Source organism: Streptomyces sp. JLSY215 (assembly GCF_059682825.1).
The window spans coordinates 6,299,177-6,760,549 of the sequence record NZ_CM185022.1 but is presented as its reverse complement, the minus strand read 5'-3'; the positions used below and the strand labels follow the sequence as shown (position 1 = coordinate 6,760,549).

Below are 461,373 nucleotides of genomic sequence, written 5' to 3'. Positions count from 1 at the left end.
GTTCAGACCGGTCGTCGAGAAGCCGTCGACGGAGGAGTAGCTCCGCTTGAGCTTGCCGCCGTACTTTGCGGCGAGGTCACTGCTGGCGGCCGTACGGACCGACTTCTTCAGCATGACGATGTAGCTGCCGTTCACGGCGCCCTTGGCCTGGGCGCCGTAGATCTTGCCCTCGGCGGGGGCGGAGGAGGCGCCGGCGGTGACTGCCGTGACGGCGGCGATACCAGTGGCAGCGACTGCGGCGGTTATCGCCGTGACGAGCCGCTTCTTGCTGGAACGCTTGTGATCCATTGCGAGGGTTCTCCTCGTTCGTGGTGTGGGGGGAAAGCGTTGCGCAACAGCCCGAAGAGACCGGAAGATCTCCGCTGGACTGGCTCGAAACCCTGTCGGATTGACGGGTTCAATTCAAGGCCCGCCCAGCCGCGTGAGATAGGCAACAAGCTTGAATAAAGGCGAAAATTCGCAGAAGCGGGCAAAAAGAGCTGCGTAGTTGACGGCGAGCGACTCAACTCCCTTTACGTTCACGCAATGGAGGCGTAATAGGGGCAGTCGGCCGACGGAACGGGCACCGGATCGGTTGCCGGGGTGTGGCAGGCTCGCGCCCGGCAAGATCTCCGGTCCGGCGCAGCGCTCACCTCTGATAGCGCGCCAGCACCAAGTTGCCGTCCTCGACGAGCCGTTGGCGCAAGGCGTCCAGATCGATCGCGCCGCTGTAGTAGTCCTGCAGACCGGGGGCCGCGATCTTGTCCTTCCACTCCGGGTAGCCGCGTACGGACTGGGCCGGTGCCGAGCGCAGGGCGCCGGCGAGTGCGGTGCCGGTGGCCCAGTCGTACTTGGCGACCCGCAGGGCCGGATCCTCGAGAGCCTGCCGGCCGGTCGGCAGCAGCCAGTCGCCCAGGGCCAGCCGGACCATGTTCCGTGGGCGCAGGAGGAAGTCGATGAAGGCCATCGCCTCCTCCTTGTACGGGCAGTCCTGCGCCACCGACAAGGTCTGCGGGCTCACGCCCTGGTCCAGGGCCGTGCCCTTGGGGGCCGGCAGCACCGTCCAGTCGAAGCCCTTGGGTGCCTGCTGGACGATCTGCTGACGGTAGGAGAACCCGAGCGGGACCATCGCGTAGCGCCCGGCGAAGAAGCCGGGCAGGGTGTCCGAGCCGCCCATGCCCAGGGTGGAACGGGAGGCCGTGCGGTCGACGTTGACCTGGTCGTGGATGGTGCGGGGCACCACCTGGTCGACGGCGTCGAAGCGGACCTCCACCTTGCCGTCGGGGCGGCGGTGGAAGATCCGGCCGCCGGTGGACAGGGAGAGGTTGAGCGTGGCGGAGACCGGTTCCTTCAGCGGCCAGGCGACGCCGTAGCTGCCGCCGCGGGTGAGCCGCTGCCCCGCCTCCGCGAACTCCTCCCAGGTCCAGGGGTGTTCGGGGGTGGGGATCCGGACGCCGGAGCGGTGCAGCTTGCTGCGGTTGGCGATCAGCACCCGGGGTTCCTGGAGGAACGGGACGCCGTAGACCCGGCCGTCGAAGGTGCCGGTCTCCCAGCTCTGCTGCGGGATGTCGGCCTTGAGGCGGGACGGCAGCAGGGAGGTGAGGTCGGCGAGATCGCCGCCGTAGGCGAAGTCGGCGAGATCGTCGGTGGCGTCATGGATGATGTCCGGCGCCTCGCCGCCCTCGAAGGAGGTGAGCAACTGGTCGTGGACGGTGTCCCAGGCGCCCTGGATGTAGCGCACCTGGACATCGGGGTGCCGGCGGTTCCATTCGGCGACGAGTTGCTTGTTGACCTTGAGGGAGTCCTGCTGCCAGGCCAGCGACTGGAAGCGCAGGGTGATCCTGCCGCCGGCCGCGCGCCGGGACCCGGCGGAGCAGCCGGGCAGCAGGGCCGCGGCGGGCAGCGCGGCGGCGGCCGCGAGCAGCCCTCGACGGGGGAAGTCGCGCATCGGCTCGGCACGCATCGGCTTTTCGCGCATCAGCTCTTCACCGCCCCGGCCAGCATCCCGCCCGTGATCCGCCGCTGGATGACGGCGAACAGGAGCAGGCTCGGAAGGGTGGCGAGCAGCGCGGCGGCGGCGAGCGGGCCGAGGTCGGCGACGCCCTCCGTCCCGATGAAGTGGGTCAGCACGACCGGCAGCGTCTGTTTCTCGGGAGACTTGAGCAGGACCAGGGCGAAGAAGAACTCGTTCCAGGCGGTGATGAAGGCGAACAGCGCGGTCGCGACGATGCCGGGCGCGAGGAGCGGTGCCGTGACCGAGACGAGGGTGCGTATCCGGCCCGCGCCGTCGACCGCGGCGGCCTCCTCCAACTCCGGTGGTACAGCACGGACATAGCCGGTCAGCATCCACAGGGCGAACGGCAGCGACCACACCACATAGACCATGATCAGGCCGATCCGGGAGTCGACCAGATGCAGGGTCTTGAGGATCAGGAACAGCGGGATGATCACCAGGACCAGCGGAAACGCCTGACTGATGACGACCCAGCCGGTGGCCGCCTTCGCGAGGCGGTTGCGGTAGCGGGCCAGGACGTACGCCATCGGGGTCGCCAGCACGATCGCGATCACCGCGGAGACCGCCGCGGCCAGCAGGCTGTTGCCGGCCGCCGCCAGCAGCGGCTGCTGCTCGAACGCCTGCCGGAAGTTGTCGAGGGTGGGGGCCTCGGGAATCCAGGTGGGGTGGATGCTGCCCAGTTCGCGCGGTGGCTTGAAGGCGGTGGAGACCAGCCAGAGGAAGGGGAACGCGAGGAACGCCAGGTAGCAGAGGAGCGCGGCGTACTGGCCGGTGCGGGTGGCGGTGCGCTTCGCGGTCGGGCGCCGGGTCGTACGGCGCAGCTGATTCGCTCGGCTCGTTCGGCTCACTTGTCGTCGGCCCCCTTCAGCCGGCCGGCCAGGTAGACGGCCAGCAGCACCGAGATCACCGCGACCATCGCCAGGCCCATGGCGGCGGCGTATCCGAACTGCCCGTAGCGGAAGGCCTCTTCGTAGGCGAAGAGCATCGGCAGCCGGGTCCGGCCACCGGGGCCGCCGTCGGTCAGGACGAAGACCAGGGCGAAGGAGTTGAAGTTCCAGATGAAGTTGAGGGCCGTGATGGCGAGGGCGACGGGCTTGATGGCGGGCCAGGTGACCGTGCGGAAGCGGCGCCAGGCGCCGGCGCCATCCATGGCCGCCGCCTCGTGCAGCTCCTGGGGAACGTTCTGCAGACCGGCCAGCAGCGAGACGGTCGTCTGGGGCATGCCCGCCCAGACGCCGACGACGATGACCGCGGGCAGTGCCGTGGCCAGGCCGCTCAGCCAGTCCCGGCCGTCGGATCCGGCCAGGCCGAGCCGGCTCAGCGTTTCGTTCAGGACACCGGCGTCCGGGTGGTAGACCAGCCGCCACATGATGCCGACGACGACCTCCGGCATCGCCCACGGGATGATCGCCAGCGCTCGGGCCAGCCAGCGCAGCCGCAGCTTCGCATTGAGCAACAGGGCGAGGCCCAGGGCGAGGAGGAACTGCGGGACGGTGACACCCAGGGCCCACACCAGACCGATCCGGAAGGAGTCCCAGAAGAGGGTGTCCTGGAACAGATCGGTGAAATTGAGCGTCCCGACGAATCCGGTGGCCTGGGTGCGGCCCGACTGGGCGTCGGTGAATGCCAGCCCGATGCCGTAGAGCAGGGGGCCGACGCTCAGCACCAGGATCGGGATCAGTGCGGGCAGTACGAGGAACCAGGCGCTGTGGTCGCGCCGGAGCCCGGCGGCGCGGGCCGGGGACGCTGCGGTGGACCGCTGCGGCGCGGTGGCGAGGGTCATGACACCGGCTCCTCGCGCCGGCCTTCCGCCGTCGGCACTGCTGCCATCGCACGCCACCTCTCCCCCGTTGCCGGCGCCGTCATCGTCGTGACGCCCGCCACCGCAGTCAAGCTTCCGGCCGGATTCCGTGGCGGATCTCCCCGTCCGGGACGTTTTCGGGACCTGCGACACTGGTCGCGATCACGCATCGCAGGAGGCACCACCATGACCGAACCGAGCCCCGGCGCCTTTACGGAGGCGCGCGCCCGGGACGTCCTGGCCGCGGCCGGGCACCCCGAAGCGGCGGCGGACGCCCCGCTGCTCTCGCTCGGCGAGAACGCCGTCTTCGCCCTCGGTGAACGCGGGCCCGTGGTACGGGTGGGCCGCAGCGCCGAGCTCCTGGAGCGCGCCGAGCGGGAACTGGGCGTGGCCCAGTGGCTGGAGGCGGCGGGCGTGCCGGCCGTACGGGCCGCCGAGCCGCTTGCCTCGCTGGTCGACGGGCATCCCGTGACGTACTGGCGGCGGCTCCCGGAGGCCGTCCGGCCCGCCGGGCCGGGCGATCTCGCCGAGCTGCTGAAAGTGGTCCACGCGCTTCCGGAACCGCCGTTCGCGCTTCCCCGCCGGGAACTCCTCGGCGGCGTCGAGCGCTGGCTGCGGCTCGCGGGCGACGCCGTATCGGCGCAGGACGCGGAGTATCTGCGCGGGCGGCGTGATGCCTTCGCGGCGGCCGCGTCGGCGCTGGAACCGCATCTGGGCCGTGGCCCCATCCATGGCGATGCGCTGCCACGTAACGTTCATGTCGGGCCCGACGGGCCGGTGCTGGTCGACCTGGAAACCTTCTCCTCCGATCTGCGCGAACACGATCTGGTCGTGATGGCGCTGAGCAGGGACCGCTACGGGCTGGCCGCGGAGGCCTACGACACCTTTGTGGCGGTCTACGGGTGGGACGTACGGGACTGGGCGGGCTGTGCCGTGCTGCGCGGGGCCCGCGAGACGGCGAGCTGCGCCTGGGTCTCCCAGCACGCGCCCGGCAACCCGGCGGCGCTCAAGGAATTCCGCCGCCGGATCGCGTCGCTGCGCGAGAAGGACGCGACCGTGCGGTGGTACCCCTTCTGAGGAGCCGCTGAGGCGCCGCGGACGAGCCGCCGAAGACCCCGGCCGGGGACCGCCGGCGAACCGTACCGAGGGTGCGCCGAAGAGCCGCTCCGAAGGTGAGGACCCGCCAAGGCCCTCCCGATGCCCGTCAGGCCTGGTACGGAATCAGCGGCCAGGCCGCCTCGACTATCGCCCGGGGGTCGCCGGAGCGCCGCAAGTACGCCTGGAACGAGGCGGCTTGTGCGGCGGCGGCCTCCTCCTGGAGGGCGTGCAGCGCACGCGGCGACGGGATGGCGACGGCCGGGTACTTCTCCCCGATGCGCCGGGCCACCCCGGCCGCGGCCGCCGCGTCGGCGCTCGCCTCATGGGCGCCGTCCAGCCGTACGCCGTAATGCCCGCAGAGCGCCTGCAGTGCGCGCTTGCCCTTGCGATAGCGGTCGACGTGTTTGTCCAGCACCAGTGGGTCGATGACCGGCGCGGGGGCGTGTCCGAGGCGGTCCGTCAGGGTCCGTACGCCGTGCCGCCGGCACTCGCGGTCCAGCAGCGAGAGGTCGTACCGCGCGTTCATCACCACCAGGGGGATGTCCGCGCGCAGGGCCTCGGCCAGCGCCTCGGTGATTTCCTCTATCGCGAGGGCCGGCGGGCGGCCGTGCTCCCGGACATATGAGGTCGAAATGCCATGGATCGCCGCGGCTTCGTCCGGAATCGGAATGCCCGGATCGAGCAGCCAGGACTGCTTCCCGGCCACCCTGCCGTCCCCCTCCAGGCGGATCAGTGCGGCGGTGACGATGCGGTCCCGCTCGACGTCCGTGCCGGTGGTCTCCAGATCGAAGCCGACCAGCAGCTCCTGATGCCATTTCTTGCCACGCTCACTCATGCGGCGGCCCCTCCTTCGGTGGTACATCCCCCGTTGCCGTTTCACTCTCCCACGCACCACTGACAATCCCCCCGGCCCCCGACGCGGCAGGCCCCCTCGCCCGCCCGCCGCCCCTACGCTGACCGCATGGACCTACGGCTGGCAGGACAGGGCGCGCTGGTGACGGGTAGCAGTGCGGGGATCGGGGCGGCGATCGCCGGGACGCTGGCGGGCGAGGGCTGCGACGTCCTCGTCCACGGGCGGGACGCGGCCGCCGCCGCGGCGGTCGCCGAGCAGGTCGCGGCGTGCGGGGTGCGTGCCGAAGTGGTGCTCGGCGATCTGACCGAGCCGGGCGTCGCCGAGCAGGTCGCGGTCACCGCACGCGACTTCGGGGCCCGCATCCTGGTGAACAATGCCGGTCCGTTCGCCGAGCACGACTGGGAGACCTCCGGACCGGCCGACTGGCGGGCCGCCTTCGAGGGGAACGTCCTGCCGACGGTACGGGTCACCCAGACCCTGCTGCCCTCGCTGCGCCAGCACGGCTGGGGGCGGGTGATCACCATCGGCAGCCGGGCCCCGCGGACACCGCCGCACGACACGGTCACCTACTCCGCGGCCAGGGCGGCGGTGGTGAACATGACCACGAGCCTGGCGCACCACCTGGCCGGCACCGGGGTCACCGCGAACTGCGTGAGCCCGGGGATCATCGTCACGGACGAGGAACGCATCGACGGGTCGGCGGACGAGCAGCCGGGGCGCCCGGGGCGGCCCGAGGACATCGCGGCCGCGGTCGCCTATCTGGCCAGCCCGCTCGCCGATTACGTCAACGGGATCGAGCTGCGGGTGGACGGCGGGATCACGGGAAGCCCGTAGGACGGCGCCTCACCGCACGTCCCGGACCACACGTCCTGACCCCACACCCGCCCCACCACACGGGCCTCACCACGCGGGCCCACCACACACGCCTCACGACACCGGCCGCGAATCCGCCCACACGCTCTCGAACTCCTCGCGGTAGGTCTCGAAGAGACCGTGCTCGCCGTCGCGCCCGTCCCGGCCGTCCGCCCGGACGATGTCGCGGCCGCCCCCGCGCAGCACCAGTACCGGCGACTCCATCCCGCGGCTCTTGCGGAGGTAGCTCTGCACCACCGCGAGGCCGTCCGGGCCGTCGCCGTCGACCAGATACGCCGTGAAGCGCGGCGTCTCGTCGAAGACCTGGATCTCGAAGGCGCCCGGGTCGCGCAGCCGGGCGCGTACCCGCCGCATATGGAGGATGTTCATTTCGATGGAGCGGCTCATCTCGCCCTTCTTCAGGCCGATTTCGCGCTCCCGGCGGCGCACCGCGCTGCTCGCGGGGTTCAGGAAGAGCAGGCGGATACGGCAGCCGGACTCGGCGAGGCGGACCAGGCGGCGGCCGGAGTAGTTCTGGACGAGGAGGTTCAGGCCTATGCCGACGGCGTCGAGGCGGCGGGCCTCGCCGAAGAGGTCCTCGGCGGGGAGCTGGCGCTGCAGCCGCACCCGGTCCGGGTGGACGCCGATGACGTCGGCGTAGCGGTCGCCGACGAGGTCCTCCACGGCGTCGATGGGCAGCCGGCCGGAGATCCGGGTGCCGACGCCGGATCCCAGTATGTCGAGCAGCCGGGCCGAGGCCCGCTCCGCCTGGGCGAGCACGGTCTGGGACAGCGCGCGGTTGCGGGAGACGATGTTGCGGGCGACCTCCAGCTCGTCGAGGGCCAGCTCGACCTCGCGGCGGTCGTCGAAGTACGGCTCGAAGCAGGGCCAGTGCTGCACCATCAGTTCGCGCAGCTGGGGCAGGGTCAGAAAGCTGACGATGTTGTCGTCGGCGGGATCCAGGAGATAGCCCTTGCGGCGGCTGACCTCGCGGACCGCGACCGCGCGCTGTACCCATTCCTGCCCGGCGGGCCCGGCCGCGGCGATCACCCATTCGTCGCCGTGCACCGGCTCGTAGATGGGGCGCAGTACGGCCGCCACGACGGCCCGCAGCCGCTGCTCGACCAGATTCAGCCAGATGTAGGCGCGTCCGGCCCGGCGGGCGCGGGTGCGCACCTCGCTCCAGGCCTCGGCGCCCCAGTCCAGCTCCGCCCCGATCTCCAGCGGTCGTGCCAGGGACACCGCACCGGGCGGTGCGTCGACGGAGCCGCCCTCATGGCCCTCGTGACTCTCGTCACCAGGGGGCAACTCCAGCCCGCCGCTCACCTGCCACCGCCTCCCGAACCCCCGTGCCAACGATCAAGGCAGACTACTGCGGCGCGGGAGGCGGTGCAGCAGGAAGGATCGAGTCGGCTGCCAACTCCCCTGGAACTCAGGGCCCGTTGCCCCCTGCATGGAGAAGCGGAGTGAGCGGATTCATAGCCGTGACGTCGCAGGGAGCCGGGTGCGGCGGGTGCGGGCCCACGCGATGGGGTGTTTCGGCGGTCGCCCGTTGACCCGGGTGCGACCGGCGGGCGATCGGTTCACCCGTGGTCCGGCGAGGCGGCGACGTCGTCGAGCGGCCGGGCTCTCCCGTGAGGCGCCGGCTCTCGTCGGACCCCCCGGCCCCCTCATCCGTACGGTACGACGATCCAACATCCCCGCGGTATGCCTCTTTGTCGTGGAGTCGTCGTGGAGTTGCCACGCCCCCCGCCAAGAAGGTGCGACAGTCTAGGCATGCAGGTCTGGCCGGGACAGATGTATCCGCTGGGTGCCACCTACGACGGGGCGGGCACCAACTTCGCGGTGTTCTCCGAAGCCGCGAGACGCATCGAGCTGTGTCTGCTGCACGACGACGGCTCGGAGACCGCCGTCGAGCTGCGCGAAAGCGATGCCTTCGTGCGGCACGCCTATCTTCCGGGGGTGATGCCGGGGCAGCGTTACGGCTTTCGGGTGCACGGCCCGTACGAGCCGGGGCGCGGGCACCGCTGCAATTCCGCGAAGCTCTTGATGGACCCGTATGCGCGCGCGATGAGCGGGCGGATCGACTGGGGCGAGGCGGTCTACGGCTACCACTTCGGCCGGCCCGAGGCGCGCAATGACATGGATTCCGCGCCGCACAGCATGGCGTCGGTGGTGGTCAATCCGTACTTCGACTGGGGCGACGACCGTCCGCCGCGCACCGCGTATCACGAGACGGTGCTCTACGAGGCCCATGTGAAGGGCCTGACGATGCTGCACCCGGAGCTGCCGGACGAGCTGCGCGGCACCTATGCGGCGCTGGCCCATCCGGCGATCATCGACCATCTGACGAAGCTGGGGGTCACGGCCCTGGAGCTGATGCCGGTGCATCAGTTCGTACAGGACCACCGGCTGGTGGACGCGGGGCTGGCGAACTACTGGGGCTACAACACCATCGGGTTCTTCGCGCCGCACAATGCGTATGCGTCCTGGGGCGACCGCGGGCAGCAGGTGCTGGAGTTCAAGACGGCGGTGCGGGCGCTGCACCGGGCCGGGATCGAGGTGATCCTGGATGTGGTCTACAACCACACGGCGGAGGGCAACCATCTGGGCCCCACCCTGTCGTTCCGGGGGCTGGACAACGCCTCGTACTACCGCCTGACGGACGACAAGCGCTACTACATGGACACCACCGGCACCGGGAACTCCCTGCTGATGCGCTCGCCGCAGGTGCTGCAGCTGGTGATGGACTCGCTGCGCTACTGGGTGCAGGAGATGCACGTCGACGGGTTCCGGTTCGATCTGGCGGCGACGCTGGCCCGGCAGTTCCACGAGGTGGACCGGCTGTCGTCGTTCTTCGATCTGGTGCATCAGGACCCGGTGGTCAGCCGGGTGAAGCTGATCGCCGAGCCGTGGGACCTGGGCGAGGGCGGCTACCAGGTGGGCAACTTCCCGCCGCTGTGGACCGAGTGGAACGGCAAGTACCGCGACACGGTCCGCGATCTGTGGCGGGGGGAGCCGCGCACGCTGGCGGAGTTCGCGTCCCGGCTGACGGGCTCCTCGGATCTCTATCAGGGCGACGGGCGGCGGCCGCTGGCCTCGGTGAACTTCGTGACCTGCCACGACGGCTTCACCCTGCACGACCTGGTCGCCTACAACGACAAGCACAACGACGACAACGGCGAGGACAACCAGGACGGCGAGACTTTCAACCGGTCCTGGAACTGCGGGGTGGAGGGACCGACCGACGATCCCTCGGTGCGTCGGCTGCGGGCCCGGCAGATGCGTAATTTCCTCGCGACGCTGATGCTGTCGCAGGGTGTGCCGATGCTCAGTCACGGCGATGAGTTCGGGCGCAGCCAGGGCGGCAACAACAACGCGTACTGCCAGGACAACGAGCTGTCGTGGGTGCGGTGGCCGGAGAGCGGCGGCAAGGCGGGGGACGCCGGTGAGCGGGACGAAGAAGCGGTCGAGGCGCCGGAGCCGGACGAGGAGCGGGAGCTGCTGGCCTTCGTCCGGCAGATGGTGTGGCTGCGGCGCGATCATCCCGTCTTCCGGCGGCGGCGGTTCTTCCAGGGGCAGCCGGTCGAGGGGACGCACGACGAGCTGTCCGACATCGCGTGGTTCACGGCCGAGGGCGAGGAGATGGGGACCCGCGACTGGCAGTCCGTCCACGCCAAGGCACTGACGGTCTTCCTGAACGGCAGCTCCATCTCCGAACCGGGCCCGCGGGGCGAGCCGGTCTCGGACGACTCCTTCCTGCTGATGTTCAATGCGCACGAACAGGAGAAGGAGTTCACCGTTCCGGTGCACCACGGGCGGCAGTGGCAGGTGGTGGTGGACACCGACCGGCCGCGGGCGGTGGCGGACGGCCGGGGCGCCAAGGTCAAGGCCGGTGATCGGCTGATGCTGACGGGGCGGAGTCTGCTGGTGCTGCAGCGGCCGACATGACCCGGCGGGCGCCGGTGGTCACCCGGGCCGTCATCGCCACGGTGAAGATCAGCACCGCGGCCCCGACGACCACGGCGAAGGCCGCGAACGAGCCGTGCGCATCGGCAAGCCGTCCGGACACGGCCAGCGCCAGGGCCTGTCCGCCGACCACGGCGCTGGTGAGGAAGGCCATCGACTCGGCCAGCCGGGCGGCGGGCACCGCGCGTTCGGTGAGGCCGAAGACGGTGATCAGGTGCGGGGCGAAGGCCACGCCGAGGACGACGACGACCAGATACAGCGCCCACAGCGTCTGGACGAACAGCAGCGGCACGGACAGCACGATCAGCGCGGCGCCGGCCGCCCGCCATCGGCTCAGCAGCCCGAACCGGGCCGGCAGCAGCGCCAGCGACAGGCCCGCCACCGCGCTCATCACGCCCATCGCGGCATAGACGAGACCGGCCTGCGCGGGCTGGTGGAGCCGTTCGGTGAGCGCGGTGATGCCGGACTGGCAGGCGCCGAACATCGCGCCCTGCAGCGCCATGGAGACCCGCATGCCGTACACGCCGCGGGGCAGCCGGGAGCGGGCCGGGCGGGCGGCCGCGGGGGTCTTGGCGGGCCGCAGCACGGTGGCCGTGCGGTGCAGCGCGAAGGCCGAACCGCAGACGGCGAGCAGCACGGCGGCCAGCGCGAGGGCGACGGCCGGATGGGCGACGGTGGCGGCCAGCCCGACCAGCGCCGGGCCGAGCACGAACGAGACCTCGTCCAGGGTCCCTTCGAAGGACAGCGCGGCGTTGACCATCCGCTCGTCGGCCCCCGCGCGATGGGCGAGGGCCACCAGGCGGGTACGGGCCAGCGGTCCGATCTGCGGCACGGTGGCGCCGGCCAGCAGCCCGATCGCGGCCAGCGGCGGCGTCGCGATCCGCGCGAGGGCGGCCACCACCAGGGCCGTCACGGCGAGCGCATTGAGCCAGCAGGCGGCCAGGACGACGAGGCGCTGCCCGTGCCGGTCGGCGAGGCGGCCGATCAGCGGTCCGGCGACGGTCTGCCCCGCGGCGAGCGCACCGCCCACCAGGCCCGCGGTGGTGAGCGAGCCGCTGGTCCTCGCCACCAGCAGCAGGCTGCCGAGCTGGCACATGGCGGTGGGAAGTCTGCCGAGGAAGGAGGCGACGGGCAGCAGCGGCCCGCCCAGGGCGATCACCTGGCGGTAGGTGGTTGTTACAGCGGTCATCGGGTGACGCTACCCGGGGCGGGGCCTCGCACCGTATACCCCGGACGCACGAAGGAATACCTCGCGGCGGCCCGCCGATTCGGAGGAAATACCAATGTGGTGAGCATGGGCGGATACCTCGGATAGCTGACACAACACGCCGTCAATGGGGTACGGGTGTTCCCATGACGCAGCCTTCGAGACCGTCGCCGACCGCCACCTACCGGCTGCAGCTCCAGCCGGACTTCCCGTTCGCGGCCGCCGAGCGGGCGGTGCCCCACCTGGCCGCGCTCGGCGTCTCCCATCTGCACCTCTCCCCCGTCCTGGAGGCGGTGCCGCGATCCACCCACGGGTACGACGTGGTCGACCACACGGCGGTCCGGGCCGAGCTGGGCGGCGAGGAGGGGCTGCGGGCGCTGGCGGCAACGGCCCGGTCGCACGGCCTGGGGCTGGTCGTCGACATCGTGCCGAACCATATGGCGCTGCCGGCCCCGGCCTCGTTGAACAGGCCGCTGTGGGAGGTGCTGCGGGACGGCCCGGCGTCCCCGTATGCCCGGTGGTTCGACATCGACTGGGACGGCGCGCACGGCGGCCGGGTGCTGCTGCCGGTGCTGGCCGGGCGGCTGGGCGACGAGCTGCCGCAGTTGCGGGTCGACGGCGAGGTACTGCGCTATCACGAGCACGCCTTCCCGCTGCGCCCCGGTACGCAGGACCTGCCGCTGGAGCGCCTCCTGGAGGCCCAGTGGTACCGCCTCGCCTGGTGGCGGCTGGCCCGCAGCGAGCTGAACTACCGGCGGTTCTTCACCATTTCGGAGCTGATCGGGGTGCGCGTCGAGGACCCCGAGGTCTTCGACGCGACGCATGGCACGCTGCTGCGGCTGATCCGCGAGGGCGTCATCGACGGACTGCGCATCGACCATCCCGACGGCCTGGTGGACCCCGGTGGCTATCTGGCCCGGCTGCATACCGCCACCGAGGGCCGCTGGACGGTCGTCGAGAAGATCCTCACCGGCGACGAGCGGCTGCCGGACGGCTGGGCGTGCGCGGGCACCACGGGCTATGACGCGCTGCGGCACATCGACGCGCTGTTCGTCTGCCCGCAGGGCGCCGGCCGCCTCTTCTCCCACTACCGGGACTTCGTCACGCCGCTGGCCGACGAGGGCGGCGACTGGGAGGAGACGGTGCGCCGGGCCGCGTACGAGGTGGTCACGCACGATCTGGCCGCGGAGGTGGAACGGCTGGTGCGGACGGCGGTACGGATCAGCGAGCGGGCGCCGCAGCCGGGCGACCATGCGCCGTGGGCGCTGCGGCAGGCGGTCACCGAGCTGCTGGTGCGGCTGCCGGTCTACCGTCCGTACGCCGCGGACCCCGGCCGCGCCGGGCAGGACGCGGCGATGCTGGGCGAGGCCGCGGCGGGGGCGCGGGGGGCGTTCCCGGTGCCCGAGGAGGCGCGGGCGGTGGATTTCGTCCACGATCTGGCGCTGGGACGGTACGCGGACCGGGCCCACCGGGACGGCCCCGCAGCCGCCGGCCCGGCCGACGTCACCGACCGCACCGACCGCACGGACCGCACGGACCCCTCCGACTACGCCGACTTCGCCGCCCGCTTCGCCCAGACCGCCTCCGCACTGCAGGCCAAGTCCGTCGAGGACACCGCCTTCTACCGCTATCCCGTGCTGCTGTCGGCCTGCGAGGTCGGCGGCGACCCCGGAACGCCCGCGCTCGGCCCGCAGACGTTCCACGACTTCTGTCTCCGGACGCAGCGCGACTGGCCCGCCACCGGGACGGTGCTCTCCACCCACGACACCAAGCGCAGCGCCGATGTCCGGGCGCGGATCGCGGTGCTGTCGGAGTGCCCGGACCGGTGGCGCGATGTGCTTGGCCAGGTGGCCGGCGGCGGGGGCGGGCCCGTCACGGCGAGCGGCCCGGTGGATCCGATGGTGTCCTGGCCGGCCTGGCAGACGGTGTTCGGGCTGGGCGGGCCGTCCGCCGGCGACGCGGTGACCGCCGACCGGGTGGCGCCCGCGGTCCTCAAGGCCGTACGGGAGGCCGGGCTGCGCACCTCCTGGACGGAGCAGAACCCCGCGTACGAGGAGGCGGTGGCGGAGTTCGTCCGCGGCGGGCCGTGCGGTCCGCCGGCCGGCCCGCTTGCCGCGCTGGGCGACGAGCTGGCCCCGTTCATCCGCGCGAATGTGCTCGGGGCGACGCTGCTGCACCTCACCATGCCGGGCGTGCCCGACCTCTACCAGGGCACCGAGCGGGAGTACTCGGCGCTGGTCGACCCGGACAACCGGCGGCCCGCCGCCTTCCGGCCCGACCTGCTCGCCGAGCTGGACGGCGGGGCCGCGCCGGGCGGTCTGTCGGCCGAGAAGCTCCGGTTGACGGCCGCCGCGCTGCGGCTGCGGCGCGCGCACCCCGAATGGTTCGACGCCACCGCCGGGTACGAGCCGCTGCGCGCGGAGGGACCGGCCGCCGAGCACTGTGTGGCCTTCGGCCGCGGCGGGCGGGTGGTGACGGCCGTGACCCGGCTGTCGATGCGCCTGGTGGAGACCGGCGGCTGGTGGGACACCGCGCTGCGGCTGCCGCCCGGCGGTCCCTGGCGCGAGCTGCTGAGCGGCCGGGTGGTGGCCGGGGGCGCGGCCGTGGGGCTGAGCGAGCTGCTGGAGGGGTCGCCGGTGGCGCTGTTCGCGGCGGAGTGACGTCCCCCTCAGGGCGCCAGGGCGGTGCGGAGCAGTTCGGTGAACCGCTCCGCGGCGCCGGTCGGTTCGACGCGCGAGAAGACCGTGATCTCCCGGCGCCAGGGCGGGTCGGTGGGGACCTGCGCGCAGTCGAGGCCGGTGAGCTCATGCGCCGCCGTCAGGAGCACCCCGACGCCGGCCGCGGCCATCCGGACGGCGGTCGAGGTGTGCTGCGTACGGACGGCGGTACGGGGGGTGAAGCCGGCCCGCTCGCATTCCAGGTCCAGCCACCGCCGCCCCTCGACCACCGGCTCCAGGCTGCAGCGCACCCACGGCCGGTCCGCCAGATCGACCAGGCGTACCGACTCCCGCGCGGCGAGCGGATCGCCGCGCGGCACGACCAGCACGATCTCCTCCTGCCCGACGACGGTGACCGGTCCCGGCCAGTCCCTGGGGCGCGGCCCGACCGCCACATCGGCGACGCCGCGCGCCATCCGGTCGTAGAGCTCCTCGGTGGTGGCGTATTCGTGGAGGACCAGGCGCACCCCGGGGTGCTCGCGGCCCCAGCGGGCGCACACCGGCGGCAGTATGCCGATGGCCTGTGCGTGCACCGTGGCCAGATGCAGTTCGCCGCTCTCCGCGCCGGCCGCCGCCAGCGCCGCGCGGCGGGCCTGCCGGGCGCTGCGGACGGCGAGTTCGGCGTGCGGGAAGTAGGCCCGCCCCATCGCGGTCAGCCGCACGCCGCGGGTCAGCCGCTCCAACAGGGCGCCGCCCGCCTCCCGTTCGAGCGCCTTGATCTGGTGCGAGAGCGCTGACTGGGTGACGTGCAGCACCTCGGCGGCCCGGGTGAAGGACTCCTCCTCCACGACCGCCACCAGGTATTCCATCTGCCGCAGGCTCATGCCCGTCCCCTCCCCGAGGCGCACCCCATGCCGTATGCACACGGCTCATCGCTCCCATAGAAACATTGCCTTGGACTCATCACCGCAGGTGGGCGGAGCCTTGCCCCATGAGCGAGCACATGAGTGACGGCAAGAGCGGACGCAGGGCGGAAACGGCCGGGGGCACGACCGACGTCATCGTCATCGGCGGCGGCACCGGCGGCTACAGCACCGCCCTGCGCGCCGCGTCCCTGGGCCTGCGGGTGGTGCTGGCCGAACGCGATCTGATCGGCGGCACCTGTCTGCACCGCGGCTGCATCCCCAGTAAGGCGATGCTGCATGCGGCGGAGCTGGTGGACGGCATCGCGGAGGCACGGGAGCGGTGGGGCGTGAAGGCCACCGTGGACTCGCTGGACTGGTCCGCCCTGGTGGCGACACGGGACGACATCGTCGGCCGTAACCACCAGGGGGTGGAGGGTCACTTGGCGCGCGCCGGGGTGCGGGTGCTGCGCGGCACGGCGCGGCTGACCGGGCCGCGTACGGTCCTGATCGAGGGCGCCGGGGAGTTCACGGCACGGCGCGGCATCGTCCTGGCGACCGGCTCCCGGCCGCGGCTGCTGCCGGGTCTCACCCCTGACGGCCGACGGGTCGTCACCAGCGACGACGCGCTGTTCGCCCCGGGGCTGCCGGCGTCCGTACTGGTCCTGGGAGGCGGCGCGATCGGCGTCGAGTACGCGTCGCTGCACCGCTCGATGGGCGCCGACGTCACCCTGGTGGAGGCCGCGGACCGGCTGCTGCCGCTGGAGGACGCGGACGTGAGCCGGCATCTCGTCCGCGGGCTGAAGAAGCGCGGGATCGCGGTCCGTACGGGCTCCATGCTGGCCGGCGCGCAGCTGCGGGAGGACGGGGTGCGGGCCACCGTCCGCACCTCCAAGGGGGAGGAAGTCGTCCTGGAGGCGGAGCGGTTGCTGGTCGCCGTGGGGCGGGCCCCCGTGACGGACGGGCTGGGTCTGGCGGCGGCCGGGCTGTCGACGGACGAGCGGGGTCATGTGGTGCCCGCCGACTGGTCGCGGCTGGAGACCGCGGTTCCGGGCATCCATGTGGTCGGCGATCTGCTGCCGCCGCCGTCACTGGGGCTCGCGCACGCCTCGTTCGCGGAGGGGCTGCTGGTCGCCGAGACGCTGGCGGGCATCCCGTCGCCGCCGGTGGACTACGCGGCCGTGCCCCGGGTGACGTACTCCTCGCCGCAGACCGCGTCGGTCGGCCTGACGGAGGAGCAGGCCCGCGCGCGGGGACTGGCGGTCAAGGTGAACACCATGCCGCTGACGGCGACCGCGAAGGGCATGGTGCACGGGCAGGGCGGCATGGTGAAGGTCATCGCGGCCGCGGACGGGGCGGGCGGTGAGGCCACGGGGGTGGTGCTCGGCGTCCATCTGGTCGGTCCGCACGTCTCGGAGATGATCGCGGAGAGCCAGCTGATCGTGGGCTGGGACGCCGAACCGTCGGATGTGGCCCGGCACATCCACGCCCACCCGACGCTGTCGGAGGCGGTCGGCGAGGCCTTCCTGACGCTGGCGGGGCGGGGGCTGCACCAGCACTGAGCGGCAGGGGCCCAGGGGTGCGGGCCCGGCCGATCAATTCGGTTGCGTCCGGGCGTACGGCTGGCAACATGGCGCCGTACGCCCGTTTTCTCTCAGCTTTCGCTCAGCAAGGAGCCCGGAATGCGCCGATTCCTCGGAACTACTCACCGCCCCATCCGGACGACAGTTCTCGAGGACTCCCCCTTCCATGGCACCTTCCCCCTCCCCTTCGCGCATCCTGAACATCGGGATTCTCGCCCACGTCGACGCGGGTAAGACCAGCCTCACCGAACGGCTGCTGTTCGACACCGGCGCCATCGGCCGGCTCGGCAGCGTCGACGCCGGTGACACCCGTACGGACACCGGCGAGCTGGAGCGGCAGCGCGGTATCACGATCCGCTCCGCCGTCGCCTCCTTCTCCGTCGGCGAGGTTCAGGTCAACCTCATCGACACCCCCGGCCACTCCGACTTCACCGCCGAGGTCGAACGCGCCCTGGGCGTGCTCGACGGCGCCGTTCTGCTGCTGTCCGCGGTGGAGGGCGTCCAGGCCAGGACCCGGGTCCTGATGAAGACCCTGCGGCGGCTGCGGCTGCCCACCCTCCTGTTCATCAACAAGATCGACCGGGCCGGTGCCCGCGGCGAGGCGCTGCTGGCGGACATCCGCCGCCTGCTGACTCCGCTCGCCGTACCGATGACGTCCGTTGCCGGGCTCGGCACGGCGCGGGCATCCGTCACGCCGTACGACCTGGCGGACGCGGACGCCCGCGGCCGGATCGCCGAGGCGGTGGCCGAGGCGGACGAGTCGCTCCTGGCCCGCGTGGTGGACGGGCCGCCGCCGACCGCCGCCCAGGTGCGCGCGGCGCTGGCCGCCCGTACGGCCGACGGTGCGCTGCACCCGGTGTACTTCGGTTCGGCGCTCGGCGGGCAGGGCGTCGGCGCGCTCGTCGAGGGGATGGCCGGGCTGATTCCGCCGGCCGTGGCGGCGGCGGACGGTACGCCGCGGGGCACGGTCTTCGCCGTACATCAGCCGTCCGGCGGCGAGCGGACGGCCCATCTCAGGCTCTACGGAGGCGAGCTGAGAGCACGTCAGCAGATCCGTCTGCACCGGCGCGCGGAGCACGGCGGCTGGGACGCGTACACCGGCCGGATCACCTCCCTGGAGGTGGTGGGCCGGGCGCCCGGCGACGACGGGCCGCTCACGCCGGGCCATATCGCCGTGCTCCGCGGGCTTCCCGGCGTCCGTACCGGCGATCGCCTCGGTCCGGTGCCGGAGGCCGACGACGCGCTGTTCCCCTCCCCCACCCTGGAGACGGTCGTCCGCGCCCAGGATCCGGCGGACGCCGCCGCGCTGCGCGCCGCGCTGCTGGCGCTGGCCGATCAGGACCCGCTGCTGCGGGCGCGCCCCGCGGCCGACGGCGCGACCTCGGTACTGCTGCACGGCGAGGTGCAGAAGGAGATCATCGCGGCCACGCTCCGCGACGAACGGGGCATCGAGGCGGCGTTCGCGCCGAGCCGGGTGGTGTGTCTGGAGCGGCCGCGCGGGGTCGGCGAGGCGTTGCACGAGATCGCCAAGCGGGGCCACAGCGGCCACTGGGCGACGGTGGGGCTGCGGGTCGAGCCGGGCGCCCGCGGCTCCGGCCCGGTCTTCGCCTACGAGACGGAACTGGGCGCGCTGCCGCACGGCTTCCACCAGGCCATCGAGGAAACCGTGCTGGCGACGCTGCGGCGGGGGCCGCGGGGGGCGGCGGTGACGGACTGCCGGGTGGTGCTGACCCGTTCCGGGTTCGTCGGCCCGGTGAGCACGGCCGGGGACTTCCGTGCGGTGACACCGGACGTGCTGCTGCGGGCGCTGCGCCGGGCCGGGACGCGGACCTACGAGCCGTACCACGCGTTCGAGGCGGAGCTGCCGCTCGATGCGCTGGCCGCGGTCACGGCCCGGCTCTCGGCGCTGGGCGCGGAGCTCGGCGAGACGGCCGGCGGACGGCACACCTGGCTGGTGCGCGGCGCGCTCCCGGCGCGGCAGGTGCTGCGGGCCGAGGGGCTGCTGCCCGGCCTGACGCGCGGCGAAGGGGTGTGGAGCTCGTATCCGTCGGGCGATCGTCCGGTGCGGGCGGCCGGGGCGGCGGCGCACGGGACGGGCGCGGAAGGCGGGCGGGCATGAAGCTGAGGCTGGAGAGCTTCCCGGTGCGCGAGGGGCGACGCGAGTTCCGCGTCGTCCGGCCCCGGCCCCCGCTGCGGCACACCGCGGTGGCCGATCCGCAGGGGAGTTACGGCTTTCTGTACGGCGACCACGACGGCCTGTCCCGGATCGCGGGGCTGTTCTCGTTCGCGGCGTACTCCAGGACCACCGTGGTGCACATCCCGTTGCGGGCGGGGGTACCGCTCGCGGAGGAGCGGTTCGTCACCTGGGACCGGCCCCGGGTGGACCTGGTCCTCGTCCATCACTCGCTGGGGCTCCGGGTCTCCCGCTGGCCGGGGATACGGCAACGCCTGGATCATGGGCGGCAGTTGACCGTGCGGACGGACGAGCGGCGGACCGCGGCCGACACCGCGGCCTGGCGGGCGCGGGCGCACCACACCGGCCGGCGGGACCGGCTGCGACCGGTCACCTGCGCCAGAACGCTGTTCCTGACGGGCAGCCGGGACGTCTTCGCGGCGGGCGCCGAGGCGGTGGCGTATGCGGCGGGCTGGGGGCCGCGGCAGAAGGGCGTCACCAAGGGCCACAGCGTCCTGGTCTCCACCCTCACCGATCTGCTGGTGCCGGATGCGCACCGGCGGCACCCGGAACTGGACGTCCTCTTCGCCGCCCACCCGCCTTACGCGCACTTCGCCCGGCCCGGGGAGCGCCCCGGCCGGGCCTCTCCCCCCCTGATGTGCCGACCGGTCAGCGCGGTGTCAGTACGTAGTCGACCCGGCCGAACGTGATGTGGTCGCCCGGCCCGACCGGTACCTCGCCCACCACTCGGCGCCCGTTGACGCAGGTGCCGTTGGTGGAGCCGAGGTCGCGCAGCACCCAGCCGCTGCCCGTGCTGCGCAGTTCGGCGTGCGCCCGGGAGACCGTCTCGTGGTTGAGCCGCAGGCCCACCCCGGGGGCCCGCCCTATGAGCAGCGGGAACGGGCCCGGCTCCGGCAGCAGAAGCTTCGGCAGCCGCTCCATGCGCCAGGCCCGGCGCACCCGGATGTGGAACGCCGACACCCGGCCGACCATCCGCAGCAGCACTCCCTGGAACTTGCCGCGGCTCTCCAAGTCGGCGGTGGCCAGGGCGAGGTCGTCGTGCTGCTGGGCGGTGAGGACGAGTTCCAGACGGCGCAGGAAGGTGTCCTGGGACAGCCGTCCCTGCGCCGCGCCCTCGCGCAGCAGGTCGAGGGCGCGTTCCCGGTCGGCGTCCGACGGGCGCGCCGGCCGTGCGGGGAACTCGAGCGATGTCATGCCGCGATTCTCCGGCCACCGTGAGCCGGTGTCCAGGCGATGTGTGCCTCATGGGCGGTCGGGGGCGATATGGGAGACGGAGGGCGGGGGACGCGGGGACAACGGGCCGGGCCGCGGGGCCGGTGAACGGGGCGGCGCGGTCGCCGGATCGCAACGGATCGCGCCCCACGGCGAAATGGCGCAATTAGCGGCGCGAAGTCGCGCCTGCCGCCACGTCGGGGTGTCGGGCGGGCGGACGGCGTGCTTTCTTCGTCTGGAGGCCGGAAGCGCACCACGTCCCCCGCGGGGAGCGAACAAAGGAGGCAGCGCCGTGCTGTTCGAGGTATGGGCGCCGAGCGCCGGACGGGTCACGCTCCAGTGGGCGGGCGAGCGGGCCGGGGAAGCGCCGCTCCCCCTGGAGCGCGATGCGGAGCGGGCCGGCTGGTGGCGGGTGACGGCGCCGGCCCGCGACGGCGACCGCTACGCCTACCGTCTCGACGACGGCCCGCCGCTGCCCGATCCGCGCGCCGCCCGGCTGCCGGAGGGCCCCGGCGGCCCCGGCGCGGTCGTCGACCACGACCGGTTCGCCTGGCGGCACCCTTGGCCCGGCCGCCCGCTGCCCGGCGCCGTCCTCTACGAGCTGCACATCGGCACGTACACCGCCGAGGGCACCTTCGACGCCGCCGCCGAGCGGCTGCCGCACCTCGTCGACCTGGGCATCACCCATATTTCCCTGATGCCGGTGTGCCCGTTCCCCGGCACGCACGGCTGGGGGTACGACGGGATCGCCCCGTGGGCGGTGCACGAGCCGTACGGCGGGCCGGACGGGCTCAAGCGCTTCGTGGACGCCGCGCACGGGCACGGGCTCGGGGTCGTCCTCGACGTCGTCCACAACCATCTCGGCCCCTCCGGCAACCATCTCCCCTCCTTCGGGCCGTACTTCACCGACACCCATCACACGCCCTGGGGGACGGCGGTCAACCTCGACGCCCCCGGTTCCGACGAGGTGCGCCGCTACCTCATCGCGAGCGCACTGTCCTGGCTGCGCGACTACCGGATCGACGGGCTGCGGCTGGACGCCGTCCATGCGCTGCACGACTCCCGCGCCCGGCACTTCCTGGCCGAACTGTCCGCGGCCGCGGACGCGCTGGCCGGGCATCTGCGGCGCCCGCTGTTCCTGATCGCCGAGTCGGACCGCAACGATCCGCACACCACCGCACCCCGCGCGAGCGGCGGCCACGGCCTGCACGCCCAGTGGAACGACGACTTCCACCACGCCCTGCACACCGCCCTCACCGGCGAATCCCACGGCTATTACGCCGACTTCGCACGCGCCCCGCTGGCCGCCCTCGCCAAGACACTGACCGGCGGCTTCTTCCACGACGGTACGTACTCCAGCTTCCGCGGCCGGAGCCACGGCGCCCCGCTCGACCCGCGCGTGACACCCCCGCACCGGCTGCTGTCCTACGCCCAGACCCACGACCAGATCGGCAACCGCGCCCTCGGCGACCGCCTCGCGGCCACCCTCTCCCCCGGCCTGCTCGGCTGCGCCGCCGCGCTGGTCCTGTGCTCCCCCTTCACCCCGATGCTCTTCATGGGCGAGGAGTGGGGCGCACGGACGCCCTGGCAGTACTTCACCGACCATACGGACCCGGGGCTGGCGGAGGCGGTACGGGCCGGACGCCGACGCGAATTCGCCGCCCATGACTGGGGAGCCGCGAGCGCCGACTGGCCCGACCCGCAGGATCCGGCCACCCGCGCCCGCTGCGTCCTGGACTGGACCGAACCGGACCGCGCCCCGCATGCCGATCTCCTGGCCTGGCACCGCACCCTGCTCGGCCTGCGCCGCGAGCTGCCCGCCCTGACCGATCCGGGCCCCTCCCGTACACACGTCACCTACGACGAGGCGGCCCGGTGGCTGCTGCTGCGCCGCGGGCCCGTCCGGGTGGCGGTCAATCTGTCGGGGGACGCCGCAGTGTCCGTCCCGGTACGTACGGACGCCACCCCCGCCCCGGCGCTGCGCGTCCTGGGCACGTGGGGGGCGGGGGGCGGGCCCGATGGGGCGGGGGCGCTGCGGGTGGGGGCGGAGTCGGTGGTTGTGGTGGGGGAAATCCCCTAGGGGATGGGCGGGCCCCCTTTGGGGCCATAACGCCGGGGACGGCGGGGAAATTCCGGACGGGGGATACATTTTTCCCGGTTTCACGGATTCACGGTTCGGCACGTCCTCGGCACGTCCCCGGCGCATCCCCGACCACCGGCGAATTCCGCTTGAAACCCACGGGTAAATCGACACCCGCCATATGCCCGACACAACCGGCACACCGCGCACACAGAAAATACATAAGGCGCAGAGACACGCCCCCACCCCGCGCCCAGATATCCCCATACGGGCCCCATACAGGGCCTGCGCACCCCTTTTCCCGAAGGGTTGCCCCGTGGCTGCCATGCGAGGGAATTCCTCACCCAGAGGCGAATAAAAGCGCCGGGCCGGACAATCGTGACCGTAAATTGCGGCCAGGTAAAAAACCGGAGGGTAAGTTGCCGGGCGCTCCACCGGCGTGATTGCATCCTGCGAGCACGAGTGGTCGCTATTAACGCCCGGCTCCGGGCGTACCGCGACCGCCCGACCGCCCGATGGGCTTTACCGGCATTCCGTCCGGTATGAGTTCAGGAACCCAGAGCATTGAAGGGAAAAGCACGCCATGCGTAACGGCTTCACCTTTGAGAACGACGCCTGCGAGATTTCCGACAGCGAGCTGGACGGCATTTCCGGTGGAATCGCCAGCGTCGGCGGCGAGGTGGCCGGCCACGGCGCCTCCCTGAGCATCGGCGATGTCGTCGGGACCGCCCAGTCCCTCGCCCCCACCCTGCCCGTCTCCCAGGTCGCCGGTCTGGCCACGGTGACGACCACCGGCGTCTGACCGCGGTCTTCGCGTTACGGCGCCACGGCGCCCGAACCGGCGCCATCCGGCCCCTCGGTGCGGCTGGGCACCGACGGGACCGGCCGGGACCCCGGGACTCTCCGTCCCGGGGTCGACGCATGTCAAGCGCCCCAAGTAGCCCCGCTAAGGGGAGAATTCCTCGACGACGGCCGCATTGAACGCCGGCAGGTCCCCCGGTTTGCGGCTGGTGATCAGGGTGTTCGGGCCCGCGGTGCAGATGCTGACCCGTTCGTCGACCCAGGTGCCGCCGGCGTTGCGGATGTCGGTCCGCAGGCTCGGCCAGGAGGTCAGCGTGCGGCCGCGTACGACATCGGCCTCGATCAGGGTCCACGGCGCGTGGCAGATGGCGGCCACCGGCTTGCCCGCGGCGAAGAACGACTCGACGAAGGCGACCGCCTTGGCGTCCAGGCGGAGCGCGTCCGGGTTGGCCACGCCGCCGGGCAGCACCAGGCCGTCGAACCGGGCCGCGGACGTATCGCCGACGGTCAGGTCGACGGGAAAGCTGTCGGCCCGGTCCAGGTGATGGAACGCCTGCACCTTCCCCGCCGAGGTGGAGACCAGCTGCGGAGTGCCGCCCGCTTCGGTCACCACCTGCCACGGGCTGGTCAGCTCGACCTGCTCGGTGCCCAAGGGGGCCACCAGGAACGCCACCCGCATAGTGCGCTCACGTCCGTTCGTGTCGGTGGGTGAGGAAGCGGTCACCGCCTCTCACCCACCGACCATAACGGGACGGATCGGATCGCTCATCCGCTGCGCGGCACGGCCGCCGACCCGGACGGGCCTTACCCGACGCTGCCCGCCGCGGCCGCCGTCCCGTCCGCGTCCGCGCCTTCCAGCTCCCGCTCGCTGGCGGCGACCGCGGCCTCCTCGGCCGCCCCGTCCAGGTTGCGGTTGAGCAGGTAGTACAGGCCGCCGCCGACCAGCAGGCCGGGGACGAAGGCGAGGTCCGCGCCGCCCAGCGCCTCGGTGACCGGGCCGGTGTAGAAGGAGGTGGAGAAGAACGGGATCATGGCGACGAAGCCCGCCGCGTAGGCGACGATGCCGCGCCAGGCCCAGCGGCCGTAGATGCCGGCCGGGTCGAAGATCGCGGTGACGGCGTAGTGGCCGCGCCGGACCCAGTAGAAGTCGACGAGGTTGACCGCGGTCCACGGGATCAGGAAGTAGAGCATCATCAGCACGAAGGTGTTGAAGCTCTCCAGGTAGTTCTCCGGGAGCAGCATCGCCACGGCGAAGATGATCAGTCCGATGACGACGATGCCGGCGATCCGGATGCGGACGGTCGGCTTGACGCTGCGGAAGGCGTCCACCGCGCTGGTGGTCGTGAGCATCGCCCCGTACGCGTTGACGGCCATGATGCCGATCAGGGCGACGGAGGAGACGACGACGGCGAAGGTGCCGAAGCCGGGGAAGATCGCGTTGCCGACCTGGCGGATGCCGGTGATCGCGTCCGGGTGGGGCAGCGCCGAGGCGAGTAGCGCGCCCAGCGACATCAGCCAGGCGGCCGAGCCCGCCGCGCCCGCGTACGTCCACCAGATGACCTTGCGGGCGGAGACGTCACGGGGCAGGTAGCGGGAGTAGTCCGAGACGTACACGGCGTAGCTGATCTGATAGCCGGCCGCGGCGGAGAAGACGACCAGGAACGACGTCCAGGAGCCGTGGGCGGCGTGCGCGGCGCCGGCCGCGGAGTGCGGGTCGAGCTGGATGAGGGCGCCAACGGTCAGCACGCCGAAGACGACGATCAGGACATAGGTCAGCCAGCGCTGCACCAGATGGAGCAGGTCGTGGCCGACGATGGCGAGCACGATGGCGACGCCGATGATCAGCACATACCAGAGGGTGGTGCCACCGGGGAAGACGGTGCGCAGGCCCTGGGCGGCCAGGACGACGTTGAAGACGTTGAAGCCGACATAGACGAAGACGACCGCCGCGAACGGGACGATGGCGCCGCGGATGCCGAACTGGGCGCGCGACTGGATCATCTGCGGCAGGCCCATGCGCGGACCCTGGTTGGCGTGGAAGGCCATGAAGAAGGTGCCGAAGCAGGCGCCGAGGACGACGGCGGCCACGGAGGCGAGCAGGCTCAGGCCGAGCGCGGGGCCGAGGAAGCCGGTGACCATGGTGGTCAGCACGAAGTTCCCGGTGAACCAGAAGGGCCCCTGGTGCCACACCTTGCCGTGCCGTTCGCGGACGGGGACGTAGTCGATGGAGCGGACCTCGATCACTCGGGATCCTCGCCCCTCACTCGTACTTTCCATGGCGGCCTTGGGGTCCATGGGCTTCTCCTAGGGGCGTGGCGACGGGTCTCTGCGGCGGGCGCCGCGATAGTTGCTGACTACAGCGATTCCGCGGTGGTGTGAACCTAGGGGCATTGCCGCGGGGACTCGATCGCCCGATCGTCCATCCCATAAATATGTGGTGGACACTATGTCCATGCCCCTGCATATCTCGGACCTGCTGGCCCGGCCGGACCTGAATCTGTCGGTCACCTACACGGTGCCGCCGCAGCTGCTGGCGCGCACCATCGAGGCGGCGACCGTCTCGGATCTGCTGGTCCCGGGCAAATGGCTGCAGGGCGGTGAGCTGCTGATGACCATCGGGCTGCTGCTGCCGATGGAGCCGGCCGCGTGCCGGGCGTACGTCCGGGACGTCGCCGAGGGCGGCGCCGCGTGTCTGGCGCTCGGGCTGGGGCAGGGGCTGCCGTACCAGGAGGCGCCCGAGCCGCTGGTGCGGGCCGCCGAGGAGGCCGGGCTGCCGCTGCTGACGGTGCCGGACGAGGTGCCGTTCATCGCCGTGACCAAGGCGGTTTTCGACGCACGGGCCGATGAGCAACGCGAGGTGCTGCACCGGGCGTTCGCCACCCAGCGGCGGCTGACGGCCGCGGCGGCCGGCGACGGGCTGCGGCCGATGCTGGAGGAGTGGACGGCCGCCACCGGGGTGGGCGCGGCGGTGCTCGATCCGCTGGGGCGGCTGCTCGCGGTGGGCGAGCGGGAGACGAGCCCGCCGCTGGCGGAGGCCCGGGACCTGATCGAGCGGGTCGCGGCGCGGGGCTTGCGCGGCAGCGCCGCCAGCACGGCGGCGGGGCGGCAGCTGGAGGTCCAGCCGCTCGGCGCCCGGCGGCTGCGCGGGCTGCTGCTGCTCACCGGCCGCCCGGACGACGCCGCCCGGTCGGTCGTACCGGGTCTGGTCTCGCTGCTCTCGCTGGAGCTGGAGCGCCGTCATCTGCGCGATGAACCGGAGCGCCGCCGCAGGTCGGCGCTGTTGTCGGAGCTGCTGGCCGAGGAGGAGCTGTCGGCCGGGCGGGCCCGCGACATGCTGGCCTCGGCCGGACTGACCGCCGAACGGGTGCGGGGCGTCGTGGTGGAGGCCGGGGGCCGCAGGAGCGGTCCGGGGCGGGCGGCGCCCTCCCCGGAGAGCGTCGCCCACGACATGGCCGCCGATCTCGCGCTGGCGATGCCCGGCGGGCTGGTCAGGGTGACGGAAGGGATCATCGAGGCGGTCGTCGGCGAGGACCTGGACATCCGCGATGTGCTCGCCCGGTTCGCCCCGCGCTGCGCGGCCGGGATCGGTCCGGCCACCGCCCCCGAAGCGGTACGGGTCTCGCTGCGCCAGGCGACCGGGCTGCTCGCCGTCAGCCGGTCGAGCGGTGCGCCCGCGGAGGCCCGGCAGAGCGCGGCCAGCAGGCTGCTGCTGGACCTGGGTGACCGCAGCACGCTGCACGGCTACGCCGATACGGTGCTCGGCCCGCTCGATCTGGCGGACAACGGCGAGGAATTGATCGCCACTCTGGCGGCCTGGCTGGAGACCGGCGGCGCCTGGGACGCCACCAGCCGGCGGCTCGGCGTGCACCGCCACACCGTACGCAACCGCCTCGACAAGGCCATGGACCTCACCGGCCGCCGCCTCGACGACCCGGACGACCGCTTCGACCTGTGGCTGGCCACCCGGATCCGGCGCGGCGGCACCGCCGGCGCCCCGGCCGCTCCCCCGCCCCCGCGCGACCGGTAGCCGCAACGCGCCCGGCACCAAACGCCTTTCACTCTCGCCCCGCCACCGTCTTTACTTCGACCATGGCTTACGAGATCCGTAGCATCCCCCCGGGTACCGTCGCGGCACCCAACGCCGGCCCGCCGCCGGGCCAAGACCGCGGGCAGCGGCGCGGACGCGGCAGGCTGGTGGCCGTCAGCGATCTGCACGTCCGCTACGACGAGAACCGCGACATCGTCGAGCGGCTGCACCCGGAGTCCGACGACGACTGGCTGCTGATCGCCGGTGACATCGGCGAATACACCGCCGACATCCGCTGGGCGCTCGCCCTCCTCAGCAGCCGCTTCGCCAAGGTCGTGTGGGTACCGGGCAATCACGAACTCTGGACGCCCGCCAACGACCCCGTACAGCTGCGCGGTGTCGCCCGTTACGACCATCTCGTCGAAATCTGCCGGGAGTTGGGGGTGCTCACGCCCGAGGACCCGTACCCGGTCTGGGAGGGCGACGGCGGCCCGGTCGTCATCGCGCCGCTCTTCCTCCTCTACGACTACTCGTTCCGGATGCCGGGGCTGGACTCCAAGGAGGCGGCGCTCGCCGTTGCCGAGGAGGCCGGGGTGGTCTGCACCGATGAGTACTTCCTCCACCCGGACCCGTATCCGACGCGCGAGGCGTGGTGCCGGGCGCGGGTGGCGGCCACCGAGGCCCGGCTCGCCGCCGTCCCCGACGAGCTGCCCACCGTGCTCATCAACCACTTCCCCCTGGTACGCGAACCCACCCGGCCACTGCGGTACCCGGAGTTCGCGCTGTGGTGCGGCACCGAGGCGACCGCCGACTGGCCCCGCCGGTTCCGGGCCACGACGGTGGTCTACGGCCATCTCCACATCCCGCGGCTGCTGATCAGCGACGGCGTGCCCCACCAGGAGGTTTCGCTCGGCTACCCACGCGAGTGGCACCGCCGCTCCACCGAGCCGGGCCGCCCGGTGCAGATCCTGCCCGCCACCACCGCCGTCCCCTCCGACGCCACCGGGACCCCCGCATGATCGAAAAGCTTCTGCCGCGGCCGCTGCGGACCGCCGAGGCCTTCGAGGACGACCCGCTGTCCGCGATGTTCCCCGAGGAACGGGCGCTGGTGGCGGGCGCGGTCCCGCAACGGCAGCGGGAATTCGGCACCGTACGCCGCTGCGCCCGCACGGCACTGTCGGAACTCGGCATCGACCCCGCACCCATACTCCCCGGCCCCGGGCGCGCCCCCCGGTGGCCGGACGGCATCGTCGGTGCGATGACCCACTGCTCCGGCTACCGCGCCGCGGCGGTCGCCCGCGCGCGGGACATCGTCACCGTCGGCCTGGACGCGGAACCCAACAAACCGATCGACGACCCCGGTGTCATCGACCTCGTCACCCTCCCCGAGGAACGCCCCCAGCTCACCCAACTGGCCGCACTCCAGCCCGACATCAGCTGGGACCGTCTGATCTTCAGCGCCAAGGAGTCCGTCTACAAGGCGTGGTACCCGCTCACCGGCCGCTGGCTCGGCTTCGAGGACGCCCACATCACCCTCGACCCCACCGACGCCACCTTCACCGCCCGCCTCCTCGTCCCCGGCCCGGTGGTCGCCGGAAAGGCCGTCGAGGAGTTCAGCGGACGGTGGATGGTGGGGGCGGGGCTGGTGATGACGGCGATCGTGATGACGGCATGACCGGGGCACCGCGCCCCGCCGGAAGGCCGTAGCCGCACCCGCGGCTGCGCGGTGACGAACCGAGGATCAGCGCCGCCGGCCACGGACCTTCTCCGGTGGCCGGCGGTGCTGTCGGGCCCTCAGACCGCCGTGGCCCTGGGGCTGCGTGACGTACCGCTGCCGGACACCGGCTCGGAGGCGTCGGCCCCCAGCGCCACGATCCTGTTGTCCGCGTCGACGTGTACGGCCTTCGGCCGCAGCGTACGGGCCTCCGCGTTGTCCACCTGCGCATAGCTGATCAGGATGACCAGGTCATCGGGGTGGACCAACGGATGTGCCGGCGGCCCGATCGCCGCTCTCCTCGGCGAGGCCATGGTCCGTGTCCGTGTCGGTGTCCATCGCCGTTCCCGTATCCACTGCCGTTGCCGTGTCCATTGCTGTTCCCGTGTCCGTGTTCCAGGTGCCGAGGTCGACGACCTTCTCGTCGGCGAACAAGGCGCAGAGGTGTCGTTCTGTGGTGAAGACGCCGAGCGGTCCGGTGTCCAGCACGGAGGCGGCCACGGATGCCCCGACGATGCGGGTGACGTCGCACACGGCGCCGATACGGAAGAGCGACCGGGTATCGGCGGTGATCTCGTCGCCGCCGGCCCGCAGCACAATGCGCTGATGCGGAGCGACCGCCCGGGTGGTGACGGCCACGGCGATGTTCTCCAAGCCGTCGGAAGTCACCGCTGCCAGCGCCCGTGCCCGCTGGACACTGAGCCGGTTCAGGCGGAAGCGGTCGCCACCGCGGCCGAGAACGACCGGGATGGCGAGGGAGCGCGCCAAGGGGAGACAGGCGGCCTGGGGATCGCGTTCCACGGCGACGACCTTGATCCCCAGATCCCGCAGCTGAGCGGCGAGGCGCAGTCCTACTTGCCCCAGGCCGACGACGATGACGTGGCCATGGCGGGGGATGGAGCGGGCGCCGAGGATGCCGGTCATCCGCCGCCCGGTGAGCCGGTCGACCAGGCCGGCGGTGAAGAGGGCGGCGAGGGCCAGGACCGCCAGCATGGAAAGGGCGCAGAGGATCTTGTACCACGCCGGGCCGTGCTCCGCGGCGGCCGACGATCCGATCGTGGTGAGGGTGCGCGCCGCGTTCCACAGAGCGTCGTCCCCCTGCTCGTGGAGGACGACAACGCCGAGAACCACGTCCAGGGCGAAGACCAGCAGCAGTCCGGTGAAGCCGGCGACGAGTGCCTTGGCGGAGGTGCCGAGGGAGCGGAACCACGCCGTGAGGGCGACCGGCGGCCGGGGGCCGGAGGGCGAGGCGAGCGCCCGCCGGGAGAGGTGCTCGACGGTGTGGGGGGTGCCCTGGCGCCTCACGCCGACGACGCCGGACCCGGTGGACCGGAGCATGGCGTACCGCGGGTCGAGGCAACTGGCCAAGAGGCTGGGCACCATCGTGTCGGTGATGCTGAGAACACTGCAGTTGGGGATCGTGCGGGCGACCTCGTCGGCGACCGTACGGTCGAAGAGGGTGACCACCAGACGGATACCGGGCCTGAGGTGCTCGGTCAGCAGGGCGTAGCGCAGGGCGACGATGTCGTCCCTGGAGACCACGGCGATGCCGTCGGCCGGTTGCCGCAGCGCACGCTGCAGGGTGTCGTGGTCCGGGCGGGTGAGCCGGTGCACCGTGCTGCCCCAGCGGCGGATGCACTCAGCGGCTTCCCGGCCCAGGGCCTCATCGTCTTCGACGATCACTATGTGTTCGCCCGTCCTGGGGACGTGGGGCGGTTCCTGACCCCGGGAGGTCCGCGTGCTCAACCCTTCGGCCTTTCGGATCGTGGGGAGTGTGGCGCCCTGGGGCAGGAAGTTCCGAGGGGAAGTTCGGGGAGGAAGTCCGGGGAGGAAGTTCCGATACGGGGTGGGGGTGCGTCCCCTGGGCGGTGCCCCGTCCGGTGCGGCGCGCGGTGCGGGTCGTTGGATCGCGCCGCGGCGGGGGTGGGACGGGAGGTCGCTGAAGGCTCATCGGACGCGGGGCGCAGAGGATCGCCCTGCGCTCGACGCCGTATGCGCGTGCCCACAGATTAGGAGCGGGCCTCCCTGGGGGCCATGGACAGATGCCTCATGACCCGAGCTGCGCATTCAGACACCTGCTCAAACGCCGTGGCGGGGCCGCGCCGATGCGCGGATGCGCCCGGGTTGACGGTTCAAACGGTCGGCTGGATAAGCTCGCCAACACGTGTAGCAAGCTGTAGCGAGTGCGAAAGACGCGTTCGGTGCGCGCGAAGGGCCCACTGGGCTCGATGGGGGTTCTCATGACCAACAGGCCGGGAAGCAGACCGGGGCCGGGCGAGCGGGAGATCGACGACTCCGAGCTGATGGACGTCGCGCGGGACCCGGAGCAGGCTCACAGCCTGCACAAGGCGCTGCGCACTCTGGCCAACAACCCCAATGCGGGCGGACCGCTCCAGGAGATGGCCCAGGGCATCCTGTCGGGACGTATGGGAATGACCGACGCCATCAAGAACGAGCGCTACATGGACGCGCTGGGCGACCGCATGACCGAGATCCGCCGCGCCGCCGAGTCGCAGACCATGGCGGACCGCGAGGCCGAGCGCGAGAAGCGCGAGCAGTGGGAGCGCAAGCGGGACGAGGAAGAGCAGAAGGAGCGCGCCGAGCACGACGGTCCTTCGATCAACCTGGTCACGGGGCCGAAGAAGCGCGGGCGGGGCGGACACCGGGGTTGAGCCCGGGGCCGGATACGGACCGAGGGCCCGTGCCCACGGAGGCTCGGGCCGTCTCGCCGGCGCACCGCCTACCGGCGAATGATGGGGGAGGCCCTCGAATGGCCCGCGCCTTCTTCGGTCCCACCGGGCCTGACGGCACCCGGACGCCGTTGCGGGTGCGCGATTTCGACATCGGCTACCCCGAACGTGGCGATCGCTTTGTCTCGGAAGGTGTATCGGAAGGTGTATCGGCCGGAGGCTCCCGGGACAGCACTGTGACACCCAGGGGTTGAGGGCTTGTCAGTGCCTCTGGGTACGCTGGCACAGAAATGAAAAGGACGTGAACCGGCAGCTCGATGACGCCGGTTTCTGAACGGGGGCGCAGTCATGGGGGACGGGTTCAAGAGCAATCCGGAGATGCTGAAGGCCGAGGGAAAGAACTTCTCCGAGATCGGCAGGGATTTCTACCAGGCGACCACCAGGCTGAAGAACGGCCTGGCCGCGCAGGGTGACGGTGGAGGCGGCGGAGGCGAAGCGCCGAAGGAGACGACGTTCTCGAGTGTCGCCCAGGATGCCTGGAAGGGCCTGACCACCTTCAGCGACAAGGCAGGCACCCCACCATGGGGTGACGACGAGCTCGGCGAGAAGTTCGGCGTGGTCTACGAAGGCCTGCGCGACGGCATGACGGACTCGATGGAGCACCTTGCCACCAAGCTCAACGAAATCGGCAAGGCGTTGGAGCGGATGGCGAAGAACCACGAGGAGAACGAGGACTTCAACAACGCTCTGATCAAGGAGCAGAAGCCGGAGAACCAGTTCGGCGGCGATGTACGGATTCTGAAGTCCACGAGCAACTGACACGGCCCGCACCACGGGGCGACGTTTCGACGTTTCGACGGCCAACTGCTCGCGCCAAGCCCGAGTTCCACCGCATGACCGCGCCTGACCCACAGCTGCCCCTTCACTGATAGGAGAGAGTCCGTGTCGCATCCCGACGCGCCGGAACCGGTACAGCCCGTCCCCGCCACTGCCGAAGAGGCATTGGCTGCCGCTCGCGCCCGATTCGAAGTACTGGATCTGCAAGGAAATCCGGCGCCGTTGTACGTGGCGGAGTTCGACATCGGCTTCCTCATCCACGCCGTCATGCCCCCACCGCCGCCCGGCACTCAGGCGCCGTTGGGTGGCAGTCACATGGTGATCTCCAAAAGCGACGGAGCCGTCACCTATGTCCCCAACTTTCCGCCGGACTCCGCGATCGAGCTGTACCGCAGCCTGCGCCGGCCCAATGGCTAGGGCTGCCGCCTGAGGACTGGACGGCTTTGGACCGGACGTCTGCTACAGCACTGGGTCACACCAGAGTTAAGGGATCGTCAGGGCCGTTGGGTAAGCTCTGGCCTGGGCATGGCTCTGCGCCGACGCAAACCGGTTGAGCACTCTCGAGGCTCCGAATGGCGCCTCCCGCAGCAGCGGAAAAGCAGGGCCCGTCCGCCGAGGGTGAGGCGGATGGAGTCGGTCGGCCCACAGGGCCGGGACGACACGAACTACATGGGCGACAACGGGGGTCTTCGTCATGGCTTTGATGCTGCCGAACGCACTTGAGTGGGTTCTCGAGATGTGTGGCTTCGAATGGCCCACAGGCGACGAAGACAAGATGATGGAGTGCGCCAACACCTGGCGCCAGTTCGCCGCTGATGTGGAGGGCCTCCAGGCCCGTGGTATGAGCGCCGCCGGCAACGTCCTCGCCGAGAGCGCCGGCGACTCCATCGACGGCTTCAACAAGACCTGGGAGAAGTTCTCCGGCGGCTCGGGCTACTTCGACGACGCCCGCCAGGGCGCCGAACTGATCGCCATATGCATGGACGCCGCGGCGATGCTCATCATCGGGCTGAAAGTGGCGGTGATCGCCCAGTTGGTCATCCTGGCGATCGAGATCGCCGCGGCCCAGGCCGCCGCTCCATTCACCCTGGGGCTTTCCGAGCTTGGCGCGATGGGCGCGGCCGCCGCCACGCGGATGATCCTGCGCAAACTCCTCAAGGAGATAGCCCAGCAGATCTTGCAGGCGGTGTTGGAGACCGCCAAGGAACCCTTTGTCTCCGCTCTGGAAGCCATGGTCTCCGACCTGGTCGCCCAGACCGTCGAGCAGAACTTCGGCAAGCAGTCGGGCTACGACCTGGGCCGCACCGCCAAGAAGGGTTACGAAGAGGGCAAGGACGCCCTGAAGAATTCCGGTTCCACCTTCGGCGAGTCCCTGCGCGACGGCGCCGGCTCCCGCGCAGGGCATGGCGCCCGCCACGGACTGACCAACAGCGGACACGACGGCGGCGACGGCTCGTCGGACTCCGGAAACGACAGCTCTTCGACCTCCAACGATTCGTCGTCGAACGACAGCAGTTCCCGTGACTCTTCGTCCAGCGATTCGCCGTCGAACAATTCCTCGTCGTCGAACGATTCCTCGTCGTCGAACGATTCCTCGTCGTCGAACAGCAACTCGTCGTCCAACGACAGCAGTTCGTCCAACAACTCCCCCAGCGACTCCCATTCGTCGAACTCGCCGAGCTCATCCAACTCGTCATCGAACGACAGCAGTTCGTCGAGCCACTCGCCGAGTTCCAGTGGTTCGCCGAGTTCGAGCAGCGCCGACTCCGGGCGCAGGGCACCGGATATCGGCGGTCCGTCGTCCTCGTCTTCGTCGAGCGGTTCGGACAGCTCTCCGTCGGACTCGTCCTCGTCGAGCGGTTCGGACAGCTCTTCGTCGACCCCGTCCTCGTCGTCCGACGGCCCGTCGGCTTCGAGTTCGCCCTCCTCTTCCTCGAGTACGCCGTCCCACAGCAGCACGGACAGCACCGGCAGCCCGGACTCGTCGCCCCCCTCGTCGTCCTCGCCCTCACCAAGCCGTGGCTCCGACTCGCCCAGCCCCTTCGACGTGGGCACCCAGGCCTACAACGAGAGCATGGGTCGTCCTCCGGGCGACGACTCGCCCACCCCCGACTCGGCTACGGACTCGTCCACGCCGTCCACCCCCGACTCCTCTCCGGACTCGTCCACGCCGTCCACCCCGACGAGGCCGGACGTCGAGGGCGGACCGGCCCCCGACACCACCCCTGACTCCGCCCGTCCGGACAGCACACCGGACGCCCCACGCACACCGGACGCCCCGCCGAGCACGGCACCGGGCAACGACCCGTCCATGCCCGCCAACTCCTCGCACGTCGAGGGCCCGGGCACCACGCCGGATGCCGATGGCTCCCCGGCGCCGGACACCACTCCGGACAGCGCTCGCCCGAGCCGCCCGGAAGGCGTCGACGTCCACACCCCGGAGCAGGGCTCGTCGATCCCGGACCCGCGCAACACCGAGCCCGCGCCCATGCCGTCCCCGCCGCCGGAGACCGACCGCCCCGAGCCCGCACCGGCCCCGGCTCCCGACAACTCCCGCCCCGAACCAGGCGTGCACCAGGCCGACCGCGACTCGGTCACCACCATGCCCGCACCGGCCCAGGGCCCCATGCCGGACGACTCCCACAACGGCAACAACAACGACGGCAACAACAACGACAACCAGAACCAGGGCAGCGGCCGCGGCTCCATGCCGAGCGGCGCCATACCCGGCCACACGCCCACCGCACACCCCAGCCCTGGTCAGGGCCACGCGCCGACACCGTCATCACGGACCCCGCACAACCCGGACGACGACAACATGGGCCTCATGGGCAGCGCCGCCACGGCGGCGCCCCCGGCCCCCGGTACGCAGCCCGGTGAGGCGGGCATCCCGCAGCAGGCAGCCCCGTCGTCCACGACGCCCTCAACGTCGACCCCGGGCGCCATGCCACCACCGGCGGCCGGCCCCATCCCGACGCAGGCGCCGGCGGCAGGCAACCGCACGACGAGACCGCGGGCCACCACGCCCAGCGCCACGACGCGGCCTACGGAACGGCCGAGCACCAGGCCCACGACGCCGTCGCGGGACAGCCGGCAGAACCGTCCCACATCGCCGCCGCGCACCGGGACGCCGCGCAGCGAGACACCGAGCCGCCCGACCACGCAGCCGCGCACCGACACACCGCGGACCGAAACGCCCGGCCGCCCCACCACACCACCACGCACTGACACGCCGCGTGCCGAGACTCCGCGCACCGAGACGCCTGGGCGCCCGACCACGCCGCCCCGCGGCGAACAGCCGACGAACCGTCCGACGGACCAGCAGTCGCCGGCCGAGTCCCCCGCTTCCACGCCGAACGACCAGGGGATGCCGGCACCGAACAACCAACAGCCGGACAGTCAGCATCCCGACGACACCAACCAGACGCCCGATCAGAACCAGCCCCCCGCTGACGACAGCGCGCCTGAGCAGCCCACGGCGCCTCCGCCTCCGCCCCAGGCAGACAACCTTTCGGACATCCGTAACGACCTGAACATCCCGTTCGAAGGCCTGACCACACCCGACCCCGCCCATCAGCAGGACCTCGAAAACGCCCACCCGAGGAACCCCGACGGCACCCCGCAGGTGTACGCGGACCCGCGGCAAGGAAACTGGGCCGCCCTGCAGAACGACGGCGGCGTGGGGGTGCCCGGCCGGTCCAACAACTGCGCCGACTGCACCCGCTCGTTCCTCGAGACATGGTTCGGCCGCCCGACGGTGTCCGCCCCGCGCACCTTGGACCTCAATGCGGACGGCAGCCTGAACACCTATTCCGCGGAGCGCGACTCGGTCGACAACCAAACGCGTTGGGCCGGCGCACCCAGCACGTACGCGGGCAACGACCATCCCAACCCGTACGCACGTATCGCCCACGAGCTGTCGCAGGCCGGGCACGGCTCGGCAGCCGTGATCGGCGTCAACTGGCCCGGCGGTGGCGGCCATGCCTTCGCCGCGGTCAACCACAACGGCCAGGTCCTGTTCGTCGACGCGCAAACAGGTGTCGTCAGCGAGAATCCGATTCACCTGGGCGCCCAAGAGGTCTTCTACACCCCGCTGGACGCCAATCGGAATCCGATCACTCCGTACTTCCTGACCCCGTCGACGCCTCAACCGTCCACCCAGGACACTCCGGACACCAACAACAGCTCGGACCCGGACCCCGACTCGTCGACGGATCAGTCAACTCCCGACGCTCAGTCGGACGGACCTTCCAACACCTCGCCGTCCACTGACCCGTCCACTGAGCCATCCACGGAGGAGGCGCCCTCCGACAACGACGACGCGACCGCCGGACAGAACGCGAACGACGGCAGCACCGACACAGCACCGCCGTCGACGACCCCGGAATCCTCCACGACGCCGGAGACGACGCCGACCCCGGAAGCGACGCCGACCCCCGAAGCGACGCCGACCCCGGAGACGACTTCACCGCAGAACGAGGACACCTCTCCGGACACGAACACCACCCAGGAGTCCCACCAGGACCAGATATCCGAGACCACCCCGGACACGGACTCCACCACGGACCGGGACTCGGAAGCGACCCAGGACTCGGACGCGACGGACCAGGACAGCCCGCAGCCCGACAACGCGCAGGACACGCAGGACAGCCAGGAATCCCAAGCCCCTGAGGATTCCCAGGACACCCAGGACACCGAGGACACCCAGGACACCGAGGACCCTCAAGACGCCGACGAGCAACCGGAGTCGGGGGATCCGGTCCCGTCCACGGCAACGCGCCCCTCCGGTCCGCCGGATGGCTACGACGACCCCACCGACGCCGACAACCGCGCACAGCAGGAACGATTCCCGCGCAACGAGGACGGCTCGTTCCAGCAGGCCCCTGACCCGCGCGAGGGCACTTGGGTCGACGACATCCGCGGCCAGAACCCCGACGACTCCGGCCGTGACGTCAACTGCCCCGACGGGGCGCTGGCGTTCGCCGATTCGTACGCGGGCAATCCCACGGTCGCCGCCCGCCGCAGCCCGAACGAGGACGGCACCCCCGCCGACACTCCCGAGCCGGGCGGCCGCGACCGCATCGAGAACACCCTGGGCGCCGAGTTCGACGATTTCGGCGACGGCCGCGACGCGTACAACAACCTGGAGACCACCCTCCTCGACGAGGGCCACGGCTCACAGGCCGTGATCATCACCCAGAACGCCGACGGCCGCGCCCACGCCTGGAACGTGGTCAACCACAACGGCCAGATCGTCTACGCCGACCCGCAGACGGGCCAGAGCAGCACCACCCCGCTCCACAGCGGCAACAACGGCGTCTTCGCGATCCCGTTGGACGCCAACCGCCGGCCCATCCAGACCACCAACCAGCCCACCACGCAAAACCAGAGCCAGACCACACCTGCCGATGCCGGCCACACAGCGCCCCAGCGCCCGGCCGGTTCGCCCCCTGGGTCCAACGACCCCAGCGCGGAAGCCACTCGCCAGCACCGCAACCAGAGCCTTCCCGACCCGGAAACACGGACCGATTCGCATGCGAACCTTCCTCCGGACAAGGCACAGGGCGACCTTCGGGACGCGCACAACGTCCACCGGATCGGTCTGGACCCGGTCCAGGCGCAGATGCGGCAGTGGGCGCAGCCGCAAGGCGACCCGTCCCGGGTGCCCTTGGCCGACGTGCTGCGGGAATCCATCGATCGCCGGCAGGCGCACGCGGAGTCGGCGCAGCAGGTACGTGAAGCCAGGCAGGACTATGACCGGGCGCTGAAGGAAGTCTCCGACGCCAAGGCAGAGCGGACCAGGGCGGCGACCGCGGAGCGGAAAGCCAAGACCGCCGAGGCGAAACAGGCGGCTCAGGCCAAGCGGGCGGTGGCGGATCAGCGGCTCGCCAAGGCCCAGCAGGCTCTCCCCCAGGCCGAGGCCGCCCACAAGGCGGCGATGACGGCGCACCGGAATGTTCCGATGCCGTCGACGAACTTCACCGACAGTGACCTCCGGCAGCATCTTGATCCTGCGTGGTCGCAGATGAACGACGGCCAGCGGTACGCCGCGATCGCCACTCTGGCCCGCATCAGCCAGTCCTTCCATGCCAACAACGCCGTCGGCGTGAACCCTGACCCGGCCGCGAACAACGACGCCTACAGCGACGGAAAGTTCCACGAATCAGCGGCTCCCTGGCGACGTGAACTCGCATCGCACCCGGACGGGACGAACCTTCGGGATGTGGACGACCTCAAGCAACTGCTTGAGGAGACGGAGAGCAATTCGCCCGACCTCTCCGGCAAGAATTACGCGGTCGTGGAAGTTGTCGACCCGGACACCAAGGAAAGCCACTACATCGTCGATTCGTCGGTTCCCCCTGCCGTGGACGGCGCCGACCCGATGCACTCCGAGTCCCACATTCTCAATTGGATCGACCAGCTCAACGAGAATCGGGCAGCTCAGGGGCAGGCCAAGGTCGAGGTCAAGGGCCTCTACACCGAACGTGAGCCCTGTGGCCTGCCCAACACTGCATCCGGTCATCCCACCGGTCACGCCAACTGCTCGAGGACGATCAACAATTCCCAGGCGATGGACGGTGTTCCCGTCCACTACAGCACGACCTATCGAGCGGACCCGGACCTCAAGGCTCTGAAGGCGGCCGAGCGGGACAGGCTGCGCGCGGAAGGCAAGAGCGAGTCTCAAATCAGGACGGCACTCAGCAAGTACCGCACGCCGAGCCAGCAGACCCAGGACGCGGAGATTCAGCAGCACCTGAACTTCGTCAACGATTTGGCACAGACGCTGGCGAATCCGGGCCAGAACACACCGCCGGCCCCAACGCCCGACCACAACACACCGCCCACCCAGGCGCCTCAGTCGGGCCCGTCCCATCCCACGGACCCCCACCGCACACCCCCATCGGACCCGGCAGGTACGGACCGGCGTTCTGTTGCTGATCCGGAAGGTGCGGACCGGCGTTCTGTTGCTGATCCGGAAGGTACAGACCGGCGTCCTGTTGCCGATCCGGAAGGTACAGACCGGCGTCCTATTACCGATCCGGAAGGTACAGACCGGCGTCCTGTTGCCGATCCGGAAGGTACAGACCGCCGTCCCCTTGCCGACCCCGCAGGCACAGACCGCAGGCCCCCGGCGGACTCCGTCGGCACGCCGACCACCGCCCCGACCGATAGCGAGCGCACACCTTCGCCAAACCCCGCGAGCGTCAACTCCCCTGTGAACAACGGGACGGTGAACAACGGGACTTCGGGCAACGGATCTGCGGACAACGGAACATCCGCGCCGGCGGACTCGCAGCGCTCACACCGCGACGTTTCGCAGAAGGAGACGGGACTCACGGGCGCGGGAGAGACCCCGCGCCCCACCACCGTCGCCACGGGGGCGGGCGAGCACGCCGGCGCCCCGAACCCATCCGCCGACGAGCCTCGCGAAGGCTCCCCCGCCTCGGACGACCAGCCGAAAAAGCCAGGCCGGTTCAAGCAGCTTTGGCAGTCGATCTCCCAGTCAGGCCCGGCCGAGACCACCGAGATCACCACTGAGGTGGACCAGCCGCGCTTCGGCAACTACAAGAAGCTGCCGGAGCACCAGCCCGACCGTTACGGCACTCCGCTGGACCGTCCCGACGGGACGCGCGTGCCGCTGTTCGACGGGCCTCCGTCGCGTGAGCAGACGCAGCAGGGTGAAATCGGTGACTGCGGCATCATCGCCACCATGGGAGCCGTCGCGAGCAGGTACCCGGATCTCCTCCAGGACATGATTCGAGAGACGGAGGACGGCAACTACGAGGTCCGCTTCCACGAGGTCGCGCGCAACAGGTACGGCAACCAGGCTCCGACCGGGCGCATCCTGACCATGCGGGTCACTCCCGACGTGCCCGTGTACAGCGACTTCCCCACCATCACGCCCTACGCCGACGCCAACGACGTGGGTGTGGCCTGGCCGGCGATCATGGAGAAGGCCATCGCGGGCCTGGACCAGTTCTGGGACGACAAAGAGCGCGAGCGCATGGCGCAGTACCCCCGCTACAGGGACTTCGACGGCAAGCTGCTGACGGGCTACTCCCGTATCACCCAGGGCTCCACATCGGGCGACCGTGCCGAGCTGCTCGCCCAGCTCACGGGACGTACGGCGGAGAACCACGATTTCCCGACGCAGTACGACATGCACGGCCGCAGCCCGGAAAAGCAAATCCTGGCCCACCTGCGGGAGCTCACGGAAAGCGGCAGGCCGGTCGTTATCGGCACCGTCCCCAGGGGCACGGGTGTGGAGAACAACATGGAGAAGGACCTCCTGAGTTCCCACGCCTACGAGATCGTCTCGGTCGACGACAAGGGCCTGATTCAGTTGCGCAATCCACATAACTTGAAACATCCCCAGCCGCTGACCATCAAGGAATTCATGAAATACTGCAGCAACCAGTACGCGTCTTTGGAGGATGAGAAGTGAGTAATGCCGACACGATTCATCTCTGGCACGGGATTCAGCGAAAATCCGAGAACGCGAGGTTCGTAGTGATGGACATCTACAGGGAGTCCGACGCCTCGGTCAGGGTTCGGCTCGCGACGTTCGCCACCGAGGAGCAGGATCACACCCTCCGCATTGGTGAGACCTTCCCCGTGGGCGACGAGACATGGCAGCTCGCCGAATTGACGGGTTGGCCGAGCGAGGACGACTGGACCGTGGTGCTGCGCCGCGTCGCGGCTGCCCCGGCCTGATTCCGCCACCGCCCACCATGCGTAGGGTCGAGGAGTCATCGCGCAACTGAGGAGGACCATGCCCGAGCCAACCACCGACCCCTCTGGGATCCCCGAGGAAGAGGTCGCCGGTCGCGTCGGCGCATGGTGGCGTGAGGGTGGGCACGCCGGCCAAGTGGCCTTTCTTGTCCCTACGGCCGGCCATGACGCCTCGGCTGTCGTGCGGGAGATTCACGAGCACGTACCCGACAGCGTCCTCGTCGACGCCACCGGTCTCACCGCCGAGCAGATCATGCAGCAGGCCCTCACGGCGCTCGGCGTCGATCTGTCCGCTGAGCAGCGCGATGACTGGCGTTTCGCGCTCGGCTCGTGGCCCGAGGAACGGTTGCTGCTCGTCGTCAACGCGCACCGCGCCGGGCCGACTCGGCGGTCGTACGAGCCCGAGCGGCTGGTGACCCAGACCCTTCCGTGGTTGGCGCGTGGCAAGTTGGCCGTGGTGGCCCATGTGGCTCCCGAGTTGCTGCCGTCCCGCGTTGACCCCAGGGCGGTGTTTCGGCTGTCCGCGCCGGCCGCCGAGTCTCTGCAGGCGGTAGCAGCGTCCGTTGCCGTGCGGGCGTTGGCGCTGGCCGAGCCTCGCCTCGTACCCCTTCCCGTCTGGGCCCAACTTGTCGCCGGGCTGAGCGGTGCAGCGGTATCCGAGGAGGAACTCGCGAATATCGCAGCGGAACAGTCCGACGTTCTCCGACTCGGGCCGCTCGGGGCTTCCTTCGTCGACGAGGCCGTGGCCGAAGCTGTGCGCCGCGAGATCGATTCCGCCGAACTCGCCCGTGTCAATGGGCATGTGGTCGCTTGGCTCATTCGCTCGACCCCGGATCTCCGCCACCCCGAAGGGTGGGCCAGGCGCGGTGCCGTCGGCCTGTACGGCGCCACTGGGCTCGCCATGCACGCCGTACAGGCGGGGACGTACGACGAAGTTCTTCGGGACGGTCGTGTCATCGCCAATCTTCCGCAATCGGCGCTCATGGACGCGGCACGAAGCATCACCTTCCTCATCCCCGGAAACACGGCCGCCGCCGACGCCATTCATCTGTGGGGCTGGGGAGTGACACCGCGGCATCAGACCGAGTGGGCTTCGTGGCTGCAGTTGATGGCGCTTTCACGCGACGATGTCGAGTTCGCGTCAGCGGTCGCCGCCTCCGGTGTGGCACTGCCCTGGCGGGCCAAGTGGGCACGGTGGCGGCCGCCGGGTGGCTATCACACGCGCTTTCTGGAGGCCGGGAGATTCGCTGCCCTGACGGAGGTGCGCTGGCAGGGTCGACCCGCCATCGCCGGTCTGCAGCAGCGGACGGTGCTCGAGGAACAGGAGCTGTACGTCTCGATCTGGGACGCGGAGACGGGAGACCGTGTCGCGGACCCTTGGGAACACGACGAGATTCCGCAGGAGCATCGCGCGGACCTCACCTGGCCCGCGTCACCCGGGAGCGACGCCGCCGCGCCCGCACGCGTGCGAGATCTGTTCGCTGCGTCGTCCCCCCGACGCGACCAGCGCGCTTTCATGCTTCCCTGTGTGCCGCTGACCGTGGGTGAAGTCGTCGTTTTCGCAGGCGACTTGGGGCTGATCGCCATCAGTCCCGCGGACGGCGTGGACATCTCCGGTTGGGGCGCCCGGCTGCGCCCCCTGAGCGGGGACTACACGGACGCGGGCCCGTGCAGTCCGATCGACGCGCCAGCACCGAGTCACGAGGACGTCATCCCCCTCTTCGGCGAGAACCTGCTCTGCCCCATCCCGGACGAGGACCTTCCGGATCGACTCACCCATGCGGCGACGCGCGAACTGCTCCTCGATTTCGGTCTGCCCTACGTGAACGAAGCGGCCATGGGGATCTTCCCGTACGGCGGCTGGGGCATGGGAACTCTGGACGAACTTCCCTCCTGGCCCGAGGGAATCGAGCCCGTCCCCGAAAGCGGTCCCTTCTTCCAGTTCGGCAAGTGGATGGGCGGCAAGCTCGTCGTCGACGGACCCACCGGACACGTCCTGCGCGTTCCCACGAAGCCGGGCCAGGATCACCTCGCCGGTCTTCCCGCCGCGCACAGCCTCGAAGATTTCCTCACCATGGTCGCGCTGTGGGTCACCGGGCTGCGTACGCGGAGTGTTCTGCCCCCGGCCAATTCCGAGCGGGGGCAGATCACCTATTGGGTCCTGGGAGCGCTGGCCGGAGTCGACGAGACGGGCAGTGAGCAGCCCGCCTGGGCGTACGTACTCCACAACGAGTGACGTCGATCAGTCGGAGGGGCGGGCGACCGCACGCCTCAGTCCCTCCTGGCAGTTGACTCCCGTCCGGAGCGCCTTCCAGACATGGGCGATACGGGCGACCTGCAACTCGGACAGGTCGGGCAAGGTCTCGTCGATTTCGTGTGCGCAAGCCCGGCATGGGCCTGGCGCCGATCGGGCCCTCGGGACGCATCGTGGCCATCAGCCCTTCGGTCGCTGGACGGTCGGCCTCGGCCGGAAGGGCAGCCGGGACCGGCGCGACCACGTCCACGGACGCGCACTGCCGTGCCGTCGCCTCGTTCTTGAGCAGCTCGTCGACAACCCCGCCGATGTGCACGAAGGGGGCGAGCACGTGTACAAGCCCGTTCAGGTCCGGGCCCGCGCGCAGGCGGTCGCATTGGCGGTGCCGGTCGAGGGCTTTGGGCTTGGTGCGCGGCGCGGGCTGCCTCAAGAGCGCGTACAGAATTCGTGCGTACGCGAAGAGGCGCGGCGCGTTGTCGGTAACGCGCCGCGCCCCAAGGCAATGGGGGTCGATCAGAACAACCCGTGCCACATCTGCTCGACGATCACCGACCACCAGTTCCTCGGGTCGTCCAGGGCCGATGCGTCGATGGCGACGAGCTGATCCTGGAAGTCGGCGACGGCCCTGCCCGCCATGATCGGGTCGAGCGCGATCATCCCTTCGCGCGTGGTGTGCAGGAGCGCGAGGGAGCGGGCGAAGGCGGACACCGAGGCGTTGACGCGGCGGCCCGCGCCGCTTTCCGGAGTGACGGCCCAGAGCTGGCCGACCGGCTCACCCTCCCGATCGGACCCCGTGCACTGGACGGTGATCAGAGCGACCCCGTCGGTGCCGATCCTGACGTGACCCTCCAGGAACGCGAGGGAGTCGGCGCTCGCCTGGGAGCCGACCTCGCGCAGATGCGCGGCGGCGTTGCCGAACAGGCCGGCCGGAAGCTCCGTCTCCGGGCTGTCGGCCGTGAAGAAGAACGGGATGTCGGTCGGCAGCCCGGCCCATGTCAGCGTGGCCTTGGTGGCCTCGGGGAGCGGGGTGCCCGCCACGTCGTCGGCGTCATAGCGACGTACGCCGTCAGCGCCGAAGGTCTCCGTCAGCTCGCGGCCCAGGGCAACATCGCGGAGCGGCTCGGCCGGCTCGATGTCGGCCGAAACGGGCACGCGGTGCGGCCGTGGCGGCGGCTGCTGTCCCGCGGTCTGGTGCATCATCTCGACGTGCTCGAGCAGACCGGCGATCGCCTCGGCGCGCTCCTCGCCCCGCAGGCCGTACTCCTGCACGCAGGTGAACTTGGCGTTGGGGAAGCGACGGCCGAGCAGCAGGCCCGGGTACCCGCCGGGGAGCGGGCTGGAGCTGAGGTCGGTGTGGATCGCGACCACGTTCTGAGCGGGGACGTCCAGGCTGTCGAGCTCCACCATCGCCTGGTACTCGGAGTGCGGCTCACCGGGGGCGGAGTTCTTGAAGAGGCTCGTCTCCTCGCCGGTGCGCGGGTCGACGTAGGTGATGACCGTGGTGTTGCCGGGGCCGGTGACCGGCGGCTGCGCGGGCGGCGCGGCCTCCTGGCCGCCGCCGTGCTTTTGCTGATACATCCGCACGACCTCCTCGACCGGCACGGACGGCCAGGTGCTCAGCTCGCCGGTGCGGCGGTCGACCACACCGCAGGAGTGGCCGATCGTGGCCGGCGGCCGGCGCTTGCCCGTGACCGGGTCACGCTCGATCGGCGGGGCCGCGGCCCACACCACCCAGCCCAGATCGAACTCCTGCATCCGCACCTCACGGTGCTCCTGTCCCTCGGGGTTGAGCCACCCCTCGGCGGTCGCGAGCGCCTGCTCCTGGCTGATCACGGGAACTCCCTTCGAGTCTTCGGACGGACGGGGCCGGGGCGGCCGGGGTCGGTGCCGGGCGCGCGCCGCGGCCCTCGTCCGAGTGGGCCTGAGTGCAGGCGGTCTGATGCGGGCGCCTTCGAGAGGCTTCGGGCCTTTGAGCCTGTGAGGCTTCGTGCCTCTGCGCCCTTGAGGCTAACGGTCTGCGGTAGGTGGGTGTCAGGCGGCCGGGTGGGCATCGGGCCCGGGGCCTTGTGGAGCCTGTGCGGCTTCCGGCTTCGGCTCGGGGGCCTGTGCGGGCTCGGGCTGGGCTGCCCGGGGGTCGGGTACGGAGCGCCGGGCGGTCGTGGCAGAGGGCTGCGCCGGGCGGATCTGCAGCGCCTTCACACCGCTTTCCGTGGCAACAAGGAGGATGCCGTCGGAGGAGAGGTCGGTTCCCGTGAAGGGCGTGGCGGAGATCAGGGCCGTGACGATCTTCTCGTCGCCCTTCTGCTCGCCGCGACGCCAGACGCGTACATAGTCGGCGCCGCGGCTGAACCCGAGCGGCGCCGTGGCGCGCTCGTCATCCGAGAGGCGCAGGATCTGGGTCGGGTCGGCATCGATGACGGAGCCGGTGGCGAGGTCCTGCACCAGCGCGGCGGGGGCCTTGGGATCGTCGGCCTTCAACGGGCTTGAACCCGGCGTGCCTTGAGGCACCGCACTTACGGCAACCGCGAGTGGAGCCTCCGCGGCGCTGTCCGACGCGGCCGCGGACGGGGGCAGTTTGCCGACGGTCACGGCGTCGACCCCGGCGACCGGTACGCTCCACAGGGTGTGCCACGGAAGCTCGGGCACCACGCGCCGCAGCATCGCCGCGTACTCCGGCAGTCCGTCCTCGACGAACGCGGTCTCCAGGAGCGCCGCTCGAAGGACGGCGGGTGCCTGGGAGCGGGTGAGCAGCGGGGCCGTACGCAGATAAGTGCGCGCCGGTGCGTCCAACTGCTCCGGGGGTACGGCCTCCACCGCGGCGCGCAACCGCACCGGCTCGGCGTGGGCGAACAGGCCGGGGTCGGCGAGGAGCCGGGGGAGCAAACCGGCCTCCAGGGCATGTCCCGCGATGTGATCGCGGACGTACGCCCCCGCCTTCGCCCAGTCCTGATCGGGTATGGCCTCCAGCAACTCCATGGCGATACGCGCCTGAGCGCCCGGAACATCCGGAATACCTGCCCGAACGGCCTCGCCGATGCCCGGGTGCTGCAATCCAATGAGCGTCCGCTCGTCCTCGGGGATGCCTTCGCCGGCCCTCTCGATGGGGCGGATGAAGGGGGCGGCGAGCAGCATGCCCCGCGCCATGTCCTCGCTGATGTCCCGCTCGGCGACTGCGGAGGCGAGCGGGGTCAGCAGGTGCACGGGCAGGCCGTCGCCCTCGGCAAGGGCGAGGGGCGCGAGGATCTGCCGCAGGGTGCGGGGGTGGGTGTCAAGTCGCTGGGCGTGCAGATCGAGCACTTCGCCGACGCTGCCGGGCAGTTGGCTCGCATCCGCCGGGTCGAACCCCTCCGGGTGCATCAGGATCGACTGCACGGCGAGATGCACGGTCAGGCGGCTGCCCACGCCGTCTCCCGCGTGCCCGGCGATCGCCTCGGCGAGCGCGCGTCGAGCGTCAGGCTCGGTCGTGAAGGGCAGCTCCGGGGCGCCGAATTGGGGATTGAGCAGCGCCTCGGCCTGCAGCACAAGCCCTTCGGGGTCGGCCCACTCGGGTGCGTCGAGGTCGATGATCCGGGCCACGCCGGGTGGCAGGCCCTCGGCGAGCTCGACGGCGAACTCCCGGGGCACGTCGGCGAGAAGGCGTATGGAATCGACGGCGGCGAGGGGCTTCAGCACGTCCCGCACCACGTGCGCGGGCTCACCCGTCCCCCGCACCGGACCGGCCCGATCCACATCCGGCACCACGATCGTCACCGGCCGCCCGGACAACGGGAGTTGACCGAGTTCGGGGAGGATGTCGGCGGTGCGGGTCGCGGACAACTCGTAGTGATCGGCGAGCAGCCACAGGGTCTGCGCTGCCGTCAGCCCGGCGACGCTCGGCACCGCGGGTGCGGGCAAGTCCGGAGGCACGGTCGCCGGATCGAGCGCGTCCAGCTCGAGCCCCTTGCGATACTCCGGATCGCAGAGCATCAGGAACCCCGTGAGCAGCCGCGAACACCCGGTGCCCGGACTCCCGGTCAGGATGACGACCCGAGGCGCGCCCGGCCGCTCCATCCGCCACGCGGTGAGCGCGCGCAGCGCGGCATTGCGCCCCCCGATGTAGGGGTGGGGCTCATGGGCCTTGGTCTGTTCTGGGGCCTTGGTCTGCTCTGGGGCCTGGGTCGGGCTGGTCATTGTCTCCCCGTTGTCCTGTCCGTCCGGCACCGTCAAGTCGTGTTGACCGTACGCCGTTCATCCTAGGGGCGTCGCCCGGGGTGAATCGCACCCCGACCGCCGCTCGTCACCCAGGTGTGGCGTGCACGTGTCACCCACGTGTGGCGCGGCGCCGGCGACACGGCTCGGTGATCGATTCCGGCGGGGCGAACTCGTACACCGGAGCGGCGCCAACGTGCCGTTCGGCAGGCGTGGTGGGAATGTGCGCGGGCGACCTCACGGGGTGCCTGCGATCACCCCGTGAACCTTTCGTACCCACATCATGCCGCACCCCACTGACAACGTCTCTGACCTGCCCTGATTCCCCCAAGCACCGATCTTGCTCTGCACGTCGGCCTCCTCCTTGGTGTGGAGTGCGCCTGGTTCCGGAGCGGTGCCGAAGTCGTGGCCAGTCGCTGCTGCCTCCAGCGCATAGGCAAAAGAGTCGTAACCCGCCAGGCCGTCTTGGCCTCTCCGTCTGGAGTCGAATCGTCCGGCCGTTCATCCCGGCGCTGTCGCCGTGTGTCGCGGTCGCCGGCGTGGTGCCCAGGTTCACTTGGAGTGCTTCAGCAGCTCACGTCGTTCCTTGTCGAGGGCAACCGACGGCTTGGTAGGGCTTCTGCTCCGGGAATGCCCGCACAAGGCTCCCTGTGCGGGCATCCTCCGGCCCGACAACAGCCGGCGGTTGCGCGTCAGCCCTCGTCAGCCGTCAGCCGTCAGCCGCAGTGAGATCGAGTTGATGCAGTACCGCTGGTCGGTGGGGGTGGGGTAGCCCTCCCCTTCGAAGACGTGCCCGAGATGCGAGCCACAGCGGGCGCAGCGGACCTCGGTGCGGACCATGCCGTGGGAGCGGTCCTCGATGAGTTCCACGGCGTCGGTGTCCTTGGGGTCGTAGAAGGACGGCCAGCCGCAGTGGCTCTCGAATTTGGTGTCGGAGCGGAAGAGTTCGGCGCCGCAGGCGCGGCAGGAGTAGCTGCCTACGGTTTTCGTGTCGGTGTATTCGCCGACGAAAGCGGGCTCGGTGCCGGCCTCACGGAGGACGTGGTACTCGGCGGGGGTCAGCTCGGCGCGCCACTGGTCGTCGGGCTTGTCGATCTCGTACGGCATCTGGGGCTCCTCGTCTCGGCTCGGCTCAGCCGGCCAGGCGGGTCAGGATGGCGGGGCCGAGGTCGGTCACATCGCCCGCGCCCATGGTGAGAACAAGGTCGCCGGGCTTGGCCATTCCGGCGATGACGTCCGGGACGGCTTCCTTGGCGCTCTCCGCGGTGACGTCGGCGCCCGCGGCGCGTGCGGCGTCGATGATCAGGGCGCTGGTGACGCCCGGGATCGGGTCCTCGCGGGCCGGGTAGATGTCCAGGACGACGGAGCCGTCGGCGAGGGCGAGCGCCTGGCCCATTTCCGCGCCGAGCTCCTGGGTGCGGGAGAAGAGGTGGGGCTGGAAGACCACCAGGACGCGGGAGTCCTCGCCGGCGGCGCCGCGGATGGCATCGAGGTCGGCGGTCATCTCCGACGGGTGGTGGGCGTAGGAGTCGATGACCTGGACGCCGCCCGCCTCGCCCTTGAGCTGGAGGCGGCGGTTGACGCCGGTGTACGTGCCGAGGGCGGAGGCGAGGTTGTGCGGCGGCAGGTCCAGGGCGACGCCGGCGGCCAGGGCGGCGACGGCGTTGTGGGCGTAGTGCCGGCCGGGGACCGAGACGGTGAAGGTGAGGATCTTGCCGCTGGTGAGGGTGACGGTGACGTCGCTGGTCAGGCCGCGGGGGTTGACCTTGAAGATGCGGACGTCGGCGTCCTTGGACTCGCCGTAGGTGACGATCTCGATGTCGAAGCGGCCGGAGATCTTCTCGGTGAGCTCGCGGGCGCCGGGGTGGTCGGCGGAGATGACCAGGGTGCCGCCGGGGCGGATGCGGCCGACGAAGGTCTCGAAGGACTCGTAGATCTCGTCCATCGAGGCGTAGTTGGCGTGGTGGTCCAGCTCGACGTTGAGGACGATGGCGACCTCGGGCGCGTACTTGTGGAAGCTGCGGTCGCTTTCGTCGGCCTCGGCGACGAAGATCTGGCCGGCGCCGTGCTCGGCGTTGGAGCCGGGGACGTTCAGATCGCCGCCGATGGCGTAGGACGGCTTGAGGCCGAGGGAGGTGAGGGAGACGGCCAGCATGGAGGTGGTGGTCGTCTTGCCGTGGGTGCCGGCCACGGCGATGGGGCGCAGGCCGTCCATGAGGGCGGCGAGGGCGTCGGAGCGGTGGACGACCGGGATGCCGCGCTCCTGGGCGGCGGCCAGCTCGGGGTTGTCCTGGCGGATGGCGGAGGAGACGACGACGCAGGTGGCGTCCGCGGCGAGATGTCCGGCGGCGTGGCCGATGTGGACGGTGGCGCCGAGGTCGCGCAGGGCCTGGGCGGTCGCGGAGTCCTTGGCGTCACTGCCCGCTACCCGCGCGCCGCGCTGCGTGAGGATCTTGGCAATGCCCGACATGCCGGCTCCGCCGATACCGATGAAGTGCGGCCGGTCCATCGAGGCTGGGATGGCGGGTGCCATGGGTGGTCTCCCTGAATCGTCATCGTCACGTGCGGTCGTGCGGGTCGTGCTGTGATGCGGTGGTGCTGTGGGTGATTCTCGCACCCGGCACCGACAGGGCGGGGCCGCACGGTCGCACGGCGGCGATTGCGGCGCTCAGCGGCGGATCAGGCCCTGGGCGGTGGCGGCGGCGACCGCGGAGGTACGGGAGTCGACGCCCAGCTTGGCGTAAATGTGGACGAGGTGTGACTTCACGGTCGCCTGGCTGAGGAAGAGCTGCTTGCTGATCTGCGCGTTGGACAGGCCGTCGGCGACGAGCTGCAGGACCTCGGTCTCACGGCGGGAGAGCGCGGTGGCGGGGGTGCGCATGCGGTCCATCAGGCGCAGCGCGATGGTGGGCGCGAGCGCGGATTTGCCGGCGGCGGCGGTGCGTACGGCGGCGGCCAGTTCTTCGGGCGGGGCGTCCTTGAGGAGGTAGCCGGTGGCGCCGGCCTCGATGGCGGCGAGGATGTCGGCGTCGCTGTCGTAGGTGGTCAGGACCAGGACGCGGGGGGCGCCGGCGCGGCCGGTGATGGCGGCGGTGGCCTGGGAGCCGAGCATCTTGCCGCCGAACTGGAGGTCCATCAGGACGACGTCGAGGTCGAGCTGTGCGGCGAGGCCGACGGCCCCCTCGGCGGTGGGGACGTCGGCGACGATCTCGAAGTCCGGTTCGGTCTCCAGGACGGCGCGCAGTCCGGCGCGTACGACGGGGTGGTCGTCGGCGAGCAGCAGCCGGATGGTGGGGGTGTCGCCCCGCTCCGGCCGGGCCGGGGGGCTGGCGGGGGAATGCGCGGCGGTCACGGGGCGGCCTCCGGGGTGGCGGGCGCTGCGGGGCAGGGCAGGGTGACGGCGACGGCGGTGCCCTCGCCGGGCGCGGATTCGACGGCGAGGGTGCCCTGCAGCGCGCGGGCGCGGGCGCGCATCGCGGCGAGGCCGAAGCCGGTGCCGGAGGCGGCCGCGGAGCCGGGGGCGGGGACCCGGGAGGGCACGAAGCCGGCGCCGTCGTCGACGACGTCCAGGGCGACCTCGGTGTCCATGTAGCTGAGGGTCAGCTCGACGCGGTCCGCGGCGGCGTGCTGGACGGTGTTGGCGAGCGCGGACTGGGCGATGCGCAGCAGAGCGACCTCGTGCGGGGTGGGGAGTTCGGTGGGGGCGCCGGAGATGTGGCAGTGCACGGCGAGGCCGGAGGTGCGGGCGGTGGTGGCGCAGAGCCGTTCCAGGGCGGCGGGCAGCGAGCCGGCCTCCAGGTCGGGCGGGCTGAGGGCGCGCACGAAGCGCCGGGCCTCGGCGAGGTTGTCGACGGCGGCGATCCGGGCCTGGCGGACATGGCCGAGGGCCGTGTCGGGGCGCTCGGGGATGGCGCGCTCGGCGGCCCGGAGCAGCAGCTGGATGCTGGAGAGGCCCTGGGCGAGGGTGTCGTGGATCTCGCGGGCCAGCCGCTCGCGTTCGGCGAGGACTCCGGCGGCGTGTTCGGCGGTGGCGAGGTCGTTGCGGGCGGCCGTGAGCTCCTCGATGAGGCGGCGGCGGGCCTCGCTCTCCCGGTAGAGGGCCTCGTAGCCGAGGACGACGGCGACCGCGACGGCCGCGCCGAGGACGGGGCCGACGACCGTGCCGACGCTGAGGGTGTGGGTGTGCCAGCCGAATCCGGCGACGGCGGCGGCGGTGGTGGCCGCGACGGCGGGCAGCGCCCCGCGCAGCGGCAGCAGATGCAGCTGGACGAAGAAGAGCGGGAAGGCCAGCCAGACGCCGTCCGGGGTGAGGGCGAGCAGCACCAGCCACAGGAGCACGACGGCCCCGAGCCAGAGGCCGGCGGCGGCGGTGGAGGTACGGATGCGGGGCAGCGAGGGGCCCGCGGCATACAGGGCGAAGAGCGCTACGGCGGTGACGATGACGGCCGGGGCGTCGGCGGTGTGGTCGGCGACCGCCCGGACACAGGCGAGCGCGAGCAGCGCGGCCACCATCAGGTGGAGGCAGGTGCGCAGCACCCGCAGCACGGGGGTGAGGGAGTGATCGCTCCCGGCTTTCTCGGTCACGGCCTCTTCAGGCTACGGGCCCCTCCGACCTGCGGCATCAATCGAAAGGTGGAGCGCGGGCCGCATCTTTCGATACGGGCGGACCCCTCCTGAGCGGGATGTGCGGGGCCGCGGCCCCGGGCGACGGTGGGGTCAGCCGCCGGGCAGTGGGTCCGGCAGCCCCGATCCGAGGATGGCAAAGCCTGTGTTCGTCGCCTGGAGAGACCTGAGGTTCGCCAAGGGGCGGTTCGCCCTGATGGGCACCGTCATCGTGCTGATCACGGTGCTGGTGGGCCTGCTGTCGGGCCTGACGGCGGGCCTGGGCCGGGAGAACACCTCGGCGGTCACGGCGCTGCCCGCCGACCATCTGGTGTTCTCGGCGCCCGCCGAGGGCGGTGCCGTCTCGTTCACGGATTCGCGGCTGGCGGAGCGCACCGTGGGCGACTGGGCGCGGGTGCCCGGCGTACGCAGCGCCGAGCCGCTGGGGATCGCCACGACGAAGGCGGAGGCGGGGAGCCGCACCGCGGCGGTGTCGGCGTTCGGGATACGTCCCGGGTCGCCGCTGGGGCCGGGCGGGACCGCCATCGGTGACGGCGAGGCGGTGCTCTCCGAGAAGGCCGCCCGGTCGCTGGGCGTACGGGCCGGTGGCTCGTTCACGCTGGGCGGGCGCACGGTCGAGGTGGCGGCGGTGTCGGGCGCGGCGATGTACAGCCACACCCCGGTCGTGTGGACGTCGCTGGGCGACTGGCGGCGGCTGCCCGGCGGCTCCGGTGGTGCGACCGTCGTGGCCCTGTCCACCGGCGGAGCGGCCGATCTGGCCGCCGCCGACAAGCGGCTCGGCACCCGTACCGTCACGGCCGACGACGCCCTGAAGGCGATCGGCTCCTACAGCGCCGAGAACGGCTCCCTCCAGCTGATGCGCGGGTTTCTGTTCGCCATCTCCGCACTGGTCATCGGCGCTTTCTTCACGGTGTGGACGATTCAGCGCAGCGGCGATGTCGCCGTCCTGAAGGCGCTGGGCGCCTCGACCCGTTCCCTGCTGAAGGACGCGCTCGGCCAGGCCGTCGTCCTCCTGCTGATCGGTACGGGCCTGGGGACCGCCGTGGCGGCCGGGGTGGGTGCCGCCGTCGGTGGCACCGTGCCGTTCGTGCTCGACCCCGCCACCGTGCTGATACCGGCCCTGATCATGATCGCGCTGGGTGCCGTGGGCGCCGCGCTGTCCATCCGCCGCATCACGTCCGTAGACCCGCTGACCGCCCTGGGAAGTGCCCGATGAGCCTCGAACTGACCGATGTCACCCTCACCTACCCCGACGGGGGCGGCCGGCTGACCGCGCTGGACGCGGTGTCGCTGGCGGTGCCGGCCGGCCGGATGACGGCGGTGATCGGCCCGTCCGGCTCCGGCAAGTCGAGCCTGCTGGCGGTGGCCGCGACGCTGATCACCCCGGACTCCGGGCGAGTGGTGATCAACGGCACGGACACCGCGGGCCTGAGCCGCGCCGAGCTGACGACGCTGCGCCGCACGACGATCGGCACGGTCTTCCAGCAGCCGAATCTGCTGCCGTCCCTGACGGCCGCCGAGCAGCTGCAGGTGATGGCCCACCTCGACGGCCGCTCCCCGCGTAAGGCCAGGTCGCGGGCGCTGGAGCTGCTGTCGGCGGTCGGCCTGGAGGAGCAGGCCGGCCGGCGGCCGCACCAGCTGTCGGGCGGCCAGCGGCAGCGGATCAACATCGCGCGGGCGCTGATGAACGAGCCCGCCGTCCTGCTGGTCGACGAGCCGACCAGCGCGCTGGACCACGAGCGGGGCGCCGCGGTGCTCGATCTGCTGACGACGCTCACCCATCAGCGCGCGACCGCGACGGTGCTGGTCACCCACGACCGTTCGCATCTGGACACGGTGGACGAGATCGTCGAGGTGCGGGACGGGCGGCTGAGCACCCCGCTGCCGGCGTGAGCGGGGCCAGGGGCCCGGCCGCGCTCCGCCGGCCGGGCCCCTGGCTCCCCCCGTTGCCTCCTAGCTCCCGTCGTTGACCGCTTCGTCGGGTGCGTGGGCGAAGAGTTTGAGCACCGGCACGCCGACCTTGTGGCGGGCCCGGGAGGCCCAGTCGCGGTGGAAGAACTCCTCGACGAAGTGCGGCGCGGTCAGCACGATCACCTCGTCGGCGTGGGTCTGCTCGACGACGGACTGCAGTAGGTCAAGCGGGTGCTCCTCGACCACCTGTCCGACGGCCTCGGCCCCGGTGGCGCGCAGTGCCGTGAGGGTGTGGGTCAGCGCGCGCTCGACGGGAAGCTCCGCGGTGGTCTCCGCACCCTCGCGCACGGCGTCGTCGAATTCGCCCAGTGCGACGTCGTCGATGGCCCGCAGCAGGACGTCCTGCTTGCCGCGTGGCTGCATCAGGACGACGAATGATCCCTGGTCATCGCCGTGCAGGGTGCTCACGAACTCCACGTCGGCGGGCGTCAGAGGCTTCTCGATCATCAATACGCTCGTGAACACGACGACGCCCTTCTCCTCTTGGGCCCGCTAGGCTCGGGCCCACAGAAACCATCCTGCCCCGTCGCCACACGGGACCTGTTGGCCTTTAGTGTGCCCAACCGAAGCTAAGCGGAACTGATAATTCCGCCCATTGTCAGGACCGACGGTATCGGGTGAACAGGAACCCGGCCTCCTCCAGAACGGATGCCAGGGCGAACCGCTCCGGAACCGGCACCGCCGGGCCGTTCATGATCCTCGGCGCATCGCCGACGGCGACCACCGGAGCCAGCGACAGACACATCTCGTCCAGCGCCCCGGCCGCCGCGAACTGCCCCAGAAGCCTCGGTCCGCCCTCGGTGAGCAGCCGCTCATGCCCCCGCTCGGCGAGCAGCCCCGCCACCCGCGCCGGATCCACGCCCAGCCCCTCGCCCGCGAAGAGCACCTCGACGCCCGCCGCACACGCCGCTGCCACCCGGTCCGCCGGGGCGCCCGCGCCGGTCAGGACGAGGGTGGGCACCAGGGGCTCGGTGAACAGCGGCAGCGTGAAGTCCAGGCCGAGCCCCGCGGTCACCACCGCGATGGCGGGGGCCGGGCCCTGGCCCGCGGCGGCCCGCCGGGCGGCGAACGCCTCGCGCGCGCGAGCCGGCCGGTAGCCCTCCTTCCGGACCGTTTCCGCGCCCGCCACCACCGCGTCCGCAAGGCCGCGCAGCACGCCGAAGATCCGCATGTCGGCCGCGCCGGACAGCGGCTGGGAGCGGCCCTCGTGATGGGCCGCGCCGTCCATGGACGACACCATGTTCGCGCGCAGCCAGCCGGTCCGGCCGGCCCGTACGGGATCGTCCGCCGCCGGGTAGGCGTAGGCGTCGGCCAGCTCCTCCAGCGTCCACTCGCGGTCCGTGGTGTCCGCGGGCACCGCCCCCGACGTGGGGTTCTCGTCGCCGCGGGCTGCCGCGGCCGGGGTGGTCTGCTGAACGAACGGTGGATACAGGCGTCGCATGGCGGCAGTGTGACATGCCTCGCTCACCGGACCGAGGGGTCCTGCGGAGCGACTAGGCTGGACGGCTGTGTCGTCGTCTTCTCACCCCTCGCCCTCCCAGCCCGCTCCTATAGCCGGAGCGCCGGCTGACGGGAGCGACGCGGCCCCCACCGCCCTCACCGCACGCGCGCCGCAGGTCCCGGCCGACCGTCTGGTCGCCGAGATGGTGCCGCCGCCGCGTTTCCAGGGCGCCCGCTTCGACACCTACATACCCGACGCCAACCAGCCCAGCCAGGCCGAGGCCGTCGAGGTGCTGAGCGCCTTCGCGGCAAGCATCCAGGGCGGAGCGGGCGCCGCCGGTACGGCGAAGCGGCGCTGGTTCGCCAAGACCCCCAAGAAAGCCGCCCCCAAGGGTCCGCGCGGTGTCTATCTGGACGGCGGCTACGGCGTCGGCAAGACCCATCTGCTCGCCTCCCTGTGGCACGCCACCCCCGCCCCGCCCGAGCGCAAGGCCTTCGGCACGTTCGTCGAGCTCACCAACCTCGTCGGCGCCCTCGGCTTCCAGCAGACCGTCCGCACCCTCGGCGAGCACAAGCTGCTGTGCATCGACGAGTTCGAGCTGGACGACCCGGGCGACACGGTCCTGGTCTCCACCCTCCTCGGCAAGCTGGTCGACTCCGGCGTGGCGCTGGCCGCCACCTCCAACACGCTGCCCGGGAAGCTCGGTGAGGGCCGGTTCGCCGCCGCCGACTTCCTGCGCGAGATACAAGGCCTCAGCGCGCACTTCCGCCCGCTGCGCATCGACGGCGAGGACTACCGCCACCGCGGTCTGCCCGAGGCACCCGCCCCGTACGACGACGAGACGGTCACCCGCGTCGCCTACCGCACCCACGGCTCCTCGCTCGACGACTTCCCCTCCCTGCTGGACCACCTCTCCAAGGTCCACCCCAGCCGCTACGGCGCGATGTGCGACGGCATACAGGCCGTCTGCCTCACCGACGTCCAGGCGGTGCCCGACCAGTCCACCGCGCTGCGCCTGGTGGTCCTCGCGGACCGGCTCTACGACCGCGAGATACCGGTGCTGACCTCCGGCAAGGCCTTCGACGAGCTGTTCAGCGAGGAGATGCTGCGCGGCGGCTACCGGAAGAAGTACTTCCGCGCCATCTCCCGGCTCACGGCCCTTTCGCGCGACGCGGGGGCGCTGGTCGCGCACTAGGCGCGCGGGCGCGGCGGCGGGGCGGTGGGGCGGCGAAGGCCTCCTTCGGCTCTCGTCCCATGGGCATCCGGGGGAACACTGGTTCGCCTGGTTCCCGGCGGCGTGGGCGCGTGGTACACACAACCGGGTCACGTCACCTGTCCGCCAACAGGGAGTTGCCCATGTCCGCGACACGACGTCAGATCCTGGCAAGAACCGGTGCGTTGGGGGCGTCCATCGCCTTCGCCGGGAGCCTCTCGGAGATTTTCGCGGGGACCGCGACCGCCCAGAGCATGGGCCGAAGCGGCTACGGACCGCTGGTCCCCGACCCCGACGGCCTGCTCGACCTCCCCAAGGGTTTCCGCTACCGGGTCCTCTCCCGGGAGGGCGACCCGCTCCGTTCGGGCGAGGGCAAGGTGCCCAGCAACTGTGACGGCATGTCGGCGTTCCCCGGGCGCCGCGGCGGCACGTATCTCGTCCGCAACCACGAGAACCGTACGCACTCCCGCTCCGCCGTCCCCCGGGTCCCCGATCTGACCTACGACCCCGGCGGCGAGGGCGGCTGTACGGCCCTGGAACTCGACCGGGACAACACCGTGCGCTCCGAGCGGGTCGCCATCGCCGGTACCTCCACCAACTGCGCGGGGGGCCATACGCCTTGGAACACCTGGCTCACCTGCGAGGAGACCGAGTTCCGGGCCGGTGAGGAGAACTACACCAAGGACCACGGGTTCATCTTCGAGGTCGATCCCTACGACCCGCGGCGCACCGGAGCCGTCCCGCTGACCGCCATGGGCCGCTTCCAGCACGAGGCCATCGCGGTGGACCCCGGCACGGGCACGGTCTATGAGACCGAGGACGCCTTCGAGAAGCCCTTCGGCCTCTTCTACCGCTTTCTGCCCGAGAAGCCGATGGGCGGCCGCGGCTCACTGCGCGCGGGCGGCCGCCTCCAGGCGCTGCGGGTCCCCGGTGTGCCCGACCTGTCCACCGTCCAGCAGCCCGGCGCCACCTTCGACCGCGTCACCTGGGTGGACGTCCCCGATCCGCTGGCACGCCGGACCCCGATCCGTTTCCAGGACTTCGGCCCTCAGGGCATCACCCACGCCCAGAAGCTGGAGGGCTGCTACTGGGGCGGCTCCTGCGTCTACTTCGTCTCCAGCTTCGCGCATCGCGACGCCGGTTCGGCGGCCGACCACTACGGCCAGGTCTGGAAGTACGACCCGAAGCGGCGCCGGCTCAGCCTGGTCGTGGTCTTCGGGCCGGACACCGATCTGCAGCTTCCCGGCGAGTCCCCCGACAACATCTGCCTCGCGCCCAGCGGCGGCCTGATGGTCTGCGAGGACGGCGAGGGCGCCCAGCACGTCTTCGGCCTCACCCGGGGCGGTGAGGTGTACGCCATGGCCCGTGGCCGGCAGAACATCGGCACCCCGGACAAGCCGGAGTGGGGCGAGTTCGCGGGGGTGACCTTCTCCCCCGACCACCGGACGATGTACGTCAACTGCTACACCCCGGGGACGACGTTCGCGGTGACGGGCCCCTGGCACCACTGACCGCCCGCCACCCAACACCCATCACCCATCACCGACCGGCCCGTCCCCGGCTAGCCGGAGCAGGCGGAGCGCTGGGCTTCCTGCCACTCGCACACCGGGCAGAGCACCATGCCGGGACGGTCGGCCGGATACTCGGTCGGCTCGGCGCACAGCACACAGTCCGCGTACGGCGGTCCCCCGGCGGGACCGCCGGAAACGGCAGCATCGGGAACGACGCCACCAGAAACGACGCCACCGGGAGCGGCGCAGTAACCGGTGTCGACGGGCTCGTCGTGGGCGTGCTCGGTGTCCGGCATGGCATCGAGCGTACGCCGGAGGCACCCCGGTCAGGCACCCGGTCAGGTACGCCGGGAACTCAGCGCGCAGGCGGCCGCGACGGCCGCCACGGCTATCGGGACGGCCCCGGCGAGCGGCAGCCACGGCATGCTGACCGTGCCGTGCGCCGAGCCCGTGACCAGGCCCGTCAGCGCGGCATTCGCCGGCGAGGCGCCCAGGACGAGCAGCAGCAGCGCGGCCAGCAGCCCCGCCGGTATGGCGGAACCGGAACTGCGCAGGACCGGCCAGTTGCACAGCGCGCCGATCGCCGCGCCGAGCAGCACACAGGCCAGGGCGGTCAGCAGTCCGGCGGCGGTCGCGGGCAGCAGGGGGACGGCGACCCGCCGATACGAGGAGTGGGCATCGGACACGAAGGCGACAAACGCCGTGCCCAGGAGGGCGAGCAGCAGGGCGGTCAACGTCGCGGTCAGCAGGCAGGCCAGATGGACGCGGCCTGGACCGGCGGCGGCCGCGGTGCAGTTGCGGGCGGCCGGGGGCTCGTTGGTGACACAGATCCGGGTCAGCCAGACGGCGACGGGCAGCAGCCCGGCGGCGGCGACGCCGTACCCGTCGAGAATCGGTCCGCCGGTCTGGATACCGATGGCCAGGTACGCGGCGTAGAGGATGACCGGCGGCAGCCAGCGGTGCGAGCCGACGAGCAGGGCCGCCTGATAGCGGAGCAGGGCGATCATGTGCGGGCCGTCCCGTCGGAGTCAGGGGCGGAGCCGGGCGCGGGCGCGGCGCCCTGGGCGGGGTCTGCGAACGGGGCCTCGGGCGGCGAGGCGGGCGGGACGGTGGTGACCGAGCGGATGTGCCAGGGCGGATGCGCGCCGAGCAGGGCCCGGAGCAGGGCGTCGGAGTGGGCGGCCGCGACGGTCAGCCGGGACGCGCCGTCGGAGCCGCCCGAGATCTGTGGTGCGCCGGGCAACTGCGCGGCGGTGGGGCCGGGTCCGTGACGCAGCAGGCCGCCCGGTGCGCCCTCGGCCTCGATGATCACCCGGGGGCCCGTGGCCACCGTCTCCGCCGCCGGTCCGCGCTCCTGCGGCATCAGCAGCCCGTCGACGACGCGGTGGCACACGGTGGCCGCGCCTGCCAGGCGGCGCGGGTCGTGGTCGACGAAGACGACGGTGCCGCCGTCGGCGGTCCGCTCGGCGACCGCCCGGTCGAGGACCTCGCGCGCCCCCCGGTCCAGGCCGGTCCAGGCCTCGTCCAGGACGAGGAGTTCGGGCTCGGCGAGCAGCGCCTGGGCCACCGCGACCTTCTGGCTGGTGCCCTTGGACAGCTTCGCCAGCGGAGTGCTGCCGTGCCCCGCAGCCCCGAAGCGGTCGAGCCAGGCGGCGGCGCGGCGGGCCGCCTCGGGCCCGCGCAGGCCCTGGATACGCCCCAGATGGGTGAGGTAGCCGACGGCGGTGAAGGGCAGCGCCGCGGGGAACCGCTCGGGCACGTACGCGGCACGCGGGCGGCCGGTGATGCGTCCGGCGCTGGGGCGGTCGATGCCCGCGAACAGGCGCAGCAGAGTGGACTTTCCGCTGCCGTTCGTCCCCTCGATACGCACCAGCGCCGCGGCGGGCACCTCCAGCTGAACGTCCCGCAGCACCCAGGGCCCCCGCACCCCGTAACGCCGCCCGACCCCGTCGAACCTCATGCCCCCCGGCACCTTCCCGCCCCGTCCCCCGGATCCGTCACTCCCCCAACTCCTCGCACCCCCCGCTTGGTTCCCGCGGGATTCCGGTCGCGGTGGATGCGGGTGCCACGCCGACGCAGGGGGCCGATGACCAGGAAGAAGCGACCGCTGACCCTACGGCCGCTCCTCGTCGGCGGGCGCCTGCTCGGCCGGGAAGAGGATCGGGCTGAGGAGGTACGGTGCGCGGCCCGGGGCCGGCTGGTTGGCGAGCCGGGGACCCAGCACCGCAAGCAACTCATGCCCCAGCTCGCCGAGTTCCTCCGGACTGAGCCGCACAGTTGCGAGGTGATCAGCACCCGGCCTCCGGAGAGCGCGTGCACCACGCGCAGGCGCACCTGATCAACGTCACCGGCATCACCGTCTGCGGCAGCGTCCATGTCGTTCACCGGCTCCCCCGGCCAAGGAACGCCGCCACCAAAGGCACGAGCGGAAAGGCATCGGCCGCCAGCCATCCGCGGCGCCCCGCGAAATGGCAGCACGCCGCCTCCGGGAGCGTCGGCGAAGGGCGGTGCCGTCGACCCGCCCGCTGCAGCGGCGCGGCCCGGCCACCCGGCACGAGAAGACCGTCACCGCCGCTCGCGCCGGACTCCGCTCCGCCGGTACCGCCATCCGGTCCGCCCGCCCGATCCGCACGTGAGGCCTCGGTCCGCCTCGGACAGGGCCCGGCTAGTTCCCCGCGGACTTCTCCGGACGCAGCTCACTCGGCCGTACGATCACGAACCCGTCACCGTCCAGACGCAGTTGGACGGCCTCGCCGGAACCGCCGCGGAGCATCGAGCCGATGCTCTGCGAGCGGTGCAGCGAGGTCTGCAGGGAGGTGCTCCAGCCGACCACCGCGTCGGTGTCGACGAACACCGGGGCCTGGGGGGAGACGGGTATGACGATGGGGTTGCCCTCACACATCACGCCGAGCTTGCCCTGGCCGCTGAAAACGGAGTTGAAGAGTCCGCCGCCGGTCATGCCGGCACCCTTCACGACCTTGATCTCGTAGGAGAGGGACGAGTCGAAGCACAGCACGTTGCGGCCGTTGATGGTGATGCCGTCGCCGGCGGTGAGATCCATGATGAAGCAGTTGGCGGCCTCGTGCGCAAACCACACCTCGCCCTGGCCCCGTACGGTCATCAACGCCAGGCCCTCGCCGGTGACGGCGCGCTTGAGGAAGTTGCCGACCCCCTGGCCCTGCCGCTCGAACTGCAGGTTTCCCCGATAGGCGATCATCGCGCCCTGCCGCGCGCAGCACTCACCGTTCACCGCGTACTTGATCGATTTCGCGTTCTGCTGCGTCATGCCGGGCGCGGTGGCCGGCTTGGCCATGTTCTCGGGAGCGAAGAGGTCACTGTTCATGGCGAGGATGCTAGGCCGATCGTGGGCGCGTTGTCGGTGAGTGCTGGCAAACTGGTGCAAGTGACAGGAACAGACACCACCAGCCCCAGCAGCCCCTTCCGCCACGAAGAGACCGAGAGGGACTCGGCGCCCCAGTTCGTACTGCCGCTGGTCGCGCGGATCGAGCGCGCCGAGCCGCCGGCGCGCACCGACGCGCTGGAGACGGCGGCGCGCGCGGTGCTGGTGCTGCTGTCGGACGAGCGGGCGGCCGGCGAGGGCGAATGGGCCCAGGCGGTACGGGACTGGCAGGACGCCCGGATCCGGAAGGTGGTGCGCCGGGCGCGCGGCGCGGAGTGGCGGCGGGCCGAAGCCCTGCCGGGCATCACGGTCACCGGGGACCGCGCCGAGGTCCGGGTCTTCCCGCCGGTTCCGCTGGACGGCTGGCCCAAGGACCTGGCGCGGCTCCAGGTGTCGGGCACCGAACTGAGCGACCCGGAACCGCCGGTCGCGCCCGGCGCGGACCGGCCGGTGCTGTGGCTCAACCCCGAGCTGGACATGTCCGCCGGCAAGGAGATGGCCCAGACCGGACACGGCGCGCAGCTCGCCTGGTGGGAGCTGACCGAGGAGGAGCGCACGGCCTGGCGCGCGGCCGGGTTCCCGCTGGCCGTACGGTCCGCGGAGCCGGCGGCCTGGGACGCGCTGACCCGCAGCGGGCTGCCCGTGGTGCGCGACGCCGGGTTCACGGAGATCGCCCCGGGCTCCTGCACGGTGGTCGCCGACCATCCGGCGCTGCGGCGGGCGTTGTCGCACGGCGGGTGAGGGCACCCGCGGCGGAAGCTCAAATCAACCTCTGAACACCGCGGATGCAGGGTTCGGCCCGCTGTCAGTGGCCATGAGTACCCTCACCACGGAGGGAGAGGGGGAACCATGGAGCGCCTTGGTACGGGTATCGGCTGGCGGCCGGAAATCGCCGCGGAGATCGCCCGGCTGCCGGGTATCGACTGGGTGGAGGTCGTGGCCGAGAACATCTGTCCCGGTCATCTTCCGCAGGCCGTCCAGGAGCTGCGCGAGCGCGGCACGACCGTCGTACCGCACGGGGTCTCGCTCGGTCTCGGCGGCGCCGACCGGCCGGACGCGGGGCGGCTGACGGCCCTGGCGGAGCGCGCCGAGGCGCTGGGGGCGCCGCTGGTCACCGAGCACATCGCGTTCGTCCGGGCCGGCGGGCCGCTCACCGCCTCTCCGCCGATGGAGGCCGGGCATCTGCTCCCGGTGCCGCGCACCCGTGACGCGCTGGACGTGCTCTGCGAGAACGTCCGGATCGCCCAGGACGCGCTGCCGGTGCCGCTGGCGCTGGAGAACATCGCCGCGCTGATCAACTGGCCGGGCGAGGAGCTGACGGAGGGGCAGTTCCTGACCGAGCTGGTCGAGCGGACGGGGGTGCGGCTGCTGATCGACGTCGCCAACCTCCACACGAATCACGTCAACCGGGGTGAGGACCCGGCGCGCGCGCTGGACGAGCTGCCGGTCGAGGCGATCGCCTACGTCCATGTCGCGGGCGGCGTGGAGCGGGACGGGGTGTGGCACGACAGCCATGCGCATCCGGTGACCCGGCCCGTGCTGGACGTCCTGGCCGAGCTGTGCGCCCGTACGACGCCGCCCGGTGTGCTCCTGGAGCGGGACGAGGACTTCCCCGAGGGCGGCGAGCTGGCGAGTGAGCTGGACGCGATACGCGCAGTGCTGAAGGAGGCCCGCCATGTCCGAGCGGCTTGAGGTGGTGCGCGGCGGCAGGGGCGCTCCCGGGTCCGGCACCGACGCGGCACGGCAACGGCTTGCGCTCGCCCAGACCGCGCTGCTGTCCGCGCTGGTGGCCGGCACACCGGCCCCTGAGGGCTTCGACCGGGCCCGGCTGGGCGTGCAGAGCCGGGCGCTGACCGCCAAGCGGGCGTCCGTCGTCGCCAAGATCGCGCCCGAGCTGCCGGAGATCCTCGGCGACGGCTACCGTGCCGCCTTCCTCGACTATGCGCGGCACCGCCCCATGACCGGCGGCTACCGCCACGACGCCCTGGACTTCGCGGGGTATCTGCTGGCCCTGGGCCGTCCCGAGGACCCGGACGCGCGGCGGCAGCTGACGCAGTGGTGGCGGGATCGCGCGGGTCCCAGGCCGCCGTCCTCCGGGCCCGCGTCCCGGCTCGTGCGCGCGGTCCGCCTCGCGCTCCACCGGGGTGAGTGACATGACGTACACAACGGGGGTGTACGTCGCGGTCGTCGTCTCGTCGCTGGTGCTCGTCATCGGCACGGTCACGACCCGGCGGGCCACGCCGCGGCCCCGGCTGGTGGACTCGCTGACCCACGACGTCTGGGAGATCGCGTTTCTCGCCGGTGGTCCGGGCCGGGTGGTGGACACCGCGCTCGCCAGGATGCACGAGGACGGCCGGCTGGCGGTCGGCGGCCCCGGGGTGGTGACGGTACGGCAGCCCACCGCGCAGGACGCGGTGGAGGCCGCCGTCCTCAACGCCGTCACCGGGACGCCCGGCGGGGCGCTGCCCGCGCTGCGCACCACCGCCATGCAGAGCCTGCCCGTCCAGGCGATCGGCGACCGGCTGGCCGCCCGAGGGCTGCTGCGGCACCCGCGGAACGGCAGCGGCTGGCGCCTGATGGCCCGGATCCAGATGGCGGCCTGTGCGGTGCTGTTCTTCGGCGGCTTTCTGCTGACCCTCGTGGGAGCCACCGGGGGCGACGACTACGAGGTGCCGGTCTTCATCGCGATCATCCCCGGCCTCCTCGTGGCCACGGTCGTCGCCGCGGTCTGCAAGGCGGCGCTCCGGCGACGGGTCACGATGGCGGGCACCTTCGCGCTGAAGTCCGCGCGGAGCGCCCACGGCACCGGCGCGGCCGGCGACGCCGTCCAGGCCGCGGGGATGGTGGTGGCGCTCGGCGGTGCCGCGGTGATCGCGGACGAGATGCTGCGGACGCAGCTGACGGAGGCTCAGCGCACCATGGCGGCCGCCTCCGCGTCGTCGTCGGCCACCGGTTCCACCGGCTCGTCCGGCAGCAGCTGCGGCTGGGCGACCCCCGGCGACGGGGGCGGCGGCTCCTGGTGCGGCTCCTCCGACGGCGGGTCGTCGTCCGGCTGCGGGAGTTCGTCCTGCGGGGGCGGCGGGAGTTCGAGCTGCGGGGGCGGGTCGAGCTGCGGAGGCGGCTCGTCGTGCGGAGGCGGCGGGGGCGGCGGCTGCGGGAGCAGCTGACAGGCCCTGGGAATCGGGAATCGGGGCACGGCGCCGGTGAGCCGCGGGCGCCGTGCCCGGATGCTGAGAAAAGGCATGGCGGTCCCGGCCGGCCGTCCCATAGAAATTCGGCCATGTGGCTCCTTTTCCTCGCCGTCGCCTGGGTGGCGGCGGGTCTGGCCTGCGCCGGTGTCTGCCGGGCCGCCGTCGCCGTCGCCCATGCCGCGCGTCCGGCATCCGGCGCGGACGACTTGCGGCCCCCGGAGCTCACCCTCTACGAGACCGCCTATCTGGCCGGCGGCCCGCAGCGGCTCACCGATGTCGCCCTGGTGTCGATGGCCCGGCAGCGCCGGCTGCTGCTCGCGCACACCGGCTGGGCCTCGGTCGTCGACCCGGTCGGCCACGACGTCGTCGAACGCGCGGTCCTGGCCGCCATAGGGCCCGACGGCCAGCGCCGGATACCCGCGATACGGGGCATCCTCGCCACCGACGACACGGTGCGGGCGCTGTCCGAGGGCCTCGTCGACGCGGGTCTGGCGCTGCCCGCCCCCGCCCGCAACAGGGTGGGTTCGGCCGTCCGGCGGCTGCGGGGCACCCTCCTCCTGGTGCTGCTGACCGCCGGGGCGGCCATCTGGACGACACCGGCCGGGACCGCGAGCGGGCCGGTGCTGATGTGGTTCGCGCCGCCGCTCGTACTGGCCTGCGGTACTTGGGCGATGGCCCGTATGGAGATCCATCCGTACCCGGACTGGGCGACCCCGGCGGGCGAGCGGCTGCTGCTGCGGCATCTGCCCGCCGACGCCCAAACCGCCCTCACCGCACTGGCCGTGCACGGCCGGACCACGCTCACCGATCCGGCCCTGCGGACCGCCCTCCACTCTTCCGGGGCATAGCGTCCGACACCGGTGCCCGGTGCTTTACATCGCGAACCCCCCGCTCAACTATCCCTTTTGTATGCACACCGTGCGGCCTAGTGCACCGAGCCTCTCGTCGTGCGCCACGCACCCGCACCCCACGAAGGGACGGCTCGTGAGAACACTTGCGTTGTACGGCGCCATCGGGTCGCTGGTCGTGACCGCCATGGCCACCGCCCCGGCCGGAGGTGCCACCGCGCCGCCCGCCGCGCCGCCCGCCCCGGTGCCGGAGCGCATCGTCTTCGGCCGCTGTGCGCCCGTGGAGCATCTGCCCGCCTCCGTGCAGTGCGGCACGCTCAAGGTGCCGCTCGACTACGCGCGCCCGGAGGGCAAGAAGATCACCCTCACCGTCAGCCGGATCCGCGCCACCGCCCCCCAGGAGCGGCAGGGCGCGCTGGTCTTCAACCCCGGCGGCCCCGGCGCCAGCAGCATGGAATTCCCGCTGTACGGCGCGCTGCCCAAATGGCGGCGGACCGCCCGCGCCTATGACTTCGTCGGGTACGCACCGCGCGGCGTGGGCCGCTCGGCGCCGCTGTCCTGCCAGGACCCGAAGGAGTTCACCAAGGCGCCCACCGACACCCAGCGCTATCCCACCGAGGCGTTCAAACGGGAGAAGATCGCCCAGGCGCGGGCGTATGCGCAGGGCTGTGCGCGCAACGCCGGGGCCGATCTGCCCTTCTACAACTCCATCAACAACGCCCGCGACCTCGACATGCTGCGGGCCGCGCTCGGGGAGCAGAAGCTGACGTTCATGGGTGCGTCCTACGGGACGTACTTCGGCGCCGTCTACGCGACGCTCTTCCCCGGGCACATCCGCCGGATGATCTTCGACAGCATCGTCAACCCCGACCCCCGGCAGATCTGGTACCGCAACAACCTCGACCAGAACGTCGCCTTCGAGCGCCGCTGGAACGACTGGCTGCGCTGGGTCGCCGCGCACGACGCCACCTACCACCTCGGTGCGAGCCCGAAGGCGGTGCAGCGTTCCTACGACACGGCCATTCAGCGGGTGCGCCGGGTGCCGGTCAACGGGAAGGTCGGGCCCGCCCAGCTGCAGGCGGCGTTCCTCAAGACGGGCTACAACGACGCCTACTGGCCGATCAGCGCCCAGTCGCTCGCGTCGTATCTGCACGGCGACACCAAGCCGCTGGCCACCCAGACCCTGCCCAAGACGAGCAACGACGTCGCCGAGGAGAACATGAACGCGGTCTACACCGCCGTCGAGTGCAACGATGCGTCCTGGCCGCGCGACTGGGCGACCTGGGACCGGGACAACACCCGCGTCGCCCGTACGGCGCCGTTCGAGACCTGGGACAACGCCTGGATGAATCTGCCGTGCGCCTTCTGGCCGGACCGGACGGAGTCGGCCTCGGCCGGGCTCGATGCCGCGGCCGACAGGGTGGTCAAGGGCGTCTCGCGGGACGCGGCCGGGCACGGGCTGGACGACGCCACCGGCAATGTGGCGGCGACGGCGGTCGACGAGGCGCTCGGGCGGCGCGGCCCGCTCGACATCCGCACGGCGCCCGGCGCGCTGCCCCCGGTGCTGCTGCTGGCGGCCGAACGCGACGCGGCGACCCCGTACCCGGGCGCGGTGGAGCTGCACCGGCGGCTGGCCGGGTCCTCGATGGTCACCGAGCGCGGTGCGGGCACCCATGGCATCGCGCTCGGCGCCAACGAATGCGTGAACCACTACACGGAGGCGTATCTGCTGCGCGGTGAGGTCCCGGGGCACTCGGCGAGCTGCCCGCCGCGTGCGGAGCCGATGCCGAACCAGCTGCCGCAGCGGATCGCGAAATAGCCGCGGCCGCACCCCGACGGAGAAAGCGCTGCGGGCCGTCCCCTGGAGGGGGCGGCCCGCAGCGCTTTACGGCACCGTGGGCCGGACCGGCGGCGACGGTCCGGCGGCCGGAGGCGTTACGCCAGGCCCGCGACCAGCTCCGAGACCGCCTTACGCCGCCCCGTGTAGAAGGGGATCTCCTCGCGGACGTGCATCCGCGCCTCGGAGCCGCGCAGATGACGCATCAGGTCGACGATGCGGTAGAGCTCATCGGCCTCGAAGGCCAGCACCCACTCGTAGTCGCCGAGCGAGAACGACGGCACGGTGTTGGCGCGGACGTCCGGGAAGCCGCGGGCCATCTTGCCGTGGTCGGCGAGCATCCGGCGGCGGTCCTCGTCGGGGAGGAGGTACCACTCGTAGGAGCGGACGAAGGGGTAGACGCTCACATAGGCGCGCGGCTGCTCGTCGGCCAGGAAGGCCGGGATGTGCGACTTGTTGAACTCCGCGGGGCGGTGCAGCGCCATGTTCGACCAGACCGGCTCCAGCGTGCGGCCGAGCCGGGTGCGGCGGAAGAGGTTGTACGCCTCCTGGAGGGCATCCGAGCTCTCCGAGTGCCACCAGATCATGATGTCGGCGTCCGCACGCAGACCGGACACGTCGTAGGTGCCGCGCACCACGACGTCCTTGGCGGCGAGCTGCGCGAACAGCTCCTCGACCTCGTCGGCGTAGCCCGCGCGGTCCTCCGGGAGGACGTCGCGCAGCTTGAACACCGACCAGAGGGTGTAGCGAATGACCTCGTTGAGGTCCTTCGCCTTCTTGCCGGCGTTCGGTGCCTTCTCGGAGGTCTTGTCGGAAGCGGTGGCGGGGGTCGAAGCGTCTGTCATGTCGTCCATTCTCACTCGCCCGGAGCGGTGACCCGCGGCAGGGTGCCGAGGATGTCGTCGGCGGCTCTGCGGGCGGAGGCGATGCAGGCCGGGATGCCGACGCCGTCGTAGAGCGCGCCGCACACCCGCAGCGGGCCCGGCAGCCCGGCGACGGCGGCGCGGATCCTGGCCACCCGGTCCAGATGGCCGACGGTGTACTGCGGCAGGCCGCCCTCCCAGCGGGTGACCGTGCTCGCGACGGGCCGCGCGGCCAGGCCAACCGCCGCGCCGAGGTCGGCGAGCGAGAGGTCGACCAGCTCGGAGTCCTCGCGCTTGAGATCGGCGTCGTCGTGGTAGCGGCCGAGGGAGGTGCGCAGGACGAACAGGTCCGGGTCGGCGCCGCCGATCCAGTCCCACTTGTGGCTGGCGAAGGTGGCGGCCTTGATGCGGCGGCCGTCGACGGGCGGTACGAGGAAGCCGCTGCCGGCCGGCGCCCGGTCCAGGTCTGAGCGGCGGAAGGCCATGGTGACCAGCGCCATCGAGGCGTAGTCGACGGTGTCCAGCTCGGTGGCGGCGACCGGGCAGCCGGTGCGGAGGATGCGCGCCGCGTCCCCCGCCGGGGTGGCCACGATCACCGCGTCGGCCGCGAGCGAGCCGTCGCCGACGGGGACCTGCCAGCCGTCGTCGCCGGCCCAGCGCAGACCGTGGACGAGGGAGTGGTGGCGGATCTCGCCGCCCGCCGCGCGCACGGCCTCGGCGACCGCGCCCGGCAGCGTGCCGATACCGCCGTCGAGGCCCATGAAGACGGGCCCGTCGGCCGGTGCGCCGACGGCGGCGCGCACCTGGAGGGCCCGTACGCCCGCGAGGAGTGAGCGCTCGCTGCGGGCGGCCTCGAAGAGCTGCGGGACCGCGGCGCGCATCGAGATGCGGTAGGCGTCGCCCGCGTAGACGCCGCCGAGCAGCGGCTCGACGAGCCGGTCGACGACCTCGCGGCCCAGGCGCCGGGCGACATACTCGCCGACGGCGACGTCCTCGCCGACCTCGGTGCGCGACAGCCGGGTGTCCTCCTCGATGCGGGCGAGCCCCGCCGCGGAGAGCACACCGGAGGCGGCGAGCGGCGCGAGATCCCCGGGGACGCCCATGACATGGCCCTTGGGCATCGGGCGCAGCGCGTCGCGGGTCCACAGGGAGGCGGTGGCGGTGCCGGGCGGCTGGAGGCGGTCGCCGATGCCGACGGCCCGCGCGAGGTCCACCGCCTCCGGCCTTCTGGCCAGCATCGATTCGGCACCGAGGTCGACCGGTACGCCCGCGATCTCGCCCGCGCGCAGCTTGCCGCCGAGCCGGCCGCCCGACTCCAGGACCGTCACCCGGGCGCCGCCTTCGAGCAGGCGGTGCGCGGCCGCCAGACCCGAGATGCCGCCGCCGATGACGATGACGTGACCGACGCCGGCGGGCGGTCGGCCCGTACTGCTGTGCACTGCGCTCATGCCTCCACTGTCTCAGAGCCCACTGACAGGACCGTGACCGGATCGCGATCTGCGGACGGCAACCCCGCTCCCCCGGTGACCGTCGAAGCGGCATCAGCATCAAGCCACTTGGAGGGCGAGCAGCCGATGCGGCACGTACGGGGAATGCGGGGAGCGGGGAACGGTGGCCGGCCATCGGGCCGTCGGGGGGCCGCGGCGGGCGTATTGCTCGCCGCGTCGCTGGCGGTGGCCGGATGCAGCGGGTCGGACGGCGTCAGCATGAGCGCCGATACGAGGGCGGGAGACGGCGCGGCGGTCGCCCCGTCGCGGGCACCGGGCGCGGAGCGGGACGGCGGCACCGGTGCGACGGACGCGACCAGGGGCCGGGACGGCAAGGCGGCGAAGGTCGTCCCCGAGCAGATCATCCGGACGGCCACCCTCACGGTGCAGACCAAGGATGTGCCGGCGGCGCTGGCCAAGGCGCGCAGCGCGGTGGACGGTGCGGGCGGCTACGCCTCCGAAGAGAACACCGACCGGGACTCCGGGGGCCACGACCGGTCGCGGATCGTGCTGCGGGTGCCGCCCAAGGAGTACGACGCGGTGCTGGGGCGGCTGGCCGGGCTCGGCAAGCTCGTCTCGCGCGAGGTCTCGGCGAAGGACGTCACCGATCAGGTGGTGGACGTCGACAGCCGCCTCAAGACGCAGCGGGAGAGCGTGAACCGGGTGCGTGCGCTGATGGACAAGGCGACGTCGATCGGCGACATCGTCTCGCTGGAGTCCGAGCTCAGCACCCGCCAGGCGAACCTCGAATCGCTGGAGGCCGAGCTGAAGTCGCTCAAGGAGCGCACCGGCATGGCCACCGTCACGCTGCTGTTGCGGCAGCCGGACGCCACGCCCGAGGAGCCGCAGGACGAGCCGGTGTCGTTCGGGGATGCGCTCTCCGGCGGCTGGCACGCCTTCATGGCGGCCGTGCGGTGGCTGCTGGTGGCGATCGGCGCGCTGCTGCCGTTCGCCGCGGCCGGGGCGGTGCTGTACGGGCTGTGGCGGCTGGTCCGCGGGCGGCTCCCGGCGCAGTGGCGTACCCGGCGGCGGGCGGCCGGGAGCGGCGGCCCCGGGGGGACCGGCCCTGCCGCGGACCGAACGGACGGCGGTCCGGCGGACGGCGACGGAACCGGGGAGGCCGACCGGTCCAGGGTCCCCGGGGACCCCGGGGAGTCCGAGGCCGCCGCGAAGCCCGAGGCGGCCGGAACCGCCGGGGAAGGTGACCGGGGAACCCGTTGACACCGGGCAACGGCGGGCAAAGACTCGGCGGTGGGCGACGACGATCTTCGGCCCGGCTCCGGCCGGCCGTCGCCCGCCCCCCACCGCCGAGCCGGGACAGCGAGGACAGCGCCTGATGAGCGACGCACGCCTGCGGGATGTCTACATCGTCGATGCCGTACGGACCCCCGTCGGCAAGTACGGCGGCGCCCTGGCCGGAGTCCGGCCCGACGATCTGGCCGCCCATGTGGTCAGGGCCCTGGTGGACCGCACGCCCGGCCTCGATCCGGCGCGTATCGACGACGTCTGCTTCGGGGATGCGAACGGCGCGGGCGAGGACAACCGCAACGTCGCGCGGATGGCGGTGCTGCTGGCCGGCCTGCCGGTCACCGTGCCCGGGGTGACCGTCAACCGCCTGTGCGGCTCCGGCCTGGAGGCGGTCATCCAGGCCGCCCGCGCCATCGCGCACGGCGATGCGCATATCGCGGTGGCCGGCGGCGTGGAGTCGATGAGCCGCGCCCCGTATGTGCTGCGCAAGCCCGAACGGGCCTTTCCCGCGGGCCATCAGGAGATGTTCTCCTCGACGCTGGGCTGGCGGATGGTCAACCCCCGGATGGCCCCGGAGTGGACGGTGGCGCTGGGCGAGGGCGCCGAGCTGATCGCCGACCGGCACGGCATCACCCGCGAGCAGCAGGACGTCTTCGCGCTGGCCAGCCATCAGAAGGCGGCACGGGCCTGGCAGGCAGGCGCCTACGACGCGGAGGTGGTGCCGCTGCCGGACGTGGACCTGGCACGCGACGAGACGATCCGGGAGGCCTCCTCCCTGGAGGCGCTGTCCAAGCTCAAGCCGGTGTTCCGTACGGCCGGCGGGACGGTCACCGCCGGGAACTCCTCGCCGCTGAACGACGGCGCCGCGGCGCTCCTCCTGGTCGACGAGGAGGGTCTGCGGGCCACCGGCCGCGAACCGCTGGCCCGTATCCGCGCCAGTGCGGTCACCGGCATCGAGCCGCAGCTGTTCGGCCTCGGCCCCGTGGAAGCGGTACGGCGCGCCCTGGAGCGCTCCGGGCGCACCTTCGCGGACGTCTCGGCCTTCGAGCTCAACGAGGCGTTCGCCGCGCAGGCGCTGGGCTGCATCGGCCAGTGGCCCGAACTGGACCCCTCGGTGGTGAATCCCCGGGGCGGCGCCATCGCCATCGGCCACCCCCTGGGCGCATCCGGCGCCCGCCTCGCGGGCTCGGTGGCCCACCAGCTCGCCGCCCAGGGCTCGGGCACGGGCCTGGCGGCGCTGTGCATCGGCGTGGGGCAGGGACTCGCGCTCGTACTGGAGCGTTAGGCTCGGCGCCGCCCGGCGGAGCGATCTCCGACAGGGCGGCATCCGGCCAAGCGGTATCCAACAGAGCGGCACCCGGCGAAGGGACCCGGCATGGCGGCGGAACGACTCGTGGTCGTCGGCGGCGACGCGGCGGGCATGGCCGCCGCCTCGCAGGCCCGTCGGCTGAAGGGGCCCGGCGAGCTGGCCATCACCGCGTTCGAGCGCAGCCATTTCACGTCGTACTCCGCGTGCGGCATCCCGTACTGGGTCGGCGGTGCGGTCGACGGGCCGGACGCGCTGATCGCCCGCACGGCGGAGGAACACCGCGCCCGGGACATCGATCTGCGGCTGCGCACCGAGGTCACGGAACTCGACCTGGACGGCGGCCGGGTGCGCACCAGGGATCTGGAGGACGGCGGCAAGGAGTCGTGGACCGGCTTCGACAAGCTGGTGCTGGCCACCGGCGCCCGGCCGATGAGGCCTCCGCTGCCCGGTTTCGACGCGCCGGGCGTCCACGGGGTGCAGACCCTCGACGACGGCCAGGCCCTGCTGGACACGCTGGCCGCGACCGAGGGCCGGCGGGCCGTGGTCATCGGCGCCGGCTACATCGGCGTCGAAATGGCCGAGGCGCTGATCAACCGTGGTTATCGGGTCACGGTCCTGGAGGCGCGGGAACAGCCGATGTCCACCCTGGACCCGGACATGGGCGCGCTGGTGCACGAGGCGATGTGCGGCCTGGGCATCGAGACGGTGCGCGGCGCGGCGGTCACCGAGGTGCTGACCGACGCGTCAGGGCGGGCCCGCGCGGTGGCCACGAAGGACGCCCGGTACGAGGCCGATGTGGTCGTCCTGGGCATGGGGGTACGGCCGGAGACCACCCTCGCCGCCGCGGCCGGGCTGCCGCTGGGCGAGTCCGGCGGGCTGCTCACCGACCTGGCGATGCGGGTCCGCGGCCACGACAACATCTGGGCGGGCGGCGACTGCGTCGAGGTCCTCGATCTGGTCTCCGGGCGCGAGCGCCATATCGCGCTGGGCACCCACGCCAACAAGCACGGCCAGGTCATCGGCGCCAATGTGGCCGGCGGCTATGCGACGTTCCCCGGGGTCGTCGGTACGGCCGTCAGCAAGGTCTGCGATCTGGAGATCGCCCGCACGGGGCTGCTGGAGCGCCATGCCCGCGCCGCCGGGCTGCGGTTCGTCACCGTCACCGTCGAGTCCACCAGCCGCGCCGGCTACTACCCGGGCGCGCGCCCGATGCACGTCAAGATGCTCGCCGAGCGCCGTACGGGGCGTTTGCTGGGCGCGCAGATCGTCGGCCGGGAGGGCGCGGGCAAGCGGGTGGACATCGCGGCGGTCGCGCTGACGGCCGGGATGACCGTGGAGCAGATGACGGCCCTCGACCTGGGCTACGCCCCGCCGTTCTCCCCGGTGTGGGACCCGGTGCTCGTGGCGGCGCGCAAGGCGACCGCGGCGGTGCGGGCGGCCGGGGTCTGACCGGGGCCGCGCCTATTCCTCCTCGTCCCCGTCCTCGGGCGCCTCGTCCCACTCGTCCAGCCACTCCAGCCACTCCGCCGCGACCGAGGCCAGGTTGCGGGGGCAGGCCCAGGCGTCGAAGGGGAAGGCGCCCTCGGGGGCGGGGAAGGTCTCCGGGTCGGCGAGGTGGGCGAGGTGGGCGCCGACCGCGTCGCCCAGCGCGTCCCCGGTCCCCGGGTGATCACTGCGGTGCGGGCAGCTCACGGGGAGCGGCCCCGCGAGGACGTCCTCCAGCAGCGGACGTACGTCCCGGCAGACGGACGGCGGCAGATCCGACGCACCGATGTCCAGGCAGCGGACCGCGGCCAGGAAGAGGAAGACCTGCTCGCGGTCGTCGCCGGTACCCCGTGCACGGCGACGCGCGGCCCACACCGCGAGGTCCTCGGCGCCCGGCTCGTTCCGCACCGCGTCCACCAGCCGCTCCGCGATCCCCGCCACCTCCAACTCCCCGTCCGCGCGCAGGTACGCGTCGTCCAGGTGATCCGTGGGCCGCTCGCCGAAGAACCGCTCGCGGGCCTCGGTGAGGTGGCCGAGGGTGTCCCGGGCGAGGTCACGCAGCAGTACGGGGCAGGTCCAGGCGGCCGGCGGGGCCTCCTTGATCCCGTCCGCGGTGTTCTTCCGCATCCGGGCACGGCCTCCCGGGGTGAGGAGGTGGTAGCCGATGGCCGCGTCGGAATCCGGGTCGCCCGAGAGCGCGGGGTGTTCGCCGTCGGTGTGCGCGCAGGACGCGTCGGCCAGGCCCGGCAGGACCTTCTCCAGCGTCCCGATCATGTCGTCGAGCACCCAGCGCTGCTTGATCTGCCCGGAAACGGCGTACCAGCAGCAGGCCCGGAGGAGCACGATGTGCCCGGCGAGGGCCCCTTTCGTGGGGTGCGCGGGGATGCCCGTCCCGGCGATGATCTCGTACTCGGGCTCGACCCCGCCGCGCGGATAGCCGTGCAGGACGGAGGCGAGATCCCGGATGCCCTCCTGGTGATGCCGCGGCACCCGGTCGGCAACGCCTGCCACGGTGCCGGGCGCGATGATGTCCGCGGCGATCCGCGCGAACATCCCGACGCTGTGCGGGCAGCGGGCTTCCTCCACGGCGCCGGGGAGTTCCGGACGGGGCGCGGACAGCAGCAGATCGAGCTCGTCGTCACCGTGCCCGATGCTCACCAGAGCGCTCTCGTAGGGATGCGTCTCATGGCCGCACGGCGGCGGGTCACCGAGGGCACGGTCCGCCGCCCGCAGCGCCTCGACCACGGGCCCGGCCACCGCGTCGCCCGCGCGGGTGGCGATGTAGCGGGTCATGGAGAGAAGCCCGTAGACCCATGTCGGTGCGTACGCACCCCCCGGATCGGCGGCGAGCCGACGCGCGCAGTCGAGGACGACCGGGTCGGCCGCGTCCGGCCGGGAGTCCGGCCCGACCTGCTGCCAGGCGGCGGACAGAGCGGCAAGGCCGGGGGTTCCGGGCGGCGTCGGGTGCATGATCCCTACGACGCCCGGAACCCGGCGGAGGTTCCGCGGACGGTCCGCTCAGCGCGCCGTCTGCTCGTGCACGTACTCCACCAGCCGGGTCAGCGACTCCGGGTCGGTGTTCGGGGGCACGCCGTGGCCGAGGTTGAAGACATGGCCCTCCAGACCGGCGGCCGCGTCCAGGACCTCGCGGGCCTTGGTCTCGACGGCCTCGCGGGGGGCGAAGAGCACGGCGGGGTCGATGTTGCCCTGGAGCGCCTTGCCGGGGCCGACGCGGCGGGCCGCCTCGTCCAGCGGGACCCGCCAGTCGACGCCGACGACGTCCGCGCCCGCCTCACCCATCAGGCCGAGGAGTTCGCCGGTGCCGACGCCGAAGTGGATGCGCGGGACGCCGTAGCCCTCGACTGCCTGGAAGACCTTGGTGGAGGCGGGCATCACGGAGCGGCGGTAGTCGGCGGGTGAGAGGGCGCCGACCCAGGAGTCGAAGACCTGGATCGCGCTCGCCCCGGCCTCGATCTGCACCTTGAGGAAGGCGGCGGTGATGTCGGCGAGGCGGTCCAGGAGGTCGGCCCACAGCTGCGGGTCGCCGTACATGAGGGCCTTGGTGTGCTCGTGGTTGCGCGACGGGCCGCCCTCGACGAGGTAGCTGGCCAGCGTGAACGGCGCGCCCGCGAAGCCGATGAGCGGCTTCGGGCCGAGCTCGGCGGTGAGCAGGCCGATGGCCTCGGTGACGTAGGAGACGTCGTCCGGGGTCAGGTCGCGCAGCTGCGCCAGGTCGGCGCGCGAGCGGATCGGGTTGGCGATCACCGGGCCGACCCCGGGCTTGATGTCGAGGTCGATGCCGATGGCCTTGAGGGGGACGACGATGTCGCTGAAGTAGATCGCGGCGTCGACGCCGTGGCGGCGCACGGGCTGGAGCGTGATCTCGGTGACGAGGTCGGGCCGCATGCACGAGTCGAGCATCGCGATGCCCTCGCGGACCTTGCGGTATTCCGGCAGCGAGCGCCCGGCCTGGCGCATGAACCACACCGGGGTGTGCGGCACCGGCTCGCGCCTGCAGGCCTTGAGAAATGCCGAATCGTACGTACCGGTCTGCTGCTGGCCCACAGGCCTCTCGTTGGCGCTCACGCCCCAAATCTTCGCATGAGAGGCCGCCTGCAGGTTCGGGTAGGTGGCCGGGCATCGCGGCGCGCGGGGGCACACCTCCGAATGGGCGACGCGCGCAGCGGGTGTCCTCCCGGGCTGAGGGCTTTCTTCCGCCTAATCTTCCGGGCATGGCTGCGGCTCAAGAACACCTCGCGGACAGCGCGGACGAGACCCCGATCCCCTTCCGTCAGGCGGTCGAGGCGCTTCGCGCGGCACGGCTGCGGCCGGAGATCGAGATCGACCCCACGCCCGCGCCCAAGCGGCTCGCCCCGTTCGCGTACGCCCTGGAGGCGGCGGTCGTCGAACCGGGTGCGGGGCCGGACGGCGAGGACGCGGATCTGGCGGACGGGCGGCTGGTGCTCCTGTACAACCCGGCCGGCGACGAGACCTGGCAGGGCGCCTTCCGGGTGGTGACGCTGGCGCGGGCGGAGCTGGAGCCGGAGATGGGCACCGATCCGCTGCTGCCGGAGGTGTCCTGGTCGTGGCTCACCGGTGCGCTGGAGGCGCGCGAGGTGCACTTCGGCGAGCCGAGCGGGACGGTGACCCGCGCCGGGTCGCACTACTTCGGCGGCCTGGCCTCGCGCGAGCCCGCGACACAGATCGAGATCCGGGCGTCGTGGACACCGGCCGAGGGGCCGGGCGGGGTGCCGGACATGGCGGCACATCTGGCCGCCTGGTGCGATCTCCTGTGCCAGGTGGCGGGGCTGCCGCCGGCCACGCTCGATCCGGCGCCGCACGGCGGAGTGGTGGCACTGCCGCAGCGCCGCGGGCCGCAGCCACGTTGATCCCGTCCGCCGGGGTGACCCGGGGCGGGAGCCGTTGACGGTTCCGCCCGGTGACGACGAAAGACCGGTCACCGCGTCGATCCCGCCCGCCGGGGCGACCCGGGGCAGGAGCCGTTGGTGGTTCCGCCCGGTGACGACGCAAGACCGGTCACCGCGTCGATCCCGCCCGCCGAGGTGACCCCGGGCAGGAGCCGTCGGTGGTTCCGCCCGGTGACGACGCAAGACCGGTCACCGCGTCGATCCCGCCCGCCGAGGTGACCCCGGGCAGGAGCCGTCGGTGGTTCCGCCCGGTGACGACGAAAGACCGGTCGCCGGGTTGAGGGCCCCCGCCGGGCCGGTATGCCTCACGCACCGCTCGCCGATTACGCCCGGTGACCGGTATGCCTTACGCACCGCGATCATGTTCGCGCATGATCGGCGCCTTGGCGTGCCCTGGTGAAGGCCGGTGCGCAATCACTGCTCACTCGATGTTCACCCTTGATCGCTCAGGCATCCGATTTGCCCGAATTGCCCCTAACTAAATCGTGATCAAAGTCTAAAGTCCCGCCGGATTGCTGCCGAAGAGGTCAGTGACCCTTCCAACACGGATCATTCCGGCTCTCCCCAGTCGGCTTCCGTCCCCCGCCACTCCCCCAGGAGGCCCGGTGTCTGTTCTCCTCGAGCAACCTTCGAGCCTGGTCGCCTACCGCCCGAACAAGCCGACGGCCATGGTCGTCGTGGCCGACCCTCGCGTCCGCTCCACCGTCACCCGCCACCTGTGGGCCCTCGGAGTGCGTGACGTGATCGAGGCGTCGTCCATCGCGGAGGCCCGTCCCCGCGTCGGCAACCCGCGCGACATCTGCGTTGCCGACGTCCACCTTCCCGACGGCTCCGGCCTCACGCTCCTGTCCGAGACACGGGCCGCCGGCTGGCCCAACGGTCTCGCGCTGTCCGCCGCCGACGACATCGGCGCGGTACGCAATGCGCTGGCGGGCGGCGTCAAGGGCTACGTCGTCACCGGCACCCGTACCAACCTCGGCCTGCCCGGCCGGCCGGGCGCCGCACCCATCGGCGCCAACGCGGCCCGTATGCAGCGCCGCCCCCCGGGCGCCCCCGGGCACCCCGGCGGCTACCGCGAGCTGTCGGGCCGGGAGGTCGAGGTACTGCGGCTGGTTGCGGAGGGCCAGTCCAACAAGGCCATCGGCGTCTCGATGGGGCTCTCGGCGCTGACCGTCAAGAGCCACCTCGCCCGTATCGCACGCAAGCTCGGCACTGGCGACCGGGCCGGAATGGTGGCGGTAGCGCTGCGCACCGGCATCATCCACTGACCCCATCACCCGGCCATCGCGCCCGTCGAGGGAACGTTCCCTCGACGGGCGACGTGCATACACAGATACCCTTGACCACGTGACCGACGCCCAAAAGACCGCAGCAGAGACAGCAGACACGACACTGCGAGCATCCGGAGACTCGCCTCCGGACCCCCGACCGGCGCCGGTCCCGCTCCTGGAACCCCGCGAGGGCATCCCCCCGGTGACCGCCACCGACGCGGCGCTCGCCGAGGTCGTCGCGGCCTTCGCTGCGGGCCGCGGCCCGGTCGCCGTGGACGCCGAGCGCGCCTCCGGCTACCGCTACGGCCAGCGTGCCTACCTCGTCCAGCTGCGCCGCGAGGGCGCCGGCAGCGTGCTGATCGACCCGGTCGGCTGCCCGGACCTCACGGCGCTCGGCGAGGCCATCGGCGACGCCGAGTGGGTCCTGCACGCCGCCACCCAGGACCTCCCGTGTCTGCGCGACATAGGGATGGTCCCCACCCGGCTCTTCGACACCGAGCTGGCCGGACGGCTGGCCGGCTTCGCACGGGTCGGACTGGGCGCGATGGTCGAGAACGTCCTCGGCTTCGCCCTGGAAAAGGGCCACTCCGCCGTCGACTGGTCCACCCGCCCGCTGCCCGAGCCCTGGCTGCGTTATGCCGCGCTCGACGTCGAGCTGCTGGTGGATCTGCGCGATGCGCTGGAGGAGGAGCTGGAGCGGCAGGGGAAGCTGGAGTGGGCCCGGCAGGAGTTCGCGGCCATCGCCGCCGCTCCCCCGCCGCCGCCCCGCAAGGACCCCTGGCGCCGCACGTCCGGCATGCACAAGGTCCGCCGGCGCCGCCAGATGGCCGTCGTACGGGAGCTGTGGACGGCCCGCGACCAGGTCGCCCAGCGGCGCGACATCTCGCCGGGCAAGGTGCTCGGTGACGGCGCGATCGTGGAGGCGGCGCTGAATCTGCCGCCCAACAGCCACGCGCTGGCCGCGCTGCCCGGCTTCGGGCACCGCATGGGCCGCCGTCAGCTGGAGCAGTGGCAGGCCGCCGTCGACCGCGCCCGTGCGCTGCCCGAGAACGAACTGCCGCAGCCCGGCCAGCCGCTCAACGGCCCGCCGCCGCCCCGCTCCTGGGCCGACAAGGACCCGGTCGCCGCGGCCCGGCTGTCGGCCGCCCGCGCCGCGGTCACCACGCTCGCCGAGAGCCTGAACCTCCCGCAGGAGAATCTGATCGCCCCGGACACGGTGCGCCGGCTGTGCTGGGAGCCGCCGGCCGAGCCCACCCGGGAGACGGTCGCCGAGGTGCTGGCCGGGTACGGCGCCCGCCCCTGGCAGGTCGAGCAGGCCGCGCCGGTGCTCGCCGAGGCACTGGCGGCGAACGGCGGCTGACCAGCGACAACCAGCAGTCCAAGGCCCCGGCCGCGTGTGAGGACACGCGGCCGGGGCCTTTTGCGCGGCCGGGCACACCGCGGGGTACGCGTCCATCGGGTGTGATGTTCGCCGCTCCCGGCGGTGGGGGTGTGCAGCTTGGTTACCCGTAAGTAGCATGTGGGTGGGAAGCGTTCCTTGGGGGCGCCCCGCAGCAGTGCCATCCCGCACCCTGGAGGAGAGCCAACGTGCCTCGTACCGCTAGGGACGTCGTCTTCGTCGACGGCGTCCGCACCCCGTTCGGCAAGGCGGGCCCGAAGGGCATCTACCACGAGACCCGCGCCGACGATCTCGTCGTGAAGGCCATCCGGGAGCTGCTGCGCCGCAACCCGGACCTGGACCCCGCGAAGATCGACGAGGTCGCCATCGCCGCGACCACGCAGATCGGTGACCAGGGCCTGACCCTGGGCCGTACCGCCGGCATCCTTGCGGGCCTCCCGCAGTCCGTGCCCGGCTACTCCATCGACCGCATGTGTGCCGGTGCGCTGACCGCCGTCACCGCGACCGCGGGCTCCATCGCCTTCGGCGCGTACGACGCCGTCATCGCGGGCGGTGTCGAGCACATGGGCCGCCACCCCATGGGTGAGGGCGTCGACCCCAACCCGCGGTTCGTGTCGGAGAAGCTCGTCGACGAGTCGGCCCTGTTCATGGGCATGACCGCGGAGAACCTCCACGACCGCTACCCGCACATCACCAAGCAGCGCGCCGACGAGTACGCCGTGCGCTCGCAGGAGAAGGCGGCGAAGGCGTACGCGAACGGGAAGATCCAGCAGGACCTGGTCCCGATCTCCGTGCGGAACACCAACGCCGAGGTCGGCGAGACCGGTTGGGGTCTGGTCACCGCGGACGAGCCGATGCGTCCGGGGACGACCCTGGAGAACCTGGCCGGGCTGAAGACGCCGTTCCGTACGCACGGCCGCGTCACGGCCGGTAACGCCGCGGGCCTCAACGACGGCGCCACCGCCTCGCTGATCGCCTCCGAGGACTTCGCCCGGGAGAACAACCTCCCGGTCAAGATGCGCCTGGTCTCCTACGCCTTCGCGGGCGTCGAGCCCGAGGTCATGGGCTACGGCCCGATCCCGGCGACGGAGAAGGCGCTCGCCAAGGCCGGGCTCTCCATCGAGGACATCAACCTCTTCGAGATCAACGAGGCGTTCGCCGTGCAGGTGCTCGCCTTCCTCGACCACTACGGCATCGCCGACGACGACGCGCGCGTCAACCAGTACGGCGGCGCCATCGCCTTCGGCCACCCGCTGGCCTCCTCCGGCGTCCGGCTGATGACCCAGCTGGCCCGCCAGTTCGAGGAGCAGCCGGAGGTCCGCTACGGCCTGACCACCATGTGCGTCGGCTTCGGCATGGGCGCCACGGTCATCTGGGAGAACCCGAACCACAAGGACGCCGGAGGCGACAAGTGAGCACCACCACCACTACCGCCGAGCTCCTCAAGGGCGCGGCCGAGCTGTTCCCGGACGAGGTCGTGACGTCGGCGCACGTACGCCACCTCGACCTGCCGTACGGCGCGGGCAAGTTCGCGCTGATCACGCTGGACAACGGCTTCGACCACACCAAGCCGACCACCTTCGGCCCCGGCTCGCTGGCGAACCTGAACGCCGCGATCGACCAGGTGGAGAAGGAGGCCGCGGACGGCGACATCGTCGGCGTCGGCCTCACCGGCAAGCCGTTCATCTTCGCCGTCGGCGCCGACCTCAAGGGTGTCGAGCTGCTGAAGCAGCACGACGACGCGCTGGCCATCGGCAAGGGCGGCCACGAGGTCTTCAAGCGGCTGTCCGCGCTCGCCGTGCCGACCTTCGCGTACTACAACGGTGCCGCCATGGGCGGTGGCGTCGAGGTCGGTCTGCACTGCTCGTACCGCACGGTCTCCAAGGCGCTGCCCGCCTTCTCGCTGCCCGAGGTCTTCCTGGGTCTCGTCCCGGGCTGGGGCGGCTGCGCGCTGCTGCCGAACCTCATCGGCGCGGACAAGGCCGTCTCGGTCATCATCGAGAACTCCCTCAACCAGAACAAGCAGCTCAAGGGCCAGCAGGTCTTCGACCTCGGTATCGCGGACGCGATCTTCGAGGGCGCGGACTTCCTGGAGCAGTCGCTGCTCTGGACGGCGAACGTCCTCAAGGGCGACGTGAGCGTCGAGCGTCCCGAGATCGACCGCGGTGAGGCCTGGGACCAGGCCGTCGCCAAGGGCCGGTTCATCGCCGACGGCAAGGTGCACGGCGCCGCCCCGGCCGCGTACCGCGCGCTCGACATCATCGCCGCCGCCAAGGACGGTGACCTCCAGGCCGGTTTCGACGCCGAGGACCAGGCGCTCGCCGACCTGATCATGGGCGGCGAACTGCGCGCCGGCATCTACTCGTTCAACCTGGTGCAGAAGCGCGCCAAGCGCCCCGCCGGTGCCCCGGACAAGAGCCTGGCGCGTCCGGTCACCAAGGTCGGCGTCGTCGGCGCCGGTCTGATGGCCTCGCAGCTCGCCCTGCTCTTCCTGCGCCGCCTCGAGGTGCCGGTCGTGCTGACCGACATCGACCAGGAGCGCGTCGACAAGGGTGTGGGCTACGTCCACGGCGAGATCGACAAGCTGCTCGGCAAGGGCCGGATCAACCAGGACAAGGCCAACCGCCTCAAGGCCCTGGTGAGCGGCGTCCTGGACAAGGCCGAGGGCTTCGCGGACGCGGACTTCATCATCGAGGCCGTCTTCGAGGAGATCGGCGTCAAGCAGCAGGTGTTCGCGGAGGTGGAGGCCGTCGCCCCGGCGCACGCGATCCTCGCCACCAACACCTCCTCGCTGTCCGTCTCCGAGATGGCCTCGAAGCTCCAGCACCCCGAGCGGGTCGTCGGCTTCCACTTCTTCAACCCGGTCGCGATCCTCCCGCTGCTGGAGATCGTGCGCGGCGAGAAGACCGACGACGCCTCGCTGGCCACCGCCTTCGGCGTCGCCAAGAAGCTGAAGAAGACCGCGGTGCTGACCAAGGACGCCCCGGCGTTCGTCGTGAACCGCATCCTGACCCGCTTCATGGGCGAGATCCAGAACGTCATCGACGAGGGCACCCCGGTCGAGACCGCGGAGAAGGCCATCGAGCCGCTCGGGCTGCCGATGTCGCCGCTGGTGCTGCTGGAGCTGGTCGGCCCGGCCATCGGCCTGCACGTGTCGGAGACCCTCAACGCCGCGTTCCCCGAGCGCTTCACGGTCTCCCCGAACCTCGCGGCCGTCGTCAAGGCGGGCAAGCGCGGCTTCTACGTCTATGACTCCGGCAAGCCGGAGCTGGACCCCGAGGTCGCCGCGCTGCTCGAGCAGGGCGACTCGGTGCTGACCGAGGAGCAGGTCCGCGACCGCGTCCTGGACGCCGTCGCGCAGGAGATCGGCCTGATGCTGGACGAGGGTGTCGTCGCCGAGGCGCAGGACATCGACCTGTGCCTGATCACCGGCGCCGGCTGGCCCTTCCACCTGGGCGGCATCACGCCGTACCTGGACCGCGAGGGCGTCTCCGAGCGCGTGAACGGCAAGAAGTTCCTGGCCCCTGGCCTGGCGAGCGTGCCCGCGTAAGGGTGCACAGCTGATTGCGGAATGCGCGGGCCGGCTCGGCGGAGCCGGCCCGCGCTTTCGCGTTCGTGGCAGGCTGGCCCCATGGATTGCTTGGTCATTGTCGATGCCGCGAATGTCGTCGGTTCGGTGCCGGACGGCTGGTGGCGGGACCGGCACGGGGCGGCGGAGCGGCTGCGGGACGCGCTGCCGCGGTACGTCGACGAGGGGCTGCCGGGGCTGGCGGCGGCACCGCTGGAGATGGTGCTGGTCGTGGAGGGCGCGGCGCGGGGCGTGGCGTCCGTCGAGGGCGTACGGGTGGAGTCCGCGGACGGCAGCGGGGATGACCGGATCGTGGCGCTGGTGGCGGCGGAGGGCGGTGACCCGGACTGTCTGGTGGTCACCGCGGACCGTGCACTGCGGGGGCGGGTTGAGGCGTTGGGGGCGCGGGTGACGGGACCGCGCGCCGTCTGGGGCGGCGGGCGGGGCGGACGTCGGGCATGACGGGGCCCGTACGGCCGGGTGACCGTACGGGCCGGGTGGAGAGTGCGGGGCGGGCTTACGCGCGGGTGCCGGACGTGCCCTCCTGGCCTCCGGCGCCCTTGGGGCCGTTCCGGCGCAGGCGCATCCCGAGGCGGCTGTGCCCGCGCCCGTACACGAAGTAGATGCCGAAGCCCACCAGCATCCAGATCCCGAAGCGGACCCAGGTCTCGGCGGGCAGATTGAGCATCAGCCACAGCGAGGCGAGCACGGACAGCAGCGGGACGAACGGGACCAGCGGGGTGCGGAAGGAGCGGGGCAGGTCGGGGCGCGAGCGGCGGAGGATGACGACGCCGACGGCGACCACGACGAACGCGAACAGGGTGCCGATGTTGACCAGTTCGGCCAGCACGTCGATGGAGGTGAAGCCGGAGGCGATGGCGACGATGACGCCCAGCAGGACGGTCGCCCGGTACGGAGTGCCGAACCGCGGGTGGGAGCGCGAGAAGATCCGCGGCATCAGCCCGTCCCGGCTCATCGCGAAGAACACCCGGCTCTGGCCGAGCAGCAGGATCATGCAGACCGAGGTCAGGCCGACGGCCGCGCCGAAGCTGATGATGTTCGCGAAGAACGGCTGCCCGAGGTCCTTGAAGGCGTCCGCGAGCGGGGCGTCGGTGGAGAGCTTGCTGTACTTCTCCATGCCGGTGACGACGACGGAGACGGCGACGTAGAGCAGCGTGCAGATGGCGAGCGAGCCGAGGATGCCGCGCGGCACGTCGCGCTGCGGATGGCGGGTCTCCTCGGCGGCGGTGGCCACGATGTCGAATCCGATGAAGGCGAAGAAGACCACGGCCGCCGCGGCGAAGATGCCCATGGTGCCGAAGTTCGACGGGGTGAAGCCGAACATCAGCTGGACCAGCGGCGCGGCCAGCCCGCCGCCGCCCGTGGTGGGCTCGCTGGGCGGCACGAACGGCCGGTAGTTGGCGCCGCTGATGAAGAACGCGCCGGCGATGATGACCAGCAGGACGACGGTGACCTTGATGCCGACGATCACGGCCGTCACCCGCGAGGACAGCTTCATCCCGAGCACCAGGATGCCGGTCAGGACCAGGACCAGGATGCAGGCGAGGAGGTCGAAGCCGAACACTCCCTCATGGGTCCCGGACAGGCCCACGGGCAGATGCCAGCCGGCGGAGTCCATCAGCGAACGGATGTAGCCGGACCAGCCGACGGCGACCACCGCGCAGCCCAGGGCGAGTTCGAGGATGAGGTCCCAGCCGATGATCCAGGCGGGGAGTTCACCGAGGGAGGCGTAGGAGAAGGTGTAGGCGGATCCGGCGACCGGGACGGTGGAGGCGAATTCGGCGTAGCACAGCGCCGCCAGCGCGCAGACCACACCCGCGACGACGAAGGAGAGTGCGACGGCGGGCCCCGCCTGTTCCTTGGCGATCTTGCCGGTGAGGACGAAAATGCCGGTGCCGATGACGACACCGACACCGAAAACGGTCAGATCGAGGGCTGAAAGGGACTTCTTGAGACTGTGCTCCGGCTCCTCGGTGTCCTGGATCGACTGCTCCACAGTCTTCGTCCGGAACATGCCGCGATCGCGGCGCGAAATCTTCCCTGTGCCGTGCTGTGTGCTCATGGGCGAACCTCCGCCTGGACGACCCTCGCAACTCTCCTGAACTGACCGAGTCTCCGCAATGGGGAGAAACAGTCAGTGTCGGCGGGCCTTCGCACGGCGGTGATTCACCCGATGGGGTGTGACGGCAGGTATGCCGATGGGCCGGTCGGAACACTCGTACGGGTGTTCCGACCGGCCCATCGTGCCGCTGCGGGGCGGATCAGTCGCGGGCGACCTCGGCGGTCCGGCCGTCCGCGGCCGCCACGGCGTCGCCGCCGCGGTTGTCGATCCGGGCGACGAGGCCCGTCACCTGGCGGGCGATGTCCGGTGCGGTGAGCCCGATCTCGGCCATGACCTCCTTGCGGGAGGCGTGGTCGAGGAACTTCTCGGGGATGCCGAAGTCGCGCAGCGGGAGGTCCACCCCGGCGTCCCGCAGCGCCTGCGCGACGGCCGAACCGACGCCGCCGGAGCGGATGTTGTCCTCGACGGTGACCACGACGCGGTGCTTGGCGGCGAGACCCGGCAGCGCCGCGTCGACCGGCTTGACCCAGCGGGGGTCGACGACCGTGGTGGAGATGCCCTGCTTGTCGAGCAGGTCGGCGATCTCCAGGCACATCGGGGCGAGGGCGCCCACGGAGACGACGAGGACATCGGGCCGGTCGGCCTTGCTCTCGCGCAGGATGTCCATGCCGCCGGCCTTCCCGACCGCGGGCACGGCCGGTCCGACGACGCCCTTGGAGTAGCGCAGCACCGTCGGCGCGTCCGTGACCTCGACGGCCTCGCGCAGCTGGGCGCGCAGCTGCTCGGCGTCGCGCGGCGCGGCGAGCCGCAGCGTCGGCACGACCTGGAGCATCGACATGTCCCACATGCCGTTGTGCGAGGCGCCGTCGTCGCCGGTGACACCGGCCCGGTCCAGGACGAAGGTCACGCCGCACTTGTGCAGCGCGACATCCATCAGGACCTGGTCGAAGGCGCGGTTGAGGAACGTCGCGTAGACGGCGAAGACCGGGTGCACGCCGCCGGTGGCCAGGCCCGCGGCCGAGGTGGCGGCGTGCTGCTCGGCGATGCCGACGTCGTAGATGCGCTCCGGGAAGGCCTCGGCGAACTTCTTCAGGCCGACCGGCTGGAGCATCGCGGCGGTGATCGCGACGATGTCGTCGCGCTCCTTGCCGAGCTTGACCATCTCGTCGCCGAAGACGGAGGTCCAGCTGGCGGCCGCGGTCTTGACCGGCAGGCCGGTGTCCGGGTGGATCGGGCCGATGCCGTGGAAGCGGTCGGCCTCGTCCTGCTCGGCGGGCCTGTAGCCGCGGCCCTTCTCGGTGAGGCAGTGCACGATGACCGGGCCGCGGAAGCGCTTGGCGCGGGCCAGCGCGGACTCCAGGGCCTCGATGTCATGGCCGTCGATCGGGCCGACGTACTTCAGGCCCAGGTCCTCGAACATGCCCTGCGGCGCGATGAAGTCCTTCAGGCCCTTCTTGGCGCCGTGCAGGGTCTCGTACAGCGGCTTGCCGACGACGGGCGTGCGCTCGAGGAGGTCCTTGCCGCGGGCGAGGAAGCGCTCGTAGCCGTCGGTGGTGCGCAGCGTGGCGAGGTGGTTGGCGAGGCCGCCGATGGTCGGGGCGTAGGAGCGCTCGTTGTCGTTCACGACGATGACGAGCGGGCGGTCCTTGGCGGCGGCGATGTTGTTGAGCGCCTCCCAGGCCATGCCGCCGGTGAGCGCGCCGTCGCCGATGACGGCGACGACATGGTCGTCCTTGCCGCGCACCTCATTGGCCTTGGCGAGGCCGTCGGCCCAGCCCAGCACCGTGGAGGCGTGACTGTTCTCGATGATGTCGTGCGGCGACTCGGCGCGGGAGGGATAGCCGGACAGCCCGCCCTTGGTGCGCAGTCCCGTGAAGTCCTGGCGGCCGGTGAGCAGCTTGTGGACGTAGGACTGGTGTCCCGTGTCGAAGAGGACCTTGTCCTTCGGGGAGTGGAAGACGCGGTGCAGGGCGATGGTCAGCTCGACCACGCCGAGGTTCGGGCCGAGGTGTCCGCCGGTCTTGGACACCGCGTCGACGAGGAAGGTACGGATCTCCCCTGCCAGCTGCTCGAGCTGCTCCGGCTCCAGCCGGTCCAGATCGCGCGGTCCCCTGATACGGGAAAGCAACGCCACCCCTGCCTCCTTGTTGCGTTCTGCTTTGCTGCGTTCTGCCTTGCTGCCTGTTGCCGTGCATCGAGCTTGCCGATCAGATGAGTCTAATGTTCCGCTCGCGGTGCCGACGGCCGGGCCTTGCGATGTATGTCACCCGGGTGCGGCACCCGAACGGAGCCGCCCGCGGACACGGACCGGCCCCCACCGGTGTATGCCTGGTGGGGGCCGATCTGCCGGAGATGCCCGGCAGTGATCAGGTGCGTCCGGCGCGCTGCCGCGGATGCACGACGACCGGTGGTTATGTGCGCCCGGCGCGCTGCCGCGGATGCACGACGACCGGTGGTTATGTGCGCCCGGCTGTCTTCTGGGTGCGGCGGGAGACCGAGTCGATCACCACGGCGGCGAGCAGCACCGCGCCGGTGATCATGTACTGGATCTCGCTGGCCATGCCCAGGAGATTCAGGCCCTGCTGGATCGACTGGATGACCAGCATGCCCAGCAGCGCGGACCAGATCTTGCCGCGGCCGCCGAAGAGGCTGGTGCCGCCGATGACGGCCGCCGCGATGACGTTCATCAGCGTGTTGCCGGAGCCGAGGTTCTTGGTGGCACCGCCGGAGAGGCTGGCGATGAACAGTCCGCCGAAGGCGGCCAGCATCCCGGAGATGGCGAAGACGCTGATCCGGATCTTGTTGACGTTGATGCCGGCGCGGCGGGCCGCCTCGGCGTTGCCGCCGACCGCGAAGATCTGCCGCCCGTAGGTCGTACGGCGCACCACGAAGTCCGCGATGACCAGCACGGCGAGGAACAGCACCAGGGCCAGCGGCAGGCCGCGGGCGCCGGCCGGCTCGTTGAGGACGTAGGCGACCGCGAAGGCGATCAGGGCGACCACGCCGGTGCGCAGCAGGATCTCGCCGAGCGGCCGCGAGGGCAGCGCGGCGGCCTTGCGGCGCCTGGCGTCCAGCAGGAGCGATCCCGCGTACGCGAGGACCGCGACCAGCGCCAGGCCGTAACCGGCGGCCTTGTCCTCGAAGTAGTAGCCGGTGAGGTTCTCCACCAGACTGCCGCTCGGCGTGTTGATGGAGCCTTCCTGGCCCATCATCCAGATCTGCAGACCGCTCCAGCCGAGGAAGCCGGCCAGCGTCACCACGAACGCGGGCACGCCGACCTTGGCGAAAAAGAACCCATGGAGGGCGCCGATGGCGATGCCTGCGCCGATGGCCACCAGGACCGCGAGGTAGTCGTTGACGCCGTGGGTGACGCTGAGCACGGCCCAGACGGCCGCGCCGACGCCCGCCACCGAGCCGACCGAGAGATCGATCTCGCCGAGCAGCAGGACGAAGACGATGCCGACGGCCATGATGCCCAGGCCCGACGTGTAGACGCCGATGTTGGCGAGGCTGTCGGCCGACAGGAAGCTGCTGTTCTTCAGTTGGAAGACGACCGCGATCACGATCAGGCCGATGACGACCGGCAGCGAGCCCAGCTCACCGCCGCGCACCCGGCGCTTGAAGTCGTTGAGGTAGCCGGCGAGGCCCTGCTCGCGGACCAGCAGCCGGGGGTCGACGGCGGCGGGTGCGGCCTCGGTCGGCCCGGCCGCCTCGGCGGCCGGCTCGGCGGTCGTCTCCGCCGCGGGCTTCTTCTTGAGATCGGTCACGCCCCGGCCTCCTTCTTCACCTGGTCCGTGCGCGCCTTGCGGCGGGTGACGGCGTTGTCCGAGGCGCCGGTGATGGCGGCGATGACCTCTTCGTGGGAGGTGCCCTCGACGTCGAAGACACCGTTGTTACGGCCCAGCCGCAGCACCGCCACGCGGTCCGCGACTGCCTGTACATCGGCCATGTTGTGGCTGATGAGGATGACGCCCAGGCCGCGTTCCCGCAGCCGCTCGACGAGGTCGAGGACCTGCGCGGTCTGCTCGACGCCGAGGGCGGCGGTGGGCTCGTCGAGGATGACGACCTTCGGGTCGCCGATCAGCGCGCGGGCGATGGCGACGACCTGCCGCTGGCCGCCGGAGAGCGCGGCGACGGGGATGCGGACGCTGGGGATGCGGATGGACAGGGTGTCCAGCAGCTCCTTGGCGCGCTTCTCCATGGCGATCTCGTCGAGGACACCGGCGGTGCGGCTCTCGTTGCCGAGGAAGAGGTTGGCGACGACGTCGAGGTTGTCGCAGAGCGCGAGGTCCTGGTAGACGGTGGCGACGCCGAGTTCCTGGGCGTCGTGCGGCTTGTCGATGCGTACCGCCGCGCCCTCCCACTCGATGGTGCCGTCGTCGACCGGGTGGACGCCCGAGATGGTCTTGACCAGGGTGGACTTGCCGGCTCCGTTGTCGCCCACGAGGGCGACCACCTCACCGGGGTGGATCTCCAGGGTGACGTCCGTGAGTGCCTGGACGGCACCGAACCGCTTGGAGATTCCGCGCAACGCCAGCACAGGCGTAGCGGACACGTGAATCATCTCCTTCGCCGCCGTCGCAAACGGCGGGGATGGTGGTGCGAAGAGCGGGGGGCTCTGCGAAGTGGGGAAAGGGGGGCCCGCGCCAGGGACGGGGCGGCGCGGGCCCGGGGTATGCGTGGGGTGACGCCGGCTTTCCGATGCCGGCTGCCTGATGCCGGTTACTTGATGCCGGCCGCTTCGCAGGCCTTCTTGACGTCGCCGGTGCAGATCTGGCTCGCCTTGTAGACCTTGTCCTTGATGATCGTGGAGGCGATGTTGTCCTTGGTCACGATCTGCGCGTCGTACAGCTTGGCGGGGATGCCCTTGACCTCGCCGCTGAGGCTGTCGACCTTCCGGTCGGTCAGGGAGTCGATCTTGTCGCCCTTGAGGAGCTTGACCGCGATCTCGGCCGTGGAGTCCGCCTGCGGCTTGATCTGCTTGTAGATGGTGAACGCCTGGTCGCCCTTGAGGATCCGCTGGAGACCGGCGAGTTCGGCGTCCTGGCCGCCGACCGGGACCTCGACGCCCTGCTTCTTGAGGGCGGTGATGATGCCGCCGGCCATGCCGTCGTTGCCGGAGTAGACGCCCTGGATGTTGTTCTTGCCGAGCGAGTCGATTGCCGCGGCCATCTTCTTGTTGGCCTCGTCCGACGACCAGTCCGGGATGTCCTGCTCGTAGGCGATCTTCTTGACCTGCTTGTCGAGGACGCTGTGGGCGCCCTTCTTGAAGAACGGCATGTTCGGGTCGGTGGGCGAGCCGTTGATCATGACGACATTGCTGTCCTTGGCCTTGTCGCCGAGCGCCTTGACCAGTGCCTGGCCCTGCAGGCGGCCGATCTTCTCGTTGTCGTAGGAGACGTAGGCGGAGAGGTTGCCCTCGGCCAGCCGGTCGTACGCGATGACCTTGACGCCCTGCTTGGCGGCCCGGTTGACCCAGGACTTGGTGGCCTTGAAGTCGACCGCGTCCAGAATGATCACCTTGACGCCCTGGGTGATGAGCGCGTCGAACTGCTTCTTCTGGTTCTGGGTGTCCTGGTCGGCGTTGTTGTACTTGACCTTGCAGTCGCTGCACAGCGCCTTGATCTTCGCCTCCATCAGCGGGCGGTCGAAGGTCTCGTAACGCGTGGTCTTGTTCTCCGGCAGCAGCAGACCGATGGTCTTGCCGTCACCGCCGCCCGCCTTGGCGCCGTCACCGGCCTTGCCGCAGGCGGCCACGGAGAGGGCCATCGAAACTGCGGCGGTGCCTATGACGACGCGACGCGTCCAAACGTTCATGGGGTTGCCTCCCTGACGAGGCCGCGTCCTTGCGGCCGAGGTGGCTGGAAGTCAACTCGGCCGCCAGCCGACCGTCAAGGAGTAAATCCTTAACGAGATGACAACGGTGCCATGCGTTAGCTGTGTGAACTCAACGCTTTCACGCTATGGCGGGTGCGTTCCCGCTCTGAACGCCGTCGAGCAGGGTCGAGTCACCCATCTCGCTCAGCACCAGCGCGAGCGCGCCCAGGACCTCGGCGCGGCCGCCGAGGGTTCCTGTGACGATCCCCAACTGCCGTGCCGCGCTGGGAATGGCGTACCGCGACACCGACTCCCGGATCGGCGCCAGCACCAGCTCTCCGGCATCGGCGAGGTCGCCGCCGAGCACCACCCGGCTCGGATTGAGCAGATTGCACAGATTGGCCACGCCGCTGCCGATATGACGGCCTACGTCCGCGATCACCCGCCGGCAGCCGGGGTCGCCCTCGCGGGCCAGCTGCACCACCCGCGTCATGGTCAGATCCGCGCCATGGCTCGGCTGGAGCAGCGGCAGCACGTACCGGGCCGCGGTGAAGGTCTCCAGGCAGCCGCGGTTGCCGCAGCGGCAGACCGGCCCGGACTCGTCCAGCGTGATGTGCCCGATCTCGCCCGCGGTGCCGCCCGGCCCGCGGTAGATCTGCCCGCTGATCACCAGGCCCGCGCCGACGCCGCTGGCCACCTTGATGTACGCGAGGTCGGCCGCCCCGCGCCCGCCGCCCCACACCAGCTCGCCCAGCGCGCCCAGGTTGGCGTCGTTGTCGACGTACACGGGGACCCCGAGGCGGCCGGAGAGCTCCTCGCCGGGGTTCGTACCGGACCAGCCCGGCAGGATCGCCGTCGAGCCGAGGGTCCCGGATTCGACGTCGATGGGGCCCGGCACGCCGAGGCCGACGCCGATGACCTTGCCCGCGTTGATGCCCGTCGCCTCGATCAGCCGGTTGACCAGCTGTTCCGCGCGGTCGAAGCCCTCGGCCGCGGAGGCGTCCACATCGATCGGCTCGGCCTCCTCGGCGAGCACCTGATGGGCCAGGTTTCCGACCGCCACCCGCAGATGGGAGTGGCCGAAATCGACGCCCACGACGATGCCCGCGTCGCCCGAGAGGGAGACGCTGCGCGCCCGCCGGCCGCCCGCGGAGGTGGGGGTCACCTCGACGGTCCCGCCGTCCTTCAACTCACGAACGATGTTGGACACGGTGGCCGCGGACAGCCCCGTGCTCCGGGCGATCTCCGCCTGCGTGAGTGAGCCCGCCATACGTACAGCCCGTACGACCCGCTCCAGATTGGCCCGGTGCAGCGAGGACTGCGACCCCGGAGTCTCCATTGACTCATCCACTCCCGTCTGGGGCTGGGCCACATCAGCGGGGCCCGGCTCTGTCTCCAACATGTGAATCTAAGCTGACGCGCCGAGGCCGCCTCCCGTCAAGTCCTTGAGCTGCCAAGAGATCATGCAGAAGTCCGGGGGAATCGGTGGGAAACCGTGCGCAACGCCGGGGGCCTCCCGCGGCGAACCGGCGGGAGGCCCCTGTATGACGTGCATCGATGACGTGTATCGCGCGTACGGCGGGTACGGCTTCTCCGACCGTTGCCGCACGTCAGGCGCGGTACGGAGCGTGCCGCGTGCTACTTGAGCGCGCCCGCCGTCAGACCGGCCACCACCTGCCGCTGGAAGATGATGTACGCGGCGAGTACCGGCAGCATCGCGATCGTCAGGCCGGCGAAGAGCCCCGACCAGTCGCCCTTGTACCCCTGGCTCACGGCCAGCGCCACCAGCCCCTGCGTCAGCATCTTCTTGTTCGGGTCGCCGACATTGAGCACGGTCGGCAGCAGGTACTGATTCCACTGCCCGAGGAAGTTGAAGATCCCGACGCTGATCAGGCCGGGCTTCGCCATCGGCAGCATCACCTGGAAGAAGGTGCGGGTGTGCGAGGCCCCGTCGATGAGCGCCGCCTCCGCCACCGAGGTGGGCAGCGTTTTGAAGAACCCGCTGAGGAAGAAGACCGTGAACGGCAGCGAGTAGGCGATGTAGACCAGGATCAGGCCGTGGTACGTGTCCAGCAGCGCCATGTTCTTCATGACGAAGAACAGCGGCACCAGCGCCAGGATGACCGGGAAGCCCATTCCCCCCACGAACAGAAAATAGAGGAAGCGGTTCCCGGGGAAGTCGAAGCGGGCCAGCACATACGCCGCCATCGACCCGAGCAGCATCGTGCCGATGAGCGAACCCCCCACCACGATGAGCGAGTTGAGGAAGTACTGGCCCATGTTGGCCTTGTCCCAGGCGCGCGCCCAGTTGTCGAAATGCAGGACCGACGGCAGTCCCCAGGGCGAGCCGAAGATCTCGGTGTCGTCCTTGAAGGAACTGACCACCGCCCACAGCAGCGGCATGGTGACCAGCAGGCCCCAGATCACCAGGACGCCGTGCGAAAAGACATTGAGGACCCGGCCCTCGCCGCCGTTGCCGCCGGCGCTCTCCTTGCGCGGCGGCGCGGACCGGCCGGCCGAGGGCTTCTCCTTGGTGATGCCCGGCAGCTCCGCGGGATCCGTCTGCGCACTCATCAGAACTCCAGTCGCTCGCGTCGTCCCAGCCGCATCACGATGGCCGAGAAGATGAGGGTCACGATCAGCAGGGAAACGCCGATGGAGGTCGCGTATCCGGCCTGACCGTCGCGGAAGGTCTTCTGGTACACGTACAGCGGAAGGACCTCGGTGGAATAGTCGGGGCCGCCCGGACCGACGCTCATGATCTGCACGAACGCGAAGGCGGAAACGTCCAGGGCGAGGATGCCCATATAGATCCAGCCGGTCTGCACGGTGTCCCAGAGCAGCGGCAGGGTGATCCGGAAGAACGTGTTGAAACGGTTCGCGCCGTCCAGCAGCGCGGCCTCGTAGAAGTCCTTCGGAATCGAGCTCATCCCGGCCGAGAAGAGCACGACGTAGAAGCCGACATTGGCCCACACCATCGCGCCCATCACGCACCACAGCGCGATCTGGGGGTCGCCCAGCCAGTCCGGCTGCACATTGTCCAGCCCGATCGCCTTGAAGAACGCGTTGAGCGCGCCGCTCTCGGGGTTGTAGGCGAACTGGAAAAGCAGGGCGACGATCGGGACGGACAGCACCTGCGGGAAGAAGTACAGGATCTTGTACGTGCCCGAGCCGCGTACGCCGCCGATCACTGCCTTCTTCCGCCGGCGGCCGCCGACATTGAGCATGAAGGCGAAGAAGAGCCCTAGCGAGAGCGTCACCACCGGCAGCAGAAGCAGCAGCGTGACGCTGTTGCCCACGGCGGCCCAGAAGACATCATCCTTGAAGAGCCGGACGTAATTGTCGAAGCCGACCATCTTCATGTCCGGACTCAGGCCGGTCCAGTCCGTGAAGGAGTAGTAGATGGCCTGCACGAACGGCGAGATCACGAAGATCGCATAAATCGCCAGCGGGACGGCCAAGAATCCCGCGATAAAACGGTATTTACCGTGCTGCATGACTCACGATCCCGTTCTCTCCATGGGGGTACCGCACGCGCATGGGGGTCCCCCGCGCATGGGGGAGAAGCCGAGTGTGGGGGCGGAGGCCGCCACTGGTGACGCACCCCGGGCCCGCTCCCCGGCCCACGCCGGAGGTACCCGAGGAGGTGCCCCCACGAACTCACCGGTCAGCGCTTGTACTTCTTGACGCTGGAGTCGTCACGGGTGTCGTCCGCGTACTTCTGGATCTTCTTTATGGCCTCGTCCGGCGTCATCCGGCCGGCCATCATCTCGCCCAGCGCGCCGACCCCGATCCGCTCCTTCTGCAGCGCCACATACCAGTCCTGCAGCCGCGGATTGACGATGTTCGAGCCGGCCTTCTGCAGCGCCGCCTGCGCCGAGGCCAGGCCCGGCGGAAGCGTCAGGCCCTCGGTGCCGCCGTTGAGCGAGGTGAGCGACGAGACCTGCTTGATGAAATTCTGCGAGGACTTCTTGCTGAGCATGATGCGCAGCAGTTCCATACCGCCCTCGGCGTTCTTCGCCGCCTTGGGGACGATGTACGGCTCGCCGCCGGAGGCCCAGATCGTGCCGTACGGCATCTTGTCCGAGCTGGAGAGGCTGGACGGCGCGCCGACCGCGAGGTCGAAGTGCGGATTCTTCGCGATCTGCTGGGCCGACTCGTTCTCCACCCACGAACCGTTCGGGATGAACAGCGCCTTGCCGTCGGCCCAGGCCTTCTGCGACTGGAGGTGGTCGAGCCCCGGCGAGCCCTTGAGGACGTACCCCTTCTTGTAGAGCTCGTAATAGGCCTCGAAGGCCGCCTTGACCGCCGGATCCTTCCAGGCGTTCGGCTCCAGGTTGTCGATCCGCCGCAGCACCTCCGCGCCGCCGATCTTGGCGATGAACGGGTAGAGGCTGAAGGGGAAGTAGTAGGGGTACTTACCCGGGTACGTCCAGCCCGCGATGCCCTTCTTCTTGGCCTTGGCGCACAGCGCGAGCATGTCGTCCCAGGTCTCGGGGTATTCCGCGTCCAGCTTCTGCAGATTCCCCTTGGAGTACCACACGCCGTACACGGTGTACGCGTAGTACAGGATCCACGTTTCCTTGCTGCCGAACTGGCCCATCTCGATGACGCCGGGGCGCAGCGTGTCGCGCACCTTCTTCTTCGGGTCGTCGACCGAGGGGGCGTCGAGCAGCGCGGTCAGATCGGTCAGCTGGTTCTTGGCGACCAGCGTGCCGAAATCCATCTGCTCGGCACCGGAGTTGTCCACGAGGTCGGGGGGATTTCCCCCGTTGAAACGCGGCTGCAGCGTGGACTGGATCTTCTGTGTCGAGGAGAGCTTGACCTTGCCGTCGGCCTTGGGGAACGCCTTGGTGTACTCGGCCTGGGCGTCCTTGGCGTACTTGTCGCCGAATCCACCGTCGAAGATGACGACGTCGAGCCCCGCGGACTCATTGACGGCCAGCGGATTCTTCGCCGTCTTCTTTCCCTTGGCGACCTTGTCACCGTCTTCGCTGGAGGCGCCGGCGCAGGCCGACAACATGCTCATGGCCGGTACGGCAACGATTCCCAGAGCCGCGGCCCGCTTGACCAGATCGCGGCGGTTGAATTCTGAGGTGGATCCCATGCTCAAGTCCTCGCCTTCTTCAGGACTCAGGCGGTGTACCGGAGCCACCCCGGCACCGCAGGTCAGATGAAGCTGAGTTGTACGGGATGTGCACCGGACGCGCGGGATACGCGCTAGGGAGACGCGGGGAAATCATCCATTCCCCCGCACTCCCCCGGATCCACGGCCCGGTCGCCCGGCCGCTCGGATGCCGACAGGTATAGTCCACTTCCGGCCGAAGGGGCAAGATCGAATGCAGGGTTGGGCGGCACCTTTCCCTAGTTGAGACCTCTCCGCCATGCGGGCTGATCCCCCTCTGGCCGACGCGCCGGTACGCGTGGCCGGTCGGCGACCCACCGACCGCAACAGCACCCTTGACACCAATCCCCCCACCCCGCTTACTTAGCTCTGCCCATCGTCACGCCCATCGCCACCCTTTCCTGCGTATCTCGGCGCCATCCAACTGACAACGATGTCAACCTCGTTGAGAGGCTCACCGTGCGGCACAGACACCGGCACCGTCCACCGCGGGGATTCACCCGCCCCGTCGCCCTCGCGGCGGCCGCTCTGCTCGTCCTCACCGCGCACGCCCCGGCCCAGGCCGCGCCGCCCCGCAAGGCCCCGGCGGCAACGGAGTTCCACTCCTCCTTCGAACCCGGCGACCCGTCGCCGACCTGGACCGACACCGCCGAGACCGCCCCCGACGGCACGCCCCGCGCCGCCGGCGTCACCCCGGAGAGCACCCGCGCGGCACCCGGCATGACCAGCCGGCCCGACACCGGCCCCGCCGACTCCCCCACCGCCAAGCCGCACACGGGATTCACCGGCACCCATGCCCTGCGCTACGCCGGCACCCACACCGCCCCCGGCCGCGGCTACGCGTACAACAAGCTCTTCGACGTCAACATCCGTGTGACGGCCGCGACTTCCCTCTCCTACAAGCTCTTCCCGGAGATGGCCACCACCGACCTGTCCTACCCCGCGACCCATGCCGCCGTGGACCTCGCCTTCACCGATGGCACCTACCTCAGCGATCTGCCCGCCGTCGACCAGTACGGCGCCCCGCTGACGCCGCAGGGCCAGGCCGCCGCCAAAACCCTCTACGCCAACCAGTGGAACCACCGCGTCTCCCGCCTCGGCACGGTCGCCGCCGGCAAAACCGTCGACCGCATCCTGATCGGCTACGACGCCCCCGGCGCACCGCGCACCGCACCCGCCTTCCGCGGCTGGCTCGACGACATCACCATCGCCCCGCAACTGCCGGAGAAACGCCTCCGGCACCTCTCCGACTACGCCCTCACCACCCGCGGCACCCTCTCCAGCGGCGGCTTCTCGCGCGGCAACACCTTCCCCGCCACCGCCGTCCCCAACGGCTTCAACTTCTGGACGCCGGTCACCAACGCGGGCTCCGCCGACTGGCTCTACGAGTACGCGCGCAAGAACAACGCCGACAACCTGCCCACCCTCCAGGCCTTCAGCGCCAGCCATGAGCCCAGCCCCTGGATGGGCGACCGCCAGACCTTCCAGGTCATGCCCTCCACCGCCGCCGGCACCCCGGACGGCTCCCGCACCGCCCGCGCCCTCCCGTTCCACCACGCCAACGAGACCGCGCGACCGCACTACTACGGCGTCACCTTCGACAACGGCCTCAAGACGGAGATCACCCCCACCGACCACGCCGCCCTGATGCGCTTCACCTTCCCCGGCGACAGCGCAAGCCTCATCTTCGACAACGTCAACAACAAGGGCGGCCTGACCCTCGATGCCAAACACGGCGTCGTCACCGGCTACTCCGACGTCAAGAGCGGCCTGTCCGTCGGCGCCACCCGGCTCTTCGTCTACGGGGTCTTCGACGCGCCCGTCACCGGCGGCGGGAAGATCGGAGGAGGCGGCGGCAAGGACGTCACCGGCTATCTCCGCTTCCGGCCCGGCGCCGACCACACCGTCACCATGCGCATCGCCACGTCCCTGATCGGCGTGGCGCAGGCGAAGGCGAACCTGACGCGGGAGATCCCGGCCGCCACGCCCTTCTCCACCGTCGAGCGGCGCGCCCGGTCGCAGTGGGACGGCCTCCTGGGCCGCATCGAGGTCGAGGGCGCGAGCCGGGACCAGCTCACCACCCTCTACTCCAACCTCTACCGCCTCTACCTCTACCCCAACTCCGGGGCGGAGCAGGTCGGTTCCCGCACCCGCTACGCCAGCCCGTTCTCCCCGAAGACCGGCCCCGACACCCCGACCCGCACCGGCGCGAAAATCGTCGACGGCGCCATCTACGTCAACAACGGTTTCTGGGACACCTACCGGACCACCTGGCCCGCCTATTCCCTGCTCACCCCGGAACGCGCCGGGAAAATGGTCGACGGATTCGTCCAGCAGTACAAGGACGGCGGCTGGATCTCCCGCTGGTCCTCCCCCGGTTACGCGGACCTCATGACCGGTACGAGTTCCGATGTCGCCTTCGCCGATGCCTACGCCAAGGGCGTGCGCTTCGATGCCGAGGCCGCCTATGAAGCGGCCGTGAAGAACGCCACCGTGGCGCCGCCCGGCCCCGGCGTCGGCCGAAAGGGCATGAATACCGCCCCCTTCCTCGGCTATACGAGCACCGACACCCGCGAAGGCATGTCCTGGGCCCTGGAGGGCTACCTCAACGACTTCGGCATCGCCCGTATGGGCAAGGCCCTCTACGAGAAAACCCACAAGCGGCGTTACCTGGAAGAATCCTCGTACTTCCGGCAGCGCGCCCAGAATTACGTCCGGCTCTTCGACGACCGGGTCGGCTTCTTCCAGGGCAAGGACGGGCAGGGCAACTGGCGCCTGACGCCGGACGCGTTCGACCCCCGCGTCTGGGGCAACGACTACACCGAGACCAACGCCTGGACCTACGCCTTCACCGCGCCCCAGGACACCCGCGGGCTGGCCAACCTCTACGGCGGCCGGTCCGCACTCGCCAGGAAACTCGACGCCTACTTCTCGACACCCGAGACCGCCGCCAAGGAATTCGCCGGATCCTACGGTGACGTCATCCACGAAATGACCGAGGCCCGCGACACCCGCATGGGCATGTACGGCCACAGCAATCAGCCGTCACACCACATCGCCTACCTCTACGACGCCACCGGCCGGCCCTACAAAACCCAGCAAAAGGTCCGCGAAGCGCTCTCCCGCCTCTACCTCGGCAGCGAAATCGGCCAGGGCTATCCGGGCGATGAGGACAACGGCGAAATGTCCGCCTGGTACGTCTTCAGCTCACTCGGCTTCTACCCGCTGGTGATGGGCCAGGGCGAATACGCGGTCGGCTCCCCGCTCTTCACCAAGGCGACCGTCCATCTGGAAAACGGCCGCGATCTGACCATCAACGCCCCCCGCAACAGCGCCCGCAACGTCTACGTACAGTCCCTCGAGGTCAACGGAAAACCCTGGAATTCCACCGCGCTGCCGCATGCGGCCCTCGCCCGGGGAGCCCGGCTGGACTTCACGATGGGGCCACGTCCCTCGTCCTGGGGCAGCGGCGCGAACGCCGGCCCGACGTCCCTCACCCGGGGCGACCGCGTCCCGTCCCCCGCCGGCGATCTGACCCGTCCGGGCGGCTCCCCCCTCCTGGACAACACCTCCGCCACGGACGCCGCCATCGGACCGTCAAAGGACCTCCCACTGTCCTCCGCCACCGGCCGCGCGGCCCAGTACACCCTCACCTCGTCGGACCACGACACGGCGCCCACCGGGTGGGTACTGCAGGGCTCGGCCAACGGCTCGGCATGGACGGACCTCGACACCCGCACCGGCGAGGCCTTCCGCTGGGACCACCAGACCAGGGTCTTCACGGTCGCCCACCCGGGCTCGTACGCGCACTACCGCCTGAAACCCCTCGGGGGCGGGGCGACGGCACGACTGGCGGAGGTGGAACTCCTGTCGGCCGGGAATCCCTCCGGCCCGGCCGCCAGGGAATGACGGCCGCACCCCTGCCGTTTCCGAGCGCCGCCGGGCCCCGCACCCGGCGGCGCTCGCCCCGCACCCGCTCAGCGGAAAGCGTCCGCGTTCTCCTCCGCCCACGAGCGGAACGTGCGCGCGGGCGCTCCGGTGATCTCTTCCACCGTGGACGTGATGACGTTCGATGCGGGCCGCGTTGCGGCGCTGCCCAACAGGGCCTCGACGAGCGCGGGCGGCCGGCCGTCGGCGAGCATCTGGGCCCGTGCGACCTCCAGGGGGACCTTCTCGAAGCGCGTCGGGCGGCCGATCGCCTCCCCGATCGTCCGTACCTGCTCGGCCCTGGTCAGCACCTGCGGGCCGGTCAGGACATGTTTCTTGCCCGCGTGTGCGTCATCGGTCAGCGCCCGGACCGCCACCGCCGCGACATCCCGCTCGTGGATCACCGCCGTGGCGGCGATGTCGGGGCCGCGGACGAGCTGCGTGGTGCGGATCTGTTCGGCCCAGCCGCGCGCGTTGGAGGCAATGGTGTCCGACCGCAGGACGGTCCACTCCAGGCCGGATTGTTCGATCAGGCGCTCCATGCCGGCGTGGAGCTGGTTGATCGGGTCGGTCTGCCGTTCGGCATCCTCGTCCACACCCGACGAGGAGAGGTAGACGACGCGGCGGGCATGCCGTGCCATCGCCTCCAGTACGGCGGGGGCGCCCTCGGTCGTGAGGAACGGCCAGATCAGAAAGACCGTGTCGCTCCCGGTCAGCGCCTTCTCCAGCGTGTCCGGGTCGGACAGGTCCCCGCCCACGACCTCGACTCCCTGCGGCAGCCCGGCCGATGCGGGATCACGCGCCAGGGCACGCACGGCAGTGCCCGTGGCCAGGAGCTGAACCACCACTTGTCGGCCGACGTTGCCGGTCGCGCCGGTCACCAGAATCTCGCTCATGATCAGATCAGCCTCGGCCGTCTCCGGGGTATTCCGTCCCGGGCCCCCGAATCCCCCCGGCAGCAAGCGGACGGGCCGCACCCCCACCCGATGAGTGGGAGTGCGGCCCGCCATGAACCTGCGTGCGCCGGCGCCGCGGCCGGCTTACGGCAGTGCTTACTTCCGGATCAGCGACCGCAGCACGTACTGAGACGTGGTCCCGCTGCACGGTAGTTCTGCAGGGTTTCGAGGACGATGGCGTTCTGAGCAGTGATCCTCGCATCAGATAGACAAAATGCGCATAGTTTCCGGGCGTGGAGAGCATATCTGGCTAAGTTTTCCTACCGCCAACGCAGCACCTCAACACGCGCGGCACTTGAGATCGCCACCTCCCCTGAAATCCGACGTTGCGATCGACCCGGGGTCCGAGCCGAGCTTCCGCGCTCGACACCGGCTTCGTCGGTCATGGGTGGGCATGGCAGCGCTGCTGCGGGCAGGCGAAGACCAGTCGTCCTGAGCGAAACCGACGCGTTCGGCTGACGAGTCGAGAGCGGCTCGTACTTGAGGAAGGAGGCTGTCGGTGTGAGGTCTCAGTAGATGCTTAACCGTTTGTGCTCTGGACATGGTTGACACGTTCGGCTGAACGTCCGCTATCCCCCAACTGCCGGTGCGGCAGCGGTGCTTCCGTCGGAGTCGTGGATATACAGCAGTTGGCCGAGTACCGCTACCGGGCTGTCCGCGAAGTGCTCGGCGGGTCTCCGATCGGTGAGGTCGCGGCCCGGTACGGCACCTCGCGCCAGACCCTGCACAGCTGGCGGCGGCGGTTCGAGCAGGAGGGCATGCCCGGTTCTGCTGGATCGCTCCCGTCGGCCGCGGAACAGTCCCACGCGCCTGTCCGCCGAGGCCCAGGCCGAGATCTGCAAGCTGCGCCGCCGGCATCCCCGGTGGGGTGCCCGCCGGATCTCCCACGAGCTGTCCGGCCGCGGGCTGGAGTCGGCGCCGTCGCGGGCCACGGTCCACCGTGTGCTGTCCCGCAATGGCCTGGTTCGCGCCCAGGAACAGCAGCATCCGCGCAAGTACCGCCGGTGGCAGCGCGAGGCGCCGATGCACCCGTGGCAGACGGACCTGGTCGGAAGGAGGCAACTGTTGGGTTCATCAGCTGCAGCAGGCGACACAGCCGAGAACAGCAGCGACGTACCGCGATCAATTCGACGCTCGGCACGCACGACCGTGAGCGCAGAGCACGCCGACAATCAGAGCGCCTCGCGAACACGATGGCCGCGCCACCCGGCCTCTCCGGTCGTACTCGAGGACCTCCAGAAGGCGGGAGCCGCCAAGGCCGAAGGCGCGCCTCCTCTGTCACAGGCGCAAGTCGACCGGATCGTCGCCATCCTGCGCCAAGCAGGCTCTCAGGCCAGTACACGTCGTGGTTGGCCACACCTCGCGCCTCGCTGCGGAGAGCGCATGAGTCGGCGCGAACTACCGGGACTGGAACCACCAGATCCCCCCAGTCACGACGGCGCTGCCAACTGCGTACGCAGCACCTCGGATCATGGCGAACCCCGCGGCCCTAAGCATGTGTCGAGACCCCTTGCGGAAACGGCTTGTCATTTGATCTTCCCCTCTGACCTGGTTGCCGTGCGCACAACGTGCGGCAGGCGTATGCCGTAGGGCTCAGTAGGCCAACACGTCCCACAGTGAGGCCCCCTGTGAATCGCGGGGTTCTAACTAGACTGACCCCGTGGTGTGGCAAGAGCCCAGTGCCGCCGAGCGGCGACTGCGTGAGCAGCTTGCGGCGCACGGGCTATCAGTGAGCTGGGCGAAGATCCGCCGATGGCGGGAGTTCGGTGCGCTCCCCTGGAAGAAACAGCACGGCCTGGGGCGTGGGTCTGGGTCCACCTCGGAGCTCCTCCCCGAGACGTTCGCGGTCGCTGAGGCTCTGGCTTTGGCCACCACCAAGAAGAGGCCCCTGGAGCAGGCGGTACTCCACGTGTTCACCACGCACCCTCGGTTCGATCAGGTCCTTGCGGCCCCGTCAGTACTGTTACCCGAACGTGCGGTTCGACGGGCTCTGGCCTGGTATATGGCCCGGGACGACTCCACTTGCCGCCATCGAGAAGGCGGCCCAGTCCGCAGGCAACTGCCCCGACAAGGCGATGGACGCCGCCCTGGAGTCGGCTCACCGCTATTTCCCCAAGCTGTACCGCCAGGCGAAGCAAAGAAGGCACTCGCCGGGCACGACAGCGCCCGACAACCTTGCCGACGCCGACGGTCTCGCGACTTTCGCCGTGGCCACGGTGCTCGGCTTCGAGAACTTCGGCGCCGACGCCATCGTGGAGGCAGTCAGCAAGTCGCTGCCGGAACTCGCTGACGAGTACGGCAAACAGGTCTTCGCCCATTTGAGTAAAGCCGTCCGAGAGGCAGAAGGCGACGGCGAGAGCCCATTTCTCCGCCGCCCTCGCTGGCCCTCACTCCAAGACCGGGTCCAGAGAATGGAACAGGTCGAGTATCGAGTGATCTGCGCGGTCCGCGACGTGCTGGCGCTTCTCGCAGAAGCCTCCCCTGCGCTGGCTTTGGCCCGGAGGGCAGGGCTCGAAGATCCGGACGCACTGCACGTTGAGGCAACTCGGGCCTTAAATCGGCGCACGGACGAATACCTGAGGCGGGCCGAGGCCATCAGCCGCCATTCCGGGGAGCTGGCCTGGAAAGACTTCACCGGCCTTCTCCTCAACGTGTGCACTACACCGCAAAGGCTGAGCACGTTCCAGGAGGATGTGACGGCGCTTGACCCTGCCTTGAACGACGTGCCGGGCCTTGGCCGTCGCATACTCGCGAGCCGTAACCTACCCACCATCAGCTCGGATGACGGCGAGACATGAGGCCCCCAAGCGCCACCAGAACACCGCAAACTGACTGCCAAGCAGCGGCGAAGCCGTTGTGACTGATTCTTCAAGGGGGCAGTTGGGCGATGGCCCGGCAGGATTGGCGCATGACACGCGATGGCCTCTGCGAGATGCTCGCCGTGCAGACCTCGGCATCTAGGGCTTGTCCGGTGGGTCACGGGCGGAGCTGTACGTGGATCGCTGGTGTGGTGACGGGGTCGTGGGAGTGACGCTTAATGCCCCACGACCTCACGGAAGTCGTGGTTCTGTTACTCCAAGCGCCTCCGTCCAGCACTGGGGCGGGCGGGGCGGAGGTCAGGGTCAGGCGTGGGGAGAGGCTAGAAGTGAACGAGGAGAGGTTCGGCGAGATGGCGGGCCAGCTCGCCCGGGCAAGCTTGGATTCGTGGCGCGCGGGAAACCGAGCCTTCGCGGTGCTGCATTGCGGCATCGGGTGCGAACACATTCTCAAGGCTCTCTTGTGCCGCCACGACCCGCTTCTCATCTCAGAGAAGGGCGACCGGGCCACCGCTTCCATAGCCTCGGATTCGGAAGCGCGCCAGGGGTCAAGCCGCTGGCCGAGGCTCGAACCATCGGCATCACGGAAGCGTTCAGGGACGCGACGGTCTTCATGGGCGGACGTATGCCCCTCGACGAGCGCGGCTTTCATCCGGTCGCCTTATCACGCAACGGTGTTGCTCATTACGCGCACCACAGCGAAGGGTCTGCAGCCGAGGTCGTCAAACTGGGTCTCCAGGTCATCGAAGCCGTATGTGCCGAACTGTGCCTCGACTCCTCCACCTTCTGGGGCGAGTACCAGTCCGTCTTCACGAACCTGGACAAGGTCGCCGATCTGCCGAGCCAGAAGGGCCAGAGCGACCGGCCAGCCATCGAAAGAGCGACCGAGCAGCTAGCGCTTCGCCAGGCCCAGATGGTCGTCCGCGAGCTCACCACAGCCGCCCGGAGGGCTCAGTCGGTCAGCTCATGGTGGGCTGAGGCGCGGCACGCCCGACGTCCAGGAAACTGTAGCCCGCCTTGATCGCCGCCCTGCTCACCGCCCTCGACTCCGCTGGGGACCGCATACGGGACGCTGCGAGAGAGCTTCTCGTCGCCTACGACATAGTCCCCTACACCTTCCCGCTCGAAGCTCCGCCCAGCCCTTCCGAGATCGAGCAGCGGGCGCGGACCGCAGTGATGGTCAAGGTTCTACTCGCATCGAGCGTGGGCTCCGCCATCCGTCGGGTTCACAACAACTTCCCTGCCTTGTCTATCGCGCCGATCCTGGCTGAAGTCAGCACTTCAGGACGTCTACTGGAAGACGTATTGGCGAAATCCGGCACACGCCGCTGGTGGCATAACTGCCCGGCTTGCGGCTACAGCGGCAACGTCTACGGTGACCTGGAGCCCAGGGGCTGTTCCTGCGAGCAAGAGTGGGACACCTGCCCCCACGACGACCGGAACGAGGGGGTGGGAAGTATCGAGTCGTTCTGCTGCCCGTTCTGCGGGCTACTCCTCAATCACAGCGCGGAGTTGGCGGAGGCTGGCGTCGCGCCCGAGACGGCAGAACCCTCGGACGCGTCCTCGGCGAGTGGATGACATAGAACCACCGCCTTGCGCCAGCACGGCCTGCAAAGATCCGCCGGACAGACCCTAGCGGCGCGAGCCCTCCAAGTTGACGAAGCCGCTTCACGCAGAGACTTCCCCTCCGCGGAGTGATCGGGGAGATCGAGTCGCCCTTTCCCAAGGCCGCGCCGCCCTCGAGTGAAGTCAAAGTCCCCGGTCGCGGCAGCCACACAGCGATCATCCCAATCGGATGCGCGCTCAACGACGATGTGCAACGCTGCGAAGCGCACCTACTTTGTCTCGTTCGGGTATGGCCTGGTCGGGCACTGCCTTGGCGGCGTGGCTCCAGTCGGGGAAGTCGGGTGATGGCGACCCGGGCGGCGCCGGGGTGTCGATGCGCGGGGTGGTGGTCCGGGACATGGGTCAGCTCCGGGTGCGGGTGGCAACCGCGTCGATGACGGCGGTGATGCGAGCGGTACGGATGTCGTCCGTGGCGGATTCGCTGATCAGGTGCAGCATCTGGGCTTGCTCGTGGGTCGGCAGCACCGGCCAATCCAGCGCGGCCCGTTCCAATGCGGCGGCCAGGTCGTCGGGGACGCTGCGGCCGAGCCGGTCGCGAATGGGCTGAAGGGTGAGCGGGATGCCCGGCCATTCGTCCTCGGCAGCCTCGGCGACCTCGGGGGTCTCGTAAGGGATGGCGGCCTGACCGTGCAGGGAAACGGCGACGGCGGTATGGGCCGTGCCATCCGGGAAGGTCACCCGTAGTCGCTTGGCACGCAGGCCGACCGGCCCGGTGCACGGCAGCAACAGCATGCCGCGTGCCCCGGCACCAACGGGGCGAGCCAGAACGTGCAGCGTCTCGACACCAGTTGGCAGCGGCAGAAGGACTCGTTGGTCCTCGGCCGGGGTCGCGTGGCCGGGCGGCGGGGGCTGGGTGACGGCGATGATGCCACCTTCGCCCCTGCCGGTACGGCGGGCGGTCTTGTGCGTGAACAGGCAGCGGTCGACGGCCGCCAGCAGGCGGTCGGTGAAGGCGTGCTTCCAGCTGCCGGGGCCGCGTCCGGCGGGGAGGTGTTCGGCGGAGGCGAGGGTCAGCGCGAGGGAGACGCGTACCGGCAGCTCGTGGGCGAGCTGGTCTCGCAGCTCGGCGATGGCCCGGTGGAAGGTGGACGCGTCGTCCAGGGCGGCCACGATGATGACTTCGTCGCCGCCGAAGGTGGCCACGCATCCGGCCCCCCAGGGCTGCTGGTGGAACCACGTACGGGTGACGGCGCCGAGGCGGGCCATCACCTTGTTCCCGGCCAGGTGCCCGTAGCAGCCCGGCTCGGTCGCGTTCGCCTTCTCGACGTGGCCCTTGAGACCGTCGGCGTCCCCAATCGCCAGTCCCACCATTCCCCCGCCGGTCAGCGCGGCGGCGAGGGCTCGGGGAATGTGACTGTGGAAGTCGGGGAAGGCGACCAGGCCGGTGACCGCGTCCTCGCGGCTGCCGGCGCACCAGTTGCGTAGCGGCAGCCATGCCGGATCGAACAACGGCACCGAGCTCACGAGCGGGTCGTCGGCGGGCGAAGCGTGGCAGTGCTTGGCGGTCGGGTCCATCAGCACGCCTCCGAGTTCATCGACGGGGCCGGTGCGGGCCCGGCGGGCAGCAGCAGGGGCAGGGTGGAGAGCGTGTGGAGGCGAAAGGTGCGAGCTGAGCTCATCAGCGGACCGCCGGCCATACGGCGGTCCAGCCAGGCGGTATGCCAGCCCGCCGCAGCGGCGCCGGCGACATCCGCCCGCAGTGAATCCCCTACGTGCAGCAACTGGCCGGGGGCCAGGCCGCTGACATGTTCGACGGCGGGGAAGGCTTCGCGCTCGGGTTTGACCGCGCCGGTCTCGGCCGAATAGATCACCCGGTCCAGCAGGTCCCGGAAGGCTGCCGGGGTCTCGGTCGGGACAGAGGAGCCGAGGCTGTTGGTCAGGGAGAACAGCGCGAAGCCCCACTGCCGCAGCGCGGTCAGGGCTGGCGCAGTGTCGGGGAACAGTTGCGGTTCGGCGGCCCGTTGCCTGGCTCGTTCCAGCACGTGTACGAGCGGGCCGACGAGCCCAGGGCGGCCGAAGGCCGCGGCCAGGTCCCGGGCGAGTTCCTCGGAGGTCATCCGGCGGCGCTTCGCCCCTTGTTCCATTACCGCGCGGGCCTGCTCCAGCGAGATGCCCAGCACTTGGGCGACCTGCCCGGTCGTCTTGCTCGGCTTCCGTACGCACCAAGGTGCCGCCCAGGTCGAAGCAGATACCGCGAACCTGCGGCCAGAGGGTGCTGCGTAAGCGGGGCTTGGCGATCACGGGCCCGTCACCTCCAGCACCGGTGTCTTCTCCAGCAGCCTGGGGTGGGCGATCCGACGCTCCAGGGCTGCAACGTTGGCGGAGTTGTCGATGGTGGCGACGCCGTTGACGGTCACCCTCAGCGGTTCGGCGACGAGCGCGTTGACCCGCGCGTGCAGGACTTCAAGGGCGACGGCTTTCGCGGCGTGCAGCCTCTTATACCGGGCAGCGAGGTCTTCGGCGTCGATGTCGGGGCCGAGCTGGGATTGAAGCCAGCGCAGTACGTCGATGTTCACGCAGTTCCTGGTCAAAGAGGCGGCAGGGAGGAGCGCGGACTCGGCTCCTCCCCGCCGCGCGGCAGCCTCTTCTCGCTCGGCGAGCGCCTGCTCACGCCGCTGCGTCTCCGTGAGACGCTCCTGCTCTGCCTGGCGGGCACCAGTGATGAACTGCTCCAGTGCCGAGGCGCTCGAGAAGCCCAAATTGTCGACCAGATTCCGGACCGCGGCCCGACCACCCTGGTCCTTCTCTCTGGCCATCAGCGTGTTTAGGCGCTTCTGGCTGAGGCTGACCGAGGCCTCATCATTCGTAGCGTCGCCCCGATCACGGGATAGATCGGGCGGCCATCTCGGCAATAGCCGAGCACAGTTGACGGTGCGGGCAGGCAGCGGTTCCTCAAGAGTGCTTGCTCCCAGACGGCCCCGCGCCAGGGTCGAGTCTACGGAAGGCAAGCTGACGCCGGGCCCATGAGCAGGTCGTAGCCGCAGGCGAGCAAGAGTCTGGCCCATCCTCCGTGCGATGCACGGAGGATGGGCCAGAGGGCCAAGCGGCTCGATCTCCCGGGGGCCTGTCGGCTATCCAGCGACGTAGGCGATGGCGTCGTGGCTGTGGATGCTCTCCAGGTTGCGGATGCTCACTGCGTGACGAAGGCCCCGATCCCGGCAGGAGGCACTGACTGTGCGGGCCATGTCCTCGACGAATACCGGGTGGTCGTACGCCTGCATAGTGAGGATACGTTCGTCGGCGCGCTTGACCAGCGGCACTACCGGCGCCGAAGCGGACGACGACAGCAATCGCACGGCGCTCTGGACCGGCAGAGGGTATGGGGTGTCACCCTGGCCGGTCACCGTGAGCGTGATCTGGCTTCGCTGATTGTGTGCACCATAGTCGGAGATGGCCTTCGAGCAAGGGCAGAGGCTTGTCACCTCCGCGGTGACGGCTGTCTTCACCGTCACGTCGCCGTTGTCCCAATGGCCTTCGAGGCGCACGTCGTGTACCTGCTTTGATTCACGGCCACTCGCCGGGGCGACCACGGTCGTACTGATGGGCATGGCCACCGCCAAGGTGATGGCGGGAGCATCCAGAAGGTCCGCTCCGGTCTTAAGGATCCTGGGAAACTGCCGAGGATCGAACCTCTGCAGGTGCTCGTGCACGAGGGCAACCATGCGGCTCATGTGTGTGCCACGCCGGTCGTGCTGGAGCCGCACAGTCACCTCGCAGTCCGCGATGCCTTCCTGACGGAGGTAGCCGTCCTCGAAGCTCACGGGGTAGCGGAGGCCGTCGATACCGACCCTGTCGAGTTCGATTCCGCGCGAGTCGATCTCGTTCTGGATGTCGTGCATGCTCACTCGCCCCGGTAAGTGCAGCCAGACGTGCATGTTTCCCGAACCGTCAGAGCAGTGAGCCCCGGCAAGTTGGGCTGGAGCCGCTCCCAGATCCAACGTGCCAGGACCTCGCTGGTCGGGTTCTCCAGGCCGTCAATCTCGTTGAGGTAGTAGTGGTCGAGTTGCTCTTCGAGTGGCCGGAAGGCGCGCTTGACGTCTCCGAAGTCCATGACCCAGCCCGCATCGGGATCAACCGGGCCCTCGACGTGAACGATGACCTTGTAGGAGTGCCCGTGAAGCCGGGAGCACTTGTGGCCTTCCGGGACGTTGGGCAGACGGTGTGCCGCTTCGAATGTGAACTCGCGAAAGATTTCCATTACTGAATTCCCAGATATTTGTGCGTCTGGAGAGAAAGGATCCAGCGCGGGTTCTTCATGCAGTAATCGACTACTGCATGGGTGTTGGCTTCTACGTCGGGGCCGTCCATCGGCTGGAGACGGAAGAAGCGGAAGTCCAGGTCCTCGAACTGGGCAGGGTCACCGCCGAGTTGTGGGTAGACCAGCTTCAACTCGTCTCCGTTGGTGACTACGAGTTCGGAGCCGATCTTGGGGCTGACGCACAGCCAGTCGATGCCCGACGGCGGCACACGCGTGCCGTTCGTCTCGACGGCGACTTCGAAGCCCCTGGCGTGCAGTGCTTCGATGGCCGCTTCGTCGAGTTGAAGGAGTGGCTCTCCTCCCGTGCACACGACGAAGCGGTGGTCGGGGGCCTCCGAGGGCCAAGCGTTTTCAACGGCTTGAGCCAGGTCTTCGGGAGTGGCGAACCGGCCACCACCTTCGCCATCGGTACCTACGAAGTCGGTGTCGCAGAACTGGCAGATCGCGCGGTGGCGATCCTTCTCAAGCCCCGTCCACAGATTGCACCGTGAGAAGCGGCAGAAGACCGCTGGGCGGCCTGCATGGCTCCCTTCACCTTGGAGGGTGTAGAAGATTTCCTTGACCAGATAGGTCATTCTCACGCGTCCTGGTATTGCACGGGATCGGTCGCGCCTGCCTCGGTGAAGCCCTTCAGGCGCAGCAGGCAGGTCTCGCAGCGCCCGCAGGCACGCCCCTGCTCGTCGGGGTCGTAGCAGCTAGAGGTGATGGAGTAATCCACGCCCAGGCGCAGGCCCTCGCGCACGATGTCCGCCTTCGACATGTCGATGAGCGGCGAGTGGAGCTTGAGCTTCTGCGTGCCCTCGACGCCGGCGCGGGTCGCCAGGTTGGCCATGCGCTCGTAGGCATCCATGTACTCGGGGCGGCAGTCCGGGTAACCGCTGTAGTCGACCGCAGTTACACCGGTGAAGATGTCACTGGCGTTGACAGTTTCGGCGTACGCCAGAGCGAACGAGAGGAAGATCGTGTTGCGCGCCGGAACGTAGGTGATCGGCACGCCGCCCTCATCGGTGTGGTCCAGGGAATCGTGCTTGGGCACCTCAATGTCAGAGGTCAGCGCGGAGCCGCCGAAAACCCGCAGGTCAATGTCAGCAATGACGTGCCGGGCGACGCCCTGGGCCTCGGCCACGCGCTTCGCAGCCTCAAGCTCCACACTGTGACGCTGGCCATACCGGAAGCTGAGGGCGTACGGCGTGTAGCCCTGATCCTTCGCGATGGCCAGAACCGTGGTCGAGTCCAGACCACCACTCAGCAAAACGATCGCAGGACGTCCCATGCCTTACTCCCTAGTTAGCTCGTTGTGTACGCATGCACCCTAGCGTGATAACTGGCAGGTAGAGTAACCACGATCAAGTACGAGTTATGGCGTCAGGAGTCGGGCTGCGTGAGGCAACTATCACTGGTGGTTACGTGCACTGACCGCAAGGCCGATACGCCGGACGCAGCTCTGTGCGCGCGGTCCCTGCCGAAGGGCAGCGTGAAGGAACGCTCCGCTAACTGGCAGAAGCGCATCCAGACCGCGACCGCACGTGGCGGAGCCAATCTCCCTGCACTCACGGACCTCTACCGCGGTGATCACTGGACTCAGGCTCGCCGGCTGGCGACAGCGGCCACTGCTGCGGGCTTCAAGACTCAGCTGTGGGTCGCTTCGGCTGGGTTGGGCCTGCAACCAGTGCACCCGAAGACGCAGACAGCGCCCGCCTATGCGGCAACGTTCAGTACCCGCCATGCCGACTCCGTGGGTGCCTCCGCAAACGAGAACGCCCAGTGGTGGAGTCACCTTCAAGGCGGCATCGGGCGCGCCACGCTCCAGGAGCTCGGCAAGCACGGGCCGGTACTCATGGTGCTCTCCGAGGTTTATGCGAGCGCCATGGAGGAGGAACTTCTGGCCCTCGGAGCCCTTGGGGGCGAGGCGCTACTGATCGGCGGAGTGCGCGAGATCACTGGCATCCACCGAGTCCCTGCTGACGCTGGGCTGCGTCACGCGCTGGGGGGCACGTTGACGAGCCTGAATGTGCGCATGGCTGCTTCGTGGCTCGAGCGCGCCCAGGACGGCACGCTCATGTCGCAGGCCACACGGAACTCGTGGAATCAGTGGGCAGCGGCCACCACGAAGCCTCAGCGGTACAACCGAGAGCCCATGTCGGATGAAGACGTCATCGTCTTTATCAAACGGGAGACAGCGAAAGTGCCGGGTATCTCACGCACCCGCCTCCTGCGGATCTTGCGCGATGGCGGTCGAGCCTGTGAACAGAGCAGGTTCGCGAATCTACACAAAAGGACCATGGGAGAGCCGTGACAGTGGACGTCATCAAACGCAGAGCACTGCGGATCGAGCAGAATCCGGCCATCCCGCTGTACGTGTTTGCACTCGAAGCCGGAGAGATCGACCGTGTGGCTGACGTGGCGCGGATCTCGCGGGACGAGGCGGGCAAGCTTTTCGGGTACCAGCGGCCGGAAAAGAAGCAGCATGTAAAGCAGATCTTGGAGTACCTCGACAGCGAGGATGTGCTGTTCCCCAACGGTCTGATCCTTGCCCTCCCGTCCTCTGTGCGGTTCAGGGGTAGCCGCGGGCCGAACAGCACCGATGGGCTCTCAACGATCGGGACGCTGGAGATTCCTCTGCCAGATCCGCCAACCGCCCCCAGGCCCGCTCTCATTGTGGACGGGCAGCAGCGCAGTCTCGCACTCGCGCGTACCCGGAGATCCAAGCTGCCCGTTACGGTAGCCGGCTTCGTGGCCGAGGACATCGAGGTGCAGCGAGATCAGTTCCTGCGCGTCAATACCGTGTCGCCCCTGCCTGGCAACTTGGTGACCGAACTCCTCCCCGAGGTGCACACCAAACTCCCGACGAAGCTGTCTGCGAAGAAACTCCCTTCCGTCTTGGTGAACGCTCTGAACCAGGACGCTGACTCGCCCTTCAAGGGGTTGATCAAACAGGCGTCAACCACCTCGGAGAAGCGTTCCAATGCCGTAGTTAAGGACAACAGCCTGATCTCGGCTGTTGAGGAGTCACTGAAGCCGTCAGGCGCCCTGTTCCCGTACAAAAACCTCTCTAACGGCACAATTGATACAGTCACGATCCGTAGCATTCTCGTCACCTACTGGAGTGCGGTGCGGGACACCTTCCCGGACGCTTGGGGTGTGTCGCCGACCAAGAGCCGCCTCATGCACGGCGTGGGCATCCGGTCGATGGGGCGCCTTATGGATCGGATCATGGATCGAGTGCTGGCCGTCGCGGAGCCAGGTTCACCAGAGGCATACGAGAGGGCCAAGGCTGAACTGGCGCTCATCGCTCCCCACTGCCGATGGACCAAGGGCCGCTGGCCTGAACTCAACACCCCGTGGGATGAACTCCAGAACACGCCGCGGCATATCAGCACCCTCTCGAACCTTTTGATTCGCATCTACTTTCAGTCGAGGACAAGCGCGTCGTGAAGTTCTATTTCCCGGATAGCCAGGACCAAGTCAGCCCGAGCTATGACTTCCTCAACGATGAATACCCCCCGTTCCGCGTCCGGCAGCGCGATGACCGCTACGCGCACCAAGTCGTCACCCCCATCCCCTACAAGGGGATACTGGTCAGCAAGGCCATCGTTGACGGCTCCGTAAAGGGTACTGGAAAGTACAACACCCCTCAAAGGGAACGCCTCTATCGCCTCGGTGTGCGAGAGTTCTTCAGGCTGCCCGAAGGGATGGACAGTCTCGGCGATTGCGGCGCGTTCAACTATATTGACGAGAAGATCCCTCCGTATTCGATTGAAGAAGTCCTCGACTTTTATGAGGGGTGCCAGTTCGACGAGGGTGTCAGCATCGACCACGTGATCTTCGGCTACCAGCCGGAAGCGACCGAGTCCGATGCTGACCCAGCCTGGGTGGAGCGCCGTCGCATCTCTCTCAAGCTTGCTGAGGACTTCCTCGCCGGCATCGAGGCCCGTAAGAGCAAGGTCAAGCCTCTCGGGGCCGCTCAGGGGTGGAGCCCGGACAGCTATGCCGACAGCGTGGCCCAGCTTCAGGACATGGGGTACAAGCGCATCGCGCTGGGCGGCATGGTTCCCCTCAAGTCGCACGAGATCATTGCCTGCCTTGACAAGATCGACGAAGTTCGGCACGACGGTACAGAGTTGCATCTTCTGGGGATCACGCGCATCGGCAGCATGGAGGAGTTCTCGAAGCGAGGAGTGTCGAGCTTCGACAGTACGTCCGCGTTTCGGCAAGCCTTCATGGACGAGCGCAACAACTACCACACCGCCGAGCGCCCCTACACGGCTGTCCGGGTTCCCCAAGTAGACGGGAACCCGACGCTCAAGAAGCAGATCCTGGCAGGTGCGGTCTCTCAGTCGGCCGCCATCAAGGCCGAGCGGGACTGCCTGCAGGCCCTTCGCGCATACGGCAAAGAGCAGTTGGACCTAGCCGAGGCCATGGCAGCATTGGGGACCTATCTGACCCTCGTCGACGAAAAGAAGTGGGACAAGTACCACAAGAACTACAAGGAGACCTTGACTGACCGGCCTTGGAAGCGCTGCTCCTGCCTCCTCTGTAAAGACCTGGGCATCGAGATCGTGATCTTCCGCGGTACGGAACGGAACAAGCGCCGCGGTTTTCACAACATGACCGTCCTCGAAGCGAAGATGAGTGAACTCGACCTCGCGTGAAGGCCTGAAACGCCTAATGTCTACGAACTGCCCACCTAGGAGATGATGTGGCCGACCAATACACGTTGCGACTCCCTGCCCTGCGAGTTATTCAAGGCGATAAGCAAATCTACTGCTTCGCGGTTGATGGCAAGAGGTTGCACGACTTCACCGCCGTCTCGCGTATCCGCCGTGACGATCAGAAGAAGTTGCAGGGTTACCAGCGGCCCGAGGTTCTCAGCCACATCCGGTCAATCCGCCGTTACCTTGAGTCTGAGGGGGCGATGCTTCCCAACGCTGTGGTCCTCGGATTCGATGAGCGAGTGACCTTCGAACCGGCAGTTCGCGGCAGCAGTAAGGTGGACTACTCCACCCCAGGCGAGTTGGTTATTCCGGTCGATGAGTCACTGGCCGACGACGAGAAGCCGGCCTGGCTCGTGGACGGCCAGCAGCGCAGTGCTGCGATCAGGGATGCTGATCTCGCGGAGTTCCCCGTCGCAGCTGTGGGATTCATCGCCTCCCAGGAAGAGCAGCGGTCGCAGTTCATTTTGGTCAACTCGACCAAGCCGCTGCCCAAGGGCCTCGTCTATGAACTCCTGCCTGAGACCTCCGGCCAGTTGCCGCGCTCGTACGCGCGTCGTCAACTCGCCGCAAAGCTCATGGTCCACCTGAACATGGGGGACGGTCCCTTCTCCGGAAGGATCAGCAGTCCCACATCGCCTGCCGGCAACATCAAGGACAACAGCGTATTGAGGATGCTGGAGCACAGCATCTATGAGGGCGCCTTGTACCAGTACCGGAACGCGGAGGACGGTACCGGTGACGAAGAGCGGATGCTGGCGCACCTACTGTCCTTCTGGACGCCAGTGGCGAACCTCTTCGAGGATGCGTGGAACAGGCCTCCCAAGGAGTCGAGGCTGACCCACGGTGTGGGCATCCAGGCCATGGGCTTCGTCATGGACCGCCTCACCGCAGACGTCCCCTACGACAAGGTCAACTGGGACAAGGTTCGTATCACCCTGCGCGGGCTGAAAGATGACGTGGCCTGGACCTCCGGTACGTGGACGTTCGCAGACGGCCAGGAGCGCCGTTGGAACAGCCTGCAGAACACGACCAACGACGTACGCCTGCTCAGCACTCACCTGCAAGCCCGTGTCAGCCGGTAGTTAAACCGCGGTGGCATCAAATGGTGGTCTCCCCGTAGGGATTGGGGAGACCACCAGCGTGCTATTGGCCTGCTGCGACGGCGCGAAGACCGCCCACGGCAGCCCGAAGCAGAGACGCTGAACCGCTTCCATCTGCATAGCAAATGTGCTTTGTTCCGGCATGCTGCGTGATGAATCCCGTCGCCGCATGCTTGGCGCAGCGAGTCGCGAGAACGATCAAGTCAGCACCGCGAGCCTTCTGCCTGAGTTGGGCGCTGCCGACTTGGTCGTTGGCCGTGACTGCCTTCACCGAGGGAGCAAGTTGCCCGATCTCCTCGACGCACCGCGCAAGCACCGCCTCGTCGAGGGAGTACAGGAGCACGTTCATGGGCCGGAGGCCCATGAGCGTCGTCTCCTGCTCGCTGTCGGCTCCGGTCCGGTCCTGCCACGTGAAGTCGACCCCGAGTTCTCGTGAGAGACGCTTCGCGAAGGCCAAGTCGGCCTCGTTGAGGCGCCCTTGATGCCGCCACAGAGGCTCCAGCAGGTCGTACGCAAGCTGGCCACGGGCTTCGAGGTCCGGGCAAGCAGCCAAGAACAGCCGATCGACGAAGTCCAGCGCAATTGCTGCCCGCTCCGGGGAAACCCAGCGACTGCGATAGGCGCCGATCTCGTCTAGAAGCTCGGCATAGGTCTGTGCTGAAGGGGCCGCACGAAGGGTGATCTCCGCGAGCGCCTGGAGCACGGCAAGATCACCAGGTCCAAACCGGTCGAAGGCGACCGCGTTCCGGATGAACGCATGGGCGGTCAGTCCCGCCGGAGCTTCGTAACCGACAGCATCAATGAACGCGCCAACAGCCCGCCAGACCTCTTCCGCAGCTTGGTTCTCCAGACTGTCCAGGAATCCGGCGAGGGCCGCGTCGTGATCCGCTGGCGAGAGCCACGAAGTCCACCTGCGCTCTTCTGCCGCCGAGCGGCCCTCGCTGCTGCCTGCAGCCACTGCAGCGAGGAAGGACGGCCAGGAATCGATGGTCGGAGATGCTTCCGTCGCGTCGTTCTCGCCTGGCTGTGCCGCGGGTTCTGTCGCGACGGGAGCCGCTGGCGCACCATCGCCTTCGGCCAGGACACGCTGAGCGTCCTCCCAGACGAGTGGCGGTAGTTCGCTTAGGCGGCCTTCGCTCTGCACAGTTTCCACGAGACGACGCAGAGCCGGCAGGTCCTCAAGGATGGTGGCCGCCATCAGAAGAACGGAAACGGCCTGTGTGCCCAACAAGCCCGCATCGGTATCCAACAAGGCAGGCAGGAACCGTCCCCGCGCTTCGAGCTTGGCTCGTGCTGCCGATAGATCGCCTTCTGCGAGAGGTTCTTCCAGCGCCGCGTACACGGCGTTCAGGATCGCCTCCTTCACCGGGACGGGAGGATCCTGCCGGATGGCGTCGGGCAGTTCAGGGAACTGGAGGATCTGTTCGCTGCGGCCGAGCCGGTCAAGCCGCTTGATCCTCAAGTTCGCGAGGTTGGCTGCGGTCATACCGCCCGCTGCGGCCAGATGGTCAAGCAGCACATTTGAGGCGGCCTCGGCCCCTGCGGAGAGGGAGGCGTCGAACTCAGCGAGGAGCCGGCCAATCGGCTTGGCCACCCGCCACAGTCTGGGAGGTCGGCGAGCCTGGGTCCTTTGCATCAACTCCAGTACCCCAGCCAGATTCCGGCGGTGGTCGAGAGTGCGTCCCGTCTCCAGTCGGAAGGTGGTGCGATCGCCGGCGAAGTCACGGATGGCCTGCTCGACGGGATCGTCTGGGTCCAGCCAGGCGGGCTGGATGCCAACCTGCTCGTCATACGCGATGTAGGTGGGGCCAGCGAAGGCGCGGATCAACTCAGCCGTCTTGGCTCGCTCACCAGGCTCACGGTCAATGACATAGACGACGAAGCGATCGCGGTCCGTATACACGCGTGGCAGGACTACGGGTGCGTCTTCGCCGCGTCGAAGGGACTCGACGAAGGGCAGTGTGCGGTCTTTGTAGCGGTGGTTCGGATCGAGGTTTGGCCAGACGCCGTTTCCTGGGCCGAAGAACCGGTGCAAGAACCTTTCGAGGGCTTCTCGCTTTTGCTCCTGGGTCTGCGTCATGAGCTGCTCCTCCACCGCTGTGCCAGGTCCAGCCGCGCCTGCCCGGCATCTGGCCCGCCCACCTTGTAGGTGACCAACTCATCGTTCTTCGCCATGCCGCGGACCGTGTAGTTCATCGACCCGGTGAGGATCCACTCCTGGCCACACAGAGTCTTCTCATGGACGTCGGGATCGCGCTGCACTTCCAGGCTGGCCAGTTCTGGGGCCTCGATCCGACGCAGAAACGCATCGTTGTTAGGGTGCGGGCGCGTGACCACGTGGACGCGAGCCCCGGCCCCGGCGATGCGCAGAAGCGTGTCAGACAGTCGCCATCCGCTGGGAGGGACGTCACCGAAGAAGGCGTCGTAGGTGCCGTGGCTGTTGTCGATGACTTGGACGTCTGTGATCCACGGTGAGACCAACCACAAGTCGCTGCTGGGGTTGAGCATCTCCGCCATCAGCGCAGCGGAGAGTATCGAGTTGATGCGCAGCCCTGTACGAGCACCTGTGCGCACGGTTCTGGTCAGATCTTTCACTGGGTTGCCTCCCGCAACTCCACCCGTACACGCAGTTTGTCTCGATGCCGGGCGTAGCCACGAACCTCGCCGTAGACACGCAGTACGTCCCGGTCTACGGGCAGCGCCGGCACTCGGATAAGAGCCTCTGCCAGGGCCTGTGACTCGCCGGCCGGACAGATGAGTTCTGCGGCACCGCTGTCGGCCATGGCCATCTGGTAGTCCAGGACCCAATCGCTCGCCGTGACGTAAACCTTGGGAAGGCGGTCGTTGTGAGCCTTGCGCACGAGCAGCCGGTCCAGCACCGGGGCATCCGTGTACGGCTGGTAGTGCTGGAGATCCTGTGTGCGAGCTTGTCGTCCCCGAGGCCAGAGCAAGCTGAAGGCCTGGTCGGCCGTCAACCGCTTGCTCCCGCCGACGTTCAGCCGGTTGTCGCCGACCGCGAAGGCAATGACGCTCGCGTCGACCTCAACGCCGAGCCTCTTCTCCAGGTCGGCCCACGCATCGACCATTGCTAGAGCCTGCGTGTCCGTGTCGGGTCCGGACCCCGGCCGGAGGAGTCGTGTCGACAACGCTGAAACCGCAGTGCGACGGGGACGGCCATCCAACTGTTCCCACGCGGCAAGGAGGCGGTTCAGGGCCTCCTGGGCCGCTTCGGCATCTTGGGCTCCTCGCAATGCACGCATGGCTTCTGCGGCATCTCCGCCAGGCTCATCGGCCAGGTGACGCAGCAGCCCGGTGAGTGTGGCGTCCACGTACTCGTAGTCGCTGGGGGCCAACGCGCTGGTGACAAGCGCCCAGAAACGACGAGGGTCTTCTCCGTAGAAGCGCACAAGGCTCTCGACAACCGCCAAGCCCCCAACAGAGGTCTCGCTGAGCCACACGACAGCTGGATCGCCACTGGCAGCACCGGGCAGTACGTCGACGATCAGGTCCCCGTCCTGCGAGTCGGGGCAGGCTCTCTGAGCGGCTGAGAGGATCGCCGCGGCCACTGTGTCGCGATAGGCGCGTTGGGCCAGGCCCTCAGTTCGGACGGCAATATCCGGATCGAAGAGGTGTTCCGCCGCACGGTCAATCGCAGCGAGCACTCGTCCGTCTCGCAGCAATTGCGTGAGGCCGTCAATCAGCCGCGCATTTTCGACCACGTGGTCAGGGTCGCTGTTGTCGCGGTAGAGGGCGCTCAGGATGCGTGACAGCTCCCCAGTCCACGCTCCGTTAGCGAGAGAAGCGCGAACCTCCTCAGACGTGCGAGATTGCTTGAGGCCTTCGAGCGCATAAGCGGTGAGATAGACCTGGCCAAGCCATGCACGCTGGAACTTGTTGGCGACATCCTCAAGGGCAGGGTCCTCTGCGAAAGTGGCCGAGAACGCCAGTGACCGCCATTGCGGAGACGACAGGTACTCCCTGACCAGAGGATCCGAGGTGTCCAAGGGCCGGAGCAAGATCCGCGCAGCATCGACGCCGAGTCTGAAACCAAGAGCAGCTGGCTTGCCGTGCAGTTCGTAGTAGACCTTGCGTGTCTCGACTTCTCCGCGCTCGAGTACCACCTGGCAATCGGCGCCGACGGTCATGCGACGCATCTCGATGGGGTTGCCGGCAGCGTGCGTGGCAAAGCTGACAGCCTTCACACGCTCGTGCCAGAGAGACGGGTCAGGGATATCCGCCGGGGTCGGTGGCGCCTCATCGGACACAACAATTTGCGTACCCCACAAGGGGAGGCCTTGCGAACGGTCGGAGATTTCCTGGCCTGGCTGCTCGAGCTTCAACTGTGTGGGTCGGAAGACCTGAAGCCCCTCTGGTGCGTAACCATCGGGCTGCCAGGTTCCTTCAGGATCGGCGTGCTGCACGATCTGTGTCAGCGGGAGAGTGCTGCTGCCGGCCGGTGGAACTGGGAGCCATGTGCGATGCTCATCACGGCGGTGACCGAATCGTCGGCTGACGCGTCCAGGTACAGCCTCACGTAGCGCCCTGGCGATCGGCAACTGCTCCAACGTGTCGTTCGTATTGAACGGCAGGAGCAGTTCAACCTCGGGCAGGTTCAGCGGTTCGAAGAGGGAGCGCGTGATGAACTCGGGTAGTAGGGCGCCTTCCTTCGCGCCCGGATCAAGGCGCTGGAATGACCAGTGGCTGGAAAGACGCCGCAGCGCAGTGGGAACGACAGACAGCAGCAGCGACCGGGGCTGTTCCCACAGCAGCGCCTGGACCTCGTCTGCACTGATCTGCAGAGCCTTCGCCAGGTGCTGGGCAAGATCGTCCTGCAGACCGGGTACGTCGAGGATCGCCTTCAGGAGAGATGTCAGCGCGTCGTGACCTTGCCGGTCCTCGTTGCGCACCTTGTGACCACTGGGGGCGCGGAGGATCTTTCGAGGGTCGGCCCACAGCTTCCGGGACCGGAGCTTGCGGCTCGCCCAGTCCAGGAGAGCCTGGGTGGCTTGGATCTTGAGTACGAAGCGGTTCCCGATCGGAAGACTTCGTGCGGGTACCTGCGGTGCGAACAGCGTCTCGTACGCCTGGTAGGCGAGTCGGTCTCGGCCGTAGTCCGATAGCGTGACTACCGTGATCGGCCGCGTGCCACGTTCTCGGCCTGCGCGGCCGCGGCGCTGGATGAACGCTGCCGCGTCGCGGGGTGCCTTGTGCTGAAGCACGAGGCCCACACGAGGATCGTTGAAACCGACTTCCAGGGAAGCTGTGGCTACGGTCAGGTTCGCATTGTGGTCGACCCCGACGTCCTGAGAGGACGTGCGACCGACATGCAGGTGGTGGAGCTGAAGGGTCGGGTCGAGGTCATGTCCGATCTTCTCGACGATGTCCCAAGACTGACCGTCCAGGTAGCGCGCAGGGTGTTCGTTGCGTTCTGACGAACGCAGGCCCGCAAGTACGGGCTTGCGACCGTTGCGGCGGCCTGCTCGGTTCTGTCCACCTTCCGCATCACGCAGGTCGTTGTAGAAGCGGTTGGTGACGTCCAGGTCATCGGTGAAGAGGAAGCCAGTGGAGCCGTACAGGTACTCCCTCTTGTCCAAGTCGAGCATGCGGCCATGGAGCATGGCCGTTTGGATCGACGTAGACAGCAAGCTCGTTCCGGAAACCGGGTCGCCGCGCAGCGCCAGTGCGTACTCACGGCCTTCGGACTCCATGGCCTCGTCAGCCGGCTCAATCGAGTCGACGTCGCCTGGGCGAAGGCCGACCAGTTGAGCGAAGAACCTGTCCGCGTCACGCAGGGTCGCAGACAGACCTACGAACGTCATCGGGCGACGTGCTGCCTCCCGCCAGCGGCGCAACAGCAGTGCCACCTGGGCGCCGTGAAGGCCGCTATAGGTGTGGACCTCATCGAGCAACACGAGGGAGGGAGCCGAGCCGCTGCCGCGCCACCCAAGCAGCCACTCCAGATAGCTGTCGCCGCTGCAGCGGTTCAGCATCTCCGTGGTGGTGAACAGCAAATCGGGCGGGTTCTTCTTGAGGGATTCCCGGGTGAGCGCGAGGCGCCCGTCGTTCAGCGTGTAGCCGCACCTCATGCAGGACAGCCGCTCACGGCCTTGCCTTCGGTCTTCGTCTCTCCACTGGAGTTCCCCAGTGCCGCAGTCCGGAGTGGGACAGGGCAGATACGGGCACACGACGCCCTGGGGAGTGCGCTTCCAGGAAGTGGCGAGTCGAGAGTCTGGTTCCAGCCTCCGGTCCCGAACGTTCCACGGGGTGTCGCCGTAGAGCGCACCGACTCGGATAGGTCGTCGCCTACTCGCATGCAGTGCCGGATCGACGGTGTCAACAGTCCTGATCGACTCCCGCAGCTGGTCGCGCAGAAGTTCCTTGCGTGGGTAGAGCGCCAGTGTGTGCACTCGCTTCGCCGCGCCACCGTGCGCCTCTTCTGCCATCGCTGCGAAGGCTGGCAAGTAGAACGAGAGTGTCTTGCCGCTACCCGTGCCAGCGCCAACGATGATCCCCTTGGACCTTTCGGCGCTGAGCGAAGCGAATACGGAACAGGTGGCGTCCAACTGGAACCGCGCCAGCTTGCGTCCCTGCAACTGAGCTGCCGCCACGCGTTCCTGCACCTCACCCCAGTGGGGAAGTTGCCCGAGATCGCGGAGAGCGTCGGAAGCTGGGATGTCTCGACGTGGGTAGCGCCGCGGTGCTACGTGCAGTCGATAGTCAGCGACAAGACGACGCTGATGCTGCCACCAGCCGGGCCGCTCCTCCTGCGCCCAGCCACCTCGGGCAAAGAGCTGCCGAAGGCCAGTCGTGAGCCTGAGTGACTCCGCCAAGCGGGTGCGATACCGCGGTGGCGAGGCCACAGGCACCGGCACCTCGAACAGCAAGGCACGGAGGAGGAACTCCTCCAGCACAGCGTCAGCGGACATGCTGGCCGGGGCCGCCTCGTGACTGTGCAAGAGACCGTCGATGGCCTCTATCACCTCGGCCTTGGAGAGGGCAGTCTCTGTAACGCCCCAGGACAGCAAGGGAAGTTCGTGGTCTTCCAGGCGATTCAGGAGTTCGTTCGCGAAGCGAACGTCAAGGTGCTCTGTCACGCTCCCGTCCTCTGCAGGGTGATGTGGATGTCCATCTCGAACTGGCGCAGCAGCGCAATGTCGCTGTCTCTGATGTCGCGGAGGGTGGGACTGGGCCGCTTCTCCAGCAGTTCCAGGAGTTCCAGCAGCTCGCTGGGGGGATCACTCTTGTCGTGCAAGGACTCCGCGAGGAGGGCGTACGTGCTGGTGAAGAGAGTTACGTCCGCCTTGGACAGGTTCTTGGTTGCCACCGCCTGCCGGAGTTCCTTCTCCCGGTTGCGTGCGGCCTCGCGTTCGTCGCGCGAGAGCATGGGGATCCGAGCCAGAGGAAGGCCGGCGACCTGTGATGTCGCCCAACTGGCCCATGCCGCACTGCTCTGAGCCCTGAGCTTGCCCGCGAACTCCTGGACTTTCTTCCGGGCGGTGTTGAAGACAGCGTCACTGGGAAGTCCGTTGAGGGCCTTCCGCTCGAAGGCGGAGCGCGCGGTGTCGATGCCTGAAAGATCGGGTTTGTGTGCCGCTCCCAATGTCGCAAGCGTATGGCTCAACTCCACCTGGGCCCTGAGTTCAGCCAGCCCCGCACGGAGTTCCTTGGTGCGGCTCAGAACCCTCGCCGCCTCCTTCTCCCCGACAGCGCCTGCAGAGATCTGGCGGGCACGGTTTTGCAGCTGTACAGCCTTGTCGTACACGGACAAGTTGGTCACCAGTCCTCCCCGTCGTCTTCGGCGGACGGGGCAGCGGTGAGCGCATGCCACTCCACACAGATTTGACCCACGTCTTCCGCAGCACTGTCACCTGCGGAGCCACTAGAGCGTGACTCGGCGCTGGCAAGAGCAGCGTCCAGCCAGTCGTTGCTGGCAATGAGTAGTTGTTGAATCAGCTTGAGCGAGTCACCGCGGTCCTTGACAGCCGCAACCATGCGGGCTTGGTGACGAGTTGAGGAATCACGGCTTTCGTCGCCTGCCTTGGCCAGGTCGTCTTCGAGTGCGGAGATGGCCTTCCAGTCCGCGTTCTGGGCATCTTGAAGGAGGGCGTTGAACTGACGCGTCTGCTCGGCTGTCAGGGGTAGCCCAACTTCTCGTGCGGCGCTGAGAGCATCGCGGATTGCAGCCAGGGTCTGGACGCCAGTGGTGCCCCGAGGGTGACGACTTCGGATCGAGTTGAGCAGATCTGCGTGGCGAGTGAGTTGATCCTCGACCATGGTCGTCCAGGACGCGAACCCAGTAACGGCCGACCTCACCCATTTCGGAATGTCCAGGGCCTCGACATCCCAGTTCCACGAGGACGCGGCTCTGTCGAGTAGCGGGAGGACACGCGCGGCATCAACCATGTTCACCGCGCCAATGCCTTGGGCGATGCCGACGGCGTAGCGGAGCTGTTTCACGAGTTCGGGGCGCACTTTGAGGTGCCCCTGGAGCATGTCTATCCACTTCCCTGCACGGATGCCATCGTCCTCGCGACGCCACTCTTGCCCGTCATCGAGCACGGCGGCAATGAGTTGAGAATGAGGCATCCCGGGCCAGGCCTTGCCAGCTAGTGCCGCACCAAGCAGCGATGCGCGGAGCCCCGCAACGAGGTGATCGTCGGTGACCTCCATGTGCCGCTGTAGCCGTGCAGTGAGATCTCGGCCGTGCTTCTCTGCCAGGAACGCCAGCCGTCGGATGTCCTCGGCTCGCGCAGGGAGTTCCCGCTCAGCTTTCAGTAGGCTGTCGAAGAACCAACTGTCCTTTGGGCGACGAGTGAAGGTGATAGGGGCATTCTCGACGCCGGCCAGGTTTTCCTTCGCGCCTTGGATGGAGACGACAGTTGCCTTGGTCGGCCATGCGGCCCTCCGCAACTCGGTGCTACCCACCTCCCGCATTAGAGGTGAGTTCCACTGGTACCTCTGCAATACCGCAGTGGAAACAACGACGCGGATCCGATTTGCGGTGGAAGTATCCAGACCACCTTCGCGGGTGAGCCACTCATCCACCGTCTCTAGCATTCGCTGGAGTTCCCTGGGAAGTTCGTCGCGTTTGCCACTCGTTCCTGCCTCGGGCTTTGACTCCCCGGCACCCGTCTGCCCCCGGATGGCGGTAGAAGCAGGCGGACACCTTTGCCCCTCTTCGCCCCCGAGCGGCTCCAGAGAGAAGGCATCCAGGATGGTTGGATGGAGGCTGTTGGCGTGCTCAGGGGCGTCTCCCCAGAACTCGAGCACGAGGTTCCGCCGCTCCGCAGAGGCACGGTCGTGATCGTTCTCTGCTACGAAGCCGAGCACGTCGCGGCTGACGCGCTTGTCGAGCTTGGTGGGCCGGAACCGTTGCCGGAACATCGGGTCCGGGAACTCGCCCTGCCGCATCGCCGTGGCGTGTTCAACCAAGACCGGTCGCACGATACTCCCGAGCACGACGCGGGGGTTGAAAGACCAAGGCTTGTTCTGATCTGCCGTTGAGTGGACGGCCCTTACAAGAGACGACTCGTTGAACGGGTACAGCCCGTAGCCCTCAGCGGTTGCTCCGAACGCCTCGTGGCACTCCGTCCGGAACGAACAGGACAGACATTTGTTGGGAGGGACCTCGCCGGTGTTCGCACGCTCAAGTTCATCGCGGCCCAAGCGCCCAGCATTCAGGTAGCGGCCGACGAACGAGGCAATCTCCGTGTGTCCGGTCTCCTCCGGACTGAAAGGAACATCCAGGTGGTAGACGTAGCCCGTGCCGGCCTGGATGCGGGTCAGGGCTGTCTCATCCAAGGACTGGAAGTAGCCCGTCGTTACCGCCATGAGTGTGCGGATGGGGGCGAGAGTCGTCTTGCCCTCCCGGTTTGCTGCTTCAACCACGGCATCTAGCAGATCTCGCTGGACACCTTGGATGAGAGCAAAGTCCTCGATGAGCAGGACGATCTCCTTGCCCTGCCGGTGGTACTCCTCTCGTACCTGCTTCATCGCATCGAGTAGCCGACCTGCCCCGAGGTTGGCGGCGCTCTTGATGGCGGCTTCGAGGTGTCTGTTGAGTAGGTCTACTGCAATGCCCTGAAGGTCACCGCGTGTACTGATGGTGCCGAGCAGCTTCTGCGCCAGGCCCGACGCGGATTGGATGTCTTGAATGTCGAGTGGAAGGTCGCTGACACTGAACCCTTCGGGGCGGTCAGACTGTCCGTCCCGGCGATTGTGAATCAGTTGATGAGCGAGCTCAGGGACAAACATTCGGGGCGCGAGCAACGCCGCACGAACATGGGGATCGAGAAGCACCGCAGCCAGTTTGCCGGGCCCCACAAGCATTCGGGCCAACGGGCGTGATTCTGAGTTCGGGGAAGTAGCTTCGAGAGCCTCGCTCAGTTCATTGAGGATGCGCCTCGCAAGCGACTCCTCGTCGATGTCTTCGGTAAACCGGTTGATGTCCTCTTTGAGCTGAGCCAGCTCGTTGCTCTCCGCCTTCGCGATGAGCGTGCTGACGACGGCTTTGAGGCTGGTCTTGGACTTCTCGAGGTAGATAACCTCTCTCTCGTCTGCGCCCTCCTCCATCAACGCCAGTTGCTCGCGAACCCAACGGACCAGATGCGACTTACCTGAGCCAGACTCACCGACAACCGGCATGAGCAGGGCTCCGCTGTCCGCGCGGAGCGCCATGAAGTCTTTAAGGACTGCATTCTCACCGATCGGTTCGCCTTCGATGGCGAGTTCTTTCCCATCCATGATCCGGGCGCGCTTAATCCGCAACGGCGCATGCGTGGCCAAGAAGACCGACCGCGAAGGGCTGACCGCCTCAGTGTTGATGGTGGAGGCTGCCACTGCTGGTTCCCAGCAGAGCATCCCGCGGAAGTCAGCCATCGGTGGGCTCCAGGATCGTGATGTCGCTAACGGGGCGCGGACTAGCGGGCCGTTCAGGGTCGTGCAAGAGAAGAATCTTCCGAGCATCGTCGTCGTGCTCCAGGCGCAGCCACTTCTCGTCGTGGCCACGCAGGAGAGCAAACGAGAGGGCGGTGCCGGCCACACTGTCGCCCGGACTGGGGATCCCCACGGCGAGCGAGTGTGCGCCGCCAGGCAGCACCGGTAGGTGCTCTCGCAGAACTTGCAGTGCCTCAACAGCATTGATGCGCTGGGTCGGCTGCCATAGGTCGAGCACTGTTTGCTTGACGGCCAGGGTGCAGTCCGGGACCAGTGGGCCGCGGCCTTCGGTGCGGAAGACAGGGGCAGCGGCGAAGCCAAGAGCAGTTGCCCAATACCCGAAACGGGGCCATCGCGTGTCGTTGGCGAAGAGCGGAAGCACCTCGGTCCTCAGCAGCTTGCGGTCTCTGCCGTCTTTCTCATCCAGGAGTCGCTGTGCGGCGACCCAATCAATGGGGCGTTCCATTGGGTCGTGCGAGAGGAACCAGGCAAGCGCACGGGTTAGGTCTCGGGGCCCTGTCGGTTCGTTGTCAGCCCCCAGGTCGTTGTTGTAGTCCGCCTTGAGGACTGCGCGACGAAGGATGCGGGTGTACGTCTCCAGATCGTCGCTGTTGGCGAGATCTTTGGTTGGGCCCGCCAGCGAGAGCTCTTGCTGGCCAGCATCGACCTGTGCCAACTCCAGGACCTGGAGGGAACTGATAGCACAGTCGAAAGGCGGCTTGGTTGATGTGTCCTCTGAACGCAAGGAGGGAGGACTGACCAGCGCCCGCGCCTCGTCCAAGGCGATGCTCTTCCCCAAATAGGTGAGAAGGCGCACGACCGCCCATGTCTGGGAGGGGATGGCTGCGTCTACGTTCAGGAGAGTCATCAGAGTTCCTCCAAGGCACGGCGGATCGACAAGTTCGCCGGGTGGACATCGACGAGTGGTGTACCTCGGCGTTCTGGGTGATGCATGGCGCGGGGATGGATCAGGTAGGTCGGTGCATCCCAGGTGAAGCGTCTAGCGATCTGTGGTCCCGGAGACGTTGTGTTCGGGTCAGCCATCCAGATAACAGGGCCGGACCAGTCCGACAGCAGAACATCGTCATCATCGACGATCACGGTGCGGGTGCGTGCTGTTGTCTGCAGTTGGCTTCTGAGACGGCTGTTCATGCCTGGCCCTCCGACCACGCAGATCCTTCGACGGACAAGGCTTTCCACCAGCCGTGCTGCCAAAGCCCGGTCGTCAGCGTCTTGCCACCACAGGCTCAGGCATTGATGGTCCCCGAAGTAAGGCGTCAACGGCAGACGCCCATGAGTCTCGGACGCCGGCAGCAGAGGGTGCGGTTCCCCAGCGAGCCGGTAGAAGCCTGCAGGGAGGAGCTTCGCAGTAGCCCTGCATCGAGGACACCCACGGCAGGTTATGCCGCTACGTCGAAAGCCCTCGCCGTGTGGGATTCGGTAGTACGCCCCCAGCACGTCGCCGATGCATCGGTCACCCCGCAGAGCGGATTTCAGCTCACGCAGTGCCGAAGCACGACCATGCAGCAACTTTTTACGCTCAGCGTCAAAGCGATCACGAAATTTCTCACGGTTCCTCGCGTCGGAGTCGAGGAGTTCTACGTCTGCGTAGCCGTCAGCCGTGGAATAGAACAGGGCAAGTCGCGCTTTCCAAAAGATATCTGACTCGCGCTCATTCTTGGTGGGAGCCTGTGGTGGATGGATGGCCACGATCCCCGATCGCATCATGAGGTTCAGGATCCGGATGTTCCATTGCCGGTTCCGTTGAAAGCCCTCGTTCATGTCAGGGGGGTAGGAATCCAGACTCACTCGGTGGCGGTCTTGGATGGTGTCCCGGCTGTGGAACATTGCCTCCCAGCGCTGCCATGCGCGCGGGGCGCCGATGACCACCTCGTCGCTCATCTTGTTGGCGATACTTTCGTCCTTGCGCGTAGTGGCCAGGTACGAGATTGAAGGGCTTCCGTTGCGCCCCGCTCGGCCGACTTCTTGGTAGTAGCGGTCCACCGTTTCCGGCAGACAGGCGTGCACAATCGTCTTGACGTCATCGAGATCCACGCCCAGGCCGAAGGCGGAGGTACCCACCACGATGTCGTATCGCGACTCCACGTCGCCCTCAGCGGTCGTGCCACTCCATCCTTCCAAGGCGGCGCGACGTTCGGGGTCGGTGGAGTCCCCGGTTACGCTAGTTACGCGGCGCAGCCCGTGGCTGCGAAGACGCCCCGCCCACTCCTGCGCATGGACGATTTTGGTCGTGTAGAGGATCATCGGCTTCGGCAAGTACGAGACGGCATCAAGGACTGCGGCCTCGCGGTCGGTCTCGCTCCGAAAGACGTCGATGTAGTAGCTCGGCTCGTGGCGGAGTTGGGAAGCCCAGATGACCCTTGCCTGCTGCGGCGAGGCGAATAGCGTGTCAAGCGTCTCCATCTGTTGCCCAGTCAGTGTTGCGCTCATCGCAATGGTGACTGGCTGCCTACCCTCTGGTGCCTTGCTGAGCCAGATACGGCGGTGACTCGACATCGTCTGGAACGCGGTGCGGAAGCTGTTGCCCCACTGCTCGACCAGGTGTGCTTCGTCGATCACGAAGTAGTTGAACAACCCGGCCTCAGCCGCGTCTTCCAAAGGCTTCTTCAAGCTCTGCACTAGAGCCTCAGGTGACGTGAACACAAGACGTTGGCGGCCCGCCGCGATGTCGTCTTGCATCTGTTGCCGGCCTTCGTCAGAAAGCCCGCTGGTGTAGGCGTACCGCTGCATGGGGCTGTGATGCCCGTACTGTTCAAGGATCTTGAAGGCGCGCCGTTCCAGGTCTGCTGCGAGAACACTCGTAGGCACAACAACCACCGATACGCCGCTGCTCACGCTCGATAGGAGCGCGGGGGCTATCGCAACTGCGGTCTTTCCATGCCCTGTTGGGAGACAAATGATCGTGGTGCTCCCCGGTGGGGCAAGCGCGATAGCCCTAGCGGCTTGTCGCTGACCGGCCGACACATAGTGGCTGTGATCGTCACCGAGGGCGGTCGTGAAGAACGGGTCGGCTGGGTATGACTCCAGCTTGCGACGGTGTGGTGAGTCTTCACCGAGATAGACCTGTCGTAGATCCTCTTGAGCCGCTTGGCGGGATCCTTCGTCTGGCACAGGCGGATGCCACGGCAGCGCACTTACCCACAAGTTGGCGCCGCCATCGCGCAGCGCAGTCTGGCAGCGCATTTGCTCCCACTGCTCGCGAGTGGGCAGCCGCGGGAGAAGGGGAACCGTGAATCCGGTTGTGTTCTCCCGTGCTTGAGCTTCGAGCAGGATCTGCCGAGTCAGCGAGGCAATGTCCCTCCACCCGCTGGACTCACTGGCCAGGGCATCACGGAGCCTGCGCAACGTCCCCTTCGCTTCGGGAAGCCTCGGAAGTTGCTGGAGATCGCGGTACTCCGACAGGTGGTTGAAGAGGGTCTTAGCCCCGGTCCAGTTGTCAGTCGCCACGAGGGATCCTCCTGAGCCCCGTCTTCACCAAGCAGGTGGCCGACACGAGCCGAACCTTCGGTTCGCTAAGTGCCTGCACCAGCGCATCTGTGATGGCAACATCCAGCAGGTAGCTCTCTCCGTCTCCCAGGAGCCGACCGGCTGCTTGGCGGGCTTCCGCCTGTGCTTTCGCGACGGTGAGGCGCTCCCGTCCCTGTTGCTGGGCCAGGGCACACCTGTCGGCCAGGTTGGTCACTCGCTTGAGTTCCGCTCGGGCGACTGTTTCAGCACCACGTGCAGACGCTTCGTATCCGGGGTGCCCATCGAGCAGGTCCATCAACTCGTACATGTTTCCGGCGTTGTAGTTGTGGTCCGTGGCCCGGTAGTGGGCATCTAGCCACTTCTGGGTGTCTCCGCTGGTCAGGGCCTCGGTAGCTCCAGCCGACACCCAAACCTTCAGCGTGAACGGTGGGAGAAGCTGTTCAGCTTGGCGCCTCAAAGCTGCTTCCGCGTCGCGGGACTCTTGCACGAGTCGCAGCGCCAGCGCGAGCGCCGAGGAGAAATCGGCTTCGACGAGGTAGTCGAATCCGAAGTAGGGCTCCGGCTCTCCCCGGTGATTGACATCAGCGCGCCAGAAGGCCGTGGCCTGGCCGCGGTCGTCGCACCAAACGACGTCCGCGAGTCTGTTGACGAGTGGGCTCCCGATACGGAACAGGCGTGTGCCGGGGGCTTTGAGTGCCTCAGACCGGCTGAACGTGCCCTTGGCCATCTCCTCTGTGAGGTTCTTGAGGCCATAGAGATGGGGGGAGATGAGGGTGCGCGACTTGAGGTCGAAGACCTCGCACATCACGTCATTGATCTTGCGCTCGGTGTGGCGGAGTTTGATCCCCTCCGAGCCGTCTCGTCCGGTGTATCCGAGCATGGCTTTGCGAGTGGCGTCCCAGCCAGCCTCGAACGTTGCGAGTCGCTCCGCGAAGTCGATGTCGTGGGGGGATGTGTCAAAGATCGACTCAAGGGTGTCCATGCTGTCGATCTCGCGGCGGGCTTGGGTGAGTTGCTCCTGAACAGTCTGGGTGAAACCGGGCAAGCCTTCCGGCCCATGCTCGAGTGCCTCCGCCCAGACAGCAGCGAGGCCTTCCGCGATGGCATCCTGGAGCGTGGAGGCCGACCCGTCGAAGATGCGGTAGCCATCAGTGAGCAGCGACAGCCATGCATCGGTGTGCGCTTCGGTGTCCGCGAGCACGAACTGGCGTGGTGCTTGGCGCTGCCGGTGGGACTCGACGTAGCGGTCTGTGCGGCCGAGGCGCTGCTCAAGTTGGTTGGGTGACCACGGCAACCGCACGTGGATTACGGTCTGGGCGGCCTGGAGATTCAGCCCGTCTTCCGCAGTGTCGTCCGTGATGAGAACGGCGGCCTTTGTGCTGGGCTTCCGCCATGCTGTGGTGGCAACTTCGGATGCGTCGGGGCCTGCGCTGCGGGTGTGCTCGAAGAAGCCGACCTCGGCGAAGCGTGCGCGCATGCGTGTGGTGAGTGTTGAAGCGAGTGAGCCTGGGCCACAGAAGACAATGATGTGTCCCCCCTTACGCAGTGCAGGGAGGAGGGTGTTGATGAGGTCGTCGATTTCAGAAGCGCGACCGTCGTCCGTGATCTCTGATTCGAGATTCTCCAGGCTCTTGGCCTCGTGGGGCGCCACGGGCACGTTGGAGAGGTGGTTCCGCTCGCGGGCACTCAGGCCGGCACGCTGAGCGGCGCCTTCGTCACGGCGGACCCGCCATCGAAGTGCGTCGAGATAGTCAGCAGACGCGCCACCGAGACGGGACGCGAGCACGGCCAGCGCAAGCGCGTAGTTGGTGCGTTTACCCTCAAGGCCCTCGTCGAGGAGGTGCCCCCACAGCTGGGTCTGCCACTCCAGAAGGTTGTCCGCGGCCGGGCTGTAAGACTCGGCCGGCAGCTTTGCTGGCTTGGCGCGGCCGCGCACCTCGTAGGGGACGGCTGCTGAGTCGTCGTTTTGGCGCAGTACGTTCGCCCTGCGGTTCCTGATCACACGGCGGTGCAGTCGGTACGTCTCGCTGATGTGCGCCCGAAGCGCAGTGACGCGCGCCTTGAGCTCTGGCATCCCCGTCTCATCGCGGAGGCTTCCCTCCGCGTCGAGAAGGTCGAGCACCTGGGCTGCCAGGCGCTCGAAGCGGGAGTCCTCCGGGGGCAGCAGTGCCTTGACCATGTCGATCGTGGACGGCAGCAATGGGTGGTACTCCGCGTCGAGGCTGAGGACGTGGTTCGCCAACTCCGCCCGGTGGTTGTACCGCTGTTCGAACGCCTCCCGCTCGCTCCACTTGTACACGTCGGGATCAAGCAGGTGCAGAAGTCCCAGGTGCGTGGTGTGGCTGGAAGTGACTGGTGTGGCAGACAGCAACAGGAGCTTTGACGCAGAGTGCGCGAGATCGCGCAGTGCGCGATAGGTGGGGTCCGTGTCATCGCGATCTTGGACCAGTTGGTGGGCTTCGTCGACCACGACAAGATCACTGCCGTGGTGCCGCTCCCATAGGTCGGGAGAGTCATGGGAGATGACCTTTACGCGCCTCGGGAAGTCATCGGTGAAGAATTTCGTGCGCAGCTCGGCTACCCACTGTCGGCGCAGAGACTCAGGGACGAGGAATGTCACGCGTGCCTGCGGGTTATCGATCAGGGTCTGCAGAGCCACGAGCGCGGCCTCGATGGTCTTACCGAGTCCGACTTCATCGGCGAGGAGATACCGCTGAACCGGGTCCGAGAGCACGGTCAGCGCGGCGCGGACCTGGTGCGGGTAGATTTCAGCGGCGGCCGCCAGGAGAGCCGGGGTGCTGGCACTGGCTGCGCGCTGAGCGACCAGGTTGTGCAGCATCGGGATGCGTGCGTTGTAAAGGTGTCCGGATTCGTTGCCTCCGGACACCAGGACCTGGAGAGGGTCACGTACCGGCTTGTTCCAGCGCACGCGGAGATCAGATTCGGGTACCGGCAGGTCGTAGTCAGCGTTGGGAAACCGAACGAAGTAGCCCCCAGGGGCCGGGCCTTGTACGCGGCCGGCCATCCACTCGCCGGTGTTCGGGTTGTGACGGAATACGCGCGTTGGAGGTCTTAGCCGCACGCGCTCACAGGCGACAGCGGGAACGGTCTGGCAATCGATCTTGGGCTCGGCCATGGACTCGAAGAAGTCCACGCGCAGTGAGCCATCGGCGATCGCGCCCACCCGTCCGATCCCAGGGCTCCCCTGGAACTCGACGAGGTACCCGACTGCGAAGCCTGAAGCCATCCTTCTTCTCGCCCCCACCTGCTTGTACGCCAACGCTGACGAGCCTAACGGGGGGCACTGACAACAACGTCGAAGATGCTTCAAACGAATTCGTATGTATATTCGAGGAGGGGCTTGAAAGCCTTCAGTTGCCCCTTGCTCATTTGCGGCTATAAGGTTTCAATTTCGCTTAAATCGATCACCGGGAGGGCGAGGTGACGGGGTGCTGCCCCGTGACGATGGCCGAAACCATTCGCTGAACTCGCAGTCGAGATCGGCTGCGGGGCAGCGTAACGACCCTGTCTGCCCTGCGTCATCGCCGCCGAGGAGCGGTGCCCCGGATCGATCTTGGAGGCCGGACACGGCGGTGTTGTCAGTGCCGTGAGCTGTACTGTCTGGGCGCTCGTCTGCCACCTGCTCCCCGCGGGAGGCAAGGCGGGCATGTTCCTGCCGCATCGAGACAGAAAGCAGATCGTGAAACTCCCCGCTCCAGCCGGTATTGCTACCCTCCTCGGCTACGTCGCCACCATCCCAGCCGCCAACTTGGCGGTCACGCACTTCGGGGCCGTCCCCGTCGGCTTCGGCTACGCCGCACCTGCCGGCGTCTACATGGTCGGCCTGGCCCTCGTGCTCCGTGACCTCGCCCGCGAGGCCGCTGGCCGAAAGGCGGTCCTCGGCGCGATAGCCGTCGGCACCGTTGTGTCCTACTTCCTCGCCAGCCCGGGGCTCGCCGTCGCCTCGGCCGCGGCCTTCGCGGTCGCTGAGACCATGGACTTTGCCGTCTACGAACCTCTCCGATCGCGCGGCCTGGTCATCGCCATGCTCGCGTCGAACGCCATCGGCCTCCTCGCTGACAGTCTGCTGTTCCTCAAGCTGGCCTTCGGCTCCTTCGAGTACCTGCCCGGGCAGATCCTCGGAAAGGCTTGGATGACCCTCGCTGCGGTCGCCGTTTTGACCATCCTGCGGCGCCGGAAGCGCGCCACCGCATGACGCCACCGCCGGGACGTGCCGCGAAAGCGAGCGCCACGCGCCGGGTGGTCTCCCTCACGGTTGACCGTGGGCGACTCTCGCGGCACGCCCCGGGCTGCCCTGCTGCACTTCCTGCCTCACGGCAAGATCATCAATGCGGGTTGGTCTGCACCATTTGACCAGGAAGGCATGCGGGGGTAGTCGAGATGCTCAGGTGCCCGGAAGGTAAGGAATTCATTGCGGAGATCGTCTCGGTGAAGACAATGAAGCACCACGCCATCTCCGGAAAGAAATAGCCACGGCGCGAATCACCCATCGCGCCCCTCGTTCTTTGACTCGTCCTGTTCCTCTTGTTCGGCCTCGGGCTTGTGCCGCACCCCCATTTGGGATGAGTCCTGCGATACTTCCTCATGAGCAAAGATGCGCCGAACTTCCTCCCGCACGTCCTCGATGGGGTAGCCGGCGTCTTGGAGCATCCGAACGCCCGTCTCAAGCGAGAGCACTCGCGAGGTCACACCCTTGACGACCTCGTTCAGGATGGCGGTTCGGTCGGTGGGGGTGTGCGGTCCGAACACGATGCGGGCAGGAATAGGTGCACCCGTCGGCCAGCCATCAGCGTGGCCGGCCTGGTGGATGCGCTGCACCATCTTCAGCAGCAGCGCGTACTTGTGGGCCCGGGCGAGCCGCAAGGAGTCCACGAGTGAATCCAGCGGGCCGAGCGACAACTGCAGGGCGTAGCCACTCGGCACATCACACGCTCGGCGGTCCCCAGACTCACGGCAGGAAGCCGGGCGTTGACCGCGGCCCGGCCGCGGATCTCCTCGACGCGGGAACGCAACTTGGCTAGGCCGTTTCGTTTGGATCATCGGGCTGACCAGATGAAGATGCCTGCGAGGTGGAGTCCGGCGAGGTAGATGGTTGCGGTCTTGTCGTACCGAGTGGCGAGGCCGCGCCATTGCTTGAGCTTGTTGATGCAGCGTTCGACGGTGTTGCGCTGTTTTTATGCGTCGCGGTCGAAGGCTGGTGGCCTGCCGCCGCGGCTTCCCCTGCGAAGTCGGTGACCACGTTGGTCGGCTGGGATCGGGATGACCGCCCGGATGCGGCGTTTGCGCAGGTGTTCGCGGATGGCGCGTGAGGAATACGCTTTGTCGGCCAGGACCACATCGGGCCGGGTGCGAGGCCGCCCCCGCGGGCGGGGAACGCGCAGGCGAGCCATCACATCGGGGAAGGCAGGTGCGTCGCCGGCCTGCCCGGCAGTGAGCACGAAGGCCAGCGGTCGTCGGCTGCGCGGTGGACCTTTGTCGTCAGACCTCCGCGGGACCGGCCGACGGCATGGTCGTGCGGCTCGCCGGCCGGGGCCCCTTTTGCGCGCCCCGGCCGCGTGCTGATGCGCGCGCACGATCGTGGAACCCACCGAGACCGCCCAGTTCAGGTCCTCATCGGCGTCGGCCTGAGCCATCAATGCGGTGAAGACACGCTCCCAAGTACCGTCAACGGCCCACATCCGCAATCGGTTGTAGACCCAGCGCCAGTTCCCGTACTTCTCCGGCAGGTGCACCCACTGCGAACCCGTCTGGAACTTCCAGGCGATCGCATCGATCACCTCACGGTGATCCCGCCACCGCCCACCCCGCCTGGGTGTCCGGTCCGGCAACAACGGCTCGATCCGCGCCCACTGCTCATCTGTTAACGGCACCTGAACCAACGATCAGATGATCCGAACGAAACGGCCTAGCTCAGTACGGACATGCTCACGCGACACTGCGACAACAGGTCTCCGGTAGCTCGACCTGACTCACATCGCCGAGCTACCAGGAGGTCCTGCCTTCACGCACCGCCCCCGTCGCGATCACCCGAACAGATACCCTGTTCGACCGGCAACTCCACTGACCGGAATGCGGATGGCTTCTGAGCAAAACCGTTTGGCGGCAAGCCTGCCAGCGTTCGCTCCTCGCACTTCTCCGTCGCCTGCTCCCATCGATCGAGCCAGTCCAGATCGACGCGCCAACCATGACCGCACGCCCCGCACAGCATGCGCCGGGCGCGCGAGAAGTCGATCCGCCGTTCCATCCCTCCATCCTCCCGTCGCGCTGGGCAAAGCCACAAAGGCAGGACGAGGAGGAGCATGGACTCTTCACGATCTCGCAGGCTTCCTGCGACGCCATCAAACGCTCCGTGGGAGTCAGTCAACTTCTAGCCCCTCGTGTGACGGTGAGCCCTGCCCCAGGCAGCTCAGGGCAAAGGGCGGATCAGCGTCGGCGGGACACGTACCGGCCACTACTCGATCAGCATGAAACAGCAAGCGCCCCGCCAGGCCGAAGCCTGACGGGGCGCTTGTGCGAGACTCTAGTGTGACCGCCGGTAGCAGCGAGTCAGCGACCAGATCCTCTGGTATCCGAGCCGATCAGCTCAAGAACCGACAAGTTCGCGCAGCACGTACTGCATGATGCCGCCGTTGCGGTAGTAGTCCGCCTCGCCGGGGGTGTCGATGCGGACGACCGCGTCGAACTCCACACCGGTGTCGGTGGTGACCTTGACCGTGCGCGGCGTGCTGCCGTTGTTCAGCTCGGTCACGCCGGAGACGGCGAAGGTCTCCTCGCCGGTCAGGCCCAGCGACTCCGCCGAGGCACCCTCGGGGAACTGGAGCGGCAGCACGCCCATGCCGATGAGGTTCGAGCGGTGGATGCGCTCGTAGGACTCGGCGATGACGGCCTTGACGCCCAGGAGCGCGGTGCCCTTGGCGGCCCAGTCGCGGGACGAGCCGGAGCCGTACTCCTTGCCGGCCAGGATGACCAGCGGGGTGCCGGCGGCCTGGTAGTTCTGCGACGCGTCGTAGATGAACGACACCGGGCCGCCCTCGACGGTGAAGTCGCGGGTGAAGCCGCCCTCGGTGCCCGGCGCGATCTGGTTGCGCAGACGGATGTTGGCGAAGGTGCCGCGGATCATGACCTCGTGGTTACCACGGCGCGAGCCGTAGGAGTTGAAGTCGCGACGCTCGACGCCGTGCTCGGTGAGGTACTTGCCGGCCGGGGTGTCGGCCTTGATCGCACCGGCCGGGGAGATGTGGTCGGTGGTGACCGAGTCGCCCAGCTTGGCCAGGACCCGCGCACCGGCGATGTCCGAGACCGGGGTGGTCTCCATCGTCATGCCCTCGAAGTACGGGGGCTTACGGACGTAGGTGGACTGCGGGTCCCACTCGAAGGTGTTGCCGGTCGGGACCGGCAGCGCCTGCCACTGGGCGTCGCCCGCGAAGACGTCGGAGTAGGACTTGTTGAACATGTCCTCGCCGATGGCGTTCGCCACGACGTCGTTGACCTCGGCCTCGGAGGGCCAGATGTCCTTGAGGAAGACCGGCTTGCCGTCCTGGTCGGTGCCGAGCGCCTCGGTCGTGATGTCCACCTTCATCGAACCGGCGAGGGCGTACGCGACGACCAGCGGCGGCGAGGCGAGGTAGTTCATCTTGACGTCGGGGTTGATCCGGCCCTCGAAGTTGCGGTTGCCGGAGAGCACCGAGGTGACGGCCAGGTCGTGCTCGTTGACGGCCTTGGAGACCTCCTCCGGCAGCGGGCCGGAGTTGCCGATGCAGGTGGTGCAGCCGTAGCCGACGAGGTTGAAGCCGACCTTGTCGAGGTACGGGGTCAGGCCCGCCTTGTCGAAGTAGTCGGTGACGACCTTCGAGCCCGGGGCGAGGGTGGTCTTGACCCACGGCTTGCGGGTCAGGCCCTTCTCGACCGCCTTCTTGGCCACCAGGGCGGCGGCGACCATGACGTACGGGTTCGAGGTGTTGGTGCAGGAGGTGATGGCCGCGACCGTCACCGCACCGTGGTCGATCTCGTACGTCGAGCCGTCGGGGGCGGTGACCGTGGTGGGACGGGTCGGCACGCCGTTGGCGGTGGCCGGGGAGTCGGAGGCCGGGAAGGACTCCTTGCCCGCCTCGTCGTCGTCCTCGACGTAGTTGCGGACGTCCTGCGCGAACTGCTGCGCGGCGTTGGCCAGGACGATGCGGTCCTGCGGGCGCTTCGGGCCGGCGATCGACGGGACGACCGTCGACAGGTCCAGCTCCAGCTTCTCGGAGAAGTCGGGCTCGGCGGCCGGGTCGAGCCAGAGGCCCTGCTCCTTGGCGTACGCCTCGACCAGCGCGACCTGCTGCTCGGAGCGGCCGGTGAGCTTGAGGTAGTTCAGGGTCTCGCCGTCGATCGGGAAGATCGCGGCGGTGGAGCCGAACTCCGGCGACATGTTGCCGATGGTGGCGCGGTTGGCGAGCGAGGTGGCGGCGACGCCCTCACCGTAGAACTCGACGAACTTGCCGACGACGCCGTGCTTGCGCAGCATCTCGGTGATGGTCAGCACGAGGTCGGTGGCGGTCGTACCCGGCGTGAGCTCACCGGTGAGCTTGAAGCCGACGACGCGCGGGATGAGCATCGAGACCGGCTGGCCGAGCATCGCGGCCTCGGCCTCGATGCCGCCGACGCCCCAGCCCAGCACGCCGAGGCCGTTGACCATGGTGGTGTGCGAGTCGGTGCCGACGAGGGTGTCGGGGTAGGCCTGGCCGCCTCGGACCATGACCGTGCGGGCCAGGTGCTCGATGTTCACCTGGTGGACGATGCCGGTGCCGGGCGGGACGACCTTGAACTCGTCGAACGCGGTCTGGCCCCAGCGCAGGAACTGGTAGCGCTCCTTGTTGCGGCCGTACTCCAGCTCGACGTTCTGGCCGAAGGCGTCCTTGGTACCGAACTTGTCGGCGATGACGGAGTGGTCGATGACCAGCTCGGCCGGGGCCAGCGGGTTGATCTTGTCCGCGTCGCCGCCGAGCTCCTTGACGGCCTCACGCATGGTGGCGAGGTCCACGACACACGGCACACCGGTGAAGTCCTGCATGATCACGCGGGCCGGCGTGAACTGGATCTCCTGGCTGGGCTGGGCCTGCGAGTCCCAGCTGCCCAGCGCCCGGATGTGGTCGGCGGTGATGTTCGCGCCGTCCTCGGTGCGGAGCAGGTTCTCCAGCAGGACCTTCAGGCTGTACGGCAGACGGGCGGAGCCCTCGACCTTGTCCAGCTTGAAGATCTCGTACGACTCGTCGCCCACCTGCAGCGTGCTGCGGGCGTCGAAGCTGTTCGCCGACACGACAGTCTCCTTCATGCATGAATTTCGCGCGTACCACCGCGCGGTGCACCCTATGCGGCTACCGCCGCATGGTGCCGCCCCAGGTGCTTGCCATTCCGCTAAGGTGTACCTAAGTTAGGTATGCCTTACTGGCGCGGCAGCGGTACGCCTCTCGGTAGATATCTCGATGTCGAGATAACTCTAATACATCGGTGCTCCGAGGTCATGCCCCGGCCGGGTTTGTCCTGCTCATCCCGTCGGGGCGGCTTTTCGCCGGATCCCGCCGTTCGGCGTTCCGGGCCGGTATCCGGCACCGCGTCCGGCTCCCGAGGCCGCCGTTCCGCTCCTGGCCGGTCGCCTGCCAGGCGCGCCGCCTCAATGGATCGCGGCGTTCGCGGCGTTCGCGGCAAGTCTGCGCCGGTTGGCGGGGTTCCGCCATGCGCGGGCGATGTGCGGGCAATGCGCGAGGACACCGCAGAGGCTCCGCGCGGCGCTTCCGCGCCCGGCACGAGACCGAAGGCGTCATAGGGCCTGTCGACACAGGAATCGTCGGGGTCCACCGCCCTCACCGAGTCGGTTCAGCAGCCTCTACTGCCTGACTCTTGTTATTGCAAGTAATATGCAACAAGCTGGTCCGGCCCTTACTGCCCGCCCTGGATACGGAGCCAGTCATGCCCCGACTGATGCCAACTGCCGGACCGCAGCGCGTCCTTGCGGTCTCGAACTTCGTCTACACCATCGGCAGCGGCCTCTACCTGACCGCCGGAGTGCTGTATTTCACCCAGGCGGTTCACCTCCCGGCAGACCAGGTGGGGCTCGGGCTCGGCATCGCCGGTCTTGTCGCGCTGGCCCTGGGCGTTGCGGTCGGCCACTTGGCGGACAGATACGGAGCACGCGGTGTCTATGCGGCCACCCTTGTGATCCAGGCGCTGGCCACGGCCGGCTTCGTCCTGGCGGAGAGCTTCTGGCCGTTCGTCCTCGCGGTCTGCGCGGCCGCCGGGGCGAAGGCCGCCGGAATCGCCGCCCGCTCCCCGCTCATCAGGCACTACGGAGGGGACCGGCCGCAGGAGTTCCGGGCCTATCTCCGCGCGGTGACCAACGTCGGCGTCTCCCTCGGTGCCTTGGGAGCGGGATGGGTCGTTCAAGTGGGCACCGCCACCGCCTACCAGCTCATGGTCATCGGCAACGCGATCGCCTTCGTGGTCTCCGCGGCGCTCCTGGTCTTCCTCCCGCCGGTCACGCCCGTCCCGACCAGCGGCGGCCCTCGCTGGATCGCCCTGCGAGACCGCCCCTACCTCATGCTCACCACGCTCGACGGCATCATGGCCATCCAGTTCAAAGTGCTCACGGTGGCCATCCCGCTCTGGCTGGTCGGTGCCACCACCGCCCCGCACTGGCTGATCTCGGGCACCATGCTCACCGGCACCGTCATCGTCATCGCATTCCAGGTACGGGCCAGCCGCAACGTCGTTTCCCCCGCAGCCGGCGGAAACGCCTACCGCCGGGCAGGCTTCGCCTTTCTCGTCTCCTGCTCGCTGATCTCACTGTCCGCAGGGATACCGGCGTGGGCTGCCGCGACGCTGCTCATCACCGCAGTGGTGATCCACACGGCCGGCGAGCTGTGGCACTCCGCCGCCGGCTTCGAGGTGTCCTTCGCGCTCGCTCCACGACACGCCACGGGCCAGTACCTGGGCGTGTTCGGCCTCGGCGCCGGACTGGCCGAGGCCGTTGGGCCGGGGTTGCTCATCGCGCTCTGCATCACCTGGGGCCGCCCCGGGTGGTATGTCGTGGGCGCCGTTTTCGCGCTGACGGGCCTGGCGGCACCACTCGCCGTCCGCTGGGCACAGAACCAACAGAGCACCCGGCAGCCACACCTCCGAGCAGCCGAAAACGCCTCCGCCGCCTGAAACGCATCCGATCCGCCGCCTGAATTGCCCACCCAGCACCCCCGGCCCCGCGGGCACCGTTCGGCCGTGCCGCCGCTCTGCTCGCCGCGATGATCGGGTGCCTGGCCGCACTGCCGGCGCCTCCGGGGAGGGCGTGCTCACCGGACGCCGGGGCGGACCGGGTGTCCGGACCCGACACGGCCGGTAGCGAAAGACGGCATGACGCTCCGTCACACCGGTCGCGCCCCGTGCCGGTGGGCGCCGAGCGTGGTGACGACGCTCCGCGGCCGGAGCACGCCTGAGGCCGGAAGCGCATCGGACCGGATCGCATGGGGCACGGACCGCAGAGGTGGCGTCAGCCTGCCGTCGGCCGGGTGCGCCGGGCGTAGGCGCGGGCGGCGCGGGCGCGGTCGCCGCAGCGAGTGGAGCACCAGTGACGGCGGCCGTGGCGCAGCAGGTAGCGGTTACAGGGGGTGGAACCGCAGTCGGTGAGGCGGTCGGCGTCGGGGCCGGTGAGGAGATCGGCCGCGTCGGCCGCGAGGGTCGCGAGAGCGCGGTCGAGGATCTCGTTGGTGGGGCACGGCGCCGCGCGGTAGGGGCCGTTCTTCTCGTCCCAGTACAGCAGGGCAGCCGCGGGGGCTCCGTTGAGCGCGTCGTTGACGGCGGACAGTGCCGCGGGCAGGGCGGGCAGACCGGCGACGCGGGCGGCGAACAACCCCCTGAGGTGTTCGCGCAGGGAGCGCAGCTGCGTCGCGCACATCTCCTGCACCCCGGCGTCGGACGGCGCGAGGCCGCGTTCGGTGAGCCACCGGTTCGCGGCCTCGGGGGTGCCGAGGAGATCGATGAAGTGCCCTCCGGGCAGCGCGACGGCGCTGTTGACGAAGTCGAGGGCGAGGTGGTCCGCCGCCCCCGGCGCGGGCGGTGGCACGGGTTCGGCGGTCGGGGTCTCGCTCATGGTTGTCATGGTACGGCTTGCTTTCATCCGTGAGACACCGCTAGCGTGCGCATCACGGATAAACCACTTCTCATCCGTGAGGTTTTGATGGCCGATACCAACATGACCACTGAGCAGATCCCGCTCCGCGTCCTCGGCGGCCCGACCGCCCTTTTCGCCTACGGTGGCCTGCGATTCCTGACCGACCCGACCTTCGACGCGCCCCGCGACTACGCCGTGCCGGGTGGCCGGCTGACCAAGACGGCGCCCGCCTCCGCCACGCCGGCCGACCTCGGCCGCATCGACGTGGTCCTGCTCTCCCACGACGAGCACCCCGACAACCTCGACGACTCCGGCCGGGCAATGCTCGCCGACGTCCCGCTGACGCTGACCACGACCGGGGGCGGACGGCGCCTGGGGGCGGGGGCCAGGGGGCTGGCCGACTGGGAGTCGGTCACGCTGGACCGCCCTGGCGGCGGCACGATCACCGTCACGGGCGTGCCCGCCCTCCACGGGCCCGGCGCGCGCGAGGAGGTCGAAGCGATCACCGGCCAGGTCATCGGATTCGTCCTGACCGGGGAGGGCCTGCCCACGGTCTACGTCAGCGGCGACAACGCCTCGCTCGACCTGGTCAAGGAGATCGCCGAACGGTTCGGCCCGGTGGACACCGCCATCCTGTTCGCCGGGGCTCCCCGCTTCCCCGTCCTCTTCGACGGCGCACTGATAGTCCTCGACAGCGCGCAGACCGCCGACGCCGCCCGGATCCTCGGTGCCCGCCGGGTGGTTCCCGTCCACTACGACAGCTGGGCGCACTTCACCGAAGGCCGTGACGAACTGATCGCCGCCTTCACCGAGGCCGGGCTGCTCGACCGCCTGGATCTGGGTGACCGGGGCTGACCGCGCAGAGGGCAGACCGGACGCCGGTGGCCGACGGCGTACGGGGTGAGCGCTGTCATACGGGGTGAGCGCCGTCGTACGGGGTGAGCGCGCCGGGGGCGCACGCGCCGTGCGCACCGTCCGGGCGGGGAATGGGCCGGAGCCTGCACGCCGTTGGAGCGGAAGCAGGTCTTGATCGCTGTATCGCCTTCATGGAGGAGCTCCATGACCATCCTGGTCACCACCCCGAACGGTGCGGTGGGCCGCCATCTGACCGAAGCGCTGCGCGACCGGCGTGATGCGCGCTTCTTCGTCCGCTCCGAGGCCGCCGCCAAGAGGCTCGGTGAGGTGTGCGGCGAAGTCTTCATCGGGGATGTCACCGATGCGGCGGACGTCCGGGATGCGGTCGTCGGCGTGGACCGGCTCTACCTCGCGCATCCCTTCGCCGACGACCAGGCCGCCGCCGAGACGCACCTCGGTGTCGCCGCCATCAAGGCGGGCGCGCGCCGGATCGTCAAACTCGGTGCCCGCAGATTCACCGGTGACGGGATCGTCCCGGACCCCGTCACCGGCACCCACGACACGATCACCGAGCAGCTGCGAACCGCCGGTGTCGCAGAACTGATCGTGCTCCAACCCGACCGTTTCCTGCAGAACTTCCTCCCGGCGGCGGCTTCGATCGCCGAGGGCACGCTGGCCGATCCCGCCGGACCCGGCGCCCGGGGTTATGTGGACGTGCGGGACATCGCGGCGGTCGCGACCGCCGAACTCCTGGCCGAGCGGCCGGTCGGAGGGGAGATCGAGATCAGCGGTCCGCAGGCACTGACGCTGTCGGAGCTCGCCGACCGCTTCGGCGCCGCGCTGGGCAGGCCGGTGCGGTACGTCGATACCCCACTCGACGACGCCTGGCGGGCCGCGCTCGCGGAGGGCGGGGTCCCGCCGCGGGTCATCGACGGGCTGTACGGCCTGTACACGAACTATCGCCGCGAGGGCGTGGCCGGTCTCGGTGACGGAGTGCAGCGCGTGCTCGGCCGCCCGCCGCGCTCGGCCGAGGACTTCGCGGCCGAGCTGCTGGCGCCCGCCGTGTCCGGTTCCTGAGGCTGCCGTTCCGCTTCCGGCCGGTCGCCTGTCAGGGGCCCGGAGTTGCTCCGATCAGGTCGGCGGGGGCGTGACCGGCCCCCGTAGCGGTCATTCCTCCGGTCATGAAGAAGACCGTCATCACCGCAGCGCTGGCCCTGGCCGCCGCCGTACCGTCGGCCGGTCCGGCGCAGGCCGACACGGGCCCGGGGAACATGCCGAATGTGAAGGGCAAGGGCCTGGTCGCGGCGTACCAGGACCTGCACTACAACACCAGCATCCATTTCACGGACGGGCTCGGCAGGCGCCGCCATGTGCTGTGGCCGGCGTCCTGGAAGGTCTGCGACCAGCGGCCGGCCCCCGGGGCCCGGATGGACGAGCTGAAGATCACGCTGACGGTGGTCAAGAAGAACGAGAAGTGCGCCGAGGTGAAGCGGTCGGCGGGGCGGCGGGTGGACGAGTGGGCAAGTAGGTGGGTCGGCCCGTAGCGGCCTCAGCCGGCGGCGGGCACTCTCATCTCCCCCTTCCCGGATCTCCCGGCCGGCCGCTCGCCGGGCCCGCCGCTCTCGCGTCCCGCCGCTCCCCGGGGCGCAGCCCGTCGGCCGTCGGCCGATACGGCCGGACGCCACGAACTCAACTGCGCCTGAGCCCACAGAGATTGACGGCCGCATCGCATGGACGGCGCGAGCCACCGGCCCCCGCCCGGCCCCCTGGCTCCGCCCGCCACTCACCGCGTCCCGCCGCCCCGGATTCGTACGCCGTCGGATTCGTACGCCATCGCTCGTCACATCCTCGCGCCGCGATCCGTCAGTGGGGTGACGACGAAACCAAGCGATGCGACGGCGCACGGCGCAGCAAAAGACGGCGCACGGCGCACGGCGCAGGAAAACAAGGAGAGCACCGATGCAGGCACGTATGCAGAACCCGGCCGTGGTCATCCCCGACGCCATGTCGGCCATCCTCGACGTGGTCAAGGCCGCGCGGACGGGCGGTGTGCCGGAGACGACGATGGAGCTGGTCCATCTGCGCGCCAGCCAGATCAATGGGTGCAGCTACTGCGTGGTCGGCGGCGCCCAGAGCGCCAAGAAGGCGGGCGAGACCGATGAGCGGCTGCACGCGGTGGCCGCCTGGCGGGAGGCGCCGTACTTCACCGACGCCGAGCGGGCCGCGCTGGCGCTCGCCGAGGCCGCCACCCGGCTGGCCGACCGGTCCGACCCGGTGCCGGACGCCGTCTGGGACGAGGCCGCCCGCCACTTCGACGAGACGCAGCTCGCCGCGCTGACCCTGATGATCGGCCTGACGAACTTCTTCAACCGCCTCAACGTCACCACCCAGCAGGTGGCGGGCGCGACCTGGTAGTCGCCGGCGGCCGGTTGCCGGCAATAGCAGGTGGCCGACGGCAAGCGGTGGCAGCCGGCCGTCAGCCGCATTCGGTGCTCTTCGGCGGATACCGGAAGTCGGCGCGCATCGGTGGCGGCGCACGATCTGTTCAGCCGGCGTGATCATCCGCGAGGATGGGGTGACCGCGCCGGCCTCGAACGTCTTCGTGTCACATCGGCCGGGGCTCGTCCGTCACTGCAGTGACGGAACGCAACGGAGGAATGTGAGCGATGGACGAGTTCGGGAAGCAGACCGAGGACGGGAACGAGAAGGGCGGTAGCGAAAGCGAGTGGCTGGCCGAGCGGTTCGAGGAGAACCGCAGCCATTTGCGGGCGGTCGCCTACCGGATGCTCGGCTCGCTGGCCGAAGCGGACGACGCCGTTCAGGAGAGCTGGCTGCGGCTCAGCCGGTCCGGGGCGGACGGCGTCAAGAACCTGGGCGGCTGGCTGACGACGGTCGTCGGGCGGGTGTGCCTGGACATGCTGCGCACCCGCAAGGCTCTGCGTGAGGACGCGCTGGACGTGCACGTCCCCGACCCGGTCATCAGCCGCGAGGAGGGCATCGACCCCGAGCAGGAGGTGCTGCTGGCCGACTCGGTCGGGCTGGCGCTGCTGGTCGTCCTCGAAACGCTGGCTCCCGCCGAGCGGCTGGCGTTCGTCCTGCACGACATGTTCGCCGTGCCCTTCGACGACATCGCCCCCATCGTGGAACGCTCCCCCGCCGCCACCCGCCAGCTCGCCAGCCGCGCCCGCCGCCGGGTGCAGGGCACGGCCGCGCCCGACGCCGACCTGCCCCGCCAGCGGGAGGTCGTCCACGCCTTCCTCGCCGCCTCCCGCAACGGCGACTTCGACGCGCTGCTCGCGGTCCTCGACCCGGACGTCCTGCTGCGCGCCGACAGCGGCGCGGTGGACCTGACACAGGTGGTGCGCGGTGCGCGGGCCGTGGTGAAGCAGGCACTGATGTTCTCCCGGCTGGCCCATCTCGCGCGTCCTGCGCTGGTGAACGGGGTGCCGGGGGTGGTCACGGTCCAGAACGGCCGGACGGTCGCCGTCATGGGATTCACCATCGCGGACGGCAAGGTCGTCGAGATCAACATCCTGGCGGATCCGGAGCGCCTGGGGCGGCTCGACGAGGTGACGGCCATCTGACCGCCGCCCGCCCCGGCGAGGGCAACGGGCCAGGAACGACGCAACGAGCTGCCCGGATTCCGGGACGGGCCGAGCGGCGGGCGGAGCGCTGCGCGGCCCCGTACGCCGCCGCCCGGCCAGGCCCCTTCACCGCCCCGCCAGCCCCAGCCGCACCACCGTCACGATCTCGTCGTCCGAGAGGCCCAGTTGGCGGGCCTGGCTGATCAGCTGTTCGGCGGCCTCGCCCAGCCGGGCACGGGCGGGGGACGCGGCGCTGGTGACCACCGCGCCGCGGCCGCGGCGGAGTTCGATCAGGCCCTCCTCCTTGAGGCGCTGATAGCCGCGCAGCACGGTATGGACGTTCACGCCCAGGGACGCGGCGAGCGCACGGGCGGCCGGCAGCCGCTCCCCCGCGTCCACCGAACCGTCGGCGATGGCTCCGCGCACCGATGCGGCGATCTGGTCCCCGAGCGGTACGGCGGAGCCGGGGTCGACCCGGAAGAGCATCTCAGTCTCCTTGCCGTGCCCGCGCACGGTCGAGATAGGTGTTGGTCAATGCGGCGGCGGTGGCCGCATCGTCCACCGTCACCACGAACTCCCGGCCGCTGGTCAGCCGCAACACCAGCCCGTCACCGGAACGGAGCACCAGGCCGCTGCGGCCGGGCCGGACGCGATAGCCCCAGCCGCCGAAGTCGACGAGAGGGACAATCTTCCGGCTGGTGGCCTCCTCTACCCGGTCCAGCGGGATGCGCCGGAAAGGGTACGGCACCAGCGTCGAGGCCAGCGCCAGTCCGCGCCGGTCCACGGTCACCCGTACGGAGGCCAGCGCCCCGACCGGAAGTACGGAGAGGACGAGGACGCCGGCGGCGAGCCGGCCGGGCGTGAAGGCCAGGGCCGCGGACGCGGCCAGCAGCACCACGCTCAGGACGACCAGCAGCGGCGAGCTGACGGAACGCGACCAGCCGGCCGTCTCACCGCGGGCCAGGGCGAGCCGCTGCGCACGGCCCACCGGCCGCTGGGACGCCGGCCGCCGGTCGGGACCGGCGAGGAGCCAGCCGAAGGCGCCGCACAGGACGGCCGCGGCGACCGCCACCGCCACCTGCCACAGCCCCAGCCGCACCGCCGCGGCGTCCGTGACACCGGCGTTGTCCAGCAGCGTCACGGATGCCAGCGAGCCCAGCAGGACGGCGGCCCCCCATCCGAGCGATATCGACCAGCGGATGCCCGGCGCGGTGCGGCGCAGCCGGACGAGGACGCCCAGGCCGATGCCGAGCACAAGGGTCGCGAGGAGCGTCCCGGTCAGGAAGCCCTGGGCGGAGGAGTAGCCGTCGGCCCGTCCGTCGAGGCCGTGGAAGTGCGTGGCGATGGGCTCGGGCAGCCGGTCGGAGACCCCCGCGTAGACGGCCGCGACGGACACGATGGCCGCGATGAAGGGGAACGCCGCAAGCCCGCTCCGCAGCGCCCCGGAAGCACCCTCCGGCGGCGCCGAGGCCGTCGCCCCCGCCTTCCCCTTCTCCCCCGTCTTCCCGGCCTTCATATCGGCCATGGCAACCTCCAGTTGCAGTTATTCGCATACTACTAGAACAGCTACGCCACGAAATAGAGCCGAGAACAAGACAATCCGACCATCGTCAATACACGCATCCATCTCATATCTGAGATACGGTCACCCCATGGCAGACGACTACCTCGTACGCATCGGCAGGCTCATCCGTGACGCCCGACAGCACCGGGGCTGGACACAGACGCAGCTCGCCGACGCGCTCGGCACCAGCCAGAGCGCAGTGAACCGGATCGAACGCGGCAACCAGAACATCAGCCTTGAGATGATCGCTCGCATCGGCGAGGCCCTGGACAGCGAAATCATCTCGCTCGGCTACGCCGGGCCCATGCATCTGCGGGTGGTCGGCGGCCGTCGACTGTCCGGCAGCATCGACGTCAAGACGAGCAAGAACGCCTGCGTCGCGCTGCTTTGCGCCACGCTGCTGAACGCCGGCCGCACAACTCTGCGCCGCGTGGCACGCATTGAGGAGGTCTACCGCATCCTCGAGGTGCTCGGCAGCATCGGCGTCCGCACCCGCTGGATCAACGACGGCAACGACCTGGAGATCCTCCCGTCGGCCGAGCTGAACCTCGAGGCCATGGACACCGAAGCGGCCCGCCGCACCCGCAGCGTCATCATGTTCCTCGGGCCGCTGCTGCACCGCATGGACCGCTTCAAGCTTCCGTACGCGGGCGGTTGCGACCTCGGCACCCGCACCGTGACGCCGCACATGACGGCGCTGCGCCACTTCGGCCTGGAGATCACCGCGACCGACGGCACGTACCTCGGCGAGGTCGACCGCACCGTCGCCCCCAAGCGCCCGATCGTCCTGACCGAGCGCGGCGACACCGTCACCGAGAACGCCCTGCTGGCCGCCGCCCGGCACGACGGCATCACGGTCATCCGCAACGCCTCCTCCAACTACATGGTCCAGGATCTGTGCTTCTTCCTGGAGGAGTTGGGCGTCAAGGTCGAGGGCATCGGCACGACCACGCTCACCGTCCACGGCGTCGCGCACATCGACCGGGACGTGGACTACGCCCCGTCCGAGGACCCGGTCGAGGCGATGAGCCTGCTGGCGGCGGCGGTCGTCACCGAGTCGGAGCTGACGATCCGCCGGGTGCCGGTGGAATTCCTGGAGATCGAGCTGGCCGTCCTGGAGGAGATGGGCCTCGACCACGAACGCAGCACGGAGTACCCCGCCGACAACGGCCGCACCCGCCTCATCGACCTGACCGTACGCCCCTCCAAGCTCCAGGCCCCGATCGACAAGATCCACCCGATGCCCTTCCCGGGCCTGAACATCGACAACGTCCCCTTCTTCGCGGCCATCGCGGCCAGCGCCCAGGGCCAGACCCTCATCCACGACTGGGTCTACGACAACCGCGCCATCTACCTGACGGACCTCAACCGCCTGGGCGCCCAGGTCAAACTGCTCGACCCGCACCGCGTACTGGTCGAAGGCACCACCCGCTGGCGCTCCGCGGAAATGATGTGCCCCCCGGCCCTGCGCCCGGCCGTCGTCGTCCTCCTCGCGATGATGGCCGCCGAGGGCACGTCCGTACTGCGCAACGTCTATGTCATCAACCGGGGTTACGAGGACCTGGCGGAGCGGCTCAACTCCATCGGCGCGCAGATCGAGATCTTCCGGGACATCTGAACGGCGGATGCCGCCGCACCCTTTCCAACCTGCACGAATACGGGCAAGGAGGGGGTGCGGCGGCACCTCTGGTACTTCTCTGGGACTTCTCTGGGACTTTGCGCCAGGACCGAGCTTCTGCCGGTCGGCTTGCGGCTACGCGAAGACCGCGTCGACGGCAGCGCCGCCGCGCGCACCGGCGCGGGGCAGGAAGTGCGCGTACTTCCGGAGCGTGAAGCCGGGGTCGGAGTGGCCGAGCCACCTGGCCAGGGAGACGACCGACTCGCCTGCCCGGCCGCATCGAGTTCGCCGAACAGACCGCAGGAGTCACCCGCTTCCACCAGTGCCCCTTCCACGCCTGGAAGGGGCACTTCCGCGAATGCGCGATGCTCGCCCGCGGCAGCGAGTACGGCATGGCCGACGACGACGCCCGCGAGCGACTGGACGCATGGACGATCAGCCGTGACGGGAAATTCGCCACCTACGCCGCCGCGGGAGCCCGCGAAGGCATCGCCTTCGCCCACGATGCCGCCCGCCCCGCCGATCGATTCGACGGGCTCAACGATCCGTCCTGGCTGCGGCAGCGGTTCACCGCCGCCCATGGAGATCGGGTGGTCTCCGGATGACTGGCCCTGTCGTGCTCATCGAGCCGTACGCCGACCGCCTGGGCGGACACCGTCAACGTACCGCGCTTACGCTTCCCGGACTCCGCCGTAAGTCAGCGTCGGCGGGCACGGACTCGATGATGTGGCGGATGACGCCCGGCTCACCACGCCCCGCGGCCTGATCGGCGCTGTCGCGGGCGGCCTGCGGGGTTCGGCGCAGCGCCTGCAGGCCGGCGATGCGCTGGTCGATCTCCGCCAGGTGCTCGTCAAGGAGGCCGGTGACCAGCCCGCACGGCTGTTCCCCCTGGCGTTGCAGGTCCGGGATGCGCTTGTTTTCCGGCGGCTGGCGGACTGGATATCGGCGATCTTCGTCCCCGTCTTCATCCTGACCGGCGACAACACCGCCGCCCGACGAGACCACCGCGCACCCCGGCCGCTTCGCGGTCCGTGACGCCGCGAGAGCCGGGCTCTGCGTCGCCCGGTCCCAGGTGGGCATGGGCGACGCAGGCCGTCGGGGAGATCGTCAAAGCGAGAGCCCCAACCTTCATGGCTCGTGTCGGTGGGCGTGCTGGGTTACAGCCCGCAGGAGCCGCGGTCGAGGTGGAAGTACCGGGCGTTGGCCCAGCGGCACAACCGGATACCGACGATGACGCCGACGATGGTGATCAGGGCAGGCAGGTATCCGCTGGCGACCTGGATGACCGGGATTGCAGGGCACCCACCTGAGATCGCCCAGCCCGTACCGAACAACACCGCGCCGGGGATCACGCCGGCGTGGATGCGCCCTGGGGTGCGGCGGACCCGCAGCAGAGCGAACGCGCACACGAGGATCACCACAGCACCCGCGAACGAGAGGAACATGCGCAGGTCCTGGAAGGTGAACATGCGGTTCAGCTCGGCGTAGTCGCCGAAACCGATGTTGGTGACGGTATAACCGAGGGCCAGTCCGGTGATGATGTTGGCCAGCAGAATCGCGCCCCGGGTGCGCATCAGATCACCTTCCACAGGAGGAACGACACCGCGACGGCGGTGCCGAAGAACACGGCGGTCGCGACGATGCTGACCGGGCGCAGCCGGCCGCAGCCGCTGAGTCCGTGGCCGGAGCTGCACCCACCGGCCAGCCGAGTGCCGAAGCCGACCAGCACACCTCCCACGAACAGCATGGCGATCATGGTGGTCGAATCGGCGGTGACCAGGTCCCGAAAACCCGGGCCCATGTCGTAGCGGAGGTGGAACCGCCCGGAGGCGACCGCGGCGATGAACCCACCGAGGAAGATCGACATCAGCAGGGCAGCCTGCGTGACCAGCGGGGCCGGGCGCAGGCTCGTGGCTGCCGGGCGCTCACTCGCTGCCGGTTCGGCGTCGGCTTCGAGCGGCTGCGACTTCTCGTACGGAACCTGCGGCACGGTAGGCGCGCCGGTGCCGGTGCCGAAGTGCTCCGCTGTGGCTGCGGCAAGCGCCTCAGCCAGAGCTTGGTCGTCGGCGAACTCCTCGTCCATCCGCTCGAGCCGGCGTTCGCGACGCCAGTGCAGCACGCGATCCCACGCGGCCGACACCCCGAGCGACCGATCAGTGATGAGGGTGTGGTTGATGGTGATCAGAGCGAGCCCGATAGCGCCCGCCCACCAGGGCCAGTAGGCACTCATGCGGGTCCCCTCATCCAATCGGCAAATCGAGCCCACCAGCCGCGCTTTGAGCCGGGCGCGGCGAGGCGGTCCGAAGGTCGGGCAACCTGTGGTGACGGTTGGTGATGCCGGACACCTGCTCGCGTAGGTGTTGCCCCGAACTGGGCCATGGCCTCAGGTGTCGCGGTTCCAGGTCCTGACTGCTCATGTGGCCGGGTCGTCCGGGTGGCGCTGGATTGGTCCACCTCGGCCGGGGTTTCGAGGTGCCGCGCCTGGGCTCCGTTGGGCAGCAGGCTGATCGGCACGCGCTCGCCGGTGAGTGACATCTGGTAGCGCGCACAGCCGAGCCAGCGATCAGCGCTGTCGCAGTAGTACTCGCGCCAACCTTGCAAGCTCGCCTTGAGTAGGGGGAAAAGGGGACATCCTGTAGCGTGCGAGCAACTCACGTTGCTCCCTCCTGACTGGCGTACCACCCGTTGGGGGAGAGCGGTTGCTGTTCTCGATTCCTGCCCTCGCCGGCCCGGTCGACGGCCTGAAAAGCAATGCGGTGGCGGGCAGTGAAAGAGGGCGCTGTGCCTCAATTCCTCGACCGGGCGCGATGCAATCATTGTTTCGGTGTGCCGAGCAACTCGGGGAATTTTTCCAAACAGGTCACTTGGCACTACTTAGTGAGATACTCCCGCGACGGATTTGCGGAGTCTGTCTCTCGTGTCCGGATATTTACGACCGCCGGTGAGGCCGCTTGGATCGTGATTCGACTTCGTGATCGAAGCCCGCACTGGCGCAAGTCAGCCGTTTACGGGGAGGGTGTAAATTCTGGAGTTCCTTGCGGCGATGGCGTGAATGTCGTATATGTCGAACGAAGGGCCAAGGGAGAGTAATCATGTGTCAGCGTGCTGTCTGTCGGTCGTGCCGGAAGTTGACCCATGAGGGCTGCGGAAGGCATGTGGAGCAAGTCCTCATGGGTGTGCCAACGGCTCAGCGGTGCATGTGTGAGCCCGCGGAACGCAAACGTGAAGGCACAGTCGGGGCGACGACTCGATCGGAATCTGTGCCGACCCGACAGAGCGGGGCGTCGCGACGCACACACGCTCCTGGGTACCCAGGGAGTCGGCCTGGCCGGTCGAGGGACGGCTTCTGGGCTCGGCTCATCGATTGGGCGAAAAGACCGGCATGAGACAGGGATCCGAGTGCGCTCGCTTTGGGTCCCTTGACTGCAAGGTGTTGGTTACTGGGCCATGAGAATGTGGATTTCAGAACTCCGGGGTGCCAAGTGGCACCGAGCGCCGAGCCGGCACCAACACCCGCGTCTCGCGACGAATGTCATCGGCGCTCTGCGCGACAGCATGCGCTTCGCCTGATGACCTCATCCACTTTCTGCGGGCCCGCTGCACCAAAGAATGCCTTAGCGCGATGATCCTCCGGATGGAGAACTGACAGTCGCTCGTCGCCGACGTGAATGCCGGGCAAGCCGTCGACTGATGACGGCAGCCCGCGGGGGATTGCCACGTGGGACGCCCGGGCTGCCGTATGCGCGCAGGAGCGGGCCGGCACGGGGGGAACCAGCCCGCTCCTGCGGTCGGCGCCCGCGTACCTCCGCAGGAGAGCGAGCGCCTCGACCCTCATCATCGGGTCACTCCTTCCAGCGCGCTGTGCCCCTGGAATGTCACTGGTGGCGAGAGACGGTCACCGATCCAGCGCTCTTGTGAACAGAGCAACGTAAAGCCGTCACGACTCAACCACTGACCATCCGCGCATCCTTGCCCTCCGCCAGGACTGCCCGTAGCCGCCGGGCTCAATGCCGCCCGGAGGTCGCCGGGCCGGTACGCTGAGGCCGCTGCGGCACCCCGCACCTTGATCCGCACCCCACGGTGAGTCATGGCTTACGGCGATCAAGACGTCTTTGGGCATGAGGATGAAGAACAAGTGCTGATAGCGGGCCGATACCGGCTGCGAGACACCATCGGGCGGGGCGCGATGGGGGAGGTCTGGCGGGCCTTCGACGAGACGCTCGACAGACCGGTTGCCGTGAAACTCCTGCTCCCCCACGACTCCGACCACACCGCGCCCTCCCGCTTCCGGCTGGAGGCGCAGACCGCCGGTCGCCTCAGCCACCCGCATGTGGTCGGCGTTCTCGACTTCGGCGAGCACGACGACCGTCTGTTCCTGGTGATGGAGCTCGTTGATGGGGACAGCCTCGCCGACCGGCTCACCGTCTCCGGACCACTGCCCGCCGAGCACGTGGCCCAGATCGCCGCACAGGCCGCCCTTGGGCTGGCCGCCGCGCACCAGCAGGGCATCGTGCACCGGGACATCAAGCCTGCCAACCTCCTGCTGGGCGCCGACGGCACCCTGAAGATAGGCGACTTCGGTATCGCCCGCTTCCTCGACGACCCCGGTGCCGCGCTCACCGCCACCGGTCAGATCGTCGGCACCAGCCTTTACCTCGCGCCCGAGCGGGCCCTGGGCCGCACCGCCGGCCCGGCATCCGACGTGTACTCCCTGGGCTGCCTGCTCTACCAACTCCTCACCGGCCGACCGCCGTTCCAGGCGGACAGTGCGCTCGCGGTGCTTCATCAGCACCTCGATGCCGCCCCCGTCTCACCCCGGCAACTCGGCGCCGATCTACCGCCCGCCTTCGAAAGCTATCTGCTCGGTCTGCTGGCCAAGGAGCCCGAGAGCCGACCCACGGCGCAGGAGGTGGCGGCCTGGTTCGGGCGCGGAGCGTGGCGAGGCGCGCCGGAGCCGCTGCCGAGCGAACACCAGCATCACGGCCGCCCGGACCGGCCGCACATCACCGGCTCAAGGGCTGCCGCCCCTGCAAGTTCCCTCCCCGCACCCACCGCCCACTCCGACCGTGCGTTCAGGCCGGTGCCGGACACCGAGTGGCAAACGAGCGTGCACCGGGCCACGACCCGCCACTCACACCTTCCGTTCCGCCGCCGTTCCCGGCTGGTGGCTGTACTGGGCGGCGCCGGCCTCTTCACCCTGGCGTTGCTGGTGGGCATGGTGTGGTTCTCGCCCGGCACCGGCTCGGCGCAGGAGCCGCAGACCAACCCCTCCACGAGCACGAGCCCCGTCACGCCGTCCCCTTCGGCGTCATACGAGACTGCTTCCTCACCCCCGGCACAGCCTGCCAAGCAGAAGCCGGAGAGGGCGCCCGACGCCAAACCAGGCCCCAAGAAGGCCAACAAGCCCGGCAAGCGCAAGCACTGACAGGGGCGCGGGGCCCGGGTCCTCACACGGTCCGCATCGCCGCATCGCCTGGCTCCTGTCGCCCCACCTGTGGGGAGGCAAATGCGCACCGGCCGGCAGGCTGAGCATGACCAGCAGGGCCAAACCTGCTGGTCGACCACGCTTCGTGCGTGAGCGATGCGTGAGCGGACGGTACGGCACGAGCCGTCACGGGCTGAACTACGCATCGCCACGGACGTCCTCTGACCAGGTGGATTCGGACAACGAAGCAGTACCCGGGACCATCCACCACACCCCCGCCAGGACTTGTCAAGCGAAGGTCGCCGGTTCGAATCCGGCAGGAGGCGAGGGTTGTCCACGTCCGCGTGCCACTCCAGCCGGGAGCAGCCGGCCTCCACGGCGATCTGCCGCACATGGTTCATCAGGGCCCGCCCCACTTTGGTCCCACGGGCGGCCTGGCGGATGTACATCTCCTTGACGTCGTACCCTCACCGCACGGCCTTGGCGACCGGCGCCTGCAGCATCAGGAGTGCCCGGCGACGTGTACGGGCGGCATCACCAGCCGATCCTCATCGTGCCTGCCCGCAGCCACGGCCGGATGCAGGGAACTCAGTCGCGCGTGGACCGGGATCGCCGACGAGTCGTCTTCCGACCTCTGGCTCCGGGAATTGGGGGTGTGGGCCCTCCGCCAGGTACATCTCCAGACCACGTGGGCCGAAGCCGACCTTGTCGATGCGCTTGCCTTGTGGTTCCAGGCCGTGCCGCTTCGAATCAACGACACGCCGTCATTCAGCGCCCTCGTCGTCATCAGGGTCGGCAAGACGGACATGCCCCTCGACGACCAAACGCTCGACCAACTCCCGCACCTTCGCCCGTCGAGCACGGGCGACAGACCGCTTGCTGTAATGCGTGACTGCGCGTTCGCCCCATGGCTTGGCGCCTCCTGCCACCGTCCGCCGACACCGGCGGACACCGTCTGGACTCCACCGTCTGCAAACGCCGGGTTCGTCAGGGTGATGACCATGCCGAAGGTAGAACCAGCCGGCCTGAGTGACCTCCGTAGACACGTCACCGCCACGGCGGCTGACAGTCACGAGTCCGCGGTCGCGCAGGGCATGAGCCGAGTGCCATTCACCCGGCGCCCACGCTCCCGGTTCTTCGCCGCCCGCGAGCCGTTCGAGAAGCGCGCTGCCGTTCATTCAGGGCAGACCACCGATGGACAAACACCAGCCCACACTGCCCCCACCCGCTGCACAAAGCTGAAAGAGTGGCTGCAGCCACTGGGAGTGCCCTGGGGCTTTTCTGGGACTTCCGGCTGCATCAATGGGCACGAGCGTGAAACAGCAGAGAGGCTGTTCACGCAGGTCAGCGGCTTGAAACCACGCTTCGCAGCAGGTCACGGCGCCCTCTGGTCTCTTCCGGGACATATGGGGAGCGGTCCCGCCGCACCCCAGTCCGCCCCGCACAGGCCCGGAATCAGCCGCACAAGGCGGCAATCTGCCGATTGTGCGGCAGGTCTTGGCCTGCGTGGCTCGATCACCACCTTGTGGGTGACGACGCGTGTGCATAGCGTCACGCTCGCTAGTGCGCGGTCTCAACACACCTACTGTGGGAGCGATTTCGCCATGCCTGGAGAGTTTGAGTACGCCGAGCCCATCGAGCCGTCGGCGGCGGTCGCCGCGGCGAACCGGAAAGCCGCCGAGGCGGCCAGGGCCGCTGACGAGAAGGACGGCAAGGACTTTGCCGACGCCAGCAGGTTCCAGATCGCCCCGCCCGACGCCCCGGTGATCATGTCCCGCAAGGACCCGCAGAAGGTGGTCTGGGACTTCACCGCGTACGACTTCCTCGACCCGGACCTGCGCGGGGAGATGCCGTCGGTCAACGGCAGTCTGCACCGGCAGGGCGAACTGACCGCGATCGCCGGCCTGTTCCAGGTCACTTCCTGCCGCCAGTACCGCATCTACCAGGTGCGTGGCTACGACCTGTCCAACATGACGATCGTCGAGTACGACGAGGGCCTGGTCATCATCGATCCGCTGGCCTGTTACGAGACCGCGCAGGCCGCGCTGAAGCTGTTCCGGGACAAGACGGAGCTCAGCAAGGAGCAGCGGCCGGTCAAGGGGCTGATCTACACCCACTGCCACGTCGACCACTTCGGCGGCGCCCGCGGCATCTTCAGCGAGCTGGGCGACCCGTTGGAGCCCGAGGTGCCGGTCATCGCGCCGGAGGGCTTCCTCGAGCACGCCATCAGCGAGAACGTCTACGCGGGCCCGGCGATGGCGCGGCGCGCGCAGTACATGTACGCGGCGCAGCTGGACAAGAGCCCCATGGGGCAGGTCGGTTCGGGTCTGGGCATGACCATCTCCACGGGTGAGGTGACACTCATTCCGCCGACCGTCCACATCGGCGGGCCGGAGCAGCGGCCGGTCCCCGAGGGTTCTTGGCAGGGCTCGTACGTCATCCCCTGGCGGCCGGGACTGTACGCGTTCGACGGGTTCGGCTTCCCGTTGGTCTTCCAGCTCACGCCGGGCACCGAGGCACCGGCGGAGATGAACATCTACCTACCCGACGCCAGGACGCTGTGCATCGCGGAGAACGCCACGCACACCATGCACAACATCCTCAGTCTGCGCGGCGCACAGGTGCGGGACGCCCACGCCTGGTCGAAGTACCTCACCGAAGCGATCCAGACCTTCGGGAAGGACACCGACGTCCTGTTCGCCTCGCACCACTGGCCGATGTGGGCCGAGGAGGAGGGCAACGGGCGCATCCTCGAATTCCTCAGCAAGCAGCGCGACATGTACGGCTACCTCAACGACCAGTCGCTGCGGATGATCAACAACGGCTACACGGGCAGCGAGATCGCCGAGCGGCTGCCGACCCTCCCGCCCGGCCTGCGCGACCACTGGTACGACCAGGGCTACTACGGCTCGATGAGCCACAACCTCAAGGCGGTCTACCAGCGCTACATGGGCTGGTACGACGGCAACCCGGCGCACCTGTGGCAGCTGCCGCCGATCCAGGCGGGCGCGGCCTATGTGGAGGCGATGGGGGGTGCCGAGGCGGTCGTCGACGCCGCCCGGCGCGCCTACGACAGCGACACCCCCGACGGCTTCCGCTGGGCCGCCGAACTGCTCGACCACGTCATCTTCGCGTCCGCCGCCGAGACGGGCAGCCCACTCGCCGAACCCCAGGTCACCCGGGCCAAGGAGCTCCAGTCCAAGGTCTTCACCCAACTCGGCTACGGCAGTGAGAACAGCACCTGGCGCAACGCCTACCTCACCGGTGCCCAGGAGGTCGTGAGCGGCCCCCAGCCGCTGATCACCAGCCAGACCTCCGTCGACCTGATCCGCAGCACCACCCTGGATCAGTACTTCTCCGCGCTCGCCCGCAGCGTGGACGGCCCGACGGCCGCCGAGCGGCACCGGACCCCGATCGCGCTCAACTGGGTCTTCACCGACGAGACCGGCGTCGAGACCGGCGAGAAGTGCACCACAACGCTCCGCAACGGTGTCCTGGTCTTCGTGGCGGGCGGCGACCGCCTCCTCGAAGCGCCGGACGCCACCATCAAGCTGAGCCGCCGGACACTCGACGAGCTGGCCGGGCCCCTGGGCTTCAAAGAGAACTTCGACCAGGCCGTACAGGACAAGACGATCACGCTGGACGGCGAGAACGCCCAGGAAGCGGCGGACGCCGTCTTCGCCACCCTGACCCGCCCCGACCCGAAGTTCCCGATCGTCACACCGCACACGCGAGACTGACGCCGCGCACCGGGTCGGCCTCACGGCACAGTCCGGAAGCCGGCCCGGTCCGCCTGCCGTTTTCCTGCGACGGCCCCGCCGGCAGATGACCTGCGCCGCGGGGCGGTCTCGGCCCGGTCGCTCAGGCCGCGGCCGGCTCGGGGGTCAGGACCACGAACTCCGCGCCCGCCGGGTCGGTGCACACCGCCAGCCGGCCGACGCCCTCGGCGGTTTCCGGGCCCATGGAGACGGTGCCGCCGTTGCCCGTCACCAGGGCGACGGTGGCATCGCAGTCCGCGGAGCCGAACACCGGGTGCCAGTAGGGCCTTCCGCCGTCCTTGAGGAGGTCCGCGGGGACGCCCATGATGCCGCCGTGCATGCGCTCCTCGCCGCCGCCCTTGGGGGCTATCAGCGTGTAGGTGCCGCCGCCACCGGGGAGGGATATGTCCTGGGTGGTCCAGCCGAATATCTCCTGGTAAAAGGCTTGCGCGGCGGGCGAGTCGGTGGTGTAGAGCTCGATCCAGCCGAGGCTGCCCGGTACGTCCGTCAGCTCGAGGCCCGGGTATCTGCCGGGCTGCCAGATGGCGAAGTACGCGCCCTGCGGGTCGGTGAGCTGGGCGAAACGGCCTTCGGTGTCGCCGACCTCGGCTGGCTCCGTACGGACCGCGCCGCCGGCCCGCTCGACGGAGGCGATCGTGGCGTCCGCGTCCGGGGTGTTGAAATAAACGGTCCATGCGGAGCGGGCGCCTTCCTCGGTGAGGGCACCGACCGCGCCGACGACCTTCCCGTCGAGGCGGAAGAGGGTGTATCCGCCCTCGTCCTCGCTGTAGGGCGCGGCCTGCCAGTCGAAAACGGCGCCGTAGAAGGCGGACGCGGCGGCGATGTCGGGGGCGCCCAGATCGAGCCAGCACGGGGAGCCGGGGACGAAGTCAGTGGTGATCATGGCGGGCCTTCCCTTCGCAATTCCCGTTTCCTCGGTGTGCCGTCCGCGCGCCTCGGTGTGCCGTCCGCGCCGCTCGTGCGCCGCGGCGTGCCAGGCTCCGGCGCCACGCGATGTCCAGCGTCGTCGCGTGACGCCCGGCCCGATATCTAGCCGCCTGATATCCGCCTGATGTCCAGCCTGACATCTGGCACTGACAATCGCCCGTCGGCCGATCACCCGTCGGCCGGTGCTCAGGCCCTGGTGCGGTACAGCTCCTTGGCGATGATGGAGCGTTGCACCTCGGTGGCGCCCTCGTAGATGCGCGGGGCACGGACCTCACGGTAGAGGTGCTCCAGGAGATGGCCGCGGCGCAGGGCGCGGGCGCCGTGGATCTGGACGGCCGCGTCGACGACGTACTGGGCGGTCTCGGTCGCCAGAAGTTTGGCCATGGCCGAGCGGCGGGCGATGTCGGGGGCCCCGGTGTCGTACGCCGCCGCGGCCGCGTAGACGAGGAGGCGCGCGGACTCGACGCGGGTGGCCATCTCGGCGAGCTGGTGGCCGACGGCCTGCAGGTCCCGCAGCGGGCCGCCGAACGCCGTCCGCGCGCCCGCGTGCGTCAGCGCCGCGTCCAGCGCGGCCTGTGCCATGCCGACCGCGAAGGCGCCCACGCTCGGCCGGAAGAGGTTCAGCGTGGCCATCGCGACTGCGAACCCGCCGCCGACCTCACCCAGCACATCCGCCCTGGTCACGGGCGTCCCGTCGAAGACCAGTGTGCCGATGGGGTGCGGGCTGAGCATGTCCAGGGGCTCGCCGGTCAGCCCCTCCCGGCCGGCCGGGACGAGGAAGGCGGTGATGCCGCGGGCGCCCGCCGCGCCGCCGGTGCGGGCGAAAACGGTGGCGAAGTCGGCCTCAGGGGCGTTGGAGATCCAGCACTTCTCGCCGGTCAGCCGCCAGCCGTCCGGCCCGTCCGGTGCGGCGGCCAGGGACAGCGCGGCGGCGTCCGAGCCGGCGCCCGGCTCGCTCAGCGCGAAGGCCGCGACCGCCCGGCCCGCGGTCACCTCGGGCAGCCACCGGGCGCGCTGGGCCGCGCTCCCGGACTGCACGACGGGGTAGGCGCCCAGCCCCTGCAGCGCCAGCGCCGTCTCGGCCTCCGTGCATTCCTGGGCGAGGGACTCCCGCAGCAGGCACAGGTCCAGGGCGCGCAGGGGTCGGTCGGCTGGGAACAGGCGCCGCAGCAGGCCGAGTTCACCGAGGGCGGCGACCAACGGGCGGTTGATCCGGCCCTGTTCGCCCTTCTCCGCCAGCGGGCGCAGTCGTTCGGCCGTCATCGCCCGTAGTTCGGCGCACCATTGCTGTTCGTCCGGTCCCAGCGCGAATGCGGTCACGCGGCGGCTCCCTGGTAGCGGTGGCGGTCTTCGGCGGTCGGCCGCTGCCGCGGGCGCCTGCCTCGCGCGCCGCGTATCGCGATCTGTTGACTGCCGTCACGAACACGTTACGCTGACGAAGGATCCGTACGGCAGTCCCCGAGCGCCGCTCGCCGCACCTCCTGAGCGCCGCTCGCGCACTTCCCGAGTACCGCGCCGCCTGCCGGGTACCGCCCGACGCCCGAGCACTCCCGAGTACGCACGAGCACTCCCTCAGCCGTCCACGACCGGTCCCGTCCGGTTCCCGTACCAGCCTCCACAGTCCCCCATTCCTCCCCGGCCGCTCGCCGGCCGCCACGTCGCCAGGGGGCGCATCTGCCATGGAGCTACGGCCCTCGGCCCACGCCGACACCTTCACGCGCGACCGGCTGCCGCCCCGCGAGCAGTGGCCGCATCTGATCGACCTGGGCTATCCCGACCGGCTGAACTGCGGCGCCGAGCTGCTGGACGCCACGGTCGCGCGGCTGGGCCCCGACCGGCCCGCGGTACGCGATGCGGGCGGGGTGGTGTGGACCTACGGTCAGCTGCAGGAGCAGGTCGATGCGATCGCCCATGTCCTGACCGGGCAGCTCGGTGTGGTGCCCGGCAATCGCGTACTGCTGCGCGGCCCGACCACGCCGTGGCTGGCCGCCTGCTGGCTGGCGGTGATGAAGGCGGGCGCGGTGGCGGTGACCGTCCTGGCCGCCCAGCGGCCCGACGAACTCGCCACGATCTGCCGGCTGGCGCAGGTGCGGTACGCCCTGTGCGATGTCCGCTCCGTGGCCGACCTGGTCAGGGCGGAGGTCCCGGAGCTGGCGATCACGACATTCGGCGGGGAGGGCCCCGGTGACCTGTGGCAGCGCGCCAAGCCCGGATCCGGACCGTACGAGGCCGTCGCGACCGCCGCCGACGATGTCGCGCTGATCGCCTTCACCTCGGGCACCACCGGCCGCCCCAAGGGCTGTCTGCACTTCCACCGGGATGTGCTGGCGATCGCCGACACCTTCTCCGCGAAGGTGCTGCGGCCGCGCCCGGAGGACATCTTCGCCGGCAGCCCGCCGCTCGGTTTCACCTTCGGCCTGGGCGGGCTGGTCGTCTTCCCGCTGCGGGCCGGCGCCTCGGCGTTCCTGTCCGACTGGGGCGGGCCGGAGCGGCTGCTCGGCGATATCGCGGCACACCGGATCTCGGTGCTGTTCACCGCGCCCACCGCCTATCGGGCGATGCTGCCCAAGCTCGCCGCGTACGACGTCTCGGCGCTGCGCCGCTGCGTGGCGGCCGGCGAGAACCTGCCCGCCGCGACCTGGCAGTCCTGGTACGAGGCGACCGGACTGCGGATCATCAACGGCATCGGGGCCACGGAGCTGCTGCACATCTTCATCTCCGCCGCCGATGACGCGATCCGGCCGGGTACCACCGGGCTGCCGGTGCCGGGCTTCGAGGCGCGGGTGGTGGGTGCGGACGGGGTGCCGGTGGCGGACGGCGAGCCGGGGCTGCTGGCGGTCCGTGGCCCGACCGGGTGCCGCTATCTTGCCGACGCCCGGCAGACCGAGTACGTGCACCACGGATGGAACCTGACCGGCGACACCTACATCCGGGAGCCGGACGGCTACTTCCGCTATGTCGCCCGCGCGGACGACATGATCATCTCGGCCGGGTACAACATCGCGGGGCCGGAGGTGGAGGAGGCGCTGCTGCGGCACCCGGACGTGACGGAGGCGGCGGTGGTCGGCCGGCCCGATGCGGAACGCGGGGCGGTGGTCGTCGCGCATGTGGTGCTGCGGGCCGGCGTCGCTCCGGACAAGGACACCGTCGCGGCACTGCGCGCCTTCACCAAGTCCCGTATAGCGCCGTACAAATGCCCCCGCGAGATCGTCTTCCACGGCGCGCTGCCGCGCACCCCCACGGGCAAGCTCCAGCGCTTTCGGCTGCGCGGAGCCGATCTAGAGTGATCCGGTGAGCGACCAGCAAGCGCAGCGCACCCCACGGTCCTTGATCGTCACCTTCTACGGCGCCTACGGGCGCGGCGGGCCCGACGACGTGACCGGCATCGCCGGCCCGGTGCCGGTCGCCGCCCTGATCCGGCTGCTGGGGGCGCTCGGCGTGGATCCGCCGTCCGTGCGCTCCGCCGTCTCCCGGCTCAAGCGCCGCGGTCTGCTCGTCGCGGACCGTACGGCCTCCGGGGCGGCGGCGTACGGCCTGTCGGCCGCCGCCCACCAGTTGCTGGAGGACGGCGACCGGCGGATCTACGGGCGGCCCGCGGCGCGGCTGTCCGACGGCTGGGTGCTGGCCGTGTTCTCGGTGCCCGAGGAGGAGCGGCACAAGCGACATCTGCTGCGTTCCCGGCTGGCCCGGCTCGGCTTCGGGACCGCGGCACCCGGCATCTGGATCGCGCCCGCGCACCTCTACGACGAGACCCGGCACACTCTGGAGCGGCTGCAACTCGCCTCGTACGTCGATCTGTTCACCGGCGCGCACGCGGGCTTCGAGCCGACCGCGCGGGCGGCGGCCCGGTGGTGGGACCTGGACGCCATCGCCGCGCAGCACCGCGCCTTCCTGGACGCGCATGAGCCGGTGCTACGGCGGTGGTCGCGGCGGCGTACGGTGCCTCCGGAGGAGGCGTACCGCGACTATCTGCTGGCGCTGGACGCCTGGCGCCGGCTGCCGTACGCGGATCCCGGGCTGCCCTCTCCTCTTCTGCCCGCGGACTGGCCGGGCGAGCGCGCGGCCGAGGTGTTCGGCCGGCTGCACACCAAGCTCCGGGCGGCGGGTGCCCGTTACGCGCGGGAGGCGACGGCCTGAGGCACGGGGCCCCGCAGGGTGTCAGCGGCGCCGCGGCGGTCCCGCCATCGCGGCGGCCGAGCGCGGCCGGGCGGCGGCGATCACGGAGACCACGTCCTTGAAGGAGCTGCACATCCGGGTGCCGGCGACGCCGGCCAGCTCGCCGAACGACCCGACGCCGTACGTCACCGCGACCGGCTCCATGCGCGCGGTGACCGCCATCCGCATGTCCCCGACGGTGTCCCCCACATACGCGCTCTCCCAGGCCGCGACCCCCAGCCGGCCGGCCGCCCGCAGCACCATCTCCGGGTGCGGCTTGCCGCGCCGGACCATGTCCTGGCCGATGACCGGGCCGACCAGGTCGCGGATGCCCATGACGTCGAGCAGCGCCTCGGCGCTGCGGGTGGTCTTGGAGGTGGCGACGGCGAGTTCGACGCCGTGGGCGCGCAGCGCGGACAGCCCCGCCGTGACACCGGGGAAGAGCAGCTGCGGGCCCTGACAGAGGACCTCGTAGGAGAACAGCTCGCGGTAGCGGTTGATGGCGGCCTGCACCCGGCCGTCGTCCTCGGGCTTGCCCAGCAGCCGGCCGAAGGCGGGGCCGGGAGGCTTGCCGATGGCGGTGGCCGCCTGCCGTGCGGTGACCGAACAGCCCTGTTCCCCGGCCACCTTGACCAGCAGCTTGCTGATCGCGGGAAGGGTGTTGGCGAGCGTCCCGTCGAGATCGAAGACGGCGGCCCTGATCGTCTCGCCGCCGGCGGTGCTCCGCATTCCTCTTACGGGACGCTCGCGGAGTTCCGTTGATACTCGCATGGCTGAGACCTTTCCGGGTTCCGGTGGATGCAGTGGCTCGGTGACGTGCTGGCGCGGTCGTTCGGACGGCCTGCGGTCGACGATGGACGGACTGATGCGGTCTCTCCATGACGCACCGCTGTCCCAGGGCGGTGCATGACAGTCGAGGCGGCTCAACGGAAGCGGATCGCCCGTTTATCGCCTCCAGGAATTTAAAAACCGTCCGCGCTGTTTGTCAATGTGCCCCTGTCACCGCTTTTGGGTCGACAGCGTCACCCCCGAAGGCCCAGACTGTCTGGCGTACGGCGGCGGCGGGCGGCCCCGGACCGGACGGGTGAGCCGGCGTCACCTTCACGCCGCGGCAAGTACTTCCGGCCAATTCCCTTCAAGGGATAGAACCGCATGGTCGGTTTTTTTGTAGACTACATCGAGCTTGCACAGCCGTACTAGAGACGGGACGGACACCGTGCCCACGCAGCATCGCGCCATCCAGAGCCGCCAGGCGCTCATCCGCTCGGCCGCAGAGACTTTCCTGGAGAAGGGAGTGCCCGCCGCGGGCATGGTCGAAGTCAGCCGGCGCGCCCGCCTGAGCAAGGGTGCGCTCTACTTCCACTTCACGTCCAAGGACGATCTGACGCTCGCGGTCCACGACAGCGCGCTGGCCGCCCTGCAAGAGGTCGAGAGCGCCCTCGCCCGCTCCCCACAGCCACTCGTCCCCGCCGTACGGGACTTCGCCGTCGGGCTGTTCGAGCGGGTGCAGTCCGACCCCGTGCTGCGCGCCGGGCTACGGCTGCGGACGGACACGGTCCCGGGGCTCGACATCCACGCCCTGGAGCACCGGTGGTACTCCCTCTTCCTCGACAAGGCGCTCGCCAACGGGGCGTACGGGGCGGCCTATCGGGGCGAGGGCGACGTCGCGGAGGAGGCCGACGGCGAACCGCAGCGCACGGCCCGGCTGCTGACGACCGTGGTGGCGGGCCTGCTGCATCTGGGCGCGGAGGATCCCGCGTGGTGGGACAGGGCGGCCATCATCGGCATGTGGGACCGGCTGTTGGCCGCGCCGGGCGGCGGCGGGGCGGCCGGTGGCCAGGCCCCCGCGGCCGCCCCGGTCCCGCCGCAGCCGTCCGAGGTCGCGCCGCGCTCAGGCGTCACGGCACGGCCCGGTCTCACAGCTCAATCAGCACGGATCCGGTGTGACGCCCCTGGGTGAGCTCACACAGCGCGCGCGGCGCCTGCTCGATGCCCTGTAGCAGGGAATGCGGGAAGACCAGCGAGCCGTCCCGCAGGCCCCGGCCGAATTCCCGGGTCCACTCCTGGGCGAGGTCCGGGTGGGCGTACCGCGAGAAGCCGCGCACGGTCACCCGGCGCGTGATGATCAGCCCCGCGTCCAGCTCTACCGGGGAGGCGACGGCGCCGTCCCCGGCAAGCTGGGTGGAGAGCGCGCCGACCAGCGCGAAGCGGGCGTCGGGGCGGGCCACCGCGAGCGCCGCGGTGAGCTGTTCGCCGGCCACGGTGTCCAGCAGCACGTCGATACCGTCCGGGGCCGCCCGGCGCAGCTGCGGTTCGATCGGCCCGGCGCCGCGCACGACCGTGTCGTCGTAGCCGAGTTCGGCCCGCAGCCGGAGCGCCTTGCGCTCGGAGCTGGTGCTGCCGACGACCCGGCCGGCCCCCAGCCGTCGCGCGATCTGGCCGGCGAGGCTGCCGACGCCGCCCGCCGCGCCGGTGACGAAGACCGTGTCCCCCGGCCGGATCTCGGCGGCTCGGTGCAGCGCGCCCCAGGCGGTGGCGCCCTGCGACAGATGCGCGGCGGGGGTGGGCAGCGCGTCCGGATCGATGCGCCGTACCACGGACTCTTCGGCGAGGGCGAACTCCCGCCATCCGTATGGGTGATGGACGAGTTCACCGGGGGTGAAGCCGCCGCCGGGCGCCGCCACGATCTCGCCGACCGCGGAGCCCCACAGCGCCTGGCCCGGCACGAACGAGCGCATCGGCAGCTCGGCACCGGTCATCTGGGTCCGCATCGCCGCGGTCACCGCCATCAGGCGGGTGCGCACCAGGACCTGTCCGGCCGCGGGCCGGGGCACCGGGGCCTCGGCAAGGGTGAAATGGTCCGGCGTCAGCTCGCCATGGACATGCGAGGCGAGCCGCACCTCCCGATGCGTTGCGGGTACGGAGGTCAGGGACATCGGCCAGCTCCTAGCACTCGTGGGGGGATTCGGCGCCGGATCACTCCGCCGGACGGCGTCGCGGTCCGATACCGCATGGTTGGCTTCCTTATCATGCGGAAAAGAGTCTGGGCGGCCCGGGGGCGACGGATCCTGCTCAGGCACCACAACTCCAAGAGAGCATACGGAGGATGATCAGTGGCCAAGCAGGAACGCGCGGTGCGCACCCGGCGCGCTGTCCTCGAAGCGGCGGCCCACGTCATCGGCGCACATGGGTACCAGGCCGCCACCATGGCCGAGATCATCCAGCGGGCCGGAGTCACCAAAGGGGCCCTCTACTTCCACTTCACCTCCAAGCACGCGCTGGCCCGCGCGGTCGTCACGGAGCAGAACCGTCCCTTCCTCCCGCAGGTGAGCGAGTCCCGGCTGCAGGACGCCATCGACTTCACCCACCAGGTGGCGCTGGCGCTGCGCAGCGATGCGTTGTTGCAGGCCGGGACGCGGATCGCGGTCGAGACGACCTTCAGCGAGGACCCGCTGATGCCCTACCGGGCGTGGACGGAGATCATCGCGACGATGTTCACCGAGGCGCGCGGCAACGGGGAGCTGCTGCACAGCGTGGTGCCGGACCGGGCGGCGGAGTTCTTCGTCGCCGCCTATATGGGGGTGCAGCTGTTCTCACGGGCCGCGACCGACCGCGCCGATCTGCCGGAGCGCGTCACGGCACTGTGGAAGCACACCCTGCCGGGGCTCGCCTCGCCGGGCGCGCTCAGTCATCTGGACCCGCACGGGCGCAGCGTGCAGACCGCCGTCCGCTCCTCCGGCAAATGCCCCGCCGCGCGGCCCTGAGGCCGCCCGTCAGCGCAGGGTGAGGCGGGGTTTGGGGGCGTCGGTGCGCCCGGTGGGCGGGGTGCGGCTGCCTGCCTGGTAGGGCAGCGGCCAGGGGGCGCCGGGGCCCGCGTAGCCCTGCTCCGCGGCGGCGTGCAGGGTCCAGTGCGGGTCGTACAGATGCGGCCTGGCCAGCGCGCACAGGTCCGTGCGGCCCGCCAGCACGAGGGAGTTGACGTCGTCCCAGGAGGAGATGGCGCCGACCGCGATGACCGGTGTGCCGAGGGTGTTGCGGATGCGGTCGGCGAACGGCGTCTGATACGAACGGCCGAAGTCGGGGCGCTCGTCGGACACGACCTGTCCCGTGGAGACATCGATCGCGTCGGCGCCGTGCGCAGTGAAGGCCGCCGCCATCGCCACCGCGTCCTCGGCGGTGGTGCCGCCGTCGGACCAGTCGGTGGCGGAGATCCGGACCGTCATGGGCCGGTCGTCCGGCCAGACCTCCCGGACCGCGTCGAAGACCTCCAGGGGGAAGCGGAGGCGGCCGGCCAGGGAACCTCCGTAGGCGTCGGTCCGTTCATTGGTCAGCGGGGACAGGAATCCGGACAGCAGATATCCGTGGGCGCAGTGGAGCTCCAGGAGGTCGAAGCCGCAGCGGGCGGCGCGCTGCGCGGCGGCGGTGAACTGCTCGCGTATGACGGTGAGTTCGCGTGCGGTCAGTTCGTGGGGGCGCTGGCTGCCGGGCTTGTACGGGAGGGGGGAGGCGGCGACGAGGGGCCAGTTGCCGTCGTCGAGGGGTTCGTCGATGCCGTCCCACATCAGCTTGGTGGAGCCCTTGCGGCCCGCGTGGCCGAGCTGGACGCCGATCGCGGTGCCGGGCGACCGCTCGTGCACGAAGTCGGTGATACGGCGCCAGGCGGTGGCCTGCTGCGAGGTGTAGAGGCCCGCGCAGCCCGGGGTGATGCGGCCCTGCTCGCTGACGCACACCATCTCGGTCATGACCAGCCCCGCGCCGCCGAGGGCCCGTGCGCCCAGGTGGACGAGGTGGAAGTCGCCGGGGACGCCGTCCTGCGCGGAGTACATGTCCATGGGCGAGACGACGACGCGGTTGCGCAGGGTGAGGCCGCGCAGCCGGAAGGGGGTGAACATCGGCGGGGTGCCGTCCGGGCAGCCGGCTTCGCGCTCGACGGCCCCGGTGAAACGGCGGTCGCGCAGCCGCAGGTTGTCGTGGGTGACGCGGCGGCTGCGGGTGAGGAGGTTGAAGGCGAACTGGTGCGGCGGCTGGTCGAGGTAGGTGGCCAGCTCCTCGAACCAGGCGAGGCTGGCGCGGGCGGCGCGCTGGGTGGAGGCGACGACGGGGCGGCGCTCCGCCTCGTACGCGGCCAGGGCGCTTGCGGTGTCCGGCTGCTCCCGGAGGCAGGCGGCCAGCGCGAGGGCGTCCTCGACGGCGAGCTTGGTGCCGGAGCCGATGGAGAAGTGCGCGGTGTGCGCGGCGTCACCGAGCAGGACCGTATTGCCGTGCGACCAGCGCTCGTTGACGACCGTACGGAAGGCGGTCCAGCTGGAGTTGTTGGAGCGCAGCGGTCGGCCGCGCAGGGCGTCGGCGAAGGTTTTGGCGCACCAGTCGGCGGACTCACGTTCATCGGCGCGGTCGAGTCCGGCGGCCCGCCAGACCTCTTCGCGCATCTCGACGATGACCGTGCTCGCACCGGACGGGCCCTGCGGTCCGACGGGCCTCGCATAGGGGTAGGCATGCAGCTGTACGACGCCGTGCTCGGTCTCGGCGATCTCGAAGCGGAAGGCGTCGAACGCGAAGTCGGCGGCGAGCCAGATGTAGCGGCAGCGGTGGGTGGTCAGCCGCGGGCGGAAGGTGTCGGCGGCCGCGGTGCGGGTGGCGCTGTGCACGCCGTCGGCGGCGATCACCAGGTCGTGGCGGCGGGCCAGCTCGGCGGCGGGCGGCGCCTCGGTGCGGAAGCGCAGGTCGATGCCGAGGTCGCGGCAGCGCCGGTGCAGTACGGCCAGCAGCCGGCGCCGGCCGAGCGCCGCGAAGCCGTGCCCGCCGGAGGTGAGGGTGCGGCCCCGGTGCACGATGTCGATGTCGTCCCAGCGGACGAATTCGGCCTGGAGCGCGCGGTAGACCTCCGGGTCGGCGTGCTCGATGCCGCCGAGGGTCTCGTCGGAGAGGACGACGCCGAAGCCGAAGGTGTCGTCGGGGGCGTTGCGCTCCCAGACGGTGATCTCGCGGGTGGGATCGAGCCGCTTGAGGAGGGCGGCGGCGTACAGCCCGCCGGGCCCGCCGCCGATGACGGCGACCCGCATGGCTATTTCCCCTGCCACTTGGGCGACCGCTTCTCGGTGAAGGCGGCGTGGAATTCGGCGTAGTCGGCGCCGTTCATCAGCAGCGCCTGGGTGGCGGCATCCATTTCGACGGCGGCTGCCAGCGGCATGTCGAGTTCGGCGGTCAGCAGCGCCTTGGTCTGGGCATGGGCGAGCGCCGGGCCCTGCGCGAGCCGCCGGGCGAGCGCGGCGGCGGCCGTATCGGCCTGACCCTCGTCGGCCAACTCGCTGATCAGGCCGAGGCGTTCGGCCTCCGGTGCCCGTACCGTGTCGCCGAGCATCAGCAGCCGGGTGGCATGGCCGAGTCCGATGACGCGGGGCAGCAGATAGGCCGCGCCCATGTCGCCGCCGGACAGGCCGACCTTGGTGAAGAGGAACGCGAAGCGGGCGGAGGGGTCGGCGATGCGGAAGTCGGCGGCCAGCGCGAGCACCGCGCCGGCGCCCGCCGCGACGCCGTGCACGGCCGCGATCACCGGGAACGGGGCTTCCCGCAGCGCCCGGACGACCTGGCCGGTCATCCGGTTGAAGTCCAGCAGCTGCCCGGTGTCCATCGACAGGGTGGCGCCGATGATCTCCTCGACGTCCCCGCCGGAACAGAACCCGCGCCCCTCCCCGCCGAGGACGAGGGCACGTACGGAACGCTCCCGGGACAGCTCCGCCAGCAGATCGCGCAGATCCGCGTAGGCCTCGAAGGTGAGGGCGTTGAGCTTCTCGGGGCGCGCGAGGGTGACGGTGGCGACCCCGTCGTTCCTGGTCACCCGGAGGTGTTCCCAGGCGCTGGTGCGGTGGGCGGATCCTGCGAACGGACTCATCGAGCTGCCTGCCCCCTTCGGCCGGACGGCTGGTGCGTGCGGTGAAGCGCGATGGAGTGCGGTGGAGTGCGGTCGGCCGGCCCGGGATGCGCCGGGGTGCTGCCTTTTGAAGTTATCACCGGTTGATTACTGCCGTCACGAGAACGCGATAACAGGACGTGCCCGACACGACGGGCGCCGGAGCGTGCGGCACGGACCGCGGGGACCGCGGCGCAGGGCCGAAAGTCCCGTCCGCCGTGTGACGCAGGTCCCGTCGGTCCCGGCCGCCCGGCCCTGCCCGCGCACCCGAGCGCTTTCTACGGTGAAGGCATCCCGTCGATCCCCTCGATGCCATCGACCCTTGCGAACGGAAGCGCCATGCTGGACATGCCGGAACCGCCCCACCCCCCTGTCTGGCGGATCGCGCTGCCGCACGCCCCGGCCGCCGTCTCCATGGCCCGTGCGCTGGTCCGTGCGGCGCTGCTGGACCTGCGGGCCGCCGCCGACGGCGGCACCGCCGAGCTGCTGACCGCCGAACTGGTCACCAACGCCCTCCGGCACACCCCGTGCACCGGCCCCCTTCAGCTGGTGGTGGAGCGGGTGCCCACCGGCTACCAGGTGGAGGTGCACGACGGCGACCCGGCGCCGTGCACCGGCCGGTGCGGCGAAGCCGTCCGCGAAGACGGCGGAACGGACCGCGACGCGGCGGGCGACGCGCACCGCGGCAACGACCTCGGCGACGCCCTCGGCGACGGCGGCCGCGGCCGCGGCCTGATGCTGGTCCAGGCGCTCAGCTCGGCCGCCGGGTGCCGCCCGACGGCGCACGGCAAGGCGGTCTGGTTCACCCTTCTCGCGTAGCCAGGGCGGGAGCCGGGGCCGCCGCGCCCTCCTCGGCCGCCACCGGCTGCGCCGCGGACGCCAGTCGCGACCGCCGCCGCCCGTAGCAGGCGTACACCAGCGCGCCGACGACCAGGAACGCGGCGAACTGCAGCCAGGTCGCCGGCCCGGTCCCGTAGATCAGATAGAGGCAGAAGCCGATCCCGAGCAGCGGGCTGACCGGGAAGAGCGGCACCCGGAAGCGGCGCGGCAGCGCGGGGCGGGTGCGGCGGAGCACCATCACGCTGAGGTTGACCACCGCCATGACGGCCAGCGTCCCGATGGTGGTCAGGTTCATCACGACGTCCAACGGGACCACCGCGGCCGGGACCGCGAAGACGAGCGCGACGATCCAGGTGTTGGCGACCGGGGTGGCGGTCCGGGGCGAGATCCGCTCGAAGATCCGCGGGATCAGGCCGTCCCGCGACATCGACATCAGGATGCGGGTCTGGCCGTACATCACGGCGAGGACGACGGAGGCGATGGCGACGACCGCGCCGAAGGCGATCACGCCGCCGCCGAGCGCGGAGTGGGTGACGCGGTTGACGATCAGCGACAGCGCGGCGGGCTGATCGGCCACCTGGTCCGCGGAGAGCGCGCCGATGGCGGCGACCGCGACCAGGCAGTACAGGACGGTGACCACGCCGATGCAGATGAGGATCGCGACGGGGATGTTGCGCCGCGGGTTCTTGACCTCTTCGCCGGCCGTGGTGATCGCGTCGAAGCCGATGTACGAGAAGAACGCGACGGAGGCACCGGAGGTGATCCCGGCGACGCTCTGCGGGGCGAAGGGCGAGAGGTGACCGGCCCGGAAGGCGCTGAAGCCGATGGCGCAGAACAGCACCAGGACCGCGAGCTTGAGGACGGCCATCGCGGCGGTCGCGCGGGCGCTCTCCCGGATGCCGCGGACGAGGAGGAGCGCGGCGAGCAGTATCACGACGACGGCCGGGATGTTGACGATGCCGCCGTCACCGGGCGGGCTGGAGAGCGCGGCCGGCAGCTGCCAGCCGGTCAGGCTGCCCAGCAGTTCGTTCAGATACTGCCCCCAGCCGACGGCGACGGCCGACACCGAGATGCCGTATTCGAGCAGCAGGCACCAGCCGACGAGGAAGGCGGTGCGCTCGCCGAGGGTGGCGTAGGCGTAGGAGTACGAACTGCCCGAAACCGGTATCGCGCCGCCCAGCTCCGCGAAGGAGAAGGCGGTGAAGACGCAGGTGATGGCGGCGAGCACGAAGGAGACGATGACGGCGGGCCCCGCCTCCGCGACCGTGTCGGAGAGTCCGACGAAGATGCCCGTACCGACGATCGCGCCGATGCCGAAACATACGAGCTGGAAGAGCCCCATGCTGCGCTTGAGGCCGTTGCCCGCGCGGTCCGTGCCGGATTCGGCGAGGAGGAGGTCGGGGGACTTGATGCGCAGCCCGGGGCGGGAGGCGGACGAGCTCATGGGGGGTGGATCTCATCTCTGGTGGTGCGGTGCGCGCGGCGGGGGTGGGCCGCACACAGTTCGGGGTCCGGACCGGTGGGTCCGAACCCCGTGAGCGGCTCGATGGTAGCCGTTCCGTCCGCATGATCGCCCGTTGTGACGTATGGCTATGCAGCGCGGACGGTGCGATATCCCCTGCGGTGTGCCGTGCCGCGGCGGCGCGCCGCGGGGCACCGGCACCGGGCGCCGGTTACCGCCCCAGCGTGGCGACCAGCACCGCCTTGATCGTGTGCATGCGGTTCTCCGCCTCGTCGAAGACCACGGAGTGCGCGGACTCGAAGACCTCGTCGGTGACCTCCAGCGACTCCAGCCCGTGCCGCTCGTGGATGTCCCGGCCGACCGCGGTGCCCAGGTCGTGGTAGGCGGGCAGACAGTGCAGGAACTTCACCTCCGGCTTCCCGGTGGCGCGCAGCACGTCCATGGTGACGGCGTACGGGGCGAGCAGCGCGATCCGCTCGTCCCAGACCTCCTTGGGCTCCCCCATCGAGACCCAGACGTCCGTGGCGACGAAGTCCGCGCCGCGCACGCCCTCCGCGACCTCCTCGGTGAGGGTGAGGCGGGCGCCGCTGATGTCGGCCAGCGCGCGGGCCCGGTCGATCACCGCCTCCTCGGGCCACAGCTGCTTCGGCGCCACGATCCGTACGTCCATGCCGAGCAGCGCGCCGGTGACCAGGTAGGAGTTGCCCATGTTGTTGCGGGCGTCGCCGAGGTAGGCGAAGGCGGTCTCCTCCAGGGGGCGGCCCCCGCCGTGCTCGACCATGGTGAGCACGTCGGCGAGCATCTGGGTGGGGTGCCAGTCGTCGGTCAGCCCGTTGAAGACGGGCACCCCGGCGTGCGCGGCGAGCTCCTCGACGTCCGCCTGCCGGCTGCCGCGGAACTCGATGCCGTCGAACATCCGGCCCAGCACGCGCGCGGTGTCCTTGACCGACTCCTTGTGCCCGATCTGCGAGCCGGACGGGTCCAGGTAGGTCGTCGAGGCGCCCTGGTCGGCGGCCGCGACCTCGAAGGAGCAGCGGGTCCGGGTCGAGGTCTTCTCGAAGATCAGGGCGATGTTGCGGCCCTTGAGGCGGGCGATCTCGGTCCCGGCGCGCTTGGCTGCCTTGAGTTCGGCCGCGAGGTCGATCAGTCGGCGGAATTCCTCGGCGCTGAAGTCCAGCTCCTTGAGGAAGTGGCGGCCCGTGAGGTCTATCGCCATGGTGGACTCCTGGTTCGCGGCAATCGAGGCGGACGAATGTGAACCCTGGAAGTGTATACGAGACTACGTATCTCTATACGTAGACCCCGTGACGCTCCCGGGCCGGTCACGGGCCCGCCGCACCGGCGCGGCCCGGCCCCGCCCCGACCGGGTACCCGCAGTCGGGCCACCTCCCGTCAGGCCCCTCGCCCCGGGCCGTCCGGGCAGGTCATCGGGTCAGGACACGGTTCGGATCCGTCGCGTCAGGCCGTTCCCGGTACAGCGTCCCGCGTCACCGGGCAGCTCATGCACCGCGGCCCGCCCCGTCCCCTGCCCAGCTCACTCCCGGGGATGGTGATCACCTCGATGCCGCGCTTGCGCAGAAAAGTATTCGTGGTGACGTTCCGCTCGTAGGCCACGACCACGCCCGGCTCCACCGCCAGCACATTGCAGCCGTCGTCCCACTGCTCCCGCTGCGCGGAGTGCACGTCCTGGGTCGGCGTCAGCACACGGATGTCGTCCAGTCCCAGGGCGGCCGCTATCGCCCGGTGCATATGCTCCGGCGGATGGTCGGTGACCTTGAGGTCCCGGTCGCCCGAACCGGCCTCGATGGTGTACGAGCGGAGCATCCCCAGCCCCGCGTACTGCGTGAAGGTGTCCCCGTCGATCATGGTCATGACGGTGTCCAGATGCATGAAGGCCCGGCGCTTGGGCATGTCCAGCGCCACGATCGTGCGCGCCGACCCCGCCGCGAACAGCCCGCGCGCCAGCAGCTCCACGGCCTGCGGGGTGGTCCGCTCGCTCATCCCGATCAGCACCGCCCCGCTGCCCAGCACCAGGACGTCGCCGCCCTCGATCGTCGAGGGGTAGTCGGCCTGGCCCTCGGACCAGACGTGGAAGTCCTCGCCGCGGAAGAGCGGGTGGTGCCGGTAGATCGCCTCGTAGTGCACGGTCTCGCGCTGCCGGGCGGGCCAGCGCATCGCGTTGATCGACACCCCGTCGTAGATCCAGGCGGAGGTGTCGCGGGTGAAGAGGTGGTTGGGCAGCGGGTCGAGCAGGAAGTCGTCCATCTCCATGACGTGGAAGCGGACGGAGGTCGGCTCGGCATGCCGTTCCAGGAACTCCCGCTTGGTCATGCCGCCCACCAGCGCCTCGACCAGCTCGGACACCGGCAGCTCCTCGAACGCCGCCCGGAGGTGGTCGGTGGCCAGCGGCCCGTATTCCTTCTCGTCGAAGACCCGGTCAAGGACCAGCGTCCGCGCCTCGGGGATCTGCAGGCTGTCGGCGAGCAGATCCCCGAAGAAGTGCACATCCACGCCCCGGTCGCGGAGCACATCCGCGAACCCGTCGTGCTCGGCCCGCGCCCGGCGCACCCAGAGCACGTCGTCGAAGAGCAAGGCGTCCTTGTTGGAGGGCGTCAGCCGCTTCAGCTCCAGATCGGGGCGATGCAGAATGACCCGGCGCAGCCGCCCGGCCTCGGAGTCGACATGGAATCCCATCTCCCCATCTTGGCCGCTCGGAGGCGAGTACGAACATCATCGGGACATCTCGGCCGATGTTGCGGGGTCGCGCCGGGCGGCGCGGCGGCCCGGGGGGCCCGATCGCGCCCGGAATTCCGCCGGCAATCCCCCGCCCGGGGGCGGGAGTTGCCCGCGGGGGCGGCCTCGCCGTGAGCCGACGTGGTGCCGGGTGGTTCCGGGCGGCGCGGGCGAGCCCGGTGGCCGCGGTGGCCCCCCGTTGCCCCGGCCGGTCCGGCCCGCCCGGCTGCCCCGGAGACGTACGGCGGACGGCCTCCGGGGCCCCCTTACAGCCGGGGCTCCCCGCTACAGCCGCGGGTCCACCGGCTCGGACTCCAGCGCGAGCACCGCGAAGACGGCCTCGTGGACGCGCCACAGCGGTTCGCCGTCCGCCATCCGGTCGAGCGCTTCCAGGCCGAGCGCGTACTCGCGCAGGGCGAGCGAGCGCTTGTGGCCCAGATGGCGGACCCGCAGGCGCCGCAGATTCTCCGGACGGGTGTACTCCGGCCCGTAGATGATCCGCAGGTACTCGCGGCCGCGGCACTTGATGCCCGGCTGGATGAGCCGGCCGTCCTCGCCGCGTATCAGCGCCGGCAGCGGCTTGACCACCATGCCCTCGCCGCCGTCCGCGGTGAGATCCAGCCACCAGGCGATACCGGCCGCAACCGATGCCTCGTCCTCGGTGTCGACGACGAGCCGGCGGGTCGGGGCGAGGAGTGCCGTCGGACCGCCGTCCCCTCCCCCAGGTGCGGCCCCCGGTTCCGCCCCCGCCGCCTCCGCCTCGATGAGCCGGTCGATCATCGCGAGCTGGTCGGTGTGCGCGAGCCCGGCCAGGTTGCGGCCCTGTACGGCGAGGATCTGGAACGGGGCGAGCCGGATGCCCGCCAGCTCGTCGGTCCCGGTGGGCCGTTCCGCGCCGACGCGCCAGCAGTAGCGCCGGTAGGCCTGCGTGAACGCGGCGGCGTCCGACGCCCGGTCCCGCTGCCGGTCGAGCAGCGGCGCGACGTCGACGCCCCGCGCGGCCGCCGCCTCCAGCGCCCCGAGCGCGCCCGGGAACACCGCCCCGGAGGCCGCGCCGACGGCCGCGTACTGCTTGCGCAGCAGACCGGTCGCCTTCAGGGACCACGGCATCAACTCGGCGTCCAGCAGCAGCCAGTCCGTCTCCAGCTCCGCCCACAGCCCGGCCCGCTCCGCGCACTCGCGGACCCGCCGCAGGATGCGTTCGGTCGTCTCCGGGTCGTCGAAGAACGGCCGTCCCGTACGGGTGTAGAGCGCGCCCGATACGCCCTCCGGTACGCCGAAGCGCTCGCGCGCCGCGGCCTCGTCGCGGCAGACCAGCACCACCGCGCGGGAGCCCATGTGCTTCTCCTCGCACACGACCTCGCGCACGCCGTCGGCGCGGTAGGCGGCGAACGCCTCGGCCGGGTGCTCCAAGTACCCCTCTTCCTTGGACGTGGCGCAGGGCGCCATCGTCGGCGGCAGGTACGGCAGCAGCCGGGGATCGATCGCGAAGCGGCTCATCACCTCCAGCGCGGCCGCGGCGTTCTCCTCCTTGACCGCGAGCCGGCCCATGTAGCGGGTCTCGACGATGCGCCGTCCGGCCACGTCGTCGAGGTCCAGCGGACGGCCGTCCAGGCCGCCGGGGGCTTCGGTGGCCAGCGGCTTGGCGGGCTCGTACCAGACCTTCTCCGCCGGTACGTCCACCAGCTCGCGCTCCGGCCAGCGCAGCGCGGTCATGGTGCCGCCGAAGACGCAGCCGGTGTCGAGGCAGATGGTGTTGTTGAGCCAATTGGCGCGCGGGGTGGGTGTGTGGCCGTAGACGACGGCGGCGCGGCCCCGGTAGTCCTCGGCCCAGGGGTAGCGCACGGGCAGGCCGAACTCGTCGGTCTCGCCGGTCGTGTCGCCGTACAGCGCGAACGAGCGCACCCGTCCCGACGTCCGGCCGTGGTACTTCTCCGGCAGCCCGGCGTGACACACCACCAGCCCGCCGCCGTCCAGGACGTAGTGGCTGACCAGGCCCTGGATGAAGTCCGCCACCTCGGCGCGGAAGGCGTCGTCCTCCTTCTCCAGCTGTGCGATCGTCTCGGCGAGTCCATGGGTGTGCTGGACCTTGCGTCCCTTGAGGTAACGGCCGAGCTTGTTCTCGTGGTTCCCGGGCACGCACAGGGCGTGACCGGCGGCGGTCATGCCCATCACCAGGCGCAGCACACCGGGGCTGTCCGGCCCGCGGTCGACGAGGTCACCGACGAAGACGGCCGTACGGCCCTGCGGGTGTGCGGCGTCCACGGCCCGGCCGAGTGCGTCGCGCTCCAGGGCGTAGCCCAGCCCACCGAGCAGGCTCTCCAGCTCGGAGCGGCAGCCATGGATGTCGCCGATGATGTCGAACGGTCCCGTGAGATGGCGCAGGTCGTTGAACCGCCGCTCGGTGACGATCTCCGCGGCCTCGACCTCCTCCTGGCCGCGCAGGATGTGCACCTTGCGGAAGCCTTCCCGCTCCAAGTGCCTTATCGAGCGCCGGAGTTCGCGCTGATGGCGCTGGATGACCCGGCGGGGCAGCCCGGCCCGGTCGGCGCGCTCCGCATTGCGGGCAGCGCAGACCTGCTCGGGTACGTCGAGCACGATCGCCACCGGCAGTACATCGTGCTCGCGCGCCAGCCGAACGAGCTGGGCGCGGGCCTCGGACTGCACATTGGTGGCGTCGACGACGGTCAGCCGGCCGGCCGCCAGCCGCTTGGCCGCGATGAAGTGCAGCACATCGAAGGCGTCGCGGCTGGCGCTCTGGTCGTTCTCGTCGTCGCTGACCAGCCCGCGGCAGAAGTCGGAGGAGATGACCTCGGTCGGCTTGAAGTGCCGGGCGGCGAAGGTCGACTTACCGGAGCCGGTGGCACCGATCAGCACGACGAGCGAGAGGTCGGGCACGGCGAGCGTGCGCCGCGCCCGCTCGGCCCGCGGCTGCGGCCGGCGCTCGCTCTCCTGCTCGCGCCCGCTCCCCTGGTGGTTCTCGTGCCGGTCCTCCTGCTGGTGCTGCTGCTCGTCCTCGTGCTCCATACGGTCGGCGTCCGTCATGCCGCGGCCTCCTTCCCTCTCATCGACCTGCTACCGCTCTCCCCGCCACCGCTGTTCGTGTCGGCACCGCCGCTCCCGGGACCGTCGCCGCTCTCGTGATCACCGCCGCTCCCGTGACCACCGCCGTCGTCCCCGGCAAGGCGGAAGCGGGCGAGCTGGGTGGGCGGCCCGACCTCGGGGTCCTCCGGGCCCACCGGGCCGAAGGTCACCGCATAGCCGTGCCGCGCGCCGACCTCCTGCGCCCACCGCCGGAACTCCTCCCGGGTCCATTCGAAGCGGTGGTCCGCATGGCGCACCTGCCCGGCCGGCAGCGACTCCCAGCGCACGTTGTACTCGACGTTCGGCGTCGTCACCACGACCGTCCGCGGCCTGGCCGACCCGAACACCGCGTACTCCAGCGCCGGCAGCCTCGCCGGATCCACATGCTCGACGACCTCGCTCAGCACCGCCGCGTCATATCCCTGGAGCCTGTTGTCGGTGTACGCCAGCGATCCCTGTACGAGGCGTACGCGTTCCGACTGCCGCTCGGACATCCGGTCCAGCCGCAGCCGGCGCCGCGCCTCGTGCAGCGCCCGCATCGACACGTCCAGGCCGACGATCTCGGTGAACTGCCGCTCCTTGAGCAGCGCACCGACCAACTGCCCCTGACCACAGCCCAGATCGAGCACCCGCGACGCCTTGGCGGCACGCAGCTCCGCCAGGATCGCCTCCCGCCGCTGCACGGCGAGCGGTACCGGTTTCTGCTCGGTGTCCACCTCCTCGTCCACGGCGTTGTCGATCTCCTCGCCGTCGGCGTCATCCGCCTCGGCGAGCCGCTCCAGCGCCAGCCGTTCGATGGCTCGGCGCGTCAGGGCCCAGCGCCGCGCGAGATAGCGGCCGACGATCAGCCGCTGCTCCGGGTGGTCCTCCAGCCAGCCCTCGCCGGCCCTCAGCAGCTTGTCGACCTCGTCGGGCGCGACCCAATAGTGCTTGGCGTCGTCCAGGACCGGAAGCAGCACATACAGATGCCGCAGCGCCTCGCCGAGCCGGCGCTCCCCTTCCAGGACGAGCCGCACATAGCGCGAGTCACCCCACTCCGGGAACGTCTCGTCCAACGGCAGCGGTTCCGCGGTCACCGACCAGCCCAGCGGCCGGAAGAGCTTGCGCACCAGCTCCGCCCCGCCCCGCGCCGGCAGCACCGGCACCTCGATCCGCAGCGGCATCGCCCGCTCGGGCAGCTCCGGCCGCGCCTTGCACTGCCCCTTCATCGCGCTGGCGAAGACGCTGCGGAGCGCCACCGCCAGCAGCGAGGACGCCGCGTACGGGCGGTCGTTGACGTACTGCCCGAGCGCCGAATCCGGCGCGCCGCCCCGGCCCTTCCCCTGGCCCCGGCGGACCAGGGCGACGGGATCGACCTCCAGCAGCAGGGCCGCCGTGCACCGATGCTCCTCGGCCTCGGGATAGAGGACATGCGCGACTCCGTACGCCGTCGAGAACTGCTGGGCGTTGTCGGGATGCTTGTGCAGCAGGAATCCGAGGTCGGTCGCGGGACGGTCGGCGCTGCCGGTGGTCGTTATCGTCAGGAACACATATCCGAGTATTGCTTCACCGGCGGCGATCTCCCACCGGATTTCCGGCAGTGCCCGCGCCTGGCCGCAGCCGGAGTCCGGTCTCAGCCCAGCTGCGACTGCACCTTTGCGGAGATCAGCTCCAGGTGATCCAGATCGTCGAGGTCCAGCATCTGCAGATAGATCCGGGACGCGCCGACGGCTTCGTACCGGCCGATCTTGTCGACGACCTCGGCGGGCGTGCCCGCGAGGCCGTTGGCCTTCAGTTCATCCACCTCCCGTCCGATGGCCGCGGCTCGCCGCGCCACCTCGGCGTCGTCCTTGCCGACGCAGGCCACCAGGGCATTGGAGTACACCAGGTCGTCGCCCCTGCGCCCGGCAGCCTCGGCGGCCGCCCGCACCCGTCCGAACTGGCGCTCTGTGTCGTCGAGCGAGGCGAAGGGAATGTTGAACTCGTCGGCGTACTGCGCCGCCAGCCGCGGCGTACGCGTCGCGCCGTGTCCGCCGACCAGCACCGGCACCTTGCCCTGGGCGGGCTTGGGCAGCGCGGGCGACTTCTCGAGCTGGAAGTGCTTGCCGTCGTAGGAGAACTCCTTTCCTTCCTCGGTGGCCCACAGGCCGGTGATGATCGCCAACTGCTCTTCCAGGCGCGCGAACTTCTCCTTGGGGAAGGGAATTCCGTACGCCTTGTGCTCCTCCTCGAACCACCCCGCACCGAGGCCGAGCTCGACCCGGCCGCCGGACATCTGGTCGACCTGCGCCACCTGAATGGCCAGCACGCCGGGGAGCCGGAAGGTGCCCGCCGTCATCAGCGTCCCGAGGCGGATGCGCCGGGTCTCGCGGGCCAGTCCGGCCAGCGTGATCCAGGCGTCCGTCGGACCGGGCAGCCCGTCGGCGTTACCCATCCGCAGATAGTGGTCGGACCGGAAGAACGCATCAAAACCGAGGTCCTCGGTGGCTTTGGCGACCGTAAGAAGAGTGTCGTAGGAAGCGCCCTGCTGGGGCTCCGCGAAGATTCGTAGATCCATACCTCCATCCTGCACGTTTGGCGGCGGACCAACCGTCAGAGCGGGTCGATGCACCAGGTCGGATCACCCTCGGCCGGCAGGGGCCCGCCGACCGCGGTGATGGCGGCGTCGCGCCTGGCAGCGCCGTGCCTGGTGGTAAGGGGGTGGGCGGGCCGAAGCCGTAGCGGCCGGGCGGCGGCGACGGAGGTGGCGGCGGCGGGGGGCCGCCTCGGGCATGGGCGTAGAAGTACGGCGCAGAAGCGTGGGCGCAGAAGTCCGATACGGGAGGGACGGGTCGGCAACGATCGGCATGCCGCTGCCGGCGGGCATACCGTGCCGTCGCGCTCCGGGGCGGGCCCGTCGCCCGTCAGGCGAGGTTGCGTTCGCGCGCCTCTAGCTTTTCCAGTATTCCGGCCACGTGGTCTCTCGACTCATCGGCCGTGTCCATGGCCTCGACGCAGGTCCAGTACATCCCTTCCTCGTCCGCCGAACACACCACACTCACCAGGGCCTCGCAGACCTCTTGCAGCAGCTGGCACAGGCCGGTCAAAGCGGCCTTGACATCGCGCACTTCGGACAGCTGGGCCGCCCGCAGCCCGTCGGTGGCCGGCGCCTGGCAGAGCAGTCCCCCGCTGAACTGCCCTCCCGCGTCGCCCAACCCCTGGGCTCTGGAGCGCACTTCATACGGCCCCACTATCGCGAGATGACTGCCTATCGCTTCCGCCAAGGCTTGCGACTGCCACGCCTCGACAACCACGTCCTGGACCGTGCTCGCCCGCGCCAGACCGCGCCGGCTGGCCGCGATGATCCGCACCGCGTCCATCCGCGCCCCCTCCCTTCCGTATCGCTCATCACTCACCTTCACCCCGCACTGTTTCCACTACCCAGAGTGAGGGTGAACACCCAAAAAAGCCAGAGGATTTCGCAAATCTGTGGACAAGCAAGGCGCTGTGGAAAGATCGATGACTCCATAGAGTGACGAAACGCGCGCCCGGGCCCGCTCCTCCCTCTCGGGCCACCCTGCCCTCGCCAACCACACTGCCATCACAAGGCACTTGAATCTTCGACGACACTCCTGCCACACGGATCCATGCGATTCTCGCCGATCGCGCCCGACGCACAGAGGGCGGCAAGGAGGGAGTGGGAGGGGTGTACGGAAGGGGAGGAAAGGGAGCGAGAGGGGCGAAGGGATGGCGCCATGACGCCTCTCCGCCCCCAACGCTCCCCGCCACTCCCCTCGCTCCCGCTTACTCCTCTCCCACCCGCCCCTCGCTCCCCCGCGGCCGGTCCGGACGGGCCCGGCGGACCGGCGGGAAGCGCGACTCATTGCGTTCGATCTTCGCGGCGAGCGCCGTCAGCGCATCGATCCCCAGCGCCTCACAGAACTGCAGCAGATACGCCAGCACATCCGCGACCTCGTCCTCGACCCGGCCCGCCGCCTTGGGGTCGGACATCACCGCCGACGACTGCTCCGGCGTCAACCACTGGAAGATCTCGACGAGTTCGGCGGCCTCGACGCTGAGCGCCGCCGCGAGGTTCTTGGGCGTGTGGTACTGCTGCCAGTCCCGCGCGGCCGCGAATTCGGCCAGCCGTCGCTGCAGGGCATGAAGATCGTCACTCATGCCCCTAGGTGTAGCACCCGCACACCGGGCAGCCCCTCGGCGACCGACGGGTCCCCCACCGTCCCCAGCAGCCGGACGTGCCCCCGCTCCGCCATCCGTACCGCCAGCGAGACCAGCTCGCGCGCCTGCCGGCGGTCCATGCAGCGGTCCAGCCCGTCCGCCATGACGGTCAGCTGCTGCTGGGCCGACGGAATCTCCCCCACCGGATCCATCGCCAGCACCCCGGGCCCGGTGAGCAGGACCAGCGCCAGCGCGAGAAACCGCAGCTCGCCATCGCCGAGCTGTTCGACCGGCATCATCCCCAGCGCGCCCCGGTCGACCAAGGCCCGCATCCCCGCACGCGCGGACGCCGGCCGCGCCCCGCCCGCCGCCCGCGCCGTCCGCGTCGCCACGGCGCCTTGCGCACCCCGCTCCGGCCGCCCCTCGCCCCACGTGGCCGATGCCGTCCCACCCACGGCCGGCCCCTCCACGGCGCTCCCGGACCCGGCCGTCGCCGTCGCCCCCACATCGCCGTCCGCCTCCCGCGGGACCGCATGCAGCCCGTCAACGGGACCCGCGCAGGCATCCCGCACCGCCGCCACCAGGAGCGCATGCCGCCGCCGGCACTCGCGACTGGTCCGCGCCAGCACCGCCGGAAGGTTCTCGCAGGACGACCGCAGGCGTCCCTCGTCCGATTCCCCGTCCCCGTCGCGACCCCAGCTGCCGGCCGCGACGCCGCGGCTACCCGCCCGCCCCCGGGCACGCGCACTCCCGCCCCCCGCACCCACCGCCGCCGTGGCCACATCGGCCACATCGGCCACAGGGGTCGCACCTTGCCCCGTCTCCCGCATGGCCTCGGGCCGGGGATCGCAGGCGAAGGCCGACCGCAGCGCGACCACGACCTGCTCCGCGGCGGCCAGGACGAGCTGCTGGCCCGCGGTCTTGCCGGCCACGCGCAGCGGGAGGAGAGAGGTGCCCAACCGGTCATCGGGCAGCGGCGCGCGGGTCACCGGTGTCGAGCCCGCCGTATGCCAGGCCGCCTGCACGGCGCGGCGGGCCGGGTCGATGAGTGCCGTGGTGAGCAGCGTCTCGCCGCCGCCGGTCAGCCGCTCGCCGACGATCCGCAGTTCGGGCTCCGCCTGTACGGCGAGATCGAGGGTGACGGGGCCGGCCGGGCCGTCGACCGTGCAGCCGATACGGAAGCCGCGCCGCCCCTGTTCGTCGGGGCGCGCGCCCGCCGGAACGCAGGCCGCCGCACCGCCCGCCACCGTCCCCACCGCACGCGCCAGCGGCTCTCCGCTGCCGAGCCGGGAGAGGATCTCGTACGCCTGCAGCGCACTGGACTTGCCGCTGCCGCTCTCGCCGCTCAGCAGGGTCACCGGGCCGATCGGGAGAGTGACGCCGCGGTGGTTCTTGAAGGCGGAGAGCCGTAATTCGGTGACCGTCGGCCGTGCACTGTCAGTATTCATGTGGGGACGCTATGCAGCGCCCCGCTCGGAGAACCGTTACGCCCAACAGCTCTTCCTACGAACGGGGGACGGCACCGGCGGCAGGTTCGGCGACCTCGGTACCGACCGGCGCGAGGAGGAAGACATTGGTGTCGACGCGGTGCATTCCACTGCCGAGGCCGAAGACGACACCGCTGGCGAAGTCCAGGATGCGCTTGGCGACGTCGGTGTCGGCGCTGCTGAGGTCCAGCAGGACCGGGATCTGCGCGATGAGGTACTCGGCCACCTCGCGTGCGTCCGCAAAGGTCTGGACGCGGATGACCATGAACCGCCGCTTCTCCTCCCCCGGTTCGTCCTCGGGGAGGGCGCGGTGATCGGGCCAGGACGGCCATTCACTGCCGCTGCGGAGCGGGACGACCTCGGCGAGACCCTCCCACTGCTCGTCGGTGGCATCGGGACCGTTCACCGAATCACCTCACTCACAGGCTCGCTGGCTTTCTGCGGTATCTGCATCGGAATCTGAATCGGTATCTGCATCGCGCGAATTCTACCGATAAACATACAAAGCTCGCCGGGTGCGACACACACGCCATCACATCCCTGCCCCATCCTGCACCATGGCTCCTTACTCGTGGCGACAGCCTTGGCAGATCGTGGGTCGAGTTTCTGTGTGCCTGTTCATCCGCTCTTGTGATGGAACGGGTTGCGGCGGGACGGGGAGACGGCCCGGTCCCGCCGGCTTCCTCCGACGTGCTACTGCGCGGCGTCCTCCGGGTACCAGCGGAGCTCAACCGTGTTGCCATCGGGATCCGCTAAGTAGATGGACTGCGCATCACCGCGCGCGCCGTACCGGCCGACCGGCCCCTCCAGCACGGTCAACGCGCCCGAGTCGATGACCTCCTGCCAGTCCAGCGGGTCAACGACCAGACAGATGCTGGCCTTGACGTCGAGGTCAAGGTCTACCGTCCATCGAGACGGTCAAGGACCGACGGATGCAGAAGGGGCTCACGGATGCGGATCGGCGATCTGGCGCAGCGTGCGGGGACCACGGCGCGCGCCTTGCGTTACTACGAGTCGCGGGGCCTGCTCACCGCCGGGCGTGACGGCAACGGCTACCGCGACTACGGCGAGGACGATCTGCGCGTGCTGCGGCAGATCAAGGTGCTGCAGGACCTCGGATTCGAGCTGGAGGACACCCGGCCGTTCGTGGAGTGCCTCCAGGCCGGGAATCCGACGGGAGATGCCTGTCCCGCCTCGATCGACGTCTATCGGCGCAAGCTCGCCGAACTCGACCGCTGTATCGCGGAACTTCAGAACGTACGGGACTCGGTGCGGCGGCAGCTGGGGCACGCGGAGGCAGAGGCAAGGGAACACCAGGGGCCCGGGCCCGGATCCGCTCCCGCATCCGTGCCCGGAGCCGCGCCGGTACCGCTGTGTGAGCTGTCGTCCTTCGACCGGCCGGCCACGCCCCCGTCCGCACCCGCACCCGCACCCGCACACCAGGAGAACTGATGCCGCAGACGTACGACGCCGCCGTGTTATCCGTTACGGACGAGACGTTCGAGGAGGAGGTGGTGCGCTCCGAACTGCCCGTGCTGGTCGAGTTCACGGCCGGTTGGTGCCCGCCGTGCCGGATGATCGCGCCGGTACTGGCGGAGATGGCCAGGGAGGAAGCGGGACGGCTGCGGATCGTCGAGCTCGACGTGGACAGCAATCCGGTGACGACACAGGCCTATGGCGTGCTGTCGATGCCGACGTTGATGGTCTTCCGCGCGGGCGAACCGGTGAAGTCGCTGGTGGGGGTGCGACCGAAGCGGCGGTTGCAGCAAGAACTTGCGGACGTGGTGTGACGTGCGCGGACGGACGGCGTGAGCAGGAGCCTTCGGCTTGCGCTCCCTTGACACCCCTCCGCGGGCGGAGAAGCCTGGTGGTCGGCTTGTCCCGGTGAACGCCGGGACAGGGGGGAATGCGGTATCCGGGGGAACGGGGAATCGCAGTGGGCATGGTCGGCGTGGTGGGGTCCGGGTCCGGTTCCGCGAATGCCGATGCGGCCGCGGCTGCGGGTGCACGTGGGGGAATCGGGCGCCGGGTGGCGCGCCGGGCCGTCGGGCTCGGCGTCGGGCTGGTGCTGGCACTGCCGTTGGCGGGGTGTTCGGCGGGCAAGGGAACACAGGGAACGGATGATGCGGCAGGCGGGTCCGCGAGCCCGTCGGTCCGCACGTCGCCCTCCGGGACTCCCACGCCGACCGTCGCGCCCGCCGACTACCGCCGTACGCTGGCCGGCGCGCTCGGGCCGCTCACCGACGCCCTGCGCGCGGTCGACCGGGCGCAGGAAGGCCGCGCGCTGAACAACGCGCTGGAGACGGCGGCCGACAAGGCGGACGCGTCCGCCGAGGCGTTGGAGGCCGCACGGACGCCGGACGACGCCACCGCGGGGAACGGCCAACTCGCGACCGCGCTGAGGGCCCTGGGACGGGACCTGCGGAGCGCGCACGGTGACGGCGGGCGGTGCGCCACCTCGCCACGCGTCGAGCTGGGAACGGCCACCGGACCCAAGGACGTCAAGGAGGCAGGCCGCGCGCTCACCGCTCTCGGCTACGACGCCACCGTGCGGCTGCCGCGTACCGAGAGGCCCCAGCACCGCAGGCTCGGCAACAACGTCTTCGTCCGGGACGGCAGCCGCGCCGGCCTGGGGCGGCTGACCATCAACAACGGCACCGGCACCGACGCCGTGGTGACGCTGACCCGGGGCGAGCGGACGGCGTTCTCCGTCTATGTCCGCGGTGGCGACCAAGCGACCGTACAGAGCGTCAGCAGCGGCTCGTACACGGTGTACTTCACCACCGGCGAGGACTGGGACGGCGGCAAGCGGTCCTTTACGCGCGAGTGCAGCTTCCAGAGGTTCGACGACGAGGCGGACTTCCGGACGGTCCGGGTCGCCGGCGGTACGCAGTACACGGTGCTGAGTTTCACGTTGAACAAGGTGCTCGGCGGCAATGCGACGACGAGCGAGGTGCCGGCGGACCGGTTCCCCTCGTAGCGGCACCTGCGCAATGCGGCGCGTCGGCGCCTGGGTATCGTGACGCCGCGTGGACGACAGCACGGTGTGGACTGTGGCGATCGCGGCGCTGACCGGCGGCACCGCGGTGCTCGCCAGTTGGGTCACCAGCCGCGGCAGCACCCAGGCCGCCCGGATACAGGCGGAGATCGCCGCAGGCGCCCAGCGCGCCGAACGGCTCCGCGAGAGCCGCCGCACGGCCTACCTGGATCTGATCGAACAGACCCACCTCATGGGCGAGTTGTACTGGGAGATATCCACCGCGCTCGGTCTCCCGGATTCCGCGGACCGGGCCGCCACCCTGGCGGCGCTGCACGATCGCGAGGTGGCCGAGTATGTGAAGATCCGCCGCTGCGCACGCGTCGTCGATCTGGAAGGCCCGCCCACGGCCGCCGCCGCGGCGCTCGCCCTGCAAAAATCTACAAACCCTTTCTTTGCGGCCGTCAAGGCCGGCCTTGACGGGGAACCCGACAGCCACCACGCCTTCGATGCCGCTTTCAGACCTTTCTGGAAGGCGTTGGAAGACTTTGTGGAAGCGGCCCGTGCCGCCCATCAGAGGGAGTGACGGCAGTGCGGGCGCATGACGTTCGGGATGCGCCGGCCGGCCGCGCGCCGCAAAAAGGCCGGTAAACAGGAAGTTTTGGCGCCGGGGCGAATCCTCAATACGATCCGGCGATGATCATAAGAAAACGGCTGGCGGCCGGGGTGTGCGGGCTGCTCGCCGCCTTGGCCGTCGGTCTCCTTCCCGGATCCGCCGTAGCAGACGAGCCCGATGCGAAGCCCTCCCCCAAGGTCGAGTTGGTACTCGACGTCAGCGGTTCCATGCGGGCCCGCGACATCGACGGACAGTCGCGGATGTCCGCGGCGAAGCAGGCGTTCAACGAGGTACTGGACGCGGTGCCGCACGAGGTGCAGCTCGGCATCCGGACCCTCGGCGCCAACTACCCCGGGGAGGACCGCAAACGCGGCTGCAGGGACACCAAGCTGCTCTACCCGGTCGGCCCGCTCGACCGGACCGAGGCCAAGACGGCGGTGGCGACGCTCGCCCCCACCGGCTGGACGCCGATCGGGCCGGCCCTGCAGGGTGCCGCCGATGACCTCAAGGGCGGCGATGCGACCCGCAGGATCGTCCTGATCACGGACGGCGAGGACACCTGCGCCCCGCTCGACCCCTGTGAAGTGGCGCGCGACATCGCCGCGCGGGGCATCCATCTCACCGTCGACACGCTCGGCCTGCTGCCGGACGCCAAGACCCGTAACCAGCTCAGCTGCATCGCCGAGGCCACCGGCGGGACCTACACCTCGGTGCAGCACACCAAGGAACTCCGCGACCGCGTCCACCAGTTGGTGGACCGGGCCGCCCGTCCGGTCGTCACTCCGGTGGCCACCAAAGGCGCGCAGCAGTGCGACGGCGCGCCCAAGCTCACCCCCGGTCTCTACACCGACCGGGAGAAGTTCGCCGAGCACCGCTGGTACCGGGTGGACGTCCTGCCGGGTCAGGAGCTGCGGGCGTCGGTGAGCATCGGCGCGGACCGCGCGGTCAACAACGACTACGGGGTCCTGCTGCGGGCCTCGACGGTCCATGGCCGGGAAATCGTCCGCGGATCGGAAGCCGGCAGCGGGCGGACCGATGTGATCTCATCCGGGCTGCGCTATCCGAAGTCGTCGGACGACGCCGACGGGGCGGACAAGCCCGCGGCGGAGACGGTGTGTTTGCAGGTCAGCAACTCCTTCTCGGCACCGGCCTCGGTCAAGACCGCGCCCGGCCTGCCCGTCGAGCTGACCGTCGATCTGGTGGACGCGCCGCATGACGCCGCGGACGCCGCCGCCTTCGGCCTGGGACGCGGGTGGTGGCTGCTGGGCGCACTGGTGCTGACCGGCCTGGTCGCCGGGCTGCTGTGGGGCTGGATCTCGCGCTGGCGCATTTCCGTCTGGAGGACCAACTGATGCGTGCCGAAGGAACAGATGTGCCGACCGGGCGTCCGCTGACCGACAGGACGTGGCGCCCTCGCGCGGTCGCCGGCCACGCGCTGGCCTCTTGTGTGGTGGCGGGTGCCGCGCTGTTCGGTGCGGCGGGCAGCGCGGCGGCGGACAGCCCGTCGCCCAGCTCCAGCGCGAGTGCCGGTGCCGAGGGGCCGACCGAGGCCGGTACGTCGTTCCGTACCGCGACCGCGATCAAGCCCGGCCAGCCGGCGACGGCGAGCGCGTCCACCGGCGACTACCTCTACTGGGTGGTCCCGGTGGACCAGGGGCAGCGCGCCACGGTCACGGCCAAGGTGACGCTGCCCAAGGCCACCCGGCACGGCGCCGCCACCTGGCAGCTCGATGTGTACGACGGGCTGCGGCGCCGCCAGGCGTGCCGGTACGGGGCGCAGACCAGGGCGGCGGCGCCGGACGCGGGCTCCGTCGAGCTGTCCTGCGCGCTGCGTACCGTCCGCGGCTGGGCGGAGCCGTGGGCGAACGACCCGCTGCCGGGGAGCTACTACGTGCGGCTGACGGTCGTGGATCTGCCGCAGTCGGACCTGGGGCTGCCGGTGCACGCCGAGGTCCGCACCGATACGGCCGAGGCCGGCGGCGGGGCGGCCGTCGACGGCTCCCTCGCCGCGCCGCTCGTACCGGGAGCGGGCGCCGCGACGCCGCGGGAGGACGCGACCGCGCAGGACGACGCGACGCCTCAGGACGAGGCGACGGCCCAGGACGAGGCGACCGCGTCGCCGGACGATCCGACGGCGGCGGCCGGGCCGGACGGCGGCTGGTCCGCCGGCTGGTGGTCCGACCGCTGGGTCTGGACGGCGGTCGGCGGGCTGCTCGCGGCCCTGGCCGGCATCGGGGGCTACGCCCTGACCCGCGGCTCCGGCCGCCCGTCGCGGGTGCCGCCGAGCGCCTGACCTGCCGTATATCCCCGTTCCCCTCGCGAAGTGACCGCGGCCCCGCGCCGCGGTCATTTTCGTCGGTGCCACTCGTCGCCTCGGCGCCCGCCGCCACCGGGGGGCGCAGAGGCGATGAGTGGCCCAGGTCCGGGGCGCGGAGGAAGGTAGAGGTGTGGAACGGAGCGAAGCCATGAAGGACGTCGTGACGGTCGGCCTGGACGGTACGCCCGAGTCGCTGTCCGCCGTACGGTGGGCGGCGCACGAGGCACGGGCGCGGAAGGCCCGGCTGCGGCTGATGCACGCGTGGGTGATGCTGGCGCCGGAGGAGTCCCCCCACCCCCTCGACGAGGGGGATCAGAACTACTGGCCGCACCGGATCATGAACGAGGCGCGGGAGACCGCACGGGCGCAGGAGCCGGATCTGGTGCCGGACGAGGACCTGGTGGCCAAGGACCCGCTGGAGGCGCTCAAGGACGCCGCCGGGGAGTCGGACGTGCTGGTGCTCGGCTCCCGCGATCTGGGGCCGGTCTCCCGCTTCGTGATGGGCGAGGTGGGGCTGCACCTGGTGGCGCACACCGAGACCCCGGTGGTGCTCGTACGGGCCCGGCAGGAGTCGGCGAGCGAGCGCGACGGGGATGTGGTGGTCGGGCTGAGCCTGCACGAGACCTGCGAGTCGCTGCTCGGGTTCGCCTTCCACAGCGCCGCGGCGCGGGGTGTGCCGCTGCGCGTCGTCCACGGTCAGCATCTGCCGGCGCAGGCCTACAACCGTGGCGGCGGCGTGGAGCCCTGTGCCGCGGAGGTGACGGCCGCAGATACCCGGCAGCAGCTGGCCGAGGCGCTGCGGCCCTGGCGGGAGAAGTTCCCTGAGGTGCGGGTGGACGCCCGGGTGGAGCTGGAGAGTCCGGCGCCGGCGCTCCTGCACGACGCCAAGGACGCCGGGCTGCTGGTCGTCGGGCGCCGGCACAAGCGGCGGATGCTGGCGCTGCGCATCGGCCATGTGGTGCAGGCGGTCGTGCATCACGCGCCGTGCGCGGTGGCGGTGGTGCCGCACGAGTGACGGGCCGACGGGCCTGACCGGGCCGGCCGGCGGGAGCGGAGGCGGAGCATGGCTACGACTGCGGAGTGGGACATTCATCTGTACCTCTCCGAGGAGGACGGGACGACGAAGGCGCGGGTGGAGCTGGACACCGGCACCATCGCGCTCTCCGGGTACGGCATGGCCCGGTGCAATCCCCACGACGCCGACGTACCGGTGATCGGGGACGAGCTGGCGGCCGGGCGTGCGATGCACGACCTGGGCGCGAAGCTGTTGCGGGTGGCCGACAACGACATGGCGAGCGTCGGCGTGGGGCGCCCCGAGCGCGGACCGCGGGAGGCGTACGGCTGGATGAACGAGATGGCGTGAGCGACCGGGAGATCCGAGGAACGCGAGGACGTGAGGAACGCAGGGGCGTCGTGACGCACGCGAGGGCGTGACGTACGCGAGGGCGTGACGTACGCGAGGGCGTGCGGCGGTGACGGTCGCGGGCCGGAGCGCGGTGACCGCGGTGCGACCGCCACCGGGGCGGGCGGCGCGGGCCGCGGGAAAGGTGCGGTGCGTGGGCGGCGACCACGGAGCGAAGGGCGGCAGCGGTCGACGACGGCTCGACGGGCTGTCGGAGGGGCTGCGGGAACGCCTGGACGCCGTACTCAGCGGGCCCGGGGCGTCGGCCAATCTGCTGCTCGAAGCCGTGCTGTCGGTGGCGCCCGGGCTGGATCTGCCGCAGGTGCTGCACCGTATCGTCGAGGCCGCCGTCGTCGTCGTGGACGCCGAATACGGGGCCCTGGGCGTGGTCGGCGAGGACACCCGGTTCGCGCAGTTCCTGCCCGTGGGGGTCACCGCGGAACAGGAGCGGGCCATCGGCGCGCTGCCCGCCGGGCACGGCATCCTGGGGGAGCTGATCCGGCATCCCAGGCCGCTGCGGCTCGCGGAGATTTCCGACCACCCGTCGTCGTACGGATTCCCGCCGCACCACCCGCCGATGCACTCGTTCCTCGGGGTTCCCATCCGGGTGGGCGACAAGGTGTTCGGCAACCTCTATCTGACCGAGAAGCGGGGCGGCGGCGGGTTCGACGTCGAGGACGAGACGATGCTCTCGACGTTCGCGGTGGCGGCGGGGGTGGCCGTCGAGAACGCCCGGCTGTACGGGGAGGCCCGCCTCCGGCAGCGGTGGCTGGAGGTCCACGGCGAGATCGTCGCGAGTCTGCTGTCCGGGGCGGACGAGAACGAGGTGCTGCGGCTGATCGTCGATCATGCGCGGGACATCCTCGCCGCGGATCTCGGTGTGCTCGCGCTGCCCGTCGAGGAGGGTTCGCTGCGGGTGGTGCTGGCGTCCGGCGTCGACGCCGAGGCGCATCAGGGGCTGGTGCTGCCCCGTGCGGGATCGTTCGTCGGCGCGGCCCTCGACGCCGGGAGACCTCTGCTCAGCCTCGATGTCGAGCACGACCCGAGGATCACGGCGGGTCCGCCGCGCTGGATGGGGCTGGGCCCGGCCGTAGCGGTCCCGATGATCGCAGGGGAGCGGGTGCGCGGGGTGCTGCTGCTGGCCAGGGTCCACGGGCGCGAGGCGTTCACCGAACCGGAGGCCGCTCCGCTGCTGACCTTCGCGGGGCAGGCGGCGCTGGCGATGGAGCTGGCCGAGCAACGCGCGGCCGCCGAGCAGCTCGCCCTCTTCGAGGACCGCGACCGCATCGCCAGCGATCTGCACGATCTGGCCATCCAGCGGCTGTTCGCCACCGGTATGACGCTGCAGAGCGCGGTGCGGTTCGTGGACAGCCCGGAGGCGACGGAGCGGCTGCTGCGCGCGGTGGACGACCTCGACGAGACCATCAAGATCATCCGGTCCACCATTTTCGGTCTGCGCGCCCATGATCTGGGGCGGGCCGGTCACGGGCTGCGGGTGCGCACCGTCACGGCCGTGGAGCAGGCGGCCCGCGCACTGGGCTTCACCCCCTCGCTCCACATGGCGGGGCTGATCGACACCGATGTGCCCCCGCCCATCGCGGAGCATGTGGTGGCGGTGCTGGCGGAGGCGCTGAGCAATGTGGCCCGGCATGCGCACGCCCACTCGGCGGATGTCTCGCTGATCGTCCGCGGCACCACGCTGACCCTGGCCGTTGCGGATGACGGGGTGGGCATCGCCCCGGATACCGGCCACCGCGGCGGGCTGGGCAATCTCGCCGGCCGGGCCGAGTGCCTGGGCGGGAAGCTGACGGTCGGGGCGGCGGAGCGGGGCGGCACGTCGCTGGTGTGGCGGGTGCCGCTGCCCTCGGGGTGAGCCCCGGGCCGGGTCGCCCGGTGCGGCGCCGGCCTCAGTCGTGCGGCGGCGCCGCCCGGGTGGCGAGCATGGCCGCCTGGATCCGGCGTTCGACGCCGAGCTTGGCCAGCAGCCGGGAGACATGGTTCTTGACCGTCTTCTCCGACAGATAGAGCCGCCGGCCGATCTGACGGTTCGTCAACCCTTCGCCGATCAGGCCGAGGATCTGCCGCTCGCGGGGCGAGAGCGCGGACAGGGCGTCACCCCCGGAGCCGGTATCGCCGTCCGTGCCGCGCAGGTTGTTCATCAGCCGCGCGGTGGTCGCCGGATCCAGCATCGAGCGGCCGGACGCGACGATGCGTACGGCCGCCACCAGGTCCGCGCCCTTGATCTCCTTCAGGACGTACCCCGAGGCCCCGGCCATGATCGCGTCCAGCAGGGCATCGTCGTCGTCGAACGAGGTGAGCATCAGACACGCCAGGTCCGGCATCCGCGAGCGCAGCTCCCGGCACACCGTGATCCCGTCCCCGTCCGGCAGCCGCACATCGAGCACCGCGACGTCCGGGCGGAGCGCCGGGCCCCGGGCCAGCGCATGACCGGCGGTACCGGCGTCACCGACCACCTCGATGTCGGGTTCCGCGTCGAGCAGGTCCCGCACCCCGCGCCGTACCACCTCGTGATCGTCGAGCAGAAAGGCGCGGATCGGCCGCTGCGGTGTGAATTCCGGTGCCTCGCTCATCGTTCCCTCCACCCCACGGACGGCGGCGCGCCGCGTACGGCATCACTCCCATGGTCGGCCGCACCCCGCGGACACACCAGGGGCCGAACGGGCAGACGCCCCCGCACGACGGACGCCCGGCCCGCTCCCACCAGGGCCGTTCGGCCCCTTAGCCCGGCCCGTGAGACGTGCGACGGTCGGTACACAGGCGGAAGGCGGTGGTGCGCGATGCCGCTGCGCACGATGCTGTCGCGGTTCAGGCGCGGGCCGCTGCGGCGCGGCTGCGATGTGGCGGAGGCCTGGCTGGTGGTCGCCACCGCGCTGCTGATGGCGGTCGCGGCCCCGGCCGCCGGGGTGACCGCGGCGCGCGCGGTGGCCGGTGCCGCGGACCGGCAGAGCCAGGACCGGCACGGCGTGGCGGCGGTGGTGACCGAGACCCCGCCGGCCGGCATCGGAGCGGATCCCACCGGCGGTATCGGCAGCCGGGTGCATACGACGGTGCGGTGGACCGCCGCCGATGGCACCACCCGCACGGGAGAGACCACGGTGCCGGCGGGCGTGCGGGCCGGTGACCCGACCACGGTCTGGATCGACGGGCGCGGTGCGCTGCTGCGGGACCCCGTGACCCATGGGGAGGCCCTGGTCGAGAGCATCGCGGTCGGCACGGTGGCGGCCGGCGGCACCTGTCTGGCGCTGTTCGCCGCCGAGCGGGCCGGCGGGGCGCTGCTCACCCGCCGCCGCTACGCGCTGTGGGACCGGGAGTGGGCGGCCGGCGACGCGCAGTGGGGGCGCCGGGAGACGGGCCTGTAGCGCCGTACCGGCAGGGCCCCGAGCGCCCCGCGCCCGCCCGTCCGGCCCCTCCCGGCGGGGCCGAAAGACCCCTGCCGCCCTGGCCCGACCGGCACTCCTTCCAGGACGCGGCCCGTGCTTTGGATGAGACAACGGCCTCGGGGCCCCGGACGTACGGACGGGCGAGGCGAGGCGCGGACGAGATGCAGCGGACGAGATCGAGGTGAGGGCCATGCTGCGGCGGCCGGTGGACGGGGCAGGGCGGCGCCGGACGGGCACCCCCGTCCTCGTACAGCTCCGCGGCGAACTGGACTTTCTGAGCGCCGCGCCGACGATCAAGTACCTCGATCCGCTGACCACGGGGCAGCGCCCGGACCTGGTGCTCGACCTGGCACAGCTGAGTTTCCTGGACTGCAGCGGCATCGCCGTCCTGTGCCGCGCCCGGCGCCGGGTCCACGAAGCCGGCGGCCGGCTCTCCCTGGTGATCACCGACCCCCGCTTCCTGCGGATCCTGGGGACGGTCGGCCTCGGCGACAGCTTCGACATCCACGACCGGGTGCCGGAGCCCACGCACCCGCCCAACGGCGCACCGCACCGTGCGCGCGTCGGCGGCCGTACCGGGTCGCGGGAGGAGATGTACGCGGTCTGAGCGCCGAGGCCGTCCCGCCCGTCCGCGACCGCCGTACCCGCCCGCGCGCGTGCTCCATACGGCCCCTCAGGGCGGCGGCCCCTCAAGGAGTTCCCGCGCGGCGCGGGTGTGCGGATGCCCGGGGCCGAAGGCGCCGTCACAGGCCCGTACCGCTTCCTCGGCCAGGGCCTGCGCCTCCTCCCGGGTCACCTTCTCCGGGCGGGGGTTGGTGCCCGCCGTACGCTCCAGGAAACGCACCACCGGCGCCGGGAAGACCCCCACGCGCCGGGACCGGCCCGCGCCGTCCTCGCGCAGCGAGCGGACGACCGCGGTCATCACCTGCGCATGCGCCAGGCGGAGCAGGGCGTCGTCCCGCGGTGGGGCCGGTGTGTAGTCCGCCCGGTCCTGATAGCTGCGGACGTCCTGGACCAGGCCGATCGCGTCGTGCCACAGCCGCTGCCGCCCCTGCGCGCGGGCCCGGTGCAGCTGGGCCAGCAGATACGCCGGATGCAGCGTCCCCAGGACCCGCCAGCGCAGCCCCCCGGCCGCCAGCAGCAGCCGCTCGCACTCCGCGTAACGGTGCAGTCGGTACAAGGCCTCGGCCAGGGCGTGCTGGACGTCGGCGACGTCCGCGAGCGCCTGGCAGTCCGCCGAGGAGAGCCCCGCGGTGAACGGGCCCGCGGGGTCGTCGCGGAGGAGCTGGGCGATTGACGGGCCGGTGCGCCCGGTCAGCGGCACCTTGCAGCCCTCCGCTTCCCGCTCCGCCCGTGCGAGCACCGGGCGCAGCATGGCCTCCGCCTCGCCGACGTCGCCGCAGCCGGTCCGGATCCGGCCCAGCGCCAGGCCGTCGGCGACCGTCGCCCCGGTGCCGTTCTCCGCGATCCGCACGGCGAACGGCAGGGCCTCGGCGTACCGCCCGCGGCCTTCGTACGCATCCCGTATCCGGCGCGCGGCGGCCCGCACCGGATCGCCGCCGGAGTGCCAGAGCAGCGCCATCACATGCGGGGCGAGGAGGTCCGGCGCCGGGTCGTCCGGCGTCCGCAGCAGGGCGTGGTCCAGCAGGGCCGCGGCGTACGCGGCCAGCCGGGTGCGCGCGCCGTCGGTCAGTTCCCGGGCGGCCGCGGCGAGCGCCGCCGGGTCGGCCCGTACGCACGGCACCTCCCCCGGGACGTGCGGCAGCGCGCGCAGCTCGGCGGTGACCCGTTCTCCCGGGAGTTCCGGCATCCGGACGGCGGCGACGGCCTCGGGGGACAGGACGGACACCGGGAGCGGGGCCTCGGCGCAGCAGGCCAGCAGATGGAGCAGGGTCAGCCGTGCGGCCGGGGGCGGCTCGTCGGCCTCCGGCCGGACGGTGAGGTGCAGATCGCGGCCGGCCTGATAGATCCGGGCGGTGTCCTGCGCATCGGCCCGGAAGGAGGCCCCGGGCGGCTCCTCGTCCGTCAACCCTGCACCCGCATGTCCCGCCCCGCCTGGTAGATCCGGGCGTTGCCCTCGGCGCGGGCCTGCAACTGCACGCCGCCCGCCGTGCTTTCCGGCGGCAGCGTGCCGCGCGCCGCCTCCAGAATCCGCTGGAGCTCCTCGGCCGCGGCCGGATCGTCGCGCAGCACCCGCAGCAGGCGCCGCTGCCACTCACCGGCCAGCTCCCGCTCCGTCTCCGCGCCGGCCTCGCCCTCTTCCCTGGCCTCGACGAGTTCGCCGCGGGCCTCGTCCAGGTCGCGCTCGACGGCGTCGGCGTCCGCGGGCCGCAGCCTGCGCCACAAGGCGACCACGCCGGTCCGGGCCTGCGTCCAGGCCTCGGTCACCATCAGCCCGACCAGCGCCGTTCCCGCACTGTCCAGCATCGGTTCCATCGCTCCACCGCCCCGTGTCGACAACTGAACTCGTAGTCTGCAACGCTGCGTTGGCTCGGCTCAAGCGGCCGGTGGCGGTGTCGGGGCACCCGGCGTGGCCCCCGGCGGGCGTCCGGCGCCCGGCCGGGCGGCACGGGGCCGTACGGGTGGCGCCGTGGATGTCGGCCGGCCGGGTCGGCCGATTACCTGGAATACGCGAATCCGTACGGGTTTCCCGCGCCGCATTCCCTGACTCCGCGACCGGATTCCCGTTGGATTGCTTTTCTTCCGGCCGATTTCCGGCCGATTTCTTTCGCTGCCTCCGCAACCGCCTTGACCTGGTGCGGGGGCGGCACGGCGGCTCCGCCGCACGGTCTCCCGAAACGTTTCACCAACCGTTGGCCAGTGCGCCCGCCTCGCGTTTATCCTGCTCGAACTCCCCTTTAGGTCCGCAGGGATCAGCGGCCGGCCTGCAGACCTGCGGGCGCACGGACCGATGGGCCGACGGACTGATTCCTGCTGTTCCAAACCGTCCTCCGAGAGGCGAAGCAATGGATGGGTGCCGCCATGGTGAACCGCGATGTGTCGGAGCGGACGGCGCCCGGCTCGCACTTCTCGAAGCGGCCGTGGCGACGGGCAACCTGGACGAGGTGGAACTGCTGCGGCTCGCGCTCCAGCAGGCGCTTTCGGCGGCGGGCGGACTGGCGGGCGTGGCACATCTGGGCGGGCCGGCGACCGGGGAGCTGAAACTGGCGGCGCTGGGCGGGCTGCCGCTGGACGTGGCGCGGCCCTGGGAATCCCTCAGGGTGGAGGGGCGGGCGGCGCCCGCGCGGGCGGTCCGGGAGAACGGTGCCGTATGGATCGCGGCGGAGCCGGCCGACGGCCCCGCCACCGGGGGCGTGCCCGAGGTGCTGCCGGGGATCGGGGCGGCGGGCGTGCTGGCGCTGCCGCTGCCCGGGGCGGACGGCCCGATAGGGGCGCTGTCGCTGTTCGGCGTCGAGGCCTTCGCGCAGGACCGGCTGCCACTGCTGTCGCACCTGGCGGAGACGACCGGGGAAGCGCTGCGCCGGACGGGCGCGCCCAGCACCCGGCTGCTCCCCTGGTGGTCGGGTTCCGGCTCGCGGCTGCGGGAGGCCATGGCGGGAGTGCGGGTCGCCACCTGGGAATGGGACCTGATCACGGGTGAACTCCTGCTGGACGAGGCCGCGTTGGAGACGGTCGCCGGTGTCGCCGGGCTGTACGAGTGGGACAACCGGATCGAGACCTGGATGCAGCGGGTGCACCCCGACGATCTGCCCGGGGTGCTGTCGGCGATCGAGCATGCGATCGCCGAGCACGAGGTGTACTCCGTGGAGTACCGGGTGCGCTCGCTCGACGGCCGGATCGGCTGGGTCGAGCTGCGCGGGCACACCACCTACGCCCCGGACGGCACCCCGCTGCGGATGACCGGCACGGGCTGGGACACCACCGCCACCCGGATGACCGAGCAGGTGGTCACCCGCGTCCTGGGCCACATGCCGGACGCCTTCCTGATCGTGGACCCCGCGGACTGGCGGGTGCTGTACGCCAACTCCCAGGCCGAGCTGCTGGGGTCGGCGCCGGTGGAGCTGGTCGGGCGGGCGCCGTGGGATGCGGTGCCCGCCCTGAAGGAGAGCGGGCTGGAGGAACGTTTCGAGGAAGCGGTACGCAGCGACCGCCCGCTGACGGCCGTCATCCAGGCCGGGGAGACCTGGCAGCGGCTGCGGCTGGTGGTCGTGGAGCCGCACCTCGTGGTCTATGTGGCGGACGTGACCGCGGAGGTGGACGCAGAGCGCGCCGCCACGGAACGGGCCCGCCGCATCGGCGCCCTGACCGAGGCGCTGGCCCAGGCGCTGACGACACAGGATGTGGTCGACGCGGTGGCGGCGCAGATCCTGGCGCCGTTCGGCGCCGGCGGCGTCCTGGTGCACGCCATGAACGGCGACCGGCTGCGCCTGGTGGGGGCGGTCGGCTACCCGGACGAGTTCCTGGACCGGCTGCACCGGCAGGACACCACCGAGCTGCTCGCCGAGCGCTCCCCCCGCTTCATCCACTCCGCGCAGGAGTTCGGCCGGCGCTACCCGGGACTGGCCGAGCTCGCCCGGTGCGGCGGCGCCGGCGCCTGGGCGGTGCTGCCGCTGACCGCCAGCGGCCATCAGGTCGGCAGCTGCCTCCTGGCCTTCGACCGTCCGCAGCCGTTCAGCGGCGACAACGGCGGCCTGCTGATCGCGCTGAGCGGTCTGGTGGCCCAGGCGCTGGAACGGGCGCGGCTGTACGACAGCGAGCACAACCGCGCCCGCCGGCTGCAACAGCATCTGCTGCCCTCCGTGCTCCCCGACCTCCCGGCGCTGAGTGCCGCGGCCCGCTACCGCCCGGCCGGTGCCCGCAGCGAGGTCGGCGGCGACTGGTACGACACCATCCCGCTGTCCGCGGAGCGGGTCGCCCTGGTGATCGGTGACGTGATGGGGCACGGGCTGCGCGAGGCCATCACCATGAGCCGGCTGCGCACCGCCGTATCGACGCTCTCCACGCTGGACCATCCGCCGGAGGAGATGCTCGCCCACCTCAACGACGTCGCGGGCGGACTCGGCGACGACCAGTACGTGACCTGCCTGTACGCGGTCTACGACCCCACCACGGGCGTGTGTACGCTCGCCAGCGCGGGGCACCCGCCGCCGGCCGTCGTCCACCCCGGTGGGCGGCCCTATTTCGCCGACGTCCCGGTGGGCCCGCCGCTGGGCACCGCCCAGATGCCGTACCGGAGCACCCAGATCACGCTGCCGGAGGACAGTCTGCTGGTGTTCTACACCGACGGCCTGGTCTCCGCGGCCGACCCGGACTCGGGACCGGACCGGCTCTCCGGGCTCCTCGGGGCGGCCGCCCGGGAGCGGGACGGCGCGCCCTCGGCGGGACCCGGTGACGACGTCGCGTGGCTGGAAGGCCTCTGTGACACCGTTACACAGTCGCTGCCCCGGCCCGGCGGGCACCCTTCGGACGACGCCGCCGTCCTGGCCGCGCGGGCGCGCCGCCTTCCGGCCCGCGATGTCGCCTCCTGGGACCTGCCCTTCGAGCCGTCCTCCGCGGGCACCGCCCGCAAACTGATCCGCGGTCAGCTGACGGAGTGGGGCCTGGCGGACCTGATCATGACCACCGAGCTCATCGTCAGCGAACTGATCGGCAACACCGTCCGTCACGCCACCGGCCCCGTCGGGCTCCGCCTGATCCGCGGCACCACCCTGACCTGCGAGGTCTACGACGGCAGCCAGTCCGCCCCGCGTGTGCGCCATGCGGCGCTGATGGACGAGAGCGGCCGCGGGCTGCAGCTGGTCGGCGCCATGACGCACCGCTGGGGTACCCGCTACACCAGCTCCGGGAGCAAGACGCTGTGGACGGAGCAGCTGATCCCGTAAGGCGGGGCCGCGCCGCCTCCTGACCCCTCTCCCCCGGGCCCGCCCGGCCCGCACTCCGGCCCGCCCCGCCTCGCGCGACGCCACGCGGCACGCCCTGCGCACGCTCACCGATTCGAGTAGGTCCCGTGCTCCGGTTGGCGCCGGTGCATATGCGGGCGGGGCATTTCCCTGTTCGGCTGGCAGCGCAGGCCGCACACCGGCTGCCTTCGGTGTGCCCTGCTTCTTTTCCCTCATCAGTCGGCGTGCGGTGACGCGGAATTCGCCTGCGCGCAGCCCCAGACAGGGAGACCAGTGACCACTACTTCCGTACGGCCCGCCGCCGTGCCGGACATCGGGCGGATCACCGTGCCGCTGCCCGGCTCCGTCCTGACCACCGGTGCGGTCCACGCCTGCACGCCCCCGCTCACCACTCCGCGGCGGCCCGCCGCGCACTCCTCGCGGCACAGGAAGGGCTGACGACGCCATGGACAACCACAGCGACCGCCCAGGAACCAACGGCGTCGAGCGCGCCCATGCCCGGACCTATCAACAACTCGCCCGCGAACTCCTGCTGATCGGCCCCGAGCCGGCCAATGAGGACCTCAAGCTGCGCTATCTCGACGTACTGATCGACAAGGGGCTGCCGCCGACCGTCGTACCCAAGCGCGTACTGATCGTCGGGGCGGGCATCGCCGGCCTGGTCGCCGGCTCGCTGCTGACCCGCGCCGGGCACGATGTGACGATCCTGGAGGCCAACGCCAACCGGGTCGGCGGCCGGATCAAGACCTTCCACACCAAGAAGGGGCAGCGGCCGCCGTTCACCGATCCCGCGCAGTACGCGGAGGCCGGGGCGATGCGGCTGCCCAGCTTCCATCCGCTGACGCTGGCGCTGATCGACCGACTCGGCCTGAAACGACGGCTGTTCTTCAATGTCGACATCGACCCGACGACGGGCAACCAGGAGGCGCGGGTACCGCCCGTGGTCTACCGCTCGTTCAAGGACGGCAAGGTGTGGACGAATGGCGAGCCGAGCCCCGAATTCCAGGAACCCGCCAAGCGCAACCAGACCTGGATCCGCACCAACCGGGAGCAGGTCCGGCGCGCCCAGTACGCCACGGACCCGTCCGGGATCAACGAAGGCTTCCATCTGACCGGCTGCGAATCGCGGCTGACCGTCTCGGAGATGGTCCACCAGGCGCTGGAACCGGTGCGCGACTACTACTCCGTACTGCAGAGCGACGGGAAACGGGTCCCCAAGCCCTTCAAGGAGTGGCTGGACGGCTGGGCCGACGTCATCCGCGACTTCGACGGCTACTCGATGGGCCGCTTCCTGCGGGAGTACGCCGGATTCAGCGATGAGGCCATCGAGGCCATCGGCACGATCGAGAACATGACCTCGCGGCTGCACCTCGCGTTCTTCCACAGCTTCCTGGGGCGCAGCGACATCGACCCGACGGCCACGTACTGGGAGATCGAGGGCGGCAGCCGCATGCTTCCGGAGGCGCTCGCCAAGGATCTGGGCGACCAGATCGTGATGGGCCGGCGGATGGTCCGGCTGGAGTACTACGACCCGGGCCGCGACGGCTCGCACGGCGGGCTCGCCGGACCGGGCGGGCCCGCGGTCGCGATCCAGACCGTGCCCGAGGACGCCCCGTACAGCGAGCCGGAGACCTGGACCGGTGACCTGGCGATCATCACCATCCCGTTCTCCAGCCTGCGCTTCACCGCCGTGACGCCGCCGTTCTCGTACAAGAAGCGCCGCGCCGTCATCGAGACGCACTACGACCAGGCCACCAAGGTGCTGCTGGAGTTCTCGCGCCGCTGGTGGGAATTCACCGAGGCGGACTGGAAGCGGGAGCTCGACGCCATCGATCCCGGTCTGTACGCGTACTACCAGCAGTGGGGAGAGGACCCGGCCGAAGCCGCGCTGGCCGTCCCGCAGGGCGTGCGGGACCTGCCCACCGGGCTGCTCGGCGCCCACCCCAGCGTCGACGAGAAACGGATCAGCGAGAAGCAGGTGGACTACCTGCGCAACTCCTCGCTGCACGGCGGCGTGCGCCCGGCCACCCACGCCTACGGCGGCGGCTCCACGACCGACAACGCCAACCGCTTCATGTACTACCCCTCGCACCCCGTCCCCGGCAGCAAGGGCGGCGTGGTGCTGGCCGGCTACTCCTGGTCGGACGACGCCGCGCGCTGGGACTCCTTCGAGGACCACGAGCGCTACGGCTATGCGCTGCTCAATCTCCAGTCCGTGCACGGCCGCCGGATCGAGGTCTTCTACACCGGCGCGGGCCAGACCCAGAGCTGGCTGCGCGACCCGTACGCCTGCGGTGAGGCGGCGGTCTACACCCCGCATCAGATGACCAGCTTCCACCTCGACGCGGTCCGTGCCGAGGGGCCGGTCCACTTCGCCGGTGAGCATGTGTCGCTGAAACACGCCTGGATCGAGGGCGCGGTGGAGACGGCCGTACGGGCCGCCCTCGCCGTCCACGAGTCTCCCACCACGGGCGAGAGCGCCGCCGAGGCGCCGCACCGGCGCAGGGATGCGGCCGCACCGTCCGAAGCGTCGCGAGAGGGAGCACTGACGTCATGAGCACCTCACAGACCTCACAGAACTGCACGGTGGCCGAGTACCTGGCCATCCGGCTGGAACAGCTCGGCATCACCCATCTGTTCGGCGTCCCGGGCAACCACCTCGGCCCGTTCCTGTCGACGCTGCACGAGAAGACCCACGTCCGCTGGGTGGGCACCCCGACCGAGGGCGGCGCCGGCCAGGCCGCGGACGGCTACGCCCGGGTGAAGGTCGCCGATGCCGAGACCGCGCTCGGCGAGCAGGGCATCGGCGCGGTCGCGGTCACCTACGGCGTGGGCGCGGCCAATCTGCTCAACGCGATCGGCGGCGCCTACGCCGAGTACGTCCCGCTGATCGCGGTCAACGCGGCCCCCACGTACGAGGAGTGGCTGAACCAGCGGGCGATCGGCCTGCTCACCTCGCACATGTCCCAGCGCCCGGAGAGCAATCTGGACATCTACCGCCAGGTGACGGTGGACGCCCAGGCCATCTCCCACCCGGGTCTGGCCCCCGGCCAGATCGACGGCGCCCTCACCGCCTGTCTGACCCACCGCCGGCCGGTCTATCTGGAGGTGATGGAGGACGTCTGGGAGGCCCGGTGCCCCGCGCCACGCGGGTTGCTGACCCGGCAGGAGAGGCCGCTCACCCCGCAGAACCGGCGGATGCTGGAGGCGGCGGTCGCGGCCTGCGTGGAGCTGGTGCGGGACCACGACAGCAACCCGATCCTGTGGGCCGGTGAGGAGATCGACCGGTTCAACCTGGCCGAGGAGTTCGAGAAGCTGGTCCGCGCGACCCTCATCCCGTTCTGCACCACCGTCGGGGCCAAGTCCGTCGTGTCCGAGGACACTCCGGGCTTCTGCGGCGTCTACAACGGCAAGGCCAGCGATCCGGACGTGGCCAAGGTCTTCCAGAACGCCGGCTGCCGCATCGGGCTGGGCTCGTGGGCGACGTCGAAGAACCTCGGCGGCCGGCGGTCGATCGGCACCGACTGGGCGGTCGCCGCCCATGAGGGGGTGCATGTCGGCGCCTCGTACTTCCCGGACGTCCGGCTGGCGGATTTCCTCCCCGCACTGCGCGAGGCGTTCGTCGCGGACTTCGGGGAAGGCGCCTTCGCCGCCGACTACTTCGCCGACGCGCACAAGGCGGGCCTCGAAGTCCCCGGCAGCACCGCCGCCTACCTCACGTCCCTGACCGGCGGCCCCTACCCGGAGAACGTGACGTACGACAGCTTCTTCCGGCACCTCAGCGCCTTCCTGGAGACGCAGGCCACCGACGAATCCGGAGCGCGCACCACACCGTTCACGGTGATCAGCGACGCCGCGTTCGCGCTGATCGGCTCGATGAATCTGCGGATGCCGGAGCGCGCCTCGTTCGTGGCGCAGAACAGCTGGCTGTCCATCGGCTACTCGGTCGGCGCGGCCACCGGGGTGGCGCTGGGCCGCGGCAGCACCGGCAAACGCCCCCTGGTGTTCGTCGGCGACGGCTCGTTCCAGGAGACCTGCCAGGAGATGTCCACGCACGTCCGGCACGGGCTGCGCCCGGTGGTGTTCGTCCTGGACAACGCGGGCTTCTACGGCATCGAGCAGATGCTCGTCCACCCCTGCTACTACAAGGACGGGGTACCCGACTCCGACGGCGCCGACTTCTACAACGAGCTGCAGCCCTGGCAGTACGACAAGCTCGCGGCGGTCTTCGGCTCCGAGAAGCACCCGATGCACGGGGCCGTCGTCCGCAAGCACGACGATCTCGCCACCCTGCTGAAGCGGATCGCCGAGCCCACCGACGCGATCAATCAGGGTCCCGTCCTCGTACGGGTGCAGCTGGATCGGCGCGACTATCCCAAGGCGCTCAAGTACAAGATCGACGAGAACTGCCCGCCGCGCGCCGGCGCCGCATCGAAAGGAGCGGCGCGATGACCCCTGACGCATAGCGGTCGCCGTCGGCGCGGCGGGGCCCGGCGGAACCCCGGGCGAGGGTTCAGGCCCCTGTTGTCCGTTGGGCCCGCCGGCCCCGCCGCGCCCCGCCAGAATCGATGACAGCGGTGTGACCGCCGCCGCCGGACGGGATCCGACCGGCATCAACATCCGGTGGCCGCCGACGCGTTGAGGCCGTCGGCACGGACACCGGCAGGGGAAGGACACCATGCTGTCGCAGGATTTTGACTACATCGTCGTCGGGGCCGGTTCGGCCGGCTGCGTGCTGGCCGCGCGGCTGTCCGAGGACGCGGAGACGACGGTACTGCTGCTGGAGGCGGGCCCGGAGGACACCCGGCCGGAGCTCGCCGTGCCACCCGCCTGGCCCGCGCTGCAGGGCACCGAGGCCGATCACGGCTACACGGCGGTGCCGCAGGCCGGTATCGACGCGCCGGCGCTTCCCTACCCGCGCGGCCGGACGCTGGGCGGGAGCAGCTCGATCAACGCGATGGTGTTCCTGCGCGGGCACCGCAACGACTACGACCGCTGGGCGGCGTCCGGGTGCGCCGGGTGGGGGTACGACGCGCTCCTGCCGTACTTCCGGCGGATGGAGACGGTCAGCGGCCGGGATCCGAAGTTCCGTGGCGACGGCGGCCCGATGCGGCCGGCGCCGGTGCGGGCCGAGGACGCCAACCCCCTGTCGGAGGTCTTCCTCGACGCGGCGGTGGCGGCGGGCCATCCGCTGACCGACGATTTCAACGGCGCCGTCCAGGAAGGCGCCGGATGGCACGACCTGAGCATCGCCGACGGCCGGCGGCAGAGCACCGCGACCGCGTATCTGCACCCCGTCCGCGCCGAACGGCCGAACCTCACCGTCTCGACCGACTCCCGCGCCCGCCGCCTGCTCTTCGACGGCAGCCGGTGCACGGGGGTGGAGTTCCAGCGGGCCGGGCAGACCCTCACCGCCCGGGCCCACGCCGAAGTGATCGTCAGCTCCGGCGCCGTGGATTCGCCACGGCTGCTGCTGCTCTCGGGCGTCGGCCCCGCGGACGAGCTGCGCCGGGCCGGTGTGGACGTCCATCACGACCTGCCCGGCGTCGGCCGCAATCTGCACGACCATCCGCTGTGTCCGGTCGTCTACGAGGCGAGCCGGCCGGTCCCCCCGGGGCGCACCAACCACGCCGAGACCTCGTTGCTCTGGCGCAGCGACGCCGCCCTCCCCGGGCCGGACATGCAGCTGATGTTCATTCACATCCCCTACCTCCCGCCGACGGTGCAGGCCCCGCCGCACGGCTTCGCCTTCGGCGTGGCGACCGTGCCGCAGAGCCGGGGCACGGTGCGCCTCGCGGACGCCGACCCCGACACACCGCCGCTGATCGACCCGAACTACCTCGGTGCGGAGTCGGACGTCCGGCGCATGCTCCACGGCATCGAGGTGGCGCGGGACATCGCGGCGGCCGCCCCCTTCGCACGGTGGCGCTCGCGCGAGGTGCTCCCCGGGGACGACGTCACCGACGAGGCGGGACTACGCCGCCGCCTGGCGGCCGCCACTGGAACGTACTTCCACCCCGTGGGCAGCTGCGCGATGGGCACCGGCCCCGACGCCGTGGTCGCCCCGGACCTGACCGTGCACGGCCTGGAGGGCCTGCGGGTGGCGGACGCGTCGGTCATGCCCACCATCGTCTCCGTCAACACGAACCCCGCGACGATGGTGATCGCGGAGAAGGCGGCCGACCTCATCCGCCGTACGGCATAGGCCCGGTGACGTGGCCGCTCGCCCGGCGGCGGGCGGCCACGGGGAACCGGCCCGCCGGACCGGGACGGCACAGGGAAGGACAAAGAAGCGTCAAAGGGCGTCCGGAGCCCCGCACCCTCGACGCCCCCGCCGCCCTCCGCCGCCCCTCAGGGAAAGAGAATGCCGTTGGTCAATTCCGTGACCTGGTTGTAGATGGAGCGGCGCTCGCTCATCATGGCCCGGATCTTCCGGTCCGCGTAGAGCACCGCGCCGGGATCCTTGCCACCGAGCAGCGCGGCGATGGTGGGCACGGAGTAGCCCGTCAGCTCCCGGCACAGGTACATGGCGATCTGTCGGGCGGTCACCAGCACCCGCGAACGATCGGTGCCCCGAAGATCCTCGACGGACAGCCCGAAGTAGTGTCCGGTCTTCCGTATGACGGCTTCCCCGGTGATGTCCGATCCCGCGCCCGGCTGCAGGTCGTCGAGGACGATTTTGGTGAGGCCGGTGTCGACCGGGCACCGGTTGAGGTTCGCGAAGGCCGTCACCCTGACGAGGGCGCCTTCGAGCTCCCGGATGGTCCGGCCCGCGCGAGCGGCGATCATCTCCAGTGCGTCCAGCGGGACGTCGTGCCGCTCCTTCTCCGCCTTCTTACGGAGAATCGCCAGGCGGGTCCGGGCGCTGGGTACTTCCACACCGATGTCCAGGCCGCCCGCCAAGCAGTCGCGCAGCCCCCTCTCCAGGTGCGGCATCTGTACGAGGGACGGGCCCGAGGCGAGGACGACCTGCTTGTCGGCGTTCAGCAGCGCGGTCAGTACGTCCGCGAAGAGTTCTTGGGAGGCGCCGCTCCGCGCCGACCACTGCACGTCGTCGACCAGCAGCATGTCGACCGACCCGAAGCGCTGCTGGAACGTGCCGTACGCCGCGCCCCGCCGCGCCGGACGCAGGACCCCGAGGAGCTCCCGGTAGTCCACGTAAGGGGACCTGGTCTTCGGATAGAGGGTGCAGGTGTAGTGGCCGATCGCCCGGAGCAGATGCGTTTTGCCGAGCCCCGGGCCGCCGTGGATGAGCAGCGGGTTGTAGTCCTGGGCGGGCGCTTCGGCGACGGCGACGGCGACATCGTGGGCGAAGCGGTTGGCCGCCTCCGCCGCGAAGTTCTCGAACCGGTAGGGGTGGTCGGGCGCGGAGGTCGCCACCGGACCGAGCCGGGGGCGAGGAATCCGGGAGGCTCGTTCCGTACGGTCGCGGGCGGCATCGGTGAACGGCTCGGCCGACCCCCACCCGTCGGCCGGCCCGGACCCGGCTCGTACGTCGCCGTCGTCCAGGCTCGCCACGCGCGACCGTAACCACTGCAGCTCATCCTCCAGCGCCGTCACCCGGACGGTCTGGGCGCGCGCTTCGTGTTGGGCCTCTTGTCGGGCCTCCTGCTGGTCCTGCGACCCGGCGTCGGCGCGAACTCCTTGCTCCGCCTGCACGAGTTGCCGTTCCAGTTCGTTGCACCGCTCCTCGGCGCGGATCCGTCGGGCGTGTGCGTCCTTCAGTTCCTCGCTCAGGTCCGCCACCTGGTCCCGCAGCTCGTCGCGCTCCTTGCGCAGCGCGACGAGGGGATCCAGGGCGTCCTCATGCATCCGCGGCACCAGATGCACACCGGACCGGTCCCGGAAATCCGCCGACTCCAGCTGCCGCAGCTGCAGTTCGAGGTCGGCAACCCGGTGTTGCGCGTCGAGCAACGCATCCTCGATGGCCCGCTCGCGGACCACGGAGCGCCGTGCACTGCGGTCGGCGTCCGCCAGTTGCGCCTCCAGCAGCTGCACGCGGTGCTGCGGGGAACCGCCGGCGGCCAGCGCGCGGCGGTGCAGTCCCCTCAGGTGTTCCACCATGTCGGGGGTTGCGGCGGTCCCCCGCTGCTCGGCCACATCGGTCAGCAGATCCGCGACGAACTCCCAGGCGGGGATGCGCGTTCCGTTCAGGAAGCGGGAGATGGAGCCCGCGTCCCGGTGCCGGCGCGCCCCGTACCGCCGCACGCTGACCTCCAGCGCGCCGAACAGGCTGCGGAGCGCCAGCGCCAGCTCACCGGCCTCGTACGGAAGATCGCTGCCGAGCGGCTCAAGGCTTCCCATGTCTCACACCCTTCGGGTGTTGCGGCGACTCGGCAACTGTGCCGACTCCCGCAACAGGCCCGCTCCGTCCGAATCTGTAGTCACCCTCATACAAGGCATGACAAGAGAGGCATCGTAGTGAACAGCGCTCCGCGGCGAATCGATCTCGTCGCATTCCTGGCCGTCCTGGCGACGGGCATCGTGCTCATCCGCACCGGCGTGCAGCCCGCCGCCCTCGCTCCCGTGGCCCTTGGCCTGTCGGGCCTGTACGCCGCCTGGCACCACACCGCTGCCGCGGCACGGGCCCGCGGGCAGGCCCGTGCCGTGGACCGCTGACGGCGGTCGCCCGATCCGGCGGTGGTGACGCCGGGCCGTTGCGGGCCTGCCGGCGACAGGCCCGCAACGGTGCGCACCGCTTCCGTACGCACCGAAGCGGTGCGCGGGAGAGGGGGGATCAGAGCCGGTCGAGGATCTTGTTCATCTTGTCGACCTCGGCGGTCTGGTTCTTGATGACGTTGCCGGCGAGCTTCTTCGCGGTCGCGTTGCGGCCGTTCTTCTGCTCGTCCTTGGCCATGGTGATCGCGCCGTTGTGGTGGCCGATCATCATCTGCGCGAACTTCTTGTCGAAGTCCTTGCCCTTGGCCGCCTTGAGATCCGTCATGTCCTTCTCGGACATCATCCCGGCCATGTCGCCCGTCTTGTCCATGCCGCCCGATCCGTGGTGCATACCGGGCATGCCGTGCGAGGGCGACTCCGGCTCGCCCCATGTCCTGAGCCACGACCGCATGGTCTTGATCTCCGGGTCCTGGGCCTTCTCGATCGCGGCCGCCAGCGTCTTGATCTGCGCGTCCGAGGCGCGCCCGTCGGCCAGCTCGGCCATCTCCACGGCCTGCTGGTGGTGCGGGATCATGCTCTGCGCGAAGGTGACGTCCGCGGTGTTGAACGCCCCCGGAGCGGGCCGCGCGCCGGTCTCCTTGGATGCGGTCGGCGCGGCCTGGCCCCCGTGGTGCTTCCCGCTCGTGTCGCCGTTGCCGCCGCACGCGGCAAGCAGCAGCGCTCCCGAAGCGATGATGCCCACGGCCGCCAGGCGGCGGTTGAGGGGACGTCGGACGGCACGCTCGATGGAACTCATGTCGATACACCTCATGTTGTCGGTGGTGCGGATGTGTTGCGCGTACGCGGCTTCGCGGGCCACGCGCAGTGCGCGGCCGCGAGGACGGGTCGGCCTAGATCCGCAGAACTGACAACTGGGTGAGATCGGGTCCGCGTGGCGGAGGGTTGGGCCGCAGCAGGACGACGGCCTTCGCGAGGAGGTTCGCCGACCATCCGATGTGCCGGGCCAGGGCCGCTCGCAGCAGCATCGCGAGCACCCAGGTGCCGAGCACGGCCATACACAGCGAGGCCATGTTCATGGCGCTGCCGGGCCCCGGTGCGTAATGCGCCGACGGATCGGCGGAATTCCCGGAATGGGCAGTGTGGGCGGTGTGAGCGGGACGCGTCCGGCCGCTCCCGGCTCCGGAGACGGACCCAGAGGCGGCCTCAGGGACAGTCTCGGGGGCGGCAGATGCCATGGACATCGCGCCCCGGCCGGCCGCATGGCCCGCCGCGGCGTGCTCCCCGGAGCCGGCGGTCCCATCGGGATGACCGACGGTGTGCATGACGAAGACGCCGAGCGCGAGCACGACGACCAGCAGGAGGTGCGCCAGGGCGCCGCCCGCTCGTACTTGCCGTCGTCTCGTCGTCACCGCCGCTGCCACCTCCTCGGGAAGACTGTACTCAAACCGAACTCGAACCGAGCGCAGCGGAACCCCGCCACCGGCCCCCGCCGTACGCCCGCAGCCCGTCGCATGCCACCGGGCCGCGGCCGCTCCCGCCGCATCACCCGCACCCACCGGATCAGCCGGTCGCCGGCGGTCCGGCGGTCCGGCGGCCGCACCGTTGCCCCAAAGGCTCGTCACTGCGTGGCCGTGGGCGCTTCCTGCCGGCCTTCCTGCTCTTCCTTGTGGCCGGGGCGCCGGGTGAGCACGAGGGGACCGTTCTCGGTGATGGCGATCGTGTGCTCGGAGTGGGCGGTGCGCGAGCCGTCGGCCGAGCGGATGGTCCAGCCGTCCGGGTCGAAGACGATCTTGTCGGTGCCGCGGGCGAACCAGGGCTCGATCGCGAGCGTCAGGCCGGGGCGCAGCTTCAGGCCGCGGCCGCTCCGGCCGTCGTTGGGGACGTGCGGGTCCTCGTGCATGGTGCGGCCGAGGCCGTGCCCGCCGAACTCCAGGTTGACCGGGTAGCCGTAGTCGGCGGCGACCGCACCGATGGCCGCGGAGATGTCCCCGAGCCGGTTGCCCGGCCGGGCGACCTCGATCGCGGCCTCCAGGGCGACCTCGGTGGACTCGATCAGCCGCTGGTCCTCCTCGTCCGGGGTGCCGACGATGACGGAGCAGGCCGAGCCCGCGACCCAGCCGTCGATGCCCACCGCCATGTCCATGCTCAGCAGGTCCCCGTCGCGCAGCTGGTAGCTGTGCGGCAGGCCGTGCAGCACGGCGTCGTTGACCGAGAGGCACACGACGTTACGGAACGGACCGTTGCCGAACGAGGGTGTGTAGTCCCAGTAGCAGGACTCCGCGCCGCGCTCCTTGATCCGGCGGCGGGCGTGGTGTTCGAGGTCCATCAGGTCGACCCCCACCGCGGCGAGGTCGCCGAGCTCCGCCAGCACCTGGCCGACGAACTGTCCGGTCACGCTCATGCGCTCGATTTCACGCTGAGACTTGAGCTCGATCACTACGATCCTCGATTCCCCAGGCACGGTAGGCAGGTAGGTGGACAGGCGATAGGTATATTTATACCAGGCGACCACGTGATTGCTGCCGGAAACCTGTGGCAATACCATGGCGCCATGGTCCGCCAGCCGCTCGCCCCCGAACAGATCGAGGCGGGCCGACGCCTCGGGATCGCGCTGCGCAACGCCCGAGCCGGACGCAACCCCGCAGAGGTGTCCCTGGCGGCGGGCATTTCACCGGAGACCCTCCGCAAGATCGAGACCGGCCGGCTGCCGACGCCCGCCTTCGGCACGATCGTCCGGCTCAGCGGAGTACTCGGCATCTCCCTCTCCGAACTCGCCGACGCCTGGAGCGCCGATCCGGCCCTGCGCGAGGCCTCCTGCCAGTAGCCGTCCGTCGGCCTCACCGGCTGCCGTCGGCGTTCACGGGGTCCGGCCATCCGACCGTCCGGGCCCATCCACCCGGGTCCATCCACCCGAGTCCGGCCGCCCGGTCCCCGCCGACATCCGCGAACGCCTGCCGGATCCCCGTCGAGCTAGAGTTCGGGAGCATGCGGCTCCTCGTCACCGGCGGCGCCGGGTTCATCGGCTCGGAATTCGTCAGATCTCTCCTGCTGTCCCGGCACCCGGTGCACCACGGCATACGGATCACCGTCCTGGACAACCTCACGTACGCCGGGGTCATGGCCAACCTCGCCCCGGTGTCCGAGCACCCCGGATTCACCTTCGTCCGCGGCGACATCTGCGACGCGGACCTGGTCGACGAGGTCATGCCCGGCCATGACGCCGTGGTGCATTTCGCCGCCGAGTCCCATGTCGACAGGTCCATCGCGGGAGCACGCCCGTTCGTCCTGACCAATGTGCTCGGCACACAGACGCTGCTGGACGCCGCGCACCGCCACGGCATCGGCCGCTTCGTCCACGTCTCGACCGACGAGGTCTACGGATCGATCCCCACCGGCTCCTGGACCGAGGAGAGCCCGCTCTCCCCCAACTCGCCCTACGCCGCCTCCAAAGCCGGCTCCGACCACCTCGCCCTGGCCTTTCACCGCACCCACGGCCTGGACGTCGTGGTGACCCGCTGTTCCAACAACTACGGCCGGTACCAGTTCCCGGAGAAGGTGATCCCGCTCTTCGTCACCAACCTGCTGGACGGCAGACCGATCCCCGTCTACGGGGACGGGCGCAACATACGCGATTGGCTGCACGTCTCCGACCACTGCCGCGGCCTCGATCTGGCACTGCGCAAGGGACGGCCCGGCCACGTCTACCACCTCGGCGGCGGCACCGAGCTGACCAACGAGGAGCTGACCGGCCTGCTGCTCGAGGCGACCGGCACGGGCTGGGACATGGTGCGGCGGGTACCCGACCGCAAGGGACACGACCTGCGCTACTCCCTCGACTGCCGCAAGGCCGCGGAGGAACTGGGCTACGCGGCCGAGGTGAGCCTGCCGGACGGACTGGCGGACACCGTGGCCTGGTACCGCGAACACCGCGACTGGTGGGAACCACTACGGCCGCCGCCGGACCTCCCCTCCTGACCGCCCGAGGCTCGCGCCACCCTTCCCGGCGGGCGGCCAGTGGCCGTCCGTCTCCGGCCGGGGGTTGTGGGTGGACATCAGCGCGTGCCACAGGGCTTTGGGCTCACCGCGATTGCGGGCGCTGAACTCCTCCCAGTGTCAGTCCTGGCCGAGGAGCTGCTTCACCTGTGGGATCGCCGCGGCGTCGGGGCCGCTGCAGTAGTGGACCTTACGCGTGATGCCATCGGTGACCATCCGGAACATCACCTCGGCGGTGATCGCCAGGTCGGAGCGGACCAGGTTCAGGGAGGCGAAGGTGTTCCAGGAGGCCGTGAAGTCCTCTGGGACGCCCTCGCGCGGTCGGCCTTGGTGAAAATCTTGGTTTCCGTGCTGCCGAGGTGCAGTACCTTGACCGCCACGCCGAACTCGGCGAGCTCGGCGTGCAGGCCCTCGCTGAGCGCCGCGACGGCGGCCTTGGATGCCTCGTAAACGGAGGTGTACGGAAATCCGGCGTCGGCGCTGATCGAGCTGGCTGGACGCTGGCCTTGGAAGAAAGCGAAAAGACGGACGCGGTGAACGCGGAAAAGCCCCGCACCATACGGTGCGGGGCTTCCCACAAAGATTGTTCGGCGGCGTCCTACTCTCCCACAGGGTCCCCCCTGCAGTACCATCGGCGCTGAAAGGCTTAGCTTCCGGGTTCGGAATGTAACCGGGCGTTTCCCTAACGCAATGACCACCGAAACACTATGAAGTTAACACCGGAGCATGACTCAACGGTCGTTACTTCAGAACCTACACAGTGGACGCGAGCAACTGAGGACAAGCCCTCGGCCTATTAGTACCAGTCAACTCCACACCTTACGGCGCTTCCATATCTGGCCTATCAACCCAGTCGTCTACTGGGAGCCTTAACCCCTCAAGGGGGTGGGAGCCCTCATCTCGAAGCAGGCTTCCCGCTTAGATGCTTTCAGCGGTTATCCTTTCCGAACGTAGCCAACCAGCCATGCCCTTGGCAGGACAACTGGCACACCAGAGGTTCGTCCGTCCCGGTCCTCTCGTACTAGGGACAGCCCTTCTCAAGACTCCTACGCGCACAGCGGATAGGGACCGAACTGTCTCACGACGTTCTAAACCCAGCTCGCGTACCGCTTTAATGGGCGAACAGCCCAACCCTTGGGACCGACTCCAGCCCCAGGATGCGACGAGCCGACATCGAGGTGCCAAACCATCCCGTCGATATGGACTCTTGGGGAAGATCAGCCTGTTATCCCCGGGGTACCTTTTATCCGTTGAGCGACGGCGCTTCCACAAGCCACCGCCGGATCACTAGTCCCTACTTTCGTACCTGCTCGACCCGTCAGTCTCACAGTCAAGCTCCCTTGTGCACTTACACTCAACACCTGATTGCCAACCAGGCTGAGGGAACCTTTGGGCGCCTCCGTTACTCTTTAGGAGGCAACCGCCCCAGTTAAACTACCCACCAGACACTGTCCCTGATCCGGATCACGGACCCAGGTTAGACATCCAGCACGACCAGAGTGGTATTTCAACAATGACTCCACAACCACTGGCGTGGCTGCTTCAAAGTCTCCCACCTATCCTACACAAGCCGAACCGAACACCAATATCAAGCTATAGTAAAGGTCCCGGGGTCTTTCCGTCCTGCTGCGCGAAACGAGCATCTTTACTCGTAATGCAATTTCACCGGGCCTATGGTTGAGACAGTCGAGAAGTCGTTACGCCATTCGTGCAGGTCGGAACTTACCCGACAAGGAATTTCGCTACCTTAGGATGGTTATAGTTACCACCGCCGTTTACTGGCGCTTAAGTTCTCAGCTTCGCCACACCGAAATGTGACTAACCGGTCCCCTTAACGTTCCAGCACCGGGCAGGCGTCAGTCCGTATACATCGCCTTACGGCTTCGCACGGACCTGTGTTTTTAGTAAACAGTCGCTTCTCGCTGGTCTCTGCGGCCACCACCAGCTCACCGAGTAAATCGGATCACCAGCAATGGCCCCCCTTCTCCCGAAGTTACGGGGGCATTTTGCCGAGTTCCTTAACCATAGTTCACCCGAACGCCTCGGTATTCTCTACCTGACCACCTGAGTCGGTTTAGGGTACGGGCCGCCATGAAACTCGCTAGAGGCTTTTCTCGACAGCATAGGATCATCCACTTCACCACAATCGGCTCGGCATCAGGTCTCAGCCTTAACGTGTGACGGATTTGCCTACCACACGGCCTACACCCTTACCCCGGGACAACCACCGCCCGGGCTGGACTACCTTCCTGCGTCACCCCATCGCTTACCTACTACCACCTTGGGTCAGCGGCTCCACCACGTCCCTTCGTCCGAAGACTCCAGGCCGGCTTCACGGCCTTAGCATTAATGGATTCGATATTGGGCGTTTCAAAGCGGGTACCGGAATATCAACCGGTTGTCCATCGACTACGCCTGTCGGCCTCGCCTTAGGTCCCGACTTACCCTGGGCAGATCAGCTTGACCCAGGAACCCTTAGTCAATCGGCGCACACGTTTCCCACGTGTGTATCGCTACTCATGCCTGCATTCTCACTCGTGAACCGTCCACAACTCGTTTCCACGGCTGCTTCACCCGGCACACGACGCTCCCCTACCCATCACAGCAGACGTTGGTCCTAATGCTGCAATGACACGACTTCGGCGGTGTGCTTGAGCCCCGCTACATTGTCGGCGCGGAATCACTTGACCAGTGAGCTATTACGCACTCTTTCAAGGGTGGCTGCTTCTAAGCCAACCTCCTGGTTGTCTCTGCGACTCCACATCCTTTCCCACTTAGCACACGCTTAGGGGCCTTAGTCGATGCTCTGGGCTGTTTCCCTCTCGACCATGGAGCTTATCCCCCACAGTCTCACTGCCGCGCTCTCACTTACCGGCATTCGGAGTTTGGCTAAGGTCAGTAACCCGGTAGGGCCCATCGCCTATCCAGTGCTCTACCTCCGGCAAGAAACACACGACGCTGCACCTAAATGCATTTCGGGGAGAACCAGCTATCACGGAGTTTGATTGGCCTTTCACCCCTAACCACAGGTCATCCCCCAGGTTTTCAACCCTGGTGGGTTCGGTCCTCCACGAAGTCTTACCTCCGCTTCAACCTGCCCATGGCTAGATCACTCCGCTTCGGGTCTTGGGCACGCTACTCAACGCCCTATTCGGACTCGCTTTCGCTACGGCTTCCCCACACGGGTTAACCTCGCAACATACCGCAAACTCGCAGGCTCATTCTTCAAAAGGCACGCAGTCACGACGTTGAATCCGAAGACTCAACGCGACGCTCCCACGGCTTGTAGGCACACGGTTTCAGGTACTATTTCACTCCGCTCCCGCGGTACTTTTCACCATTCCCTCACGGTACTATCCGCTATCGGTCACCAGGGAATATTTAGGCTTAACGGGTGGTCCCGCCAGATTCACACGGGATTTCTCGGGCCCCGTGCTACTTGGGTGTCTCTCAAACGAGCCGTCAATGTTTCAGCTACGGGGGTCTTACCCTCTACGCCGGACCTTTCGCATGTCCTTCGCCTACATCAACGGTTTCTGACTCGTCTCACAGCCGGCAGACTATGAAAGAGAGATCCCACAACCCCAACCACGCAACCCCTGCCGGGTATCACACGTGACTGGTTTGGCCTCATCCGGTTTCGCTCGCCACTACTCCCGGAATCACGGTTGTTTTCTCTTCCTGCGGGTACTGAGATGTTTCACTTCCCCGCGTTCCCTCCACACTGCCTATGTGTTCAGCAGCGGGTGACAGCCCATGACGACTGCCGGGTTTCCCCATTCGGACACCCCCGGATCAAAGCTCGGTTGACAGCTCCCCGGGGCCTATCGCGGCCTCCCACGTCCTTCATCGGTTCCTGGTGCCAAGGCATCCACCGTGCGCCCTTAAAAACTTGGCCACAGATGCTCGCGTCCACTGTGCAGTTCTCAAGCAACGACCAGCCACCCACCACCCCAACCCGAAGGCTGAGTTCACTGGGGCCGGCATCGCGAAGGTCCAGACCGTAGCCCGTACCCTCAGATACCCAACAACGTGCCCGACCCACCATCTCAATCCCCACGTTCCACGCCGAAGCAGTACTAGTGACAACCAATCAAGTGCGCCGAATAGTCAACGTTCCACCCATGAGCTAACCACCGTCGGACATTTGCCGACGTAGTGGCTCTGGATCCCTTACGGGATCTAGATGCTCCTTAGAAAGGAGGTGATCCAGCCGCACCTTCCGGTACGGCTACCTTGTTACGACTTCGTCCCAATCGCCAGTCCCACCTTCGACGATTCCCTCCCACAAGGGGTTGGGCCACCGGCTTCGGGTGTTACCGACTTTCGTGACGTGACGGGCGGTGTGTACAAGGCCCGGGAACGTATTCACCGCAGCAATGCTGATCTGCGATTACTAGCAACTCCGACTTCATGGGGTCGAGTTGCAGACCCCAATCCGAACTGAGACCGGCTTTTTGAGATTCGCTCCACCTCGCGGTATCGCAGCTCATTGTACCGGCCATTGTAGCACGTGTGCAGCCCAAGACATAAGGGGCATGATGACTTGACGTCGTCCCCACCTTCCTCCGAGTTGACCCCGGCAGTCTCCTGTGAGTCCCCATCACCCCGAAAGGCATGCTGGCAACACAGAACAAGGGTTGCGCTCGTTGCGGGACTTAACCCAACATCTCACGACACGAGCTGACGACAGCCATGCACCACCTGTACACCGACCACAAGGGGGACCCTGTCTCCAGGGTTTTCCGGTGTATGTCAAGCCTTGGTAAGGTTCTTCGCGTTGCGTCGAATTAAGCCACATGCTCCGCTGCTTGTGCGGGCCCCCGTCAATTCCTTTGAGTTTTAGCCTTGCGGCCGTACTCCCCAGGCGGGGAACTTAATGCGTTAGCTGCGGCACGGACGACGTGGAATGTCGCCCACACCTAGTTCCCAACGTTTACGGCGTGGACTACCAGGGTATCTAATCCTGTTCGCTCCCCACGCTTTCGCTCCTCAGCGTCAGTATCGGCCCAGAGATCCGCCTTCGCCACCGGTGTTCCTCCTGATATCTGCGCATTTCACCGCTACACCAGGAATTCCGATCTCCCCTACCGAACTCTAGCCTGCCCGTATCGAATGCAGACCCGGGGTTAAGCCCCGGGCTTTCACATCCGACGCGACAAGCCGCCTACGAGCTCTTTACGCCCAATAATTCCGGACAACGCTTGCGCCCTACGTATTACCGCGGCTGCTGGCACGTAGTTAGCCGGCGCTTCTTCTGCAGGTACCGTCACTCTCGCTTCTTCCCTGCTGAAAGAGGTTTACAACCCGAAGGCCGTCATCCCTCACGCGGCGTCGCTGCATCAGGCTTTCGCCCATTGTGCAATATTCCCCACTGCTGCCTCCCGTAGGAGTCTGGGCCGTGTCTCAGTCCCAGTGTGGCCGGTCGCCCTCTCAGGCCGGCTACCCGTCGTCGCCTTGGTAGGCCATCACCCCACCAACAAGCTGATAGGCCGCGGGCTCATCCTTCACCGCCGGAGCTTTCCACACGGAGGTCATGCGACCCCGTGTCGTATCCGGTATTAGACCCCGTTTCCAGGGCTTGTCCCAGAGTGAAGGGCAGATTGCCCACGTGTTACTCACCCGTTCGCCACTAATCCACCACCGAAGCGGCTTCATCGTTCGACTTGCATGTGTTAAGCACGCCGCCAGCGTTCGTCCTGAGCCAGGATCAAACTCTCCGTGAATGTTTACCCGTAATCGGGTGACACTCGCGTTGAGCGGAACGAGCGGGCGGAATAAGCCTGCTCGTTCACAGCGTCCTCGCTGTGTATTGCCTACCGTCACACAAGGTGTCGGCAGGACTTTCAAAGGAACCTCATCTCCCGGATGTTTCCGGTCGACGGGGTATCAACATATCTGGCGTTGACTTTTGGCACGCTGTTGAGTTCTCAAGGAACGGACGCTTCCTTTGTGCCTGTTTCACCAGGCTCTCCGGGCGCTTCCCTTCGGTCTTGCGTTTCCGACTCTATCAGATCCTTGCGGCTCCGATTTTCGCCGGTGCGATTCCGCCTTTCGGCTTCTTCGCGTTTCCAACCTTACCAGATCCGTTTCCGTCTCCGGCCCCCTGTTGGAGCGGGGTCGGCCGCTTCGCTTTCGCTTTTCGGCCTTTCCGACTGTATCAGATCCGATTTCGTTCCGCTTCCGGTTCGAATTCAGTTCCGATTTCCTGTCGGGGTCACTACTTTAGCGGAATTCCTCGGTGACTCATAATCGAGTCCCGGTCCGAATTTCGGCATGCCGAAATTGTTCCCGGTGAGGGGCCGTGCAGTAGTGGTGTGCCGCGAAGCGGCGGGATGGCTGCCGCAGAACCGTTACGGCCGTGTGGCAACTCGAAGAACTTACACGATCCGATGGGTGCAGCACGACTTGGGGGTACGTCCGCGGTGGTTCGAGCTGTCCCGGACCGCTGGGTCGCCGGAGCACCTGGTCACTGGGGCACCACCCACAAGGCAGGCGCATTCCGATGGTCTGTCCCGGTTCAGCACGCTCGCAGGGTTAGGTCTCCTGCGTGGGGGGACTGTGGTGGACGCATTGCGCGTCTGTGCTGTCGCTGTCCTCCCACTCCGCCGGGGGTTTCGCCGGTGTCCGGGAGGTGCGCCCAGCGCAGCTGCTGTGGCGGCAGCCAGCAGCGGCTCGACGATCTCGGCGGCCCGTCGGAAGGGCTGGAGCAGGCAGACCAGGGTAGGGCAGGGCAGGGCACCGCCTGAGACTCCATCAAGAGCCGTTCGTTCCTCATAGGGTCAGAGGTCGGCAGGGCGCGCGCTACACCTCAATGCCGGAGATGCCGACGCCTGGTGCCTGACACCTGAGTGCCAGTAATCCGGACGCCGAGGGTTGCTCCGTGCGCCCAACCGACCGTGGAACCAGGCCGAGCCGCGGCTTGCGGCGTGCTCGCCGCGGCGACGGCTGCTGACGGTGCTCTGCCTGGTTTCCAGGAAGCCAGACCCGGGGAGCGGACCTCCGCCCCGCCGCGCGTGACCTGCACCATCAGCGAGGGGACGAACCGTCGGACCATCGGAACGGGCGTCGCAAGCGTCACGATGCGGCCCGTAACACCCGCACCGCACGTCCTGCGCGCTCACAGAGCCCCAGCTCAGGAGCGCTTGGCCGCCCGCTCAAGGATCACGACGCACTCCACGTGATGCGTCATCGGAAACAGATCGAACGCCCGCATCCGCCGCGGCACATACCCCGTCTCGCCGAAGTACTTGAGGTCGCGGGCGAGGGCGGCCGGGTCGCAGGCGACGTAGGCGATGCGGCGGGGGGTGAGGGCGGCGAGGTGGTCGACGGTTTTCTTGCCGGCGCCGGCGCGCGGAGGGTCGAGGACGATCAGATCGACGTCGGTGATGCCGGTGCGGGGGAGGACGGCCTCGACCTTGCCGTGTTCGATGCGTACCCGGTCGAGGTCCTGGAGGTTGTGTCGGGCGTCCTCGACGGCGCGCTTGCCGGATTCGATGCCCAGGACGGCGCCCTTGTCGCCGACGCGTTCGGCGAGGGCGCCGGCGAAGAGGCCGACACCGCAGTAGAGGTCGAGGGCCATATCGCCCTTCTTCGGCATCAGGCCCTGCATGACGGCGTCGACGAGGAGGTCGGCGGCCTTCGGGTGGACCTGCCAGAAGCCGCCGTTGCCGACACGCCAGGTGCGGTCGGCGGCGCGTTCGCGGACGAAGGGGCGGCCGTGGACGCGGTGGACCTGTTCGTCCTTTTCGCCGATGCGCAGGACGGAGACGGGCTTGTCGAGTTCGACGATCGGCAGGCGGCCGCCGGGCTTGGGGGTGAGGATGACCTGGCGGTCGTTCGAGCCGGTGGCGGCGATCGCCTCGATGGTGGCGATGGTGGGCCACTCGCGCTTCTCGATGCCCAGCTCGGAGACGCCCGGGGCGGCGATCATGCAGTGGCTGACCGGCTCGATGTCGTGCGAGCGGTGCTTGCGCAGGCCCGCGTGGCCGTCGGCGTCCACCGCGTACTGGACGCGGGTGCGCCAGGCCGGTACCTCGCCCTTGGCGACCTTGTCGCCGGGGGCGGGCTCGACCGTGCCGTCCCAGCGGGCGTCCTCGGGCGAGAGGCCGGCCAGCCGCGCCAGCTGTTCGGCGATGACCGAGCCCTTCAGTCGGCGCTGGGCACCGGGGGCGGCGTGCTGCCAGTCGCAGCCGCCGCATTTGCCGGGGCCGGAGAACGGGCAGGGGGCCTCGACGCGGTCCTTCGCGGCGACGTGGATCGTCACGGCGTCGGCGCGCAGGAAGCGGTCGCCTTCTTCGCCGTGGGTGACGCGGGCGGTGACGCGCTCGCCGGGGAGGGTGTGGCGTACGAAGAGGACCTGGCCCTCTTCCGTACGGGCGACGCAGTGACCGCCATGGGCGACCGGGCCGACCTCGACCTCGTACTCCTCGCCGACCAGCGACTTCTTCGGTTCTGTCTGCATGGCGGGGAGGGCTCCTGGGGTGCGGGGCGAGAAAACGGTGACGGCCGGCCTCCGGGCGGGAGGCCAGCCGTCAAGTTTACGTCCCGTTGCGCGGTGCGCCCTACTTCTCGGCGACCCGCTCCTTCTTGACGGCCGCCTTCTCCTTCTTCGGCTGGGCGGCGACCGGGCCGCGCCGTACCGCACCGGGAGCGCTCCACTCGGCGCGCTTGCGGGCCCGCAGCTTGGCGGCCTCGGAGGAGTCCAGCTGCCAGGGCACGGAGGTGACCATGACGCCGGGGGTGAACAGGAGGCGGCCCTTGAGGCGCAGCGCGCTCTGGTTGTGGAGGAGGTGTTCGTACCAGTGGCCGACGACGTACTCGGGGATGAAGACGGAGACGGCGTCGCGCGGGCTCTCCCGGCGCAGCGACTTGACGTAGTCGATGAACGGGCGGGTGATCTCGCGGTAGGGGGAGGCCAGGACCTTGAGGGGGACCTCGATGCCGCGGCGCTCCCACTCCTCGCGCAGGGCCTTGGTGTCGGCCTGGTCCACGTCCACGCTGACGGCTTCGAGGGTGTCGGAGCGCATCAGCTTGGCGTAGTTCAGGGCGCGCAGGGTGGGCTTGTGGACCTTGGAGACCAGCACGATGGAGTGCACGCGGGAGGGGCGTACGACCTCGTCGTCCGCGGTGTCCTCGGCGGCGATCTCGTCGGCGACCCGGTCGTAGTGGCGGCGGATCGCGCTCATCGTGACGAAGAAGATGACCATGCCGAGCAGGGCCACCCAGGCGCCGTGGGTGAACTTGGTCAGCAGGACGACGAGGAGGACGAGGCCGGTGAGGCTGGCGCCGAAGGCGTTGATGGCGCGCGAGCGCTGCATGCGGCGGCGCTTGGCCGGGTCCTTCTCGGTCAGCAGGTGGCGGTTCCAGTGGCGGACCATGCCGATCTGGCTGAGCGTGAAGGAGACGAAGACGCCGACGATGTAGAGCTGGATGAGGCGGGTGGAGTCCGCGCCGTAGAGGTAGGTGAGGACGGCGGCGGCGCCGGCCAGCAGGACGATGCCGTTGGAGAAGGCCAGGCGGTCGCCGCGGGTGTGCAGCTGACGCGGCAGATAGCGGTCCTGGGCGAGGATCGAGCCGAGCAGCGGGAAGCCGTTGTATGCGGTGTTCGCGGCCAGGAAGAGGACCAGGGCGGTCGCGGCGGCGAGGACGATGAAGAGGAACGAGCCGTTGCCGAAGACCGCCTCGGCGACCTGGGAGATCACCGGGTTCTGGGTGTAGCCGGAGCCGACCGGCCTGCCGTGGTCCAGCAGGTCCTTGGCGGGGGTCTCCGCCATCTTGACGCCGGTCGTCATGGCCAGCGCGATGATGCCGCAGAACATGGTGACGGCGAGGCCGCCCATGAGGGCCAGCGTGGTGGCGGCGTTCTTGGACTTCGGCTTGCGGAAGGCCGGGACGCCGTTGGAGATCGCCTCGACGCCGGTCAGCGCGGCACAGCCGGAGGAGAAGGCGCGCAGGAGGAGGAAGATCAGCGCGAAGCCGGCCAGGCCGCCCTGTTCCGCGTGGATCGTGTAGTCGGCGGTGGGGGCCTTCATGCTGTCGCCCAGGACCAGGCCGCGGACGGCGCCCCAGGCGATCATGATGAAGACGCCGGCCACGAAGATGTAGGTGGGGATCGCGAAGAGCTTGCCCGACTCCTTGACCCCGCGCAGGTTCATCAGGGTGAGCAGGACGATGACGACGATCGCGCAGAGTGTCTTGTGCTCGACGACGAACGGGATCGCGGAGCCCAGGTTCTCGATTCCGGAGGAGATCGAGACCGCCACGGTCAGGACGTAGTCGACCAGCAGGGCGCTGGCGACGGTCAGACCGGCCTTGGGGCCGAGGTTGGTGGTGGCGACCTCGTAGTCGCCGCCGCCGCTCGGGTAGGCGTGCACGTTCTGCCGGTACGACGCCACGACGGTGAACATCAGCACCACGACCGCGACCGCGATCCAGGGGCTGAAGCTGTACGCACTGACACCCGCGACGGACAGGACGAGCAGCACCTCGCCCGGCGCGTACGCCACGGAGGAGAGCGGGTCGGAGGCGAAGACGGGGAGTGCGATGCGCTTGGGGAGCAGGGTCTCCCCGAGCTTGTCGCTGCGCAGTGCGCGCCCGATCAGGATCCGTTTGGGCACGTCGGTCAGTTTGGACACGGAGAGGATGCTAAGGGGTCGTCAAGGCCCATGCCCACCCACCACCCGCGCGGGTGGCCGCCACAAAGTGCGCTGCGCCACACCTGACCTGCGTGGCTGCCCTGGGGAACGCGGCGCCCGCACATAACCCGCACGTCACGGGCACATATCACCCACGAGACCCCTGATGTGGGTGATGTGCGTGGTTTTCGTCACGGCGGCTCCTGGGTGGCCTGTATCGGCCCTATCAGCCCTCTCGGCCGTGTGCCCGGATAGCCGGAATCGTCCCGTGTCCGGGGTGGGCGGTACCGGCCCCGGTCCCCGGTCCGGGGTGGGCGCTGTCGGCCCCGGTCCGGGACGGCCGCCGTGTTCAGCCGCGCCGGGCGGCGTCGGCGGGGCGCGGCCGCCGGGCCAGCAGATCGCCGAGCCCCTCCCGGGTGGCGGCCAGCAGCACCCGGTCCTGGGGCCGCAGGACGTATCCGTCGCCCAGTTCGTGGACCAGGTGCGCCGGCTCGCGCTCCGCGGCCGGCTTCGACGCGCCCGGGACGGCGTCCGGCTGCGCCTCGGCGGGCGCGGAGGTGTCCACGGCCAGCACCCGCAGCCGCCCCGGCCGCAGCACGTCTGCGACCGTACGGCCCTCCAGGGCGGCATGGCCGCGCACCTCGACGCGGGCCACCAGCACCACCCGGCGCTCGACCGGAATCGCGCCCAGGATCTGGCGGCCCATCATCGCGCCGGCGAAGGCGGGCGCCGCCAGAAAGGAGGTGCTGCGGCTGCGGGTCAGCGCATGCGGGTGGGCGGCGCGCAGGGTGCGGTAGACGACGGTGGCGAACCGGTCGTCGAACAGCCGCAGCGTCACCCGCAGCCGGGGCTTGACCGAGCGGGCGTAGAGGGCGGCCTCCAGGTTGGTGGTGTCCTCACTGGTCAGCGCGAGCAGGGTGTGCGCCCGGTCGACCTTCGCGGCCTCCAGGACGCCCTCGTCGGTGACGTCCCCCAGGACGGTGGGCACCCGCAGCCGACGGGCCAGCGCGATGCCCCGCGCCTCGGGGTCGGCCTCGATGCACACCACCGGGACGCCCAGTTCGTGCAGCCGGTTCAGCACCCGGGTGCCGACCTTGCCGAGCCCGAGCAGCACCACGTGCCCGGACAGCCCGCGCGGCGGACGGCGCAGTGCGGAGGCGCTGCGGAAGGTGCCCAGGCCCTCGAACGCCGCGGCGACCAGCACCGGCAGCAGCAGCATCCCGGTGAGCCCGGACAGCAGTTGGATGATCTTGCGGGGCGTCGACTCGCCGATCGCCGGGTCGTCGATGGCGAAGAGATCGAGGAGGGTGAGGTAAGCGGCGTGCAGCGGCTTTTCGCCGGTGGCGAGGGTGGAGGCGACGGCCAGCGCGAGTACGGCGCCGACGACACCGGCCAGCGACCAGCGCAGCCGCCGCGAGAAGAGGGAGGCGAGCGGGGCACCCCGGCCGCGCAGAAGGCGCGGGCGCACCGTCCGCCCTGTATAGGAGACGGTTTCCAGGACGATGGTCTGACGCCCGTCGGCCGCCGCGGCCGTCGCGTCGTCCGGCAGCAGCACCGGGCCCTCGTCGGCGGCCGCCGAACCGGGCGCCGGCACCGGGCCGTTGACGGCGGCCGGATCGGTGGCCGACGCGGAGAGCACCGCGAGGGCGCACAGCCCCGGGTCGGCCGGCCGCCCCGGAGAGGCCGGCGGGCGCTCCACGGCGCGCAGCAGCAGCCCGTCCGCCTCGATGACCTTGCTTGTCCCGGCGACCGCGGTGGCGGCCAGCGCCGGGGCGACCGTGTCGGCGTCGGACAGCACGGTCGTGGAGGCGTCGGTGCCGCCCACGTCCGCGCCGCCCGGGGAGGTGACCGTCGCCGCCTGGTCGAGCAGCGCCTCCAGGTGCTGGCCCAGTTTCCGGTTGTAGAGCCGGATCACCAGCCGCAGCCGGGGGTTGAGGCGGCGGGCGCGCAGCGCGGCGTGGATGTTGAGCTCGTCGTCGTCGTAGACCAGCGCCAGCGCGCCCGCCTCGGCGATGCCCGCCGCCGTCAGCACGGCGTCGTCGGCCTCGGCCGCCTCCAGGATCCGTACCGGCTCCTCCGCCGTCTCGTCGCCGTCGTCCGCCCCGGCGGCCGGCGCCGGGTCGTTCGCCGGCACCGGGGTACGCGCCACCACCGCCGACACCCTCCCGAGCAGCGCCGTGGCCCGGCCGAGCGCGCGGGCCGGCGGCGGAATCCGGGGCCGGTGCGGCTCCCGGGCGGAGGGGACCACGAGTGTCACCCGTTCGCGATAGACGTCCTTGAGTTCCGCGGCGAGCCGGTGCGCTAGCGCATCGTCACCACAGACCACCATGTGAGGGGCGTAGGAGCCCTGTTGGGGCTGCTGAGGCAGGTTGGGCACACCTCGTAGCGTGCCTTACGGGTACCGAGCGGCGCAGCCCGGCGCGCATTGCCGGCGCACCGCCCACCCGGCACCGCATCCGGCCGGGGCCTACCGCGCCCCTTACCGGGGACGGCATTACGGCTACGGTTGTACCGGACCGCGCTGCGCCCAACGCGCCCGTTGACGCGCACGAGGTCCCGGTCGCGAGCCGTAGCTTCGCGACCGCGAGCAGTGGCCGCGTGTCGCCGGCACTCGGAGAAGAAAGAGTTGAGCAGGGTGTTTGGGCAGGTCAGCGCGCTAATTCAGGGCACGGGGTAATCAGCATGCACATCGTCATCATGGGGTGCGGTCGCGTGGGCTCCGCGCTCGCGCAGACCCTGGAGAGCCAGGGGCACACGATCGCGGTGGTCGACCAGGACCCGACCGCCTTCCGTCGCCTGGGCTCCACCTTCGGCGGCCGCCGGGTGACCGGCGTCGGCTTCGACCAGGACACCCTGCGCGAGGCCGGCATCGAGGAGGCGGGCGCCTTCGCCGCCGTCTCCAGCGGCGACAACTCCAACATCATCGCCGCCCGGGTGGCCCGCGAGATGTTCGGCGTCGAGAATGTCGCGGCCCGCATCTACGACCCGCGCCGCGCCGAGGTCTACCAGCGCCTGGGCATCCCCACCGTCGCCACCGTCCGCTGGACGGCCGACCAGATGCTGCGCCGGCTGCTGCCCTCGGGCGCCGAGCCGATGTGGCGCGACCCCAGCGGCGGCGTCCAGCTCGCCGAGGTGCACACCTCCCCGGCCTGGGTCGGCCACAAGATCAGCAAGCTGCAGGAGGAGACCGGCGTCCGCGTCGCCTTCCTCACCCGGCTGGGTGAGGCGATGCTGCCGACCTCGCAGACGGTGCTGCAGGAAGGCGATCTGGTGCACGTCATGATGCGCACCGACGAGGTCGAGAAGGTCGAGGCGGCATTCGCCACGGGGCCCGAGGAGGCGCACGCATGAGGGTCGCGATCGCGGGGGCCGGCGCGGTGGGCCGTTCCATCGCCGGTGAGCTGCTGGAGAACGGCCACGAAATCCTGCTCATCGACAAGGCGCCGACCGCCATCTCGGTCGAGCGGGTGCCGCTTGCGGAGTGGCTGCTGGCCGACGCCTGCGAGATCACCTCGCTCGACGAGGCGGCGCTGCAGCGCTGCAACGTCGTCATCGCGGCGACCGGCGACGACAAGGTCAACCTCGTCGTCTCGCTGCTCGCCAAGACCGAGTACGGCGTGCCCCGGGTCGTCGCCCGGGTCAACAACCCCAAGAACGAGTGGCTCTTCAACGAGTCCTGGGGCGTCGATGTCGCGGTCTCCACGCCGCGCCTGATGTCGGCCCTGGTCGAGGAGGCGGTGAGCGTCGGCGATCTCGTGCGGCTGCTGCGCTTCAGCCACGGCGACGCCAACCTCGTCGAGCTCACCCTGCCCCCGGAGGCCGCACTGGCCGGGACCCGGGTCGGCGATGTGGAGTGGCCCGAGGACACCTCCCTGGTGACGATCATCCGCGGTACGCGGGTGCTCACCCCCAACAAGGAGGACGCCCTGGAGGCGGGCGACGAGCTGCTGTTCGTGGCCGCCCAGTCGCGCGAGGAGCAGCTGGAGGATCTGCTGTCGGTGCGGCGGACGGACGCCTAGCAGCGCCGGACACACGCCGGGGCCCGGGAACCAAGCGGTTCCCGGGCCCCGGCGTTTCGGTGGTGCCTCAGCGGCGGTGGCGCGGCCCCTGCGGGCGCTCGGCGGCCTCCGCGGCGGCCTCGTCCGCGAAGCCCTGGAAGACGTCGTCGGCGACCGCCCCCAGGATCTGGCGCTCCTTCGCGGCCTCGCGCTCCGCCTTCTCGGCCTTCTCGCGCTCCTCCTCCGCCTCCATCTCGGCGAAGACGTCGATCGGCGGCGGCGCCTTCGTCAGGAAGACCCAGGTGAGCCAGACCGCAGCCAGGAACGGCGGCAGCTTCAGCGCCACCAGCACCCAGCCGAGGTGCTCGGTGTCGCCCCACCAGTACAGCGGGAAGAGGATCGCGCACTTGGCGAGCAGGATCAGTCCCCAGGCCCAGCTGGCCTTGGCGTAGGCCTTCTTGCGGCCCGGGTTGCGGGTGCGCCAGGAGAGGTTCTCCTTGAACACCGGGCCCAGGATCAGCCCGATCAGGGGGACGCCCGCGAGCGTGGTGACGATATAGGCGAGGGCCAGCCCGAGGGTGTAGAGCATGCCCGGCAGATAGAAGTTCTTGGCGTTGCCGGTCATCATCGCGAAGACCACGCCGAAGGCCACCCCGAAGACGCCGCTGAAGGCGTGCTTGACTGTGTCCCGGCGGACCAGACGTACGGCGGTGAGCACCAGGGCGACGGCCAGCGCGGCGATCGCCGAGATGTGCAGGTCCTTGTTGACCGTGAAGATCGCGACGAACAGCAGGCCGGGGAGAACGGTCTCCACCGTGCCGCGGATGCCGCCGAAGGCCTCGAAGAGCGCCTTCTCGGTCACCGCCCTGGCGTCGGCGTCCGGGGCGGCGCCGGCAGCGGGGTCGGTGGTCGGTCGGTCGGTGGTCGGTCGGTCGTGAGACGTCACCGGCTACTCCTGTCCGAGCGGTCGGAGTTCGTACTTCGGGTTGAAGAGCACTCGGCGTCCGTGACTCATGGAGACCCGGCCCCAGGCGATGAGCTTACGGCCCGGCTCTATCCCGACGATGGAGCGGCGGCCGAGCCACACCACGTCGAGGGCCGCGGAGCCGTCGAACAGCTCCGCCTCCAGCGCGGGCACACCGGCGCGGGGCCGCAGCGTGACATGCCGCAGGGTGCCGGTGACCTTGACTATCTGGCGGTCGTCGCAGTCACAGATGCGCGTACACCCCGTCGCCTCCGTGTCCTGCTGCAGCTCGGCACTCTGCAGCTCCTCCTCGGAGGACGACAGCCTGTCGAGCATCCGGCGGAAGCGTCCGGCCGGCTTCTCGGATCGGGTCCCAGCACTCATAACCCCAGCGTACCGGTGGCCCCCACCGCGGATCACGAGCCGCTCGGCAACCTCGTGGCGCCGTGCTGCGGCGCCCGGCAACGGCGGACCCCCGGCCCGCCCCCGCTCCTCACTGCTCGAACCGGTACCCCATCCCCGGCTCCGTGATGCCGCATCCCCCGGGGACAACCCCCGGACCCCCGGCCCGCCCCCGCTCCTCACTGCTCGAACCGGTACCCCATCCCCGGCTCCGTGATGAAGTGCCGCGGGTGCGAGGGGTCCCTCTCCAGCTTGCGGCGGAGCTGGGCCATGTAGACCCGCAGATAGTTGGTCTCGGTGCCGTACGAGGGGCCCCACACCTCCTGGAGCAGCTGCTTCTGGCTGACCAGGCGGCCCTGGTTGCGGACCAGGACCTCCAGCAGGTGCCACTCGGTGGGGGTGAGGCGGATGTCGCGGCCGCCGCGGTTGACCTTCTTCGCGGCGAGGTCGACGGTGAAGCCGTCCGTCTCGACGATCACCTCGTCCTCGGCCGGCCCGGTGGGCTCAGCCCGGCGGACCGCGGCCCGCAGCCGGGCCAGCAGCTCGTCCATGCCGAACGGTTTGGTGACGTAGTCGTCCGCCCCCGCGTCCAGCGCCTCGACCTTCTCGTCCGAGGTCTGCCGGGCGGAGAGCACCAGGATCGGCACCCGCGTCCAGCCGCGCAGCCCCTTGATCACCTCGACGCCGTCCATATCGGGCAGCCCGAGGTCGAGGACGATGACGTCGGGGTGGCGGGCTGCGGCGAGCTTGAGGGCGGTGGCCCCGTCGGGGGCCGCGTCCACCTCGTACTTGCGCGCCTTCAGATTGATCACGAGGGCGCGGACGATCTGCGGCTCGTCATCGACCACAAGCACCCGGTTCACTGGCGTTCTCCCCTTTGGTTACGGTCTCTCGGTCCCCGTCGGGCCGTGCCCGCGGGGGAAGTGGTGGGGGTGGTCCGGACGGCCGTGCTCATGTGATGGCCTCGGCCGGAAGATCGGGGCGGACCGGGGGTCGGCCGGCCGCGGCCTGCAGGGTCAGCACCATGGTCATACCGCCTCCCGGGGTGTCCTCGGCGGCGAGCGTGCCGCCCATCGCCTCCGCGAAGCCGCGGGCCACGGCGAGGCCGAGCCCCACTCCTGCGCCGCGCGGGGCGTCCCCGTAACGCTGGAAGGGCTCGAAGATCCGGTCCTTGGCACTGTCGGGGACGCCCGGCCCGCGGTCGGCGATCCGCAGTTCCACCCGGTCGCCGAGCGCGCTGGCCGAGACCAGCACCGCCGCACCGTCCGGGCTGTATTTCACGGCGTTCTCGACGAGATTGGCGACGGATCGTTCCAGCAGCCCCGGGTCGACGGCGACGATCGGCAGCTCCTCGGGGATGTCGAGGGTGACGCTGCCCTCCGGTACGCCGCCGAGCGCCATCGGGACCACCTCGTCGAGGTCGATCTCGCGGATCAGCGGGGTGACCGTGCCGGTCTGCAGCCGTGACATGTCCAGCAGGTTGCCGACCAGGTGGTCGAGCCGGTCGGCGCCCGCCTCGATGCCCGCCAGCAGCTCCGCCTCATCCTCCGGGGACCAGGCGACGTCGTCGGAGCGCAGGGACGTCACGGATGCCTTGATGCTCGCGAGCGGGGTCCGCAGATCGTGGCTGACCGCGGCCAGCAGCGCCGTCCTGATCCGGTTGCCCTCGGCCAGCTCGCGGGCCCGCTCGGCCTCGCCCACCAGCCGCTGCCGGTCCAGTACGACGGCGGCCTGGGCGGCGAACGCGGCCAGTACCCGCCGGTCCTCCGCGGGCAGCACCCGGCCGGTCAGCGCCAGCGCCATGTGGTCGCCCACCGGCATGTCGACATCGGCGTCCTCGGGGCGCAGCAGCGGCTCGCCGTCCCGGGAGTCGCCGGCGCGGCCCGCACACGTCCACGGGTCGACGTCGCCGGCCCGCTCCAGCAGTACCACCGTGTCCATGCCGAAGGTCTCGCGTACCCGCTCCAGCAGGGCGTCCAGGGCCGTCTCGCCGCGCAGCACGCTGCCCGCCAGGAAGGAGAGGATCTCCGACTCGGCGCGCAGCCGGGCGGCCTGGTGGGTGCGGCGGGCGGCGAGGTCCACGACGGAGGCGACCGACACCGCCACCGCGAAGAAGATCACGATGGCGACGATGTTCTTCGGGTCACTGACCGTGAGGGTGTGGGTGGGCGGCGTGAAGTAGAAGTTCAGCAGCAGCGAGCCGACCGCGGCCGACGCCAGCGCCGGCAGCTGCCCGCCGAGCAGCGCCGCGACGACGGTCAGGAAGAGGAAGAGCAGGACGTCGTTGGCCAGCCCGGGGCCGTTCGTGAGGCCGGTGAGCAGCAGCGAGAGCAGTGCCGGACCGGCCACGCCGACCAGCCAGGCGGCCACGATCCGGGCCCGGCCCAGCCGCGCCCCGCGCGCCACCGGCAGCCCCCGGCCCTTGGCCACCTCGTCGTGCGTCACGATGTGCACGTCGAGGTCGGGTCCCGAGTCGCGGGCGACCGTGGCCCCCACACCCGGCCCGAAGACGTACTGCCAGGCCTTGCGGCGACTCGACCCGAGGACGATCTGCGTGGCGTTCACACCGCGCGCGAACTCCAGCAGGGCGAGCGGGATGTCGTCCCCGATGACGTGATGGAACGTACCGCCCAGGTCCTCCACCAGCGTGCGCTGGACGGCGAGTTCCTTGGGCGAGGCCGACGTCAGCCCGTCGCTGCGGGCGATGTAGACGGCGAGCACCTCGCTGCCCGAGCCCTTCGCCGCCATGCGGGCCGCGCGGCGGATCAGCGTACGGCCCTCGGGGCCGCCGGTCAGCCCGACGACAATGCGCTCGCGCGCCTGCCAGGTGGAGCGGATCGAGTGCTCCGCGCGGTACTCCTGCAGATATTCGTCCACCCGGTCGGCGACCCACAGCAGCGCCAGCTCGCGCAGCGCGGTGAGATTGCCCGGCCGGAAGTAGTTGGACAGGGCGGCGTCGACCTTGTCGGACTGGTAGATGTTGCCGTGCGCCATCCGGCGGCGGAGCGCCTGTGGCGACATGTCGACCAGTTCGATCTGGTCGGCGCGGCGGACGACTTCGTCGGGAACGGTCTCCTGCTGACGCACGCCCGTTATCGACTCGACGACGTCACCGAGCGATTCGAGATGCTGGATGTTGACGGTCGAGATCACATTGATCCCGGCTTCCAGCAGCTCCTCGATGTCCTGCCAGCGCTTGCCGTTGCGCGATCCGGGGATGTTGGTGTGCGCCAGCTCGTCGACCAGTGCCACGGCCGGCCGCCGTTCCAGTACCGCGTCCACGTCCATTTCGGTGAAGGACGTACCGCGGTACTCCAGCTCCCGGCGCGCGATGTGCTCGAGCCCGTGCAGCATCACCTCGGTACGCGGGCGGCCATGGTGCTCGACGAAGCCCACCACGACATCCGTACCGCGCTCCATGCGCCGGTGCGCCTCGGACAGCATCGCGTACGTCTTGCCGACGCCCGGTGCCGCGCCGAGATATATCCGTAGCTTGCCGCGTGCCATGGCCCCATTGTCTTACGTGAAGGCCGCCCCCACCGGGCTGGACCTGCTCCGACCCTACAGACCCCACAGGCGGACAAAAGCCGCAGGTGGCGGCTCCGGATGCGGTTTTGACGCGACTCTGATACGCGGGTCGCCGATACCCCGGTCACCGCGCCGCGGGGCACCGTAAAACTCCGTCGCCCGGGCGCGCACCGGCTGCGAGGATGCCCGTATGGCCGAGTTGCACACCGCTCATACCTCCACCCTGGACACCGCCACCCTCGGGGCGGCCCGCATCCTCCTGTACGACGTGTTCGACGACATGACCGCGGAGGACTGGGAACACTCGCTCGGCGGTATCCATGCACTGATCCATGAGGACGGCGAACTCATCGGCCATGCGGCCGTCGTCCAGCGCCGGTTGCTGCACGGCGGCCGGGCGCTGCGCTGCGGCTATGTGGAGGGCGTCGGCGTCCGCGCGGACCGCCGCGGCCGGGGCCACGGCGCCGCCATGATGGAGGCACTGGAGCGGGTGATACGCGGCGCCTACGACCTCGGCGCACTGGCCGCCTCCGAGGACGCCGCGGACTTCTATGCGGCGCGCGGCTGGCAGTTGTGGCGCGGCTGCTCCTGGGCCCTGACGCCGGACGGCATCCGGCGCACCCCCGACGAGGACGGCTGCCTCTACGTCCTGCCGACGGCGGCCGCCGTCGACCTCGACGCGGACCTTGGCTGCGACTGGCGGGAGGGCGACGTCTGGTAGCTCCGGCCCTCCCGGCCGGCGCCCCTACGGCCTGCGGGCCGGCGGGCCGTCGGCGCGGGCGTGCCCTTGAGCCGGGGGCCCGCCCTGGCGGCGGGCCGCCGGCTCAGCGTGCGGCGGGGGCGGCGCCTTCGGAGGCGGTGGGCGCCGGGCTCCCGGAGGGCGCGTCGCCGTCGCGGGAGGGGCCCGGCGCCGCGGGCCGGCGGCCGGCATCGGCTCCCCCGTTCGTGCCCGCCTCCGCGCCCGCGTCCGTCCCCGCGCGGGGCGCGCTCCGGCGCGTGCTGACGGCCGACAGCCCCAGCGCGACGAGCATCAGCGCGGCCGAGACGAGCGGGAACCAGCGCTCGCCGAGCACGGTGAGCGCGAGGCTGCCGGCGCCGCCCGCGGCGGCCATACCCAGGTAGAGAGCGCTGCTGTTGAGGGAGATCAGCAGCGGCGCGTTGGGCGGGTCGAGGGATGCCAGGCGGTGCGGCAGCGCGACGGCGACGGGCCAGGCGGCGAGCGGAGCGAGCGCGGCGTAGATCAGCGCGCCGGTCATCGTGGTCGCGGCCCAGGGCAGGGCGAGGTACATCGTCGCGGCCAGTGCGCCGCCGGTGAGCAGGACGATGCGTACCCCCAGGCGGTCCACGGCCCGGCCGCCCAGCCAGTTGCCGGCGACCGAGGCGATGCCGGAGACGAGCATGATCAGGCTGAGCCGGCCGGCGTCGCCGCCGGTGGCCGGGCGTACCGCCGTGCCGAGGAAGATGTAGACCAGGTTGATGGCCAGGAAGAACGTCAGGGTGGTGACGGCGGCTCCCTGGACGCGGCGATCGCGCAGCGGGGCGAGGCGGGCGCGCAGGCCGGGCGCGGCGCCGGGGGCCGGCAGGTCGCGCAGCAGGAGGGCGAGGCCGAGGAACGCGGCGGCCCCCAGGACCACCACCAGCCACATCGTCAGCCGCCAGTCGGTGCGGCCGAGGTAGGTGCCCAGGGGCACGCCGAGCGCGGTGGCCACCGTCATTCCGCCGAGGACGGTGGCCAGTGCGCGGCCGCGCCGCTCGGGCGGTACGAGGGTGGTGGCCACGGCGTTGGCGGTGGGGGTGTAGAGCGCGGCGCCGGCCGCCGCCAGCACCCGAGTGGCCAGCAGGACGGGGTAGTTGGGTGCCACGGCGCTGAGCGCATTGGCCACGGTGAAAACGGTGAGCGCGACCAGCAGCACACCGCGGCGCGGCCATCTGGCGACGGCGGTCGCGAGCACCGGGGCGAGCACCGCGTAGGACAGGGCGAAGACGGTGACCATCTGACCGGCCGCCGGGACGGAGACGCCCAGGTCGTGGGCCACGAGGCCGAGGATGCCGGCCATGACCATGGAATCGGTGCCCATGGCGAACGTACCGAGGGCGAGCAGTAACAGACGAAGACGCACGGAGGTCCTTCCCAGCGCGGAGGGGAGAGGCCGGATAAGTTTGACGTGCGTCAAACAATAGAGATTGTTGGATGATTGTCAAACAATTGGGGAGCGGGGGTCCGGAGGGAAATTAGGCTGAGCGGTTGCAGAGCGGCGACGGAAGGAGGCCCCGGTGAGCGGCGGCGCTGCGGGTGACGGCGAGGGTGTGCTGCTGGAGCAGCCGGAGACCGCGGACATCGAGCTGGTGAAGGTGCTGCATGCGCTCGGGGATCCGACGCGGCTGCATCTGCTGCGGATCTACGCGAGCGGCGACCAGTACGACTGCTCGTCGCAGCGGCTGGGACTCGCCCATCTGCACAAGTCAACGGTGTCGCACCATATGCGGATCATGCGCGAGGCCGGGATCACCTCCACGCGGGCCGTCGGGCGCAACCGCTATGTGCAGCTGCGCCGCGCCGACCTCGACGCACGGTTTCCCGGGCTGCTGGCGGCATTGCTGACGACCCTTCAGGACGAAGCCCTTTGAGGTCGAGGTCCTTTGAGAGGTCCTTCAGGAGGGCGCCCTCCCCGGCACCGTACGTAGGCACGCGCGCCCTCCTCGGCCGTAGGTAACGGCATACAGCGCGGCGGGCGGCCCCGGGGAGGATCTCCCCGGAGCCGCCCGCCGCGACGGCCACTCAGCCCTGGCTCCGCACCAGCCCCTTCAGGGCGATGTTGAGCTCGAGGACGTTCACCCGCGGTTCGCCCAGGAAACCCAGGGCGGGACCGTCGGTGTGCTCCTTGACCAGCTGCGCCACCTTGCCGGCGGGGAGGTGGTTCTCCTTGGCCACCCGGGCCGCCTGCAGCCGGGCGTACTCCGGTGAGATGTCGGGGTCGAGGCCGGAGCCGGAGGACGTCACCGCATCCGCCGGGACCTTCGACTCGGGCACCCCGTACGTCGTGGCGACCCACTTCTTGCGTTCCCGCACCGCCTTGATCAGGTCGGTGTTGGTGGCGCCCAGGTTGGAGGCGCCGGAGACCTGGAGGTCGTACTGCGTGTTGACGCCGTTGGTCTTGTTGCTGCCCAGTCCCGCCGACGGGCGCGGCTGGAAGAACCTCAGGTCCGGGACGGGGTTTCCGGCCTTGTCCTGGCCCTTGTCGTAGCGCTGGCCGATCAGCGAGGAGCCGACGACCTTGCCGTCGGACTTCACCTCGGAGCCGTTGGCCTTGCCGGGGAACGCCGCCTGCGCCACTCCGGTGACCACCAGCGGGTAGATGACCCCGCAGACCACGGTCAGTACGAGCAGGGCGCGCAGCCCCGCCCCGATCAACCGGGCGGTGTTGCTTACGGAGTTGTTCATGTCGGTCACCAGCTCCTTAAGTCAGTGCAGCCCGGGGATGAGAGAGATGAGCAGGTCGATGAGCTTGATGCCGATGAAGGGGGCGATCAGGCCGCCGAGCCCGTAGACGGCGAGGTTCCGCCGCAGCATCTTGTCGGCGCTGACCGGCCGGTACTGCACGCCCTTGAGGGCGAGCGGCACCAGCGCGATGATGATCAGCGCGTTGAAGATGATCGCGGAGAGGATCGCGGAGTTGGGGCTGGACAGCCGCATGATGTTGAGGGTGTCCAGGCCCGGGTAGGCCACCGCGAACATCGCCGGGATGATCGCGAAGTACTTCGCGACGTCATTGGCGATCGAGAAGGTCGTCAGCGCGCCACGGGTGATCAGGAGCTGCTTGCCGATCTCGACGATCTCGATGAGCTTGGTCGGGTTGGAGTCCAGGTCCACCATGTTCCCGGCCTCCTTGGCGGCCGAGGTCCCGGTGTTCATGGCCACGCCGACATCCGCCTGCGCCAGCGCCGGAGCGTCGTTCGTCCCGTCGCCGGTCATCGCGACCAGCTTGCCGCCCGCCTGCTCCCGCTTGATCAGCGCCATCTTGTCCTCGGGCGTGGCCTCCGCGAGGAAGTCGTCCACCCCCGCCTCGTCCGCGATCGCCTTCGCCGTCAACGGGTTGTCACCCGTGATCATCACGGTCTTGATGCCCATCCGGCGCAGCTCGTCGAACCGCTCGCGCATGCCGTCCTTGACGACGTCCTTGAGGTGGATGACGCCAAGGACGCGGGCGCCCTTGTCGTCCTCGACGGCCACCAGCAGCGGCGTGCCGCCGGCCTGCGAGATCGCGTTGCTCAGCGTGTCGGCGTCGTCGGCGACGCTGCCGCCGCGCTCGGTGACCCAGGCGATGACCGAACCCGAGGCGCCCTTGCGGACCTTGCGGCCGTCCACGTCCACACCCGACATACGGGTCTGGGCGGTGAACGGCACCCACTCGGCGCCCGTCAGCTCACCCTGGTGGCGCTCGCGCAGCCCGTACTTCTCCTTGGCCAGGACGACGATGGAGCGGCCCTCGGGCGTCTCGTCGGCCAGCGAGGAAAGCTGCGCGGCGTCCGCGACCTCCGCCTCGGTCGTCCCGCGGACGGGCACGAACTCGGCGGCCTGGCGGTTGCCCAGGGTGATGGTGCCCGTCTTGTCGAGCAGCAATGTCGATACATCGCCTGCCGCTTCGACGGCGCGCCCGGACATCGCGAGCACATTGCGCTGGACGAGCCGGTCCATACCGGCGATGCCGATGGCCGACAGCAGCGCACCGATCGTCGTCGGGATCAGGCAGACCAGCAGCGCGAGCAGCACGATCATGGGCTGTTCTGCGCCCGCGTAGATCGCGAACGGCTGGAGGGTGACGACCGCCAGCAGGAAGACGATGGTGAGCGACGCGAGCAGGATGTTCAGCGCGATCTCGTTGGGGGTCTTCTGCCGTGCGGCGCCCTCGACGAGGTTGATCATCCGGTCGATGAAGGTCTCGCCCGGCTTCGTCGTGATCTTGATGACGATGCGGTCGGAGAGCACCTTCGTCCCGCCGGTGACGGCCGAGCGGTCGCCGCCCGACTCCCGGATCACCGGGGCCGACTCGCCCGTGATCGCGGACTCGTCCACCGACGCCACACCTTCGACGACGTCGCCGTCACCCGGAATGATGTCGCCGGCCTCGCAGACGACCAGGTCACCGATGCGCAGCTCGGTACCGGGGACCTGCTCCTCCGTCGCACCGTTCAGCCGGCGCGCCACGGTGTCGGTCTTGGCCTTGCGCAGGGTGTCGGCCTGCGCCTTGCCCCGGCCCTCGGCGACCGCCTCCGCGAGGTTCGCGAAGACGACCGTCAGCCACAGCCAGGCGGCGATCGCCCAGCCGAACCAGTCCGAGGGGGACTTGACGGCGAAGATCGTGGTCAGCACGGAGCCGACCTCGACGACGAACATCACGGGGGACTTGACCATCACCCGCGGGTCGAGCTTGCGTATCGCGTCCGGGAAGGACTTGACCAGCTGCTTGGGGTCGAAGAGCCCGCCGCCCACGCGGCCGTCGCCGGGCTTGTGCCCGCTGGGAACGTCCTGGTGCGGAGCGCGAGTCGGAGTTGCTGTCGAACTGGAGGCCATGGAGCCGGGCCCTTCCGGTTTCACGGGGGCGGTCATGACAGGCCCTCCGCCAGCGGCCCGAGGGCCAGCGCCGGGAAGTACGTCAGACCGGTGATGATCAGGATCGTGCCGACGAGCAGCCCGGCGAAGAGCGGCTTTTCGGTACGCAGGGTGCCCGCGGTTTCCGGGATCGGCTTCTGCTCGGCGAGCGAGCCGGCCAGCGCGAGCACGAACACCATCGGCAGGAAGCGGCCGAGCAGCATCGCCAGACCGATCGTGGTGTTGTACCAGGGCGTGTTGGCGTTCAGTCCGCCGAAGGCGGAGCCGTTGTTGTTGGCACCGGAGGTGAAGGCGTAGAGCACCTCGGAGAAGCCGTGCGAACCGGCGCCCATGGCCTTGGTGTTGAGAATCGAGCCCAGCGCGTCCGGCAGCACCATGGACGCGGCGGTGAAGCCGAGCACCAGGGTGGGCGTGATGAGGATGTAGCAGGCGGCGAGCTTGATCTCGCGGGTGCCGATCTTCTTGCCGAGGTACTCGGGCGTACGGCCGACCATCAGGCCGGCGATGAACACCGCGATGATCGCCATGACGAGCATGCCGTAGAGGCCGGATCCCACACCGCCGGGCGCGATCTCACCCAGCATCATGCCCAGCAGCTGGATGCCGCCGCCGAACGCCGTGAACGAGGAGTGGAACGAGTCCACCGCTCCGGTGGAGGTCAGGGTGGTGGCCACGGAGAAGATCGCGGAGCCACCGACACCGAACCGGGTCTCCTTGCCTTCCATGGCGGCGCCCGCGGCCTGCAGGGCCGGGCCGCCGTGCGCGAACTCGGTCCACATCATCAGGGCGGTGAAGCCGAGCCAGATGATGCCCATCGTGGCGAGGATCGCGTAGCCCTGCTTCACGTTCCCGACGAGCTTGCCGAAGGTGCGGGTCAGCGCGAACGGGATGACCAGGATCAGGAAGATCTCGAAGAGGTTGGTGAAGGCGGTGGGGTTCTCGAAGGGGTGGGCGGAGTTGGCGTTGAAGTAGCCGCCTCCGTTGGTGCCCAGCTCCTTGATGACCTCCTGGGAAGCCACCGCGCCGCCATTGGTCTGCTGGGCACCGCCCATGAACTGTCCGACCTCGTGGATGCCGGAGAAGTTCTGGACGGCACCGCAGGCCACCAGGACGATGGCGCCGACGACGGAGATCGGGACGAGGATCCGTACGGTGCTGCGGACCAGGTCGGCCCAGAAGTTGCCGAGGTCGCCCGTGCGGGACCGGGCGAAGCCGCGGACGAGGGCGATCGCGACGGCCATACCGGTGGCCGCGGAGACGAAGTTCTGCACCGCGAGGCCGGCGGTCTGCACGACGTGGCCCATGGCCTGCTCGCCGCTGTAGGACTGCCAGTTGGTGTTGGCGACGAAGGACGCGGCGGTGTTGAACGCCTGGTCCGGGCTGATCGCGGCGAAGCCGAGGGACAGCGGCAGGCCACCCTGGAGGCGCTGCAGGAGGTAGAGGAAGAGCACACCCGCCGCGGAGAAGGCCAGGACGCCGCGCAGGTAGGCGGGCCAGCGCATCTGGGCGTCCGCGTTGGCGCCGATGCAGCGATAGATGATCTTCTCGACGCGAAGGTGCTTGGGGGAACTGTAGACGGCGGCCATGTAGTCGCCGAGCGGACGGTACGCCAGGGCCAGCGCCGCGACGAGCGCTATCAGCTGGAGCACACCTGCAAGAACGGGGCTCATCTAGTGCTCAGAACCTCTCCGGGAAGACGAGGGCGAGGACCAGATATCCGAGCAGGGCGACGGCAACGATCAGGCCGACGATGTTCTCGATGGTCACAGCTTCGTCACCCCCTTGGCGACGAGAGCCACCAGCGCGAAGACCGCGACCGTGACAACGACGAAGGCCACGTCGGCCATCGTGTGCTCCTAGATGGATGGGGAGATGAGGACCCCCAAAGCAAAGCGTCCTTCCGACGTCGCACGACCGCCGTTGACGTCTCCCTTACGGCCATTAGCGCTCTGTTGACGATTTTCATACGCGTTCCGACCTGACCTGCACAAACACCGAGGGCCCGCACCCCCTCAACGGGGATACGGGCCCTCATGACCCTCACTGTTCCGGCCGACCTCGGCGCACTCCGTGCGCCCGCCGGCCGGGGATGTGTCAGCGGATCTCGGTGATCTCCGGACCGCGCTCCAGGCGCTCCACGCCACCACCGAAGCGCGACCCTCCGGCCGCATCCTGCTGCACACCGTCCGGCACCATCTGGGCGTCGTCCGGCAGCTTCAGGACGATCGGGTCGCGCGGCGCCATCGGCGCCTCGCCACGGACGATCACGGTGTCCCGGAAGATGTGCTCCAGCACCCCGGCGGCCTGCGGCTGCACCGCGCCCTGCCCGGAGATCACACCGCGCAGGAACCACCTGGGGCCGTCGACGCCGACGAACCGCACGACCTGCACGCCGTTCGTCCCGTCCGGCAGCTGCACGGGGACCTGGGCGCGCAGCTCCCAGCCCAGCGGGCCCTCGACCTCGTCGATGGCACCGCCCTGCTGGGTGATGCCGGAGGCGATCTCCTCGCGGACCTCGCCCCAGATGCCCTCGTTCCTGGGGGCGGCGAAGGCCTGCAGCTGTACGGCGCTGTCCTGCAGCACCACGGTCGCGGCGACGATCGCGTCCCCGGCGACCTCCACCCGCAGCTCCATGCCCTCGACCCCGGGCACGAACAGCCCGCCGAGGTCCACCCGGCCCTCGCCGGGCTCCTTGACCTCCGACGAGTCCCAGGGGCCGTCGGGGCGCGGCGCGGGCGGGAGACCGATCCGCTGATCGCTCGCCTCGTCCTCGTCGGCGTCGCTCACCGCTGCCTCCTCGGCGAGCGCGGTGTCCTGCGCCGGCTCCTGGCGAGCCTCGTTCTTCTTGCGACGTCCGAACACGTCACTGTCCTTCCCGGTCGGCACCGACCGATGCGTATCCATTCCCGCCCGTGGACCCACCCACCGCCGCATGACCGCCGGTGGAACCGAATCCCCCCTCGGCCCGCGCCGAGCCGGGAAGTTCCGCCACCTCGTGGAAGCGCACCTTCTCGACCTGCTGGACGACCAGTTGGGCGATCCGGTCGAATCTCTCGAACCGCACGCTCTCGCGCGGGTCCAGATTGACCACGATCACCTTGATCTCCCCACGGTACCCGGCATCGACCGTCCCGGGGGCATTCACCAACGCCAGGCCGCACCGGGCGGCGAGACCCGAGCGGGGATGCACGAAGGCGGCGTACCCGTCGGGCAGCGCGATCGACACCCCGGTGGGGAGCACGGCGCGCTCCCCCGGCGCCAGCTCGGCGGCCTCGGTGGTCACCAGATCCACGCCCGCGTCGCCGGGATGCCCGTACGACGGAACGGGCACCTCCGGATCCAGCCGCCGCAGCAGCACATCCACCGGATTCCGTACCTGACTCACGGGTTCACCTCGAAGGCACGCGCTCGCTTGACCTGGTCCGGGTCGGCCATCGCCGCCTGGATCTCCTCGGTCCGTCCGTTGTCGATGAAGTGGTCGACCTTCACCTCGATGAAGACGGCCTCCGCGCGGACCGCGACCGGGCCGTCCGGCCCGCCTATCCGGCCCTCGGCCGACGAGTAGATCTTCCGCCCGGCCACCGCCGTGACCCGCGCGTCCAGGTGCAGCACCGTGCCCAGCGGCACCGGCCGCACGAAGTCCGTCTCCAGCCGGCCGGTCACCGCGATCACCCGCAGCAGCCAGTTCAGCGAGCCGAGCGTCTCGTCCAGCGCGGTGGCCAGCACGCCGCCGTGCGCCAGGCCCGGTGCGCCCTGGTGGGCCTCCTTGACCGTGAACTCCGCCCGTACGCTGACACCGTCACCGGCCCGCGCCTCCAGGTGCAGACCGTGCTGCTGGCCGTCGCCGCAGCCGAAGCAGCGGTCGTAGTGCGCGCCGAGGAGTTCGCCGGGCGCCGGCGCCTCCGGATGCCGCACCGGAGCGACGGCGTCCTTCGGTGGCGTCAGCCGCGGCGCCTCCGACCTCGTTCTGTCAGTTCCACTCACGAGTGCAGACCCTACCCGCGCGCGTAACGGGCCCGCGCCGCCGTGCCAAGCTGGAGCCATGCAGTCGTACGAAGAACGCCTCACCGCGCCCCGGTCCTGGTGGGTGATCGCCACGCTGATCGGCGTCGCCTGCGCCCTGATGCTGCTCCCGCTGGGGACGCTGCCGATGCTCGGCGGGCTGATCGGCGGCGCGGCGCTCGCCGCGGTGGCGGTGAGCTCGTACGGCTCGGCGCGGATCCGGGTGGTGGGCGACTCGCTGATCGCGGGTGACGCGAAGATCCCGGTGACGGCGCTGGGTGAGGCCCAGGCGCTGGACGCCGACGAGGCGATGGCCTGGCGTACGCACAAGGCCGATGCGCGGGCGTTCATGCTGCTGCGCGGCTACATCCGTACCGCGGTGCGGGTGGAGATCACCGACCCCCAGGACCCGACGCCGTACGCGTATCTCTCGACGCGCGAGCCGGAGCGTCTGGTGGCGGCGCTGGCGGCCGTACGCGCCTGACGGAGCGGCGTCCGGCCTTGCGGGGCCCCTCAGGGCCGTACGGAGTCCGGAAGGGCGTCCCACGGGACCTGGCTGCGGCGCAGGTCCTTGCGGATCTTGTCGGCCAGCCGTGCCGTGTCGCGGCGGTTCATGAACGCGCCCACGGCGGCGCCCACCAGGAACGGCATGAGGTTGGGAAGGTTGCGCAGCGTGCGCTTCATGACCTGCCGGCGCAGTTCGCGGCGCATCTGCACACCCAGCGCGACGTCCAGTGTCGCGGGGTTGGTGATCTCGATGCCCCGCTCCTCCGTCCAGGAGGTCAGTGTGGCCAGCGCGCGCTGCCGGCGATTCCCCCGGGGCCGCAGGCCGTAGACCTCGTGCAGCTCGGCGATCAGCTTGAGCTCCACGGAGGCGACGCCGACGATCTCGGCGGTCAGCTCGTACAGGATGGCGGGCGGTGCGGGCAGCATCGCCGCCGCGCCCACGCCCGCACCGACGGTGGCGGTGCCCTTGCAGGCACTCTCGATCAGCTTGTCCGCCAGCTCCTCGGGGGTCAGGCCGGGGAACTGCGCGCGCAAGGTCGCAAGGTCGCGGACCGGGATGCGCGGGGCGGTGTCGACGATCCGGTCGGCGATGGCGGCGAGCCGTGCCCGCGCGCCGACGCGGCCGGTCCGGGCACCGCGGACGGCCGTGGCCGCGAGCGAGGCCATGCGGCCTCTCCCCCGCTCTCGGCTTCGCTCGAGCGGGCGGTGCCCCCACTGCGGTGTGCCGGTCGTCCGCTCCGCGGGCAGGGCGGTCGGGTCGGCGGGCACGGGCGCGTTGTCTCCGCGTGATCGTGCGCCGGCCGCCGGACCTTTCTCGCCCCTTGGTCCCTTACGGAACGGGTTCACGCCTGGCACGGCGTCGGCCGTTCTCAGGCCGCGCAGTCGCGGCAGATCGGGTTGCCGTTCTTGTCCTCCGCGGCCAGCTGGCTGCGGTGGTGGACCAGGAAGCAGCTCATGCACGTGAACTCGTCCTGCTGCTTGGGCAGCACGCGCACAGCGAGCTCTTCGTTGGACAGGTCGGCGCCGGGCAGTTCCAGGCCTTCGGCCTGCTCGAACTCGTCGACGTCGACGGCCGAGGCGGACTTGTCGTTCCGCCGCGACTTCAGCTCCTCGATGCTGTCCTCGTTGAGGTCGTCATCGGTCTTGCGTGGGGTGTCGTAATCCGTAGCCATTTTCGCTCTCCCCCTCTGGGTGTCTGCGGTGTCTCAGCGCTCGTAACGCGTGAGAGGCCGGACTTGTGCCCGACCTGAGGCGGAGATTTTGCCTCACATCAAGGTCTGTTACTCAATCGACACCCAACCGCACCCCTGAAGAGGTGATCGGTTTGGATGGCGATCAGGACCGTACACGGTCCGAAAGTCGCACCTCGCGCAGCCCATCACGTGTACTTCCCGTGATCAGGCCCCCGGGAAACCCGGATTTTCCCGGCTTTCCACCGGGTGTTTTGATCACTCACCGTAGATGGCCGGAAATTCGCGCCTGTGAGGGATCACACACGCTCCGGGCGCCGGGAGGGCCGGCCGAATTCCGCGCAAAGCGAACTCGGGCGAAGGATCCTCGGTCACCGCCCTTTTCGTCAAACTCGGAGGCGAGGCGGTGTGCGGCCGCCCAGCGGGCGATCATGCGTACACATGTCCGAAACCGTCGGCGGACGCGCGTAACGCCTCCAGCGGCCGCACAGCCCCTCGCACGGCCCCGCAGGGCGGCGGGCGACGACCGCCCGGCGCCCGGCGGCCGCCTCAGAGCGGCAGCACGACCCGCACCACCAGCCCGCCGCCCTCGCGCGGCTCGGCCGTGATCGTGCCGTCATGGGCACGCACCACCGAGCGCACGATGGACAGGCCGAGGCCCACGCCCTTGTCGCTGCCGGTGCGCTCGGTGCGCAGCCGCCGGAACGGCTCGAAGAGGTTCTCGATCTCGTAGGCCGGGACGACCGGTCCGGTGTTGGACACCACCAGGACCGCGCAGCCGGGCTGCGGCTCCGTACAGACCTCGACCCAGCCCCCCTCGGGGACGTTGTAGCGCACGGCGTTCTGCACGAGGTTCAGCGCGATGCGCTCCAGCAGGACGCCGTTGCCCTGGACGAAGACCTGCTTGCGGACCCCGCGCAGCTCCACGCCCTTGGAGTGCGCCTCCTGGCGGCCCTGGTCGACGGCCTGGGCGGCGACCTCGGACAGATCGACGGGTTTCTTGTCGACGACCTTGTTCTCGCTGCGGGCGAGCAGCAGGAGGCCCTCCACCAGCTGCTCGCTGCGCTCGTTCGTCGCCAGCAGCGTCTTGCCGAGCTGCGCGAGCTCGGGCGACGCGTCCGGGTCGGCGAGCTGAACCTCCAGCAAGGTGCGGTTGATCGCCAGAGGGGTCCGTAGCTCGTGCGAGGCATTGGACACAAAGCGGCGCTGCGACTCGAAGGCCCGGTCCAGGCGGTCCAGCATCTCGTCGAAGGTGTCGGCGAGCTCCTTGAGCTCGTCGTCGGGCCCGCCCAGCTCGATCCGCCGGTGCAGATCGGAACCCGCCACCCGCTGGGCGGTGCGCGTGATGCGCCCCAGCGGGGACAGCACCCGGCCTGCCATGGCGTAGCCGAAGGCGAAGGCGACGAGGGTCAGGCCGAGGAGCGCGAGAAGGGAGCGGTTGAGGAGGGTGTTGAGGGCCACCGCACGCTGGTGCCGGAGGCACTCGCCGACCGCGCCGTTGAGCTGGTCCACGTTGATCACGGAGGGGGACAGCCCGCGGCAGGTGGCGCTCTCGATCGTCAGCTCCTTCGCGCCCACGATCTTGAAGGGGGGCTGGTTTCCCACGCTGAGCGCGTCCGCGGCCAGCATGTAGATGATCGTCAGCAGCACGATGCCGGCCATCAGGAACATCCCGCCGTACAGCAGCGTCAGCCGTATCCGGATCGTGGGCCGCAGCCAGGGGAACGGCCGGATGTTGGCCGGTGGCCGGGGGTCCCACGTGGGCTTGGGCGGGGTGGCGGGTGGCGGCGTGTGCGCCTTGGAGAACGAAGGCAAGGAAGGCATCGCCGGTCAGATCCGGTATCCCGAGCCGGGGACGGTGACGATGACGGCCGGCTCGCCCAGCTTGCGGCGCAGCGTCATGACCGTGACCCGGACGACGTTGGTGAACGGGTCGGTGTTCTCGTCCCAGGCCTTCTCCAGGAGCTGCTCGGCCGAGACGACCGTGCCCTCGCTGCGCATCAGCACCTCCAGCACCGCGAACTCCTTCGGTGCGAGCTGGACCTCCTTGCCGTCCCGGAAGACCTCGCGGCGGTTGGGGTCCAGCTTGATGCCGGCCCGTTCCAGGACGGGCGGCAGGGCGACGGTCGTACGGCGCCCCAGGGCGCGCACCCGGGCCGTCAGCTCGGTGAACGCGAAGGGCTTGGGGAGGTAGTCGTCCGCGCCGATCTCCAGGCCCTCGACGCGGTCGCTGACGTCACCGGAGGCGGTGAGCATCAGGACGCGGGTGGGCATGCCCAGCTCGACGATCTTGCGGCAGACGTCGTCGCCGTGCACCAGCGGCAGGTCGCGGTCGAGGACAACGACGTCGTAGTCGTTGACCGCGATCCGCTCCAGGGCGGCAGCGCCGTCGTAGACCACGTCGACAGCCATGGCCTCCCGGCGTAGTCCGGTGGCCACCGCATCGGCGAGCAGCTGCTCGTCCTCGACGACGAGTACACGCACGTCGCTTGTCCTTCCTCAGGGCCCTTTGGGGCAGGGCACAACATCTCTCAGAGCCCTTCCATCCTGCCCCGAAGAGCCATAAACCGGCGGTAAGAGGGGGTGCGGAGGGTTTCAGAGCGGGCGCCGGATGCCGGATGGCCAGATTCCTGGACGGGTTGAGGTTTCCGTGAGGTTTGGGGTGGGGAGGACGTCTGCACACCCGCGATCACACCCTGTTGGCGTCATTTGGCGGCCGATCCACCGCAGGGACCACGCCGTGATCGACCCACCCGTCGGCACACCCCCGTGCCACCGACCCACGACGAGGGGGCGCACCATGGACGCGTTCACCGCAGGCATTCTGCAGCGCATAAAGAACACCGAAGCCGATCTGGACCGGGCCCGTGCGTCGGGCGACGACTTCCTCGCCGAGGTCGAGCAGGCAGAGCTTGAGGACCTGCAGCGTCTGGCCACCGAGCATGGCGTGGAGGTCGGCGCGGTCAGCAACGCCTGACCTCCCGGCCGTCCACGACGGGAGCGCCCCGGCACCGCAGGGCTGGTGCCGGGGCGCTTTCGTGCGTCTGTGGGCCCCTGCGTCGGTGGCCCCGTGCGTCGGTGGGCCCGTCGGCCGGGGTCAGTCGTGCCAGGCGCCGAGCTCGTCCAGGAGCGGCTGCAGCTGCCCGAAGAGGGCCGGTGAGGCCGCCAGGGTCAGCTCGCCGGAGGCGGCCCGGCCCGGACGGCCCCCGGTGAGCAGGCCGGCCTCCTCGGCGATCAGCACACCGGCCGCCAGGTCCCAGGGGTTGAGGCCGCGCTCGTAGTAGGCATCCAGCCGGCCGCAGGCCGCATCGCACAGGTCGATCGCGGCCGATCCCCCGCGCCGAATGTCGCGGACCTGCGGCAGCAGGGTGCGCACCACCTCCGCCTGGGCCGCCCGGCGCTCGGCGAGATAGCCGAAGCCGGTGGCGACCAGCGCCTGGGAGAGCGGCGGCGCGGGCCGGTGGCGGATGCGGACACCGTTGTTGAACGCGCCGCGGCCCCGGACGGCCTGGTAGGTCTCGCCGCGCATCGGGGCGGCGACGACGCCGACGACGGTCTCGCCGTCCTTCTCGGCGGCGATGGACACCGCCCAGGAGGGCAGGTCGTAGAGGTAGTTGACGGTGCCGTCGACGGGGTCGATGACCCAGCGGACCCCACTGGTGCCGTCGACGCTTGCCCCCTCCTCCCCCAGGAAACCGTCGTAGGGGCGGCGTTCGGCGAGGAAGGTGGTGATCAGCTTCTCGGAGGCGAGGTCCATCTCGGTGACGACGTCGATGGGGCTGCTCTTCGTGGCGGCGACGCCCAGGTCGGCGGGCCGGCCGTCGCGCAGCAGCGCCCCGGCGCGCCGGGCGGCCTCCAGGGCCAGCTCCAGGAGTTCGTCGTACAGGGCGGCGGTCTCGTCGGCCTCGCCGGTCTCAGCGGTGTGCGTCGGGTCGGAGTGCAGTGGGTCGGGCACGTTGCTCCTTGCTCAGGCGGGCGGTGGTCGGGGACGTACGGGGCGGGCGCTGCGGCGGCGCGGGTACGGCTTCGGGGCTTACGCCGGGGCCTGTGTGAGGGGACCCTGCCAGTCCGCGCCGGCGGCGGCCGGGCGGGGCGCACGGGCGGGACAGCAGCCGACCGGGCACAGGTCGTGGGAGGCGCCGAGGGCGCCCAGGGCGCAGCGCTCCGGGGAGCGGCCGCGCTCGGTGGCCGCCCGCTCCAGGAGGAGGTCGCGGACCGCCGCGGCGAACCGCGGGTCGGCGCCGACGGTGGCCGACCTGGCGACCGGCAGCCCCAGTTCGGCGGCCTTGGCGGTGGCCTCCGTGTCGAGGTCGTACTTGACCTCCATGTGGTCCGAGACGAACCCGATGGGGGCCATGACGACGGCGGCGGCGCCCTCGGCGTGCACCGTCTCCAGGTGGTCGCAGATGTCCGGCTCCAGCCAGGGGATGTGCGGGGCGCCGCTGCGGGACTGGTAGACGAGCCGCCAGGGGTGCTGCACGCCGGTCTCCGCATGCACGGCGGCGGCGATCTCGCGGGCGACGTCCAGGTGCTGGGCGACATAGGCGCCGCCCTCGCCGTCCGAGGTGTGCTCCGCGGGCGTGCCGGAGGCGTCGGCGGCGGCCGTGGGGATGGAGTGCGTGGTGAAGGCGAGGTGCGCGCCCTGGCGTACGTCCTCGGGCAGTCCGGCGAGCGAGGCCAGTACGCCGTCGATCATCGGGCGGACGAAGCCGGGGTGGTTGAAGTAGTGCCGCAGCTTGTCGACCTGCGGTACGGGCAGGCCCTCGGCCTTGAGGACGGCGAGCGCGTCGGCGAGGTTCTCGCGGTACTGCCGGCAACCGGAGTACGAGGCATAGGCGCTGGTCGCCAGGACGGCGATACGGCGATGGCCGTCGGTGACCATCGTGCGCAGGGTGTCGGTCAGATAGGGCGCCCAGTTGCGGTTGCCCCAGTAGACCGGCAGGTCCAGGCCGTGTTCGGCGAAGTCCTTGCGGAGCGCGTCGAGCAGCTCGCGGTTCTGGGCGTTGATGGGGCTGACGCCGCCGAACAGGAAGTAGTGCTGCCCGACCTCTTTGAGGCGCTCACGGGGGATGCCGCGGCCGCGGGTGACGTTCTCCAGGAAAGGGACCACGTCGTCGGGGCCTTCGGGACCTCCGAAGGACAGCAACAGCAGGGCGTCGTAAGGGCGGGGGTCGCGCTGTTCGGGCATGTCGCTGATCCTGCCACCTCCGCCGTGCCGCGGCGGGCGGACCCCCTGCGCGCCCTGGGCGAACGAGGGGCGGAAAACCCGGAGGCGGCCGGCGCCTGGCCACCCGTAAGCTGTATCGGCCCTAGTCGTTCCTTACCGGCTGTATTCCTCAGCGAATCTCGGTCCTCACCTGGCGGAGCACCCCCGTTGTCCAGTCCCTACCGCGCCATATTCGGCCGTCCCGGCACCAAGTCCTTCTCCGCCGCCGGGCTGCTGGGCCGGATGACGCTGTCGATGATGGGCATCGGCATCGTCACGATGATCTCCCAGCTGACCGGGCGCTACGGCCTGGCCGGGATGCTGTCCGCGACGATCGCGCTGTCGGCCGCCGCCATCGGCCCGCAGATCTCCCGGCTGGTGGACCGGCACGGCCAGCGGCGGGTGCTGCGCCCGGTCACCCTCGTCTCCCTCGTCGCGGTCGCCGGTCTTTTGCTGAGTGCGCAGCAGCGCTGGGCGGACTGGACGCTGTTCGTCTTCGCGGCGTGCGTGGGCTGTGTGCCGAGCGTGGGCTCGATGGTCCGGGCGCGCTGGGCGGAGATCTACCGGGGCTCGCCGCGGCAGCTGCACACCGCGTACTCGTGGGAGTCCATCGTCGACGAGATGTGCTTCATCTTCGGCCCGATCCTGTCCATCGGGCTGTCGACGTCCTGGTTCCCGGAGGCCGGGCCGCTGCTGGCGGCGGTCTTTCTGGCGGCCGGTGTCTTCTGGCTGACCGCGCAGCGCCGTACGGAACCGATGCCGCACCCGCGCGAACACCACACCAAGGGCTCCGCGCTGCGTTCGCGGGGGCTGCAGGTGCTGGTGCTGACGTTCGTGGCAACGGGGGCGATCTTCGGGGCGACCGATGTGGTGACCGTCGCCTTCGCCGAGGAGGTGGGCCACAAGTCCGCCGCCAGCCTGGTGCTGGCCGTCTATGCGCTCGGCTCGTGTGCGGCGGGCGCGGTCTTCGGGCTGCTGCATCTCAAGGGGCACCCGTCCCGCCGCTGGGTGGTGGGGGTCTGCGCGATGGCCGTGAGCATGGTGCCGCTCCAGCTGGTGAGCTCGCTGCCACTGCTGGCGCTCGCGCTGTTCCTGGCGGGGCTGTCCGTCGCGCCGACGATGGTGACCACGATGGCACTGGTCGAGGAGCATGTGCCGCAGGCGAAGCTGACCGAGGGCATGACGTGGACGAGCACCGGGCTCGCGGTGGGCGTCGCGCTCGGCTCGGCGGCGGGTGGCTGGGTCGTGGACGCCCTCGGGGCGGCCCGCGGCTATCTGGTGCCGGGCACGGCGGGTGTCCTGGCCGCGCTGGTGGCGTTCGCCGGCTACCGCAGACTGCGCCCGCAGCCGACGCCGCCGGAGCCGGGCACCCCGGTCGCCGGTCCGGCCCCGGCCGGCGTGCGGCGGAACGACGAGCCGGTCGGTTAGGCGCTGCCGTACGGGACGTGCGCGCACCTGGCGCTGCGCACGCCTCCGGCCTCCTCGGGCGGGGGCCGCGGAACCGGCCCGCCCCTCTGGACCATCGGGGAAACCCACTCCCTCCTCTGGACCGTCAGCGAAAACCACTCCCCCTCTGGACCATCGGCACCCGGCACCACCGGCCCGCCCCTCTGGTCCGTCGGGAAGCCCGCCGCCTCCTCTGGACGCTCAGCGAAACCGGCTCTCCCCTCTGCTCCATCAGCGAGCCCGGCGCCCCCTGGGCCCGTCCGCGAGCGGCGGTCGTGTTACCGGCGGTACGACATGTCCGGGAGCCGGGCGATTCCGGCCGATTCCTTGATCATGTGATTCCCGTCACCACGCCTGGATGTCGCGTCGGTGACTGACATCATGCGCTGACACCAACGGCGGCCGAACCCGGCCTGCCCGCGCGGAGGGAGGGGACGTCACCATGGCAGCCAGTAACGCCGTCGGCGGCTCGGGAGGGCGCGGTCCCAGTGGACCGTGGCGTAACTGGGCTGGCAATGTCACCGCCCGCCCCGCCCGGAGCGTGGCCCCGGCAAGCACCGAGGAACTGGCGGCCGCCATACGCACCGCCGACGACGACGGCCTGACCGTGAAAGCGGTCGGCACCGGGCACTCCTTCACCTCTGCGGCCGCCACCGACGGGCTGCTCGTCCGCCCCGACCGGCTGACCGGCATACGCGCGGTGGACCGCGAGGCCGGGACGGTCACCGTGGCCGCCGGTACGCCCCTCAAGCGCCTCAACCAGACGCTTGCCGCGCACGGACTGTCGCTGACCAACATGGGCGACATCATGGAGCAGACGGTCTCCGGCGCCACCAGTACCGGCACCCACGGCACCGGCCGCGACTCGGCCTCCCTCGCCGCCCAGATCACCGCCCTCGAACTGGTCACCGCCGACGGCTCGGTCCTGACCTGCTCCGCCGAGGAGAACCCCGAGGTCTTCGACGTCGCGCGGCTGGGACTCGGCGCACTCGGTGTGATCACCGAGCTGACCTTCGCCGTGGAGCCGGAGTTCCTGCTGACCGCCCGCGAGGAGCCGATGCCCTTCGACGAAGTGACCGGCCGCTTCGACGAGTTCGTCGCGGAGAACGAGCACTTCGAGTTCTACTGGTTCCCGCACACCGGCAGCTGCAACACCAAGCGCAACAACCGCAGCCAGGGCCCCGCCGCGCCACCCGGAAAGATCAGCGGTTGGGTCGAGGACGAGCTGCTGTCCAACGGCGTCTTCCAGGTCGCCTGCACCGTCGGCCGGGCAATACCGGCCGCGATACCCGGCATCGCCAAGATCTCCAGCCGCGCGCTGTCGGCCCGTAGGTACACCGACATCCCCTACAAGGTGTTCACTTCGCCTCGGCGGGTGCGCTTCGTGGAGATGGAGTACGCGCTGCCCCGCGAGGCCGCCGTCGCGGCGCTGGGCGAGCTCAAGTCGCTGGTGGAACGCTCGGACTTCAAGGTGAGCTTCCCGGTGGAGGTGCGTGTCGCCCCCGCCGACGACATCCCGCTGTCCACCGCCTCCGGCCGGGACACCGTGTACATCGCCGTGCACATGTACCGCGGTACGCCCCACGAGGCGTACTTCGCCGCCGCCGAGCGGATCATGACCGCGCACGGCGGCCGCCCGCACTGGGGGAAGCTGCACACCCGCGACGCCGACTACCTTGCCGACGCCTATCCACGGTTCGGTGAGTTCACCGCGCTGCGCGACCGGCTGGATCCCGAGCGCCGCTTCACCAACGCGTATCTGCGGCGGGTCCTGGGCGACTGACGCCACGGGCGCGCGGCCGGCACCCTCAACGGGGCACCGGCCGCCGGCCGTTCGCGGCTCGCGCCGGGGCCGTCAGGAGGCGTTCGGCGCCGGAGTCTGCTGCTCGGCGCCGTTCGGGTCCGACCCGCCCTGGTCCTGGCCTCCGGTCGATCCGGCGCCGCTGTCGCCGCCGGTCCCGCTGCCACCGTCCGGGGAGTGGCTCGGTGACGGCTCGCCGGACGGGGACGTCTCGGGATCCGGCGAGCTCTTGCCGCCGTCGGACGGGGCCGGGGACGGGGACTGCGCTCCGCTGCCGGACTCGCTTCCGCTGCCGGTCCTGCCGGAGCCGCTGGGGTCCGGAGTCGGCTCGCCAGTGCTGCCGCCGTGCGTGCCATGGCCGGGGGAACGGCCCGGATCCGGCCTTCCGGGGCCACCGGGCCGCTGGTGCTGGACGCCTCCGACGCCGGTGAGACGGCCCAGCGTGGTGCCCGCCTGGCCGCTCGGCGTCGACCCGGTCATCAGCTCCGTGCCGGTGACGGCGCCCATGGCGAGCACGAAGACGGCGAGCGCACCGAGCGCGGGCCGCTTCCAGCCGCGCAGCCGGGTGCCATAGGTCGCGGCACTGATCTCCTCCGGCCGCCCGGCACGCCCGGCGCTGCCGGATGCGGGCGGTACGGCGGCGTCGCCCACACGGGAAGCCGCGTGGGCCGGCGCCGTGGTCCGGTCGTCCAGGCGCGGCACCAACTGCGTCTTGTCGGTGGGCCTGCCGCCGCCGGCCGCATCGGCCGGGCACAGCATCCGGGTCGCCTCGTCCGGCCGCGGCGCGGGGTGCGCGCCTGCGGGGTCACGGCGGTATGCCCGGGCGCCCTGCGGAAGCAGCTGGGTGCGGTCCATGTCGGGACCGGGACCGGGACTCTTGGCGGCGACGGCGGTGACGTCGTCCGGCGCGCCCTGTTTGTCGAAGGTCGGCAGCACCATCGTGCGCTGGGCACGGGCCGCCGCTCCGGTTGTGGATCGAGGGTGGGGAGAAGAGGCGCGGCGCGGCTTCGGCCTGGTCGTGACCGAGGCTTCCTTGATCTGTTCGCCGGTGCGCCGGAACAGATGCTGGAATATCGAGCCGCCGGTCGTGGCCACGACACTGACCAGACCCGCACCGATGATGGTTCCGTAGACGCCGAGCCGGCCCGCGAGATACGCGGCGATGGCCGCCGCGAGAGCGCTGCCGGCGACCTGGGCGACGCTCAGGTCGATCCGCTTCCTCTTCTGCTTCCTGTCGTTTTCGGTTTCTTCGTCCATCTCCTACCTTTGCTAGCCCCTTCGATCCAGCTTGCATGGAGAAGTGACCTTTTGGCGAAGTGGATAGTTCCAGTTCTGGAGATTTTGTGAATCTCACCACCCGTGACGGCGGTAGAGAGATCGACAAGGCGACCCAACTCCGTTTCCGCAACAGAACTTCAGCGGCGCGGCGGTCCACTTCAGTGGCCCAAATGGAGTACTGTGGCGAGCCCTGGCCCGGGATCCCGTCCGGCTGCCCGGATCCACGGGAAGGGCCCTGAAAGCGGCACTCGACCCGGGGCGCCGCCGCTCGGCACGGGTGATCGGTCACCGGGCACGCGACATGGTCACCGAGCGTTGCAAACTGGTAACCGTGTCATAACGGCGTTTCTGGGCCAAGCCTCGACTCGCCGGGCAACTCGGCAATGTTGTGGCAGGCTGCACCCGGGCAGGCCACACTCGACTAGCGGAAGCAGCGACGCACGTGACGTCGGCAGGCACCACCCGGGAGGTCCCCATGCCCGAACTGCGTGTCGTGGCCGTCTCCAACGACGGCACACGGCTGGTGCTCAAAGCTGCGGACAGCACCGAGTACACGCTTCCGATCGACGAGCGGCTGCGCGCCGCGGTCCGCAACGACCGCGCACGGCTGGGCCAGATCGAGATCGAGGTCGAAAGCCACCTGCGTCCGCGGGACATCCAGGCGCGGATACGAGCCGGCTCCTCCGCTGAGGAGGTCGCTCAGCTCGCCGGCATCCCCGTCGACCGGGTGCGCCGCTTCGAGGGGCCGGTCCTGGCCGAGCGCGCATTCATGGCCGAACGGGCCCGTAAGACACCCGTACGGCGCCCCGGCGAGAACACCGGCCCGCAGCTCGGCGAGGCGGTCGGTGAGCGGCTGCTGCTGCGCGGCGCCGACAAGGACAGCATCCAGTGGGACTCCTGGCGCCGGGACGACGGCACCTGGGAGGTGCTGCTGGTCTACCGCGTCGCGGCCGAGCCGCACTCCGCGAGCTGGACGTACGACCCGCCGCGGCGTCTCGTGCAGGCCGTGGACGACGAGGCGCGGGCCCTGATCGGCGAGAACGACGACACGCCCGAGCCGAGCTTCCCGTTCGTGCCGCGTATCGCGCGGCTGCCGCGCGACCGGCCGCTGGACCGCGCCCTGGACCGCCAGACCCCGGACCGCGGCGAGCGGGCCGAGCGCCCGGCGCAGCCGGTCGGCGAGGAGAGCGGCCCCCGGGTCGCGGAGGAGGCGACCGCCGAACGCGAGCGGGATTCGCTGACCAGCCTGCTGGAGGCGGTGCCGAGCTTCCGCGGCGACATGGTCGTACCGGAGACCGCCAAGGCGCCGCAGGACGAGGAAGCGGCGGACGAGGAGCTGGAGGAGCCGGCCGCGCCGGCGGCGAGTGCGGGCGCGGGTTCCGCGTACGCCGATGTGCTGATGCCGCGGGCGGTGGCCGGGCATCGCGACCGGCTGACCGGGACGACGGACCGCCAGGCCGAGGCGGACGGCGTACGGCCGGGCCGCCGGGCCGCGGTGCCGAGCTGGGACGAGATCGTCTTCGGCACCCGGCGCAAGAAGCCGGAGTAGGTCCCGAGACACACGCGCCGCCCGTCCCTGGGAAGCCAGGGGCGGGCGGCGCGCTGTCGGGGCACGCACGGCCCCGGGCGGGCCTCAGCCCGGCTGGGAGCCGGTGGCCACCGGCCGGGACGGATCGTTGGACCATTCGCTCCAGGAGCCGACGTACAGCGCGGCCGGGATGCCGGCCACCGCCAGGGCGAGCACCTCGTGGGCGGCCGAGACACCCGAGCCGCAGTAGACACCGACCTCGGCGTCCTCCGTGGCGCCCAGCGACGCGAACCGTTTCGCCAGCTCCGACGCCGCGCGGAAGGTGGTGCCGCCCTCGACGACGTTGTCGGTCGTGGGCGCGGACACGGCCCCGGGGATGTGGCCGGCAACCTTGTCGATGGGCTCCACCTCACCCCGGTAGCGCTCGGCGGCCCGCGCGTCCAGGAGGACGCCCCGGCGCGCCAGAGAGGCCGCGTCGTCCGCCGTCAGCAACGGCAGCGCACCAGGGGCGGGCGTGAAGTCACCGGCTCGCGGAGTCGTCTTGTCGACACTCATGGCTCCGCCGGCCTCCTTCCAGGCGGCGAGGCCGCCGTCGAGCACGCGGACATCAGGATGACCCGACCAGCGCAGCAGCCACCAGGCACGTGCCGCGGCCCAGCCCTGACCGCCGTCGTACACGACCACGGCACGGTCCGCGCCGACACCGGCCGCACGCATGGCCTCGCCGAAGGCGGCGAGATCGGGGAGCGGGTGGCGGCCGGCCGGACCGGGAGGCGAGGCCAGCTGACTGTCGAGGTCGACATAGACCGCACCGGGCAGATGCCCGGCCTCGTATTCCGGGCGGCCGGGCGGGCCGCCGAGCTGGTAGCGGACGTCGAGGAGCACCGGGGCGGCGGACCCCGCCAACTCGCTCGCGAGTTCGGTAGCGGTGATGATGGCATTCATGGGACTCATCCTTGCGTAGCGATGACTACGTAGAGAAGGCAGGATCCCACCCTCTGTATGGCGGAGTTGGGTAAGTTGACGCCGCCACCGAATCGGATGCAAACCAGCAAAACGGGCATTCTCCCTCGTGAACGCGCCAAGGACGGCGCGGCCGGGGCGCACAGCAGGTCACAGGGTGCGAGCATCTGCTCGGGACCCGCGCCCGTACCCCCATGGCCAGCACCCCGACGCTCCGAGGAGTAAGAGACGATGACGACCGAGGCAGCGACTCGGCGGATGCCCGGCGCGCCCTGCTGGGTGAGCCTCCTGGCACACAGCCTGTCCGCCACGCAGGAGTTCTACGGCGCGCTCTTCGGCTGGGAATTCCGCCCGGGGCCACAGCACTTGGGTCCGTACGCCCGCGCCTACCTGGATGGGCGGGAGGTTGCCGGAGTCGGCGAGCTGGCACCGGACCGCCATCTGCCCGTCGCGTGGACCACCTATCTGGCGAGCGAGGACGCCGATGTCACCGCCGACCAGATCCGTTCCTGCGGCGGGACGGTGGGCGTCGGGCCGCTGGACGCGGAAGACGCGGGCCGGATGGCGATCGGCTCCGACCCCCAGGGCGCGATCTTCGGCATCTGGCAGGGCAAGTCGATGATGGGCACCGCGATCAGCGGCGAGCCGGGCACCCCGGTGTGGAACGAACTGGTCACCCAAGAGACGGGCGTGGTCGAGCCGTTTTACGAACGGGTCTTCGGGTTCGAGCCGGAGGCCGTGGACGCAGCCGGCTTCGACTATGTGACGCTGCACATCAAAGGACACCCGGTGGCAGGGATCCATGGCGTGGGCGACGCCCTGCCGCGGGACCGGGGACCGTACTGGATGACGTACTTCGCCGTACCGGACACCGACGCCGCGGTGCGCCGGGTCACCGAACTGGGCGGACGGGTGCTGCGGCCACCTCAGGATTCCGCACACGGCAGGCTCGCGACGGTCGCCGACGGCGAAGGCGCCTCGTTCACGATCATCCAGAAGCGCTGACGGCCCGCGCAGGGGCGGCTCAGCGGGGCGCGTCGACCGGCAGGACGTCCGGGGAGAGCGCGCCGGCGCGGGCGGTGGCGGAGGTCTGCCGACGGCGGTGATGGCGCCGGCACAGCACCTCGTATCCGACCTCGGCCTGCGCACGTTCCGCATCGCGGCCCGCGACATCGCCGACGACGACCTGCGCGCCCTCCACGACCATCCGGCCGTCGACGGTACGCGCATTGTGCGTGGCGCGCGCTCCGCACCAGCACAGCGCCTCGACCTGCAACACCTCTATTCGGTCGGCGAGTTCGACCAGCCGCTGGGAGCCGGGGAAGAGCTTGCTGCGGAAGTCGGTGGTGATGCCGAACGCGAAGACGTCCAGGCCGAGGTCGTCCACGACGCGGGCGAGCTGGTCGACCTGTTCGGGGGCGAGGAACTGCGCCTCGTCGGCGATGACGTAGTCGACCCGGCCGCCGGAGGAGAGCCGGCCGACGATGTGGGCGTAGAAGTCCATGTCGTCCGCGGCCTCGACGGCCTCGGTGACCAGGCCCAGGCGGGAGGAGAGCTTGCCGCGGCCGGCCCGGTCGTTGCGGCTGAATATCAGCCCCTGCAGCCCGCGGGCCGAGCGGTTGTGCTCGATCTGCAGAGCGAGGGTGCTCTTTCCGCAGTCCATCGTTCCGGAGAAGAACACCAGCTCGGGCATGGGAGGCAGCGGGCCTTTCGGGCTCGTGGGGAAGGGGCGGTCGGGGACCGGGCGGGCAGGAACCGGACGGGTCAGCTACGGACTTCCAGGAGCGGTACGAGTTGTTCCGCCGGGGTCATCGAGCCGTGCAGCCCGACCATCGCCGACTCACCCCGCTCGCGTTCCGAGGCGATGATCGCCATATCGGCGTGCGCCACCGCCAGCACATCGCCGATCCGGCCGCGCACCCGGTCGTCGACGCGCGGGCCGAACCACCCGGCGGCGATGGCCTCTTCACGACTGGCGACCCACATCTGCTCGCCGACCACCTCGCGCCAGATGGCGAGCACATCGCCGGCCGCGCCGGGATGCGCGTACACATGGCGGGCCCGCCCCTCGCCGCCCAACAGGCGTACGCCGGCGCTCAGTTCCCAGTCCTCGTCGAAGTCGATCCGGTGCTCGGGGCCGAACGGGATGTCGATCATGCCGTGATCGGCGGTGATGTAGAGGGCGGAGCGCGGCGGGAGCTGCTCGGCCAGCCGCTGCGCGAGCCGGTCGACGTACATCAACTGGCCGCGCCAGGCATCGGAGTCGACGCCGTAGCGGTGTCCCTTGCCGTCGACCTCGGAGTAGTACGTGTAGACCAGCGAGCGGTCGCCGGCGGCGAGCTGTTCGGCGGCGAGGTCCATCCGCTCCTCGGCGGAGAGCCGGCCGTGGAACGTGCCGCCGCTGAGCGCCACCTTCGTGAGCGGGGTGTGCTCGAAGTCCGGCGCGGAGACCTGGCAGGTGTGGATGCCCGCGGCGTCGGCCAGCTGGAAGACCGTCGGGTGGGGCTGCCAGGCGTGCGGGTCGGTCCACGGGCGCCAGCGCAGCTGGTTCATCAGCGCGCCGGTGGCCGGATCCTCGCAGGTGTAGCCGGCGAGGCCATGGACGCCCGGTGGCAGACCGGTGCCGACCGAGGCGAGGGACGTGGCGGTGGTGGCGGGGAAGCCTGCGGTGAGCGGGCGGCCGGTGCCGTTGAAGGACGTGTCCAGGAGGGAGGTGAGGAACGGCGCCTCCTCCGGATGGGCGCGCAGCAGTTCCCAGCCGAGACCGTCGATGAGGAAGACGCAGGCGCGGTCGGCGGGGGCCAGCTCCATACCGGTGGCGAGCTCGCGCAGCCCCTGGCCCGCCGTGATGGTGGGCAGCAGGTCGGCGAGCGAGCCCGTGCCGTACTGCGGCACCGGGGCGGTGAGCGGGTCGAGGGGTGCTGGTTCGGGCCAGGCGGGGGCGGTGTGCACCATCAGCGGGAGCTGGTGGTGGCCGCGGTGGCCTCGGAGAGCGCCTGGGCGAAGGCCAGTGTCTCGCGGACCGAGTCCGGTCCGTCGCCGGCCTCGCTGACCCGCAGCGAGAGGTCGTCGGCGGTCGAGGAGCCCGTATAGCCGTGGTCGGCCTCGCAGTTGGGGTCGCCGCAGCTGGCGGGCTCCAGGTCCAGGCGGGCGACGGCGCCCCAGCCGATGGTGAGGACGACCTCGCGGGGCAGCTGGCCGGGGGTGTACGACTCGGGATTGGCGACCACACGGCTGAGTACCACCGACGAGATCCGGCCGAGCTTGACGGACTCGGTGGAGGTGGTGGCGTACGGCGAGGGGCTGGTGGCGTCGGCGGCCTGCTCGTCGGTGTGGCTGACGATGAAGCGGGTGCCGGTCAGGACGAGGACCGTGACATGGCGGCGGACCTCGTTCGCGTCGAAGGTCGTCTCCTGGTGGACGAGGTACGACACGACCGGTTCGCCGCCCACCGCGGCCTGCACCGCCTCGGCCACGAGCGTCGGGTAATAGCCACTGCGCTCGATCGCCGCGCGCAGCCCCTGGGTCGTCGTACCGGTCTTAGCCATGGGGTCCATCTTACGGGGCGTACCGGGGCGCGAGAGCCTCAGTAGACGGGCAGGCGGCGGGGGCCGAGGTCGGTGGTGGCGGGGGGCCGGGCCAGGCGGACGGCGGCTCCCAGGACGGAGAGACCGTGCGGTGCGACGACGACTGGTTCGAGGTCGACGCCGACGACCTCGGGATGATCGTCGACCAGCCGGGAGACGCGCAGCAGGAGCTCGGCGAGGGCGGTGGTGTCCACGGGCTGCGAGCCGCGCCAGCCGAACAGCAGCGGGGCGGCGCGGATCGACCGGATCTGGTCGGCGACATCGCGGTCGGTGGCTGGAATCAGACGGTGGGCGATGTCGCCGAGCAGCTGGGAGGGGGCACCGGCCAGCCCGAAGGAGAGGACGGCGCCGGCGGCCGGGTCGATGGCGGCGCGGACGACCGTGTCGACGCCGCGTGGCACCATCGCCTGGACGACCGGGCGCAGCTCTTCGGGCGAGCCGAGGAAGTCGGTCAATTCGGCGTAGGTACGGCGTAGTTCGCGCTCGCCCGCGATGTCCAGACGGACGCCGCCGAGGTCGGCTCGGTGGCGTAGATGGGGCGCGGTGGTCTTGAGGGCGACCGGGTAGCCGAGCCGGGCGGCGGCGCGGAGGGCGGTGTCGGGGTCGGGGGCGGGCAGGGAGGGGCGGGTGTGGATGCCGTAGCGGGCGAGCAGCGCCTCGGCGTCGGGCGCGGGCAGCGGGGCGGAACGGCCGGGACCGGGGCCTAGGCGGTCGAGGAGCCGGTCGATGTCGGCTCCGGCGGCCGTCTCCTGGATGTCGTCGTACTCGGGCACCCGGCCGGGCTCGGCGGAATCGCGGCGCCAGGCGGCGTAGCGGACGGCCTCGGCGAGCGCGCGGACGGCCCGCTCGGCGGCGGGGTAGGCGGGGATGCGGATGGGGGCCGGGCGGGCGGGCCGGACCGGGGGCGCCGTTTCCTGGGGCGGGCGGGGGCCGGAGGAGGGCGGGTGCGGGGGCCGCGGGGGGTAGGCGGGCGGGTGCGGGGGCCGCGGGGGGTAGGCGGGCGGGGGCGGCGCCTGGGCGGGGGCGTCCGGGCGGGCCGGCAGCGGGGGGCCGGAGGGGGGCGACGGCTCGTCCCCGGGCGGGGGCGGCGGCTCGGGGGACTCCCCCGGGGCGGCCAGCGAATCGGCCAGGTCGCCCATCGCCAGGTGGACGACCGTCACGGGCTTGACGGGGTCTGCCGTGGCGGCGGTGCGCAGGGCGGCGGCCAGCGCCGTACCCTCGCCCGCGCCCGGATCAGCACCTTCCGCTTCGCCGACCCAGGGGATGGCCGTCACGACGACGGCGTCGCAGCCGTCGCCCGCGAGCGACTGGGCCAGCGCGGCCCGGAAGTCGTCCGGTGTCGCCGTGGGCGCCAGCACATGCGGCCGCAGCGGGCGCAGGCCCTCGGTCAGGCAGGCGTCGTAGGCCAGCAGCGCGAGCGATTCGGAATTGCCCAGGATCGCGATGCGGGGCCCGGCCGGCAGCGGCTGGGAGGCCAGCAGCAGCCCGGCGTCGATCAGCTCGGTGATCGTATCGACGCGGATGACACCGGCTTGCCGCATCAGGGCGGCGACGGTGCTGTCGGGGATCCGGACCGTGGGAACGGCGTGGCCCAAGGGGGCGGTGCCGTTGTGCCGGGCGCCCTTGGCGACCACGACCGGCTTGACGGCGGCCGTACGGCGGGCGAGCCGGGCGAACTTGCGGGGGTTGCCGATGGACTCCAGATAGAGGATCACCACATCGGTGTCCGGGTCGTCGTACCAGTACTGGAGGAGGTCGTTCCCGGAGACGTCGGCGCGATTGCCGGCCGAGACGAAGGACGAGATACCGGCGATGCCGCCGTCGCCGGGGCCGCGTGCGTGCAGGCCGCTGAGCAGGGCGATGCCGATCGCGCCGGACTGGGTGAACAGACCGATGCGGCCCGCGCCGGGCATCTGCGGCGCCAGGGAGGCGTTCAGCCGCACGGCCGGGGCTGTGTTGATCATGCCGAAGGCGTTGGGCCCGATGAGCCGCATGCCGTACGAGCGGGCCTGGCGGAGCAGGGCGCGCTGCCGTTCGCGGCCTTCGGGGCCCGCCTCGGCGTATCCGGAGGACAGGATCAGGACCCCCTGGACGCCGTGTTCGCCGCAGTCGCGGACCACATCAGGGACACGGTCGGCGGGCACGGCGATGACCGCCAGATCGACCGGGTCGGGGATCTCCCGCAGCGCGCGGACGGCGGGCACGCCCTCGGGGTCGAGGCGGTCCATGCCCTTGGGGAAGGCGTGGTTGACGGCGTGGGCGCGGCCGGTGAAGCCGGAGTCGAGGAGGTTGCGCAGGGCGGAGCGGCCGACGCCTCCGGGGGCGCGGCCCGCTCCGATGACGGCGACCGAGCCCGGGGCGAGCAGCCGCTGGACGGAGCGGGCCTCGGCGCGCTGCTCGCGGCCGCGCATCACGGCCATGGACTGCTCGGTCGGCTCCAGGTCGAATTCCAGCCGGACCACGCCGTCCTCGAAGGTGCGCTTCTGGGTGTAGCCGGCGTCCGTGAACACCTTGATCATCTTGGAGTTCGCGGGCAGTACCTCGGCCGCGAACCGGCGGATACCGCGCTCACGGGCCACTGCGGCGATGTGCTCCAGAAGGGCGGAGGCCACACCGCGGCCCTGGTGGGCGTCCTGGACCAGGAAGGCGACCTCGGCCTGGTCGTCCTCGGGGTCCTTGGCGGGCAGCCCCTGGTCGTTGATGCGGTCGTAGCGGACCGTGGCGATGAACTCGCCGCCCACGGTGGCGGCGAGGCCGACCCGGTCGACGTAGTCATGGTGGGTGAAACGGTGGACGTCACGGTCGGACAGCCGCGGGTAGGGCGCGAAGAAGCGGTAGTACTTCGACTCGTCCGAGACCTGTTCGTAGAACGAGACCAGCCGCTCGGCGTCGTCGGGGGTGATGGGGCGGATCTGCGCCGTGCCGCCGTCGCGCAGCACCACGTCGGCTTCCCAGTGGGTCGGGTACGCATGATCCGGCTGCGTCTGCATGCGGACAGCGTACGGCGGGGCACTGACAACCGGCCCGGCATGCGTACGCTCGGTGCCAACGGAGCGTTGCCGGGACGCCGCCGGAGCACTCCCGGCAGCGTGAGAGACTGGTCTAGACAACTGTCACGCGACTTGAAGGGCATCACCATGGCTGAGCGCCGCGTCAATGTCGGCTGGGCAGAGGGCCTGCACGCCCGCCCCGCCTCGATCTTCGTCCGTGCGGCCACCGCGGCCGGCATCCCGATGACGATCGCCAAGGCCGATGGCAACCCCGTCAACGCGGCCTCCATGCTCGCCGTTCTGGGCCTGGGCGCCCAGGGTGGCGAGGAGATCGTGCTGGCCTCCGACGCCGAGGGCGCCGAGGCCGCGCTCGACCGGCTGGCGAAGCTCGTCGCCGAGGGCCTGGAGGAGCTCCCGGAGACGGTCTGAGTCCCTCGGGATTTTTTGCTCTCTCTGCTCGCGACCCCGCGGCGGTGACCCGAAAAGGTTGCCGCGGCGGGGTCGTTTTCTTGCAGGCGCGGACGGCAGGCAGGATCGGTGTGGAGCGCTTCCCTGCACGGAACCGCTGAAACCTATTTGCTGTACGGGCACATCGTCATCACGACCGCCAATTATCCGGGCGGGGACGCGGCACGGAAACACAGCACCGAAACGGGGCGCGGAAACGCGGTGTGGAAACACGGTGCGAAAATACCGGCGTCGCGAATTACAGACACCATGGCCGCATTGAGCGCCCCGGCGGCGAATTCCGCACCCCCTTTGTATACAGACCGAATGTTAATGACGGGCACGCGCCGTGTTGACGGGCTGTTTCGCATCCCTCACCGCGGCCGCGGTGGGGCGCAGCCGGTACACCGGGAGGGAGCGTTCGATATGAGCCGCCATCAGGGCGCGGGCCCGCTCCGCGTCTCCCCTGGCCACCGCGTCCAGCACCGCGCCGTGTTCCTCCCACGAGTCGGTGGCCCGCGCGGACAGCTCCACGGCGTACATCCACTCGATCTTGCGCCGTAGCTGGGTGAGCAGCGCCGTCAGACTGGGGCTGCCCACCGCCTGGGCGAGCGTCTCGTGGAACCAGCCGTCCAGTTGGCGCACGTCCGCGGGGTGACCGTGCCGGGCCCGCTCGCGGCCGAGCCGTACGAGACCGCGCAGCACCTTCAGATGGGCGGGGCTGCGGCGGACGGCGGCACGGGCGGCGCCCAGCGGCTCCAACAGGGCGCGGATGTCCAGCAGATCGGCCGCCTCTTGTTCGGTGGGCTCGGCGACGCAGGCGCCCGCATGATGGCGGGTGGTGACAAAGCCCTCGGACTCCAGGGTGCGCAGCGCCTCGCGGACCGGGACTCTGGAGACTCCGTATCGGGCCGCGAGAATTTCTTCGATCAGCCGGCTCCCCGGTGCGAGCGCACCGGAGACAATGTCATCGCGAATCGCCGTGCACACCGCATGCGCGGAAAGATGGCCTCGCATCGTCGTGCCTCCGCCGTAATTCCCGGGAAACGCCGCCGATCGGCGGGTTTTCCGTGACTCTATTCGACCGGGACGAGTTTTCCGACGGGCTCCGGGAATTCAGGGATATTTTTTGGCCAGGCGCCGGACTCCGGGGGACGGCGACGACCGGCGGCCGCCGTCCGCCGGACACACGGAAGCCCCGGCCGGTCGGCCGGGGCTTCAGCGGAACACGCGGGACGTCAGACGTCGACGCCGTGCGAGCGCAGATACGCGATCGGGTCGATGTCCGAACCGTAGTCGGGGCCCGTGCGGGCCTCGAAGTGGAGGTGCGGCCCGGTGACGTTGCCGGTGGCACCGGAGAGGCCTATCTGCTGGCCGGGGGTGACGGTCTGGCCGACCGCGACCCCGATGGACGACAGGTGGCCGTACTGGGTGTACGTCCCGTCGTGCATCTTGATCACGATGTTGTTGCCGTACGAGCCGCCCCAGCCGGCCTCCACGACGGTGCCCCGGCCCACGGCGTGGACGGAGGTGCCGGTGGCGGCGTGGAAGTCGATGCCCGTGTGGCTGCCGGAGGACCACAGGCTGCTGGAGGCCTTGTAGCCGGTGGAGATGTAGGAGCCCGCTATCGGGGCGACGAAGGCGTTGAGCCGCTTGCGCTCGGCCTCGCGGGCCGCGCGCTCCTTGGCCTCACGCTCCGCCTTGGCCTTCTTCTTGGCGGCCTCGGCGAGCCGCTGGGCCTCGTCGGCCGCCCGCTTCGCCACGGCCTCGGCCCTCGCCTGCACGGCGGCGACCTCGGCGGCCGTCTGCTGCGAGTCGGCCTGGGCCTCGACGCGGCTGGCGAGCTCGTCGCCCATCACGACAGCCTGCTGCAGGCCGGTGTCCGCGGCGTGCGTCCCACTGGAGGCGGCCAGCGCCGGCGAGGCGACGGAGGCGACGACACCGGTGGCCGCGAGGGTGGCCGCGCCGGCGAACTTGCGGGTCGTACGGGCCGTGCGGCTGGCACGACGATGCTTCCCGGTGGCACGGGTGAACGCCATCTGCTGGCTTGTCCTTTCCTTCCTTCTCGCCTACCGGGTTAGCTGACGGGTTCGGAGCAGGAAGGTCTCCTACGGACCCCTCCGGAGAGAGACCCGATTCACCCCAAGGGACATGTGGGTCCCCGGCTCCCCTGGCTCGCGCCGTACGGGGACTCGGCGATGACTGTCCGGTGCCACTGTTGTGGCGGACCTGTGACGAACAGTCGGACCGACGCTAATCGGGACATCTTTCAATCGGCAAACAGAACTGGCCCTTTGTGCCGTACGCCACAAGGACACCGGGCAACCAGACGCACCATTCCGGACATACGACGGCTCCCGTGGCGGACGTGCACCACGGGAGCCGTTGTATCGATGGATGGCCGGGCCCTTCCCCGGCCGGTCCCTGACCGGCAGTCAGACGGCGGGGCTCAGCCGCTGACGACCGTCACCTTGCCGATGCCCAGTTCCCTGACGGGCTCCGTGATCTGCGCGGCGTCACCCACCAGGATTGTCACCAGGCGGTCCACGGGGAAGGCGCTGACGGCCGCCGCGGTCGCCTCGACCGTCCCGGTCTCGGCGAGCCGGGCGTACAGCTGCGCCTGGAAGTCGTCCGGGAGGTGCTGCTCCACCTGGTCGGCGAGGGTGCCCGCGACGGCGGCCGCGGTCTCGTACTTCAGCGGCGCGACCCCGACGAGGTTCTGCACGGCGACGTCCCGCTCGGCGTCCGTCAGCCCCTCCGCCGCCAGGGTGCGCAGCACCTGCCACAGATCCTGCAGCGCCGGCCCGGTGGAGGCGGTGTCCACCGACCCGCTGATGGCCAGCATCGCGGCGCCGCTTCCGTCCGCGGCGGAGCGCAGCACCTGACCGAAGGCGCGCACCCCGTAGGTGTAGCCCTTCTCCTCGCGCAGCACCCGGTCCAGCCGGGAGGTGAGCGTGCCGCCCAGGCAGTACGTGCCGAGGACCTGCGCGGGCCAGACGCGGTCGTGCCGGTCGGCGCCGATACGGCCGATCAGCAGCTGCGTCTGGACGGCTCCGGGGCGGTCGACGATGACCACACGGCCGGTGTCGTCGGCGGTGATCGGCGAGGGCTTCAGCGGCTCGGAGGTGGAGCCCTGCCAGGCGCCCAACGTGTCGGCGAGCGCCGCGTCCAGGTCGACGCCGGTCAGGTCACCGACGATGACGGCGGTGGCCGTGGCGGGCCGCACATGGGTCGTGTAGAAGGCGCGGACGGCCGCGGCGTCGATGCGCTCGACGGTCTCCTCGGTGCCCTGGCGGGGCCGCGACATCCGGGACGTGGCCGGGAACAGCTCCTTGGACAGCGCCACCGCGGCCCGTCGCGCCGGGTTGGCGAGCTCGTGCGGGATCTCGTCGAGGCGGTTGCGTACCAGCCGCTCGATCTCGCTCTCCGCGAAGGCGGGGGCGCGCAGCGCGTCGGCGAGCAGGCCCAGCGCGCGGTGCAGCCGGGACACCGGTACCTCGAGGGAGACCCGCAGGCCGGGGTGGTCGGCGTGCGCATCCAGGGTGGCGCCGCAGCGCTCCAGCTCGGCGGCGAACTCCTCGGCGTCGTGCTTGTCCGTGCCCTCGGACAGGGCGCGCGACATGATCGTGGCGACACCGTCCAGGCCCTCGGGCTCGGCCTCCAGAGGGGCGACGAGGTTGATCTCGACGGCAACGACCTGCTGGCCGGGGCGGTGGCTGGTCAGGAGGGTGATCCCGTTGGCCAGTTGGGAGCGCTCGGGGGCCGGGAAGGCCCACGGCTTGGGCGCGCCGCCCTTGGGCTGGGGGTGGAAGTCCATGGTGGTCACGGCGGAATCTGCGCGGGTGGTGGAGTCGCTCACCGGTCCGCCTCCTCCTTCTCGGTGTCGGCGGCCGGATCGGCCGGGGCGGTCGGCTCCGTGGGCTCGTACACGAGCACCGCGCGGTTGTCGGGGCGCAGCCGGGCCTTGGCGACCGCCTGCACCTCCTCGGGGGTGATGTCCAGGACGCGCCGGACGGCGGTCAGCGCGAGCTGCGGGTCCCCGAACAGGACGGCGAAGCGGCACAGTTCGTCGGCGCGGCCGCTGACCGTGGCCAGACGGTCCAGCCATTCGCGCTCCAACTGGGCCTGCGCGCGCTCCATCTCCTCGGGGCTCGGCCCCTCTTCGGCGAAGCGGGCCAGCTCCTCGTCGACGGCGCGCTCGATGGCGGGGACCTCCACGCCGCCCGACGTCTTCACGTCCAGCCAGCCCAGCGAGGGCGCCCCGGCCAGCCGCAGCAGCCCGAAACCGGCGGCGACGGCGGTGCGGTCGCGGCGCACCAGGCGGTTGTAGAGCCGGGAGGACTCGCCGCCGCCCAGGACGGTCAGGGCGAGATCCGCGGCGTCCGCCTCACGCGTGCCGTCGTGCGGCAGCCGGTAGGCCGCCATCAGGGCGCGGGAGGGCACCTCCTCCTCGACCACCTCGCGCAGCTCGCTGCCGATGATCTCGGGCAGCGAACCGTCGCGCGGCGGGCGCTTGCCGTCGTGCGAGGGGATCGAGCCGAAGTACTTCTCCACCCAGGCCAGCGTCTGCTCGGTGTCGATGTCTCCGACGATCGACAGCACGGCGTTGTTGGGCGCGTAGTACGTACGGAAGAACTCCCGCGCGTCCTCCAGAGAGGCCGCGTCCAGATCGGCCATCGACCCGATGGGGGTGTGGTGGTACGGGTGGCCCTCCGGGTACGCCATGGCCGTCAGCTTCTCGAAGGCCGTGCCGTAGGGGACGTTGTCGTAGCGCTGGCGGCGCTCGTTCTTGACGACGTCGCGCTGGTTCTCCATGGACTCGTCGTCGAGCGCGGTCAGCAGCGAGCCCATGCGGTCCGCCTCCAGCCAGAGCGCGAGCTCCAGCTCATGGGCGGGCATGGTCTCGAAGTAGTTGGTGCGCTCGAAGCTCGTGGTGCCGTTCAGCGATCCGCCGGCGCCCTGGACGAGCTCGAAGTGGCCATTGCCCTTCACCTGTGCGGAACCCTGGAACATGAGGTGCTCGAAGAGGTGAGCCAGGCCCGTACGGCCCTTGACCTCGTGGCGGGAGCCGACGTCGTACCAGAGGCACACCGCTGCGACCGGGGTCAGGTGGTCTTCGGAGAGCACCACGCGCAGGCCGTTGGGCAGCCGGTGCTCGGTCGCTGTCAGGCCGCCGGAGCCGGCTTGTTCTGTGGCCGTGTGACCCATGGGCATGTACGTCCCTTCGATCCGCTTGCGAGGAAGTCCTGTCACTGTATGCAACCGCGCCGACATCTGGCGAAGTTCCCGGACGAGCGGACCCGTACGGAGGGCCCGCGCGACGGCCCCGAGCCGCCGAAAGGGGAGTCGCGGTCGGCGTTGTCAGTGGGGCGGTCCACAATGGTCCGCGTCAGACTCAGGCAGACTCACGGGTTGATCCGCCGGCTGATCGGTCCGACGTCTGACCGATCCGCCGGCCGACCGGCCCGCCAACGGGGCGACCGGCACTTCCGGTCGGCCCGGCAGTGTTGACCGACCCGAGCATGTTGATCCCACATCGGCAGTAGACGCAGCAGAAGGAGCCGCAGCCGCGATGGCCCGCCGCAGCACGAAGACCCCGCCGCCGGACGACTTCGAGGAGAGGATCCTCGACATCGACGTCGTCGACGAGATGCAGGGTTCCTTCCTTGAGTACGCGTATTCGGTCATCTACTCCCGCGCCCTGCCGGACGCCCGCGACGGCCTCAAGCCCGTGCACCGCCGCATTCTGTACCAGATGAACGAGATGGGCCTGCGGCCCGAACGCTCGTACGTCAAGTGCGCCCGGGTCGTCGGCGAGGTGATGGGTAAGCTCCACCCCCACGGCGACGCGTCCATCTACGACGCGCTGGTGCGCATGGCGCAGCCGTTCTCGATGCGGCTGCCGCTGGTCGACGGCCACGGCAACTTCGGCTCGCTGGGCAATGACGACCCGCCGGCCGCGATGCGTTACACCGAGTGCCGGATGGCCTCGGCGACGTCCCTGATGACGGAGTCCATCGATGAGGACACCGTCGACTTCGCGCCGAACTACGACGGCCAGGAACAAGAGCCGGTCGCCCTCCCCGCCGCATACCCGAACCTCCTGGTCAACGGCGCGTCCGGCATCGCCGTCGGGATGGCGACGAACATGCCACCGCACAACCTCGGCGAGGTGATCGCCGCGGCCCGCCATCTGATCAAGCATCCGAACGCCGATCTCGACACCCTGATGCGCTTCGTTCCGGGGCCCGATCTGCCCACCGGTGGCCGGATCGTGGGCCTGGGCGGCGTACGGGACGCGTACGAGAAGGGCCGCGGCACCTTCAAGATCCGCGCCACGGTCGCGATCGAGACCGTCACGGCCCGGCGCAAGGGCCTGGTCGTCACCGAACTCCCCTTCACCGTCGGTCCCGAGAAGGTCATCTCCAAGATCAAGGACCTGGTCGGCTCGAAGAAGCTGCAGGGCATCGCGGACGTGAAGGACCTCACGGACCGCGAGCACGGCCTGCGGTTGGTGATCGAGGTCAAGAACGGCTTCAACCCCGAGGCCGTCCTGGAGCAGCTCTACAAGCTCACGCCGATGGAGGAGTCCTTCGGCATCAACAACGTCGCGCTGGTGGACGGCCAGCCGCTGACGCTGGGCCTCAAGGAGCTGCTGGAGGTCTATGTCGACCACCGCTTCAACGTGGTGCGCCGGCGCAGCGAGTTCCGGCGCAGCAAGCGGCGCGACCGGCTCCACCTGGTCGAGGGCCTGCTGACGGCGCTGGTGGACATCGACGAGGTCATCCGCCTCATCCGCTCCAGCGAGAACAGCGCGCAGGCCAAGGAGCGGCTGATCGAACGCTTCTCCCTGAGCGACATCCAGACGCAGTACATCCTCGACACCCCGCTGCGCCGGCTGACCAAGTTCGACCGCATCGAGCTGGAGTCGGAGCGCGACCGGCTCCAGGAGGAGATCGAGAAGCTGACGCGGATCCTCGAGTCGGACGCCGAGCTGCGCAAGCTGGTCTCCGGCGAGCTGGCCACGGTCGCCAAGAAGTACGGCACCGACCGGCGCACGGTCCTGCTGGAGTCGGCGGGGCCCGCGGTCGGCGCGGTGCCGCTGCAGGTGTCCGACGACCCGTGCCGGGTGCTGCTGTCCTCGACGGGGCTGCTGGCGCGTACGGCGACCGGGGAGGTGCCGTACGACGCGGAGGCCAAGCGGGTCAAGCACGACACGATCGTCTCGGCGGTGCCGGCCACGACCCGCGGCGAGGTCGGCGCGGTGACATCCAGCGGGCGGCTGCTGCGCATTCCCGTGATCGATCTGCCGCAGCTCCCGGACACCGCGGCGGCGCCCAGCCTCTCCGGTGGCGCGCAGCTCTCGGAGTTCCTGACCCTCGAGGACGGCGAGGATCTGATCTGCCTGATCACGCTGGACGAGTCCTCGCCCGGCCTGGCGCTCGGCACGGAACAGGGGGTCGTCAAGCGCGTGGTGCCCGACTATCCGTCCAACAAGGACGAGTTGGAGGTCATCACCCTCAAGGACGGCGACCGCATCGTGGGCGCGGCGGAGCTGCGTACCGGTGACGAGGACCTGGTCTTCATCACCAGCGAGGCGCAGCTGCTGCGCTATCCGGCATCACAGGTACGGCCTCAGGGGCGGCCCGCGGGCGGTATGGCGGGCGTCAAGCTGGGCGAGGGCGCGAAGGTGATCGCGTTCGCCCCGGTCGATCCGGCGTCCGAGGCCATGGTGTTCACGGTCGCCAGCTCGCACGGCACCCTGGACGATTCGGTGGCCACGGCCAAGCTCACACCATTCGATCAGTATCCGCGCAAGGGCCGGGCGACCGGTGGTGTGCGCTGCCAGCGGTTCCTCAAGGGGGAGGACTGCCTGACCATGGCGTGGGTCGGAGCCGCGCCGGTACGGGCTGCGGACGCCAAGGGCGCGCCGGTGGAGCTGCCGGAGGTGGACCCGCGCCGGGACGGCTCGGGCGTCCCGCTGGCGAAGCCGGTGGCGGCGCTGGCGGGGCCCGTGTAGGCGGGGCAGTGGAGGCGGCGGAGCGTCGCTGAGCCGAACCGGCCGGTCCTTGGGGGCCGACCGGTTCGGTTTTTTTGGGGGGTGCCGCGTCTTGTGGGGGGCGGTCGAGGGCCGTTCAGATGGCGGTGGGGCCGACGGGGATACGGGGGTCCGCGGTCGGCGGTTCCTGACGGGTGGCTACTCCTCGCGGGAAGCCACGTAGCGGAGGACGCCCCACATGCTGTGCTCCGAGGTTTCCTCCGGAGCGTCGTCGCGGCACATCGTCAGCTCTTTCCGCAGAGCCGCCGCGTCGACTCCGCTGCCGATCAGGACGAGTTGGGTGCTGCGCTCTTCGTCACGCCCCCAAGGCGAAGGGTAGAAGCGCAGAAAGTCACCCACGGCGTGCATGCTGAACTTCTGCCGGCTGCCCGGGACGTCGAAGTGGACGAAGCCCTTGATGCGGTAGAGGCCGGGGGGCCTGCTGTCGAGAAAATCCATAAGTCGACGCGGATGCATCGGCGCTGACGAGGTGAACTCCACGCTCTGGTAGGCGGCGTGGAGGTGAGCGCAGAGTTCACCGGGACCGTGGTCATGGCCTTGATGCTCGTCGGACGGGTGGCTTGGGCCGGTGGCGGCATCCACACCGTTCTCCCGAAGCAGATCCTCGAAGGACAGCTGCCTGACCGCCGCGTCGAGGTCCTCGCCCGCGCCCCGGTCGAAGAACAGCTCCGGGTCGATGCGCCCGTAAGCCGTGGCGACCACGGGCCGGCCTGGCGCGAGATCCCCCAGCGTGTCCATGAGCTCCTGACGCGCCGCGTCCCCGATCCGGTCCGCTTTGTTGAGCACCACAAGATCGGCGATGCCCACATGCCGGTCGAGTTCGGGATGCCGGGTACGGGTGTCCGCGAACTCTGCGGCGTCGATGACCTCCACCAGGCCGCCGTAGACGATGTGGTCGTTCTCACTGGCGAGGATCATCCGGATGAGTTCCTCGGGCTCGGCCAGCCCGCTGGCCTCGATGACGATGACGTCGATACGAGCGGCGGGGCGGGCCAGCCGCTCCAGGTAGGCGTCGAGTTCGCTGGTGTCGACCGCGCAGCAGAGACAGCCGTTGCCCAGCGAGACCATCGAGTCCACCTGTCCAGCCACGGTCATCGCATCGATCTCGATGCTGCCGAAGTCATTGACGATGGCACCGATGCGGGTTCCGGCGCCGGCGCCGAGCAGGTGGTTGAGGAGGGTGGTCTTGCCCGACCCGAGGAAGCCCGCGAGGACGACGACCGGGATCTGTTGCATGGCCACGGTGGGACGCCTCCATGGTGCGGGTGGCGGGCCGCGCGGGACGGCGGCGGACGAGCTGTCGATCGTAACGGACCCCTACCGACGCGCCCCCGGCCAGCGGCCTCACCGCCGGCGGCGGCCGGGCTGCCGTGGCATCCGGCTGCCGGTCGCACGCCGGAGGCCTGTTGTTCCGTTCCCTCCCCCGCCGGCTGCCCGCCAGCGTGTCAGGGCGTGGCGTCGGGCAGCGGGGGGGGGCGGGGCGGGCCGGTGTACCGGGCCGCGGGCCGGATGATCTTCGGGTCCTCGGCCTGCTTCAGGTGTTGGCGCTCCAGTCGACGGCACGGGCCGCGTAGAAGGTAGGAGTGAACATCTCGTGGGGCAGCCCGCACAGCTCGATGACGACGCCGGCATAGAGCTCCACATTGGTGTGCAGCTCACGGCCCGGTTTGAGCTCGGCCGGCAGCGCCTCGACGCTCGGCGCTACCGCGCAGCCTTGCACTGGCCGTGCTGACGGCCTCGGCGGGCATGCTCGCCGAGGCGGGTGAAACGGTTTTCGCCACCGCCCGTACGGCCGGCTGGAGCGCACACGCAGTGGAGGAGTGCGACGAACGCCCGCTGCGCATGCGCCCCAGCGGGCAGTACAGCGACCCCCGTCCCTCGCAGCCCGTGCCCTGACAGAGGGGGACACCGGCCGGTGAAGACTCACCACAACGGATCAGGTTAGGCTTACCTTCGTGAGCATCTGCGCTACCGCTTCCCGCGAAACGGCCGAACCCGTCGCCGGGACCGCGGCGACCGCCCGCACATGGCTGCTCATCGAGCAGACCGGCCCTTGGGGCGCCAATGCGCTGACGGACAGCCACCTCGATCCGCACCTCGGCAGGGCGCTGGAGGCCGCGACAGACGGTACGGACGTACGCGTCGCTCTGATCCGTCGGCCCGGACGGCATGCCGACTGCCACGGAGCGCCCCGGCGCCGACTGTTCGTCGCGCACACCGCGCCAGGTCGGTCCTGGATTCGCACCACCACCATCAGCGACCCTTGGGCCGCCCTCGGGCTGGACTTTGCGGCGCTGGGCGCCGGGGATCACCGAGGCCTCTGGGAGCCGTACACCGGTGATCCTTTGGTCCTCGTCTGCACCAACGGCAAGCGGGACCGTTGCTGCGCGGTTCTCGGTCGGCCTCTGGCCGCCGAGCTTGCCGCCGGTGGAACCGAGACCTGGGAGGTCACCCACATCGGAGGCCACCGCTTCTCCCCCACGCTCTTCGTCCTCCCGTACGGCTACGCCTACGGCCGGGCGTCGGCTCACCTCGTCAAGGACGCCGTGGAGGCGGCGCGCAATGGACGGATCACGTTCGACCACTGCCGCGGCCGCTCCGCGTGGGGCCGGCCGGCGCAGGCCGCTGACCTCGCGGTTCGCGAGCTGATCCGGGAGGAGCGGGCGGACGCACTCGACGTCGTACGGACCGACACGGTGAGGCCCGAACCGGGGCGGCCCGACGACCGGGCGCCTGCGGGTGGGCCGCTCACGGGAGGCACTGCTGCCTGGTCCGTTTTTCTCGCGCACACCGACGGCCGCGCCTGGCGCGTTGCGGTTGAACAGCGGACCGACGGTGCTCCGGCGCCCGCTAGTTGTGGTGCGCCGCTCGGTCCACCTGCGCGTATGGCCGTCACCTCCATCACGGCCGTCTCGAGCCTCGCCCCTGCGCCGCGTCACGTCTCGCTCGCCCTTCCGGTCCCCTGACGCCGTCCGCCGCTCCCGCTTCCCTGTTTCCGAGCGGCGCCTGCAGCAGCATTCCTCTGCGGGTCGCCCTGCGCTGTCCTGTGCCCCACCGCGCCTCAGCACCAGCCCCAAAGCCACTCCGAACGTGACCGCCAAGGCCAGACCGCCCAGCACCGGTCTCACCACTTCCGGCATGGTGACGGGGCGCCGTGCACCCTTTGACGCCGTGCTTCGCCGCTCTCCGCGCCAATCCCGCATCGACCACATGGCCGCTCCCCTCCACGTATTCCGCACGCCCCGCCTGCGCCTTGCGCCCCCTCGGACCCGCTGCAACCACCGGCGGCACGAATCCCCTGCGGCTTCACGTTGCGAGGCTAAGCGCACACAATCCGCAACCGAAAGGCCTGTGGATAACTCCGCGCAGCGGGCCGCCAGGGCGGCCGGGAGCACGTGAGAGTCGTTCTCCGACCACCCTCCGCATCCAGCCCGGCAGGGATTACCGGCCCTGTCCCCTCCGCGCTTACTGTTCGTTCATATGGGCGAGAAGGACGAACCGGCCTCCCGCCCGAGCGCCGCACGGCCCTCGGGCCACGCGCCGCGCGCCGATGCCGCTACGAGGGTGCCGGGCAACGCTGATCGACGCGGCAGCAAGCAGTGGGCCGCGAAAGGCACGTCCCCGGTCGGCCCGCCGCGCACCACCAGGCCGCGCCTGGGCTGGCCACGCCGCGTCTTCTCCCAGGTATTGCTGATGCAGCTGGCCATCGCCGGCGGCGTCACCGCGCTCGCGACCGGTCTGTTCCTCGCCCCGCTCAGCGCCGAACTCGACGATCAGGCGATGCGCCGCGCGCTCGCCATCGCCCAGACCACCGCCGCCGAGCCTCGCCTCGACGATGCCCTGAAGTCCTCCCGGCCGACGCAGCACGGTCCTGTCCAGAACGAGGCCGAACGGATTCGCGCCGCTACTGGCGCCGAATACGTTGTGATCATGGACCAGCATGGGGTGCGCTGGTCCCACACCGACCCGGACGAGATCGGCCATCACGTCTCGACCGACCCGAGCATCGTGCTCGCCGGCAAGCAGGTCATGCAGATCGACGAGGGCACCCTCGGTCGTTCCGCTCGCGGCAAGGTCCCGCTGCGCGACGAGACCGGCAAGGTCATCGGAGCCGTATCGGTCGGTATCTCATACGAGAGCGTGCAGGAGCGGCTGCTCTCCACCGTGCCCGAACTGCTCGCCTACGCGGGCGGAGCCCTTGCTGCGGGCGCGCTCGCCGCCTATCTCGTTGCTCGCCGCCTGCAGCGTCGTACCCACGACCTGGCCTTCTCTGACATCTCCGCACTGCTCACGGAACGTGAGGCGATGCTGCACGGCATCCGTGAGGGGTTCCTCGCGCTGGACAAGGACGGCCGGATCCGCCTCATGAATGACGAGGCGCAGCGCCTCCTCGACCTGAATGCTGCGGACATCGGCCGCCCCTTGGACGAGAGCCTGCCGCCGGGCCGTACGACCGACGTCCTTACAGGCCGGGTCTCTGGTGCCGATCTGCTCGCCGTCAGCGGGCAGCGTGTCCTGGTGGCGAATCGCATGCCCACCGATGACGGGGGCGCCGTGGTGACCTTGCGTGACCGCACCGAACTGGAGCGGCTGGGCCGAGAACTGGATGGCACCCGCGGTCTGATCGATGCTCTCCGCGCCCAGGATCACGAGCACGCCAACCGGCTGCACACACTCCTCGGACTGCTCGAACTCGGTCTGTACGAGGAGGCCGTGGAATTCGTGACGGAGGCCGTGGGCGTGCACCGGGCGACCGCGGAGCAGGTCACCGAGCGGATTCGCGATCCGCTGCTGGCTGCCCTCCTGGTGGGCAAGGCCACCGTTGCCACCGAGCGCGGCGCGTCGTTGCGCCTCTCCCCCACCACGTTTCTCCCCGACGGTCTGGTCGACCCGCACGGCCTGGTCACCGTCCTGGGCAACCTCGTCGACAACGCCCTGGACGCCACGGCGGGCCGGCGGGACGCGCGGGTGGAGGTGGAGATCCGCACGGACGGCCGGGCCGCCGTCATCCAGGTTTGCGACAACGGACCTGGCGTGCCCGAGGCCCGTCGCGCGGAGATCTTCACCGAGGGCTGGACGACCAAGGAGCCACCGGCGCATGGGCAGCGTGGCATCGGCCTGGCGCTCGTACGCCGCCTCGCCGAGCGCTATGGCGGTGGCGTCGCGGTCGGCGAACGCGCCGGAGGTGGCGCGGTGTTCACGGTGACAGTCCCCGATGCTCTGTCCGAAGAGTTTCCAGAGTCGACGCATGAAGCATCGGGTCATGAAAGGCGTACGGACGACGCTGCCTGCGGGAGGGCCGGCAGCTCCCAAGACGCTCAGCGCCCAATGGGCTCCGCTGATGCGACGGACGCCACGGGAGCCGGCCGATGATCGACGTGTTGGTCGTGGACGACGACATACGGGTTGCGGAGATCAATGCCGCGTATGTCGCCAAGATCGCGGGCTTCCGCGTCAGCTGCCTGGCGCACTCCGCCGCGGAGGCGCTGGCCGCCCTCGACACCCACCCCGTTGACTTGATCCTCCTGGACCACTACCTCCCCGATGAGACGGGGCTCCAACTGGTGGCCAATCTGCGGCGGCGAGGTCTGCTCACCGACGTGATCATGGTGACGGCGGCCCGTGACATCGCGACCGTGCAGGCCGCCATGCGCCACGGCGCGCTGCAGTACCTGGTCAAGCCGTTCACCTTCGCGGGCCTGCGCTCCAAGCTGGAGGGATACGCGGCGCTGCACCGTACCTTCGAGAGCGGCGGCCAGGCGGAACAGTCCGAGGTCGACCGGATCTTCGGTGCCCTGGGGGCCGCCGGTGCAGGCAGCACCGAGCTGCCCAAGGGCCATTCCACCGCCACCGCCGACCGTGTGCGCTCGGTGCTGCGCTCCGCGGACGCCCCACTGTCCGCGCAGGACGTCGCCTTCCAGGCGGGACTGAGCCGCCAGACCGCCCAGCGCTACCTCAAGCTCCTGGAACGCACCGGCCGGGTCCGTCTCACCCTCAGGTACGGCGAGACCGGCCGCCCCGAGCACCGTTACGAGTGGGTCTAGGGAACGGCACACGGAGTACGAGCCCGTGTCACCGTACGGCGCAGGCCGGCCGCAAGTGACCCTGACCCAGCCGGCAAGCCCTAGACGGCCCCAGCCCCGGTGAGAGCCCGGACCTCCGTCTCCGCGTGACGGGCTTCGTCGGCTGCCTCCGGGGAAAGCGCTGTTCCCAGCCAGCCCATGAGGAAGCCGAGCGGGATCGATACGACACCCGGGTTCTCCAGTGGGAAGCAGGCGAAGTCCAGTCCGGGGAAGAGCGACTCCGGAGTGCCGGAGACCACCGGTGACAGGACCACCAGGGCCAGTGCCGGGATCAGGCCGCCATAGACCGACCAGACGGCGCCACGGGTGGTGAACCTGTGCCAGAAGAGGGTGTACAGGAGAACGGGCAGGTTGGCCGATGCGGCGACGGCGAACGCCAGGCCGACCAGGAAGGCGATGTTCAGGTCCTGGGCGAGGAGCGCGAGGCCGATCGCCACGGCTCCGACGCCCACCGCCGCGATACGCGCCACGGCCACCTCGCTCCGCCGACCGCCCCGCGTCGCGTTTCGCGAGCGCCGTAGCGAGGCGTACAGGTCGTGGGCGACGGAGGCGGACGAGGCGAGGGTGACGCCGGCGACCACGGCCAGGATCGTGGCGAAGGCGACGGCGACCACGACCGCGAAGAGAACCGTTCCGCCAGTCGAACCGGCGCCGCCGCCCAGTTGCAGGGCGAGCAGCGGAACGGCGGTGTTGCCGGCCTTGTTGGACGCGCGGACGGCGTCGCTGCCGAGTACCGCGGCGGCGCCGAACCCCAGCACGATGGTCATCAGGTAGAAGCCGCCGATCAGGCCGATGGACCAGACGGCGGAACGGCGGGCGGAGCGGGCCGTGGGGACGGTGTAGAAGCGGGCCAGGATGTGCGGCAGCCCTGCGGTACCGAGGACAAGCGCGAGGCCGAGGCTGATGAAGTCGAGCCGCGATGTCCAGTCGTCGCCGTACTTGAGTCCCGGTGCGAGGAACTGACCTCCGTGCCCGCTGCGTTCGGCGGCGGTGTTCAGCAGCCCGTTGATGTCACCGTGAAAGCGGGCCACCACCAGAACGGTCAGTGCGACGGTACCTCCAAGGAGGAGCACGGCTTTGACGATCTGGATCCATGTCGTCGCCCGCATGCCCCCGAAGGCCACGTAGACGACCATCAGCGCGCCGACGCCGATCACCATCCAGGTACGCGCCTGTGCGCCCGCCCCGTCGAGGAGCAGCGCCACGAGGCTGCCGGCGCCGACCATCTGGGCCACGAGGTACAGCACGGAGACGGTGACGGAGGCGGCACCGGACGCGATACGGACAGGGCGTTCACGCATCCGCGCGGCGACCACGTCGGCGAGGGTGAACCTGCCGCAGTTGCGGACCAGTTCGGCTACCAGGAAGAGAACGACGAGCCAGGCGACAAGGAAGCCGACGCAGTACAGCAGGCCGTCGTAGCCGAAGAGGGCGATCAGTCCCGAGACGCCGAGGAAGGACGCGGCGGACATGTAGTCACCCGCGATGGCGAAACCGTTCTCCATGGGCGAGAAAAGCCTGCCGCCGGCGTAGAACTCCTCGGCGGAGCCGTGCCTGCGGCGGCTCGCCCATGTGGTGATCGCCAGTGTGACGGCGATGAACGCGCTGAACAGGGCCAGCGCCAGGGTCTGGTGGTCGCCGGTCAACGCGCGTTCCTTCCGGTCAGGTCCTGGGTCTCCCAGCGGATGTCGAGCGCCGCGCGGTCCCGGCGCAGCCTGGCGTGCCGTGCGTAGGCCCAGGTGAGCAGGAAGGTCGTGGCGAACTGTCCGAGTCCGGCGAGCATCGCGACGTTGAGCGCGCCGGCAACGCGGTGCGCCATCAGGCCCGGTGCGACGGTGGCCGTGATCACGTAGGCGAGGTACCACGCCAGGAAGAGGGCCGTGGCGGGGACGACGAAGCGCCGGTAGCGGCGTCGTACCTCCTGGAAGGCGCCGCTTCGCTGCACCGCCAGGTAGACCTCGTCGTGGGCCGCGGACCGCGGCTCCGGTACCGGCGCGGGTGTTCGTACACGGTCCGGCGGAATACGGTCCGGCGCACGCCGTTCGTCCGTCGGGCCGTCGTCCCACCCGCCCCGTCCGCCGGCGTGCGCGTCGTACCGGGGGTCGTGGTCGCACCGTACGTCGCCGGGCTCACCGGCCGCTCTGCCGTCCTGCTTGTCCACCGAACACTCCTTGTTGCACGGGCCTGTAGACCGTGGTGACCAAGGATGGACAGAAAGGAAGATCCGGGACTCTTCATTCCGAATGCTTCACTGAATCAGGTGGGTCATCCGGGCGGCTGTGCGAGGCCGTGGCGGTAGGCGTAGTGGATGGCCTGGGCGCGGTCCCGCAGCCCCGCCTTGGCGAAGAGGTTGTTGATGTGGGTCTTCACGGTCGCGGTGGAGACGTGGAGCGTGCGGGCGATCTCCGGGTTCGACTGCCCCTCTGCGACAAGACGCAGCACCTCCGTCTCGCGGGCGGTCAGCCCGTCCGGGGGCGCCTCCGCAGGCTGCGGCCGGGGGCGCGCGGGCTCCGCGAGGCGTTCCAGGAGGCGGCGCTGGATCTTCGGTGACAGCCCGGCTTCGCCGGAGAGCACGTCGTCGATGGCGCGGACGATCTCGTCGCCGTCCGCGTCCTTGGTCAGATAGCCGCGGGCGCCGGCCTGGAGGGCGGGGAAGAGCGAGTCGTCGTCGGCGTAGGTGGTGAGCACCACGACCTGGGTGCCCGGGTGGTCCGTACGGATGCGGCGGGTCGCCTCGACGCCGTCGCAGCGCGGCATCCGCAGGTCCATCAGGACGACGTCGGGGGCGAGTTCGGCAACCATGCGGACCGCCTCCTCGCCGTCCGCGGCGGATCCGACGACCTCGATGCCCGGCAGCAGCCCCAGCAGCATGACGATGCCCTCGCGCACCACCGTCTGGTCGTCGGCGACCACCACCCGCGCGTCCGTGCGTGCCGTCATGCCGGCACCCTCAACCGCACCACGAAGCCTTCCTCCTCGGGACCGGACTCCAGTGTTCCGCCGAGGAGTTCGGCGCGCTCCCGCATCCCGAGCAGACCGTACCCGGCGCCGCTGCGCGCGAGCTCGGCGGGCGCGCCGCTGCCGCCCGAGTCGCGTACCTCGAGCCCCACGTCGCCGTCCGCGTATTCCAGCCGCACGCTCACCCGGGCGCCCGGCGCATGCTTGCGTACGTTCGTCAGCGCCTCCTGCGCCACTCGCCGGAGCGCGAGCCCCGCTTCCGCCGGTACGGTGCGCCGCTCGCCCGTGATGTCGAGCCGCGCGCCCTCAGCGGCCGCCAGACGGCGCAGGAAGTCCTCGATGGGGATCATGTCCCCGCGCAGGGCCGAAAGCGCCTCACGGGTCCCGTCAAGCCCTTCTCGGGCCATTCCCCGGCAGGCGACCACCCGCTCCAGGATCTGATCACGGTCGGCCTCGAGGTCGGTGCTGCGCTGGATCAGCTGCCGCGCCGCCTCCAAGTGCACCAGCTGAGCGCTGAGGCTGTGGGCGAGGACGTCGTGGATCTCGCGGGCGATCCGGCCGCGTTCGGCCAGCGCGGCCGTCTCGGCTTCGGCCGTGCGGGCCGCGCGTTCCTGGGTCAGCAGCCGCTGGGCGTTGCCGCGCGCCTCGGCATCCAGCCGTACGACGTAGCCCGCCAGTGCGAGGCCCGCGGTGGTCGCGGTGGTCGTCAGCCAGTTGTCGGTGGTCATCACGGCGAACGCGGCGAGGGCGGCGGCCGAGCACGGCAGGGCGGCGCTCAGCGGCAGCCGCTGCATGGCCGTGATGGCGCACGCGCACCACAGCACGACGGCGGCCGTCCGCGCCCCGGCGAAGTCGAACCCGAAGGCCGCGGCCGCCAGCAGGAAGAGCAGGCCGACGGACGGCCACAGGCGCCGTGCCAGGGTCGTACGGAAGAAGCCGCGGAACGCCAGCACGGTGATGGCCGTCCCCGCGAACGCCGCCGCCAGACCCCAGCCGCTGAAGGCACCGCCCGCCAGGGTGGTCCAGAGCAGACCGGCCATCACCAGGACACGGATCGCCCGTCCGACCCACAGGCGGGCGGCGCCGAGGCCCTCACGGGAGAGCGACTCCCGTAGGGGCCAGCTCGTCCAGGGGTTCGGCGGCACGTACGGTCCTTCGGGGTGTCCGGTGATTCCGGGCGCGCAGAGCATCAGCCCGCGACAGGGACACGGTACGTCCGCCTGGCGGCCTGGGCCCGCCAGGCGAGGACGCCGGCCCGGGACAGCAGCATCGCGGCAACGGAGAGGGTGATCGCAGGGCTGCCCTGGTGGACACCCATCAGCAGGCCCACCCCCACGGCCGCCATCCGGACCGCCATCCCGCACAGCCACACGCCGGCCGCCGCCCAGCCGCCCTTGCTCCACACCTCGCCGTCCGGGCCGGTCCAGATCCGGGTGGTCCAGGCCCAGCCGGCGCCGCTCGCCAGTGCTATCAGGAGCTCCACGCCGAGCAGGGCGGCGGAGGCCGTGCCGTGGGCGGGATCCAGGAGTCCGCGCTCCCGGCAGGCCACGACCGCCAGGACGGCGGGGATCAGCCACCACTTCTTGTCCGCCGAGGTGATGCGCTGCGCCGTGAACTGCCGGACGAATACGAGCACGACAACCGCGGTGATCACGACGATGGTGAGCACGCCGCTCATGGCCTGGGCCTCCATAGGACAGGGAACTGATGACGCTCCCGACGCTACGGAGACGGTGTTGCCGGCCGGATCGGAGCAGGGGTGGGCGGCGGGTGGAAATCGCGACGGGCGCCTCTCCACCCGGGGGTGGAGAGGCGCCCGTCAGGGATCGCGGCAGGCTCAGGTGTCGATGCGCGAACGGTCGAGGGTGGAGGCGGAGTTGGTGATGAACTCCTTACGGGGGGCGACTTCGTTGCCCATCAGGAGGTCGAAGGTCTTCTCCGCCGCTTCGAGATCGCTGATGTTGATCCGGCGCAGGGTGCGGTGGCGCGGGTCCATCGTCGTCTCGGCGAGCTGGTTCGCATCCATCTCACCCAGGCCCTTGTAGCGCTGGATGCTGTCCTTGTAGCGGACGTTCTTGCGCTGGAGCTCGAGCAGCGTCTGGCGCAGCTCGTTGTCCGAGTAGGTGTAGATGTACTTGTCCTGGCCCTTCTTGGGGTTGCTCAGTTCGACGCGGTGCAGCGGCGGGACGGCGGAGAAGACCCGGCCCTGTTCGACCATCGGCCGCATGTAGCGCTGGAAGAGGGTCAGCAGCAGGGTGCGGATGTGCGCGCCGTCGACATCCGCGTCGGCAAGGAAGATGACCTTGCCGTAGCGGGCGGTGTCGATGTCGAAGGTGCGGCCGGATCCGGCCCCTATGACCTGGATGATGGAGCCGCACTCGGCGTTCTTGAGCATGTCCGAGACCGACGCCTTCTGGACATTGAGGATCTTGCCGCGGATCGGCAGCAGCGCCTGGAACTCGGAATTGCGCGCCAGCTTCGCGGTGCCCAGTGCCGAGTCACCCTCGACGATGAACAGTTCGCTGCGGTCGACGTCGTCGCTGCGGCAGTCGGCGAGCTTGGCCGGCAGAGAGGAGGTCTCCAGCGCCGTCTTCCGGCGCTGGGCCTCCTTGTGCTGACGCGCGGCGATACGGGTACGGGCCGCGGCGACGATCTTCTCCATGACGGAGCGTGCCTGCTGCTTGTCGTCCCGCTTGGTGGAGGTCAGGAACGACTTGAGTTCCCGGCTCACCACCTGGGCGACGATCCGTGAGGCGGCGGAGGTGCCGAGCACCTCCTTGGTCTGGCCCTCGAACTGCGGCTCGGCGAGCCGTACGGTCACCACCGCCGTGAGGCCTTCCATGGCGTCGTCCTTGACGACGTCGTCCTCGGCGACCCGCAGCAGCTTCTGCGTCCGCAGCACCTCGTTGACGGTCTTGGTGACCGAGCGCTCGAAGCCGGAGACGTGGGTGCCGCCCTTGGGCGTGGCGATGATGTTGACGAACGACCTGACCATGGAGTCGTAGCCGGTGCCCCAGCGCAGCGCGATGTCGACGCCCAGTTCCCGCGTGACTTCGGTCGGTGTCATATGGCCGCGGTCGTCCAGAACCGGCACGGTCTCCTTGAAGGTGCCCTGGCCGGTCAGGCGCAGGACGTCGCAGACGGCCTTGTCCTGGGCGAGGTACTCGCAGAATTCGCTGATGCCGCCGTCGTAGCGGAAGGTCTCCTCCGTCTTGCCGGCACCGTCGATTCCGCGTTCGTCGCGGACGATGAGGGTCAGGCCGGGCACCAGGAAGGCCGTCTGGCGGGCGCGGGCGTGCAGCGTCTCCAGGGAGAGCCGGGCGTCCTTGAGGAAGATCTGCCGGTCGGCCCAGTAGCGCACCCGGGTGCCCGTCTTGGCCTTGGCGACGCGCTTGCCCTTGATCAGGCCGTTGCCGGGGTCGAAGGGGGCGTCCGGGCCGGATTCGGTGAAGACTCCGGGGACGCCGCGGCGGAAGCTGATGGAGTGCGTCTTGCTGTTGCGGTCCACCTCGACGTCGAGCCGCGCGGAGAGCGCGTTGACGACCGAGGCGCCGACGCCGTGCAGGCCGCCGGAGGCCGCGTACGAGCCGCCGCCGAACTTTCCGCCGGCGTGCAGCTTGGTCATCACGACCTCGACGCCGCTCAGCCCGGTCTTGGGCTCGACGTCCACGGGGATGCCGCGGCCGTTGTCACGGACCTCCACCGACCCGTCGTCGTGGAGGATCACCTCGATGTGGTCGCAGTAGCCGCCCAGCGCCTCGTCGACGGAGTTGTCGATGATTTCCCACAGGCAGTGCATCAGGCCGCGACTGTCCGTCGAGCCGATGTACATGCCAGGGCGCTTGCGGACGGCCTCCAGACCCTCGAGGACGAGCAGATGCCGCGCGGTGTAGTTGGATCCGTCCCGGTCTGCCCCGGTCAGCACTGCGGTGGACGGCACGGACATCTCGGCGGTCACGCGGTTCGCTCCTCGCTGAATTTCTGGCAGTCCGCATTCCGCGGACTCGGTTGTGGCGGTGTCGCCGGTGAGAGGGTACCGAGGCCTGGTAGAGCCGATGTGACGCCACCCGTAAGCACGTCCATGCTAGTCGATCTTCGCTCAAACGTTCGATCCCTCGATAGTATGACGTCCGAGTGACGTGCACATCACGTTCCCTTCCAGGCATGAACCATTTAGGCTCCGGGCACGTCCTCATCAACAACCGGCAAGCCAGCCGGGAGGGCAGACCACAACAACCAACGTGATGCAGACCACTACGCAATACGGCTCATTCGCCGCCACCCGGCAGCACCCGGCCACCTCGAAGAAGTTTTTTCGAGGAAAAGGCACAAGCGGGAACGTTTTCGGCCTGGTTGGATGTTGACCCTGGTACGACAGCTCGTCGAGCTAGAGAAGAGGCGACGTGACTACTGTTCTGACACCCGCGAGCCCGCTGACGGCCGCTGACCGCTGCGACCGCTGCGGCGCCCAGGCATACCTGCGCGTCGTCCTGATGTCCGGCGGCGAACTGCTCTTCTGCGCCCACCACGGTCGCAAGTTCGAGCCAGAACTCAAGAAGATCGCCGCGGAAATACAGGACGAGACGGAGCGGCTGACCGCCTCTCCAACGTCCGCGTCCGATGAGGAACGCTGACACTTCGCATCCACGACGAGCGAACAGCGGCCTGAGGCCGTGCGGCGGGCGGTCCCCCCGGCACCACCGGGGAGACCGCCCGCTCTCGTACGCTCCGTCGCGCCCGCTGCTCCGCACCGCCTCACCCGGCATTCCACTCACCCGGCACCGTGCCCGGACACCGCCGGCAGGAGTGCCGAGGCCCGCGTGTAGACACCGGGGCTGCCGGCCTTGCCGCAGCCCGTCCCCCACGACACCAGCCCCACCAGGCGCCCCTGCACCACCAGCGGCCCGCCGCTGTCCCCCTGGCAGGCATCACGCCCGCCTCCGGGCTCACCCGCACACAGCATGGATTCGGGCTTGTACGTGCCGTCGGCATTGCCGGGGTACGCCTTGGCGCAGACCGCATCGTTGAGCACATTCACCGCGGCCGACCGCAGCCGCGACGCGTAGCTGCCCTCGCCGGTCATGTCTCCCCAGCCGTAAACGGTGGCCACGTTGCCTGCCTGGTAGGCGGCATCCCCTTGGCGCGCTATGGGAATCGGCCGGTTGCTGATGGGCTTCGGCAGCGTGAGAACGGCCATGTCGCCTTCATTGGTCCAGCTGTCGTATCCCGGGTTCACCCAGACCTTCGCCGGCTTGAGTTCATGCCCGCCACCCTGGGTGAGGTTGTCGCGTCCGATGACGATCCGCAGATCGGTCACCTGCTGCCAGGGCACGCCCAGCACCTCCCTGCTCAGACAGTGCGCGGCGGTCACCACCGTCGAGCTGCCGACCAGGACACCGCCGCAGAACTGTCCGGAGCGCGCGGCGCCGAACCGGGCATGGGAGGCGAGGGCGACCGCCCATGGGCTCTGGGAAAGGCGTACCGGCGTACCGCCGACCACGGAATCGTCCGCGGTCGCGGCCGTCGGCAGGGCAAAGACCAGCGCGAGAGCTCCGAAAGCAGCGTGGGACGGACGCATACGGACTCCTGACTCTGGGGACAGTGGTCGCCCACCCAGAGTGACCCAAACGGAGGTCCCCCGCACCCGGACGGCGGCGAGCCCGGCCCCTCCAGGAAGGAGGAACCGGGCTCGCGGGACGGTCCGTGCCCGTTCGGCTAGTCGAGGTAGTCGCGCAGCACCTGGGAGCGCGACGGGTGACGCAGCTTGGACATGGTCTTGGACTCGATCTGGCGGATCCGCTCACGCGTGACGCCGTAGACCTTGCCGATCTCGTCCAGCGTCTTGGGCTGGCCGTCGGTGAGGCCGAAGCGCATGGAGACCACGCCGGCCTCGCGCTCGGAGAGGGTGTCCAGCACCGAGTGCAGCTGCTCCTGCAGAAGCGTGAAGCTGACCGCGTCGGCCGGGACGACCGCCTCGGAGTCCTCGATGAGGTCACCGAACTCGCTGTCGCCGTCCTCGCCGAGCGGGGTGTGCAGCGAAATCGGCTCGCGGCCGTACTTCTGGACCTCGATGACCTTCTCGGGGGTCATGTCGAGTTCCTTGGCCAGCTCCTCCGGGGTGGGCTCGCGGCCCAGGTCCTGGAGCATCTGGCGCTGGACGCGCGCGAGCTTGTTGATGACCTCGACCATGTGGACGGGGATACGGATGGTGCGGGCCTGATCGGCCATGGCGCGGGTGATGGCCTGGCGGATCCACCACGTCGCGTAGGTCGAGAACTTGTAGCCCTTGGTGTAGTCGAACTTCTCGACCGCACGGATCAGGCCGAGGTTGCCCTCCTGGATCAGGTCCAGGAAGAGCATGCCGCGACCGGTGTAGCGCTTGGCCAGGGAGACGACCAGTCGGAGGTTGGCCTCCAGGAGGTGGTTCTTGGCCCGGCGGCCGTCCTCGGCGATGATCTCCAGCTCGCGCTTGAGCTTGGGTGCGAGCTTGTCGGAATTCGCCAGCTTGTCCTCGGCGAACAGACCCGCCTCGATGCGCTTGGCGAGCTCGACCTCCTGCTCGGCGTTGAGGAGCGGGACCTTGCCGATCTGCTTGAGGTAGTCCTTGACCGGGTCGGCGGTGGCGCCGGCCGCGGCGACCTGCTGCGCGGGGGCGTCGTCCTCGTCGTCGTCGGACAGGACGAAGCCGGCGTTCTCGGCGCCCTCGGGGGCGTCGGCCGCCTCGCCCTTGCCGGGCACCGGGGTCTCCTCGGTGGCCTCGTCGTCGAGCAGCTCGTCGACGTCCTTCTTGGCCGCCATCTTCTTGGCAGTGGTCTTCTTGGCGGTCGCCTTCTTGGCAACCGTCTTCTTGGCTGCGGTCTTCTTCGCCGCTGCCTTCTTGGCAGGCGCGGACTCGGTCTCACCGGACGGGTCCGCCATCGGGGCGGTGGCCGCGGTGGTGGCCTTCTTCACCGTGGCGGTCTTGGCCGCGACGGTCTTGGTGGCGGTGCGCTTTGCCGGGCTCTTCGCTGCGACGCTCTTGCGGGTGCGCTTGGGCGCCTCTGCGGCACTGACCATCAGCGTCACACCCTCCTCGTCGAGGATTTGGTTGAGGCTGCGCAGAACGTTCTTCCACTGGGTTGGCGGAATCTGGTCAGCCTCGAAGGCCCGACGCACGTCATCGCCGGCGATCTGCCCATCAGCCTTTCCCCGCTCGATGAGCGCCATCACAGACTCGGACTCGGCGATCTCCGGCGGGAGCGTACGGGATGTGCTGGCCGACACGAACAACCTCTCGGAACGATGGAAACGGCTTCCGACCCCGTCCACTGTGGATCGGAGCCGACGACCGCCGGTAGGGGATGGACCGACGGCGCGGGGGCAGCCGGGGAGTTGAACAGCGTCACGAACGCCGTCCGTATTCCCTCCTCGGCCATCACCTCTTAAGTCATCGCGCTTCCCCGGAGAGCGTTACGCCCAATCCGCGTGGCCCGAGTCACACCCCATAACGACCCATTCCCGGTCATATGGCATGCAATCCTCCTAAGGTCCATCGTCGGACCCGGGCGACGCCCCGGATCCGACGATCTCGCGTGCCGTCGACGCGTACGGAGCACCCCGCCCGTAGGGGGCGCGGGGCCACCGGCCGCCGCGGCGCCTACGGTCCGTACGCATTCGAGTACGGGGTCCTCAGTGCTCGCGGGGCGCGGGGACGACGTGGTCGACGGGCGTCCCGGAGCCCTGGCCGGCGGCGTCGCCGTGGGCCGCGAGGAGCTGACGCATCGCGGACTCGGCCGCCGTGGCGTCGCCGGAGCCGATGGCGTCGACGATCCGCATGTGCTGGCCGACGGACGTCTCGATCGGGCGCTCGCAGCCGCCGGACGGACCGCCGGAGACATGCAGTGCGGAGCTGACGATCCCCGAGAGGTGCTCGAGCATCCGGTTGCCGGCGATCGACAGCAGCAAGGTGTGGAACTCGACGTCGGCGCGGCCGAAGGTCACGGTGTCGCCCTGGGCCGCGGAGTGGCCCATGATCTCGACCATGTCGGCGAGGCGCTGCTGGATGTCCTCGCGGGCGTGGCCGGCGGCGAGGCGGGCGGCGAGGGGCTCGATGGTCCAGCGCAGCTCGCACAGCTCGCGTCGCTGGTCGTCGCGCTGCGGCCCGTAGGCCCGCCACTCGATGATGTCGGGGTCGAGGAGGTTCCAGTCGCTGACCGGGCGGACCCGGGTGCCCACGTTGGGGCGGGCACTGACCAGGCCTTTGGCCTCGAGGACACGCAGCGACTCGCGGACGACGGTCCGCGAGACCTCGAAGCGCTGGCCGATCTCCTCGGGGACGAGCGGTCGATCGGCGCCGAGATCGCCAGAGACGATCATCTGTCCGAGCTGCTGGACGAGTTGGCCGTGCAGGCCGCGGCCACGGCTGCCGGCGGCGCGGCGGCCGACCCGGCCCATCTCTGCTTCGGAACCGTCCCAAACCGGCGAGACGCGCTCGGTGCGATCCACGCCTGCCGCGTTCACGGCGGCGTTGGCGCCGTTGGCGTAGGGGTAGCGGTCAAGCTCGCCCGGACCTGCGAGGCCGGTGTCGCCGGGGCGAGCCGCGGTCATCATGGTGTGCGCAAGGGTACTCACGCATCCTTTGTCGGCGACACCCTGAACACCCTTGAGGTCTTTGGTGAAAAGCACACGAAAGGGTGATCGCCCGTCATCTCTCAATTGACGCTTTATCGGAAAGAAATGCGCCGCCTGTGGCGAGTTGTGGACAGCGGCGCAACAACAGGGCCGTGAAACGGGCGTCATACGGCGTCACCGTGCCCATCCACGGAACATCGTGAGGGCATACGCGCAGACCAGCACGGTCAGCGACAACGCCATTGCGCTGCCTACGGGTTGGGTCGCGAGGCGCACGGCTACCGATACGGCCTGATCGATTCCGGACGGCCATCGATAGAGAGCCGACGACCCCAGTCGCCCCGGGAGTCCCACGAGTGAATGGGTGGCGGGCTCGGCGATCACGCGCTGCACGAGTGGCAGTACGACGACGGGTACGGCGAGCACGGCGGCCAACCCCATTGCGGTGGACCGGAATACGCCGGCGGCGAGCGCACCCGCCCAGGCGCAGCCGATCAGCAGGCCGATCCAACCGGCGGCGAAAACAGGCCATTCGGTGCTGCTGGTGACGGATTCCGGCCCGAACAGGTAGCGGGCACCGGCCTCGTCGACGGTGAGTACGCAGATGCCGAGGCCCAGCGCGGATGCACCACTGACAAGGAGTTTGGCGGTGAGCAGTCCGAGGCGGCGGGGGACGGTGCCGCGCTCGGGCGCGAGCGCCGGGTAGCGGAACTCCTGGCCGAAGCAGAGCGCTCCGAGGAGCCCCGCACCGAGTGCGGCCGGAGGGAAGGGGAGTTGACGGGGCCAGCCGGCGAGCACACGGGACGTCGGCGCTTCGCCGTGCCGGGCCAGCAGCAGTGCCAGGCCCAGGGATACGAGCAGCGACGCGAACGTCACGAACAGGCCGGTGCGGTCGCTGAACGTGCGGCGCAGCTCGTAGCGCAGCGGCCAGGCCGGGCCGGGCGCGGGCAGCCGGGGAATGGCGAGTTGCTCCACGACCGGCGCCGAGGAGCGTGCCGGGCGGGCGGCGGGGACGGTGGCGCCGATGATCGGGAGGGTCAGGGTGTCGGACACGGTGTCCGTGCCTTTGGGCGCGATGGCGGCGCGGGCGGCCTGGAGGACGCGGACCATCGGAGCGGGGGCGGGGGCGGGGGCGGAAGGGGAAGTGGGGACGGGGGTGGGGGCCGTGGCGGGCCCGGAAGGCGCGTCGTCCGGGGGCGATGTTGCGGGCGGGACGTCGGCGGTGGGACCGGGTGGGCGGCCGTCGGCGCGGTGCAGCGGGGTGACCGGGCTGGTGTCACCGACCTCGTCGGCGAGCTGGTGCACCAGGATGCCGTGGCGGAAGGCGGCCTCCCCCACCGCGGCGCAGCTGCTGCCGTAGACGGCGAGGCGGTTACCGCTCTCGCGCACCACCTCGATGGCGCGGCCGACCACGGGGTCCGCGGCGTGGTCTGCGCGCTGGGACTCGTCCACGAGGAGGGTGGCGAGACGGTCGGCGTGCGGGGAGCGGACGGCCACCCGTGGGCGCAGGCGGGTGCGGGCGAAGTCGACGGCTTCCTGATCGGCGACAAGTCGACCTTCTGCGAGGGTGACCACGCGGTCGGCGATCCGCGCGGCCTCCTTGGCGTCGCGGGAGGTGACGAGGACGGCGCCGCCCTGTGCGGCGTAGCTGCGGAGCATGCCGTGCAGCCATGCCGCCTCGCGCCGGGCGACTCCGTCGGCGGGTTCGTCGAGCACGAGGGTGTGGGGGTCGCCGATGAGTGCCGCGGCCAGTCCGAGCCGGCGGTCCATCCCGCGGGAGTACTCGCCCAGGCGCTGGTCGGCCAGGCCGCTGAGGCCGACGAGCTCCAGGACGTCGTCGGCGCGGGTGACCGGGACGCCGGCGGCGGCGGTGAGCATCCGCAGATGGGTGCGCGCCGTGCGGGAAGGGTCGGCGGGGGTGTCGCCGAGGAGGACACCGAGTTCGCGGGCGGGGTTGGGGATGCGGTGCACGGGGCGGCCGCGGAAAAGGGCGACGCCGCGGCCGCGTTCGAGTTGCAGCATCAGGCGCAGGGCGGTGGTCTTGCCCGCGGCCGCGCCGCCGAGGAGCACGGTGACCTTGCCGGGCCGCGCCTCGAAGCTCAGGTCGTTGATGGCGGGCGGGAGTTCGCCGCGGGGTGCGCTGGTCAGTCCGATGGCCTGGATCATCGCGTCCCTCGCGGGGCGTGAGACCGTGCGGCCGGCGCTGGGGATACGAGAGGGCTCACCCGGCCAAGGTAACGCGATATGTCCTATTTACTCGTAATTGCCGGGTTGTGATGTTCCGTCGTGTCCTGCCGGGTCACCGGGGTCCCGGTTCAGACCTCGGGGCGCAGCATCGGCGGGTTGAGCAGCGTGGCGCCGCCGGCCCTGAACAGCTGTGCCGGTCGGCCGCCCTGACGGGTCGTCGTGCCGCCGGTGGGCACCAGGAAGCCGGGCGTACCGGTCACCTTGCGATGGAAGTTACGGGGGTCCAGGGCGACGCCCCAGACCGCTTCGTAGACCCGTCGCAGCTCGCCGACGGTGAACTCGGGTGGGCAGAAGGCCGTGGCGAGGGAGGAGTATTCGATCTTCGAACGGGCACGCTCGACGCCGTCGTCGAGGATCTGGGCGTGGTCGAAGGCCAGCGGCGCCGCCAGCTCGCCGTCGCGACCGTGCGTGCCGTCCTGGTCGAGGAGGGTCTCGACCGGTGCCCAGCGCGCGCTGTGGGCGTCGCCGCCGGCGCGCGGGGCGGGCAGGTCGGGGGCGAGGACGAGATGGGCGACACTGACGACGCGCATACGGGGGTCGCGCTTGGGGTCGCCGTAGGTGGCGAGCTGTTCGAGGTGCGCGCCGTAGGCGGGCGGCGGACCCGTCGGGGACTGGGCGTGCAGGCCGGTCTCCTCGGCGAGCTCCCGGGCGGCCGCGGCCGCGAGGTCCTCATCGGCGCGGACGAACCCGCCGGGCAGGGCCCAGCGCCCCTGGAACGGCGGCTCACCACGGCGCACGGCCAGTGCGCACAGCGCATGGCGGCGCACGGTGAGCACGACCAGGTCGACGGTGACGGCGAAGGGCGGAAAGGCCGACGGGTCGTAGGGTGGCATGCCCGCGATCATAGTCGTCCGCTTGACGATAAACAGGTCTTGATGTTCCTCAGGACCCCAGCTGCAGACCGTCCGCCGCCGCCTCCACCATCCCCAGGCCGAGCCTGCTGATCCGTACGGCGAACGGCTGCTCCGCAACGCTCAGACCGGTGAACTGCATCGCGCCCAGCGGCGCGCTGCCGAGTGGACGGAGGGTCACCGTCCCGGCGGGCACGTCGGGGCGCAGGCCGGCGAGCGCGGTCAATATCTGCGCCGCACCCGCCGCCGCCACCGCCGCGGGACGGCAGGCCGCCGGGTGCGGGACGGGTGCGCCGTCGGCGGTGCGCTGCTCCCCCGCGTACATCTCCGGGAGGCGGTGCCCGAAGCTGTCCGCGGCGTCGAGGATGCCCCGTGCCAGCGCGCCGGCCGCCTTCTCGTGGCCGGCCGCGGCGAGTCCCGCGACGGCGATCGCGGTCTCGTGGACCCGGACCGCGCCGCTGCGGTGACCGAACGGGTTGTAGCCACTCTCCTTGGCCCCCAGGCCGCGCAGCCCCCAGCCCGTGTCCAGGGCGGGGCCGCCCAGGAGTCTGGCCAGTTGGTCGGTCTGGGCGGGGTCCAGCAGGCCCGGGGCGAGGGTGCCGGCGCCGAGCAGGCCGGTGTCGAGGAGGTGGGCCGCACTGGCGCCGAGATGCGGCAGCGGGCGGCCGTCGCCGGCCAGTAAGGCGGCGGGACGGCCGCCCGCCCGGTCCGCGATCCAGAAGTCCGTACGGAACCTGGTGCGCAGATCCGCGGCCCACTCCCGCAGCGCCGCCGCATCGGACGCACCACAGGCATCCAGGAGGTCGGCGCCCAGGAGCGCGGCGCGGTGGGCGTGGGCCTGGGTCTCGCTGCGGTACGGCCCGTCGGGCGCGGGGTCGGGGACGTAGCCGCCGCTCGCCGTGCCGGCCGCTTCGGATGCGGTGCGCAGCCATCGCAGACAGCGTTCCGCGGCGGGCAGCAGGCGTTCGGTCTCCTGGTCGGGCAGGCCCCAGCGGCGGGCCTCCGCGAGGACGGCGGGGAACAGGAGGGTGGCCTCGACTCCGGTGCAGCTCGGCGGTGCGTGCGGTCCGGCGTCGCGCAGGCCACCGGGGATTCGGCCGAAATCCGCCCCTGGCGTGGCTTGTTGAGTACGGGCGAGAGCCCGCAGCGTGCCCGCGGCGAGACGTGTGCCCAGGGGCAGCAGCATCCGCGCCGCCCACAGGGCCTCCGCCGGGGCGAGCCCGCACCGCCAGGGAAAGCCGCCTGCGACGTAGGTGTCCGCGGGCTGCGCGGGGTCGCGCATCAGCAGGCCGTACAGGTCGTCGAGACTGCCTGCCAGGAGGGCGTCGGCCCGGTGGTCGTCGCACTCCAGCTGCGCGGGCGACCAGGGGCGCGGTGGGCGGTCACCGCGTGGACGGGGAACGGGTATCCGTGCTTGCGGGCCGGTGACCTGGGCATCTCCCGGGCGCCGTCCGCCGGCCGGACGGCCGCCCAGGGGGACGCCGGCGTCGTGCTCGAGCCGGACGCGCAGCTCGATGGTGCAGTGGCCGCCGGGCGGCAGGTCCAGTTTCCAGCGCAGCAGGCCCGCGGACGCGATCGCATCCTGCGGCGCGGGCGTCGCGGAGACCACCGCGTATGCGCCGGGCCCGGACCAGCGGAGCCCTGATCCATGGACGGCGGCCCGCAGCCCGGGGCCGGGAAGCCCGGCGGCGACGGCGCCGAGCTCCGCGAGGTCGGTGCCCAGCCGGATCTCGACCGGGAGCCGGATGGGCCGGGTGGCGCTGCTGCGGAACGTGAGCTGTTCGGTGCCGTCGGCGGACCGCAGCCGCTCCATCCGGACCTCCGGGTCCGGGCCGCGCTCACCGGTTGTGCGGATCGTGCCGACGAACCGCGCGCGGTGCGCGGCGACCAATCTGCCCTGGACGACGAGTGGTTCGCCGCTCCCGGCCCGTACCTCGCAGCGGGAGAGGATCCGTATCCCGTCGCGGTAGTAGCCGTCCAGCCCCTGGCCGGTCAGTTGTCCCGAGGGGGACGAGACCGCGAGGCCCGGCAGGGCCACGCAGACCAGCGAGGAGTGGACGGGCTGCGGCTGAGGGACCCGGGGCGGCGCGGGGCGCCGTTCGCCGGGCGGCCGGCGGGCCGGCTGGGTGGTGGGGACGATGCCTGGCACGCTGTGCGCTCCCTGGTGGTTTCGGGGCTCCGTACGGCACCCGCCACTCTCGTGAACGGTTCGGCCGGCGCGCAGGTCACGCCGGCCTCCCGGCCTCGGCGGGGTCACCGCCGACTCCGGTCACCGTCCCGGCCCGCCCGGCGCGTGCGGCGTCCGTCGGCCGTCCGGCTGCCGGGGCGGGCGCCGCCGCGTGGCCCGACGGGGCGGTCGGCGCTTCCGGGGCGGGCCGGCTTCGGCCGCTTGCCGGGCCGCGGCGCCTCCTTGGCGGGCAGCGCCGGCCCGCTGGGGGAGAGTGCCGCTTGCTCCTTGCGCTGTTCGCGCAGACAGCGGCGCAGCGGCTCCGGGTCGAGGCCGTCGTTGATGGCGCGGTGCAGCAGATCGGCGAAGACGTAGCCGGGGTCGATGGCCAGGGCACGGCCCAGCGTCACCCGCGCCGAGGGGGCGTCCTCGGTGGCCCAGCAGATCCATCCGGCGAGCGTCAGCGGCGCCACGGCGTGCTCGAGAAAGCCGCCGGCACAGCGGCGGGCGAGGGCGCGCCAGAGCCGCAGAGCAGGCGCCGCGTGGGGGTCCTCCATCCACTCCGCGGCCCGGTCGCGCGTGATGCGGTCCTGGAGCCCGAGGATGAGCGCGGCAGCCTCGGCGTCGGTGATCAGGGCGTCGTCGCAGGCGTCCCTGGCCCGGTTGCTGCCCGCGGGCGTGTCCAGGCGGAAGCGGCGGATCATCGTCTCGGCCAGGTCGAGGGTCTCCCGGCGCACCGCCGCCGCGCCGTCCGGCCGGAGCATGCGCGGCAGAAGCTCGGCGGCCGCGACGTCGAGGGCCCTCTCCTGGTCGGCGCCCCGGGGCCCGGTGCGGGGCGCCAGCCGGGCCTCCATCTCCTTGAGCGAGCCGCGCACCTGCACACCCGCGTACGCGGCGGCCGCGGCCAGCACGGACGTGCCGGGCAGGGCAAGGGGCGTGCCGTCGGCGGGGCAGCAGCGGAAGTCCGGGCAGCAGTAGGACCAGTGACGGCCGTTGGAGATGCACAGGGCTTCGAGCACGGGTACGTCCAGCGCGCCGCAGGCGGTGCGCAGCAGCTGGGCGAGGGGGCGGAGCCGGTCCTTGACGTCCTTGCCGGTCTGGCCGGCGGCGGGCTCCTGGCAGACGTAGACGACGATGGCGGCGGGCCGCTCTGCGGGGTCCTGCGCGGCAGTGATCAAGCAGTCGGCGAGCTGGTCGGCGGCGTCCGGCCATTGTGCGGTGTCGGCCGGGATCCCGAGCCGGACCCGGCCGCCGAAGCGTCCTCGAGGGCCGTGCAGCGCGACGAGAACGATGCTGTCGTCGGGAAAGAAGCCCATGAGGTACGGGAGTGCGTCGGCGAGTTCGGCGGCGCTGCGCAAGGTGATCTGGGGCTCGGCGGGTCGGGAGGACGTCGGGGAAGGGCTCGGGGCGGGGTTCGGGGGGCGGGAGGTGTCGTCGGAGACGTGCGGGGTGTCGTCGGGAGAGTTGGGCTCGATCGGTTCGCTGTGCTCGGTCATGGCTCGAAGATCGCGCGGTCGGCCGCCGTTCCGCGACCCCTGTGGATAACTCTCGGGTGACGCGGTTTTCCACAGGTTCGGGCGGGGGTTCGCGCGTTGTCAGTGGCATCGGGTTGCATGGGGGCATGAGCAATGAAGACCTGCGTGCCTCGGCCGATGCCGTCCTGACCCGACTCGTCGGGGATCCCGGCGGCGAGGCCCGGCTGCGCGAGGATCAGTGGAGGGCGATCGAGGCGCTGGTCGCCGACCACCGCCGGGCCCTGGTCGTACAGCGCACGGGCTGGGGCAAGTCCGCGGTCTATTTCGTGGCGACGGCGCTGCTGCGGGCGCGCGGCAGCGGGCCGACGGTGATCGTCTCGCCGCTGCTCGCGCTGATGCGCAACCAGGTCGAGGCGGCCGCGCGGGCCGGGATCCGCGCGCGCACGATCAACTCCTCCAACACCGAGGAGTGGGAGAACGTACAGGCGGAGGTGGCGGCCGGCGAGGTCGACGTCCTGCTGGTGAGCCCCGAGCGGCTCAACAACCCCGATTTCCGCGATCAGGTGCTGCCCAAGCTCGCCGCAGCCACCGGTCTGCTGGTCGTCGACGAGGCACACTGCATCTCCGACTGGGGCCACGACTTCCGGCCGGACTACCGCAGGCTGCGCACGATGCTCGCCGACCTCCCGCCCGGTGTGCCGGTGCTCGCCACGACCGCGACCGCCAACGCCCGGGTGACGGCCGATGTCGCCGAACAGCTGGGGACGGGCGAGGGCACGGCGGAGGCGCTGGTGCTCCGTGGTCCGCTGGACCGGGAGAGCCTGAGCCTGGGTGTGCTGCCGCTGCCGGACGCCGCGCACCGCCTCGCGTGGCTGGCGGACCATCTGGACGAGCTGCCGGGCTCGGGAATCATCTACACGCTCACCGTCGCCGCCGCCGAGGAGGTCACGGCGTTCCTGCGGCACCGGGGGCATGTGGTCGCCGCGTACACCGGCAAGACGGAGAACGCCGAACGGCAGCAGGCCGAGGACGATCTGCTCGCCAACCGGGTCAAGGCGCTGGTGGCGACGTCCGCGCTGGGCATGGGTTTCGACAAGCCCGACCTGGGGTTCGTGGTGCACCTGGGCTCGCCGTCGTCCCCGATCGCGTACTACCAGCAGGTGGGGCGCGCCGGCCGAGGTGTGCAGCATGCCGAGGTGCTGCTGTTGCCGGGCCGCGAGGACGAGGCGATCTGGAAGTACTTCGCGTCGCTGGCGTTTCCGCCCGAGGAGCAGGTGCGCCAGACGCTGGACGTCCTGGCGGCGGCCGGCCGGCCGGTGTCGCTGCCGGCGCTGGAGCCGCAGGTCGAACTGCGCCGGTCGCGTCTGGAGATCATGCTCAAGGTGCTCGATGTGGACGGCGCCGTGCACCGCGTCAAGGGTGGTTGGACGGCCACCGGCCGCCCGTGGTCGTACGACGCGGAGCGCTATGCGTGGGTGACCCGTCAGCGCGCGGCGGAGCAGCAGGCGATGCGGGACTACGCCACCACGACGGGCTGCCGGATGGAGTTTCTGCGGCGGCAGTTGGACGACGAGGAGGCGGTGGCGTGCGGCCGCTGTGACAACTGCGCCGGTGCCAGGTTCGCCACCGAGGTGTCCCCCGCGTCGCTGGACGCGGCCCGGGGTGAGCTGGGGCGTCCGGGTGTGGAGGTGGAGCCGCGGCGGATGTGGCCGACGGGGCTCGGGGCCATCGGCGTCGACCTCAAGGGACGCATTCCGGCGGGTGAGCTGGCCGCCACCGGGCGGGCCCTGGGCAGGCTGTCCGACATCGGGTGGGGCAACCGCCTGCGGCCGATGCTGGCACCGCAGGCGCCGGACGGTCCGGTTCCGGACGATGTGGCAGCCGCCGTGGTCACGGTCCTGGCCGACTGGGCCAAGGGGTCGGGGGGTTGGGCCTCCGGAGCGGACGATGCGCCGGCCCGCCCGGTGGGCGTTGTCTGCCTCTCCTCACGCACCCGCCCGCAGCTGATCCATTCGCTGGCCGAGCGGATCGCCGCGGTGGGCAGGATGCCGTTCCTCGGGACGGTGACATCGGTGGACGACGGAGCGGACGGCAGGATTCCGCGCAGTAACAGCGCCCAGCGGCTGCGCGCCCTGCACGGTTCGCTGACCGTGCCGCCGGAGCTGGCGCAGGCGCTGGCGTCGGCGGGTGGCCCGGTGCTGCTGGTGGACGACTTTTCGGACACCGGCTGGACCCTGGCGGTGGCCGCCCGTCTGCTGCGCGGGGCGGGGGCCGAAGGAGTGTTTCCGCTGGTCCTTGCCGTACAGGGATAGCCGTTTCGGGAGAGGGGAAGAGGCTGCCGGGCTTCACGGGCCGGTGCGGCGGGCAGGGATATTGACGGCGCACCGGTCGATTCCGGATCGCGCGAGAAATTGCTCGTTGCCGCATGCGTGTACGACAGGAAGAATTGGAGCTGCTTCCCCGTACCGGCCCGCGTCCGCGGCCAGGCAGGGTCATGCCGTGGTGCGCTCGCGCCCGGCCGGCGCCCGCTGCGTGGACGCGTAGACGAAGGGAGGATCCGTGACCTTCGGTTTCGCCCCGCCCGCGAATGTGTCCCGGCCCGTGTCCGCCGACTCCACCGCCAGGCTGGGCCGGATGCTGGAGCCCTCCGAGTGGGCCTCGGCCGGTATTCCGCTGCTGCGCAATCCCCGTGAGATCGTCACCGGCCTGCACGACCGTCATCGCCCGGGGCCTGCGACGGCCATCGTGGCGGTGCTCGATCCGCTGGAGCGGGTGGCCGCCAGCGCCTCGTTCACGGAGCCCGCGGCGCTGCCCGACGGCTGGGAGTTCCGCAATGTGCTGCTGGCGCATCTGCGCCGGGTCATCCCGCACGATCTGCGGCTGCGCACTCCGGTCCGGACGGCCGTGTTGCTCTACTGCCGTGAGGGCGAGCCCCGTTGGACGGAGGCGGACGGGGCGTGGATGTGGGGGCTGCGGGATGCCTGCACCCTGCACGGGCTGCGGTGCGGGGCGTACATCACGCTGACCCCGGACCGCTGGCAGGTGCTCGGTGAGGATCGCGGCGGGCGGCCGCCCAGACCGTCCCGGCGGACCGAGGCGGTGTCCAGCGGCACCGGAGCGGTGTCCCGGGGGACCGTCCCGGCGGACCTGCCGGCCGAAGCGGTGTCCGGCCGTACCGAAGCGGATTCCCGCCGTACGGAGCCGTCGCGGGCCCGAGCGCCGCGCGCGATGTCGCCGCGGACGGCCGCCTCGGATGCGGTGGTGCCGCGCATGCCCTCGCCGCGTACGCCCCCGACGGAGCCCTTGGCCGCGGCCGAGCCGCCCACGCGGAGCGGAATACCGGCGGCACCCCGGCGTTCCGGAGGCGGGGCGCGGGCGGTGCAGCGGCACACCGCGGCCCGCTGAGCCCAGGCGGGCGGCTCCGGGAGCGCCCCGGAAACGCAAGCAAGCCCGACCGACCGGATGGCCGACGGGCTGCTTCGTGCGGGGGCTGCTACGCGTTCGCGCCGAGGATGCTGTTGATCCGCTGCGGGTCACCGCAGACGACCAGCAGAGTTCCGGCACGGGTCATCGCCGAGGGCAGCGCCCGCGCGGTGACCCCGTCCGTGCCGCCGTTGACGGCGACGACCACGACGGGGCGCCCGGTGACGCGCTCGGCGGCGGCGTCCGCGTAGAACACATCGTCTGCGGCGTCCTGTTGGGCCCAGTAGGACGCCTCGCCGAAGGACAGCTCATGGGCGGCCCACGGGTGGTTTCCCCCCGTGGTCAGCACCAGGATCTCGGACGGCGCGCGCCCGGAGTCCAGCAGCAGATCAACGGCTTCGTCGGCGGCGTCGATGGCGCCGTCGGCGGGTGCCGGGATCAGCTGGAGCTGTGCTCCTGTGGCGGCTGGGGCCGGGGGCTGCGGGGAGCTGGTGCGCTGCGCCGGCGGAGCGGCGACAGGCCCACGCGCCGGGGCAGGGGGTCCGGGCTTGCCCGGACGAACGCTGGACGCCGGGGCGCCACGCGGAGGCGCGGGGCGGGGACCGGGGCCAGGGACGGGACGGGGGGTCGGCGCGGTGCGGCCGGCGGCCGGAGTTGCGCGGGGACCCGGGACACTCTCGTGAATCTGAGGCTCCTCGGGGATGAGAGGCATAAAGGGATGTCTATCAAACGTAAGTGCGGGACGCGTCATCGGGTACCGATTTGACGTCCGTACCGCTCAGAAGTCGAAGCCGAGTTGGCCACCGGCCTCCAGAGCGGCTGCTTCGGGGGTGACGCGCACCTTCTTCAGATGCCGCCACCGGGGCAGGGCATCCATGTAGGACCACGACACCCGGTGGTGCGGCGTAGGACCGTACTCCTCCAGGGCGATGCGATGGGTCGGGGAGGGGTAGCCGGCGTTGGCCGCAAAGTCGAAGTCGGTGTATTCCAGGCCCAGTTCGGCCATCATCGCGTCGCGTCGCACCTTTGCGATCACGGACGCGGCGGCAACCGCGACACAGGACTGGTCCCCCTTGATGACCGTGCGGACCCGCCACGGCGCGCCCAGATAGTCGTGCTTGCCGTCGAGGATGACCGCGTCCGGACGGACCGGCAGCGCCTCCAGGGCGCGTACGGCCGCGAGCCGCAGTGCCGCGGTCATGCCCAGCTCGTCGATCTCTTCCGGTGACGAGTGCCCCAGGGCGTAGGCCGTGACCCAGTCGCCGAGTACCTCGCAGAGTTCGGTGCGGCGCTTGGCGGTCAGCAGCTTGGAATCGGTGAGTCCGGCGGGCGGCCGACGCAGACCTGTGACGGCTGCGCAGACGCTGACCGGGCCGGCCCAGGCTCCGCGCCCGACCTCGTCGACACCTGCAACGATCTTGGCGCCCGTCGTGGCGCGTAGTGATCGCTCGACGGTATGGGTGGGGGGCTCGTACGGCATGGCGCCAGCCAGGTTACGCCTATTCGGCCCAGCCGTCCGCATCGGATCGGCATCGGATACGGAACCGATGCCGCCGGGGTACGGAACGGGCTCCGCACTGCCCGGTGCTCCGCCGCGCACACGGGGCCGGGCGGGGGTGAAGTCGCCGTCCAGCGCGTCGCGTTGCCGGGCGCGCGGGGCGGGCGGCGGTCAGTCGGCGAGCGCAGGCGCCCAGGCCGGGAGGGGTTCGGTGCCGTCCAGCCAGGCCTGGGGCGGGGCGCCGGCGGGGCTCGCCGCGACGATGCCGCCGACGATGGCGCAGGTGGTGTCCACATCGCCGCCCGCCTGGACGGTGGCCCAGAAGGCCTGCTCGTAGTCGCCGAGGTGGCGGGCCGCGGCCCAGAGGGTGAAGGGGACGGTGTCGTGGGCGCTGGTGCGCCGGCCGCAGCCGAGGACGGCGGCGACGGTGCCGGAGTCGGCGTAGTCGAGCATGTCCCGGGCCCGGCGCAGTCCCGCCTGTACGGCGCTGCGCGGGATCAGCGCCAGGACGCCGTCGAGCAGGTCCTGGGGGCCGAGGGCACGCGAGGGGTCGGCCACCAGAGCGGCCGCGGCGGCCACGGCCATCGCGCCGACCACGGCCTCGCGGTGCTGGTGCGTGGGGTAGGCGGAGATCTCCGCCTGGTGGGTGGCCTGCTCGGGGTCGTCGGCGTACCAGGCGCCGAGGGGGGCGATGCGCATGGCGGCGCCGTTGCCCCAGGAGCCCTGGCCGTTGAAGAGCGCGGAGGACAGTTCGCGCCAGTCGCCGCCCTCACGGATCAGCCGGAGAAGGCGGTTGACGGCCGGGCCGTAGCCGCGGTCGAAATCGTGGTGATCGGCGAAGGAACGGGCGAGCGCGTCCTGGTCGATACGGAAGTGGCTGGTCAGCACCGCCAGAATGGAACATGCCATCTCGGTGTCGTCGGTCCACTGCCAGGGGGACGGGGGCAGCTCCCGGCGCTTGAGGGCGGGGTAATGGGCGGGGACGAAGAACTGCGATCCGAGGGCATCGCCCACGGCCAGCCCGCGCAGGCTGGCCAGCGCCCGCTCCCAGCGGTCTGCGTCACGGTGGTCGGCGGTCATCGGTGTGCACTCTAACCGGTGGCGCCATAAGGCTCGGGTTTGCACCAGCGCTCAAACGGCCGATCGAGCGAGTAGCGTCCGTCGGGGCCGAGGAGCAGGGCGCGCCACTCCGCATTGCCCGGATTGGACAGCGACTCGAAGTCCGCCACCGTCCAGTGGAACCAGCGCATACAGAACAGCCGCATGGTGAGGCCGTGCGTGACGATCAGGACGTTCGGCGGGTGGTGCGGGTCCTCGAAGCTGCGCCACAGGCTCTCGAGGAACGCCCCGACCCGGTCGTAGACGTCCGCGCCGGACTCGCCCTGGGCGAAACGGTAGAAGAAGTGGCCGTAGGCGTCGCGGTAGGCCTTCTGGCGGCGTACGTCGTCGCGGTCCTGCCAGTTCCCCCAGTCCTGTTCGCGCAGCCTCGGCTCCTCCCGGACCCGGACCTTGGCCGGGTCCAGGCCCAGCTCCTGGAAGGTCTGGTGGGTGCGGCGGTAGGGCGAGACATAGGCGGAGATCCGTTCGCCGCCGAACATCTCGCGCAGTCGGCCGCCCGCTTCCTCGGCCTGCCGCCGGCCCACCTTGGTGAGGTGCAACGCATGGTCGGGCGCCCGCTCGTACACGGTGTCGTCGACGTTCCCCTCCGACTCTCCGTGGCGGATGAGGACGATGCGTCGGGGCCGGGCCATGCGGCCAGCCTAAAACGGCTGCTCTGTACATGCCGCATACCGCATGCCGCATGCCGCATGCCGCTACGGTCGCGGCCGTGCCACCCGCCGGGCAGGGCCGGGCGGTCAGCAGGCGGCGAGGGCAGGCCGGCCGTCGCGTATCTCGTAGGGACGGCCGCCGAAGCGGCTGCGCAGCAGGCGGTCGTGGGAGACGACGACCAGGGCGCCGGGCCATTGCGTCAGGGCCTGCTCCAGTTCTTCGACCAGGCCGAGGGCGAGGTGGTTGGTGGGTTCGTCGAGCAGCAGCAGGTCCGCCGGGCGGGCCAGCAGCCGGGCCAGGGCCAGCCGGCGCCGCTGGCCGGCCGAGAGCGCTCCGACGGGCACCCGCAGATCGCGCTCACGGAAGAGCCCGAAGGACAGCAGGAGGGCGGACAACTCGTCGGCATCCACCGCCAGGCCCCGGCCGAAGGCGGCCAGCAGTGGCTCGGCGGGGTGGGAGACCGGTATCTCCTGGGCCAGGTAGCCGATCCGCCCGCGGCGGTGGACGGTGCCGCTGTCCGGTGCGGTGACACCCGCCAGGACCCGCAGCAGGGTGGTCTTGCCCGCGCCGTTGGCGCCGTGGACCAGCAGTCGTTCACCGGCGGACACGGAGAAGGAATCCACCGCCAGCCGGGATCCCACCCGCACTCCGTCGAGGGCGACGAGGGTGCCCGCCGTCTCGCCGACGTCCGGTGCCGCCCGGAAGCGGAGCGGATCCGGCGGCCTGGGGACCGGCGCCTCGTGCAGCCGGCGGAGCCGTTCGCGGGCGTTGCGCACTCTGCTGGACACGGACGCCTGGACGCGGCCCTTGTCCCGCTCGTAGGCCATCTTGTTGCCGTCCTTGATGGCTCGGCCCTGGGCGACGTCGTGTGCCGTACCCGCCGCGAAGTCGCTGAGCTGCGCTATCTGCTCGCACCAGTCGGCGTGGGCCTGTTCCCAGCGGCGGCGGGCGGCGGCCTTGGCGGCGACGAAGTTGCCGTATCCGTCGCCGTAGCGGACGAGGGTCCGCCGGTCGCCGTCCACCTCGACGATCGCGGTGGCGATCCGCTGGAGGAAGAGCCGGTCGTGGGAGACCGTGAGGACGGTGCCGCGGTGGGCGAGCAGAGCGCCTTCGAGCCACTCGAGGGCGGCGGTGTCGAGGTGGTTGGTCGGCTCGTCGAGGAGCATGACCTCGGGCGACGCGGCGATCAGGCAGGCGAGCCCGAGCCGGGCCTGTTCGCCTCCCGAGAGGCTGCCGAGCACCCGACCGTGGTCCAGTCGCGCCAGGCCCAGACCGTGCAGCGCCTTGTCGACACGGGCGTCGGCTTCGTAACCGCCGCGCAGGGCGAACTGCGTGAGCAGATCGCCGTACTCGGCGAGCCGCCCGGCCGAGGCTTCGCCGAGCTCCCGCTCCATCGATCGCAGCCGGTTTTCCATGTCTCTGAGGTCTGCCAGGGCGGCGTCGATCGCGTCCTGCACGGTGTGGTGCGGCGGAAGGCCGGGAGTCTGGGCGAGGTAGCCGACGCCGCCGTCCGCGCTGAGCACGACCTGGCCGTCGTCGGGCCGCTCGGCGCCCGCGATGATGCGGAGCAGGGTCGACTTTCCGGCGCCGTTCTCCCCCACGATCCCGATGCGTTCGCCGGGCCTTATCGACAGGGAGACCGCGTCGAGCAGCGGCCGGTCGGCGTGGGTCTTGGTGACATCGCGTAACGAGATCTGAGTGGGCAAACAAGCCTCCGGGGATCGGGACAGGCATCGACAAGCAAATGCAACTCTCGTTGCATTACGATGATGATGACACACGCCCCCGCGCTAACGCAACAGGAGTTGCAATTGACTGACGAAAGTGACGACGCGACAACGGACGCCCGCCGTCCCGGCACACAGCGCCCCGGCGGCCGCACCGCCCGCACCCGGGCCGCGGTGCGCGACGCCGTACTGGCCGGGCTCATCCGGCACGGATATCCGGGCCTGACCGTCGAATACGTCGCCGAGCACTCCGGGGTGCACAAGACGACGCTCTACCGCCGCTGGGGGGACCTCGAGGGGCTGGTGGCCGATGCGCTGGACCTGGCGGGCGAGGACAGCTGGGCACCGCCGGACACCGGGTCCCTGGAGGGCGATCTGCGCGCCCTCGCCCGCGAGGTCGTCGAGTCCTTCACCGACCCGGCGGTGGCCGCTTCCGGCTCCGCCTTGATCGCGGCCGGGTTCCAGTCCGAGCGGGCCGCACAGGCCCTGCGCGCCTATTACACCGAGCGGTTCCGGCGCTGCGAGGCGATCGTGGAACGCGCCATGGTACGCGGGGAGGCACCGTCCCCGGCGGGCTCCGGATCGCACGAGGAGGCCACGGGCACCGGATCGCACGAGGAGGCCGCGGTCGACGCCGGCGCGCTGGTCCGGGCCGTCACCGCGCCGCTCTTCCTGCGGCTGTTCATCACCCGCGAGCCGGTCGACGAGGCCCTCGCCGATCAGTCGGCCGCGGCGGCGCTGGCGGCGGCCCGAGCCGGGGCCTTCACCGTGGGCGGCACCGCCGGATCCCCCGCCCCCGGTGCCGTTTCCTGACGCGCCTCACACCGTCCACGACGGTTCGAGCTGCACCACATCACCGGCGATGGCCTGGACATCGGCGGCTATCTGGGCCCGCAGCGCCAGCCGCTCGACGCGTTCGGGCCGGTACTTGCCCCGCTCGGCCGCCGACTGCCACAGCGACACCACCAGGAACTCCTCCCCCGGAGCCCGCCCCAGCATTCCCCTCAGCATGCCCGGCGAGCCCGCCATCGCCGGGTTCCAGACCTTCTCCTGCATCAGCATGAAGTGATCGACCCGGTCCTGGCGCACCTGGCAGTGCGCCAGCCGGAGCACGTCCGCGTCGCCGAACGTCGGCCGGAAGCCCACCTTCACATCGAATTCGTGCTCAAAAAGCCGCACTTGCTGGTCTTTGTAGGTGCCTACCTGGGCGGCCGCCAGCCGGTCGTGCGAGCGGGCCATGAAGGAGTCGTAGAACGCCCGGCTCTCCCAGAAGGCCACCAGATGCGCGACGCCCGGCCGGCTGCGGCTCCACCCCCCGCCCTGCCCCCGAAACCCCGGCTCACCCAGCAGCCCCGCCCATTTCCGCTGCCCCCGCTCGAACCCTCGACGGTCCACAACGGTGAGGCGAATCCACTTGACCAGCACCGCGCCATCGTACGGCCCCAGGCGCCCCCGACATCACGACGCGTAACAGGGCAACCACCACGAACTCCCCTACGGGCGCCGGGCCATGGCCACCAGCACCCACAGGAACCGTGCCACCACCCCGCCCCCCTCCAGGTGCCGGCCTTCCCGGCAGGAGCGCCCGATCCGCTGCGCGCCCCACGGGAGGCCGTTCACCACCCGGTCGGCCACTCCCCCGGGTCCGGCTCGGTCATCGCCCTCGCGATACCGCGATGACCGCAGTCCTCGCAGGTCCGCAGCCTGGACACGGCCCCGTACCCTCATGACCGATACACCCGCGATACACCCGCATCGCACGAACCGGAGAGCGCGGCATGCCCAAGCAGGTGGACCACGAGAGCCGACGCCGCCAGATCGCCGAGGCCGTCTGCCGCCTCGCCGACGAGAGCGGCCTGGAAGGCGTCACGCTCCGCGATGTGGCGGCCCGCGCCCGGGTGTCCATGGGGGCCGTGCAGCGGTGCTTCGGCACCAAGGAGGAGATGCTGGTCTTCGCCCTCACCCACATCGGCGAGCGGGTCTCGGCGCGGGTGGCAGCCCGCACCATGGCATCGCCCGCCCAGTCGGCCCGTACGACCCTGGGGCACGCCGCGACCGAGGTCTCGCTGCTCCAGGAGGAACACCGCGCCGAGGCCCGGGTCTGGCTGGCGTTCGTGGCCCAGGCCGCGGTCAGCCCGTCCCTGGCCGAGACTCTTCGCACCCACTACACGGGCCTGCAGCGCCTCTTCGCCCGGCTCATCGCCGAGGGCACCGAGTCCGCCGACCCGGAGCGGGCGGCCCGCACCCTCCTCGCGCTCGCCGACGGGCTCACCACGCATGTCCTGATCGGGCACCTCACCCCGGCCGCCGCGGTGGACATCCTCGGCGGCCACCTCAGGAGCCTCTGGGAACCGGCCGCCATCTAACGGAGCCGGACGGCACATTCAAGCCATCCCTCGCCCCAACCGGAGCCCGCCGGGCCGCACTTCGGCCCGGCCGAGGGATGCCCGGCGTGGCACGATGGTCGACCAAGGGGAAGTCTCGGGGAGTTGTCCGCACCATGACGTGGGCGAGCCGCGGGCTCGAAGCATGCGAAGAAGGGGAAGCCCGGTGAGCAATCTCAACAAAGGGATAGAGAAGGCCGAGGTAACGCTCAAATGGGACCCCAGCCCCATCGGCACTCCGGACAATGACCTCGACTTCATCGCGGCGACGTACACCGGGGACGCACCGCACGGCGAACCGGCCTATCTGGTGCACTTCGGCAGCAGGTCGCCCGACGGCACCATCATCCTCAACCGCGACAGCCGGACCGGTAAGGGATTCGGCGCCGACGAGGTCATGACGCTGGAATTCAACCGGCTGTCCGAGACGTATACGCGCGTCATCGTCGGGGTCGCCATCCAGCAGGGCGAGGGCCGGAAGGTGTTCGGCGACGTGGCGAACACCGAGGTACTGATCCGCGAGGGCCACACCGACCTTGCGGAGAACGACTTCGCCGATGTCGCGGAGGCCACCGCGGCCACCGTCGCCGAATTCACCCGGGACCAGTCGGGCGAATGGCGGTTCCGCGCCGTACTCCGCGGATTCGATGCGGATCCCAACGAGTTCGCCAGGCTGATGGGCGCCTGACGGATATCAACGGGCGGACGCCCACCGTCGACAGGAGCCGGTGAGCCGGTCCGGAGCCGGGCGCTGCGCGCGATAAAAGGCGGCCGAAGCGATTCTCAGGACCCTCGCACGGTCCGCCGGACCACCCATCGACCGCCGACCGGAAATTCGCGGCGCCCACCCACACCGATAAGACGAAGGCGGTGGCCGGGGATTTCCCCGGCCACCGCCTCGTGCGTTATTCAGTTATCGCGCGCTGTCCGGAATCAGCTGCATCCGCTCGTGGACCCGCAGCCCTCGCACAGGTAGCAGCTGCCGGCCCGCTGCATCTTGGTGCCGCAGGAGAAGCAGAGCGGTGCGTCGGCGTTGATGCCGAGCTGCATCTCGACCAGTTCGGCGTTGGTGTGCGCCTGCTTCGGGGCCGGTGCCGCGGCCTCCTCGACGACCTTGGCCGCCGGGGTGGCCTTCGGGGGCTCGGTCTGGAGCGGTGCGGACTGGGCCAGACCCTCGACGTCGACCTCGTCGTCGGAGGGCTCGTACGAGCCGGTCTCCAGGTGGCGCGTGCGCTCCTCGACGGAGTGGATGCCGAGCGCCGAGCGGGTCTCGAAGGGCAGGAAGTCCAGCGCCAGGCGGCGGAAGATGTAGTCGACGATCGACTGGGCCATCCGCACGTCCGGGTCGTCCGTCATACCGGCCGGCTCGAAGCGCATGTTGGTGAACTTCGAGACGTACGTCTCCAGCGGCACGCCGTACTGGAGGCCGACCGAGACCGCGATGGAGAAGGCGTCCATCATGCCCGCGAGGGTCGAGCCCTGCTTGGACATCTTCAGGAAGACCTCACCGAGACCGTCGTCCGGGTAGGAGTTGGCGGTCATGTAGCCCTCGGCGCCGCCGACCGTGAAGGAGGTGGTGATGCCGGGACGACCCTTCGGGAGGCGCTTGCGGACCGGGCGGTACTCGACGACCTTCTTCTCGGCGACCGGCTCGGCCTCGGCCTTCTTCTCCTCCTTCTTCTTGGCGGAGAGGGGCTGGCCGACCTTGCAGTTGTCGCGGTAGATCGCGAGCGCCTTCAGGCCGAGCTTCCAGCCCTCGAAGTAGACCTCCTCGATCTCCTCGACGGTGGCCGTCTCGGGGACGTTGACCGTCTTGGAGATCGCACCGGAGAGGAACGGCTGCGCCGCGGCCATCATGCGCACATGGCCCATGGCGGAGATGGAGCGGACGCCCATGGCGCAGTCGAAGACCTCGTAGTGCTCCGGCTTGAGGCCGGGGGCGTCGACGACATTGCCGTGGTCGGCGATGTGGGCGACGATCGCCTCGACCTGCTCGGGCTGGTAGCCGAGCCGCTTGAGCGCCTTGGGGACCGTGTTGTTCACGATCTGCATGGAGCCGCCGCCGACCAGCTTCTTGAACTTGACCAGCGCCAGGTCGGGCTCAACGCCGGTGGTGTCGCAGTCCATCATCAGGCCGATGGTGCCGGTGGGGGCGAGCACGGAGGCCTGGGCGTTGCGGAAGCCGTTCTTCTCGCCGAGGCGGAGGACGTCCTGCCAGGCCTCGGTGGCCGCGGCCCAGACGGGCGTGTCCAGGTCGTCCATGCGCACCGCGGTGCCGTTGGCGTCGGAGTGCTGCTTCATGACGCGCTTGTGGGCGTCGGCGTTCCGGGCGTAGCCGTCGTACGGGCCGACGACCGCGGCCAGCTCGGCGGAGCGCTTGTAGGAGGTGCCGGTCATCAGGGAGGTGATGGCACCGGCGAGCGCGCGGCCGCCGTCGGAGTCGTAGGCGTGGCCGGTGGCCATCAGCAGGGCGCCGAGGTTGGCGTAGCCGATGCCCAGCTGGCGGAAGGCGCGGGTGGTCTCGCCGATCTTCTCGGTGGGGAAGTCGGCGAAGCAGATGGAGATGTCCATCGCGGTGATGACCAGCTCGACGACCTTGGCGAAGCGCTCGGCGTCGAAGGACTGGTTGCCCAGGTCGTCGTCGCGCAGGAACTTCAGGAGGTTGAGCGAGGCGAGGTTGCACGAGGAGTTGTCCAGGTGCATGTACTCGCTGCAGGGGTTGGACGCGGTGATCCGGCCCGACTCCGGCGAGGTGTGCCAGTGGTTGATGGTGTCGTCGTACTGGATACCGGGGTCGGCGCACGCCCAGGCGGCCTCGGCCATCTTGCGGAACAGGCCCTTGGCGTCGACCTCTTCGATGACCTCGCCGGTCATCCGGCCGCGCAGGCCGAACTTCGAGCCGGTCTCGACGGCCTTCATGAACTCGTCGTTCACGCGGACCGAGTTGTTGGCGTTCTGGTACTGGACGGACGTGATGTCGTCGCCGCCCAGGTCCATGTCGAAGCCGGCGTCGCGCAGCGCGCGGACCTTCTCCTCCTCCTTCACCTTGGTCTCGATGAAGGCCTCGACGTCCGGGTGGTCGACGTCCAGGACGACCATCTTGGCCGCGCGGCGGGTGGCGCCGCCCGACTTGATCGTTCCTGCGGACGCGTCGGCGCCGCGCATGAAGGAGACCGGGCCGGAGGCGTTGCCGCCGGAGGAGAGCAGCTCCTTGGAGGAGCGGATGCGGGAGAGGTTCAGACCGGCGCCGGAGCCGCCCTTGAAGATCATCCCCTCTTCCTTGTACCAGTCCAGGATCGACTCCATGGAGTCGTCCACGGAGAGGATGAAGCAGGCGCTGACCTGCTGCGGCTGCTGGGTGCCGACGTTGAACCAGACCGGGGAGTTGAAGCTGAAGACCTGGTGGAGGAGGGCGTAGGCCAGCTCGTGCTCGAAGATCTCGGCGTCCGCCGGGGAGGCGAAGTAGCCGTGGTCCTCGCCGGCCTTGCGGTAGGTCTTGACCACCCGGTCGATGAGCTGCTTGAGGCTCGCCTCGCGGGTCGGGGAGCCCACCGCGCCGCGGAAGTACTTGCTGGTGACGATGTTGACCGCGTTCACCGACCAGAAGTCGGGGAACTCGACGCCTCGCTGCTCGAAGTTGACCGAGCCGTCGCGCCAGTTGGTCATGACGACGTCACGGCGCGCCCACTCCACCTCGTCGTACGGATGCACGCCGGGGGTGGTGTGGATGCGCTCGATGCGCAGCCCCTTGCTCGCCTTGCTGCCCTTGGCGCGGGAGCCTCGTGCCGGGCCGCTCGCCGTCTCTGTCATTCCGCCTCCCTGTATACGGGCAAACGCCCATATGTGCGCACGCATTCCGTGGCACGGTGTATGTCTTTCTGATGCCGGGGCCGCCTGCTCTGGCCCCGGCCAGGTCCTGGATGTGCGCCGAACTCAGTCGGCGGTGGGGGCAGGCCCCACGGGCACGGCGAGGGCCGGGCCGCCGGCCTCCCCGTGGGTGCCGCAGTCCTGCCCGGGCGGGCTCTGCTCGCGCTGCTCCCGCAGCTCGGTGATGGCCGCCTCGAAGTCCTCGAGCGAGTCGAAGGCCCGGTAGACGGATGCGAAGCGCAGGTAGGCGACGAGGTCCAGCTCCTGGAGCGGGCCCAGTATGGCGAGCCCGACGTCGTGGGTGGACAGCTCGGCGCTGCCGGTGGCACGCACCGCCTCCTCGACCCGCTGGCCGAGCTTGGCGAGGGCGTCTTCGGTGACCGGGCGCCCCTGGCATGCCTTGCGCACTCCCGCGATGACCTTGTTGCGGCTGAAGGGCTCGGTGACCCCGCTCCGCTTGATCACCATCAGGGACGCCGTCTCGATGGTCGTGAAGCGGCGGGCGCAGTCGGGGCACTGGCGGCGCCGGCGGATCGACGTGCCGTCATCCGTGGTGCGGCTGTCGACGACCCGGCTGTCGGGGTGCCTGCAGAAGGGGCAGTGCATGGCTCCACCCTCCTCACCCTCGTATACGGGCGTACGCCATCGAACCCCGGCGTACGACTGAATGGCACCGACCGGTCCTCGCAGGCCCTTCGGAGCAGCCACCAGCATAGGCGATCCCCGGGGCCGCGAAGGACCAGGCACCACAACTTGTAGGCGGCGAACCGCATCTAAGCACTAGATGTGGTGTCTCGGCGCTTATAGCCGCCTACCGCGTGTCGCGGCGGCGGCGGGCCGGTCAGCCGCTGAAGAGCGTACGGGAAGCCACCCGGGCGGCGGGCCGCAGGGGCGGGGATGACAGAATCGGTGACGGCACGGGCGGGGACGGCCGACGGAAATCGCGGACGAAAGCCTGCACCAAAAGCCCGAATTGCTTTTTCGCCATACACCTAGCTACTTGATCGGGTCAGCCAATCAGCGACTTTTTCACTCGAACGTGTGTTTGGCGCAACCTTTCGAAAGCAACTACCGTTGGCTAACTAGGGAGAACATTTCGAGAGGGGCCGACGTGACCACCACCGCAGACAGCGCGACCATCACCGCACAAAGCCACTCCCAGAGCCGGTTCGAGCATCCGCAATCGGCACGCAACACGCCGATGGACGACGCCACGTTGGACTCCGAAGAGCCGAAGCCCACCCGCTCGCTGCCCGGACGGCCGCCAGGGATCCGGGCCGACAGTTCGGGGCTCACCGACCGGCAGCGCCGGGTGATCGAGGTGATCCGGGATTCGGTGCAGCGGCGTGGCTATCCGCCGTCGATGCGGGAGATCGGCCAGGCGGTCGGGCTGTCCAGCACGTCATCCGTCGCCCACCAGCTGATGGCCCTGGAGCGCAAGGGCTTCCTGCGGCGCGATCCGCACCGCCCCCGCGCCTACGAGGTCCGCGGCTCGGACCAGACCACCAGCGCGACGACGGAAACGGCCGGCAAGCCCGCGGCGTCGTATGTGCCGTTGGTCGGCCGGATCGCCGCCGGCGGCCCGATCCTCGCGGAGGAATCGGTCGAGGATGTCTTCCCGCTCCCCCGCCAGCTGGTCGGCGATGGCGAGCTGTTCGTGCTGAAGGTCGTCGGCGACTCCATGATCGAGGCCGCGATCTGCGACGGCGACTGGGTCACCGTCCGCCGCCAGCCGGTCGCCGAGAACGGCGACATCGTCGCCGCGATGCTGGACGGCGAGGCCACCGTCAAGCGCTTCAAGCGCGAGGACGGCCATGTGTGGCTGCTGCCGCACAACGCCGCCTACCAGCCCATCCCCGGTGATGAGGCAACGATCCTCGGCAAGGTGGTGGCGGTGCTGCGCCGCGTCTGACCCCCGCCCACAGGACAGCCCCGGGACCACTGCGCCGGTTCCGGGGCTCTGTGTTGTGCGCCTAAGCCGGCGCCGCTTTCGCGGAGGTGGTTGATCTTCGGTGGGGGTTGCTCAAGCGGTGGTTGCGGTACCAGCGGTCGTGGGTGGCTAGGCTTCTGCGTCCTTCGCCGCCTTGTCGATGGCTGCCAGTGACCGGCGTACCTGGTTGCGGTCCGTGGTGTACCAGAAGTCCGGCATGGACTTGCGCAGGAAGGAGCCGTAGCGGGCGCGCTCGACCCGGGGGTCCAGGACCGCGACGACACCGCGGTCGCCGGTGGCGCGGACCAGGCGGCCCGCTCCCTGGGCCATCAGCAGGGCCGCATGGGTCGCGGCGACCGCCATGAAGCCATTGCCGCCGGCCTCCTCCACGGCCTTCTGCCGGGCACTCATCAGCGGGTCGTCCGGACGCGGGAACGGCACCCGGTCCATCACCACCAGCTGACAGCTCGGCCCCGGGACATCGACGCCCTGCCACAGGGACAGCGTGCCGAACAGGCACGTACGGGGATCGTCGGCGAAGGCCTTGATCAGCTCGCCGAGCGTGTCCTCGCCCTGGAGGAGGACCGGCATGTCCAGACGGCCGCGCAGCGCCTCGGCCGCGGCCTGGGCGCCGCGCATCGACGAGAAGAGCCCGAGCGTCCGCCCGCCCGCGGCCTCGACCAGCTCCGCGAGCTCATCGAGCATGTCCTGGCGGTTGCCCTCGCGGCCGGGCTGGGCGAGGTGTTTGGCGACGTAGAGGATGCCCTGCTTCCCGTAGTCGAAGGGGGAGCCCACGTCCAGGCCCTTCCAGGGCGGCGCGTCCTCGGCCTCGGTGCCTTCGGGGGCGAGGCCGAGGGAGGCGCCGACGCCGTTGAAGTCGCCGCCCAGCTTGAGGGTGGCGGAGGTGAGGACCACCGAGCGGTCGGCGAAGAGCTTCTCCCGCAGCAGCCCGGAGACCGACAGCGGCGCCACCCGCAGGGACGCGCCGAAACGGTCATGGCGCTCGTACCAGACCACGTCGTATTCGGAGCCGTTGGCGATGCGCTCGGCCACGGCGTGGACGTTCTCCACCGCGGCGAGGGCCTGCTTGCGGACGGCGTCCTCGTCCTGGACGGATTTGTCCCGGGTCGAGCCGAGCGCGGTGATGACCGTACGGGCCGCATCGCGCAGCGCCATCAGGCAGTAGCCGAGCTCCTCGGGGATCTCCTCCAGGCGGCCCGGCAGGGCCAGCTCCATCAGGCGCTCGAAGGTCTCCGACGCGGTCTGGAGCTGGTCGGCGGCCTTTTCGTTGACGAGTTTCGCGGCCCGGCGCACGGCGCGGTTGACCTGGCCGGGGGTGAGCTCGCCGGTGGCGACGCCGGTGACCCGGGAGACCAGCTCATGGGCCTCGTCGATGATCAGAACCTCGTGCTGCGGCAGGATCGGCGCGCCCTCGATGGCGTCGATCGCGAGCAGTGCGTGGTTGGTGACCACCACATCCGCGAGCTTGGCGCGCTCCCTGGCGGCCTCGGCGAAGCACTCCGCACCGTAGGCGCACTTCGAGGCGCCCAGGCACTCCCGGGAGGAGACCGAGACCTGGCCCCAGGCGCGGTCGGAGACACCGGGGGTCAGCGCATCGCGGTCGCCGGTCTCGGTCTCGTCCGCCCAGTCGCGCAGCCGCAGCAGGTCCTTGCCGAGCTTGCTGGTGGGCGTCGCCTGCTCGAACACGTCGAAGAGGCCGTCCTCCTCTTCCTGCGGGACGCCTTCGTGCAGACGGTGCAGGCAGAGGTAATTGGAGCGGCCCTTGAGCATGGCGAACTCGGGGCGGCGGCGCAGCTGCGGATGGAGCGCCTCGACCGTACGCGGCAGATCGCGCTCGACCAGCTGGCGCTGCAGCGCGAGGGTGGCCGTGGCGACCACCACTCTCTCGCCGTGCGCGAGGGCCGGGACCAGATAGCCGAGCGACTTTCCGGTGCCCGTGCCGGCCTGGACGAGGAGATGCGATTGATCATCCACCGCCTGGGCGACGGCCTCGGCCATCGCCACCTGGCCGGGGCGCTCGGTGCCGCCGACGGCGGTGACGGCGGCGTGCAGCAGATCGGGGAGAGAGGGCTTCGTCATAGCGCTTGCAAGCCTACGCGGGACCTCTGACAGCCGACGCCGGCCGGAGCGGTCACAGGGCGTGCAGGGGATTGGGCACGGTGCCGTGCACGGCGGCGTGCGGGCGCTCGTGGCGGTCGCGGTAGCCGTCGACGTGCAGCCGGTTGCGGTTCAGGCACAGCCGGGCGATACGCGGGGTGAGCAGGTCGAACGTCTCGTGCCGCTCCTTCAGACGCGGGAAGCGTTCGTGGTGGCGCAGGATCTCCGCCCGCACGAGTGACCAGAACTCCCCCTCGGGAACGCCGAGTTGTTCCTCACACAGCGGTGCCAGATAGCGGAAGACGCCGACGAACAGGCCGGAGTGGAGGAACTGGATGAGGAAGGAGGGCGGTTCGGTCAGCAGCACCGCCCGTACCTCCTCCGACATGGAGTCGTGCTCGGGCAGCGGCACGGAGCTGGTGTTGACGTCGTCGACGAAGTCCTTGACGGCGAGGCGGGTGGGGATGTCGTGCTCGTCGAAGACGACGATGGCGTTCTCGCCGTGCGGGGAGAAGACCGTGCCGTACTGGTAGAGGAAGTGCAGCAGGGGCGGCAGGAGGGCGGCGAAGAGCCGGCGCAGCCAGACGCGCGGGGCCAGGCCCGAGCGGTGGACCAGTTCGGCGGTCAGGGCGCGGCCGGACGGGTCGGTCTGCAGGAGCGAGGCGAGGGTGCGGGCGCGTTCGCCGGGGTCGAGGCTGGGGGTGACCGGCTCGCGCCAGATACAGCCGAGAAGCTCCTTGAATTGGTACGGGACGCCGGGCAGCCGGTCGTAGAGGGGGTGCTCGACGGTGACGGAGGCGATCTCGCCGAGCAGGATCACCCGGGTCTCGTCGCGCAGATACGGGTCCTCGTCGCGCAGGCCGTGGACCCAGCGGGTGACGGCGGGGGCGGCGAGGGTGCGCTCGGTGGGCAGTCCGCGCCAGACGAGGGTGTTGAGGATGGACAGCGGCAGCTTGACCGTCCGGCCCTGGGGGCGGCTGATATTGGTGAAGGTGCGGATCGACTGCTGCGGGAGCCTGAGGTCGTTGTCAGTGGGCAGCGCGATGATGGATCCGTCGGCGAGCTGCGGCGCGAAGAGCGGGGCGATGGTCTCGTCCCACTGCCAGGGGTGCACGGGGAGGTAGAGGTAGTCGGCCGGGTCGCGGCCCAGGGAGGAGACGGTGCGGGCGAAGGTGTCGCGGACGGCGGGGGTGAGTTCCTCGCGGTAGAGACGGTCGGGGGTGGCGAGGGTGGGAATACCGCGGTAGTGGGCCAGGCTGTGGTGCGCGGCCAGCCAGGGCAGCCGCTCGGGGGTGCGGGCCTCCGGTGCCCAGTGCGCCGCGTCGGCGGCCGAGAAGCCGAGCCGTCCCTTGTTGGCGACGAGCCAGGGGTGGCCGGTCTGGTGGCCTTCGAGGGAGGCGTAGTCCAGGTCGGCGAGGTCGGCGGCGCTGAGGGCGGCGGCGTCGAGGCGGGTGTCCGCGGCGAGGGTGGCGGTCAGCTCGCGGATGAGGTGGCCGGTGGTGTCGCCGGACAGGCCCAGCACGGTGTCGTGGGCGTGCGTGAGGAAGCGGAGGGGGTCCGCGTCGGGGGCGAGGGAGCCGGGGTCGACGCGCCAGTGGCCGTACGCGCCGCGGCGGGCCCGGAAGCGGTAGACCAGGTCGTCGGTGACGGGCAGGCGGTAGCGGGGGGTGCCGTCGGGGGCGGTGCCGTCGGGCTCGGGGGTGAGGATTTCCTCGTACGCGAACTCCGCCAGCATCTTGGCGAAGAGTCGGCGGCCGGCGTGCTGCCAGGTGGTGTGCGGGGGCTGGGACGCGGGAGACAAGGCGGGACTCCTCGAAGCGGGACGGGCCCGGCACGTACGGGGGACAACCGGGGCGGTGGACGGGGCCATGTGGTGCGGCGGGCTGAGGGCCGGGGCCGTCGAGGGACGACGCCCGGGGCGGAGCGGGGGTCAGAGCATGTGCCGGTGGGCGCGGTCGCGGATCATCAGCGCCGCGCGTTTGTCGGGCAGTTCGATCTCGTCGGAGTAGTGGAATCCCGCGCTCAGGAAGGCCGCCACGGAGGCGGTGTTGCGCAGGTCGGGCTCGGCGATGACGCGGTGGCAGAGGGGGCGGTGGTCCAGGACGAGATCGGCGGTGGCGCGCAGCAGGGTGCTGCCGAGGCCGCGGGCGCGGTTGGCGGCGTCGGCGATCAGGAGGTGCAGGCCGGTGTCCTGGGGCCGGGCCGGGTAGTGGCGGGCGAGGGGGTCCAGGTCGGCGCGGTAGATCTCCCAGTAGCTCATCGGGACGCCGGCCAGCACGCCGAGGCAGGGCAGGCTGCGGCCGTCGCCGTGCAGCTGGGGGCGGAGATGGGCGGCGGTGACCTCGGGGGCGCCGGCCAGCTCCCAGAAGGCGGCGACGGCCGGGTCGTTCATCCAGCCGGCGATCCGGTCGAGATCGCGGTCCAGGCGGACGGGGACGAGCGCGAACGGCCCGGCGGGGGTGTCGGCCGTGGCCCCGTCGGCCAGGTTGGCGAGCGGGGCGCCGGCGGTCGGGGTGGCGACCTGGGCCGGCGTCCGGGGCTCCTCGGCGCACCATGCGCTCCATTCGGACGGGAGCTGCAGGGTGAGGGGGTCTTCGGAGCCGGTGCTGAGGCCGGGGTCGGTGGATGGCACGGCGACGCTCTCCTCTCGTGGCGGTCTCCCGCGGGGCCTTGTGGGTCGCGGGCGGTGCCTGGGGCCGGGGGCGGTGGGTCGGCGGGGCTAGGTGGCGAGGGGGTTGGGCACGGTGACGTAGACGGACTGGGTGTCGACCGGGCCGACGAGTTCGTCCAGGCCGTGCAGCCGGGTGGCGAGGTTGGCCTTGCAGCGCAGCGTGCGGGCGGTGAGCAGGTGCTCGGGCAGGGTCGAGCGGTGGGTGCGGGGGGCCGCGGCGGCGTCGGCGAGGAAGCGGCGGAAGGCGGCGAGCAGGATCTCCTCGCGGATCAGGCGCTGTGCGCCGAAGGCGCCGATGAGGCCGAGGACGTTGTTGATGCCGAGGTAGTAGGCGAAGCGTTCGTCGGTGACGTCATCGGCGACGAAGGTGTCGCTGGTGGCGCCGATGCCGGGCAGCCGCCGCTGGAGGTCGTCGCGTCGCGATGCGCGGAAGTAGTAGCCCTGGTTGTCGCGGTAGCGGCCGCCGACCGGCCAGCCGTCGGGGTCGAGCAGGACGAGGGTGTTCTGCTGGTGGGCCTCCAGGGCGACGCCGGCGGTGCCGTCGAGCCACAGGACGGGCCGTACGACCGCTTCGAGATAGCGCAGGAACCACTCCGTGGCGACGGCGTCCTGGGGGCGGCCGGTGCGGGCGCTGAGCGTGGCGACGAGGTCTTCGAGGCGGGAGCGTACGCCCTGGTGTCCGGGCCAGGGCCGGGGCGAGGTGAGTCCGGCGATGCAGACGGCGTCGTCGGTGGTGGTGAAGGGGTTGTGCCGGATGACGACGTCCAGGCCCTGGACGGGGCGGCCGTCGAGGCCGTCGACGGCGATGTAGGCCGGGTCGCGGATGATGTCGAAGCCCGGGTGGACGGCCTGCCATTGCTCGGCGAGGCCGGTGCGCAGCAGCCGGTGGACCTCGACGCCGCGTTCGAGTTCCTTGCGGAGGTTCTCCCGGCGGGAGTTGGTGATGCGCAGGCCGAGGGAGAGCTTGAGCATGGCGTCCGCGTCGGGGCGGTAGACGGTGCGTACGGAGGAGGTGGGGTGCCAGAGGGAGCCGTGCGGGCCGAGGTCGTGGAGCAGGCCCGCGTCGCGGAGGGCGGTGATGTCGGGGCGGCCGGCGAGTTCGCGGGCCTGCCAGGGGTGCAGCGGCAGCGGCACGGTGTCGTCGGGGAGCTGGAGGGTGCCGTCGGCGAGGCCGACGGCGAGGCGTTCGGCGGGGACGGGCTTGCCGCGTTCGGTCCAGGCGGAGTCGGTGGCGAGGACGGAGCGGTGGACGGCCATCCAGTGGAGCGGGAAGGCGCCGCGGAGTTCGGGCGAGTAGGCGCGGGTCTCGGCTTCGGTGAGGCCCTCGCGGCTCTTGGGGGTGGGGTGCAGCGGGTGGCCCAGGAGGAGGGACTGTTCGGCTTCGAGGAAGAGGGAGGCATGGGCGTCGGCCGGGCGGGTGCGGCGGTCGGCGAGGAAGACGGCGGTGCTGCGGACGGAGGCCGCGACCCGGCCGACGAGTTCCGCGCCGTCGCCCTCGGGTGCCTGTGGCCGCTCGCCCTCGGGCGCGTGGTGCCGTTCGCCGGGCGGTGGCGGCGCCGGGTCGCCGGCCGGCCGCTCCTCGCCGTCCGGTGCCCGGCGCTCGCCGCCGTACGCGGCCTCGCGGCGCAGCAGTGCGGCGACGGTGACGGCGTCCAGGGGCTCGGCGGTGGCCGGGGCGCCTTCGAGGGACGGGGCGCCGAGGCGGTGCCAGCCGGTGGGCGACCAGTAGCGGACGGGGAGGTGCAGGGCGGTGCCGCTGGCGTACAGCGGGATGCGCAGCCGGCCGCCTGCGGGGCGGCGGGCGCCGCTCTCGCGGATCCAGCAGCGCAGCAGGCTCTCGATCCCGGCGGCGTCGGCGGCGGCCGCCGGGTCGGGGTGGTCGAGGGGGTCGGCGGTGCGGGTGTCGGTGTGGGCGGTGCCGCAGGGGCGCGGGGCGCCGTGGCCGGCGGCCGGGGGGCGGGTCTGGCGGTCCTCGAGCGGCTGGTGGCAGGCGTCGTCGTCCGCGGTGTGCCGCTGCTGGCGCGGCACGGTCGGTTCGGTGGTGGCGCCGGCGCACTGCTGGGCGGGGAGTCGCTCGGCGGCCGGGGTCCCCTCGGGACCGGGGCGTTCGTTCATGGGGAGGTGCCTCGCATTGTCGTGGGGGACGAGCCCGTCGGCCCGGGGGTGGTGCGGACCGCCGCCTCGATGGCGTCGGCGAGGCGGTCGAGGATCGCGTCCGCCTGTTCGTCGGTGATGGTCAGGGGTGGCAGCAGACGGACGACGGAGGAGTGCCGGCCGCCCAGTTCGACGATCAGGCCGCGGTCCAGGCAGGCGCGTTGGACGGCGGCGGCGAGTGCGGGGTCGGCGGGGCGGGCGCCGCCGGTTTCGGCGTCGGCGTCGCGGTCGACGAGTTCGACGCCGAGCATCAGGCCGCGGCCGCGGATGTCCCCGATGCAGTCGTGGTGGGCGGCGAGCGATCCGAGCCGGGCGAGCATTTTGGCGCCCAGCTCCTGTGCGCGGCGGGCGAGTTGGTTTTCGCGTACGTAGGCGAGGGTGGCGCGGCCGGCGGCCATGGCGAGCTGGTTGCCGCGGAAGGTGCCGGCGTGCGCGCCGGGCTGCCAGGTGTCGAGTTCGGCGCGGTAGACGATGACGGCGAGCGGCAGGCTGCCGCCGATCGCCTTGGACAGGACGAGGACGTCGGGCACGATCCCGCTGTGCTCGATGGCCCAGAAGGTGCCGGTGCGGCCGACGCCGGTCTGCACCTCGTCCACGATCAGCGGGATCTGCCGGTCGGCGGTGAGCTGTCGCATCCGCCGCAGCCAGCTGTCGGGTGCGGGGATCACGCCGCCCTCGCCCTGGACGGGTTCCAGGATCATCCCGGCGGGCCGGGTCACGCCGCTTTTGTCGTCGTCGAGCAGGCTCTCGGTCCAGCGGGCGGAGAGTTCGGCGCCGCGTTCGCCGCCGGTGGCGAAGGGGCAGCGGTAGTCGTAGGGATAGGGCAGCCGGGTCACGGTGGTGTGCCGCGCTCCCCCGGAGGCCGCGAGCGCCTCGGCCGTCATGCCGTGGTAGGCGCCGGAGAAGGCCATCAGGCCGTCCCTGCCGGTCGCCGTGCGGACGAGTTTGAAGGCGGCCTCCACGGCGTCCGTGCCGGCCGGTCCGCAGAACTGCACGCGTGCCGTTTCGGCCAATTCCCGCGGCAGCGTGGCGAACAGCTCGGTGACGAAGTCGTCCTTGACGGGGGTCGCCAGATCGAGGATGTGCAGCGGCGCGCCGGAGTCGAGGACCGTACGGATGGCTTCGAGCACGACGGGGTGGTTGTGCCCGAGTGCCAGCGTGCCGGCGCCGGAAAGGCAGTCGAGATAGCGGCGGCCGTCGGCGCCCTCGATGGTCAGCCCGCGGGCGCGCACCGGGACGATGGGCAGGGAGCGCGCGTAGGTACGGGCGGCGGATTCACGCAGGGACTGGCGGCGCAGGATCCCTTCGTGGGCCGACGGCACCACCGTCGGCACGGTTTCGGTCAACGCCACGGCAGTTGTGTCCTCCTGCTGGTGTGCTGTTGGATGCCCCGCGGGCCGTATGAGCTGCCCGGCGGTCCCCCGTACGTACCAACGACGCTTCGGACGGTGGATCACGGCCGGCGTCAAGATCCTTGCGGTGGCGGAACCGGGGACCCGGCTGCCGTCGTCTTGGTCGGCACCGGCATAGTGAGGGGTCGCGCCGGGATCTTGGGGGTCATGACAAGTTCACACCGGCGCACCTCAGCACGGGCAACACCAGCCAGTTCAGAACACAACAGGGGGAAAGTCACCCATGCGATCCATACGTCGGCCAGTGATGGCCGCCGCCGCTCTCACCGCCGTGGTGGCACTGACCGCAACCGGCTGCGGACCGTCGGACGAGCCCGCGAACGACAAGCCGACCAACGCGGCCGGGAACACTTCGGGCGGGGGTGACTTCAAGATCCCCAAGGACCTCCAGGACAAGCTCAAGGAACACGGCATCGACCTGGACAAGTGGAAGAACGGCGAGTGGAAGAACTGGGACAAGGACAAGTGGCTCCGCGAGGCCGGCCAGTTCATCAACCCGATCATCAAGGACTTCTGGAACCCGGACAAGATCGGTAAGGCCAAGCCGCCGCAGGACCACACCACGCCGGGTGATGTCTCCGAGGACCAGGGCAAGACCGATCCCGAGCCTTCCGCCGTCCCGGCCAAGGCCGTCGCGACCCCGTACGACGAGACGGCGCCCGGCATCGGCCTGCTGGTGTTCAACATGCCCAGCGAGGACGGCAAGGGCACGAGTGAGGCCCGCTGCTCCGCGACGGTCGTCAAGGACCCGGCGCACCCCGGTAAGTCCAACCTGGTGTGGACCGCGGCGCACTGTGTGCACGCCGGCAAGAACGGCGGCTGGTACCGCAACCTGGTGTTCGTCCCGAGCTTCAACAAGACGGGCGGGACCGCCGACAACATCAAGAACAAGCCGTTCGAGGAGCGCGTCCCCAAGGGCAAGTGGTGGGCCGACGACCTGGCCACGTCCAAGGAGTGGATCAAGGACGGCGGCGCCGTTCCGGGCGTGCCGATGGCTCCGTACGACTTCGCGCTGATGCACGTCAAGCCCGAGGAGAACACCGGCGGCAAGTCGCTGGAGGAGATCGCCGGCGGTGCGTACGACGTCAACTTCAACGCGCCGGCGATCGGCAAGATCCCGAGCCTGACCGCGCAGGGCTACCCGGCCGAGCCGCCGTTCGACGGTGCCTCGCAGCAGCAGTGCACCGACAAGCCGACCCGCCTGTCGCTGGACGCCAAGAAGCCGACCATGTACCGGATCGGCTGCACCATGACCGGTGGCTCCTCCGGTGGTCCCTGGTTCGCCAAGGGCCCCGACGGCAAGCCGCAGCTGATCTCCAACATGTCGATGGGACCGCGGCCCGCCAAGTGGGCGGCCGGCCCGCACCTGGGCCCCGAGGCCAAGTCCATCTTCGACGCGATGAGCAAGAAGTGGGCCAACAAGTAGCACGCTGAGGGCCGGGTGCCCGCGCCGGAGCGCGGCGGGCACCCGGCCCCGCACCGCACAGGGCATGACGAAGGCCCGCCCCGGGTTTCCCCGGGGCGGGCCTTCTTGTGCAGGTGCGTGCGTACCGTACGGGCTAGGCGGCCGGTACGAACGGCTCGAACTCCGCGGCCAGCTCTGCGTGCACCCGGGCCTTGAGGACCGTGCCGTCCGCGGTGTGCTCCTCGGAGATGACCTCGCCCTCGGCGTGTGCCCGCGAGACCAGGGCGCCCTGGGTGTAGGGCACCAGCGCCTCGATCTCGACCTGCGGCCGGGGGAGTTCCTCGTCGAGCAGGGTCAGCAGCTCCGCCATGCCCTGGCCCGTACGGGCCGAGACCGCGATGGCGTGCTTCTCGTTGCGCAGCAGGCGCTGCAGCACCAGCGGATCGGCGGTGTCCGCCTTGTTGATGACCACGATCTCGGGCACGTCCGTCGCGCCCACCTCGCGGATCACCTCGCGTACGGCGGCCAGCTGCTCCTCCGGCACCGGATGCGCGCCGTCGACCACATGGAGGATGAGATCGGAGTCGCCGACCTCCTCCATCGTGGAGCGGAACGCCTCGACGAGGTGGTGCGGCAGATGCCGGACGAAACCGACGGTGTCGGCGAGGGTGTAGAGCCGTCCGCTGGGCGTCTCGGCCCGCCGGACGGTCGGGTCCAGGGTGGCGAACAGGGCGTTCTCCACCAGCACGCCGGCGCCGGTGAGGCGGTTGAGCAGGGAGGACTTGCCGGCGTTGGTGTAGCCGGCGATGGCGACCGAGGGGATCTTGTTGCGCCGGCGTTCCTGGCGCTTGATGTCCCGGCCGGTCTTCATCTCCGCGATCTCGCGGCGCATCTTGGCCATGCGCTCGCGGATCCGCCGCCGGTCCGTCTCGATCTTGGTCTCACCGGGACCACGGGTGGCCATACCGCCGCCCGAGGAACCGGAGCCACCGCCACCCATCTGACGGGACAGCGACTGGCCCCAGCCGCGGAGCCTGGGGAGCATGTACTGCATCTGCGCCAGCGAGACCTGCGCCTTGCCCTCCCGGGACTTGGCGTGCTGGGCGAAGATGTCGAGGATCAGGGCCGTCCGGTCGACGACCTTGACCTTGACGACGTCCTCGAGGTGGATCAGCTGGCCCGGGGAGAGCTCACCGTCGCACACCACGGTGTCCGCGCCGGATTCCAGCACGATGTCGCGCAGCTCCAGCGCCTTGCCCGAGCCGATGTACGTGGCCGGGTCGGGCTTGTCACGCCGCTGGATGACGCCGTCGAGCACGAGGGCGCCGGCGGTCTCCGCCAGCGCGGCGAGCTCGGCCAGCGAATTCTCCGCGTCGCTCACCGTCCCCGTGGTCCATACGCCGACGAGCACCACGCGCTCCAGGCGGAGCTGCCGGTACTCGACCTCGGTGATGTCCTCGAGCTCGGTGGACAGGCCCGCCACACGGCGCAGCGCGGCACGGGCCGAACGGTCGTACTGGTCGCCGTCGCGCTCCCCGTCGATCTCGTGGCTCCAGGCGACGTCCTCTTCCATCAGGGCGTCGGCCCGAAGGCTCTCCGGGAGGCGCTGCCGGTCCTGCGGAAGGGAAGAAGAGGAGGTCATTTGATCCTTTGTGTCGTTGGGAGGTCCCGTCGGGGACCGGGCGGTCCCGCTGGGGCTGTCGTCGCTGATACTGCGGCTTTCGACAAGCACAACGTCCCGGCCTCCCGGGAGATTCCCGGCCGGCCGTCGGCGTCGTCGACCCGAAGATGGTCGCACGGCCCGTTACGGCGCGTCACGCGGGTTTCCGGCGTTTTCCGGCGGCGGGGCCCGCTGTGCCTCGGACGGCCCACCGGGCGGGCCCCTGCCGGTCAGTGCGGCTGCTTGGCCTGCCACTCCGGGTGGCCCGGCATCGGCGGGGTCTTCGCGCCGTAGAGCCAGCCCTGGAAGAAGCCGGTCAGGTCCTGGCCGGAGATCTCGGAGGCCAGGCGGACGAAGTCGGCGGTGCCGGCGACGCCGTCGCGGTGGCGGGTGACCCAGGTGCGTTCGAGTCGGTCGAAGGCCTCGGGGCCGATCTTGTCCCGCAGGGCGTAGAGGACCAGTGCGCCGCCGTCGTAGATGGACGGCCGGAAGATGCTGATCTTCTGGCCGGGCTGGGCGGCCTTGGGCACGGCGGGCGGGCCGCCGTCGGCGCGCCAGCCGTCCGACTGCTGGTAGGCGCGCTGCATCCGCGTGTCGAGGGGGGCCCGGCCGCCGCCCTTCTCCTGGGCGTAGAGCGCCTCGTACCAGGTGGCGTGGGCCTCGTTGAGCCAGACGTCGGACCAGCGGTGCGGGCTGACGCTGTCGCCGAACCACTGGTGCGCCAGCTCGTGCACCATGACGGACTCGACGTACCAGTCGGGCAGCCGGCCGGTGAACAGGCCCTTCTCGAAGAGCGAGAGGGTCTGGGTCTCCAGCTCGAAGCCGGTGCGGGCGTCCGCGATCAGCACCCCGTAGTTCTCGAAGGGGAAGGCGCCGATCTTGCGTTCCATCCACGCCAGCTGGTCGGGCGTCTTGGCCGCCCAGGGGGCGAGCGCCGCGCGGTGCGCGGTGGGGACGACGTTCCGTACGGGCAGGCCGTGCGGTCCCTCGGCCCGCAGCACGGTGGAGCGGCCGAGGGAGACCTGCGCCAGTTCGGTGGCCATCGGGTGGGCGGTGCGGTACGTCCAGACGCGGCGCGGGCCGCGCTCGCTCTGCTCGGAGGGCTCTCCGTTGGCGACGGCCGTCACGCCCTGGGGTGCGGTGATCCGGAAGGTGAAGTACGCCTTGTCGGAGGGGTGGTCGTTGCAGGGGAAGACGCGGTGTGCGGCGTCGGCCTGGTTGGCCATGGCCAGCCCGTCGCCGGTGCGGATCCAGCCGCCGTCGCCCGTGCCGCGCGGGTCGCTGGTGTGCCGGACGACGATCTTCAGCTCTTCTTCCGGGGAGACGCCGGCGGACGGGATGATCACCAGGTCCTCGCCGTGCTGCTGATGGCGGGCGGGCCGGCCGTTGACCTCCACGGACTGGACCGTGCCGCGGGCGAAGTCGAGGTTGAGCTGGTCGAGTGCCTCGGTGGCGCGGGCGGTGATCTCGGTGACGGCGTTCAGGGGGCGGTCGTTGTGGCCGGAGTAGTCCAGGTCGACGTGGTAGGACGTGACGTCGTAGCCCGGGTTGCCGAGGGTGGGGAACAGCCGGTCGCCGATGCCGCGCGCACCGGGGGCGCCGGAGGGCGGGGCCGCGCCGAGGAGGGTGACGGCGGCCAGGGAGAGGGCGGTGGCCCGCCGGCCGGCCCGGGACGGGATCCAGCGACGCACGAGGCGGGCCGCGGGATCGGGAACGGCGGGACGGTAGGGGTCGGGGGACGGTCGACGCGAGGGAAGCGACATGGGTTACGGCTATCAGCGCGGCTCCCCGGCCCGCGGGTGGCACGGCAGGACGGCACCCGAAAGGGCGGTGGTTCGGGCGTCCGGCTTACCTCCGGGTGCGGCGGTGTGATCAGGGGCGTAGGGCGGCGGTCGGCCTGGCCCGGCCCGCGCGCAACACGTCGAAGACGCCCGGGACTTCGCGCATCGCGCGCATCAGGGAGGGCAGCCCGGCGGCGTTCGGCAGATGCAGTGTGTAGGTGTGCCGTACCCGCTGCTCATGCGGGGGTTCGACGGCCGCGGACACCACGGCGACGCCCTGGGCGGCGATGGCTTCGGTGAGGTCGGCCAGCAGGTGCGGCCGGCTGAAGGCCTCGGCCAGGAGCGTCACCCGGCAGCCGTGGCCCGCCTTGCCCGCGCGCCGCCAGCGCACCCCCACCGGCTGCCGGCCGGTGGCCGCCATCCGTGCCACGACGGGGCACAGGGAGCGGTGCACGGTGACCGTGCCGCCCCGTACGGCGAATCCCGTGACGTTGTCCGGCGGCACCGGGGTGCAGCAGCCCGCGAGCCGTACGGAGGCGCCGGGCAGGTCGGCGACGGCCAGGACGGCGGCGGGGGTGACCGCGGCCGGATCGCCGGGTCCGGGGCCGGTGGTGGCGGGGGCCGTCCTGGGTGACACAGGGGGCGGCTCGCCGGCGTCGTCCCCGGTGGAGCGCGACAGCCACCGGGAGATGGCGAGCCGGGCGGCGGGGGTGCGGGCGTGGTCGAGCCACTCGGGTGCGGGCCCGGTGGCGGAATCCGGGGCGTCCGGCGCCATCAGGAGATGCAGGCTGTCGCCGTCGCGGAGGACGGTGGCGAGCGTGGCGAGGCGGCCGTTGACCCGGGCGCCGATGCAGCAGTGCGCCGCCTCGCCGTGCCGGGCGTAGGCGGCGTCCACGCAGCTCGCCCCGGCGGGCAGGCCGAGGGCGCCGTCGGCGGGGCCGTTCGCCGGGCCGCCCGCGCAGAAGACCGTGATCTCCAGGTCCTGTGCCAGGTCGTCGCGCAGCGAGCTCCAGAACGTGTCCGGGTCGGGTGTGGTGCGCTGCCACTCCAGGAGGCGCGAGAGCCATCCTGGGCGGGTGGGGTCGGCCCGCTCGCCGTCCGGGGCGTCCGGGCCGTCGGTCGGGGCGTACGGGTTGCCCAGTGCGATCACCCCGGCCTCGGCGACCCGGTGCATCTGGTGCGTACGGATCAGCGTCTCGGCGATCTCCCCCGATTCGCCGGTGACGGCGGTGTGCAGCGACTGGTAGAGGTTGAACTTCGGCGCGGCGATGAAGTCCTGGAACTCGGAGACGACCGGGGTGAAGCAGGTGTGCAGCTCGCCGAGGACCGCGTAGCAGTCGGCGTCCTCGGTGACCAGGACCAGCAGCCGCCCCAGGTCCGCGCCGGTCAGCTCGCCACGGGCCATCCGTACGCGGTGCACGGAGACGAAGTGCCGCGGCCGCACCAGGACTTCGGCCTGGATCCTGGCCTCGTCCAGGGTCGTACGGACCCGCGCGGCGAGGGCGGCGAGCGGGTCGGGGCGGCCGGCGTGTTCGCCGACCAGGCGGCGGGTGGCGGCGTACTCCTCCGGATGCAGGATGGCGAAGACCAGGTCCTCCAGCTCGGTCTTCAGCGCCTGGACGCCGAGGCGTTCGGCGAGCGGGATCAGGACGTCGCGGGTGACCTTGGCGATCCGGGCCTGCTTCTCGGGTCGCATCACGCCGAGGGTGCGCATGTTGTGCAGCCGGTCGGCGAGCTTGATCGACATCACCCGGACGTCGTTGCCGGTGGCGACCAGCATCTTGCGGAAGGTCTCCGGCTCGGCGGCCGCGCCGTAGTCGACCTTCTCCAGCTTCGTCACGCCGTCGACCAGATAGCACACCTCGTCGCCGAACTGCGCCTGCACCTGATCGAGCGTCACTTCCGTGTCCTCGACGGTGTCGTGGAGGAGGGAGGCGGTCAAGGTCGTGGTCTCCGCGCCGAGTTCGGCGAGGATGAGGGTGACCGCGAGGGGGTGGGTGATGTACGGCTCGCCGCTCTTGCGCATCTGGCCGCGGTGCGAGGACTCGGCCAGCGCGTACGCCTTGCTCAGGATGTCCAGACGGGCATCGGGATGATGGCGGCGGTGCACCTTGGCGACGTGTTCCAGGGCGTCGGGGAGGCCGTCACGGGGGGCCGTGCCGAGCAGTGCGGCGCGCCCGATCCGCCGCAGCCCCTGGACGTCCAGCCGGGGGCGGCCGCGCCTGCGGCCCGCTGCTTCGGCGTTATCAGGGTCAGTGGCCTCTGCGCTCATGGGCACCTCCGGCGGCGTCGACCGGCGGTGGGACGCCCTCCCTCGGAATCACGGAACGTCCGGGCCGGTGCTTGATGCTACCGAGCCCATCACGCACCGCTGTCCGTCTCTCGCTCAGCGTGAAACGGACCATCCATTCGAGCGAATTCGTGGGCGAAAGCGTGCCTGTCAGGCCAGCGCCGTGGTGAGCCAGGCCGGGTCGAAGGTGCCCTCGGCGACGATCTCGGCCGGTCCGGTCATCTCGACCGTGCCGTCGGGCAGCTCGGTGATCGAGAGGCGGCCGCCGAGGACGTCGACGGTGTAGGTGACGGGCAGTCCGGTCTCGGCGGGGTCGATGCCGTCCCGGCGGGCGGTGGCGACCGCGACCGCGCAGGCGCCCGTGCCGCAGGAGCGGGTCTCGCCGGAGCCGCGCTCGTGCACCCGCATCGCCACGTGCCGGGGCCCGCGGTCGGCGACGAACTCGATGTTCACGCCGTCGGGATAGACCGCCGCCGGGCTGAACGGCGGTACGGCCAGCAGGTCCCCGGCGTGCGCCAGGTCCTCGACGAAGGCGACCGCGTGCGGATTGCCCATGTTGACGTTGCGGGCCGGCCAGCTGCGGCCGTCCAGGGTGACCGTGACGCTCTCCTCGGGGAGCTCGGCGCGGCCCATGGAGACCGTGACATCGCCGGTCTTGGCGAGGTGGACGCGGCGGACGCCGGCGCGGGTGGCGATGGCGAGATCGCCGGGCTCGACCAGGCCGGCGTGCAGCAGATAGCGCGCGAAGACGCGGACGCCGTTGCCGCACATCTCGGCGATGGAGCCGTCGCCGTTGCGGTAGTCCATGAACCACTCGGCCTCGTCCGCCTGGTCGCGCGCCTCGGGGTGCGCGGCGGACCGTACGGCGTGCAGCACGCCGTCGCCGCCGAGTCCGGCCCGCCGGTCGCAGATCCGGGCGACCGCGGCGGCGGACAGGTCGATGCGGCCCTCGGGGTCGGGAACGATCACGAAGTCGTTCTCGGTGCCGTGGCCCTTGAGGAAGGCGATGCGCTGCGTGGTCACCCTTGAATCGTACGGGCGGACGGGGCCGGCGGCGCGGACGGGGTGCGCACGGGGTACCGCCGGGTCAGCGCAGCCGGGCCACGCGCCAGATGGCGAGCGCCGCCAGGACGGCCACCACCGCGGCGTAGCCGAGGACGACGAGCCAGCGGGCCCGGCGGTCCGATCCGCGCGGCGGCAGGCCCGGCCAGGTGTGGCCGGCGCGGCGGGCGGCCATCATGCCCCAGCCGGCGGCGCAGCAGCACAGCAGCAGGCCGAGCATCGCTATCACGGCGCCGCCGTCGCCGCCGAACTCGAAGGCGAGCGGGAAGCCGAACATCAGGGAGCCGACGGAGGCGAGCACCACGATCGGCGCGAGCTGCCACAGGCGCAGCCGACGGGGCGGGCGCAGCTCCCGGAAGGACTCGCCGCCCTCGGCCGGGGTGCCGGCGTCCGGGCCGTCCGAGTCGTTCAGGGTGCCCGCGTCGTCCAGGGCGCCGGACTCGGTCAGCGGGGCGTCACCGGGGGCGGGCAGGACGTCGTGAGCGTCCGGGCCGTCCTGGGTCAGCGGCATGCTGTCGGGCGTCGCATCGGCGTCGCCGTGGTCCGTTTCCTGGGTTCCGTTGCGAGGGCCGGCCTCCATTGCCACGTGCCCTCCCCACTGCAGACTGCACGCCTCGATCGAAGGTCGATGATGACACGCCCTCAGGGGGCCGGATGACGGCCGGAGCGTCCCGATGCCATGACGTGATCAGGCTGTGACCGGTCGTTCGAGCAAGGCAAGCGCGAGCCGCGGCAGGTCCGCGCGGTGGTCGGCGGCGCCGCTGAGCCAGTGGACGCGCGGGTCCCGGCGGAACCAGGAATCCTGACGGCGCGCGAAGCGCTTGGTGGCGCGCACCGTTTCCTCGCGCGCCTCCTGTTCGCTGCACTCCCCCGCCAGCTGGGCGAGCACCTGCTGGTAGCCGAGCGCCCGGGAGGCCGTACGGCCCTCGCGCAGCCCCTCGCGCTCCAGTTGCCGCACCTCGTCCACCAGGCCCGCGTCCCACATCCGGTCGACCCGGCGGGCGATCCGCTCGTCGAGTTCGGGGCGCTCGACGTCGACACCGATCTGGAGGGTGTCGTAGACGGCTTCGTGGCCGGGGAGGTTGGCGGTGAAGGGGCGGCCGGTGATCTCGATGACCTCCAGGGCGCGCACGATGCGGCGGCCGTTGCTCGCCAGGATGGCGCGGCCGGCCTCCGGGTCGGCGGCGGCGAGCCGGGCGTGCAGGGCGCCGCTGCCGTGTTCGGCGAGCTCGGCCTCCAGGCGGGCGCGTACCTCGGGGTCCGTTCCGGGGAAGTCGAGGGCGTCGATCGCGCCGCGGACGTACAGGCCGGAGCCGCCGACGAGGACGGGCGTGCGCCCCTCGGCGAGCAGCCGGTCGATCTCGGCGCGGGCCAGCCGCTGGTACTCGGCGACGCTGGCCGCGCGGGTGACGTCCCAGATGTCCAGGAGGCGGTGCGGGATGCCCTGCTGCTCCTCGGGCGTGAGTTTGGCGGTGCCGATGTCCATGCCGCGGTAGAGCTGCATGGAGTCGGCGTTGATGACCTCGCCGCCCAGGTGGCGGGCGAGCGCGACGCCCAGATCGGACTTTCCGGCCGCGGTGGGACCGACGACGGCGATGACCCGCGGAGCGGGAACGGCGGTGTTCACCCCGCCAGTCTCGCAAACATCACGCCCCGGTCCCGAATGAGCGACGTGACGGGGCACGCATGACGTCGTTGCCTGTTCGAGGTCCCGAGAGCCGGCGCACGACCGGCGGTCGCGGGCGGCGCAACAGGGCGCTCCGCGCGAGGCGGGATTTCACCCACATGAGCACGGCATTGGCATGGTTGGAGCAACAATGAGCCTGTTTTCGCTTTTCCGTCGGCGTAAGGGATCCGCGCAGCCCGAGGCGGCGGGCTCGTCCGCGCACGACGTGGAGCCGGCGGAGCCGGCCGCGGAGGCGGAGCCGGCCGAAGCGGCGGAGACCGGCAGCGGGCGGACGCCGGAGGAGCGGCCGGCCGAGGCGTCGGACGATGCGCTTGCGGCGGAGGGCGAATCCGGCAGCGGCACCCCCGAGAGCCCTGGCATCCCGCGTCAGCAGTCCGCGGGCGCGGCGGCCGACAGCGATGCCGCGGACGGCGCCCGCAAGTAGCGCAACGCTCAGGGGGCGACGGCCGGGCAGCCCGGCCGTCGCCCCCTGTGGTTGTCCTAGGACCAGCTCGCCACGAAGTAGCCGACGCCGTACGGCGCTTCCTCGCGGAGCAGCGCGCCCTGCAGGCCCGCGCCCTGGGCGGCGCCCGCCAGCACCTGCCAGCAGGCGCGGCCGGACGCCTGGAGGTCGAAGGCGAGCTCTTCGTCGAGCTCGGTGAGCGCGGCGGTGTCGGCGGCGCCCAGGGCGCGGGCCGCGGCGGCGTCGAAGGCCTCGGCCCGCTCGTCGAAGTACCCCGGCGCCTTCACGGTGCGGCGGGCGCTGCCGTCGCCCATCACCAGGAGGGCGACGCGGGGCGCGGAGGCGGCGATCTCGCGGCCCACCGGCAGGCAGCGTTCGCGGGTGAGCGGCTCTCCTATGCCCAGGCCCTCGACGGGCGCGTCGTCCCAGTCCGCGCGGGACAGCAGCCAGGCGCCGACGGCCAGCGACGGCGGGAGTTCCCGGTCGACGACGCCTTCGGCCGCGCCCAGCGGCACCTCGAGGTCCACCCCGAAGCCGCGGAACGAGCCGGTGGCGCCCTGCGGGTGCGGTCCCCGTCCCGCCTGCTCGGCCGGGCCGAGGACGATCAGCCGGTCCGGGCGGGCGGCGGCCAGTACACCGACCGCGTCGAGGCAGGCGGCCCGCAGCGCGTCCAGCTCGGGCGCGGCGCCGGCGGCGACCTCCGGGACGAGGAGCGGCGGGCAGGGGCAGATGGCGGCGGCTACGAGCATGACACGCAGCGTAACGCCCCGGGTGTGGGGCGCCGCGCCGTGGCTGCCGATTCGGCGGGCCGCCGCCTGACGTGCGGCTCAGTCGCAGCCGCAGCCCGCCGCCGGAGCCGGTGCGGGCGCCGGGGCGCCGATCGTGGGCAGGCCCAGGAGCACACCCTTGGGCTTCTCGGCCGGGGCGGCGTTGCGCTTCTCCCAGGCGTCGCCGGCCCGGGTGCGCCGTACGGCCCGGGTCGGACCCTCGGCAAGGAGGTGGTGCGGGGCGGCGTAGGTGATGTCGACGGTGACGATGTCGCCCGGGCGGACCGCTTCGTCGGGGCGGGTGAAGTGGACCAGGCGGTTGTCGGGGGCGCGGCCGGACAGCCGGTGCGTGGCGTCGTCCTTGCGGCCCTCGCCCTCGGCGACCATCACCTCCAGGGTGCGCCCGACCTGCTTCTTGTTCTCCTCCCAGGAGATCTCCTCCTGGAGGGCGACCAGCCGCTCGTAGCGCTCCTGGACGACCGCCTTGGGGATCTGGCCCTCCATGTCGGCCGCCGGGGTCCCGGGGCGCTTGGAGTACTGGAAGGTGAAGGCCTGGGCGAAGCGGGACTCGCGGACGGTGTGCAGGGTCTGCTCGAAGTCCTCCTCGGTCTCGCCGGGGAAGCCGACGATGATGTCCGTGGAGATCGCGGCGTCCGGCATCGCGGCGCGCACCTTCTCGATGATGCCGAGGAAGCGGTCCTGGCGGTACGAGCGGCGCATCGCCTTCAGGACGCGGTCGGAGCCGGACTGCAGCGGCATGTGCAGCTGCGGCATGACGTTGGGCGTCTCGGCCATGGCGGCGATGACGTCGTCGGTGAAGTCGCGCGGGTGCGGGGAGGTGAAGCGGACCCGCTCCAGGCCCTCGATCTTTCCGCAGGCCCGCAGCAGCTTGCTGAACGCCTCGCGGTCGCCGATGTCGGAGCCGTAGGCGTTGACGTTCTGGCCGAGCAGGGTGATCTCGCTGACGCCCTCGCCGACCAGCGCCTCGATCTCGGCGAGGATGTCGCCGGTGCGACGGTCCTTCTCCTTGCCGCGCAGCGCGGGCACGATGCAGAAGGTGCAGGTGTTGTTGCAGCCGACGGAGATCGAGACCCACGCCGCGTATGCGCTCTCGCGCCGCGTCGGCAGCGTCGAGGGGAACGCCTCCAGCGACTCGGCGATCTCGACCTGCGCCTCCTCCTGGATGCGGGCGCGCTCCAGCAGGACCGGCAGTTTGCCGATGTTGTGCGTGCCGAAGACCACGTCGACCCAGGGGGCCTTCTTGACGATGGTGTCCCGGTCCTTCTGGGCCAGGCACCCGCCGACCGCGATCTGCATGCCGGGCCGGGCGGCCTTCTTGGGAGCGAGCTGCCCCAGGTTGCCGTAGAGCCGGTTGTCGGCGTTCTCGCGCACCGCGCAGGTGTTGAAGACCACCACGTCGGCGCCGTCGGCGTCCTTGGGCGCCCGGACGTATCCGGCGTCCTCCAGGAGGCCGGACAACCGCTCGGAGTCGTGGATGTTCATCTGGCACCCGTAGGTGCGGATCTCGTAGCTTCGAGTGGCGTCCACTGCTTCCACTGCTCCGGCCGGGTCACTGCTGCTGGTCATTCCCCCAGGGTAAAGGGGACCGCGGGTTCACCCGTCCGGGAGCCGCTGCCGGGGAGCGGGCGGGCCCCGCGGACGCGGCCCGGCTCATCGCAACGACGCGGCCGGCGGGCGTTCGCGTACCGCGCCGTAGGCGAGGAAGTAGGCCGGCAACCGGTTCACCCAGTGCGAGCTGGTGAGCAGTTCGGCCACCCGCTGCGCCCGCCGGGGGTCGCCGAAGGGCGCCTCGCCCGCCAGGACGGGTGCGATGACCCGCGCATGGGCGAACCGCTGCAGCGCCTGGGTCAGGGCCGCGGTCGGCCACCGGCGGCACTGGATGGCGCGGACGTCCCGCAGGCCGACCGCGCCCGTGCGCAGCGGCCCGACCAGATGCCGGGCGGCGGCCACGGCGTCCTCGACGGCGAGGTTGATGCCGATGCCGAAGACCGGGGACATCGCGTGGGCCGCGTCGCCGATGCACAGCAGCCCCGGCCGGTACCAGCGCCGGAGGCGGTCGAGGCGCACGTCGAGCAGCTTGACCTCGTCCCAGGAGCGGAGGGCGTGCGGCCGGTCGCCGAGCCAGGGGGCGGCAGCCGCATAGGTGGCCATGAACGATTCGAGACCGGCGGCGCGGCGTTGCGTGTCGGTGCCCTTGGGGATCATCGCGGCGCACTGCCAGTAGTCGCCGCGGTCGATCATGGCTGCGAGCAGCCGCTCCCCTGCGCCGCCCACCAGCCCGTGCGGATCGCCGTCGTGCCGCGGCAGCCGGAACCACCAGGCGTCCATCGGGCAGGCGAAGCTCCGCAGTCCGAGTTCGGGCAGCAACCGGGCGAGCGAGCCCCGGCCGTCGCAGGCCACGGTGAGGGTGGCCCGCAATTCCCCGCTGCGGCCGTCGGCGGTGCGGTAGCGCACCCCCGCGACCCGGCCCCGCTCCATCAGGAAGGCGGTCGCCTCGGTGCTCATCCGTACGGAGAAGGAGGGCTCCCGCCGGGCCTCGTCCACCAGGAGGTCGAGGAGGTCCCACTGCGGCACCATCGCGATGTAGTTGAACCTGCCGCGCAGCGCCGCGATGTCCCCGACGGTGACCAGTGTCCCGTCCCGGCCGAGCGGCAGCTGGACCGTCGTCACCCGCCGCTGCGGCAGCCGGGCGAACCGCTCGCTCAGCCCCAGCTCGTCGAGCAGCGCCAGGGTGGAGGGGTGCACGGTGTCGCCGCGGAAGTCGCGGAGGAAGTCGTGGTGCTTCTCCAGGACCGTGACGGCCACGCCCGCACGGGCCAGCAGCAGGCCGAGCACCATCCCGGCGGGCCCGCCGCCCACCACACAGCATGTGGTCCGCTCCATCGCTACCGCTCCCTTCGGCGACGTCCCGGGGCCTCGGCCGCGGCACGGGGCGCGGCGCGGGGCACCGGGAGCAAGGTGACGGTGAGAGACGTTCCGCGGCGGCGGGGAGAAGAAACGGAGAAACGGGAGCGGGGGGGCGGAAACGGAGCCGGGGGGGGCGGGCGGGCCCGGGGCCGTCAGGCCGCGAGGAACCGCTCGCTGCGCTCGCCCCGCAGCCGCCCCGGTGGCAGCTTGCGGCCGAACGTGACCAGCAGCAGGTCCTGGGCGGTGCCGTGGACGGGGGTGCCGCTGCCGAAGGACCAGTCGAGGTCGTCCGCGTACAGGGCGATGCCGGTGAGGTCGGCGCCGAAGAACTTGGCGGCGCGCAGTCCGGTCGCGTCCAGGACGGTGCGCAGGCGGTCCTCGGGGACGCGGCGGTCCAGGCCCAGGGGGACCGCGATGTCCAGGCCGTGGACGACATCGTGCCCCAGGGCCGAGGTGAGGCCGCCGACCGGCGGTGTCCAGGGGTGGTGCGCGTTGTCGCGGAGGAAGGCGGCGAGCTCCCGCGGCGCGAAGTCGGCCGCGTCCTTGCGGGCGAGGCGGTCGGTCATGCGGTGGAGGTTGCCGCGTGCCTTGAGCAGTTCGCGGGCCTGCCGGGGGAACGGGTGGCGGAAGCCCATCGACATATGGGCGGCGACCTCCCGTACCCGCCACCCCCCGCACAGGGTCGGCGCGTCCCAGGCGCCGGACGGCAGGGCGTCCAGCATGTCCGCCAGTTCCCGGCGTTCGGCCGCTATGGCGGCCTTGATGTCCATGGTGATGGCCATGAGTGATCTCCTCCCCGGGCCGTGGTCAGGCCCGGGACCACGGATGTGGCCGGGCCGTGATCGGCCGTGCTTCCAGGCTGTCGGGCGGACGGCGACAAGTCCAAGAGATGGATCTGCTCATCCCTAGAATTCCTGGTTATGGAGCTCCGTCAGTTGCAGTACTTCATCGCCGTGGTGGAAGAGGCCCATTTCACCCGCGCCGCCGCCCGTCTGCATCTGGCGCAGCCAGGGGTGAGCGCGCAGATCCGGCAGCTGGAGCGGGAGCTGGGGCAGCCGCTGCTGGACCGGTCCGGCGGGTCGGTGACGCCGACGGAGGTGGGCGCGGCGGTGCTGCCGTACGCGCGGGCGGCGCTGGCGGCGGTCGAGGGCGTGCGGGCGACGGTGGACGAGTTCACGGGGCTGCTGCGCGGCCGGGTCACGATCGGGGTGGTCTCCGGGGCGGCCTCCGACAGATTCGAGGTGGCCGCTCTGCTGGCCGATTTCCATGACGCCCACCCCGATGTCGAGATGGCCCTGACCGAGGACAACTCGGAGCGGATGCTGGCGGCGCTGCGCGCGGGTGAGCTGGACCTCGCGCTGATCGGGCTGGCGGACGAGCCGCCGCCGGGCATCTCGGCCGAGGTCGTGCTCGATGTCCCGCTGGTCGCCGCCGTGGCGCCGGGCGACCCGCTCCTGGCGCACGCGGACGGTACGGGCATCGCGCCGGCCGCGCTCCGCGACCGCCCGCTGCTCAGCCTGCCGCGCGGCACGGGGCTGCGCGGGGTGCTCGAACGTACCTGTGCGGCGGCCGGCTTCCGGCCCCGTATCGCCTTCGAGGCGGCCTCGCCGCATCTGCTGGCGCAGCTCGCCGCCCGGGGCCTGGGCGTGGCGGTGGTGCCCGCCCTGCCGGCCGAGGCGGCGGACGCCTATGGACTGCGGACGCTGCCGCTGACCGGGCCGCGGCCGCCACGTGGCCGGATCGCGCTGGTCTGGCGGACGGACGGGCCCGCCACCCCCGCGGCCAGGGCCTTGCTGGGCCTGCTGCGTGGGGCCCTCCAATAGCACGGTTGGGTATCTGCCCCTCCCTTTGGCGGCCCGGTGCTGGCAGGATCCCGCCCATGGTCACAGCACTCCCCCGAATAAGCGGCCGCCGGGCACTCCAGGTGGCGACCGCGGCGCTGATCGCGCTCGCGCTGGTGGCGTGGGGGCTGCTGTCGATGCGGGGCGAGCGTGCGCCGGGCGGACGGGTGACGCTGGCCACCGGGCTGCCGACGGGCGTGTACGCGCGCTACGGGGAGCTGCTGAAGCAGGATCTGGCGCACGACACCCCGGAGGTGGATCTGCGGCTGGCGCGCAGCGAGGGGTCCATCGACAATCTGCGTCAACTGACCGCCGGGCGCGCGGAGTTCACCATCGCGACGGCGGATGCGGTCTCGACGTACCAGGCCCGGGGCGAGGCGGGCGCGGACCGGCTGCGGGCCTGTGCGCGGTTGTACGACGACTACATGCAGCTGGTGGTGCCGAAGAAGTCCGCCGTCCGCTCCGCCAAGGGGCTGCGGCGGCTGCGGGTGGGGGTCGGGACGGACGGCTCCGGCGTCCAGCTGATCACCCGGCGGCTGCTGAAGGCGGCGGGACTGGATTTCGCCAGGGACATCGTGCCGGTACGGGTGGGCATCGACCGGATGCCCGCGCTGCTGGAGCGGGGCGAGCTGGACGCGTTCTTCTGGTCGGGCGGGCTGCCGACCACCGCGGTGCAGCATCTGGCGCAGCGGTTCCCGATCCGGCTGGTGCAGCTCGGGGACCTGAGCGAGGCGCTGCATGCGCAGGGCGAGCCCACCCGCTACTACCGGGCGGCGGTGATGCCCTCCGACGCGTATCCCAAGGTGCAGGACGGCCGGGCGGTGAAGACGATCGCGGTGGCGAATCTGCTGGTGACGACGGACCGGGAGGATGCCGCGATGACCTTCGACATGACCCGGGCCGTCATCAACAGCCGGGACCGGATCGGGCGCCAGGTGCATGCCGCGCAGCGGGTGGACCTGCGGACGGCGGTGTTCACCGATCCGCTGGCCCTGCATCAGGGCGCCCGTCGCTATTACCTGTCGGTCAAGCCCTAGGTGCCCCGGCGGTGCGGCGGGCGGGACGGCCGCGGCGGGGGCGCCGGCGCCGGGTGCCGCCGCCGGGAGAGCCGGGAGAACCAGCCGCGGGCGCCGGTGCGGGCGCGGTGACCACGACCGCGACACCGGAGGGGGTCCGGGCGCCGGTGACCTTTATCAGGTCGGCGTGGCCGGGGCGGACCGTCGCGGTGGCCGGGGTGATCTTCGCCTGGCGCATCAGCCGGGTCATGTCGCGGCGCTGGGCGGGCGTGACGAGGGTGACGACGGTGCCGGACTCGCCGGCGCGGGCGGTCCGGCCGCCGCGGTGCAGGTAGTCCTTGGCCTCGGTGGGCGGGTCGACGTTGACGACGAGGTCGAGGCCGTCGATGTGGATGCCGCGGGCGGCGACGTTGGTGGCGATCAGCGCCGAGGCGTGGCCGGTGCGGAACTGCTCCAGGGTGCGGGTGCGCTGCGGCTGGGACTTGCCGCCGTGCAGCGCCGCGGCGCGCACACCCTGGGCGAGCAGGTGCTTGGTGAGCCGGTCGGCGCCGCGCTTGGTGTCCACGAACATGATCACCCGGCCGTCGCGGGCGGCGATCTCGGTGGCGGTGGCGCGCTTGTCGGCGTCGTCCACGTACAGGACGTGGTGGTCCATGGTGGTGACGGTGGCGGCCGAGGGGTCCACGGAGTGGGTGACCGGGTCCGTCAGGAAGCGGCGGACCAGCTTGTCGACATTGCGGTCGAGGGTGGCGGAGAACAGCATCCGCTGGCCGTTCGCGTCGACCTTCTCCATCAGCCGGGTGACCTGCGGCAGGAAGCCCATGTCGGTCATCTGGTCGGCCTCGTCGAGGACGGTGATGGCGACATCGCCGAGCGCGCAGGCGCCGCGGTCCAGCAGATCGGCGAGCCGGCCGGGGGTGGCGACGAGGACCTCGGCGCCCCGGCGCAGCGTGTCGACCTGGCGGTTGATGGAGGTGCCGCCGACGACGGTGGCGGTCCGCAGGCCCAGGGCCTTGGCGTACGGCGCGAGGGCGTCGGTGACCTGCCCGGCGAGTTCGCGGGTGGGGACGAGCACCAGCGCCAGCGGGCGCTTGCTCACCGCCCGCTTGCCGGCCGTACGGCTGAGCAGCGCCAGCCCGAAGGCGAGGGTCTTGCCGGAGCCGGTGCGGCCACGGCCGAGCACATCGCGGCCGGCGAGGGTCTCGGGCAGGGTGGCTGCCTGGATGGGGAACGGCGTGGTGACACCTTGCGCGCGCAGCGCGGTGAGCAGGGCCGGTGCCAGCGGCAGCTCGTCGAAGGAGCCGGCGGGCGGGGTGGAAGACGCCGCGGTGGACGGCTTCGGGGCGGCGCTCTGTCGCGGTGCGGACGCTCGGGTCATGGAATGCCCTTCAGGGGGAGAGGGTGGGGTACCCGTAAGGGGCGGGTGGCTCCTGTACGGAAACGGGACGGGGCCCGCACCGGCGTGGCCGGTGCGGGCCCTGTCCGCGTGACGCGAGGGCGTCAGGCGGCGACGATGTTCTCCGCCTGCGGGCCCTTGGGGCCCTGGGTCACGTCGAAGGTGACCTTCTGGCCCTCGAGGAGCTCACGGAAGCCCTGGGACTGGATGTTCGAGTAGTGGGCGAAGACGTCGGGGCCGCCGCCGTCCTGCTCGATGAAGCCGAAGCCCTTTTCCGAGTTGAACCACTTCACGGTGCCGGAAGCCATTTTTTTCTCCTTCATGGGGCAAACCGGAGACCGCACTGCGCGGCCTCCTTGTCGCCGAGATGATCGCCCCACACCGGCACACGTCCGGAAAAACAAGGAACGCCCGGGGCTACCAGCCACCGGGCGCGCACAAAGTTCATGGGTACCACAACTGCAACGTCGGCAAGACTAGCACAGGCGTGCAGGAGCACGGATCACGGTGCGGTCCTGGGCACGGTGACGGTGACCTTCAGGCCGTGCGGCGGGTGCGGGGCGAAGGCGATGGCGGCGCCGCCGGCGGCCAGCAGCGCGCGGGTGATCGACAGGCCCAGGCCCGAGCCGGAGACGTTCTGGTGGCGGCCGCTGCGCCAGAAGCGGTCGCCGATCCGGGCGAGCTCGTCGTCGGTCAGGCCGGGGCCGCGGTCGGCGACGGTGATCGTCACGCATGCGCCGTCGGCCGCGACGGCCACCGTCACCGGCTCGTCGGGCGGGGTGAACTTCAGGGCGTTGTCGACGACCGCGTCCAGTGCGCTGGAGAGCGCTATGGGGTCCGCCCAGCCGGTGACCGCGCTGTGGCCCTCGTAGGAGAGGCACACGCCCCGGTCGTCGGCCAGCGGGCGCCAGGAGTCGACGCGTTCGGCGGCCAGCGCCGCGATATCGGTGAGCTGGACGTCGGCGGCGGCGTGTTCGGCCAGGGCCAGGTCCAGGAGGTCGTCCAGGACGCGGGCCAGCCGCTTGCCCTCGGTGCGGACGGAGGCGATCTCCTCGTTGCCGTCGGGCAGTTCGAGGGCCAGCAGCTCGATCCGCAGCAGCAGGGCGGACAGGGGGTTGCGCAGCTGGTGGGAGGCGTCGGCGACAAAGGCGCGCTGCTGCTCGAGGACGTCCTCGACATGGTCGGCCATCTCGTTGAACGAGCGGGCCAGCCGCCGCAGTTCGGGCGGTCCGGCGGTGGCGGCGACGCGGGCCTTCATCCGGCCGGTGGCGATGTCGTGGCTGGCCGTGTCCAGCACCCGTACGGGCCGCAGCACCCAGCCGGTGAGCCGGAAGGCCGCGGCGACGGCGACGAGCATGGCCACGCATTCCCCGGCCGCGATCACCAGCCAGCCGCGCAGGGTGCGCGCCCGCATCTGCCCGGTGGGCGAGTCGGTGACGATGACGGCGACCACATCGCCGTCGCGGATGACGGGTGAGGCGACCGGGATCCGGCCGCCGCCGTCCCACGGCCAGATCTGCTGGGGGTCATGGCTGCGGCGCCCGGCCAGCGCCTCGCTGAAGGCGCGGGCGCCCTCGCCGTCGCGGGGCACCGGCAGGCCGGTGGGGGCGGCGGCCATCGGGGTGTGGTCGCGGTAGTAGACGCCGGCGCGGATGCCGTAGAGGTCGTAGTAGCGGGCCAGTTCGCCGCGGAGGGTGGCGCGCCGTTCGTCCTCCTCGGGGCTCTTGCCGGCCTCGCCGGCGTCCGGGCGGGCGGTCACGAACTGGGCGAGTGCGGCGAACCGCGCGGCGTCGTCGATCCGGTCGACGACCACCTTCTGCTGCTCCACGCCCGCGGTGATCACGGCGAGCGGCACACCGAGCGCGAGCAGCACACCGGCCATGAGGACGATGAGGAGCGGGAGGAGTCGGGTGCGCACGTGAGCGGGGCGGCCGTCAGGACGCCGGGGAGGCCGGGGCCCCGGCCGGCGCGCCGGAAGCGGGAACCACCAGCCGGTAGCCCACCCCCCGTACGGTCTCGATCAGCGCGGGCATCCGGAGCTTGGCGCGCAGCGAGGCGATGTGCACCTCCAGGGTCCGGCCGGTCCCCTCCCAACTCGTGCGCCACACCTCGCTGATGATCTGCTCCCGGCGGAAGACCACCCCGGGGCGCTGGGCGAGCAGCGCCAGCAGGTCGAACTCCTTGCGGGTGAGCGGCACCGCGGCGCCGTCCACGGACACCTGGCGGGTGGGGAGTTCGACGGTGACCGCGCCCAGCCGCAGCGGCTCCTCGGCGGCGGACTCCTCGGCCGGCTGCTCGCCGCTCCCGGTGGTGGTGGTGCGCCGGCTCACCGCGTGGATCCGGGCGAGCAGTTCGCCGGTGTCGTAGGGCTTGACGACATAGTCGTCGGCGCCGAGGTTGAGGCCGTGGATGCGCGAGCGGACGTCGGAGCGCGCGGTGACCATGATCACCGGGGTGGTGCTGATCTTGCGGATCCGGCCGCACACCTCGAAGCCGTCCTGGTCCGGCAGCCCGAGATCGAGCAGTACCACCGCGAACGGCTCGGCGTCGTCGGGCAGCAGGGCCTGCAGCGCCTCCTCGCCGCTGCGGGCGTGCCTGACCTCCAGGCCGTGCCTGGCCAGCACCGCGGACAGGGCCGCGGCGACATGATCGTCGTCCTCGACGAGCAGCAGTCTCATCCGGCCTCCTCCTTCGGTGCGTGCGGGCGATCTGTATGTGCGGTCGGCGGTGCCTGCGGACAGGCCACAGGGCATCTACGGCGATAAGAGGCATGCGCGTCAAGAGGAGGCCGCCCGTGCGCCACCATCCGTTACCCAGCCGGTACGCCCCGGGTCCCGCCGCCACCACGTCCCGTTCACGCGGAGTGTCCCAATGCGGCCGGATCGTTATGCTCAATTCTCCCTCAGATGTAATGACGCTGGTCGCGGGCCGTCATTACTGTCCTCCCAACCGAGGAGGACGGAGCTGTACGCCGATGAGCGAAGTATCGGTGACCAAGAACGCCGAGGGGCCCGCCCCGACGGGTGACCCGCTGGTCGTGCTGGACAACGTCAACAAGCACTTCGGCGCGCTGCACGTGCTCCAGGACATCGACCTGACGATCCACCGCGGCGAGGTCGTCGTGGTGATCGGGCCCTCCGGGTCCGGCAAGTCGACGCTCTGCCGCACCATCAACCGCCTGGAGACCGTCGACACCGGCGGCATCACCATCGACGGCAAGCCGCTGCCCCAGGAGGGGCGGGAGCTTGCGCGGCTGCGCGCCGACGTGGGCATGGTCTTCCAGTCCTTCAACCTTTTCGCGCACAAGACGGTGCTCGAGAACGTGATGCTGGGCCAGATCAAGGTCCGCAAGAAGGACAAGGGCGACGCCGCCAAGAAGGCCCGGGAGCTGCTCGACCGGGTCGGCGTCGGCACCCAGGCGGACAAGTACCCCGCACAGCTGTCCGGCGGTCAGCAGCAGCGCGTGGCGATCGCCCGTGCGCTGGCCATGGACCCGAAGGTCATGCTGTTCGACGAGCCGACCTCCGCGCTGGACCCGGAGATGATCAACGAGGTGCTGGAGGTCATGCAGCAGCTCGCCCGGGACGGCATGACGATGGTCGTGGTCACGCACGAAATGGGCTTCGCGCGCTCCGCGGCGAACCGCGTGGTCTTCATGGCGGACGGCCGGATCATCGAAGAGGCCGAGCCGAACCAGTTCTTCAACAACCCTCGCAGCGACCGCGCGAAGGACTTCCTGTCGAAGATCCTGCACCACTGAGGCCGCAGTTGGGCCACCATGTTTGCCAACATTTGCTGAACCTAAGGAAGTTCACCATGAGGATGCGTAAGACGGCTGCGGCGGGTGCGGTGGTGCTCGCGCTGGCGGCGACGGCGACGGCGTGCGGCGGCGAGTCGGGCTCGGCGGGCGACAAGTCGGCCGCCGACAATGTCTACAGCCACGACTACACGCCCGCCAAGAACGTGAAGTTCGACTCGCGGGCGCTGAAGGACGCGCAGAAGCGCGGGAAGATCATCATTGGCGTCAAGGCCGACCAGCCGTTCCTCGGCTTCCAGGACCAGTCGACGAAGAAGTACTCCGGTTTCGACATCGAGATCGCCAAGATGGTCGCGGCCGACCTGGGCTTCTCCACGAAGCAGATCCAGTTCGAGACGATCAACTCCAACGTCCGTGAGACCAAGATCTCCCATCACGACGTCGACTTCTACGTCGGTACGTACACGATCAACGCCGAGCGCAAGAAGCAGGTCGGCTTCGCGGGTCCGTACTACACGGCCGGCGCGGACCTCCTGGTGCGCAAGGACGACAAGACCATCACCGGCCCGGACTCCCTCAAGGGCAAGACGGTCTGCTCCATCACCGGCTCGACTCCGCTGCAGGAGATCAAGAAGCCGAAGTACGGCGCGCACACCCAGGAGCTGGACAAGTACTCGGACTGCGTGGAGAAGCTGCTCGACGGCCAGGTCTCCGCTCTGACCACCGACGACGCGATCCTCAAGGGCTACGCCGCCCAGCGTCCCACCAAGCTCCGGGTGGTGGGCAAGCCGTTCACCAAGGAGCCCTACGGCGTGGGCATGGACAAGGACGACAAGGCCCTGCGCCAGGCGATCACCAAGGCGCTGGAGAACCACATCGACAACGGCGACTACGAGAAGGCCTACGAAGGCACGCTCGGCAAGTCCGGCTCGGCGTACGTCAAGCCGCACACGCCGCTGCCGATGGACTGAGGCGCCGGCGCTTTTCTGACAGTGCCGCCCCGTACGCCCGCCGCGGCGGGTGTGCGGGGCGCGCCTTCTTCCGGCCGTCCGCGCCCCTGATCGATCCCTGACCGCCGTCGACCCGACCGCTACCGCGGAGACCCCATGAACGTACTCCTCGATTATCTGCCCGAGTTCCGTGCCGGGTTCCTCGGAACCCTGGCGATCACCGGCGCCAGCGCGGTGATCGCCTTGGTGCTCGGCGTTCTCATAGCCGGTTTCCGGGTCTCCCCGATCGCGCCGCTGCGTGCTTTCGGAACGGCCTGGGTCACGCTGCTGCGCAACACCCCGCTGACCCTGCTCTTCCTGGTGGCGACCTTCGTCATCCCGGAGATCGCGTTCGACGGGGCCAGCCCGTTCGTGCTGGCCATGCTGGCGCTCGGCTGCTACACCTCCTCCTTCGTGTGCGAGGCCGTACGGTCCGGTATCTCCACCGTGCCGGTCGGCCAGGCGGAGGCCGCGCGCAGCCTGGGCATGACCTTCACCCAGACGCTGCGCATGATCGTTCTTCCGCAGGCCACGCGCACCGTGCTGCAGCCGCTGAGCAGCATCTTCATCGCCCTGACGAAGAACTCCGCGATCGCCGGCGCCTTCAGCGTCGCCGAACTCTTCGGCGTCGCCAAGCTGCTCAGCGACAAGGGATACGCGATCGCCGTGATCTTCCTGTGGGTCGCCCTCGCCTACCTGGTCATCACGTTCAGCATCAGCGGCGTCTTCCGGCTGCTCGAGCGCCGGATGGGGGTCGCGCGATGAGCGGACACGGCAGGCGGAAGAGCATCACGTGGGTGCCGCGCGCGGGCGGGGCGGAACGAAGCGAGGTAGGGGCATGAGTGGTGCCAGCGTTCTCTATGACGTACCGGGGCCGAAGGCGAAGGCACGCAACCGCATCTACAGCGTCGTCGGCACGCTCGCCGTACTGGCCCTGATCGGGTTCGTCGCGCTGCGGCTGTACCAGAAGGGCGAGTTCGAGCCCGAGAAGTGGAACATCTTCAACAACGCGGGCGTGCGCACCAGCATCCGCGACGGCGTGCTGACCACCCTCGGGGTGTTCGCGGTGGCCGCGGTGCTCTCCCTGGCCCTGGGTGTGCTGCTCGCGGTGGCGCGGCTCTCGGAGCACAAGCCGCTGCGCTGGCTGGCGACCGGGTTCATCGAGCTCTTCCGCGCCGTACCGCTGCTGATCACGATCTACGTGGTCTGGGTGCTGCTGCTCACCAACCGCGACGCGCTCGGCCTGACCGGCCACCAGCCGCAGTTCTGGGCGCTGGTCATCGGCCTGACGGTCTACAACGGTGCGGTGCAGGCCGAGGTGCTGCGCGCCGGCATCAACGCCGTGCCGAAGGGGCAGCGCGAGGCCGCGTACGCGCTGGGGCTGCGCAAGACGCAGGTCATGGTGACGGTGCTGATTCCGCAGGCCGTCCGGGCGATGCTGCCGACGATCATCAGCCAGCTGGTGGTCACCCTGAAGGACACCTCCCTCGGCTACATCATCACGTTCGAGGAACTCCTCTACTCGGGCCGCCTGATGGCCAGCAACATCATCGTGAACGGCGATGCCGTCTACGTTCCGGTCATCATCGTCATCGGCGCCATCTACGTCGCGATGTGTCTGGCGCTGACCGCGCTCGCCCACTGGATCGAGCGGCGCGGCCGCCGGGCCAAGACCGGCATCGGGGTCGTGGAGACCGGCGATGTGGCGAACGCCGGCGCCCTGACGGCGGCGACGACCGCCGGCGGGACCTCCGACACGGGGAACTGACGGCACGACAGCACGCGCGCCCGGAGGCGGCGACCTGCCCGAGCAGGTCGCCGCCTCCGTCACTTGACGCGGGCCCTCGCAATGGGTTGCATACGCTGTGTGATCACGCACCGGGCTCCCACCGCCAGTTCCCCTACACCCCGTCAGCACCGCGAGGCCCAGGGAGCCACGCCGTGGACCCGGTGATCGTCGTCGGGGCCGGCCCGGTCGGGCTCTGCCTCGCCCTCTCGCTCGCCCGCCACGGCGTGCCCTCCGTCGTCCTGGACGAGACCGCCGGGCAGGACGACACCCGCCCGGCCCGCACCGCCGTGCTCCGCCAGGACACCGCGGCCTTCGTCGGCCGGCTCGGCTGCGCCGACACCCTCGAGACCGAGGGCGCCCGATGGACGGCCTGGCGCACGGTGCGCCGCCGGCGGCTGCTGGAGCGGGTCACCTTCGCCCCCCGCATCCCGGACGATGCGGCACCCGCCGCCCTCGCCTCCCCCGTCCATCTCCCCCAGCACTCCCTCACCCGTGCGCTGCGCGCCACCCTGGCCCGGGAGGATCTCGCGCAGATCGTCACCGGCAGCCGGCTGGCCGAGCTGGAGCAGGACGAGCACGGCATCGGCGCGCACACCAGGGGCGACAACGGCACATGGTGGCGCGGGAGTTACCTGGTCGGCTGCGACGGACCGCGCTCGACCGTCCGCAAGCTGCTGGGGATCCGTTTCCCGGGCCGTACGGCCGTCGAGCGGCATGCCGTCGCCGCGCTGCGCACCGAGCTGCCGTGGCCCGGCGAGGGGCTGCTGCACCGCTCGCCGGGCCGGCAGTCCGGCCCCGGCGGCGGGGAGGTCTCTGCCCGGCCGCTGCCCGACGGCATCTGGCGGCTGGACTGGCTGCTGCCGCCGGGCCGCGACCTGGTCACCCCGGACGCCCTGGTGGCCCGGATCCGCGACTCCCTGGCGGGCTGGGCGGCGGAGCCGGAGGGCGGGGGCGGGCGGAACGCCGACCGGCCGGTCCCCCCGTACGAGCTCCTCGACACCGGCGTGCACACCGTCCACCACCGGCTGGCCCGGACCTGGCGGCAGGGCCGCGCGTTCCTCGCCGGGGACGCCGCGCATCTGCTGGGCGCGCTCGGCACACAGGGCCTGGACGAGGGGCTGCGGGACGCCGAGAACCTCGGCTGGAAGCTCGCCCTGGCCTGGCACCACGGCGCCTCCGAGACGCTGCTGGACAGCTATCAGGAGGAGCGGCGGGGCGCGGTGGCGACCCGGCTGCGCGCCGCGGACCAGGCGCTGCCGCTGCTGCGGGACGGCGGTGCGGTGCGCTGGCGGACCGTGCTGCCGGGCGCGGCGCGCGGGCAGAGTGCGCTGCTGACCGACGGTCATCTGGGCCGCGGTCCGCTGGGGGCGCCGCCCGTCTATCCCCGTTCCCCGCTCGCACCGGCCGCCGGGCAGACGGGCGCGGTGGCGGTCGACACCCGTCCCGGTTCGCCGGTACCCGATGTTCCGGTGACCGCCGGCGACGGTTCGGTGGTGCGGCTGCGGGACCGTCTGGGGCGCGGCCTCCTGGTCGTGCTGGTGGCGCCCGGCACCGGCGTCTGGGACCGGCGGCACTGGCAGTCGGCGGGCCTGATGCCGCAGCTGACCAGCGCGGTCGAGGCGCTGCCGATGCCCGCCGAGATCCTGGTGACCGAGGCCTATCCGGGCGCCGCCGCGCACACCGTCCTGGTCGTACGGCCGGACGGCCATCTGGTCACGGCGCTGTCCGGCGTCCGCCCGGCCGAGCTGGCCGCGTGCGCGGACGCGGTACGGGGCGGGGCGGTCGACGGGGGCGGCGGCGCGGCCGGGGAGCCGGGGGCCGGTGCGGGCGGCATCGTGGGCCCCGGTCCGGCGGTTGACCCTGTGGGAGGGCCCGTGCTTCACTCCGAAGGTGACTGATCACGGCTCGCGATTCTGGCGGAGGGTCCATCTGGACCTGGTCCGCTATGCGGGCTGCATGTGTCGTCCGTCCGTTTGATCCGCATCTCCTTCCCCGCGCGGCCCCGCGCTCCGTACCGGTGGCCGCGCCTCTTCGCGATCACTCAGGACGGTTTCCGTGCCCGACGTACACACCCCTGTGCGCCCGTACACCACCGGCGACGCCGCAGACCGCGGTCATGGCCACGGTCATGACGATGGCCATGACGACGGCCATCACCGCGAACGTGGCCGTGACCGTGGCCCCAGCGCCGCGGAACTCCTCGACTTCGTCCGCCGCAGCGCCGCGGACGTCAAACTCCTCGCCTCCCTCCCCCTCGACCCCGAAGGCCGCACCTGGATCCGGCTGGACGGGCCGGGCGGCAGCGAGGCCTGGCTGATCGGCTGGCCGCCGGGCACCGGCACCGGCTGGCACGACCACGGCGGCTCGCGGGGCGCCTTCGCGACGGCCGCGGGCGAGCTGACGGAACAGTCGCTCGCCGCCCAACTCCCCACCGAGGGCTGGAAGACCCTGGAGCTCGCCGAGGGCGTGGACCGCGAGCGCACGCTCCGCGACGGCCGGGGCCGGGCGTTCGGCCCGCACCATGTCCATCAGGTGCTCAATCTGTCCCACGACGCCCACGCCGTGTCGGTGCACGCCTACTACCCGCCGCTTCCGCTGATGCGGCGCTACAGTCGCAGCGGGCCGGTGCTGCGGCTCGAAGAGGTCGAGCGTCCGCAGGAGTGGGAGTGAGCGGGCGCAGCGTGGAGGTCCCCCCGGCCGGAGACCGGCGGACTGCCGGCATGAGCGCCGTCGACGCACTGCTCGCGCGGGCCCGGAGCGAACTGCGCCGGGTGGATCCCCGGGAGGCGGCCGCGGTCCAGGAGGAGGGCGGACTGCTGGTGGACATCCGGTACGCGGCCCTGCGGGACCGCGACGGCACCATCCCCGGCGCGCTGGTCGTGGAACGCAACGAGCTGGAATGGCGCCTCGATCCGACCGGCGACCATCGTGCCCCCGAGGCGACCCACCGCGGTCTGCCGGTCGTGGTGATCTGCAACGAGGGCTATGCGTCCAGCCTCGCGGCGGTCTCCCTGCGCCAACTGGGCCTGCACCGCGCGACCGACCTGGCCGGCGGCTTCCAGGCGTGGCGGGCGGCGGGGCTGCCGGTCTCCCGCGGGGGCTGACCGCTCGCCCCCGGCGCACCGGCCCGCCTGCTCCGCCTCATATCTCCGGCAGATGCTGTTCCAGCGCCTCCGGGTCCTCCCCCTCCTCTTCCAGGGCCCGGCGGACCACCCGTAGGGCGAGACCCTCCGGATAGCCCTTACGGGCCAGCATCCCGGCCAGGCGGCGCAGGCGCTTGTCGCGGTCCAGGCCCCGGGTCGCGCGGAGTTTGCGGTCGACCAGCTCCCGGGCGGTGGACTCCTCCTGCTCGGAATCGAGACGGCCGACGGCCTCGTCGATCACGGCGGAGTCCACCCCCTTGGTGCGCAGCTCGCGGGCCAGGGCGCGGCGGGCCAGGCCGCGGCCGTGGTGGCGGGACTCCACCCAGGCGCCGGCGAAGGCCGCATCGTCGATCAGCCCGACCTCCTCGAAGCGGGCGAGCACCTGCTCCGCCACCTCGTCGGGGATGTCCCGCTGACGCAGCGCGTCCCCGAGCTGCTTGCGGGTACGCGGGCTCCCGGTGAGCAGGCGCAGGCATATCGCCCGCGCCTGCTCCTCGGGCGTGCGCGGCGGTCCCGCCTCGGCCCTCGACGAGGCGGAACCACCGCTGTCCTTACGGCCCTTGCGGACCGTGCCGCCATGACGGGTCTCGGCGTCGCCCGCAGCGCCGGCGGTGTCGTCCTCGCTGCTCGGCCATTCCGTTCGCCGTGTCATGACAGGTCAGCTCTTGGCCGCGGCGGCCTTGGAACCCTTGGCGGCCTTGGTCGCGGGCGCCGGAGCCGATGCGGGTGCCTCGGCCGCCGCGCCCGCGGCGTCCGCGCCGGGCTCCGCCGCCGGGTCCTGCGGCTTCACGCCGATGCCGAGCTTCTCCTTGATCTTCTTCTCGATCTCGTTGGCGAGGTCCGGGTTGTCCTTGAGGAAGTTACGGGCGTTCTCCTTGCCCTGGCCGAGCTGGTCGCCCTCGTAGGTGTACCAGGCACCGGACTTGCGGATGAAGCCGTGCTCGACACCCATGTCGATCAGGCCGCCCTCGCGGCTGATGCCCTGGCCGTAGAGGATGTCGAACTCCGCCTGCTTGAAGGGCGGGGAGACCTTGTTCTTGACGACCTTGACGCGGGTGCGGTTGCCGACCGCGTCGGTGCCGTCCTTGAGGGTCTCGATACGGCGGATGTCCAGGCGCACCGAGGCGTAGAACTTCAGCGCGCGGCCACCGGTCGTGGTCTCCGGCGAGCCGAACATCACGCCGATCTTCTCGCGGAGCTGGTTGATGAAGATCGCGGTGGTCTTGGACTGGTTGAGCGCGCTGGTGATCTTGCGCAGGGCCTGGCTCATCAGCCGGGCCTGGAGGCCGACGTGGGAGTCGCCCATCTCGCCCTCGATCTCGGCCCGCGGCACCAGGGCGGCGACGGAGTCGATCACAATGAGGTCGAGCGCGCCGGAGCGGACCAGCATGTCCACGATTTCCAGCGCCTGCTCGCCGTTGTCGGGCTGGGACAGGATCAGGGCGTCCGTGTCCACGCCGAGCTTCTTGGCGTACTCGGGGTCGAGTGCGTGCTCGGCGTCGATGAACGCCACGGAGCCGCCGGCCCGCTGGGCGTTCGCGACGGCGTGCAGGGTCAGGGTCGTCTTACCGGAGGACTCCGGACCGTAGACCTCGATGACCCGGCCGCGCGGGAGGCCGCCGACGCCGAGCGCCACGTCGAGCGCGGTGGAGCCGGTGGGGATGACCTCGATGGGTTCCTTCGAGCGCTCCCCCATGCGCATCACGGCGCCCTTGCCGAATTGCCGTTCAATCTGTGCGAGCGCGGCGTCCAGCGCCTTCTCGCGGTCAGTGCCTGCCATGGGTTCCACCCGATTTGCTTGAGTCGATCGCTTCACGTCCATGACGCTAACGCCTGCCACTGACAATGCGCCCGGACCCGGCTCCAGCCTGTGGATAACTCCGCGGAAAGGCCGCGGGAGACAGGCCGGAACCCCCATAAGAATGGATGTTCGATTTTGGTGTCAAGCAGGCTGCGGGCCTGTCGCGCCGGGGCGCGGCCGGGCCTTGCGCCCGCCGGATGAGCGCCCGGGCCTGCGGGGCCGGGCACACGGACCGGCGGGCAGCGGTCAGCGGCCGCCCTTGGCCCGGGCGGCTCCACCGCGGCCGGGGCCCGCGGCGGCGCGCATCTCCTCGGTGGCGGCACGGAATGCGGGCGCGGCGCGCCTGAAGTAGTCGAAGAGCAGGGCGCGCTGCTCGGGGGTGTAGCGCGCCAGGATCTCGGCGATGTGGCGGCGGGCCGGGGCCACGACCTCCTCGATGCGGTCGAGTGCGTCGGGCACCGGCTCGACGATCACCCGCCTGCGGTCCTTGGCGTCCGCGGCGCGGCGCGCATACCCGGCCCGCTCGAGGCGGTCGATCAGGCGGGTGGTGGCGCCGGTGGTGAGCCCGGTCCTGGAGGCCAGCTCGCCCGAGGTGAGGCCGCCCTCCCGCGCGATCAGGCTGAGTGCGTACCACTCCGAGGTGTGCAGCCCCGCCGCCTCCGCGCCGGCCAGCCCCTGGAGGCCGACCGCGTCCAGGTACTCGCGGAAAACCAGATGCTCATCCGCGGCGTCTGCGGGGGTTGTCATCGGTGAAGCCACCTCCTAGAGTCACAGGACAGTTATCTGCACGTATGCAGATATTGCTTCTATGCAGATTTCTGCTCCAGTCTAATCCAGAGGATCCAGCCAGAGGAGGAGTCGCCCGCCATGACGACCACGGATGATGCCGCTGCGGTCACTTCGGTACTGAACGCTCTCGTCGCCGCCTGGGGGCGGCACGACGCCGAGGCGTACGGAGAGCTGTTCACCGAGGACGCCACCTACGTCACCTTCGTCGGCACCCTGTACCAGGGGCGTCGGGACATCGTGGACAGCCACCGCGCGCTGTTCGCGGGCTTCCTCAAGGGCACCAGGCTCGCGGACGAGGTCCTCGGCATCCGCTTCCCCGGGCCGGATGTGGCCGTCGTCAACGGACGCGGCGACACCTACAAGGGCAAGCGGCCGACGAAGCTCACCAAGATGCAGACGTACACGCTGGTCCGCCGGGACGACGGGAGGTGGAGTATCGCGGCTTTCCACAACACCAAGCGCAAGCCGCTGATGGAATCCCTCTCCCACCGCTTCGCCCCGGGCCTCGTCCCGGCCGCCGGGAAGTAGGCTCCGGCGGCCGGTGCTCAGGCCTCGGCCGGCCCGTCCCGGTCGGCCGCCGGCGGCGCCGTGTCCGGCTCGGAGTGAAGGGTGCTGCGGAACCTGGCGAGGGCCCTGGTGGCGCGGTCGCGGCGCGTCCCCCGATGGACCCGGGGGTCGTCCGTGACCTCGTACCGCTTGACGTAGGCGCCCAGGAAGGCCTGCAGCGTGGCGGTCGCCGGGATGGCGATCAGGGCACCGACCGCGCCCATCAGGGCCGTGCCCGCGACGACCGAGCCGAAGGCGACGGCCGGGTGGATGTCCACCGTCTTGGCGGTGATCCGGGGCTGGATGAGGTAGTTCTCGAACTGCTGGTAGACCACCACGAAGCCGAACACCCAGACCGCGTACCAGGGCGCGACCGTGAACGCGATCAGGATGGGCAGCGCGCCCGCCAGATAGGTGCCGATGGTCGGTATGAACTGCGAGACCAGGCCGACCCACATGCCCAGCGCCGGGGCGTAGGGCACACCCAGGATCTCCAGCAGGACGTAGTGCGCGATACCGGAGATCAGCGCCATCAGGCCGCGCGAGTAGAGATAACCACCGGTCTTGGCGACCGCGATCTCCCAGGCACGCAGCACCTCCGCCTGCCGCCGCGGGGGCAGGACGGAGCACAGCGCGCGGCGCAGCCGGGGGCCGTCGGCGGCGAAGTAGAACGAGAACAGCGCCACCGACAGCAGGTTGAACAGGCTGCCCAGCACCGTCGCGGAGACGGCGAGGACGTTGTTGGCACTGTCCTGGACGTACTTCTGCAGCCAGTCGGAGCGGAGCAGGTTGTTCTGCACCTCGACCCGCGAGAGGTGCGTGTGGAAGGTGCTGTTCGACCAGCTGATGACGGAGTCCAGATACTGCGGGAACTCCTCCACCATCTTGGCGATCTGCCCGGCGAGCATGGAACCGAGCAGCGCGAAGAACCCGGCCGCGGCCACGAGGATGCCGAGGAAGACCGCGCCGGTGGCCGCCCCGCGCCGTACGCCGCGGGCCGCCATCCAGTCGACGGCCGGCTCGACCGCCAGCCCGAGGAAGAACGCGATCAAAATGTTCAGCAGCAGCGTGATCAGCTGATGGAAGCCCCAGGTGGCGAGCTGAAAGCAGGCCACCAGGGCGAGGGCGAGCACCATGGCCCGCGGCAGCCAGCGCGGCATCCGCGTCGCAAGCCGGTCGTCGGGGCGTGGAGCGTCGTTGCTGGTGATCTCATCTGTCGCGGACACCCAGCCAGTGTCGCGTACGGCTCCGACAATCCCGGCCCTGCCCCGGAAATCCGCCGGCCATGATCGTCGGCCGCGCCCCGAGCGCCGCCGACGGGGGCTCACTGCTTGTCGTACGGCACATCCATCGTCGTGCAGACCACCCGCCACACGTCCTTGGCGCTCCACCCCGCGTCCAGCGCCTCATGCACGGTCCGGCCGCCGAGCCCGGACATCACATGATCGCGCGCGAAGGAGTCGGCATAGGCCGCACCGAAGTGATCCGCCATCCGCTGCCAGAAGATCGTCAACCGCATGTGTTCCGCTCCGCGCCCGCTCTGACCTGTACGTTCCCGCCCCGGCACCCCCACGCCCCCGCACAGCCGGCCGCAAGGGGATTCCGGGTGGGGACGAGGGTGTGTCCCTACGCAGGGTAAGGCCAGGGGCGGCGCGTCCGGCCCGACGGGCAGGCGGAGGGCCCGCCGGGCGCCGACGCCGGAAAACCGTCAACCGCGTGCCGTCCGGTATCCCGCCCTGGGAGGGCGCCGGGCGGGAGCCGGTGTCACCGGGCGGTTTCGGCCCTACGGTCGTGCCATGGCCGAAAATATGAGCCCGCCACCGACTCCCCTGGCGCGCGCCGAGCGCTTCATCTGGCTGACCGCCCGGGTGCTGGAGCAGCGGCTCTTCGCGTACCACTTCCTCGGCGGCGGGGCGGACGCGGTGCAGACCGCGCTCGACGCGTACCGCAATGACGACGACGGCTTCGGGCACGCGCTGGAACCCGATCTGCGCGGCCCGGTCAGTCAGCCGCTGCACACCGCGCACGCCCTGAAGGTCCTGAACCGCATCGGGCGCTGCGACGGCCGCCAGGTGGAGCGGATCTGCCGCTATCTGACGCGGATCTCCACCCCCGAGGGCGCGCTGCCGGCGCTGCACCCCTCGCTGCGCGGGTATCCGGCGGCGCCCTGGATCCCGGTGGTCGACGATCCGCCGAGCTCCCTGCTGTCCACCGGCCCGGTGGTGGGCGTGCTGCACCGCAACGAGGTGTGGCACGCCTGGCTGTTCCGGGCCACGGACTACTGCTGGGCGGCGGTGGAATCCCTGACGGAGACCCATCCGTACGAGGTCGAGGCGGCGGTGGCCTTCCTGGACGGCGCCCCGGACCGCCCCCGGGCGGCCGCCACGGCGCGGCGGCTGGGCGGGCTCGTACGGGACCGGGGCCTGGTGCTGCTGGACCCGGAGCGGGCGGCGGAGGTCCCGGTGGCGCCGGGGTACGCCCCCGGGGAGCACCACCTGCCGTACGACTTCGCGGCGACGCCCGACTCGCTGGCCCGCCAGTGGTTCAGCGACGCGGAGATGGACCGGGCGCTGGACCACCTCGCCTCGCTCCAGGGGGAGGACGGCGGCTGGCCGGTCAACTGGCGCGTGTGGGCACCGGGGACGGCCCTGGAGTGCCGCCCGATGGTGACCCTGGAGGCGCTGCTGACCCTGCGGGCCTACGGGCGGCCCGTCGGCTGAACGGGGCGCACGGGGTGCGCCCCTCGACGGGCCTGCCCGGGACGGGCCGGCCGGGGCGTCAGCCGCCCAGGGCCCGCACCCCGGCGGCGACGGCCACCGCGACGCCGACCACCACGAGGAACGGCGCCCGCAGAACGAGCGCGACGGCCGCGGCGGCCACCCCCGCGGCCCTGGCGTCCAGCACCAGGTGCGGGCCGTCGGCGAAGGTCTGCTGGGCGGTGAGCGCGGCGAGCAGGGCCACCGGCAGCAGCGCGGCCAGCCGTTTGACGACCGGGCGCTCCAGGACGCCGGCGGGCGCCAGCAGGCCGAGGTACTTCACCAGGTAGCAGCCGACGGCGGTGACGCCGATCGCGATCCAGACGTTCATGACCGGTCCTCCTGGGGATCGGTGTGCGGGGCGGCGGTGACGGGGGCGCGCTCGCGTCGCCCCTGGACGAACAGGACGGCGGGGGCGGCGAGCGCCGACAGGAGCACCGGCACGCCGGCGGGCAGCACCGGCAGCGTCACCAGGACCAGCACCACCGCGAGGCCCGCGGCGACCCGTTCGACGGTGGTCCTGAGCATCGGGGCGAGCAGCGCCAGGAAGGCGGCGGGGCCGGCCGCGTCCAGGCCCCAGGCGGCGGTGTCGCCGAGCGCCTCGGCCCCCAGGGCGCCGCCGAGGGTGGTGAGGTTCCACAGGACGTACAGGCTCAGCCCGGTGGCGGTGAAGCCGAGGCGGACGCTGCGGCGGTCGGGCTGGGCCATGGCGACGGCCGCGGTCTCGTCGATGATCCAGTGGGCGGCGAACGGCTTGAGCGCGGCCCGGTAGCCCAGGAGGGCGGACAGCCGCAGCCCGTAGAAGGCGTTGCGGGTGCCCAGGAAGAGCGCGCCGACGGCCGCGGTGAACGGGTTGCCGCCGGCGGCGAGCGCGCTCACCAGGGCGAACTGCGAGGCCCCGGTGAACACCAGGAGGCTGAGCGCGCAGGTCTGGAGGACGCCGAGCCCGGCGCCGGCAGAGGTCACGCCGAAGGCGAAGCCGGAGAGGCCGACGGCGATGCCGACGCCCAGCGCGTCCCGGATGACGGCGGCGTCCGATTTGGCGGGCGGGTCCGGTACGGCCCGCTCCGGAGCGGGTATCTGTGTCTGTTCTGGCACGCCCCGGACGCTATGGGGCGGTGCGCCCTGCGGTCTTGTACGTTCTTGCGCCGCCGGCCTGCGCCGCGCGCTCGCGCCGGTAGGCGCCGGGCGGCACCCCGACGATGCGGGTGAAGTGCCGGTTCAGATGCGGCTGGTCGCTGAACCCCACGGTGACCGCGACCTCGGCGGGCGCGCTGCCCGCCTCCAGGAGACGGCGGGCGCGGCGCACCCGGGCGTCGGTGAGCCAGGTGTGCGGCGGCATCCCGTACGCGTTCTTGAAGGCCCGCAGAAGGGCGAACGGGCTGGTGCCGAGCTCCTGCGCGAGCTGCTCCAGGGACGGCGGGGCGGCCATCCGCTCCTCGAGGAGGATCTTGGCGCGGGCGGCGGTGCGGGCGCCCGCCGTACGGGGTGTGCGGGCCGGGAGCGGTCCTCCGTAGCGGCGCAGCAGCCGGGCGACGGCGAGCCGCAGCAGGGTGTCGGCGGCGAGGGCCTGGCCGGCCTCGGCGGCGCGGTGGACCTCGGTGATCAGGCGGCCGATGTGGGGGTCCTCGGTGACGGTCTCGGCGAATGCCGCGGTGCCGCGCAAGGTGGTGGTCTCCTCGGCGATCTCGGCGACGAGCGCGGCCGAGGGGTAGAGCGTGGCGTAGGCCCAGCCCTCGGGGGCACCGGCCCGCGCGGTGTGCGCCACCTCCGGGTTGATCATGATGATCTCGCCGAGTCCGGCCCGGACCGGGCCCTGGGCGAGGCCGACCTCCTCGATGCCGCCGGTGACCGCGCAGACGACGTATCCGTCATGGGCATGGCGGGGGAAGGAGTGCCGGACGTAGCGGGCGCGCAGCAGGTCGAGACCGGGCAGATCGGGGTAGTGCCAGTGGCGGGCCCACTCGCCGCGGGCCCGCGGCGCGACGTCCGGACCGGTTCCGTTGCCTGCGCCGGCGCCCTCCGTACCGGCCCCGCTCCCCGTGATCATGCCTCCATTCTGCGCCCGGCGGGCGGCGGGCGGCCCGCGCGTCCGGACCGTGGACGGACTGCGGACGGACGGTGGCCGGACAGCCGCGGCCTGCCGCCCGCGCAGCTCACAGATCCCGCCCGCCCAGCTCACAGATCCCGCCGGACCGGGCGCGCAGCCGCGTTGTCAGTGGTCCGGTGCACGATGGAGGACATGGCAGAGGCAGCCCCAGCGGCAGACATCCCCGAGTCGGCGCTCGCATCGTTCTCGCCCGCGACCCGAGGCTGGTTCACGGGAGCCTTCAGCGCGCCCACCGCCGCGCAGGAGGGCGCCTGGCGGGCGATCGGCGCGGGCTCGGACGTCCTGGTGGTGGCGCCGACGGGATCCGGCAAGACCCTCGCCGCGTTCCTGGCCTCGCTGGACGCGCTGGCGTCCGAGCCCCCGCCCGCCGAGCCGAAGAAGCGCTGCCGGGTGCTGTACGTCTCCCCGCTCAAGGCCCTCGCCGTCGATGTCGAGCGCAATCTGCGCAGCCCGCTGACGGGCATCCGCCAGGAGTCGGTGCGGCTCGGGCTGCCCGAGCCGGACATCACGGTGGGCATCCGCTCCGGTGACACCCCGCCCGCCGAGCGCCGCTCGATCGCCAACCGCCCGCCGGACATCCTCATCACCACCCCCGAATCGCTGTTCCTGATGCTGACGTCCTCGGCCCGGGAGGCCCTGGCGGGCGTCGAGACGGTCATCCTGGACGAGGTGCACGCCGTCGCCGGGACGAAGCGGGGTGCGCATCTGGCGCTCTCTTTGGAGCGGCTGGACGAGCTGCGCGGCGCGGGCTCCGAGGGGCGCGCCCGCCCGGCCCGCCGGATCGGCCTGTCGGCGACGGTGCGCCCGGTGGAGGAGGTCGCCCGCTATCTGTCGCCGCAGCGGCGGGTGGAGATCGTCCAGCCGCCGTCCGGCAAGCGGTTCGACCTCTCGGTGGTCGTCCCGGTGGAGGACATGGGGGTGCTGGGCGGCTCCCCCGTGCAGGAAGGCGATACGGGCGAGAAGCCGTCCATCTGGCCGCAGGTCGAGGAGAGGATCGCCGATCTCGTCCAGGCGCACCGCTCCACGATCGTCTTCGCCAATTCCCGGCGCCTGGCGGAGCGGCTGTGCAACCGCCTCAACGAGATCGCGTACGAGCGCACCCACGGTGAGCCGCTGCCCGAGCACCACTCCCCCGCCGAGCTGATGGCGGAGGCCGGGGCCGCCAAGGGCGCGCCGCCGCTGCTGGCGCGCGCCCACCACGGTTCGGTCTCCAAGGAGCAGCGCGCCCAGGTGGAGGAGGACCTGAAGGCGGGCCGGCTGCCCGCCGTGGTCGCCACCTCCAGCCTGGAGCTGGGCATCGACATGGGCGCGGTCGATCTGGTCGTCCAGGTGGAGTCGCCGCCGTCGGTGGCCTCCGGGCTGCAGCGGGTGGGCCGGGCCGGCCATCAGGTCGGCGCCGTGTCCCGGGGCATCGTCTTCCCCAAGTACCGCGGCGATCTGGTGCAGGCCGCGGTGGTCACCGAGCGGATGCGCTCCGGCTCCATCGAGGCGCTGCGGGTGCCCGCCAACCCCCTGGACGTGCTGGCCCAGCAGATCGTCGCGATGACGGCGATGGACAGCTGGGACGTCGAGGAGCTGCTGGCCGTCGTCCGGCGGGCGGCGCCCTTCGCCGCGCTGCCCGAGTCGGCGTTCACGGGCGTGCTGGACATGCTCGCCGGCCGCTATCCCTCCGACGCCTTCGCGGAGCTGCGGCCGCGCATCGTCTGGGACCGCATCGCCGGGACGGTCACGGGCCGCCCCGGGGCGCAGCGGCTGGCCGTCACCTCCGGTGGCACGATCCCCGACCGCGGGCTGTTCGGCGTCTTCCTGGCGGGCTCCGAGTCCGGCAAAGGTGGCGGGCGACGGGTGGGCGAGCTGGACGAGGAGATGGTCTACGAGTCCCGGGTCGGCGATGTCTTCACGCTCGGCACGACGTCCTGGCGCATCGAGGACATCACCCGCGACCGGGTGCTGGTCACCCCCGCCCCCGGGGTGCCGGGCCGGCTGCCCTTCTGGAAGGGCGACCAGCTCGGCCGCCCCCTGGAGCTGGGCCGGGCGCTCGGCGCGTTCCTGCGCGAGCTCGGCTCCCTGGCCCCCGAGGACGCCCGCGCCCGGCTGTCCGCCGCCGGCCTCGACGACTGGGCCATCGACAACGTCCTGGGCTATCTCGCCGAGCAGAAGCAGGCCTGCGGCCATGTCCCCGACGACCGCACGATCGTCGTCGAGCGGTTCCGCGACGAGCTCGGCGACTGGCGGGTGGTCGTCCACTCCCCCTTCGGCGCGCAGGTCCACGCCCCGTGGGCGCTGGCCCTGAGCGCCCGCCTCGCCGAGCGCTACGGCATGGACGCCCAGGTCATGCACGCCGACGACGGTATCGTGCTGCGGCTGCCGGACGCGGACCTGATGGGTCTCGACCTCCTCGACGGCGACGGCTTCCCCCCGGCCGCCGACCCCGGAGCCCGGGGCGCGGAGTACGACCCCGAGCAGGCCCCGGTCGGTGCCGCCGATGTCGTCTTCGACAAGGGCGACGTCGACCAGCTCGTCACCGACCAGGTGGGCGGCTCGGCGCTGTTCGCCTCCCGCTTCCGCGAATGCGCCGCCCGCGCCCTGCTGCTGCCCCGGCGCAGCCCCGGCAAGCGCACCCCGCTGTGGCAGCAGCGCCAGCGCGCCGCCCAGCTCCTCCAGGTGGCAAGCGAGTTCGGGTCCTTCCCGATCGTGCTGGAGGCGGTCCGCGAATGCCTCCAGGACGTCTTCGACGTACCGGGCCTGACGGAGCTGATGGGCGACATCGAGGCCCGCCGGGTCCGCCTGGTGGAGGTCACCACCCCCGAGCCGTCCCCGTTCGCCCGCTCGCTGCTGTTCGGCTATGTCGCGCAGTTCCTCTACGAGGGCGACTCCCCGCTCGCCGAGCGCCGCGCCGCCGCGCTGTCCCTGGATTCCCGGCTGCTGGCCGAGCTGCTCGGCCAGGCCGAGCTGCGCGAGCTGCTGGACGCCGAGGTGCTGACCGAGCTGGAGCGCGAGCTGCAGTGGCGCACGGACGACCGCCGGGTCAAGGACGTCGAGGGCGTCGCCGATGCCCTGCGGGTGCTCGGGCCGCTGACCGACGCGGAGCTGGCCGAGCGCGGCGCGGACCCGGCGTGGGCCGGTGAGCTGGCCGCCGCCCGCCGCGCCATCGCGGTGCGGATCGCCGGCGCCGACCACTGGGCGGCCATCGAGGACGCCGGACGGCTGCGGGACGCACTGGGCACGGCCCTGCCGGTCGGTGTCCCGGAATCGTTCACGGAACCGGTCAAGGACCCGCTGGGCGATCTGCTCTCCCGTTACGCCCGCACCCACGGCCCGTTCACCTCCGAGCAGGCCGCCGCCCGGTTCGGCCTCGGTACGGCCGTCACCGACGGCGCCCTGCACCGCCTGGCCGCCGCCGGCCGCGTCGTCCAGGGCGAGTTCCACCCCGCGGGCATCGGACAGGAATGGTGCGACGCCCAGGTGCTGCGCAGGCTGCGCCGACGCTCGCTCGCCGCGCTGCGCGAGGAGCTCGAGCCGGTACCGCCCGCCGCCCTCGCCGCCTTCCTTCCCCAGTGGCAGCATGTCGGCAGCCCGTCCCCCGGTGCGGGAGCGCGCGGCGGCCCGTCGTACGGCCTGCGCGGCATCGACGGCCTGGTCCGCGTCGTCGAGCAGCTCCAGGGCGCCCCGGTCCCCGCCTCCGCCCTGGAAAAGCTCGTCCTGCCGTCCCGTGTCGGCGACTACACCCCCGCCCTCCTGGACGAACTCACCGCCACCGGTGAGGTGGTGTGGGCCGGCGCCGGCGCGCTGCCCGGCAAGGACGGCTGGCTCTCCCTCCATCTCGCCGACACCGCGCCGCTGCTGCTTCCGCCCCCGCTGCCGCTGGAGCCGACCGCGCTGCACGATTCCGTCCTGGCCGCCCTCGCCCCCGGTTACGGCCTGTTCTTCCGCCAGATCGCCGACCAGGTCCGCGCCACCACCCACCCCGACGCCACCGACCCCCAACTCGCCGACGCCCTGTGGGACCTGGCCTGGTCCGGGCGGCTCACCAACGACACCCTGGCCCCGCTGCGGGCTCTCCTGGGCTCGGGCCGTACGGCCGGCTCCACCGCCCACCGGGCGCGGCGGTCGGTGCCCCGGGGGCGTTGGGGATCCCCCCGGACGGGGTTCGGAGCGGGCTCGCCGGCCGCTGCCGGCGGCCGCCCCACCGCGTCCCGCAGCGGCCCGCCGACGGTCGGCGGCCGCTGGTCCCTGCTCCCCGCCCCGGAGCAGGACGCCACCCATCGCGCGCACGCCCTGGCCCGTACGCTCCTGGACCGGCACGGCATCGTCACCCGCGGCGCGGTCGCCGCCGAGGGCGTCGAGGGCGGGTTCTCCGCGGCGTACCGCGTCCTGGCGGCGTTCGAGGAGTCCGGACAGGCCCGCCGCGGCTATGTCGTGGAGGGGCTCGGGGCCGCCCAGTTCGCGATGGACGGCGCGGTCGACCGGCTGCGCGCGGTCAGCAGCCGACGCGAGCGCACGGCCGACGGCGCCCTGCCCGACGGCGGCCCCGCCGGGTCCCGTGGCGACGGTCCGCAGCGCGCCGTCGTCCTGGCGGCCGCCGACCCCGCCAACGCCTACGGTGCCGCCCTGCCCTGGCCCGATCCCCCGGAGGGCTCGACCCACAAGCCGGGACGCAAGGCGGGCTCCCTGGTCGTCCTCGTCGACGGCGAGCTGGCGCTCTACATGGAGCGCGGCGGCAAGACCCTGCTGCTCTGGCCGCTCGGCCGGGACGCCGCCGAGCGGGGCACCGACGCCCGCGTCCAGCCCGCCGTGGCGGCGCTGTGCGAGGCCGCCCGCGCCGGCGCCCTCGGCACGATCACCACCGAACGCATCAACGGCACCGCCGCCCTCACCTCCCCCTACGCCCCCGTCCTGGAGTCCGCCGGCTTCCACCCGACCCCGCGCGGATTCCGGCTACGGGGATGACGGGCCGCGGAGGCCCGGCGCCGCCCCCACTCCCCGCCGGTCCCCGGCATGATGGACCCATGCCCGAGGGCGACACCGTCTGGCGTCTGGCCCAGCGTCTCCACGAAGCGCTGGCCGGCAGCCCGCTGACCCGCTGCGACCTGCGCACCCCCCGCCTCGCCACGGTGGATCTGACCGGCCGCGACGTGCTCGAGGTGGTCCCCCGCGGCAAGCATCTCCTCACCCGCATCGAGGGCGGCCTGACCCTCCACTCCCATCTGCGGATGGACGGAGCCTGGCGGATCTACGCCCCGGCCGAGCGCTGGCGCGGCGGCCCCGCCCACCAGATCCGGGCGATCCTGGGCACCGCCGGGCACACCGCCGTCGGCTACCGCCTCCCCGTGCTCGACCTGCTGCGCACCGCCGACGAGTCCCGGGCCGTCGGCCACCTGGGCCCCGACCTCCTCGGCCCCGACTGGGACCCGGCCGAAGCCCTGCGCCGGCTGCTCGCCGACCCCGGACGCCCGCTGGGCGAGGCCCTGCTGGACCAGCGGAATCTGGCCGGTATCGGCAATGTCTACAAGTGCGAACTGTGCTTCCTGCTCCGCGCCTCCCCCTGGCTCCCGGTAGGGCGGCTGCCGGACCCGGAACGCGCCCCGGCGCTCGCCAGGAAGCTCCTCGAGGCCAACAAGCGCCGCCCCGTACGCAGCACCACCCCGTGGGGGCTCCGCCCGCCCGAGGGCCGTGGGGCGTCCCGCCCCGACCGCCGCCTGTGGGTCCACGGCCGCGCCGGACGCCCCTGCCCGCGCTGCGGCACCCCCGTACGCACCGCCGACCAGGGACCGGCCGCCGAGGAACGCGTCACCTACTGGTGTCCCGCCTGCCAGCCCGCCCCGTGACGCCGGACCGGCTCCCGGAACCCCACCTCGCACGCCAATTGACGCCCCGTCAGATCGCTCCCTACCCTCACCCCATGGCCCTCACGGCGTACGACCTCAGCGGCCGCACCGCGATCGTCACCGGCGCGGCGAGCGGGATCGGCCGCGCCACCGCCGTCCTCCTCGCCGAGGCGGGCGCCATCGTGCACTGCGCGGATCTCGACGGCCCGGGAGCCCGGACGACCGCCGAGGCCATCACCGCATCGGGCGGCACCGCACACCCGCACACCGTCGACGTCACCCGGCGCGACCAGCTGGCCGCCGTCGTCGACGCGGCCCGGCGCGCCACCGGCCGTCTGGAGGTGATGGCCAACATCGCCGGGATCATGCACTCCTCCCCCGTCCTGGAGACCACCGACGCGGATCTGGACCGGGTCTGGAACACCAACTTCAAGGGCGTGCTCCACGGCTGCCAGGAAGCCGCCCGCGCCATGATCGCCACCGGCACCCGGGGCAGCATCGTGACGATGGCCTCCGGCGCCATCGACACCGGCGCTCCCGGGCTGCTCTGCTACGGCGCGGCCAAGGCCGCCGTCGTCCAGCTCACCAAGACGCTGGCCACCGAGGTCGGCCGGTACGGCATCCGCGTCAATGCCGTCGCCCCCGGCTGGATCCGTACGGCGATGACCGACCGGCACAGCGCCGAGGCCCAGCAGCAGGCCGAGGGGCCGATGATCCGGATGTCTCCCCTGGGGCGGGTGGGCGAGCCCGAGGACATCGCACACGCCGTGCTTCACCTGGCGTCGGACGCCTCGTCCTTCACCACCGGCCAGATCCTGCGCCCGAACGGCGGCGTCGCCATGCCCTGGTGACCGCCGCCCGGCACCCCTTCAGCGATACGCCCCGCCCCGCCGCGTCCTTCCCCCGGCCCGCCCAGGGCACGCAGTGCACGGGCAGCAGACTCAGCCCCCAGCCCCCCAGGAAAACCGCCCCCTCGACCGTCCCCGTCGCCCGCGGCTCCAGCGTCACCCGGAGCGCGGCCCACCACCACAAGGCCCCGATGAGGGCCCCGGCTATCCAGCGGCCGGGTACGGCCCGGGGGCGCCGGGCGGACGACGGGCGCCCCGCCGGCCGTCCACCCGGGCCGCGGGCCCCGATGTCATGCCATGCCATGGCTTGCCTCCCTCGGCCGACGCTAGACGGGCCCGCGGCCGTACGGGAGAGCGCACCGGGGCGCGCGCGGGGCGCGGTGGGATATGCCACGCCCGTTCGCGGGCGGGGCGTTCCGCAGCGGGCCGCGCGGCCGGTCCACGGAGTCCATCGTCAGGCCGTCCGCCATGTCACTGGGACTCCGCCTGGAACATCCAGTGATGCTTTTCCAGGTCGGCGGTCAGGCCGATGAGGATGTCCTGGCTGACCGGGTCCGGCTCCGCGGTGTCGATGATCCGCTCCCGCATCCGCTCGATCACCGCCGCCAGCCCCTTCACCAGCGTCTGGACCACCTCGCCGTCCTTGATCCAGCCGTCCGGAACCTCACCGATCCCGCTGGTCTTGGCGACCGTCCCGGCCCGCCCGTCGGGCGCCACTCCGATCGCCGACGCCCGCTCGGCAACGGTGTCCGCATGCATGCGCGCGGTGTCCACGACCTCGTCGAGCTGGAGATGTACGGAGCGGAAGCGCGGGCCGACGACGTTCCAGTGCACCTGCTTGGAGATCAGGGAGAGATCCACCAGGTCGACGAGGGCTCCCTGCAGGGCGTTCCCGACGATGGCGCGGTCGCCGTCGGACAGCGGGCTGTTGACCACAGACATCCAGCTACTCCTGTTCGCGCGAGACTTCGGCATGACGCGGATCTACGCGGATCTACGTAGTTCTGTGCGCATCTGGGTAGCTCGGCGCCCGTCCACGTAGCCCTACGGGGATTCACCCCATATTTCCGTTTCACCCATCGTATAAATGATCGGGCGCTTTGGGGCAGGTCAAGAGGGCCGGCCGAGGCTCCGCCCCAGGCCGCACGGGCAGCACGAAGCCCCGGCCAACCGCTGCCGACCGGGGCTTCGTACAAGCACGAACGGGAAAGTCAGGCCGCGACGACATCCACGACGTCGGCCGGGGACTTGATCGTCACACGGTCCTCCGGCACACCGGCCAGGGACGTGACGGACACCGAATTGAGCTTCGGCCGCACCGGTGCCGGTACCGGGTCACTCGCGGCCGCGGATGCTGCCAGCTCGGCGAGCGCCAGCTCATCGCTGACCTCTCGCATAAGCTCTGACATGCGCACATCCAGCGCGTCACAGATCGCCGAGAGCAGTTCGGAGGACGCCTCCTTCTGCCCCCGCTCCACCTCGGACAAATAGCCGAGCGATACCCGGGCGGAGGAAGAGACCTCGCGCAGGGTTCGGCCCTGGCGCTGACGCTGTCGGCGCAGCACGTCACCCAGCAGGCGACGAAGCAGAATCATCGCTGGCTCCCTCCTCGGACCTCGGATCCGGATCCTTCTCGCCCCACCGTACCGCCTTGGGCCGTGGCCGTGCCGGGCGTGAGTTCGTGTTCTCTCAGGGCTGCAAACATCCATTCCCCCCGTGTTGTTCCGTATCCTGTGCCACGCATTTTTCTGTCAGTTCGCTCAACAGCAGTGCGAGCACGGCGTCGATGGTGTCCCGTCGGATCCGGTCGCGATCCCCGTCCAGCGCCAGCCGCCGCACCTCGCCGGCGCCGCCCGGCCCCTCGACGGCCACGAAAACGGTGCCCACGGGCTGCCCGTCCTGCGGCTCGGGCCCGGCCACTCCGGTGGTCGCGATGCCCCAGTCGGCGCCGATGACCCGCCGGACACCGCTCGCCATCTGCCGGGCGACCTCGGCGTCGACGGCTCCGCGCGCGGCCAGCAGCGCCCCGTCCACACCCAGCACATCCCGCTTGACCTCGGTCGCATACGCCGTCACCGAGCCCCGCACCACCCGCGAGGCCCCGGGTACGGCCGTCAGCGCGCCCGCCACCAGACCGCCGGTGAGCGATTCGGCCACCGCCAGGCTCTGCCCGCGCCCGGCAAGCGCCTCGAGCGCCCCGGCCGCCGCAGAACCCGGCCCGGTCACCGCGCGGCTTCCCGCTCGGCCCGCTCGCCGCGCTCCTTGGCCAGTCCGGCCCTGCGCAGCATGACCGCCTGGCGGACGTAGTCGAGTCCGGTGGCCACCGTCAGCACGACGGCCACCGCCATCACCCACCAGCGGAACGTGGCCAGCGGCCCGGACAGCACCAGGACGTACATCCCGACCGCGGTGCCCTGCGCCAATGTCTTGATCTTGCCGCCACGACTGGCCGGAATCACCCCGTGCTTGATCACCCAGAACCGCATCAGCGTGATGCCGAGCTCCCGGAAGAGGATCAGGCCCGTCACCCACCAGGGCAGATCGCCCAGCACCGACAGACAGATCAGCGCCGCACCCATGATCGCCTTGTCCGCGATCGGGTCGGCGATCTTGCCGAAGTCGGTGACCAGGTTGTAGGTGCGCGCCAGATGCCCGTCGAAGACATCGGTGATCATGGCGATGGCGAAGGCCGCCCAGGCGAATGCGCGCCAGGCCGGGTCGTGCCCGCCGTTGTGCATCAGCAGGAGCACGAAGGCCGGGACCAGCAGCAGCCGCAGCATCGTCAGGACGTTGGCGATGTTCCACAGCCCGGCCTGCCCGACGGCCGGCGCCGTGCGCGGCCCGCCGGCGGCGGAAGCCGGGACTCCGCTCATCTGTCCGCCTCCTCGGTACACGCGGTGCCGTCCACCGACAGCACCTCGGCCACGAGATCGACGCCCTCGCTCGCAACGACCTTTGCTTCGACCATACGACCGGGAACGAGGTCCTCGCCGTCCCGGCCGTTGGTCAGGAACGTGCAGCCGTCGGTCTCCGGCGCCTGGTGCGCGGCCCGCCCGACGACGCCGTCCTCCTCGTCGATCCGGTCCACCAGCACCCGTACGGTCTCGCCGATCCGCTCCTCCGCGCGCTGCGAGGTCAGCTCCTCGGCCAGCCAGGACACCCGCGCCAGCCGCTCGGCGACCACGTCGGGGTCGACCTTGTCCTCGTAGGAGGCGGCTTCCGTGCCGTCCTCGTCGGAGTAGCCGAAGACGCCGATGGCATCCAGGCGCGCCTCGGTCAGGAAGCGCTCCAGCTCGGCCAGGTCGCTCTCGGTCTCGCCCGGGAAGCCGACGATGAAGTTGGAGCGGGCACCGGCCTGCGGCGCCTTCGAACGGATCTGCTCCAGCAGGCCGAGGAACCGCTCCGTGTCACCGAAGCGCCGCATCGCGCGCAGCACCCCGGGCGCCGAGTGCTGGAAGGACAGATCGAAGTACGGCGCGACCTTGTCCGTGCCGGTCAGGACGTCGACCAGCCCGGGGCGCATCTCGGCGGGCTGGAGATAGCTGACCCGGATCCGCTCGATGCCGTCGACCGCCGCCAGCTCCGGCAGCAGCGTCTCCAGGAGCCGGATGTCGCCGAGGTCCTTGCCGTAGGAGGTGTTGTTCTCGGAGACCAGCATGATCTCCTTGACGCCCTGCTCGGCCAGCCAGCGGGTCTCCCCGAGCACATCGGAGGGCCGGCGGGAGATGAACGAGCCGCGGAAGGACGGGATCGCGCAGAACGAGCAGCGCCGGTCACAGCCGGAGGCCAGCTTCACCGAGGCCACCGGACTGCTGCCGAGTCTGCGGCGCAGCGGCGCCCGCGGCCCGGAGGCGGGCGCGATGCCCTCCGGGAGGTCCTCGGGCGCGGTGTCCTGGGGGGCTGCGTCCTGAGCGTGGCCGGGCAGCGCGACCCCGGCACCCTGGCGCTCGGCCGGGCTGATCGGCAGCAGCTTGCGGCGGTCGCGCGGGGTGTGCGAGGCGTGGATGCCGCCGTTCAGAATGGTCTGGAGGCGGTCGGAAATATCGCTGTAGTCGTCAAAACCGAGCACACCATCGGCCTCGGGCAGCGCCTCGGCGAGCTCCTTGCCGTACCGCTCGGCCATGCAGCCGACGGCCACGACGGCCTGGGTCTTGCCGTGATCCTTGAGATCATTGGCTTCCAGCAGGGCGTCGACGGAGTCCTTCTTGGCGGCTTCGACGAATCCACAGGTGTTGACGACGGCGACATCCGCGTCGGCGGCTTCCTCGACGAGCTCCCAGCCGTCCGCTGCCAAGCGGCCTGCGAGCTCCTCCGAGTCCACCTCGTTACGGGCGCAGCCAAGAGTGACAAGGGCGACGGTACGGCGTTCGGGCATGGGGCTCAGCCTACTTCGTCCCGCCGACAGCCATGGCGCGCAGGTCTGTGCCACCGGTCCCGGGCGCCCCGGGCCCGGCGGCGGACGCGGCCGGAGGCCGCGCTCAGCCCGCCTGGGGGTCTCCGGGGGTGTAGCTCAGCCGCTCGACGGAACCCTCATCGCCGACCCGCTTGACCTCCTTGCCATTGACGTACAGCTGTACGGCGCCGGCATTGCCCAGCACAAGATCGATCCGCTTCTTGTCCGTGAAGGTCTTGGACTGGCCCTTCTTGAGCAGGCCGTCCTGGAGGAGCTTGCCGTTGGCGTCCTTGGCCGAGACCCAGCTCTGGCCGTCACGGGCGGTCACCTTGATCGTGACCTTGTCCTTGGGCAGCCCGGCGATCGCGCTCTCGGAGGGCGCGGGGACCTTGGGCTTGGCCGTCGGCCTGGTGGTGTTCGGCGCCGGCGCCGGCTTCTTCTCGGCGTTGGCCGTCCCATCGGCCGAGACCGGGCCGTCGGCGCCCTTGCTGCCGCCGTTGAACAGCGTGAAGCCGACGAATCCGATGACGGCGACGATCGCCGCAACCATCGCCGCGGTCCAGTTGGGGCGGCGCGGCTCGGAGCGGATCCGCTCGGCCTCGAAGAGCGGAGCGGGAACCATCGGCTCGGGACGCCCGCCGTGCTCGGCGTCGAACTGGGTGATCAGCGGTTCGGGGTCGAGGGCAACGGCGCGGGCGAGCGTCCGGATGTGTCCCCGCGTGTAGACGTCGCCGCCACAACGCGAGAAATCGTCCTGTTCGATCGCGTGCACGATCGGGATGCGCACCCGTGTGGTCGTACTGACCTCCTCAACGGTCAGTCCTGCTCCGATACGGGCCTGCTGGAGGGCTCGACCGACGGAAGGCCGGTCGTCTTCGGGAGAGTTGCCGATGGACACGGGGGCGCCTTTCGAGCGTGTAGCCACCTGCTGGAGGTTCAGTCTAGGGGTGGAGCGAAAGGGTCGGGCAAGCGGGAGAGCGGAGTTTGTACGCCATCAGAACGCCTGAGCACGGTGCCGCGGACGCCATGATGGGCCATCATTCCCGCACCTCCCTCAACTTGACGTATCAGCAGGAGAAACGGTTGCTTTCTCTCACGTACGAGTGACCCGGATGGGTGTGCTACTCGGTAGCTTCCCCCCGGATGACCGAGAGCACTCCGTCCAATTCATCCGGCTTCACCATGACATCCCGTGCCTTGGAACCCTCGCTGGGCCCGACGATGTTGCGCGATTCCATCAGATCCATCAGCCGTCCGGCCTTCGCGAAGCCCACCCGCAGCTTGCGCTGGAGCATCGACGTCGACCCGAACTGGGTGGACACCACCAGCTCGGCGGCCTGGCAGAGCAGATCGAGGTCGTCACCGATGTCCTCGTCGATCTCCTTCTTCTGCTTGCCGCCCACGGTGACGTCGTCGCGGAAGACCGGCGCCATCTGGTCCTTGCAGTGCTGCACGACGGCCGCGACCTCGGCCTCGGTCACGAACGCACCCTGCATGCGCACCGGCTTGTTCGCGCCCATCGGCAGGAACAGCCCGTCGCCCTTGCCGATCAGCTTCTCGGCACCCGGCTGGTCGAGGATGACCCGGCTGTCGGCGAGCGAGGAGGTGGCGAACGCGAGCCGGGACGGCACATTGGCCTTGATCAGGCCGGTCACGACATCGACGGACGGGCGCTGGGTCGCCAGCACCAGGTGGATCCCGGCCGCGCGGGCCAGCTGGGTGATGCGGACGATGGAGTCCTCCACATCGCGCGGCGCGACCATCATCAGGTCCGCCAGCTCATCCACGATGACCAGCAGATACGGGTACGGCGCCAGCTCCCGCTCGCTGCCCTCGGGCGAGCTGACCTTGCCCTCGCGCACCGCCTCGTTGAAGTCGTCGATGTGCCGGAAGCCGTACGCCGCGAGATCGTCGTAGCGCAGGTCCATCTCGCGCACCACCCACTGCAGCGCCTCGGCGGCCCGCTTGGGGTTGGTGATGATCGGCGTGATCAGGTGCGGGATGCCCTCGTACGCCGTCAGCTCCACGCGCTTGGGGTCGACCAGCACCATCCGGACGTCCTCCGGGGTGGCACGCAGCATGACCGAGGTGATCAGGCAATTGATGCAGGAGGACTTGCCGGAGCCGGTGGCGCCCGCCACCAGGACGTGCGGCATCTTCGTCATGTTGGCCATGACATAGCCGCCCTCGACGTCCTTGCCCAGCGCCACCAGCATCGGGTGGTCGTCGCCCGCGGCATCGGCCAGCCGCAGCACATCGCCGAGGTTGACCATCTCCCGGTCGGTGTTGGGGATCTCGATGCCGACCGCAGACTTGCCCGGGATCGGGCTGATGATCCGGACGTCGGGGCTGGCCACGGCGTAGGCGATGTTCTTGGCCAGCGCGGTGATCTTCTCGACCTTGACGGCCGGGCCCAGCTCGACCTCGTAACGGGTGACCGTCGGACCGCGGGTGAAACCGGTGACCGCCGCATCGACCTTGAACTCCTGGAAGACATTGCTCAGCGCGGCCACTACCGCGTCGTTCGCGGCGCTGCGGGTCTTGCCGGGGCCGCCCCGCGCGAGCAGGTCCAGGGACGGCAGGGAATAGGTGATGTCGCCGGACAGCTGCAGCTGCTCGGCGCGCGGCGGCAGATCGCCGGACGGCTCGGGCGCGGCCTTGGTGAAGTCCGGCACGGCCGGGGCGGGCCCGCCAGCGGGCCGCTCCGCCTCACGGGCCGGCGGCACCGCGCCGCTCTCCCCCGTGCTGTCCTCGTAGTCCTGGCGCTCCCCGGAGACCGAGCTGCTGAGCCCGGCGACCAGCGGCGAGGGCTGGACGCCGTGCAGCACCGCGCCGTCCAGCGCGGCGGCCGCCGCGGCGGCGACATCCACCGCGTCCATCGGCCGGTCCGGCGCGGGCTGCGCGGCGGCCCGGCGCGGGCGGCGCCGCCGGGACAGCGCCTCTTCCTCGTACGCCTCCGGATCCTCGGCGGCGCCGCGGCGCGCCGGGCGGGCGGGCTGCTCGCGCCAGTCCTCCGCGTAACGGTCGTCGTCCTCGAAGTCCGCCTCGGGCTCCTCGGCCGAGAACACCCCCAGCCTGATGCCCACCGCCCGCAGCCGCTGCGGAATGGCGTTGACCGGCGTGGCCGTGACCACCAGCAGCCCGAAGACGGTCAGCAGCACCAGCAGCGCCACCGCCAGGGTCTGCCCGACCGTGAAGATCAGCGGCTTGGACGCCGCCCAGCCGACATAGCCGCCGCCGTCCTGTATCGCGGCGAGACCGTCGCCGCGGCCCGGCGAGCCGCACGCCATCGCGACCTGTCCGAGGACGCCGACGACCAGCGCGGACAGCCCGATGACGATCCGGCCGTTGGCCTCGGGCTGCTCGGGATGCCGCATCAGCCGTATGGCGATCACGCCCAGCAGTATCGGCACGACCAGATCCAGCCGCCCGAACGCACCGGTGATCAGCAGCTCGACGAGATCGCCCACCGGGCCGCTGAGGTTGGACCAGGTGCCGGCCGCGATCACCAGCGCCAGGCCGAGCAGCAGCAGCGCCAGGCCGTCCTTGCGGTGCGCCGGGTCGAGGTTCTTCGCGCCCCGGCCGAAGTGGCGGAACATCGCCCCGATGCCGTGCGCCGCCCCCAGCCAGCAGGCGCGGACGATGCGGTAGACGCCACCGGTCGGCGAGGGCGCCGGCTTCGGGGCGGCCTTTTTGGCCGGTGCCTTCTTCGCCGGAGCCTTCTTCGCGGCAGCGGTCTTCTTCACCGGCGGCTTCTTGGCCGCCGCCTTCTTCGCGGCGGACGGCTGCCGGGCGGCGGTCTTCTTCGCGGCGCCCCCGGACTGTCCGGCACGCTGCTTGGCGGGTCCCGCCTTGCTCTGGGTTCCCTTGCCGGACGTACGTGAGGCCATGGCGACGAGATTACAGGCGACGGCAAGCGTGTCACGAGCGCACGCCGCTTCACCCATTCGTGTCGCGCGTCCGCCTCATGAGAGACCGTCAGTCACCCGCCGCCGGGCGCCCCTCAGCCCGCCCCGCTGCCCGACCCCGGCTCCAGCGCGTCCAGCGCCCGGCGCAGACCGGTCAGTTTGCGCTCCAGATGGGCGGCGGTGGCGACCGCGGCGGCCTCCGCCGTCTCGTCCAATTGCTTGGACAGCGCCTCCGCCTGCTCCTCGACCGCGGCCAGCCGCGCCGACAGCTCGGCGAGCAGCCCCGCCGACTCCCGCGCCTCCGAGTCCGGCCGCCCGCCCTCGAGCTGGAGCCTCAGCAGCGAGGCCTGCTCGCGCAGTTGGCAGTTCTTCATGTACAGCTCGACGAAGACCGAGACCTTCGCGCGCAGCACCCACGGGTCGAACGGCTTGGAGATGTAGTCGACCGCACCGGCCGCATAGCCGCGGAAGGTGTGGTGCGGGCCGTGGTTGATGGCCGTGAGGAAGATGATCGGGATGTCGCGGGTGCGCTCGCGCCGCTTGATGTGCGCGGCGGTCTCGAATCCGTCCATCCCCGGCATCTGCACATCGAGCAGAATCACCGCGAAGTCGTCCGTGAGCAGTGCTTTGAGCGCTTCCTCCCCGGACGATGCCCGCACCAGTGTCTGATCGAGCGCAGAGAGGATCGCCTCCAGCGCCAGCAGATTCTCCGGCCGGTCATCGACCAGGAGGATCTTGGCCTTCTGCACCATGGCCCGTCCTCCTCGCCCCGGCATCGAACCGGACGCCGCCCCAGGGGACGACTCCGTCACGTCGCCCGTTCTTGTGCCGGTCATGGTAGCTGCACCCCGCCTATCGCCACACCCTGTCACCGCGATGTCACCGTGCACGTAGCAGAAACGCAGCGAGAGACCAGAAGGTTCCCCGAAACCCGCGCGTCCACACGTCCGCGGCAACAGTGAGTCAGCACGCGATGATCCTCTTTCGGCTCCATCTTGGACGCCCCATCACCTCGCGCGCATCCATTGCTCCATGACCGACAACAGATGATCGGTATCCACCGGCTTGGTCACGTAGTCGGAGGCCCCGGAGTCGATGCTCTTCTCCCGGTCACCCTTCATCGCCTTCGCGGTCAGCGCGATGATGGGCAGCCCGGCGAACTGCGGCATCCGACGGATCGCGGCCGTGGTCGCGTAGCCGTCCATCTCCGGCATCATGATGTCCATCAGCACCAGGACGACATCGTCGTGCTGCTCCAGCACCTCGATGCCCTCCCGGCCGTTCTCCGCGTACAGCACCGACAGACCGTGCTGCTCCAGGACGCTGGTGAGCGCGAAGACGTTACGGATGTCGTCGTCGACGATCAGCACCTTTTCGCCATGGAAGCCACCGTCCCCCAGGCCCGGCTGGACGAGATCCTGGCCGTTGCCGATCCAGGGCTCCTCCGCGGCCTGCTGCGTGGTCGGCTCCGACGGCTGCTGCGGCGCCTGCTGCGGCGGGGTGGGCGCGGGCTGGCCGGGCAGGGCGAAGCGCCGTGCACCGCCCGAAATGGAGCGCCGGCGCCGCCTGTTGAGGCTGGAGCCGGGCTCCTCCTCCGGCAGCGCCTCCAGTTCGGCCTGCCGCCCGACCTCGCTCTCGCGCGCCTCCGCGTCCATCGCCAGGCCGCCGGCCACCAGCTGCGGGTAGCCCTGCGGCGGCAGCCCGCCGGGGTTGTGCGGCAGGTAGAGCGTGAAGGTGGAGCCGCGGCTGGGCTCGCTCGCGGCGTGGATCTCGCCGCCCAGCAGCCGCGCGATCTCCCGGCTGATGGACAGGCCCAGGCCCGTGCCGCCGTACTTGCGGCTGGTCGTACCGTCCGCCTGCTTGAACGCCTCGAAGATCACCCGCATCTTGCTGGACGCGATGCCGATACCGGTGTCGGTCACCGAGAACGCGATCATGTCGGCGTCCGGGTCGCGCAGCGAACCGTGCTCCAGCAGCTGCTCACGGATCGCCACCGGGACATCCGCACCGGCCGGCCGGATGACCAGCTCGACGGCACCGCTGTCGGTGAACTTCACCGCGTTGGAGAGCAGATTGCGCAGCACCTGCAACAGCCGCTGTTCGTCGGTGTGCAGCGTTGCGGGCAGCTCCGGGGAGACCCGTACGGAGAAGTCGAGCCCCTTCTCCGCGGTCAGCGGCCGGAATGTCGCCTCGACGTAGTCGACGAGCTGGACCAGCGCGATCCGCGTCGGGCTGACGTCCATCTTGCCCGCCTCGACCTTCGACAGATCGAGGATGTCGTTGATCAGCTGGAGCAGATCGGAACCCGCCCCATGGATGGTCTCGGCGAATTCGACCTGCTTCGGGGAGAGATTCCCCTCGGCGTTATCGGCCAGCAACTTGGCCAGAATCAGCAGGGAGTTCAGCGGCGTGCGCAACTCGTGCGACATGTTCGCCAGGAATTCCGACTTGTAGCGCATGGAGACCGCGAGCTGCTCGGCGCGCTCCTCCAGGACCTGCCGCGCCTCCTCGATCTCGGTGTTCTTCACCTCGATGTCGCGGTTCTGCGCCCGCAGCTGCTCGGCCTTCTCCTCCAGCTCCGAGTTGGACAGCTCCAGCGCCTTCTGCCGGCTCTCCAGCTCGGCGGAGCGCTCCCGCAGCTGCTCGGTCAGCTCCTGCGACTGCTTGAGCAGCACCTCGGTCTTGGTGTTGACCGAGATGGTGTTCACGCTCGTCGCGATCATCTCGGCGATCTGGCTGAGGAAGTCCTTCTGGATCTGCGTGAACGGCTGGAAGGACGCCAGCTCGATCACGCCGAGCACCTTGTCCTCGAAGAGCACCGGCAGCACGATCACATTCGCCGGCGGCGCCTCACCCAGCCCGGAAGCGATCTTGAGGTAACCGGAGGGGACGTTCTCCACCAGGATGGTCCGCCCCTCCTCCGCCGCGGTGCCGATCAGCGTCTCGCCGGGCTTGAAGGTCGTCGGCATGCCGCCCATGGCATAGCCGTACGAGCCCATCAGCCGCAGCTCGTACGCGCCCGCCTCGGCGCCGTCCGCGCCGATCTCCCGGCTGTCGGGCTGGGCCGCGAGGAAGAACGCGCCGTGCTGTGCGGAGACCGCGGGCGAGAGCTCGCTCATGATGAGCGTGGCGACGTCCTTGAGGTCGCGCCGGCCCTGCATCAGACCGGAGATCCGGGCCAGATTGCCCTTGAGCCAGTCCTGCTCCTCGTTGGCGAGAGTGGTCTCCCGCAGCGTGGAGATCATGGTGTTGACGTTGTCCTGGAGCTCCAGGATCTCGCCGGCCGCGTCCACATCGATGCGGACGTTGTGGTCGCCGAGGGTCACCGCCGCGGCGACGGCGGCGATCGCCCGCACCTGCCGGGTCAGGTTCCCCGCCATCTCGTTGACGGACTCCGTCAGGTCCTTCCAGGTGCCGGCCACGCCCCGCACCTGCGCCTGACCGCCCAGCTGGCCTTCCGTGCCCACCTCACGGGCCACCCTGGTGACCTGCTCGGCGAACGAGGACAGCTGGTCGACCATGGTGTTGATGGTCGTCTTCAGCGCGAGGATCTCACCCCGCGCGTCCACGTCGATCTTCTTGGTCAGATCGCCCTTGGCGACCGCGGTGGTGACCATCGCGATGTTACGGACCTGGCCGGTCAGGTTGTTGGCCATGGAGTTCACGGACTCCGTGAGGTCCTTCCACGTACCGGCGACACCGGGGACGCGGGCCTGACCGCCCAGGATGCCGTCGGTGCCCACCTCGCGGGCCACCCGTGTGACCTCGTCGGCGAACGACGACAGCGTCGTGACCATGGTGTTGACCGTGTCGGCCAGCTGCGCGACCTCGCCGCGCGCCTCGACCGTCACCTTCTTCGTCAGATCGCCGTTGGCGACCGCCGCCGAGACCTGCGAGATGTTGCGCACCTGGATGGTCAGGTTGTTGGCCATCAGGTTCACGTTGTCGCTGAGATCCAGCCAGATACCGGTCGCGCCCGGCACCCGCGCCTGACCGCCCAACTGCCCCTCGGTGCCCACCTCACGGGCCACCCGGGTCACCTGCTCGGCGAACGACGAGAGCTGGTCCACCATCGTGTTGACGGTCGTGACCAGCTCGAGGATCTCGCCCTTGGCGTCGACGGTGATCTTCTTCGACAGATCGCCGCGGGCCACAGCCGTCGTCACCTCGGCGATGTTGCGCACCTGCGACGTCAGGTTGTTCGCCATGAAGTTGACGGACTGGGTGAGGTCCTTCCAGGTCCCGCTGACGCCCTGCACCTCGGCCTGGCCGCCCAGGATGCCCTCGGTACCCACCTCGCGGGCCACCCGCGTGACCTGCTCGGCGAAGGAGGACAGCTGGTCCACCATGGTGTTCAGGGTGTTCTTCAGCTCCAGGATCTCGCCCCGGGCGTCCACATCGATCTTCTGCGACAGATCACCGCGCGCGACCGCGGTCGCGACCTGCGCGATGTTACGGACCTGAGCCGTGAGGTTCCCGGCCATGCCGTTCACGGAATCGGTCAGATCCCGCCAGACGCCCGCGACGCCCGGCACCTGCGCCTGACCACCCAGCCGGCCGTCCGTGCCGACCTCCCGGGCGACCCGGGTCACCTGCTCGGCGAAGGCGGAGAGCTGATCGACCATCGTGTTGATGGTGTTCTTGAGCTCCAGGATCTCGCCGCGCGCATCGACGTCGATCTTCTGCGACAGATCACCGCGCGCGACCGCCGTCGTCACCTGGGCGATCTGCCGCACCTGCGAGGTCAGGTTCCCCGCCATGAAGTTGACGGAGTCGGTCAGCTCCTTCCAGGTGCCGCTGACGCCGTCCACCCGGGCCTGACCGCCCAGCCGGCCCTCCGTACCCACGTCCCTGGCCATCCGCGTGACCTGGTCCGCGAACGAGGACAGCTGGTCCACCATGGTGTTCACGGTGTTCTTCAGCTGGAGCATCTCGCCGGAGACGTCGACGGTGACCTTCTGCGACAGATCACCGTTGGCGACCGCCGTCGTCACCTGCGCGATGTTGCGGACCTGCCCGGTGAGGTTGCGGAAGGCGGTGTTCACGGAGTCCGTGAGGTCCTTCCACGTCCCCGCCGCGCCCGGCACCGCCGCCTGGCCGCCCAGCTCACCCTCGACGCCGATCTCCCGCGCCACCCGCGTCACTTCGGCACCGAACGAGGACAGCTGATCCACCATCGTGTTGACGGTGTTCTTCAACTCCAGCATTTCACCGGCCACATCGACGGTGACCTTCTGCGACAGATCACCGTTCGCGACCGCCGTCGTCACCTGCGCGATGTCCCGCACCTGCCCGGTGAGGTTCCGGAAGGCGTTGTTCACCGAGTCGGTGAGGTCCTTCCACGTCCCCGCCGCACCCGGCACCTGCGCCTGACCACCGAGCTGGCCCTCGGCCCCGACCTCGTTCGCCACCCGCGTCACTTCGTCCGCGAACGTCCGCAGCGTCTCGGTCATGGTGTTGATGGTGTCGGCGAGCTGCGCGACCTCGCCGCGCGCACTGACCGTGACCTTCTGCGACAGATCGCCGTTCGCGACGGCCGTGGTGACCTGGGCGATCCCGCGCACCTGGGCGGTCAGGTTTCCGGCCATGAGATTGACCGAATCCGTCAGGTCCTTCCACACGCCGGCCACACCGGGGACCTGCGCCTGACCGCCGAGCTCGCCCTCCGTGCCGACCTCCCGGGCCACCCGGGTCACCTCGGACGCGAACGAGGAGAGCTGGTCCACCATCGTGTTGACGGTGTTCTTCAGCTCCAGCATCTCGCCGGCGACATGCACCGTCACCTTGCGCGACAGATCACCCTTGGCGACCGCGGTGGTGACGAGGGCGATGTCACGCACCTGGGCGGTGAGCCGCGAGGCCATGGTGTTGACCGATTCCGTGAGGTCCTTCCACGAACCGGACATACCCCGCACCCGGGCCTGACCGCCGAGCTTGCCCTCCGTGCCGACCTCGCTGGCCACTCTCGTGACCTCGTCGGTGAACGCGGAGAGCTGGTCCACCAGCCCGTTGACCGTACGGCCGACCTTCAGGAATTCGCCCCGCAGGGGATGCTCCGAAGAGCTGTCGGAGCTGCGCGACCGGAGGTCCATCCGCTGTTCCAGGTCACCCTCGGACACCGCCGACAGCACCCGGCCCACTTCGGACACCGGCCGCACAAGATCGTCCACCAGGGCGTTCGAGGCGTCGATGGCCGCCGCCCAGGAGCCCTCGGCGGCGCCGACCTCCAGCCGTTCGGTGAGCTTTCCTTCACGTCCGACGACCCGGCGCACCCGCGCCAGCTCGCCCGTCAAATGCAGATTGCGGTCGGCGACCTCGTTGAAGACCGCCGCGATTTCCGACATGACGCCTTCACCGGAAACCGTCAGCCGCTTGCGGAAGTTCCCGTCCCGCATGGCGACAAGAGCGACCAACAGCCGGTTCAGGGCAGCCGTGTCCACCTCGGTCGTCCCGTTGTTCCGGGAACGTCCGCCTTTCGCGCGTGTGCTTACGCCCCGCGCCGCTGCGCCAGACTCCACCGTGTCCCTCCCGCAGGGTCGACCGTTCTAGCCGGGCTTTCTCTCGGTACGTGCCCAGTGTTTCACCCCGTCGCACGGACGCGGCAAGGAGTCGAAACGTAACCACACTGATGGAGATTCGTTGAAGCTGACGGGCAGGAATTGCGCTTCTTCGCTCCCGGCCGGTCCCGACCCGGTCGGCGCCGACCGCAGAAGACCCGCTCCCGCGCCGGACGGCCGAGCGGCGTGAGCCGGGAATCCCCGCCTTCAGGAAGGGCAGGAGTCACCACGGTCCGGCAGCATCCATCCCCCGCGTGCAACACGTCATCGACCATGATCCGGCGGCCCCGCACATTCCTCACGGCGGACGAGAATGGCCGTCCGAGTACGTCTGCGCCCTGGAACGCACGCCTTCGTTCCCACTGCCCGACCGGACCGTCTAGCCTGGCATGCGCATCGACACCACGAGAAACGGGCACAGGACTCGGGGGAGCGACGAAAAACCAATGGGGAGTGCTGTGATCACCGCGCGGGCCGCCGCCACATTCGAGCCGGTCGGGCGTTCGGTCGCCACTGCCCGTGCGTTCGTCAGGGACACCCTCCAGGGCTGGGGCTTCGGCGACATCGTCGACGACGCCGTCGTCCTGACCAGCGAACTGGTCACCAACGCCGTGGTCCACGCCGGCACCGCCGCCGATGTGCTGTGCCTGCGCACGGACGGCGGCGTACGCATCTCCGTCGCCGACCGCTACCCCGAACGCGAGATTCCGCTCCAGAACGCCGGCCAGGCCATGGTCCACCCCGACCGCGAGGGCGGCCGCGGCCTGCTGCTGTGCGGCGCACTGGCCGCCCGCTGGGGCGTGGAGTACACCGCCGCCCAGAAACACGTCTGGTTCCAGCTCGAACTCCCCGAGCGCCCGGCCGGCACCCGGTCCGCCGGACCCGCGCTCCCGGTGGACGCCCTGCCGGCCACCGAAACCCGCGTCCGCGTCGCCGTGGTCCAGATCGACCGCGCCGGCTGCATCAGCACCTGGAACGACGACGCCCAGGAACTCTTCGCATACGACCAGGAAAAGGTCATCGGCAAGCCGATCACCGACTTCGCCGCCTGGCCGCACACCCCCGGCACGGGCACCGGCATCGCCGAGGCGCTCGAGCTCTCCCGCTGGGAGGGCTCGTACGGCATAAGGGGAGCCGACGGCCGCGTCGTCCCCGTCTACGCCTCCCACCTGCGCGTTCGCGATGCCGACGGTGAGGCCTCCACGGTCTGCCTCCTCGTGCGCGATCACGAGCGCGCCATCCTGCAGAGCCCCCAGCGCACCCCCGCCCCGGACGCCGCCACCCAGGCCTCCCAGTCGGAGGGACGCTCCTCCGACCCGTTCGAGGTCTTCATCGGCTCCCCGGCCCCCGACGACCTCGACGGCCTGCTCCAGCGCACTGTGGAACGCGCCCGCGACATGCTCGACGGCGACGCCGCCTACCTCCTGCTGGCCACCGACGACGAGACCGAGCTGGAGGTCCGCGCCTCGACGGGCCTGCCCTCCGCCCGCCAGCGGTTCGCCCGGGTCCCCGTGGAGGCCGGATCCGGACGCTACGGCTCCGCCCGGATGCCCGCCGTCCACGAAGACCTCACCGCCGTCCCCGGCGCCGTACCGCTCCTCTCCGGCACGGGCATGCGCTCGGTCGTCACCGTCCCCCTCAAGGTCGAGGGCCGCCTGACCGGCTCCCTCGGCGTCGCCGCGGAAGGCCCCGGCCGCTACACCAACGAAGAGGCACTCCGCCTCCAGTTCGCCGCCGACCGCATCGCCCTCGCCGTCGAACGCGCCCGCCTGACCGAGCTGGAAAAGCTGCGCCGCGGCTCCCTCTCCTTCCTCGTCGAGGCCTCCGACCTCCTGGCCGGCACCCTCGACCGCGACCAGACGCTGGCCCTGATGGCCCAGATGACGGTCCCCACCCTCGCCACCTGGTGCGCCGTCTACACCGTCGCCGACCAGACCTCCGAGCCCGAGCTCTCCTACGTCCTCCACGAGGACGAGGACCGCATCGACGGCCTCAAGACCCTCCTCCTCAAGGTCGCCCCGCCCGAGCCGGTCCCCACCCCCGGCGCCCGCGTCTGGACGGCCCCCAGCGACGCCGCCCACGACGCGGCCCTGCGCACGTCCATGCGCAGCCTGGGCCTGGGCAACTCCGCCCGCCCGTCCACCGGCCCCGGCGCCACCTTGGCCACCGCCTCAGCCGTCGGCGGCGAGACCGTCGTCCTCCCCCTCGTCGCCCGCAACCGCGTCATCGGCATGCTGACCCTCGGCAAGCCCACCGAGGAGCATTTCCGCCAGGAGATCCTCGAACTCGCCGAGGACCTCTCCCGCCGCGCCGCGCTCGCGCTGGACAACGCCCGCCTCTACTCCGAGCGCACGGCCATCAGCCAGTCCCTCCAGCGCAGCCTGCTCCCCCCGGAGCTGCCCGATATCGCCGGCGTCGAGGTCGAGGTCATCTACCGCGCGGCCGGCGAAGGCAACGAAGTCGGCGGCGACTTCTACGACCTCTTCCCGATCCGCGACGGCGCCTACGGCTTCGCCATCGGCGACGTCTGCGGTACAGGCCCCGAAGCGGCGGCCGTCACGGGCCTGGCCCGGCACGCCCTCCGCCTCCTGGCCCGCGAGGGCTTCGGCGGCCCCGCCGTCCTGGAACGCCTCAACGCCGCCATCCTCGACGAGGGCGCCCGCAGCCGCTTCCTGACCCTCCTTTACGGCGAGCTGTGGCCCCAGCCCGACGGCAGCGCCCTCCTCAAGGTGGTCTGCGCCGGCCATCCCCTGCCGCTGCGCCTGCGCCAGGACGGCACGGTCGAACCGGCCGCCGAACCCCAGCCCCTCCTCGGCGTCATGGACGACCTCGAGCTCTACGAGCAGACGGTGACCCTCGACCCCGGCGACGTCCTCCTGTGCGTCACGGACGGCGTCACGGAACGCCGCGAAGGCACCCGCATGCTCGGCGACGACGGCCTCACCGACGTTCTGACGACCTGTACGGGCCTGACCGCGGGCGCCGTCGCCGCCCGCGTCCTGCGCGCCGTGGAACGCTTCGCCGCCGAACCGGCCTCCGACGACATGGCCATCCTCGCCATGCGCGTCCCCGAAATCCCCGCCGACTGACCCGGATACACCCCGGGTACGACGAAGGCCCCCGCCAACCGGCGGGGGCCTTCGCTATCCAGAGCCCCAATACGGAATCGAACCGTAGACCTTCTCCTTACCATGGAGACGCTCTGCCGACTGAGCTATTGGGGCGCAGCGACAGAAGAAATACTACCTGATCTCCGCGACGCTCCGGCACACTCACCCGCCGACGCGGCTAGAAGGCCGGCTGCAGCAATCCCCCCAGCCGATTGCAAGCGCTCACCATCTTCTGCAACTCCCGCTGCGTCACATCCACATGCAGCGGCAGCGCCAGCGTCTCGTCAACGGCCCGCTCGGTATGCGGCAGAAACACATCCCGCCGCAGCCCCGCCATCCGATACGCCGGAGCCTGCACGGGGACCTTGCACGCCACGCCCTTGGCCCGCAGAGCCCGAGCAAAGGCATCCCGGTCCGGCCGCCCGTTCCCCGGCACCCGCACCACGTACTGCTCATACGTGTGCCCGGCGGCCGGCGCCGGCGTACCCACGCCGCTGAGCCTGCCGTCCAGATACGTCGCCAGCGCCCGGCGCCGCTCCGCACCGTCCGGCTGCGCTCCCGGCTCGTCCTCGACCAGCACCAACAATCCGTGCCGCTGACCCACTTCGCGGATCCAGCCGGCGTCGGCCCGGCGCCCGAAGCGATGTATCGCCACGACCGCCGCCGTCCGGCTGGTCACCACGTCCGCCACCGCGGCCGGGTCGAGGCAGTAACTGTCGGCGTCCACATCGGCGAACACCGGTATGGCACCCAACTGCACCACAGCCCGCGCCACTTCGGCGTTGCCATAGGCCGGCACCACAACCTCGTCACCAGCACGCACACCGGCGGACTCGAGCATTCCCACTGTCGCCATGACGCGGATCCTGGCGACGCGAGGTGAACGTCAAGTTACGCCTCTCACCTGAAAATCAGAACAAAAAAGCTCCGGCTCCTGAACCAGAAGGTTCAGGAGCCGGAGCTGAATGATTGTTCGGCGGCGTCCTACTCTCCCACAGGGTCCCCCCTGCAGTACCATCGGCGCTGAAAGGCTTAGCTTCCGGGTTCGGAATGTAACCGGGCGTTTCCCTAACGCAATGACCACCGAAACACTATGAAGTTAACACCGGAGCATGACTCAACGGTCGTTACTTCAGAACCTACACAGTGGACGCGAGCAACTGAGGACAAGCCCTCGGCCTATTAGTACCAGTCAACTCCACACCTTACGGCGCTTCCATATCTGGCCTATCAACCCAGTCGTCTACTGGGAGCCTTAACCCCTCAAGGGGGTGGGAGCCCTCATCTCGAAGCAGGCTTCCCGCTTAGATGCTTTCAGCGGTTATCCTTTCCGAACGTAGCCAACCAGCCATGCCCTTGGCAGGACAACTGGCACACCAGAGGTTCGTCCGTCCCGGTCCTCTCGTACTAGGGACAGCCCTTCTCAAGACTCCTACGCGCACAGCGGATAGGGACCGAACTGTCTCACGACGTTCTAAACCCAGCTCGCGTACCGCTTTAATGGGCGAACAGCCCAACCCTTGGGACCGACTCCAGCCCCAGGATGCGACGAGCCGACATCGAGGTGCCAAACCATCCCGTCGATATGGACTCTTGGGGAAGATCAGCCTGTTATCCCCGGGGTACCTTTTATCCGTTGAGCGACGGCGCTTCCACAAGCCACCGCCGGATCACTAGTCCCTACTTTCGTACCTGCTCGACCCGTCAGTCTCACAGTCAAGCTCCCTTGTGCACTTACACTCAACACCTGATTGCCAACCAGGCTGAGGGAACCTTTGGGCGCCTCCGTTACTCTTTAGGAGGCAACCGCCCCAGTTAAACTACCCACCAGACACTGTCCCTGATCCGGATCACGGACCCAGGTTAGACATCCAGCACGACCAGAGTGGTATTTCAACAATGACTCCACAACCACTGGCGTGGCTGCTTCAAAGTCTCCCACCTATCCTACACAAGCCGAACCGAACACCAATATCAAGCTATAGTAAAGGTCCCGGGGTCTTTCCGTCCTGCTGCGCGAAACGAGCATCTTTACTCGTAATGCAATTTCACCGGGCCTATGGTTGAGACAGTCGAGAAGTCGTTACGCCATTCGTGCAGGTCGGAACTTACCCGACAAGGAATTTCGCTACCTTAGGATGGTTATAGTTACCACCGCCGTTTACTGGCGCTTAAGTTCTCAGCTTCGCCACACCGAAATGTGACTAACCGGTCCCCTTAACGTTCCAGCACCGGGCAGGCGTCAGTCCGTATACATCGCCTTACGGCTTCGCACGGACCTGTGTTTTTAGTAAACAGTCGCTTCTCGCTGGTCTCTGCGGCCACCACCAGCTCACCGAGTAAATCGGATCACCAGCAATGGCCCCCCTTCTCCCGAAGTTACGGGGGCATTTTGCCGAGTTCCTTAACCATAGTTCACCCGAACGCCTCGGTATTCTCTACCTGACCACCTGAGTCGGTTTAGGGTACGGGCCGCCATGAAACTCGCTAGAGGCTTTTCTCGACAGCATAGGATCATCCACTTCACCACAATCGGCTCGGCATCAGGTCTCAGACTTAAATGCTGTCCGGATTTGCCTAGACAGCGTCCTACACCCTTACCCCGGGACAACCACCGCCCGGGCTGGACTACCTTCCTGCGTCACCCCATCGCTTACCTACTACCACCTTGGGTCAGCGGCTCCACCACGTCCCTTCGTCCGAAGACTCCAGGCCGGCTTCACGGCCTTAGCATTAATGGATTCGATATTGGGCGTTTCAAAGCGGGTACCGGAATATCAACCGGTTGTCCATCGACTACGCCTGTCGGCCTCGCCTTAGGTCCCGACTTACCCTGGGCAGATCAGCTTGACCCAGGAACCCTTAGTCAATCGGCGCACACGTTTCCCACGTGTGTATCGCTACTCATGCCTGCATTCTCACTCGTGAACCGTCCACAACTCGTTTCCACGGCTGCTTCACCCGGCACACGACGCTCCCCTACCCATCACGATCCCCGTTGGGGGTAATATCGCAATGACACGACTTCGGCGGTGTGCTTGAGCCCCGCTACATTGTCGGCGCGGAATCACTTGACCAGTGAGCTATTACGCACTCTTTCAAGGGTGGCTGCTTCTAAGCCAACCTCCTGGTTGTCTCTGCGACTCCACATCCTTTCCCACTTAGCACACGCTTAGGGGCCTTAGTCGATGCTCTGGGCTGTTTCCCTCTCGACCATGGAGCTTATCCCCCACAGTCTCACTGCCGCGCTCTCACTTACCGGCATTCGGAGTTTGGCTAAGGTCAGTAACCCGGTAGGGCCCATCGCCTATCCAGTGCTCTACCTCCGGCAAGAAACACACGACGCTGCACCTAAATGCATTTCGGGGAGAACCAGCTATCACGGAGTTTGATTGGCCTTTCACCCCTAACCACAGGTCATCCCCCAGGTTTTCAACCCTGGTGGGTTCGGTCCTCCACGAAGTCTTACCTCCGCTTCAACCTGCCCATGGCTAGATCACTCCGCTTCGGGTCTTGGGCACGCTACTCAACGCCCTATTCGGACTCGCTTTCGCTACGGCTTCCCCACACGGGTTAACCTCGCAACATACCGCAAACTCGCAGGCTCATTCTTCAAAAGGCACGCAGTCACGACACAAGGAACAAGTTCCTTGTGCGACGCTCCCACGGCTTGTAGGCACACGGTTTCAGGTACTATTTCACTCCGCTCCCGCGGTACTTTTCACCATTCCCTCACGGTACTATCCGCTATCGGTCACCAGGGAATATTTAGGCTTAACGGGTGGTCCCGCCAGATTCACACGGGATTTCTCGGGCCCCGTGCTACTTGGGTGTCTCTCAAACGAGCCGTCAATGTTTCAGCTACGGGGGTCTTACCCTCTACGCCGGACCTTTCGCATGTCCTTCGCCTACATCAACGGTTTCTGACTCGTCTCACAGCCGGCAGACTATGAAAGAGAGATCCCACAACCCCAACCACGCAACCCCTGCCGGGTATCACACGTGACTGGTTTGGCCTCATCCGGTTTCGCTCGCCACTACTCCCGGAATCACGGTTGTTTTCTCTTCCTGCGGGTACTGAGATGTTTCACTTCCCCGCGTTCCCTCCACACTGCCTATGTGTTCAGCAGCGGGTGACAGCCCATGACGACTGCCGGGTTTCCCCATTCGGACACCCCCGGATCAAAGCTCGGTTGACAGCTCCCCGGGGCCTATCGCGGCCTCCCACGTCCTTCATCGGTTCCTGGTGCCAAGGCATCCACCGTGCGCCCTTAAAAACTTGGCCACAGATGCTCGCGTCCACTGTGCAGTTCTCAAGCAACGACCAGCCACCCGTCACAACCCACCAAAGTGAGCCTTTACCGGGGCCGGCATCGCGAAGGTCCAGACTCACAGTCCGTACCCTCAGATACCCAACAACGTGCCCGACCCACCATCTCAATCCCCACGTTCCACGCCGAAGCAGTACTAGTGACAACCAATCAAGTGCGCCGAATAGTCAACGTTCCACCCATGAGCTGACCACCGTCGGACATTTGCCGACGTAGTGGCTCTGGATCCCTTACGGGATCTAGATGCTCCTTAGAAAGGAGGTGATCCAGCCGCACCTTCCGGTACGGCTACCTTGTTACGACTTCGTCCCAATCGCCAGTCCCACCTTCGACGATTCCCTCCCACAAGGGGTTGGGCCACCGGCTTCGGGTGTTACCGACTTTCGTGACGTGACGGGCGGTGTGTACAAGGCCCGGGAACGTATTCACCGCAGCAATGCTGATCTGCGATTACTAGCAACTCCGACTTCATGGGGTCGAGTTGCAGACCCCAATCCGAACTGAGACCGGCTTTTTGAGATTCGCTCCACCTCGCGGTATCGCAGCTCATTGTACCGGCCATTGTAGCACGTGTGCAGCCCAAGACATAAGGGGCATGATGACTTGACGTCGTCCCCACCTTCCTCCGAGTTGACCCCGGCAGTCTCCTGTGAGTCCCCATCACCCCGAAAGGCATGCTGGCAACACAGAACAAGGGTTGCGCTCGTTGCGGGACTTAACCCAACATCTCACGACACGAGCTGACGACAGCCATGCACCACCTGTACACCGACCACAAGGGGGACCCTGTCTCCAGGGTTTTCCGGTGTATGTCAAGCCTTGGTAAGGTTCTTCGCGTTGCGTCGAATTAAGCCACATGCTCCGCTGCTTGTGCGGGCCCCCGTCAATTCCTTTGAGTTTTAGCCTTGCGGCCGTACTCCCCAGGCGGGGAACTTAATGCGTTAGCTGCGGCACGGACGACGTGGAATGTCGCCCACACCTAGTTCCCAACGTTTACGGCGTGGACTACCAGGGTATCTAATCCTGTTCGCTCCCCACGCTTTCGCTCCTCAGCGTCAGTATCGGCCCAGAGATCCGCCTTCGCCACCGGTGTTCCTCCTGATATCTGCGCATTTCACCGCTACACCAGGAATTCCGATCTCCCCTACCGAACTCTAGCCTGCCCGTATCGAATGCAGACCCGGGGTTAAGCCCCGGGCTTTCACATCCGACGCGACAAGCCGCCTACGAGCTCTTTACGCCCAATAATTCCGGACAACGCTTGCGCCCTACGTATTACCGCGGCTGCTGGCACGTAGTTAGCCGGCGCTTCTTCTGCAGGTACCGTCACTCTCGCTTCTTCCCTGCTGAAAGAGGTTTACAACCCGAAGGCCGTCATCCCTCACGCGGCGTCGCTGCATCAGGCTTTCGCCCATTGTGCAATATTCCCCACTGCTGCCTCCCGTAGGAGTCTGGGCCGTGTCTCAGTCCCAGTGTGGCCGGTCGCCCTCTCAGGCCGGCTACCCGTCGTCGCCTTGGTAGGCCATCACCCCACCAACAAGCTGATAGGCCGCGGGCTCATCCTTCACCGCCGGAGCTTTCCACACGGAGGTCATGCGACCCCGTGTCGTATCCGGTATTAGACCCCGTTTCCAGGGCTTGTCCCAGAGTGAAGGGCAGATTGCCCACGTGTTACTCACCCGTTCGCCACTAATCCACCACCGAAGCGGCTTCATCGTTCGACTTGCATGTGTTAAGCACGCCGCCAGCGTTCGTCCTGAGCCAGGATCAAACTCTCCGTGAATGTTTACCCGTAATCGGGTGACACTCGCGTTGAGCGGAACGAGCGGGCGGAATAAGCCTGCTCGTTCACAGCGTCCTCGCTGTGTATTGCCTACCGTCACACAAGGTGTCGGCAGGACTTTCAAAGGAACCTCATCTCCCGGATGTTTCCGGTCGACGGGGTATCAACATATCTGGCGTTGACTTTTGGCACGCTGTTGAGTTCTCAAGGAACGGACGCTTCCTTTGTGCCTGTTTCACCAGGCTCTCCGGGCGCTTCCCTTCGGTCTTGCGTTTCCGACTCTATCAGATCCTTGCGGCTCCGATTTTCGCCGGTGCGTTTCCGCCTTTCGGCTTCTTCGCGTTTCCAACCTTACCAGATCCGTTTCCGTCTCCGGCCCCCTGTTGGAGCGGGGTTGGCCGCTTCGCTTTCGCTTTTCGGCCTTTCCGACTTTAGCAGATCCGGGCCTCGCCGTTACCGGTCGAATTTCGATTCTGAATTCCCGTCGGAGGGGGTTGCCTTTCGGCTGATCCGACTTTAACAGATTGCTTTGGGTCGGAATTCCGCAACCGGCGGGGAGGCGTACCGTACGCGCAAGCGTGCAGGGCTTCCCGTTCAGGCGGAGCCGTAAACCTACTGGAGTGGGGCGCCCGGATGCAAATCCGGGCGCCCCACTCCGACTTGAGGACCTTCGTACCGCTCTGTGCGTCAGACCTCGACGATCACGGGGAGGATCATCGGGCGGCGGCGGTAGTTGTCCGACACCCACTTGCCGACCGAGCGGCGGACCAGCTGCTGGAGCTGGTGAGGCTCGGTGATGCCGTCCTGGGCGGACTTGGCCAGGGCCTCTTCGATCTTGGGGATGACGGCGTTGAAGGCCGCGTCGTCGATGCCGGAGCCGCGGGCGTGGATGTTCGGGCCGCCCACGGTCTTGCCCGTGGTGCTGTCCACGACCACGAAGACCGAGATGATGCCTTCGTCGCCGAGGATGCGGCGGTCCTTGAGGTGGGTCTCCGTGACATCGCCGACCGAGAGGCCGTCGACGTAGACGTAGCCCGCCTGGACCTTGCCGACGATCTTTGCGACGCCGTTGACGAGGTCGACCACGACGCCGTCCTCGGCGATGACGATGCGGTCCTTCGGTACGCCGGTCAGGGCGCCCAGTTCGGCGTTGGCGCGCAGGTGGCGCCATTCGCCGTGCACCGGCATCAGGTTCTTCGGCTTGCAGATGTTGTAGAAGTACAGGAGTTCGCCGGCCGAGGCGTGGCCGGAGACATGGACCTTGGCGTTGCCCTTGTGGACGACGTTCGCTCCCCAGCGGGTCAGACCGTTGATCACGCGGTAGACCGCGTTTTCGTTGCCCGGGATGAGGGAGGACGCCAGGATCACCGTGTCGCCCTGCACGATGCGGATCTGGTGGTCGCGGTTGGCCATCCGGGAGAGCGCCGCCATGGGCTCGCCCTGGGAGCCGGTGCACACCAGCACGACCTCGTCGTCGGGGAGGTCATCGAGGGTCTTGACGTCGACGACCAGGCCGGCCGGGACATTCAGATAGCCCAGGTCGCGGGCGATGCCCATGTTGCGGACCATCGAGCGGCCGACGAAGGCGACCCGGCGGCCGTACTCGTGGGCCGCGTCGAGGATCTGCTGGATGCGGTGCACATGGCTGGCGAAGCTGGCCACGATGATGCGCTTCTGGGCGTTGGCGAACACCTGGCGCAGCACATTGGAGATATCGCGCTCGGGCGGGACAAAGCCCGGGACCTCGGCGTTCGTGGAATCGGAGAGGAGGAGGTCGATGCCCTCCTCGCCGAGCTTGGCGAAGGCCGGGAGGTCGGTGAGGCGGCGGTCCAGCGGGAGCTGGTCCATCTTGAAGTCGCCGGTGTGGACGACCATGCCCGCGGGGGTGCGGATGGCGACCGCGAGGGCGTCCGGGATGGAGTGGTTGACGGCCACGAACTGGCAGTCGAAGGGGCCCAGGCGCTCGCGGTCGCCCTCGGCGACCTCCAGCGTGTACGGGCGGATCCGGTGCTCCTGGAGCTTGGCCTCGATGAGCGCGAGGGTCAGCTTCGAGCCGATGAGCGGGATGTCCGGCTTCTCGCGCAGGAGGTAGGGGACGCCGCCGATGTGGTCCTCGTGGCCGTGCGTGAGCACGATGCCGTCGATGTCGTCGAGGCGGTCCCTGATGGAGCTGAAGTCCGGCAGGATCAGGTCGATTCCGGGCTGCTCCTCCTCGGGGAAGAGCACTCCGCAGTCGACGATCAACAGCCGGCCGCCGTATTCGAAGACCGTCATGTTGCGGCCGATTTCGCCCAGACCGCCGAGGGGGGTGACGCGCAGGCCGCCCTTGGGAAGCTTCGGCGGGGCGCCGAGCTCGGGATGCGGATGACTCAAAAGACTCTCCTCACCACACGCGCCACGCTGCCGTTGAGGCACGTGGCGCGCATGACATTCGTGCACTTGCTATGTGGCGTTTGTTGGTCGGTATTCAGTTGTGAAGTCTGTGATCAGAGCTGTACCCCGCCGGCGGCAAGATCGCGCGTGAGCTGTTCGGTCTCCTCCGGGGAGAGCTCCACGAGCGGCAGGCGCAGCGGGCCGGCGGGCAGGCCCTGGAGGCCGAGGGCGGCCTTGGTCGTGATGACGCCCTGGGTGCGGAACATGCCGGTGAAGACGGGCAGCAGCTTCTGATGGATCTCGGTGGCCTTGGTGACGTCGCCGTTGAGGTGGGCGTCCAGGAGGGCGCGCAGCTCGGGCGTGACGACATGGCCGACGACGGAGACGAAGCCGATGGCGCCGACCGACAGCAGCGGGAGGTTGAGCATGTCGTCGCCGCTGTACCAGGCGAGGTCGGAGCGGGCGATGGCCCAGCTGGCGCGACCGAGGTCGCCCTTGGCGTCCTTGTTGGCGACGATCCGCGGGTGCTCGGCAAGCCGGACCAGGGTCTCGGTGTTGATCGGGACGCCGCTGCGGCCGGGAATGTCGTACAGCATGACGGGCAGCTCGGTGGCGTCCGCGATGGCCGTGAAGTGGCGCAGCAGGCCCTCCTGCGGGGGCTTGCTGTAGTAGGGCGTCACCGCGAGAAGGCCGTGGGCGCCGGCGTCCTGGGCGGCGCGGGCGAGCTCGAGGCTGTGGCGGGTGTCGTTGGTGCCGGCTCCGGCGACGACAAAGGCGCGGTCTCCGACCGCATCGACCACGGCGCGTACGAGCTGTGCTTTCTCGGCGTCGCTGGTGGTCGGGGACTCTCCGGTGGTGCCGTTGACGACGAGGCCGTCGTTGCCGGCGTCCACCAGATGGGCGGCGAGCCGCTGGGCGCCATCGAGGTCGAGTGCGCCATCCGCCGTGAACGGCGTGACCATGGCGGTCAGCACCCGCCCGAAGGGGGTCTGCGGTGTGGAAGTCGGAGCCATGGGTCCCACGCTACTCGTAACGCACCTCGGGATGCGCCTCTGGGGGAGCAGGGATGTGGACTCCGGCACTGCCTGCTCGGGGGTTCAAGCAGTGCCGGGTCCGTTTGTTCAGAGTAGATGAACTTCTCAAAAGGCCGCAATCCGGGCATCTCGCACGCCAGTGCCGCACCGTGCGCCGTCCGCCCCGCCGCCTGGCGCTTTATGGCGCGATGCGGCCGTTGGCATTGAATGCGCCGTACGTGAGCGGCATGAGCTTGGCCCACTGGGCCTCCATCTGCTCACCGACCATCTCGATCTCGCGCTGCGGGAAGGAGGGGACCTTCGCCTGCTCGTGCTGGGTGCGCAGGCCGAGGAAGTGCATCAGGGAGCGGGCGTTGCAGGTCGCGTACATCGAGGAGAACAGGCCGACGGGGAGGACGGCGCGGGCCACCTCGCGGGCGACGCCGGCGGCGAGCATCTCCTGATACGCGTCGTAGGCCTGGCGGTAGGTGTCCTCCATGACGCGGGTGGTGAGCTCGTGCTGCGCCGGAGTGCCGTCGACGAATTCGTACTTGCCGGGGCGGCCCTGCTGGACCAGCTTGCGGGACTCACCGGGAACGTAGAAGACCGGCTCCAGCTGGCGGTAGCGGCCGGACTCTTCGTTGTACGACCAGCCGACGCGGTGCCGCATGAACTCGCGGAAGACGAAGATCGGCGCGCTGATGAAGAACGTCATGGAGTTGTGCTCGAAGGGGCTGCCGTGCCGGTCCCGCATGAGGTAGTTGATCAGGCCCTTGGAACGCTCGGGGTCCTTCTGGAGCTCCTCCAGCGACTGCTCGCCGGCCGTGGAGACCCGGGCCGCCCACAGGACGTCGCTGTCCGCGGCGCTGTGCTTGACCAGCTCGACCGTCACCTCGCTCCGGAAGCGGGCGGCTGCACTGTCGGCGCTCTCAGTGCTCTCGTCGGGGGTGTGGGACACCGGCGGTTCCTTCCGTTCGATCCTCGTGCGCGCCCAGCCTACGGCCCGCCACTGACAGCCCGGGAAAGGTGAAGGAAGCTCAGGAAATGCCGCCGCGCAACTCGTTAGGAGCAAAACGGACCCCGCCTAGCAGGGAATGAGCCGGCGGTTGATATTTTTCACAGAAGTCACTGAAAACGGGCACCAAGCGGACGATGGATGCGTCTATCTCTGTGACAGTGCCCACTTCGAGGTTCCTAGGAGAGCCCGCTCATGTTCCGCCGGCGAGAGCCCGTCCCGTTCGCCTTCGTTGCCGAGGCAGACCGGTTCCGCAGCAATGTCACTCCCCCGCCGCGCCAGCGCGCTTCTCGCGCGCAGCTGCTCGGCCAGTCCCTGATCACCCTCACCGTCGTGGGCGGCCTGGCCGGAGCCCTGCTGTTCGGTATTCCGTCACTGCAGCAGGACAGCTCCGGCACGAACCGGGTGCATCAGTCCGAAGCCGCCCACCGCTGAGTGGACGGGCGGGGTCGGGGGAGCGGGTGGTTCCGCTCCCCCCGGCCAGATAGCCTCACCGGTCACAGCTTCCGTTCGTGTGCCCATGAGTGAGGTTCAGCCGTGCCCCTGCCCTTCCTGACGGCCGATCGCGACCTCGACGGCCGTGGCCGTGCGGCGGACCCCGTCGTACTCCCCCATGACGAGCCCGACCACTGGCGCCGTCCCTACCGCCCCGGACCGTGGCGCGTGGGGACGGCGGCGGTGTTTTTACTGCTCGCCTCGTTCGTCCTGCTGTCGGCGATGATCATCGGCCTGGCCGGTTCGCTCACCGGGGCCGTGGTCTGTGCGGTGGTGGCGGCGCTGGTGATCGTCCTCGCCCTGCGTCTGTTGCGCATGGGGGTGTGGGTGAGCGCGAGAGGGCTGCGGCGGGTGAGCCTGCTGCGTACGAGCACGGAGCCGTGGAGTGCCATCGCCATGGTCCGTACGGTCCAGCAGCCGGTGCGGTGGCTGGGGCTGCCGCGGACGGTGCAGGGGCAGGCCGTGATCGTCCACCGGATGCGGAGCGAGCAGCCGGAAGTCCTGGTCACGGACCACAACGGCGATTTCCAGTCCCGCCCCGAAGCCTTCGAGCGGGCGGCGGATCTGCTGGAGGCGTGGGCGGCGGAGTACCGCCACTAGGGGGTGGGGAACGGATCCCCTAGGGGATGCGAGGGCCCCCTGCAGGGCCACAACGTGGTGGGGTGGGGCGGTATTCCGCTGATCGGCGAGAGGGTCGACGAGGTGTCGGCCAGGCGTTGGCCAGGTGTGGTGCTGAAGCCCCGGGACGACCGGAGCCGCCGGAAGCTCCGGAGCACCGCACGCCCCCAGGCCCCGCCCCTCAGCCCCCCAGCCCGTACGGACTCAGGTCCGTACGGGCTTGTTGTCGTGCAGGGCGATGGCGCGCTGCATGGCCTTGCGGGCGCGTGGGGTGTCGCGGGCGTCGTGGTAGGCGACCGCGAGGCGGAACCACGTGCGCCAGTCGCCGGGCTTGTCCTCGGTCTCGGCCTGCCGCCGGGCGAAGACCTCGTCGGCCGAGTCGCGGTCGATCCGGCCGCCGGGGGTGCGCCTGAGCTCGTCGACCGGCAGTCCGCCCTCGGCCTCCAGCTCTCGCGAGAGGATGCCGGCCTTGCGGGCGAACTGGGTGGTGTGCCAGAGGAACCACAGGCCGATGAACGGCAGGACCAGCACCGCGGCACCGAAGGCCACGGTGACCGCGGTGCCCTGCTCGATGAGGAGCACGCCGCGGCTGCCGACCAGCACGAAATAGACGACGAGGACGGCCGCGAGGACGAAGTAGGTGATCTTTGCGCGCACGAGGAGGTCTGCCCGTCAGCCCAGGTCGAGGAAGTTTTCCAGGCCCACGGTCAGGCCCGGGGTGGTCACCACGCGGCGCGCACCGAGCAGGATGCCCGGCATGAAGCTGCTGTGGTGGAGGGAGTCGTGGCGGATGGTGAGGGTTTCCCCCTCGCCGCCCAGGAGGACTTCCTGGTGGGCCAGCAGGCCGCGCAGGCGTACGGAGTGGACGGGGATGCCGTCGACGTCCGCGCCGCGGGCGCCGTCCAGGGCCGTGGTGGTGGCGTCGGGCTGCGGCGCGCTGCCGGCCTTCTGCCGGGCGGCGGCGATCAGCTGGGCGGTACGGGCCGCCGTACCGGACGGGGCGTCCGCCTTGTTGGGGTGGTGCAGCTCGATGACCTCGACGGATTCGAAGAAACGGGCCGCCTGCTGGGCGAACTGCATGGTGAGCACCGCACCGATGGAGAAGTTCGGGGCGATGAGCACGCCGACCTCGGGTGAGGCGGCGAGGGAGGTGCGCAGCTGCGCGAGGCGGTCCTCGGTCCAGCCGGTGGTGCCGACGACGGCGTGGATGCCGTGCCGGACGCAGAAGTCGAGGTTGCCCATCACGGCGCCGGGGTTGGTCAGCTCGACCGCCACCTGGGCACCGGACTCGGCCAGGGTCTCCAGCTTGTCGCCCCGGCCCAGGGCCGCGACCAGCTCCATGTCCTCGGCGGCCTCGACGGCCCGTACGGCCTCGGAGCCGATGCGCCCCTTGGCACCCAGTACGGCCACGCGCAGCTTGCTCATCGTTTCCAGCTCTCTGTAGGTGGTGCGTCGCCTAGGCGACGGCGGCGTCGAGACGGCCCGCCTGCCGGTCGGTCAGCGGACCGATGACGGACAGCGAGGGGCGGGCGCCCAGGACGTCGCGGGCCACCGCGCGGACCTCGTCCGGGGTGACGGCGGATATCCGGGTGAGCATCTCGTCGACCGACATCTGCTCTCCCCAGCACAGCTCACTTTTGCCGAGGCGGTGCATCAGCGCGCCGGTGTCCTCCAGACCCAGGACCGTGGAGCCGCGGAGCTGGCCGATCGCGCGGTGGACCTCGTCGTCGGTGAGGCCGTCGGCCGCCACCTGGTCGAGCTGGTCGCGGCAGATCTTGAGCACGTCGGGCACCTGGTTGGGGCGGCAGCCCGCGTAGACGCCGAACAGCCCGCAGTCGGCGAAGCCCGAGGTGTACGAGTACACGCTGTAGGCCAGGCCGCGCTTCTCGCGGACCTCCTGGAAGAGGCGGGAGGACATGCCGCCGCCGAGGGCGGTGTTCAGGACGCCCATGGCCCAGCGGCGGTCGTCCGTGCGGGACATCCCGGGCACGCCGAGGATGACATGCGCCTGCTCGGTCTTGCGGTTGAGGTGTGCGACGCGGCCGACGGTGCGGACGGCCCGGGAGCCGGCGCGCGGGGCCATGGGGGTGGCGTCCGTACGGCCGAGGGCCCCGGCCCGCTCGAAGGCGCGCCGGACGAGGCGGACGACCTTGGCGTGGTCGACGTTGCCCGCGGCGGTGACGACCAGGTGGGTGGGGTCGTAGTACTTCTTGTAGAAGCGGCGGATGCGCTCGGGGGTGAGGGCGTTGACGGTGTCGACGGTGCCCAGGACCGGGCGGCCGAGGGGGGTGTCGCCGAGCATGGTGTGCGCGAACAGGTCGTGCACGCAGTCGCCCGGGTCGTCCTCGGTCATCGCGATCTCCTCGAGGATGACGCCGCGCTCGGCGTCCACGTCCTCGGCCTGGATCAGCGAGCCGGTGAGCATGTCGCACACCACGTCTATGGCGAGCGGCAGGTCGGTGTCGAGCACCCGCGCGTAGTAGCAGGTGTATTCCTTCGCGGTGAAGGCGTTCATCTCGCCGCCGACCGCGTCGATGGCCGCGGAGATGTCCAGGGCGCTGCGCCGCTCGGTGCCCTTGAAGAGCAGGTGCTCCAGGTAGTGGGTGGCGCCGTTGAGGGTGGGGGTCTCGTCGCGGGAGCCGACATTCGCCCAGATCCCGAAGGTGACCGAGCGGACCGACGGCAGGGTCTCGGTGACGATGCGCAGACCGCCCGGGAGGGTGGTCCGGCGGACCGTGCCGGCGCCCGCGGTGCCCTTGAGAAGCGTTTGGGTACGGGCGACGGCCCGCCCCTCCGAAGAGGTGCGGGCCGTCGTCGCGTGCGTACGGGACGTCACTTGGCGGCGTCGTCCTTCTCGGCGTCCTCGTCCTCGATCACGGGGATCAGGGACAGCTTGCCGCGCTGGTCGATCTCGGCGATCTCGACCTGGACCTTGGCGCCCACCGCGAGCACGTCCTCGACGTTCTCCACGCGCTTGCCGCCGGCCAGCTTGCGGATCTGCGAGATGTGCAGCAGACCGTCCTTGCCCGGGAGCAGGGAGACGAACGCACCGAAGGTCGTCGTCTTCACGACGGTGCCCAGGTAGCGCTCGCCGACCTCCGGCATGGTCGGGTTGGCGATGCCGTTGATCGTGGCGCGGGCGGCCTCGGCGGCCGGGCCGTCGGCGGCACCGATGTAGATGGTGCCGTCGTCCTCGATCGTGATGTCCGCGCCGGTGTCCTCCTGGATCTGGTTGATCATCTTGCCCTTGGGGCCGATGACCTCACCGATCTTGTCCACCGGGATCTTGACCGTGATGATCCGCGGGGCGTTCGGGGACATCTCGTCCGGGGTGTCGATGGCCTCGGTCATCACGTCCAGGATGTGCAGACGCGCGTCGCGGGCCTGCTTCAGCGCGGCGGCCAGGACCGAGGCGGGGATGCCGTCGAGCTTGGTGTCGAGCTGCAGGGCCGTGACGAACTGCTTGGTGCCGGCGACCTTGAAGTCCATGTCGCCGAAGGCGTCCTCCGCACCGAGGATGTCGGTGAGGGCGACGTAGTGGGTCTGGCCGTCGATCTCCTGGGAGATCAGGCCCATGGCGATACCGGCGACCGGGGCCTTGAGGGGCACACCGGCGTTCAGCAGCGACATGGTGGAGGCGCAGACCGAGCCCATGGACGTCGAGCCGTTGGAGCCCAGCGCCTCGGAGACCTGGCGGATGGCGTACGGGAACTCCTCGCGGGTCGGCAGGACCGGCACGATGGCGCGCTCGGCCAGCGCGCCGTGGCCGATCTCGCGGCGCTTGGGCGAGCCCACGCGGCCGGTCTCACCGACGGAGTACGGCGGGAAGTTGTAGTTGTGCATGTAGCGCTTGCGGGTCACCGGGGAGAGGGTGTCCAGCTGCTGCTCCATGCGGAGCATGTTGAGGGTGGTGACGCCCAGGATCTGGGTCTCGCCACGCTCGAACAGGGCGGAGCCGTGCACCCGCGGGATCGCCTCGACCTCGGCGGCGAGCGTACGGATGTCCGTGACGCCGCGGCCGTCGATGCGGACCTTGTCCTTGATGACGCGCTCGCGGACCAGGGACTTGGTCAGCGAACGGTAGGCGGCGGAGATCTCGCGCTCGCGGCCCTCGAACTGCGGGAGCAGCTTCTCGGCGGCCACCGCCTTGACGCGGTCCAGCTCGGCCTCGCGGTCCTGCTTGCCGGCGATGGTGAGCGCCTGGGCGAGCTCGTCCTTGACGGCGGCGGTGAGCGCCTCCAGGACGTCGTCCTGGTAGTCGAGGAAGACGGGGAACTCACCGGTCGGCTTGGCGGCCTTGGCGGCGAGGTCCGACTGGGCCTTGCACAGCACCTTGATGAAGGGCTTGGCGGCCTCCAGACCGGCGGCGACGACCTCCTCGGTGGGGGCCTCGGCGCCGTCCTTGACCAGCTGGATCGTCTTCTCGGTGGCCTCGGCCTCGACCATCATGATCGCGACGTCGCCGTCCGGGAGGACGCGGCCGGCCACGACCATGTCGAAGACGGCGTCCTCGAGCTCGGTGTGGGTCGGGAAGGCGACCCACTGGCCCTTGATCAGGGCGACACGGGTGCCGCCGATGGGGCCGGAGAAGGGCAGGCCGGCCAGCTGCGTGGAGCAGGAGGCGGCGTTGATCGCGACCACGTCGTAGAGGTGGTCGGGGTTGAGCGCCATGATCGTCTCGACGATCTGGATCTCGTTGCGCAGGCCCTTCTTGAAGGAGGGGCGCAGCGGCCGGTCGATCAGGCGGCAGGTGAGGATGGCGTCCTCGGAGGGGCGGCCCTCACGGCGGAAGAAGGAACCGGGGATCTTCCCGGCTGCGTACATCCGCTCCTCGACGTCGACGGTCAGCGGGAAGAAGTCCAGCTGGTCCTTCGGGGTCTTGGAAGCGGAGGTGGCCGACAGCACCATGGTGTCGTCGTCCAGGTACGCCACGGCGGAACCGGCGGCCTGCTTGGCCAGGCGGCCCGTCTCGAAGCGGATGGTGCGGGTGCCGAAGGAACCGTTGTCGATGACGGCCTCGGCGTAGTGGGTCTCGTTCTCCACCAGGAATATCTCCTCGTCTGCGTCCGCTGCCCGTGTGGCAGCGGACCTTCTGCGGAGGAGCGCCGTGCGGGCCGGTCTTCGATCGAAGCACCCGGAAACCTCCGGGGGCCACTACCGAGGACCGGCGGCCAGGAGGCGCTCCCTCCGTGTTCGCTTTTGCGATATGGCACCAGACTACAAACCTTCCGGCCACCGCGGGGTGGCGAAAGAGTCCGGCGCGTACGGCAAAGGGAGCGGCCCCCGGTGGGAACCGCTCCCTATGTGGCGTCTTACTTGGCGCCCGCCGCGCCGCGGCGGATGCCGAGGCGCTCGACCAGCGCACGGAAGCGCGTGATGTCCTTCTTGGCCAGGTACTGCAGCAGGCGGCGACGCTGGCCGACCAGCAGCAGCAGACCACGGCGGGAGTGGTGGTCGTGCTTGTGCGTCTTGAGGTGCTCGGTCAGGTCCGAGATGCGGCGGGTGAGCATCGCGACCTGAACCTCGGGGGAACCGGTGTCACCCTCCTTGGTGGCGTACTCGGCCATGATCTGCTTCTTCGTTGCGGCGTCGAGCGACACGCGGACTCCTTAAGGATCTGGTCCTTGAGCGCCCCTGGTTTGCTTCACAGGGAATCTTGGATGACTCGATCGGACCGTCACACAGGGTACCAGCAACGAAACGGCCCCCCGACCGGGTGGTCGGGGGGCCGCGGCGCGAAGGGTGTGGCCGTCGCTAACTTCCGACGAGGCCGCGCACGGTCGCGTACACGTCCAGCACCGCGAGGCACAGCGGGACCAGGGACAGCAGGATCAGGCCGTCGAAGAGGTCGAAGATCCGGCCCCAGAAGGGGGTGACGCCCTTGCGGGGGACGACCAGGCCGACGCCGACGAGGATGGCGGCGCCCACCGCGATGCTGGCGGAGAACCAGACGGTGCGAATGTTGAGCGGTCCGGAGTCGTCGAACTTGATCAGGTCGACGAAGATCTCCTGCGGCGGGTTCAGCGCGATGCCCAGGATCAGCAGGACGATCGTCAGGATGCCGGCGATGGTCAGGCAGGCGACCTGCGCGGTGTAGTCGAAGAGCCGGGCGCGCAGCATGATCGTGATGCCGGCGGCCAGGGCGAGCAGCTGGGCCCACATGTTGTCGGAGAAGCCGAGGACGATACCGGCGGAGCCGACGACGAGGGCGGCGCAGCCGGCGACGAGGCCGAGCAGCAGCTCGTGGCCGCGCTTGGCCTGGTTGCCGATCTTGATGAAGTCGACCGACTCGGTCTCGCCGCGCTCGCCGTCGTAGCCCTTGGCGATCTGGTCGGGCGACCTGTAGCCGATGGGCAGCCGGGCGAAGCGGGCGGAGAGGCCGGGGAGCCAGGCGACCATCGCGATGGAGACGACGGCGGTGACGGCGGCGACCTCGCTGGGCCGGGCGTCGGTGAGGATCGCGCCGAAGACGGCCAGGGTGCCGATGGCGGACAGGAACGCGGCGGCCACGAAGGGTGCGTCGCCGCGCGGCAGCAGGACCACCAGCAGGATGGAGGCGATCAGTACGGTCACGCAGCCGACGAGGAGCTGGAGCCGGCCGGGCCCGTGGCCGGCCTCGACGGGGAAGATGCCGGAGCCGGCGATCAGCAGATGCGGCAGGGAGGCGAGGCCCAGGGCGATGGAGGAGCCGTGGTCGTCGTAGACCCGGGCGCGGACGCCGGCCAGGGCGACCAGGACGATGCCGGTGACGCCGGCGATGATGCCGGGCAGGCTGTTCATATCGCGGTGGGAGACCGGGTTCGAGACCCACAGCGCGAACGCCATCATGGTGAGCAGCAGGACGCCGGCGGTCAGACCGACGAAGTTCATCAGGTCGTCGCTCCAGCGGCTGCGGTTCTGCTTGACCGCGGAGGCGACGGCGTCGGAGACGTCGTCGAAGACCGGGAGCGGCAGCGACTCCGCGAAGGGCTTCAGGAGAAGCAGGTCGCCGTCGAGGATCTGCTGCTGGGCGAGCGACTGTCCGGCGTCAAGTACCGTGCCGTCGCGGCGTACGAGGTGGTAGCCGGTCGGAGCGCCCTCCGCCTGGGACTGCCCGGAGAGCCGCAGGATCTCCGGATAGATGTCGACGAGTGCGACGTCCTCCGGCAGAGCCACATCGATCCGTGCATCCGGCGCGGCGACTGTGACCCGGCAGAAGCCGGTGCCAGTGCTCGTGCTCACCTGGCGGTTCCCCCTATCCGTTGGGCGTTTTGTCGCGTCACGCGCCCTATATATAAAGCCGACACTGTGGGGCTGTGGCACGCTCGCGGTGCGTCAGCGTACCGTCCGCCCGGGGGGCTGCCCCACCCACCCCGTGACTTGACCCGTAACAGTAGGATCAACGCCTGCGTCGGGCCAAGGACTTGTGCCCGGGGGACCGTCAAACCAACGGGGGCGGTCCGAGACTGCGAGATGCATGAAGGACTGATGCCTCGGTGAGCGTTGTCATCGTCAAGCGCCCGCCCCGCGCGCTGCCACCTGAAGTCTCCTCGGAGGAGGTGACACTGGAGGCGCCTCCGGAGCTTCCCCGCGAGGGCGAGTCGGAGAACTTGCTGATGACCTTCATGCCCATGATGGGCATGGCGTCGTCGGCGGGATTCCTCTTTATGGGCAATCAGCCGTTCATGAAGATCATGGGCGGTTTCATGGTGGCGTCCACCCTGGCGATGGCGATCATGCAGATCGTCAAATCCCGCCAGGGCCCTTCCGGGCAAATGGTCCAGGAACGCCAGGACTACCTCAAGTACCTTGCGCAAAAGCGCAAGGAGGTACGCCGCACCGCCCGCAAGCAGCGGGACGCCCAGCTCTACATTCACCCGGACCCGGCCCAGCTGTGGTCGGTCGTGGCCGAGGGCAAACGGGTGTGGGAACGCCGGGTCACCGATCCGGACTTCGGGCAAGTGCGTCTGGGGCTGGGGCCGCAGCAGCTGGCCACTCCCCTGAGGGCTCCGGAGACCGCGCCCGTCGATGAGCTCGAGCCGCTCACCGCGCATGCGATGAAGGAATTCCTCGACAAGCACGGCCACTTGGACGACCTGCCGCTGGCGGTCTCGCTGCGTGCCTTCTACCACCTGACCGTCTCGGGTGACCCGGACACGGTCTACGGTGCCTCGCGCGCCATCGTTTCCCAGCTGTGCACCCTGCATTCGCCCGAGGACCTGGTGGTGGCGGTCGTCGCCGCGCCGGGTGCGCAGGCGGAGTGGGAGTGGACGAAGTGGCTGCCGCAGGTCCAGCACCGGACCACGGATGGCGCCGGCAGCCGCCGGCTGGTCGTCGGCGACCTCGGTGAGATCGAGGAGCTGCTGGCGGACGAGCTGGACGGCCGCGGGCGGTTCAACCCGCAGGGCACCCCGGTGACCGACTCCCCGCACGTGGTGATCGTGCTGGATGCCGGCGAGGTCCCGATGGACTCGGTGATCGCGGGGGCCGAGGGCCTGCAGGGCGTCACCATCCTCGAGGTCGTCCCGGGCGACCTGGACGAGATCCGCGGTGGTCTGGCCGTGCAGGTGTGGCCGGGCAAGCTGGTGCTGGAGTCGGCGAGCGGTGCGGTCTACCACGGCGTCTGCGACACCCTGTCGATCCCCGAGGCGGAGGCGCTGGCGCGCCAGCTCGCCCCGTTGCGGGCCGGTTCGGGTGCGGACGGCGAGGAACCGCTGCTGTCCAACCTGGACTTCACCGACCTGCTCAACATCGGCGACGCCGGTTCCGTCGATGTGTCGCGTACGTGGCGGCCCCGGACGCTGGCCGAGCGGCTGCGCGTACCGCTCGGCGTCGACCGCGACGGCCAGCCGGTCATGCTGGACATCAAGGAAGCCTCGCAGCAGGGCATGGGCCCGCACGGCCTGTGTGTCGGTGCGACCGGTTCCGGTAAGTCCGAGGTGCTGCGCACCCTGGTGCTGGCCCTCGCGGTCACGCACTCGTCCGAGACGCTGAACTTCATCCTCGCGGACTTCAAGGGTGGCGCCACCTTCACCGGTATGTCGGAGATGCCGCACGTCGCGGCGGTCATCACCAACCTCGGTGAGGACGTCACCCTGATCGACCGCATGCGGGACTCGATCACCGGTGAGCTCCAGCGCCGTCAGGAGCTGCTGCGCTCGGCGGGCAACTACGCGAACATCACCGACTACGAGAAGGCGCGTGCCGCGGGTGCCCCGCTGGAGCCGCTGCCGTCGCTGGTGATGATCATCGACGAGTTCTCCGAGCTACTCGCCGCCAAGCCCGACTTCATCGAGATGTTCATCCAGATCGGCCGTATCGGCCGTTCGATGGGTGTGCACATGCTGCTCGCCTCGCAGCGGCTGGAAGAGGGCAAGCTGCGCGGTCTGGACACCTTCCTGTCCTACCGGCTGGGTCTGCGGACGTTCTCCGCCGCCGAGTCGCGGACCGCGATCGGTGTGCCGGACGCCTACCACCTGCCGAACGTCCCGGGTTCCGGCATCCTGAAGTACGACACCGAGACGATGGTGCAGTTCAAGGCCGCGTATGTCGGTGGTGTCTACCGCGGCCCGGGTGGCGGCGGCCGTGGCGGCGCCGGCGGCGGGTCGACGCGGATGCCGGTGCCGTTCACCGCGGCCCCGATCATCGAGCAGGTCATCGAGGAGCCGGTCGTCGTCGAGTCGTCCGAGCCCGAGGTGGACGACGCGCTGGCCGACACCGTGCTGGACGTCATCGTCCAGCGCATGGTGGGTCAGGGCCCGCCGGCGCACCAGGTGTGGCTGCCGCCGCTGGAGGAGCCGCCCACGGTCAACCAGCTGCTGCCGACCCTTGCGGTCACCCCCGAGCGGGGTGTCCACGCGCCGGAGTACACCGCGCTGGGCAAGCTCGTGGTGCCGGTCGCGCTGGTGGACAAGCCGTTCGAGCAGCGGCGTGACGTGATGTACCTGGACTTCTCCGCCGGTGCCGGTCACGGCCTGGTCGTGGGTGGTCCGCAGTCCGGTAAGTCCACGCTGATCCGGTCCGCCATCGCCTCGTTCGCGCTCACCCACACCCCGGCCGAGGTGCAGTTCTACTGCCTCGACTTCGGTGGCGGCGGCATGCTCACGATGGAGGGACTGCCGCACGTCGGTGGTGTCGCCTCGCGTCTGGATGCCGAGAAGGTGCGCCGTACGGTCTCCGAGGTCGTCGGCATCCTCAACGAGCGCGAGGAGTTCTTCCGCGCGAACAGCATCGACTCGATCTCGACGTACCGCCAGCGGCGGGCCGCGGGCGCCTTCCCCGACCAGAAGTGGGGCGACGTCTTCCTCATCATCGATGGCTGGGCAACGTTCAAGACCGACTACGAGCAGATGGACCCGGTGATCCTTGACATCGCCGCCCGGGGTCTCGGTTTCGGTGTCCACCTGATCATCGCCGGCGCGCGCTACACCGAGGTGCGGCCCGCTCTCCGCGACCAGCTCCTCAACCGCGTCGAGCTGCGTCTGGGTGACGCCATGGAATCGGAGTTCGACCGCAAGCGCGCGGAGAACGTCCCGATGGGCAAGCCCGGTCGTGGTCTGTCGCCCGACAAGCTGGACTTCCTGGCGGCGCTGCCGCGGCTGGACGGTATGTCCGACCCGGAGACGATCAGCGACGGCATCGCGAACCTCGTCGCCACGGTCAAGGAGCACTGGCAGGGCGACCCCGCCCCCCAGGTGCGGATGCTGCCGACGATGCTGCATGTCAACGAACTGCCCAAGGGCAGCGACTACCCGGAGCACGGCATCGCGATCGGTGTCGACGAGGCGACGCTGTCGCCGGCGTTCATCGACTTCGAGACCGACCCGCTGCTGGTCATCTACGGCGAGAGCGAGTCGGGCAAGTCGGCGCTGCTGCGTCTGATCGCCAAGCAGATCTCCGAGCGGTACGCCACCGACAAGGCGCTCATGGTGGTCTCCGACTTCCGGCGTGCGCACCTCGGGGAGATTCCGGAGAGCCACCTGTACAAGTACTGCGCCGCCGGGCCGCAGCTGCAGGAGGTCATCACCGGTCTGGCCGGCTCGCTCGGCCGCCGTATGCCGGGGCCGGACGTCACGCCGGAGCAGCTGCGCAACCGCAGCTGGTACGACCTGCCGGACGCGTTCGTGATCGTGGACGACTACGACCTGGTGGCGACCAGCAGCGGCAACCCGCTGCAGCCGCTGCTGGAGTACCTGCCGTTCGCCCGTGACGTGGGTCTGCGCCTGATCATCGCGCGCAGCTCCTCGGGTGCCGGCCGGTCCTCGTTCGAGCCCGTGATGCAGCGCACCAAGGAGCTCGGTGCGCAGGGTCTGATCCTGTCCGCCGACCCGGGCGAGGGTCCGCTGATGGGCAACATCAAGGGCACCCAGATGACGCCGGGCCGCGCGACCTTCGTCACGCGCAAGCACGGTGCACAGCTGGTCCAGACGGGCTGGCTGCCGCCGAACAGCTAGTAACCGCACGCACGGAAAACGGCGGTGGGGCGTCCCTCTCAGGAGGGGCGCCCCACCGCCGTTTGTTGCCTGTGGCCTGCGCCGGTGTGCCACACCGGCCGAAGGCACCGGCCCCCGGCCAGGACCGGTGGACCTACGTCGGCTTCTGGTCCGAGGCCTTGTTCTCGGCGGCCTTTGCCTGCGCGTTGCCGCTCTTGGCCTCCTTGGCCGCCTGTTCGGCCGCGGCGGCCGGATCCGTCCGCACGCCCTTGGCGATGTTCTCGCCGCCGCGCCGCACCACACCGCCGCCGTTCTTCGCCCCGAACGGATCGGGCCCATGCACCGCCGAGGAGGTCTCCCACTTGTGGGTGACAACCGGCCCCTGCCGGCCGCCGCCCCCACCGCCACCGCGTTTGCGGAACGCGCCGCCGAGGCCGTTGGCGAGCTGGCCGAGGGCCATGAAGCCGTAGGCGAAGTTGGTGCCGGTCTGCTGGCCGTTGGAGGAGCTGGTGGACGGCGCCGGGCTTTGGTCCGCGGAGTGGTCCTCACCCTCCTTGCCGGCCGGTTGCTCCGCGGCCAGTTCCAGGTCCGCGGCGGCCAGTTCGAAGGCCGGCAGCGAGTCGTCGACGGACCGCTTGAGGCGGTGCCACTCCCCGGCGAACGCCTCACCTGCCGGGCCCTGCCAGTGGTGCGCGGCGGCGCTGCCGACCTGCCGGTCCAGGTCGCCGACGAGTCCCTCAAGGTGTTTGCCCATGTCGCGCCAGCCGGCCGCCGCTTCGTGCAGGGCCTCGGGATTGCGCCGCTCGCTCACTTGACGCTCCGCATCATCTCGACCAGCTCTGCCTCTGCCGCCTGCGCGTTTACGGCGGTTTCCCTGATGCCTTCGCCCACCTCGGCGAGCCGTGCCTGCAGCATGGAGAGGGCGTGCTCGGCCTGTTCGTACCGCTCCAGATGCGCGCGGGCCTCCTCGTGGCTGCCGCCGAAGCCGTCACGCAGCGCCTCGGCGTCCGCCTTCCGTCTGAATGCCGCCAGCTGCCGGCCCAGTTCTTCCGCACGTATCTCGAAGGTCGCACCGAGCTTGTGCAACTCCTCCGAACTGAGCCGGACTTCGTCGGACATCTTTTCTCCCCGAATGGAATAGCGGCTGGCCGCTGTACTTCTTCTCAGGTCTAGCACACCCGCAATAGCCCAGGAGCCCTCTGGGGAATGGTCGCCCGGCACACTGCGGAATACATAAGGATCATTGCGCAGCAAAACCGCAATACCGACAACTCCACCTTGACGCCTTCTTCGCGCCGGTCATTACACTCGGGACCAGCGCGGCACACGGGTCGCCGCGCCACCACACCTAGGGGGACGCAGATGAGCACCGAGCGGCAGATCCAGGACGAAGATCTGATGGACGTCGCCGCGGATCCGGAGCAGGCGCACCGGCTGCGCAAGGCCCTCCAGACACTGGCGGACAACCCCAACGTCGGCGGCAAGCTCAAGGAGATGGCCCAGGAGGTGCTCTCCGGCCGGATGGGCATGAAGGAAGCCATCGAGACCCCGAGCTACATGGACGCCATCGGCGACCGGATGCACGAGATGCGCCGGGCGGCGGAGAACCAGACGATGGCGGAGCGGGAGGCCTCGCGCGAGCAGTTCGGCAAGTGGCAGCAGGAGCAGGAGCAGAAGGAGGCCGAGGAGCGCGCCGAGCGCGACGGCCCCTCCGCCAACCTCGTGACCGGTCCGCGGCGCGGCGGCCGGGCCGCCGGCCACCGGGGATGACCCGGCCGCCCCTGCGGTCGCCGGGGCGGTGTTCGTAGGCGCACCGCGGCTCCCGTGGCCGCGGTGCGCCCACGAACCGCAGATCGGACGGCAGATCGGACGGCAGAACGGGCCGCGGAACGGACGGCAGCCGGAAGAAAACGGATCACCGGCCGGGCAATCGCCGCGAGCTACTCTCTTTTCACGCGCTTTCCGTGTCCTTTACGCGCGGAGCGACCGCATTTTCCACAATCGGCGACCCGCGCCTCACGTCGTCACACACCCCCCACCAGCCACGGTCCGGATGTTCCGGTTACGGAACAGCCGGGCCCCGGCGGCTTGGCACAGGTGCGCCGGATCATAAGATCGAGCAGATAGAGACGCAGAAATCCACGCCAGTGGAGGGCGGGATTGATGGGGGACGAGGAAGTCATGAGCGCCGCAGCCGACGGCAGTGCCGAAAGGCCCACCTACGAGCCACACCCGTTCATCGGCGGCCGCACCGCCGTGCTGCGCGCGCTCGCGGCCTGGCGTATGCGGTGGCCCGGTGCGCCCCGCGTCATCGTGCTCACCGGAAGTTCGGGCAGCGGCCGTTCGCGGCTGCTCACCGGCTTTCTGATGCTGTGTGAGCCCGAATTCCGCAAGCAGCTGCCGCTGGACGACATGGACCCGGCGACCGTTCCCCCGGACCTCCCGGCGCCCGCCGTGCCGAGCCCCACCCTGCTGACCGCCGCACAGTTCCAGTGGCTGATCGCGGACCACTTCGGGCTGCAGGCCACCCGTGCCGCGGACATCTACACCGAACTCGCCGCGTTCGAGGAGCCGGTGACGATCGTGGTGCCGGATGTCGATGCGGCCGGTCCGGTCCGTGCCGCGGGCGAGCCGGCCCGCCTCGTACGGGATGTCCTCAAGCCGCTCGCGGCCCTGGAAACGGTGCAGTTGCTCGCCGATGTGCCGCGCGAACTCGCCGCCGAGCTGGCCGGTTCGCTGCCGAGCGGGCAGGTGCAGATCATCGACCTCGACGAGCCCGAGTGGGCCGACCCCGAGGGTCTGCTGCTGCACGCCGAGACCGCGCTCGACCCCGGATTCGGGGCGCCGGAGCTCCCGTTCACCACCGACCCGGCCGTCCGCCGGGCGCTCGCCGGGGCGATGGCGCGGCGCGCGGGCACCAACCGGCTGACGCTGCAGCTCGCCGTGCAGTCGCTGCTCATGCAGCCCGAGGGTTTCGACCCGTCGGACGAGTCCCAGCTGCCGTCCGATGTCGGCGAGGCGCTGGACCTGCACGCCCGCCGCCTGGGCGCCGATCCGCAGACGCTGCGGCTGATACTGGCGCCGCTGGCGTTCGCCGAGGGCAAGGGGCTGCCCGTCGAGCTGCTGGGCCTGCTCTCCAGCGCCGTCGCCGGACGGGACATGAGCCAGGAGATCGCGGACGGCATGCTGCTGGCCGCGCCGTTCATCCAGCCGGTCGAGGTGGCCGCGGACGAGGACACCGAGGACACCGAGGAGGGCTCCGGCGGCGGCCGGACGCTGCTGCGGCTGATGCACCCGGGGATCGCCGAGGAGATCCGCGCCGGTCTGCCCGACGTCCGGGAGGCCCAGACCGAGATCGCCATGGCGCTGCTGGAGGCGGTGCCCGAGCAGAACTGGGCCAAGGCCGATCCCTACGTCCGCGACCACCTCGCGGGGCACACCCTCGAGGCCGGACTGCTCCCCCGGCTGTTCACCGACCCCGGCCTGTTCGCGCACGCCGACCCGGTGACGCTGCGGGCGGCCATGGAGGCCGTTGCGGTCGAGGAGCTGGACGCGCCGGCCCGCACCTATCTGCGGATCTCGCCCCTGATCACCCGCTCCCAGGCCCCGGCCGACCTGCGGGCGGCGCTGCTGGAGACCGCGTTCGTCGAGGACGGGCTCCTCCCGTACGCGCAGGCGCTGCACTCCCTCGGCTTCGCGCTGCCGTGGCGCACCCTGTGGAGCGTGCCGCTCGCCGGGGTGGGCGCGGTGCGGACGGGGTACCTGCCGCCGCAGGAGGAGGGGGCCGATTCGCGTCCGGTGGCGGCCTTCCTCGTACCGGAGGGCACGCCCGGCTCCCGTACCGCGCAGGGCGCCGCCGACGGCCCGGCCATGCTCATCCACGACATGCTGCGGCCGGAGTACGTCGATGTCGCCCCGGAGCAGGTGCTGCGGCCCTCGGACGCGACGCTGGACGCGGCGCCGTTCGGCATCAGCCGGGGCACCGACTATCTGCGGGTGTGGGCCCGGGAGAGCCAGGAGGTGGTGACGGCGCTGATCTCCGACACCCCCTTCACCGGCGCCGATCTCTCGCCGGACGGCGTCCTCGTCGTCGCGACGGAGCGCGGCGTGACCGCCCGGCAGATCCTCGTGCCCGTCCCCGCGGCGGCCCCCGCCGTGCCGGCCCAGCGCACCGGCACCAACGACTCCGCCGCATCCACCGACCCGGATGCTTCCCCCGGCCTCGAAGGAGACCACTCGTGATCACCCAGGCGCAGGCACACGCCACCGCCGTCAGCTGGCTCAACCCCGAGGGACATCAGGGTCCGCCGCGCGAAGTGGCCATGCAGGAGTTCGACCTCGGCTGGGTGGTGTGGGCCGTGCCGCCGCCCCCGGAGGTCGACCCGCAGACCGGGCAGCGGCGCCCGCCCGCCGAGGTCGGCACGGCGTGCGGCGTCGTCGACCGCGCGTCCGGTGAGCTGACGGTCTGGCCGTCCGTACCGGTCGAGGAGGTCGTGCGGATGTACCAGCAGAAGCACGGCGCCGGTACGGCTGCGGCGGCCCCCGCCGATCAGCCGCCGGTCACCGGCCCCGGCAACACCGCCGTCGCCACCTACAACGACCCCGCCACCGGCGAGGAGACCAGCCTCGCCAAGGTCTCCGGCCCCGGTCAGCCGCCCGCCGAGTACCAGCTCTCCGCCGAGCTGCAGCGCCTGGGCGTCCGCGGTGAGGACGTCCGGGCGGTGCACACCGATCTGCGCCCCGCGCTGCTGCCCGGCGGATATCCGGGCGACTTCATCTTCCGTGCCTTCCCCAACGCCCAGTTCTCCTGCACGGAGGGCTACGGCATGCGGCCCGAGGAGCGCGCCGAGGGCGTCGCCGGGCTGCTGCGGCACGTCGAGATGATGCACCAGATCGCGGGGCAGCAGCCGCCGCCGCGGCCGCACCGGCTGCCGGTGCCCCAGAACGTCGAGGCCGCGCCGGAGATGCGCGATGTGGCGCTGGGCAAGCATCTCGCGGAGGTCTTCGGCCCCCAGGGCGTCGTCCGCCCGGACGCCGACGACACCGCCCCCACCCAGCTCCCCGACGCCACGAAGAAGACGCTCACCTGGGCCGGGCTGCCGACCGAGGTGCCGTACTTCTTCACCGCCGACCGGGCCGACGCCCCGCCCGCCGGCGGTCTGTTCACGGACGTCGCCACCTACCTGCGCCAGACCGGGACGGAGGCTCGCGAGGAGACCCTCGAAACCCTCTCCGGCTACGTCCGCATCGGCACCGACGGCCTCTACACCATGGCCGTACAGTGCGTCGCCCCGGAACAGAACCAGAGCCTGATCGGCACCGTCTGGGCCGTCCAGCCCACCTCCGGCGGCGGCCGCTTCACCAACCGCACCCTCGCCGCCTACCTGCGCTCCCTCGCCCTCCTGTCGACCACCCGCCGGCAGATGCAGGGCATGGACCCGGGCACGGCGGGCACGGCGGTGGCAGCCTTCCAGGAACAGATCGCGGCGATCGACTCGTGGGCGCTGGACGACGAGGGCAACTGGTGGTCGCTGATCATCGAGCAGATGTGGCACGGGCTGTACTGAGGACGCCAGTGCTCGCAGCGGGGGAAGTGGACCCCCGGCTCCCACTGGCTCGCCGGCTGTGGTCGTCTGGTGCGGCTGCCGGTCATGAATCTCGACCGCCAACAATCATCTGTCAGCGGTTGAGCAGCCAGTAGCCGCCGAGCGCAAGCAGGCCGAGCACACAACCTCCTCAGGCCATGACCACGAAGAGGTCGTTCTTGCTTCGCTCAACGGCGATGAGGTCCTGCTCGGACATGGCGGTCATGAGGAACGGGGTGCCGTCCGACGGGGCCGCGATGGCCAGTTCGCCGCGCTCATCGTCACGGGCCTCGCCGCGTACAAAGAACTGCGCGCCTGCTCGGACGACCTACTCCTCCTGAAGGAAGCCGAGGGGATGATGGTTGTCGGTCCGGCCAGGAGGGTCGAGGGCCTCGAGGGTGTCGCGGAATCCCGTCGGTCGTTGTGCCCAGACTGGTGGGCCTGGCGGCCCTGGTAGGCCTCGAAGTGGTCAACGGTCTCGGGCGCGTGGTCGACGATGCCCTGCGCAGGAAGTATGGCGGTGGAGCCGGACGCGTCTTCGACGAGGAAGGGGAGGCACTGATGAAATCGGCGACCACCTCGCTCTCGCGAGTGACGCGGTCGCCGCCGTATTCGGCAGAACTCGAAGCCTTTCTCCGGATCTCGTACTTGAGCGTGATCCTGGTACGGAACCACACGCACTCCGTCTGCCCAAGCTGGGATGTCAACGGACCGCTGGGGTGGGGACGGGCCGTCCGGGCCGCCTCGGCATGACGCCGGAACGCACATGCGCCAACTGCTCCCAGCGCCGTCTGATGCAGCTCGCGCAGTTCGCGAGACGACCGTCTCGGGGTCACCATGGCGTGGATGCGCTTCCCCGCGCCGAGTACTTGGAAGACACTCACCACACGGGGCTCTCCTCTGGCCTCCCGCTTGCGGCCGGCCGAAAGCCGTCAAGGCAGCAGCAGCCAGTCCGCAGCCAGAGCGGCAGCAAGCCCGATGCCAAGCAGCCAAGTACCCAGCCGTGTACGTCCGTTCCGGCTGAGTTCGATCACCACGCCGCAGAGCACCAGCGCGGCTCCGTAGACCCCGACCACCAGCACCGAGTGGCGAGAGGCCAGGCGGATGACGAGCACCAGCGCCATCGCGCCCATCAAGACCGAGGCCACGATGATGCGTATTCGCCGGGCCTGACGAGGCGTCAATCCTTCGTAATCCTCGGAAAGGGGCTGCTCATTGCCGGTTGCGTCCATGAGCGGGATGCTACGGGACGGCCGCTCCGCCGAGATGCGGGGCCAGCCCCGACCCGCCCCCCTCAACCGCCTCTAATTCAAATAATCTTAAAATTCTCGCATCGAGTCGCAATGGGCCCCAGCGCAATCTCGCTCGGAACTCCAGCCTTACGTACCGACCTTGACACATCGTTATCCAGATACCCTAATGTAAGACCATTCAACAAGTGTCACGACACGAGCAGTTCAGGACACAACGAAAAAACGGGGGCAAAGGTGGCAGGCAAGGCGTTCGATGTCGATCCGGACGTACTGAAGGCGCAGGGTAATACCTTCGTCCACATCGGCAACGATTTCTCGAAGGCCTCGAAGAAACTGCAGGACGGCCTCGAGGGCGTAGAAGACGCTTTCGAAGGATGCGACTTCGGCGAGATCTTCCTGACGATCTACAACCCCATCGCGAAGGGCATGTTCGACTCGATGGACTCCCTCGGCGAACGCCTCGAGGACATCGGTGACAAGCTCCAAGACATGGCACAGAAGTACGCCGAATCCGACGAGCAGGGCACCCAGACCATCAGCGCCGTAGACCGCCCGCAGATCTGACGCAGCCCCTGCCTCAGCTCAACGCGAGACGAGCGCGCCTTGAGCCCACCCGGCCGGCCCCTCGTCTCTCTTCTCCCTCACTCTAACCCTCACCCTTCCACCTAGCCTTCAGCTACAACTGCACGGGGGACAATCACTGTGTCACTGACACTGCCGGACCCACTCGTCGAGGTCCTGAGCCTGATCGGTTACGAATGGCCCAACGCCGATGAGGACAAGCTCTTCGAATGTGCCTCCGTCTGGCGCACCTTCGCTGAGCAGTGCAATCAAACGCTCTCCGACGGCTCGTCGGCAGCCAATGAAGTCACCGGCGCCAACTCGGGCGAGGCGGTCGAGGGCTTCTCCAAGGCTTGGGGCGCCTACGCCGGCACCGGCGACAGCGGCGACCACTACCTCCGCGATGCCGCCATGGCGGCCGAAGTCATCGCCGCCGCCTTCGATGCGGCCGCCATCGCCGTGATCGCCGGCAAGGTCGCAGTTATCGCCCAACTCGTCGCGCTGGCCATCGAACTCATCGCGGCCCAGGCCGCCGCTCCCTTCACCCTTGGCCTCTCCGAACTGGGCGCGGCGGGCGCCACCCAGGCCGCCCGAGTGATCGTCCGTCAGATCCTCGACAAGCTCAAGCGCGAGGTCATGCAGGCGGCGACCAAAGCCATGGAACACGCCACCATGGACGCCATCAAGAACATGGCCAAGAAGGCGGTCTCCAAGGAAGCCCGCAAGGCGGCCCTTGATGCGGCCAAGAACTACGTCAAGACCACCGTCAAGGACGAGGTCAAGGACAAGGTCGTCACCGCCGCCAAGGATTCCGCCAAGGAATTCGTCACGGAAACCGTGGTCAACGGGGCCAAGGACAAGGCCAAGGAAGCCGGAGAGGAGATGGCCGGCAACCTCGTCGGGCAAGGCATCGAGAACCACTTCGGCGCCCGCGACGGAATCGACCTGGGCGAAACCGCCGACATCGCCAAGGAAAAGGCCGGCGAATACGTCGATGACGTCAAGAAGGACGCCGAGGACCGCGTCAACGCGTACAAGGACGGCGTCACCAGCCTCGCCGACCCCCAGCACTGGGTGGACCGCGCCAAGGGCGACGCCGCCAATGTGGCGGAACACCACACCAACCGCGGCCTGGACGCCGCCCAGCGCCACGTCGACCGCCACACCGGCGGCGCCGCCACCCGCCACCAGGACGTCACGGACGAGGGCCGCAACGCCGTCACGGACCACGTCCGCTCAGTCTTCGGCTGACCGCACCACCCTTTGATGCCCTCGTCTTCTTCGTGATCCATCCACGAAGAGGACGAGGGCATCAATGCACTGGGCTCAACGCACTGGGGTCCGCAGCCTTCGTTTCTCCCGGCTGCGGACCCCAATTCCGTCTTTCACTGTGACTGACCAAGCCTTACCGCCCTGGAGGCTGCGTGGGCGACGACGGCGGGAAGGCCGGGACACCGGGCTGCTGCTGAACTGCGCCGGGCTGCTGATACGGACCAGGCTGCTGGGGCACGAATTCGGGACCGCCAGGACCGCAATAGCCACCAAGACCACCTGGGCCACCCGCGGGCGGGCCATTGCGGCGGTTCTTCTTCTTGGCCACCAGCACCACGACCAGGATGACGACGAGGAGACCGACCACACCACCGACGATGCCGATGAGGACGCCGGTGCTCATGCCCTTGTCGCTGTCGCTCTGGGCCGCCGGCTCAGCGCCGTTGTCCTTGCCGGGCGACTTGGACGAACTGTCGCTGAAGGCGGGTAGGGGGCCGTTCCTCGAGCCCGGGGGAATATCCGCGGTCAGTGCCATCCACGGCTTGATGAAGCCGTAGCCGTAGTGGGGATCGGGAAGCTTCTTCCCCTTCATGTCATCCGGCAGACCGGCGGTCTTCACCAGACGGTTCGCGATCTGGCCAGCGGTCAAGTCCGGGAACTTGGAGCGGAGGAGGGCCGCGGCTGCGGACACGTACGCCGTCGCGTCGGACGTACCATTTGCCAAGCGATACGGGGTCTCAACTCCCGCCGACCGGATATGAAGCCCTGGAGCCAGCAGTTTGATATGTGGCCCGTAGTTGGAGTACTTCCAGACCTTGAGGTCGATGTCCACCGCTCCCACAGCGAGGACCCCAGGCACTGCAGCAGGAAGGCGAGGAGTGCTGGAGCCGGAATTCCCGGATGCCGCAACTACCAGCACGTCATGCTTCCGCGCGTAGTCGACAGCGGCCTTTTCAGCAGGCGAGGTATCCGAATAGACCTCGAACGACATGTTGACGACCTTCGCGCCATGGTCCACGGCATACCTCAACGGTTCGGCGTAGGAATCCGTCCCCGCCCTACCCTTCCCAAGGTCAATCCCCACAGGAAGGATCTTGGCATCAGGTGCCAGCCCCTTTACCCCCTGGGATCCCGCAGGACCATGCCCGTGCCCAGCGATGAGCGAAGCCATGGCGGTGCCGTGCTCAAACTTCTCATACGCGCGATCTGCCGGCCCCCCACCAGCAAGAAGACTCTTGCCTGGAAGCACACTTCCCTTTAGATCAGGATGACTTCCGTCTACCGGATCATCGATGACCGCGACCGTGACGCCCTTACCCGTCGACACCTTCCAGATGTCGTCAGCGCCGAAGGATCTCAAGGGCCACTGGTCATGCCTGATCTGATCCGCCGAAGCAACCGGCGCGATGCCGAAGAGCAGCGCCCCCGCCACCACCGCGCCACCCACCGCACGCAGCGTCCGCGTGAAGCTCATGCCCTAACACCTCTCCTTAGCAGAGAGGGGCCCGCAACTCGTTGGTTGCGGGCCCCATCTCCGACGTTCGCCGACCGTCACTAAGTGTCAGTGGCCCGGCGGCTGCGTGGGCGGCGCCGGCGGAGGGTACGAACCGGGCGCGGCGCTGGGCTGCTGCTGGTGAGGGCCAGAAGGCTGCGGCACAAAGCCGCCGGGGCCACCCGCGGGCGGACCATTACGACGGTTCTTCTTGACGACCAGCACTACAACCAGGATGACGACGAGGAGGCCGACCACACCCCCGACGATGCCGATGATGACGCCGTTACTCATGCCCTTGTCGCTGCCGCTCTGGGCCGTCGGCTCAGCGCCGTTGTCCTTGCCGCCCTTGCCGGGCGCCTTGGACGAGCCATCGCTGAGAGCGGGAAGCGGCCCGTTCTTCGAGCCTGCGGGGATACTCTTGGTCAGGGCACTGTACGGCTTGATGATGCCGTAGCCGTAGTGGGGATCAGGAAGGTTTTTACCCTTCAAACCACTCGGCAGGTATGCCGTCTTCACGAGACGGTTGGCAATCTGACCAGCGGTCAGATTCGGAAACTTCGCACGCAGGAGGGCGGCGGCGGCTGATACGTACGCTGTGGCGTCTGACGTCCCATTTGCCAACCTGTATGGGTCCTCCACACCTGCAGAGCGGATATGCACTCCTGGAGCCAGCAATTTGATGTGCGGCCCGTAGTTGGAGAACTTCCAGACTTTGAGATCAATGTCCGCCGCTCCCACCGCAAGGACTCCACGCGCTACTGCAGGGTTGCGTGGGGAGTTCACGCCAGAATTTCCGGATCCCGCAACCACCAGCACATCGTGCTTCCGGGCATAGTCAACAGCCGCCTGTTCAGCAGCTGAGGGTTCTACGCCATCAGTCATGAATGACATATTCACAACACGCGCACCGTGGTCTACGGCGTACCTCAGCGGTTCGGCGTAGGACATTGTCTCGTCGCTGGACTCAGAGCCCCCCTCAGGATCTCCAAGGTCAATTCCAACAGGGAGAATCTTGGCGTCAGGGGCCAGCCCCTTGACGCCGTCGCCGCCCCCAGGCCCATGCCCATGCCCAGCAATGAGCGACGCCATGGCCGTGCCGTGCTCACGATCGCCCCACGGATGATCTGCCGATCCCCCTCCGGTCAGGAAACTCTTCCCTGCAAGCACGTTTCCTTTGAGGTCGGGATGGCTTCCGTCCACCGGGTCATCGATGACCGCAATCGTGACGCCCTTCCCTGTCGACACCTTCCAGATATCGTCAACCCCAAAGACCGTCAACGGCCACTGGTCTTTCCTGATCTGATCTGCCGAAGCAACCGGCGCGGTGCCGAAGAGCAGCGCCCCCGCCACCACCGCGCCACCCACCGCACGCAGCGTCCGCGTGAAGCTCATGCCGTAACACCTTCCTTACAGAGTTGGGGCCCGCAGCCTGAGGGGCTGCGGGCCCCAAGCATGTCTGTCGATTGCTTGACCGGCCGGTCCTACTCGATGACCGGAGGAGCCACGTTACGCTTCGACGTCCAGGTCTCCTCTTCCTCCACAAGGTAATCGGGACGGCTCGCGTCATTCCCCTTACCCTCGCCCTTGGCGCCGGGCGCACCATGCGCGCCGCCCATCATGCCTGCCGGACGGCGTCCACCCGAATTCGCGCCGGATGCCGTTCCGCCTCGACTGCGATGCAGGCCGGATCCACCCTGGGCTCCGCCGCCGCTAGCCTTGCCGCCGCCCGGAGAGCCGATGGTGCCACCCTTCTGCCGCGCCAGAGCACCGCCAGCACCGGCGCGTCCAGCACCAGCGCCCTTCCCGGCGCCGCCACCATGCATGCCGCCCATACCAGGCATACCGGTGCGTCCAGAGCGAGAGCCCGGACCGTTGGGGCCAGTGCCAGGAGTACCGCTCTTAAGGCCACCCGCGCCACCACTCTTAAGACCACCAGTGCCACCACGGCCGGGCGGCATCCCGTTCGGCATGCCGATGGGACCAGGACCACCGCTGGGACCGTGGGGACCACCGCCGCTGGGCATGTGCAGGCCGCCGCCTCCGGGGGGGCCTCCACTGGGACCGTTGGGGACTTTCAGCCCGGGACCGGCGCTATCGAGACCAGTCCCGACGTCAGGCATCTTGGGGTGCTTCAGTTCACCCATGCCACCACTGATGCCCGGCTGCTTAAGGTCCGGGGATGTGGGCATATTCGGGGTGCTACCGGACGTCATGCCCCGCTTCGGCAGCTTGAGTCCACCGCCACCACCCTTAAGTCCACCAGAGGGCATCATGGGCTGGTTAATGCCGCCCGGACCATTGTTCTGGTCCTTCTTGTCGTGCTCGGGGATCTTGTCATCAATCCCCCCCTTCCCCGGCTCCGGCGGCTTCAGCTTCCTCGAATTCGTCATGTACGCCGAGGCCAAGTCCTCCATCGCCACAGTCGACTCGAGCCGAAGCGTCTGGTCGTCATCCAGATCGTCCTTGTTCGCCTTCAGGAGACCCCGAGCACTTGCGCCCTTCTTGAGTGCGTCGTCCAGTTCGTCGTCGTCGATCCCCCCTCCGAACGACCCCCAGTCGAAGAGATCGCCAAAGCCCCAGCCGTCGTCCTTCATCGCGATCTTGTCGACAGCGTCCTGAAGGCTCTTGGCCGTGTCCCCCATGACGCCCGCCGTGCCGGCAGCCCAAGGCGCCCCGGCCTTGAAGTTCTCGGCGATCTGGTTAGCCCTCTTTTGGAAGCGATCAGCAGACTCGCCCTGCCAGTGTTCCATCACCTTTTCCACGGCCTTGGAGAATTTCTTCCCCAGTTCCTCCAGGTCGTCGGAAAGGTTCTGCCAGTGTCGAGCGACAGTCCGAACCGCCTCGGGATTGGCGCCATCCAGCATATCCTTCAGACCGTTGAAGTTTTGCAGGTTGAAGTTCGTTACCCACGGATCCTGGTACCCGTTTGCGGGCACGCCACCCTTGCCTTCACTCACCTGTCGGCCCCCTTTTCCCTCAGCTGGCAATCAACCGATGCACTGTCGGCATCACTGCAACTTGTTCTTGTTCTGCTGCTCGGCGTCATCGTAGGCTTCCTTCGTCTTCTTGGCCTTCTGGCCAAAATCCTCGACCAACTTCTCGATCAGGCTGACGATGTGATCCTCGATGTACCTTTTCATGTCAGTGTGAGCCTTGTGCAAATGATCGCGCTCTTCAAACTTCTTCCCCAAAACGTCAGGGGACAGGTAAGTCCCGTTCGCAGCCTTACCCTTCGTCCCACCCATGTCCTTCAGGACACCATTGAGCTCCTTGACAACCTGATCCAAGGCGTCAAGATTAACGCGGTATTCCTTAGCCATGACTGGCCTCCCCGTTCGTGCCAATACCATTCTTACGTCGCCAGTCACGCAACGCGACGGCGGAGCCAACGACCGTGCCGACGGCCAGGATTGCGCCGCCGACGATGTAGATGGAGTAGCGAGCGCGCCGGTCCTCTTCGCTTTCGCCCAGGGTGACCGAGACCGGTCGGATGTTGAGGCCGGCGGCCGAGTTCTTGATTTTGTCCGGCTGAGGTTCGCCGGTGGGCCGCTCGTCGTCGTTGAGGGCCGCTACCGGGTCAACGACACCCCAGCCGATGAAGTCATCGCGTTTCGTGTTGACGCGTGCCGCGGTCTTTTCCAGGTGCCAGATGACTTCCTGAGGCGTCCACCGCCCGCCAGGCTTTTCGTTCTTGTGCTTCGCAATGAGCAGAGCCGCGGCTCCCGCGGCGTACGGTGCAGCGAAGCTGGTGCCCTGGTCTACGCAGTTGCCCCCGTCGGGAACGGTGGAGACCATGCTGACGCCCGGGGCCGCGATATTGACGAACGATCCGGACTGGGAAAAGGGCGCGCGCTCGTTGTTGCGGTCGGAGGCGGCTACCGCCATCACGTTGGGATAGTCCTCGGAGTAGGCGGCCGGCCACATGTCCTTCTTGCCGCCGTCGGCGCCGCCGTTGCCCGCTGAGGCAACGATCAGGACCTTGTGCTCATTGGCATAACGGACTGCGTCCTCAAGGAATTGCAGGCGTACCCTACTGGCGTCCGTACCCTGGGAGATATTGATGATGTCGACGCCCAGGTCGGTCGCTTTTTTGATGGCCTTGGCCAGGTTCTCGGCCTTGCTGCCGTTTTCCGAGTTGGTCGTTTTGAACGGGATGATCTTCGCTCCGGGCGCAATGCCGGTGAAACCGGAGCCCCGGATCTGATGGGCAGCGATGATGCCCGCGACCTTGGTGCCGTGACCGACCTGGTCCTGGTCCGGCTTGCCGCCACCGGCGATGCTTACGCCCGGAGAGAGCGCGGGCGCGATCTGCTGGTTGTTTCGATCAACACCCGTGTCGATGACGGCAACCTTGACGCCCTGCCCCGTCTTGCCGTTCGCCCACAACTGAGTGGTCAGGAGGCGCTGGAGCGACCAGGGGGTCTCTTTGATGTTGTTGGTGTTGAACTTGCATTCGCCACTGTTGAGCGGCATGTTCTCGTCCGCGACCGCCGGCGCGGCGGTCGCGCAGGACAGGCCGGTGACGCAAGCCGCCGTGACCAGTGCGCCCGCCGCTCGTCGGCGGTGCCCGGCTCGGTGACCAATGGCGCGAGATCCCACGGGTTGTCTGCTCTCCATCTGTGGCGTAACGGTCAGGAACGAGGGGTGAAAGGCGAGGGGGAAGGGCGAGGAAGAGGCGGGAGGTCTGCGGAGGAATTGGGGTGGAAGCCGCGAAGCGGAGGTGGACGGCAGAAGGGCGAGCGCACTATTTGCAGCGCGCTCGCCCTCATTGACCACTGTGCGAGCCGTGAGGGCTGCTCAGCCGGTTGCCATCCGTACCTGTGCTGACGCGAGGTCAGCCCGCCCAGATACCGGCGTTCTTGTGCTCAGTGCTCTGGTAGTTCTGAGCGGCCTGGTCCAGCGCCTTGGCGATGGCCTCGAGCGTCGAGTGCAGAGAAGCGGCGCGCTGGTCCCACTCGCGCTGGCGGGCCTGGTAGCCCTCCTGCGCCGAGCCTTCCCAGCTCGCAGCGATCTTCTTGACGCCCGCCTCGAGGTCGTCGAGCTGCTGACGGATCTTGTTCGCCGTGTTGCGCACGTCGGAACTTGCCTGCTGGATCGTCGCAAAATTAACGAGGATCTGGCCGGACATGATGTCTCCTCAGGAGTTGGTGAAGCCTGGTCGATTCACAAGCCACAACGGGGCCGACAGGTCGGCTGGCGCTGCGGCGAGGCCGGCGCGCCGCGGGAGGCGGCGCGGCCGCATCATCCGAACGGGGAGTCCGCCGATGCGTTGACGTGCGAGATCGACTGCGCCTGCTCCTCTTCGGAGGCGGAGTAGTTCTTCGTGGTCTGGTCGATCGCTTCCTTGATCTCAGCCAGAAGCTGGTTGATCCGGTTCGCGTCGTCGTTCACCTTCGACTGCAGCTGGTTGTACTGAGTGGCCGCAGCACCCCTCCACCCAGACGTGATGTTGTCGACGACCGTGTTCAGGTGACGGATCTCGCCCTCGATCGCCTGGTTGACGGAGGCGATCTTGCCGCTGAACGCGACCATCTCCTCTTCAGTGGTTGTGTACTGCTGACCAGCCATAGTCAACGTCCCCCATGAGACTTGTACGTCGACCGCGCGGCATCAGGTGACGGCGCTGCGCGGTTGGCATCTCCTGTTGATGCCTTGGGCCACATTACCCACTCCATACGGTTGTTCCCAACAGGGGGCGGGTACTTGTGACGGGATCACAACATTGTCAACTACCCGTGGCCGGAACGTTGTTCGCGGGAATGGGATAGATGGGGCGGTATCGGTCTACCCCGGGGGGATACGGCGCACTACTACGACAGACCGCGCCGGTGCCCCATGACAGGGACCGGCGCGGCCGGGCGTCAGGAGCCCTGCGGCTGCTCCGCTGCCTCCATGTTCAGGGACGGGCCCGAGGAGAGCAGTTGCGACCAGTCCTTCAGGATCGCCGGGACCTTCGCTCCCGCATAGCCGAGGTGGGCCTGGTTCTGCCCGACCTCCTGGTCGGCCTTGCCGGCCTTGTTCCCGCCGTCGTTATTGATCGGCACGGGGTACCGAAGACCGGTGTCGGTGACGAGGTACATGGAACCGTCGCTGGGCTTCTGCTTCGCGTTGTTCACCTCCATGTACAGCTGACCGCTGCCAGGGGTGACGTACGCGGTGGAGCCGGACGGGGTCTCGGCCGGGTATTTGTCACCCACCCAGGTGCCCATGTCCGGTACGCCGTTCGGGTATCCGAGCTTGTCGCTGCCGGGGAACTTACTGTTGGTGCCCTTGTAGAAGTTGCAGGTCACACCGTTGTCGGTGGGAACGGCCGGACCACCGGTCTGTGATGCTTCCTTGAAGTAGTTGGCCATCTCGACGTCCTCGATCGGCCAGGGGTTGTCATAGCCGTAGAACTTGCCGTGGAAGTCCTTGTACCGACTGTTGTTGTCCTCGTCAGGCGCCGGGTGGATCCTCGCGCTGGACAGCGAGGGCACCTTCAGCTCCTTGCCGCTGTGGGTGGGGTCCAGCTTCTTGGCGTTCTCGCCGTTGACCAGCATGTTGGCGATGAAGTCCGAGACCTGCTCGACGTCGGTCTTGGTCACGACGTACTTCTGGCTCGTTGAGCTGTCCTGGACCACCGTGCCGACCGTGCGGTACTGGTCGGGAACAGCGTTGGGGGGAGCGGTGGTCGTCGTGCCGACGCCTTCCACCGGCGGCTCGAAGATCGGGATCGGGCTGGGGATGAGCGTGTTCAGCCATTGATCGGTGACCTGCTGCGGTGACCGCCCATGGAAGACCGCTCGACGCAGGTCCTCGTTGGCCTGGTCCGCCGCACTCTTGGACATGGGCCGCCGGCCCATCATCGTGGCGTCGAACTCGAACTTCATCCCCTTCTCGTCGACCAGGTACTTCTTCCCCTCAGGATCCTGCACATACAGCGCCTGGTGCAGATCCAGCACGCCCGGGCTCTTGTCGAACTGCTCCTTGTCCTTGCCCCCAAGGACGAACACGGACTGCTGCGGCTTGCTGCCGCTGCTACTGCCGGGACGGTTGCACACCGCCCAGGTCTTCGGCTTGTCGACGTCCTCCTTGGCGGGCAGGCGGTCCGGAGCGAACGGGATGCCGATGGCCGGGCCGTGGCTGATCTTTCCGTCCAGCTGCTCCTCAGTGACCTTGACGACCTGGAACTTGTTCGGGTCGAGAAGAAGTCGGGCCGATGCGAGGTTCAGGACGGGGTGGAGCAGCTTCCGGTCCTTGCCATTGGCGTCCTGGTCGTTCAACACGACATAGCGCGTGGTGGACGGGTCCCCGACGAGTACGTTGCCGCCGACGTCGTCCCAGCCCTGCGGAGCGACAGGCTTGATGATCCCGCAAGCTCCGAACCCCACGAGAATCAGGACACTGACCACGATGCCGGGCACCACCGCCTTGAGCGGCTTCGGTGCGCTCTCGATCGAGCCATTTGGCAGCGGCTTCAGGAATGCCGCATTCGTGCGCTTTCGCGCGAACGAATACGCATTTAGCTCGTCCCGACGTGATGCCATTGTTGCTTTCTCTCCCCGCCTGTCGGATCTACCAACGACCGCCCCCGGCACTCACGCCGTAGCGCCCTCTACTATGCCGTGTGTCGATCGACCCGTACCGTACGGGTGCCACCTTCCAACACACCAGTCTCGGCGGCGGCGATACGCCTAGAGGCCACACCACCAGTAGAGGAGCAGGCCGGGGGATGTCCAGCGCCACCAGGGCTCGACGCCGCAACGGGCGGCAACAGCAGCAACAGCCTTCCGCTGCACCGCAATATGCGGGAAATGCTGGCCAAAACGGCACAGCGCGGGGCAATAGAGGAAATCGCGGCCAGGGTCCGGCGCCCCGTCCGTCCGGCCCGGTGTCGCCGCGTCTGCGTCAACAGGCCGGGAATATCGGCGGTGTTCGGGTACAGCAGCTGGCCATCGTCGAAATCGCCGCCGCGCTGGTATTGGTGGGTCTGTCGATCGACCACCCGGTCGCACTGATCACCTCGATCGTGCTGGCGGCCGTACTGGTGATCTTCGCGCTCGGCCGACGGCGTAAGATTCCGCTGCCGGAATGGATCACGACCGTGCGCGCGATGAAGCGCCGCGGCAAGAACGGTAATTCCGCGCTCGCCGCCACGCAGGGCGTCGACCCGGCGTTCGCTCCGGTCGTGGAGTGCGAACCGGCGCTGCGGACCTACGAGTACACGACGGACTCGGACCAGCGCGCCATCGGCTTCGTCGGGGACGGAACGTTCCTGACGGCGATCGTTCAGGTGGATGCCCGCGACGAGCCGCTGCGGCCGCAGCGCGGCAGCCACATGATGCCGCTCGAGGTGCTGCACACCGCGCTCGACGTGGAGGACATCCACCTGGAGTCGGTGCAGTTCGTGCAGTACACCCAGCCGGCGCCTGCGCCGCATCTGCCCGAACAGGCCGTCGCGGCCCGTTCGTACGCGCCGCTGCAGGCGCAGGCCCAGACTCCCGCCCTGCAGCTGACGTGGATCGCGCTCAAGCTCGACCCGGAGCTTTCCTCCGAGGCCATCGAGGCCCGCGGCGGTGGGCTGGAGGGCACCCAGCGCTCACTGCTGCGCGCCGCCGACCAGCTCGTCAGCCGGCTCACCGCACACGGTGTACGCGCCAAGGTGCTCAACGAGCGCGAGGTCGTGGCCGCGGTCGGCACCGCGGTGTGCGTCAGCCCGCGGGCCGCCAGCGGTGCGATGGGACGGGACGGGCGGGCCGCCCGGCGTACCCAGGAGACGACGCGGGCGATGCGCTGCGACGACCGCTGGCACTCCACCTACTGGATCGGCCGCTGGCCCCAACTGGGCGAGGGCGGTGCACCGTTGGCGGCCATCACGCAGCTTCTGACCAGCACGCGGGCGATGGCGAGCACCTTCTCGCTGACCGCCACGCACGGCGGTGGCCGCCTCCCGGCGATCACGGGGTACGTCCGACTGTCGACCCGAAGTGAAAGCGAACTCTCCTCCGCACAGAACGAGTTGGAGCGCCGTTCCGGTTCCGTGAAGGTCGGCCTCGTACGCCTCGACCGCGAGCAGCTGCCCGGTCTGCTGGCCACGCTTCCCCTCGGAGGTACCCGCTGATGGCCACTCCCACCTATCAGCCCCGTGTCAATGTCCAGGGCAACGGCTGGCGCAACCCCCCGATCGGCGCCGACACCAGCCGCCGGCTCAACCACCAGCCCCGGCCGGAGGAAGAGGAGTCGGGCCCGACGGGACCGCGGCTCCGGCCCGGCTTCGGGCTGCGCGGACCGCGCCGCAACCCGCACGTCCTGACGGCCGAATCACTCGGTGCACTGACCCTGCCGGTCGGGGACGACGGCGTGATCATCGGCATCGATCCGCAGAACCAGCCCGCCGTCCTCAGCCTGCTGCGGCCCGCGCCGATGGAGATCGCGCTGGTCGGCAGCATGTGGATGGCGCAGGTGCTGGGGCTGCGTACGGTCGCCACCGGGGCGCGCGTCGCGGTGGAGACCGCCCGGCCGCAGGCCTGGGGCCAGATGGCGCAGGCCGCGGGCGGCGGGCAGCAGTGTGTGTCGATCCATGAGGTGCGCCAGATCGCGCCACAGGGACCGTCGGTTTCCAGCCCCGTCCTGGTCGTCCGCGACATGGGTGCGCGCCCGCCGCGCAATCAGCTCGCGCCGAGCCCCTGGCAGTCGGTGCTGACCGTGCTTCCGTTCCTGGGGCCGAGGTCACCGCAGATGCTGGCCCGCGCCGATCTGGTCGGTCTGCAGCGGCTGTCCCCCGAAGAGGCAGAGGTTGTGACGCGGATCATGCGGCTGCCCGAGCAGGTCGGTGCGGTGCTGCCGACGCTCAGCGACAACGCCATGCTGTGGTGCTCGCGCGACGGGCACCAGTTCGTGATGACCCAGCCGACGGAGGCGGAGACCAACCTGCTCGGCGGGCCGCGCCGTATGGACTGACCGAATTCCACGAATCTGTCGGCCGGTTGCCCCTGGGCGCTAAACGCAGCGCGTACGCAACCGGCCGCGGGCGCATTTTGCGGGCGCATCCACGGATGCGCCCGTAGGTGTGCCAATGGGGCTTGAAGACGACATGGCATCGACTGCCGTTATGGGCCGAGTCTTGACTAGGCTGTGTCGAGAGCGTCGAGAGCGCAGAGACACACCACAAAGGCAGTGCACGACGGCAGTCGATACGGGGATGGAGACAAGCAAGTGTTGGCGCAGCCCCGGGTGGCGCGTTCCGACGTCCGATACATCCGTTACATCCGATCGATCCGCCTGTATCCGGTCCTGCCGTTCAGGTGCGTTGCAGTAGACCAGGAGGCACAGTGAACGACCAGGAGGCTTTCCGCCCGGACGGGAACGATCCTGACGACGACCAGTCCGAGTTCGATCTGACCGGTGAGTTCAAGATCGATTTCACCGCCCCGGCCTGGTACGCCAGCAGCGACACCAGCGGGGGCGGCGCGAGCTCTGCGCCCGTTTCCCCGGCTCCTCCTGCGCCTGCGCCCGCAACTCCGCCTCTCGGAGGCCCCCCTCTTGGTGCGTCGACACCGGCGCCGCCGCCCACCGGGCAGCCGCTGCCGGGGCTCGCGCAGGGTGCGTCCGGCCCGACCGCGCCGGCATCGATGACACCGCCCTCGGACCTGGCGCCGCCCGGATTCCCGATGCTGCGGCCCACCGAGCCGGACAATCAGGCTCCTGCCGAGGCACGGGAGCCCGCGCCGACTGCGGACGCCGGCAACGACAATGTGCGTGCGGGCTCTGGTGTCGATCCCTCGGCCTCGCTCTGGGACGACGACGATGACGACGAGCCGGCCGCGGAGGAGACCACCCCGGCGGCCGGGTCCGAGGCGGCGGCGCAGCCGGAGGCCACCGGTGGCGACGCCGCGGCGCCCGCTCCCGCGCCTCAGGCGGCCGAGCAGCCCGCTCCGGCCGAGGGCCAGGCCGCGGTGCCCGCGCAGGCTCAGCAGGCCGCACAGGGCCAGCCACAGCAGGGTGTGCCGCAGCAGGTGCAGCCGCAGCCGGACGTCGCGCAGCAGGCGGCTCCGCAGCAAGGGGCGCCGCAGGGTGCTCCCCAGCAGGGTGTGCCGCAACAGGGCGCGCCCTGGGGTGCCGCCCCGGAGGGTCAGCAGCAGGGGGTTCCCCAGCAGGGTGGACTGCCGCCGCTGCCGCCGGAGTTCCCGCCCGCGGACCCGCGCATGGCACAGGCCCAGGCCGCCCAGCCGCAGCCACAGCAGCAGCCCCAGCCGCAGCAGCAGGCGCCCGCCCAGCAGCAGCCGCCGCAACAGCAGCCGCAGCAGCCCCAGGCCGGTTACCCGCAGCAGGCCCAGCAGCAGCCGCAGCAGGCCTACCCGCAGCAGCAGGGCCAGCCCGGCCAGCCGCAGCCCGCCTACGGCTATCCGCAGCCCGCGTACGGCTACCCCCAGCAGCAGGCCCAGCAGCAGCCCCAGCAGCAGCACCCCAACGCGGCCGCCCAGCAGGGCGCTTACGGCTATCCGCAGCAGGGCGCCCAGGGTTACCCGCAGCAGGGCCAGCAGCAGGCGGCGCCCGGTTACGACCAGCAGCAGGCGCAGCAGCAGGCCCAGCTCCAGGCCCAGCAGGCGGCCCAGGCCCAGCAGGCACAGCAAGCCCAGCAGGCGGCCCAGGCCCAGCAAGCCCAGCAGGCTCAGGCTCAGGCTCAGGCTCAGCAACAGGCCCAGCAGGCCCAGGCGTTCCCCGGCCAGCAGGCCGCCGACCCCAACGCCGCGGCGAACTACGCGCAGTACTCGCAGCCGGGCCAGCAGCAGCCGCAGCAGCGGGCCGCTCCGGGCGCGCCGCTCGGCTACAGCGCCGCCGTCGAGCTGTCCTCCGACCGGCTGCTGCGCAACCAGCCCAAGAAGCGCAAGCCGGGTGCCAACGCCCAGCCGTCGAAGTTCAAGCTGGGCGCGAAGAAGGAAGAGGCGGAGCGCCAGCAGAAGCTGGCTCTGATCCGTACGCCGGTGATGTCCTGCTACCGGATCGCGGTGATCAGCCTCAAGGGCGGCGTCGGCAAGACGACGACCACCACGGCGCTGGGCTCGACCCTCGCGTCCGAGCGGCAGGACAAGATCCTGGCGATCGACGCCAACCCGGACGCCGGCACGCTCGGCCGACGGGTGCGCCGCGAGACCGGTGCGACCATCCGTGACCTGGTGCGCGAGATCCCGAATCTGCACAGCTACATGGACATCCGCCGGTTCACCTCGCAGTCCCCCTCGGGTCTGGAGATCCTCGCCAACGACGTCGACCCGGCCGTCTCGACGACCTTCAACGACCAGGACTACCGGCGGGCGATCGACGTCCTGGGCAGGCAGTACCCGATCATCCTCACCGACTCGGGTACGGGTCTGCTCTACAGCGCGATGCGCGGGGTCCTCGATCTCGCCGACCAGTTGATCATCATCTCCACCCCGTCCGTGGACGGTGCGTCCAGCGCCAGTACGACGCTGGACTGGCTGTCCGCGCACGGCTACGCCGACCTGGTGCAGCGCGGTATCACGGTCATCTCCGGTGTGCGCGAGACCGGCAAGATGATCAAGATCGAGGACATCGTGTCGCACTTCGAGACCCGGTGCCGCGGTGTGGTCGTCGTCCCCTTCGACGAGCATCTCGCCGCCGGTGCCGAGGTCGATCTCGACATGATGCGGCCCAAGACCCGCGAGGCGTACTTCAACCTCTCCGCCATGGTGGCCGAGGACTTCGCGCGGCTGCAGCAGGGCCAGGGGATGTACCCCCAGCAGCAGATGGGCGGCGATCCGTACGCCCAGCAGCAGTACCAGCAGCAGTACCCCCAGCAGGGCCAGCCGCAGCAGGGCCAGCCGCAGCAGCAGGGCCAGCCCGCCCAGCCGCCGGCCGGTTACCCGCCGCAGCAGGGTGGCTGGACCCAGCAGCCCGGCCAGCCGCCGGCCGGCTGGCAGCAGCAACAGCCCGCTCCGGACGCGCCGTTGCCGGACGGCGGCGGGTGGACGCAGCAGCCGCCTCCGCAGTGAGCGGGGCGTAGGGCAGAGAATGGGCAGGGGCCCCGCACATGGTGCGGGGCCCCTGCCCATTCTGCCTCTGGCGCGTCCTGGCGGCCTTCGGGCGGCGGGAGGCGCCGGGGTCCCGCCCCGGTGGCCGGTACCGCCCGTGCCGCCCCGTCAGGACGACTCGGCGATCAGCCCCCGCGCCTGCTTCACATCGATCGCCATCCGCTCCAGCAGGGCGTCGAGGGTGTCGAACTTCTCCTGGCCGCGGATATAGGCGAGGAAGTCCACGGCGACGTGCAGGCCGTACAGGTCCAGGCCGACGCGGTCGATGGCGTAGGCCTCGACCGTGCGCACCTTGCCGTCGAACTGCGGGTTGGTGCCGACCGAGATCGCCGCCGGCATCGGCTCGCCCTCGACGTGCAGCAGGCCCGCGTAGACGCCGTCGGCCGGGATCGCGGTGTGCGGCAGGGTCTCGACGTTGGCCGTCGGGAAGCCCATCTCGCGGCCTCGCTGGGCGCCGCGTACGACGATGCCCTCGACGCGGTGCGGGCGCCCCAGGACCTCCCGTGCGCCCGTCACATCGCCCTCGGCGACCAGGCGCCGGGTGAGCGTGGAGGAGAACGCCTCGCCGCCGCCCGCCGCACCGCGCTCGAAGAGGTCGATGACCTCCACGGTGTAGTCGTAGGTGGCGCCGAGTTCGGCGAGGGTGGCGACCGTGCCGCTCGCCTTGTGCCCGAAGCGGAAATTGGGGCCCTCGACGACGACCTGCGCGTGCAGCTTGTCGACCAGGACCTTGACCACGAAGTCGGCGGGCGCCAGCTTCGAGAATTCCTTGGTGAAGGGGAGGATCAGTACGGCGTCCACGCCCAGCTCCGCCATCAGCTCCGCGCGCCGGTGGTGCGGCGCGAGCAGCGGTGGGTGGGTGCCGGGCCGTACGACCTCGCTCGGATGCGGGTCGAAGGTGACGACCACCGCGGGAACGCCCAGCTCACGAGCGCGCGCAACGGCCTTCCCGATGATCAATTGGTGGCCGCGGTGCACACCGTCGTACGAGCCGATGGTGACGACGCTGCGTCCCCAGCCCTCGGGGATGTCCTCCAAGCCACGCCAGCGCTGCACTGTGCCCGCTCCTCGCCCGTACCCTTGTCCGTCCACTGCGCCATTTCGCCATGACACAGGTCTAAGACTGCCATGCCGGGGGCGGCGCTTCGCGCGAAGGGTGCCCCGCTGGGGCCCGGGGCCGGTTTCCGGGCGGGGGCGGCCCGGCGGAACGGGGTGCGGTCGGCCTCCGCGACGGCGTACGGGGCGGCGTACGGGGCGGCGTACGCCCCGCCGCGGTGCCCCGGCCGCCCCGGGCGTCGGTCGTGCGGCCGACGGGGGCCTGCGCGGCGGCCACGGACACGGCCGCATCCACGACAACTCCCCTATCGGGTAAGGGAGTTGTGGTGGCAATCCCGCGCCCGCCCTCGTCGCCGGATCCGGCGAACCGCTCGCACGCGCCCCCGTCCGCGCCGTGATTCACTCCGCGCGCCGCGCCGAATGAGTGAATCATCATGCCGCGCTGGACAGAGACAAGGCGAGGGGGATGGTGGAGCGCGGGCCGGCGCCGGCCGGGCCGGGCGGCCCGCGTTCCACCACCTCTCCCCCGCCCTCCGGTACCACCGCGCCCGCCCGAAGAATGGCCCGCCCGAAGCCCTGGGCGCAGCAAACGCCGGTGGCCGGCCCCGGCGCGTGGGTCACGCGCCGGAACCGGCCACCGGTCAGTGCCGTCGGCGTCAGCCGAACACGGCCAGGCTCTTCGCCTTCCCGCCCTGGTTCTCGACCAGCGCCAGGAACGTGCCGTCGGGCCCGAACGCCGCCACCGGGCCGCTGCCCTCGAACAGCGGCATCGGGATCCGCGCGCCGTTCATCAACAGCCGCACCTGCGGCTCGGCGACGTCCCAGCGGGTGAACGCCGCGGCCGCCGCCTCCCCGATCGGCATGACCGGCAGCCCCGGGCCCTCGGTGTCGTCCACCGCCGTCTGCAGCTGCTCCAGCGTGCGGGCCCGGTCCAGCTTGTACGGGCCCACCCGGGTGCGGCGCAGCGCCGTCAGATGGCCGCCGACGCCCAGCCCGGCGCCCAGGTCGCGGGCCAGCGCGCGGATGTACGTACCGGACGAGCACTCGACGGAGACCAGCAGATCGGTCACCGGGGTGCCGTCCTCCGCCTCCGTCTCCTCGGCCGAATAGACCACGAACGAGGAGACCGTCACCGGCCGGGCCGGGATCTCCACGTCCTCGCCGTCCCGGACCCGCGAGTAGGACCGCTTGCCATCGATCTTGATGGCGCTGACCTTCGACGGGACCTGCATGATCGCGCCGGACAGCTGGGCGACCCCGGCGTCGATGTCCTCGCGGGCGATGCCGTGCGCCGCCTTGGACGCCGTGATCTCCCCCTCGGCGTCGTCGGTGACGGTCGTCTGGCCGAGCCGGATCGTGCCGACGTACTCCTTCTCCGTCAGCGCGAGGTGGCCCAGGAGCTTGGTGGCCCGTTCGATGCCGAGGACGAGTACGCCCGTGGCCATCGGGTCGAGCGTGCCGGCGTGCCCGACCCGGCGGGTGCGGGCCATACCGCGCATCTTCGCCACGACGTCGTGCGAAGTGAAGCCGGCCGGCTTGTCGACGATGACAAGTCCGCCCGGCTTGTTGCTCTCACGCTTCATTCTGCCGCTCGGCCCTCGTCGTCCGCCTCGTCGGCGTCGTCGCCCGGCTTGCGGTACGGGTCGGCCTCACCGGCGTACTGGGCGCCCGAGGACGCCTCGCGCACCTTGGCGTCCGAGGCCCGCGCCTTGTCGAGCAGATCGTCGATCGTCTTGGCGTTCTCCGGCAGGGCGTCCGGCACGAACGCCAGGGTCGGCGTGAACTTCGTACCGGCCGCGGCGCCCACCGCGGAGCGCAGGATGCCCTTGGCGCTCTCCAGGCCGGCGGCCGCGCTGGCACGCTCCTCGTCGTCCCCGTAGACCGTGTAGAAGACCGTCGCCTCCCGCAGGTCGCCGGTGACCCGGGTGTCCGTGATGGTCACATGCGTACCGAGCCGCGGGTCCTTGATACCGCGCTGCAGCTTCTGGGCGACCACCTCCCGGATGAGGTCCGCCAGCTTCTTCGCCCGCGCATTGTCGGCCACTGGTCCGTCTCCTTCTTGTCTTCCACAATTGTGCTTCCACCGGCGGCGGCCTGCCCGGTCGGGGTCAGTCGTCGTCGCCGTGCAGCCGTCGGCGTACCGACAGCAGCTCCACTTCGGGCCGCGCGGCGACGAGGCGCTCGCAGCGGTCCATGACATCGGTGAGATGCCCGGCGTCCCCGGACACCACCGCCAGGCCGATCAGAGCCCTGCGGTGCAGATCCTGGTCCCCGACCTCCGCGACGCTCACCGCGAACTTGCGGTGCAGCTCGGCGACGATCGGGCGGACGACGGAGCGCTTCTCCTTCAGCGACCGTACGTCGCCGAGAAGCAGGTCAAAGGACAGCGTCCCTACGTACATGCAAGACGGGTCAAGCCACCCGTGGGGCCTTAGGTGTACGAGTCCTTGGAACCGTACGAGTCCTTGGCACCGTACACGCAACGGCCGGGGCCGATCGACGGATTTTCCTCCGCCGACCGGCCCCAGCGTCCGTTCGTCGCCCGGTCCACCATCGCTGGTGGACCGTGCTCCGCGCGGGCAGTGATCCGCGTGATCAGCCGCGCGGCTTCTCGCGCATCTCGTACGTCGCGATGACGTCGTCGACCTTGATGTCGTTGTAGTTGCCGAGGTTGATACCGCCCTCGAAACCTTCGCGAATCTCGGTGACGTCGTCCTTGAAGCGACGCAGACCCTGGATGTTGAGGTCCTCCGCGACCACCTTGCCGTCGCGGATGAGGCGCGCCTTGGTGTTGCGCTTGACCTCGCCGGAGCGGATGAGCACACCCGCGATGTTGCCGAGCTTGGACGAGCGGAAGATCTCGCGGATCTCGGCCGTACCGAGCTCGACCTCCTCGTACTCCGGCTTGAGCATGCCCTTGAGGGCCGCCTCGATCTCCTCGATCGCCTGGTAGATGACCGAGTAGTACCGGACGTCGACGCCCTCGCGCTCGGCCATCTGCGTGGCACGGCCTTCGGCCCGCACGTTGAAGCCGATGACGATCGCGTCGGAGCCGGACGCCAGGTTGATGTCGGACTCCGTGACCGCACCGACGCCGCGGTGCAGCACCCGGATGTCGACCTCGTCGCCGACGTCGAGCTGGAGCAGCGAGGACTCCAGGGCCTCGACGGAACCAGAAGCGTCACCCTTGATGATGAGGTTGAGCTGCTGGACCTCGCCGGCCTTGAGCACCTTGTCGAGGTCCTCGAGGGACACCCGGCGGGTGCGCTTGGCGAAGGCGGCGTTGCGCTCGCGCGCCGCGCGCTTCTCGGCGATCTGACGGGCCGTACGGTCCTCGTCGACGACCAGGAAGTTGTCGCCGGCGCCCGGGACGTTGGTCAGACCCAGGACCAGGACGGGGGTCGACGGACCCGCTTCCTCGACGTTGTTGCCCTTGTCGTCGAGCATCGCCCGGACTCGGCCGTACGCGTCGCCGACGACCATCGTCTCGCCGACGCGCAGCGTGCCGCGCTGGACCAGGACGGTCGCGACGGCGCCGCGGCCACGGTCGAGGTGGGCCTCGATCGCGATGCCCTGCGCGTCCTGCTCCGCGTTGGCGCGCAGGTCGAGCGAGGCGTCCGCGGTCAGGACCACGGCCTCGAGCAGCTGGTCGATGTTCAGACCCTGGCGGGCGGAGATGTCGACGAACATCGTGTCGCCGCCGTACTCCTCGGCCACCAGACCGAACTCGGTGAGCTGGCCGCGCACCTTGGTCGGGTCGGCGCCCTCGACGTCGATCTTGTTGACCGCGACCACGATCGGCACGTCGGCCGCCTTGGCGTGGTTCAGCGCCTCGATCGTCTGCGGCATGACACCGTCGTTGGCCGCCACCACGAGGATCGCGATGTCGGTCGACTTGGCACCACGGGCACGCATGGCGGTGAACGCCTCGTGACCCGGGGTGTCGATGAAGGTGATCCGACGCTCTTCGTCGTTGACCTCGGTCGCGACCTGGTAGGCACCGATGTGCTGGGTGATGCCACCGGCCTCGCCCGCGACGACGTTCGTCTTGCGGATCGCGTCGAGCAGGCGGGTCTTACCGTGGTCGACGTGACCCATGACGGTCACGACCGGCGGACGGGAGACGAGCATCTCCTCGCCGCCCTCGTTCTCGCCGAACTCGATGTCGAAGGACTCGAGCAGCTCGCGGTCCTCCTCCTCCGGGCTGACGATCTCGACGACGTAGTTCATCTCTTCGGCGAGCAGCTGCAGCGTCTCGTCGGAGACCGACTGGGTCGCGGTGACCATCTCGCCCAGGTTCAGCATGACCTGGACCAGGGACGCCGGGTTGGCGTTGATCTTCTCCGCGAAGTCCGTCAGCGAGGCACCGCGCGACAGGCGAACCGTCGCACCGTTGCCGCGCGGCAGCATGATGCCGCCGACCGACGGGGCCTGCATGGCCTCGTACTCCTGACGACGCTGCCGCTTCGACTTACGGCCACGACGCGCCGGACCGCCGGGACGGCCGAACGCACCCTGCGTGCCACCACGGCCACCGGGACCGCCGGGACGACCACCGAAGCCGGGACGGCCGCCGAAGCCACCGCCGCCGCCACCGGGACCGCCGCCACCGGGACGACCGGCGAAGCCGCCGCCGCCACCCGGACGACCGCCGCCACCGCCACCGGGACGGCCGGCGAAGCCGCCGCCACCGGGACGACCGCCGCCCCCGGGACGACCGGCGCCCGCGGGACCGCGACCGCCGCCGCCACCGGGACCCGGACGCGGGCCGGCAGCCGGACGCTGCGGCATCATGCCCGGGTTCGGGCGGTTACCGCCGCCGCCGGGACGCGGGGCGCCGCCAGGAGCAGCACCCTGCGGACGGGGCATGCCACCGGGGGTCGGACGAGCGCCGCCCTGGCCCTGGGGACGGGGAGCACCCTGGCCGCCGCCCTGCGGGCGCGGGCCACCGGGGCCACCCTGGCCGCCGGGACGCGGGGCGCCACCGGGACGGGGGGCCTGCGGACGGGCCATGCCCGTGGAGCCACCAGAGGTGAAGGGGTTGTTGCCCGGCCGGGGGCCGGACGGACGGGCACCGCCGGGACGGCCGCCCTGGCGGTCGCCACCGGGACGCGGGGCGCCGCCACGGCCCTGACCACCCTGCGCGGGCGCCGGACGGGCCGGACGCGGGCCGGGGGTGGCACCGGGACGGGGAGCCGACGAGCCGGCGGCCGGAGCGGCCGGCGCGGACGGCGGAGCCTGGAACTCGGGCTGCGCGGGGGCGGCCGGAGCGGGCTTGGGCGCCGGCGCCTTGGGGGCCGGCGTGGGCCGCGGACCCGGGGTGGGGCCGGCGGCGGGAGTGCTCTTGGGTGCCACGGGGGTCACCGGCGCCTCGGGGGCGGCCGGAGCCGGAGCCGCGGGGCCCGGCTTGGGGGCGCCCGGCTTCGGGGCAGCGGGACGTTCCCCCGCTGCCTTGGCGGCAGGGGAGGTGCCCCCGGCCTGCGCCGGTGAGGGCGCCGACGGCTTCGCGGGGGCCGACTTGCGCGGCGCTGCGGGCTTACCGGCGGCGCGGCCATTGCCGCTGCCTGCCTGGAAAGCGTCGGTCAGCTTGCGAACAACCGGCGCCTCGATCGTCGAGGACGCCGAACGGACGAATTCACCAAGTTCTTGGAGCTTGGCCATGACGACCTTGCTCTCAACGCCGAACTCCTTGGCGAGTTCGTATACCCGGACCTTAGCCACTTCGCTCCTTCTAGGTCCGGGTTGTCCACCGGACCGTCGCTACTTCATGGGCGTACTCATCGCGTACTCATCGAGTGCTCATCGCAATCTCGACCTACTTCCGACTCGCGAGGTACCTGACCGCACGGTTTTCCGTGCGCTGTGCGTTCTTGCTGTGCTTTTACCGCTGTGCGCTATTGCCGTAACGGCTGCTCAGGGCGTCTCCCGTTCGACGGCCCGACGCAATTCCGTCGTGTCGAACGGCCCAGGGCCCCGAAAGGCCCGGGAAAACGCCCGGCGGCGAACCGCCAGATCGAGGCAGACCGGTGTCGGGTGCACATAAGCACCCCGGCCGGGCAGCGTACCGCGCCGATCAGGGGTGCACTCACCCTCGATCGCCACGATGCGCAGCAAATCGCCCTTGGCCGCTCGCTCCCGGCACCCCAGACAAGTGCGCTCAGGGCATGCGCGGGCATGCGTCCGGCCAGACACCGCTTAAGTCTACCTCCCCGCGCCGACCTCACCCCGATGGGGTAAGGACCGAACGTCTGCTCAATATTCCCGTCGGCCGCCGCGACACCCCTACGAGGGAGCCGCGGCGCCGACGCCTTGGTTCAGTCCTGCGGAGCCTGCTGCTCCGTGTCCGGCCGGATGTCGATCCGCCAGCCGGTCAGCCGGGCCGCGAGCCGGGCATTCTGCCCTTCCTTGCCGATGGCCAGCGACAGCTGGTAGTCGGGAACGGTCACCCGGGCGGACCGGGCCGCCAGGTCCACGACCTCGACCTTGCTGACCCGGGCCGGCGACAGCGCGTTCGCCACCAGATCGGCCGGATCGTCCGACCAGTCCACGATGTCGATCTTCTCGCCGTGCAGCTCCGCCATGACGGCACGCACCCGCCCGCCCATCGGCCCGATGCAGGCGCCCTTGGCGTTCAGGCCGGACCGCGTGGACCGCACCGCGATCTTGGTCCGGTGCCCGGCCTCCCGGGCGATGGCGGCGATCTCCACCGACCCGTCCGCGATCTCGGGAACCTCCATCGCGAACAGCTTCTTCACCAGATTGGGATGCGTACGCGACAGCGTCACGGACGGCCCGCGCACTCCCTTGACCACCCGCACGACATACGACCGCAGCCGCGTCCCGTGCGTGTAGTCCTCACCGGGCACCTGCTCCTGCACCGGCAGAATGGCCTCGAGGCGGCCGATGTCCACCAGGACGTTCTTGGGGTCCTTGCCCTGCTGGACGACGCCGGTGACGACATCGCCCTCGCGTCCGGCGTACTCGCCGAAGGTGATCTCCTCCTCGGCGTCCCGCAGCCGCTGCAGGATGACCTGCTTGGCGGTGGTCGCCGCGATCCGCCCGAACCCGGACGGGGTGTCGTCGAACTCGCGGGGCTCGGCGCCCTCCTCGAGATCGGCGGGGTCCTCCTTCGCCCACACCGTGACATGTCCGGTGGCGCGGTCCAGCTCCACCCGCGCCTGCCGGCGGCTGCCCTCGGTGCGGTGGTATGCGATGAGGAGGGCCGACTCGATCGCCTCGACCAGCAGGTCGAACGAGATCTCCTTCTCCCGCACCAGACCCCGCAGGGCGCTCATGTCGATGTCCACGGCTACGCCTCCTCCTTGTTCTCGTCGTTCTCGTCGTTCTCGTCGGTCTTCTTACGGCTGAACTCCAGCTCGACGCGCGCCTTGGCGATCTCGTCGAACTCGACCCGCCGAGCGGTCGGCTTCCGCCCCTTCACACCCGGCACCTCGAGATCCAGCCCCGCCTCGTCCACGAACATGATCCGCGCGATGAGCTCGCCGCCCTCGTGCAGCCGGGCCTTGATCAGACGGCCGGTGGCGCGGCGGTAGTGCCGCAGCTCGGTCAGCGGCCGGTCGGCGCCGGGAGAGGTCACCTCGAGGGTGTACGGGGCTCCGCCCATCACATCGGACTCGTCCAGCGCCTGGGAAACCTCGCGGCTCACGGCCGCGCAGTCGTCCAACTGGACGCCGTCGTCGGAATCGACCACGATCCTCAGCACACGCCGCTTGCCTGCGGGGGTCACCTCGATCTCTTCCAGATCCAGGTCTCGCGCGGCGACGAGCGGTTCAAGCAATCCGCGCAGCCTCTCGCTCTGGGTGGTGCTCATCCGGGTGACTCCTCGGCCGCGTGTGCTGTTGTGGGTAGGTCGCGTGTCGGGTCAAAGCCTATCGGTTCCGGCGGGGTACTGACGATTCGGTGGGCGGGCACGGATACTCTCGCCTGCGGTGATCACTACGGAAGACCCCGGGAAGTGGAACGTGCCGAACGTGGCGCTCACGCGCAGAAGGACCCTGCTGGCCGGCGCCGCCCTCGGGGGCGCCGCCCTGCTCACCGCCTGTTCCGAGGATCCCGGCCCCGAGCGGGCCGAACACTCCTCGGCCGCCGACCACCTGCGCCACCGCGCCGCCGACGACAGCGCCGCGCTGCTGGCCCGCTATGACGCAACCCTGGCCGCGCACCCCGCACTGGAACCGGCCCTGAGCCCGCTCCGCGCCGAAGTCGCCCGCCACGCCAAGGCGTTCGGCAGCGAGGACACCGCCCCCGGCACGGCCCCGCCCCGGGACGCGTCCCCGCACGCCCGCACCGGCGTGTCGGACCGCTCCCCCGCCCCCGCGGGACACGCCGGTCCCCCGGTCCCCCAGGACGAGAAATCGGCCCGCGCGGAATTGGCCGACGCGGAGCGCAAACTGGCCGACCGGCGCGCCAAGGCGCTGGCCACCGCCCCGCCGGAGCTGGCCCGCTTGCTCGCCTCGGTGGCCGCGGCGGGCGCGGCGCACGCCTATCTGCTGGCGCAGGTATGAGGACACGGCAGCCGGAAACGGGCATCGACCAGCGAAGGGGCTCGCACACCATGACGGAAAAGACCCGCGGCGAGGCCCGCGGCGAGACCGGCGGGAAGACGTCGGACGACCGGCAACTGGCGGCGGTACAGGCGGCGCTGGCCGCCGAGTACGCGGCCGTCTACGGCTACGGCGTGGTCGGCGGCCGTATCTCCCGCGCCCGGCGTGGCGAGGCCCAGGCGGCGTACGACGCGCACCGCGCGCGCCGGGACGCGCTGCGCCGCACCGTACGGGACCTGGGCGGCCGGCCTTTGGCCGCGGCGGCCGCCTACGAGCTGCCCTTCCCGGTCCCGGACGCGGCCGCCGCGGCCCGGCTGGCGGCGGAGCTGGAGGACCGGCTGGCGGCCGTCTACGCGGATCTCGTACGGGCCGCGGAGGGGTCCCGCCGGACGGACGCGGCGGCCGCGCTGCGCGAGGTGGCGGTGCGGGCGGTGCGCTGGCGCGGCAGCGGCGTAGCCTTCCCTGGTCTCGTGGAGCGGGCCGCGGCCGGCCCGCCGTCGAGTTCTGCGAGCGCGCCCTCCAACGCGCTGTGAACGACCGGCCCCACGGTCACCGCCCCAGGAAAGGGACAGCCCAGGCATGGCAACGGCCCCCATCGAACCGCCGCAGCGGTTGGTGAGTTCGCTGAGCGGCGATCCGGAGAGCCCGGTACGGCAGTGGCTCGACGCGCTCCCCACGCTGGTTCAGCAGCAGTTGGCGGCCTGGGATCTGACGCTGGAGCGGGTGGACGCCCCCGGTGGCCGCAGCAGTCTGCTGGCGCTGGTACGCCGAACGGACGGCACGCCCGCGGCCTTGAAGTTCCCGGCGCCGGGGGCGTCCGCCCACGAGGCCGCGGCGCTGGAGACATGGGACGGCTGGGGTGCCGTACGGCTGCTGCGCGCCGACCCCGACAGCGGCGCGCTGCTGCTGGAACGCCTGCGCAGCGCCGTGTCGCTGCGTTCCCTGCCCGAGGCCAAGGCGCTCCTGGAGGCGGCCGGAACGGTCCGCCGCCTGTGGGTGGTGCCGGAGACCGGCCATCCCTTCGAGACGCTGGCCGCGCGTACCGAGGACGAGGTGGCAGCGCTGCGGTGGGCCGGCCGGCTCACCCAGGCGGCCGGGCCGCTGGTGGACGAGGCGCTGGAGCTGCGCCGCACGCTTCCCGGCGGGTCCGAGGAGGGGTTTCTGCTGCACGGCGCGTTCCGGCAGGGCAAGGTGCTGGCCGGGGAGCGCGCGCCCTGGCTGACGGTCGGCCCCGAGCCCGTGGTGGGCGAGCGGGCGTACGACCTGGCGGGTCTGGTGCTGGACCGCTTCGATGACCTGCTGGCCGGCTCCGGTGCCGCCGCCGCGGCCCGCCGCCGGGTGGCGAAGCTGGCCGACTCCCTGGAGGTGGACCGGGACCGGCTGCGCGCCTGGTCGCTGTACCGCGCGGTGAGCTACGGCGTCCGGGAGTCGGCGGTGGGCGACCGCCAGCGCGGTGAACTGCTCCTGGAGTTCGCCGCCGCTCTCTAGGCGGCGCCGGCATGGTCCCGGCCGGACATCCGGCCCGCAAAAAAGGCGGGGAGCCCGGCGGAAACCAGCCGCCGGACTCCCCGTTGTCGCGTCGCCGTCAGGCGCTGAGCCGGGCCACGGCCTCCTCGACCGTCAGTTCCTCGCGCTCACCGGTCCGCCGGTCCTTGACCTCGACCACGCCCTCACCGGCGCGCCGCCCGGCGACGACGATGGTCGGCACGCCCAGCAGCTCCGCGTCCGTGAACTTCACACCGGGCGACACGCCGGGCCGGTCGTCGACCAGCACCCGCAGCCCGGCCGCGCCCAGCCGCTCGCCGATCTCCAGCGCGAGCTCGGTCTGCTTGGCCTTGCCGGCCGCGACCACGTGCACATCCGCCGGCGCCACCTCGCGCGGCCAGCACAGCCCCGACTCGTCGTGCGTCTGCTCGGCGAGCGCGGCCACCGCACGGGAAACGCCGATGCCGTACGAGCCCATGGTGACCCGGGCGGGCTTGCCGTTCTGGCCGAGGACGTCCAGCTCGAAGGCGTCGGCGTACTTGCGGCCGAGCTGGAAGATGTGGCCGATCTCGATGGCGCGGTCGATCTTGAGTCCGGTGCCGCACTTGGGGCAGGGGTCGCCCGGCTCGACGACGACCACGTCGAGGTAGTCGTCGACCTCGAAGTCGCGCCCGGCGACGACGTTCTTGGCGTGCATGCCCTGCTTGTTGGCGCCGGTGATCCAGGCCGTACCGGGGGCGACCCGCGGGTCGGCGATGTAGCGGAACGCCTTTCCGGCCAGGCCCTGCGGACCGACATAGCCGCGCACCAGGTCGGGGCGGTCGGTGAAGTCCTCGGCGGTGACCAGCTCGACGGTGGCCGGCGCGAGGTGCTCGCCGAGCTTGCCGAGGTCGACCTCGCGGTCACCGGGCACGCCGACCGCGACGATCTCGCCGTCGACCTTGACCAGGAGGTTCTTCAGCGTGGCGGAGGCCGGAACGTTCAGGTGCGCGGCGAGCAGCTCGATGGTGGGCGTCTCCGGGGTGTCCAGCTCCTCGACGGGGCCGTGGGCCGCGCCGTCGACGGGCTCGACCTTGACCGTGACGGCCTCGGTGTTGGCGGCGTAGTCGCACGCCGGGCAGTCGACGAAGGTGTCCTCACCGGCCGCGGCGGGGGCGAGGAACTCCTCGGAGGCGGAGCCGCCCATCGCGCCCGAGACGGCGGAGACGATGCGGTAGTCCAGGCCCAGCCGCGCGAAGATCTTCTCGTACGCCCCGCGGTGCGCCGCGTAGGCCTCTGCCAGACCCTCGTCGGTGGTGTCGAAGCTGTAGGAGTCCTTCATCTGGAACTCGCGGCCGCGCAGCACACCGGAGCGCGGGCGGGCCTCGTCGCGGTACTTGGTCTGGATCTGGTAGAGGATCACCGGCAGGTCCTTGTAGGACGTGCACTGGTCCTTGACCGTCAGGGTGAAGATCTCTTCGTGGGTGGGCCCGAGGAGGTAGTCCGCGCCCTTGCGGTCCTTGAGGCGGAAGAGGAGGTCGCCGTACTCCTCCCAGCGGCCGCTGGCCTCGTAGGGCTCCTTGGGCAGCAGGGCCGGCAGCAGGACTTCCTGGCCGCCGATGGCGTCCATCTCTTCGCGGACGATGCGGGAGACGTTCTCCAGGACCTTCTTGCCGAGCGGCAGCCACGTCCAGATGCCGGCGGAGGAGCGGCGGACGTACCCGGCGCGGACGAGCAGCTTGTGGCTGGCGGTCTCGGCGTCGGCCGGGTCCTCGCGCAGTGTCTTGATCATCAAGCGGGACATGCGCTGGACCTGTGCGGCGTTGGCCATGGGAGTTTCTCCTGCGTAAGAAAGGTGACTCCCAGGAGGTTAGCCGCACGGGTGTGGAGCACGGAAATGCGTTACCCGCCGGCGCCCGTGCGGCGCCGTATCAGCGGCAGCGGCGCACCCATCACCGCGTAGGGCGTGGGGGCGCTGGGGAACAGCACCCGCCGCGCGATGTCCTGGTAGCCCAGCGACCGGTACAGCCCCCGGGCGGGGCTCTCGATGTCGAGGGCGGAGAGGATGGAGCGGGGCTCCTGCGCCGTGTCCGTGATGCGGGTGATCAGCGCCCGGCCGATGCCGCGCCCCTGGTAGGCGGGGTGGACGTGCAGCTCGGTGATGACGAAGGAGTCGTCGAGCCAGTGGTCGAGCCGTGCGTTGCGCAGATACGGCTCGACGACGGTCGACCACCAGTGGGCGCGGTCGTTGGGCATTCCGTACACGAAGCCGATGAGCCGTCCTGCGGGGGTGGTGGCCCCCAGGGCACGCGCGCCGCGGCAGCCGAGGTGGCGCAGCACGATGTGCCGGCGCACCGCGATCTCGTCATCGCTCAGTCCGAACGCCAGCGCCTGCACCGCGAGCGCGTCATCCACGCGGGCGGCGAGATCGAGGGGGCCGACCGCGACATCATCCATGGTCGCGAGCGTACAAGGCGCTGCCCCCGCAGGGCACGACCTCGCGGAGCACGATCGCGAAGAGATCGCGCCGCTGCGGAGCGGCCGGAGGAACGGTTCAGCGACGGTTCAGAAGAGCACGCTCATGAACGCGCCGACCTCCTCGAACCCCACCCGGCGGTACGAGGCGCGCGCGGCGGTGTTGAAGTCGTTGACGTAGAGGCTGACGACCGGCGCCACATCGCTCAGCGCATACCGCAGGACGGCCGCCATCCCGGTCTCCGACAGGCCCTTGCCCCGGTAGGCGGGATCGACCCAGACGCCCTGGATCTGGCAGGCGCGCGGGGTGGCGGCGCCGATCTCGGCCTTGAAGATGACCTTGCCGTCCTCGACCCGGGCGAAGGAGCGGCCGGATCCCACCAGCTCGGCGACGCGCGCCTGGTAGAGCAGCCCGCCGTCGCCGGCCATCGGGGAGATGCCGACCTCTTCGGTGAACATGGCCACGCAGGCCGGCATGATCGTGTCCATTTCGTCCTTGCGGATCCGCCGGACGTAGGGATCGGGGGCGATCTCGGCGGACGGCGAGGACGTGACCATCAGCGGCTGGTGGGCCCGGACCTCCCGGGCCGGTCCCCAGTGCGGCTCCAGCAGCGACCACAGCTCGGTGGTGGGCCCCGCCGGCCCCACGATGGAGGAGCAGCGGCGTCCCTGCCGGCGCGCCCGCTCGGCGAAGCCGTGGACGGCCTCGGTGGTGGCGCAGACCGGGACGAGGTTGGCGCCGGCGTAGCAGAGGGATTCCAGCCGGCCGCCGACGTACCAGCCCCACATCTCGCCGCCGAGCCGCCAGGGGTCGAGTCCGGCGATCTGTACGCGGGCGGCGACGAACGCATTGGCGACCGGGTCGCGGTCCAGGACCGCGAGGGCGTCATCGAGCTCCCCGGGCTCGAGGACCTTGATGGTGGTGGTCGTCAGCACGTGTCGGAAAGCCTCACCGTTACGGGCCTGGGAGGGCAGGCGGGAGCAGGTCTTGGCACTTTACCTCCCCCCGCGCGGGAGCACCCGGCCCGCTGCGGAGGCGGTTGGCGGCAAAGCCGCGCGAGCCCCGCGGCCCGGGTGGGGCGGCGGGGCTCGGCGAGGGTGGGACGAGGGATCAGCCGGCGGCGGAGACGACCGGGGTGCCGGAGGCGATGCCGTCCGCCTCCATCTGCGCGGCGATCTTCAGGGCCTCTTCGATCAGCGTCTCGACGATCTTCGATTCGGGCACGGTCTTGATGACCTCGCCCTTGACGAAGATCTGGCCCTTGCCGTTGCCGGAGGCGACACCGAGGTCGGCCTCGCGGGCCTCGCCGGGACCGTTGACGACACAGCCCATGACGGCGACGCGCAGCGGCACCTCCATGCCCTCCAGACCGGCGGAGACCTGGTCGGCGAGCTTGTAGACGTCGACCTGGGCGCGGCCGCAGGAGGGGCAGGAGACGATCTCGAGGCGGCGCTGCTTGAGGTTGAGGGACTCCAGGATCTGCAGGCCGACCTTGACCTCTTCGGCGGGCGGCGCGGACAGCGAGACCCGGATCGTGTCGCCGATGCCCTCGCTGAGCAGCGCGCCGAAGGCGACGGCCGACTTGATGGTGCCCTGGAAGGCGGGGCCGGCCTCGGTGACGCCCAGGTGGAGCGGGTAGTCGCACTGGGCGGCCAGCTGGCGGTAGGCGTTGACCATCACGACCGGGTCGTTGTGCTTGACCGAGATCTTGATGTCGCGGAAGCCGTGCTCCTCGAAGAGGGAGGCCTCCCAGAGCGCGGACTCGACGAGCGCCTCGGGGGTGGCCTTGCCGTACTTCTGGAGCAGGCGGCGGTCCAGGGATCCGGCGTTGACGCCGATGCGGATGGGCGTCCCGGCCTCGGAGGCCGCCTTGGCGATCTCCTTGACCTTGTCGTCGAACTGCTTGATGTTGCCGGGGTTGACGCGGACCGCCGCGCAGCCGGCGTCGATCGCGGCGAAGACGTACTTCGGCTGGAAGTGGATGTCCGCGATGACCGGGATCTGGGACTTCTTCGCGATGACCGGAAGTGCGTCGGCGTCGTCCTGGGTGGGGCAGGCGACCCGGACGATCTGGCAGCCGGAGGCCGTCAGCTCGGCGATCTGCTGGAGCGTCGCGCCGATGTCGGACGTCCGCGTGGTCGTCATCGACTGCACCGAAACCGGTGCGTCTCCGCCCACGGCGACCGAACCGACGTGGATCTTGCGGCTGACGCGGCGGTCGGCGAGCTTGGTCGGTACGTCCGGCATTCCCAGCGCAATGGCAGTCATCTGGCGAGCAACCCCAAGGTGTGGATCAAGGTCCCGAATTCGGCGGGCTCCGGCTTCCGAGATTACGGCACAAGGGTTGCCGCAAGCACATCGCGCCCCTGAGGCCCCCCGAAAGGGGACGGCCGGGCGCCTCCAAACGCCGTGGAGGTGCCCGGCCGTCGCCAAACCCGATTTCCGGCCGGAAAAGCCGTCGGACAGGGGCGCCGTCAGGTCAGTTTCACCGGGTTCACCACGTCGGCGACCAGCACCAGCAGGGTGAAGCAGATGAAGATCCCGGCGACGACATACGCGACCGGCATCAGCTTGGCGACGTCGAAGGGGCCGGGGTCGGGCCGCCGGAAGACCTTGGCGAAGGCGCGGCGGATGGCCTCCCACACGGCGCCGGCGATATGGCCGCCGTCCAGCGGGAGCAGCGGCAGCATGTTGAACAGGAACAGCGAGAGGTTGAAGCCGGCGACCAGGAAGAGCATGGTCGCCACCCGCTGCTCCGGCGGGATGTGCAGGGAGAAGACCTCGCCGCCGACCCGGGCCGCGCCGACCACGCCCATCGGGGAGTCCTGCTTGCGCTCGCCGCCGTTGAACGCGGCGTCCCACAGGTCCGGGATCTTGGCGGGCAGGTGGACCAGCGAGGAGACACCCTGCTCGACCATGTTGCCCATGCGGTCGACGGACTGGCCGAAGGACTGCTGGACGACGCCGCTGGCCGGGGTGAAGCCGAGGAAGCCGGCGGTGACGAACTCACCCGGGACGTAGCCGCCGTGTCCGTCGGTCTTGGCGACCTTGTTCTCTATCAGGTCGGCATGCAGGGTCGTACGGGCACCATGCCGCTCGACGACGATCGTGGCGGGCCCGGTGGTGTCGCGGATCTGCCCCTGGAGGGTGTCCCAGTCCGGTACGGCGTGCCCGTTGAAGGAGACGATCTTGTCGCCGGCCTTGAGGCCCGCGGCCTTGGCCGGGGAGTCCTTGGCGGTCTTCGGGCACTTGTCGGTCTTGGCCGAGGCCGAGATCACACAGTCGGAGACGGACCCGACCTGCGTCGTCTGCGTATTGATGCCGAAGCCCATCAGCACGCTCATGAAGATCACGACCGCGAGGATCAGGTTCATGAACGGCCCGGCGAACATCACGATGACGCGCTTCCAGGGCTTACAGGTGTAGAACAGCCGGTTCTCGTCGCCGGGCTGGAGCTCCTCGAAGGCCGCCGAGCGGGCGTCCTCGATCATGCCGCGGAACGGCGAGGTGGAGCGGGCCTGCAGCTTCCCGTCGTCGCCGGGCGGGAACATCCCGATCATGCGGATGTAGCCGCCGAGCGGGACGGCCTTGATGCCGTACTCGGTGTCGCCCTTCTTGCGGGAGAAGATCGTCGGCCCGAAGCCCACCATGTACTGCGGCACGCGGATACCGAACATCTTGGCCGTGGAGAGGTGGCCGAGTTCGTGCCAGGCAATGGAGAAGAGCAGGCCGACGACGAAGACGACTATGCCGAGGATGGTCATCCAGGTCGTCATGCGCGAACCTCCGAAGGTGTCCGTGCCGCACGGGCGGCCAGTTCGCGGGCGCGGGCGCGCGCCCAGGTTTCCGCCTGCAAGACGTCCGCCACGGTCAGGGAGGTTCCGTTGGCGGGCCGGCCGTGCTCGGCGACCACTTCCGCGACCGTATCCACAATCCCTGTGAACGGCAGCCCGCCGTTGAGGAACGCCGCCACGCATTCCTCGTTCGCGGCGTTGAAGACGGCGGGGGCGGTGCCGCCGAGATCACCCACATGGCAGGCGAGCGGGACGGACGGGAAGGCCTGCGCGTCGAGCGGGAAGAACTCCCAGGTCTGGGCCTTCGTCCAGTCCACGCCGGGTGCGGCGTCCGGGACGCGCTCGGGCCAGCCCAGGCCCAGCGCGATCGGCATGCGCATGTCGGGCGGGCTGGCCTGGGCCAGGGTGGAACCGTCGGTGAATTCCACCATCGAGTGGATATAGGACTGCGGATGGACCACGACCTCGATGCGGTCGAAGGGGACGTCGAAGAGCAGATGCGCCTCGATGACCTCCAGGCCCTTGTTGACCAGGGTCGCGGAGTTGATGGTGACGACCGGCCCCATGGACCAGGTGGGGTGGGCGAGGGCCTGTTCGGGGGTCACGCCGGCCAGTTCCCGCTTCGTACGGCCGCGGAACGGGCCGCCGGAGGCGGTGACGACGAGCTTGCGGACCTCGGCGCGTTCGCCGCCGGCCAGCGCCTGGAAGAGCGCGGAGTGCTCGGAGTCGACGGGGATGATCTGGCCCGGCGCGGCGAGGGCCTTGACCAGCGGGCCGCCGACGATCAGCGATTCCTTGTTGGCCAGGGCCAGCACCCGGCCGGCCTTCAGGGCGGCGAGGGTGGGGGCGAGGCCGATGGAGCCGGTGATGCCGTTGAGGACCGTGTGGCAGGGGGAGGCGGCGAGCTCGGTGGCGGCGTCGGGGCCCGCCAGGATCTCGGGCAGCGGCTCCCCGGTGCCGTAGCGGGCCGCGAGGGCCTCGCGCAGGGCGGGGACGGCGTCCTCCCGGGCGACCGCGACCGTGTGCACCCGCAGCAGATGCGCCTGCTCGGCGAGCAGGTCCACCCGGCCGCCGGCCGCCGACAGGGCGGTCACCCGGAAGCGGTCGGGGTTGCGCAGCACGATGTCGATCGCCTGCGTGCCGATCGAACCGGTCGAGCCGAGGACCACGATGGGGCGGGGGCCGTCCGGGTCGCCGAGGCCGTCGGCGGCCGGCTCGAAGCGCAGGTGCGGATGTGCGAGGGAGTCCGTCATGTGGTCCATTGTTGCCGGTCGGCGGGGCGCCTCGTACGGGGGACCCGGAGGCCGCCCGTACGAGGCCGCGGGCCGGCCGCCTCAGCGGATGGGCCGGCGCACGTTGTCCTTCGCGCTGGGGCCCGGGGTGGCGTCCGCGATCCAGGGGCCGTCGCCGCTGGGGTCGATGGCGCCCTCCTCCAGCCAGGTGTAGCTGCCGCCCAGGACACCGTTCACGATCTTGCGGTCGAGGTCGTCGGTGTTGGTCCACAGCCGGGCGAAGAGCTCCTCGACGCGGATCCGTGACTGGCGGCAGAAGACCTCGGCGAGCTGACGGGCCTCGCGGCCGTGCTCGCCGCTCAGCCGCAGATGCTCGGCCCGTACGCAGGCGGCGCTCATCGCGAAGAGTTCGGCGCCGATGTCGACGATCCGGCCGAGGAAGCCCTGTTTGGTCTCCATCCGGCCCTGCCAGCGGGACATCGCGTAGAAGGTGGAGCGGGCGAGCTTGCGGGAGGCCCGTTCGACATACCGCAGATGCGTGGCGAGTTCGCCGAACTCCTGGTACGTACGCGGGAGTTGGCCGGGTCCGGCGACGAGCTTGGGCAGCCAGCGGGCGTAGAAACCGCCGGCCTGGAAGGCGGCCCGGCCCTTGTCCGCCAGGGATTTGTCGGGGTCGATGAGGTCGCCGGCGACGGACAGATGGGCGTCGACGGCCTCGCGGGCGATCAGCAGATGCATGATCTCCGTGGAGCCCTCGAAGATCCGGTTGATGCGCATATCGCGCAGCATCTGTTCGGCGGGCACGGCGCGCTCGCCGCGGGCGGCGAGCGAATCGGCGGTCTCGAAGCCGCGGCCGCCGCGGATCTGCACCAGCTCGTCGGCCATCAGCCAGCCCATTTCGGAGCCGTAGAGCTTGGCGAGGGCGGCCTCGATGCGGATGTCGTTGCGGTTCTCGTCGGCCATCTGCGAGGAGAGGTCGACGACGGCCTCCAGGGCGAAGGTGGTGGCCGCGATGAAGGACACCTTGGCGCCCACGGCCTCGTGCCGGGCGATCGACTTGCCCCACTGCTCGCGGGCCGCGGACCACTCCCGGGCGATCTTCAGGCACCATTTGCCGACGCCGACGCACATCGCGGGCAGCGAGAGGCGGCCGGTGTTGAGCGTGGTCAGGGCGATCTTGAGGCCGGCACCCTCGGGGCCGATGCGGTGCGCGGCCGGGACGCGTACCCGGTGGAAGCGGGTGACGCCGTTCTCCAGGCCGCGCAGGCCCATGAAGGCGTTGCGGTTCTCGACGGTGATGCCGGGCGAGTCGGCCTCGACGACGAAGGCGGTGATGCCGCCCTTGTGGCCCTCGGAGGCGGGGACGCGCGCCATCACGACGAGCAGATCGGCGACCACGCCGTTGGTGGTCCACAGCTTCACGCCGTCCAGGACGTAGTCCTCGCCGTCGGGGACCGCGGTGGTCGCCAGCCGGGCCGGGTCGGAGCCGACGTCCGGCTCGGTGAGCAGGAACGCCGAGATGTCCGTGCGGGCGCAGCGCGGCAGGAAGGTGTCCTTCTGCTCCTGGGTGCCGAAGAGCTTCAGCGGCTGCGGCACGCCGATGGACTGGTGCGCGGAGAGCAGCGCGCCGATGGCGGGGCTGGCGGTGCCGGCCAGCGCGAGGGCCCGGTTGTAGTAGACCTGGGTGAGGCCGAGGCCGCCGTGCTTGGTGTCGATCTTCATGCCGAGCGCGCCGATCTCCTTGAGGCCGCGCAGCGTCTCGTCGGGGATCTGCGCCTCGCGCTCGATCCGGGCCCCGTCGACCTCGGTCTCGCAGAATCGGCGCAGCGTGGCCAGGAACTTCTCACCGCGCCGCACATCGTCGGCCGCCGGGGTGGGGTGCGGATGGATGAGGTCGAGCCGGAAGCGCCCCAGGAACAGTTCCTTGGCGAAGCTGGGCTTCCGCCAGTCCTGCTCGCGGGCCGCCTCGGCAACCTGCCGCGCTTCGCGCTCGGAAACCTTGCGGATGGACGGAGCGGTCATCAGGAGCTCACCTCGCCGCGGTCGGGAGTGCAGCATCGGCCGCCGGGCAGTGCGTCGGTCGGCCGCCGGACAGTGCTACTTGTGAGGGTTACCCGATCCGTGGGGGTTGCACCAGTGGTGCCGCGGGGAACTGCCGGGCGGGCGGACGGGTATCCGCCATGGGCCATCTGGGGTGCGGCGCCGGCCGCGCGGCGGGCCGCGCTATCCGCCGTTCGGGGGGTGGGGCGTACCGCGCCGGGAGTACGCGCGGCCCCGGCTCCACCCTGAGGTACAGGCCGGGCTCCGTCTCAGACAGGAGGAGCGGGGTGCATCGCGCGCCGTACCGTCGAACTCCGGCATGACGGGGGCCGGCATGCCGGGGGGCAATGGGGGACGCGGCGCGCTCCGGAACAGGGTGCCGGAGCGCGCCGCGGCCTGGGGCCGGCGCCGGGGGGTGCGCCGGCCGGAGCCTGGACGGCAGTACGGCCCAAGGGATGGCCGTCGCTGTCCACCAATCCAGGCCGGTCGGTGACTGCTGTGTTCGGTTTCGGTTACAGCGCCAGGCCGGTCAGGACCAGCACCCGCTCGTAGGTGTAGTCGTCCATCGCGTACCGCACGCCCTCGCGGCCGACACCGGACTGCTTGGCGCCGCCGTAGGGCATCTGGTCGGCGCGGTAGGACGGCACATCGCCGATGATCACGCCGCCGACCTCCAGGGCGCGGTGGGCGCGGAAGGCGGTGCGGGTGTCGTGGGTGAAGACGCCGGCCTGCAGGCCGTACTTGGAGTCGTTGACCGCGGCGAACGCCTCGGCCTCGCCGTCGACCTTCTTGATCGTCAGCACCGGGCCGAAGACCTCTTCGGTGGCCAGCGTCGTCCCGGCGGGCACGTCCTCCAGGACGGTCGGCGCGTAGGAGGCGCCGTCGCGCTTGCCGCCCGCGAGCAGCTTCGCGCCGCGCTGTACGGCCTCGTCCACCCAGTCCTCGACGCGCTTGGCGGCGGCCTCGTTGACCAGCGGGCCGACCTCGGTGGCGTCGTCCGACGGGTCGCCGGTGACCTGGGCGTTGACGGCCGCGACGATCTTGGGGACCAGGCGGTCGTAGACGGAGGCGTCGGCGATGACCCGCTGCACCGAGATGCAGGACTGGCCGCCCTGGTAGTTGGAGAAGGTCGCGATGCGCTGCGCGGCCCAGTCCAGGTCGGCCTCGGAGGCCCAGTCGGCGAGGACGACGGCCGCGCCGTTGCCGCCGAGCTCCAGGGTGCAGTGCTTGCGCGGCACCGAGTCGAGGATGTCGTAGCCGACCTTCTCGGAGCCGGTGAAGGAGATGACGGGCAGCCGCTCGTCCTTGACCAGGGCGGGCATCGCCTCATTGCCCACCGGAAGGATCGACCAGGAGCCGGCCGGCAGGTCAGTGTCGGCGAGCAGCTCGCCAATAATGAGCCCGGAGAGCGGGGTGGCGGGGGCGGGCTTGAGGATGATCGGGACGCCGGCCGCGATGGCCGGGGCGATCTTGTGGGCGCACAGGTTCAGCGGGAAGTTGAACGGCGCGATGCCCAGGACCGTGCCGCGCGAGAAGCGGCGGGTCAGGGCCAGGCGGCCGGCGCCGCCCGCGTCGGTGTCCAGGCGCTGGGCCTCGCCGCCGTTGAACCGGCGGGCCTCCTCGGCCGCGAAGCGGAAGACGGAGATGGCCCGGCCGACCTCGCCGCGCGCCCACTTGATGGGCTTGCCGTTCTCCGCGGAGATCAGCTGGGCGATCTCCTCGGTGCGCTCCACCAGCTGGCGGCCGACGTGGTCGAGGGCGGCGGCCCGCACATGGGCGGGGGTCGCGGCGAGCTCGTCCTGGACGGCGACGGAGGCGGCGATGGCCTCCTCCACCTGATCCTGGGTGGGCACGCTCACCGTAGCGACATGACGTCCGTCCCAGGGGGAGGTGACATCGAAGGTGGCGTCGCCGGTGGTCTTGCGGCCGGCGAGCCAGAAGGCGGTGGGGGCTGCAGCAGTGTTCGGCACAGTGGATCCCGGCCCTTCCCAAGTGGTGGTGTGATGCATATGGCGCCGCATACGGCTCCGCTGCACCCACGGTAGGGGCGCGGCGGCGTCGTGGCGTTTGTCCGAACCGGAGCAATCGGTGTGCGGGTCTCTCCGTGGTGGAGGGGGCGCCGGGGCCGGCGGCGCCGTCGTGTCACTCCTCCGGAGGCGTCGACGTGGCCTTGAGCGCCAGCCACAGCTCCATGCGGACATCCGCATCGTCCAGCGACCGGCCGAGGATCTCCTCCACCCGCCGCATCCGGTAGCGCAGCGTATGGCGGTGGACGCCCAGGTCGGCGGCGGCCGCGTCCCACTGGCCGTGCCGTGCGAGCCAGGCGCGCAGCGAGGCCACGAGATCGCCGCGCCCGGTGGCGTCGTGTTCGCGCAGCGCGCGCAGCAGCCCGTCCGCGAAGGCCCGTACGGCGTCGTCGGCGAGCAGCGGCAGGACGGATCCCGCCGCCACGTCCTCGTGCTCGACCAGCGCCCGGCCGCGGCGGCGGGCGACGTACAGCGCCTGTTCGGCCTGGCGGTAGGCGTTCGCGGCGGCGATCGGGCCGGTCGGCGCGGACAGCCCGATCGTCGGCCCCTCGCCGCGGCCCGCCTCGCCGCGCGCCGGGCGGCCGCGGGGCCGGGACGGCGCCCCGGAGCGGGCCTCGGCCTGGGCGGCGAACTCGGCGCAGGCCGCGGCGGCCGCACCGCCGTCCGCGACCAGCACGATCAGCCGGGTGCCGTCCGGGACGGCGAGCACGGCCTCGCCGGTCCTGGCGGCGGCGGAGTCCATGGCGTCGGCCAGCGCATCGAGTACGGCCGGGGTGGCGGCGCCCGCCGACGGGGCAGGCGGCTCGTCGTCGGCGGCCACCGGCTCGGCCACCACCACCCGGAACGGGGCGTCCAGCAGCCCGCCGTAGAGGCGTCCCGCCACCGCCCGCGCATGGTCCGGCTCCCCCGCCAGCAGCATCTTCAGCACCGCCGCGCCGAGGCGCTGCTCGGCGTCCTGCAGGGCGCGGGAGCGCTCCGTGGTGAGGGTGAGCAGGGCGACGGCGGAGTGCACGGCGTAGCGTTCGGCGGTCCCCAGCGGCGCCCCGGTCCCCACCGCGAGCACGCCGCGCGCCCGGCGCCCCGTGCCCAGCGACTGGAGCTCGACCCGGTCGTCGCCGTCCGTGTCGCTGACCACCGAGCTGGCGGGCGCGGGCCGCTCCCGCAGCCGTCCCACGTCGTCGGCCAGCCGGGCCGCCCGCCGGGCCGCCCAGTCGGGGGCGGCGGCCACCACGGACCCCGATGCGTCGTACAGCGCGGCCCAGCCGTCCAGGTGCGCGGCGAGCCGGGCCAGCAGCTCGGCCGGCCCCTCGGCGCTCAGCGCGGCCCGGGTCAGCTCCCGCTGCGCCTCGAATCCGGCGGTCACCGCGCGATACTGGTCGGCGGCGACGGCGGCCGAGACGGCCTTGCTGATGGCGATGAAGGGCGTCCGGCGGGGCACCCCGAGCAGCGGCAGCCCCTCCTGCCGGGCCGCCTCCACCAGCGCCTCGGGGATTTCCTCGTAGTTCACCCCGACGGCGAAGCCCAGCCCGACGACGCCCGCCTGCGCCACCCGCCGCACATACCGGCGGCTGGCCTCCGCGTCCTCCGCGTCCAGCTTGAGCGCGGTGATCAGCAGCAGCTCGCCGCCCTCCATGTACGGCACCGGGTCGATCAGCTCGCTGGCATGCGCCCAGCGCACCGGAACGTTCAGCCGGTCCTCACCCGCGAGCACGGTCAGCTTGAGCGCGGTGTGGTTGACCAGGGAAGCGAGGGTGTGGGGCATAGGACCTTCGATTGACCTTCGATGACGACGGGAGCCGACGGCCGCCCTGGGGAGCCTTGCGCCGCCCCGTATGAACGACCGCTTCCGATTCTGCCTCAGCGGAGGAATACCGGGGACCGTTCGGGCGGAACGGCGCCCTCGGAACGCAGAAACGACAAGAAGGACACCGACAAGGAGGACAACGGCAAGAAGGACACCGGCAACACTGCGCTATAGGACGTCACCCGGCGGATGCGGCAAACACCGCCCGGCGACTGCTCCCCTCCCTCACTCCCTCACTCCCTCACTCCCTCACTCCCTCACTCCCTCACTCCCTCACTCCCTCACTCCCTCACTCCCTCACTCCCTCACTCGCTTCCCCGCTCCCTCACCCCCGCAGATCCACCAGCACCGGCGGCGCATGCTCGCCCTTCACCGAGGTCACCGAGAGCACCGCATGTCCCGCCGGTACGGAGTTGGCGAGGTCCGAGGCGGACCAGCGCTCCCGCTCGACGGTGCGGACGGTGACGGCCTTGGCGGTGGCCGCCTTGCCGGTGACCAGGTGGCGGAAGATGTGGAACGCCTTGCCCGCGGCGCTCTCCGCGATGATCTGGCGGTCCGTCACATCACGGGTCTCCACCCACTCCTTGCCCCACACCTCGGCGAACCGCGCCCCGTCCCAGGTCGTCACGCCCGCGAAGGCCATCCGGCAGCCGACCGCGCCGAGCAGCGCGCTGCGCAGCGCGTCGGGGACATCGTCCAGCGAGCGCAGGGTCAGCACGGCGCCGGCGTTCGCCGAACGCAGCCGCTGGAGGCCGCGCAGCGCTTCGGCGGTGATGGTGTGCGCCGCCTCGTCCAGCACCAGACAGGCGAAGAGCGAGCGGTCGGTGCGGGCCACCGCGCACTCGGTGAACTGCGCCAGGACCAGCCGGGCGAGGATCCGTGAGGCCTCCGCGTGACCGCGTTCGGGCAGTTCGATGCGGACCCGCAGCGGGTGGTCGAGGGCGCGCAGGGAGACCTGGCGGGTGCCTCCGGTGGGGTCGAAGAAGTCGGCGAAGGCCGGGCGGTCGAGCAGCGCGATGCGGTCGGCGAGCAGGACGCCCACATCGCCGGCGCGCTCCGACTGCCGCGCCCGGGCGTCCAGTTCGCGCAGCAGGGTCTGCTCCCCCGTGTCCTCCAGGGCGGCGCGCAGCGCGCCCATCGCCTCCGGCGCGCCGTCCAGCAGCTCACGCAGCTCGGGGACGGCGGGGAAACGGTCGTGGGCGGCCCGGAAGGGGCCCAGCAGCTGGGCCAGCGCCGTCGCGGCGCGGCGGCTGTCGCCACCGGGCAGCTGCCCGGCGAGGTCGCCGACCAGCGCCTCGGCGAGGATCCCGGCCGCCTCGTCGGGGTCGGTGGTGCCGCCGTAGAGGTCGAGATCGCACTCCGGGTCGGGACGGCCGATCTTGACCACCACGTCGAAGGCCTCGTCCGGTCCCAGATCCGGACCGGCCGGTCCGACGGCGATGACCGCGCACTGCCCGGCCAGCGCCTGGAGGCACATCGACTCCACGACCGGCTTGACGACCCGGGTGGTCTTGCCGCTGCCCGCGGGTCCGACGGCGAGGAGGGACGTGCCGAGCACGGCCGGTTCCAGGGCACAGCCGACGCCGCGGTGCCGGTACGGGTTGCGTTCGTGGTCGGCGGCGGTGCCGATCCGTACCTGGTAAGCGAGCAGGTCGTGGTCGGCGGTCCGGCGGGTCAGATCGCGCCGCCCGGAGGGGTGCGCGCAGGCCGCGGCGCCCTGCCGCAGCACGGTGTCGGTGAAGGAGGCGACGGAGTTCTTGCCGGACCGTACCGAGCGCCAGGCCCGGTCGATCCTGGCCACGTCCACATCGTTCATCCGCCCGGCGCGGGCCTCGGCGGCGAGTTTGTCGGCGGCGTCGGGGGCGCCATGGGCGCGCAGCTCGGGCCATTGGGCGGGGTCGGCGGCGGGCTGGGGGGTGGGGGCGGACGGCGCGGGGCGCAGCCGCCGCACGAGCGGCATCAGGAAGCGGCGGCCCAGCTCGGGCCAGCGGCCCAGACGGCCGAAAACGGTGACCAGGAGGGCCAGGAACAGTCCGTAATAGATGTAGCTGGCCCAGACATAGGCCATCGGGTCGCTGCCGTCCCGCCAGGAGTCCGGCGTGAGCAGCAGCAGCGGCCACATCCAGTAGGTGCCGAGGTAGCCGTTCCACAGCAGCGACCACAGCAGCCAGCCGCACAGGAACGAGATCAGCGCGCCGCTGACCAGCTGGCGGCCGGGGATCCGCTCGGGCTCCTCGGCGGGCCGCGGCCGGTGTCCGTACGTCCAGACGCCGGGTCCCGCCGCCGCGCGCGGCGTGCGGAGCCAGCCGAGCAGCGGCGGCTCCCCCACGGCGGCAGCGCCGGGCGGGGTCGCGGGCACGGCCGGCGGGGTGGGCGGCGCGCTGGGCCGCGGCGGCGCGTCCGGCGGTGCCGTCGGCCGCGGGACCAGTTCGGAGCGGGTGTTACGTGCGTCCTGCGTGCCCTCGGTATCCATCCGCTGCCCTTGTCCCCCTTGAGCCGTCACCTGCTGCCGCCGCTCAATCTACTGGCCGTCCGCCGTCGCTATGTCCGGTGCGGACAACGCAACACGCACACTTCTCCCGAACGGAACATGCCGACGCCGGGCCACCGGCCCTAACCTGCGAGAACAAGACCTCTGTACAACCCTGTACGTCCCCGTCCAACCCAGGAGACTGCCATGACCGAACTGTCCGGTGGCCCGGCCCTCCCCCAGGAACGTCGCATCGTCACTGCGATCCCTGGCCCGAAGTCGCAGGAGCTGTGGGCCCGTAAGCAGGAGACCGTGGCCGGCGGCGTCGGTGCGGTGCTGCCCGTCTTCATCAAGCGCGCCGGCGGCGGTGTCCTGGAGGACGTGGACGGCAACTCCCTGATCGACTTCGGTTCCGGCATCGCCGTGACCTCCGTCGGCAACAGCGCCGAAGCCGTGGTCCGCAAGGCCACCGCGCAGCTGGCCGACTTCACCCACACCTGTGCGATGGTCACGCCGTACGAGCCGTACATCGAGGTCTGTGAGGCGCTCGCCGAGCTGACCCCGGGCGACCACGCCAAGAAGTCCGCGCTGTTCAACTCCGGCGCCGAGGCCGTGGAGAACGCCGTCAAGGTGGCCCGCGCCTACACCAAGCGCCAGGCGGTCGTCGTCTTCGACCACGGCTACCACGGCCGTACGAACCTCACGATGGCGCTGACCTCGAAGAACATGCCGTACAAGAACGGCTTCGGCCCGTTCGCCCCCGAGGTCTACCGCGTCCCGGTCGCCTACCCCTACCGCTGGCTGACCGGCCCGGAGAACTGCGCCCAGGAGGCCGCGGCCCAGGCCATCGAGCAGATCAACAAGCAGATCGGCGCGGACAACGTCGCGGCGATCATCATCGAGCCGGTCCTCGGTGAGGGCGGCTTCATCGAGCCGGCCAAGGGCTTCCTGCCCGCCATCGCGAACTTCGCGAAGGAGAACGGCATCGTCTTCGTCGCCGACGAGATCCAGTCGGGCTTCTGCCGCACCGGCCAGTGGTTCGCGTGCGAGGACGAGGGCATCGTCCCGGACCTGATCACGACGGCCAAGGGCATCGCCGGCGGTCTGCCGCTGGCCGCGGTCACCGGCCGCGCCGAGATCATGGACGCCGCGCACGCGGGCGGCCTGGGCGGCACCTACGGCGGTAACCCGGTGGCCTGCGCCGCGGCGCTCGGCTCCATCGAGACCATGCGCGAGCAGGACCTCAACGGCAAGGCCAAGCACATCGAGCAGGTCATGAAGGCCCGCCTGACGGCCATGCAGGAGAAGTTCGACATCATCGGTGAGGTCCGCGGCCGCGGCGCGATGATCGCGATCGAGCTGGTCAAGTCCGGTTCCAAGGAGCCGAACGCGGAGACCACCGGCGCGCTCGCCAAGGCCTGCCACCAGGAGGGCCTGCTGGTCCTGACGACCGGTACGTACAGCAACGTGCTGCGCTTCCTGCCGCCGCTGGTGATCGGTGACGACCTGCTCAACGAGGGTCTGGACATCATCGAGGCGGCGTTCGCCAAGCTCTGAGCGAGTGCGGACCCGCGATGACCACGGCGCGGCCCGGGACACGGCAGGATCCGTGTCCCGGGCCGCGCCCGTTCTCCCCACACGTTCTCCCCACACGTTCTCCCCGCCCGTTTTCCCGCACCCTGTGCGCTGGGGCGTACACGTGGAGTGGGAAGTGCGGCGTGAAGAAGATGTGGGGGGCCGATGGCGGCAGGGTGATGCGCCTGTCAGGTGTGCCCCCGGTGCCGTACGGTTTTGGCAGATGAGTGAAACACCCCGTCCGCAGGGGACTGCGGGCGATGCCCGGTCGGCGCTTCCCCGGCTCCGATCAGGCCGTGCCCTCGCGCACAACACCGGAACTCCCGCTCTGCGGGGCTCCGGGAATCCTCACCGATCGGATGTCCGCCCGCCCCATACCCCCCGGGGCGCGCGGGACACCGGTCAGCTCGGCCGCCTCGGAACCACCCCCCCTGTTCCGAGGCGGCCGACCCTTTTTCCCTCTCGTTTTCCCTCCCGCTTCCTCGCCCGCTCGGTCCCTGCCGTCGCGGTGCCGCTCTTTGCCGTGATCAGTTGGCAGGTGGCCGGCCATGGGCCGCTGCGCACCGTCGACGAACGGGTCGGACGCGCGGTGGCCGACGGTGTCCTGCCCGCCGGGCCGGCGGAGTTCTTCGCCGATCTCGGCAATACGGCCGTCGCGCTGCCGGTGCTGCTGGCCGTGGTGGCATGGGCTGCCTGGCGCGGGCACCGGCAGCGGCGTCCGCGGGATGCGGCGGGCGCCGGTCCGGTGCGCTGGTGGCTGCCGCCGCTGGCCGCCGCGCTCGCCCTGGCCGCGGTGCCCGCGCTGGTCGTCCCGCTCAAGCTGTGGTTCGCGCGGCCGGGGCCGCCGCAGACGGCGGGCGGCGCCCACGACGGTTTCTACCCGTCGGGGCACGGCGCCACGGCCGCGGTGGCGTACGGGGTGGCCGCGCTGCTGCTGATCCGGAGACCGAGGCGGCCCGGCCGCCGGGCTCGCGCCGCCCTGGTGGCCGGTGTCGTCCTGCTCAATGCCGGGGTCGGCCTCGGGCTGGTGCGCCGGGGCTATCACTGGCCGCTGGATGTGGTCGGCAGCTGGTGTCTGGCCGGGGTGCTGCTGTCGGTGTGGTGGGCGGTGTGCGCGCGGTGGGCGCGGTACGGGACGCGGCGGGCGGAGCCGTAGCGCCGTGGGGGCGTCGCGGCGCGCTCCCTCATCGCTCCCCCGTCGCCCGTGCGGCCGCCGCCTCGTGCAGGGCGAGTTCCAGTACGAACGGGTCGGTGAGCGTGCCGCTGCCGTCCGGCGGCACCAGCCAGCGGACGCCGCCGCGGGCCCGGCCCGGGAAGGGGGTCACGATCCAGCTGCCGCGGCCGGCGCCCCGTACGCCGGTGCCCAGCCAGCGGCCGGTGGTGCCGGGCGGTACGAAGAAGCCGGTGCGGGAGTCCGCGGAGCCGGCCAGGACCGGGCCGGGGCGGGTGAGGACGCGGCGGAGGACGGCGAGGGCCGGGGCGCCGAGCGTGCCGTCGACGATCAGTACGTCCCAGAGCCGGCCGGCCGGCAGGAGCGCGACGCCGAGCGGGTCGCGCTCCCACTGCCACCGGCAGGCCCCGGGGTCCGGTGCCGCTGCCACCAGCCAGTCCACTGCGTTGTTCGCCGCCGCGGCGCTCATGTCGTCCCTCGCTTCCCCGGCGGCCCGCTCGGGCGGCCGTCTCCGGGAGGAAAGACGGCACGGGGACCGGGTCCTTACACGGCTGGCGGGGGCGTTCGCGGACACACAGGGGGCGCGCAACTCCTGGTCGCCCGCCCCCGTGTGCGTCAGCTGTCGAAGCCGAGGCCCACCTTGTCCATGGCCTTCAGCCACAGATTGCGCCGCCCGCCGTGCGTATCGGCGCGGGTCATCGACCACTGGGTGATGCCGATGCCGGCCCAGCGCAGCGGCTCCGGCGGGAAGGGGAGCGGCTTGCTGCGGACCATCTCCAGCTCGGTGCGCTCGGTGCGCTCGCCCGCCAGCAGGTCGAGCATCACCTCCGCGCCGAAGCGGGTGGCGCCGACGCCGAGGCCGGTGTAGCCGGCGGCGTAGGCGACCCGGCCGGCGTGCGCGGTGCCGAAGAAGGCCGAGAAGCGGGAGCAGGTGTCGATGGCGCCGCCCCAGGCGTTGCTGAAGCGCAGGCCCTCCAGCTGCGGGAAGCAGCGGAAGAAGTGCCGGGCGAGCTTCTCGTAGGTGGCCGGGTGGTGGTCGTACTCGGCCCGTACGCCGCCGCCGTAGCGGTAGACGATGTCGTAACCGCCCCACAGGATGCGGTTGTCCGCGGTGATGCGGAAGTAGTGGAAGTGGTTGTTGGAGTCCGAGAGGCCCTGGCGGTTCTTCCAGCCGATGGCGGCGAGCTGCTCGTCGGAGAGCGGCTCGGTCATCAGGGCGTGGTCGTAGACCGGGACGATGTACGGGCGGACCCGCTTGACCAGCGACGGGAAGGCGTTGGTGCCGAGCGCCACATGGCGGGCGAAGATCCGGCCGTAGGGGGTGCGGACGGCCATGCCCATGCCGTCGGAGGTCATGCCGGTGGCGCGGGTGCGCTCGTAGATGCGGACGCCGAAGCCGAGGCAGGCCTGCTTCAGGCCCCAGGCGAGCTTGGCCGGGTTGAGCATGGCGACGCCGTCGCGGTCCCACAGTCCGGCGCGGAAGGTGGGCGAGTCGACCTCGGCGCGCAGTTCGTCCCGGTCGAGGAAGCGGTGGCGGGTCAGGCCCAGGTCGGCGGCGTCCTTCGCGGCCTCCTTGAGCTCGGCCACCTGGTACGGCTCGGTGGCGATGTCGATCTCGCCGGTGCGCTCGAAGTCGCAGTCGATGTTGTAGCGGGCGACGGCGTGCTCGATGGCGTCGAGGTTCCGGATGCCCAGCTCCTCGAGCTTGGCGAGCTCGCCGGGCCAGCGGGCCATGCCGTTGCCGAGGCCGTGGGTGAGCGAGGAGGCGCAGAAGCCGCCGTTGCGCCCGGAGGCGGCCCAGCCGACCTCGGCGCCCTCGATCAGGACGACATCGCGCTGCGGGTCGCGCTCCTTGGCGATCAGCGCGGTCCACAGTCCCGAGTAGCCGCCGCCGACGACCAGCAGATCGCAGGTCTCGTTGCCGACGAGGGCGGGCTCGGCGGCCGGGCGGCCGGGGTCGGCCAGCCAGAACGGGGTGGGTTCGGCATCGGCGAGTGCGTGGACGGGGTACGACGGATGTGCCCCGGACGTGTACGACATGGCAGCTCGTGCCATGGTTCTCAGCTCCTCTTGCTCCTCTTACGGCGGTTCCCGGCCAGCTGGCCGACGACTACGCACAGGACGGCGACCAGGAACATCGCCGTACCGATGACATTGATCTGAACGGGTGTGCCCCGCTGCGCCGATCCCCAGACGAACATGGGAAAGGTCACGGTGGAGCCGGCGTTGAAGTTCGTGATGATGAAGTCGTCGAAGGACAGCGCGAAGGAGAGCAGGGCGCCGGCTGCGATGCCGGGGGCGGCGATCGGCAGGGTGACGCGCAGGAAGGTCTGCACCGGTGAGGCGTAGAGGTCCTGGGCGGCCTGTTCCAGGCGCGGGTCCATGCTCATCACGCGGGCCTTGACGGCGGTGACGACGAAGCTCAGGCAGAACATGATGTGGGCGATCAGGATCGTCCAGAAGCCGAACGGGATGCCCATGTTGAGGAACAGCGTGGCCAGCGAGGCGGCCATGACGACCTCGGGCATGGCCATCGGCAGGAAGATCAGGGTGTTGACGGAGGCGCGGGCCCGGAAGCGGTAGCGCGCCAGCGCGAAGGAGATCATCGTGCCGAGGACGGTCGCGCCGACGGTGGCCCAGACCGCGATCTGCAGGCTCAGCCCGAGCGAGCCGCACAGGTCGGCGACGCCGCAGGGATCGCTCCAGGCGTCCGTGGAGAAGCGCTGCCACTGGTAGTTGAAGCGGCCGTTGGGCTTGTTGAAGGAGAAGACCATCACGACGAGGTTGGGCAGGATCAGATAGCCCAGCGTGCCCAGGCCCGCGATCGTGATGATGTTGCGGCGCAGCCAGAGCAGGCCCTTGTTGGGGGTGCGCGGCGCGGTGGT

Annotated in this window: 358 protein-coding genes, 1 tRNA gene, 6 rRNA genes, 10 pseudogenes and 1 riboswitch (2 of these 376 only partly in view); of the genes and pseudogenes, 140 read left to right on the top strand and 235 right to left on the bottom strand. The window is 70.4% G+C overall.

Annotation, left to right across the window (positions count from 1 at the left end):
* From AC5677_RS30080 to AC5677_RS30065, 4 genes are all read right to left on the bottom strand, one after another.
* Nucleotides 1-288, bottom strand: the start of a protein-coding gene (locus AC5677_RS30080) for a S8 family peptidase (RefSeq protein WP_497191022.1). Its footprint begins 918 nt before the window's first position; 288 of the gene's 1,206 nt are visible here — the first part of the coding sequence; its start codon is at nt 286-288; its stop codon lies off the left edge, out of view.
* Between the two features lie 340 nt (nt 289-628).
* Nucleotides 629-1,927, bottom strand: coding sequence for an ABC transporter substrate-binding protein (locus AC5677_RS30075; protein WP_497196808.1), 1,299 nt, complete (start codon nt 1,925-1,927; stop codon nt 629-631).
* Nucleotides 1,928-1,956: 29 nt separating this feature from the next.
* Nucleotides 1,957-2,814: a carbohydrate ABC transporter permease gene (locus AC5677_RS30070; RefSeq protein WP_497196807.1), complete on the bottom strand. Its 858-nt coding sequence runs from the start codon at nt 2,812-2,814 to the stop codon at nt 1,957-1,959.
* A 23-nt stretch (nt 2,815-2,837) separates the two neighbouring features.
* Nucleotides 2,838-3,776 (bottom strand): carbohydrate ABC transporter permease, encoded by a 939-nt coding sequence (locus AC5677_RS30065; protein WP_497191021.1) that lies wholly within the window; start codon nt 3,774-3,776, stop codon nt 2,838-2,840.
* 204 nt (nt 3,777-3,980) lie between these two features.
* Between AC5677_RS30065 and AC5677_RS30060 the strand changes: the two genes are divergently transcribed.
* Nucleotides 3,981-4,871, top strand: coding sequence for an aminoglycoside phosphotransferase family protein (locus AC5677_RS30060; protein ID WP_497191020.1), 891 nt, complete (start codon nt 3,981-3,983; stop codon nt 4,869-4,871).
* Between the two features lie 127 nt (nt 4,872-4,998).
* Here AC5677_RS30060 and AC5677_RS30055 read toward each other — a convergent pair whose 3' ends face one another.
* Nucleotides 4,999-5,727, bottom strand: a complete 729-nt coding sequence (locus tag AC5677_RS30055; protein ID WP_497191019.1) for an exonuclease domain-containing protein — start codon at nt 5,725-5,727, stop codon at nt 4,999-5,001.
* Between the two features lie 126 nt (nt 5,728-5,853).
* On the opposite strand from AC5677_RS30055, the gene AC5677_RS30050 reads away from it, so the two are divergent.
* Nucleotides 5,854-6,579, top strand: coding sequence for an SDR family NAD(P)-dependent oxidoreductase (locus AC5677_RS30050; protein WP_497191018.1), 726 nt, complete (start codon nt 5,854-5,856; stop codon nt 6,577-6,579).
* 93 nt (nt 6,580-6,672) lie between these two features.
* On the opposite strand, the gene AC5677_RS30045 is transcribed toward AC5677_RS30050, so the two are convergent.
* Nucleotides 6,673-7,923: a DUF5919 domain-containing protein gene (locus AC5677_RS30045; RefSeq protein ID WP_497191017.1), complete on the bottom strand. Its 1,251-nt coding sequence runs from the start codon at nt 7,921-7,923 to the stop codon at nt 6,673-6,675.
* A gap of 450 nt (nt 7,924-8,373) precedes the next feature.
* Between AC5677_RS30045 and glgX the strand changes: the two genes are divergently transcribed.
* Nucleotides 8,374-10,548, top strand: a complete 2,175-nt coding sequence (glgX, locus tag AC5677_RS30040; RefSeq protein ID WP_497191016.1) for a glycogen debranching protein GlgX — start codon at nt 8,374-8,376, stop codon at nt 10,546-10,548.
* Here the strand turns inward: glgX and AC5677_RS30035 are convergent.
* The gene (locus tag AC5677_RS30035; RefSeq protein WP_497191015.1) at nt 10,484-11,755 is read right to left on the bottom strand and encodes an MFS transporter; all 1,272 of its coding nucleotides are present in this window, start codon (nt 11,753-11,755) and stop codon (nt 10,484-10,486) included. The two genes, glgX and AC5677_RS30035, sit on opposite strands and share 65 nt — an antisense overlap.
* Before the next feature lie 164 nt (nt 11,756-11,919).
* Here AC5677_RS30035 and treY point away from each other — a divergent pair, with 164 nt between their 5' ends.
* Nucleotides 11,920-14,433, top strand: coding sequence for a malto-oligosyltrehalose synthase (gene treY, locus AC5677_RS30030; RefSeq protein ID WP_497191014.1), 2,514 nt, complete (start codon nt 11,920-11,922; stop codon nt 14,431-14,433).
* Nucleotides 14,434-14,441: 8 nt separating this feature from the next.
* Here the strand turns inward: treY and AC5677_RS30025 are convergent, their stop codons facing one another.
* Nucleotides 14,442-15,314 (bottom strand): LysR family transcriptional regulator, encoded by an 873-nt coding sequence (locus tag AC5677_RS30025; protein WP_497191013.1) that lies wholly within the window; start codon nt 15,312-15,314, stop codon nt 14,442-14,444.
* Between the two features lie 119 nt (nt 15,315-15,433).
* Here AC5677_RS30025 and lpdA point away from each other — a divergent pair, with 119 nt between their 5' ends.
* From lpdA to AC5677_RS30010, 3 genes are all read left to right on the top strand, one after another.
* Nucleotides 15,434-16,894 (top strand): dihydrolipoyl dehydrogenase, encoded by a 1,461-nt coding sequence (gene lpdA, locus AC5677_RS30020; RefSeq protein WP_497196806.1) that lies wholly within the window; start codon nt 15,434-15,436, stop codon nt 16,892-16,894.
* Nucleotides 16,895-17,081: 187 nt separating this feature from the next.
* On the top strand, nt 17,082-19,034 hold the full coding sequence (otr(A), locus tag AC5677_RS30015; protein WP_497191012.1) for a tetracycline resistance ribosomal protection protein Otr(A): 1,953 nt from the start codon (nt 17,082-17,084) through the stop codon (nt 19,032-19,034).
* A complete protein-coding gene (locus AC5677_RS30010; protein ID WP_497191011.1) occupies nt 19,031-19,798 on the top strand; it encodes a hypothetical protein in 768 nt (255 codons plus the stop codon). Before otr(A) ends, AC5677_RS30010 begins: the two co-directional genes overlap by 4 nt.
* Here AC5677_RS30010 and AC5677_RS30005 read toward each other — a convergent pair.
* The gene (locus tag AC5677_RS30005; protein ID WP_497191010.1) at nt 19,758-20,303 is read right to left on the bottom strand and encodes an FHA domain-containing protein; all 546 of its coding nucleotides are present in this window, start codon (nt 20,301-20,303) and stop codon (nt 19,758-19,760) included. The genes AC5677_RS30010 and AC5677_RS30005 overlap by 41 nt on opposite strands.
* 310 nt (nt 20,304-20,613) lie before the next feature.
* On the opposite strand from AC5677_RS30005, the gene treZ reads away from it, so the two are divergent.
* A complete protein-coding gene (gene treZ / locus AC5677_RS30000; protein WP_497191009.1) occupies nt 20,614-22,401 on the top strand; it encodes a malto-oligosyltrehalose trehalohydrolase in 1,788 nt (595 codons plus the stop codon).
* Between the two features lie 583 nt (nt 22,402-22,984).
* Nucleotides 22,985-23,203, top strand: a complete 219-nt coding sequence (locus AC5677_RS29995; protein WP_497191008.1) for a hypothetical protein — start codon at nt 22,985-22,987, stop codon at nt 23,201-23,203.
* Between the two features lie 144 nt (nt 23,204-23,347).
* Here the strand turns inward: AC5677_RS29995 and AC5677_RS29990 are convergent, their stop codons facing one another.
* The gene (locus AC5677_RS29990) at nt 23,348-23,881 is read right to left on the bottom strand and encodes a type 1 glutamine amidotransferase domain-containing protein (RefSeq protein WP_497196805.1); all 534 of its coding nucleotides are present in this window, start codon (nt 23,879-23,881) and stop codon (nt 23,348-23,350) included.
* A 125-nt stretch (nt 23,882-24,006) separates the two neighbouring features.
* The gene (locus tag AC5677_RS29985) at nt 24,007-25,497 is read right to left on the bottom strand and encodes a purine-cytosine permease family protein (RefSeq protein WP_497191007.1); all 1,491 of its coding nucleotides are present in this window, start codon (nt 25,495-25,497) and stop codon (nt 24,007-24,009) included.
* A 157-nt stretch (nt 25,498-25,654) separates the two neighbouring features.
* On the opposite strand from AC5677_RS29985, the gene AC5677_RS29980 reads away from it, so the two are divergent.
* From AC5677_RS29980 to AC5677_RS29970, 3 genes are all read left to right on the top strand, one after another.
* Nucleotides 25,655-27,229 (top strand): PucR family transcriptional regulator, encoded by a 1,575-nt coding sequence (locus tag AC5677_RS29980; protein WP_497191006.1) that lies wholly within the window; start codon nt 25,655-25,657, stop codon nt 27,227-27,229.
* Nucleotides 27,230-27,291: 62 nt separating this feature from the next.
* Nucleotides 27,292-28,248, top strand: a complete 957-nt coding sequence (locus tag AC5677_RS29975; protein WP_497191005.1) for a metallophosphoesterase family protein — start codon at nt 27,292-27,294, stop codon at nt 28,246-28,248.
* Nucleotides 28,245-28,904 (top strand): 4'-phosphopantetheinyl transferase family protein, encoded by a 660-nt coding sequence (locus AC5677_RS29970; RefSeq protein WP_497191004.1) that lies wholly within the window; start codon nt 28,245-28,247, stop codon nt 28,902-28,904. The genes AC5677_RS29975 and AC5677_RS29970 overlap by 4 nt, the downstream gene beginning before the upstream one ends.
* A 119-nt stretch (nt 28,905-29,023) precedes the next feature.
* On the opposite strand, the pseudogene AC5677_RS29965 reads toward AC5677_RS29970, so the two are convergent.
* Both AC5677_RS29965 and AC5677_RS29960 read right to left on the bottom strand, forming a co-directional pair.
* A pseudogene (locus AC5677_RS29965) lies at nt 29,024-29,230 on the bottom strand (aspartate 1-decarboxylase); the annotation flags it as partial.
* The gene (locus AC5677_RS29960) at nt 29,196-30,626 is read right to left on the bottom strand and encodes an NAD(P)-binding protein (RefSeq protein ID WP_497191003.1); all 1,431 of its coding nucleotides are present in this window, start codon (nt 30,624-30,626) and stop codon (nt 29,196-29,198) included. The gene AC5677_RS29960 and the pseudogene AC5677_RS29965, both read right to left, overlap by 35 nt.
* A gap of 557 nt (nt 30,627-31,183) precedes the next feature.
* Here AC5677_RS29960 and AC5677_RS29955 point away from each other — a divergent pair.
* The 4 genes and pseudogenes from AC5677_RS29955 to AC5677_RS29940 form a co-directional block, all read left to right on the top strand.
* Complete coding sequence (locus AC5677_RS29955; protein ID WP_497191002.1) at nt 31,184-31,615, top strand: hypothetical protein; 432 nt, start codon at nt 31,184-31,186, stop codon at nt 31,613-31,615.
* Nucleotides 31,616-31,981: 366 nt separating this feature from the next.
* A complete protein-coding gene (locus AC5677_RS29950) occupies nt 31,982-32,452 on the top strand; it encodes a hypothetical protein (protein WP_497191001.1) in 471 nt (156 codons plus the stop codon).
* A gap of 123 nt (nt 32,453-32,575) precedes the next feature.
* Entirely contained in the window at nt 32,576-32,887 is a 312-nt protein-coding gene (locus AC5677_RS29945) for an SUKH-4 family immunity protein (RefSeq protein WP_497191000.1), read from the top strand.
* Nucleotides 32,888-33,164: 277 nt separating this feature from the next.
* Nucleotides 33,165-33,548: pseudogene (locus AC5677_RS29940) on the top strand (WXG100-like domain-containing protein); the annotation flags it as partial.
* Nucleotides 33,549-33,787: 239 nt separating this feature from the next.
* On the opposite strand, the gene AC5677_RS29935 reads toward AC5677_RS29940, so the two are convergent.
* Genes AC5677_RS29935 through AC5677_RS29925 form a run of 3 tightly spaced genes read right to left on the bottom strand, consistent with a single transcriptional unit; the run spans nt 33,788 to nt 35,701 of the window.
* Nucleotides 33,788-34,525 carry a hypothetical protein gene (locus AC5677_RS29935; protein ID WP_497196952.1) on the bottom strand — a complete coding sequence of 246 codons (738 nt, stop codon included), beginning with the start codon at nt 34,523-34,525 and terminating at the stop codon, nt 33,788-33,790.
* 6 nt (nt 34,526-34,531) lie between these two features.
* Entirely contained in the window at nt 34,532-35,206 is a 675-nt protein-coding gene (locus AC5677_RS29930; RefSeq protein ID WP_497196951.1) for a hypothetical protein, read from the bottom strand.
* Between the two features lie 24 nt (nt 35,207-35,230).
* Nucleotides 35,231-35,701 carry a hypothetical protein gene (locus AC5677_RS29925; RefSeq protein ID WP_497196950.1) on the bottom strand — a complete coding sequence of 157 codons (471 nt, stop codon included), beginning with the start codon at nt 35,699-35,701 and terminating at the stop codon, nt 35,231-35,233.
* A 136-nt stretch (nt 35,702-35,837) separates the two neighbouring features.
* Here AC5677_RS29925 and AC5677_RS29920 point away from each other — a divergent pair, with 136 nt between their 5' ends.
* From AC5677_RS29920 to AC5677_RS29910, 3 genes are read left to right on the top strand one after another with little or no spacing between them, the layout of a single operon-like run.
* The gene (locus AC5677_RS29920; protein ID WP_497196804.1) at nt 35,838-40,916 is read left to right on the top strand and encodes a toxin glutamine deamidase domain-containing protein; all 5,079 of its coding nucleotides are present in this window, start codon (nt 35,838-35,840) and stop codon (nt 40,914-40,916) included.
* Complete coding sequence (locus AC5677_RS29915; protein ID WP_497190999.1) at nt 40,913-41,185, top strand: DUF6406 domain-containing protein; 273 nt, start codon at nt 40,913-40,915, stop codon at nt 41,183-41,185. Before AC5677_RS29920 ends, AC5677_RS29915 begins: the two co-directional genes overlap by 4 nt.
* Before the next feature lie 58 nt (nt 41,186-41,243).
* Nucleotides 41,244-43,439, top strand: coding sequence for an SUKH-4 family immunity protein (locus tag AC5677_RS29910; RefSeq protein ID WP_497190998.1), 2,196 nt, complete (start codon nt 41,244-41,246; stop codon nt 43,437-43,439).
* 531 nt (nt 43,440-43,970) lie between these two features.
* Here AC5677_RS29910 and AC5677_RS29905 read toward each other — a convergent pair.
* The 6 genes from AC5677_RS29905 to AC5677_RS29880 form a co-directional block, all read right to left on the bottom strand.
* On the bottom strand, nt 43,971-45,290 hold the full coding sequence (locus tag AC5677_RS29905) for an SUKH-4 family immunity protein (RefSeq protein WP_497190997.1): 1,320 nt from the start codon (nt 45,288-45,290) through the stop codon (nt 43,971-43,973).
* A 198-nt stretch (nt 45,291-45,488) separates the two neighbouring features.
* The gene (locus AC5677_RS29900; protein WP_497190996.1) at nt 45,489-47,627 is read right to left on the bottom strand and encodes an ATP-binding protein; all 2,139 of its coding nucleotides are present in this window, start codon (nt 47,625-47,627) and stop codon (nt 45,489-45,491) included.
* A gap of 720 nt (nt 47,628-48,347) precedes the next feature.
* Nucleotides 48,348-48,752, bottom strand: coding sequence for a peptide-methionine (R)-S-oxide reductase MsrB (gene msrB, locus AC5677_RS29895; RefSeq protein ID WP_497190995.1), 405 nt, complete (start codon nt 48,750-48,752; stop codon nt 48,348-48,350).
* Nucleotides 48,753-48,777: 25 nt separating this feature from the next.
* Entirely contained in the window at nt 48,778-50,178 is a 1,401-nt protein-coding gene (gene murC, locus AC5677_RS29890; protein WP_497190994.1) for a UDP-N-acetylmuramate--L-alanine ligase, read from the bottom strand.
* Between the two features lie 135 nt (nt 50,179-50,313).
* On the bottom strand, nt 50,314-50,934 hold the full coding sequence (locus AC5677_RS29885) for a response regulator (RefSeq protein ID WP_497196803.1): 621 nt from the start codon (nt 50,932-50,934) through the stop codon (nt 50,314-50,316).
* A 59-nt stretch (nt 50,935-50,993) separates the two neighbouring features.
* Nucleotides 50,994-52,157 (bottom strand): sensor histidine kinase, encoded by a 1,164-nt coding sequence (locus tag AC5677_RS29880; RefSeq protein ID WP_497196802.1) that lies wholly within the window; start codon nt 52,155-52,157, stop codon nt 50,994-50,996.
* 256 nt (nt 52,158-52,413) lie between these two features.
* Between AC5677_RS29880 and AC5677_RS29875 the strand changes: the two genes are divergently transcribed.
* The gene (locus AC5677_RS29875; protein WP_497196801.1) at nt 52,414-53,484 is read left to right on the top strand and encodes an ABC transporter permease; all 1,071 of its coding nucleotides are present in this window, start codon (nt 52,414-52,416) and stop codon (nt 53,482-53,484) included.
* On the top strand, nt 53,481-54,161 hold the full coding sequence (locus AC5677_RS29870; protein WP_497190993.1) for an ABC transporter ATP-binding protein: 681 nt from the start codon (nt 53,481-53,483) through the stop codon (nt 54,159-54,161). Before AC5677_RS29875 ends, AC5677_RS29870 begins: the two co-directional genes overlap by 4 nt.
* Nucleotides 54,162-54,221: 60 nt before the next feature.
* On the opposite strand, the gene AC5677_RS29865 is transcribed toward AC5677_RS29870, so the two are convergent.
* The gene (locus tag AC5677_RS29865; RefSeq protein ID WP_497190992.1) at nt 54,222-54,686 is read right to left on the bottom strand and encodes an indole-3-glycerol phosphate synthase; all 465 of its coding nucleotides are present in this window, start codon (nt 54,684-54,686) and stop codon (nt 54,222-54,224) included.
* 151 nt (nt 54,687-54,837) lie between these two features.
* Entirely contained in the window at nt 54,838-55,680 is an 843-nt protein-coding gene (locus tag AC5677_RS29860) for a dihydrofolate reductase family protein (RefSeq protein ID WP_497190991.1), read from the bottom strand.
* Nucleotides 55,681-55,747: 67 nt separating this feature from the next.
* Between AC5677_RS29860 and zapE the strand changes: the two genes are divergently transcribed.
* Nucleotides 55,748-56,875: a cell division protein ZapE gene (gene zapE, locus AC5677_RS29855; RefSeq protein WP_497190990.1), complete on the top strand. Its 1,128-nt coding sequence runs from the start codon at nt 55,748-55,750 to the stop codon at nt 56,873-56,875.
* 161 nt (nt 56,876-57,036) lie between these two features.
* Nucleotides 57,037-58,404 carry an alkaline phosphatase PhoX gene (locus AC5677_RS29850; protein WP_497190989.1) on the top strand — a complete coding sequence of 456 codons (1,368 nt, stop codon included), beginning with the start codon at nt 57,037-57,039 and terminating at the stop codon, nt 58,402-58,404.
* 50 nt (nt 58,405-58,454) lie between these two features.
* Here the strand turns inward: AC5677_RS29850 and AC5677_RS29845 are convergent, their stop codons facing one another.
* The 5 genes from AC5677_RS29845 to AC5677_RS29825 form a co-directional block, all read right to left on the bottom strand.
* Nucleotides 58,455-58,700 (bottom strand): hypothetical protein, encoded by a 246-nt coding sequence (locus tag AC5677_RS29845; protein ID WP_497190988.1) that lies wholly within the window; start codon nt 58,698-58,700, stop codon nt 58,455-58,457.
* Between the two features lie 42 nt (nt 58,701-58,742).
* Nucleotides 58,743-59,411: an ABC transporter gene (locus AC5677_RS29840; RefSeq protein ID WP_497190987.1), complete on the bottom strand. Its 669-nt coding sequence runs from the start codon at nt 59,409-59,411 to the stop codon at nt 58,743-58,745.
* A complete protein-coding gene (locus tag AC5677_RS29835; protein WP_497190986.1) occupies nt 59,408-60,364 on the bottom strand; it encodes an ABC transporter ATP-binding protein in 957 nt (318 codons plus the stop codon). The genes AC5677_RS29840 and AC5677_RS29835 overlap by 4 nt, the downstream gene beginning before the upstream one ends.
* Nucleotides 60,365-60,517: 153 nt before the next feature.
* The gene (locus tag AC5677_RS29830; RefSeq protein ID WP_497190985.1) at nt 60,518-60,679 is read right to left on the bottom strand and encodes a hypothetical protein; all 162 of its coding nucleotides are present in this window, start codon (nt 60,677-60,679) and stop codon (nt 60,518-60,520) included.
* A 390-nt stretch (nt 60,680-61,069) separates the two neighbouring features.
* Nucleotides 61,070-61,747 carry an AIM24 family protein gene (locus AC5677_RS29825; RefSeq protein WP_497190984.1) on the bottom strand — a complete coding sequence of 226 codons (678 nt, stop codon included), beginning with the start codon at nt 61,745-61,747 and terminating at the stop codon, nt 61,070-61,072.
* Between the two features lie 60 nt (nt 61,748-61,807).
* On the opposite strand from AC5677_RS29825, the gene AC5677_RS29820 reads away from it, so the two are divergent.
* The 5 genes and pseudogenes from AC5677_RS29820 to AC5677_RS29800 all read left to right on the top strand — a co-directional run bounded on the left by AC5677_RS29820 (nt 61,808) and on the right by AC5677_RS29800 (nt 67,662).
* Entirely contained in the window at nt 61,808-62,545 is a 738-nt protein-coding gene (locus AC5677_RS29820; RefSeq protein WP_497190983.1) for a peptidyl-tRNA hydrolase, read from the top strand.
* Between the two features lie 108 nt (nt 62,546-62,653).
* Nucleotides 62,654-63,956: pseudogene (locus tag AC5677_RS29815) on the top strand (MbnB/TglH/ChrH family RiPP precursor modification enzyme).
* A 1-nt stretch (nt 63,957) separates the two neighbouring features.
* Nucleotides 63,958-64,971: a TIGR04222 domain-containing membrane protein gene (locus AC5677_RS29810; protein ID WP_497190982.1), complete on the top strand. Its 1,014-nt coding sequence runs from the start codon at nt 63,958-63,960 to the stop codon at nt 64,969-64,971.
* 113 nt (nt 64,972-65,084) lie between these two features.
* Nucleotides 65,085-65,843 (top strand): TIGR04222 domain-containing membrane protein, encoded by a 759-nt coding sequence (locus tag AC5677_RS29805; RefSeq protein WP_497190981.1) that lies wholly within the window; start codon nt 65,085-65,087, stop codon nt 65,841-65,843.
* A 136-nt stretch (nt 65,844-65,979) separates the two neighbouring features.
* Nucleotides 65,980-67,662: an alpha/beta hydrolase gene (locus AC5677_RS29800; protein WP_497190980.1), complete on the top strand. Its 1,683-nt coding sequence runs from the start codon at nt 65,980-65,982 to the stop codon at nt 67,660-67,662.
* A 116-nt stretch (nt 67,663-67,778) separates the two neighbouring features.
* Here AC5677_RS29800 and hemQ read toward each other — a convergent pair whose 3' ends face one another.
* Together hemQ and hemG are read right to left on the bottom strand one after the other, a co-directional pair.
* On the bottom strand, nt 67,779-68,525 hold the full coding sequence (hemQ, locus tag AC5677_RS29795; RefSeq protein ID WP_497190979.1) for a hydrogen peroxide-dependent heme synthase: 747 nt from the start codon (nt 68,523-68,525) through the stop codon (nt 67,779-67,781).
* Between the two features lie 11 nt (nt 68,526-68,536).
* Nucleotides 68,537-69,991 carry a protoporphyrinogen oxidase gene (hemG, locus tag AC5677_RS29790; RefSeq protein WP_497190978.1) on the bottom strand — a complete coding sequence of 485 codons (1,455 nt, stop codon included), beginning with the start codon at nt 69,989-69,991 and terminating at the stop codon, nt 68,537-68,539.
* Between the two features lie 258 nt (nt 69,992-70,249).
* Between hemG and AC5677_RS29785 the strand changes: the two genes are divergently transcribed.
* The 3 genes from AC5677_RS29785 to AC5677_RS29775 all read left to right on the top strand — a co-directional run bounded on the left by AC5677_RS29785 (nt 70,250) and on the right by AC5677_RS29775 (nt 74,036).
* Nucleotides 70,250-71,251, top strand: coding sequence for a DUF4349 domain-containing protein (locus AC5677_RS29785; RefSeq protein WP_497190977.1), 1,002 nt, complete (start codon nt 70,250-70,252; stop codon nt 71,249-71,251).
* Between the two features lie 115 nt (nt 71,252-71,366).
* Entirely contained in the window at nt 71,367-72,563 is a 1,197-nt protein-coding gene (locus AC5677_RS29780) for a thiolase family protein (RefSeq protein ID WP_497190976.1), read from the top strand.
* Between the two features lie 90 nt (nt 72,564-72,653).
* Nucleotides 72,654-74,036 (top strand): FAD-dependent oxidoreductase, encoded by a 1,383-nt coding sequence (locus AC5677_RS29775; protein ID WP_497190975.1) that lies wholly within the window; start codon nt 72,654-72,656, stop codon nt 74,034-74,036.
* A gap of 12 nt (nt 74,037-74,048) precedes the next feature.
* Here the strand turns inward: AC5677_RS29775 and AC5677_RS29770 are convergent, their stop codons facing one another.
* Together AC5677_RS29770 and hemE are read right to left on the bottom strand one after the other, a co-directional pair.
* Nucleotides 74,049-75,542, bottom strand: coding sequence for a hypothetical protein (locus AC5677_RS29770; protein WP_497190974.1), 1,494 nt, complete (start codon nt 75,540-75,542; stop codon nt 74,049-74,051).
* A 48-nt stretch (nt 75,543-75,590) separates the two neighbouring features.
* The gene (gene hemE / locus AC5677_RS29765) at nt 75,591-76,658 is read right to left on the bottom strand and encodes a uroporphyrinogen decarboxylase (protein WP_497190973.1); all 1,068 of its coding nucleotides are present in this window, start codon (nt 76,656-76,658) and stop codon (nt 75,591-75,593) included.
* Nucleotides 76,659-76,804: 146 nt separating this feature from the next.
* Between hemE and AC5677_RS29760 the strand changes: the two genes are divergently transcribed.
* The 6 genes from AC5677_RS29760 to AC5677_RS29735 all read left to right on the top strand — a co-directional run bounded on the left by AC5677_RS29760 (nt 76,805) and on the right by AC5677_RS29735 (nt 84,200).
* Complete coding sequence (locus tag AC5677_RS29760) at nt 76,805-77,461, top strand: DUF3000 domain-containing protein (protein ID WP_497190972.1); 657 nt, start codon at nt 76,805-76,807, stop codon at nt 77,459-77,461.
* A 644-nt stretch (nt 77,462-78,105) separates the two neighbouring features.
* Nucleotides 78,106-78,768, top strand: coding sequence for a response regulator transcription factor (locus AC5677_RS29755; protein WP_016573641.1), 663 nt, complete (start codon nt 78,106-78,108; stop codon nt 78,766-78,768).
* A gap of 79 nt (nt 78,769-78,847) precedes the next feature.
* Nucleotides 78,848-80,131: an HRDC domain-containing protein gene (locus tag AC5677_RS29750; protein ID WP_497190971.1), complete on the top strand. Its 1,284-nt coding sequence runs from the start codon at nt 78,848-78,850 to the stop codon at nt 80,129-80,131.
* Between the two features lie 227 nt (nt 80,132-80,358).
* Nucleotides 80,359-81,585 carry a thiolase family protein gene (locus AC5677_RS29745; protein WP_497190970.1) on the top strand — a complete coding sequence of 409 codons (1,227 nt, stop codon included), beginning with the start codon at nt 80,359-80,361 and terminating at the stop codon, nt 81,583-81,585.
* The gene (locus AC5677_RS29740) at nt 81,582-83,720 is read left to right on the top strand and encodes a 3-hydroxyacyl-CoA dehydrogenase NAD-binding domain-containing protein (RefSeq protein ID WP_497190969.1); all 2,139 of its coding nucleotides are present in this window, start codon (nt 81,582-81,584) and stop codon (nt 83,718-83,720) included. The genes AC5677_RS29745 and AC5677_RS29740 overlap by 4 nt, the downstream gene beginning before the upstream one ends.
* A gap of 81 nt (nt 83,721-83,801) precedes the next feature.
* A complete protein-coding gene (locus tag AC5677_RS29735) occupies nt 83,802-84,200 on the top strand; it encodes an NTP pyrophosphohydrolase (RefSeq protein ID WP_497190968.1) in 399 nt (132 codons plus the stop codon).
* Between the two features lie 55 nt (nt 84,201-84,255).
* On the opposite strand, the gene AC5677_RS29730 is transcribed toward AC5677_RS29735, so the two are convergent.
* The 9 genes from AC5677_RS29730 to ngcE all read right to left on the bottom strand — a co-directional run bounded on the left by AC5677_RS29730 (nt 84,256) and on the right by ngcE (nt 96,745).
* Nucleotides 84,256-85,821: an amino acid permease gene (locus AC5677_RS29730; protein WP_497190967.1), complete on the bottom strand. Its 1,566-nt coding sequence runs from the start codon at nt 85,819-85,821 to the stop codon at nt 84,256-84,258.
* A 199-nt stretch (nt 85,822-86,020) separates the two neighbouring features.
* Entirely contained in the window at nt 86,021-87,955 is a 1,935-nt protein-coding gene (gene dxs, locus AC5677_RS29725; RefSeq protein ID WP_497190966.1) for a 1-deoxy-D-xylulose-5-phosphate synthase, read from the bottom strand.
* A 322-nt stretch (nt 87,956-88,277) separates the two neighbouring features.
* Nucleotides 88,278-89,588: a sugar ABC transporter permease gene (locus AC5677_RS29720; RefSeq protein ID WP_497190965.1), complete on the bottom strand. Its 1,311-nt coding sequence runs from the start codon at nt 89,586-89,588 to the stop codon at nt 88,278-88,280.
* Nucleotides 89,585-90,385 carry an ATP-binding cassette domain-containing protein gene (locus tag AC5677_RS29715; protein ID WP_497190964.1) on the bottom strand — a complete coding sequence of 267 codons (801 nt, stop codon included), beginning with the start codon at nt 90,383-90,385 and terminating at the stop codon, nt 89,585-89,587. The genes AC5677_RS29720 and AC5677_RS29715 overlap by 4 nt, the downstream gene beginning before the upstream one ends.
* A 158-nt stretch (nt 90,386-90,543) precedes the next feature.
* Nucleotides 90,544-91,638 carry a sugar ABC transporter substrate-binding protein gene (locus AC5677_RS29710; protein ID WP_497190963.1) on the bottom strand — a complete coding sequence of 365 codons (1,095 nt, stop codon included), beginning with the start codon at nt 91,636-91,638 and terminating at the stop codon, nt 90,544-90,546.
* Nucleotides 91,639-91,777: 139 nt separating this feature from the next.
* Nucleotides 91,778-92,977, bottom strand: a complete 1,200-nt coding sequence (locus AC5677_RS29705) for an ROK family transcriptional regulator (RefSeq protein WP_497190962.1) — start codon at nt 92,975-92,977, stop codon at nt 91,778-91,780.
* A 299-nt stretch (nt 92,978-93,276) separates the two neighbouring features.
* Nucleotides 93,277-94,212, bottom strand: coding sequence for a carbohydrate ABC transporter permease (locus AC5677_RS29700; RefSeq protein WP_497190961.1), 936 nt, complete (start codon nt 94,210-94,212; stop codon nt 93,277-93,279).
* Nucleotides 94,212-95,135: a carbohydrate ABC transporter permease gene (locus AC5677_RS29695; RefSeq protein ID WP_497190960.1), complete on the bottom strand. Its 924-nt coding sequence runs from the start codon at nt 95,133-95,135 to the stop codon at nt 94,212-94,214. The genes AC5677_RS29700 and AC5677_RS29695 overlap by 1 nt, the downstream gene beginning before the upstream one ends.
* 170 nt (nt 95,136-95,305) lie before the next feature.
* Entirely contained in the window at nt 95,306-96,745 is a 1,440-nt protein-coding gene (gene ngcE, locus AC5677_RS29690; protein ID WP_497190959.1) for an N-acetylglucosamine/diacetylchitobiose ABC transporter substrate-binding protein, read from the bottom strand.
* Between the two features lie 477 nt (nt 96,746-97,222).
* On the opposite strand from ngcE, the gene AC5677_RS29685 reads away from it, so the two are divergent.
* A complete protein-coding gene (locus tag AC5677_RS29685) occupies nt 97,223-100,672 on the top strand; it encodes a GH92 family glycosyl hydrolase (RefSeq protein WP_497190958.1) in 3,450 nt (1,149 codons plus the stop codon).
* A 68-nt stretch (nt 100,673-100,740) separates the two neighbouring features.
* On the opposite strand, the gene AC5677_RS29680 is transcribed toward AC5677_RS29685, so the two are convergent.
* Nucleotides 100,741-101,586 (bottom strand): NAD(P)H-binding protein, encoded by an 846-nt coding sequence (locus AC5677_RS29680; RefSeq protein WP_497190957.1) that lies wholly within the window; start codon nt 101,584-101,586, stop codon nt 100,741-100,743.
* Between the two features lie 674 nt (nt 101,587-102,260).
* Between AC5677_RS29680 and AC5677_RS29675 the strand changes: the two are divergent.
* From AC5677_RS29675 to AC5677_RS29660, 4 genes and pseudogenes are all read left to right on the top strand, one after another.
* Nucleotides 102,261-102,699, top strand: a pseudogene (locus AC5677_RS29675) (helix-turn-helix domain-containing protein); the annotation flags it as partial.
* 920 nt (nt 102,700-103,619) lie between these two features.
* Entirely contained in the window at nt 103,620-104,444 is an 825-nt protein-coding gene (locus tag AC5677_RS29670) for a hypothetical protein (RefSeq protein WP_497190956.1), read from the top strand.
* A 643-nt stretch (nt 104,445-105,087) separates the two neighbouring features.
* Nucleotides 105,088-105,483, top strand: coding sequence for a hypothetical protein (locus AC5677_RS29665; protein ID WP_497190955.1), 396 nt, complete (start codon nt 105,088-105,090; stop codon nt 105,481-105,483).
* On the top strand, nt 105,480-106,040 hold the full coding sequence (locus tag AC5677_RS29660) for a hypothetical protein (RefSeq protein WP_497190954.1): 561 nt from the start codon (nt 105,480-105,482) through the stop codon (nt 106,038-106,040). Before AC5677_RS29665 ends, AC5677_RS29660 begins: the two co-directional genes overlap by 4 nt.
* 390 nt (nt 106,041-106,430) lie before the next feature.
* On the opposite strand, the gene AC5677_RS29655 is transcribed toward AC5677_RS29660, so the two are convergent.
* The 7 genes from AC5677_RS29655 to queC all read right to left on the bottom strand — a co-directional run bounded on the left by AC5677_RS29655 (nt 106,431) and on the right by queC (nt 111,619).
* Nucleotides 106,431-107,603, bottom strand: a complete 1,173-nt coding sequence (locus AC5677_RS29655) for a nucleotidyl cyclase domain-containing protein (RefSeq protein ID WP_497196800.1) — start codon at nt 107,601-107,603, stop codon at nt 106,431-106,433.
* Nucleotides 107,603-108,208, bottom strand: a complete 606-nt coding sequence (locus AC5677_RS29650) for an HAD family hydrolase (protein WP_497190953.1) — start codon at nt 108,206-108,208, stop codon at nt 107,603-107,605. The genes AC5677_RS29655 and AC5677_RS29650 overlap by 1 nt, the downstream gene beginning before the upstream one ends.
* 117 nt (nt 108,209-108,325) lie before the next feature.
* Nucleotides 108,326-108,844 (bottom strand): hypothetical protein, encoded by a 519-nt coding sequence (locus AC5677_RS29645; RefSeq protein WP_497190952.1) that lies wholly within the window; start codon nt 108,842-108,844, stop codon nt 108,326-108,328.
* A gap of 315 nt (nt 108,845-109,159) precedes the next feature.
* Nucleotides 109,160-109,927, bottom strand: coding sequence for a GTP cyclohydrolase I FolE2 (locus AC5677_RS29640; protein ID WP_497190951.1), 768 nt, complete (start codon nt 109,925-109,927; stop codon nt 109,160-109,162).
* 2 nt (nt 109,928-109,929) lie between these two features.
* Nucleotides 109,930-110,286, bottom strand: a complete 357-nt coding sequence (queD, locus tag AC5677_RS29635; RefSeq protein ID WP_497190950.1) for a 6-carboxytetrahydropterin synthase QueD — start codon at nt 110,284-110,286, stop codon at nt 109,930-109,932.
* Entirely contained in the window at nt 110,286-110,921 is a 636-nt protein-coding gene (queE, locus tag AC5677_RS29630) for a 7-carboxy-7-deazaguanine synthase (protein ID WP_497190949.1), read from the bottom strand. Before queE ends, queD begins: the two co-directional genes overlap by 1 nt.
* Nucleotides 110,922-110,923: 2 nt before the next feature.
* Complete coding sequence (queC, locus tag AC5677_RS29625) at nt 110,924-111,619, bottom strand: 7-cyano-7-deazaguanine synthase QueC (RefSeq protein WP_497190948.1); 696 nt, start codon at nt 111,617-111,619, stop codon at nt 110,924-110,926.
* Nucleotides 111,620-111,820: 201 nt separating this feature from the next.
* Here queC and AC5677_RS29620 point away from each other — a divergent pair, with 201 nt between their 5' ends.
* The 4 genes from AC5677_RS29620 to dbpB (AC5677_RS29605) are packed head-to-tail and all read left to right on the top strand — an operon-like array spanning nt 111,821 to nt 116,143.
* Complete coding sequence (locus tag AC5677_RS29620) at nt 111,821-112,642, top strand: hypothetical protein (protein WP_497190947.1); 822 nt, start codon at nt 111,821-111,823, stop codon at nt 112,640-112,642.
* On the top strand, nt 112,639-113,781 hold the full coding sequence (dbpB, locus tag AC5677_RS29615) for a DGQHR domain-containing protein DpdB (protein ID WP_497190946.1): 1,143 nt from the start codon (nt 112,639-112,641) through the stop codon (nt 113,779-113,781). The genes AC5677_RS29620 and dbpB (AC5677_RS29615) overlap by 4 nt, the downstream gene beginning before the upstream one ends.
* Nucleotides 113,778-114,998, top strand: a complete 1,221-nt coding sequence (dpdA, locus tag AC5677_RS29610; protein ID WP_497190945.1) for a tRNA-guanine transglycosylase DpdA — start codon at nt 113,778-113,780, stop codon at nt 114,996-114,998. Before dbpB (AC5677_RS29615) ends, dpdA begins: the two co-directional genes overlap by 4 nt.
* Nucleotides 114,999-115,045: 47 nt before the next feature.
* Nucleotides 115,046-116,143, top strand: a complete 1,098-nt coding sequence (gene dbpB, locus AC5677_RS29605) for a DGQHR domain-containing protein DpdB (protein WP_497190944.1) — start codon at nt 115,046-115,048, stop codon at nt 116,141-116,143.
* A gap of 61 nt (nt 116,144-116,204) precedes the next feature.
* Here dbpB (AC5677_RS29605) and dpdD read toward each other — a convergent pair whose 3' ends face one another.
* From dpdD to dpdE, 8 genes are read right to left on the bottom strand one after another with little or no spacing between them, the layout of a single operon-like run.
* Nucleotides 116,205-118,241, bottom strand: a complete 2,037-nt coding sequence (dpdD, locus tag AC5677_RS29600; RefSeq protein ID WP_497190943.1) for a protein DpdD — start codon at nt 118,239-118,241, stop codon at nt 116,205-116,207.
* Complete coding sequence (gene dpdK / locus AC5677_RS29595) at nt 118,238-118,756, bottom strand: phospholipase D-like domain-containing protein DpdK (protein WP_497190942.1); 519 nt, start codon at nt 118,754-118,756, stop codon at nt 118,238-118,240. Before dpdK ends, dpdD begins: the two co-directional genes overlap by 4 nt.
* A complete protein-coding gene (gene dpdJ, locus AC5677_RS29590) occupies nt 118,753-123,255 on the bottom strand; it encodes a protein DpdJ (RefSeq protein WP_497190941.1) in 4,503 nt (1,500 codons plus the stop codon). Before dpdJ ends, dpdK begins: the two co-directional genes overlap by 4 nt.
* Nucleotides 123,252-123,938 carry a hypothetical protein gene (locus tag AC5677_RS29585; RefSeq protein WP_497190940.1) on the bottom strand — a complete coding sequence of 229 codons (687 nt, stop codon included), beginning with the start codon at nt 123,936-123,938 and terminating at the stop codon, nt 123,252-123,254. Before AC5677_RS29585 ends, dpdJ begins: the two co-directional genes overlap by 4 nt.
* Nucleotides 123,935-127,039 (bottom strand): protein DpdH, encoded by a 3,105-nt coding sequence (dpdH, locus tag AC5677_RS29580; RefSeq protein ID WP_497190939.1) that lies wholly within the window; start codon nt 127,037-127,039, stop codon nt 123,935-123,937. The genes AC5677_RS29585 and dpdH overlap by 4 nt, the downstream gene beginning before the upstream one ends.
* On the bottom strand, nt 127,032-127,964 hold the full coding sequence (gene dpdG / locus AC5677_RS29575; RefSeq protein ID WP_497190938.1) for a protein DpdG: 933 nt from the start codon (nt 127,962-127,964) through the stop codon (nt 127,032-127,034). The genes dpdH and dpdG overlap by 8 nt, the downstream gene beginning before the upstream one ends.
* Nucleotides 127,964-130,564, bottom strand: coding sequence for a protein DpdF (dpdF, locus tag AC5677_RS29570; protein WP_497190937.1), 2,601 nt, complete (start codon nt 130,562-130,564; stop codon nt 127,964-127,966). Before dpdF ends, dpdG begins: the two co-directional genes overlap by 1 nt.
* The gene (gene dpdE, locus AC5677_RS29565; RefSeq protein ID WP_497196799.1) at nt 130,554-133,832 is read right to left on the bottom strand and encodes a protein DpdE; all 3,279 of its coding nucleotides are present in this window, start codon (nt 133,830-133,832) and stop codon (nt 130,554-130,556) included. The genes dpdF and dpdE overlap by 11 nt, the downstream gene beginning before the upstream one ends.
* A gap of 420 nt (nt 133,833-134,252) precedes the next feature.
* On the opposite strand from dpdE, the gene AC5677_RS29560 reads away from it, so the two are divergent.
* Entirely contained in the window at nt 134,253-134,801 is a 549-nt protein-coding gene (locus AC5677_RS29560) for a VUT family protein (RefSeq protein ID WP_497190936.1), read from the top strand.
* A 287-nt stretch (nt 134,802-135,088) separates the two neighbouring features.
* Here AC5677_RS29560 and AC5677_RS29555 read toward each other — a convergent pair whose 3' ends face one another.
* The 4 genes from AC5677_RS29555 to acnA all read right to left on the bottom strand — a co-directional run bounded on the left by AC5677_RS29555 (nt 135,089) and on the right by acnA (nt 139,904).
* Nucleotides 135,089-135,478, bottom strand: a complete 390-nt coding sequence (locus AC5677_RS29555) for a hypothetical protein (RefSeq protein WP_497190935.1) — start codon at nt 135,476-135,478, stop codon at nt 135,089-135,091.
* Between the two features lie 302 nt (nt 135,479-135,780).
* Entirely contained in the window at nt 135,781-136,476 is a 696-nt protein-coding gene (locus tag AC5677_RS29550; protein ID WP_497196798.1) for an IS5 family transposase, read from the bottom strand.
* Between the two features lie 131 nt (nt 136,477-136,607).
* Nucleotides 136,608-136,850: a hypothetical protein gene (locus AC5677_RS29545; protein WP_497190934.1), complete on the bottom strand. Its 243-nt coding sequence runs from the start codon at nt 136,848-136,850 to the stop codon at nt 136,608-136,610.
* A gap of 339 nt (nt 136,851-137,189) precedes the next feature.
* Nucleotides 137,190-139,904 (bottom strand): aconitate hydratase AcnA, encoded by a 2,715-nt coding sequence (gene acnA, locus AC5677_RS29540; RefSeq protein ID WP_497190933.1) that lies wholly within the window; start codon nt 139,902-139,904, stop codon nt 137,190-137,192.
* Between the two features lie 650 nt (nt 139,905-140,554).
* On the opposite strand from acnA, the gene AC5677_RS29535 reads away from it, so the two are divergent.
* Entirely contained in the window at nt 140,555-141,790 is a 1,236-nt protein-coding gene (locus AC5677_RS29535) for an MFS transporter (protein WP_497190932.1), read from the top strand.
* A gap of 334 nt (nt 141,791-142,124) precedes the next feature.
* On the opposite strand, the gene AC5677_RS29530 is transcribed toward AC5677_RS29535, so the two are convergent.
* On the bottom strand, nt 142,125-142,724 hold the full coding sequence (locus AC5677_RS29530; protein ID WP_497190931.1) for a CGNR zinc finger domain-containing protein: 600 nt from the start codon (nt 142,722-142,724) through the stop codon (nt 142,125-142,127).
* Between the two features lie 87 nt (nt 142,725-142,811).
* Here AC5677_RS29530 and AC5677_RS29525 point away from each other — a divergent pair, with 87 nt between their 5' ends.
* The 5 genes from AC5677_RS29525 (at nt 142,812) to AC5677_RS29505 (ending at nt 147,184) form a co-directional block, all read left to right on the top strand.
* Entirely contained in the window at nt 142,812-143,600 is a 789-nt protein-coding gene (locus AC5677_RS29525) for an MBL fold metallo-hydrolase (RefSeq protein WP_497190930.1), read from the top strand.
* A 204-nt stretch (nt 143,601-143,804) separates the two neighbouring features.
* Complete coding sequence (locus tag AC5677_RS29520; RefSeq protein ID WP_497190929.1) at nt 143,805-144,677, top strand: NmrA family NAD(P)-binding protein; 873 nt, start codon at nt 143,805-143,807, stop codon at nt 144,675-144,677.
* 104 nt (nt 144,678-144,781) lie between these two features.
* Nucleotides 144,782-145,144 (top strand): hypothetical protein, encoded by a 363-nt coding sequence (locus AC5677_RS29515; RefSeq protein ID WP_497190928.1) that lies wholly within the window; start codon nt 144,782-144,784, stop codon nt 145,142-145,144.
* A 415-nt stretch (nt 145,145-145,559) separates the two neighbouring features.
* Nucleotides 145,560-146,015 (top strand): carboxymuconolactone decarboxylase family protein, encoded by a 456-nt coding sequence (locus AC5677_RS29510; RefSeq protein WP_497190927.1) that lies wholly within the window; start codon nt 145,560-145,562, stop codon nt 146,013-146,015.
* A 251-nt stretch (nt 146,016-146,266) separates the two neighbouring features.
* A complete protein-coding gene (locus tag AC5677_RS29505; RefSeq protein ID WP_497190926.1) occupies nt 146,267-147,184 on the top strand; it encodes a sigma-70 family RNA polymerase sigma factor in 918 nt (305 codons plus the stop codon).
* Between the two features lie 126 nt (nt 147,185-147,310).
* Here AC5677_RS29505 and AC5677_RS29500 read toward each other — a convergent pair whose 3' ends face one another.
* Nucleotides 147,311-147,670, bottom strand: coding sequence for a GntR family transcriptional regulator (locus AC5677_RS29500; protein WP_497190925.1), 360 nt, complete (start codon nt 147,668-147,670; stop codon nt 147,311-147,313).
* A gap of 1 nt (nt 147,671) precedes the next feature.
* On the bottom strand, nt 147,672-148,709 hold the full coding sequence (locus AC5677_RS29495; protein WP_497190924.1) for an SdpI family protein: 1,038 nt from the start codon (nt 148,707-148,709) through the stop codon (nt 147,672-147,674).
* A gap of 127 nt (nt 148,710-148,836) precedes the next feature.
* Between AC5677_RS29495 and AC5677_RS29490 the strand changes: the two genes are divergently transcribed.
* The gene (locus tag AC5677_RS29490; protein WP_497190923.1) at nt 148,837-150,366 is read left to right on the top strand and encodes a helix-turn-helix domain-containing protein; all 1,530 of its coding nucleotides are present in this window, start codon (nt 148,837-148,839) and stop codon (nt 150,364-150,366) included.
* A gap of 135 nt (nt 150,367-150,501) precedes the next feature.
* Here AC5677_RS29490 and AC5677_RS29485 read toward each other — a convergent pair.
* Nucleotides 150,502-150,636: pseudogene (locus AC5677_RS29485) on the bottom strand (integrase); the annotation flags it as partial.
* Nucleotides 150,637-150,758: 122 nt separating this feature from the next.
* Here AC5677_RS29485 and AC5677_RS29480 point away from each other — a divergent pair.
* Nucleotides 150,759-150,971, top strand: a complete 213-nt coding sequence (locus AC5677_RS29480; protein ID WP_497190922.1) for a hypothetical protein — start codon at nt 150,759-150,761, stop codon at nt 150,969-150,971.
* 52 nt (nt 150,972-151,023) lie between these two features.
* On the opposite strand, the gene AC5677_RS29475 is transcribed toward AC5677_RS29480, so the two are convergent.
* The 3 genes from AC5677_RS29475 to AC5677_RS29465 all read right to left on the bottom strand — a co-directional run bounded on the left by AC5677_RS29475 (nt 151,024) and on the right by AC5677_RS29465 (nt 152,596).
* A complete protein-coding gene (locus AC5677_RS29475) occupies nt 151,024-151,446 on the bottom strand; it encodes a MerR family DNA-binding protein (RefSeq protein ID WP_497190921.1) in 423 nt (140 codons plus the stop codon).
* A 77-nt stretch (nt 151,447-151,523) separates the two neighbouring features.
* Nucleotides 151,524-151,940 carry a YeeE/YedE thiosulfate transporter family protein gene (locus tag AC5677_RS29470; protein WP_016570856.1) on the bottom strand — a complete coding sequence of 139 codons (417 nt, stop codon included), beginning with the start codon at nt 151,938-151,940 and terminating at the stop codon, nt 151,524-151,526.
* Nucleotides 151,940-152,596: a YeeE/YedE family protein gene (locus tag AC5677_RS29465; RefSeq protein ID WP_497190920.1), complete on the bottom strand. Its 657-nt coding sequence runs from the start codon at nt 152,594-152,596 to the stop codon at nt 151,940-151,942. Before AC5677_RS29465 ends, AC5677_RS29470 begins: the two co-directional genes overlap by 1 nt.
* Nucleotides 152,597-153,458: 862 nt before the next feature.
* Between AC5677_RS29465 and AC5677_RS29460 the strand changes: the two genes are divergently transcribed.
* Both AC5677_RS29460 and AC5677_RS29455 read left to right on the top strand, forming a co-directional pair.
* Nucleotides 153,459-153,752, top strand: coding sequence for a DUF8730 family Cys-rich protein (locus AC5677_RS29460; RefSeq protein ID WP_497190919.1), 294 nt, complete (start codon nt 153,459-153,461; stop codon nt 153,750-153,752).
* Between the two features lie 749 nt (nt 153,753-154,501).
* Nucleotides 154,502-155,791, top strand: a complete 1,290-nt coding sequence (locus AC5677_RS29455) for a serine/threonine-protein kinase (protein ID WP_497190918.1) — start codon at nt 154,502-154,504, stop codon at nt 155,789-155,791.
* A 335-nt stretch (nt 155,792-156,126) separates the two neighbouring features.
* Here AC5677_RS29455 and AC5677_RS29450 read toward each other — a convergent pair.
* Nucleotides 156,127-156,240 (bottom strand): annotated as a pseudogene (locus tag AC5677_RS29450) (GNAT family N-acetyltransferase); the annotation flags it as partial.
* A gap of 1,155 nt (nt 156,241-157,395) precedes the next feature.
* Between AC5677_RS29450 and AC5677_RS29445 the strand changes: the two are divergent.
* Entirely contained in the window at nt 157,396-159,531 is a 2,136-nt protein-coding gene (locus AC5677_RS29445) for an alkyl/aryl-sulfatase (protein WP_497190917.1), read from the top strand.
* 121 nt (nt 159,532-159,652) lie between these two features.
* On the opposite strand, the gene AC5677_RS29440 is transcribed toward AC5677_RS29445, so the two are convergent.
* Both AC5677_RS29440 and AC5677_RS29435 read right to left on the bottom strand, forming a co-directional pair.
* Nucleotides 159,653-160,453, bottom strand: a complete 801-nt coding sequence (locus tag AC5677_RS29440) for a VOC family protein (protein ID WP_497190916.1) — start codon at nt 160,451-160,453, stop codon at nt 159,653-159,655.
* Between the two features lie 230 nt (nt 160,454-160,683).
* Nucleotides 160,684-161,817, bottom strand: a complete 1,134-nt coding sequence (locus AC5677_RS29435) for an acyl-CoA dehydrogenase family protein (RefSeq protein WP_497190915.1) — start codon at nt 161,815-161,817, stop codon at nt 160,684-160,686.
* A 359-nt stretch (nt 161,818-162,176) separates the two neighbouring features.
* Between AC5677_RS29435 and AC5677_RS29430 the strand changes: the two genes are divergently transcribed.
* Together AC5677_RS29430 and AC5677_RS29425 are read left to right on the top strand one after the other, a co-directional pair.
* Entirely contained in the window at nt 162,177-163,784 is a 1,608-nt protein-coding gene (locus AC5677_RS29430; RefSeq protein ID WP_497190914.1) for an AMP-binding protein, read from the top strand.
* Nucleotides 163,785-163,788: 4 nt separating this feature from the next.
* Nucleotides 163,789-164,634, top strand: a complete 846-nt coding sequence (locus tag AC5677_RS29425; protein WP_497190913.1) for a PaaX family transcriptional regulator — start codon at nt 163,789-163,791, stop codon at nt 164,632-164,634.
* A 21-nt stretch (nt 164,635-164,655) separates the two neighbouring features.
* On the opposite strand, the gene AC5677_RS29420 is transcribed toward AC5677_RS29425, so the two are convergent.
* Nucleotides 164,656-165,381 carry an HAD family hydrolase gene (locus tag AC5677_RS29420; RefSeq protein ID WP_497190912.1) on the bottom strand — a complete coding sequence of 242 codons (726 nt, stop codon included), beginning with the start codon at nt 165,379-165,381 and terminating at the stop codon, nt 164,656-164,658.
* A 487-nt stretch (nt 165,382-165,868) separates the two neighbouring features.
* Between AC5677_RS29420 and AC5677_RS29415 the strand changes: the two genes are divergently transcribed.
* Nucleotides 165,869-166,612: a TetR family transcriptional regulator gene (locus tag AC5677_RS29415; RefSeq protein ID WP_497190911.1), complete on the top strand. Its 744-nt coding sequence runs from the start codon at nt 165,869-165,871 to the stop codon at nt 166,610-166,612.
* Here AC5677_RS29415 and AC5677_RS29410 read toward each other — a convergent pair.
* Complete coding sequence (locus AC5677_RS29410; protein ID WP_497190910.1) at nt 166,569-167,588, bottom strand: MDR family NADP-dependent oxidoreductase; 1,020 nt, start codon at nt 167,586-167,588, stop codon at nt 166,569-166,571. The two genes, AC5677_RS29415 and AC5677_RS29410, sit on opposite strands and share 44 nt — an antisense overlap.
* 177 nt (nt 167,589-167,765) lie before the next feature.
* Here AC5677_RS29410 and AC5677_RS29405 point away from each other — a divergent pair, with 177 nt between their 5' ends.
* Nucleotides 167,766-168,416 (top strand): ScbR family autoregulator-binding transcription factor, encoded by a 651-nt coding sequence (locus tag AC5677_RS29405; protein ID WP_497190909.1) that lies wholly within the window; start codon nt 167,766-167,768, stop codon nt 168,414-168,416.
* Nucleotides 168,417-168,425: 9 nt separating this feature from the next.
* On the opposite strand, the gene AC5677_RS29400 is transcribed toward AC5677_RS29405, so the two are convergent.
* Entirely contained in the window at nt 168,426-170,714 is a 2,289-nt protein-coding gene (locus tag AC5677_RS29400; RefSeq protein WP_497196797.1) for a bifunctional salicylyl-CoA 5-hydroxylase/oxidoreductase, read from the bottom strand.
* Nucleotides 170,715-170,716: 2 nt separating this feature from the next.
* Complete coding sequence (locus AC5677_RS29395; protein ID WP_497190908.1) at nt 170,717-171,544, bottom strand: enoyl-CoA hydratase family protein; 828 nt, start codon at nt 171,542-171,544, stop codon at nt 170,717-170,719.
* 366 nt (nt 171,545-171,910) lie between these two features.
* On the opposite strand from AC5677_RS29395, the gene AC5677_RS29390 reads away from it, so the two are divergent.
* Nucleotides 171,911-172,381 (top strand): ATP-binding protein, encoded by a 471-nt coding sequence (locus AC5677_RS29390; RefSeq protein WP_497196796.1) that lies wholly within the window; start codon nt 171,911-171,913, stop codon nt 172,379-172,381.
* On the opposite strand, the gene AC5677_RS29385 is transcribed toward AC5677_RS29390, so the two are convergent.
* From AC5677_RS29385 to AC5677_RS29335, 11 genes and pseudogenes are all read right to left on the bottom strand, one after another.
* The gene (locus AC5677_RS29385; RefSeq protein ID WP_497190907.1) at nt 172,365-173,846 is read right to left on the bottom strand and encodes an amino acid permease; all 1,482 of its coding nucleotides are present in this window, start codon (nt 173,844-173,846) and stop codon (nt 172,365-172,367) included. The two genes, AC5677_RS29390 and AC5677_RS29385, sit on opposite strands and share 17 nt — an antisense overlap.
* Nucleotides 173,847-174,075: 229 nt before the next feature.
* On the bottom strand, nt 174,076-175,080 hold the full coding sequence (argF, locus tag AC5677_RS29380) for an ornithine carbamoyltransferase (protein ID WP_497190906.1): 1,005 nt from the start codon (nt 175,078-175,080) through the stop codon (nt 174,076-174,078).
* Nucleotides 175,081-175,322: 242 nt separating this feature from the next.
* Nucleotides 175,323-176,558 carry an arginine deiminase gene (locus tag AC5677_RS29375; protein WP_497190905.1) on the bottom strand — a complete coding sequence of 412 codons (1,236 nt, stop codon included), beginning with the start codon at nt 176,556-176,558 and terminating at the stop codon, nt 175,323-175,325.
* Nucleotides 176,559-176,882: 324 nt separating this feature from the next.
* On the bottom strand, nt 176,883-179,642 hold the full coding sequence (locus tag AC5677_RS29370; protein WP_497190904.1) for a polynucleotide kinase-phosphatase: 2,760 nt from the start codon (nt 179,640-179,642) through the stop codon (nt 176,883-176,885).
* Nucleotides 179,639-181,210 carry a 3' terminal RNA ribose 2'-O-methyltransferase Hen1 gene (locus AC5677_RS29365; RefSeq protein WP_497190903.1) on the bottom strand — a complete coding sequence of 524 codons (1,572 nt, stop codon included), beginning with the start codon at nt 181,208-181,210 and terminating at the stop codon, nt 179,639-179,641. The genes AC5677_RS29370 and AC5677_RS29365 overlap by 4 nt, the downstream gene beginning before the upstream one ends.
* Before the next feature lie 83 nt (nt 181,211-181,293).
* Complete coding sequence (locus AC5677_RS29360; protein WP_497190902.1) at nt 181,294-182,217, bottom strand: LLM class F420-dependent oxidoreductase; 924 nt, start codon at nt 182,215-182,217, stop codon at nt 181,294-181,296.
* A 346-nt stretch (nt 182,218-182,563) separates the two neighbouring features.
* Entirely contained in the window at nt 182,564-183,019 is a 456-nt protein-coding gene (locus AC5677_RS29355) for a DUF6099 family protein (RefSeq protein ID WP_403513783.1), read from the bottom strand.
* Nucleotides 183,020-183,443: 424 nt separating this feature from the next.
* Nucleotides 183,444-183,818, bottom strand: a complete 375-nt coding sequence (locus tag AC5677_RS29350) for a nucleotide pyrophosphohydrolase (RefSeq protein WP_497190901.1) — start codon at nt 183,816-183,818, stop codon at nt 183,444-183,446.
* A complete protein-coding gene (locus tag AC5677_RS29345) occupies nt 183,815-185,266 on the bottom strand; it encodes an AAA family ATPase (protein WP_497190900.1) in 1,452 nt (483 codons plus the stop codon). Before AC5677_RS29345 ends, AC5677_RS29350 begins: the two co-directional genes overlap by 4 nt.
* A gap of 55 nt (nt 185,267-185,321) precedes the next feature.
* Entirely contained in the window at nt 185,322-185,711 is a 390-nt protein-coding gene (locus AC5677_RS29340) for a cell division protein SepF (protein WP_497190899.1), read from the bottom strand.
* Nucleotides 185,712-185,998: 287 nt separating this feature from the next.
* Nucleotides 185,999-186,178: pseudogene (locus AC5677_RS29335) on the bottom strand (VOC family protein); the annotation flags it as partial.
* A 78-nt stretch (nt 186,179-186,256) separates the two neighbouring features.
* Here AC5677_RS29335 and AC5677_RS29330 point away from each other — a divergent pair.
* From AC5677_RS29330 to AC5677_RS29290, 9 genes are all read left to right on the top strand, one after another.
* Nucleotides 186,257-186,757, top strand: a complete 501-nt coding sequence (locus tag AC5677_RS29330; protein ID WP_497190898.1) for a MerR family transcriptional regulator — start codon at nt 186,257-186,259, stop codon at nt 186,755-186,757.
* A complete protein-coding gene (gene trxA / locus AC5677_RS29325; RefSeq protein ID WP_497190897.1) occupies nt 186,757-187,095 on the top strand; it encodes a thioredoxin in 339 nt (112 codons plus the stop codon). Before AC5677_RS29330 ends, trxA begins: the two co-directional genes overlap by 1 nt.
* 239 nt (nt 187,096-187,334) lie before the next feature.
* Nucleotides 187,335-188,285: a hypothetical protein gene (locus AC5677_RS29320; RefSeq protein WP_497190896.1), complete on the top strand. Its 951-nt coding sequence runs from the start codon at nt 187,335-187,337 to the stop codon at nt 188,283-188,285.
* Between the two features lie 49 nt (nt 188,286-188,334).
* Nucleotides 188,335-188,868, top strand: coding sequence for a hypothetical protein (locus tag AC5677_RS29315; protein WP_497190895.1), 534 nt, complete (start codon nt 188,335-188,337; stop codon nt 188,866-188,868).
* Between the two features lie 110 nt (nt 188,869-188,978).
* Nucleotides 188,979-190,250: a VWA domain-containing protein gene (locus AC5677_RS29310; RefSeq protein WP_497190894.1), complete on the top strand. Its 1,272-nt coding sequence runs from the start codon at nt 188,979-188,981 to the stop codon at nt 190,248-190,250.
* Nucleotides 190,250-191,191, top strand: a complete 942-nt coding sequence (locus tag AC5677_RS29305; protein WP_497190893.1) for a hypothetical protein — start codon at nt 190,250-190,252, stop codon at nt 191,189-191,191. Before AC5677_RS29310 ends, AC5677_RS29305 begins: the two co-directional genes overlap by 1 nt.
* Before the next feature lie 172 nt (nt 191,192-191,363).
* Nucleotides 191,364-192,230 (top strand): universal stress protein, encoded by an 867-nt coding sequence (locus AC5677_RS29300; RefSeq protein ID WP_497190892.1) that lies wholly within the window; start codon nt 191,364-191,366, stop codon nt 192,228-192,230.
* A 48-nt stretch (nt 192,231-192,278) separates the two neighbouring features.
* Entirely contained in the window at nt 192,279-192,578 is a 300-nt protein-coding gene (locus tag AC5677_RS29295; protein WP_497190891.1) for a dsRBD fold-containing protein, read from the top strand.
* Nucleotides 192,579-192,771: 193 nt separating this feature from the next.
* Nucleotides 192,772-194,490 (top strand): sensor histidine kinase, encoded by a 1,719-nt coding sequence (locus AC5677_RS29290; protein ID WP_497190890.1) that lies wholly within the window; start codon nt 192,772-192,774, stop codon nt 194,488-194,490.
* Between the two features lie 34 nt (nt 194,491-194,524).
* Here the strand turns inward: AC5677_RS29290 and AC5677_RS29285 are convergent, their stop codons facing one another.
* Nucleotides 194,525-195,208 carry a response regulator gene (locus AC5677_RS29285; RefSeq protein WP_497190889.1) on the bottom strand — a complete coding sequence of 228 codons (684 nt, stop codon included), beginning with the start codon at nt 195,206-195,208 and terminating at the stop codon, nt 194,525-194,527.
* 207 nt (nt 195,209-195,415) lie between these two features.
* Between AC5677_RS29285 and AC5677_RS29280 the strand changes: the two genes are divergently transcribed.
* Together AC5677_RS29280 and AC5677_RS29275 are read left to right on the top strand one after the other, a co-directional pair.
* Nucleotides 195,416-195,997 (top strand): Rv1733c family protein, encoded by a 582-nt coding sequence (locus tag AC5677_RS29280; protein WP_497190888.1) that lies wholly within the window; start codon nt 195,416-195,418, stop codon nt 195,995-195,997.
* Between the two features lie 211 nt (nt 195,998-196,208).
* Nucleotides 196,209-196,625 carry an STAS domain-containing protein gene (locus AC5677_RS29275; RefSeq protein ID WP_497190887.1) on the top strand — a complete coding sequence of 139 codons (417 nt, stop codon included), beginning with the start codon at nt 196,209-196,211 and terminating at the stop codon, nt 196,623-196,625.
* A 66-nt stretch (nt 196,626-196,691) separates the two neighbouring features.
* On the opposite strand, the gene AC5677_RS29270 is transcribed toward AC5677_RS29275, so the two are convergent.
* Complete coding sequence (locus AC5677_RS29270; RefSeq protein ID WP_497190886.1) at nt 196,692-198,047, bottom strand: tetratricopeptide repeat protein; 1,356 nt, start codon at nt 198,045-198,047, stop codon at nt 196,692-196,694.
* Complete coding sequence (locus AC5677_RS29265; protein ID WP_497190885.1) at nt 198,044-198,454, bottom strand: hypothetical protein; 411 nt, start codon at nt 198,452-198,454, stop codon at nt 198,044-198,046. Before AC5677_RS29265 ends, AC5677_RS29270 begins: the two co-directional genes overlap by 4 nt.
* A gap of 605 nt (nt 198,455-199,059) precedes the next feature.
* On the opposite strand from AC5677_RS29265, the gene AC5677_RS29260 reads away from it, so the two are divergent.
* The 5 genes from AC5677_RS29260 to AC5677_RS29240 all read left to right on the top strand — a co-directional run bounded on the left by AC5677_RS29260 (nt 199,060) and on the right by AC5677_RS29240 (nt 208,084).
* A complete protein-coding gene (locus AC5677_RS29260; protein ID WP_497190884.1) occupies nt 199,060-201,861 on the top strand; it encodes a SpoIIE family protein phosphatase in 2,802 nt (933 codons plus the stop codon).
* 291 nt (nt 201,862-202,152) lie between these two features.
* Nucleotides 202,153-202,317: a hypothetical protein gene (locus AC5677_RS29255; RefSeq protein WP_497190883.1), complete on the top strand. Its 165-nt coding sequence runs from the start codon at nt 202,153-202,155 to the stop codon at nt 202,315-202,317.
* 7 nt (nt 202,318-202,324) lie between these two features.
* Nucleotides 202,325-204,436: a flavin monoamine oxidase family protein gene (locus tag AC5677_RS29250; protein ID WP_497190882.1), complete on the top strand. Its 2,112-nt coding sequence runs from the start codon at nt 202,325-202,327 to the stop codon at nt 204,434-204,436.
* Entirely contained in the window at nt 204,433-206,331 is a 1,899-nt protein-coding gene (locus tag AC5677_RS29245) for an alpha-keto acid decarboxylase family protein (protein WP_497190881.1), read from the top strand. Before AC5677_RS29250 ends, AC5677_RS29245 begins: the two co-directional genes overlap by 4 nt.
* Nucleotides 206,332-206,557: 226 nt before the next feature.
* Complete coding sequence (locus AC5677_RS29240) at nt 206,558-208,084, top strand: GMC family oxidoreductase (protein WP_497190880.1); 1,527 nt, start codon at nt 206,558-206,560, stop codon at nt 208,082-208,084.
* A 146-nt stretch (nt 208,085-208,230) separates the two neighbouring features.
* Here AC5677_RS29240 and AC5677_RS29235 read toward each other — a convergent pair whose 3' ends face one another.
* Entirely contained in the window at nt 208,231-210,183 is a 1,953-nt protein-coding gene (locus tag AC5677_RS29235) for a DnaA ATPase domain-containing protein (RefSeq protein WP_497190879.1), read from the bottom strand.
* Between the two features lie 117 nt (nt 210,184-210,300).
* Between AC5677_RS29235 and AC5677_RS29230 the strand changes: the two genes are divergently transcribed.
* On the top strand, nt 210,301-210,498 hold the full coding sequence (locus AC5677_RS29230; RefSeq protein WP_497190878.1) for a hypothetical protein: 198 nt from the start codon (nt 210,301-210,303) through the stop codon (nt 210,496-210,498).
* 118 nt (nt 210,499-210,616) lie between these two features.
* Here the strand turns inward: AC5677_RS29230 and AC5677_RS29225 are convergent, their stop codons facing one another.
* The 3 genes from AC5677_RS29225 to map all read right to left on the bottom strand — a co-directional run bounded on the left by AC5677_RS29225 (nt 210,617) and on the right by map (nt 212,935).
* Nucleotides 210,617-211,294: a DUF305 domain-containing protein gene (locus AC5677_RS29225; protein WP_497190877.1), complete on the bottom strand. Its 678-nt coding sequence runs from the start codon at nt 211,292-211,294 to the stop codon at nt 210,617-210,619.
* 94 nt (nt 211,295-211,388) lie between these two features.
* Nucleotides 211,389-211,907 (bottom strand): DUF6153 family protein, encoded by a 519-nt coding sequence (locus AC5677_RS29220; RefSeq protein WP_497190876.1) that lies wholly within the window; start codon nt 211,905-211,907, stop codon nt 211,389-211,391.
* Between the two features lie 209 nt (nt 211,908-212,116).
* Nucleotides 212,117-212,935, bottom strand: a complete 819-nt coding sequence (map, locus tag AC5677_RS29215; protein ID WP_497190875.1) for a type I methionyl aminopeptidase — start codon at nt 212,933-212,935, stop codon at nt 212,117-212,119.
* Nucleotides 212,936-213,049: 114 nt separating this feature from the next.
* Here map and AC5677_RS29210 point away from each other — a divergent pair, with 114 nt between their 5' ends.
* Nucleotides 213,050-213,322: a helix-turn-helix domain-containing protein gene (locus AC5677_RS29210; protein ID WP_497190874.1), complete on the top strand. Its 273-nt coding sequence runs from the start codon at nt 213,050-213,052 to the stop codon at nt 213,320-213,322.
* A gap of 161 nt (nt 213,323-213,483) precedes the next feature.
* On the top strand, nt 213,484-214,473 hold the full coding sequence (gene rfbB, locus AC5677_RS29205) for a dTDP-glucose 4,6-dehydratase (RefSeq protein ID WP_497190873.1): 990 nt from the start codon (nt 213,484-213,486) through the stop codon (nt 214,471-214,473).
* A 281-nt stretch (nt 214,474-214,754) separates the two neighbouring features.
* Here the strand turns inward: rfbB and AC5677_RS29200 are convergent, their stop codons facing one another.
* From AC5677_RS29200 to AC5677_RS29170, 7 genes are all read right to left on the bottom strand, one after another.
* Nucleotides 214,755-215,069, bottom strand: a complete 315-nt coding sequence (locus AC5677_RS29200; protein WP_497190872.1) for an SDR family NAD(P)-dependent oxidoreductase — start codon at nt 215,067-215,069, stop codon at nt 214,755-214,757.
* Between the two features lie 7 nt (nt 215,070-215,076).
* A 5S ribosomal RNA gene (gene rrf / locus AC5677_RS29195) occupies nt 215,077-215,193 on the bottom strand.
* Between the two features lie 74 nt (nt 215,194-215,267).
* Nucleotides 215,268-218,389: ribosomal RNA gene (locus tag AC5677_RS29190) — 23S ribosomal RNA — on the bottom strand.
* A gap of 299 nt (nt 218,390-218,688) precedes the next feature.
* A 16S ribosomal RNA gene (locus AC5677_RS29185) occupies nt 218,689-220,217 on the bottom strand.
* The 16S, 23S and 5S rRNA genes sit together here, the layout of an rRNA operon.
* 1,409 nt (nt 220,218-221,626) lie before the next feature.
* Nucleotides 221,627-222,955: a class I SAM-dependent RNA methyltransferase gene (locus AC5677_RS29180; RefSeq protein ID WP_497190871.1), complete on the bottom strand. Its 1,329-nt coding sequence runs from the start codon at nt 222,953-222,955 to the stop codon at nt 221,627-221,629.
* A gap of 100 nt (nt 222,956-223,055) precedes the next feature.
* Nucleotides 223,056-225,128 carry an APC family permease gene (locus tag AC5677_RS29175; protein WP_497190870.1) on the bottom strand — a complete coding sequence of 691 codons (2,073 nt, stop codon included), beginning with the start codon at nt 225,126-225,128 and terminating at the stop codon, nt 223,056-223,058.
* Between the two features lie 349 nt (nt 225,129-225,477).
* A complete protein-coding gene (locus AC5677_RS29170; RefSeq protein ID WP_497196795.1) occupies nt 225,478-227,457 on the bottom strand; it encodes an NAD-binding protein in 1,980 nt (659 codons plus the stop codon).
* 353 nt (nt 227,458-227,810) lie between these two features.
* Here AC5677_RS29170 and AC5677_RS29165 point away from each other — a divergent pair, with 353 nt between their 5' ends.
* The gene (locus tag AC5677_RS29165) at nt 227,811-228,479 is read left to right on the top strand and encodes a potassium channel family protein (protein WP_403511427.1); all 669 of its coding nucleotides are present in this window, start codon (nt 227,811-227,813) and stop codon (nt 228,477-228,479) included.
* Entirely contained in the window at nt 228,476-229,147 is a 672-nt protein-coding gene (locus tag AC5677_RS29160; protein WP_030062961.1) for a potassium channel family protein, read from the top strand. Before AC5677_RS29165 ends, AC5677_RS29160 begins: the two co-directional genes overlap by 4 nt.
* Before the next feature lie 67 nt (nt 229,148-229,214).
* Here AC5677_RS29160 and AC5677_RS29155 read toward each other — a convergent pair whose 3' ends face one another.
* The 4 genes from AC5677_RS29155 to AC5677_RS29140 form a co-directional block, all read right to left on the bottom strand.
* A complete protein-coding gene (locus AC5677_RS29155; protein WP_497190869.1) occupies nt 229,215-230,072 on the bottom strand; it encodes a DUF3159 domain-containing protein in 858 nt (285 codons plus the stop codon).
* Between the two features lie 3 nt (nt 230,073-230,075).
* A complete protein-coding gene (locus tag AC5677_RS29150) occupies nt 230,076-230,474 on the bottom strand; it encodes an OB-fold nucleic acid binding domain-containing protein (protein ID WP_497190868.1) in 399 nt (132 codons plus the stop codon).
* A gap of 197 nt (nt 230,475-230,671) precedes the next feature.
* Nucleotides 230,672-231,355, bottom strand: coding sequence for a response regulator (locus AC5677_RS29145; RefSeq protein ID WP_403511437.1), 684 nt, complete (start codon nt 231,353-231,355; stop codon nt 230,672-230,674).
* Nucleotides 231,356-231,443: 88 nt separating this feature from the next.
* The gene (locus AC5677_RS29140) at nt 231,444-233,999 is read right to left on the bottom strand and encodes a DUF4118 domain-containing protein (protein WP_497190867.1); all 2,556 of its coding nucleotides are present in this window, start codon (nt 233,997-233,999) and stop codon (nt 231,444-231,446) included.
* A gap of 211 nt (nt 234,000-234,210) precedes the next feature.
* Between AC5677_RS29140 and AC5677_RS29135 the strand changes: the two genes are divergently transcribed.
* Nucleotides 234,211-234,741 (top strand): GNAT family N-acetyltransferase, encoded by a 531-nt coding sequence (locus tag AC5677_RS29135; protein ID WP_497190866.1) that lies wholly within the window; start codon nt 234,211-234,213, stop codon nt 234,739-234,741.
* Nucleotides 234,742-234,844: 103 nt separating this feature from the next.
* On the opposite strand, the gene AC5677_RS29130 is transcribed toward AC5677_RS29135, so the two are convergent.
* The gene (locus tag AC5677_RS29130; protein ID WP_497190865.1) at nt 234,845-236,140 is read right to left on the bottom strand and encodes an MFS transporter; all 1,296 of its coding nucleotides are present in this window, start codon (nt 236,138-236,140) and stop codon (nt 234,845-234,847) included.
* 154 nt (nt 236,141-236,294) lie between these two features.
* Between AC5677_RS29130 and AC5677_RS29125 the strand changes: the two genes are divergently transcribed.
* The gene (locus AC5677_RS29125) at nt 236,295-236,648 is read left to right on the top strand and encodes an ArsR/SmtB family transcription factor (RefSeq protein ID WP_497190864.1); all 354 of its coding nucleotides are present in this window, start codon (nt 236,295-236,297) and stop codon (nt 236,646-236,648) included.
* Nucleotides 236,649-236,799: 151 nt separating this feature from the next.
* Here the strand turns inward: AC5677_RS29125 and kdpC are convergent, their stop codons facing one another.
* The 7 genes from kdpC to AC5677_RS29090 all read right to left on the bottom strand — a co-directional run bounded on the left by kdpC (nt 236,800) and on the right by AC5677_RS29090 (nt 243,615).
* On the bottom strand, nt 236,800-237,462 hold the full coding sequence (gene kdpC / locus AC5677_RS29120; protein WP_497190863.1) for a potassium-transporting ATPase subunit KdpC: 663 nt from the start codon (nt 237,460-237,462) through the stop codon (nt 236,800-236,802).
* Between the two features lie 21 nt (nt 237,463-237,483).
* Nucleotides 237,484-239,628: a potassium-transporting ATPase subunit KdpB gene (gene kdpB / locus AC5677_RS29115; protein WP_497190862.1), complete on the bottom strand. Its 2,145-nt coding sequence runs from the start codon at nt 239,626-239,628 to the stop codon at nt 237,484-237,486.
* Nucleotides 239,625-241,301, bottom strand: a complete 1,677-nt coding sequence (gene kdpA / locus AC5677_RS29110) for a potassium-transporting ATPase subunit KdpA (protein WP_497190861.1) — start codon at nt 241,299-241,301, stop codon at nt 239,625-239,627. Before kdpA ends, kdpB begins: the two co-directional genes overlap by 4 nt.
* A 7-nt stretch (nt 241,302-241,308) precedes the next feature.
* Nucleotides 241,309-241,398 (bottom strand): K(+)-transporting ATPase subunit F, encoded by a 90-nt coding sequence (gene kdpF, locus AC5677_RS29105; RefSeq protein ID WP_016575741.1) that lies wholly within the window; start codon nt 241,396-241,398, stop codon nt 241,309-241,311.
* Nucleotides 241,399-241,725: 327 nt separating this feature from the next.
* A complete protein-coding gene (locus AC5677_RS29100) occupies nt 241,726-242,493 on the bottom strand; it encodes a DUF3710 domain-containing protein (protein ID WP_497190860.1) in 768 nt (255 codons plus the stop codon).
* Between the two features lies 1 nt (nt 242,494).
* The gene (gene dut / locus AC5677_RS29095; RefSeq protein ID WP_467943237.1) at nt 242,495-243,016 is read right to left on the bottom strand and encodes a dUTP diphosphatase; all 522 of its coding nucleotides are present in this window, start codon (nt 243,014-243,016) and stop codon (nt 242,495-242,497) included.
* Nucleotides 243,013-243,615 (bottom strand): PaaI family thioesterase, encoded by a 603-nt coding sequence (locus tag AC5677_RS29090; protein ID WP_497190859.1) that lies wholly within the window; start codon nt 243,613-243,615, stop codon nt 243,013-243,015. The genes dut and AC5677_RS29090 overlap by 4 nt, the downstream gene beginning before the upstream one ends.
* A gap of 58 nt (nt 243,616-243,673) precedes the next feature.
* On the opposite strand from AC5677_RS29090, the gene AC5677_RS29085 reads away from it, so the two are divergent.
* Complete coding sequence (locus tag AC5677_RS29085; protein ID WP_497190858.1) at nt 243,674-244,117, top strand: DUF3093 domain-containing protein; 444 nt, start codon at nt 243,674-243,676, stop codon at nt 244,115-244,117.
* Nucleotides 244,118-244,146: 29 nt separating this feature from the next.
* Here the strand turns inward: AC5677_RS29085 and AC5677_RS29080 are convergent, their stop codons facing one another.
* The 4 genes from AC5677_RS29080 to AC5677_RS29065 all read right to left on the bottom strand — a co-directional run bounded on the left by AC5677_RS29080 (nt 244,147) and on the right by AC5677_RS29065 (nt 247,814).
* Nucleotides 244,147-244,995 carry a hypothetical protein gene (locus AC5677_RS29080; protein WP_497190857.1) on the bottom strand — a complete coding sequence of 283 codons (849 nt, stop codon included), beginning with the start codon at nt 244,993-244,995 and terminating at the stop codon, nt 244,147-244,149.
* A 14-nt stretch (nt 244,996-245,009) separates the two neighbouring features.
* On the bottom strand, nt 245,010-245,312 hold the full coding sequence (locus AC5677_RS29075; RefSeq protein ID WP_016575747.1) for a DUF4193 domain-containing protein: 303 nt from the start codon (nt 245,310-245,312) through the stop codon (nt 245,010-245,012).
* A 567-nt stretch (nt 245,313-245,879) separates the two neighbouring features.
* Nucleotides 245,880-247,154, bottom strand: a complete 1,275-nt coding sequence (locus tag AC5677_RS29070; protein ID WP_497190856.1) for a sensor histidine kinase — start codon at nt 247,152-247,154, stop codon at nt 245,880-245,882.
* A gap of 6 nt (nt 247,155-247,160) precedes the next feature.
* Nucleotides 247,161-247,814, bottom strand: a complete 654-nt coding sequence (locus tag AC5677_RS29065; protein ID WP_030062975.1) for a response regulator transcription factor — start codon at nt 247,812-247,814, stop codon at nt 247,161-247,163.
* A 316-nt stretch (nt 247,815-248,130) separates the two neighbouring features.
* Between AC5677_RS29065 and AC5677_RS29060 the strand changes: the two genes are divergently transcribed.
* Nucleotides 248,131-248,307, top strand: coding sequence for a hypothetical protein (locus AC5677_RS29060; protein WP_400071878.1), 177 nt, complete (start codon nt 248,131-248,133; stop codon nt 248,305-248,307).
* Between the two features lie 120 nt (nt 248,308-248,427).
* On the opposite strand, the gene AC5677_RS29055 is transcribed toward AC5677_RS29060, so the two are convergent.
* Both AC5677_RS29055 and AC5677_RS29050 read right to left on the bottom strand, forming a co-directional pair.
* Nucleotides 248,428-249,285 (bottom strand): inositol monophosphatase family protein, encoded by an 858-nt coding sequence (locus AC5677_RS29055; RefSeq protein WP_497190855.1) that lies wholly within the window; start codon nt 249,283-249,285, stop codon nt 248,428-248,430.
* Between the two features lie 78 nt (nt 249,286-249,363).
* Nucleotides 249,364-250,518, bottom strand: a complete 1,155-nt coding sequence (locus AC5677_RS29050) for a ferrochelatase (RefSeq protein ID WP_497190854.1) — start codon at nt 250,516-250,518, stop codon at nt 249,364-249,366.
* 186 nt (nt 250,519-250,704) lie between these two features.
* Here AC5677_RS29050 and AC5677_RS29045 point away from each other — a divergent pair, with 186 nt between their 5' ends.
* Together AC5677_RS29045 and AC5677_RS29040 are read left to right on the top strand one after the other, a co-directional pair.
* On the top strand, nt 250,705-251,964 hold the full coding sequence (locus tag AC5677_RS29045) for an MFS transporter (RefSeq protein WP_497190853.1): 1,260 nt from the start codon (nt 250,705-250,707) through the stop codon (nt 251,962-251,964).
* 460 nt (nt 251,965-252,424) lie between these two features.
* Nucleotides 252,425-253,765 carry a D-arabinono-1,4-lactone oxidase gene (locus AC5677_RS29040; RefSeq protein WP_497190852.1) on the top strand — a complete coding sequence of 447 codons (1,341 nt, stop codon included), beginning with the start codon at nt 252,425-252,427 and terminating at the stop codon, nt 253,763-253,765.
* 72 nt (nt 253,766-253,837) lie between these two features.
* Here the strand turns inward: AC5677_RS29040 and AC5677_RS29035 are convergent, their stop codons facing one another.
* Nucleotides 253,838-255,040 carry a hypothetical protein gene (locus AC5677_RS29035; protein WP_497190851.1) on the bottom strand — a complete coding sequence of 401 codons (1,203 nt, stop codon included), beginning with the start codon at nt 255,038-255,040 and terminating at the stop codon, nt 253,838-253,840.
* A gap of 496 nt (nt 255,041-255,536) precedes the next feature.
* Here AC5677_RS29035 and sepH point away from each other — a divergent pair, with 496 nt between their 5' ends.
* Nucleotides 255,537-256,610: a septation protein SepH gene (gene sepH / locus AC5677_RS29030; protein ID WP_497190850.1), complete on the top strand. Its 1,074-nt coding sequence runs from the start codon at nt 255,537-255,539 to the stop codon at nt 256,608-256,610.
* An 84-nt stretch (nt 256,611-256,694) separates the two neighbouring features.
* Here sepH and AC5677_RS29025 read toward each other — a convergent pair whose 3' ends face one another.
* Nucleotides 256,695-257,534 (bottom strand): sulfurtransferase, encoded by an 840-nt coding sequence (locus AC5677_RS29025; RefSeq protein WP_497190849.1) that lies wholly within the window; start codon nt 257,532-257,534, stop codon nt 256,695-256,697.
* 249 nt (nt 257,535-257,783) lie between these two features.
* Here AC5677_RS29025 and AC5677_RS29020 point away from each other — a divergent pair, with 249 nt between their 5' ends.
* Nucleotides 257,784-258,557, top strand: a complete 774-nt coding sequence (locus tag AC5677_RS29020; RefSeq protein WP_497190848.1) for a VOC family protein — start codon at nt 257,784-257,786, stop codon at nt 258,555-258,557.
* 19 nt (nt 258,558-258,576) lie between these two features.
* Here the strand turns inward: AC5677_RS29020 and AC5677_RS29015 are convergent, their stop codons facing one another.
* The 4 genes from AC5677_RS29015 to AC5677_RS29000 all read right to left on the bottom strand — a co-directional run bounded on the left by AC5677_RS29015 (nt 258,577) and on the right by AC5677_RS29000 (nt 264,129).
* On the bottom strand, nt 258,577-259,245 hold the full coding sequence (locus AC5677_RS29015) for a thymidine kinase (RefSeq protein WP_497190847.1): 669 nt from the start codon (nt 259,243-259,245) through the stop codon (nt 258,577-258,579).
* Nucleotides 259,246-259,316: 71 nt separating this feature from the next.
* Complete coding sequence (locus AC5677_RS29010; protein ID WP_497190846.1) at nt 259,317-260,507, bottom strand: alkaline phosphatase family protein; 1,191 nt, start codon at nt 260,505-260,507, stop codon at nt 259,317-259,319.
* Nucleotides 260,507-261,100 (bottom strand): DUF5998 family protein, encoded by a 594-nt coding sequence (locus tag AC5677_RS29005; RefSeq protein WP_362703460.1) that lies wholly within the window; start codon nt 261,098-261,100, stop codon nt 260,507-260,509. The genes AC5677_RS29010 and AC5677_RS29005 overlap by 1 nt, the downstream gene beginning before the upstream one ends.
* Before the next feature lie 38 nt (nt 261,101-261,138).
* A complete protein-coding gene (locus AC5677_RS29000; protein ID WP_497190845.1) occupies nt 261,139-264,129 on the bottom strand; it encodes a bifunctional acetate--CoA ligase family protein/GNAT family N-acetyltransferase in 2,991 nt (996 codons plus the stop codon).
* 147 nt (nt 264,130-264,276) lie between these two features.
* Here AC5677_RS29000 and AC5677_RS28995 point away from each other — a divergent pair, with 147 nt between their 5' ends.
* A complete protein-coding gene (locus AC5677_RS28995) occupies nt 264,277-264,558 on the top strand; it encodes an HPr family phosphocarrier protein (protein WP_053928113.1) in 282 nt (93 codons plus the stop codon).
* Nucleotides 264,559-264,906: 348 nt separating this feature from the next.
* On the opposite strand, the gene AC5677_RS28990 is transcribed toward AC5677_RS28995, so the two are convergent.
* The 4 genes from AC5677_RS28990 to AC5677_RS28975 all read right to left on the bottom strand — a co-directional run bounded on the left by AC5677_RS28990 (nt 264,907) and on the right by AC5677_RS28975 (nt 269,784).
* Entirely contained in the window at nt 264,907-265,593 is a 687-nt protein-coding gene (locus AC5677_RS28990) for a GntR family transcriptional regulator (protein WP_497190844.1), read from the bottom strand.
* 221 nt (nt 265,594-265,814) lie between these two features.
* Nucleotides 265,815-266,615, bottom strand: a complete 801-nt coding sequence (locus AC5677_RS28985) for a M23 family metallopeptidase (protein WP_497190843.1) — start codon at nt 266,613-266,615, stop codon at nt 265,815-265,817.
* 12 nt (nt 266,616-266,627) lie between these two features.
* Nucleotides 266,628-266,784: riboswitch (cyclic di-AMP (ydaO/yuaA leader) on the bottom strand.
* Nucleotides 266,785-267,025: 241 nt separating this feature from the next.
* On the bottom strand, nt 267,026-268,393 hold the full coding sequence (locus AC5677_RS28980; RefSeq protein ID WP_497196794.1) for a M16 family metallopeptidase: 1,368 nt from the start codon (nt 268,391-268,393) through the stop codon (nt 267,026-267,028).
* A 38-nt stretch (nt 268,394-268,431) separates the two neighbouring features.
* A complete protein-coding gene (locus AC5677_RS28975) occupies nt 268,432-269,784 on the bottom strand; it encodes a M16 family metallopeptidase (protein ID WP_497196793.1) in 1,353 nt (450 codons plus the stop codon).
* A gap of 364 nt (nt 269,785-270,148) precedes the next feature.
* Here AC5677_RS28975 and AC5677_RS28970 point away from each other — a divergent pair, with 364 nt between their 5' ends.
* Nucleotides 270,149-272,596 (top strand): DNA gyrase/topoisomerase IV subunit A, encoded by a 2,448-nt coding sequence (locus AC5677_RS28970; protein ID WP_497190842.1) that lies wholly within the window; start codon nt 270,149-270,151, stop codon nt 272,594-272,596.
* Nucleotides 272,597-272,773: 177 nt separating this feature from the next.
* On the opposite strand, the gene AC5677_RS28965 is transcribed toward AC5677_RS28970, so the two are convergent.
* Nucleotides 272,774-273,877, bottom strand: a complete 1,104-nt coding sequence (locus tag AC5677_RS28965) for a CobW family GTP-binding protein (RefSeq protein WP_497190841.1) — start codon at nt 273,875-273,877, stop codon at nt 272,774-272,776.
* 203 nt (nt 273,878-274,080) lie between these two features.
* Nucleotides 274,081-274,340, bottom strand: a pseudogene (locus AC5677_RS28960) (citrate/2-methylcitrate synthase); the annotation flags it as partial.
* Nucleotides 274,341-274,348: 8 nt separating this feature from the next.
* Between AC5677_RS28960 and AC5677_RS28955 the strand changes: the two are divergent.
* The 4 genes and pseudogenes from AC5677_RS28955 to AC5677_RS28940 all read left to right on the top strand — a co-directional run.
* Nucleotides 274,349-274,531 (top strand): annotated as a pseudogene (locus AC5677_RS28955) (citrate synthase); the annotation flags it as partial.
* Between the two features lie 59 nt (nt 274,532-274,590).
* Entirely contained in the window at nt 274,591-275,601 is a 1,011-nt protein-coding gene (locus tag AC5677_RS28950) for a ferredoxin family protein (protein WP_497190840.1), read from the top strand.
* 727 nt (nt 275,602-276,328) lie between these two features.
* Nucleotides 276,329-278,008, top strand: coding sequence for a sensor histidine kinase (locus AC5677_RS28945; protein ID WP_497196792.1), 1,680 nt, complete (start codon nt 276,329-276,331; stop codon nt 278,006-278,008).
* A complete protein-coding gene (locus tag AC5677_RS28940; RefSeq protein WP_497190839.1) occupies nt 278,005-278,679 on the top strand; it encodes a DUF7342 family protein in 675 nt (224 codons plus the stop codon). The genes AC5677_RS28945 and AC5677_RS28940 overlap by 4 nt, the downstream gene beginning before the upstream one ends.
* Nucleotides 278,680-278,759: 80 nt before the next feature.
* Here AC5677_RS28940 and AC5677_RS28935 read toward each other — a convergent pair whose 3' ends face one another.
* From AC5677_RS28935 to AC5677_RS28910, 6 genes are all read right to left on the bottom strand, one after another.
* A complete protein-coding gene (locus AC5677_RS28935) occupies nt 278,760-280,364 on the bottom strand; it encodes a monocarboxylic acid transporter (protein ID WP_497190838.1) in 1,605 nt (534 codons plus the stop codon).
* Nucleotides 280,361-280,879: a DUF485 domain-containing protein gene (locus AC5677_RS28930; protein WP_497190837.1), complete on the bottom strand. Its 519-nt coding sequence runs from the start codon at nt 280,877-280,879 to the stop codon at nt 280,361-280,363. The genes AC5677_RS28935 and AC5677_RS28930 overlap by 4 nt, the downstream gene beginning before the upstream one ends.
* Before the next feature lie 104 nt (nt 280,880-280,983).
* A complete protein-coding gene (locus AC5677_RS28925; protein ID WP_497190836.1) occupies nt 280,984-281,658 on the bottom strand; it encodes a response regulator transcription factor in 675 nt (224 codons plus the stop codon).
* Nucleotides 281,655-282,821 carry a sensor histidine kinase gene (locus tag AC5677_RS28920; protein ID WP_497190835.1) on the bottom strand — a complete coding sequence of 389 codons (1,167 nt, stop codon included), beginning with the start codon at nt 282,819-282,821 and terminating at the stop codon, nt 281,655-281,657. Before AC5677_RS28920 ends, AC5677_RS28925 begins: the two co-directional genes overlap by 4 nt.
* 44 nt (nt 282,822-282,865) lie before the next feature.
* Nucleotides 282,866-283,354, bottom strand: a complete 489-nt coding sequence (locus AC5677_RS28915; RefSeq protein WP_497190834.1) for a DUF1453 domain-containing protein — start codon at nt 283,352-283,354, stop codon at nt 282,866-282,868.
* A gap of 159 nt (nt 283,355-283,513) precedes the next feature.
* Nucleotides 283,514-285,634, bottom strand: coding sequence for a DNA gyrase/topoisomerase IV subunit B (locus AC5677_RS28910; RefSeq protein WP_497190833.1), 2,121 nt, complete (start codon nt 285,632-285,634; stop codon nt 283,514-283,516).
* A 445-nt stretch (nt 285,635-286,079) separates the two neighbouring features.
* Between AC5677_RS28910 and AC5677_RS28905 the strand changes: the two genes are divergently transcribed.
* Nucleotides 286,080-286,310 carry a DUF7455 domain-containing protein gene (locus AC5677_RS28905; RefSeq protein ID WP_043266503.1) on the top strand — a complete coding sequence of 77 codons (231 nt, stop codon included), beginning with the start codon at nt 286,080-286,082 and terminating at the stop codon, nt 286,308-286,310.
* A gap of 137 nt (nt 286,311-286,447) precedes the next feature.
* On the opposite strand, the gene AC5677_RS28900 is transcribed toward AC5677_RS28905, so the two are convergent.
* The 7 genes from AC5677_RS28900 to AC5677_RS28870 form a co-directional block, all read right to left on the bottom strand.
* On the bottom strand, nt 286,448-287,254 hold the full coding sequence (locus AC5677_RS28900; RefSeq protein ID WP_497190832.1) for a S1 family peptidase: 807 nt from the start codon (nt 287,252-287,254) through the stop codon (nt 286,448-286,450).
* 137 nt (nt 287,255-287,391) lie between these two features.
* Nucleotides 287,392-288,939: an RNA polymerase sigma factor gene (locus tag AC5677_RS28895; RefSeq protein WP_497190831.1), complete on the bottom strand. Its 1,548-nt coding sequence runs from the start codon at nt 288,937-288,939 to the stop codon at nt 287,392-287,394.
* Nucleotides 288,940-289,344: 405 nt separating this feature from the next.
* On the bottom strand, nt 289,345-290,340 hold the full coding sequence (locus AC5677_RS28890; RefSeq protein WP_497190830.1) for a FadR/GntR family transcriptional regulator: 996 nt from the start codon (nt 290,338-290,340) through the stop codon (nt 289,345-289,347).
* A gap of 120 nt (nt 290,341-290,460) precedes the next feature.
* The gene (locus AC5677_RS28885; protein WP_497190829.1) at nt 290,461-292,452 is read right to left on the bottom strand and encodes an ABC transporter ATP-binding protein; all 1,992 of its coding nucleotides are present in this window, start codon (nt 292,450-292,452) and stop codon (nt 290,461-290,463) included.
* A 149-nt stretch (nt 292,453-292,601) separates the two neighbouring features.
* On the bottom strand, nt 292,602-293,366 hold the full coding sequence (locus AC5677_RS28880; RefSeq protein ID WP_497190828.1) for an NUDIX hydrolase: 765 nt from the start codon (nt 293,364-293,366) through the stop codon (nt 292,602-292,604).
* A gap of 49 nt (nt 293,367-293,415) precedes the next feature.
* Nucleotides 293,416-295,422 carry a glycogen debranching N-terminal domain-containing protein gene (locus AC5677_RS28875; protein ID WP_497196791.1) on the bottom strand — a complete coding sequence of 669 codons (2,007 nt, stop codon included), beginning with the start codon at nt 295,420-295,422 and terminating at the stop codon, nt 293,416-293,418.
* Nucleotides 295,423-295,637: 215 nt separating this feature from the next.
* Nucleotides 295,638-297,047 (bottom strand): DUF4192 domain-containing protein, encoded by a 1,410-nt coding sequence (locus tag AC5677_RS28870; protein ID WP_497190827.1) that lies wholly within the window; start codon nt 297,045-297,047, stop codon nt 295,638-295,640.
* Nucleotides 297,048-297,172: 125 nt separating this feature from the next.
* On the opposite strand from AC5677_RS28870, the gene AC5677_RS28865 reads away from it, so the two are divergent.
* A complete protein-coding gene (locus AC5677_RS28865) occupies nt 297,173-299,338 on the top strand; it encodes a RecQ family ATP-dependent DNA helicase (protein WP_497190826.1) in 2,166 nt (721 codons plus the stop codon).
* Between the two features lie 247 nt (nt 299,339-299,585).
* Nucleotides 299,586-300,431: a hypothetical protein gene (locus AC5677_RS28860; RefSeq protein WP_497190825.1), complete on the top strand. Its 846-nt coding sequence runs from the start codon at nt 299,586-299,588 to the stop codon at nt 300,429-300,431.
* An 88-nt stretch (nt 300,432-300,519) separates the two neighbouring features.
* On the opposite strand, the gene AC5677_RS28855 is transcribed toward AC5677_RS28860, so the two are convergent.
* From AC5677_RS28855 to AC5677_RS28835, 5 genes are all read right to left on the bottom strand, one after another.
* Nucleotides 300,520-301,161 (bottom strand): hypothetical protein, encoded by a 642-nt coding sequence (locus AC5677_RS28855; RefSeq protein ID WP_497190824.1) that lies wholly within the window; start codon nt 301,159-301,161, stop codon nt 300,520-300,522.
* 66 nt (nt 301,162-301,227) lie between these two features.
* Nucleotides 301,228-301,929 carry a ribonuclease HII gene (gene rnhB, locus AC5677_RS28850; RefSeq protein WP_497190823.1) on the bottom strand — a complete coding sequence of 234 codons (702 nt, stop codon included), beginning with the start codon at nt 301,927-301,929 and terminating at the stop codon, nt 301,228-301,230.
* A gap of 189 nt (nt 301,930-302,118) precedes the next feature.
* A complete protein-coding gene (locus tag AC5677_RS28845; protein WP_497190822.1) occupies nt 302,119-303,027 on the bottom strand; it encodes an ADP-ribosylglycohydrolase family protein in 909 nt (302 codons plus the stop codon).
* 11 nt (nt 303,028-303,038) lie between these two features.
* The gene (locus tag AC5677_RS28840; protein ID WP_497190821.1) at nt 303,039-303,698 is read right to left on the bottom strand and encodes a histidine phosphatase family protein; all 660 of its coding nucleotides are present in this window, start codon (nt 303,696-303,698) and stop codon (nt 303,039-303,041) included.
* A gap of 105 nt (nt 303,699-303,803) precedes the next feature.
* On the bottom strand, nt 303,804-305,423 hold the full coding sequence (locus AC5677_RS28835) for an ABC-F family ATP-binding cassette domain-containing protein (protein ID WP_497190820.1): 1,620 nt from the start codon (nt 305,421-305,423) through the stop codon (nt 303,804-303,806).
* Between the two features lie 66 nt (nt 305,424-305,489).
* Between AC5677_RS28835 and AC5677_RS28830 the strand changes: the two genes are divergently transcribed.
* Entirely contained in the window at nt 305,490-306,257 is a 768-nt protein-coding gene (locus AC5677_RS28830) for a TetR/AcrR family transcriptional regulator (protein WP_497196790.1), read from the top strand.
* Between the two features lie 6 nt (nt 306,258-306,263).
* On the opposite strand, the gene AC5677_RS28825 is transcribed toward AC5677_RS28830, so the two are convergent.
* Complete coding sequence (locus tag AC5677_RS28825) at nt 306,264-306,869, bottom strand: YdbC family protein (protein WP_497190819.1); 606 nt, start codon at nt 306,867-306,869, stop codon at nt 306,264-306,266.
* 353 nt (nt 306,870-307,222) lie between these two features.
* Here AC5677_RS28825 and AC5677_RS28820 point away from each other — a divergent pair, with 353 nt between their 5' ends.
* Nucleotides 307,223-307,810 carry a TetR/AcrR family transcriptional regulator gene (locus AC5677_RS28820; protein ID WP_497190818.1) on the top strand — a complete coding sequence of 196 codons (588 nt, stop codon included), beginning with the start codon at nt 307,223-307,225 and terminating at the stop codon, nt 307,808-307,810.
* A gap of 184 nt (nt 307,811-307,994) precedes the next feature.
* On the top strand, nt 307,995-308,516 hold the full coding sequence (locus tag AC5677_RS28815; protein WP_497190817.1) for a TerD family protein: 522 nt from the start codon (nt 307,995-307,997) through the stop codon (nt 308,514-308,516).
* 245 nt (nt 308,517-308,761) lie between these two features.
* Here AC5677_RS28815 and AC5677_RS28810 read toward each other — a convergent pair whose 3' ends face one another.
* Both AC5677_RS28810 and nrdR read right to left on the bottom strand, forming a co-directional pair.
* Nucleotides 308,762-311,638, bottom strand: coding sequence for a vitamin B12-dependent ribonucleotide reductase (locus AC5677_RS28810; protein ID WP_497190816.1), 2,877 nt, complete (start codon nt 311,636-311,638; stop codon nt 308,762-308,764).
* 123 nt (nt 311,639-311,761) lie between these two features.
* Nucleotides 311,762-312,301, bottom strand: a complete 540-nt coding sequence (gene nrdR, locus AC5677_RS28805; protein ID WP_497190815.1) for a transcriptional regulator NrdR — start codon at nt 312,299-312,301, stop codon at nt 311,762-311,764.
* 505 nt (nt 312,302-312,806) lie between these two features.
* Between nrdR and lexA the strand changes: the two genes are divergently transcribed.
* The gene (gene lexA / locus AC5677_RS28800; RefSeq protein WP_046925652.1) at nt 312,807-313,607 is read left to right on the top strand and encodes a transcriptional repressor LexA; all 801 of its coding nucleotides are present in this window, start codon (nt 312,807-312,809) and stop codon (nt 313,605-313,607) included.
* 147 nt (nt 313,608-313,754) lie between these two features.
* On the opposite strand, the gene AC5677_RS28795 is transcribed toward lexA, so the two are convergent.
* The 5 genes from AC5677_RS28795 to AC5677_RS28775 form a co-directional block, all read right to left on the bottom strand.
* Nucleotides 313,755-315,725 carry an ATP-dependent DNA helicase gene (locus tag AC5677_RS28795; protein WP_497190814.1) on the bottom strand — a complete coding sequence of 657 codons (1,971 nt, stop codon included), beginning with the start codon at nt 315,723-315,725 and terminating at the stop codon, nt 313,755-313,757.
* A 52-nt stretch (nt 315,726-315,777) separates the two neighbouring features.
* Nucleotides 315,778-317,544 (bottom strand): IucA/IucC family protein, encoded by a 1,767-nt coding sequence (locus AC5677_RS28790; RefSeq protein ID WP_497190813.1) that lies wholly within the window; start codon nt 317,542-317,544, stop codon nt 315,778-315,780.
* A gap of 129 nt (nt 317,545-317,673) precedes the next feature.
* Nucleotides 317,674-318,375 carry a GNAT family N-acetyltransferase gene (locus AC5677_RS28785; RefSeq protein ID WP_497190812.1) on the bottom strand — a complete coding sequence of 234 codons (702 nt, stop codon included), beginning with the start codon at nt 318,373-318,375 and terminating at the stop codon, nt 317,674-317,676.
* An 87-nt stretch (nt 318,376-318,462) separates the two neighbouring features.
* Complete coding sequence (locus AC5677_RS28780) at nt 318,463-320,529, bottom strand: IucA/IucC family protein (protein ID WP_497190811.1); 2,067 nt, start codon at nt 320,527-320,529, stop codon at nt 318,463-318,465.
* The gene (locus AC5677_RS28775; protein WP_497190810.1) at nt 320,526-321,920 is read right to left on the bottom strand and encodes a diaminobutyrate--2-oxoglutarate transaminase family protein; all 1,395 of its coding nucleotides are present in this window, start codon (nt 321,918-321,920) and stop codon (nt 320,526-320,528) included. The genes AC5677_RS28780 and AC5677_RS28775 overlap by 4 nt, the downstream gene beginning before the upstream one ends.
* A 283-nt stretch (nt 321,921-322,203) precedes the next feature.
* On the opposite strand from AC5677_RS28775, the gene AC5677_RS28770 reads away from it, so the two are divergent.
* On the top strand, nt 322,204-323,406 hold the full coding sequence (locus AC5677_RS28770; RefSeq protein WP_497190809.1) for a trypsin-like serine peptidase: 1,203 nt from the start codon (nt 322,204-322,206) through the stop codon (nt 323,404-323,406).
* A 133-nt stretch (nt 323,407-323,539) separates the two neighbouring features.
* Here AC5677_RS28770 and hflX read toward each other — a convergent pair whose 3' ends face one another.
* The 6 genes from hflX to miaA all read right to left on the bottom strand — a co-directional run bounded on the left by hflX (nt 323,540) and on the right by miaA (nt 331,805).
* Nucleotides 323,540-325,027, bottom strand: coding sequence for a GTPase HflX (gene hflX, locus AC5677_RS28765; RefSeq protein ID WP_497190808.1), 1,488 nt, complete (start codon nt 325,025-325,027; stop codon nt 323,540-323,542).
* A gap of 248 nt (nt 325,028-325,275) precedes the next feature.
* On the bottom strand, nt 325,276-326,808 hold the full coding sequence (locus tag AC5677_RS28760; protein WP_497190807.1) for a M1 family metallopeptidase: 1,533 nt from the start codon (nt 326,806-326,808) through the stop codon (nt 325,276-325,278).
* Nucleotides 326,809-326,917: 109 nt separating this feature from the next.
* Nucleotides 326,918-329,098: a RelA/SpoT family protein gene (locus AC5677_RS28755; RefSeq protein ID WP_497190806.1), complete on the bottom strand. Its 2,181-nt coding sequence runs from the start codon at nt 329,096-329,098 to the stop codon at nt 326,918-326,920.
* A gap of 168 nt (nt 329,099-329,266) precedes the next feature.
* The gene (dapF, locus tag AC5677_RS28750) at nt 329,267-330,139 is read right to left on the bottom strand and encodes a diaminopimelate epimerase (RefSeq protein ID WP_497190805.1); all 873 of its coding nucleotides are present in this window, start codon (nt 330,137-330,139) and stop codon (nt 329,267-329,269) included.
* A gap of 64 nt (nt 330,140-330,203) precedes the next feature.
* Nucleotides 330,204-330,758, bottom strand: coding sequence for a hypothetical protein (locus AC5677_RS28745; protein WP_497196789.1), 555 nt, complete (start codon nt 330,756-330,758; stop codon nt 330,204-330,206).
* Nucleotides 330,759-330,866: 108 nt separating this feature from the next.
* The gene (miaA, locus tag AC5677_RS28740; protein ID WP_497190804.1) at nt 330,867-331,805 is read right to left on the bottom strand and encodes a tRNA (adenosine(37)-N6)-dimethylallyltransferase MiaA; all 939 of its coding nucleotides are present in this window, start codon (nt 331,803-331,805) and stop codon (nt 330,867-330,869) included.
* Between the two features lie 190 nt (nt 331,806-331,995).
* Between miaA and AC5677_RS28735 the strand changes: the two genes are divergently transcribed.
* Complete coding sequence (locus AC5677_RS28735) at nt 331,996-332,289, top strand: hypothetical protein (protein WP_497190803.1); 294 nt, start codon at nt 331,996-331,998, stop codon at nt 332,287-332,289.
* 56 nt (nt 332,290-332,345) lie between these two features.
* Here AC5677_RS28735 and AC5677_RS28730 read toward each other — a convergent pair whose 3' ends face one another.
* The 4 genes from AC5677_RS28730 to AC5677_RS28715 form a co-directional block, all read right to left on the bottom strand.
* The gene (locus AC5677_RS28730; RefSeq protein ID WP_497190802.1) at nt 332,346-333,056 is read right to left on the bottom strand and encodes a class III extradiol dioxygenase subunit B-like domain-containing protein; all 711 of its coding nucleotides are present in this window, start codon (nt 333,054-333,056) and stop codon (nt 332,346-332,348) included.
* A gap of 78 nt (nt 333,057-333,134) precedes the next feature.
* Nucleotides 333,135-334,661 carry a tRNA (N6-isopentenyl adenosine(37)-C2)-methylthiotransferase MiaB gene (miaB, locus tag AC5677_RS28725; RefSeq protein ID WP_497190801.1) on the bottom strand — a complete coding sequence of 509 codons (1,527 nt, stop codon included), beginning with the start codon at nt 334,659-334,661 and terminating at the stop codon, nt 333,135-333,137.
* 84 nt (nt 334,662-334,745) lie between these two features.
* The gene (locus tag AC5677_RS28720; protein WP_497190800.1) at nt 334,746-335,978 is read right to left on the bottom strand and encodes an FAD-dependent oxidoreductase; all 1,233 of its coding nucleotides are present in this window, start codon (nt 335,976-335,978) and stop codon (nt 334,746-334,748) included.
* Between the two features lie 176 nt (nt 335,979-336,154).
* Entirely contained in the window at nt 336,155-336,784 is a 630-nt protein-coding gene (locus AC5677_RS28715) for a maleylpyruvate isomerase family mycothiol-dependent enzyme (protein WP_497190799.1), read from the bottom strand.
* A gap of 138 nt (nt 336,785-336,922) precedes the next feature.
* Here AC5677_RS28715 and AC5677_RS28710 point away from each other — a divergent pair, with 138 nt between their 5' ends.
* Together AC5677_RS28710 and AC5677_RS28705 are read left to right on the top strand one after the other, a co-directional pair.
* A complete protein-coding gene (locus tag AC5677_RS28710; protein ID WP_497190798.1) occupies nt 336,923-337,825 on the top strand; it encodes a LysR family transcriptional regulator in 903 nt (300 codons plus the stop codon).
* A 56-nt stretch (nt 337,826-337,881) separates the two neighbouring features.
* Nucleotides 337,882-338,880 (top strand): TAXI family TRAP transporter solute-binding subunit, encoded by a 999-nt coding sequence (locus tag AC5677_RS28705; RefSeq protein WP_497190797.1) that lies wholly within the window; start codon nt 337,882-337,884, stop codon nt 338,878-338,880.
* On the opposite strand, the gene AC5677_RS28700 is transcribed toward AC5677_RS28705, so the two are convergent.
* From AC5677_RS28700 to AC5677_RS28685, 4 genes are all read right to left on the bottom strand, one after another.
* On the bottom strand, nt 338,870-340,363 hold the full coding sequence (locus AC5677_RS28700) for a DEAD/DEAH box helicase (RefSeq protein WP_497196788.1): 1,494 nt from the start codon (nt 340,361-340,363) through the stop codon (nt 338,870-338,872). The two genes, AC5677_RS28705 and AC5677_RS28700, sit on opposite strands and share 11 nt — an antisense overlap.
* The gene (locus AC5677_RS28695) at nt 340,360-340,563 is read right to left on the bottom strand and encodes a cold-shock protein (RefSeq protein ID WP_083107766.1); all 204 of its coding nucleotides are present in this window, start codon (nt 340,561-340,563) and stop codon (nt 340,360-340,362) included. Before AC5677_RS28695 ends, AC5677_RS28700 begins: the two co-directional genes overlap by 4 nt.
* Before the next feature lie 194 nt (nt 340,564-340,757).
* Nucleotides 340,758-342,173, bottom strand: coding sequence for a sensor histidine kinase (locus AC5677_RS28690; protein WP_497190796.1), 1,416 nt, complete (start codon nt 342,171-342,173; stop codon nt 340,758-340,760).
* A 16-nt stretch (nt 342,174-342,189) separates the two neighbouring features.
* Nucleotides 342,190-342,933 carry a response regulator transcription factor gene (locus AC5677_RS28685; RefSeq protein ID WP_497190795.1) on the bottom strand — a complete coding sequence of 248 codons (744 nt, stop codon included), beginning with the start codon at nt 342,931-342,933 and terminating at the stop codon, nt 342,190-342,192.
* A 296-nt stretch (nt 342,934-343,229) separates the two neighbouring features.
* Here AC5677_RS28685 and AC5677_RS28680 point away from each other — a divergent pair, with 296 nt between their 5' ends.
* From AC5677_RS28680 to AC5677_RS28645, 8 genes are all read left to right on the top strand, one after another.
* Complete coding sequence (locus AC5677_RS28680; protein WP_497190794.1) at nt 343,230-344,015, top strand: amino acid ABC transporter ATP-binding protein; 786 nt, start codon at nt 343,230-343,232, stop codon at nt 344,013-344,015.
* A 56-nt stretch (nt 344,016-344,071) separates the two neighbouring features.
* Nucleotides 344,072-344,983: a glutamate ABC transporter substrate-binding protein gene (locus AC5677_RS28675; RefSeq protein ID WP_497190793.1), complete on the top strand. Its 912-nt coding sequence runs from the start codon at nt 344,072-344,074 to the stop codon at nt 344,981-344,983.
* Nucleotides 344,984-345,118: 135 nt separating this feature from the next.
* The gene (locus AC5677_RS28670) at nt 345,119-345,766 is read left to right on the top strand and encodes an amino acid ABC transporter permease (protein WP_497190792.1); all 648 of its coding nucleotides are present in this window, start codon (nt 345,119-345,121) and stop codon (nt 345,764-345,766) included.
* A 73-nt stretch (nt 345,767-345,839) separates the two neighbouring features.
* Complete coding sequence (locus tag AC5677_RS28665; RefSeq protein WP_497190791.1) at nt 345,840-346,769, top strand: amino acid ABC transporter permease; 930 nt, start codon at nt 345,840-345,842, stop codon at nt 346,767-346,769.
* A gap of 173 nt (nt 346,770-346,942) precedes the next feature.
* Nucleotides 346,943-348,688 (top strand): FAD-dependent monooxygenase, encoded by a 1,746-nt coding sequence (locus AC5677_RS28660; RefSeq protein WP_497190790.1) that lies wholly within the window; start codon nt 346,943-346,945, stop codon nt 348,686-348,688.
* Complete coding sequence (locus AC5677_RS28655) at nt 348,681-348,767, top strand: putative leader peptide (protein WP_342671165.1); 87 nt, start codon at nt 348,681-348,683, stop codon at nt 348,765-348,767. Before AC5677_RS28660 ends, AC5677_RS28655 begins: the two co-directional genes overlap by 8 nt.
* A gap of 78 nt (nt 348,768-348,845) precedes the next feature.
* Nucleotides 348,846-349,460: a cupin domain-containing protein gene (locus AC5677_RS28650; RefSeq protein ID WP_497190789.1), complete on the top strand. Its 615-nt coding sequence runs from the start codon at nt 348,846-348,848 to the stop codon at nt 349,458-349,460.
* A 50-nt stretch (nt 349,461-349,510) separates the two neighbouring features.
* Nucleotides 349,511-349,894: a rhodanese-like domain-containing protein gene (locus AC5677_RS28645; RefSeq protein WP_497190788.1), complete on the top strand. Its 384-nt coding sequence runs from the start codon at nt 349,511-349,513 to the stop codon at nt 349,892-349,894.
* A 37-nt stretch (nt 349,895-349,931) separates the two neighbouring features.
* Here AC5677_RS28645 and recX read toward each other — a convergent pair whose 3' ends face one another.
* From recX to AC5677_RS28630, 3 genes are all read right to left on the bottom strand, one after another.
* Nucleotides 349,932-350,585: a recombination regulator RecX gene (recX, locus tag AC5677_RS28640; protein WP_497190787.1), complete on the bottom strand. Its 654-nt coding sequence runs from the start codon at nt 350,583-350,585 to the stop codon at nt 349,932-349,934.
* Nucleotides 350,586-350,591: 6 nt separating this feature from the next.
* The gene (gene recA / locus AC5677_RS28635) at nt 350,592-351,713 is read right to left on the bottom strand and encodes a recombinase RecA (protein ID WP_497190786.1); all 1,122 of its coding nucleotides are present in this window, start codon (nt 351,711-351,713) and stop codon (nt 350,592-350,594) included.
* A 267-nt stretch (nt 351,714-351,980) separates the two neighbouring features.
* Nucleotides 351,981-352,481 carry a MarR family winged helix-turn-helix transcriptional regulator gene (locus tag AC5677_RS28630; protein ID WP_497190785.1) on the bottom strand — a complete coding sequence of 167 codons (501 nt, stop codon included), beginning with the start codon at nt 352,479-352,481 and terminating at the stop codon, nt 351,981-351,983.
* Nucleotides 352,482-352,601: 120 nt separating this feature from the next.
* On the opposite strand from AC5677_RS28630, the gene AC5677_RS28625 reads away from it, so the two are divergent.
* On the top strand, nt 352,602-353,051 hold the full coding sequence (locus AC5677_RS28625; protein ID WP_497190784.1) for an SgcJ/EcaC family oxidoreductase: 450 nt from the start codon (nt 352,602-352,604) through the stop codon (nt 353,049-353,051).
* Between the two features lie 17 nt (nt 353,052-353,068).
* Here the strand turns inward: AC5677_RS28625 and AC5677_RS28620 are convergent, their stop codons facing one another.
* Both AC5677_RS28620 and AC5677_RS28615 read right to left on the bottom strand, forming a co-directional pair.
* On the bottom strand, nt 353,069-354,295 hold the full coding sequence (locus AC5677_RS28620; RefSeq protein WP_497190783.1) for an AI-2E family transporter: 1,227 nt from the start codon (nt 354,293-354,295) through the stop codon (nt 353,069-353,071).
* Nucleotides 354,296-354,393: 98 nt separating this feature from the next.
* Complete coding sequence (locus AC5677_RS28615; RefSeq protein WP_497190782.1) at nt 354,394-354,588, bottom strand: DUF3046 domain-containing protein; 195 nt, start codon at nt 354,586-354,588, stop codon at nt 354,394-354,396.
* A 277-nt stretch (nt 354,589-354,865) separates the two neighbouring features.
* Between AC5677_RS28615 and AC5677_RS28610 the strand changes: the two genes are divergently transcribed.
* Complete coding sequence (locus tag AC5677_RS28610; protein ID WP_497190781.1) at nt 354,866-355,789, top strand: hypothetical protein; 924 nt, start codon at nt 354,866-354,868, stop codon at nt 355,787-355,789.
* A 58-nt stretch (nt 355,790-355,847) separates the two neighbouring features.
* On the opposite strand, the gene AC5677_RS28605 is transcribed toward AC5677_RS28610, so the two are convergent.
* The 3 genes from AC5677_RS28605 to AC5677_RS28595 are packed head-to-tail and all read right to left on the bottom strand — an operon-like array spanning nt 355,848 to nt 357,875.
* Entirely contained in the window at nt 355,848-356,156 is a 309-nt protein-coding gene (locus AC5677_RS28605) for an AzlD domain-containing protein (RefSeq protein WP_497190780.1), read from the bottom strand.
* Nucleotides 356,153-356,923 (bottom strand): AzlC family ABC transporter permease, encoded by a 771-nt coding sequence (locus AC5677_RS28600; protein ID WP_497190779.1) that lies wholly within the window; start codon nt 356,921-356,923, stop codon nt 356,153-356,155. The genes AC5677_RS28605 and AC5677_RS28600 overlap by 4 nt, the downstream gene beginning before the upstream one ends.
* Nucleotides 356,924-356,933: 10 nt before the next feature.
* Nucleotides 356,934-357,875 (bottom strand): AraC family transcriptional regulator, encoded by a 942-nt coding sequence (locus tag AC5677_RS28595; RefSeq protein WP_497190778.1) that lies wholly within the window; start codon nt 357,873-357,875, stop codon nt 356,934-356,936.
* A 192-nt stretch (nt 357,876-358,067) separates the two neighbouring features.
* Here AC5677_RS28595 and AC5677_RS28590 point away from each other — a divergent pair, with 192 nt between their 5' ends.
* From AC5677_RS28590 to AC5677_RS28580, 3 genes are all read left to right on the top strand, one after another.
* Complete coding sequence (locus AC5677_RS28590) at nt 358,068-362,885, top strand: Lhr family ATP-dependent helicase (protein ID WP_497190777.1); 4,818 nt, start codon at nt 358,068-358,070, stop codon at nt 362,883-362,885.
* Between the two features lie 59 nt (nt 362,886-362,944).
* On the top strand, nt 362,945-363,763 hold the full coding sequence (locus AC5677_RS28585; RefSeq protein ID WP_497190776.1) for an Fpg/Nei family DNA glycosylase: 819 nt from the start codon (nt 362,945-362,947) through the stop codon (nt 363,761-363,763).
* A 74-nt stretch (nt 363,764-363,837) separates the two neighbouring features.
* Nucleotides 363,838-364,614, top strand: a complete 777-nt coding sequence (locus AC5677_RS28580) for an SDR family NAD(P)-dependent oxidoreductase (RefSeq protein WP_497190775.1) — start codon at nt 363,838-363,840, stop codon at nt 364,612-364,614.
* Between the two features lie 468 nt (nt 364,615-365,082).
* On the opposite strand, the gene AC5677_RS28575 is transcribed toward AC5677_RS28580, so the two are convergent.
* From AC5677_RS28575 to AC5677_RS28535, 9 genes are all read right to left on the bottom strand, one after another.
* Complete coding sequence (locus AC5677_RS28575; RefSeq protein WP_497190774.1) at nt 365,083-365,553, bottom strand: Dps family protein; 471 nt, start codon at nt 365,551-365,553, stop codon at nt 365,083-365,085.
* 269 nt (nt 365,554-365,822) lie between these two features.
* The gene (locus tag AC5677_RS28570) at nt 365,823-366,206 is read right to left on the bottom strand and encodes a helix-turn-helix domain-containing protein (protein ID WP_046925688.1); all 384 of its coding nucleotides are present in this window, start codon (nt 366,204-366,206) and stop codon (nt 365,823-365,825) included.
* Between the two features lie 94 nt (nt 366,207-366,300).
* Nucleotides 366,301-366,837, bottom strand: a complete 537-nt coding sequence (locus AC5677_RS28565; RefSeq protein WP_497190773.1) for a CinA family protein — start codon at nt 366,835-366,837, stop codon at nt 366,301-366,303.
* A complete protein-coding gene (pgsA, locus tag AC5677_RS28560; RefSeq protein WP_497190772.1) occupies nt 366,834-367,484 on the bottom strand; it encodes a CDP-diacylglycerol--glycerol-3-phosphate 3-phosphatidyltransferase in 651 nt (216 codons plus the stop codon). Before pgsA ends, AC5677_RS28565 begins: the two co-directional genes overlap by 4 nt.
* Nucleotides 367,481-368,986 (bottom strand): 30S ribosomal protein S12 methylthiotransferase RimO, encoded by a 1,506-nt coding sequence (gene rimO, locus AC5677_RS28555; RefSeq protein ID WP_497190771.1) that lies wholly within the window; start codon nt 368,984-368,986, stop codon nt 367,481-367,483. Before rimO ends, pgsA begins: the two co-directional genes overlap by 4 nt.
* 103 nt (nt 368,987-369,089) lie before the next feature.
* Nucleotides 369,090-369,902 carry a helix-turn-helix domain-containing protein gene (locus AC5677_RS28550; RefSeq protein WP_497190770.1) on the bottom strand — a complete coding sequence of 271 codons (813 nt, stop codon included), beginning with the start codon at nt 369,900-369,902 and terminating at the stop codon, nt 369,090-369,092.
* 223 nt (nt 369,903-370,125) lie between these two features.
* On the bottom strand, nt 370,126-372,894 hold the full coding sequence (locus tag AC5677_RS28545; protein WP_497190769.1) for a DNA translocase FtsK: 2,769 nt from the start codon (nt 372,892-372,894) through the stop codon (nt 370,126-370,128).
* Between the two features lie 113 nt (nt 372,895-373,007).
* Nucleotides 373,008-373,664, bottom strand: coding sequence for a response regulator (locus AC5677_RS28540; protein WP_497190768.1), 657 nt, complete (start codon nt 373,662-373,664; stop codon nt 373,008-373,010).
* Between the two features lie 255 nt (nt 373,665-373,919).
* Nucleotides 373,920-379,430 (bottom strand): HAMP domain-containing protein, encoded by a 5,511-nt coding sequence (locus AC5677_RS28535; RefSeq protein WP_497190767.1) that lies wholly within the window; start codon nt 379,428-379,430, stop codon nt 373,920-373,922.
* Nucleotides 379,431-379,927: 497 nt separating this feature from the next.
* Here AC5677_RS28535 and AC5677_RS28530 point away from each other — a divergent pair, with 497 nt between their 5' ends.
* Nucleotides 379,928-382,558: a SpoIIE family protein phosphatase gene (locus AC5677_RS28530; RefSeq protein WP_497196787.1), complete on the top strand. Its 2,631-nt coding sequence runs from the start codon at nt 379,928-379,930 to the stop codon at nt 382,556-382,558.
* Nucleotides 382,559-382,620: 62 nt separating this feature from the next.
* Here the strand turns inward: AC5677_RS28530 and AC5677_RS28525 are convergent.
* The 8 genes from AC5677_RS28525 to thyX all read right to left on the bottom strand — a co-directional run bounded on the left by AC5677_RS28525 (nt 382,621) and on the right by thyX (nt 393,037).
* Nucleotides 382,621-382,693 (bottom strand) — tRNA-Thr (locus AC5677_RS28525).
* Nucleotides 382,694-382,757: 64 nt separating this feature from the next.
* The gene (locus AC5677_RS28520; RefSeq protein ID WP_497196786.1) at nt 382,758-383,420 is read right to left on the bottom strand and encodes a DegT/DnrJ/EryC1/StrS family aminotransferase; all 663 of its coding nucleotides are present in this window, start codon (nt 383,418-383,420) and stop codon (nt 382,758-382,760) included.
* Between the two features lie 130 nt (nt 383,421-383,550).
* A 5S ribosomal RNA gene (gene rrf / locus AC5677_RS28515) occupies nt 383,551-383,667 on the bottom strand.
* Nucleotides 383,668-383,741: 74 nt separating this feature from the next.
* A 23S ribosomal RNA gene (locus tag AC5677_RS28510) occupies nt 383,742-386,864 on the bottom strand.
* Nucleotides 386,865-387,164: 300 nt separating this feature from the next.
* Nucleotides 387,165-388,693: ribosomal RNA gene (locus AC5677_RS28505) — 16S ribosomal RNA — on the bottom strand.
* Nucleotides 388,694-389,380: 687 nt separating this feature from the next.
* Nucleotides 389,381-391,066: a ribonuclease J gene (locus AC5677_RS28500; RefSeq protein WP_497190766.1), complete on the bottom strand. Its 1,686-nt coding sequence runs from the start codon at nt 391,064-391,066 to the stop codon at nt 389,381-389,383.
* Between the two features lie 113 nt (nt 391,067-391,179).
* Nucleotides 391,180-392,079, bottom strand: a complete 900-nt coding sequence (gene dapA / locus AC5677_RS28495; protein ID WP_403513006.1) for a 4-hydroxy-tetrahydrodipicolinate synthase — start codon at nt 392,077-392,079, stop codon at nt 391,180-391,182.
* 199 nt (nt 392,080-392,278) lie between these two features.
* Nucleotides 392,279-393,037: an FAD-dependent thymidylate synthase gene (thyX, locus tag AC5677_RS28490; RefSeq protein ID WP_497190765.1), complete on the bottom strand. Its 759-nt coding sequence runs from the start codon at nt 393,035-393,037 to the stop codon at nt 392,279-392,281.
* 252 nt (nt 393,038-393,289) lie between these two features.
* Here thyX and AC5677_RS28485 point away from each other — a divergent pair, with 252 nt between their 5' ends.
* Together AC5677_RS28485 and AC5677_RS28480 are read left to right on the top strand one after the other, a co-directional pair.
* Entirely contained in the window at nt 393,290-393,529 is a 240-nt protein-coding gene (locus AC5677_RS28485; RefSeq protein ID WP_497190764.1) for a hypothetical protein, read from the top strand.
* Between the two features lie 102 nt (nt 393,530-393,631).
* On the top strand, nt 393,632-394,189 hold the full coding sequence (locus tag AC5677_RS28480) for an SCO5741 family PH domain-containing membrane protein (RefSeq protein ID WP_497190763.1): 558 nt from the start codon (nt 393,632-393,634) through the stop codon (nt 394,187-394,189).
* Nucleotides 394,190-394,411: 222 nt separating this feature from the next.
* Here the strand turns inward: AC5677_RS28480 and AC5677_RS28475 are convergent, their stop codons facing one another.
* From AC5677_RS28475 to eccD, 6 genes are all read right to left on the bottom strand, one after another.
* Nucleotides 394,412-394,864: a hypothetical protein gene (locus tag AC5677_RS28475; RefSeq protein ID WP_497190762.1), complete on the bottom strand. Its 453-nt coding sequence runs from the start codon at nt 394,862-394,864 to the stop codon at nt 394,412-394,414.
* Between the two features lie 15 nt (nt 394,865-394,879).
* Entirely contained in the window at nt 394,880-395,632 is a 753-nt protein-coding gene (gene dapB / locus AC5677_RS28470; protein ID WP_497190761.1) for a 4-hydroxy-tetrahydrodipicolinate reductase, read from the bottom strand.
* 31 nt (nt 395,633-395,663) lie between these two features.
* Entirely contained in the window at nt 395,664-397,043 is a 1,380-nt protein-coding gene (locus AC5677_RS28465) for a M16 family metallopeptidase (RefSeq protein WP_497190760.1), read from the bottom strand.
* Complete coding sequence (locus AC5677_RS28460) at nt 397,040-399,250, bottom strand: polyribonucleotide nucleotidyltransferase (protein ID WP_497190759.1); 2,211 nt, start codon at nt 399,248-399,250, stop codon at nt 397,040-397,042. The genes AC5677_RS28465 and AC5677_RS28460 overlap by 4 nt, the downstream gene beginning before the upstream one ends.
* A 269-nt stretch (nt 399,251-399,519) precedes the next feature.
* Nucleotides 399,520-399,807 (bottom strand): 30S ribosomal protein S15, encoded by a 288-nt coding sequence (gene rpsO / locus AC5677_RS28455; RefSeq protein WP_497190758.1) that lies wholly within the window; start codon nt 399,805-399,807, stop codon nt 399,520-399,522.
* A 154-nt stretch (nt 399,808-399,961) separates the two neighbouring features.
* Complete coding sequence (gene eccD, locus AC5677_RS28450) at nt 399,962-401,428, bottom strand: type VII secretion integral membrane protein EccD (protein ID WP_497190757.1); 1,467 nt, start codon at nt 401,426-401,428, stop codon at nt 399,962-399,964.
* 254 nt (nt 401,429-401,682) lie between these two features.
* On the opposite strand from eccD, the gene eccCa reads away from it, so the two are divergent.
* Nucleotides 401,683-405,639 carry a type VII secretion protein EccCa gene (eccCa, locus tag AC5677_RS28445; protein ID WP_497190756.1) on the top strand — a complete coding sequence of 1,319 codons (3,957 nt, stop codon included), beginning with the start codon at nt 401,683-401,685 and terminating at the stop codon, nt 405,637-405,639.
* A gap of 133 nt (nt 405,640-405,772) precedes the next feature.
* Here the strand turns inward: eccCa and AC5677_RS28440 are convergent, their stop codons facing one another.
* Complete coding sequence (locus AC5677_RS28440; RefSeq protein WP_497190755.1) at nt 405,773-406,429, bottom strand: WXG100 family type VII secretion target; 657 nt, start codon at nt 406,427-406,429, stop codon at nt 405,773-405,775.
* Complete coding sequence (locus AC5677_RS28435; RefSeq protein ID WP_497190754.1) at nt 406,426-406,737, bottom strand: hypothetical protein; 312 nt, start codon at nt 406,735-406,737, stop codon at nt 406,426-406,428. Before AC5677_RS28435 ends, AC5677_RS28440 begins: the two co-directional genes overlap by 4 nt.
* A 243-nt stretch (nt 406,738-406,980) precedes the next feature.
* Between AC5677_RS28435 and AC5677_RS28430 the strand changes: the two genes are divergently transcribed.
* The 3 genes from AC5677_RS28430 (at nt 406,981) to AC5677_RS28420 (ending at nt 411,185) form a co-directional block, all read left to right on the top strand.
* Nucleotides 406,981-407,388, top strand: a complete 408-nt coding sequence (locus AC5677_RS28430) for a hypothetical protein (RefSeq protein WP_497190753.1) — start codon at nt 406,981-406,983, stop codon at nt 407,386-407,388.
* A 411-nt stretch (nt 407,389-407,799) separates the two neighbouring features.
* Nucleotides 407,800-409,860 (top strand): P-loop NTPase family protein, encoded by a 2,061-nt coding sequence (locus AC5677_RS28425; RefSeq protein ID WP_497190752.1) that lies wholly within the window; start codon nt 407,800-407,802, stop codon nt 409,858-409,860.
* The gene (locus AC5677_RS28420) at nt 409,857-411,185 is read left to right on the top strand and encodes an SUKH-4 family immunity protein (RefSeq protein ID WP_497190751.1); all 1,329 of its coding nucleotides are present in this window, start codon (nt 409,857-409,859) and stop codon (nt 411,183-411,185) included. The genes AC5677_RS28425 and AC5677_RS28420 overlap by 4 nt, the downstream gene beginning before the upstream one ends.
* Before the next feature lie 169 nt (nt 411,186-411,354).
* Here the strand turns inward: AC5677_RS28420 and AC5677_RS28415 are convergent.
* Nucleotides 411,355-411,519 (bottom strand): annotated as a pseudogene (locus AC5677_RS28415) (GIDE domain-containing protein); the annotation flags it as partial.
* A 107-nt stretch (nt 411,520-411,626) separates the two neighbouring features.
* Here AC5677_RS28415 and AC5677_RS28410 point away from each other — a divergent pair.
* On the top strand, nt 411,627-411,956 hold the full coding sequence (locus AC5677_RS28410; protein WP_497190750.1) for a hypothetical protein: 330 nt from the start codon (nt 411,627-411,629) through the stop codon (nt 411,954-411,956).
* 179 nt (nt 411,957-412,135) lie between these two features.
* Here the strand turns inward: AC5677_RS28410 and AC5677_RS28405 are convergent, their stop codons facing one another.
* Nucleotides 412,136-412,435 (bottom strand): hypothetical protein, encoded by a 300-nt coding sequence (locus tag AC5677_RS28405; protein ID WP_497190749.1) that lies wholly within the window; start codon nt 412,433-412,435, stop codon nt 412,136-412,138.
* Between the two features lie 255 nt (nt 412,436-412,690).
* Here AC5677_RS28405 and AC5677_RS28400 point away from each other — a divergent pair, with 255 nt between their 5' ends.
* Both AC5677_RS28400 and AC5677_RS28395 read left to right on the top strand, forming a co-directional pair.
* Complete coding sequence (locus AC5677_RS28400) at nt 412,691-413,020, top strand: WXG100 family type VII secretion target (protein ID WP_497190748.1); 330 nt, start codon at nt 412,691-412,693, stop codon at nt 413,018-413,020.
* A gap of 138 nt (nt 413,021-413,158) precedes the next feature.
* A complete protein-coding gene (locus AC5677_RS28395; protein WP_497190747.1) occupies nt 413,159-414,268 on the top strand; it encodes a WXG100-like domain-containing protein in 1,110 nt (369 codons plus the stop codon).
* Nucleotides 414,269-414,422: 154 nt separating this feature from the next.
* Here the strand turns inward: AC5677_RS28395 and AC5677_RS28390 are convergent, their stop codons facing one another.
* The 8 genes from AC5677_RS28390 to AC5677_RS28355 form a co-directional block, all read right to left on the bottom strand.
* Nucleotides 414,423-415,763 carry a S8 family serine peptidase gene (locus AC5677_RS28390; RefSeq protein ID WP_497190746.1) on the bottom strand — a complete coding sequence of 447 codons (1,341 nt, stop codon included), beginning with the start codon at nt 415,761-415,763 and terminating at the stop codon, nt 414,423-414,425.
* An 87-nt stretch (nt 415,764-415,850) separates the two neighbouring features.
* Complete coding sequence (locus AC5677_RS28385; protein WP_497190745.1) at nt 415,851-417,176, bottom strand: S8 family peptidase; 1,326 nt, start codon at nt 417,174-417,176, stop codon at nt 415,851-415,853.
* An 89-nt stretch (nt 417,177-417,265) separates the two neighbouring features.
* Entirely contained in the window at nt 417,266-418,741 is a 1,476-nt protein-coding gene (locus tag AC5677_RS28380) for a WXG100 family type VII secretion target (protein ID WP_497190744.1), read from the bottom strand.
* Nucleotides 418,742-418,792: 51 nt separating this feature from the next.
* Entirely contained in the window at nt 418,793-419,104 is a 312-nt protein-coding gene (locus tag AC5677_RS28375) for a hypothetical protein (protein ID WP_497190743.1), read from the bottom strand.
* Nucleotides 419,097-420,383 (bottom strand): S8 family serine peptidase, encoded by a 1,287-nt coding sequence (locus AC5677_RS28370; protein ID WP_497190742.1) that lies wholly within the window; start codon nt 420,381-420,383, stop codon nt 419,097-419,099. Before AC5677_RS28370 ends, AC5677_RS28375 begins: the two co-directional genes overlap by 8 nt.
* A gap of 235 nt (nt 420,384-420,618) precedes the next feature.
* Nucleotides 420,619-420,912, bottom strand: coding sequence for a WXG100 family type VII secretion target (locus AC5677_RS28365; RefSeq protein WP_497190741.1), 294 nt, complete (start codon nt 420,910-420,912; stop codon nt 420,619-420,621).
* 113 nt (nt 420,913-421,025) lie between these two features.
* The gene (locus AC5677_RS28360) at nt 421,026-421,352 is read right to left on the bottom strand and encodes a WXG100 family type VII secretion target (protein WP_403512934.1); all 327 of its coding nucleotides are present in this window, start codon (nt 421,350-421,352) and stop codon (nt 421,026-421,028) included.
* A 293-nt stretch (nt 421,353-421,645) separates the two neighbouring features.
* Nucleotides 421,646-423,310: a type VII secretion protein EccB gene (locus AC5677_RS28355; RefSeq protein ID WP_497190740.1), complete on the bottom strand. Its 1,665-nt coding sequence runs from the start codon at nt 423,308-423,310 to the stop codon at nt 421,646-421,648.
* Nucleotides 423,311-423,654: 344 nt separating this feature from the next.
* On the opposite strand from AC5677_RS28355, the gene eccE reads away from it, so the two are divergent.
* The 3 genes from eccE (at nt 423,655) to AC5677_RS28340 (ending at nt 428,776) form a co-directional block, all read left to right on the top strand.
* The gene (gene eccE / locus AC5677_RS28350; protein ID WP_497190739.1) at nt 423,655-424,884 is read left to right on the top strand and encodes a type VII secretion protein EccE; all 1,230 of its coding nucleotides are present in this window, start codon (nt 423,655-423,657) and stop codon (nt 424,882-424,884) included.
* Entirely contained in the window at nt 424,884-425,723 is an 840-nt protein-coding gene (locus AC5677_RS28345; protein ID WP_497190738.1) for a hypothetical protein, read from the top strand. The genes eccE and AC5677_RS28345 overlap by 1 nt, the downstream gene beginning before the upstream one ends.
* Before the next feature lie 371 nt (nt 425,724-426,094).
* Nucleotides 426,095-428,776 carry an SCO5717 family growth-regulating ATPase gene (locus AC5677_RS28340; protein ID WP_497190737.1) on the top strand — a complete coding sequence of 894 codons (2,682 nt, stop codon included), beginning with the start codon at nt 426,095-426,097 and terminating at the stop codon, nt 428,774-428,776.
* Between the two features lie 147 nt (nt 428,777-428,923).
* Here AC5677_RS28340 and AC5677_RS28335 read toward each other — a convergent pair whose 3' ends face one another.
* The 8 genes from AC5677_RS28335 to rimP all read right to left on the bottom strand — a co-directional run bounded on the left by AC5677_RS28335 (nt 428,924) and on the right by rimP (nt 437,702).
* Entirely contained in the window at nt 428,924-429,871 is a 948-nt protein-coding gene (locus AC5677_RS28335; protein WP_497190736.1) for a bifunctional riboflavin kinase/FAD synthetase, read from the bottom strand.
* Nucleotides 429,872-430,527: 656 nt separating this feature from the next.
* On the bottom strand, nt 430,528-431,454 hold the full coding sequence (gene truB, locus AC5677_RS28330; RefSeq protein ID WP_497190735.1) for a tRNA pseudouridine(55) synthase TruB: 927 nt from the start codon (nt 431,452-431,454) through the stop codon (nt 430,528-430,530).
* Nucleotides 431,451-431,915 (bottom strand): 30S ribosome-binding factor RbfA, encoded by a 465-nt coding sequence (gene rbfA / locus AC5677_RS28325; protein ID WP_497190734.1) that lies wholly within the window; start codon nt 431,913-431,915, stop codon nt 431,451-431,453. Before rbfA ends, truB begins: the two co-directional genes overlap by 4 nt.
* A gap of 64 nt (nt 431,916-431,979) precedes the next feature.
* Nucleotides 431,980-432,273: a DUF503 domain-containing protein gene (locus AC5677_RS28320; RefSeq protein WP_400070076.1), complete on the bottom strand. Its 294-nt coding sequence runs from the start codon at nt 432,271-432,273 to the stop codon at nt 431,980-431,982.
* Nucleotides 432,274-432,466: 193 nt separating this feature from the next.
* Nucleotides 432,467-435,592: a translation initiation factor IF-2 gene (infB, locus tag AC5677_RS28315; protein ID WP_497190733.1), complete on the bottom strand. Its 3,126-nt coding sequence runs from the start codon at nt 435,590-435,592 to the stop codon at nt 432,467-432,469.
* A gap of 192 nt (nt 435,593-435,784) precedes the next feature.
* Nucleotides 435,785-436,063, bottom strand: a complete 279-nt coding sequence (locus tag AC5677_RS28310; protein WP_497190732.1) for a YlxR family protein — start codon at nt 436,061-436,063, stop codon at nt 435,785-435,787.
* 122 nt (nt 436,064-436,185) lie between these two features.
* Nucleotides 436,186-437,178, bottom strand: a complete 993-nt coding sequence (nusA, locus tag AC5677_RS28305) for a transcription termination factor NusA (RefSeq protein WP_497190731.1) — start codon at nt 437,176-437,178, stop codon at nt 436,186-436,188.
* A 2-nt stretch (nt 437,179-437,180) separates the two neighbouring features.
* Nucleotides 437,181-437,702 (bottom strand): ribosome maturation factor RimP, encoded by a 522-nt coding sequence (gene rimP, locus AC5677_RS28300; RefSeq protein WP_497190730.1) that lies wholly within the window; start codon nt 437,700-437,702, stop codon nt 437,181-437,183.
* A 118-nt stretch (nt 437,703-437,820) separates the two neighbouring features.
* On the opposite strand from rimP, the gene AC5677_RS28295 reads away from it, so the two are divergent.
* From AC5677_RS28295 to AC5677_RS28285, 3 genes are read left to right on the top strand one after another with little or no spacing between them, the layout of a single operon-like run.
* Nucleotides 437,821-438,396: a hypothetical protein gene (locus tag AC5677_RS28295; protein ID WP_497190729.1), complete on the top strand. Its 576-nt coding sequence runs from the start codon at nt 437,821-437,823 to the stop codon at nt 438,394-438,396.
* Nucleotides 438,397-438,446: 50 nt separating this feature from the next.
* On the top strand, nt 438,447-438,968 hold the full coding sequence (locus AC5677_RS28290; RefSeq protein ID WP_497190728.1) for a ferritin-like domain-containing protein: 522 nt from the start codon (nt 438,447-438,449) through the stop codon (nt 438,966-438,968).
* 46 nt (nt 438,969-439,014) lie between these two features.
* Nucleotides 439,015-439,923, top strand: a complete 909-nt coding sequence (locus AC5677_RS28285; RefSeq protein WP_497190727.1) for an aminoglycoside phosphotransferase family protein — start codon at nt 439,015-439,017, stop codon at nt 439,921-439,923.
* 97 nt (nt 439,924-440,020) lie between these two features.
* Here AC5677_RS28285 and AC5677_RS28280 read toward each other — a convergent pair whose 3' ends face one another.
* The 10 genes from AC5677_RS28280 to AC5677_RS28235 all read right to left on the bottom strand — a co-directional run bounded on the left by AC5677_RS28280 (nt 440,021) and on the right by AC5677_RS28235 (nt 455,745).
* Nucleotides 440,021-441,730, bottom strand: coding sequence for a proline--tRNA ligase (locus tag AC5677_RS28280; RefSeq protein ID WP_497190726.1), 1,710 nt, complete (start codon nt 441,728-441,730; stop codon nt 440,021-440,023).
* Between the two features lie 71 nt (nt 441,731-441,801).
* Complete coding sequence (locus AC5677_RS28275; protein WP_497190725.1) at nt 441,802-442,356, bottom strand: GNAT family N-acetyltransferase; 555 nt, start codon at nt 442,354-442,356, stop codon at nt 441,802-441,804.
* A 108-nt stretch (nt 442,357-442,464) separates the two neighbouring features.
* Nucleotides 442,465-443,310, bottom strand: coding sequence for a GNAT family N-acetyltransferase (locus AC5677_RS28270; protein WP_497190724.1), 846 nt, complete (start codon nt 443,308-443,310; stop codon nt 442,465-442,467).
* Nucleotides 443,311-443,485: 175 nt separating this feature from the next.
* Nucleotides 443,486-444,643 carry a flavodoxin-dependent (E)-4-hydroxy-3-methylbut-2-enyl-diphosphate synthase gene (gene ispG, locus AC5677_RS28265; protein WP_497190723.1) on the bottom strand — a complete coding sequence of 386 codons (1,158 nt, stop codon included), beginning with the start codon at nt 444,641-444,643 and terminating at the stop codon, nt 443,486-443,488.
* A gap of 206 nt (nt 444,644-444,849) precedes the next feature.
* Nucleotides 444,850-446,151, bottom strand: a complete 1,302-nt coding sequence (locus AC5677_RS28260) for a M50 family metallopeptidase (protein WP_497190722.1) — start codon at nt 446,149-446,151, stop codon at nt 444,850-444,852.
* Nucleotides 446,148-447,422 (bottom strand): 1-deoxy-D-xylulose-5-phosphate reductoisomerase, encoded by a 1,275-nt coding sequence (gene dxr, locus AC5677_RS28255; RefSeq protein WP_497190721.1) that lies wholly within the window; start codon nt 447,420-447,422, stop codon nt 446,148-446,150. Before dxr ends, AC5677_RS28260 begins: the two co-directional genes overlap by 4 nt.
* Nucleotides 447,423-447,503: 81 nt before the next feature.
* On the bottom strand, nt 447,504-449,423 hold the full coding sequence (locus AC5677_RS28250; RefSeq protein ID WP_497190720.1) for an acyl-CoA dehydrogenase family protein: 1,920 nt from the start codon (nt 449,421-449,423) through the stop codon (nt 447,504-447,506).
* Nucleotides 449,424-449,953: 530 nt separating this feature from the next.
* Entirely contained in the window at nt 449,954-451,450 is a 1,497-nt protein-coding gene (locus AC5677_RS28245; protein ID WP_497190719.1) for an aldehyde dehydrogenase family protein, read from the bottom strand.
* 133 nt (nt 451,451-451,583) lie between these two features.
* On the bottom strand, nt 451,584-453,230 hold the full coding sequence (locus AC5677_RS28240; RefSeq protein WP_497190718.1) for a PucR family transcriptional regulator: 1,647 nt from the start codon (nt 453,228-453,230) through the stop codon (nt 451,584-451,586).
* Between the two features lie 367 nt (nt 453,231-453,597).
* Nucleotides 453,598-455,745, bottom strand: coding sequence for an ATP-binding protein (locus AC5677_RS28235; protein WP_497190717.1), 2,148 nt, complete (start codon nt 455,743-455,745; stop codon nt 453,598-453,600).
* 204 nt (nt 455,746-455,949) lie between these two features.
* Between AC5677_RS28235 and gabT the strand changes: the two genes are divergently transcribed.
* On the top strand, nt 455,950-457,299 hold the full coding sequence (gene gabT / locus AC5677_RS28230) for a 4-aminobutyrate--2-oxoglutarate transaminase (protein WP_497190716.1): 1,350 nt from the start codon (nt 455,950-455,952) through the stop codon (nt 457,297-457,299).
* A 541-nt stretch (nt 457,300-457,840) separates the two neighbouring features.
* A complete protein-coding gene (locus AC5677_RS28225) occupies nt 457,841-458,473 on the top strand; it encodes a phosphatase PAP2 family protein (RefSeq protein ID WP_497190715.1) in 633 nt (210 codons plus the stop codon).
* 28 nt (nt 458,474-458,501) lie between these two features.
* Here AC5677_RS28225 and AC5677_RS28220 read toward each other — a convergent pair whose 3' ends face one another.
* The 3 genes from AC5677_RS28220 to AC5677_RS28210 all read right to left on the bottom strand — a co-directional run.
* The gene (locus AC5677_RS28220) at nt 458,502-458,957 is read right to left on the bottom strand and encodes a bifunctional DNA primase/polymerase (protein WP_497190714.1); all 456 of its coding nucleotides are present in this window, start codon (nt 458,955-458,957) and stop codon (nt 458,502-458,504) included.
* Nucleotides 458,958-459,103: 146 nt separating this feature from the next.
* Nucleotides 459,104-460,543 (bottom strand): NAD(P)/FAD-dependent oxidoreductase, encoded by a 1,440-nt coding sequence (locus tag AC5677_RS28215; protein ID WP_497190713.1) that lies wholly within the window; start codon nt 460,541-460,543, stop codon nt 459,104-459,106.
* A gap of 5 nt (nt 460,544-460,548) precedes the next feature.
* Nucleotides 460,549-461,373 carry the 3' portion of an ABC transporter permease gene (locus AC5677_RS28210; RefSeq protein WP_497190712.1) on the bottom strand. It continues 51 nt past the right edge of the window, so the window shows 825 of its 876 coding nt (coding positions 52-876); the start codon falls outside the window, past its right edge — the gene reads right to left on this strand; it ends in the stop codon at nt 460,549-460,551.

What these genes read in the sequence shown, in the direction of transcription:
- AC5677_RS29495 (WP_497190924.1), bottom strand. Translation starts at nt 148,709, where the DNA reads ATGGCCGATATGAAGGCCGGGAAGACGGGGGAGAAGGGGAAGGCGGGG.
- AC5677_RS29775 (WP_497190975.1), top strand. Translation starts at nt 72,654, where the DNA reads ATGGCGGCGGAACGACTCGTGGTCGTCGGCGGCGACGCGGCGGGCATG.
- AC5677_RS28405 (WP_497190749.1), bottom strand. Translation starts at nt 412,435, where the DNA reads ATGGACGCAACCGGCAATGAGCAGCCCCTTTCCGAGGATTACGAAGGA.
- AC5677_RS29235 (WP_497190879.1), bottom strand. Translation starts at nt 210,183, where the DNA reads ATGGGAAGCCTTGAGCCGCTCGGCAGCGATCTTCCGTACGAGGCCGGT.
- AC5677_RS28575 (WP_497190774.1), bottom strand. Translation starts at nt 365,553, where the DNA reads ATGTCTGTGGTCAACAGCCCGCTGTCCGACGGCGACCGCGCCATCGTC.
- AC5677_RS28250 (WP_497190720.1), bottom strand. Translation starts at nt 449,423, where the DNA reads ATGACCGCTCCGTCCATCCGCAAGGTTTCCGAGCGCGAAGCGCGGCAG.
- AC5677_RS29520 (WP_497190929.1), top strand. Translation starts at nt 143,805, where the DNA reads ATGACCATCCTGGTCACCACCCCGAACGGTGCGGTGGGCCGCCATCTG.
- msrB (WP_497190995.1), bottom strand. Translation starts at nt 48,752, where the DNA reads ATGCCGTACGAGATCGACAAGCCCGACGACCAGTGGCGCGCCGAGCTG.
- AC5677_RS29330 (WP_497190898.1), top strand. Translation starts at nt 186,257, where the DNA reads ATGCGGATCGGCGATCTGGCGCAGCGTGCGGGGACCACGGCGCGCGCC.
- AC5677_RS29465 (WP_497190920.1), bottom strand. Translation starts at nt 152,596, where the DNA reads ATGAGTGCCTACTGGCCCTGGTGGGCGGGCGCTATCGGGCTCGCTCTG.
- dpdG (WP_497190938.1), bottom strand. Translation starts at nt 127,964, where the DNA reads ATGACTCTCCTGAACGTAGACGCAGCCATCCCCTCCCAGACATGGGCG.
- AC5677_RS28485 (WP_497190764.1), top strand. Translation starts at nt 393,290, where the DNA reads ATGTTCCGCCGGCGAGAGCCCGTCCCGTTCGCCTTCGTTGCCGAGGCA.
- AC5677_RS28590 (WP_497190777.1), top strand. Translation starts at nt 358,068, where the DNA reads ATGGCAGAGGCAGCCCCAGCGGCAGACATCCCCGAGTCGGCGCTCGCA.
- ispG (WP_497190723.1), bottom strand. Translation starts at nt 444,643, where the DNA reads ATGACTGCCATTGCGCTGGGAATGCCGGACGTACCGACCAAGCTCGCC.
- AC5677_RS29990 (WP_497196805.1), bottom strand. Translation starts at nt 23,881, where the DNA reads ATGCGGGTGGCGTTCCTGGTGGCCCCCTTGGGCACCGAGCAGGTCGAG.
- AC5677_RS29955 (WP_497191002.1), top strand. Translation starts at nt 31,184, where the DNA reads ATGACCAACAGGCCGGGAAGCAGACCGGGGCCGGGCGAGCGGGAGATC.
- lpdA (WP_497196806.1), top strand. Translation starts at nt 15,434, where the DNA reads ATGAGTGACGGCAAGAGCGGACGCAGGGCGGAAACGGCCGGGGGCACG.
- AC5677_RS28975 (WP_497196793.1), bottom strand. Translation starts at nt 269,784, where the DNA reads ATGGGTCACACGGCCACAGAACAAGCCGGCTCCGGCGGCCTGACAGCG.
- AC5677_RS30075 (WP_497196808.1), bottom strand. Translation starts at nt 1,927, where the DNA reads ATGCGCGACTTCCCCCGTCGAGGGCTGCTCGCGGCCGCCGCCGCGCTG.
- AC5677_RS28385 (WP_497190745.1), bottom strand. Translation starts at nt 417,176, where the DNA reads ATGAGCTTCACGCGGACGCTGCGTGCGGTGGGTGGCGCGGTGGTGGCG.
- AC5677_RS29160 (WP_030062961.1), top strand. Translation starts at nt 228,476, where the DNA reads ATGAGGGTCGCGATCGCGGGGGCCGGCGCGGTGGGCCGTTCCATCGCC.
- AC5677_RS29640 (WP_497190951.1), bottom strand. Translation starts at nt 109,927, where the DNA reads ATGCACGACATCCAGAACGAGATCGACTCGCGCGGAATCGAACTCGAC.
- AC5677_RS28520 (WP_497196786.1), bottom strand. Translation starts at nt 383,420, where the DNA reads ATGCTCGAGTCCGCCGGTGTGCGTGCTGGTGACGAGGTTGTGGTGCCG.
- AC5677_RS28730 (WP_497190802.1), bottom strand. Translation starts at nt 333,056, where the DNA reads ATGCTCGTAGCCGCCGCCATCTGCCCCTGCCCGCCGCTCCTCGTCCCG.
- AC5677_RS29480 (WP_497190922.1), top strand. Translation starts at nt 150,759, where the DNA reads ATGGCCGACGACGACGCCCGCGAGCGACTGGACGCATGGACGATCAGC.
- AC5677_RS28625 (WP_497190784.1), top strand. Translation starts at nt 352,602, where the DNA reads ATGACGACCACGGATGATGCCGCTGCGGTCACTTCGGTACTGAACGCT.
- AC5677_RS28715 (WP_497190799.1), bottom strand. Translation starts at nt 336,784, where the DNA reads ATGGCCATCACCATGGACATCAAGGCCGCCATAGCGGCCGAACGCCGG.
- AC5677_RS29785 (WP_497190977.1), top strand. Translation starts at nt 70,250, where the DNA reads ATGAGCGCCGATACGAGGGCGGGAGACGGCGCGGCGGTCGCCCCGTCG.
- AC5677_RS29305 (WP_497190893.1), top strand. Translation starts at nt 190,250, where the DNA reads ATGCGTGCCGAAGGAACAGATGTGCCGACCGGGCGTCCGCTGACCGAC.
- dpdD (WP_497190943.1), bottom strand. Translation starts at nt 118,241, where the DNA reads ATGACGCAGACCCAGGAGCAAAAGCGAGAAGCCCTCGAAAGGTTCTTG.
- AC5677_RS28685 (WP_497190795.1), bottom strand. Translation starts at nt 342,933, where the DNA reads ATGAGACTGCTGCTCGTCGAGGACGACGATCATGTCGCCGCGGCCCTG.
- AC5677_RS29265 (WP_497190885.1), bottom strand. Translation starts at nt 198,454, where the DNA reads ATGGAACCGATGCTGGACAGTGCGGGAACGGCGCTGGTCGGGCTGATG.
- AC5677_RS28375 (WP_497190743.1), bottom strand. Translation starts at nt 419,104, where the DNA reads ATGGCTAAGGAATACCGCGTTAATCTTGACGCCTTGGATCAGGTTGTC.
- AC5677_RS28290 (WP_497190728.1), top strand. Translation starts at nt 438,447, where the DNA reads ATGACGGAAAAGACCCGCGGCGAGGCCCGCGGCGAGACCGGCGGGAAG.
- AC5677_RS29460 (WP_497190919.1), top strand. Translation starts at nt 153,459, where the DNA reads ATGTGTCAGCGTGCTGTCTGTCGGTCGTGCCGGAAGTTGACCCATGAG.
- AC5677_RS28795 (WP_497190814.1), bottom strand. Translation starts at nt 315,725, where the DNA reads ATGACGAAGCCCTCTCTCCCCGATCTGCTGCACGCCGCCGTCACCGCC.
- AC5677_RS29240 (WP_497190880.1), top strand. Translation starts at nt 206,558, where the DNA reads ATGCTGTCGCAGGATTTTGACTACATCGTCGTCGGGGCCGGTTCGGCC.
- queD (WP_497190950.1), bottom strand. Translation starts at nt 110,286, where the DNA reads ATGGAAATCTTTCGCGAGTTCACATTCGAAGCGGCACACCGTCTGCCC.
- AC5677_RS28670 (WP_497190792.1), top strand. Translation starts at nt 345,119, where the DNA reads ATGAACGTACTCCTCGATTATCTGCCCGAGTTCCGTGCCGGGTTCCTC.
- AC5677_RS29515 (WP_497190928.1), top strand. Translation starts at nt 144,782, where the DNA reads ATGAAGAAGACCGTCATCACCGCAGCGCTGGCCCTGGCCGCCGCCGTA.
- AC5677_RS29490 (WP_497190923.1), top strand. Translation starts at nt 148,837, where the DNA reads ATGGCAGACGACTACCTCGTACGCATCGGCAGGCTCATCCGTGACGCC.
- AC5677_RS28610 (WP_497190781.1), top strand. Translation starts at nt 354,866, where the DNA reads ATGGCCGAAAATATGAGCCCGCCACCGACTCCCCTGGCGCGCGCCGAG.
- AC5677_RS29250 (WP_497190882.1), top strand. Translation starts at nt 202,325, where the DNA reads ATGGACAACCACAGCGACCGCCCAGGAACCAACGGCGTCGAGCGCGCC.
- AC5677_RS28985 (WP_497190843.1), bottom strand. Translation starts at nt 266,615, where the DNA reads ATGGCGTTCACCCGTGCCACCGGGAAGCATCGTCGTGCCAGCCGCACG.
- AC5677_RS29025 (WP_497190849.1), bottom strand. Translation starts at nt 257,534, where the DNA reads ATGAATGCCATCATCACCGCTACCGAACTCGCGAGCGAGTTGGCGGGG.
- AC5677_RS28425 (WP_497190752.1), top strand. Translation starts at nt 407,800, where the DNA reads ATGAGCGCCGCAGCCGACGGCAGTGCCGAAAGGCCCACCTACGAGCCA.
- AC5677_RS29000 (WP_497190845.1), bottom strand. Translation starts at nt 264,129, where the DNA reads ATGCAGACGCAGCCGGATCATGCGTACCCGACCCACTGGGAAGCCGAC.
- AC5677_RS29845 (WP_497190988.1), bottom strand. Translation starts at nt 58,700, where the DNA reads ATGCCGGACACCGAGCACGCCCACGACGAGCCCGTCGACACCGGTTAC.
- AC5677_RS28990 (WP_497190844.1), bottom strand. Translation starts at nt 265,593, where the DNA reads ATGCGAGGCCATCTTTCCGCGCATGCGGTGTGCACGGCGATTCGCGAT.
- AC5677_RS29075 (WP_016575747.1), bottom strand. Translation starts at nt 245,312, where the DNA reads ATGGCTACGGATTACGACACCCCACGCAAGACCGATGACGACCTCAAC.
- AC5677_RS28390 (WP_497190746.1), bottom strand. Translation starts at nt 415,763, where the DNA reads ATGAGCTTCACGCGGACGCTGCGTGCGGTGGGTGGCGCGGTGGTGGCG.
- AC5677_RS28720 (WP_497190800.1), bottom strand. Translation starts at nt 335,978, where the DNA reads ATGGAGCGGACCACATGCTGTGTGGTGGGCGGCGGGCCCGCCGGGATG.
- AC5677_RS28595 (WP_497190778.1), bottom strand. Translation starts at nt 357,875, where the DNA reads ATGATCACGGGGAGCGGGGCCGGTACGGAGGGCGCCGGCGCAGGCAAC.
- AC5677_RS29445 (WP_497190917.1), top strand. Translation starts at nt 157,396, where the DNA reads ATGCCTGGAGAGTTTGAGTACGCCGAGCCCATCGAGCCGTCGGCGGCG.
- AC5677_RS29865 (WP_497190992.1), bottom strand. Translation starts at nt 54,686, where the DNA reads ATGATCGAGAAGCCTCTGACGCCCGCCGACGTGGAGTTCGTGAGCACC.
- AC5677_RS29070 (WP_497190856.1), bottom strand. Translation starts at nt 247,154, where the DNA reads ATGCCTTCCTTGCCTTCGTTCTCCAAGGCGCACACGCCGCCACCCGCC.
- AC5677_RS29400 (WP_497196797.1), bottom strand. Translation starts at nt 170,714, where the DNA reads ATGCGGGTCGCCGTCATCGGCGGCGGGCCCGGCGGGCTGTACGCCGCC.
- recX (WP_497190787.1), bottom strand. Translation starts at nt 350,585, where the DNA reads ATGACACGGCGAACGGAATGGCCGAGCAGCGAGGACGACACCGCCGGC.
- AC5677_RS29170 (WP_497196795.1), bottom strand. Translation starts at nt 227,457, where the DNA reads ATGGTGGTCTGTGGTGACGATGCGCTAGCGCACCGGCTCGCCGCGGAA.
- AC5677_RS29050 (WP_497190854.1), bottom strand. Translation starts at nt 250,518, where the DNA reads ATGCCCGAACAGCGCGACCCCCGCCCTTACGACGCCCTGCTGTTGCTG.
- kdpB (WP_497190862.1), bottom strand. Translation starts at nt 239,628, where the DNA reads ATGACCGCCCCCGTGAAACCGGAAGGGCCCGGCTCCATGGCCTCCAGT.
- dapB (WP_497190761.1), bottom strand. Translation starts at nt 395,632, where the DNA reads ATGAGCAAGCTGCGCGTGGCCGTACTGGGTGCCAAGGGGCGCATCGGC.
- AC5677_RS29780 (WP_497190976.1), top strand. Translation starts at nt 71,367, where the DNA reads ATGAGCGACGCACGCCTGCGGGATGTCTACATCGTCGATGCCGTACGG.
- AC5677_RS28995 (WP_053928113.1), top strand. Translation starts at nt 264,277, where the DNA reads ATGGCTGAGCGCCGCGTCAATGTCGGCTGGGCAGAGGGCCTGCACGCC.
- dapA (WP_403513006.1), bottom strand. Translation starts at nt 392,079, where the DNA reads ATGGCTCCGACTTCCACACCGCAGACCCCCTTCGGGCGGGTGCTGACC.
- AC5677_RS29560 (WP_497190936.1), top strand. Translation starts at nt 134,253, where the DNA reads ATGTTCCTGCCGCATCGAGACAGAAAGCAGATCGTGAAACTCCCCGCT.
- AC5677_RS28540 (WP_497190768.1), bottom strand. Translation starts at nt 373,664, where the DNA reads ATGGTGCAGAAGGCCAAGATCCTCCTGGTCGATGACCGGCCGGAGAAT.
- dpdE (WP_497196799.1), bottom strand. Translation starts at nt 133,832, where the DNA reads ATGGCTTCAGGCTTCGCAGTCGGGTACCTCGTCGAGTTCCAGGGGAGC.
- AC5677_RS29035 (WP_497190851.1), bottom strand. Translation starts at nt 255,040, where the DNA reads ATGGACGAAGAAACCGAAAACGACAGGAAGCAGAAGAGGAAGCGGATC.
- AC5677_RS29015 (WP_497190847.1), bottom strand. Translation starts at nt 259,245, where the DNA reads ATGCCCGAGCTGGTGTTCTTCTCCGGAACGATGGACTGCGGAAAGAGC.
- AC5677_RS29920 (WP_497196804.1), top strand. Translation starts at nt 35,838, where the DNA reads ATGCCGGCACCGAACAACCAACAGCCGGACAGTCAGCATCCCGACGAC.
- AC5677_RS29140 (WP_497190867.1), bottom strand. Translation starts at nt 233,999, where the DNA reads ATGGCACGCGGCAAGCTACGGATATATCTCGGCGCGGCACCGGGCGTC.
- murC (WP_497190994.1), bottom strand. Translation starts at nt 50,178, where the DNA reads ATGGCACCCGCCATCCCAGCCTCGATGGACCGGCCGCACTTCATCGGT.
- AC5677_RS29545 (WP_497190934.1), bottom strand. Translation starts at nt 136,850, where the DNA reads ATGGAACGGCGGATCGACTTCTCGCGCGCCCGGCGCATGCTGTGCGGG.
- AC5677_RS29370 (WP_497190904.1), bottom strand. Translation starts at nt 179,642, where the DNA reads ATGACGGACGCCGACCGTATGGAGCACGAGGACGAGCAGCAGCACCAG.
- AC5677_RS30010 (WP_497191011.1), top strand. Translation starts at nt 19,031, where the DNA reads ATGAAGCTGAGGCTGGAGAGCTTCCCGGTGCGCGAGGGGCGACGCGAG.
- AC5677_RS28880 (WP_497190828.1), bottom strand. Translation starts at nt 293,366, where the DNA reads ATGCCACCCTACGACCCGTCGGCCTTTCCGCCCTTCGCCGTCACCGTC.
- AC5677_RS30050 (WP_497191018.1), top strand. Translation starts at nt 5,854, where the DNA reads ATGGACCTACGGCTGGCAGGACAGGGCGCGCTGGTGACGGGTAGCAGT.
- AC5677_RS30065 (WP_497191021.1), bottom strand. Translation starts at nt 3,776, where the DNA reads ATGACCCTCGCCACCGCGCCGCAGCGGTCCACCGCAGCGTCCCCGGCC.
- AC5677_RS29360 (WP_497190902.1), bottom strand. Translation starts at nt 182,217, where the DNA reads ATGGATCTACGAATCTTCGCGGAGCCCCAGCAGGGCGCTTCCTACGAC.
- AC5677_RS28745 (WP_497196789.1), bottom strand. Translation starts at nt 330,758, where the DNA reads ATGGAGGCCGGCCCTCGCAACGGAACCCAGGAAACGGACCACGGCGAC.
- AC5677_RS29730 (WP_497190967.1), bottom strand. Translation starts at nt 85,821, where the DNA reads ATGAGCACACAGCACGGCACAGGGAAGATTTCGCGCCGCGATCGCGGC.
- AC5677_RS29770 (WP_497190974.1), bottom strand. Translation starts at nt 75,542, where the DNA reads ATGCACCCGACGCCGCCCGGAACCCCCGGCCTTGCCGCTCTGTCCGCC.
- AC5677_RS28215 (WP_497190713.1), bottom strand. Translation starts at nt 460,543, where the DNA reads ATGGCACGAGCTGCCATGTCGTACACGTCCGGGGCACATCCGTCGTAC.
- AC5677_RS29375 (WP_497190905.1), bottom strand. Translation starts at nt 176,558, where the DNA reads ATGGGATTCCATGTCGACTCCGAGGCCGGGCGGCTGCGCCGGGTCATT.
- dpdH (WP_497190939.1), bottom strand. Translation starts at nt 127,039, where the DNA reads ATGGCTGACTTCCGCGGGATGCTCTGCTGGGAACCAGCAGTGGCAGCC.
- AC5677_RS28735 (WP_497190803.1), top strand. Translation starts at nt 331,996, where the DNA reads ATGAGCCTGTTTTCGCTTTTCCGTCGGCGTAAGGGATCCGCGCAGCCC.
- AC5677_RS29665 (WP_497190955.1), top strand. Translation starts at nt 105,088, where the DNA reads ATGCCCCTCGACGAGCGCGGCTTTCATCCGGTCGCCTTATCACGCAAC.
- AC5677_RS29350 (WP_497190901.1), bottom strand. Translation starts at nt 183,818, where the DNA reads ATGAGTGACGATCTTCATGCCCTGCAGCGACGGCTGGCCGAATTCGCG.
- queC (WP_497190948.1), bottom strand. Translation starts at nt 111,619, where the DNA reads ATGGGACGTCCTGCGATCGTTTTGCTGAGTGGTGGTCTGGACTCGACC.
- AC5677_RS30060 (WP_497191020.1), top strand. Translation starts at nt 3,981, where the DNA reads ATGACCGAACCGAGCCCCGGCGCCTTTACGGAGGCGCGCGCCCGGGAC.
- AC5677_RS28840 (WP_497190821.1), bottom strand. Translation starts at nt 303,698, where the DNA reads ATGGCCCGGCCCCGACGCATCGTCCTCATCCGCCACGGAGAGTCGGAG.
- ngcE (WP_497190959.1), bottom strand. Translation starts at nt 96,745, where the DNA reads ATGGGATCCACCTCAGAATTCAACCGCCGCGATCTGGTCAAGCGGGCC.
- AC5677_RS28760 (WP_497190807.1), bottom strand. Translation starts at nt 326,808, where the DNA reads ATGTCGCTTCCCTCGCGTCGACCGTCCCCCGACCCCTACCGTCCCGCC.
- AC5677_RS28945 (WP_497196792.1), top strand. Translation starts at nt 276,329, where the DNA reads ATGCAGCTGGCCATCGCCGGCGGCGTCACCGCGCTCGCGACCGGTCTG.
- hemQ (WP_497190979.1), bottom strand. Translation starts at nt 68,525, where the DNA reads ATGACAGACGCTTCGACCCCCGCCACCGCTTCCGACAAGACCTCCGAG.
- AC5677_RS28345 (WP_497190738.1), top strand. Translation starts at nt 424,884, where the DNA reads ATGGCCACTCCCACCTATCAGCCCCGTGTCAATGTCCAGGGCAACGGC.
- AC5677_RS29695 (WP_497190960.1), bottom strand. Translation starts at nt 95,135, where the DNA reads ATGCAGCACGGTAAATACCGTTTTATCGCGGGATTCTTGGCCGTCCCG.
- AC5677_RS28240 (WP_497190718.1), bottom strand. Translation starts at nt 453,230, where the DNA reads ATGCCCCACACCCTCGCTTCCCTGGTCAACCACACCGCGCTCAAGCTG.
- AC5677_RS28665 (WP_497190791.1), top strand. Translation starts at nt 345,840, where the DNA reads ATGAGTGGTGCCAGCGTTCTCTATGACGTACCGGGGCCGAAGGCGAAG.
- AC5677_RS29060 (WP_400071878.1), top strand. Translation starts at nt 248,131, where the DNA reads ATGGACGCGTTCACCGCAGGCATTCTGCAGCGCATAAAGAACACCGAA.
- AC5677_RS29645 (WP_497190952.1), bottom strand. Translation starts at nt 108,844, where the DNA reads ATGGCCAGAGAGAAGGACCAGGGTGGTCGGGCCGCGGTCCGGAATCTG.
- AC5677_RS29715 (WP_497190964.1), bottom strand. Translation starts at nt 90,385, where the DNA reads ATGATTCACGTGTCCGCTACGCCTGTGCTGGCGTTGCGCGGAATCTCC.
- AC5677_RS28605 (WP_497190780.1), bottom strand. Translation starts at nt 356,156, where the DNA reads ATGAACGTCTGGATCGCGATCGGCGTCACCGCCGTCGGCTGCTACCTG.
- AC5677_RS30005 (WP_497191010.1), bottom strand. Translation starts at nt 20,303, where the DNA reads ATGACATCGCTCGAGTTCCCCGCACGGCCGGCGCGCCCGTCGGACGCC.
- AC5677_RS29995 (WP_497191008.1), top strand. Translation starts at nt 22,985, where the DNA reads ATGCGTAACGGCTTCACCTTTGAGAACGACGCCTGCGAGATTTCCGAC.
- AC5677_RS30035 (WP_497191015.1), bottom strand. Translation starts at nt 11,755, where the DNA reads ATGACCGCTGTAACAACCACCTACCGCCAGGTGATCGCCCTGGGCGGG.
- AC5677_RS30055 (WP_497191019.1), bottom strand. Translation starts at nt 5,727, where the DNA reads ATGAGTGAGCGTGGCAAGAAATGGCATCAGGAGCTGCTGGTCGGCTTC.
- AC5677_RS28280 (WP_497190726.1), bottom strand. Translation starts at nt 441,730, where the DNA reads ATGGCCAACGCCGCACAGGTCCAGCGCATGTCCCGCTTGATGATCAAG.
- AC5677_RS29275 (WP_497190887.1), top strand. Translation starts at nt 196,209, where the DNA reads ATGCTGCGGCGGCCGGTGGACGGGGCAGGGCGGCGCCGGACGGGCACC.
- AC5677_RS29430 (WP_497190914.1), top strand. Translation starts at nt 162,177, where the DNA reads ATGGAGCTACGGCCCTCGGCCCACGCCGACACCTTCACGCGCGACCGG.
- treY (WP_497191014.1), top strand. Translation starts at nt 11,920, where the DNA reads ATGACGCAGCCTTCGAGACCGTCGCCGACCGCCACCTACCGGCTGCAG.
- AC5677_RS28870 (WP_497190827.1), bottom strand. Translation starts at nt 297,047, where the DNA reads ATGACCGAGCACAGCGAACCGATCGAGCCCAACTCTCCCGACGACACC.
- AC5677_RS28630 (WP_497190785.1), bottom strand. Translation starts at nt 352,481, where the DNA reads ATGACAACCCCCGCAGACGCCGCGGATGAGCATCTGGTTTTCCGCGAG.
- AC5677_RS30025 (WP_497191013.1), bottom strand. Translation starts at nt 15,314, where the DNA reads ATGAGCCTGCGGCAGATGGAATACCTGGTGGCGGTCGTGGAGGAGGAG.
- AC5677_RS29420 (WP_497190912.1), bottom strand. Translation starts at nt 165,381, where the DNA reads ATGCGGAGCACCGCCGGCGGCGAGACGATCAGGGCCGCCGTCTTCGAT.
- AC5677_RS28615 (WP_497190782.1), bottom strand. Translation starts at nt 354,588, where the DNA reads ATGCGGTTGACGATCTTCTGGCAGCGGATGGCGGATCACTTCGGTGCG.
- AC5677_RS28435 (WP_497190754.1), bottom strand. Translation starts at nt 406,737, where the DNA reads ATGTCCGACGAAGTCCGGCTCAGTTCGGAGGAGTTGCACAAGCTCGGT.
- AC5677_RS29470 (WP_016570856.1), bottom strand. Translation starts at nt 151,940, where the DNA reads ATGCGCACCCGGGGCGCGATTCTGCTGGCCAACATCATCACCGGACTG.
- rfbB (WP_497190873.1), top strand. Translation starts at nt 213,484, where the DNA reads ATGCGGCTCCTCGTCACCGGCGGCGCCGGGTTCATCGGCTCGGAATTC.
- AC5677_RS28580 (WP_497190775.1), top strand. Translation starts at nt 363,838, where the DNA reads ATGGCCCTCACGGCGTACGACCTCAGCGGCCGCACCGCGATCGTCACC.
- nrdR (WP_497190815.1), bottom strand. Translation starts at nt 312,301, where the DNA reads ATGCACTGCCCCTTCTGCAGGCACCCCGACAGCCGGGTCGTCGACAGC.
- AC5677_RS28770 (WP_497190809.1), top strand. Translation starts at nt 322,204, where the DNA reads ATGCGATCCATACGTCGGCCAGTGATGGCCGCCGCCGCTCTCACCGCC.
- AC5677_RS28360 (WP_403512934.1), bottom strand. Translation starts at nt 421,352, where the DNA reads ATGGCTGGTCAGCAGTACACAACCACTGAAGAGGAGATGGTCGCGTTC.
- AC5677_RS29835 (WP_497190986.1), bottom strand. Translation starts at nt 60,364, where the DNA reads ATGAGGTTCGACGGGGTCGGGCGGCGTTACGGGGTGCGGGGGCCCTGG.
- AC5677_RS28245 (WP_497190719.1), bottom strand. Translation starts at nt 451,450, where the DNA reads ATGCATCACACCACCACTTGGGAAGGGCCGGGATCCACTGTGCCGAAC.
- AC5677_RS29535 (WP_497190932.1), top strand. Translation starts at nt 140,555, where the DNA reads ATGCCCCGACTGATGCCAACTGCCGGACCGCAGCGCGTCCTTGCGGTC.
- rnhB (WP_497190823.1), bottom strand. Translation starts at nt 301,929, where the DNA reads ATGCCGTACGAGCCCCCCACCCATACCGTCGAGCGATCACTACGCGCC.
- AC5677_RS28585 (WP_497190776.1), top strand. Translation starts at nt 362,945, where the DNA reads ATGCCCGAGGGCGACACCGTCTGGCGTCTGGCCCAGCGTCTCCACGAA.
- AC5677_RS28545 (WP_497190769.1), bottom strand. Translation starts at nt 372,894, where the DNA reads ATGGCCTCACGTACGTCCGGCAAGGGAACCCAGAGCAAGGCGGGACCC.
- AC5677_RS28675 (WP_497190793.1), top strand. Translation starts at nt 344,072, where the DNA reads ATGAGGATGCGTAAGACGGCTGCGGCGGGTGCGGTGGTGCTCGCGCTG.
- AC5677_RS28320 (WP_400070076.1), bottom strand. Translation starts at nt 432,273, where the DNA reads ATGTACGTAGGGACGCTGTCCTTTGACCTGCTTCTCGGCGACGTACGG.
- kdpC (WP_497190863.1), bottom strand. Translation starts at nt 237,462, where the DNA reads ATGAACAACTCCGTAAGCAACACCGCCCGGTTGATCGGGGCGGGGCTG.
- AC5677_RS29295 (WP_497190891.1), top strand. Translation starts at nt 192,279, where the DNA reads ATGGCTACGACTGCGGAGTGGGACATTCATCTGTACCTCTCCGAGGAG.
- AC5677_RS29165 (WP_403511427.1), top strand. Translation starts at nt 227,811, where the DNA reads ATGCACATCGTCATCATGGGGTGCGGTCGCGTGGGCTCCGCGCTCGCG.
- argF (WP_497190906.1), bottom strand. Translation starts at nt 175,080, where the DNA reads ATGGCGATAGACCTCACGGGCCGCCACTTCCTCAAGGAGCTGGACTTC.
- AC5677_RS28645 (WP_497190788.1), top strand. Translation starts at nt 349,511, where the DNA reads ATGAGCGCCGTCGACGCACTGCTCGCGCGGGCCCGGAGCGAACTGCGC.
- AC5677_RS29245 (WP_497190881.1), top strand. Translation starts at nt 204,433, where the DNA reads ATGAGCACCTCACAGACCTCACAGAACTGCACGGTGGCCGAGTACCTG.
- AC5677_RS28970 (WP_497190842.1), top strand. Translation starts at nt 270,149, where the DNA reads ATGGCCCGCCGCAGCACGAAGACCCCGCCGCCGGACGACTTCGAGGAG.
- pgsA (WP_497190772.1), bottom strand. Translation starts at nt 367,484, where the DNA reads ATGAGCGGAGTCCCGGCTTCCGCCGCCGGCGGGCCGCGCACGGCGCCG.
- AC5677_RS28855 (WP_497190824.1), bottom strand. Translation starts at nt 301,161, where the DNA reads ATGCCTCTCATCCCCGAGGAGCCTCAGATTCACGAGAGTGTCCCGGGT.
- AC5677_RS29395 (WP_497190908.1), bottom strand. Translation starts at nt 171,544, where the DNA reads ATGAGTCCGTTCGCAGGATCCGCCCACCGCACCAGCGCCTGGGAACAC.
- AC5677_RS29390 (WP_497196796.1), top strand. Translation starts at nt 171,911, where the DNA reads ATGCCGGAACCGCCCCACCCCCCTGTCTGGCGGATCGCGCTGCCGCAC.
- sepH (WP_497190850.1), top strand. Translation starts at nt 255,537, where the DNA reads ATGCCCGAACTGCGTGTCGTGGCCGTCTCCAACGACGGCACACGGCTG.
- AC5677_RS29410 (WP_497190910.1), bottom strand. Translation starts at nt 167,588, where the DNA reads ATGTCCCTGACCTCCGTACCCGCAACGCATCGGGAGGTGCGGCTCGCC.
- AC5677_RS29900 (WP_497190996.1), bottom strand. Translation starts at nt 47,627, where the DNA reads ATGACCAGCCCGACCCAGGCCCCAGAGCAGACCAAGGCCCCAGAACAG.
- AC5677_RS29680 (WP_497190957.1), bottom strand. Translation starts at nt 101,586, where the DNA reads ATGAGCGAGATTCTGGTGACCGGCGCGACCGGCAACGTCGGCCGACAA.
- AC5677_RS29860 (WP_497190991.1), bottom strand. Translation starts at nt 55,680, where the DNA reads ATGCGACGCCTGTATCCACCGTTCGTTCAGCAGACCACCCCGGCCGCG.
- gabT (WP_497190716.1), top strand. Translation starts at nt 455,950, where the DNA reads ATGACCGAACTGTCCGGTGGCCCGGCCCTCCCCCAGGAACGTCGCATC.
- AC5677_RS29735 (WP_497190968.1), top strand. Translation starts at nt 83,802, where the DNA reads ATGGATTGCTTGGTCATTGTCGATGCCGCGAATGTCGTCGGTTCGGTG.
- AC5677_RS28430 (WP_497190753.1), top strand. Translation starts at nt 406,981, where the DNA reads ATGAGCACCGAGCGGCAGATCCAGGACGAAGATCTGATGGACGTCGCC.
- AC5677_RS28235 (WP_497190717.1), bottom strand. Translation starts at nt 455,745, where the DNA reads ATGGATACCGAGGGCACGCAGGACGCACGTAACACCCGCTCCGAACTG.
- recA (WP_497190786.1), bottom strand. Translation starts at nt 351,713, where the DNA reads ATGGCAGGCACTGACCGCGAGAAGGCGCTGGACGCCGCGCTCGCACAG.
- trxA (WP_497190897.1), top strand. Translation starts at nt 186,757, where the DNA reads ATGCCGCAGACGTACGACGCCGCCGTGTTATCCGTTACGGACGAGACG.
- AC5677_RS28355 (WP_497190740.1), bottom strand. Translation starts at nt 423,310, where the DNA reads ATGGCATCACGTCGGGACGAGCTAAATGCGTATTCGTTCGCGCGAAAG.
- hemG (WP_497190978.1), bottom strand. Translation starts at nt 69,991, where the DNA reads ATGAGCGCAGTGCACAGCAGTACGGGCCGACCGCCCGCCGGCGTCGGT.
- AC5677_RS29475 (WP_497190921.1), bottom strand. Translation starts at nt 151,446, where the DNA reads ATGCCCACCTGGGACCGGGCGACGCAGAGCCCGGCTCTCGCGGCGTCA.
- AC5677_RS29345 (WP_497190900.1), bottom strand. Translation starts at nt 185,266, where the DNA reads ATGAATACTGACAGTGCACGGCCGACGGTCACCGAATTACGGCTCTCC.
- AC5677_RS29840 (WP_497190987.1), bottom strand. Translation starts at nt 59,411, where the DNA reads ATGATCGCCCTGCTCCGCTATCAGGCGGCCCTGCTCGTCGGCTCGCAC.
- AC5677_RS29355 (WP_403513783.1), bottom strand. Translation starts at nt 183,019, where the DNA reads ATGGACGCGGTGCGGATCATCGCGGCCAGCCGGCGCGGTCTGGCGCGG.
- AC5677_RS29525 (WP_497190930.1), top strand. Translation starts at nt 142,812, where the DNA reads ATGGCCGATACCAACATGACCACTGAGCAGATCCCGCTCCGCGTCCTC.
- AC5677_RS29280 (WP_497190888.1), top strand. Translation starts at nt 195,416, where the DNA reads ATGCCGCTGCGCACGATGCTGTCGCGGTTCAGGCGCGGGCCGCTGCGG.
- AC5677_RS29825 (WP_497190984.1), bottom strand. Translation starts at nt 61,747, where the DNA reads ATGAACAGTGACCTCTTCGCTCCCGAGAACATGGCCAAGCCGGCCACC.
- AC5677_RS29005 (WP_362703460.1), bottom strand. Translation starts at nt 261,100, where the DNA reads ATGGCTAAGACCGGTACGACGACCCAGGGGCTGCGCGCGGCGATCGAG.
- AC5677_RS29440 (WP_497190916.1), bottom strand. Translation starts at nt 160,453, where the DNA reads ATGATCACCACTGACTTCGTCCCCGGCTCCCCGTGCTGGCTCGATCTG.
- AC5677_RS28980 (WP_497196794.1), bottom strand. Translation starts at nt 268,393, where the DNA reads ATGGACTTCCACCCCCAGCCCAAGGGCGGCGCGCCCAAGCCGTGGGCC.
- AC5677_RS28755 (WP_497190806.1), bottom strand. Translation starts at nt 329,098, where the DNA reads ATGAGCGCAGAGGCCACTGACCCTGATAACGCCGAAGCAGCGGGCCGC.
- AC5677_RS29700 (WP_497190961.1), bottom strand. Translation starts at nt 94,212, where the DNA reads ATGAGTGCGCAGACGGATCCCGCGGAGCTGCCGGGCATCACCAAGGAG.
- AC5677_RS29500 (WP_497190925.1), bottom strand. Translation starts at nt 147,670, where the DNA reads ATGCTCTTCCGGGTCGACCCCGGCTCCGCCGTACCGCTCGGGGACCAG.
- AC5677_RS29805 (WP_497190981.1), top strand. Translation starts at nt 65,085, where the DNA reads ATGTGGCTCCTTTTCCTCGCCGTCGCCTGGGTGGCGGCGGGTCTGGCC.
- AC5677_RS29020 (WP_497190848.1), top strand. Translation starts at nt 257,784, where the DNA reads ATGACGACCGAGGCAGCGACTCGGCGGATGCCCGGCGCGCCCTGCTGG.
- rimO (WP_497190771.1), bottom strand. Translation starts at nt 368,986, where the DNA reads ATGCCCGAACGCCGTACCGTCGCCCTTGTCACTCTTGGCTGCGCCCGT.
- AC5677_RS29530 (WP_497190931.1), bottom strand. Translation starts at nt 142,724, where the DNA reads ATGAGCGAGACCCCGACCGCCGAACCCGTGCCACCGCCCGCGCCGGGG.
- AC5677_RS29760 (WP_497190972.1), top strand. Translation starts at nt 76,805, where the DNA reads ATGGCTGCGGCTCAAGAACACCTCGCGGACAGCGCGGACGAGACCCCG.
- AC5677_RS29870 (WP_497190993.1), top strand. Translation starts at nt 53,481, where the DNA reads ATGAGCCTCGAACTGACCGATGTCACCCTCACCTACCCCGACGGGGGC.
- AC5677_RS28820 (WP_497190818.1), top strand. Translation starts at nt 307,223, where the DNA reads ATGCCCAAGCAGGTGGACCACGAGAGCCGACGCCGCCAGATCGCCGAG.
- AC5677_RS28830 (WP_497196790.1), top strand. Translation starts at nt 305,490, where the DNA reads ATGACACACGCCCCCGCGCTAACGCAACAGGAGTTGCAATTGACTGAC.
- AC5677_RS28570 (WP_046925688.1), bottom strand. Translation starts at nt 366,206, where the DNA reads ATGATTCTGCTTCGTCGCCTGCTGGGTGACGTGCTGCGCCGACAGCGT.
- AC5677_RS29150 (WP_497190868.1), bottom strand. Translation starts at nt 230,474, where the DNA reads ATGAGTGCTGGGACCCGATCCGAGAAGCCGGCCGGACGCTTCCGCCGG.
- AC5677_RS29970 (WP_497191004.1), top strand. Translation starts at nt 28,245, where the DNA reads ATGATCGAAAAGCTTCTGCCGCGGCCGCTGCGGACCGCCGAGGCCTTC.
- AC5677_RS29655 (WP_497196800.1), bottom strand. Translation starts at nt 107,603, where the DNA reads ATGGACCCGACCGCCAAGCACTGCCACGCTTCGCCCGCCGACGACCCG.
- AC5677_RS29310 (WP_497190894.1), top strand. Translation starts at nt 188,979, where the DNA reads ATGATCATAAGAAAACGGCTGGCGGCCGGGGTGTGCGGGCTGCTCGCC.
- miaB (WP_497190801.1), bottom strand. Translation starts at nt 334,661, where the DNA reads ATGACCAGCAGCAGTGACCCGGCCGGAGCAGTGGAAGCAGTGGACGCC.
- AC5677_RS29135 (WP_497190866.1), top strand. Translation starts at nt 234,211, where the DNA reads ATGGCCGAGTTGCACACCGCTCATACCTCCACCCTGGACACCGCCACC.
- AC5677_RS28710 (WP_497190798.1), top strand. Translation starts at nt 336,923, where the DNA reads ATGGAGCTCCGTCAGTTGCAGTACTTCATCGCCGTGGTGGAAGAGGCC.
- hflX (WP_497190808.1), bottom strand. Translation starts at nt 325,027, where the DNA reads ATGACCTCCTCTTCTTCCCTTCCGCAGGACCGGCAGCGCCTCCCGGAG.
- AC5677_RS29300 (WP_497190892.1), top strand. Translation starts at nt 191,364, where the DNA reads ATGAAGGACGTCGTGACGGTCGGCCTGGACGGTACGCCCGAGTCGCTG.
- AC5677_RS28925 (WP_497190836.1), bottom strand. Translation starts at nt 281,658, where the DNA reads ATGACGGCACGCACGGACGCGCGGGTGGTGGTCGCCGACGACCAGACG.
- AC5677_RS29910 (WP_497190998.1), top strand. Translation starts at nt 41,244, where the DNA reads ATGCCCGAGCCAACCACCGACCCCTCTGGGATCCCCGAGGAAGAGGTC.
- AC5677_RS28285 (WP_497190727.1), top strand. Translation starts at nt 439,015, where the DNA reads ATGGCAACGGCCCCCATCGAACCGCCGCAGCGGTTGGTGAGTTCGCTG.
- truB (WP_497190735.1), bottom strand. Translation starts at nt 431,454, where the DNA reads ATGAAGCGTGAGAGCAACAAGCCGGGCGGACTTGTCATCGTCGACAAG.
- AC5677_RS28705 (WP_497190797.1), top strand. Translation starts at nt 337,882, where the DNA reads ATGGTCACAGCACTCCCCCGAATAAGCGGCCGCCGGGCACTCCAGGTG.
- AC5677_RS29085 (WP_497190858.1), top strand. Translation starts at nt 243,674, where the DNA reads ATGCAGTCGTACGAAGAACGCCTCACCGCGCCCCGGTCCTGGTGGGTG.
- AC5677_RS29705 (WP_497190962.1), bottom strand. Translation starts at nt 92,977, where the DNA reads ATGGAGACTCCGGGGTCGCAGTCCTCGCTGCACCGGGCCAATCTGGAG.
- AC5677_RS29285 (WP_497190889.1), bottom strand. Translation starts at nt 195,208, where the DNA reads ATGAGCGAGGCACCGGAATTCACACCGCAGCGGCCGATCCGCGCCTTT.
- AC5677_RS28900 (WP_497190832.1), bottom strand. Translation starts at nt 287,254, where the DNA reads ATGCGTCCGTCCCACGCTGCTTTCGGAGCTCTCGCGCTGGTCTTTGCC.
- AC5677_RS29950 (WP_497191001.1), top strand. Translation starts at nt 31,982, where the DNA reads ATGGGGGACGGGTTCAAGAGCAATCCGGAGATGCTGAAGGCCGAGGGA.
- AC5677_RS28915 (WP_497190834.1), bottom strand. Translation starts at nt 283,354, where the DNA reads ATGAGCGGCGTGCTCACCATCGTCGTGATCACCGCGGTTGTCGTGCTC.
- AC5677_RS29225 (WP_497190877.1), bottom strand. Translation starts at nt 211,294, where the DNA reads ATGAGTTCCATCGAGCGTGCCGTCCGACGTCCCCTCAACCGCCGCCTG.
- AC5677_RS28810 (WP_497190816.1), bottom strand. Translation starts at nt 311,638, where the DNA reads ATGACAGAGACGGCGAGCGGCCCGGCACGAGGCTCCCGCGCCAAGGGC.
- rimP (WP_497190730.1), bottom strand. Translation starts at nt 437,702, where the DNA reads ATGAGCACCACCCAGAGCGAGAGGCTGCGCGGATTGCTTGAACCGCTC.
- AC5677_RS29710 (WP_497190963.1), bottom strand. Translation starts at nt 91,638, where the DNA reads ATGAACGTTTGGACGCGTCGCGTCGTCATAGGCACCGCCGCAGTTTCG.
- AC5677_RS29385 (WP_497190907.1), bottom strand. Translation starts at nt 173,846, where the DNA reads ATGAGCTCGTCCGCCTCCCGCCCCGGGCTGCGCATCAAGTCCCCCGAC.
- AC5677_RS28845 (WP_497190822.1), bottom strand. Translation starts at nt 303,027, where the DNA reads ATGACCGCCGACCACCGTGACGCAGACCGCTGGGAGCGGGCGCTGGCC.
- AC5677_RS29975 (WP_497191005.1), top strand. Translation starts at nt 27,292, where the DNA reads ATGGCTTACGAGATCCGTAGCATCCCCCCGGGTACCGTCGCGGCACCC.
- dxr (WP_497190721.1), bottom strand. Translation starts at nt 447,422, where the DNA reads ATGACGGACTCCCTCGCACATCCGCACCTGCGCTTCGAGCCGGCCGCC.
- AC5677_RS29010 (WP_497190846.1), bottom strand. Translation starts at nt 260,507, where the DNA reads ATGGTGCACACCGCCCCCGCCTGGCCCGAACCAGCACCCCTCGACCCG.
- AC5677_RS28680 (WP_497190794.1), top strand. Translation starts at nt 343,230, where the DNA reads ATGAGCGAAGTATCGGTGACCAAGAACGCCGAGGGGCCCGCCCCGACG.
- AC5677_RS28885 (WP_497190829.1), bottom strand. Translation starts at nt 292,452, where the DNA reads ATGATCCAGGCCATCGGACTGACCAGCGCACCCCGCGGCGAACTCCCG.
- AC5677_RS29210 (WP_497190874.1), top strand. Translation starts at nt 213,050, where the DNA reads ATGGTCCGCCAGCCGCTCGCCCCCGAACAGATCGAGGCGGGCCGACGC.
- glgX (WP_497191016.1), top strand. Translation starts at nt 8,374, where the DNA reads ATGCAGGTCTGGCCGGGACAGATGTATCCGCTGGGTGCCACCTACGAC.
- AC5677_RS29505 (WP_497190926.1), top strand. Translation starts at nt 146,267, where the DNA reads ATGGACGAGTTCGGGAAGCAGACCGAGGACGGGAACGAGAAGGGCGGT.
- AC5677_RS28940 (WP_497190839.1), top strand. Translation starts at nt 278,005, where the DNA reads ATGATCGACGTGTTGGTCGTGGACGACGACATACGGGTTGCGGAGATC.
- AC5677_RS29180 (WP_497190871.1), bottom strand. Translation starts at nt 222,955, where the DNA reads ATGCAGACAGAACCGAAGAAGTCGCTGGTCGGCGAGGAGTACGAGGTC.
- AC5677_RS29985 (WP_497191007.1), bottom strand. Translation starts at nt 25,497, where the DNA reads ATGGACCCCAAGGCCGCCATGGAAAGTACGAGTGAGGGGCGAGGATCC.
- AC5677_RS28275 (WP_497190725.1), bottom strand. Translation starts at nt 442,356, where the DNA reads ATGGATGATGTCGCGGTCGGCCCCCTCGATCTCGCCGCCCGCGTGGAT.
- AC5677_RS28220 (WP_497190714.1), bottom strand. Translation starts at nt 458,957, where the DNA reads ATGAGCGCCGCGGCGGCGAACAACGCAGTGGACTGGCTGGTGGCAGCG.
- AC5677_RS28365 (WP_497190741.1), bottom strand. Translation starts at nt 420,912, where the DNA reads ATGTCCGGCCAGATCCTCGTTAATTTTGCGACGATCCAGCAGGCAAGT.
- AC5677_RS29850 (WP_497190989.1), top strand. Translation starts at nt 57,037, where the DNA reads ATGTCCGCGACACGACGTCAGATCCTGGCAAGAACCGGTGCGTTGGGG.
- queE (WP_497190949.1), bottom strand. Translation starts at nt 110,921, where the DNA reads ATGACCTATCTGGTCAAGGAAATCTTCTACACCCTCCAAGGTGAAGGG.
- AC5677_RS28260 (WP_497190722.1), bottom strand. Translation starts at nt 446,151, where the DNA reads ATGACGACCTGGATGACCATCCTCGGCATAGTCGTCTTCGTCGTCGGC.
- AC5677_RS28865 (WP_497190826.1), top strand. Translation starts at nt 297,173, where the DNA reads ATGAGCAATGAAGACCTGCGTGCCTCGGCCGATGCCGTCCTGACCCGA.
- AC5677_RS28780 (WP_497190811.1), bottom strand. Translation starts at nt 320,529, where the DNA reads ATGAACGAACGCCCCGGTCCCGAGGGGACCCCGGCCGCCGAGCGACTC.
- AC5677_RS29880 (WP_497196802.1), bottom strand. Translation starts at nt 52,157, where the DNA reads ATGGTGGCCGCGCTGCTCGCGCTCGCCTGTGTCCGGGCGGTCGCCGAC.
- kdpA (WP_497190861.1), bottom strand. Translation starts at nt 241,301, where the DNA reads ATGAGCCCCGTTCTTGCAGGTGTGCTCCAGCTGATAGCGCTCGTCGCG.
- AC5677_RS28695 (WP_083107766.1), bottom strand. Translation starts at nt 340,563, where the DNA reads ATGGCTTCCGGCACCGTGAAGTGGTTCAACTCGGAAAAGGGCTTCGGC.
- AC5677_RS29980 (WP_497191006.1), top strand. Translation starts at nt 25,655, where the DNA reads ATGCCCCTGCATATCTCGGACCTGCTGGCCCGGCCGGACCTGAATCTG.
- AC5677_RS29040 (WP_497190852.1), top strand. Translation starts at nt 252,425, where the DNA reads ATGGCAGCCAGTAACGCCGTCGGCGGCTCGGGAGGGCGCGGTCCCAGT.
- AC5677_RS29810 (WP_497190982.1), top strand. Translation starts at nt 63,958, where the DNA reads ATGACGTACACAACGGGGGTGTACGTCGCGGTCGTCGTCTCGTCGCTG.
- AC5677_RS29510 (WP_497190927.1), top strand. Translation starts at nt 145,560, where the DNA reads ATGCAGGCACGTATGCAGAACCCGGCCGTGGTCATCCCCGACGCCATG.